This window comes from Microcella sp., assembly GCF_019739195.1.
Lineage (GTDB): Bacteria > Actinomycetota > Actinomycetes > Actinomycetales > Microbacteriaceae > Microcella.
Genome location: NZ_JAHHDS010000003.1, coordinates 1,814,247 through 2,275,619, shown reverse-complemented (window position 1 = coordinate 2,275,619; position 461,373 = coordinate 1,814,247). Strand labels below are relative to the sequence as shown.

Sequence of the window (461,373 nt, the reverse complement as noted above, 5' to 3'; positions counted from 1 at the left end):
AAAGCGACCATGTGTGAATACTGATTGGGATCACTCTGCAAATAGATGTACGCCGCGTCCGCTACAGGATCGTAAATAATCTTCATGGTTGCACCGCCCTCAAATTGTCAATGTAGCCCTGACTCACACGGTCAATAACTGTCGTAACCCTCCCATCTACCGAGCCTAGGAATATCCCTGAAGCAGGGTTGTAGAACCCCAACTTCCATTCGTCAGCATGGAAGTAAGGGAAAGGCTGTCTGGAAAGCACCGACTCCGCGGTTTCTATGGATATGGAGCGAGATGTCAACCGTCTCGCAGCGTGTTCGGTCACTTCAAGGGAGGTTGACCCAGCAGAGAGCCTCAGAGTGGTAGATCCTGCTGCGTCCACGGCAAACCGTGCCCCGCCTCCGGTCGCGCTCTCAACCTTATTTGCGGCTCTGGCCGCGCTGCCCACCTTGATCAGCGCGCCGCCAGGCACCGCCACAGTACCGACAGTGAACACCGTCCCGCCGAGCGCGTGACCTGGATTGTTGGTCCAGTCCTCCACGAACGGACGCCAGAAGTTCCCCCACGGATCGGACCAGAACTGGTCAAGCGATTCAGCGGTTCGGGCCATGTGTCCAGCAGGATCTTTCAAGACCTCGATCCCCTGGCTTGCACCCTGATAGGCATTGCAAAGGGAGCAGGTGAGGAGCAGCAGCCCACCGAGCCCTTCCAGGATGCCTCCGTAGAAGTGACCCGTGAACTGAATATTCCACCCGGCCGTGCACCACACGTCCTTGCAAGCGTTCAACGCCTCCCACGACGTCGACGGAGTGGCCGGTTTGCTGAGATACGGGTTGCCGTCGAAGTTGCCGTTCTTGTCCCGAGGCTCCAAACCCGACGGATCCGACTGCGACACCGGATTGTTGAACGCATACGCGTAGGCGTGGAAATGCGCGGGAACCCCCGGCCTCAACAACGGATCCACGCTGATGAACGAACCCACATCAGAGTCGTAGTAGCGCGCCGACAGCAAGGTCAGCCCAGTGCTGTCTTCCACCGCGCCCAGGAAGCCACGATCGCCCGGCAAATCCTCGGAGGCGCCGCGGGTGCCACCGTACGGGTCGGTATAGACGCGCTGGACCGCGTTCGCCGCCCAGTTCGTGTTCGGCACCGCCGCCACCAAGGTGCCCTGATGATCCGCCACGAAGGAGGTCACCGCACCCAACCCACCCGCGGTGCGCATAGCGACCATTGCCCCAGCGAAGGAGTAGTAGCGAGTGGCGGAGAGCTCCGGCTCTTCCCCGGTGCCGGCGATGAGCAACTCTTGACCGCCCGGCAGATACACCGTCACACCAGCAGCACTCGAGCGCAGCATCCGCGTGCCGGACGCGTCGTAGGCGTACTCCTCGCCGCCTGTCGCGATCAGCTCACCCTCAACATCCCAGACATAGTCCTGGGTCACACCGCCCGAGACCTCCGCGACCCGGTTACCAGCATCGTCGTACGAAAAGTCGGTCGTCGTCGACGTGCCCGCGATCGTTTCGACCACGCTCGTCAGCTGATGCGGGCCCGCCGCCCCAACACCGTGCGAGTAGGACGTGCTGACAGTGACGTCAGCGCCCACACCGTGCTGCACCATACTCGTACGGTTGCCCAGCGGGTCGTAGGAGTACTCCGTCCAATACGGCGAGACCCCCCCAACATCCCCGACCGTGATCGCATCTTGCTCTACCGAGCAGTCACCATCACCTGCGGTCCACGCGACCGCGAGTCTTTCCAAGCCGTCGTAGCCGAAGCACTGGTTGTCATGCACGGTATTGCTTGACCCTGCCTGGTCCTTGATGCTGATGACGTTTCCCACATCGTCGTAGGCATATTGCAGGTCGAAGTCGACATCATGCTGTTGCCTGTTCAGGGAGATTCCGGACAGTCGCTTCGTTTCTGCATCGTAGTTGTAACCGATGCGGGCCGCGTACGTGTTGCCCAGATCCAACGCCTGCAGGCGTCCCTCGGCGTCGAAACCGCTGTCGGCCACATACACGCCCCACCCGAAACCGCCGCCCATCCAGGACGGGATGGACGCGGTGTCGAACTCGGTCGTGACTATCTCAGCGCCCAGAGCCGTCACACCCGTGCTGTCGACGATGCCGGGGTGTTTGACCGTCTCCACCTGACCATCGGCAGTGTAGGTGTAGCCGGTCGTGAAACTCAGCGACTCCAGCGCGTCAGCGTACGGTGCGATGTCAGGCAGCGTCATCGTGGCCGAAAGAGGACGATACGCGTCGTCGTAGAGGTCGACCGAGCTTGTGTAGGCGTTGCCGTCGATGAACCGGGTGGAGGACGCTTGAGCTCCGCGCACAGGGTTGCCTGTTTCATCGAGTGCGGTGTCGTACTGCCATTGAGAACGAACTGGCCCGGTCTGCGATCCATCTCGCAATGTCAAAGTGCGTCCGAGCGCGTCGTACGTGTACGCAACGGTCTGGCCGTTGCCGTTGGTGCGAGTTGCGGTCCGGTTCAGCGAATCGTACGTCGTGGTGGTGGTGCCGCCGTCGGGGTCGGTGGCGCTGGTCTGGCGACCGGCGAAGTCAAACTCGTAACTCCACAGGTTGTTCTCCGCGTCACGCATCTCGACCAACTGCCCGGCGCTGTCGAACTCGTACGTCGTGCTCTGGAAGGGCAGGGCAAGCACTTCAGTTGCCGAAGTCGCTGCGGCGTTGTCGTCTGGGTCGCGCAGGAACTGACGCAGCTCGACTGTGCGGCCGCGAGCATCCATGATTGCCATCTGCGGGGTTCCCCCCATCGGCGGAATCTGTAGGGTTTGCGCGCCGTCGTAGTGCGTCACCGAACGCCACTGTTCGTTTTCCGGAACGGACGAGTTGCCCACCCAGAACACTTGAGCGATTTGACGGCCGGCCGCGTCGTAATCGTAGGTGGTTTGCGAACGCGGGGCAGCGACTGGGGTGATCGGAGTGATCGACGGCGCGCCGACCGCGAGCCAAGGGCTGGTTTGACGCAGGATGCGCCCGGCAGAGTCGTAGAAGACGTGCGCGACGAGCATGCCCCGTTCGGACGCGTCATCGTTCCGATTCGGGCCAGCATTGACCGACTCGGACTGGTATTGGAACGGTCGCAGTAGTCCGTCATAGTGCGTGACGCTGGTGTGCTGAGTCTGACCGTCGGCACCGAGTTTGCGCGTGAGAACAGAGTTCAGACCGGTCTTGTGCACGGCATACTCGTACTCCAGCGAAGGCACCTGGAGCCCAACGTGCTGCGGGAGAACCACCGCCACCATTCTCCCCAAAGCGTCGTATGTGCCGGAGGTGGTGCGCCCGTTCGCATCGGTCGTGGAGGTTACAGTGCCGGTCAACGGGTTGAACGTCGTGATGGAGGTCATCGGTACGCCTGGGCCCGCGCCGTCTGGATCCGGCGTGGTCGAGGCGATCGACTGCACTAGCCCGCCAGCGGAGTAGGTGTAAGCCTTTGTGGAGACGTTGCCCTCTGCATCCGCGACCTCTAGGGGGCGGCCGAGAAGGTCGTAGGCGAGAACCTCGTTCACGAGCACGTGACCCTCACCGTCTAGGGGGTCGAGCTTGAACGATTGAAGCATCTGGCCTTGCGCGTTGTAGTCGGCGGTGTCCCACGAGATCACCTCCGCTGAGGATGCTCCTGCGGCGTCGCAGTCGGTCGCGGTGACCTTTGTGGACTCCGCAAGCGACATCTGGAAAGCGGAGGCGAGTTGTGCAGCCACACCTGATGTGCCGTTGTGTGCGTAGCTGATCGCCTGGCACATATCGTCATCTGTGGTCAAGACATCGCCCAGGTCATTGACTGCCACCACCTGGCTGTATTGATTCGTCGTCGACACGGACTTCGTTCGGAAGTCCACTGCGCCCGCAGCATCAAAGGTGAACCCATGTGTGGTCGTCGAAGGAATCCGGGTGGAGTCGACGTCGTCACTGTTCGTCGCCATCACGATCGGATCCCCGGGCACGGTGATGACCTGGGTGACCGGGGTCGTGCCGTTGTATCCCGTTGTGGAGAACACTTGACCCCGGAACCGCAGCAGGTCATCGGCTGTCACTTCATGCCCGGCCGGCCCGGCCGTCAGAGTGACGTCCTCTCCCATGCCTCGGAAATAGTGGGTTCGACTTGAATGGCTCTCCCCTTCGACACCCACTGTCGTGACGACATGAGAGAACCCTCGGAAGTCTGAGTAGGTCATCTCTTTGGGCTTTACCAGCGCGCCGGTGGGTTTGGCCCATGCAGCACCTCCTTCGTAGTCGAAGCTGGTGACAACGTTTAGCGAGCCGGTGACAAGTTGCACGTCTGACCCATCGATGCGGGACGCACCTGTTTCGGCGATCGTGTCAACGACGTACTTGTGGAAATAGTCAACTAGCTCGACGCCGTCGCTGTTTGGGAACCACTTCACCGGGTAGCACAGGCGGGTGTTGTCGCGCTGCGCAGCGTCGCTTGTGCCGGGCACGCCGCCATCGTTCACGCCGCACTCGGTGCGGTAGGCGACAGAAACCGTTGCGCCCGACTCGGTGTTGATGCTTGAGATGCGCGGCCGGACCAAGGGCAGATGGTTGTCCTCTACCGCTTCTACCCGGTTGCGCAAAAACGCATAGTTGAAATCGATGCTCGGCCGGGTGATGTCGTCGGTCTCAGCTTCGGTACCGCCGTGGCCGGTCTCGGTGATGCTGTCGAGAACCAGCATTGGGTCGACAAAGTCCTCGATGCTGGAGCCATCGCCCTGCGGTCGAAAGGTTTGCCCAAGCGTCCACGAGGTGATCGGCTGATAGTCAGTGCCATCGAAGGCGCCGGTGGTGATCTTCGCGAGCCGGTAGCGGCTGAAGAACACAGGCACGTAGTTGCAGTCTTCCGGAGTGGAAGCCGTGCACACCATGTCGACGGGTGTGTCGGGCCAGCTGTTGCTTGTCACCGCGCTTTGGCCGGAGTTGCAAAACGAGGTCAGAACGTTCTCGTCGGTGATGCACCGTGGCCCGTAGCTGAAGGTCACTTCTGCTGGCGCAGATGCGGTTGAGTTTGCGGGCACTCCATACGCGATGCGCACGAGACGTCCGCCAGCGGTGTAGGCAACGGTCCGAGCGCTCTCGGCCCGCTCCAAACTGCCGACGGCGTCGTACATGTAGCGGTTCGGCTCTTCTTCGTAGTAGTAAGTCATCGTGTTGCCCAGCGGGTCGACGACTTGCTCAAGATTCCAGCGATACACCTGCGTGCACATCGACTCAGCGAAGCCGCCGTTGGCCGTGGATTCAAAGCAGGGCTCACCCGCGTGGTTGCCAAAAACCGGCACCGTCCAGGCAGAGTTCGTGCCGTCCGCGTCGCGGCCAAAAAAATACTGGGTGCCGTCAGTGGTGGTCACTTTCCAGTACTCGTCCTGCTCGCCGCCGTTGTCGACACCCGTGAGGTGTTCAACCTTCGTGCCATCCGCAGTCTTCGAATGCCAAATGTTGGTCGACCCGTCGCGGATCAGTTCTGATGCACCCCCATTGAGGGACATGGTCGCGTTCTCCACACCCCAACACAGATCCAAACTCTCGCGATCGGCATTGTTGGCGGACCCGCTGTCGTCGTCCGAACACGGCGTATACGTGCGCTCGATGAAGCCGGATGTGAGGTCAAAGCCCTCCCCGATCAATCCCGATTGATTGTTCGTGGTCGGCAGACGCCCGTCAGATGCAGCTGACGAGTAGGACAAAGCCAGCTGTGGTGACGGCCCGGCCGCGGGGGATGGCACGCCGAGCCCCATCGACCATGTGAAAGAGCCGGTGTTGCCGGAATTGCCCCAGGTCGACGCCGGTGACAAACTCGTTGCCCCCCAGTTGCCCTGCGATCCCGAAGCACCCGCGGTTACGGCAAGCGAGCCGCCGCCGGTACCTGATGCCATGGTCATCGTTGAGGAGGAGGAGGATGTTGACGCCAAACTCGCGCCGACAGCACTGTCACCCTCGTTCACCGGCACCGTCGCCGTAACGGTCTGCGACACGGTGTCATTGACCGTCGGCAGCACCTGGGGAACACAGTTGGTGCTCCCCGAGTCGCATTCCGGCATCCACACGAACCGAAGTCGAGACGCCCAGTCCGCGCCACCGATACCGGCGAAGGTCTCATACGAGACTGACAGCTGGATCTCCGCATTGGCCGGCGCGGTCGCCGTCGCGTCAGAAACCTCCAGCAGGATGCCGTGGACACCGGCGGCGGCCGTCTCTGTTTCGCCGGCGACCGACAACAGCACCGCATCCGGAGCCGTGAGGTCGTCGACGGCCTCCACGATCACGGCCAGTCCGCCCACCTCAGCCTCCACCGGTCCGCCCGAAGCCGGTGTTGTTGTTTGTCCGTATGTTGCCGGAGTGAGCGAGGCGAGAGCTTGAGGCTCTTCCGGCTCGGTCAAGACGATCACTTCTTCGTCTTCGGTCGGCAGGTCGGCGGGCAACGACTCGAGCGGAGGTGTCGAGCCTGCAGCCGGCTCTGAGCCGACGAGGGGCTCGCCCGGTAGGGGTTCGTCTTGCCCCAATTGCGCGAGGAAGTCGTCGAACTCATCTTCTCGAGCTTGCAAGGTGAACGGCGAAGGCTCACTCGCCAGCGACGGTGCGATCGCCCCCAGCGCGAATGGATCTACCGTCAGGGTGATTGTCAGCACTCCGGCGATGGCGGCGCCTACCGTGCGGCGCCGCGTACGTGAAGCCCTGCGGGAGCGGCTTAACTTATTGAGTCGGACCATGATCAGCTCACTCCCCCTCGATCGTCGGATCAAGGGCTATTTCGCCCACTGTGAAGTCGGTCGCCTCAGCGCCCTGACACAAACGTCGAATTTTGGCCTCGTCGACCACTTCGCCGGTGAAGACCCGGATATTGTCGATCTGGCCGTGCCACCAATTCGTGGGCGCGCCGCTGGCGAGCCCACGACCTACCGCTAGCGCGCCACCGGCGTTCCACGGCGTCGCGGTTCGGAGCACGCTCGACTTGTCAGGTGTAGCAGGGAGCGGCTGTTCGGGCGTGCCGATATCGCACGTCCACAGCGACATTGCCGCCGGACTTTCCGCGTTGCCTTCGAAGTACTCGGCGACCAGGTGGGTCCACTCTCCGGCTCGGATGGGCTTGTTTGACGTCACCATCGTTTGCGGAGCGCCAGTGGGGGCGTCTGCCATGACAAATGCCCAGCATCCGTCAGGCATGCCCGCACAAGTCTCCAGGTACTCCAGCTCGAAACCGGATCTGTTGACGCCGTCTTGACTCAGAATCGTCGCCGGGCCTTCGCCGACTTGTGCCGAATCGAGCAACACGTGAGCGGACACCACGAACGATTCAGTCGTGTCTACGACCGGAGATTCTGAGGTGGCGGAGTCGTTGACTCCGTCGAACACGAGCGAGAAGTCACCGTCGCGGGATTGGAACAGGCTGTGCGGGCCTTCACCCCAGGTCGCACCATCAATCGTGAGCGGATGACCTGGGTCGCCAAAGCTGTCTGCCGCAGTGACACCGTCGCCCTCATCAAGAGTCCAGACGACGTCTTCAAGTGGTGTGGCAACTCGAATCAAGTAGTCAGTCGGCAGCGAGTCGTTGCCCGCAGCATCTCTAGATCGAACGGTGAGCGTTACGTCTCCGGATTCGGTGGGAGTGAAGGCAATCGCGGTTGTTCCGCCCTGCCCCACGGGCACCGGTGGTATGGACACGCCCGCGATGCTGTAGATGAACTCGACCGCGTCAGAATTGGCGCCCCGGTCGAGCAGGAAGGCTCCTGCCAAGCCGATGCCTCCCCGCTCCAATCCTTCTTCATAGATCGCATCAACGCCCTCGGTAACCGGTGTGACCAACGGCGGCGGCGGCGCCTCGGTGTCAACTCGAAACAGACACCAGCTAGACCACGAGCTATAACGTTTTCCATCAAAAGCTTGAACAGTCCAGGCGTAGAGTTCGTCTTCGTTAAGTGCAACCGGCACTTGCGCTTGAACACGCTGCCCTGAGGCAACGGCAGCGAGTTGCCCACTCGACCAAACGTCTACCTGAGAGTCGATGGAACGGACTACGACATGTGAATGCACGTTCCCACCATCAGGGTCAAGCAGAGCCGCTGAAACAGTAGGAGTCGCAGACGCAATCGTGAGCGCCGGTTCCGTAGTGGCACAGCCAGCAATTGCCGGAGAGTCGAAAGCATGGTCAAAAGGCGTCAACGGAGCTCGGTTGTACTCGATCGTGAGGGTGGCGTCGTGGCGGAAACGCTTCCAATAAGTGACCGAAGCCTCGTTGACCCGCAAACCCATACGCAAGGCAGTTTGATCGTTCGTGACACCCCATTGCACCAAGGCCTTCGCGTCGAAGTTGCGCCAGCCCATGTTGGTCGGCGAACAGGTCGAACGGTGATACTCCGTTCGGGACCCGGCTGACTCGTGCCATGTCAGGCCGCTGAAGGTGTTTCCCGATGAAACATCCGAGGATCGTCGCAGTGTGGTCGTTTGCGCGGTGCAGTACGCCGAGTGCACTCCATTGACCCGCATGTAAGCACTGACGATGTCTGATGTCGCCAGGCTCGGCAGAATTGAAAGACCCGTGAACTCCCACGACAGGCGCTGATAGAACTGCACATTGCACGAGCCCACCGTGGAGCAGTACCCGGTTCCCTGCCCTGGCCCAGACGTCATGTCGCCCCACTTGTACAGCGTGTTGTTGTATCCGCCGCTCCGCACGGCAACCCATTCGGCTGCGCTCTTGCCTGAAATCCACGGGTCGACGTAGACAGGCCACACCGTCTCGACGCTCGACATCATCGCGGCGTCCGGAGTGAGCACAAACGAGGTGCCCGACAAGTTCAGATCAATCGGGGCAACTTTGTCGCCGTCAGCTGCCGAGCTCGAGCGATCGATTGCGACGATATCGCCGTTCTCTCCCTCAACAGTGGAGCCGGCCGAGGAGTCCCACATCGATGGTGCCGAAGCGACGAATTGCACTTCTTCGCTGTCATCAAGGAGCTCGATCGAGTTCGCTTCTTCTCGATAGGTCAACCCTTCTGATGCCTCTGTCGGAAACTCGAGCAGCAAACCTTCCGCCGCAGGTGAGTCGCCCGGCGCGTTTGCCACTAGGTCAGCAAGGTGCTCCGCCGATTCAGGGCTGGCAAGTTCGATCACGGGGATAAATCCCGTCGCATCAATGTTGATGGTCACGAACAGACGAACACCTTCGCCCAGGTCATAAACGACCTGCGAACCGTCGATCGTGGGCTCTGGAAGCGCGACGGGGAACCAGAGCGAGAACTCGTGCCCGCCCTTAAAGATGGTACCCAGCGGCTCGCCGCGTCCCATCAGTCCGCCAGGGTTCAACTCGATCGGAAACACCGGTGCCGCGACTTCCAGCATCGTGTCTGGCTCAGGCAATGACGATGTCGACATCGAAGCTAGAGACATCAAGGATCCCGCACCTGAAGCACTCGGCTGGGACGCAGCGCTAGAGGGAGGCAGGATTGTGGGGTCAAGATCGACCCAGTCGCCGTCGACCTGCACTTGGCTCGGCATTGCCGACATGTCCAGCCGCGAAAGTCCCTCGCTCGTGGCCCACGACGAATGCCACGGGGTGCGCTCGCTGACGACTTCGACATCGACATCGCAGTGCGAAGCGATCGGCGACGCCTCTTCGAACGTTGCCACTTCGCGGACACTGCAGTCGATCGCGGCCTCAATGGACGGGAGCATCCAACCGACGACGGCCCACACGCCGATGCCGACCACCAGTGCGATCACCAGTACCGACGCCACCACCGCACGCCACCGAGTAGCCAGCCACGACCTCATCGCGGTCTCCCGTCTCACGCAATCCGCCATTACGCGACTCGACGTCAGGCATCCCACGCATGACCCGAGATGCCCGAGGGAGCCCGTACCGGCTGGCGCTGAGTTACGACCGCAGCGTCAGCATAGGGTTCTCCCAGGTTGAGCGGAAGACAACTTTGGGCAAACTGTCTACCCCCTTTCGGGGGGTAACATAAACCATCGGCTTCTCGTCGCGGTTTCTGACCACCCTGGCGACCCGGCGGCTACGCCCGCGCAGCCGGCACCCCGCTCGTCGCCGCGATGATGCGCTCGAGCGCCTCCGGTGTCGTCGTGTTCTCGGCCAGGCGGTTGGGCTTGCCCTCGCCGTGGTAGTCGCTCGAGCCGGTGGTCACGAGGTCGAACTGCTCGGCGAGCTCGAGCAACCGCTCACGCCCCTCAGGTGTGTTCTCGCGGTGGCCGACCTCGAGGCCGACGAGTCCGGCCTCGACCAAGCGGGCGAGCGACCTCTCGTCGACGACGGCCTCGCGGCCGCGGGTGGCGGGATGAGCAAGCACGGGCGCTCCGCCGGCTGCTGCGATCATCCGCACGCCATCAAGAACGGTCGGTGCCTCATGAGGCAGGTAGTAGCCGCCCGTGAAGTGAAGGATCGACTCGAACGCGGCGCTGCGGTTCGGCACGATGCCGCGCGCGACGAGGGCGTCGGCGATGTGGGGGCGGCCGATCGTGACTCCTCCGCTCTGGGCGAGCACGTCGGCCCACGTGATGTCGAAGTCTTCAGAGAGGCGCGTGACCATGCGCTCGGCCCGACCGAGCCGGTCATCGCGAGTGCGACCGGTCTCGGCGACGAGCTCGGCGTCGTTCGGGTCGAAGAGATAGCCCAGCAGGTGCACGCTGCGCCACTCGTGGCGGGTGCTCAGCTCGATGCCGCGGATCACCTGCAGGCCCGTTCCCTCGGCAGCGGTCAGCGCTTCATCCCACCCCGCGGTCGAGTCGTGGTCGGTGATCGCGATCGTGTCGAGGCCGGCGGCGAGCGCCGCCCTGATGAGCTGCGTCGGGGTCTCGGTGCCGTCACTGACACTGCTGTGGGTGTGCAGGTCGATGGGGCCGCGGGGCATGACCCCATGCTAAGCGGGGCAGGCTGACACAGCCGCGCCCGGTAGGCTCGCGGCACCATGATCCGCCGCTTCCTCGCCGCCGTGCTCATCGTCGGCATCGCTGCGGCGCTGCTCGTGATCGCGTGGCCCAACCTGTTCGGCCTCGCCGGAGCGCCCGTCGTCGCGCAGCTCGTCTCGGTGCGTGCGCTCAGCGCGGCGCTCGCCCTCATCGGCGCCTTCACGCTCGCCCTCATCGCCATGCTGTGGCCGGCGGCGCGCCGTTTTCTCGCCGCGCTCGCGCTCATCGCCGTGGTCTTCGCGGGCATCAACGTCGCCGTGCTGTCGACGCGCGGGTTCGGCAACGAGGCGTTTCCGACGCGCGCGCCCGCCGAGATCGCGGTGCTCTCGTGGAACACCCTCGGCGACGCGCCCGGTGTCGAACGCATCGCCGAGCTCGTCGTCGCCGAAGAGGCCGACGTCGTCGTGCTGCCCGAGACGAGTCAAGACACCGCTGTCGCGGTCGCCGAACTCACGCGCGCGCAGGGTCGGCCGATGTGGGTCTACTCGATTGCATTCGACTACGTTTCGAAGGCGAGGTCGACAAGCGTTCTCATCTCGGTCGAGCTCGGCGAGCATGAGGTCGACGACTCAGTCGGCAACACGCAAGTGCTGCCGAGCATCGTGCTGCGGCCGATCGACGGAACCGGCCCGACAATCATCGGCGTGCATCCGGTCGCTCCGCTGCCCAACCAGCTCGAGAACTGGCGCGCCGATCTCGCCTGGGCCGACGAGGTGTGCCGAGGCTCGAACATCATCATGGCGGGCGACTTCAACGCGACCCCCGACCACTTCCGCGTCGTCGACGCCTCAGCCGGGGTCGCCGGACTCGGTCTCGGCGACTGCCTCACCGCGGGCCTCGTGACGGGCAACGGCGCCGTGGGCACCTGGCCGACGCGCCTGCCGCCCCTGCTCGGCGCTCCCATCGACCACGTCATGACGACGCCCGACATCACAGTCACGGGCTACCGCGTCATCACGACGCACGACGGTGACGGCAGCGACCACCGGCCCGTCGTGGCGCGGCTGATCCTGCCGTAGGAGCCCGGCATCGGCATCCGGTGCCCTCATCGGCGGTCGGTGCGAGAATAGGGGCATGGCTGATCAGACAGCGTCTCCTGCAACCGAAGCGACGGATGCTCCGCGCGCGACCGAGAACCGCTCGACCACCCCGGCCAGCGAGACGTTCCGCACGTACATCTCGAGCGGGTGGGCCGACCGCCCCGCGTCGGGCACCTCAGAGCGACCTCAGGCCCGCCGCGCCGCCGCCCGCCGAGCCGCCATCTCGCGGCTGTACCCGGGGGTGCGCCTGGTGATTCCGGCCGGGCCGGCGAAGCAGCGCTCGAACGACACCGACTACCCCTACCGCGCACACTCGGCGTTCGCGCACCTCACCGGCTGGGGTAGCGACACGGTCGCCGGCAGCGTGCTCGTGCTCGAGCCCTCGGGTTCGGGCCACGAGGCGACTCTGTACTTTCGCGAGGCCGCCGGCCGCGACTCAGACGAGTTCTACGCCAACCCCGAGATCGGCGAGTTCTGGACCGGGCGCCGGCCGTCGCTCGACGAGGTTGCCGTCGATCTCGCGCTACCGACTGCCGGGCTCGACGCGCTCGAGGCTGTGCTGGCCGGGCTCGATGCCGGCTCGCCGGTCGAGACGCCCGTCGAGACGCTCGTCGAGACGCTCGTCGAGACGCTCGTCGTGCGCGAGGCCGATCGAGCTCTGACCGACCGGCTCGACGGGGTTCGGCTGCTCGCGAGCTCGCTCGATGACGCGACTGCGCCCGACGTCGACACCACTCGCGACGCCGAGCTCGCCCGCGACCTGAGCGAGCTGCGGCTCGTGAAAGACGACTTCGAGATCGCCGAGCTGCGCCGCGCCGTCGAGGCCACCCACCGCGGGTTCGACGACATCATCGCCGACCTGCCCGCCATCACGGCGCACCCTCGCGGCGAGCGCCTCGTCGAGGGCACGTTCAACCGGCGAGCGCGGGCCGAGGGCAACACAGTCGGCTACGACACGATCGCGGCGAGCGGCCCGCACGCGTGCATCCTGCACTGGACCCGCAACGACGGCCCCGTCGTGCCCGGCGACCTCGTGCTCATCGACGCCGGAGTCGAGCTCGACAGTTACTACACCGCCGACATCACGCGCACGCTGCCCGTGTCCGGGGTCTTCACCGACGTGCAGCGTCGGGTGTACGAAGCCGTTCGCGAGGCGGCTGACGCGGCGTTCGCGGTGGTTCGGCCGGGCATCCGTTTCAAGGAGGTTCACGCGGCCGCGATGCAGGTGATCGCGACGAAGACGGCCGAATGGGGCTTGCTGCCGGTCAGCGCTGACGAGAGTCTCGCGCCCGACGCCGGATACCACCGCCGCTACATGGTGCACGGAACCTCGCACCACCTCGGACTCGACGTGCACGACTGCGGGCAGGCGCGGCGCGAGTTCTACGCCGACGGACTCGTCGAAGCCGGCATGGTCTTCACGATCGAGCCGGGGCTGTATTTTCAGCCGGACGACCTGACCGTTCCGGCGGAGTACCGCGGCATCGGCGTGCGCATCGAAGACAACATTCTCGTGACCGCTGAGGGTGCGGAGAACCTGTCGGCGGGCATTCCGCGCACGGCTGATGAGGTCGAAGGGTGGATGCGGTCGAGCTAGCGCCCGCCCGAGGGCGCCCGGGGTTGCCGGGGTTGCCGCGGGCCTGATTCACCCGACGTGGGCCGTTTCGCCGCCTCCACGCTGCCCATCCTGCTCCACCCCGTCACCCGCCCACCTCCGCAGCGTGACCCGTCACCTGGCCACCCCGCAGCGCCGCCCGTCACCCGGCCAGGCCCTCAGCGCCGCCCCACCACCTCCCCGCCCCTCCTCCACAACCTCGGCTTCTCAGCACTTATCCCAAGATTTCCTCAGCCTCTTGATCGAACATACGTTCGATGGAATCATCGAGGTATGTCATCATCCAGCCCGCTTGAGCACCTCGCCAGTGTCGTGGCCGAGCTCGAGCGCGCGCCGATCGTCGCGAGCGATCTTCGAGTGCTCGATGACGACGACCTGCTGTCGTTGACCGACCTGGGGGCGCTCGCGCGCCGCCTTGTCGATGCCCGCACGGCCCTCATCGCCGGCGAGCTCGCCCGCCGCTCGCACCCCGAGCTCGCCCACGACGGACTCGCGCAGCGCCTCGGGCACCGCACGGTCGAAGAGCTCGTGCGCGTGACGACCGGTGAATCCCGTCGCGACGCTGTGACCGCGGTGAACGCCGGCCGACTGCTCGTCGCCTTCGAGAACGCGACCGATTCCTCTGACGAGTCGGGCGAAGCCTCGGCCGACGGCGTGGGCGTGGGCGTGGGCGTGGGCGGCACGGTGCCGCCAGCGCCCACCTACCTCGAGCCGGCGATCACGGCGGTGCGCGCGGGGGCCATGAGTGCGGCCGCTCTCGACGCCGTTCGCTCGGCGCTCGGCGAGCCGACCGATCGCATCTCGGCCGACGACCTGCTCGTCGTGTGCACGCAGCTCGTCGAGTCGTCAGCGCTGCTCGATGTCGACCGCCTGCACCGACTCGCGCGCTCCCTGCGCGAGAACCTCGACGTCGAGGTCATCGCCGACCGCGAGCGCGAGCAGCGCGAGGCGCGCTCGTTCCGCCTGTTCATGCAGCCCGACGGCATGACCCGGGCAACCTGGGTGCTCGACCCCGAGTCAGCCGCCCAGGTGCGCGAACTCGTCGACCGGGCGATCTCGCCGAATCGTCGCACCGTGCAGTTCACCGACCCCGCAGAGATCGAGAAGGCTGCACGCATCGCCAACGATGACCGCACCCCTGAGCAATACGCCTCAGATGCGCTCCTGCACCTCCTCATCGCAGGGGCCGATATCGACTCGAGCATGATGATCGGCACCGGTGGCCCGAGCGTGCGGGTGCTCGTCACCGCTCGCGACCTGACCCAAGGCCACGGTTCGGGGTCTCTCGAGCCCGCAGTCGGGCAGCCCCACGGCACAGTAGTTGCGCTTCCGACCGTGCAGCGCCTGCTTTGCGGCGGCACCCAGACGCCGATTCTCATCAGCTCGACCGGGCAGCCGCTCGATGTGGGCAGATCGCAGAGGCTCTTCACCACCCGACAGCGCATGGCACTCGCAGCGCGCGACGGCGGGTGCCGCTGGCCCGGTTGCGAGCGCCCGCCGAGCTGGTGCGAAGTGGGCTTGCCCGGGTTTGACGGACGGTTGCCGTTTGCAGCTTCAGTTGTAGTGGATCGGCGACTTGTAACCAAGGCTGGAATGCAACCTGTGGTTGTTGTAGGACCAGATATAGCCGAATAGCCTCGCCCTCGCATTGGCCCGCGTAGCGGGCTGCCCGACGGGATAGAGCTCTTCGTTCTTCATTGAAGCGAACCAGGATTCCATCACGGCGTTGTCGCGTGGATCCTTTCGCTCCCCGATCGAGACTGTCATCGAGTGTTCAGCAGCGAGGTTGATCCAGTCGTGGGATGTGAACTGGTATCCGCGGTCCGAGTGGATGACGCATCCCGGCGATGGTTGGCGGATCTTGATTGCCTCTCGCAAGGCGGTCATGACCGTCCCGGGAGCCTCCTTCGAATCCGTGGCCCAAGAGATCACTTCCCGATTGAACGCATCGAGCACGACGGCGGCGTGCAGCCACCCTTCCCCGGTGCGAATCATCGTGAGGTCGGTGAACCACAACCGGTTCGCTGCTGCGGCAACGAAGTGGCGTTGCACGACGTCGATGATCTCGACCCGTCTCACCGTTGGAACAGAGCGTTTGCGGGTTCCGATGCGCCCGCGACGCGCGTGCAGGCCGTTCTCACGGAGCAATCTCGCCACCCGATGCCGGCCGATCCGCATCCCCTGCAACAGCAAAGCTTGATGCATGCGCGGAGCTCCGTAATAGGGAAAGTCGGCGTGAATCGCCTCGATCTTCTCCAGCGCGGCGGCATCCTCGAGATCATGCCGACTCGGGCCGCGAGAGATCCAGTCGTAGTAGCCCGAACGGGAGACCCCGAGCACGCGACACAGCATCGTGACGCGTCGAGAAGGAGCTCTTGCCTTCTCCGCCGCGATCCACCGATAGATCTCTATCGGTGTCGCCTGGCGAAGAAGGCCAATGCTTTTCCCAGAACCTCTAACTCCTCATTGCGTTCTGCGAGCTCCCGCTCGAGCCGGGCAACTTTGGCCTTATCCGATTCCGGCGGCTCCCCGGGTGGCGGCTGCGCAGATTTCTTGTCGGCCACTCTCACCCAGTTCGAGATGGTCGTGGCCGACAGGTCGAACTCCCTCGCGAGGTCCTTGAACGTTCGACCGCGCCGATAGAGCTCGACGACTTGATCCTTGAACTCCTGCGAAAACTCCCGAGCCATGAGAACACCTTCCCGCGACCAATAGGTCGCTGTCACGATGTCCGTCAAACCCGGGCAAGCCCAAAGCGCACCACATCGACGAATGGCAGCGAGATCGCGGCCGAACTGATGTCGACGCCGGAATCCTGCTCTGCCGCCATCACCACATGCTGCTGCACGAACAAGACTGGCGCATCGTCCGCACGGGCGAACCGCCGGGGTTCGAGCTCGTGCCACCCGAGTCGATCGATGCCGCGCGGCGACCCCAATCCATGCCCAGTCGCAGTCGCGAGTGGCAACGCGCCCTCGCGAGTTGACAGAGTTGCGACAGTGAGTGCTGCCTATGGCTGAGGCGAGCTCTCGGGCTTCTCGGCCACGGGCTCGTTGGGCTTCTCGGCCACGGGCTCGTTGGGCTTCTCGGCCACGGGCTCGTTGGGCTTCTCCGCGGCGGGTTCGGCGTCCACCGGCGGCCACGTCGACCCTGTCAGCACCTGACGTGCCCGCGCGGTCTGGTTCGGGTCGATGATGATGCGATAGCTGCCCGCGAGCACTTGGTGCGTCGACGAAAAATCACGACGACGACGGTTGATCGCATACGACGCAATGCCGAAGGTCATGCCGAAACCTGCTCCGATGAGGGCAGGAGCCAGAATGAACGAGAACTCAGGCGCGGGCGAGAACAAGAACAGCACCAGCCCGACGAACAGCCCCAGCCACGCACCACTGCCCGCACCAGCGAGCGCCGCACGACCATAGCTGAGCCGCCCCGTGATGCGCTCAACCGTGGTCAGATCACTGCCTACGATCGCGAGTCCCTTCACCGCAAAATCGGCCTTCGCGAGCTTGTCGACGACCTTCTGCGCCTCCGCGTAAGTGTCGTACTCTCCGAGCACATCGCCTCGTGGCACGGTCAACTGTGCGCTACCGCGTCGACCGAAGGGGCTCTGATTGCTCACCAGCCCATTCTGACAGCCCGGCGATAAGGTTTAGCCGTGAGCACCTCCCGAGTCTTCGTCGCGCGCCTGGCCGGCTGCGCCGTCTTCGACCCCGCGGGCGACCGCGTGGGTCGAGTGCGCGACGTTCTCGTGGTCTACCGCCGCACCGAGTCGCCCCGAGTCGTCGGCCTCATCGTGGAGGTTCCCGGTCGCCGACGCGTCTTTCTCTCGATCGGCCGCGTCACGAGCATGGCGAGCGGCCAAGTCATCACCACTGGCCTCATCAACCTGCGCCGCTTCGAGCAGCGCGGCGGCGAAGTGCGCGTGCTCGCCGAACTCGTCGGACGCAAAGTCACGCTGAGCGGAGCCAACGGCGGCCCTGCGATCATCGAAGACGTCGCCATCACCGAGTCGGGGCCCGGTGAGTGGGCCGTCGATCAGCTCTTCGTGCGCAAGCCTCGCACCGTGCCCACACCGTTCACCAAGGGCCAGACCGTATTCGTGCGCTGGATCGATGTCGTCGAAGACGTCAGCAACGCACCGCAGAGCGCCGAGCAGCTCGTCGCCGCCTACAACGACCTCCTGCCCGCCGACCTGGCCACCTCGCTGCTCGAACTGCCCGAGTCGCGCCGTCTCGAAGTCGCTGAAGAACTCTCTGACGACCGCCTCGCCGACGCCCTCGAAGAGATGCCCGAGAGCGACCAGGTGCTGCTGCTCTCCCGCCTCGACGACGAGCGTGCCGCCGACGTGCTCGACCAGATGGAGCCCGACGACGCCGCCGACCTCATCGCCCAGCTGCCGACCAAGCGCGGCGAGGCCCTGCTCGACCTCATGGAGCCCGAAGAAGCCAGCGACGTGCGCTTCTTGCTCTCGTACGACGCCGACACCGCGGGCGGCCTCATGACGACCGAGCCCATCATCGTCTCGGCCGACTCGACCGTCGCCGAGGGCCTCGCCCTCATCCGACGTCATGAACTCGCCCCCGCCATCGGTGCGGCGATCTGCGTCACACTGCCGCCCTACGAGCCACCGACCGGTCGCTTTCTCGGTATGGTGCATTTTCAACGGATGCTCCGCTACCCGCCGCACGAACGCCTCGGCACGATTCTCGACCAGAGTGTCGAGCCCGTCACTCCCGAAACCTCGGCCGCCGAAGTCTCGCGCCGCCTCGCGAGCTACGACCTCGTCTCATTGCCCGTTGTCGACGAGACGCACCGCCTGGTCGGCGTCGTGACGATCGACGACGTGCTCGACTACCTGCTGCCCGACGACTGGCGCAGCGCTGACACCGATGCTCCTGCCCCTATGGCGATCCGTCGCCGCGGGGCCGTTGCCGCCCGAAAGGCCGCACATGGCTCGGCGTGACGCTCGGCCCGGTCAGCGTCGCGGTGAGACGAGGCTCGATGCACCCAAGGGCATGCGCACGGGGCTCCTTCCGCGACGGGTGGGCAGCCGCGACCGCATGGGTCGGTTCTCCGAGGCCTTCGCGCGCGGAATGGGCACCCCGTGGTTCCTCGTCGGCATGTCGGTGTTCGTCATCGTCTGGCTGACGTACAACTCGCTAGCCCCCGTCGAAGCTCAGTGGGACCCACGGGCGCTCAACTTCACCCTGCTCACCCTGATCTTGTCGCTGCAGGCCTCGTACGCTGCGCCCATGATCCTGCTGGCGCAGAATCGCCAAGACGACCGCGACCGCGTGCAGATCGAGCAAGACCGCCAGCGAGCTGAGCGCAACCTCGCCGACACCGAGTACCTCGCCCGCGAGGTCGTCGCCCTGCGCCTCGCCATGAAAGACGTGGCGACGAAAGAGTTCTTGCGCACTGAGCTGCGCGCCCTGCTCGACGAGCTCGACCGTCGCGACGACGCGAGCGACGCCGAAGTCGAAGCCGTCGCGCGCGACGACCACGACCGCAACGCGCGCGACTGATGGCGGCCGAGAATTCGCGCGTCGATGAGGGCGGAGCGCTCGCGGTCGAGGTGCGCCGCGCGCTCGCCCGCGTGATCGACCCTGAGATCCGGCGCCCGATCACCGAGCTCGACATGGTGCCGCGCGTCAGCGCGCAGGGAGACCGCATCACCGTCGACCTGCGGCTGACGATTGTGGGCTGCCCCGCCGCGACCGCGATCGAGCGCGACGTGCGAGCCGCAGCATCCGGTGTCGAGGGGGTTTCCGAGGTCACGGTCGACGTTGGCGTGATGGATGCCGCCACTCGCGACGCCCTCATCGCGCGCCTGCGGGGCGACCGGCCCACGGGCCACCCGTTCACGGCTGAGTCGCTCACGCGCGTGATCGCCGTGACCAGCGGAAAGGGCGGCGTCGGCAAGTCGACCGTCACCGCCAACCTCGCCGTCGCCCTCGCTGCGAGAGGGCTGCGGGTCGGGCTCATCGATGCCGATGTGTTCGGTTTCTCGATTCCGGGGCTGCTCGGCATCGCCGACGCGAAACCCACGCGCGTCGGCGAGATGATGATGCCGCCGCGCGCTCACGGCGTGGCCGTGATCTCGATCGGCATGTTCGTGGATGCTCACACGGCGGTCTCGTGGCGCGGACCCATGCTGCACCGCACCGTGCAGCAGTTTCTCACCGACGTGTACTTCGGCGACCTCGACGTGCTGCTGCTCGACCTGCCGCCCGGCACGGGGGATGTCGCGATCTCACTCGGGCAGCTGCTGCCGCACGCCGACGTGCTCGTCGTCACGACGCCGCAGAACGCCGCAGCCGATGTCGCCGAGCGTTCAGCGCTCGTGGCGCGCCAGACCGGTCAGTCGGTCATCGGTGTCGTCGAGAACATGGCGGGGCTGGTGCAGCCAGACGGCAGCGTGGTGGAACTCTTCGGCTCCGGGGGTGGGGCCGCGACGGCTGAGCGGCTCGATGTGCCGCTGCTCGCGCAGATTCCGCTGAGTGTGGCGCTGCGCGAGGGCGGTGACGCGGGCGAGCCGATCGTGCTGCAATCGCTGGCTGCATCACGCGACACTGCTGGCGACCCCGCGGGCGACCCGGCCGGCGACGCGATCGTCGCCCTGGCAGAGCACCTGGCGCAGCGCGGCCGAGGGCTCGCGGGCCGCAAGCTGGGGCTCAGCCCGCGCTGAGCGCGATCATTCGAGACGCGGGGGTATGCAGCGGGATGCCCAACCGGCCGCTCACTCGTCGATCGAGTGGTCAAGACCGAGCAGCCACGGCTGCACTCGATGGCGCAGGCGGGGCACCATTGTGCGGATGATCCCGGGAAACGTGCGCGCGAGTCGGCCGGGAATGGTCGTCGACCGCGGCACCATCATCATGTGCGTGATCTGAGCCACGACTTTCTTCACAACAGCACTGCGGGTCGCGTCGTACTCGTGAAGTCGACCCTCGTCCAGCATGCGCGCGAAAACGAAGGCGTCTTCGATGCCGAGGTTCATACCGCGAGCGCCGATGCCCGCATGCACGTGGGCCGCGTCTCCACCGAGGTAGATCTCGCCGTCGCTGAACCGGGTCGCTACACGATTCGCGATCTCGAACTCAGATTCCCAGTGGATGCTCCCGACCGTCGTTCCCGCCGGCAGCGATCCCAGCAAATCACGTCCGCTACCGAGCACTCGCCACATGGTGTCCTCGTGACGCACGACGAACATGCCCCCGTCGTCGAGCAGCATGATGTGCGCGTCATCGGCATCGAGCGGGCCCGCGAGCTCGACGTCGTAGAGCCGCCACTTCTCGGGATAGCTGATTCCTGTGAAGTCGATGCCCAACAGGTCGCGCGCGGTGCTCGACGCTCCATCAGCAGCGAACACAGTGCGAGCGCGAATGGTCGTGTCGACTGCCCCGGTCGACACCGTCGCCGTCACGCCCTCTGACTCGTTCACGAGCGAGGTCAACTCGAGGCCGCGCTCGATGGCGATCGACCGCGCCCTCAATGCGTCAGTCAGCAACCGCTCAGAGTGCGCCTGACCCTGCACGCACAGGAATGGAAAAGCGTGTTCGACTTCTGACAGGTTCAGAGTGGCGAGAATCTCGTCGTGTCGATGCAACGAGATGCGTTCGAGTCGCCGACCGTTCTGCAGGAAGGCGTCGGTGACTCCCGAGGCGGCGAGCAGCTCGAGCGTGCGCGCGTTGACGCCGAACGCCTTCGAGTGCGGGGACGGTTCGAGCCGTTTGTCGATGATGCGCACTGTACGGCCTCGGTCGGCGAGGAAGAGTGCCGCCGCGAGGCCGACGGGCCCGGCGCCGATGACCAAGGTGTCGAGCGTGATGCCGTCGGAGTTGTCGACCGAGGTGACCATGATGCGTCCTGACTCTCCTGTCGGAGTCACTATTGATAGTGACTACTATCAATAGTGGAAGTCGGTGCGATCGTCAAGCGCTGGTAGCGTCATTCGACTCGAGAGGAGACGCGATGCCCGCCCCGGTGCCTGCTGATCGCATACTCGACGCCGTGCTCGACGTCTGGCGCGAACGAGGCTACGAGGCGTCCACGACCGCCGAGATCGCCCGTCGGGCCGGCATCGGAGAGGTGACGCTCTTCCGTCGATTCGGCGACAAAGCAGGCATGTTCGCGGCGGCGATGGTTCGGGAAGCCTCCAGCCTCCGCGATAGCGCCCCGACTCTCTCGGGCGATGTTGAGGCCGATCTCCTCGCCGTAGCTACTGCCTACGACGGCATGATCGCTCGCAACGCCGCGATCATCATCGACTTCTTGAGGTTCGCACCGGGCGTCGAAGGTCTCGCAGCGCTCGCGCCGTCACCGCTCATCGCGATCAACCAGCTCGCGCGCGTGATCGAGCACCACCAGCGGGCGGGAGCCCTCGGCGGTGACGAACCTCACACTGAGCTCGCAGAACTGCTCGGCCCGATCTTCCTGAAGCGACTGCTGGCCGAAGCGCAGCCGGGCGTGATGCTGACGAATGATCTCGAGTCACTGGTCGCGAAATTCTTGGAGGGTCGTCGCGCTTAGTGCAGAGCGGCTAGGTCGCGTCGGCGCGGCGCGAAGCACCACACCGATCAAGCCGGAGCCGAGATCAGAGCTGGAAACGAGCTCAGCGCTGGATGGCAGGAACGCGACGGTAGCCGTCACGCACCGTGGCGGCCACGGTCGAGACGACAGCAGCAACAGCAAGCAGGGCGAGAGTGACGAGCAGGGCGATCATGACGGGCTTCTCCTTGGCGAGCGACGCGCGGATGCGCGTGACGACTAGAGCCATTCCATCGCGTGTAACGCTCAAGCACAATCGAGTCTTACTGCACTGACTGTTTAGTTCTCCTTTAGTATTGCGACGTGGATGTGCGCCGACTCGAACTGCTACGTGAACTAGCCGACAGGGGCAGCATCACGGCGGTCGCACGGGCGACCCACCGCACCGCATCCGCCGTATCGCAGCAGTTGAAGGTGCTCGAAGCCGAAGCCGGCGTACCGCTCACCGAGCGCCACGGGCGCGGTCTCGTGCTCACGGGCGCAGGCCTCGCCCTCGCCGAGACCGCACGCGAGATCGCTGTCGCGATCGAGTCGGCCGAAGCGCTCTGGCACGAGTTCAAGCAGAGCCCGCGCGGGTCGGTATCCGTGAGCGTGTTCCCGACCGCGGGGCAGATGCTGCTGCCCGGAGCCCTGCGCGCCCTCGCCGATGAGCCCGGCCTTGAGATCGTGCTCACCGACCACGATCTGCCCCTGCCCGACTTCGCCCAGCTGACCGCCGACTACGACATCGTCGTCGCCGACTCGCAAGGTATTCCGGCGCACTGGAACGAGCGAGGCCTGCGCTGCGTGCCGCTCATGATCGAGCCCTTCGACGTCGCGCTGCCGGTGGGTCACCCGCTCGTCGAGAAGACCGTCGTGCGCGGCGCCGACCTCGTCGACGAGAACTGGATCGGTGCCCCCGTCGGCTACCCCTACGACCGCGTGCTCGAACGCCTCGGGGCCACGGTCGGCCGCGAGCCGCGCATCGTGCAGCGCATCATGGACAACATCATCGTCGAGCGACTCGTCGCCGCCGGAGTCGGCATCGCGATTCTGCCGCGCTTCACGACGCGCAGCCACGGCAATGGCATCGTCACGCGTCCGATCAGCGGACTGCCCGCCGAGCGGCAGGTCTCGGCGCTCATGCGGGCCGACCGGGCCGAGCGCCCCAGCGTGCGGCGCGTCGTCGAACTGCTGCAGCACGAGGCCGAGCGCGTCGTGCAGGGCTACCGCACGGTCGGCGAGCGCTGAGCGAGCATCCGTCGCCGCAGGGTGCCTAGGTCGCCTCGGAGTCGAACGGCGCCGGGCGACCCTCGCGGATCAACCTCTGCCGCTGCGCATACGCAGACTCGCGCGGAGCGGCCGCGACCGCCGTCGCCGCAGCCGTCGTGGCCGGGTCGTCGACGAGGGCTTCGCGAATGATGCGCCGCGGGTCGTACTGGCGGGGGTCGAGCTTCTTCCAGTCGACGTCGTCGTAGTCAGGGCCCATCTCTTCGCGCATGCGCGTCTTGGCCCCATTCGCCATGTCGCGCAACGACCGGATGAGGCGCCCGAACTGCGCCGCATAGCCCGGCAGACGATCGGGGCCGATGAGAATGACCGCGATCAGCCCGATGAGCAGCAGCTTCTCGAACGTCAGGCCCCAGGACACCCCTTGAGAATAGCCCGGTCTGCTGAGGTCTTCGCCCTAGGCTGGGCACGCAGTGAGGAGCACCGTGGCCAGCAAAGACCTGTCGTGGAAGTACGTCGAGCAGTCGACCCTCGAATCCGAGGCGATCGCTGCCGCACGCGCGCAGTCGCTCGAGCTCGGCATCGACCCGATCAGCCCCGCGACGGGTGCCCAGGTGGCTGTCATCGCCGCCGCCACGAACGCCGCCTCGATCATCGAGGTGGGCACCGGCATCGGCGTCTCCGGCCTCTGGTTGCTGACCGGGGCTCCGGATGCTCAGCTCACGTCGATTGACGTCGAAGCCGATCACCACGAGGTCGCGCGCCGCCACTTCACCGAGGCCGGGCACCCCGCGTCGCGTGTGCGCCTCATCACAGGTCGCGCCATCGACGTACTGCCGCGCATGAACGAGGGCAGCTACGACGTCGTGCTCATCGACGCCGACGCGAGCTCTCTGCACGAGTATGCCGAGCACGCCCTGCGCCTCGTGCGTCCGGGTGGCGCGGTGCTCATCGCTCACGCACTCTGGCGCGACACGGTCTCTGACCCCGCGCGCCGCGAGTCGACAACCACGCAACTGCGCGAGCTCATCGCCGAACTCGAAGCCTCACCGGCCGTGCATGTGGCGCTGTCGCCGGTCGGCGACGGCCTGCTGCAGCTCGTCACGCGCCGCAGCTGAGCCGCACCGGCGTCGAACCGGGGCAGAGAGAACGCGACCGTCGAGGTCGCGTGGTGAGAAGAGTCGCGCTACGCGATCGCCGCAGCGAGGGCGTCGTGCAGCTCTTTGGCCTCGTCGTCGTTGACCGACACCACGAGGCGTCCGCCGCCTTCGAGAGGCACACGCACGATGATCAGGCGACCCTCCTTGACGGCCTCCATCGGTCCGTCGCCGGTCCTGGGCTTCATGGCCGCCATGTGATCTCCCCTTTCGATGAAAGCTCTCCTCCATTATCCCGTATGGAAGCGCTCCCGCTAAATCGAGGGGCTGCTGGTCACCCGCCGATCACGGTGGAGTCCAGTCGTAGCCGTCGACCCACCAGGTGATGTGCACCCATCCGACCTGGCCGGCGATGCCGAGCGCGATGACAAGGGCGGCGAGCAGACCGCGCCCGAGGGGCGTGCGCCCGACCGCGACGATTCCCGAGGCGACCGCCCCGAGCACGGGCACGATCGGCAACAGCAGCCGGAACGTGCTCGACTGCGGAAAGAACACCGCGAGCAGGTAGAGCGAGTACGCGACGATCCACAACCGCAGTTCGACGGGCATGCGCCGCATCGAGGGCAGGGCGAACGCGCACGCCGCCAGCAACAGGACGATGACGAGGATGATCACCCCGAGCACGTCGCCCATCCACCACTGCGCTCCCTGCACCCACGGGGTGAACGGCACGAGCTCGACCTCGCCGATGTACGGGCGGCGCCACGCCAGCTCGGTGTCGGTGTAGCCGAGCAGGTCGCCCGTGCTGAGCGCGACGATGCCCGGCCAGGCAAGCCCGGCGAAGCCGGCGATGACGGCCGTCAGCCCGAGGTGCACCCGCTCTCGCAGGGCGAAGGGTTCGCGGTCTCGGCGCATCCACCGCCAGACCCACACCATCGCGAGCAGAAACGCGAAGGCCAGACCGCTCGGGCGCGTGAGGGCCATGACCGTGACCACCATGGCGAGCAGGCGCCAGTGCCGGTCGAGCACGAGAATGAGCGCGCCGAGCAGCAGCACGAGGTGCAGCGCCTCGGCGTAGGCGACCTGCAGCACGGGCGAGAGCGGCATGGTGCAGAACAGCGTTGTCGCCAGCAGTACCGTGCCGCGCGTGAGCCAGCGGCGCATGAGCACGAAGAAGAGCAGCGCAGCGGCAGCGCTCGACAGCACCGAGATGGTCACGGCGACGAGGGCGAAGCCCTGCGCCGAAAAGTCGCCGATCAGGGTCATGCCGATGCGCACGAGCCCCGGGTAGACGGGCATGAAGGCCCAGGCGCTCTCGCCAGCGCGGCCCTGCTCGTCTCGGGGTATCTCGTCGGGGTATCCGACCGCGGCGATGATGTAGTACCAGTGGCCGTCCCACAGGCGGGCGAAGTCGAGGTAGCCGGGGCTCGCGTCGGTCCAGGAGTTGGCCTGCTGCCGACTCGCGAACGAGAGCATGATCGCCGTCGTGACCGCGCGCGACGCGGCCCAGATGGCGAGCACAGTGAGCCACCAGGGCGTGCGGCGCAGCAGGTCGGCGACCTCGGCCCGCAGGCCGACCGGTGGGGCAAAGGAGGTCGCGGCGGCCGCATCAGTCGCAGATGGCGCTGCGCCGCGGGTGTTCGCCGCGGAGGTGCTCACGGCGCGATCATGCGCTCACCGCGCACCCTCAAGCCCCGCTGAGCCAGGCGCGCAAGCCGCGCTCGCAGGCGAGAATCTGCTCGACCGGCACGCGCTCGTCGTCGGTGTGGGCGAGCGAGGGGTCTCCGGGGCCGTAGTTGACGGCCGGAATGCCGAGTTCGGCGAAGCGGGCGACGTCGGTCCAGCCGTACTTCGGGGCAGGCGCCGAGCCGACGGCCGCGACGAAGTGCTGCGCGAGCGCAGCATCCAGTCCCGGGCGAGCCCCGCCGCTCGCATCGGTGACCGTGAGCGTGAGCTCGGGCGCGACGGTGCCGAACAGCTCGCGCAGCCGCTGCTCGGCCTCGGCGACGCTCTTGTCGGGGGCGAAGCGATAGTTGACCGTCAGCACTGCCTCGTCGGGAATCACGTTGCCCGCGACTCCCCCGCGCACGCCGACGGCGTTGAGACCCTCGCGGTAGGCAAGGCCGTCGACCTCGATCGTCTCGGGCTCGAAGCGTGCCAGCAGCTCGAGCGCCGGGGCGAGGGCGTGGATCGCGTTGACGCCCATCCAGGCGCGAGCAGAGTGCGCGCGACGACCCGCGGCGCGCAGCTCGACGCGCAGCGTGCCGTTGCAGCCGCCCTCGATGCCCGCGTTGCTCGGCTCGCCCAGAATCGCGAAGTCTGCCTCGAGCAGCTCGGGGCGCGTGCGGGCGAGACGGCCGAGGCCGTTGAGACTCGCCTCGACCTCTTCGTGGTCGTACCAGATGTAGGTCACGTCGTAGACGGGTGCCTCGAGCGAGACGGCGAGCGCGAGCATGACCGCGCACCCGCCCTTCATGTCGACCGTGCCGCGGCCCCAGAGGGTGCCGGTGGTGGCATCACCCTCCAGGCGACTCGGCAGGTTGTTGTTGGTAGGCACCGTGTCGATATGTCCCGCGACGATCACCCGCTGCGCGCGGCCGAGGTGAGTGCGAGCCACGATCGCGTCGCCGTCGCGCAGCACCTCGAGGTGCGGGGCGCGCAGCCGGAGTGTGTGCTCGATCGCGTCGGCGAGCATCCGCTCATCGCCACTGACGCTCGCGATATCGACGATCGCCGCGGTGAGCGCTACGACGCCGTCGTCGAGGGGCAGCTCGGCGGGCATCTCGCGCGCAGTCGCAGCGTCGGGGGCAGTCACGCTTCCAGGGTAATGCGGCGCCGGTAGCCTGGAGGCATGTCGAGCCCCACCGCCCCGTCCGCCCGCGACACCCCCACCGCCACCGACTCTGAGCGCGCCACGCGCCACGCCTGGGGCTACGGACTCGTGACCCTGCGCATCGCCGACAGCGAAGAGCTCGACACCTGGTTTCCACACCCCGAGCTCGGCACACTGCCGCACGGGCGCGACCCCTACATCGTTCCCGCTGAGATCGAGCACCTGCAGGGCGAGGATGCCCGACGCGGGGTGCGTCGCGAGGCGCGCACCATCTCGATCGACCTGGATGCTGCGCCGCAGTCGACCCCCGACGCCTACCTGCGCCTGCACCTGTTGAGCCACCGGCTCGTGCACCCCAACACTCTCTCGTTGGAGGGCATCTTCGGCCACCTGCCCATCGTCATGTGGACGACGGCGGGCCCGATGCACCCCGACGACTTCGACGCGCGCCGACCCGTGCTGCAGCAGGCGGGCATCTCGGCGCTCGGCATCGACAAGTTTCCGCGCCTGCTCGACTACGTGACCCCGCCGCGCGTGCGCATCGCCGACGCCTCGCGCGTGCGCCTGGGCGCCTACGTCTCGCCCGGCACGACCGTCATGCACGAGGGCTTCATCAACTTCAACGCCGGCACCCTGGGTGCCTCGATGGTCGAAGGCCGCATCAGCCAGGGCGTCGTCGTCGGCGACGGCAGCGACATCGGCGGCGGAGCCTCGATCATGGGCACCCTCTCGGGCGGCGGCACGCACCGCATCGCGATCGGCGAGCGTGCGCTGCTCGGCGCCAACAGCGGCATCGGCATCTCGATCGGCGACGACTCGGTCGTCGAGGCGGGCCTCTACGTGACCGCCGGCCAGAAGGTCGTCGTGCTCGACGGCACGGTCGGCGCCGACGGGCAGCCGCGCGTCGTCAAGGCTGCTGAGCTGTCAGGGGTACCGGGGCTGCTGTTCCGCCGCAGCTCGGTGACCGGAGCCGTCGAGGTGCTGCCCCGCACGGGCGCGGGCGTGCAACTCAACCAGGCGCTGCACGCGTAGCGATGCCGGGTCGGGATGCTCGGCGCGAGCATCCCGTATCGAATGTCGCAACGCCCCGGTGAATGAGGCGACACGCCGCACAGCTGCCCGCTACTGCGGCGTGTCGAGCACCTCACCGGGCTGAAGCGACACGGCAGGCCCGAAGTGCGGCACCGGGTTGCGCCAGGGAGGCGCTAGCGCTGAGGCCAGTCGCGCGCGGCCGAGCCCATGTAGAGCTGCTGAGGGCGCCCAATCTTCGTGTGGGGGTCGTTGTTCATCTCGCGCCAGTGGGCGATCCAGCCCGGCAGGCGCCCGATCGCGAACAGCACCGTGAACATGCGCGTCGGAAAGCCCATGGCCTTGTAGATGACACCCGTGTAGAAGTCGACGTTCGGGTAGAGCTTGCGCTCGACGAAGTAGTCATCGGCGAGAGCGATGGCCTCGAGCTCGCGGGCGATGTTGAGCAGCGGGTCGCTGACACCGAGGTCGGCGAGCACGGCATCCACGCTCTCTTTCACGAGCTTGGCGCGCGGGTCGTAGCTCTTGTAGACCCGGTGCCCGAAGCCCATGAGCTTGATGCCGTCTTCTTTGTTCTTGACGCGGTCGACGTAGCGCTCGACGCTCTCACCCGAATCGCGGATGCGGGCCAGCATGTCGAGCACGGCCTCGTTGGCACCGCCGTGCAGCGGCCCCGAGAGGGCGTTGATGCCCGCAGAGATCGAGGCGAAGAGGTTGGCTCCGGTCGAGCCGACGAGACGCACGGTCGAGGTCGACGCGTTCTGCTCGTGGTCTTCGTGCAGAATCAGCAGGCGATCGAGCGCCTTCACGAGAACCGGGTTGACCTCGTAAGGCTCGGCCATGATGCCGAAGTTGAGGCGCAGGAAGTTCTCGACGAAGCCGAGCGAGTTGTCGGGGTAGAGGAAAGCCTGACCGATCGCCTTCTTGTGCGCGTACGCCGCGATGACGGGCAGCTTCGCCAGCAGGCGGATGGTCGAGATCTCGACTTGCTCGGGGTCGTGCGGGTCGAGCGAGTCGCCGTAGTAGGTCGACAGCGCACTCACCGCACTGGAGAGCACCGACATGGGGTGCGCCTGGTGCGGCAGCGAGTCGAAGAAGCGCTTGAGGTCTTCGTGCAGGAGCGTGTGGCGGCCGACGCGGTGCGCGAACTCGTCGAGCTCGGAAGCGGTCGGCAGTTCGCCGTAGATGAGCAGCCAGGCGACCTCGAGAAAACTCGAGTTCGCGGCGATGTCTTCGATCGCGTAGCCGCGGTAGCGCAGCTGCCCGTTGTCGCCGTCGACATAGGTGATGGCGCTCTGCGTCGAGGCCGTGTTGACGAAGCCGTAGTCGAGCGCGGTCAGGCCGGTCTGCTTGGTGAGGGTCGAGACATCGATGCTCGACGCGCCGTCGACACTGCTCAAGATGGGGAATTCGGCGGTGCCGCCGGGGTAGTGCAGAGTGGCCTTCTGATCGCCGTCGCTCACTGCGCCTCCTCGCGTGGATGGTCGTTCTGGGGGCGGGGTCCCGTAGCGGGCCTAAGGTGGTGGCGGCTCGGGAGTGACCCGAGTACAGCCTATGGGGAAAGCCGCACCAGTGCCGACCCCGCCAAGAGCGGGGCTCACGACTTAGAGAGGTTCTCCAAGCGTCGCGCAGCCGCCGCGATGCGCTCGTCGGTCGCCGTGAGCGCCAGTCGCACGTGTTGCGAGCCGTCGCCCTCGTAGAACGTGCCGGGCGCAGCGAGAACGCCGACGTCGGCGAGGGCCGCGATCGTAGCCAGTGCGGGCTCGTGGCGCGTCGCCCACAGGTACAGCCCGGCCTCGGAGTGGTCGATGCGGAAGCCCGCGCTCGTCAGTGCCGCGGCCAGCACCTCGCGTCGCGCACGGTAGCGCTCGCGCTGCTCGGCGACGTGCTGCTCGTCACCGAGGGCCGCGATCATGGCGGCCTGCACGGGCGCCGGCGGAATCAGCCCCGCGTGCTTGCGCACCTCGAGCACGCGCCGCACGAGAGCCTCGTCGCCCGCGACGAACGCGGCGCGATAGCCGGCGAGGTTCGATTGCTTGCTGAGCGAGTAGACGCTGAGCACGCCGGTCGCGTCGCCGCCGATGACACGGGGGTCGAGGATGCTCGGGACGCGCTCGGCGTCACCGAAGTCGGCGCCGCTCTCGGTCGCGTCGCCCGCCCACCGCTCGGGCTGCCAGCCCAGTTCGGCGTAACACTCGTCGTTGACGATCACGGCTCTGAGCTCGCGGGCCCGGGCGACCGCGGCGCGCAACGCGTCGACGCCGAGCACAGCCCCCGTCGGGTTGCCCGGGCTGTTGAGCCACACGAGTCGAGTGGATGCGGGCCAGGCCTGGGGGTCATCCGCCGCGACGCCGGTCGTGCGAGCGATCGCGGCACCTACGGCGTAGGTCGGGTAGGCCGTGCGCGGGTAGACCACCGTGTCGCCAGGGCCGAGGCCGAGCAGCAGGGGCAGGAGGGCGACGAGCTCTTTGCTGCCGATAGTCGGGAGCACAGCATCCGTCGACAACGCCGTCACGCCTCGCCGGCGGGCGTACCAGTCGACGATCGCCTCGCGGAGGGCGAGAGTGCCTGACGTGGTCGGGTAGGCGTGCGCGTCGGTCGCGGCCACGAGTGCGTCGCGCACGAGCGCCGGGGTCGGGTCGACGGGCGAGCCCACCGAGAGGTCGACGATGCCGTCGGCGTGCTCGCGGGCTGTCGCCGCGAAGGGTGCGAGCGAATCCCAGGGAAAGTCTGGGAGCGCGAGACTCATGCCTGCGGCGGCACCGCGGCGACGACGGGGTGGTCTCCGGGGATCACGCCGATCTTGGCCGCCCCACCGGGCGACCCGATCTCGCTGAAGAACTCGACGTTGGCGGTGTAGTAGTCAGACCACTTGTCGGGCAGATCGTCTTCGTAGAAGATCGCCTCGACGGGGCACACCGGCTCGCAGGCACCGCAGTCGACGCACTCGTCGGGGTGGATGTAGAGCATGCGGTCGCCCTCGTAGATGCAGTCGACGGGGCATTCGTCGATGCAGGCGCGGTCTTTGAGGTCAACGCACGGAAGGGCGATCACGTAGGTCACGGCGGCGGTTCTACCTCACTGCTCAGCGAGACGTCGAGTCGGCGGGCGAGTCGACGTCGGGGTACTGCTCCATCGTATCCGTCTGGCGCCGGGGAGCCTGCTGGATGTGCGGCCAGGCGAGCGCGAAGAAGACGATGGCCGTCACCCCGGCGAGCCACACGTAGCCCGCCGTATTGGCGGGGACGAGTACGGTGCTGCCGCCCGCGGAGGCGAGCGGCCCGACAATGGCGGCGACCCCGATCGAACCCGCGGCGGCCGGCGTGCGCACACCGCCCCATGCCCGCAGCCCGACGATGTAGAGGCCAACGGTCACGAGGGCGATGCCGACGCCCACCGGCGGCAGCGACTGGTGGGCGAAGGTGCCCACGAGACCGAGCACGGCCCCTCCGCCGACGCACAGCGCAACCACGCCCGCCCGCCAGGGCAACGGCATGCGGGCGAAATCGGGCTCAGGCATCCAGCCGCAGCATCCAGCCGTGCGGGTCGGCGCGACGCCCGTACTGAATGTCGGTGAGCTCGGCACGCAACGACATCGTCAACTCGCCCGCGGGGGCGTCGGCGCTGCCGATCTCGAAATCTTTGGCCTTGAGCATCGCGATCGGGGTCACGACAGCAGCGGTGCCGCAGGCAAAGGCCTCGACGATCTCACCCGACTCGACGCCCTCGCGCCACTCGTCGATGCTCACGCGGCGACGCTCGACCGTGTGACCGCGGTCTTCGGCGAGCTGCAGAATCGAGTCGCGCGTGATGCCCTCGAGAATCGAGTCGCTGAGCGGCGTGACGAGCGTGCCGTCTTTGTAGACCAGCACGACGTTCATGCCGCCGAGCTCTTCGAGGTAGCGACCTTCGACGGCGTCGAGGAAGAGCACCTGGGCGCACCCGTGCTCGGCCGCCTCGGCCTGCGCGATAAGCGACGAGGCGTAGTTTCCTCCGGTCTTCGCGGCGCCCGTTCCACCCTTGCCCGCGCGGGCGTAGTCGGTCGAGAGCCAGATCGACACGGGCGTGACTCCGCCGTGGAAGTAGGCGCCCGCGGGCGAGGCGATGACGTAGTAGGCCACCTTGTGCGCGGGGCGCACACCGAGAAACGCCTCTTTCGCGAACATGAACGGCCGCAGGTACAGGCTCGTCTCGGGAGCGCTCGGCACCCAGTCTCCGTCGACGGCGATGAGCTGCTTCAACGACTCGATGAAGTACTGTTCGGGCAGTTCGGGCAGCGCGAGCCGCCGGGCCGAGCGCTGCAGGCGGCGAGCATTAGCGTCGGGGCGGAACGACCAGATCGAACCATCAGCGTGACGGTAAGCCTTGAGCCCCTCGAAGATCTCTTGCCCGTAGTGCAGCACGGCAGCGGCAGGGTCGAGGGCGATCGGACCGTAAGGCTGCACGCGCGGGCGGTGCCAGCCCCCCTTCTCGCTCCAGCAGATGTCGACCATGTGGTCGGTGAAGTGCTTGCCGAAGCCCGGGTCGGCGAGAACGGCCTCGCGCTCGTCCGCTGACCGCGCAGCGTCGTTCATCGTCACGGACCAGGTCAGGTCGCGCGTGGCCATCGGAAGCAGGTTCGTCATCGTGGATCCTCGCAGGGTCGTCGGCAGCACGCTGGCGCCGGGAGAACGTGGGTTCAGCGTACTCTGCGCGCTGGTGAGGGCGCTCAGGCCAATCGTGGTTGCTTGGCGCACTGGGTCTGCACGGTCGGCCGATCGCCCCCTGCGATCTAGCGCAAGCGAGCGACGATGGCGTCTCCGACCTCAGAGGTCGAGCGCGCCGAGCTCGGGCGGTCAGCGAGGTCGGCGAGCACCGCGGCGCGCACGCGCGCTGCGGCATCCGTCAGCGCCTGCTGCTCGAGCAGAATGGCGATCGACAAGATCGCTGCCGTCGGGTCAGCCTTCTGCTGCCCCGCGATGTCGGGGGCAGAGCCGTGCACGGGCTCGACCATGCTCGGGAAGGCTCCGTCGGGGTTCAGGTTGCCCGACGCCGCAAGGCCGATGCCGCCGCCGATCGCCGCGGCGAGGTCGGTGAGAATGTCGCCGAACAGGTTGTCGGTGACGATGACGTCGAAGCGGGCAGGGTCTGTGACCAGGAAGATCGTGGCGGCATCGACGTGCAGGTAATCGACGGTGACGGATGCGAACTCGGGCGCGATGCGGTCGACGGTGCTCTGCCACAACGATCCTGCGTGCACGAGCACGTTGGTCTTGTGCACGAGCGTGAGTTTCTGACGGCGCACGGCGGCTTGCGCGAACGCGAACCGCACCACCCGCTCGACGCCGAAGGCCGTGTTGAGCGAGACCTCGGTGGCGACCTCGTGCGGGGTGCCCTGCCGGAATCGACCGCCGTTGCCGACGTAGGGCCCCTCGGTGCCCTCGCGCACGACCACGAAGTCGACCGCGCCCGGATGGGCGAGCGGCGACGCGATGCCCGGCGCGAGCAAGGTCGGGCGCAGATTGACGTAGTGGTCGAAGGCGAAGCGCAGCTTGAGCAGCAGCCCGCGCTCGATGATGCCTCCGGCAAGGCGCGGGTCGCGCGGGTCTCCGCCGACGGCACCGAAAACGATCGCGTCGTGCTGCGACAGGGCCTCGAGGGTCTCGTCAGAGAGAATCTCGCCGGTCTTCAGGTAGTGCTCGGCACCGAGGTCATAGGCGGTCTCGCGCACGACCGCGTCGTCGCCGAGGGCTGCGTGCAGCACCTTGAGGGCTTCTGCTGTGACCTCCGGGCCGATGCCATCGCCGCCGATGACGGCCAGATCGAGCGTGCGGCTCACAGCAACCTCCCAGATAGACGACGTCAGGCCCGAGAACTCGCGGATGCCCGACCGTTCCAGCGTAGCCGGGTGCACGAGGGGCGTTTGTCAAGGGGGTGCGGCTCACTGCTCGCAGACCATAGAGTCACCTCCCGGATCGAAAGGAGCTCTCACAATGAGCATTGGATTCGGAATATTCCTCGTCGCGGTCGGGGCCATCCTCGCCTTCGCCGTGCAGGTCAGCGTCGAATGGATCGCCCTGACGACCGTGGGATACATCCTCATGGTTGCCGGAGTCGTCATGGTCGTCATCGGCGGAGTGCTCATGGCACGCAAGCGCTCGTCGGTCACGACGCAGCGCACGCAGGTCGACCCGAACAACGGCGAGCAAGTCACGCGCCGCGAGTCGATCGCGAGCGACCCGGTCGAGTAGACAAGGTCACCCAGCTTCGGGAAGAGCCCCGTCTTCGGACGGGGCTCTTCCGCGTGCGATGGCCTGTCGACGCGCTGCCGAACGCTGGCTCACGGGTGCGCGAAGTGCGGGGCTGTCTACTGCTCGACGATGGTGATCTCGCGCATGACGCTCGCATCGATCGCTGTGCGCAGCCGCTCAAGCAGTTCTTCGGGCACGCGCGAGTCGACCGTCAGCACGCTCAGCGCCTGGCCGCCGGCCGTGTGCCGCGCGATCTGCATGCCCGCGATGTTGATGCTCGCCTCACCGAACTCTTTGCCGTAGATCGCCACGATGCCGGGCCGGTCGGTGTAGAGCATGACGATGAAGTGCTCGGCCATCGGCACCTCGACGTCGTACCCGTTGATCTCGACGATCTTCTGCACCTGCTTGGCGCCGACCAGGGTGCCGCTGACCGACAGCTGCGTTCCGTCGCTCAACGCGCCCCGAATCGTCAGCAGATTGCGGTACTCGGGGCTGTCGGCCTCGGTCAGCAGCCGAACGGCGACTCCGCGCTGCTCGGCCAGCAGAGGCGCGTTGACGTAGCTGACCTGCTCGCTTGAGATCGCGCTAAAGATGCCCTTGAGCGCCGCGAGCTTGAGCACGTTGACGTCGTGCTCGACGATTTCGCCGCGCACCTCGACATCGATGCTCGCGAACGAGGCATCGGCGAGCGCCGCGAAGACCTGGCCGAGCTTCTCCATGAGCGGAATGCCGGGGCGCACGGTCGGGTCGATCACACCGCCCGCCACGTTCACGGCGTCGGGCACGAGCTCGCCATCGAGCGCGAGGCGCACCGACTTCGCCACCGACACACCCGCCTTCTCTTGAGCCTCATCGGTCGAGGCGCCGAGGTGCGGCGTGAGCTGGATGGTGGGCAGGTCGAGCAGCGGCGAGCCGACGGGCGGCTCGTTGACGAAGACGTCGAGACCGGCGCCGGCGATGCGGCCAGTGGCGAGTGCCTCGCGGAGGGCATCCTCGTCGATGATGCCGCCTCGGCTGGCGTTGACGATGCGCAGGGTCGGCTTCGCGAGTGCGAACTGGGCCGTGCTGATGAGGTTCGTCGTCTCGGGCGTCTTCGGAATGTGGATGGTGATGAAGTCGCTGCGCTGCATGAGCTCGTCGAGCGTCACGAGCGTCACACCGAGCTGCTGCGCACGCGCCGGCGGCACGTAGGGGTCGTAGGCGATGAGCTCGACGCCGAAGGCCGCGAGCCGCTGAGCGACGAGCACTCCGATGCGACCCAGGCCGACCACGCCCACGGTCTTCTCGTAGAGCTCGACGCCCGTGTACTTCGAGCGCTTCCACTCCCCCGCCTTCATCGAGGCGTTGGCGTCGGGCACGTAGCGGGCCAGCGAAAGCAGGTGCGCAATGGCGAGCTCGGCGGCACTGATCACGTTGCTCGTCGGCGCGTTGACGACCATCACACCAGCACTCGTGGCGGCCGGCACGTCGACGTTGTCGAGGCCCACGCCGGCGCGCGCGATGACCTTGAGGGTCTTTCCGGCGGCGATGGCCTCAGCATCCATCTGCGTCGCCGACCTGATGAGCACCGCGTGGGCGTCGGCCAGCGCGGCGAGCAGAGTCGGCCGGTCGGTGCCGTCGACCTGCCTGATGTCGAAGTCGGGCCCGAGGGCGTCGACGGTGGCGGGAGACAGTTCTTCGGCAATGAGCACAACCGGCTTGGGCACGGTGAGGAGTCCTAACGCAGAGAGGTACCAGCAGGAGACGCGGTGGTAGACGGTGGCCTGCGGCGGTGGGGGCGACCGTGCACACAGGGTATCGCAGGCCGCACGGGCAGAATGGCGGGCATGCCCCTGGATGCTCTGCTCGTGCCCTTCGCAGGGTCACCTGTCGACCTGGCGCGCGTCATCACCGCCGTCGTCTTTGTCGCTATCGGCATCACCCACTTCGTGCCGACCGTCGTACGCACCATGGCGGCGATGGTGCCTCGCGCCTTTCACGGCCGGCCGTTCTCGCCCGTGGGCTGGGTCTGGGTGACGGGCGTTGCCGAGATCGCCGGCGGGCTCGGCCTCGTGCTCGAGCCGACCCGCGCCGCGGCGGGCATCGCGCTCGCCGTGTTCTTGGTGTGCGTTTTTCCGGCCAACGCCTATGCCGCGCAGCACCGCGACCGGTTCGGCCCTGTCGCCGTGCCGTTCTGGCCGAGGCTCGCGATGCAGGTCGCCCTCATCGTCCTCGTGCTCTGGGTGGGGCTCGCCTAGCGCCCCCTCAGTTCACGAAGATGATCGACCCTGTCGCCGCTGCGATGAGCGAGAGCCGCACCGCGGCGGTCGCGGCGAGGGCCACGATGAGGACGAGCGTGAATCGAGTGATCGACTCACGGCGCGCGATGACGACGGCCGCCACGAAGAGCACCACGGGAAGCACGACCCCTGCCCACAGGGCAATCCAGGGTACAGGCGCCGCCTCGAGGCCGAGCTGGCTCGACAGCTGCTCGTAGAGCGCGGGCAGACCGACGAGCGAGCTCACGCCGTCGAAGACGAACCAGCCGACGATCGCCGAGAGCAGCGCCGTGACACCCCAGTGCGCGCGCGACATGCGAGCAGGGGCGTCTATTGCCTGCCGCGTCATCGCAGCAGTCCGAGCACGAAGGGCCACGGCACCAGCACGAGCGCGCCGAGCGCGAGCCAGCCGAACCGATGCGCGGCACGACCCTCTCGCGTGAGCGACACGACGGCGGCGAACCACAGCGGAGCAGCGATGATCGCGAGAAACTCGCTGAACTGGTACATGATCTCGATCACGAGGGTCGGGCCGCTGAGGGGCACGAGGCCGATCCCGATGATCCAGCCCACGGTGTAAGCCAGGTAGACGACGGCGGCGAGAGCCGTGAGCAGCGTCGCTAGCGGAGAGCGGGCGTCGGATGCTCGCTCGAGGCCGGGCGCGGCACCCACCCCCGCGGCGGCGCCGTCGGCTGTGGCGCTGCCCGCGCCTGCCGCGTCGTCGTCTGCCGGCTCGGGCGCGAGGGCCGCGAGCGACGGATCAGAGTAGCTCGGGTCGTCGAGGTCATCCCACCGCAGTGCGGCGTCGTCGTCAGACGCAGAGGGGCGGGCCATGCTCAGAGCCTACCCAGCGCGACTCACCCTGCGGTGAGAAGGATCGCCATGAACAGAGCGAACGACACGATCGGTGTGACCACGGCGATAATGAGTGCCGCGATGCCGGCGGCCCTCCCCCAGTCAGCGGCGATCGCCACGATCGACTGCACGATGATCCAGATGCCGACGAGGCCGCCGACGACGACGTGCAGGGGGCTCGCGATTCCGAGGAACGAGACCGCGGGTCGGGGGTCGCCGAACTGGAAGTTGAACTGAAAACCTCCACCGCTGCGATCGACATAGGGTGCGCCCAGAAGGCCGAACACGACCGACATCGTCAGAGAGACGACGGCGAGCACGACTCCCGCGACGAGCACGATCGCTCCTGCGCGATGCGGTCGAGCGGCAGGCGCCGGCTCCGTGGCGGTGGTGCCACTCGGTGGCGTCACCGGCATCGCGGATGACGGTGACGACGAAGGGGACTCTGACATGCGCTCACTCTACAAGCGCCGTCGTACGATCGCTGAGGGGTGATCACGTGCCATTTCTCACGACCGCGGGCGATCCGTTGAGCGCTCTGCCGCTCGTCTACCGTCGAGGGCGAGACTTTCAGGTCGCCGCCGACTTCGTCTACCTCAACCCGCGCGACGGCACCACTACGCGTGTGCCCGCGCACCAGCTCGACCTGCCGCCGCACAGCGGCAACAGCACCGACTTCGCCTCGGTGCCGCCGTTCTTGTGGGGGCTCATCGCCAATTACGGCACCCAGACGCTGCCCGCGATCATGCACGACTCGCTCGTGGGGCAGCTGCTGCGTGAGCCTGAAGAGCAGCGGCTCGCTCTGCGGCGCGACGCCGATGAACTCTTCCGCGTCGCGCTCATCGACAACGGGGTGCACCGGCTGCGCGCTCGCGTCATGTGGGCCGCCGTCGGGCTCGAGAGCTGGTGGCGGCACGGCCGCGGCTTGGGGCGGGTATTGATCGCCCAGGTCGCGGGCGGCACCCTCGCCGTGGTCGCCTCCGTGGCGCTCGGTGTCGCCCTCTCGCCCTGGTGGTTCGCTCTCGCGCTCGCCCCGGTGGCTCTCGCGGTGCTCTGGGGCCGCACCGCAGGGCTGGTCAGTGCTGCCACGTACCTGGCAGCGCTCTACGCACCGCTCATTCTCGGAGCGTTTCTGGCCTCGCACGTCGAGAACGCCATCGCGATGGTCGTCTGGCTCGCCACCGGGTGCAAGGGCCCCCGGCCGCGCGCTGAACCGACGGTCGCGTGGAAAGAGGAGTACGCCCCGGAGCGTGCTGCTCCGGGGCCCCGCTGAACCTCAGCGCCCAGCGCTGCCGACGTGCTGATGCGCTCGCGCATCAGCACCAGCAAGCACGGCGTTCGCGTGGATGTCAGCGCGCAGCGCTGCCATCCACGTAGTCGGTGTCGGTCTGCTTCCAGGCGAAGAGCGCCCGCAGCTTGCGACCGGTCTCTTCGATGGGGTGCTGCTCGCCCTTGCGACGCAGCTCCATGAACTCGACGGCCCCAGCATCCTGGTCGTCGATGAAGCGCTTTGCGAAGGCACCCGACTGAATGTCGGCGAGCACGCCCTTCATGTTCTCTTTCACGCTCGCGTCGAGCACGCGCGGGCCCGAGACGTAGTCGCCGTACTCGGCCGTGTCGCTGACGCTCCAGCGCTGTTTCGCGATGCCGCCCTCCCACATGAGGTCGACGATGAGCTTGAGCTCGTGCAGCACCTCGAAGTAGGCGATCTCGGGCTGGTAGCCGGCTTCGGTCAGCACCTCGAAGCCGTACTGCACGAGCTGCGAGGTACCGCCGCAGAGCACGGCCTGCTCGCCGAACAGGTCGGTCTCGGTCTCTTCGGTGAACGTGGTCTTGATGACGCCCGCCCGCGTGCCGCCGATGGCCTTGGCGTACGACAGCGCGAGATCCCAGGCGTGGCCGGTCGCGTCGCGCTCGACGGCGATGATGTCGGGAATACCGCGACCCGCGACGAACTCGCGCCGCACGGTGTGGCCAGGCGCCTTCGGGGCGACAAGGATCACGTCGACGCCCTCGGGTGCGTCGATGTAGCCGAAGCGGATGTTGAAGCCGTGCGCGAAGGCGAGGGTCTTGCCGGCCACGAGCTTGTCTTTGATGCTCTCGCTGTAGATCGAGCGCTGGTGCTGATCGGGCGCGAGGATCATGATGACGTCGGCCCACTCGGCCGCGTCGGCGACCGTCATGACGCTGAAGCCGTCATCGGTGGCCTTCTGAATCGACTTCGAGCCCGCCTTGAGGGCGATCGACACCGAGACGCCGCTGTCGCGCAGGTTCTGGGCGTGGGCGTGGCCCTGCGAGCCGTAGCCGACGATCGCGACCTTCTTGCCCTGGATGAGCGCGAGGTCGGCGTCGTTGTCGTAGTAGATCTCGGTCACGAGGTGTTCTCCTTGATGGTGGGGTGGGTGGCTGATGCCAGGTCTGGGGTGCGCGTTCAGCTCTTGAGCACGCGCTCGCTGATGCTCTTCGACCCGCGGCCGATGGCCACGAGGCCCGACTGCGCGATCTCTTTGACACCGTAGGGCTCGAGCACCCTGAGCAGGGCCTCGACCTTAGCGGTGTCGCCCGTCACCTCGATGACGAGCGAGTCGGTGGCGACGTCGACGACGCGGGCCCGGAACAGGTTCGCGGCCTCGAGAATCTGCGACCGCGTCGTGTTGTCGACGCGCACCTTGACAAGCAGGTGCTCACGCTGCACCGAACTCGCCGAGTCAAGCTCGACGATCTTGAGCACGTTGATGAGCTTGTTGAGCTGCTTGGTGATCTGCTCGAGGGGCAGACCTTCGACCTCGACGACGACCGTGATGCGCGAGAGACCTTCGATCTCGGTCGTGCCGACGGCGAGCGAACGGATGTTGAAGCCGCGCCGCGCGAAGAGGCCGGCGACGCGCGTGAGCAGGCCGGGCTTGTCTTCGACGAGCAGAGAGAGCACGTGATACGTCATGGCGGTTACTCCTCGTCCCACTCGGGCGCGTGGTCGCGCGCGTACTGCACCGACGAGTTGCCGACGCCCTGGGGCACCATGGGCCACACCATCGCGTCACGGCTGACGATGAAGTCGATGACGACCGGGCGGTCGTTCGTCTCCATCGCGAGCCTGATCGCGGGCTCCACCTCGTCGGGCTGCGTCACGCGGATTCCGAGAGCGCCGTAGGCCTCGGCGAGCTTGACGAAGTCGGGCACCATGCGGGTCTCTTCACCCGCGCGGGTCGACCCCGTCTCGAGGTCGGTGAACGAGTGGCGGCCGTCGTAGAACAGCGTCTGCCACTGCCGCACCATGCCGAGCGACGAGTTGTTGATGATCGCCACCTTGATCGGAATGCTGTTGATCGTGCAGGTCGCGAGCTCTTGGTTCGTCATCTGGAAGCAGCCGTCGCCGTCGATCGCCCACACCAGCCGGTCGGGCTGGGCGACCTTGGCACCCATTGCCGCCGGAACGGCGTAGCCCATCGTGCCGGCGCCGCCCGAGTTGAGCCACGCACCGGGGCGCTCGTACTCGATGAACTGCGCCGCCCACATCTGGTGCTGACCCACGCCGGCGGCGTAGACCGCCTCGGGGCCAGAGAGCTTACCGATCGCCTCGATGACCGCCTGCGGCGCGAGCAGACCGTCGTCGGGGTCATCGACATAACCGAGCGGGTACTGCGCGCGCAGCGTCTCGAGGCGCTTCCACCAGTCGGTCGTGTCGGGCTTCTGCTGCGCTGCCGCCGCCTCGAAGGCGGGCAGCAGATCGAGCAGCACCTCGCGGGCATCCCCCACGATCGGCACGTCGGCGTGCCGGATCTTGCCGATCTCGGCGGGGTCGATGTCGATGTGGATGACCTTCGCACCGGGAGCGAACTCGCTCACCTTGCCCGTCACGCGGTCATCGAAGCGCGAGCCGAGCGCGATGAGCAGGTCGCTCTCTTGCAGGGCGAGAACAGCCGGAACCGTGCCGTGCATGCCCGGCATGCCCAGGTTCTGGCGGTGCGAGTCGGGGAAGGCCCCGCGGGCCATGAGCGTCGTCACAACGGGCGCGCCGGTCTTTTCGGCGAAAGCCAGCAGCTCTCGGCTCGCACCCGAACGCACGACGCCGCCTCCGACGTACAGCACGGGCTTGCGCGCCTCGACGATCATCTGGGCCGCGGCCTGAATCTGCTTGCCGTGCGCCTTGGTCACGGGGCGGTACCCGGGCAGGTCGACCTTCGGCGGCCAGATGAATGGCGCCGACTTCTGCTGCGCGTCTTTCGTGACGTCGACGAGCACCGGGCCAGGGCGGCCGGTCGTGGCGATGTGCACAGCGGCAGCGATGACTCCCGGCACGTCGGCCGGGTCGGTCACGAGGAACGAGTGCTTCGTGATGGGCATCGTGATGCCGGTGATGTCGACCTCTTGGAAGGCGTCGGTGCCCATCGAGCTCGAGAACACCTGGCCGGTGATCGCGAGCAGGGGCACGGAGTCCATGTGAGCATCCGCGATCGCCGTGACGAGGTTCGTCGCGCCGGGGCCCGACGTCGCAATGCACACGCCAAGGCGGCCGCTCGCGGCAGCGTAGCCCTCAGCCGCGTGGCCCGCACCCTGCTCGTGGCGCACGAGGATGTGGCGGATCGCCGTCGAGGCCATGAGCTCGTCGTAAAAAGGCATGATCGCGCCGCCGGGCAGGCCGAAGACGTCGGTGACGCCGAGCTTCTCGAGCGAGGCCAGAATGGCGCCCGAGCCCGTCAGCATCGGCGGCTCGGCGGCGCTCTTCGCCGCGCGAGCGGAGGCCTTCGGCGCAGGGGCCGACGGTGTGGTCACGGGGGTCGATTCCGTGGTCATGAGATGAGTGTCCTAGCGAGAGGTCGGTGATCGAAAGCGGAAAGCCCGCAGCTGTCTACCCGGTGACGGCTCCTTGCGCGGCAGAGCGCACGAGCTTCGAGTACTTGGCGAGAACGCCACGGGTATAGCGCGGGGGCAGGGGCGCCCAGTCGGTGCGGCGCGCCTCAAGCTCGTCTGCGTCGACCAGTAGGTCGAGGGAGCGAGCAGCGATATCAACCCGGATCAGATCACCATCGCGCACGAAGGCGATAGGACCAGCGTCTACCGCTTCGGGAGCTATATGGCCGATGCACAGTCCGGTTGTGCCGCCTGAGAATCGACCGTCGGTCAAGAGTAATACATCTTTGCCGAGCCCAGCGCCCTTGATGGCGGCCGTGATCGCGAGCATCTCGCGCATGCCGGGGCCGCCCTTGGGCCCCTCGTAACGGATGACGACGACATCGCCCGCCGAGATCTCACCGTTGGTCAGGGCATCCATCGCCGCGCGCTCGCGCTCGAAGACGCGGGCCGGGCCCTCAAAGACGGCCGCATCGAAGCCGGCCGTCTTGACGACCGCACCCTCGGGGGCGAACGAGCCGTGCAAGATGGTGATGCCGCCCGTGGCATGAATCGGGTTGTCGAGCGAGCGCAGCACGTCGCCGTCGAGCGGGTCGGGGTTCAGCTCGGCCAGGTTCTCGGCCATCGTCTTGCCCGTGACGGTCATGACATCGCCGTGCAGCAGCCCGGCATCGAGAAGCGCCTTGAGCAGCACGGGCAGGCCGCCCTGCCGGTCGACGTCGTTCATGACGTACCGACCGAACGGCTTGAGGTCGCCGATGTGCGGAACCTTGCTGCCGATGCGGTTGAAGTCATCGAGCGTGAACGGCACCTCGGCCTCGTTCGCGATCGCCAGCAGGTGCAGCACGACGTTGGTCGAGCCGCCGAGCGCCATCGCGACCGTGACGGCGTTCTCGAGCGCCTCGCGCGTGACGATCTGGCGCGCCGTGATGCCCTTATTCAGCAGGTTGACGACGGCCTCGCCACTGCGGTGAGCGTACATGTCGCGGCGGCGATCGTACGACGCGGGGCTCGCCGAACCCGGAAGGCTCAACCCGAGCGCCTCGGCCACGCTCGCCATCGTGTTCGCGGTGTACATGCCGCCGCAGGCACCTTCGCCCGGAGCGAAGGCGCACTCGATGCGGTGGGCGTCTTCGGCCGACATCTTGCCCGCTTTGACGGCGCCGACAGCCTCGAAGCTGTCGATGATCGTGATCTCTTTCTCGGTGCCGTCGCTGAGCTTGACCCAGCCCGGAGCGATGGAGCCCGCATAGAGGAAGACGCTCGCGAGGTCGAGGCGCACGGCGGCCATGAGCATGCCGGGAATCGACTTGTCGCAACCGGCGAGCAGCACCGAGCCGTCGAGCCGTTCGGCCTGCATGACGGTCTCGACCGAGTCGGCGATGACTTCGCGGCTCACGAGCGAGAAGTGCATGCCCTCGTGACCCATCGAGATGCCGTCGCTCACGCTCACGGTGCCGAACTGCAGCGGGTAGCCGCCGCCGGCGTGCACGCCCTCTTTCGCGGCCTGCGCGAGGCGGCCGAGCGAGAGGTTGCAGGGGGTGATCTCGTTCCACGAACTCGCGATGCCGATCTGGGCCTTGCCCCAGTCGTCATCGCCCATGCCCACAGCGCGCAGCATGCCGCGCGAGGTGGTGGCTTCGATTCCGTCAGTGACGACGCGGGAACGGGGCTTGTGGTCGGCCTTCGACATGGCTCGAGTCTACGGCCCGCCCTGCTGACGCTGCGCCGTGCCCGACTCGTCGTCGAAGCCTCCGCCCGGCAGGTCTGACTTGCCTGCGGCCGCGACATCCGGGGCGAGCTCGTCGACCGCGAGGGTGTCGGGGTCGTAGTCGCCCGCTCGGTACCCCGCGCGACCCACCATGTGGGCCGAGATCGGCGCCGTGAGCAGCTGGAACACGATGACGGGAATCAGCAGCAGCAGAACAACCCAACTTCGCACGCTGAGCGCGATCGCCACGACGACGAGAATGACGCCGAGAATCTGCGGCTTGGTGGCCGCGTGCAGGCGCGCGAGAGCATCCGGAAACCTGATGAGCCCAATGGCCGCGGCGAGAGTCAGGAACGCGGCGAGAAGAATGAAGACGGCAGCGACGGCATCGAGAATCGTCGCGACGGGCTCGCTGTCGACGAAGGTCGTGGATGTTCGCATCAGGTCGGCGATCACAGCTCTCCCTCTCCGCCCGAGGCTGAGGTCGACGGCGCGCGCTGCACGAACCGGGCGACCGAGACGCTGCCGAGAATGCCGATCACGGCGAGCACGACCATGAGCGGAATCGTGCGCGTGTGGCCATTGATGGCCATCTCGGCGCCCACGACGATGATGAGCGTCGTCAGCAGCACGTCAGAGGCGATGACGCGGTCGACGAGCGACGGCCCGACGACGACGCGATAGAGCAGCAGCAGCCCGGCGATGGCGAGCATGCCGCCGGCGACGTAGAGCACGATGTCGATCATGAGCGCGCCGCCTGCCACTCGTCGCGCGAGCCCCACGCCCGCAGCAGGTCGTGCTCGAGGCTCAGCACGTGCGCGCGCGCCTTCTCGAGCTCGTCGGGAGTGCGCGCGTTGAGCTGGTGCACATAGAGCCGCGCATTTGTGCGGTCGACCTCGATGACGAGCGAACCCGGAACGAGCGAGACGGCGAGCGAGACCCCGGTCATGATGAAGTCGGATCGGGTGCGCAGATCGATGCGCAGAATCGCGCTGCGCGGCACCGGAGTAGCGGCGAAGGCCTGCAGGGCCACCTGAAACGAGGCGATCGCGAGTTCGCCCAAGAACCGGCCCAGGAAGACGGCGAACCAGAACGGGTTGAACCGTCCGGAGAGTTCGACCGGCGGCAGGTAGAACGCGCGGGTGACGGCGATCGCGACCATGATGCCCGTCACGATCGTGAGGGGGGTCAGCGAGCCCCACAGCAGCATCCACAGCAGTACGAGCGCGACGAGCAGAGGCAGCTGCTCGACGAACGACGCGCGACGCGAGGGCTCGCTGACGACGGCGACAGAGTTGTCGGTCATTCGGCGACCCCCTCTTCGAATTCGGGGAACAGCAGCTGAATGTAGGGCTCGGGGCCATCGAGGTTCTGCGCGGCACGGTCGGAGATCGCGTAGAGCGGCCCCGCGAAGATCGTGAGGGCGACGCCCACCGCGACCATGGCGCCCGTGCTGAGAGTCATGAGTCGGGGCGTCGCCCTGGTGACCGCGATCGAGCCGGTCGTCAGGGGCGCCTCTTCGACGGTGCGCAGCAGTCGCGTCTCGTCGCCTTCCACATCGCCCGCGGGCCGCCAGAAGGCGAGGTTCCAGACGCGCACGAGCGCGTAGAGGGTGAGCAGCGAGACGAGTGCTCCCGCGCCGATGAGGATGTAAGCGAGCGCATCGCCCTGCTCGGCCGCGGCCTGGAAGAGGCCGAGCTTGCCGATGAAGCCTGAGAACGGCGGAATGCCACCGAGGTTGAGGGCAGGGATGAAGAACAGCACGGCGACGATCGGAGCACTCGCCAAGAGCCCGCCGATCTTCGTGATGGAGGTGCTGCCGGCCTCGCGCTCGACGAGCCCCGCTGCGAGGAAGAGCGTGGTCTGCACGACGATGTGATGCACGATGTAGAAGATCGCCGCCGCGGTGCCCGCGACCGTGCCGAGCGCGACGCCGAGAATCATGTAGCCGATGTGGCTCACGAGCGTAAACGACAGGATGCGCTTGATATCGGCCTGGGCGACGGCGCCGAGTGCGCCCACCACCAGGGTCAGCAGGGCGAGCACCATGAGAGCCGGGTTGAGCTCGGGGCTCGGGAAGATGACCGTCTCGACCCGGATGATCGCGTAGACGCCGATCTTGGTGAGCAGGCCCGCGAAGGCCGCCGTGACGGGTGCGGGCGCGCTCGGATAGCTGTCGGGCAGCCAGAACGAGAGCGGGAACACGGCGGCCTTGATGCCGAAGGCGACGAGCAGCATGACGTGCAGCAAGATCTGCACGTCGATCGGCAGCTCTTGCACGCGCTGCGCGACCTGAGCCAGGTTGACGGTGCCGAGCGCTCCGTAGACCATGCCGATCGCAGCGAGGAACAAGATGGACGACAGCAGGCTGACGATGACATAGGTGACACCGGCGCGAATGCGCGACTCGGTGCCCCCGAGCGTGATGAGCACGTAGCTCGCCACGAGCAAGATCTCGAAGCCCACGTAGAGGTTGAAGAGGTCGCCGGCGATGAACGCCACCATGACGCCCGTGGTGAGAATCAGGTAGGTCGGGTAGTAGATCGACACGGGCGTCTCGTCGTCACCGTCGGCGAGACCCTGCCCGATCGAGAAGATCAGCACGGCGAGCAGCACGACGGCCGAGACCACGATCATGAGCGCCGAGAGCCGGTCGACGATGAGCACGATGCCGAACGGCGCCTGCCAGTTGCCGGCCTCGACCACGATCGGCGAACCGGTGTCGACGGCGATCAGCAGAGCGATACCGATTGCGAGCACGGCGACGAGCGAGAGTGCGGCGACGATGCGCTGCGGCCGGGCTCGACGCCCGAGCACGAGGGTCAGCGCCGCGCCGAGCAGCGGCACGAGCACGACGAGGGGCACGAGGGCGGTCATCGCTGCTCCTCCCCCGCGGTCGAGGTCGGGATGACGGTGTCGTCGGGCTCGACGGGGAAGTCGGTGCCGCCGTCGTCGGGCGCGGGCTCTTCGACCGGCATCGAGAAGGCGCCCTCGCGCAGGGCGACGTCGTCGGCGTCGTCCGAGACGTCGTCGGCGTTCGCGAGCCGCCATGACCGGTAGATGAGGGCGAGCAAGAAGGCCGAGACGGCGAACGTGATGACGATCGCGGTGAGGATGAGGGCCTGCGGCAGCGGGTCGGTGTACTCGTCGGGCGCCACGCCGTCGGCGACGATCGGGGCGATGCCCGGTCGGCCCGCCATGATGAGAATCAGCAGGTTGACTCCGTTGCCGATGAGCAAGAAGCCGAGCACGACGCGCGTGAGGCTGCGTTCGAGCAGCAGGTACACGCCACTGGCGATGAGCGCCGCCATGACGACGACGAGCACGAGTGAGACGGTCATCGCGTGGCCTCCCTCTGAGCGCGGGCGCGCGCGGCGAGCGCGGGCGGCGCCTGCTCATCGCCGCCCTGCCGATCGACCTCGGCGCCGAGACTGCGCAGCACGTCGAGCACGAGCCCGATCACGATGAGGTAGACGCCGATGTCGAAGATGGTCGAGGTGACGAACTCGATCTCGCCCAGCAGCCAGACGTCGGCCTCCCAGTAGGTAGAGGTGAGCGGCGGCGCCCCGAAGAACACGGGCACGAGCGCGGCGCCCGCGGCGATGATGAGTCCCGTGCCGAGCACGGCACCCGCGCCGACCGGCAAGGCGACCCCGAGCTCGTAGCGTCCACCAGCGAGATAGCGCCCGACGAGGGCCAGGCCCGCGACGAGGCCGCCCACGAACCCGCCGCCCGGCAGGTTGTGGCCGGCGAACAGCAGGTAGAGCGACAAGACGACGATGGCGTGGAAGGTGAGGCGCACGACCACTTCGAGCAAGATGGATCGGTGGCGCGGGTCGAGCGTGGGCCCGGCGAGAATCCAGGCATTGCGGCGCTCGCCCTCGGCGCCCAGCTCGCGCACCCGCTCGAGCTTCGAGGCGATGCGGTTCTTGATGACTGAGCGGCCGATGCGGGTCGGGGTGTCGCCGCGGTCGCGCAAGAAGAGCAGGCTCGCGACTCCCGTCGCAGCAGCGATGACGACGGCGAGCTCACCGAGGGTGTCCCACCCGCGCAGGTCGACGAGCGCGACGTTGACGATGTTGCGGCCGTGCCCTTGCACGAAGGCCAACTCGGGCCACGCCAGCGAGATGGGCTCGGCGATGCGCGAGCCGGCCGCGATGAGGGCGACGAGCGCCATGACGACGCCGACGCTGATGGCGATCACGGCACGCAGCGCTTTGTGCGTGCTGCCGTGCCGGTCGCCGAGTTTGGCCGGAAGGCGCCGCAGCACGAGCACGAACGCGATGAGGGTCACGATCTCGACGAGAATCTGCGTGATGGCGAGATCGGGCGCGCCCTGCAGGGCGAAGAGCGCCGACATGCCGAAGCCCGTGACACCGACGATCACGAGCGCCGCGAACCGCTTTTGCGCCTGGGTGGCGGCGATGGCCGCACCAATCATGACGGCCCCGATGGCGAGCTGTGCGGGCTGATCCCAGGCGCGCAGCTCGGTCGGCCAGCTGTCGCCGGTCACGAGACCCGCCGTGATGACTCCGACGAAGACCACGAGAATGACGCCGAGGTAGAACGACAGCGACCCGCGCTGCGTGAGGCTCGTCACCTTGGCGGCGAAGCGGTCGACGGCACTCATGGTGTCCCAATAGGCGTCCGAGGCGTTCAGGCCCGTCGACAGTCGAGCCTGCACGCGCGCAACACGAGTGCGCAGCACGAACAGCACGGCTCCCCCGACGATCGTGATCGCCGAGAGCCCGAGCGCCGGAGCGAAGCCGTGCCAGAGCGCGAGCGCGTACGGCTCTTCGCCGACGAAGGGGAACAGAGCCGGGTACCCCGCCAGGCCAGTGTTGACGAAGCCTGCGAGCGGGCCCAGCGCGAGGCTCGTCACCGCGAGCACGGCAGGTGCGAAGAGGAACAGTCGGCTGACGGTCGCGAGCGCTGTGACGTCGTCCACGTCGGGTTTGCGCGCGAATGCGCCCCAGAAGAACCTCAGGCTGTATGCCACGGTGAGCACGGAGCCGACCAGCACACCGACAACGGCGATGGTCCCCCACAGCTGGCCGTTCGCGCCGAGCTGCTCACCGCCGCGGCCGGCAGCGGCCTCGAGCAGGGCGTGCAGCACCGTTTCTTTGGCGACGAACCCGAAGAGCGGAGGCACGCCCGCCATCGAGGCGAGAGCGAGCCCCGCGATAACGGCGAGAACGGGCGACCGCCTCCCTAATCCCGATAGCTTGCGCAGGTCGCGGGTTCCTGCTTCGTGGTCGATGATGCCGACGACGAGAAACAGGGCGGCCTTGAAGAGTGCGTGACCGAGTAGCAGCGCGATCGCCGCGAGAGCGCTGTCACGGGTTCCGAAGCTGGCGACGACCGTGAGAAAGCCCAACTGACTGACCGTGCCGTACGCGAGCAGCAGCTTGAGGTCGGTCTGCTTGAGCGCGACCCACCCACCGAGCAGCATCGTGGCGAGCCCGAGCACGACGAGCACTTCGCGCCATCCCGGCACCTCGACGAAGGCGGGCGCGAGCCGTGCGAGCAGGTAGATGCCCGCTTTGACCATCGCCGCGGCATGCAGGTAAGCGCTGACCGGAGTCGGTGCGGCCATGGCGCCCGGCAACCAGAAGTGCAGCGGCACGATCGCCGACTTCGAGAGCGCGCCGACGAGCACGAGATATACGGCCACCGTCGTGAGGGTGGTCGCCGGGGTCGTCGCCAGAATCACCGAGAGACTCGACGAGTCGGCTTGCACGGCCAGCAGCACGAGGCCGACGAGCATGACGAGGCCGCCGAGGGTCGTGGTGATGAGAGCCTGCAGGGCCGCGCCACGACTCGCCTTGCGGTGGGTGTAGTGCCCGATGAGCAGGTACGAGAAGACGCTCGTGGCCTCCCAGAAGACGAAGAGCAGGTAGACGTCGTCGGCGACCACGAGCCCGTACATCGCCCCAGCGAACGCGAGCAGCACGGCGGCGAACCGCCCTAAGCCCTTCTCGTCGTCTCGAAAGTACGACCCGCAGTAGAACAGCACGAGACTGCCGATGCCCGTGATGATGAGAGCGAGCACCCACGACAGGGTGTCCATGCGAACGTCAAGGGTGAACTGCAGCTGAGCGATGTAGGTGACCTGCTCAAACGGCAGCTGCTTCGCGTCGCCGCTCAGCACCGCGGGTGCCTGCAGCAGGGTGTGCACGAAGGCACCCAGCGAGACGAGCGCGGCGACCCAGAAGACCCGAGTGCCCATGACGCGCGCCAAGAACGGCAGAGCCATGGCGGCCAGCCCGAACACCGTCAGGACGGCGAGCATGCGTCCTCCCTCGGTGTCGGTGTGTCGGCAAGGGGGTAGGGCGTCACGGCGTGGTCGCCGGATGTGTTCATCTTACTGAGCGAGACCCGTGACGTTTCCGAGTGCGGGTGGCCGCCATCGAGGAATCACTCACACTCCAGGAGCGGCGACCCCAACTCAGGCGCTCTGCCGCGCATCGGCGAGCGCCGCGAGCACGAGCACAAGCTGCTGCGGGCTTCTCACCCGCCACGGCGCGACGGTCGAAGCATCACCGACCTTGATGCCGACATCGCCGGGCTCGAGCGCTGCGAGCGCGTCTTCGTCGGTCACGTCGTCTCCCGCGAAGAGCACGGCGTCGGGCCGCAGCCTCGATCGCAGCGCGCGCAGGCCATCGCCCTTCGTGGCATCGCGCACGGCGAACTCGACGACGTTCTTGCCATCGCGCACCGTGAGCCCGGCATCGAGTGCGGCAGCCGCCTCGCGCACGGCGGCCTGCAGGGCGGCCGCAGCATCCGTCTCGACCACGCGAGTGTGCACGGCGAAACCCGCGGGCTTATGCTCGATCCAGGCACCCTCGACCGCGTCGACCAGGGGCGAGAGCACGTCGAGCAGCGCCTCGACCCGCGCACGATCGGCAGCGTCAACAGCGGGAACCTCGTCGCCCGGCGCGAGGCGCAACTCGAGACCGTGCGAGCCGATCATCGCGGCTGTCACGCTCGGCGGCACCACGACGTCGAGGCTCGCGAGCGACCGGCCAGAGACGAAGGCGATCGTGACGCCCGGTGCCCGCTGCAGGGCCTCGAGCTGCTCCACCGCAGCGGGCAGCGCCCGTGCCTCGTCGGGCACGTCGACCTCGGGCGCGAGCGTGCCGTCGAAGTCGAGCGCAATGAGCACAGTCTCACGAGCGGCGAACCGTCGCAGCTCAGCGACGAGACCGGCGTCGAGCGGGCGTACGGGTGCGCTGCCGTCGCGGGGCTCGTTCATCGGGCGCTCGCTCATCGGGCGCTCGCTCATCGGGCATCAGAGTGGTGGTTCGCGTGCCGCAGCGTGTCGAGAAAACTCTGCGACCAGCGCGCCACATCGTTGTCGACCAGCCGGCGACGCAGAGCGCGCATCCGTGTCGTGCGTTCCCGCTGCGGCATGCGCATCGCCTGCAGCATCGATTCTTTGAGCCCGTCGATGTCGTGCGGATTGACGAGCAGGGCGTTCTTGAGCTCGTCGGCCGCCCCCGCGAACTCGCTCAGCAGCAACACGCCGTCTTCGTCGTGTCGGCACGCGACGTACTCTTTCGCGACGAGGTTCATGCCGTCGCGCAGAGCCGTGACGAGCATGACGTCGGCGGCGAGGTAGAGCGCGACCATCTCTTCGCGCGGGTAGCCGTGGTGCAGGTACGACACAACCGGATGGCTGATGGTCGCGTAAGTGCCGTTGAGTCGACCGACCGTGAGCTCGATCTCGTCGCGCAGCTGCATGTAGGCGGCGACCCGCTCGCGGCTCGGGCTCGCCACCTGCACGAGCACGGTCTCTCCGGGCTTCGTCGCGCCGTCACGCAGCAGCTCGCCGAACGCCTTCAGACGATGACGGATGCCCTTCGTGTAGTCGAGGCGGTCGACGCCGAGCATGATCGTGCTCGGGTTGCCGAGATCGTCGCGGATCTGTTGCGCGCGCGCCTGCACATCGGGGCGTCGCGCGAGCTCTTCGAAGCTCGCCACGTCGATCGAGATCGGAAATGCCTTGGCGATGACGCTGCGGTGGCCGCTCGGACCGTCGGGCACGTGGATCTCGGGAGTGCGCGTGGCGTAGCCGAACAGTCGGCGCACGGCTCGAGAGAAGTTGCCGGCGTCGGCGACGCGCTGGAAGCCGATGACATCGGCGCCCAAAAGCCCCTCGATGACCTGCTTGCGCCACGGCAGCTGCGCGTAGATGCCGTAGGGCGGAAACGGGATGTGGTTGAAGAACCCGATCGTCAGGTCGGGCCGCTGCTCGCGCAGCATCTTCGGCACGAGCTGCAGCTGATAGTCCTGCACCCAGACGGTCGCGCCGGGTGCGGCAATGCGCGCGCTCGCATCGGCGAACCTCTGGTTCACCGACACATAGGCATCCCACCACTCGCGATGGAAGCTCGGGGGCGCAATGACGTCGTGGTAGAGCGGCCACAGCGTGTCGTTGCTGAATCCCTCGTAATACTGTTCGATCTCGCCGGGGCTCAGCGGCACGGGCACAAGGTAGGTGCCGTTGTCGGTGAACGGCGCCAGCTGAAGGTCGGGCTTGCCAGCCCAGCCGACCCACGCGCCCTCTGACGCTTTCATGACGGGTTCGAGCGCCGTGACGAGACCGCCGGGCGACCGCTGCCAGGTCTCGACGCCCTCGGCGTCGATGACGCGATCGACGGGCAGCCGGTTCGAGACGACGATGAAGTCGTACTGCGCGTGCTCGTCGCTACGTGAGTCAGAGGTCATGTCGCTCGTGCGTCTCCTGGTGGGAAATCGTCGGGGCGGGGCCGCCGCGAGCCACCGTATCAGCCGAATCTCAGAGGCTTTTCAGGAAAGAGCCGGTCGACGCGGGTTCGAAAGCACGTCACGCAGCGTTCACTCCGGCCTCTCGGGAGTGCGCACAGCGGCGACGTACAGTGTCCTCGTGATCAGCATCGGAATGGGAACCACGAGCGTCTTGCCTCGTCGCCTGCACGACGCCTTCCGCCTCGCCGCCGACGCCGGCTTCGATGGCGTCGAGATCATGGTGACGAGCGACCCCGATACGCGTGACCCTCGCGTCATCGGCGCACTCAGTGAGCGATACGGGATGCCCGTGCTGAGCATCCACGCCCCCGTTCTGGTCTTGACCGCCTTCGTCTACGGCCTCGACCCGCACGTGAAGCTCGACCGCAGCATCGCGCTCGCGCAGCGGGTCGGAGCATCGACCGTGGTGGTGCACCCGCCGTTTCGGTGGCAAATGCTTGCCGCCCGCCGCTTCGAGGCCTCGGTACGTGAGCTCGAAGCGCGGCACGGGGTGACCGTCGCCGTCGAGAACATGTTTCCTGTCACGGTGCGCGGCCGAGACCGCGAGGCCTACGCCCCGAGTTGGAACCCCGGCGACCTTGCCATCGATGCGCTGACGCTCGACTTCTCGCACGCCGCACTCGCCGGCGTGAGCGCGCTCGACCTGGCGCGGCAGTGGGGCGACCGACTGCGGCACGTGCACTTGTGCGACGGCTCGTCGACCGAGCCCAACGACCGAGTCTTCGACGAGCACCTGCTGCCCGGGCACGGCGCTCAGCCCGTCGCCGAGGTGCTGCGATCGTTGGCCGACCGCGACTTCGACGGCGCGATCGTCGCCGAGATCAACACCCGCTCGTGCGCCAACGACGACGACGCGCGCGTCGAGCTGCTGCGTGAGACCGTGCGGTTCGCGCGCGAGCACACGGCCCCGTTGTCGGTCGACGCGCCGCGCGAGCGCTAGGCGGTCACGACCGCGGGCGCGAACGCGTCGAGCGCATCGCGGCGACGCGATCGGCCCGCCGCGAGGCGCGCGACCGCGAGCGAGACGAGACCGAGCAGCACCATCACCCCGAACGCGGCGACGATGCGCGACGGCTCGCCGCCCGCGAAGAGCGCCTGCAGGCCGTCGACCGCGTAGGTCAGCGGCAGCACCGCGCTCAGCGCCGGAAAGGGATCGGCGAGAGCCGCGATCGGCACGATGCCGCCGGTCGCGACGAGCTGCACGGCGAGCAGCAGCAGCGACACCACGAGGCCCGCGCGCCCGAGCGCCAAGGTGAGCGCCGCGTGCAGCGCCGTGAACGCGAGCGCGATGGCGCTCGTCAGGGCGAGGGTCGCCGGCATCAGCATCCAGTCGACGCCGCTCACCAAGTGCACCAGCAGGGTGACGAGCGCCGCTTGGGCGAGCGCGATGAGCGAGGCTCGGCCGAGCGAACGGCGCACGATCGTGCCGCCCGCCGCCGACGTGCCGATGACGCCGCGCGCAGCGGGGCGCAGGGCGAGGAAGGTCGCGAGCGCGCCGATCCACAGACCGACCGGCACGAGGGTCTCGGCGATCACCGATCCCACGCCGTCGACCTCGTTACTGCGGCTCGCGTCGACGATGACCGGCTCGGTCGCGATCGCGCTGTCTCCCGCTTCAGGAATCTCAGCGGCACCCGTTGCGAGTCCGGTCGCAAGCTCGTCGGCACCGTCGGCGAGCGACACGGCGCCCGCGGTGACCTGGTCGGTGCCCGAGGCGAGGCTGCCGAGGCCCGAGGCAAGTGACGAGGCTCCCCCACGCAGTTCGGCTCCCCCGGCCGCGAGCGCCGCGGCCCCGCTCGCGCTCTGCGCGATGCCCGACTGGAGGCCGTCGAGCGCACCGTTCAGCTGCGGCACCACGGCGCCCGCGGTGCCCGCGAGCACCTGCGCGTCACCGAGCGCGGCCTGGAACGCCGCCTTGTCGGCATCGCTGAGGTCGGAGGCGGCGATGGCCGGCGCGAGCGCGGCCAGGCTGCCGGCGACCGCGCCCGACTGCGGCACGAGACCGCCCGCCGCCTGCTGCAGCGGGTCGAGCTGGTTCGCGCCCGCCTTCAGCTCGGCGAGCCCCGATGAGAGGGCGCTGACACCGTTGGTGTAGTCGCGCACGCCGTTCGAGAGCGAACGGGCGCCGCTCGCCGAGGCCGAGGCGCCGTCGCTCAGGTCGCTCAAGCCAACGCTGAGATCGGTCGCGCCGTCGCCCAGCTGGGTCGCGCCGTCGGCGGCCTGCTCGAGCGCGGTGCCGAGCTCGCCGAGGCCCGTCGTGAGCCCGTCGAGGTACTGCGCCGTGATCGCGGCGCCGAACTGCTGCGCGAGGCCGCTGCCGACGGACTGCACGACAGCGCCGGCGAGATAGCTGTGCGCGTCGTCGGTCTCGATCGCCAATCGCGCCTGCACGGGGTCGGGTGTGCCGATCGTCAGCAGCGACTCTGAGAACGTCGGCGGAATGGTCAGCACGGCGTAGACGTCGCCGCGGGCCAGAGCGGCCTCGGCCTCGTCGGCGTTCGTGACCGTCCAGTCGAAACCGTCGGCATCGGGGGCCGTGAGCTCGGTGACCAGCTGCCGGCCCGCGAAGACCAGTTGCTCGTCGCCGTTCGCGTCGGTGGTCGTGATGAGCGTGTCGTCATTGACGACGGCAGCGGGGATGCGCTCAAGCGCGTCGGAATCGCTGCCGACGGCGGCGAGCGCGAGGCCGACAAGGGCGAGCGGCACGACGACCGCCGCGGCGAGCGTGAGCCAGCGGCGGAGGCCGCGCCGTGAGCTGCGGGAGGTGCCGGGGGTCGAGGTCATGAGACGTCGCTCCTGTCTGCGAGGGCGGGTCGAAGGTCGCTGTCGGTCGAGGTGCCGATCGAGCCCGGCACTGCGTCGAGCACGATCGTGGTCGCGGCAGTCGAGGCGACAGAGCCGGGCTCGCGCCCCCAGACACGCACGACCGAGGGCGGTGCGAGTCGCTGCACGAGCGCGTCGGCGAGGTCGATGTCGGCGGCACTGAGCGCGTCGTCACGGTGGTCGAGCACGATCACGGCGGTGGCGTCGAGTGTGGCGACGGCCGCGAGCACGAGCGCCCGTCGGCGCGCGTCGAGCGCGACGACGCCGCTCTCGGGGTCGCGGATCGCCTGGGCGTCGACGCCGAGCGCGTCGACCGTCGCCGCGAGTCTGCCGAGCCAGCGGCGCACGCGACGGGGGGCGCGAGGGTATCCGGCAGCCAGAGCCATGCGCTCGCTCACGAGCGCGCCGATCGTCACCGAGGGCGCGAGCCGGTCGCCGCTCACATCGACGAGGGTGACCCGACGCGAGGCACGACCCGCCTCGGAGGGCAGCACAGCGTCGGAGATGACCGCGCGCCCACCGGCGATCGGCAGGTAGCCCGCGAGGGTCGCGCCGACGAGTCGCCGCGTGGCGGCATCGCCGACGAGGTCGATGCGCGAGCCGGGCCCCGCGACGACGTCGAGGCGGGCATCCGACCCCGACAGTCGCAGCCCCTCGGCGACGATGATGGAGTCGCCCTGCAGTGCCGCCCATTCGCGGTGATCGCGGTGGTGCCGCAGCTTCTCGCCCTCGACGTCGAGGTCGGGCAGCAGCCGGTCGAGCACGCGCGGAAACCACCAGCCGGCGCGACCGAACAGCGTCATGAGGGCAGGGCCGAGCGTCATGCGCACGATGAAGGCATCGATCGCGATGCCCACGGCGAGGCTCAGGGCGATGGGCTTGATGAGCCCCGCGCCTTCGGGCACGAACGAGGCGAAGACGAAGAACATGATGAGCGCTGCCGCTGTGACGACGCGCGCGCCGTTCGCGAAGCCGTCTTCGATCGACGTGCGCGGGTCGCCCGTGCGCACGAACTCTTCGCGCATGCCCGAGACGAGAAACACCTCGTAGTCCATCGCGAGGCCGAAGAGCACTGCCATGAGGATGATCGGCATGAAGCTCAAGATCGGGCCGGGCTCGGCGTGCAGCAGCTCTGCGCCCCAGCCCCACTGGAAGACGGCGACCGTAATGCCCATCGCACTGCCGACCGAGAGCAGAAAGCCCAGCGCGGCCTTGACGGGAACGAGCACCGATCGGAACACCGCCATGAGCAGAATCACCGAGAGCCCGACGACGACGAGACCGAACGGCACGAGCGCGTTCGTGAGCCGTGTCGAGATGTCGATGCCGATCGCTGTGACGCCCGTGACGGCCAGCGGCGTGCCGAACTCGGCTTCGATCGACGGCGCGAGCTCGCGCAGGTCGGCAACGACGAGCTTGGTGGCGGGGTCGTCGGGTGCGGTCTCGGGAGCAACCTGGAAGATCGCCGTCTCGAGGCCCGGTGACGGGATGCCCGGGCTCACGCTCGCGACCCCGTCGACCCCCTCGAGCTCAGCACGGATGTCGGCGAGGTCGTCGAGAATATCGGTCGTCTGCGTGATGTCGAGGGTCACGAGCAGCGGACCCGCAGTGCCGGGGCCGAAGCCCTCGGCGATGAGGTCGTAGGCCTCGCGCTGCGTCGAGCCAGCAGGCTCGCTGCCGCCGTCGGGCAGATTGAGGTCGAGCGAGAACGCCGGAATCGAGAGCACGCCGAGCACAGCGACGACCGAGATCGTGGTGAGCACGGGGCGCTTCATGACGCCGCGCACCCAGCGTCGACCCATCGTCGGGCTGGTCGACGCCGTCGGGTGCGCACGCTTCCAGGCGCGCGAGCCCTCTTTCGGGGCGAGCTTCGCACCCGCGAGACCGAGCAGCGCGGGCAGCAGCGTGACCGCGCCCGCGATGGCGACGAGCACGGCGAGAGCCGCGCCGATGCCCATGACCGACAGGAAAGGCACGCCGACGACGAGCAGGCCGAGCAGCGCGATGATGACGGTCACCCCGGCGAACACGACGGCGCTGCCCGCTGTGCCGACGGCCACCGCGGCAGACTCGGGCGCATCCATGCCCCTCGCCAGTTGCCCTCGATGGCGCGACAAGATGAACAGGGCATAGTCGATGCCGACCGCGAGGCCGATCATGACCGCGAGCAGCGGCGCCGAGCTCGAGACCGGCAGCACGGCCGCGAGTGCCAGAATGCCGCCGATGACGATGCCGACGCCGATAAGTGCGGTGGCGAGAGGCATCCAGGCGGGCCGCAGCGAACCGAAGGTGATGATGAGCACCGCGCCCGCGAAGAGCACGCCGAGCACCTCGGTGATGGTCAGACCCACCGTCGTGTCTTGAAAGACCTGGCCGGCGAACTCGACGCGCGCGTCGATCGCATCAGCGGTTGCGATGAGTTCGTCGAGCGTGGATTCGCTGACGTCGCTCGACGCGCCCACCAGCTGCACGCGCACGAGAGCGATCGTCTCGTCGTCGCTGATCTGGTTGCTGGCGAACTCGTCGAACGGGCCGAGCACCGAGTCGACACCATCGACGGCCTCCAGCTCGCCGACGAGCACCGCGATCTCGTCGCGCAGGGCCTCATCTGTGACGCTCGCACCCTCGGGCGCGACGACGACGGCCTGCGCACTCGCCCCGGCAACGGCCGGAAACAGGGCGTTGAGCTGGTCGAGCGCCACTTGCGATTCGGTGCCCGGGATGCTGAAGGTCTCGTCGGTCTGCCCGCCGAGCCCGATTCCCGCACCGACGGCAGCCGCGAGCGCGAGCACCCAGACGATGATGACGAGTCGCGCGCGTCGGTATGAGAACCGGCCGAGCCGGTAGAGAAGCGTGGCCATGCGAGTAGGGCTCCTTAGCGGGCGGTGGATTCAGCGGGCACGAGCAGGTCGTGCAGAATCGTCAGGAGCGCGCCGCGCACCTCGTCGATCGGGATCTCGCCGCTGAGTCCCAGTCGCTCGGCGGCCGCCAGAGTGTAGGCGACGCCGCCGAAGGCCACGCCGAAGCGCAGCTTCTCCATCGTTGAACCGCTCGCGAGCCTGAATAGCTCGGCGACGCGGCGCATGCTCTCGGTGGCCCGATGCATGACGGGCACGTCATCGAGCGTGGCGCCCTGGTTGATCACCAGCGGCACGACCTCGCGATGCAGCAGCAGCAGGTCGACGAACTGCTCGACGAACTCCGCCCGGCGCAGTCCGCCGCCGTGCTCGATCGTCTCGATGAGGCGCTCCATGTCGTCGAGGGCCGGGCTGACGATGTCGGCCAGCAGCAGCTCTTTCGAGGCGAAGTGGTAGAGCACGCTCGCCTTTGACGTGCCCGCGAGATCGGCGATGCGCTGCAGCGAGGTCGCCGCGTAGCCGGAGGCGGCGAACTCGGCGAGCGCGATCGCGCGCAGGTCATCGTGAAGAGGCATGACTCGACGGTAGTTGACCAGGCGGTCAGACTCTGGCCGATCGGTCAGTTTCGTGGCTGGCTCTGGGGCACCGTTCAGACTTCGCCGCCCGCCGTGCCCAGCCGATAGCGTGGAGTCATCGACTCGGGAGGTCTCATGCGCAAGTTTCTGTTCAACGGCGCCGTCATCGGCGCGGCGTTCTCGGCGATCGGCGTCATCAACCAGACCCGCACCGGCCCGCGCGACTGGCGCCTTGCCCTCATGTGGGTGAGCTGGGGCATCAGTGTCGCCGTGGCCGTCGGCTCGGTCATCGAAGAGAGCCGCGAACGAGAGTTGCTCGAGCTCGAGGACTGAGCCCCTGCGACACCGCGCAGGACCAAAGGCCCCTGCGCTCGCGCACGTGGGCCCTCTAGCCTGAGAAGGCACCGGCGTCGACGCCGGATTCGCGTGGGGAGGGCCGCATGGGCAGCGCATCCATCCCTGCCCCGCGCGCCGTCTTCTTCGTCTCCGACGGCACCGCCATCACGGCCGAGACCCTCGGCAGCGCTCTGCTCGTGAGTTTTCCTGGCGTGCCCCTCGACCGACACACGATCCCCTTCGTCGACAGCGCCGATGCGGCTACTGAGGCGGTGGCCACGATCGCCGCGAAAGCCGGTGCTGCGCCGACGGATGCTCCGCCACTCGTCTTCACGACCATCCGAGATCTGGCCGTGCGCCAGCGCGTCGCTGCAGCGCCCGCGATCGTCATCGACCTGCTCGGCGGGCATCTGCGCGAGGTCGAGGCCGCGCTCGGTGTGAGTGCGCAGCCCGGCCGCGGCACCGTGCACAGCCTCGGCGATCTCGATCGCTACCACGACCGCATGTGGGCGATCGAGTACGCGATCGAGCACGACGACGGTCAGAGTCTGCGCGCCCTCGATCGGGCGCAGGTGATCCTCATCGCCCCGTCGCGCTGCGGCAAGACTCCGACCTCGATGTACCTCGCCCTGCAGCACGGTGTCGTCGTCGCCAACTATCCGCTCACCGACGACGACCTGCCATCAGGGGGCGGGCCGAGCGACGACCTGCCCCGGCCTTTGCGGCCCCACGCCGACCGGCTCTTCGGCCTCACTGCCAACCCGCAGCGACTCAGCGAGGTGCGCGCCGCCCGGCGTCCCGGGTCGGTCTATTCCTCGCTCCCCCAGTGCAGCCGAGAGGTGCGCTGGGCCGAAGACCTCTACCGGCGCCACGGCGTGCCGTACCTCGACTCGACCGACCGCTCGGTCGAAGAGATGGCCGCCGTGATTCTCGCCACACTGCGCCGCCGCGAGGCGGCCACCGACGACAGGAGCACCTCATGACCACGAACATCCTTTGGTTCGACGAACTCGGTATGGGCGACGTCGCCCAAGTGGGCGGCAAGAACGCGTCGCTCGGCGAGATGGTCAGCAAGCTCGAACCGCTCGGTGTGCGGGTACCGGGCGGCTTCGCGACGACGGCGGATGCTTATCACGACTTCCTCGCCGCTGGCGGGCTCTACGACCGCATCCTCGAGCTCGTGATGCCGCTCGACGTCACCGACGTCACCGCGCTGGCCCGAGTGGGCTCGACCATTCGGGGGTGGATCGAGCAGCAGGCGTTTCCGGCCGAGCTCGAGGCGAGCATCCGCGAGGCCTATCAGCGACTCATCTCTGACGACCCCGCGCCCGAGTCGGTGTCGTGGGCGGTGCGGTCGAGCGCGACCGCCGAAGACCTGCCCGATGCCTCGTTCGCCGGGCAGCAGGAGACGTACCTGAACATCAGCGGCATCGACAACCTGCTGCAGGCGATTCGTAGCGTCTTCGCCTCGCTCTTCAACGACCGCGCCATCGCCTATCGCGTGCACCACGGCTTCGCCCACGACGAGGTCGCGCTGTCGGCCGGCGTGCAGCGCATGATCCGCAGTGATGTGGGCGCCTCGGGGGTGATGTTCACGATTGATACCGAGTCGGGCTTCACCGACGCCGTCTTCATCACCTCGTCGTACGGCCTCGGCGAGGCGGTCGTGCAAGGGGCCGTGAACCCCGACGAGTTCTACGTCTACAAGCCGAGCACGCGCGCCGGCCGTGCGGCGATCTTGTCTCGAGCTCTCGGAGAGAAGGCAGTGAAGATGGTCTACGCGGGCGGCAGCAGCACCTCGACGAGCACCGTCTTCACCGACACCGAGCCCGCCGAGCGCACGCGCTTCAGCATCACCGATGCCGAGGTCGAAGAGCTCGCGCGCCACGCGCTGACGATCGAAGACCACTACGGCCGGGCGATGGACATCGAGTGGGCGCGCGACGGCATCGACGGAAAGCTCTACATCTTGCAGGCCCGGCCCGAGACGGTGGTGTCGCGGCGCAAAGGCCAGGTGCTGCAGCGATACGCACTGGGCGGGTCGGGCCCGTTGGTCATCGCCGGGCGTGCCATCGGCCAGAAGATCGGCGCCGGACCGGTGCGGGTGCTCACCTCGATCGACCGCATGAATGAGTTTCGGCAGGGCGACGTGCTCGTCGCCGACATGACCGACCCCGACTGGGAGCCGATCATGAAACTGGCCTCGGCCATCGTCACGAACCGCGGCGGCCGAACGTGTCACGCAGCGATCATCGCCCGCGAGCTCGGTATTCCCGCCGTCGTCGGCACCGGCACCGCGACGAGCGTCATGATCGACGAGCAGGAGGTCACCGTCTCGTGCGCCGAAGGCGATGAAGGGCGCGTCTACGAAGGGCTGCTGCCGTTCGAGATCATCGAGACCTCGCTCGAGGCCATGCCGCCGGTACCGACGAAGATCATGATGAACGTCGGCACCCCCGACCAGGCTTTCGCGTTCTCGCACCTGCCGAACCGCGGGGTGGGGCTCGCGCGGCTCGAGTTCATCATCAACCGTCAGGTGGGCATCCACCCCCGTGCCCTTCTCGAGCGCGACGCCTTGCCGGCCGACCTGCAGAAGGTGGTCGACGAGCACTGCGCCGCCTACCCGTCTCCGCGCGACTTCTTCGTGAGCCGGGTCGCCGAAGGTGTGTCGACGATCGCGGCGGCCTTCGCCCCTGAGCCCGTCATCGTGCGCCTCAGCGACTTCAAGTCGAACGAGTACGCGGGGCTCATCGGCGGCGATCGCTATGAGCCGCGCGAAGAGAACCCGATGCTCGGCTACCGAGGCGCTTCGCGCTACGTCTCTGACAACTTCGCCGAAGCGTTCGCCATGGAGTGCGAGGCCATGCGCCACGTGCGCGACGACATGGGGCTCACGAACGTCGAGCTCATGGTGCCGTTCGTGCGCACCGTCGCTGAGCTCGAGGCGGTGATCGAGGTGCTGGCGGCGAACGGACTGCGGCGCGGCGAAAACGGGCTGCGCATCATCATGATGTGCGAGATTCCGTCGAACGCGATCACCGCGGCGGCCTTTCTCGAGCACGTCGACGGCTTCTCGATCGGCTCGAACGACCTCACGCAGCTCACGCTCGGAGTCGACCGCGACTCGGCCCTCGTCGCCGGCTCGTTCGACGAGCGCGACCCGGCCGTGCTCGCCCTGCTCGAGCTCGCGATCGAGGGCTGCCGCGCAGCGGGCAAGTACGTCGGTATCTGCGGTCAAGGGCCGAGCGACCACCCCGATCTCGCCGACTGGCTCGTCGACCACGGCATCGAATCGATGTCGCTCAACCCCGACACCGTCGTCGAGACCTGGTTGCGGCTCGCGAAGCGCTAGGAGCGCGCCGACTGCGCTGTACCGTGCACGGCGCGCTACGAGCGCGCCGACTGCGCTCTCCCGTGCACGGCGCGCTAGGAGCGCGCCGTGACGGCCATGGCGCCGCCGAGGCCGATGAGCGCCGCGCCGCCCGTTGCGCGCATCCCGCTCATGCGGCGAGGGTTCGTCGCGAACCAGTCGCGCGCGGCGCCCGCGGCGAGCGCATAGACGCTGTCGCCCGCGACACCGAGCACGAGAAAGATCGCGCCGAGTTCGAGCATCTGCAGCACCGGGCTTCCCGCGCCCGGCACGACGAACTGCGGCAGGGCGGCCACGAAGAAGACGATTGTCTTGGGGTTGCTGATGCCCACCAGAAAGCTCTCGCGCAGCAGGCGAGCGGGCCGCGCCGACACGGCGGGCAGGTCTGCCCCCGACACGGCGTGGCGGTGGCGGATCGCCTGGATGCCCAGCCAGACGAGCACGAGCGCCCCCACGATCTTCAGCACCGTGAGCAGCATGACCGACTGTGCGACGAGCACGCCGAGCCCCGCGGCGACAGCGATGATCTGGATGGCGACTCCCGCCGCATTGCCGAGCACGCTCAGCAGCGCACCGCGCTTGCCGAGCACGAGCGCCCGACCCACGACGAACAGCACGCTCGGGCCGGGGATGGCGATGATGACGATTGCTGCGACGACGAAGGCAAGCAGCTCGGGGAGAGGAACCACGAGGGTGATCTTAGGCGAACTCAGTTCACCTCTAGCGCTAGAGCTGCCAGGGCAGCAGCACGCCGATCGCGATGAAGAACCCGCCCGTCACCCGGTTGAACCAGCGCCCGGCGCGCGCGAGCAGGGGCTGCAGCGACTGCGAGAGCGCCGCCACGACCAGCTCGAACACGATCTCGATGACGATGAACGTCGCGGCCATGATCGCGAACTGCACCCCGAGATCGCGCTGCGGGTCGATGAACTGGGGCAGGAACGCGACGAAGAAGAGGATGCCCTTCGGATTCGTCACCGCGGCGAGAAAGCCCTGCTGCGCGAGTGACCACCACGCGGTGCTCGGCCGCTCGACATCGTGCCCCACGGTGATGGCCGGAGACCGCCACACCATGATGCCGAGAAAGACCAGATAGGCACCGCCTACCCACTTGAGCACCGTGAGCACTTCGGGCACCACCGTGAGCAGCGCCCCGATGCCGAACATCGAGATCGCGATGACGACGAGAAACCCGAGAGCGCCGCCGAGCACCGTGGCCACGGTGCGACGCAGACCGTAGATCGCACCGTGGGTCAAGGCCAGAAGTCCGTTCGGCCCCGGGGTGAACGACAGGCCGAGTGCAGCGAGGGCGAAGATGAGCCAGGTGTCGATGGTCACGGCATCATCCTGCCGTGTCGTGGCTCCCTCGCGACACCACGACGCGACGACCAGGTCGCGCCAGGCTCAGGGGCGTGATCAGGGCACCATCCAGCCGAGCACCGGAGTCGACTGCAGCACGATCAGCAGCGTGATGAGGGCGAGCAGGCCGAGGCTCCAGGGCAGCAGCTTGCGCAGCAGCGTGCCCTCGCTGCCGACCATGCCGACGGCGGCAGCGGCGACCGCGAGGTTCTGCACCGAGAGCATCTTGCCGAGCACACCCGCCGACGAGTTCGCCGCAGCCATGAGCACGGGTTCCAGACCTACCTGCTCGGCCGCGGCGACCTGCACGGGGCCGAAGAGCACGTTCGACGAGGTGTCAGACCCCGTGAGGGCCACGCCGATCCAGCCGATGATCGGCGAGAGCACGACGAAGAACCCGCCCGCCGAAGCGAGCGCGACACCGAGCGAGGTGGCCTGGCCCGAGAGGTTCATGACGAACGAGAGCCCGAGCACGGCGGTGACGGTCACGATCGTCCAGCGCAGCTGGTGTAGCGTCGCGCCGTAGGCAGCGAACCCGGCGCGCGGCACGATGCGGTAGACCGCGGCCGTGATGAGCCCCGAGATCAAGAGCAGGGTGCCCGTCGCCCCGAGGGTGTCGAGGTGGAGCATCTGCGCCCCCGCGGGCTCGCCCGCAGCGGTGACGACATCGAGCCCCGGCCACGCGAAGGTGACACTGAGCGAGACGAACCACGCCTTGACGGCGGCGATCTGCGCGATCGAGAACACGGCCATGATGATGAGGTACGGCGCGACCGACATGAGCACCTCGCGCACGGGCGGCCGCTCGACGGCGGGCTGCCCCACCTCGACGGCGCCGCTCATGCTCACGAGCTCGGCCGGCTGCCACACGCGCAGCATGAGCAGCACCGCTGCGATGGTGGCCACGGCCGCGACCACATCGGTCAGTTCGACCGCGAAGTAGTTTGACGTCACGAACTGGGCGAGGCCGAACACGAAGCCTGCGACCAGAGCGACGGGCCAGGTCTGCTTCAGGCCGCGGCGGCCATCCACCAAGAAGACGAGAATCATCGGAACCAGCAGTGCCATGAACGGCGTCTGTCGACCCGCCATCGAGGCGAGGTCGTCGAGCGGCAGGCCCGTGACGCCCGCGAGCGCGATGACGGGAGCAGCGAGAGCGCCAAAGGCGACGGGCGCCGTGTTGGCGAGCAGCGACACGAGCGCGGCCTTGAGCGGTGCCATGCCCGCCGCGAGCAGCATGGCCGCCGAGATCGCGACGGGTGCTCCGAAGCCCGCGAGCGACTCGAGCAGCGCGCCGAAGCAGAACGCGATGAGAATCGAGAGGATGCGCAGATCATCGCTCACCGAGCGGATCGTGCGGCCGAACACCTCGAACCACCGCGTCACCGTGGTGAGGCGGTAGACCCACAGGGCGTTGACGAGAATCCACAGAATCGGGAAGAGCCCGTAGAAGACGCCAGCGCCCGCGGCGCTAAGAGCCTGCACGGGCGGCATGTTCCAGCCGATGATCGCGAGCACGATCGAGAGCCCCAGGGCCGCGATCGCCGCGAAGGGCGCCCGAACCTTGAACACCCCCAGCAGCACGAACAGCAACAGCAGGGGCAGCGCAGCGGCGAGAGCCGACAGCGCCAGAGACCCGAAGACCGGGTCGACGTCTTGCTCGAACACGGGTGGTGGCTCCGCTCAGAATGGTGGTCGCGCGAGTCGCGCGAGCCCAGTCTGGGCGTGAGAGCGTTCTCTCGCGACGGGTTGAGCGATATTCGTGACCAAAGTCCCCTGTGCCGACACCGGGCATGCAAAAACCCCGGCTGCTGGCGAGAGCGAACCGGGGCTTTCGTACACCCCCCGGGACTTGAACCCGGAACCCACTGATTAAGAGTCAGTTGCTCTGCCAATTGAGCTAGAGGTGCGTGAGCCCGCGAGCGGGCCGAGAAAGAACACTACCACTGAGCGAGAGGGGGCCACTACTCGGCAGGCATTCAGCCGACGTGCGCCGCGCATCCATACACTGTGCAGAGTCGCTGGCCGGTGCGGCGCCGTGCGTCGAGCATCCGCTCGCATCACGCCGCTACGCCAGCCCAACATTGCCGCCTCGCCCACGAAGGAGCACCCCATGGCCCAGCCCCGCCTCGACGCCGGCACCCCGGCCCCCGCCTTCACGCTGCCCGACAAAGACGGCGCGCACGTCTCGCTCGCCAACTACGCCGGCAAGAAGGTCGTGCTCTACTTCTACCCCGCGGCCAGCACGCCCGGCTGCACGACGCAGGCCTGCGACTTCCGCGACAACCTGGCCTCGCTGCAGGCGGCCGGCTACGTCGTGCTCGGCGTCTCGAAAGACGGGCCGGATGCTCTCCAGAAGTTCGCCGCCGAAGAACACCTGCCCTTCCCGCTGTTGAGCGACCCCGACCTCGCGGTGCACAACGCCTACGGCACCTACGGCGAGAAGTCGATGTACGGCAAGACCGTCATGGGCGTTATCCGCTCGACGTTCGTCATCGACGAGCAGGGTGTCATCGAGCACGCCCTCTACAACGTCAAGGCCACGGGCCACGTCGCGAGCCTGCGCAAGAAGCTCGGTCTCGACGCCTAATCGCGGGCGTCGAGGTAGCTCGACACAGGCGTACTGAGCACCAGCACGAGTCCGAGCACAGCCGTCGCGATCACCCACCAGCCGATGTCGGGGCGCGGCACGAAGCCTTGGATGCTGCCGACGCCGATCGCGAGCTGCAGAAACTGGTAGACGAGCACGCTGCCGCGCGTCCAGGCGCGGCCGCGCCAGACTCCGCGCGTCATCGCGACGAGCCAGATCGCGACGAGCACGACGAGCACGGTCAGCGCGATCGCGGTGGGCGGAAAGTCTGCCTCGGCAAGAAGTAGTTCGACCACGAGATAGATCGTCACCCCGACGATGAAGACCGTCTGAGCCCCCAGAAGAATGACCAGCACGGTGACGAGAGGCGAACGTCGGGTGTCTTCCATGCAAACCATCCCATGCGTACCTATTGATTTGACAACCAGCCTATGGGAACCTATACGAGGTTGATGTGACGCCTACAGAGCAGTGGGCGACGTTCCCAAGAACTTTCTCTCTCACCGAATCGCTGGTGCGAGTACCGACGATGTAGCGCGTCTGTCAACCTTCGGCGCCTGCTACCTGACCCACATTAAAGGAGCACTTCCCCATGGATTGGCGCGACAAAGCAGCTTGCCTCACGGCCGACCCCGAACTGTTCTTCCCGGTCGGCAACACCGGCCCGGCGGTCGACCAGATCGAGAAGGCCAAGACGGTCTGCGGCCGTTGCACGGTCACCGAGACCTGCCTGCAGTACGCCCTCGAGACGAATCAAGACTCGGGCGTCTGGGGCGGCCTCAGCGAAGACGAGCGCCGCGCCCTCAAGCGCCGCGCTGCGCGCGCTCGCCGCGCCTCTTAGGCACCCGACGCATCGCCTGACATCGACCGCGCCCCGGTGCGCATCTCTCGCAGATGCCCCGGGGCGTTGTCATGCCCGCTTCTTGCGCAGGTAGAGCAGCGGCACCTCGATGGTGACCTCTGTGCCTTCGCCCTCGAGCGTGTGCCAGTCGATGGTGCCGCCGAGCTCGCCCTGAATAAGGGTGCGCACGATCTGCGTGCCGAGGCCTGAACCGACGACGCCCTCGGGCATGCCGGCACCGTTGTCGCGCACCTTCACCGACAGGGTGTCGTGGGTGCGGGTCGCGACGATCTCGACCTCGCCGTCGGGGCGGCCTTCGAGTCCGTGCTCGACCGCGTTGGTGACGAGCTCGGTGAGCGCGAGCGCGAGAGGCGTGGCGTACTCGCTCGGCAGGGTGCCGAAGCTGCCGGTAGAGCGAGGCCGCACGACCGTGTTGTGACTCGATGCCACTTCGGCGATGAGCATGAGCACGCGCGCGAAGACGTCGTCGAAGTCGACATTCTGGTTCAGCCCCTCGCTGAGGGTGTCGTGCACGACGGCGATCGCGGCCACGCGGCGCATGGCTTGCGTCAGAGCATCCTTCGTCGAATCGCTGTGGGCTCTGCGGGCCTGGATGCGTAGCAGCGAGGCGACCGTCTGCAGGTTGTTCTTCACGCGGTGGTGAATCTCGCGAATGGTCGCGTCTTTCGTGATGAGCTCACGCTCTTGGTGCCGCACCTCGGTGACATCGCGCACGAGAATCATCGCGCCGATGCGTCGGCCGTCGCGCACGAGCGGAACGGTGCGCAGCGTCACAGTGACCCCGCCCGACTCGATGTCGGTGCGCCACGGCGCACGGCCGGTGACGACGAGCGGCAGCGACTCGTCGACCTGCAGCGTGCGCCCGGCGAGCAGGGTCGTGGTGACACTCGCGAGCGACTCGCCTTCGAGCTCGCCGACGAAGCCCATGCGGTTGAAGGCGCTGAGTCCGTTGGGGCTCGCGAAGGTGACGACGCCGTCGAGGTCGAGGCGCAGCAGGCCGTCTGAGGCGCGCGGGGCTCCGCGGCGGGGGCCGCTGGGGGCGCCCAGGTCAGGAAAGTCGCCGGCGGCGATCATGTGGAACAGGTCGTTGGCGCACTCGTTGAACGTCAGCTCTTGCCGACTCGGCATGCGCGCTTCGCTGAGGTTGGTGTGTCGCGTGATGATGGCGATCGGATGCTCGCTCACGCGCGCCCCGTCGCGACCCGGGCGGCGCAGCACCGGCACCGCCCGCACTCTGGTCGGCGTCTCTTCGTACCAGTCGGGTGCCGAGGTGTCGACGATTTGGGCCGTCTCGTAGGCCTGCGTAACCTGCCGCTGCCACTCGGGCTTGACCTCGTGGCCGACGAAGTCGCGGTAGAACAGGGTGGCCGAGCTGCTGGGGCGCGCGTGACCGACGGCGATGAAGCCGCCCGCGGTGGTCGGCACCCACAGCACGATGTCGGCGAAGGCCAGGTCGGCGATCAGCTGCCCGTCGGCGAGCAGCAGGTGCAGCCACTCGATGTCGGTCTCGTCGGCGGCACCGTGCTCATGCACCAGATCTGAGAGCGTCGACACGCCCCCAGGCTAGTCCGTGAGGCGTGGCAGTTGCGCCGCGGCCGCGTCAGCCCGTGCGCCGCGGCCGCGTCAGCCCGTGCGCCGCCACCAGGTCGGCGTTCGTGCGGGTCGTGCCGTCGCGGCGGGCGCGACCAGCCTGTCTGCGAGCTCGGCGATGCCCCGGCTCAGGGCACTGCGTGGCGCGGCATGCGTCACGGCACGGGCGGTGAGCAGAGCAGCGTCGGCCGCATCCACATCGTCGTCGATGAGCACGGCGTCGCGCACGCCGACGAAGCGGTCGAGCGTCTGGCGCACCTGGCCGTGCGGGTCGATGCCGAGAACGGATGCCCGTACCCGGTTGATCGCCACCTGCACCCGCGCCGACTCGATCGTCTCGAGCAGGTCGGCGTGCGTGCGCAGGAAGCGCGCGAGACCCAGGGGGTCGCCCGCGCCCACGGCCACGACGTGATCGGCGGCCCGCAACGAGGCGATGGTCGCAGCGTTGCGACGGGGTGCAGCGAGGTCGCTACTTACCTCTTCATCGCTCTCGAGGCTGAACCCTGCGTCGATCACGATGATCGAGCGCCAGGTGCGGCACTGCTCGATCACGGCTGTGACCCGGCCCGCCGAGAGCTCGGGCCACCGATGCGGGCGGCCGATGCCGGTCAATACGTCGAAGGTGCCGTGCCCGCCTCGACCCACCGCCTGCCCGACGCGGTCGAGCTCGGCGTGGTTGAGCGACTCGGCACCGGCCAGTCGGCACGCCGCGGCGAAGCCGGGTGCTTCATCGAGCAGACCGAGCGCGGGTGCCACGGTACCCCCGTAGGTGTCGGCATCGAGCAGGCAGACCGCATGACCGCGTGCGGCGAGTTCGGCTGCTAGCCCGATCGCGATCGTCGTGCGCCCGGGGGCGCCCGTCGGTCCCCAGACGGTGACCACAAGCGGATTCGCGAGCCCGGCAGCCGGCGCGGCGCCAGCGGCCACGATCGGCTCGCCGGGCTCGGGTGCCGCGAGCAGAGCGCCGGTATGCGTCGACGTCGCTGCGGCGATCGTGACGGGCAGCGTCGGGCCTGCCGACGTCGGTGCGGTTCTTGCTGACCCCGGCATCGGGGGCACCGGCGGCAGGTGTGTCGTCGCGGGCGATGGTGGTGGGGGCGCCGATGTCGTCGACGCGGGAGGCGCGGCCGGCATAGGAGGCGCTGCCGGCATCGGGGGCGCGGCGACTGGCACTACGCCCCCAGCGTCGAGCGGCGCCAGGTCGAGCTGGCCGTCTGACCCCACTCGCAGAACGTCGGCGAGCTCGAGCCGCGCGGCGCCGACCGAGATGGGCCTATCGTCGACGACAAGGCAGCTACGCACCCCGAGCAAGTCGCACGAGCCGACGATCGTCGCGGTGGCGACGGCGGGGTGATCGGCGATCAGCACGGCGTCGGGGGCGAGCCTGGCCAACTGGGTCAGCACTTCGTCGCTGTCGGCGGCGCGCCAGGCCACGCGGTGCCCGGCCCGCAACACTGCCCACTCGATCGCCTCGGCGTCGAGGCCCGGCACGGCGAGAGCGATGAGCATCTCAGCCCCCGACCGAGAGCGATGCCGGAATCGCCGAGAGCGCGTCTCCATTCGCGAGCGCGAACAGGATGCGCGCGACATCGCGCCGCGGAACCAGCAGCTCGATGCGGCCCGCTTCGCTGCTCGACACGATTCCTTCGGCGGTGATCGTGCGCACGAGTTGCGTGCCCGAGGCGATGACAGCTGGGGCGCCAAACCGGCCCGCTTCCTCGGCCGGTGCCGCCCAGAGGTCGAGTCGGTCGCCCGGGCGAACCGTCGCGCCGAGCGCGGTCGAGAGGGTCACGACGACCGTCGTCGAGCGAGGCCCGCGTTCGTCGCCGACAGCCGAAAGCGGCACGAGCTCGCCGGCGCCGATCGTGCGCGTGACGACGACGCCCGCCTCAGGAATGTCGGCGGCCGTCACGTACCCGTGCGCCTCGAGCCCGAGTACGACCCGACGGGGTTCGAGGTCGTCGCGTTCGATGCGCTCGCCCTCGACGAGCAGTCGAGGCGCAGCAAGCACCTCTTCGCCCTCATCGGCAAGCGCGACGATGCCGATGACGGCCCCGATCGACACGGTGACCAGCATGAGGCCGATAAGCAGGCGCGGGTCTCGGTAGCGCCGAGCACGTCGCTCGGTCGACGGTGAAGCCGTGGTCATGAGTGCTCCTCGTGTCGGTGACGCGATCGATACTGACGAAGCCCGGCGAGCGCGATGCCAGTTATCCACACGACTGTGGCGTTACGAAGATCAGCGGGATAATCGATGAATGAGCGACGACAGCGACGACACCTTCGGGCGCTTTCTCGCGCTCACCGACGTCGCCGAGGTGCTGAGCCTGACGGCAGGCGAAGTGCTTGCCCTGGTTCGGTCGGGCGAGTTGCCGGCGATTCGCCTCGGCTCGATCGGGCAGTGGCGCGTCGAGCAGCGGGTGCTCGAGTCGTTCATCGCCGACAAGTACGACGAGACCCGCCGCATCGCTCTCTGGAACGAGGCGCAGTACGCCGACGTCGCCGAGCTCTTCGGCGACCGTCGAGGTCAGAGACGCACGAGCAACAGCTGATCGAAGGCCACAACCCGCACATGCTCGACTGCTGACGTTCGCCGTGGCGCATCGAGATCGTGTACGGCGAGGTCGAGATGGTCGCGGCCCACGCGGTCGATCGTGCCCGTCGCCGACCCGGCCGCCGTGACGACGATGACCGCAGCACGACGTCGGCAGAGGTCGCGCAGCAGGAATGCGACCCCGAGCCGCGCCGCGAGCTCAGACGTCGCCACGAGGGGGTCGAGCGAGACGTCGGCCTGCTGCTGCGTCAGCACGAGCGAGTCGACAGCGGCGAGCGGAAAGATGGCTTGCGACGCGCCCGCCCCACCGTCGATATCACCCGCGAGCCAGTCACGCCCGACCGTGACGAGCCGCACGTCGTGCGTCTCGCCCGAGCGCACGCGCAGTCGCACGCGCGACAGTGCCGGATCTGCTGAGGCCTTGAGAACGGCGAGCCGCTCGCGCAACGGCAGCCGACCGAGGCGCAGGCGTTCTTCTTCGAGCCGCAGGTCAGATTCTTCTGACTGCAGTTCGTGCTCGAGTTGACCGGCGAGGTCGTCGAAGAGATGGTCCCAGCGCATGCGGACGACCGTAGCGACGGCCACCGACGGCACCGACCGAGTTCTCCACAGTTCGAGGAATGCTCTTTACGACTGAGGAAACTTTTGGTTGAGTAGGTCTGCCCGCAAGGGTGAACAGCTCGGTCTACTGTCGGGGGGCGACGAGGCCGCACGACCGACCGCGCACAATCGTGGGGAACAGAGGAGCCGACCGTGCCCAGTGCCGCAGTACGCCTAGACGCCCGAGACATCGCCCCCGCAGACCGCGCCGTCGCAGACCATGCCGTCGCAGACCGCGCCGTCGCAGACCATGCCGTCGCAGACCGCTCCGAGTCGGGCGGCTCATCCCTGCCAGCAGCCGTCGCTGTTCCTCCTCGCGGCCGCACCACGCTCGCGCGCATCGCGCATGAAGAGTTCTTCGACTATCAGCCCACCTCGACCGCCGACCTGCCCGACCCCCGCCCCCTCGTCGAGAACCTGACGCGGTGCGTCATCGAGATTCTGGCCGGCGCCCGCGAGCTCGAGCAGGTCGCCCGCTGGGTGACCGACGACGTCTACCGCACCTTGCTGACGCGCGCGAGCATCAGCGCCCGTGCGCGTGCCGCCCGCGGCGCGCCCGTCGTGCGCCCGACCTTCAGCGTGGGCGAGCCGCGCATCAGCGAGCCCCGCGACGGCGTGATCGAGGCGGTCACGGTCGTCACGAGCCGGGCGCGCGCTCGCGCCGTCGCCATCCGGCTCGAGGGTCTCGACCGCCGCTGGCGCGCGAGCGCCATCAGCGTGCTGTAGCCGCCACCCCTGCTTGACGGCGCATGCGCGCGCTGGTTGACTCCAATGTAAGACAGTGTCTCAGATGCGTGGCGGTGGGCCACGCGGTGAGGCATCGAGAGGATGCTCGTGGTGGAGCGCGCGGTGGCTCGCAACCCTGCGCGTGCCACCCTCGCGCTCGCGCTCGCCGTCACGATGCTCGTGCAGTTCGCGCAGCACGCCACCCGGCCGATGGCCTCGTACCGAGCCCTCGGCCTCGACGCCTCGGTCGAGCAGCTGGGGCTGCTCGCGCTCTCGTTCGGCATCCTCTCGATCGCCGTCGCCATTCCGATCGGACGCCTCGTCGACCGGCGCGGGGCGCGTGCCACGACCGTCGGCGGCATCGCGCTCATGGGCGGGGCGGCAGCCGCGCACGGCATCGTGAGCGACCTCCTGGGGCTCATCGCGGCCCACACCGTGCTCGGCCTCGGCCTCATCTTCGCGGTCGTGGGCCTGCAGGCGATCGTCGCGCACGCGGGTCCGCCCGACGGCGCGGATGCCCGCTTCGGCCTCTTCGGAGCCACCGTCTCGCTCGGCCAAGTGCTCGGCCCGATCGTCGCGGGCGGCATGGCCGAAGTGCTCATCGCCGCCGAGTTCGCCACGCCCGACGACCCCTACGGCACGACGCCGACCTTCGTGCTCGCCGGCGTGCTGTGCGCGGCGGCCGCGATTGCGTCGCTGCGGCTGCCGCGGTTTCCGGGCGGCACGCGCGAGGCGCGAGTCGTCGACTCCGCCGCGGAACTCAAGCCAGGCGGTCTCGGCACTGTGCTGCGCGCGCCGCATATGGGTAAGGCGCTGTGGGCGAGCATGGTCGTGCTCACGGCGACTGACGTGCTCACGGTCTACCTGCCGGCGATCGGAGCCGAGCGAGGGTGGTCAGTGGCTTTTGTGAGCATCCTGCTGGCGGTGCGCGCAGCGCTCTCGTTCGCGGTGCGAGTCGGCACCGCTCCCCTGGTGCGGATGCTCGGCCGCAAACCGCTGCTCGTCGGGGCGTGCGGCATCGGTGCGTCGGCGCTGTTGCTCATGGCGCCCGAGCTGCCCGCCTGGGTCGCCGTCGTGCTCATGGCCGTCACGGGGCTCGTGCTCGGCATCGGGCAGCCGCTCACCATGGCCTGGGTCTCGCGGTCGGCGCCCGACGAGCTGCGCGCGACCGCGCTGGCCGTGCGGCTCACGGCCAACCGCGTGGGTCAGTCGATGATTCCGGTCGCTGTCGGCGCCGTCGCGGCCTTCGCGGGCTCGGGCGCGATCTTCATCGTGCTCTCGGCGCTACTCGTGAGCACCTCGGCCGCCGTAGCGCGCTCGAACCTGCGCTGACGGCGACCGCCCGAACGATGACTAGCGGCCCTTGTTGCGCTTCTCTTGTGCGCGACGCTGGGCGCGGTTGACGGGCGCGGGGCCAGCAGGCTTGGGCGCCTGCTTCTGCCCGAAAGCACCCGTCGCCTGCGCACCGCCCTGACCCTGGCCGTTCTGCGGCTGGCCCTGCGGGGCACGACGCGTCGGCGCGGCTGCCGGAGCAGCGGCCGGGCCACCGAATGCGGCGGAGACCTGGGGCGCGGCCTGGCGGGCCGCATCCGTCGGCGCCTGCAGCACCTGACCGCGCTGGTTGCGCACCTCGACGTCGCCATCTGCCGACGGGGCCGTGTAGCTGAGGTTCTGCGGGGTCTGCGGGGCGTTAAGGCCCTTGGCCGTGACCTGCGCGGTGCCCTTGCTGCCCGTCACCTCGACCTCGAGGTTGAACAGGAAGCCGACGGCGTCTTCGCGGATGGCGCTCATCATCGACTGGAAGAGCGCGAAGCCCTCGCGCTGGTACTCGACGAGCGGGTCGCGCTGCGCCATGGCGCGCAGGCCGATGCCGTCTTTCAGGTAGTCCATCTCGTAGAGGTGGTCGCGCCAGCGGCGGTCGACGACACTCAACACGACGCGGCGCTCGAGCTCGCGGGTGGCCGTGTGGCCGAGGCTCTCTTCACGGCGCTCGTAGGCGAGCTTGGCGTCGCTGAGCACCTCGCGAATGACGAACGCGGGCGTGAGCTTGGTGCCGCCCTCGCTGATGACCTCGTCGATCGTGAGGCTGATCGGGTAGAGCGTCTTGAGCTCGGTCCACATCTGCTCGAAATCCCAGTCGTCGCTGTGACCCGTGGCCGTGTGGCTCTCGACGATCTCGGTGATGACCTTTTCGAGAAAGACCTGCACGCGGTCTTTCAGGTCGTCGCCCTCGAGAATGTGGCGGCGGTCGGTGTAGATCGCCTCGCGCTGGCGGTTGAGCACGTCGTCGTACTTGAGCACGTTCTTGCGAATCTCGGCGTTGCGCGCTTCGACCTGCGACTGCGCCGAACGAATGGCCCGGCTGACGACCTTCGACTCGATGGCGAGGTCGTCGGGAACATTCGAGCGGCCCATGAGCGCCTCGGCCGCGCCCGCGTTGAACAGGCGCATGAGGTCGTCTTGCAGCGACAGGTAGAAGCGGCTCTCGCCGGGGTCGCCCTGACGGCCCGAGCGACCGCGCAGCTGGTTGTCGATGCGGCGCGACTCGTGGCGCTCGGTGCCGAGCACGTAGAGCCCGCCGACCTCGATGACCTTCGCGGCCTCTTCGGCCACCTGAGCCTTGACACGGTCGAACACGTCATCCCATGCCGCCTCGTAGTCGTCGGGGGTGTCGACGGGCGAGAGACCCTTGGCGTTCATCTCTGACACCGCGAGGAACTCGGCGTTGCCGCCGAGCATGATGTCGGTGCCGCGGCCGGCCATGTTCGTCGCGACCGTGACCGAGCCGAGACGGCCGGCTTGCGCGATGATCGAGGCCTCGCGCGCGTGGTTCTTGGCGTTGAGCACCTCGTGCTTGACGCCGCGCTTGGCGAGCAGACGAGACAGCAGCTCGCTCTTCTCGACGCTCGTGGTGCCGACCAGCACGGGCTGACCCGCGGCGTGACGCTGCACGATGTCTTCGGCGACCTGCTCGAACTTCGACGCCTCGTTCTTGTAGACGAGGTCGGGCTGGTCTTTGCGCTGCATCGGCAGGTTCGTCGGAATCGGCACGACGCCGAGCTTGTAGGTGCTCATGAACTCGGCCGCCTCGGTCTCGGCGGTACCGGTCATGCCTGACAGCTTCGAGTAGAGCCTGAAGTAGTTCTGCAGCGTGACGGTCGCGAGGGTCTGGTTCTCGGCTTTGACCGTGACGCCCTCTTTGGCCTCGATGGCCTGGTGAATGCCCTCGTTGTAGCGGCGGCCGGCGAGGATACGGCCGGTGTGCTCGTCGACGATGAGCACTTCGCCGTTCATGACGACGTAATCTTTGTCGCGCTTGAAGAGGGCGGATGCCTTGATCGCGTTGTTGAGGAACGAGATGAGGGGCGTGTTGGCCGATTCGTAGAGGTTGTCGATGCCGAGGTGGTCTTCGACCTTCTCGATGCCCGGCTCGAGCACGCCGACGGTGCGCTTTTTCTCGTCGACCTCGTAGTCGACGCCGGCCTGCAGGCGGTTGGCGATGCGCGCAAACTCGGTGAACCAGCGGTTCGCCTCGCCCGACGAGGGGCCCGAGATGATGAGCGGGGTGCGAGCCTCGTCGATGAGGATCGAGTCGACCTCGTCGACGATCGCGAAGAAGTGGCCGCGCTGCACCATGTCGGCGGTCTGCCAGGCCATGTTGTCGCGCAGGTAGTCGAAGCCGAACTCGTTGTTCGTGCCGTAGGTGATGTCGGCCGCGTACTGCTGGCGACGCACTTCGGGCGTCTGGCCCGAGAGGATGCAGCCCGTCGTCATGCCGAGGGCACGGAAGATGCGGCCCATGAGCTCGCTCTGGTAGCTCGCGAGGTAGTCGTTGACGGTCACGATGTGCACGCCGCGCGAAGGGATCGCGTTGAGGTAGGCGGCAAGCGTGGCAACGAGGGTCTTGCCCTCACCGGTCTTCATCTCGGCGATGTTGCCGAGGTGCAGAGCCGCACCGCCCATGAGCTGCACGTCGAAGTGTCGCATGCCGAGGGTGCGCTTCGAGGCCTCGCGCACGGCCGCGAAGGCCTCGGGTAGCAGGTCGTCGAGCGATTCGCCGTTGCCGTAGCGCTCGCGCAACTCGGCGGTCTCGTTCTTGAGCTCGTCGTCGCTGAGGTCGCTGAAGTCGTCTTCGAGCTGGTTGATCGCCTCTGAGTAGGCCTTCAGTCGCCGCAGCAGTCGACCTTCGCCGACCCGCAGTACACGCTCGAGAACATTCGCCACTTCGGTTACTCCACTCGTCAGGCAGCCACCAGATGCGGGGCAGCCGGGTCACGGCACGCCGCAGACCGCCGCAGAACACGGCGCGCCCATGCTAGCAACTGCTGCATGGACGCGACCGTGGGTTGCGGTGCAGGGCGCTAGCCGCGCCGCCGTGACTTCGCTGGCGCAGCCTCGTCAACCTCGGTCTCGAGACTGATCACCCCGTAGTTCCATCCGGTGCGCCGGTAGACGACGCTCGGCCGATCGGTCTCGGCATCGATGAACAAGAAGAAGTCATGCCCGACGAGCTCCATGTGGTCGAGCGCTTCATCGACCGTCATCGACGTCGACGGAAACACCTTCTGCCGAATGACGACGGGCGAGTACTGCTCGTCGTCATCGGTGCCGGTCTCGGTCGTCGGCAGGTCGATCGCGCCCGTCGAAACCTTCTCGATGACCTCGGGCGTCGCCGGCGTGATGTCGACGACCCTGAACCCGTCGGCCGAGGCCTCGTGCAGCGACACGGGCCGATGCTTGCCGCGGTGCACCTTCTTGCGATCTTTCGCGCGGCGCAATCGTTCCATGAGCTTGTCGATGGCGAGGTCGAACGCGACGTACTTGTCACTGCCCGACGATTCGGCTCGAATCACAGGGCCCGGCCCGACGAGGGTCATCTCGACGCGATCATCACCGGGGCGGCCGTTCTTCTCGTGGTGTCTCGAGACTTTGATCTCAAGCACGAGGGCACGGTCGGCGAGGTGCTCGACCTTCTCTGCCTTTTCGGTGGCGTAGTCGCGAAACCGGTCGGTGATTCCTATGTTGCGACCGGTGAGAGTGATGTCCACGTCGACCTCCTGAGCCGTCAGCGTGTCGCCCGTCGGTTCAGGCGAATGGTCACGCCTCCTTTCCCTCACGGTAGTCCTCACGAGCGTCGTTGTCATCGGGACCTTCGTCATCGTTCGATAAGAATCTCCAGGGGATGCTCGACGTGCCCACCCGACGCGGCGTTGCGGCGATCGCGGCGCACCCTGCAACCTCGGCTCCGGCCTCGCGCAGTGCGAGCACCGCGGCTCGCAGGGTCGCCCCGCTCGTGACAACGTCGTCGACGAGCACGACGCGACACCCGCGCATGCGCGGGCTCACCCGCCAGCGCGGGGCGGCGCTGCTGGCGGCGGCGAGCCGATCGGCGAGCCCACGAGACTTCTGCGGCTCAGCACCGCCGCGCACGGCGCGCAGGGCGGGGGTGACGACCAGCCCGGCTCGACGCGCGATGAGCGCGACGGGGTCGAACCCACGCCGGCCCGCCGCTGCCCACGAACCGGGAACAGGAACGAGCAGGTCGGCCAGCGACGCGCGGCAGGCGAGCTCGACGGCCGTGCTCAGCAGCCCGGCGAGAGGGCGGGCCAGCTCGGTGCGCCCCTCTTCTTTGAACGCCAGCAGAACCCGGCGCGCGACGCCGTCGTAGGGCAGGGCTGCGGTGACGGGCAGAGTGCTCGTGTGCAGCTCGAGCTCGCCGAGCAGTGGCCGCGATCGCAGCCCGAGTGCGCACGTCGGGCAGATCGCGCGGTCGGTGGCACCGCATCCGGCGCAGTCGACCGGGGCGACGAGCGCCCACGCATCGGCGAAGGCCTGCAACAGGGTCACCGCGGCAGTGTGGTGCACCGTGGGCCACTGACCGCCGGCAGACGGCGACCTGTGCAGAAAGCGCTACTGCTGCGTGCCGAGGAACAGTGCGCGCAAGCCGGTGTTCTGCCAGCCCGAGCCGCGCGGCTCGAACACCACTCCCAGCTCGCCCAGCACACGGATGCCGTCGACTCCTCCGTTGCCGCCGACGATCTGCGTCGCCCCCGGCGGCAGGCCGAGCGGCCTGCTGCGGCCGCCGAGCTCGTGCAACTCGACGAGGCGCTGCTCGTCGTCGGCCACGTCGGTGGCGGTGACCGACGCGACGCGCACCTCGTCGACCCAGGTGGCGTCGATCGCCCGATCGCCCGCGAGCGGCAGGTCGCGCAACTCGCCGAGGCGAATCGGCACGCCCGAGCCCTCATCGCGGATGACGGCGGCGTAGACCAGGCGCGGCCCGCCGGCTCCGTCGAGCAGAATCAGCACGCGAGCGCTGTCACGCGAGAGGTTGAGCGACACGACGCGCGCATCGCTGGGCAGGGCGGCCTCGACATCGTGCACGGTGCCGTCGAGCTCGGTCGCGTGAATCTCGCCGCCCTGGCCGGGAACACTCCAGACGAACGTGTAGCCGTCGATGCTCGGGGCGATGAGACCCGGGCGGGCGTCGAGCAGCACCGAAGGAGCATCCCCGGTGCGCACCGCCCACACGCCCTCGTCGTTCAGCAGCGTCGCGAGGGTGCGGGTCGGGGCGAGCGCGACGGCCCGTGCCCCGAGGTCAATGACTTCGGCGCTGAGCGTGCCGAGCGGTTCGATGCCGTCGCGCGCGGCGTAGCCGAACTCGGCCTCGTCGGTGGCGAGCAGCACGCGCGGGTCGACCTGCGGCACGATATCGGGCGAGCCCGACGTCCAGTCAGGAATCGCGACGGCGTTCTGGTCGACCGTGAGCTGTACACCGACGACGCCGCTGACCCCGCGCAAACTCGCGGCGAGCTGCAGGCGCAGTCGTTGCCGCTCGCGGTCGTTGAGCCCGAGCACCTCGTTGGTGAGATCAACCTGGGCGACACCCGCCGACACGGTCACGGGTGCGAGGGCGAGCTGCGTGCCTTCCGGAATCGCCGACACCGTCGCTCCTGAGTCGAGCCAGCTACTCGGCGGTTCGAGCACGGCGCGCACGATGCGGGTGGCGACCTCTGACCGCACAGGGAACCAGCGCAGGTCGGGCACGAGGTTTCTGAACGCCGCGTCGTAGTAGTAGATGGTGTGCTGCCCGAAAGCGCTCGCGAAGGCCTGCTGCGAGATGAGAATGCCGTCGCCGAGCTCGGCGATGCGCCACTCGCCGTCTTGCAGTGCGAAGCGGAACGGCGGCAGGGCCTGCGTGGCTCCGGCGTCGGCGGTCGTGTAGCGGCCCACGGCGTCGACCGAGGCGACGATGGGCACCGTGTAGGTGAGCACGTCGTCGCTCGTGCGCGAGGTCGCGCCGTCGCGGCTGCGCACGAGGGTGCTCGCATAGGGGTTCCAGACGTCGGCGATGTCATCGACGAGGTACGACCGGGCGATGCGGTAGTTGTTCTGGGCCGCGGCACCCGCGGCGAAGAACCCCGCGAGAATCTCTTCTTGCGTCGCACCGTCTGACGGGCCGGCGACGAGAAAGTCGACGCCTGAGTCGTCGCCTGTGCTTGCGCCCGTCGTGAGGTCACCGGCTGCCTCGACCCCGCCCGAGAAGGGCACCGAGACGCACGCGCTCAGCAGCAGCGCCGGCAGCACCGCGAGGGCGATGAGGGCTCGGCGCGCACGCGACATCGGCTCAGCCACTGTTCTCGCCATCCCGCTCGATCGGTTCGTCGAGCACGGCCTCGAGGGCCTCGACGGGCGGCAGCTCGAGCGGCGAGTGCTCGACCGACTGCCCATGCTCACGCGGCAGCGTGAGTCTGAAGCACGTGCCTTCGCCGGGCACCGACCACACGTCGAGGTGACCGCCGTGCAGTTGCGCGTCTTCGGTGGCGATCGCGAGCCCGAGCCCGGTGCCGCCCGTGCTGCGCTGGCGGCTCGGGTCGGCCCGCCAGAAGCGGTCGAAGACGCGCTCGAGCTGCGCGGAATCCATGCCGACACCGTAGTCGCGCACCGCGATCGCGACGGCGGTCATGTCGCTGTCGACATAGACGACGATGGGTCGGCCTTCGCCGTGGTCGAGTGCGTTGCCGAGCAGGTTCTGCAGAATGCGACGGATGCGGCGAGCCTCGACGTCGGCCTCGAAGTAACCCCCGGGAGCGACCAGGCGCAGCTCGCTGCCTTTCTCATCGGCGAGCGGGCGAATGGCCTCGAGTGACTCTTCGACGAGACGCACGAGGTTGGTCGGCTCGGTGTCGAGCTCGACGGCGCCGGCGTCGTAGCGGCTCATCTCGAGCAGGTCGCCGAGCATCGACTCGAAGCGCCCGACCTGCGCGTGCAGCAGCTCGGCTGTGCGCGCCGTCGTGGGGCTGAACTGGTCGCGCTGCTCGTAGAGCACGTCGCCCGCGAGACGGATGGTCGTGAGCGGCGTGCGCAGCTCGTGGCTGACATCGCTCACGAAGCGCTGCTGCACGCGCGAGAGCGCCGCGAGCTGGGTGATCTGCCGCTGCAGACTGTCGGCCATGCGGTTGAACGAGCGGGCGAGAGTGGCGATGACGTCTTCGCCTTTCTCGGGAATGCGCCGGTCGAGCTCGCCGTCGGCGAGCTTCTCGGCCGTGTCGGCCGCGAGCCGCACGGGCTCGATCGCGAGCCGGGTCACCAGGAACGTGACGAGTCCGATCGTCGCCACCAGCAGCAGCGAGCCGATCAGCAGGGTCTGCTGCACGAAGTCGAGGGTCTGCTGCACATCGCGAACGTTGTAGACCAGGTAGAGCTCGTACTGGCCCGCAGTCGGCACCTCGAACACGCTGCCAACGACGAGACCGGGGTCGGCTGCCGCCTCGCCCTCGAGCGTGACGGCCTGCGTGTAGAGCTGCCCGTCGTCGAGCGACACCTGGTCGCGCAGCTCGTCGGTGATGACATCGATATCGAGCCCGCGCGTGCTCGTCGACGTCATCGTGACCGCGGTGCTCTGCCCGGGGGTGCGCAGAATCGCGAACTGCGTGCCGCCCGGGCTCGAGGCCACGCTGCGAATGGTCGTGCCGGCCGTGACGTTCACCGCCTCGACGTCGATCGTGCCGTTCGACGACACCGAGCTGTCGAAGAGTGCTTGGGTGCTCACCGTCGCCTGCCGCGCTTCGGCGATTGCCTGCGTCTTGCGCGCCTCATAGAGGTTGGTGGCGATGCTGATCGACATGTAGCCGCTGATGATCGTGACGGCGATGGTCGAGAAGAAGACCGTGATGGCGACCGTGCGCACCTGCAGTGACCGGCGCCACACCTGCTGCGCGCGGCTCACGAGGCTTCGCCAGGTCAGCGGAAGCATGCCGGCCGGCCCCCGCTCAGTGCGCCGCGCCGGCCCGGTAGCCCACGCCGCGCACGGTCATCACGATGCGCGGGTTGTCCGGGTCGAGCTCGACCTTGGCGCGCAGGCGCTGCACGTGCACGTTGACCAGGCGCGTGTCGGCCTTGTAGTGGTAGCCCCACACCTCTTCGAGCAGCATCTCGCGGGTGAACACCTGGTTGGGTTTCATGGCCAGCGCAAGCAGCAGGTCGAACTCGAGCGGCGTCAGCAGAATGGGGGTGTCGCCGCGCTTCACCTCGTGACCGGTGACGTCGATGACGAGGTCGCCGATGGGCAGGGTTTCGATCGTCGACTGCGGGGTCGGGCGAAGTCGGGTGCGGATGCGCGCCACGAGCTCTTTCGGATTGAACGGCTTCACGACGTAGTCGTCGGCGCCGCTCTCGAGCCCGCGCACGACATCGGTCGCGTCGCTCTTGGCGGTGAGCATGATGATGGGCGTGCCGCTGGTCTCGCGAATGCGCGTGCAGACCTCGATGCCGTCGATGCCGGGCAGCATGACGTCGAGCAACACGAGATCGGGCTTGACGGTCTGGAACGATTCGATCGCTGCGGCACCGTCATACGAGAAGTGCGGCTCGAAGCCTTCGCCCCGCAAGACGATGCCGATCATCTCGGCGATGGCCGAATCGTCATCGACGACGAGGATGCGCGACGTCATGACCCGCCTCCTCTTCCTTGGGGCTTCAGTCGAGAATCCGACCTTTGTTCGCCCCAGCCTAGACGAGTGTGACACCATACGTTTCGAGCAGACCGAGTACGAGGCGAGGGGTACGACCGTGAGCGATTCCACTTCTTGGGCGTCGCCCGGCTGGCAGCCCGAGAAGCCCGACGACGGGCGTGCCGCCGGCGACCAGGCCGCGGGCGAGACGGCGGGCGCATCCGGTGCCGCTGACGGCGCTATGGCATCTCCCGGCGGCTACGCGCCCGGCGCTTCTCAGAGCGCCAGCGGCCCGGCGGTTCCGCCACCGGCGGCCGGTTGGGCTCCGCCGCCGAAGCCCGGGCTCATTCCCCTGCGTCCGCTCGACTTCGGCACGCTGCTCGGCGCGACGTTCCAGGTACTGCGTCGCAACCCGCGGCCGACCTTCGGCGCCGCGCTGCTGCTCAACGCTCTTGTCGTCATCGTGGCCTTCGGCCTGACCTTCGGCGTGAGCTTCTGGGCCCTCGACCGCTCGATTCGCGCCTCGGCCGACGATGCCGCGGCTATCGAAGCAGGCGCGGTCGGCCTCATCATCGTCACCGCGCTCATCGCGGTCGCGCTCTCACTCGTGGCTCAAGCCGTGCTGCTCGGGGTGATCGTGCTCGAGGTCTCGCGCGCGACCCTCGGCGAGAAGCTCACGTTGCGCCAGCTGCTCGCGCTCGGCAAGGGGCGCTGGTGGGCGCTCATCGGCTGGACCGCTCTGCTCTCGGTCGCCCTCATCATCGGGCTGACGCTCTTCGTGCTGGTGATCGCCCTGCTCATCGCGGCGGGCGGCCCCGCGGGCGTCGCGATCGGTGTTCTGCTCGGCGTCTTCGGCGGTCTCGCCTTCACGGCGCTCAGCATGTGGCTGTGGATCAAGCTCGCCCTCGTGCCCACCGCGATCATGCTCGAGCGCCTGCCGTTGCGCGACGCGATCCGCCGCGGCTGGACCCTCGTGCGCGGCCACTTCTGGCGCACCTTCGGCACCCTGCTGCTCATCACCGTCATGGTGCAAGTGGCTTCGAGCGTCGTCTCGGCGCCATTCAGCTTCGCGGCGAGCTTCGGCACTGTGCTCGTGAACCCCGCGGGCGACGACCTGACGAGCATCTGGCTGCTGCTCGGCGCCAACGTGCTGACGATCGCGGTGACCGTCGTCGTCGGCGCGATCGGCTCGGTGCTGCTCTCGGCTGCCACGGCGCTCATCTACATCGATCTGCGCATGCGTAAAGAGGGCCTCGACCTCGAGCTTCAGCGCGTCGTCGAGCTGCGGGCGAGCGGCGCGAGCGCGCCCGACCCGTACCAGCCCGCGGCGCGCTGATCGTGTCGGTTCCGGTCGAGCCCGATGCTCCGGATGCTCGCGAGTTGCTGCTCGACGAGCTCAGCGACCCGGCCTACGCCGAAAGCCAGCCCACGTGGTTCGACCTGCTCTCGCAGGCCGTGCTCGACTGGCTCGGCAGCCTGAGGTTCGGCGAGGGGGGCGCGTTCTCGCCGCTCGTGCTCGTGATTCTGCTCGTGCTCGGCGTCATCGCGATACTCACCGCGATTCTCATCTACGGCCTGCCGCGCTGGCGGCAGCGCAGCCGCCTCGACGACGAGCTGTTCGGCGAGCGCGACCGCCGCACCGCGCGGCAGCTGCGGCGCGACGCCGAGAAGGCGGCGAGCGCGGGCGACTGGGCCACGGCCATCGCCGAGCGCTACCGGGCCATCGCGCGCGCGCTCGACGAGCGCACGATCGTCACGACCCTGCCCGGCACGACGGCTCACGGTTTCGCGAGCGCCGCGGGCCGTCAGTTCGGCGAGCACTCCACGGCGCTGCAGCGCGCGGCCGACCGCTTCGACGAGGTGCGCTACCTGGGCCAGCCGGGCGACACCGTTGGCTACGCCTTCGTGCGCGAGCTCGATGACGCGATCGACCGTGCACCGTCGCCGCTGCCGAGCGTGGGCGAACTGACCGGTGCGAGCACGGTGCCGCGATGACCACCACCTCAGCGACTGACTACGACACGAGCGTGTTCGCGGGTTCGAGCACCGAGATCATCACCCCGACGGTGCGTCGCTCGTTGCGCCGCGGCCTCTACTGGGCTGTCGCGATCGGTGCCCTGCTGGCCTTCGGCCTCGTCATGGTCGCGCTCAACGGCGCCGGCCGGGTCGCCGAGCGCTGGGGTGCGGGCGAGACGGCGCCGTCGGGCTCGCGCGCACTCGTGGAGGTGCTGCGCGATCAGGGCATCGACGTCGTCGTCACGAGCACGCTCGACGAGTCGCGCTCAGAGCTCGAAGACCTCTCGCAGGTCGACGGCGGGCCCGGGGTGACGCTGTTCGTGGGCGACGCCCGCGGCATCCTCGGTCAAGAACAGTGGGGCGAGGTGCTGGGGCTCGCCGACCACACCGTCATCGCCGAGCCGACGGCACTCGCGCTCGACGGACTGGGCATCGACGCACTCGTCGCCGACTCGCTCGACAGCGGCGACCCCGACGCAGGCAGCCCGGTCGGCGATGCCGGCGGCCGCGTGACCCTCGACGCCGGGTGCCGGGTGCCCGCGGCGCAGCGGGCCGAGAGCATCAGCGCCGCCGGGCTCGGCTACAGCACCCTCGAGGGAACGATCTGCTTCGACGCCGGGCAGGCGGGCGCCGCGCTCGTGAGCCTCGAGGTCGACGGCCGGAAGGTGACGGTGCTCGGCGCCGGCACTGCGCTGCAGAACGACGACATCACACGGGCGGGCAACGCGGCCCTCGTGCTGGGGCTGCTCGGCGAGCACGAGACCCTCGTCTGGTACCAGCCCTCGCCCGCCGACCTCAGCACGCCGACGTTCTCTGAGCTCACCCCCGGCTGGGTCAACCCGGTGGCCTGGCTCGCCCTGCTCGTCGGCCTCGCCGCCGCCGTCTGGCGCGGACGCCGGCTCGGCCCCGTGGTCATCGAGAACCTGCCAGTCGTCGTGAAGACCACCGAGACGATGGAGGGGCGTGCGCGCCTTTACGCGCGCGAGGGCTCGCGCCTGCGGGCGCTCGACGCCTTGCGGGTCGGCACGCTGCGACGCCTCGCCGAAGGGCTCGCGCTCGGCCGCGCTGCCGGCGTCGACGACATCATCAACGCCGTGGCGGGCATCACCGGGCGCGACCCTCAGTCGCTACGCGCACTGCTCGTCGGCACCGAGCCCGGCTCTGACCGCGACCTCGTGCACCTGAGCGACCGGCTGCTCGAGCTCGAGCGTCAGGTGGCGAAGCGCGTGGCACTCGACGACGACTCCACGACCCCACCAGAGAGAATGGACTCATGACTGACACAGACCTCCGCGACGCCTTCGGGCGCGTTCGCACCGAAGTCGGCAAGGCCGTCGTCGGCCAAGACGGCGCCGTGAGCGGCCTCATCGTCGCCCTGCTGACGGGCGGGCACGTGCTGCTCGAGGGCGTGCCGGGCGTGGCCAAGACCCTGCTCGTGCGTTCGCTCAGCGCGGCGCTCGACCTGCAGACCACGCGCGTGCAGTTCACCCCCGACCTCATGCCGGGCGACGTCACGGGCTCGGTGGTCTACGACGCGAAGGCGGGCGACTTCGAGTTTCGTACGGGGCCGGTGTTCACGAACATCTTGCTCGCCGACGAGATCAACCGCACTCCCCCGAAGACGCAGTCAGCCCTGCTCGAGGCGATGGAAGAGCGGCAGGTCACCGTCGACGGCGAGACCCACGCTCTGCCGCACCCGTTCTTGGTCGCGGCGACCCAGAACCCCGTCGAGTACGAGGGCACCTACACGCTGCCCGAGGCGCAGCTCGACCGCTTCTTGCTCAAGCTCGTGCTCGACCTGCCCCCGCGCGGGGCCGAGCTGCAGATCATGCAGCGGCACGCCGAGGGCTTCAACCCGCGCGATCTCGCCGCGGCTGGCGTGAGCCCCGTCGTGAGCGGCGACGACATCACGACTGCGCGCGCCCTCGTGGGCGAGGTGCGGTCGTCGGCCGAGCTGCTCGGCTACCTCGTCGACCTCGCGCGCGCGACCCGCCAGAGCCCCTCGGTCAAGCTCGGCGTGAGCCCCCGCGGCACGACGGCGCTGCTCGCCGCGGCGAAGGCCTGGGCCTGGCTGCAGGGTGCCGAGGCCATCACGCCCGACCACGTGCAAGCCATGCTGCTGCCGGTCTGGCGCCACCGCATCGGCCTGCGCCCCGAGGCCGAGCTCGAAGGCGTCTCGGCCGACACGATTCTGCGCTCGATCGTGCAGCAGGTGCAGGTGCCCCTGTGATCGTGGCCAACGCCTAGCCCATGGCCATCACCGGCTGGTTCGTGCTGCTCGTCGCCCTCGGCGTCGTGCCCGTCGTCGCGCTCGTCGACGTCGCGCCCGCGGGCCTCGTGCTGCTCGCCTGGCTCGGGCTCTGCCTGCTGCTCATGGTCGTCGACCTGATGCTGGCCGCGTCACCCCGCGCCCTGCGCCTGCAGCGGCAGACGGATGCCCGCGTGCGCCTCACCGAGACCGCGAGCGCGACGCTCTACGTCACGAACCCCTCGCGGCGCACGCTGCGCGGCATCATCCGCGATGCGTGGGAACCGTCGGCCGGTGCCCGGCCGACGCGGCAGCGCGTGCTCGTGCCCGCCGGGGAGCGCCGCGCACTCGTGACCGCGCTCACGCCCTGGCGTCGCGGTGAACGCCGAGCCGTGCTGGTCACCGTGCGGGCGATCGGGCCGCTGCGGCTGGCCGGGCGTCAGGCGAGCATCCGCGTGCCCGGAGAAATCACGGTGCTGCCCGAGTTCGCGTCGCGCAAGCATCTGCCCTCACGACTGGCGCGGCTGCGCGAGCTCGACGGACGCACGAGTGTCATGGTGCGCGGCCAGGGCACCGAGTTCGACAGCCTGCGCGAGTATGTGCGCGGCGACGACGTGCGCTCGATCGATTGGCGTGCGACGGCGCGGCGCTCGGGCGGTCCGGGGCCGGGCGGCGCCCCTGCGCAGACCCTCATGGTGCGCACCTGGCGACCCGAGCGCGACCGGCACGTCGTCGTGATCGTCGACTCGGGTCGCACGGCCGCCGCGCGCATCGCCGACGAGACCCGACTCGACACCGCCTTCGAGTCGACGCTGCTGCTGAGCGCCCTCGCCGATCGCGCAGGCGACCGCATCGACGTCGCCGTGTTCGACCGGCGCGTGCGTGGCAGGGTGCAGGGTGCGCGTGGCGCTGCCCTCTTGACGAAGCTCGTCGAGATGATGGCACCGGTCGACCCCGAGCTGCTCGAGACCGACTGGACTGCCGTGCCCGCCCTCGTGCGCTCGATGACGTCGCAGCGCTCGCTCGTCGTGCTCGCGACACCGCTCGAGTCGCCCGGAGCCACGCGCGGGCTGCTCGCCGTGCTGCCGCAACTCACCACGAAGCACCTCGTGCTCGTCGCGGCCGTCACCGACCCCGCGCTCATCGACGCGGCGGGCCAGCGCGCCGACCGCGCATCGGTCTACCGCGCCGCGGCGGCCGAGCGCGCCCTGCTCGACGCCGAGCGCGTCGCTGCGGCCGTGCGGCGTCTCGGCGGCGACGTCGTGAGCGGCGCCCCGCTCGACCTGCCGCCCGCCGTCGCCGACCGATACCTCGCCTACAAGGCGGCCGGGCGGCTGTAGCGCGTCGGGCTTGCTCGCGCGCTTCCTACCCTTCGAGAGTATCGGCGGGTGAAGTGAATGATGGTCCCCGCGACCAGTACGCTCTGCCCACTCGTGAAGTCAAGGAAGTCGGCACGAGATTGCGAACCTGCTTCCTTGAGTTCACGAGTCTCCCGGGCACCACTGTGGTGTCGACGGACGCGCGAGGCGACATTCGGTTCGACTTCTCACCGCGAGCGCCGCACCAGGTGCAGGGACTAGTGGCCGACGACGACTCGCGCGCCGCGGCTGATCGGGTCGAGGTCGCCCGTCTCGCCGTCGCGGTAGGCGCGCCCGCCGAGCATCCACTGGTAGAGCAGAAACGCGACCAAGGCGACCGTTCCGATGCCGATGCGAATGACATCTGGCCAGTCTTGCCGCGTGACGTAGCCCTCGATGATGCCGCTCACGAGCAGAGCGGCGACGAGCCCGCCGATGACGGCGAACAGCGCCCGGCCGTCTTCGGCGAGCGCCTGCAGCCGCGTGCGGGGGCCGGGCGACACCCAGGCCCAGAAGATCATGAGGCCGCCTGCGCCCGCCACGAAGATCGCGTAGATCTCGAGCTGGCCGTGGGGAAGGATGTTGAGAAAGAACACGTCGAGCCGGTCGAACTCGGTCATGATGCCCGCGCTGATGCCGAGCCCCTGCGCATTCTGGAAGAGCACGAACGGCACGAACACCCCGGTGATGCCGAAGGCGACGGCCTGCGTGGCGATCCACGCGTTGTTGCTGAACACCTGCAGGCCGAACACAGCCTCGCCCGACTCGCTGTAGTAGCCGACGAAGTCTTCTTCGGCGTAGCGGCGAAGGTCGTCATAGGGCCCGATCGCGGCGAGCACGTCGGGGTTCGTCGCGACCCAGACGGCATAGAGCGTCGCGACGGCCACGAAGGCCACGGCGATCGCAATCGTCAGATGGCGGATGCGGTACAGCGCCGCCGGCACCTCTCGCGTCGCGTAGCGGGCCAGCTGGGCGAGCGGCTCGGCGGTCGCGCCCGTGAAGCGCAGCCGGGCGCGCGACAGCAGCACGCTGAGGGTCGCCGCCTGCGAGACCTGCCCGGCGCTCGTCGTGATGGCCGAGAGCTGCGTGGCCCCCGCCTGGTAGTGCTCAATGAGCTCATCGGCGTCACGGCCCGCGAAACGGCGCTGGCGCGCCAGCGTGCGCAGCCGATCCCATTCGGCGGCGTGGGCTGAGGAGTAAGCGTCGAGATCCATCTGTTTAGATGATGTCATGTCTGGCACTGCGGCGAACCTGAGCCAGCACGACAGCGAGCGCGAGCTGCTTACGGGCGAAGCCGTGGCCCTCGAGCTGCGCGCCACGAGCGTCATTCTGCGCATGGCTGGCGGCATCATCGACTACCTGGTCTACCTCGTGGCGACCGGGCTCTTCGCCTGGGGTGTGTTCTCGCTCGCGATCGATCTCGGCCTCGACGAGGCGCTCTACGCCGCCGTCGGCATTCTCGTGGTCGTGATCGGCCTCGTGCTGCTGCCCGCCGTGGTCGAGACCGCGAGCCAGGGCAAGTCGCTCGGTCGCCTCGCCCTCGGCGACCGCATCGTGCGCGACGACGGCGGCGCCATCTCGTTTCGCCACGCGTTCATCCGCTCGCTCGTCGGCGTGTTCGAGATCGTCTTCACGGGCGGCGGTCTCGCCGTGGTCGTCGCGATGCTCAACTCGCGCGCCAAGCGGCTGGGCGACCTGCTCGCCGGCACCTACAGCCAGTACGAGCGGGTCTCGAGTGTGGTGGCGCCCGTCTACGGGGTTCCCGTCGAGCTCGTGGAATGGGCATCCACCGCTGACGTCGCCCGCATGCCCGACGCGCTGTCTCGCCGCATCGCCCAGTTCTTGCGGCAGGCGGGCGGCCACACGGCATCGACGCGCGAACGTCTCGCGCGCGACCTCGCGACCGAAGCCGCCCTCTACGTGTCGCCCGTGCCCGGTGGCGACCCCGAGCTCTTCCTCGCCGGCGTCGCCGCACTGCGCCGCGAGCGCGAGGCCACGGCGCTCAGGCTCGAGCGAGCGCGCCTCGACGAGCTGCAGCCGACGCTGGCCGCGCTGCCGCACGGGTTCCCTGATCGGGGCTGATCAGTAGCGGTAGTGATCGACCTTGAACGGACCAGCAGGGTCCACGCCGATGTACGCAGCCTGCCGCGGCGTGAGGTCGGTGAGCTTCACGCCCAGCGCCGCGAGGTGCAGGCGCGCGACCTTCTCGTCAAGCAGCTTCGGCAGCACGTAAACGCCGATGGGGTACTCGTCGCGCTTCGTGGCGAGCTCGAGTTGCGCGAGCACCTGGTTCGTGAACGAGGCGCTCATCACGAACGAGGGGTGCCCGGTCGCATTGCCGAGGTTCATGAGACGACCTTCGCTGAGCACGAGAATCGACCGCCCGGTCGGCAGCCTCCACTCGTGCACCTGCGGCTTGATCTCGACCTTCTCGACGCCGGGCAGGGTCTCGAGCCCGGCCATGTCGATCTCGTTGTCGAAGTGGCCCACGTTGGCGACGATCGCGAGGTGCTTGAGCGCCTGCAGCTGCTCGACGGTCACGACGTTCTCGTTGCCCGTCGCGGTGACGAGAATGTCGATGTCGCCGATAACGTCGTCGAGGCGGGCCACTTGGTAGCCGTCCATCGCCGCCTGCAGGGCGTTGATCGGGTCGATCTCGCTCACGATGACGCGGGCGCCCTGCCCGCGCAGAGCATCCGCTGATCCTTTTCCGACGTCGCCATAGCCGCACACGAAGACGGTCTTGCCGCCCATGAGAACGTCGGTGGCGCGGTTGAGCCCGTCGGGCAGCGAGTGCCGAATGCCGTACTTGTTGTCGAACTTGCTCTTGGTGACCGAGTCGTTGACGTTGATGGCCGGAAAGAGCAGCTTGCCGTCGCGGTGCAGCTCATAGAGGCGGTGAACGCCCGTCGTGGTCTCTTCGGTGACGCCCTGGATGCCCTGACTCACGCGCGTCCAGCGCTGCGGGTCGCTCTGCAGCGACTCGCGCAGCACGCTCAGCACGACGCGCCACTCGTGGCTGTCGCCCTCAGTCGCCTCGGGCACGGCACCGGCAGCCTCGAACTCGACGCCGTTGTGCACGAGCATCGTGGCGTCTCCGCCGTCGTCGAGAATCATCGTCGGGCCGAGGCCGTCGCCGAAGTCGAAGATCTGCTGCGTGGCCCACCAGTACTCGTCGAGCGTCTCGCCCTTCCAGGCGAAGACCGGAGTACCTTCGGGCTTCTCGACGGTGCCGGCCGTGCCGACCACGACGGCCGCGGCGGCCTCGTCTTGCGTCGAGAAGATGTTGCAGCTGGCCCAGCGCACCTCGGCGCCGAGGGCGCGCAGCGTCTCGATGAGCACCGCCGTCTGCACGGTCATGTGCAGCGAGCCGGCGATGCGGTGGCCGGCGAGCGGCTGGTGCGGCCCGAACTCGTCGCGCAGGCTCATGAGGCCCGGCATCTCGTGCTCGGCAAGACGGATCTGGTGGCGGCCGGCTTCGGCCAGCGCGAGGTCGCGCACCTTGTGGGCGACTCCGTTGACGACGTCGACGGCGAGGGCCGGCGGCGCCGGGGTCTGGATGCTCATACCTGCCATTCTCGCAGGCGAAACCCGCGCATCCGCCCCCTTGGCTAGACGATCGTTCGCAGGGGCTCGAGGGCGGCCAGCACGAGGTCGAGGCCGAAGTCGAACTCACCTGCCGCGTCATAGCCGGCGGCGAAGAGCGCCTCGGCAGACTCGCGGAGGTACGGGAACTGATCAGCCGGAAGCTGGGGCATGAAAACGTCGTCGGCCATCGCCGCGAGGTCTTCGGCGGTGTCGAACGGCAGGCTGGCTTCTTGCAGGGCGAAGCCGTAGACATAGCTGTCGAGCAACCAGTTGGCGTGCGCGGTCATGACGACCGAGAACCCGGCCCGCCGCAGACACGCGGTGACCGCTTCGCGGTGACGAAGGTTGGCGGGCCCCGGCGTGGTGCGCGACTCCATGAGGGTGATCGCCCACGGGTGGCGGGCAAGAGCCTGTCGGGCCGAGGTCGCGCGCCGTCGCAGTGCCGACTGCCAGTCGGCGTCGTCGGGCGGCAGCTCGATCTCGCCGAACACCACGTCGATCATGGCGTCGAGCAGCTCTTCTTTGCTCGCCACGTAGTGGTAGAGCGACATCGCTCCCGCGCCGAGCTCGGCCGCCAGTCGGCGCATGCTCAGCCCGTCGACACCGTCGCGGTCGGCGAGCCGCATCGCCTCGGCCACCACGCGCTGCACGCTCAGGCCCGCGTCTGCCGTGGTGGGGCGCTCGTGATTCGTCGACACGGGGCTCCTCGCTTTCGACCGACTTGACAATCGTACAGCGTACGATCCATAGTACAGCGTACGACGTACGGTGTACGACTCTCCGTGCGACTCGACCCGCCGCCGCCCTGGCGACCGGAACCCTCCCCACGAAAGAAGAACCGATGTCCACCAGAACGACCACCGCGGCGCTGCTCGAGAACGCGCCGATCACCGTGCAGGCGAAGCTCGCCGCCGCCTGGACGAGCTTCATGTTTCTCTACGTCTACGTCGACGTGATCGGCTTCTACAAGCCGGGCGTTCTCGACGGCATTCAGAACGGCCTGGTCTGGGAGTTCGAGGTCAGTGCGGCATTGCTGACGACGTTCCTCGTCTCCGTGTCGATTCCGGCCGTCATGGTCGTGCTGTCGACGGCACTGCCCGCGCGCGCGAACCGCGTCTCCAACCTCGTCGTCGCGACTCTCTACATTCCCTTCACGCTCTTCAACGCCGTCGGCGAGACCGGCGAATGGCTGGTCTACTACGGCTTCGCCATCGTGGTCGAGGTGCTGCTGCTCGCCGCTATCCTGCGCTGGGCCTGGGCGTGGCCCCGAACCCGTGCCGTTGCCTAGGAAGTCGTACCGCGCGAGGGGCGGGTGGCTGGCGATCACCGGCCTCCTGCTCCTCGGGCTGCTGCCGGTGGTCGGCGGCGTGCTGCGCCTCGGTGACCTCAGCACTGACCCCGCCAGCGCGACGTCACCGGCCCTCGCGGTCGCGATCGTGGCGCACATCGTGGCGATGAGTGTGTTCTGCCTTGTCGGCGCCTTCCAGTTCTCACCGCTTCTCCGACAGCGGAGCGGGTGGCACCGTGCCTCCGGCGAGTGGCTCATCCCCATCGGGTTCATCGCGGCGCTCTCGAGCGTTCCGATCGGGGTCTTCTTCGGTGGCCCCGATGATGAACTGGCGCTGGCGCTGATCCGTGTTGTCTTCGCCGCCGCCATGACCGTCTTCCTGGTGCGGGCAGTCATCGCCATCAGCAGTCGAGACTTCACCGCGCACGGTGCAGAGATGACGCGCGCCTACGCGATCGCGGTCTCGGGCGGAACCCAGGCCCTCGTCGTCGCGCTGTGGACGATCCCCGTCGGCGACGTCGACGTCGCCGTCGAGACGTGGCTGGTCGCCGCGGGCTTCATGATCAACAGCGCTGTGGCAGAGCTGCTCATCAGACGACGCGTCAGGCGCGGATCAGGGCGAGCACCTCGTCGCGGATCGCGGCCATCGTTGCAGCAGTCTCGGCCTCCGCGTTGAGGCGCAGCAGCGGCTCGGTGTTCGACGGGCGCACCGAGAACCACCACCACGAGTCGTCGGTCGCGCCCGAGAAGGTCAGGCCGTCGAGCTCGTCGATCGACGCGCGGCCGTGGAAGGCCTCGAGAATGCGCGCGTAGGCGGCGGGCACGTCGGCCACGGTCGAGTTGATCTCGCCGCTCGCCGTGTAGGGCGTGAACTCGGCGGCGAGGGCCGACAGCGGCCCGTCGTATTCGCCGAACTGCGCGATGAGGTGCATGGCGGCGAGCATGCCGTTGTCGGCACCCCAGAAGTCACGGAAGTAGTAGTGCGCCGAGTGCTCGCCGCCGAAGACGGCGCCGGTCTCATGCATGACGTCTTTGATGAGCGAGTGCCCCACTTTGGTGCGCACCGGAATAGCACCAGCGGCCGAGATCGTCTCGGGCACGATGCGCGAGGTGATGAGGTTGTGCACGACGCGAATCTCGCCGGTCTCGCCCTGCGCCCGCACGCGCGTGATCTCGCGCAGCGCGACGATGGCCGCGACGGCGCTCGGCGTCACCGGCTGGCCGAGCTCATCGATGACGAAGCAGCGGTCGGCATCGCCGTCGAACGCGAGCCCGAGGTCGGCGCCGTGTTCGACGACGGCCTTCTGCAGGTCGACGAGGTTGGCGGGCTCGAGCGGGTTGGCCTCGTGGTTCGGAAAGGTGCCGTCGAGCTCGAAGTAGAGCGGGATGATCTCGAGCGGCAGCGCCGTCAGCCCCGCGGCGGTGCCGAGCACGGCAGGCACCGTGAGCCCGCCCATACCATTGCCGGCATCCACCACCACACGCAGGGGGCGCACAGCGCTGAGGTCGACGAGCTCGCGCAGGTAGGCGGCGTAGGGGGCGAGCACGTCGCGGTGCGAGATGGTGCCGACAGCATCCACGGCCTCAATCGCGCCAGCATCGAGGTAGGCCTGTGCGCGGTTGCGAATGCCGCCGAGTCCGGTGTCGAGGCTGATGCCCTGGGCACCCGCGCGGCAGAACTTGATGCCGTTGTAGGTGGCCGGGTTGTGGCTGGCGGTGAACATGGCGGCGGGCACGTTCAGGTGACCGCTGGCGAAGTAGGTCTGGTCGGTCGAGCACAGCCCGAGCATGATGACGGATGCGCCCCGCGCCTGGGCTCCGCGCGCGAATGCGGCGGCGAACCCCGGCGAGCTGTCGCGCATGTCGTGGCCGACCGCGAGCTCGGCACCCGCGGCCCCGAGTTCGTCGGCGAAGCCCGCGCCGAGCGCTTCGACGACCTCGTCGGTGAGCTGGGTGCCGACGAGTCCGCGAACGTCGTAGGCCTTGATGAACGAGGCGAGATCAGGGGTCGAGGTCACGACTCCAGGCTACTGGTCGAGGGGCGAGCGGGGCCGCTCAGCCGACTTCGCCGAGCGCGCTGTAGCGCACGATCTGCCAGCCGTTGGGGGCCGAGAGCCGCTCGCTGTGGCGATCGCACAAGTCGTAGCTGTGGGGCTCGGGCCGAGCGCTCAAGGGGCCCAGCACGGCCATCGAGTCGGCGTACACGTAGGTGAGGGTGCGCACAGCTGCTTCGCTGCACGCCACCTTGCTGCACGGTCGACCGATCATCGTGGGTTCAGCATACGGCGGGCGGCCGACGCGGCGGCGTTAGGCTGACAGCGTGGCACGAGCGAGCAGGCAGCACCCGAGCGCACGGGCACGCGCGCGGCACGGGCGCCACGGGCGCTCGCCCGTCACGGGGCCCCACCTGCCGCTCGCGCACACGCGCCGCGACCTCTTTGAGACCACGGTTCAGTCGACGGCCGAGTACCTCGTCGACCTGTGGCCCGACGAGCTCGCGAACCTGCGCATCGAGGTTATGCCGATGCCCGATCAGCCGAACCAGGTGCAGGGCGTCGCGCGCTGGAGAGTTAACGCGGATGAGCACCTCGTGGTGCTGTACCGCATCCCCATCGAGCGCATGAGCCGACTGCACCGCGACGATGATTGGCATCGACGCCTCATGGTCGAGAGCTGCGTCTTTCGGGCCGTGGGCGAGCTGATCGGCAAAGACCCGTGGGATCTCGCGCCGGAGCGCTTCCGGCACTGGTGAGCAGACTGACCTAGTAGGGCAGCACCGTCACCGGGCGTGCGGCCTGCGGCGGGGGCAGGATGCGCGTGCCCGCGAGCACCGCATCACCGCGGTAGCTCACGCTCGCGTGTAGAGGTGCGGTCGAGGTCAGCTGCACGGCCGCGTTCGTCGCGGTCTCGAGCACGAGGCCGCCGTCGGCGGGAACCACCACGGTGCGGCCGTCGACGGTGACGGTGGCCTCGCCCTCGGGGGCGAACAGGTGCAGGCGCGCCGTGACTGCGGTGCCGACGGGGGCCACGGCGGCGAGCACGTCAACGCCCGCCTCCATCGCCGGAGCGGGGCTAAACCACTCGAGGTCGAGGCCGGTCGTGCCCGCCGAACTGGTGCGCGCTGCCACGATGATCGGTTCACTCGCCTCGACGACAACGGCGTAGTCGCCGTCGAGCAGGTCGGTGAAGGGTAGGTCGACCACGGTCTGCGGCTCGAGCGTCGTGGTCAGCGCGATACCGGTGCCGTCGCCCTCAGGAATCAGGCGCACGGTGACCTGGGCGGGCGTGTCGCCCGGGGCGAGCATCCGCAAAGCCGTCAACGCATCGGCGCCGCCGTCTGCGGTGCTGCGCTCGAGCACGGCCTGGCCGTTGATGACCGGCAGCGCCGGAATCACGTGCCGCGTGGCCGGCGCGTCGATCGGCGTCACGATGCTGATGCCGCTCGGGTCGAGCCCGCGCACGACCGAGTGCTGCAGCGTCGCGGCGATTGACCCACCCGAGCTCGTCACCTCGATGACCGGCGACTCGACGTTGACCGCGATGCCGCTGAGCGGCAGCACACGCTGCTCGCCGGCCGCCACGATGATGCCGGTCGTGCCCGGGGCCTCGATGGGGCCGTTCTCGGCGATGATGCGCAGGCTCACTGTGGCGTCGACAGCGCCCGCGTTGCTGAGCACGATCCACGTGCTGCGGCCCACCGTGGTCGAACCACCCACGAGCCAGGCAGAGCGAGCAGGGGTGAGGCACTCGGCGGCGGCCAGCCCCGCGACGTCGGCCGTGGTCGGGCGCACCGACTCGCTCGCGGCGACCGCTTCTGCCGGAGCATCGCGCGGCAGAGTCACGACTGTGGCCGTGCCGTCGAGCGCATCGCTCTCGGCGATCGTCGACTCGACGAGCCCCGCACCCGCGCTGCGGCGCAGCGGCAGAGCGACGCCGGCCACCTGGGGGTCGTCGCCGCGCGTGACGCCCAGGGCGGCTCCGGCGCAGACGAGCGACTGGTCGCTGCGGTCGGGCGTCACGGTGATCGCGAGCGGCTCGGGGGCGAGCGCGGGGCTCGGCACGAACAGCACGCCGAGCGCGAGTGCAGCGGCGGCCCCCGTCGCGATGAGGGCGAGGGATGCGCGGCCGCTCGCGGCGAGCAGGGCCCGCGTGCGGCGCGGCTCGGGCTCGGGCTCGGGCGGCGCGTCAGCAGCGCCGCCAAAGTCGCCGTTCGTGGCACGTGTGCCCGAACTTTCGGCGACTCTCGCCACATTCGGCAACTCTGGGGTGGCGGCGGGCGGCGCCGGCGGCACGGCAGGCGTGGCGGCGGGCGGCTCGGCGGGGCTGGGCGTGCCGGGTGTGCTCGGCGTCTGCGGGTCAGTCATCGTCGTCACCTGCCTCGAAGGTCGCGGCGGGGCCCTCGTCAACCCCGGAGTCGACACGCGGGCGACGGGCACGCAGACTCGTCGGCGCGGCGAGCAGCAGCGTGAGGGCCAGGATGCTCAGCTGCACCCCGAGAATCACCGGCGTCGTGGCGGGCCGCACTGTCGAGGCCGCGCGGCTCTCGTCGTCGGCGACCACGCGGTACAGGCGTCCGGCGTCGGTGTCGCCGACGGGGGCCAGCTGCGCGTTGCCGTCGAGCGCGGCAACCGCGCTGTTGGCCTCGCCCGCAGGGCTATCGAGCAGCACGAACCGCACGTCGAGGGCGTCGAGCTCGGGGGTGAGGTCGCGGCCGCTCGGCGCGACGAGGTTGGCGACGATGGTGGCGAGCGACTGCGCGTCGGCGGCGACGACGCCGTCGCCCTCGGCGAAGGTCGCCTCGCCGCGCGGCACCTCGTCGACCAGAGCGGTGTCGAGCAGCGAGATGCCGAACGGCTGCGCACTCGTGCCGGGCAGACCGCTGCCGGAGAGCACCGCCGTCGAGAGCATCGTGCGCTGCTCAGCAAGGGTGACCCCCGTGCCGCGGTCGAGGCGCGCTGCGACGCCTGTCTCGAGCGGTGTGATGACGAGCGTGCCGAGCCCCGGGTCGGTCGCCGCCTCGGCGGCGACGAGAGCGGGCAGCGTGCGCGGCTCCCCCGCCCGCACGGCGGCCGTGCCCGTGAGCACCGTCGTCGCTGCCGGAGCCGCGACGACCGCGGCCGCCAACACGGCGAGCGTGGCGAGAACGGCGGCGAGCATCCGTCGACCGCGCACTGCAGCGCCGCGTCCCGCGACGAACGCATACGACGACCCCGGCACGGTGCCCGGCCGGGCTCCGAGCCCGTCGAGACCGATCGCGGCCGCGAGCACGAGGCCGAGCGCGGTGAGGCTCAGCGCGGGGCCGACATCGATCGGCACGAGCTGCCCGCCCGCCACCGAGACGGCGACGCCCGAGAGCGCCCACGCCGAGAGCAGGCCCAGCGCGGCGAGCACGAGGGGCACGAGGCCGCGGCGACCGTCGGGCAGGGCCAGGCCGAGCAGAGCGAGCGCCACGACGGGCAGCATCAGCAGAGCGAGCACGACGCCGACGAGCGGCAGCCCCAGCAACGTCGCCTCGCCGAAGCCCGGCAGCAGCGCCTCGAGCGGGGCCAATAGCAGAGCCAGGTCGGGCCAGCCGAGCAGCAGCCCCGTCGGCGAGCTCGCGCCCGTGACGGCCGGCAGACCGGGGTCGGCTAGCAACCCAAGAGGCGTGCCGCGCACAAGCTGGTCGATGACGAGCGGGGCGAAGAGCGCGAGGGCGGGCACCGGCAGCGTCAGCAGGCGGCCGAACTGGCGGGGGTTCACGAGAATCCAGGCGAGCCACGCGAAGAGCAGCGCCGGCACGAGCGAGGGCGCCGACGCCGCCACGATCGCGCCGAGCAGGCCTGCGGCGCCCGCTGCGCTCCAGGAGCGCCCCGCGCGGGCGGCCGCGACAACGAGCCACGGCAGAGCGAGGTGCGCCACGATCGCCGCCGGGCGGCCCTCGGTGACGGCCACGATGAGCGCGGGCGACAAGGCCCACAGCACCGCGCCGACCGCGGCCGGGCCGGGCCGCCGCACGAGCTCGGCCGTCGCCCACCAGCCGCCGAGCGCCGCGAGCGGCAACGCGACAAGAACGAGCACGACGAGCGAGAGCGAAGGCTGCCAGAACGTCGTGAGCCCCAGCAGGGCGAGCACGAAGGCGAAGGGGTCGGCCGCGCCCTCGACCGTGCGCTCGAGCGCGCCGAGCAGGGCGGGCAGGTCGGCGGCGATCGGCGCGAAGGCTCCGCCGAGCAGAGCGGGGGCTCCGATGAGGGGCGAGAGCAGCGCGGCACCCAGCAGCGCGGCCAGCACGACCACGAGGGCTCCGCCGGGAGCGAAGGCGGGGCGCGGCGGGCGCGAGTCTTCTTGGGCGCTCAGACGGGCATCCCGTGCGATCGCCCGGCGCTGGCGCACCTCGTCGGGCGGCAAGCGCAGCGGGTCAATCGCCGCCCAGCCCATGGTGCGGCCGCGCGCGAGACGGCGTCGGGCGTTCGGCACGGCCGAGCCCGAGAACGCGACCGAGAGCGCAGCGGCGAACTCGGCTCCGACGAGCGTCGGGCGCTTGCGCAGCAGATGCCCGAGTGCCCGCACGATGGCGAGCGGCAGCAGGCTGAGCCAGTGCAACGGCACGGCGAGCGCGGGCGCATAGGTGAGGCGCCGGTGCAGCTGCGCGCGGCGGCGCAATCGGGCGAGGCCGCGCTGTGAGACCTTGGGGTGCGACCCCGGCCGCCCGGCGAGCACCGTGCCCTCGTGCACGAAGACGCGTGCCTGCGGCACCCCCACGACGCGGTGCCCCGCCAGACGGATGCGCACGCACAGATCGAGCGCCGCATCGACGGTCGTCAGCGCCGGGTCGAAGCCCTCGACCTGGTGGTAGGCGGCGCGGCGCACGAGCAGCCCGGCCTCGCCCATCGCGAGCACGTCGCTGGTGCGGTCGTGCTGCGCTTGGTCGAGTTCGCGCTCGGCGAGGGCGATCGAGGCGCCGTAGCGCGTCATCGTCTCGCCGAAGCCGGCGATGACGGTCGGATGCTCGGCCTCGAGCTGCTTGGGCCCCGCCACCGCGACGGAGGGCGCGATCTCGACAGCGCCGAGCAGACGCTCGAGCGCGCGCGGGTCGGGCGTGGTGTCGTGGCGCAGCAGCCACAGCCACTCATCGACGCCGCCGTAGGGCGAGCTCGCAGGCTCGACTGGCGGCACCGCCATGAGCGCACGGTGCACGAGCTCGCCGAGCGCGACCGACGTGCCCGCGCTGACGAACTGGGTGGGCCCGGCAGCGCTCAGCTGGGCCGTGGTCTCGTCGTCGCCCGCGGCGTCGACGACCACGAGCAGGTCGGGGCGGCGCGATTGTGCCGCGAGAGCATCCAGAGTCTGCTGCAGCACCTCGCCGCCGCGGCGGGCGAGAAGAATGGCGATGACGCGAGGCTGCACGTCTACGACCCTACGGTCATGGGCTGGTGACCGGGGTCACGAGCGGGGGTGTCGGCGAGACCGCGCACGCTGGCGCGGCGACGTTCACGCGCGGCGACGAAGCTTGCGGCGCTCGCGCTCGCTCAGGCCGCCCCAGATGCCGAAGCGCTCGTCGTTCTGCAGGGCGTACTCGAGGCACTCTGCCTTGACCTCGCACGTCGTGCAGATCTTCTTGGCGTCGCGGGTCGAGCCGCCCTTTTCAGGAAAGAAGGCTTCGGGGTCGGTCTGCGCGCACAGCGCGTCGGCCTGCCAGGCGAGCGCGTTGTCGTCGTCATCGACGGCCGAACGGCGGCGCACGCCCGGAACCCCGAGCCGAACAGGGTCGACGAACCAATCTCCGGGAACGGTGTTCCGGTACTCGCTCATCGTTTCTCCCCTTCCCCCACACGACCCCCGTTGCATGGGATGCCCTAATTACACTCGTGTCATTCGCTCGCGTCAAGTCGCGGATAGTAAAAGGTTCGACCCGCTATTCACAGTTGCGACGCGCCGCGAAAAGCGCTACGGCGGCGAGGGATGCTCAGCAGACGGTGCCAGCACGCACGTCATCGCTCAGCACACCGGTACCCCCTACAAGCGCAATCACATTGGTGCCGCTACGGAGCATCCTGGTGAAAGTGTCGAAAGGGATGCAATGTGGTTGCGACAGCAATAGCGGTGCGCCGTACGCTGCGGCGAACGGGCCCCCAGCTAGCGCGTCAGCGAAACCTGTACCCGTAGCGAGCACTGTCCACGCGTGGTCGTCGCCAAAGACCTTTGAGATTTCCCTCGCCGTAGCGTATCGATCTGTCCCGCCAAGACGGGTTACCTGTGGCCGCCCAGGCAGGGCTCGAAGCCCACTTTCGATAGCACCACTGATCGACCCGGTCATGCCCGCCAGGTAAATGTGATCGGGATCAAGGCTTGCCAGAACACTGCGCGTCTCCGTGTCAATAGTCGCAAGGCTTCCATCGAGCATCAATACTGCTCCGCCGAGGTGGGAAGCTGCGGGGCCAGCAGCTAGAGCGTCGGGGAAGTTCCGACCCGTGGCTAGGAAGAGCGCTGGCAGTGGAGATTGAGACGCAAAGGTGTCCAGCACGAGCATCCTTGATGTGGCGTAGCGATCTTCTCCCTCAATGCGGTCTACGTCCTCGGGCTCGTCGACGTACTGCTGCAACGCCCGTTCCGTACTCGCCGCGATAACCCCCGTGCCACCGACGACGACAATACGTTCCGGCTGAAGCTCCCGAAGCTCTTGAGCCACAGCGGGCGGAATCGAATCTCGTTGCACAAGCAACATGACTCCTCCGGCGGCGGCAGCAGCCGGGCCCGCGGAGAGAGCGTCCGCATAGCCGCTCCCATTCACGATGTAGACCGCTGGGGTTCGCTCGACCCTTTCGGAACGAAGCCACTCTGAAATCTTTACCGCGGTGGAATAGCGGTCCTCTCCGGCCACCCGATACGTGTCGATCCTGCCCGACTCCAACTGGGCGGGTTCGAGTACGACAGGTTCACCCTCGGCCACGTGAACTGATACTGCGTCCTCGAAAAGGTGCTCTTCGGGCCAATACCCGCGGGATACCACGATGAGCCCGTCGATGTTGCCGGACGGTCGAAACTCAACCCGGTATTCACCCGGTTGAAGCACTGGAGACGTGAACCGCCCGCCTGTGGTGAATGGGGCAACGGCGACGGCGTTCCACTCGCCGTCTTCAGGCTCGAGCTTCCAGAATACGACGCTGCCTCCCGACGCGTCGAAGTACCCGGAGAGGACGAGATGCGACACCGACAGCTGCCCATAGATTCGAGCAGTTGCCGCAGGCTTCACCTCTAGATCGGTGACGTGCTCGCCCCAAGCCACGTCGAACGGCACTCCCAAGGGCGCGTCATCGCTGCTGCCGACACAGGCATAGGCGAATGGTTGCGGCAATACCTGCGTGTGCGGTACGCACAGCGTGTAGGTTCCAGGCTCAATGTCGGTCAAGACAAATTGGCCGTTGCCGTCTGCTGTTGTTGACCGAGCCGTAATCCCGTCGGCATTGACGAGACGAACGCTCACCCCGGCACCCGGAATGTGGCCGGTCGGCTTCTGAATGACAACGGTGCCGGAGACCTTGGGGGTGTAGGGCACGACCATGTGGAGATCGGAGATCGCCTGCCCTGAACCCACAACGATGGAACTGGATTCGGCGAGGGTAGCGACCGACGGCCAGTACACAGTGTGGAACCCTGACGACGGTATGCCAGCAAAACGATACTCACCAGGTCTGAGGCGACTGTAGGTCAGAACCCCGGTCGTCCCGTTGTAGCGAATAGTGGGGAGAGCGGCAGCTCCCGCGCCTTCCCCAGCCGGAGGTTGATAGACATAGTCGTAGTAGTCAAACCGCTGCAGAATCTCGCCCGCCGGCCCACGAATCGTCACGCTGAAAGAGCCTTCCTTCAGCAATTCTTGCTCGATGACGGTGGTTTCGCCGACACTGACCGCCACGATTTCGGCTGCCTCTGCCGTCATCGCTCCACCGACGTATGTACTTACCCATGGACCTTGCGAGCCGTACTCGAAAAGCAGTCGGTAGTCCCCGACCGGCAGGTCCTCGAACAAGAAACTGCCGTCGCCTCGAACACTCGTCGAGACGGTGGGCGCCCCGGAAACGGGCAAAGCTCTCAGGGCGAGATACCTTCCATCGAGGAAGAGAGAGTTAGTCGGCGAACCGGTGAATGGGGTCCCTGCAAGCCCGACGAGCCGACCACTGACGCTACCCGTTTCGATGCCAGTCGCATGGGCGACAGTTGTGCCTGCCGTAGTAGCGGAACCGAGTACGAGCGCCACTGCGGTGAGTAGAGCGACGGAGGCGTGGCGCGCTGTGTGCATTCCGGTTCCTAGAGCGTGGAGGAAGAAGAATTCACAGGTCGTGAGCGCCTCACGGTGACAATACCTCGCGCACCATCTCAGATCAAACGAATGCTCAGCAGACGTCGGCGGCGAGTACGCGATCGCTGAGCACGCCGGTTCCGCCCACCAGGAACGCCTGGCTCACCAGCAGGTCGGCGATGCCCGAGGCCGTGCGCGCGTCGAGGCATTGCTGGGCGGAAAGGTAGAGCGGAGCCTGGAACGCCGCGGCCACCGGCCCGGCAGACAGAGCGTCGGGAAAGTCGTAAGCGTTGGCGATGAAGGCGAAGTCGGAGTACGCCGCAGAGTTGCGGAAGACGTACTCGTTGATCACCCTCGACGTCTCGAAGCGGTCTGCCCCCGCCAACCGTTGCGTGAACCCGGGGCCGCCCACCTCGGCAGCGATCGCCGCCGCGACCGCCGAAGAGATGACGCCCGTGCCGCCCGCCAGAAAGGCGTACGGGTCGTCGAAGCCTTCGATCAGTGCGCGCGTCGCGGGGGGCAGGCTGCTCGCTGAGCCGTCGACGAGCAGCACGGCGGTGTCGAAGAACGCGGCGGCGGGGCCTGCCGCGAGTGCGTCGGGAAAATCGCGACCCGTGGCGAAGAACAGGGTGATCAACTCGGTGTCTCCGAACGCATCGAGCACGATCGCTCTCGACGTCGCATAGCGATCAGGCCCGGCGACGCGGTCGACATCGGCGGGCGAATCGACGAACGCCTGCAACTCGGTCTCGACGCCGGCCGAGACCACCCCGGTGCCGCCCGCGATCACGATGCGTTCGGGGTTCAGTCGCGTCAGCTCGTCTCGGATGACGTCGGGAATGCTCGTGTCGTACACGGGCAAGAGCACTCCGCCCTGCGCGGCTGCTGCGGGCCCCGCCGACAGAGCGTCGGCGAAGCCGAAGGCGTTGACGATGTAGACGACCGGAGCGGGGCTGGTGCCGTCGAGCACCCCCGCCGACAGCGCGGCGGCGGTCTCGAAGCGGTCGAGGCCCGCGACGCGGTCGAAGCTGACGCTGAGCGGCTCGATGACCACGGTGCCCAGGTTCTGATTGAAGTCTTCGTTGAGCACAATCTTGTCGGCACCGAAGAACACCGGCTCGTTGTTCCAATAGGTGCGCGCCCCGGCCCCGACATCAAACGTGATGAACTCGATGCGGTAGGTGCCCGCCGTGAGGCTCGTCGAGAATTCGCCGTTCGGACCGAACGACCCGACCGAGGCGAGGTTCGCATACACGTCAGTGCTGACCTCGCGCCAGAAGCGGATGACCCCGTCGACTACCGGCGCAGTCGAATTGTTGGGCAGGCGATACTCGAGAACTCCCGAGACGGTCGGCGCCGCCGCGGGGCTCAGCTGCGGCTCGTCACGCTCGAGGTCGGCGGTGTCGGCCGGAAACTCGGTCAACCGCATCGCTGTCGGCGTCGACGAGCCCCACGTGCCGTCACTGACCTCGCGCTCGGGCGCGTCCGTCGGCTCGGCTGAGGCAGGCGCGAGCGCGAAGCTCGAGAGCGCGAGGGTGAGCGCGGCGATCGCAGCGAACGGGCGAACGGCATATCGGGTCGAACGAGGCATCGTGCTCCTAGTGGTGGGGTGGTTCGTGAGCACTCCCCGTGCGCACCGCTCTCGACGCTAGACGCGAGCATCTCTCGACTGCAACCGCCCTGTTCGGGGGTCACGTATCGACCCGCCGGCGCATGCGACTGCTCGACTACGGGCAGACCTCGCCGCTTTGCACGTTGGCGCTCAAGACGCCCGTGCCGCCGACCACGCGCACCTCGTTCGCGAGCACATCGAAAATGTCTTCGACCACCGCCTCGGGCACGCAGTCGAACTGCGAGAGGTAAATCGGCGAATCGAACTGGCCTGCGATGGGCCCTGCCGCCAGAGCGTCGGGGAACGAGAAGGCGTTCGCGAGGTAGGCGTAGTCCGCCGCCGGGAAGAACTGCAGGGCGACCTCGACAGAGGTCAAGAATCGATCGGCTCCGGCGACGCGCGTGACCTCGGGCGCGATCGTGACGAGTTGAGAACCGATGGCCGCCGACACCGACCCCGTGCCCCCGATGATGTAGACGGGCACATTGAGCGCATCGATGAGGTCGCGAGTCGCCGGGTCGAGCGACCCCACCGAACCATCGACGAGCAGCAGGGCCCCATCGGCCATCGCCGTCGCGGGCACGGCGCTCAACGCGTCGGGAAAACCACGGCCGGTGGCGATGAAGAGTGCATCGACGCTGGACGCGAAGCCGTCGTCTGACGTGAGCACCTGACGAGACGTGTCATAGCGATCGGCACCCGCGATGCGGTCGACGCGCGACGCATCGTCGTCGACGAAGGCGACCAATGCCGCCTGCACGGCGTTCGAGACCACTCCCGTGCCCCCGATGATGACGATGCGCGAAGGATCGAGACGCGTGAGCTCGGCCTGTGTGGCGGAAGGGATGGCATTCTGCTCGACCATCAGCAGCACGCCGCTCGAGGCCGCAAGGGCTCCCCCTGAGAGGGCGTCAGGAAAGGTGAAGCCGTTGACGATGATCACGGTGGGTCCGGAGCTGTTGGTGAAGCGCGACTCTGACAGCGAGACTGCCGTCGCGAACCGATCGGGGCCCGAGAATCGGTCGTCGTTGATGGTGCGCGATCCCAGAACAGTCGTCTCGAAGTCGGTCGTGACGTTGGCGTCGAGCGCCAGCGTCTGTGCATTGATGCGCAGCGGCTGGTTGTCTGACCCGTTGTTGTTGAACCACTCACGTACCGGCAGGGCGACATCAGTTCGCGAGAAGAAGGCAATGTTGTAGTCGCCCGGCGGCAGGTCGCTGATAGAGAAGTCGCCGTTCGGGTCGGTAAATGCCGTGCTGACCAGCTCGTAGGGCGGGTCTGCCGAGTAGAACTGAGCGCCGCCGTCCGTCACCGGCACGGGCGATCCGCCGGGCTGCGTGATGAGCAGGGTGCCCTGAGCTGAGGCATCGCCGTCTGCCACAGGGGCGAGCTCACCCGGGGTCGACTCGAGGTTGTCGGCACGATCGCTCGTGCCGCTGCGGTAATCGACGTCGAACGTGCTGTCAGGCTCCGTGGTCGCCGCAGCAGGCGCCGCCGCGAGGCCTCCGCCGAGGGCGAGAGCGGCCAGCAGTGCCAGCGGGCGAAGAGTCATCGAGAGTCGGGTCATGAGCACGCTTTCGTCGAGCAGAACGGGGGCGAACGACTGCGATGTGCACAGCGCGGTCCACGATCGGGCGATATCGAGTCGCCCTCACGACGAGACTATGGTCGTGCCCAGCGCTTGGCAAGGGTGCGACGATCGCCGTATTTCAGCACCGAACACCGTGGCGACCTAGACGGATGCGCTCCGGGCCTGCCACGCCGACTCGACCATCTCGGCGAGCGTGTGGCGCATGGCCCAGCCGAGGTCGCGGGCGGCGAGCTCGCCGCTCGCCACGATGCGCGGCGGATCGCCGGGCCGCCGCTCGGCGAGCTCGGGCTCGACCTGCAGGCCGGTGACCTCGGCGACAGCATCCATGATCTGACGCACCGAGACGCCGTCGCCCGAACCCAGGTTGTAGGCGGGCTCCAGACGGTCGACCGCCTCAAGACGGCGCGCCGCCTCAACGTGCGCGAGCGCCAGGTCGGCCACGTGAATGTAGTCACGCACGCACGTGCCGTCGGGCGTCGGGTAGTCGGTGCCGTTGATGCGCGGCTGCCGCCCCTCGACGAGGGCGTCGAACACGAGCGGAAAGAGGTTGTGCGGGCTCGTGTCGCGCACGGCGGGGTCACCCGAGCCGACCACGTTGAAGTAGCGCAGACTCGTGTGCCGCAGGCCTGCGGCCACCTGCTGATCGCGCAGCAGCCACTCGCCGATGAGCTTCGACTCGCCGTAGGGCGACGTCGGGTTCTTGGGGGTGTCTTCGATCACGAGGTCGACGTCGACGGCCCCGTAGACCGCTGCCGACGACGAGAACACGCACTGGTCGACGCCGTGCTGCTGCATCGACTCGAGCAGGGTGATCATGGCCGTCACATTCTGCTCATAGGTGTGCAGGGGGCGCTGCACGCTCACCCCGGCGTACTTGAAACCTGCGACGTGAATGACCCCGGTGACGGCGTGGTCGGTGAGCGCAGCATCCACCGCGGCTCGATCGAGAAGCGATGCGCGCACGAAGGGCACGGTCTCAGGAACGAAGTCGGCGTGCCCGCTCGAGAGGTCATCGAGAACGACGGGGCTGAGCCCGGCCTCGGTGAGGGCACGCACGACGTGGGCTCCGATGTAGCCGGCGCCGCCGGTGACAAGCCAAGACATGCTCTTAGGCTAGGCCCACCGTGTATCTGCCCGACCACCACCCCCACACCGCGAGCGCTCGCGTGACGCTCGTCGTCGTCGCGCTCGGGCGCACGCAGCGGCTCATCGACTGCCTGACCTCGCTCGTCGAGCACGAGGCGAGCACGCCCTTCTCGATCGTGTGCGTGATCAACCCGCTCGGCGTGCCGGTCGATGCGTCGATCGCCGCTCAGGTCGACGCGTTCGAGGTGCGCACGGTCGAGCCCGAGCTGAACCTGGGCTGGGCGGGCGGCCTGCACGTCGGGCGTCAGCACGTGAGCACCGAACTCTTCGTGTGGGTGCAAGACGACATGGTGGTGTTGCCCGGTTGGCTCGACGCGCTCGTCGACGCGGCCGACGAGCACCCCGAGGTGGGCGCATTCGGCTCGGTGCGCGTTGACGAGGTCGGCGCCGTGCAGCGCTTCAACGGTGGCTGGTGCGTGCCTGATGATCTGCTCACCTGGAGCAGTACCGACAGCTCGCACGTCGACCGCCCCGAGGGTGTCGCGCGCCGTGACTGGGTGACGAGCAAAGGCCTGCTCGTGCGCACGCGCGCTTGGGATCACGTCGGCGGCGCCGACCCCTCGCTTTACCCGCTCACCTACGTCGACCTCGACACGTGCTCGCACCTGCGCGCACACGGCTGGGGGGTCGCGCTCGTGGGTGCGGCGACCACCCTGCATGGCGGTGATCAATCGGCCCCGGGGATGCTGCGCCTCTACCTCAACGACCGCCTCACCCCGCGCGTTCACGAGCGGTGGAGCACGGTCGTGGCCCAGCTGCCCGAGGGTGCCGCGCGCGCCGTGCCGCACGACTGCACCCGCGAGCGCGCGGCCGAGGTCGAGCAGTGGTGCGCGCGCGAGGCCGCCGACATCGTCGTGCAGTTCGGGCGCTGGGCTGAACGTCGACGACGCGAGCAGGCCGCCGAGCTCGATGCCGCCCGCGATGAGCTCGCTGCGACCCGCAGCACCGTCTCGTGGCGCCTCACGGCGCCCTTGCGAAGCGTGCGGGCGCTGGCCCGACGAACTCGTCGCTGACCACGCTCGACGCCCAGGGCATACTGAGGGCATGTCGACCGAACGCCCCTTGCCGGGCACCCCCGATGTGCAGACCGTGACCCCCGATGGGCAGTCGACCGCGACGGTGATCGACGGCGTCATCACGCGTCGACCGGCGGTGCACGTCGACCATCGAGGCTCGCTGCACGAGTTGTGGAACGGGCAGCCCGATCTCGGCCCTGAACCGATCGTGCACGTGTATCAGACCTCGCTGCGCCGGGGCCAGATCAAGGGGTGGGCGCGCCACGAGCACAAGGTCGACCGCTACACCATCGCGGTCGGCGAGATGCTCGCGCTGCTCTTCGACGGCCGCCCCGGGTCTTCGACCGAGGGGGTTCTGCAGCGCGTGCACCTGACGGCGCGGGGCACGATGCAGATGCGTATTCCGGTCGGGGTCTGGCACCTGCTCATCAATCTCAGCGAAGCCGAGACCCACTTCATCAATATGCCGACGCAGCCCTATGTGTACGGCCAGCCCGACCGCATTCTTCTGCCGTGGGATTCTGACGAGATTCCTGTCGACGTGCGGTCGTACCTGCCCAAGTTCTAGGAACAGAGGCGTGGGCAGTCGACGTCAATCGAGATACTGATCGACGACGCGTTGCACCGCGGTGATCTGGCCGCGCGTGGCACTCACGCCGCATGTTCGCCCGTTTTTCGCGGCTTCTGACACAGAACCGATGCCACCCAGCACGACGATCTCACGGGCACCCAGGTCTTCCACCGCGTCGACAACGGCCGGCAGCAAGCAATTCTGAGGAGTCAGGTAGAGCGGAGCGCCATTACGCGCCGCGAGGGGCCCACCGGCGAGCGCGTCGGCGAATCCGGTGCCGGTGGCGACGTACAGCATGTCGACGCCGCCCGGGGTATCCCAGACGAACGGCTCTCCGTCAGGCAAGAAGATGCTGTTGAGAATCTCAGCTGTCTGGTAGCGATCGTTGCCGCCGGCCCGCGCCAGATCCGCTCCCCGCTGAAACAACTCATTCTCGATGCCGACGCTGACGCTGCCCGGCCCACCGGCAATGATGAACAGAGGCGGATCCAGCTGGTTCACGAGAGAGCGGGTTGCCGCATCGAGAGATGAGCGGGTGCCGTCGACGAGCAACACCACGCCGCCGAGAGCCGCGGCGATCGGCCCTGCAGCCAAGGCGTCGGGGTAGTTGGCTCCCGTGGCGATCACCACCGGTACAGCGGTAGCGCCCTCGAGGCCCGAACTGATGACGGCTCGCGAAGTCGCATACCGGTCGGGCCCGGCGTGGCGCTCGACCCGATGTGGCGCGTCAACAAAGGTCGCCAATTGCGTCTGAACAGCGCTGCTCACGCTGCCGGTGCCTCCTACGATCACAATGCGGTCGGGGCGCAGCCGCTCGAGCTCGGCGACGACGCTCGGCGGAATACGGTTCTGCTCCACCAGCAAGAGCGCTCCGCCCGATGCCGCCACAACGGGGCCGGCGGCCAAGGCGTCGGGGTACACGAGCCCGTTGGCGATGTAGACCACGGGTGAAAAGTCGGCGAGAAACTCTGAGCTGAACATCTCTGTCGAGATCGCCACTCCGGTCGCGAACCGATCGGCGCCGGAGACGCGATCTGTCGTCGGTGGAACCGGATTGACGACGGCGCCATTCAGCGGGAGTGCCTCACCCTCTCGCACCGGGACGATCGGCGCGTCGGCAAAGCGGGTGATGCCGCCTGGCCAGTACTCGCGGTAGTTCTTGTCGTCGACCGCATACTGCAGCTGCACCCGGTAGTCGCCGGCTGGCAACGGTCCACTCATGAAGCTGATGCCACCGCCGATCGACATGTCTTGGCCTTCATTCACCCAGTAACCCAGGTCTTCGTCGAAGCGCCAGAAGACGGCGATGCCGAAACCGGGCGTGAAAAAAGGGTCAGAAGCGGGCGGGTTGAGCAGCTCAATCGAGGGCACCGCGAGCCGTGATGCGCCCTGCACCGCCAAGTCGATATCAGGGGTGGTGCCGTCGCCGACGACCACCGGAATGCCCTGAGGGTTCAGTTCATCTTCGCCGTAGCAATAGTCGAAGATGCCCTGCTGACCCGTACCCGCTTGATCAGAAATGCAGACTTGATACGAGCCCGGTGCGAGACCAGGGAGTCGATACTCTCCGAGCGCGTACACGTACACATCGCGCATCGTTCCCGCGGTCGTACCCGGAAAAGGTCGAGCCCGAATGAGCGAGAAGATGGGAAGGGTGACCGAGGGGTCTCTCTGCACTGACAGCTCGCCGACGATGCGGGGCGTGGGTGGCAACGCAACGTCGAACGACACCTGCTCGCTGAGGCCGACAGAGATCGGGACCGCGTCTTCGAGCGTTAGCGATCCGTCGTTGTAGACCGTCTTCCACGACACGCCAGAATTGACCTCACGGAAGCGCACCACGTAATCGCCCGGGGGCAACCCGCCGATACCGTAGCTCTGAGTCGCGATGTTGAACAGCGACGAGGCCCCCACGCCCGATGGGCGGGCCTCGGTGTATCCGACAGGGCCGCTCATGATCGTCACCTCACCGCTCAGGATGGGTCCGTCGCTGCCCGACATAGCCCCCGTGATCGAACCGGGACGATAAAGCTGAATCTCACCGAGCGATCGCGTCTCACCGGGGTCGAGAACGATCGGAACGGTCGTGTCATACGTGAAGGCGCCGTCATAGTACGTACGCAGGAGCGACCCGTAATTCGACCCGGCCGAAAAGAGAATGCGGTGCTCGACTCCTGCCTCAAGACCCGTGAGCGTGAAGGACCCATCGGCCGCGACGGCCGCGCTCGTGATGGTTGTAATGCTCAAGTTCGGACGCTCGACCGTCAAAGCCCGCAACTGCGGATTGCCGACGGGCACGGAGAGGCCGAAGGGCATCACGACCGTGCCGGTAACGGTCGCCGTCTGGGCGTCTGCACGGGCAGCAGGCGCGGGCGTCATGAGCGTTGCCGCGATGAGTGCGCCGGCGATGGTGAGAGCCGTCAGAGATCGCGCGGGGTGCGAAGAGATGAGCACGTGAATCCTTCGGGACGATGAGGCGGCATCGGCCACTGCCGTGCATCGGCACGATTCTACGATGGAAACTCAGCGCTGCGGGTAGTCGAAGTAGTTGCGTAGCGAAGAGGAGTGAATGTAGACGTATCGGCCGCCATAGCCGACCTGATACCAGTCGCGGGCGCTCGCGTAGGCCTCGACGCGGGTGCCTGCAGGAATCACGCCGAGCTGCGTGTTGCCGGCGTACTGGTAGTACGCGACCGAGCGCGTCGTGACCAGGTTGAGCGAGCTGTATGCGGCCGTCGAGGTTACGGGCCCGGCGAAGTGCTCGTAGACCACCGTGCCGATGGCCCGCACGCCCGCAGCCGTCGCGTTGCGGCTGCCGATCACCGAGACGACGAAGGGGCCGGTCGGAGCCGACACGATCGCCACGTCGGCGTGAATGTAGCCACTGCCGACCCACAAGTAGCCGGTCTTGTTGGCGATCGGAATACCGGGCGGCATACCCGCGGGCAGCCGGTGCCGCCAGACCTGCGTCTCGAGCAGCTCGATGAAGTAGTCGGTGAGCTCGGGGCTCAGCAGCTCGCCCCGATGCAGCCGCGTGAGCAGCAGCGTCACATCGTTCGTGCTGGTGTGCTTCGACGAGTAGTAGGCGCCGTTGCCGCTCGTGCCCTGATAGACCGTGCGCGTGTAGCCCTCGGCCCAGAACTGGTCGTTGAGGGCTTGATTGCCGATGAGAGCGACCAGATCCCAATGGCAGTAATTGTCAGAGACGTGCAGGATGACCCGCAGGCACTCTTGCACGCTCACGCCCGATCGGGTCGGGGTCGTCAGTGACAGCAGCCCGCGGTCGACGCGGTCGAGAATCGCATAGGCCACGAAGAGCTTCATGACGCTCGCGGGCTCTTGCATGACGGCGCCGTTGATGCTCACCACGGTCTCGAGGTTGCCGAGCTCTCGCACGCTCACCGAGTAGCTGCCCGCGAGAGAGCGCAGGCGCAGATTCAGTGCGGCCACGAGTTCGGCGATGCTCGTCGCGCGGTCATCGGCGATCGTGCTGCACTCGTCGAGCGCCGCGACACGGGCGCTGAGAACCCCTTCGCCGCCCAGCAGTGTGACGCGATCAACCTGCAGTGTGTCGATCATGGCCTCGCGCGCTGTGCGAGGCAGGCACGTCGGGCTCGACAGGTAAAGCGGGGCGCCCTCGACGGCCGCGAGCACGGCGCCTGACAGGGCATCGGCGTACCCCGCGCCGGTGGCGACGAAGGCGCGCTCAGCCGTCTCGAAGGCATAGGCGTTGATCGCCACGGCGGTGCTGTAGCGGTCGAGCCCCGCGAGCCGCTGCACCTGATCGACCTGGGCGTCGAGCGCCATCGCGAGTTCGCTCGAGATGACGCCGGTGCCGCCCGCGACCAGCACGGTCTGCACCGAGCGCGCCGCGATGAGTGCCAGAGTCTGCGACGTCGGAGTCGAGGTGAGCCCGTCGACGAGCAGCACGGGCGCACCCTGCGAACCGGCAGCGGCGGCCGCCGCGAGCGCGTCGGGATAGTTGCGGCCGGTCGCCAGATAGAGAGTGTCGCTGGGGGGTGCGAATTCGGTGATGAGCGCTCGCGAGGTCTCGTAACGGTCGGCGCCGAACACGCGGCGCACCTCGGGCGCGAACGCGCGGGCGGCCTGTTCGACGGCGGAGCCGACGACGCCCGTGCCGCCGACGATGATGATCTGGGCGGGGTTGAGCCGATCGAGCTCCGCTGCCACGACCGCGGGCAGCGTGTTGGTGCTCGTGAGCAGCAGGGGCCCGTTGAGCGCTGCAGCAACAGGAGCAGAAGACAGGGCGTCGGGGTAGTCGGTGCCGCTGGCCAGAAACACGATGTCGGCACCGCTCGAGAATGCCTGGGTCGAGACGGCCACGGCCGTCGCATAGCGATCGCCGCCGCTGATGCGGTCGGCAGCGGTCGCGGCGCTCGCAGCCAGGGGGTCGTTCTCGACGGTGCGCGCATTCTCGTCGGGGGTCTCCGCGACAGGTTCGTCGACCGCGGGCACCTCGACCGCAGGCACCTCGACCTCAGGCGCCTCCACCGCGGGCACCTCGCCGTCGGGCGCCGGGTCGACGAGGGCTCCGCCCGAGAGCAGCGCTGCGAGCACGACGACAACTGCTGACCGCAGAACCCCCATGAACGCTCACCCCCCGGTGCGTAGCCTTCAGGCTACCCGACCGGTCTGTGCGTGGCGCGGTCGGCGCGCTAGGCCGCGGGATGCTCGCCCGTCGCCACCACCACCCGACCTTCTCCGCGGATGCTGAGCTCAGCATCGTCGCAGAACGCAGCCTGCCCGCGCTCGAGCGCGAGCGAGCCCTGCAGCCTGACGCGCCCCTCGAGGCACAGCGCGATGGCGTGCCCGCGAGAGTCCACCGTCACACCGCGATGAGCGGCATCGGTATCGATGACGGTCAGGGCGAAGTCGACGACGTCGGGCTCGAAGCGCTGCACGCCGGCCGAGATCGTTCTGGGCGCGATGCGCGGCTCAGGCACGGGTCGGGTGTCGAGCACGGTCATGAGCTCGGGCACGTCGACGTGCTTGGGGCTGAGCCCGCCCCGCAGCACGTTGTCGCTCGCGGCCATCACCTCGATCGCGAGACCCTGCTGGTACGAGTGGATGTTGCCGGTCGGCAGGTAGAGCGCCTCGCCCGGACGCAGCACGACCGTGTGCATGAGCATCGAGAGCACGATGCCCGGGTCGCCCGGGTAGTGGTGGGCCAGGCGGCGCACGGTCGCCCAACTCTCTGTGTCGAGCGGGCGATGCTCGAGGCGGCGGGCATGGTCGGTGACAGCATCCACCAGTTCGGCGACGCCCTCGCCCCGCCCGATGAGCCAGCGCACGACCTCGGGCAGCGCGTCGTCACCCGTGAGGCGGTCGAGCAGAGGTGCCAGCCGCGCTCCGGCCCCAGGGTGCTCGGCCTCAACCGGGTTTGCAGCCTGCTGCAGTTCGGCTCGCGCTTCGTCGATGGGCCGGAAGCCGGCCAGCGCGATGAACGGGTCGCTCAGCGCGTAGATGAGCTCGGGCTTATGCAGCTCGTCTTTGTAGTTGCGCGTCGGGTCGTCGAGCGCGATGCCGGCCGCGTTCTCGCGCGCAAAGCCCTCGCGCGCCTGCGCGATCGTCGGGTGCGCCTGCAGCGAGAGCGGCTCGGCGGCGGCGAGCACCTTGAGCAAGAACGGCAGCTTCTCGCCCCGAGCCGAGAGGTAGGCGGCGAGGTCGGGTTCGTCAGACCCGCCCACGATGCGCGCGGGCGAGCCGGGGTGGTCGCCGAGCCACAGCTCGGCCTCGGGGCGGCCTGACGGTGCCGTGCCGAGTAGTTCGGCGATCGCCGTGGTCGAGCCCCAGTCGTAGGGGCGCGGGATGTTTTCGATGCGCAGCAGCACGGGTCCTCCTCAGCGCGAAGCTCTCACGCTAGCCGAGATCGACTCGGTGACGGCCGTTGCTGCGGCTGGCACGCGCCTAGGGGGTGCCGAATTCGGCGACGACCGCATCGACCACTCTGGTCGATGCTTCGATCGCTGCCTGCCGATCGAAACTCACACCGCCCGTGCTCACTTCCACGACGACGATGCTGCCGTCGATCGCGACCCACAGCCAGGCCTGAGTGGGCTCGGCCTCACTCGGCCAGTCCACCACCGAAGCCGCGAGCGCACCGGGGTAGTCGATCGCGGTGCCCGGCAAGGGCGTTCCTTGCTCAACGATCCACGCTGCCCCGGGCGCGATCTCGACAGAGACACTCCCATATTGCTCGCCGCTGCCGTACCACGAGCAACTCGTTGCCTGCTGGCGGCGTTCGGCCTCGTAGAACATCGAGAATCCGTCGCCGCTGCCGATGATCGTGGGCGGCATGACCTCGAACGGCATGGCTGCGCGAATCGCGGCATCTGACGCAGCCACCTCCGTTTCGCAGGTGTGCGCCCAGGTCAGGGCTCCCTCTGGAGCCGCCCAGGCCGGAGCAGGGGCCGGCCAGGCGAGTGCACGGTCACCCAGGTCGGCCGCGAACGACCGAAACGACTGCTCGAAGTCGGCCGCAACGGGACCGTCGGGGCTCGTCGAGAACTGCAGCACGTAGCCGCCCGCGAAGATCTCAGTCACGCAATACGAATAGGTATCGACGGGGATGCACTCGCTGTACGACAGCTCGCCTCCGACATTCGTCCCCAGGCCGTACTCCTCGGCGAACTCGATAGATCTCTGAATCACGGCCTCATCGATCTCGACCCCCACCACCGTCCTGATCTCTACCGGTGTCGCCCCTATCGCGCCAGAGATGGTGCAGTACTCAAACCCGGCCTGGTCCACGGTCGCCTTGAGCAGCAGTGAATCGAGGGCGACGTCGACCGCCGGGCCCCCGGTGAAGCCGTCAACACCCGCGAAGAGTTGCTCGCACGTCATCGGCACGCGTGAGCCTGGTGCGGAGGGTGCCGCGATGGTCTCGGTCGGCGTCGGGGCGATCGTCTGCGTCGGTTGAGCCTCGGGTTCGGGTTCGGGGGCGCACGCCGCAAGAGCCAGCACGACCAGTGCCACCGTGGGTAGAGCAGTGACAACGCGCTGCAATGAGCTCATGCCGCCAGCATACGAAGCCGAGAAGACCTCGGGCGCATCCGCCGGTCACGATTCGACTACGGCCGAAAGTGACTCACCTAGGCTGTGGCCATGGCTCACCCGACTCTGCTCGAGAGTGTGGTCGGCGTGCGCGAGCCGCTCGGGCGCGGCCTAATCGTCGTGATCGTCGCCCTCGGTGCTCTGCACGTGGTTGCGGTCGTCACGGCATCGTTCTGGCGCACCGCGACGCCGACCCTGCGCTCCACTGTCGGCGCGTGGTTCCACCTCGACAGCGAAGCGGGGCTCGGCACGTGGTTCGCCGTGCTGCAGCTGGCCTTGGCCGCCACGATCGCCGCACTCATCGCCGCGCGCGAGCGGTCAGAGGGCCGCACGTGGCGCGGCTGGGCGTTCGTCGCGGCAGTTCTCGCCGCGATGTCTCTCGATGAGCAGATTCTCGCCCACGAGCAGCTCGGGCGAGTCGCCGCCAGCATGGGGCTCGCGGTCGGCGGGGTGAGCCCATGGTTTCTGGTGGCGCCCGTGGTGCTCGTCATCGTGGGCTGTGTCGTAATGCCTTTCGCCGCGCGGCTTCTGCGTCGCACTCGCCGCGGTCTCATCGTCGCGGGCGCCGTCTTCGTGCTCGGCGCCCTGGGCTTCGAGCTGCTGTCATGGGCCTACGTGCTGCTCATCGCGCACGACCCCGCTGCCGCGCTGTCGCCCGTGGTGGGAGTGCTGCAGCTGTGTGAAGAGAGCCTCGAACTTCTAGGGGTCACCCTCGCCATCTCGGCACTGCTCGACCACGCCTGGTCGACGGCTCGGTCACCCCTTGGTGCGCACTCCACAACGCCGTAGGCCTCGCCTGGCGCACGCATCACCGGGCACGACAAACCCCTGGCCCCCGTGCTGTCGGCGGGCGTAGCCTCGCGCCATGACCTTCCCCACGCTCGCCAGCGATTTTTACGGCTTCGAAGCACTTCTGCGCGACCACGAGAAAGAGCAGCTCGTTCGGCTGCGCACTTTTCTCGAGAGCGAGGTGAAGCCGGTCGTCAACGACTACTGGGATCGCGCCGAGTTCCCCCGCCAGATCTTGCCCGGGCTGCACGACCAGCAGGTCTTCGGCAACTTGTGGGCTGAAACCAAGGCGGGCGACTACAGCGCCGTCTACGGAGGCTGGACCGCTCTGGAAATGGCGCGCGTCGACGCGAGCATCGCCACCTATGTCGGGGTGCAGAACGGCCTGGCCATGGGCTCGATCGGTGTCGCCGGCTCGCCCGAGCAGCGCGCCGAATGGCTGCCGAAGCTCAAGACCGGCGAGATCATCGGCGCCTTCGGGTTGACCGAGCCGCTCTCGGGCAGCGACTCAGCCCAGGGCCTGCGCACGACCGCGACCCGTGAGGGCGACGAGTGGGTTCTCAATGGCAGCAAGCGCTGGATCGGCAATGCGACCTTCAGCGACATCACCATCATCTGGGCCAAGAGCACCGAAGACGGCCAGGTCAAGGGATTCATCGTGCCGACGAGCACGCCCGGGTACACCGCGACCAAGATCGAGCGCAAGCAGGCGCTGCGTATTGTGCAGAACGCCGACATCACGCTCGAGAACGTACGCGTGCCCGAGTCGCTTCGACTGCAGAACGCCCACTCGTTCCGCGACACCGCCGCTGTGTTGCGCCTCACGCGCGCCGAAGTGGCCTGGGCCGCGGTCGGCACCTCGATCGGCGCCTACGAGGCCGCCGTCGAGTACGCGAAGAGCCGCGAGCAGTTCGGCAAGCCCATCGCGAGCCACCAGCTCGTGCAAGACCTACTCAGCCGCAGCCTCGGCAACATCACGGCGAGCATCGCGTTGTGCACGCGTGTCTCGCAGATGCTCGACGACGGAGTGCAGCGCGACGAGCACGCCTCGCTCGCCAAAGCTTTCGCGACCACGTCGATGCGCGAGACCGTGGGCCTCTGCCGCGAACTGCTCGGCGGCAACGGCATCGTGCTCGACTACGACGTCGCTCGGTTCCACGCCGACGCCGAAGCGCTCTACAGCTATGAGGGCACGCGCGAGATGAACAGCCTCATCGTGGGCCGCGCCATCACGGGGGTCGGCGCCTTCGTCTGATCGGCAACCGCGGTCGGGCGACCCAGAACGTCGGGTCGGGATGCTCGAGTGCGGCTCAGCTGCGTGCGCGCATCCACACCGGGCGGTCGCCCAGGTCGATCGTCGAGGCCGGTCCGCGTCGATGCGGGTGCAGTCGGTCGTGGGCCTGGGCGGCGAGCGGTGGCAGCAGACGGCGGCGCATCCGCGTCGGCAGCGCGCCGGCGAGCCGCATGCCGAGCCGCATGAGCCCCGGGCGCCGCATGATGCGCAGCCCCAGCTGGTGGTACGACGAGACGCCGTGCGCGAGCGGGATGATGCGCTCGGTTGCCCATGAGATGGTGCGCGCGAGCGCATCGTCGTGCGCGACGAGAGCCGTGAAGTACTCCGAAGTGGTCGAGCGCAGCAGGCGCTCGGCGGCGACCTCAGCAGCACCGGCGCGCCCCGACGCGGCCGGGTACTGCTCTGTGAGCACCTGCAGGTAGACCAGTCGGCTGCGCAGAAAGGCGACCGACGATGACGCGTTCGCGGAGTGCGTGCGGTAGCGGATGCGGGTGCGCGGCTGCGCGGCCACCGTGAAGCCGCGGCGGTAGAGCCGCAGGTACAACTCGTCGTCTTCGTAGCCAGACAGCCGACGGTCGAAGCCGCGCACCTGCTCGAGCGCGCTGCGGCGCATGAGGCTCGCCGAGGGCAGAGCCATGATGTCGGTGCGCACGATGTCGGCCACCGTGCGGCGGTCGAGCACGACGGCGGTCTCGGTGAGGTACGAGCTGACGATCGTGTGACCCTGATCGTCAATGAGGTCGAAATCGCCGAAGACCCACGCGAGAGAGGGGTCGGTCTCGATCGTCTGGGCGAGCACTTCAAGATGGTTCGCGCGCCAAACGTCGTCTTGATCGAGGAAGGCGATGAACTCGCCACGGGCGGCACGGATACCCGTGTTGCGCGCTGCGCTCTGCCCCGCGTTGCCCTGCCGAACGATGCGCAGCGCGAAGGGCAGCGTGAGCTTCTCGATGAGCGCCACCGAGTTGTCGGGTGATCCGTCGTCGACGACGACGACCTCGAGGGGCTGGTGGGTCTGGGCGGCGATGGATTCGAGTGCTTCGCGCACGTACCGCTCGCCACGATAGAGGGCCATGATGACCGAGATGGCGCCCGGCACCGTCTCGACCGGGCTGCTCGCCCACAGCATGGCCTCGTGCGCGGGCCCGGGCATCGGAACGACGGAGGGGATCGCTTCGGCCTGCAGCGCACCGATCTCGCCGCGCAGACCGAGCAGACGATCGTCGGCGGCAGTGGTCCAGGCGCCCGGCAGGCCCTCGCGACGCGCCTCGAGCACCTGTTCGGCGACGGAGGCCCACTGGGTGGCGCACCAGCGGTCGCCGTGGGACACCGCCGCGCGGCTGAGAAGGTATGAGCCGTCGATGGCGGCGATCGTGCTCGACTCGTCGCCGCCTTCGCCGAGTTCAACGATCGCGGTCGCGACGGGCGCGAGGGCGTCGTCGAAGAGAGTGCGATGCCCGAGCGCTGAGGCTTCGACGTAGAGCCGAACCGTCCACCGGGCGGCATCGATGAGCTCGCCGGCGTCGGTCAGGCGCGACCAGAGGGCACGGGCGGCGGTCGGGTCGGTGTGCAGCAGGGCGAGGGTGCGATGAGCGCGCGATTCGGCTTCGATGATGCGCGAGTCGCCGTCGAAGACGTGGAATCGGTGGCGCTTATCGGCGACCGCGGCCTCGGCGAGCGCGAAGTACTCAACGGCCTCGGGCCACTCGATGCGGTGCACGACGCGACGCATGCCGCACGCGAACGCCGCGGGCGAGATCACGATGGGCAGGGGCTCCCCCGCCGCGATGCGCTGCGCGACAGCGCGCGGGTCGGCGAGGTCGACGCCGTGCACCTCCGCGACGATCGCCACCATGTCGCGCTCGGCCTCGACCGCATCGATACCGGAGTTGACGAGCGTGCGATAGCGGCGCACGGCCATCGCGGCGCGCAGCAACCCAGGGCTCGCGGGGTCGCCGGCGAGCGCGCCGAGAAACTCGGCGACGTGCGCGTGGCTCGGCCCGGTCGACGTCACGCTGAGCTCGAGACCCGGCTCGACGGCGGCAGCGGCGTAGAGCGTCGGCCCGTCTCGCTCGACCGTTGCGCTGCCGAAGCCGCTGTCGACGAGCATCGTGCGGAGGGCATCCTGCGATGCCAGAAAGAGGTGGCCGCCCGGGCCGACCGCCTGAATGGCCGCCTGCTCGGTCGCGGGCCGCACGATCTCGGCCGCAGGCGTCGTCAGCAGCAGCACGCCGCCCGGCGCGAGGTGCACGCGCATGGCGTGCAAGAACTCGCGCGGGTCGGGCACGTGCTCGACGACTTCAGAGGCGAGGATGACGTCGAAGGTTCGCCCGAGCGTGGTCTCTGCCGTCACATACTGCTCGAGAATGTCGACGCCGAGCTCGCGCGCACCCCGGCGGCCCGAGTACGAGGGTTCGACCCCGAGAGCATTCCAGCCGAGCACGTCGCGCGCGTACCGGGTGGCGAAGCCGTAGTTGGCGCCGACGTCGAGAAAGCTCGTGCCGGGCCCGCGGTCGACCCGGTAGAGGTTCTGCAGAATCGTGTCGATGCCCGCTTCTGACTGCAAGTAGTGGTCGACGAATCGGTCGTTCGGCTCGCTCTGCAATTCGCCGCCGTGCACAGTGATCGACGCGCACGAGTCGCACAGCGTGCCGAGCATGGGCGTCTTCACCGAGGTCTCGGCGGTGAACAGCGTCTCGACGTTGCGCTCGGCATCGCAAGGGATGCACCGGGCGCGGCGTCGGCCGCTTATCCAGGTCAGACTCATCGGCCGTCTCTCGTCTCAGTGCGGGGCGTGCGGGGCGTGCGAGGGGTGAAGCGTGCAGGTGTCGAGCGGCCAGGCCCCGGCCGGTCGGCGCGGGGATCGCGCCGGTAGGCTCATCGCATGACGTGGCTTCGCGAACGACGCGTGGCCCTGGCCGCATTCACGTTCTTCACCCTGCTCGCCGGAGACGCGTGGCGCAACACGATCAGTTGGTACGGCTGGGGCCTGATCGCTCTCGTCATCATCGTACTGTGGGGGATCGTCGCTTTTCGGCTCGGCGTCGATCTGCGGCGCATCCCGATCGCGCTGGGCGCCCTGCTGGGCCTGATGGCGGCTTCCATCGTCTGGTCGTACTACCCGGGTGCGACGGCGGTCGGCCTGCTCACCACCGGCGCGACCGCCTACATCGCCATCGTCATGGCTCACACGGTCTCGCTCGCGCAGCTGCTGCGCAGTCTTGGCGTGGCGCTGCGGTTCATCATCGGGCTCTCACTCGCCTTCGAACTCTTCGTTGCGGCCGTGCTGCAGCGGCCCGTGCTGCCCTTCTGGGTGTCGTGGGAAGAACCTTTTCCGAAGGCCTTCTACTGGTCGCGCGCACTGTTGTTCGAGGGCGGACGCATCCAGGGAATCCCCGGCAATGCCAACCTGCTGGCGTTTGCCGCCTTGCTCGGGGTCATCGTGTTCAGCATCCAGCTGGCTGAGCGCCGGGTCGGGGCCGCAGCGGGGTGGGGCTGGCTTGCCGCCTCGCTCGCGACGCTCGCCCTCACGCGGTCGTCGACCGTGCTCGTCGCGGGCGCGGCCGCGCTCGTCGCCTTCGGGGTGATCGTGCTGGCGCGGCGACTCAGCGCCCGGGGCAAGCTCGTGCTCTCGGGCGTCACAGCAGTGGCCGCGGCCGGCGTCGTCGCCCTCGCTCTGACCTTCCGTGAACCGCTGCTCGCGCTCGTGGGGCGCAGCGACGACCTCACCGGTCGCCTCGACATCTGGGCGGCGGTCATCGGCCTCGCCGAGCAGCGCCCCGTGCTGGGCTGGGGCTGGGTCAGCTACTGGGCACCCTGGGTCGAACCATTCGACGACCTCGTCGTCATCAATGGCGTCACCTATCTGCAGGCCCACAACGCGTGGCTCGACGTGCTGATGCAGCTCGGCTGGGTCGGGCTCATCGTGTTCACGATTCTCATCGTCACGACGGGCGCGCGCGTGCTCTCGTGGTCGGTGGATGCCCCCCTCGGCGACGCCGCCCCCACCGCCGCCCTGCGCCTGCTGCCCGCCCTGCTGCTCACCGTGCTGCTCGTGCACAGCCTCGCCGAGTCGCGTCTGCTGATCGAGGCCGGGCTCGCGCTGCTCGTCTACCTCGCGGTCGCGAGCCGCGTGCGCGGACTCACCATCGCGGCCTCTCGCGTACTGCCGACCTCCGCGCCGGTGACCCCATGATGCAGAGCATTCGGGCCTTTCTCGCCTCGCCGCGCTTCACCCAGGCACTCACCGAGGCGATCGTGGGTGTTGCCCTCGCGACCTTCGCCGTGCGAGCACTGCTCGGCTGGCCGGGCAGCATCGCCGTGCTGTCGAGCCTTGTGCTTCTCGCGGCACTGAGCCTGGCTGGCCAGCCCGAGCGCATCGAGTGGCGCGGTGTGCTGCCGCTCTCGCTCATCGCCCTGTTCTCTCTCATCACGGTGAGCATCATCTGGAGCCAGTACACCTGGGCGACGGTGGGCGGCATCGCCTACGCTGCCGCCTTCGCCTTCCTCGGCGTCTACATCGCGCTCGTGCGCGACCTCATTCAGCTCGTGCGGGCGGTCGGCAACGCGTTGCGCGTCATTCTGACGGCGTCGTTCGCCCTCGAGGTTCTCAGCGGAGTGCTGCTCGACGCGCCCTTCACCTGGATCGGCATCACCGGCGACCTCGCCGCGGGTGGCCCCGTGCAGGGTCTCGCGGGCACGCGCAACGCCTTCGCCTTCCTCGGCGCCCTCGCCGTGCTGAGCTTCTGGATCGAATACCGCACGCGCTCGGTCTCGCGCGGCCTCACCGCCTACTCGCTTGCCCTCGCGGGGGCGACGATCGTCTTCGCGCGCTCCCCCGTCGCCTACCTCGTTCTCGCGGCAGTACTCGTGGTCGGGCTCGCGCTCGTCATCATTCGCCGGCAGGAGGCCGTCGCCCGGCGGGCGACGCAGTCAGTGCTGCTCATCTCAGCGACCGTCTTCGGCGTGCTCGCCTGGGTCTTTCGCGGCCCGCTCGTCGGGTTCGTGGATGCCGCTGCCGATGTCGAAGAACGCACGAGCGTCTGGTCGGCCGTCGGTGACCTCGTGGCGCAGCAGCCTGTGCTCGGCTGGGGCTGGGTCGGAGTCTGGCCCGTCGACGTCTACCCGTTTTCGAGCGTGCGCTCGAGCAGCGGAGTACAGCCCGAATCGGCGCTCAACGCCTACGCCGACATCTGGCTGCAACTGGGTCTCGCGGGCATCATCGTGCTGCTCATCGCGCTCGGCCTCGCGTTCGTGCGCGCCTGGCTCGTCGCGGCCGACCGCCGCAGCACGGTCTATGTCTGGCCGGCGCTCACCCTGGTGCTGCTCGCGACCGTGAGCATGACCGAGAGCTACCTGCTCTACGAGGGCGGCCTGCTGCTCTTCGTCACCTCGGCGTTCGCCGCGGCGCGCAACCGCTCGTGGCGCGGGCGGTTCGACTAGATAAAGAATTCTTTGCCTTAAGGCTCTTACTCGCAGTATTCTTTCTGTGGAGGCCCCCATGGCAGAGCGAACGATCTCCGAGGCGACGGCCGAGACGCTGCGCGTGCTCGGGCAGAACATCGCTGCCGAACGGCGCGCCCGGCGCTGGAAGGCTGCCGATCTGGCTGAGCGTGCGGGCATCTCGGCACCCACTCTCTCGAAGATCGAGCGCGGCGAGCCGGGCGTCGCGATCGGGTCGGTCTTCGAAGCCGCCTACCTCGTCGGCATTCCTCTCTTGAGCGCCGATCGTTCACTCGACGAGGTGCGTGCAAGCACCACCGCTCGACTCGCGCTCGTGCCGCAACGGTCGCGCGACACGGCGAGGTCGGTCGATGACGACTTCTAGTACCCCTTCGACCGCGTACGTGTGGGTCTGGCTGCCTGGCGCACTCGACCCCGTCGTGGCCGGGCGCGTCGATCGCGTCGGCGAGCGCTACGACTTCACCTATGGTCGCTCGTACCTCGATCGCCCCGACGCGATCGCTCTCTACGAACCCGAGCTGCCGTTGCGGCGCGGCCCGCAAGCCCCCACGCCCCCGCTCGACATCGCCGGGTGCCTCGCCGATGCGGCCCCCGACTCGTGGGGCCAGCGCGTCATTCTCGCCCGTCGGCTCCGCCGCCTCGACCGTTCGAGCGACACGGGCGATCTCGACCGCATCACCTACCTGCTCGAGTCGGGGTCAAACCGCATCGGCGCCCTGGACTTTCAGCTCTCCCCCGCTGAGTACGTGGCGCGCACGGGCGCGATCGACACCACGATCGACGAACTGCTGCTGGCCGCCGATCGACTGCAAGAAGGAGCTGCGCTGTCGGATGCCCTGGCTGCGGCCCTGCTGCGCGGCACGAGCATCGGCGGCGCGCGCCCGAAAGCCCTGCTCGATGACGGCGCGACCGGCCGCATCGCGAAGTTCTCGTCGACGACCGACCCGTACCCGGTCGTGAAGGCCGAGGGCGTGGCCATGGAACTCGCCCGACGCGCGGGCGTCACCACCCCGGCGACCGACGTCGTCGAGGTCGCCGGACGCGACGTGCTGCTCGTCGATCGCTTCGACCGCACGCCGGCAGGGGCGCGGCGCATCGTGGTGTCAGCTCTGACGATGCTTGGGCTCACCGAGATGACCGCGCGATACGCCACGTATCCCGACCTCGCCGACATCGTGCGGCGGCGCTTCGACAACCCGACCCAGACCTTGCATGAACTGTTCCGGCGCATCGTGGTCAACGTGGCGATCGGCAACATCGACGACCACGCCCGCAACCACGCGGCGTTCTGGAATGGCTCGACGCTGTCGCTGACACCCGCCTACGACCTGTGCCCGCAGTTGCGCTCGGGCACCGAGGTCACGCAGGCCATGGCCATCACACGCGACGGCGACCGGCGGTCACGGTTCTCAGTATGCCGCGCGGGTGCCGTCGAGTACCTGCTGACCCCGCGCGAGGCCGACGCGATCATCGAGGAGGTGCGGGCGGTCATCCACGACGAATGGGCCGACGCCGCCGACCACAGTCGCCTCTCGGCTGCTGACCGTGCCCTGCTCTGGGGTCGTCAGATTCTCAACCCCTCGGTCGAGTACGACGACTGACCGGCCTAGGCGCGAGCGGCGATCACCGAGTCGATGATGTCGTCGAGGTCGTGCTGCGCCCGCCACCCGAGCTCGTCGGCGATGCGACTGACGTCGGCCACGACGGCGGCAGGGTCGCCGGGCCTGCGGGGGCGGGGCACGGCGGCGGGAGCATCCGTCAACCGAGAACGGATGCCCTCGACGACCTCACGAACGCTCGACCCGACTCCCGTGCCGACGTTGTAGACCCGGTGCGGCTCGAGCTGGCGCGGCAGCGCGTCGAGCACGGCCAGGTGCGCCTCGGCGAGGTCGCGCACGTGCACGAAGTCGCGCACGCCCGTGCCATCGGGGGTCGCGTAGTCGTCGCCGAAGATCTGCGGCCCGCGCCCGGCGTCGAGCTGCGCGAGGGCCATGGGCACGAGGTTGAGCACGGCCGTGTCGGCCAGGTCGGGCCAGCCGGCACCGGCCACGTTGAAGTAGCGCAGGCTCGTGACGCGCAGGCCCTCGGCACGAGCGACGTCGGCGGCGAGCCACTCGCCCGCGAGCTTGGTCTCGCCGTAAGGGTTCACGGGCACGGTCGGCGAGTCTTCGGTCACCACCCCGTCGGCGTCGCCGTAAACCGCCGCCGAGCTCGAGAACACGAGGTCGCGCACGCCCGTGGCGAGCATGGCTTCGAGCACCGCGGTCAGCGAGCCGCCGTTCTGCTGGTGGTACCAGAGGGGGCGGGCGACCGATTCGCCGACCTGCTTGCGCGCCGCCAGATGGATGACCGCGTCGACCCCTTCGTCACGCATGACCCGCGCGAGCGCAAGTGTCGCGCCGTGCTCGGCGAGGTCGAGCTCGTGCGCGGGCATGCCGGCAACCCGAGCCCTCACGCCGTTGACGAAGTCGTCGACGATGACGGCCATGTCACCGCGCTCGACGAGCAGTCGGCAGATGTGCGAGCCGATGTAGCCGGAGCCTCCGGTGACGAGTACGCGCACCCCGCCAGTCTAGGCGGGCACCGCGAACGCGTACGCGATGTCGAGTTTCGTCTGGGCGCCGTTTGGCAGATCGAGCACCAACGCGATCACCTCACGAACGGCACGATCGAGACCAGGGAAATCATCAGCGAATGTGTGAGCGCCCGGCAGGTCGCGCACAGTCGCCAGCAAGTGATCGCCTTCGCGCTCCACATCGACGATGTAGGTCGTCACCGCAACCACCCCTTTCCGAGTACCGGTTCGAGATCTCGCTCGATGGCACGCACGGTACCTTTCGGTACATCGCCGCCATGGTACGGCAGCGTCGTGCGAGCCGTTTTGCCGTCGGCGTGCACGACAAAGAGTCGATGCGAACCGCGCTGGCGGACGAGAACGCCACCAGCGGCACGTATTTTCTTCTCAATCACGCGCGCCTTCACGGGCGCAAGGGTCGTGTGCGCGCGGTGTAGGTGGGCGCGACAGGCCGTTCCCGGTCACTGACGCCAGCGCGCGAGCTGCTGGGGAGGACCGGCGCTCGGAGCAGCTAGCAGCGCTTGAGGTCGCGCGCGTTGTTGCTGAGCAGCGCCGTGCCGCCGAGAACGGTGACCTTGGCGGGGCCGAGGTCGAGAATGTCGTCGACGATCGCCGACTGCACACAGGGGGTGTCGGTGATGTAGAGCGGGCCGCCCACGAGGCCAGAGAGCACACCGCCCGCGAGCGCGTCAGGAAAGTTGAAGCCGTAGGTCAAGAACACCTCGGGAGCACTGGTCGGGTGCGCGAACTCGTTGATGAGCCGCGAGGTGTCGAACCGCCCCGCACCGCCGAAGCGTTGCACGGTGACACCCGGAATGGCGTCGATCGCTGACGCGATGCCCGCCGAGACGACTCCCGTGCCGCCGGCGATGTAGACCTCTGAAGACTGCAGCGTGTCGTCGATGAAGGTGCGCGTCGACGTCGGAATGCTCGAGAGCCCACCATCGACGAGCAAGATCGGCACACCAGCGACAGCCGCCGCCGCACCTGCCGAGAGCGCGTCGGCGTATCCCGTTCCGGTGGCGACCCAAAGCGGCTGCCCCGTCGTGAAGCCTCCCTGGGTCAGCACGCGCTGCGCGATTGCCTGCGATGTTTGATAGCGGGATGCTCCGCTCACGCGCGTCACCTCGGGGGCATATGCGCCGAGTGCCGAGAACACGCCCGCTGACACGACACCTGTGCCGCCGACCACGACGATCTCGTCGGGATTGAGTCGCGTGAGCTCATTGCGCACGGCCAGAGGCAAGGTCGTCGCCTCGGTGAGCAGGAGTGGTCCGCCTTCGGCGCGCGCTGCAGGCCCGGCGCTGAGAGCGTCGGGGAACCCGGCCCCGCCGGCAATGTAGACGACGGGCACGTTCGGTGTGCCGGGGAAGGCGTACTGGGAGATCGCGATCGCCGTCTCGTAGCGACTCGGGCCCGAGAGTCGGGTATCGGTGGCGCGCAAGAACCGACCTGAACTGGGCGCCTGCTGCATTTGAGAACCCCACGAAGCCGCGGCCTGCCAGGTGTGCGTACCGAACAGTGAGCCGATCGGCACGCCCCACGCGCCGTTGGCCGCGACGGTCGCTGCTTGCGGCGCTCCACCGTCGATCGAAGCCGAGACCGAGTGCCGCGTGCTGCCGCCGATGACCTGCGCGGGCAACGAGGTCACCGACTCGTCGATGCGCGGAAAGACGTTGGTCAGCTGCGAATCGAAGCCGATGAGTGGCTCCCAGTCGGGGAAGATCTTGGTGACCTGCTCGTAGGCGGGGTTGATCGAGTAGAGCGTTGAGAAGACCCCGAGGTTGCCGCTCACCGAGCACGAGGTGACCGTCGAGTTCGTGGCGGCCGAGGTGATGCCCACCGCGCGCGAGCCGACCACGGCGGCGCCTCCGCTGTCGCCTCCGCGCACGCACACGGTCGAAACGATGCTGCCGACGCAGTAGTCGTCGCCCGGCGAGGGGCACGACGCCGGGCCGTTTCCGACGTACAGAATCTCATCCACGTCGATGATCGCGCCGCAGGTCCAGCCCGTCGTCGAACCCGACTTGCAGAGCGTGCTGCCGGTGATCGCGGGCCCAGCGTCGCGGATGATGAGGGGGGCCGAGGCGAGCGGCGCGCCGCTGGTGGAGTTGCCCCAGGTGACGACCTCGGGCTTGCCGACCCAGCTGCCGTTTGTCACCGGGGTCATGCCGAGGTCGTAGAACGTCTCGACTGGATTCTCTTCTTCGTCGAGGAATCCGGGATTGACGTAGTCGTCAGTGACGTGGAGGCCCGCGGCCCCGATCAGCGTGTCCGTGCTACCGAGGGTGCCGCCCGAGAGTGTTGGCCGAGTAATCGTGCGGGAGTTGCGGTTCGAGCCAGTATTCCCCTCGCAGTGCCCCGCCGACATGATCTGCAGCTCATCGGTGACGGTGTCGGTGCCGACGAAGCCGACGCTGCACCGGAAAGTACCTGAGCCTTTGGGAAACAGGTAAGGCATGCCTCCCCGCAGGTCGGCGGCGGCCTCGAGGCCCTCGATGGGCTCGGAGACGCGCGAGGCGAGGGCCGAGCCGAACTCGACGCGGGCTCCGACCGATTCGGCGATGCGAGCATCCGTCGCCGTCTCCACCGTGACGACGAGGTCGTAGCCCTCGAGACGTGCGTCGACGACCTCGATCACCTCGGTCAGGTCGGCGACCACGTCGGCGGCGGCGTTGCCGGCTTCGCTCTGTGCCAGCCATTCCGCACCGCTCAGCCCCACATCGCGGGCGAGGGCCTGCTGCAGGCCCGCGGGCAGCTCGGCCCCGGCCTCGACGAAGTCGCCCGGGTCGACGTCGATCATGCGCGTCGGCTCGTCAGTGATCGGCACGACGGGGCGCGCGGTCGCCCGCACGATCGACTGCGGCACGGTCGATGCGTCAGCGGCCGAGGCCGCCGTGATCGGTGCAGTCAGCAGAGAGCCCAAAACCATGAACGACGCCACTGCGCCGAGTCGTGCGAACCGCCTCATGGCGCACTCTCCCCCGTCGAATTGCTGATGGCCGTCGCCGCGTCAGCCGCAGGCTTCGTAGCGGGCGACGCTGCTACCGAGTACTCCGGTGCCGCCCATGAGAGTCACCTGTGAAACGCCCGCGTCGGCGAACTGGTTGAGCGAGTCGACCCAGGTGCAGATGCCGTTCGAGAGTGCCAGCGGCGCCCCTTGCGCGCCCGCCACGGCAGCGGCGCTCAGCGCGTCAGGAAAACCGAAGCCGTAGGCGATGAAGCCCGCGGTCGGCGAGTCGAAGGCATAGTCGTTGAGCAGGGCGGCGGTCTCGAAGCGCGAGGCACCGCCCTTGCGCACGACCTCGGTGACGCCCGGCACGGTCGCGGCGTCGACCGCGATACCGGCCGTCACGACGCCCGTGCCGCCGGCGATGACGATGCGGGATGCCCCCAGCTCGGTAATGAGCGCGCGAGTCTCTGCATCAAGAGTCGTCGCGCCGCCTGGCACGAGCAGCACGGGCCCGCCGAGGTGGCCCGCGGCCGCGCTCGCTGCGAGTGCGTCAGGAAAGTCGTCGCCGTTCGCGAGAAACACCACGGGCGCGCCACCGGGAGTGCCGTCACCAAGGAAGGCCGCCCGAGCGATCGCCCGAGCCGTGGCATAGCGGTCGATGCCAGAGTCGCGACGCAGCTCGGCACCGGGCACCGCGGCCTGCAGTGCGGCGTAGGCGGTCGCGCTCACGACGCCCTCGCCGCCGACCACGATGATGCGTGCGGGGTTGAGCCTCTGCAACTCGGTGCGCACCACGGCCGGAACCCTGTCGGTCTCGACCAGCAGCAGCGGAGCATCCACCTGGGCCGCTGCAGGAGCCGCGGCGAGACCGTCAGCAAACTGCGTGCCCACCGAGACATAGACGGTGCCGCCCGTCGCCGACGGGTAGGTAGCCTGCGACAGCAGGGTCGCGGTGGTGAAGCGGTCAGCGCCAGCGAGACGCGCGGGGGTTGCCGCCGTCGGGATGCTCACCACGGTCGGGCTGCCGAACCAGTCGGTGAACAGACGCCAGAAGTTGCGGTTGCCGTACGACGAGCAGCTGTCGCCCGTGCCGTAGAGGTTCGCGAGGGCAGCGTTGTTGGGCGTGTAGGGCGTGTAGTTGTACAGGCCCGCAGTGGCCTGGTTAGCGATCGTCACGCGCTTCGTGCCGCACGCGGTGCTGGGGTGGTACTGGATGTTTTCGACGCCGACCTGAAAGTTGTAATTGTTCGGGTAGAGCCGGTACCACTGGAATTGCGCCGCAGCGTTGTAGAGCTGGTTCTGCAGCCCCGCATAGCGCGGGTCGCACCAGCCGGGTCGGGCCGGGTCATCGGGGCAGAAGAAGCCCATCGCCCGCTCAAGGGTGCGCTCGGTGGGCCCCGTGCGGGTGACCAGGCTCTGCTCTTTCTGCAGAGTGACGAGAATGACTTTCGCGCTGATGCCGCACGACTGCTGCACCTTGAAGATGATGCGCGCCGCCGACTCGTTCGCGGCGCCGGTGTAGCCGTCTTCGCAGCGCGGGCTCGGCGTCTTGTCGATCGTGTTCATTCGATAGTTGGCGAGGCAGTACGCCGTCGTGCACGGGCCCGACAGCATCGAGTCGAGGAAGGCCTGAATCTGGGCCTCGCTCATCGCCGAGCGGTTGAAAAAGATGTGATCGTTGATGAGGTAGCCCGCGCTGAACAAGGCTGCGTCGGCAACCGGCTCGACACCGAGCCCGGTATCGACGCGGGCCGGATCGAGGGTGACGTCGCCTGCCTGGCGCTGGTCGATCGGGGCCGGGGTGGGCTCAGCAACGGGCATGGCCGACGCCGGCGCGACGACGAGGCCCGCGACGAGCGTGGCCGCCGCGGCGAGCGTCGCGAGCAGCGCACGGCGACTACGGCGAGTCGTGGCGAAAAGCATGATGGAACCCCCGTTACCTGTGCGCAGGCGCGCACCCCCCACTCTCTATGGTAACCCTCGACCCGTAGTTGAGGCTGGTGGGGAGTGTCGCGGCGTTCGCTGCGCGAGCATCGAGCGCCGGGCGCTCACTTGTAGGGTTGCCCCAGTGAACAAGCGCATTCTCATCATCGGCCACGGCAACGCGGGTCAAACCCTCGCTCGCGACATTCGTGCGCGCGCCAGCGGCGACGTCGTCGTCGGGTTTCTCGACGACGCCGTCACGGGCCCCGACGTGCTCGGCACGCTCGCCGACGTCAATGCGGTCATCGCCGGCCACGGCGTCACCCTGGTCTCGATCGCCATGCCGTCGGCCGAGGCGCGCACCGTGCGCGAGTTCATCGCCTCGATCGAGTCGCCCGACGTCGAGCTCGCGATCGTGCCGCGCACCTACGACATCATTCGACGCGACACCGTGCACATCGATGACGTCACCGATGTCGACGTGCTCGACCTCGTCGGCCGCAAGCCCGTGAAGCACGAACTGGATGCTGCGCGCGAGTTCGTGCGCGGCAAGACCGTGCTGGTCACGGGTGCCGCCGGGTCGATCGGCTCGAGGTTGGTCGCCCAGCTCACTCTTCTCGAGCCCGCCGCCGTCGTGTGCCTCGACCGCTGGGAGAACGGCGTCTTCGCACTGCAGCTGCAGCTCGCCGGCCGCGAGAACGTGCAGTACCGCATTGCCGACATCACGAACGAGCCGCTGCTCGACCGCATCATGGCTGAGACCCAGCCCGACATCGTCTACCACGCGGCCGCCTACAAGCATGTTCCGCTCATGCAGGGCAACCCGCACGAGGCGATTCGCAACAACCTCGGCGGCACCCTCGCCGTGCTCGACGCTGCCGTCGCCCACGGCGTGCAGCACGTCGTGTATGTCTCGACCGACAAGGCCGTCAACCCCGTCAACGTCATGGGTGCCACGAAGCGCCTGGGTGAGCTCGCGCTCGAGGCCCTGACGCGCCGTGGCACCTCGACACACTTCAACGCCGTGCGGTTCGGCAACGTCATCGAGTCGAACGGCTCGGTCATGCAGATCTTCAGACGCCAGATCGCTCAAGGCGTGCCCCTCACGGTGACGCACCCCGACGTGACGCGGTTCTTCATGACGATCGATGAGGCCTCGCAGCTCATCATTCAAACGACGCTGCTCGGTCAAGACGGCGAGCTCTTCGTGCTCGACATGGGCGAGCCCGTGCGCATTCTCGAACTCGCCACGAGCCTCGTGCGGGCCACCAAGCCCGACCTCGGCATCGAGATCATCGGCTTGCGGCCTGGCGAGAAGATGTTCGAAGAGCTCAGCTACGACGCCGACAGTGTGGCGAGCACCGCGCACGACTCGATCTTTGTCACCCGCGACACTCCGCTCGCCGACCCGGAGGCGACCCTGGCCGACCTGCGGGCGCTCGTCGAGCAGTCGCGCGATTACACGCTCGCGCCCGACGCCCTCGTCGAGCGACTGAGGGGCTTCGGCCTGCCGGTGCAGTGACTCTCACCGACCCCAGCACTGAGGCGTCACGGGCGCTCGGCACCGTGCTGCTCACGGGCGCGTCGGGGCGACTCGGTCGTGCCGTGCATGCCGCGCTCGAGCAGCGCGACGACGCCCAGATCGTGGCCGTGGTCAGCGAGCGGGCTGCGGCGCAGCATCCGTCGGCGATCGCGCTCGACCTCGCCGACCACGACGCCCTCGCCGCCCTCGTGGCCGACCACAGACCCGACACCGTGCTGCACCTGGGCGCGATGGTCGGCGCTGCGTGCCAGGCCGACCCGCTCACCGCGATCGCCGTCAACGTGGGGTCAACGCGCGCGATCGCGGATGCTCTCGCCGAGCACTCCGCGGCCCGCATCGTGCTCGCCTCGACCGTGGCGGTCTATGGCGACGCGGGCGACGCGCCCTTTGCCGAAGCGGCTCCGCTCGTGGGGCAGAGCGCCTACGCCCGCACGAAGCGCGGGGCAGAAGAGGTGCTCGAGGCAGGCGCGGTCGAGAGCGTCGCCCTGCGCATCGCCAACCTGTGGGGCCCCGGCTTCGACGACTCGCTCGTCGCGCGCCTGCAGTCGGCGACCGCGGGCGAACCAGCCACCGTGCGCGGCCCCGCCGTGTTCGTGCGCGACTACGTGCACGTTGACGACGTCGTCGCCGCCGTGCTCGCGGCTGCGACGGCGAGGCTGCCGCAACCGCATCTCGTGGTCAACGTCGGCACGGGCGTCGCGACCACCACCGAACATCTCATCGCGCTGCTCGAGCGGCACGGGCCCGTGCACGTCGAGGTCGGAGAGGGTGCGCCCACCTGGTCGGTCGTCGACCCGACCCTGCTGCACGCCGTGCTCGGCGTGCGCGCGCGCTCAGTCGACGAGCTTCTGCGCTGAGCCGGTCAACCAGGCGCTGAGCACCTCTGCGGCCCGGCGGCCGTCGTGGTGGCGGCGGGCGAAACCCGGCCCGCGATCGACCTCGGCCCGGAAGACCTCGGGGTCGGCCACGACAGCGCGCAGCACCTGCTCGAACGTCGACGCCGTCGCCTCGATGATCGGCACGGTCTCACCGAGCTGCCGCTCGACCTCACCCCGCACCTGCTCGCCGACATTCGAGATCACGAAACGGCCCGCCGCCATCGCCTCGACGGCCGCGACGCCGTAGGTGCCGATGCGAAACTGGTCGAGCACGATGTCGGCACCCGTGTAGGCGGCCGGCATGTCGCTGGCCTTGAGGCCCCGAATCGGTGAATAGCGGATGAGCCCCTCGTCGTGCAGGCGCGTCAGCACAGGCTCGATGAGGTCGGTGCCCTTCACGACGGCGCTGCTCGGCACGTGACTCACGATCGGCGGACCATCGAGGTGCGTGAACGCAGCGCGCGCAGACTCCCACTGCGTCGGGTCGATCGTGATCGGCAGCCAGGTGGCCTCGGGCACATCGAGCAGCAGGTCAGGGGTTGCGACGAACACGGGGCCGTCGAACGCCGCGGCGAGCGCCGCCGTGCGCAACGCTTGCGCCTCGAGCGCGGGCGTCGCCGACCAGAGGCCGGGTGCGAACGGCGAATCGGGCATGCGGGCGAGGTGGCGCGACGGCAAGCGCACCTCGCTGCCGTAGAGCATGAGCGCCAGCGAGACGCCCGCTCGCCGCAGGGCGGCGATGTCGGCCTCGACCGGGCGGGCGAACGCGTCGCCGAAGAGCGGGCGACCCGACTCGAGCAGCACGTGCGTGAACCCGCCGAGCACGGCGCGACGCTGCGCGCGCTGCCACCGCGACGACCAGCGGTACTCGGCCGGCGGCACCTCCTGATCGCTCAAGAAGCCGAACCCGCCGCCCGCGGGCACGATGCCGCTCGTGCGCGCGCCGACACCCTCGAGGTGCTCGGCCGCGCGCGCCGCGGCCCACCCCTGCCAAGCCGTGTTCGTGGGGGCGACGAGCACGCGGATGTCAGCATCCGGCGGGCTGATCGCGGGGGTCGGATGCGCCCAATCGAAACGCTGCCCCGGCGGCAGCACGCGGTTCACGAGAGCGGCGGGGGCGAGGCCTGCGGCCGCACGTGCGACCGAGCGCACAGAGTCGGTGACGAAGCCCACGTCGGCGAACCCCCACCCTTTCAGATACGTCTCGGCCGGCATCCGGCGCCTGCGGGCGACACTAGCATCGCACCACGCGAGAGAATCGACCCATGACCTCGCCCCGCCGTGCCCTGATCGTCGTCTACTCGCGCATCGTCAGCGACCCGCGCGTGCGACGTCAGATTGACTGGCTCACCGCCGAAGGCTGGCAGGTCGACACCGTCGGCCTCGGCGAGCACCCCACCCCCGCCGTCGATGAGCACTGGCCGATCGCCGACCTTGATGCCCGCACGGCCAGCCGGTGGGGCTCGATCAGCGCCTACCTGCTGACCCCGCGACGCGCCGCCTACCGGCGCCTCATGGCCGACCGCATTCCGGCCGCGGCGAGCGCGGCCCTGCGCGACGGCGCATACGACCTGATCATCGCCAACGACCTCGAATTCGTGCCCTGGCTCACCGAGCGCGCGACCTTCGGCGCGGCGGGCGCTCCGCGCATCCACCTCGACCTGCACGAAGTCTTCACCGAGTACCACAAGCCGGGCCTGCTGTGGCGGGTGCTCACCGCGGGATACCGGCACTGGGTGCGCCGGCAGCTCGCCGACCCCGTCTTCACGACCCGCTCGACCGTGGCGGGCGGCATCGCCGAGCTCTACCGCGACAAGCTCGGGCTCGAGGGCATGGCCGTGATTCGCAATAGCCCCGAGCTCGTCGATCAGTCGCCGCGCCCTGTCGACCCCCACAACATTCGCCTGCTGTACCACGGCCTCGCCGACTACAGCAGGGGCATCGGCGACATTCTCGCCGCCGTGCCCCTGCTCGATGAGCGCTACACGATGACCTTCATGCTCACCGGGTTCGACGCGAACATCGCGGCGATTCGTGCCGACGCGCAATCGCTCGGTGACCGCGTGCGCTTCGTGCCTCCTGTCGCGATGACCGACATCGCCACGGCGATCAACGGCTTCGATCTCGAAGTCATGGTCTACCGGCCCGCCTCGGCCAACCTCGTCTACGCTCTGCCGAACAAACTCTTCGAAGCCACGCAGGGTCGGCTCGGGCTCGTCATCGGCCGCAGCCCCATGATGGTCGAGATCGTCGAGCGCTACGGCAACGGCATCGTCGTGCCCGAGTGGGGGCCTCAGGCTCTCGCCACAGCGCTCAATGCGCTGAGCGCCGACGACGTGAGCGCGCTCAAAGCGGCGTCGCACGCCGCCGCCGCCGAGCTGAACGCCGACACTGAGCGAGCCGTCTTTCTCGCCACCACCGGGGCAGCGGCCGAGGGCAGCACCTCATGACGGCCCGCCCTAGACTGGGCGCTCGTGGCAGAGAACCCCGGGAGTTGACCGCGTGAAGACCATTCGCACCGCCCTCGGCGAGGTCATCGCGATTCTTCCGGCCGGCGCGCGCCGCTTCATGGTGCTCTACTCGATCGCGCTCGGCATCTTGGCCCTGCTCGACGCCCTCGCCCTCGCGCTGCTCGCCGTCATCATCTCGCCCATCGTCACGGGTGCCGAGCTCGTGCTGCCGATCATCGGCGAAGTCGACCAAGTGGGCGTTATCGGCCTGCTCGGGGTGGTGTGCGCCCTCATCGTGGGCAAGTCGATCGCGGCCGCCGTGCTGCTCTGGTTCGCCACGCGCCGTTTCGCCAGGTATGAGCTTGAGCTCGGCTCGCGCCTGTTCGACAGCTTCATCGCCTCGTCGTGGACCGAGCGCCTCAAGCGCAACTCGGCCGACCTCGTGCGCATGACCGACGGCAGCGTCGCCGTCACCATCTCGAGCTTCTTGCTGCCGATCGCCGGGCTGCTGGGCGAGCTGCTGACCTTCATCGCCGTGATCGCGGTGCTCACCATCACGCAGCCCGCCGTCGCCGCCGTCTCACTCGTCTACCTGGGCGTGCTCGCGGTCATCATGTACGTCTGGGTCACGCGGCGCGCGCGCGAAGCCGGGCGGGTCAACGTGCGGCACTCGATTCTGACCTCGCGCCTCATCACCGAGATGGTTGGTGCCCTCAAAGAGATCACGCTGCGCAATAAAGCGCCAGAGATCGCCGCCGTCGTGCGGGCCAACCGCGTGCGCACCACGCGGGCGCGGGCAAACGCGCTGTTTCTCGGCCAGATGCCGCGCTACGTGCTCGAAGCGGGGCTCATCGGCGGCTTCGTCGTCGTCGGCATCACCGGCTGGTTCACGGGGGGCACGACCGGCGCGGTCTCGGCCGTCGCGCTCTTCGGCCTGGCTGGTTTTCGCCTGGCCCCCTCGATCGTGCGCTTTCAGTCGATGAGCTCGCAACTCAACGTGGCCCTGCCGCACGTGCAGGCGGTGCTCGGCGAGATTCGCCGATCAGACGAGACCCGCGGCATCGCCGACGACGCGCCCACCGAAGAGCTGCCCGACAACCCGCAGCGCATCACCTTCGAAGCCGTGACCTTTCGCTACGGCCCCGACTCTGAGCCCGCCGTGCGCGAGGTCGACCTCGAGATTCCGTTCGGCACGACGGCCGCCTTCGTCGGCTCCTCCGGCGCCGGCAAGTCGACCATGATCGACCTGCTGCTCGGGCTCATCAACCCGACCGAGGGCACGATCGCCATCGACGGAACCGCTGTCAGCGCGCTGACCCGCTCGTGGCGCTCGCGCGTCGGGTACGTGCCGCAAGAGGTCTCGCTGTTCGACGCCTCCGTCGCGCAGAACGTCGCGCTCACCTGGAGCGCCGACGTTGATCGCGAGCGCGTGCGCTCTGCTCTCGAGCGCGCGCAACTGCTCGAGACCATCGAATCGCGACCGGGGGGCATCGACGCCCCCATCGGCGAGCGCGGCCTCGCACTCTCGGGCGGGCAGCGGCAGCGGCTCGGCATCGCCCGCGCGCTCTACGCCGACCCGCTCGTGCTCGTCATGGACGAAGCGACGAGCTCGCTCGACACCGCGACCGAAGCCGCCGTCGCCGATGCCATTCGCGACCTGAGCGGCTCGATGACGATCGTGTCGGTCGCGCACCGGCTGTCGACCATCATGCATGCCGACCGCATCTTCTTCATGAGCGGCGGGCGCGTCGTCGCGAGCGGCGACTTCGAGAGCCTGCAGGCCGAGGTGCCCGAATTCGCGCACCAGGTGAAGCTCGCGGGCCTCGGCGACGGCACGCTGCCCGCCTAGCGCTCGCGCGGCGGACGCTCAGCCGCGCAGTGCGCGCACGACCGCGGCAGCGGCTTGGCCGGTGCCGTAGGGGGTCGCATCGGTGGGTGCGGGCGCCGGGCGCTCGACCGCGGCCCGCAGCGCCCCGAGCTCGTCGCTCACGAGCACGTTCCAGCCCAGCTCGACCGTTTCGACCCACTCGGTCTCGGGGCGCACGGTCGTGCACGGCACGCGCAGCAGAAAAGCCTCTTTCTGCAGGCCCCCCGAGTCGGTGATGACGCCGGCGCTGCGGCTCACCGCGGCGACGAGTTCGGGGTAGGGCAAGGGCTCGATCGCACGAATCGCGCCCTGATCGAGCGTGATGCCGTGCTGGGCAGCGAGGGCGCGCAGGCGCGGGTGCACGAGCAGCAGCACAGGATGCGCCAACGCGGCGAGCTGGTCGAGAATCGCGGCGAGGCGCTCGGGGTCGTCGGTGTTGTCGGGTCGGTGCAGCGTGGCGACGTGGTATTTCCCCGCCTCGACGCCCTCGGGCAGCGGCAGACCCTCGGCGAGCACGCGATCGCGCGTGGCGTAGAGCACGTCGGTCATGACATCGCCGACCAGAACGCTGCGCTCTGCCAACCCCTCATGCGCGAGGTGCTGCATGGCCACCTCGGTCGGCGCGAGCAGCAGGTCAGAGGCATGGTCGGTGAGCACGCGATTGTGCTCTTCGGGCATGCGACGGTTGAACGAGCGCAGCCCCGCTTCGAGATGCGCGACCGGCACATGCAGCTTGACCGCAGCCACGGCGGCCGCGAGGGTCGAGTTGGTGTCGCCGTAGACGAGCACCCAGTCGGGGGCGTGCTGCTGAATCAGCGGCTCGAGACCGGCGAGCATCGCGCCCGTCTGCGCGCCGTGCGCCCCCGATCCCACCCCGAGGTTCTCGTCGGGCGGGCGAATCGACAGGTCGCGAAAGAACACGTCGCTCATGAGCGGGTCGTAATGCTGGCCGGTGTGCACGACGATGTGCTCGATGCCGCCCGCCGCATCCATCGCGTGAGAGATCGGCGCCAGCTTGACGAACTGCGGGCGCGCGCCCACGACACTCAGAACCCGCATGCGGTCGAGTCTATCGAGGCGTCGGCGCACGCCCCGGGCGGGGCCCGAAGCCTAGGATGGGGGGCGATGTCTGCCCCCCGCACCGACCCCGCCGCCGCACCGCACGTGCTCTACGTCGCGTGGGGCTATCCGCCCTCGCGCAGCGCCGGCATGTACCGCGCTCTCGCTACCGCCAATGCCTTCGCGCGCGACGGTTGGCGCGTCACCGTGCTCACGACTACGCGCGAAACCTTCGAGCGGCTCACCGGCAGCGACCCGCAGTCAGAGGCGTCGATCGACCCGCGCGTGAGCGTCGTGCGCATACCGTTCGACGCCGAACGCAGCGACGACAACCTGGCGAACTGGTCGCGCTTGAGGGTCTACTCGGCTCTGCTGTGGACGGCCCTGCGCTGGATTCCGGCCTGGTTCTCGTTTCCGGAGCGCAGCTACGGCGGCTGGAAGAAGCCGCTCATCACCGCCGCCGACGCCATTCACCGCGAGCACCCCGTCGACCTCGTCGTCGGGTCGGCCAACCCCAACGTCGACTTCGCCGTCGGGTGGCACCTGCACCGGCGCCACGGAGTGCCCTACGTCATGGACCACCGCGACGCCTGGCACCTCGACGTCTACACGGGCGCCCGCACCGCCCCGCGCCTCAGCCGATCGAGCCGGCTCGAGAGCCGCATGTTTGCGCGCAGCGCCGAAGCCTGGTTCGTCAATGCACCGATTCGCGACTGGCATGCTGGCGAGCATCCGTCGAAGGCCGACGACTTCCACGTCGTCGCCAACGGCTTCGACCCCGAGTTCTTGCAGACCGACCGCGACCGCGCACCCGACGCCGAGGCGGGCCTCGTGTTCGGCTACCTCGGCACGATCTACGGGCCCATTCCGCTGCGCGAGACCCTCGATGCGTGGCGGCTCGCGCGCACCCGCTCGCCCTTGCTCGCGCGGTCGCGCCTCGTCGTGCGCGGCAGGCTCGGGCACTTCTCCGAACCCGACCCGGCCGTGGCCGAACTGCTCGACGCCTACCGTGCCGACGGGGTCAGCTACGAGGGGCCCGTGAGCAAGACGGCGGTGTCAGAGGTCTACCGCTCGTTCGATGCCCTGCTGCTCATCATCAGCCGCAGCCCCTTCGTCACGAGCGGCAAGGTCTTCGAATACGCGGCCAGCGGCCTGCCGATCGCCGCCCTGCACGACCCCGTCACCGCGGCGACGAGCGTGCTCGCCGACCACCCCGCCCGCTTCGGCGTCGAGGCAGTCGGAGTCGAGCAGTTCGCGCACGCGCTCATCGCCACCGGCGAGAGTGCCGCCGCCCAAACACCCGAGAGCATCGCGGCCACACAGCAGTGGGCGCGGCAGTTCGCCCGCGACGAGCAGCTGCGGCCGCGCATCCAGGCCCTGCGGGCCGTCACCGAGTCGGAGGCCGCACGATGACCGGGCTGCGCGTCGTCGTGCTCTACGGCAGCGGGCACGAGTCGGGCCACGGCTCATCGCTCGCCACCGAGAGCTCGCGGCTCGGCGAGGTTCTCGCCCGCCCCGAGGGCGCAGAGGCAGTCGACATCATTTCGGTCGGGATGCCCGCTCGCCCGCTGCGCCGCGGCGAGCACCTCGACCTCAGCGCCGTCGACCCCGGTCGCGCCGACGCGCTGCTGCGGCGCTTCGGCGGCGAGCGCCTGCGCCGACGGCTCTCGGGCAGCCCACTCGGTCGCCTGCTCAACTCGATGGGTCCCCTCGACGCCGGCCGGGTCTTCGCCCGCCGGGTGCGCCGGTCGACCGAGGCACGGGCAGCGTTGCGCCGCGCCGACATCGCCATCGCCGTCGACAGCGCCGGAGTGATTGTCGCTGCGACTGCTCTGCGCCGACGGCACGTGCGCGAGGCCTACTACGACACCCGGTCGGCGGTCGTCGGCCTGCGTGAGTCGCTCGAGGCCTAAGGCACTGCGAGCAAGCTAAGACGCGCCGAGCAAGAACGGCCGCAGCACGTCGGCCGAGCGGCGACCATCGTGCAGTACGCGCACGAACTCGGCACCCGTCGCCGCCACAGCGGCCGCGCGGTCTCGGTCGGCGACGATGCCGCGCAGCACCGCCTCGAGAGTCGCGCCCGTCGCGTCGACGATCGGCAGCTCGATGCCCGACGCCTCGAGCGCAGCGCGGCGCACACCCGGGTTGACGTGCCCGACGACGAGCCGCCCCGCGGCCATGCCTTCGCACGCCGCAACGCCGTAGTCGCCGATGCGAAACTGATCGAGCACGATGTCGGCCCCGCGATACACCTCGCGCATCTGCGCGTGCGGCACGCCCTCGATGCGGCGGTACTCGATGAGGCCTTCGTCGTGCAATCGCTGCGCGACCGGGTCGACGAGGTCGCTGCCCTTGATGGCGCCCTTGCTGGGCGCGTGCACGACGACGGGCCGTTCTGCCTGCATCACCCGAGCCTCGACCCGCCATGCCTCGACGTCGATCACGACCGGCAGCCAGGTGGCCTCGGGTGCGTCGATGAGCAGGTCGGCGGTCGAGACGAAGACCGGCAGGCCGAGGCGGTCGAGCAGGCGCCGTGACTCGCGTGCCGTGCGCTCGAGGTCGGGGGTCGTCGCGAGCGCCCCCGCGAACGGCGAGTCGGGGTTCAGCGCGGCGTGACGGCTGGGCAGCCTGATGTCGCTGCCGTGGCAGAGCATCGCCACCCTCAGGCCGGCGCGCAGCATCGACTGCACCTGGCCGTGCACCGACTCATCGAGCGGCGCGCCGAACGGCCAGCGCTGAGCCTCGACGATCGCGTGCGTGAAGCCCCCCAGCACCGTGCGACGCAACTCTCGTTGCCAGCGGCTCGACGCCGCCCAGACCCCCACCGGCACCACAGCATCGCTCGCGTGCGTGAAGTCGTCGGGCGTGCGGAACGCCAGGTTGACGGCGCCCACCCCCGGCAGGTTCTGCGCGGCGGCACGACCCCACTCGTGCGCTTGGCCCGCGTAGTTGACCGGGGCGATGAACAGCCGCACGGGGGTCGACGGCGGCTCGATCGGCGGCGGAATGTCGGCGACTCGATAGTCGTACCGGCCCGGCAGCACCCGGCCGCGCAGCGCCTCGGGAAGCAGCCGCAACAGGCGGCCCGCCATCCACTTCAGCGCCGCCGTCATGACCTCGAGTCTAGGAGTGCGGTCACGAGGCGAGGAACGACTCGAGAGCGTCAGCACTCGCCCGGCCGTCATGCCACCGCCGCACGAAAGCGGGGCCGCGCGCCGCGAAGTCGCGAGCCGCATCGCGGTCGTCGAGCACGGCGCGCACGGCGCTCTCGAGGCTCGCCGCATCGGCCGGCCAGATCGGCGGCTGCTCGCCCGCCGAAGCCGCGACCACTTCACGCGACCTCTCATTGACATACGACAGCACCAGCCGGCCTGCCGCCATCGCCTCGCAGGCGGCGACACCGTAGCCGCCCATGCGCAAAGAGTCGATCACGATGTCGGCCGACTCGTAGACGGCGGCCATGTCGCCGTGGGTGACGCCGTCGACACGCCGGTAATCGATCACTCCCTCGCGATGCAGTCGACCGAGCACCTCGTCGGCCACCTCAGAACCCTTGAACCCCGCCCGGCTCGGAGCATGCACCACCACGGGCACGGCCGCACCCATCGGCTCGCGCTCGGTCGCCCAGGCATCGGGGTCGATCGCCACGGGCAGCCAGGTCGCCTGCGGCAGATCGAGCTGAACGCCCGGAGTCGACCCGAACACCGGCACCTGAAGCACCTCGATGGCCCGTCGTGCCCGCGCCGCCGCGCGGTCGAGCTCGCGCGCGTTCGGCACCAGCGCCGCACTGCCAAAGGGCGAGTGCGGTTCGCGCGCGAGGTGCGCGCGCACGTCACGCACATCAGAACCGTGGGCGACGATCGCCACTCTGATGCCGTGGCGCCGCAGCGCCCGAACCTCGCGCACGATGTCACGACGGAACAGCGGACCGAACAGCGGATGCGCCGACTCGATGATCACGTGGGTCGCCTGATCGACGATGGCCGCGAACTCGGCGCGCCGCCAGTCGCTCGACCCGAAGGCACGCAACCGCGGCACCGACCGATGCGCGGCGAAGCGAAAACCATCAGGACTGTCGACGACGAGGCTCAGCGCAGAGCGGTCGGGGCGAGATTCCACCGCACGGGCCCAGTGGTAGGCCTGACCGGCCACGTTGAGCACCCCGATGACGAGGCGGGCGTCGCCCTCGCCGAGCACGAGCGGCTGGGCGGGGCCCTCTGGCATGGCCGCGTACTTCGCGGGGTTGAGTCGAGCGCCGATGCGATCGGGCAGAGCGCTCAATCGCGGCTCGACGACGCTCAGCACCGAGGCCGGCAGCACACGTTGTGCGGCCGCGCTCAGCCCCTCGCGCACACCCATGCCTCGAGGGTATCGGGCCGCTGAGACGCCGCACTGCTGGTGGCATGCCCGCCAGCAACGCACCGCCATTACGGTCTCGGCTGGCTGAGGCCCTCGACTGCGTCGGCCGCACGTTGGGCAACCACCGAGAGCGAAACGGTCTCGACCGCCCAGCGGGCCTGCTCGCGCCTCGCGGCTGACCCGGCCGGCGAGCGCACCGCCGCGTCGAGCGCTCGAGCGACAGCACCCGCCTCGTGGGGCACCGCGGTGCCGAGCGGGGCGTGCTCGGCGAACGTCGCACCCGGCCCCTCCCCCGCGAACAGCAGGGGTGCGCCGCTCGCCGCCGCCGCGTACATCTTGGTCGGAAAGGCGAACTGGTAGCCACCGACGGGCTTGACGCTCGCGAGGGCGAGTGTCGAGCCGCGCAGCAGCTGCGCGACCTCGTCGGGGGCGACCGTCGCGTGAAACTCGACGCGCCCTGGGGCGATCTCGTCGGCGCGACGACGTAACTGCGCAACCTCTGATCCTGCGCCCACGAACATGAGCCGCAGCCCCTCGACCTGAGCGATCGCCTCGACGAACACGCCCGCACCGTGCACCTCAGACGCCGTGCCCGCATAGAGCGCGTAGGGCGGCGTCGAGGGGCGGGCCGGGCCATCGGGAGTGAACACCGCCGTGTCGATGCCATTGCCGATCTCGTCGATACGCGCCGCTGGCACGCCGAGCTCGACGAGCCGCGTCGTCACCGTGGCCGAGACCGAGAGCACCCGAGCGGCGCGGCGCCAGACGGTGCGCTCCATCCACCTGACGACGCGCACGACGACGGCCGGGCTGCCCGCGCTCGCGGCCGCGTCGGCGAGAATGTCGGCCGCGTAGTAAGCGAAGGGGCGCCTCAGCAGCGCCGTCGCCACGAGTACCGCCAGGCCCGTCGTCGGCGGCGGCTCGACCACATAGGCGTCGGCTCGGCGCACCGCGAGCAGGCGGAAGAACAGCGGAATATCGAAGCTCAGGTAGGGCACATAACCACGCACCGCTCCCGTGCGGTCACGCAGCACGCGCGCACGGCGCACGCGCACGCCCGCGGGCGTCTCGCCCGACACACCGGCGGGCAGCCGACTCGTGAGCACCTCGACCTCGTGCCCGCGAGCCGCGAGCTCGTGCGCGAGTGCGGCGAGCCGGAACGAGGCTGCCGCCGGCTCGGGCGCGAAGATGCGGCTCGCGAGAATGACCCGCATGGTCAGAAGGTGACCGACTGGCCCGTTCGCGCCGACTGCAGAACGCCCTCGACAACCGCGAGCGTGCGCAGCCCCTGGCGCATGGTCACAAGGTCGGTCTCGTGGCCCAACACCGCGTCGCGGAACGCCTCGTGCTCGACACGCAGCGGCTCGCGCTTGGGGAACGCGTACCTGATCATGTCGCCTTCGCTGACCCCGCGGAAAGCCGTGACCGACTCCCACTCGAGCGGAAACGTGCCATTGGCGTAGAAGGTGAGGTCGCCCGTCGCGGTGTCGGCGACGAGCGCGCCCGCCTCGCCCGTGGCGATCGTGACGCGCTCTTTCATCGGGCTCAACCAGTTGACGAGGTGGTTGACGACAACCCCATTCGCCAGTCGACCCGAGGCGATGATCATGTCTTCATATTCGCGGCCCGACTTGTGGGCGGTCTGGCCGTAGACGCTCGCGTAGTCGCTCTGCGCGACCCACGCGGTGAGGTCGACGTCGTGGCTCGCCAGGTCTTTGCCGACCCCGACGTCGGCGATGCGCGACGGAAACGGGCCCTGGCGGCGCGTAACGACCTGGTAGACCTCGCCGAGCTCGCCCGCAGCAATACGGCGGCGCATCTCTTGCAGGGCGGGGTTGAAGCGCTCGATGTGCCCGACCGCGCCGACGAGGCCCGCGTTCTCGAAGGCGTCGACCATGCGCTGCCCCGCCTCGACGGTGTCGGCGATGGGCTTCTCGACGAGCGTGTGCACGCCGGCGGCGGCGAGCGCGAGCGCAGCATCCTCATGAAAGCGCGTGGGCACGGCGACCACCGCGATGTCGACGCCTTCAGCGATGACCGCGTCGATGTCGGGCAGAATCGGCAGCGAACCGGCAACACCGTGCGGGTCGCCCCCCGGGTCAGCGATCGCGACGAGGTCGACACCGTCAAGCTCGCGCAGCACGCGCGCGTGGTGCCGGCCCATCATGCCGACGCCGACGAGACCGGCGCGCAAGGTCATCAGGCGCCCGCCTTCGCGAGCGACTGCACGGCGGCGATGATGCGGTCGAGGTCGCGCTTCGTCAGCGACGGATGCACGGGCAGAGACACGACTTCGCGCGCAGCCCGCTCAGTCTCGGGCAGGTCGAGCCCGGGCGCGTAGGGCGCGAGCGACGGCAGACGGTGGTTCGGCACCGGGTAATAGACGCCCGAGCCCACGCCGTGCTCGTCGCGCAACGCTTTCGCGAAGCCATCGCGGTCGTCGGCGACGCGGATCGTGTACTGGTGGAAGACGTGCACGGCACCCGGCGCGGTCACCGGCGGGGTGATGCCCGCCAAGCCGCTCAGCCCGGCGCTGAGGGTGGCGGCGTTCTGCTGGCGCGTCGCCGTCCAGCGGTCGATCTTGGTCAGCTGCACGCGCCCGATCGCGGCGTGAATGTCGGTCATGCGCGCATTGAAGCCGATGACCTCATTGTGGTACTGAATCTCTTGGCCCTGGTTGCGCAGCAGCTTCACGGCGCGCACCAGCTCAGGGCTGTCGCACGCAACCATGCCACCCTCGCCCGAGGTCATGTTCTTGGTCGGGTAGAGGCTGAACATCGCGAAGCGGCCCCAGGTGCCGACGGGGCGACCGTCGAGAGAAGCACCGTGCGCTTGCGCCGCGTCTTCGAAGATCTCGAGGTCGTGCTTCTTTGCGAGGGCCTCGAGCTCGACCATGCGGGCCGGGTGGCCGTAGAGGTGCACGGGCATGATGCCCTTGGTCTGCGGAGTGATGGCCTTCTCGACCGCGGCCGGGTCGAGGCCGAACGTCTCGGGCTCGATGTCGACGAAGACGGGGGTGGCACCCGTGAGCGCGACCGAGTTGCCCGTCGCGGCAAACGTGAACGACGGCACGATGACTTCGTCGCCCGGGCCGACACCCGCGGCGAGCTGGCCCAGGTGCTGGCCGGCGGTGCCACTGTTGACGGCGACGCACTCGCGGCCCTGCACGAAGTGGGCGCCGAACTCTTTCTCGAACGCGGCCACCTCGGGGCCCTGCGCGATCATGCCCGAGCGCAGCACGCGGTCGACGGCACGGCGCTCGGCGCGGCCGATCAACGGCTTGGCTGCGGGAATCAAGGGTGCGGTCACTGAGTGCTCTCCTCGGTCAGAACGCCATCGCGCTCGATGTAGATCTCGTTCGTCTGCGGGCACACCCAGCGGGCATCCTGCTCGATCAGGCGCACGCCCGCCTTGCCGACCCAGCCGAGACGCCGTGCGGGCACCCCCGCCATGAGGGCGAAGGCCGGCACGTCTTTCGTCACGACGCTGCCCGCGGCGATCGTGGCCCACCGGCCGATCTCGACGGGGGCGACGCACACCGCGCGCGCGCCGATCGCGGCGCCCTCACGAATCGTCACGCCGACCGGCTGCCAGTCGTGGGCCGACTTGGCGCTGCCGTCGGGGTTGACGGCACGGGGGTAGGTGTCGTTCGTCAGCACCACGGCGGGGCCGATGAAAACCCCCGCCTCGAGGTGCGCGGGCTCGTAGACGAGCGCGTAGTTCTGCACCTTGCAGTTGTCGCCGAGATGCACGCCCGTGCCGATGTAGGCACCGCGGCCGACCACGCAGTTCTCGCCCAGCTCGGCCTCTTCGCGCACCTGCGCCAGGTGCCAGATCGAGCTGCCGGCGCCGATGCGCGCGCTCTCGGCGACGTCGGCCGAATCGACGATGCGAACGCCGTGCCGGGAGTCGGCTGATGGGGTCACGAGGGCAATCTCTCTTGAGGGGTCATGCGCGGGCACGCGCCGACCCAGGGTATCGCGTTCTGACACAATGGCCCCTATGGCCGACGCCACCCCTGCCGCGCCCGCGGCCCGCTCTGACCGGCGCCCCGAGGCTGCCATCGTCATCCCCCTCTACAACGAGGCGACCGTCATCGGCGGCGTCATCAGCGAGCTGCTGCAGCAGTTCGAGCGGGTCATCTGCGTCGACGACGGCTCGACCGACGACTCGGCCGCGGTCGCCGGGTCGGCAGGCGCGCGCGTGATCCGCCACCCGCACAACCTCGGCCAGGGTGCCGCGCTGCAGACCGGCATCGCCTACGCGCGGTCACTGCCCGGCGTGCGCTATCTGGTCACGTTCGACGCCGACGGGCAGCACCGCGTGGTCGACGCGCTCGCCATGCTCGACCTCGCCGAGCGCGAGCAGGCGGCCATCGTCTTCGGCTCGCGCTTTCTCGACGACCGCACGAAACCCGGTCTCGCCAAGAAGATCGTGCTCAAGACGGCCGTCGCGGTCACGAACCTCACGACCGGTCTCACCCTGACGGATGCCCACAACGGGCTGCGCGTGCTGCGCATCGACGCGGCGCACGCCGTGAACCTCAAGCAAGACCGCATGGCTCACGCGAGCGAGATCGTGGTGCAGCTCGGCAAATCGGGCCTTCCGTGGCGCGAGTTTCCGGTCGAGGTGCTCTACACCGACTACTCGAAGGCCAAGGGGCAGTCGCTGCTCAACTCGATCAACATTCTCGTCGACCTCGTCATCAACTAGTCACAAGAAAGGGGGCACCCGCTATGTGGTTTCAGATCATTCTCATCATCGCCTTGGCCGGCATCGCGGTCTACCTGGTGCGCTCGACGCCGAGCCCCCGCCACCTCGCCATTCGCCGACTGCTCGTGCTGCTTGCTCTCGCCTCGGGAGTCGTCGTCGTGCTGTGGCCCGGCCTGCTCAGCTGGCTCGCCTCGCTCGTCGGCATCGGGCGCGGCGCCGACCTGCTGTTCTACCTGGCCATCGTCGCCGGGCTCATCTACGTGGTCAATGAGTACAAGCGCTCGGTGCAGCTGACTCGCGCCAACACGCAGCTCGCGCGCGAGATCGCTCTGACCGAAGCACGCCTTGTCGATCGCATCGCCGAGCTCGAGGCGCGGCTGGCCGAGAAGCCCAGCACCTAGAATCGAGTGCTCGCGGGCATCCGTCGCCCCCTGCCACCCCTGAACCGTGAGGACCACCCGCTTGTGAAGATCGCCGTCATCGCCCTGGGAAAGATCGGCCTGCCTCTCGCCGTGCAGTTCGCCTCGAAGGGCCACGAGGTCGTCGGCGTCGACGTGAACCAGGCCACGGTCGACCTCATCAACTCGGGGGTCGAGCCGTTTCCGGGCGAGGCGCACCTGGCCGAGATGCTCGCCGAACTCGTACCGGCCGGCAAACTGCGGGCGACGACGAACTATGCGGATGCTGTACCGGAGGCCGACGCGGTCGTTCTGGTCGTGCCGCTCTTCGTCGACGACGAGGCGCGACCCGACTTCGGCTGGATGGATGACGCCACGAGCACCCTCGCAGCGCATCTGACTGCCGACACCCTGGTCGCCTATGAGACGACCCTGCCGGTGGGCACGACGCGCACGCGCTGGAAGCCCATGCTCGAAGAGGGCTCAGGGCTCGTCGAAGGCACCGATTTTCACCTCGTGTTCTCGCCCGAGCGCGTGCTCACGGGGCGTGTCTTCGCCGACCTGCGCAAGTACCCGAAGCTCGTCGGGGGTCTCTCAGAGGCCGGGGCCGCGCGCGCCGTCGCCTTCTACGAAGAGGTGCTCGACTTCGACGACCGCCCCGACCTGCCGCGCGGCAACGGCGTGTGGAATCTCGGCAGTGCCGAGGCCGCCGAAATGGCCAAGCTCGCCGAGACCACCTACCGCGACGTCAACATCGGCCTCGCCAACCAGTTCGCGCAGTACGCCGCGACGGCCGGCATCGACATCTACCAGGTGATCGAGGCCTCGAACTCGCAGCCCTACAGCCACATCCACCAGCCGGGCATCGCGGTCGGCGGCCACTGCATCCCCGTCTACCCGCGGCTCTACCTCTGGAACGACCCGGCCGCCACGGTCGTGCGCGCGGCCCGCGAGGCGAATGCGGGCATGCCCGACTACACGATCGGCCTGCTCGAAGGCGTGCACGGCTCGCTGCAGGGGCAGCGTGTCGTCGTGCTCGGGGCTGCCTACCGCGGCGGAGTCAAAGAAACGGCGTTCAGCGGCGTCTTCGGCGCGGTCGCGGCCCTGCGGGAGCGCGGCGCCGAAGTGTTCGTGCACGACCCGCTCTACACCGACGACGAGCTGGCCCGCTACGGCTGGCAGCCCTACCACCTCGGCGAGCCGGTCGACGCGGCCGTCGTGCAAGCCGACCACGCCGAGTACCGCGACCTGACGCCGGCATCGCTGCCGGGCATCCGCACCTTCGTCGACGGCCGACGCGTCTCGACGGCAGAGGCATGGCCGGGCGTCACCTACCGCGTGATCGGTATTCCCGGCACCTAGCCTGCGACCAGAGCGGCGGCGAGCTGTGGGGCGACTGCCGCGCTGCCCGACGTCGAGAGGTGCAGGGCATCTTCGAACGTGTACGGCGTGAGCGCGGTGGTCGTGCACAGTCCGTCGGGGCACAGGGCCGGCCAGAGATCGAGCACCGACGTCGCCGAGCCCTCGCGAGCGATCGACTCGAACACGCGCAGCATTCCGGCCTGACGATCAGCGGCCACCGACTCGGGGATGCTCTGGCCGCAGTCGCCCGCGACGACCGCGGGCAGCGAGCACCGCGCTGGCTCGAACGGGTAGGGCCCGCTCTCGGCGTCGAGATCGAAGTTGGGCGTGGGCCGCACGAGCACGACCGCGTGCCCGGCAGCCTCGAGGTCGAACACCGCGCCGCGCAACCACTGGGCGTGGGCCGCGAGCCGAGCATCCGACTCGGTCGTGAACCCGCCTGACCCGTCGGCCGTCGCGAAGTCGTCACCCGTGAAGTAATGGTCTGAGAACGCGAGCAGCACAACACCCGCCGGCTGATCGGCGACCGCAGCGAGCGCCGCCTCGATGACCTCGCGGCATCTGGCGCCCTGCTCCCACGTGCCGAGCGACTCGAAGGTGGCGTCGACACCCGTCCACGGGCATCCGCGCTGCGTCGTCATGGTGATCGCCGCATTCGCCTCGGCGGCGGCGATCGCAAGACCCTCGCTCAGGTGGTCGGCGAACGAATCGCCGAGCAGGTAGGCGGGCGGCCCCGATGCGTCGGCGTTCCACGTGCACTGCTCGGTGCCCGGCTGACCCGGCACGGCGAACGCGCTGCAGCCGGCCACCTGGGTCAGGTGTCCGGGGCGGTCGATGATCTGCGCGCGGTACTGCTGCACGCTCGGCAGCCAGAAGCCCTGCCCGACAGCGACGAGCACGAGCACGACGACGAGCAGGGGTGCCACGAGAACCCCGCCGACCGTCGCCGCCCAGCGACGCGCAGTGCCCGGCCGCAAACCGCGCAACGGCTGCTCGACCCAGCGGTACGACGCGAGGGCGGGCAGCAGCGAGAGCACTGCGGCGACCAGGATGACGAGTGGCGAGTTCGGCACGAGCAGACCCGCGAACACGATCACCGGCCAGTGCCAGAGGTACCACGAGTACGAGAGGTCGCCGATGGCCACCATCGGGCGGGTGCCGAGCAGCCTCGAGACGGGGTTGTCTGCTGCTGAGCCCGCGATGATGAGAAGCGCCGTGCCCAGCACCGGTAGCAGTGTCGTCGGGCCAGGCGTCGGCGTCGCCGCCGACAGCACCACGGCCGAGACGCCGACGAGCGCGAGTCCGAGCACGCCCGCCGCGGTGGCGAGGGATGCGCTCAGGCGGGTGAACACCGGCAGCACGAGGGCGATGACCGCGCCGACGGCGAACTCCCAGGCTCGGCCCGCCGGCCCGTAGAAGCCGAAGGCGAGGTCGAGCCAGGGGTGCACGATGATGCGCAGGGTCACGAGCATCGCCACGCCGAACGAGACGGCGAGCACCGTGCTCGTGATGATGAGGGGAGCACGGCGCGCTGCCGGGCCACCGCGACGCGCGAGCACCCAGCCGAGCACGAGCAGCAGCGGGAAGAGCAGGTAGAACTGCTCTTCGACCGAGAGCGACCACATGTTGAGCAGAGGATTCGACTCGGCGGGCGCATCGAAGTAACCGCCCGTCGTTCGCGCGATCACGAGGTTGGCCGAGAGCAGCAGGGCGCCGAGCCCGGTCTGCGCGGCCGTGGTCGCCATGCCGACCGACAGCAGCGCCGCGGCGAGCACCGTCGCAACCACGACGACGGCGAGCGCGGGCGTCAGCCGCAGAAAGCGCCGGGCATAGAACCGCCGCAGGCTGATGCGACCGTTAGCGAACCACTCGCGCTGCAACATGAGGGTGATGACGAAGCCCGAGATGACGAAGAAGACATCGACGCCCGCGAAGCCTCCGCTGAGCGGAATGCCCGCATGGTAGACCACGACGAGCACGACCGCTATCGCCCGCAGGCCCTGCACGTCGAGGCGCTTTGCCGCGCCCGAGGGCCGGTTGGGCGCCGGCACCTCGGGGATGCCCGGCAGAGCGCTCACGATGCCGCGAGCACCGCGGGCCGGGCGAGCGTGCGCACGAGAATCCAGACGAGCAAGGCGTAGGCGAGCGAACCGAGCAGCCACACAGCGTTCGGGCCGACCGGGCCAGCCCACCACCACTCGGCGCCCGCGTCGAGGTTCACGCCCGAGCCGTCGATGCCGGTGATGTAGCGACGCATGTTGAGGTGCAGTGCCACGAAGTGCGCGCCCGCGAGCGCAGCCACGATCGTGAACCGCTGCGGGGTCGAGAAGGTGATCTCCCCAGCGGTGCGGGTCAACACGAGCATGCCGCCCAGCATCACGATGAGGGGCAGCAAATAGCGGGGCTGCACCTGCTCGCCGATGAGGTCGCCGCCCGCCTGCAGCACATAGACCGGCAGAGCCACGAGCACGAGCACGAGCGCCGCGAGGGCGAGAGCCTTGCGGCCCCACATGCGCCCGATGCCCGCGAACCCGACCGCGACGAAGGCCGCGACCGCCGCGGCCGAGACGATCGCGGGCATCGAGGTGTCGAGCCAGCCGAGCGCCCAGTCGCCGAGGGCGCCCGTCCACAAGAACGGCACGTTGAGCAGGTTGTAGGCGAGCAGGCCGAAGCCCGTGAGCGCCGCCTCGGGCGCGCCCGAGCCTGCCACCGCCTCGCCGCCCGAGATGTTCGAGCCGCCGCCGAAGCCGCCGAGACCGCTCTGCGACTGGCGAGCCGAGAGAAAGAACGCGAGCGCCACGAGGCCCATGACGATTGCCAGCACGGAGTCGACCATGAAGGCGCGTCGCCGCACCGCGACGAGCACGAGCACGAGGGCGATGCCGAAGCCCGCGTAGAGCGCCGAATCGCCGCGAGCACCCGCCGCCATCAGCACGCTCAGCACGAAGAGCCCCCCGAGCGCGAGCTTGCGGCCGCGTTCGGTCGACCAGGGGGTCTCGAACCACCCCAGCAGCGCGAGCCAGCTCGAGCCGACACCGATCATCGCCCAGGCGCTGGGGTTGTTGGTGCCGAGCAAGAAGATGCCGAGTGGCACCGTCGTGATGAGCCAGCCCCACACGAGCGGGGCGCGCAGACGCAGCGGCAGCAGCATCCACAGGGCCACCGTGATCGCGACGAAGAGCAGCACGGTCAGCAGCCGCATGGCGAGAGCCGAGAGTTGAATGTCGTCGCTCGTCAGCACCCCGGTCACCGCGTAGTACACGGGCGGGTAAGCCCCCACGAAGTTGCCGCGATCAGACTCGATCGATTCGGTGACCGACCACGACCAGTCAGAGCCCTGACACGCCGCACTGCGGGTCGGGTCGTAGGCGAAGCACTCGATGTCGTCGAGAGCCACGGGCACGATGCGAGTCTGCGGCTCGCTGCCCGGCGCGCAGGTCTCGGCGGCCGTCGGCCCCGCGCACCACGAGCTCACGAGGTGGAAGTCGTCGTCGGGGCCGGCTCCGATCGGCGAGGCGAACACCCACGCGGTGAGCGTCAAGAGAGCGAGCACCGGCGCGAGCGCGAGCAGCGGGATGCGGCGCAGTCGGGCGATCACAGCGCGGCCTCGCCGGCAGGCGTCTCAGGGTCGGCCGGTTCGTCGTCGAACGACATGAGCTTCACGTACTCGGCGACCATCGGCACCGTGCGACGCACCGTCGCGAAGTCGCCTTCGGCCACGACCCGGCCGCCCTCGATCACCACGACCGTGTCGGCTCGCTGCACCGTGCTGAGCCGGTGGGCGATCACGATGATCGTGAGTTCGCCGCTCAGTGCACGCAGGGCCTGGCTGACGACGGCTTCCGTGGCAGCATCGAGACCGCTCGTGGCCTCGTCGAGCACGAGCAGCCGTGGGGCGACGTAGAGGGCGCGCGCGAGACCGATGCGCTGCACCTGCCCTCCGCTGAAGGCATCAGACTGCTTGCCCACCGGGGTGTCGATGCCCTCGGGCAGCGAGTCGACGAAGTCGAGCAGCTGCGCCTGCTCGAGCACGACGCGCACCCGGTCGCGATCGATGGCAGCGCGGTCGATGCCGAGCGCGACGTTGTCGGCGATGGTGCCGCTGACGAGGCCCGGCTTCTGCGGCACGTACGACACGAGGCCGGGGGCGGCGAGCCGCAGCGCGCGCGGGTCGAAACCGTCGATGGCGATGCTGCCCGAATCGGCAGAGCCGAGGCCGATGAGCAGTTCGACGAGCGTAGTCTTGCCTGCCCCCGAAGGGCCGATGATGGCGGCGAAGCTTCCGGCCGGAATCTGCAGGCTCACGTCGTCGAGGGCCGTGACCTCGGCGCCCGGGTAGCGATAGCTGACGCCCTGCACGTCGACGGCGAGCGGAGTCGAACCATCGGGCACCGCGAGGTCGGCGGGAGCCGCGGGTGCTGCCGGCAGAGGCGCGCCTCGCAGCTCGGCGAGTAGGGCTCGGGCCGAGGCCGACTGCTCGGTGTTGACCTTGAGGGCCGCGACGGCCGTCTGCAGCGGCAGGATGGCGCCCATGATGCGCACGGCACCAGCGAGAAACACACCGAGGGTGGCGAGGCCGCTCGCCAGCTGCCCGGTCAGCAGCTGCTGGCCGACAAAGACGACCACACCGAGAATGAGGGCCGTCTCGACGACATAGCGGGGCATGCCGCCGAGGAAGGCGAGCGTGGCCCCCGAGCGTGCGGCGCGGGTGCGCGACGCGCGGATGCGTTCGAGGTAGAGCTCGCTGCGACCGAGCACGGTGAGCTCGCTGTAGGTATCGAGAGTGTCGCCGAGCGCCCCGAGGGTGAGCTTCGTGCCCTCAGCAGCGTCTTCGCCCGCGCGCTTGAGCACGCGCGCGATGCCGGCCTGCATGCCCACGACGATGAGCGCGAAATACCCGAGAGCGAACACGGCGACGAGCGGATCGACGACGAAGAACGCCACCGCGACGATGACGAGCAGAAAGCCTTCGACGACGATGCCGGCGACGTTGTTGAGCAGACCCGTGAAGGTCCACTTGATCGACTCGGTCAGGCTGAACTGCAGCTCGTTGCGCGAGAAGCGGCGCACGTGCGTGAGCGACCCGGTCAGCAGGTGCGTGGCGAGCTCGGCCGCGTTGCGCGCTTCGATGCGCGCGATGAACGCGGTCAGGGCCCGCGAGAGCCCGATCGCGATGCCGGCCTTGACAACGAAGACGCCGAGCACGAAGAGCACGAGCAGCAGCAGCCCCTGGCCGTCGAGCTGCGGAAGCTCGACGCCGAACACGACGGTCGCGGCGCCGTCGTCGGCGAACTGCGTCGCGCCGAGGGCTGCGACGACGCCCACGAGCAGAATGCCAAAGACGTCGAGAAAGCCAACGATCGCCCGGGCGACGACGAGCCCCCAGTAGCTGAGGCGCTCGCTCGGCGTGAGCAGGGCGAGGGCAGAGCGGGCGGCAGACAGCACCGGTTCAGCGTACCGGTGCAGACGCGCGCGTCAGGCGTCTGCAGCGCAGCGCTTCCAGCGCGACGCGGCTCTCGTCGCCGGGGACCGCGAGGGGCGTTCCTCTTCACAGGGACTCGTGAATTCTAGGAACATCAGTCGACTGTGCTCGAGAGCTTCCTTGCATTCACGAGTCTGGGTGAACCGAGGCCGTTACCGCGCGACGCTCAAGGGCGCGCGCGGTAGCGAGCGCGGGCGGCTCGGCGGGCGGGGGCCGGCGGCTCGGCGGGCGAGGGCCGGCGGCTCGGCGGGCGAGGGGCGGCGGCTCGGCGGGCGAGGGGCGGGCGGTTCGGCTCAGCAGGCGGGCCGGGGCGGCTCTGCTTAGCGACCGAGGCGCTTGCGCACGCGCGACGTCACACCCGAGATGCCCTCAGCCCGCAGGTGGTGCAGGGTCATGCGCACCGTGTGGCCGAGCCCGGCGGTGCGAGCGGTGCGCGCGCCCACTCCCATGGCGTCGCGGCCCGGCGTCGCGTCGGCGGCGCGGCGCGGGTGGGCGACCGCCTCGAGCAGGGGCTGCAGCACGACCGACCACACGAAGCTCTCGCGCACGCGGGCGACGTTCGCGCTCCACTGCCGCACCTCGGCCGAGTCGGCGAGTACGCGGGTCAGGGCGTCGGCGAGAGCATCCACGTCGTTCGCCGGCACCACGAGACCGAGGCCCTCTGACTCGACGAGTTCAGCGAAGCCGTCGCCCTCGGTGACCACCATCGGCAACCCCGCCCACAGGTAGTCGAGAATGCGCGTGCGGAACGAGAACGTCGTCTCGACGTGCACGTGGTGGGTGCTGACACCCGCGTTGGCTTCAACGAGATACGCGCCGCGGCGGTCATAGGGCACCCAGGTGTCGTTGAAGACGACCTCGCGCCCCTCGAGCCCCAGCGACGTCGCCAGGTCGAAGGCCTCGCGCACGATGCCCATCTCATCGACGCCCGGGTGGCGAGTGCCAAGAAAGAAGAGACGGATGCCCGCCACGCGCTCGCGCGCGACCCCCACCGCGCGAATCAGGGTCAGCGGGTCGAACCAGCTGTAGACCCCGCCGCCCCAGATCAGCACCCGCGAGTCGGCGTCGATGCCGGGAACGACGCCGCGCATCCCGCTGCCCGCATCTGCGATGGGAGGGCTCGGCTCGAGCCCGAAGGGCACCACGGCGAGCAGCCCACGCAAGTCGGGGTCGTCGGCGTAGGTCGTGGGGCTCAAACGCCCGAGGCCCGCCAGCTGGCCGAGGTAGAACAGCCGCTGCCGCTCGCTCGCGCACAGCACCAGGTCGGCGCGCCGCAGCTGGTCGTTGAGGGCGTCGCGCGCCGTCGAGACACGCAGGGCCCAGGTGGCCGGCGGCAGCTCGCGCCCCTGCTCGAGCATCTCGAGGTGCATGGGGTCGTAGGCGTCGGCGATGAGCATGCGGTCGGTGCGTGCGATCGTGCGGAACTGAGTGTTCGCGTAGCCCTGGAACACCACGACCTCGGCCCAGCGTTCGTGCGCCGCGATGCCGCGCTCATCGCCGGGCGCCACGAAGAACATCTCGACCGGCGGCGACGGATGCTCGGCCCTCGTCGTCGACACCAACCTCACCTCGTGCCCCGCGCTCTGCAGCGTGAGCGCCATGTTGAGGGCACGAATGGCCGGGCCCGCCATGGCCGCAGCCAGCGGGTCGCCCGTGATGATCAGCACGCGCGTCATGCTGTGCCCTCGCGCGGCGGGTCGGCGAGCGTCATGACCGGCAGCTCGCCGGCGGGGGTCACGAGATCGCGCAGAACATCCATGGCGCCCCGACTGTAGCGCCCGTAGCGGCCCGCGACCGCACCGGCGAGCACGGCGGGCACGCGCGCGACACGCACTCGGGGCAGGCGGGCCCGGCGCGCCTCGTGCGCGGCCTTCGCATCGAGCTGCGCCTGCACGGCCGCAGGCAGGCCGAGGGCGCGGCCGCGCTCGGCCAGCAGAGCCGTGCGGTGCGCCAGTCGCGCGGCACGCTCAGCACGCGGCTCGCGCAGGCGGGCGAGCTTGTCGGCGAGGCCGGGTCGCCGTGCCCCGATCTCGTTGGCGCCGTGCTGGCGATAGTCGATGAGCGGCTCGGGCAGCAGTCGCACGCGACCGACCGCGGCGGCGACCGTCGCGAGCCACTCGTCGTGCACCCACTCGGCAGGCACCGGTGCCGCGCTCTCGAGCAGTGAGCGCCGCAGCATGACCGTGGCGCCCGTGACGAGATTGCGGCGCAGCAGCACGGGCAGCGCCTCACCCGCGGCAAGGCCCTCGCGCTCGGCTCGCGTCGCCTCGAGAGCGTCGAGCAGCGTGTTGCCGAGCGGCACGCCGTCGCCGTCGACGAGGCGCGCGTCCGTGTGGGCGAGCAGCAGCTCGGGGTCGGCCGTGAACGCTGCGGCGAGGGCGGCGAGCTTGCCGGGCATCCACTCGTCGTCCTGATCACTGAGCGCAATCAGGCCGCCGCTGCACGCAGCGATCGTCGCGGCAAAGTTGGCCGTCACCCCGAGCGCAGGGTCTCGGCGAATGATCGTGAGGCTCGACGGCAGACTCGAGTCTGCGGCGAGAGCGGCGGCATGCTCGCGCTCGATGACGGCGACCGTGCCGTCGGTCGAGGCGTCGTCGCCCACCACGAGCTCGAGCGGGGCGGGGCGCTGGTTCAGGATGCTCTGCACCTGCCGCGCGACGAAACGCTCGCCGTTGCGCGTGCACATCGCCACCGAGATGCTCGCGTCTGCCACTCGGCCAGCCTACGGGTGCCCCGACGCGCGCTACTAGGATTCGAAGCATCATGACCGGGGGTGACGTGCAGTCGAACGCGCAGGCCGGCGAACCCGGCACCGCCCGCGTCGCCGTCGTCACGGTCGCCTACCGCTCGAATGAGGTGCTGCCGGGCTTTCTCGCCTCGATCGCGGGGGCGAGCAGCGAGCTCGTGCACACGGTCGTCGTCGACAACCGGCCCGACGCCGACTCTCGGGCGGAAGAACTCGCCGCCGAGATCGGTGCCGCCTACGTAGCTCAGCCGAACAACCCCGGCTACGGGGGCGCGATCAATGCGGGCGTCGCGACCCTGCCCGACGAGGTGCACTGGGTGCTTGTCAGCAACCCCGACGTCGTGCTGCACCCGGGCGTCATCGACGCGCTCGTCGCCGTCGGAGAGAGCGATGACCGCATCGGCGCGATCGGCCCCGCGGTGCTCAACCCCGACGGCACCGTCTACCCCTCTGCCCGCCGCGTGCCGTCGCTGCGCACGGGCGTGGGCCACGCGCTGTTCGTGAATCTCTGGCACGACAACCCGTGGACTCGGCGCTATCGGGCCGACGACGAGGCCGTCGCCGCTCGCGATGCCGGCTGGCTCTCGGGCGCCTGCCTGCTCGTGCGCCGTACGGCGTTCGACGAGCTCGGCGGCTTCGACGAGCACTACTTCATGTACTTCGAAGACGTCGACCTCGGCTACCGCCTGGGCAAGGCCGGGTACCGCAATCGCTTCGAACCCGGCGCAGCCGTGACGCACGTCGGCGCGCACACGACAGCGAGCGACTCGAGCGTCATGATTCGGGCCCACCACGATTCGGCTCGGCGATTCATCAGCCGCAAGTACGCCGGGTGGCACCTGTGGCCCGTGCGCGCGGCGCTCGGCGTCGGGCTCAGCGTGCGATCAGCCGTGCTCGCGCGCGGCTCGCGGTGACGCGACCCGGCGCGCTCGTCACACTCGGGCCGCTAGCTCGCCTCTGACTCGATCGAGTCTTCATAGGCCTCGACGACCTCGTCGGCCGCCCCGAGCGCCCGCAGCCGGCCGCCGTGCAACCAGGCGACGTGCTGGCACATCTCGCGAATCTGGGAGAGCGAGTGCGAGACCAGAATCACGGTGCGACCCTGGCCCGTGAACTCGAGAAACTTCTTGCGCGACTTCTCGCGAAAAGCCCCGTCACCGACGGAGAGAATCTCGTCGACGATGAGAATGTCGGGCTCGGTGTGCACGGCAACAGCGAAACCGAGCCGCACATACATGCCCGACGAGTAGTTCTTCACCGGCTGGTCGATGAAGGTCTCGACGCCCGAGAAGTCGACGATCTCGTCGAATCGCGCCGCCACCTGTTTGCGCGTGAGACCCAAGATCGAACCGTTGAGAAAGATGTTTTCGCGCCCGCTGAGTTCGGGGTGAAAGCCAGAACCGACTTCGAGCATCGACGAGACCCGGCCGTTGAGCACGACGCGCCCCTCGTCGGGCTGGTAGATGCGCGCGAGCATCTTGAGCAGCGTCGACTTGCCCGAGCCGTTGCGGCCGACAAGGCCGAAGGTCTCGCCGTGCGGCACCGTGAACGACACGTCGCGCACGGCCCAGAAGTCGTCGGCGACGATGCGCCGACCACGCATGACGGCCGACTTCAACGTCTGGTTGCGCTCGTGAAACAACCGGAACTTCTTCGACACCCCGTCGACGACGACCGCGGCCTCGTCGGCGCGCGCGGATTCCCCGCTCACAGCAGCTCTGCCAATCGCCGCTCGTGCCGCGAGAACACCAGGTAGCCGAGCGCGAAGACGACCGAGGCCGCCACGATCGCTGCGAGCCAGTCGAGCGGGCCGGGCAGGGTGTTGTCATAGAGAAGGGCGCGGAACAGCTCCACGATGTGCAGCATCGGGTTGAGCTGAAACACCGTGACGACCCAGGCCCCCGACTCTTCTGCGGCCGACTCGACGAGCGAGAACGGGTAGATGATCGGCGTCAAGAACATCCACATCGGCAGCAGAACGTTCACGAAGTGCTGGGTGTCGCGAAAGTGCACGTTGACGATCGCCAGCATCATGGCGAGGCCTGTGCCGAACATCGCGAGAATCACGACGGCGACCACCACGAGAGGCAACCACGGCAACGGGAAGCCGCCGAAGATCCAGAGCGCGATCGTGAGCACGCCGAGCTCAACGCCGAAGGTGATGCCCGTCGAGAGCGTGACCGACAACGGCAGGTGCATGCGCGGAAAGTAGACCTTCGTGATGAGCCCGGCATTGTTCGTGATCGAGGCGACACCGCCGTTCACGATGCGCGTGAAGTAGGTCCAGGGCAGCAGGCCGCACATGAGCCACAGAGCATAGATGTCGAGCCCGCTGGGCTCGCCCGGCGGCGGCGGCACGCGCAGCAGGAACGAGAAGACGAGCGTGTAGACGAGCATCGTGGCGAGCGGGTTGATGATCGACCAGAGCTGGCCGAGCGCGGTTCGGCGGTACTGGCCCTTGACCTCGCGAATAGTCAGGTTGAGCAGCAGCTCACGAGTGGCGATGAGCTCGCGACCATAGGTCATGGCCACGCGCTACCGCCTGAGCAGTCGCTGCAGGTAGGTGCCGTACCCGCTCTTCGCGAGCGGAGCGGCGAGAGCCGCCAACTGGTCGTCGTCGATCCAGCCCGCGCGCCAGGCGATCTCTTCGATGCAGCCGATCTTGTAGCCCTGCCGGTCTTCGATGACCCGCACATACTCTGAGGCCTGCATCATCGATTCAAACGTGCCCGTGTCGAGCCACGCGGTGCCGCGATCGAGGGCGTGCACCTGCAAACGACCCGCGCGCAGATAGTGCTCGTTGACGCTCGAGATCTCGAGCTCGCCTCGTTCGCTCGGGCGAATCGACTTCGCGATCTCGATGACGCTGTTGTCATAGAAGTAGAGCCCCGGCACGGCGTAGTCGCTCTTCGGGTGCGCGGGCTTCTCGTCGATCGACACAGCGCGACCCTCTGCGTCGAACTCGACCACGCCGTACGCCGAAGGGTTGGCCACCTGGTACGCGAAGATGAGGCCGCCGTCGATCTCGCGGTACTGCCGCAGCGCCGAGCCGAGACCCGCGCCGTGAAAGATATTGTCGCCGAGCACGAGGGCGACGCTGTCGTCGCCGATGAACTGCTCGCCGATGAGAAACGCCTGCGCGAGCCCGTCGGGCGAGGGCTGCGAAGCGTAGCTGAGGCTGATGCCGAGGTCGCCGCCGTCGCCGAGCAGAGCCTCGAACTGGGCGCGATATTCGGGCGTCGTGATGACGAGAATCTCGCGGATGCCCGCCATCATGAGTGTCGACAGCGGGTAGTAGACCATCGGCTTGTCGAAGATCGGCATGAGCTGCTTCGAGATGCCCTTGGTGATCGGCCACAGTCGTGTGCCCGAGCCGCCCGCGAGAATGATGCCCTTCATCGGCCGGCCCAGCTCTCGTCGAGCGAACGCGTGAACGTGGTCGTGGCCTGCCAGGTCGGCAGCAGCCCGTCGCGCTCGGCCTCGAGCAACGTCGGCGCCGCGAGGTCTTTCTCTGACAACAGCAGCTCGTCGCGTGCGAACGGCAGGTCGAGACCGACGGTCTCGTCGAGCGGCGTGATGCCGTGCTCGCGCTGCGGCGCGAACACCTCGCTCACCAGATAGCTCACGGCGGCGTCGTCAGTCAGGGCGACGAAGCAGTGACCGAGACCCTCGGCCACATAGAGCGCACGCCGGTCGACCGTGTCGAGCACGACCGAATCCCACTGGCCGAAGGTCGGCGAGCCGACGCGGATGTCGACCACGAAGTCGAGAACCGCACCGTGCGCGACCGTGACGTACTTGGCCTGGCTGGGCGGAACATCCGCGAAATGGATGCCCCGCACGACGCCCTTGCGCGACACCGAGCCGTTGCCCTGCCGCAGATCGAGAGGGTGGCCGACCGCCTCGGCCAGTGCATCGAAGCGGTACCACTCGTAGAAGGTGCCGCGGTCGTCATCGAACTGCCGGGGTGTGACCTCGAAGGCTCCCGGCACCGTCAGCTCACGGATCAGCACGGTCGACAGCCTAGCAACGGGGTACTGGTGCCCCAGCGGCTCGGCGTGCGACAGTGAGGGCATGCCCAGGGCGACCGACGGCCCCCGCCGTGCACGTGTGCTCGTGCTGCTCGATGCGACCGCGGCGCGCCTGAACGACGACGCTGCAGCCGACTACGTCGACGCCCTCGCGACCGGCCTCGACGGCGACCTCGTGATCACCTGCCGGCGGAGCGACGCCGAGCACTATCGCCGCCTCGCCCCCGCCGCGATCGTCGAGAGCGGCCCCCGGGGCTTGCGCTTCAGGGCGGTGCGGATGCTGTGGCGCCAGTTCGCGCTGCCGCGCATCGCCCGCCGCCACGACGTCGACGCCGTGCACTCCCCCTGGCCGCCCGTGCCGCTGCTGCTCACGCGGCCGCGCGTCGTCACGGTGCACGACCTCAGCTTCTACGACGCGGGCCAGCCGGTGCGCCGCCGCGCACCGCTACGCCGGCTCGCCCTGCGCGCGGCCGTGCGCATCAGCGACGAGATCATCGTGCCCGGCCGCGAGACCGCCGTCGCTCTCGAGCGGGCCACGGCGTTTCCGGCCGGCGAAGCGCTCGTGCTGCCCGCAACCGACCGCCACGACGCCTTCGTGGCCGCCCACCGCGTCGCTTACCGCTCAGCGGCCGCCCTCGTACCCGCCGAGACGGGGCCGATCACGTTGCCGCTGGTCGATGAGACTCCGCTGCTCGACGGCAGCGGGCCGGAGGCCGCTCACTAGAATCGGCGGGTGAACCTTCTCGTCACCGGCGGCGCCGGCTTCATCGGCTCGAACTTCGTGCACCACGTGATCGAGCACACCGACCACCACGTCACGGTGCTCGACAAGCTCACTTACGCCGGCAACCGCGAGTCGCTGGCCGGCCTTTCGGATGCCCGCCTGACGTTCGTGCAGGGCGACATCTGCGACGCGGCGCTCGTCGACCAGCTCGTCGAGGCCGCCGACGCCGTCGTGCACTACGCCGCTGAGAGCCACAACGACAACTCGCTCGACGACCCCCGCCCCTTCGTCGACACCAACATCATCGGCACGTACACGCTGCTCGAAGCGGCGCGCCGCCACGGCACCCGCTTCCACCACATCTCGACCGACGAGGTCTACGGCGACCTCGAGCTCGACGACCCGGCGCGCTTCACCGAATCCACCGCCTACAACCCCTCGAGCCCCTACTCGTCGACCAAGGCGGGCAGCGACCTGCTCGTGCGAGCATGGGTGCGGTCATTCGACCTGCAGGCCACGATCTCGAACTGCTCGAACAACTACGGCCCCTATCAGCACGTCGAAAAGTTCATTCCCCGGCAGATCACCAACGTGCTGCGCGGCGAGCGCCCCAAGCTGTACGGGGCCGGCCTCAACGTGCGCGACTGGATTCACGCCGACGACCACTCCGCCGCCGTTCTGACGATTCTCGAGCGGGGCCGCATCGGCGAGACCTACCTCATCGGCGCCGACGGCGAGCAGAGCAACAAAGACGTCGTCGAACTGATTCTCACCACGCTCGGCCAACCTGCCGACGCCTACGACCACGTCGTCGACCGCCCCGGCCACGACCTGCGCTATGCCATCGACTCAAGCAAACTGCGCGCCGAGCTCGGCTGGCAGCCCCAGTACGCCGACTTCGCCGCGGGTCTCGCGGCGACGATCGAGTGGTACCGCGAGAACGAAGCCTGGTGGGCTCCGCAGAAAGACGCCACCGAGGCGCGCTACCGGGCGCAAGGGCAGTGACCCCAGCGAGCGGTTCGCCGATACGCATCGCGATCACCGGTGCGAGCGGCATGCTCGGCACCGACCTGCGACAGTCCGCCGAGCGCGCGGGTCACGAGGTCACGGCGCTCGACCGCGGGGCGCTCGACATCACCGACCCCGCCGCGTGCCTCGACGCAGTGGCGGGCCACCATGCGGTGCTCAACGCGGCCGCGTATACCCGAGTCGACGACGCCGAGACCCACGAAGCCGAGGCGATGGCCGTCAATGCTGCCGGGGCCGAGAATCTCGCGCGAGCATCCGCCGCCGCCGGTGCCGTTCTCGTGCAGTACTCGACCGACTACGTGTTCGCCGGCGACGCGACCGTGCCCTACCCCGAAGACGCCCCCCTCGCACCGGCGAGCGCCTACGGCCGCAGCAAAGCCGAGGGCGAGCGGCGGGCTCGACTCGCGCATCCCGACGGCACCATCGTGCTGCGCACCGCCTGGCTCTACGGCGAGCACGGGGGCAACTTCGTGCGCACGATGGTGCAGCTCTACCGCGAGCACGGCCACCTCACGGTGGTCGACGACCAGCACGGTCAGCCCACCTTCACGCGCGACCTCGCCGAGCAGACAATGCGGATGCTTGCGACCGGCCTGCGCTCGGGCACCCTGCACGGCACCGCCTCTGGGGCCACCACGTGGTACGGATTCGCTCGAGCTATCGTCGAGAACCTGGGCGGCGACACTGCTACAGTCGAGCCGACCGACAGCGCCCGCTTCGCGCGGCCGGCACGGCGGCCCGCCCACTCGGTGCTCGGCCATGACGGCTGGGCACGCATCGGCCTCGACCCGATGCGGCCGTGGCGCGTCGCGCTCGACGAGGCCATGGCGGAGGGGATGTTCGAGTGAGTGCCACCACGTTGCGCGTCGTGCTCGACGGTGCCGGGGCCGAGATTCCGCACGGCGTCGGCCGCTACACGATCGAGCTCACGCGCGAGCTCATCGCCACCGCTCCCCGCGACTGCCGTGTCACCGGCTTCGTGCCCTCGTCGCCCGAAGCCGACTACGACCGCATCGAAGCGGCCCTGCCGGGGCTCGACGGCCTCGCGAAAAGCGCCCTCGACCGCCGCCAGCTCGCGGCGGCCTGGCAGCACGGCTTCTCGCGGCTGCCCGGCAGCGGCATGGTGCACGCGCCGAGCCTGCTCGCCCCGCTCTACCGTCACGACCCCGTCAACAATCCGGGCGAGCAGTTCGTCGTGACCGTGCACGACGCCGTCGCCTGGACCCATCCCGAGACCCTTCCCGGCCGACGCGTCAGCTGGGTCAAGGCCATGGCCCGCCGGGCCGAGCGGTACGCAGACGCCGTCGTCGTGCCCACCCACGCGGTCGCTGACGAGCTGGCGAGCGTGCTCGACCTCGGCGAGCGCGTGCGCGTCATCGGTGGAGCACCGAGCGCCACGCTGAACCCGGGCCCGAGTAGCGACTCGCGTTCTGCGGCCATGGGCCTGCCTGAACGCTTCATCATCGCCGTCGGGCCGCTCGACCGGCGCAGCGGCATCGTCGATCTCGTCTGGGCCATGGCCGAGACGCACGCGCCCGACGTGCCGCTCGTACTCGTGGGCGTCACGCCCGACGAGCTCGCCGAGCTCGCCCACACCGCGCATCTCGACGAGGGCCGCATCATCGCCCTCGGCGACCTCGACGACACCGACCTCGCCGTCGCCTACTCGCGCGCGAGCGTCGCCGTCGTGCCGAGCATTGCGACCGGGTTCGGGCTCACCGCGATCGAGGCCATGAGCCTCGGCACCCCCGTCGTGCACTCCGATGCGCCTGCGCTGCTCGAGGTGTGCGCCGATGCCGGGCTCGTCGTCGAGCGTGAGTCGCCCGCCACCTACCCCGAGCGCCTCGCCGCCGCCGTGCAACGCGTGCTCGACGACAGCGCCCTTGCCGACGAGCTCAGCGTGCGCGGGCGCGATCGCGCCGGCGTCTACAGCTGGCGCGACTCGGCCGAGAAGGTCTGGCAGCTGCACGCCGACCTGTAGCGGACTAGGGCTCGGGCGTCGGGGTCGGCCTCGGAGCGACCGCCTCGAGCACCAGCTCGTGAATGCTCGCGAACTCAGGAAACTGGTTGTCGACGAGCGGCGGTGCGAGCTCGAGCCGGACGATCTCGTGTTCGCGCGACTGCACCGCGAGGTCGCCGAGCACCCCGAGCATCGCCTGCGGAATGTCGGTGCGCGCCACCTCGCTCGATGCGTCGGCGATCGCCTCGAATCGCGTGACGACCGTCGCCGGGTCAAGCTGCCGCAGCATCGCCTCCTGAATGTCGCGCTGGTGCTGCATGCGGTCGAAATCGGTGAGGTCGTAGCGGCTGCGTGCGTACCAGAGCGCGGTGTACCCGCTCATGCGCTGCTCGCCCGCGGCGATCTCGCCCACGACCGGTCCGCCGTTGATGCCGAGCTTCACTGGCTCATCGACCGTGACGACGACGCCGCCGAGCGCATCGATCAGGTCTTCGAAACCCGCCATGTCGATGAGAACCGCGTACTGCACAGTGAGCCCGGTCACCCCGCCGACCGCGTCTTTCATCGCCTCGATCGCGGGCGTGCTGCCCTCGCGCTCGGCATCGGGGTAGAGCTCAGGGTGCTCTTCGACCCACGGGTAGAGGTAGGCGAGCAGGCAGTCGTCGCCGCAGTCGAAGCCGTTCGGCCAGGCCTGCCAGAGAGGCGAGTCGTCGACGAACGGCGCGTCGTAGAGATTGCGCGGAATCCCGACCATCGACACCGCGCCCGACGACGCATCGATGCTCAGCAGCGTCATGCTGTCGGGCCGCAGACCGATGCGGTCCTCGCCCGCATCGCCTCCCAGCAGCAAGATCGTGTAGCGCCCGTCGATCGGCTGCTCGATGCCGCCGCCCGCGAAGACGCCGCCGAGAGCATCCCGCCCCACCCCCGTCAGGTAGGCGGCGTAGCCCGCGGTTCCGGTCGCGAGCACGATGCTGAGCGCCACGAAGACGGCGAGAGGCGCTCGTGACGAGGGGCGGGCCTTCACCAGCCGGGCCAAGGCGAACGCATTGACCGTCGTCAGCAGCCACAGCACGGCGTAGAAGAGCAGGGCGAACTGCGCGATCCAGAGCACGATCGGATTCGTCGCCAGCGTCAGCGCGGCGGGGCGCCAGAGCTGAAACAGCGCGACCGCGGCGAGCGCGACGAGCCACAGCACGAACGTCGCCCCGACCGCGAACCGGCCCCAGCGACGGCTGCCCGCGAGCAATTGGGCACTGCCCGGCACCAGAAGGTTGAGCCCCAGCAGCCACCACGCCCGTCGAGCCATGAGGTCGGGGTCGCGCTGATCGGGAAACCGCAGCGGAGACGTGTGCTGCGCCGCCCGCTGGTGCGCGGCGGGGTTCGACGTGCGGGTACTCACTGCGCGGGTGCGGCGCCGGGATCCGGCGACGCGGCGCCCTGGCCGATCGACGCCTTCAGCGCGGCGTTCTTGCCGGCCACCGTCTGCTCGAGCTCTGCGGCGAAGGCGGCGAGTCGGGCGGCGACGGCCGCATCCGTCGACCCGATGATGCGCGCCGCCAGAATGCCCGCATTGCGCGCCCCGCCGATCGACACTGTGGCGACCGGAATGCCCGCGGGCATCTGCACGATGCTCAGCAGACTGTCGAGGCCGTCGAGGGTCTTCAGTGGCACGGGCACACCGACTACCGGCAGCGTCGTCACGCTCGCGATCATGCCCGGCAAGTGGGCGGCGCCACCTGCGCCGGCGATGATGACGCGGATGCCCCTGCCCGCAGCCGCGCGCCCGTACGCGATCATCGCGTCAGGAGTGCGGTGGGCGCTCAGCACCTCGACCTCGTGGCTGATGCCGAGCTCGGTCAACGCGGTCGCGGCGTCGTGCATCACCGACCAGTCGGAGTCGGAGCCCATCACGACGGCGACGAGGGGAGCATTCATGCCTTCAGGGTAGGCGCGGGTCGCGTGCGGGGGGTGGCGGCGCGCCCTGGCGGCCCGCGTCGGCCGGGTGCTCGCCTCGTGGCGCCGGGTGGTGCAGCCCGGCCCCAACCACTCCTCCACCTCTCCCGCCCCGCCCCACCCACTCCTCCACCTCTCCCGCCCCGCCCCGCCCCAACCACTCCTCCACAGCCGGCGACGGCAAGCCGCTATCCCAAGATTGCCCGACGGCCTAGAACACATGTTCGAATCTTGAGACACTCGATGCATGACCTCCTCACTCCTCGGTTCACTCGACGCGGCGCTGCACGCGCTGCTCGAGAGTGCTGACGAGGCCGCACATTCTCTCGACGACAGTGCACTTCTCGAAGCGCTCGATCGCGCGGCGACGGTGCGCCGGCTAGTGGATGCGCGCTCGGCCGTGCTCGCCGGCGAGGTCGCTTGGCGCTCGACTCCGCAGCTCGCCCACTCGGGCCTCGCTCAGCGGCGCGGGCACCGCACACCCGAAGAACTGGTGCGTGTGACCACCGGGGCGTCGCGACACGATGCCCGCATCGCGGTGCGTGCGGGGTCGATGCTCGCCACCACCACGGCCGACGACGCGAGCTCGTCGGGCGAACCGGCGCTTCCGGTGTGGGCCCGCGCCTTGATCGATCCTGTCAAGCAGGGTCGGCTGTCAACTGCCGCACTCGAATCCGTTCGCAGTGGCCTCGGTGACGTGAGCGAGACCGTGAGTGCCGCGGCTTTGCACGACGCCGTGATGCAACTGCTCGCCGAAATCGACACGCTCGATGTCGACCGGCTGCACCGCCGAGCTCGCCAGTTGCGCGACGAGCTCGACACCGCCGGAATCGCCGAGCGCGAAGCCGCTCGACGCCACGCGCGCTCGTTGCGCGTCCATCGTGGCGCTGACGGCATGACGCGGGCGACCTGGTTGCTCGACCCCGAGTCGGCGGCCATCGTGACCGAGCTCTACGACCGCGCGACGTCTCCCCGAAGGGGCGGGCCGACCTTCCTGGCCCCCGACGACGTAGCGCTCATCGACCGCATGCGAGCTGATGACCGCAGCCCCGACCAGTACGCCTCTGATGTGTTCCTCGATCTGTTGAGGGTCGGCGCAGCAGCCGACTCGTCGCAACTGCTGTCGACCGGCGCTCCGTCGGTGAGAGTGGTCGTCACGGCTCGAGACGTGCGCGAGGGCTCCGGGGCTGGCGAGATCGAGGGGCAGACCGAGGTCGTCTCCCTTCCGACCGTGCTGCGCCTGCTGTGCGGGGGTTCGCAGACTCCGATACTTATCTCGTCGACAGGGCAGCCCCTCGACGTAGGTCGCGCGCAGCGGCTGTTCACGGTACGCCAGCGCATTGCGCTCGCGGTCCGCGACGGAGGGTGCCGCTGGGCGGGGTGCGAACGGCCACCCTCGTGGTGCGAAGTGGGCTTGCCCGGGTTTGACGGACATCGTGACAGCGACCTATTGGTCGCGGGAAGGTGTTCTCATGGCTCGGGAGTTTTCGCAGGAGTTCAAGGATCAAGTCGTCGAGCTCTACCGGCGCGGTCGAACGTTCAAGGACCTCGCGAGGGAGTTCGACCTGTCGGCCACGACCATCTCGAACTGGGTGAGAGTGGCCGACAAGAAATCTGCGCAGCCGCCACCCGGGGAGCCGCCGGAATCGGATAAGGCCAAAGTTGCCCGGCTCGAGCGGGAGCTCGCAGAACGCAATGAGGAGTTAGAGGTTCTGGGAAAAGCATTGGCCTTCTTCGCCAGGCGACACCGATAGAGATCTATCGGTGGATCGCGGCGGAGAAGGCAAGAGCTCCTTCTCGACGCGTCACGATGCTGTGTCGCGTGCTCGGGGTCTCCCGTTCGGGCTACTACGACTGGATCTCTCGCGGCCCGAGTCGGCATGATCTCGAGGATGCCGCCGCGCTGGAGAAGATCGAGGCGATTCACGCCGACTTTCCCTATTACGGAGCTCCGCGCATGCATCAAGCTTTGCTGTTGCAGGGGATGCGGATCGGCCGGCATCGGGTGGCGAGATTGCTCCGTGAGAACGGCCTGCACGCGCGTCGCGGGCGCATCGGAACCCGCAAACGCTCTGTTCCAACGGTGAGACGGGTCGAGATCATCGACGTCGTGCAACGCCACTTCGTTGCCGCAGCAGCGAACCGGTTGTGGTTCACCGACCTCACGATGATTCGCACCGGGGAAGGGTGGCTGCACGCCGCCGTCGTGCTCGATGCGTTCAATCGGGAAGTGATCTCTTGGGCCACGGATTCGAAGGAGGCTCCCGGGACGGTCATGACCGCCTTGCGAGAGGCAATCAAGATCCGCCAACCATCGCCGGGATGCGTCATCCACTCGGACCGCGGATACCAGTTCACATCCCACGACTGGATCAACCTCGCTGCTGAACACTCGATGACAGTCTCGATCGGGGAGCGAAAGGATCCACGCGACAACGCCGTGATGGAATCCTGGTTCGCTTCAATGAAGAACGAAGAGCTCTATCCCGTCGGGCAGCCCGCTACGCGGGCCAATGCGAGGGCGAGGCTATTCGGCTATATCTGGTCCTACAACAACCACAGGTTGCATTCCAGCCTTGGTTACAAGTCGCCGATTCACTACAACTGAAGCTGCAAACGGCAACCGTCCGTCAAACCCGGGCAAGCCCAAAGCGCACCACATTGAACCGTGGTTGACCGAGGGCGGTCGAACAGATGTCGCTGACGGAATACTGCTCTGCCGACACCATCACCTGCTCGTGCACAACAACGGCTGGCGCATCGAAAGACGCCAGGGGCCCGACGGCCTCGACGGGTATCGAGCGGTGCCCCCTGACAGCGGTAGCGACCCGCGGGAGCCGATCGAGCTACCGACTCGCTCGCTCGTATCGCGGCGGGCGCTCGAGCCGTGCCGCGTCGCCTAACGCGGTAGTCTCCCGCGGGGCTGGGCGAGGCTTGTCTGGGCTGCGAAGAGGCTCTGGGACGGGCCGGGTTGCGTCGGGTTGCGTCGGGTTGCCGCGGGTTGCGCCGGATTGAGCTGCTAGTCGAAGTGGGCGGCCGCCGCGCGCGCACGGTAAACGGTCTCGTCAAGGTCGTCGCCGATCGCCGTCACGTGGCCAGCCTTGCGGCCCTCGCGCGGCCCTTTGCCGTACGCGTGCACCTTGACTGTCGGCTGATGGCCCAGTGCCGCCGCGATCGCGGGCGGGGGCAGCTCGCCAAAGACGTTGATCATGACCCCCCACGGGGCGAGCGGCTCGGTGTCGCCCAGCGGCCAGTCGAGCACGGCCCGCAGATGCTGCTCGAACTGGCTCGTGATCGAGCCATCGATCGTGACGTGTCCGCTGTTGTGCGGGCGCATCGCGAGCTCGTTCACGAGCACACGGCCGTCGGTCGACTCGAACAGCTCGACCGCGAGCACGCCCGTCACCCCGACGCCGTTCGCCACCGTCGTCGCGATCTCAGCCGCAGCGCGCTCGACCGCATCGCTCGCATGCGGCGCCGGAGCGATGACCTCGGCGCACACCCCGCCCCGCTGCACCGTCTCGACGAGCGGCCACAACTGGGTCGGTCCGCTCGGCCGGCGCGCGATCAACTGCGCGAGCTCGCGCTGGAACGACACCCGCTCTTCCGCCAGCACCGGCCCGTCGGCGAGCCAGTCGTCGGCCTCGTTCGCCTGAGAAACCATGCGCACACCCTTGCCGTCGTAGCCCCCGCGCGGCGTCTTCACGACGGCTCGGCCGCCGTGGTCGGCGAGGAATGCGGCGAGCTCGTCAGCGGTCGAGACCCGCGCCCAGTCGGGCTGCGGCACGCCGAGCCGCGACAAGCGCTCGCGCATCATGAGCTTGTCCTGCGCGTAGAGAAGAGCATCCGGCCCCGGATGCACGGCCGAGCCGGCAGCGACGAGCGCCTGCAACACCGCCTGGGGTACGTGCTCGTGATCGAACGTGATGACGTCGCACTCGCGCGCGAACGCGAGCACCGTGGCCTCGTCGCGATAGTCGCCGACAGCCGTGGCAGCGAGACGAGCCGAGGCATCGGGCGCCTCGGCGAGCACCCGCAGCTCGATGCCGAGCGCGACCGCCGGAGGGATCATCATTCGCGCGAGCTGGCCACCACCGATGACGCCGACGACGGGCATGCGACTCCTTATAGACTTCGAACTCTTGAGCCCATTCTGGCCGAGACGGGCGGCACCAGTGACACGCATAGGGGTGACCGACCTCGCAGCCCGCACGCCGATCGACCGATTGCCCAGGTGAGATGCCCGTACTCGTCACCCAGCTCGCGCGCTTCGGAGCCGTCGGACTGGTCGGGCTCATCGTCGACATCGCCCTGTTCAACGTGCTGCGGCTCACCGTGCTCGACCCGGCGGTCATCGCCGAGGGCCCGATCATCGCCAAGACGATCTCGACCTCGGTCGCGATCATCGTCAACTGGGTGGGCAGCCGCTACTGGACCTTTCGACTCGAGCACCGACGCCCTGCCGGACGCGAAGTAGTCGAGTTCGCGCTCGTCAGCATCGGCGGACTGCTCATCGCCGTCGCGTGCCTGGCGATCTCGCGCTACGTGTTCGGCTTCACGAGCCTGCTCGCCGACAACATCGCGTCAAACGTGATCGGGCTGGCGCTCGGTAGCGTGTTCCGGTTCGCGCTGTACCGCTCGTGGGTCTTCGACGCGCGACGCATGCGCCCGACCGAGGCCGCGCACGACCCAGCCGGCATCACGCCAGCGGTCGACGTCGAGGGCGTTGCGGGCATCGACGACGAGCCGATTCGCCACGCCTGAACCGGCGACGACCGGGTCGAGACCTCGGTACTCGGCCCACTCGGTCGCGAGCACGACAGCCTCGGCGCCCTCGAGCACTTGCTCGACGGTCGCGGCGTAGATCGGCAGCGGGTCGCGCAGTCGTGCCGTCTCGATCGCGACCGGGTCGGTGGCCACGACGACCGCGCCGCGCTCGCGCAGCAGTTGCACGACGGCGAGCGCCGGCGAGTCGCGCACATCGTCAGAGTCGGGCTTGAAAGCGAGGCCGAGCACGGCGATGCGGCGCCCGATGAGCGGCCCCAGCTCGTGCTCGAGCACGTCGACCACGCGCGTGCGACGACGAAGGTTGATGCTGTCGACCTCGCCGAGAAAGGCGAGCGCCTCACCGACGCCGAGCTCATCACCGCGGGCCCGGAAAGCGCGGATGTCTTTCGGCAGGCATCCGCCGCCGAACCCGAGCCCGGCGTTGAGGAAGGCGCGACCGATGCGGGCATCGAGGCCGATCGCGTCGGCGAGCAGCGTGACGTCAGCGCCCGAGGCCTCGGCGACCTCGGCCATCGCGTTGATGAACGAGATCTTGGTCGCGAGAAAGGCGTTGGCCGCCGTCTTCACGAGCTGAGCGGTCGCAAGGTCGGTCGCCATGCGCGGAGTGCCCGCAGCAAGCGGCGCGGCGTAGACGGCATCGAGCACAGCGACACTCGTGTCGTCGTCGGGCTCGACACCGTAGACCAGTCGGTCGGGGTGGAGCGTGTCGTCGACGGCGCGGCCCTCTCGCAAGAACTCGGGGTTCCAGGCCAGGCGGGCGCCCGTGGTGCGCACGCGGGCGGCGAGACGCTCCGCCGTGCCCACCGGCACCGTCGACTTGCCGACGACGAGGTGCCCGGGTGCGAGGTGCGGCAGCAGAGCGTCGACGGCCGCGTCGACGAACCTCGTGTCGGCAGCCGGCGAGTCAGGGCGTTGCGGGGTTCCGACAGCGATGAAGTGCACGCGAGCATCCCGCGCCGCGGCGACGTCGGTCGTGAACAGCAGTCGCGACCGGTGCGCGCGCAGCAGTTCGGGCAGGCCCGGCTCGTAGAACGGAGCCTCAGCGCGAGCGAGCGCCGCGATCTTCTGCGCGTCGACATCGATGCCGATGACGTTGTGGCCGAGCTCGGCCATTCCCGCGGCGTGCACCGCGCCCAAGTAGCCGCACCCGATCACCGAGATTCGCATGGCCTCACGGTACGAGCGGCGCTCGCGGGGGCAGTGAGCGACGTGCGAGCAGAAGACGACGATCAAGTGAACGTGCGGTGCCGGGTGCCAGTGCGGGTGGATGCGCGCGGCCTGGGCGTGCGGTGCGAATGCGGGCGAGCGAGCGGTGCGCGAGCCGTGCGCGAGCGGGTGACCTAGCGCGCGGAACGCGACCGACGCGCGGCCGCGGGCTCGTCGTCGAGCGGACGCCGCACCGTGGCGATCGACGTCGTGCTGGCCTCGAGCAGATCGGTGAGCGCTTCGGCTACGAGGTCGGCGCGCGGCACATCACGCAGCACGACCGGGCGGTCGAGCCCCGTGTTGATCAGCACATCACCCGACCGGAACGCCGACTGCAGACCTGCTCGGCGCACCGTGACGTCGTGCCCGCGACTCAGCAACACTTCTTGCCGGGTGCGCACGAAGAGCCCGCGCCGCAGCACGATGCGACGCGTCGTAATCAAGTACTGCGTGCTGAGCCAGCTCAGCAACGGCAGCAGCCAGAGCAGCCCGATGACGACGAGCCCGACGAATAGCGCGGCCAGTTGCAGCCACAGCTCATCGAGCGCGAACGCGCCGTACGACGCCGCACCGGCGACCGCAACCAGCACGATCGAGGGCAGCACGAGGGCTCGCGCGTGCGGGCGCAACCGCGACACGGCCCGCTCGGGCTGGCGGCTCTCCCCCGTCATGCCCTATTCATACCGCAGATGCGTCACGTCTCCGGCCGCCACGGCGATGAGCGCCGAACCCTGGGCCGACGGTTGCACGATGAGGCGTCCGTCGTCATCGAGCCGCATCGCGGTGCCGAGCGTCACCGGCAGACCGGGGCGCTCGACCCGTACAGCGCGACCGAGAGTCTGCAGGTGCGGCACGACGATCGACGGCAGCAGCTCGAGGTCGGCCGCTCGCCACTGAGCGACGAGCGGCAGCAGCTCGCCGAGGTATGCGGCAAGAGCACGGTCGGTCAGCGCGTCGTCTGCCTCCACCCCTTCGATGACGAGGGATGTCGCGGTCGGCACGGGCAGGTCAGGCTGGGTCATCGAGAGATTGAGCCCCGCGCCGATCACGACGCCGATGCTCGTGAGCTCGGTGAGGATGCCGCTGAGCTTGCGGTCGTGGACGAGCACGTCGTTCGGCCACTTCAGCCCGGCGCGGCCGACCCCCAGCGTCTGCACGGCGCGGGTCATGGCGACGCCCGCGATGAGCGGCAACCAGCCAAGCCGTCGCGGGTCGGGGGCGGTGCGCTCGCCCATTGCGTCAGAGTGGTGGGTCGCGAAAACACCGTCGCCAGCGGATGCGAGGCCGGCGTCGTGCCGCACGAGCACCGACACGGCGAGCGCGGTGCCACTCGGCGCCGACCACACCCTGTCGAGCCGCCCGCGGCCAGCGGTCTGAGTGTCGGTCGCGATGACGGCGAGGTCACGGCTCGAGCCCGCGCGCGCGACGAGCTCGGTGTTGGTCGACGCGCAGCGCTCGCGCCAGTCGAGGTCGGGCGCGATCGCGCGGCTCAACGGCAGCAGCATCCCCTCAGCCTAGAAGCGAGCGGCACGCGACTCGCTCACCGAGCGAGATCGACCACCTCGAATGTAAACCGGCGCGCCCGCTGCCAGACACGCGCGCCCGGCTCTTTACACGCGTGCCAGCGCGGCGCTATGGTTGCCCGCACCGGGCTCAGCCCGACTCTCTGATCTGATGAAACGGAGCACGTGTCTTGACTGGATAGGTCGGCCCCCGCCCTGCGACACGGTCGACCCCGCCCTCCTGACCACCCGGTCCCTGCTCCTTCGCCTTGACGCGGCGGAGCACTGTGAGAGAAGGCTCCATGTCAGACGACACACGCACCATTCCCCTCATCCTTGATGTCGATACCGGCATCGACGATTCCCTGGCGCTGCTCTACCTGCTCGCGTCGCCCGAGGCGAAGATTCTCGGCATCACGTGCACGGCCGGCAACGTTCCGGCCCGCCAGGTGGCGATCAACAACCTCGCATGGCTCGAACTGTGCGGGGTCGAGGGCATCGAGGTGGCCCTCGGCAGCGAGGTTCCGGTGCTCGCCCCCCTCATGACGACCGAAGAGACCCACGGCCTCCAGGGAATCGGCTACGCCGAACTGCCCGCGCCCCGCACCGCCATCAGCGACCGTCACGCCACTCAGGTGTGGATCGACGCGGTGCGCAGCGCGCCCGGCGAGGTCATCGGACTCGTCACGGGCCCCCTGACGAACCTCGCGCTCGCCCTGCGCATCGACCCCGAGTTGCCGCGGCTGCTCAAGCGCCTCGTCATCATGGGCGGCAGCTTCCACCACTCGGGCAACACGACACCCGTCAGTGAGTGGAACATTGCCGTCGACCCCGAGAGCGCCAAGATCGTTTTCGATGCGTTCAGCGGCCTGCCGCCCGAGCGCGCTCCGATCGTCTGCGCGCTTGACGTGACCGAGCGCATCGAGATGAAGCCCGAGCATCTGCAGCGCATCGCCGCCGCGATCGGCGACGAGGATGCCGCGCTGACGCCCGACAGCCCCTTCGGTTCGCGATCGCAGGCACAGAACCCCGTGCTGCGGCACCTCACCGACGCCGTGCGCTTCTACTTCGAGTTTCATGTCACGCATGATCAGGGGTGGCTCGCGCACATGCACGACCCGTTCGCCGCCGCCGTGGCACTGCACCCCGAGATCGTCACGCTTCGGCCGGCGACCGTCGATGTCGAGCTCGGCGGCACGCTCAGCCGCGGCCAGACGATCGCCGACTACGCAGGTCTCTGGGGCCGCGAGCCCAACGCCGCGATCGTCGTCGACACCGATCCCGCAGCGTTCTTCGACCACCTCATCGACCGCGTCGCCGCGCTGGCGTCGCGCGTCGGAGAGGCCCCGGGAGGTGCAGCGCGCTGACCCGCGCGACCTGTCGGTCACCCCAGCGGCACCTGCCGCACACACAAACGAGTGCAAGGAGGCATTCATGAGTGGATCCACCCCGTCGGGCGAGACGAATCGAACCCGAAATCGCATCTTCGTCGCCCTCGGCGCCGCCGTCATTGTGGCGACGTACCTGTATCTGATCCTCGCCCAGCCCGAAGAGCTCGCCGAAGGCGGGCTCGGCACCTCGGCGCTCATCGCCCTCGCCGGCTACCTCATCGGTGCGGCGCTCATCTCGGCCGGCGCGATCCATCGCTTGCCGACGGCCACGCTCAGCCTGATCCCGATCGCGATCGTGCTCAACATCGCGGTCGGTCAGCTGACCGCGGTGCTCGGCCTGCCGCTCTACCTCGACTCGATCGGCACCGTGCTGGTCGGTGTTCTGGCGGGTCCGGCAGCAGGTGCCGTAACGGGCGCACTGACGAACGTGATCTGGGGCCTCACGATCGGCCCGATCGCCCTGCCGTTCGCCGTGACCGCGGTGGTCATCGGTGTGCTGGCGGGCTACGCCGCACGGTGGGGCATGTTCCGGCGCTTCTACCTGGCGCCCGTGGCCGGCTTCGTCACCGGTATCGTCGCCGCCCTCGTCTCGGCCCCGATCGCCGCCTTCATCTTCGGCGGCGCCACGGGAGCGGGCACCGGTGCGATCGTCGCGGCGTTCCAGGCCTGGGGCAACTCGCTGCTCGCCTCGACGACGCTGCAGGGTTTGCTGAGCGATCCGCTCGACAAGACAATCACCTTCACGATCGTGGTGATCATCTTGTTCGCCCTACCGAGTCGATTGCGCGGCCGGTTCCCGTTCGTGCGCCAGTACAACGTGTTCGGCAAAGTGGCACCGGTGGCTCCGGCCGAGCCGGCCGCTCCGGCCGGGCCCGAGGCGCCGAAGGCCTAGGCGCGAAGGAATCGAACCATGACGACCCTCTATCTCGAGCGCGCCTCCGCGGTGCACCGACTGAATCCGGTGACGAAGCTGGTGGCGCTGCTCGCCATCATCGCCATCGTGTTCGCGGTGCCTCAGTGGTGGATTCCGCTCGGCATCGTGGTGCTCGTCGTGGTGCCTGCCGCCGTGCTCGCTCGAGTCGGCGGCAGGCTCCTTCGGCTCTTCCTGATCTTGCTGCTGCCCCTGCTCGTGGTGCTGTTCATCGTGCAGGGCTTCTTCTTCCCCGACGGCACGACCGTGCTCTGGCAGTGGGGCCCGGCGCGCCTCACGGTCGAAGGCATCGTGTTCTCGCTCACCATCGGCTCGCGCTTGAGCGCGCTCGTGCTCGGCTCGCTCGTCTTCGTGCTGACGACGCACCCGGCTCGGCTCATGACCGCTCTCACGCAGGCGGGCATGAGCTCGAAAATCGCGTACGTCATCAGCGCGAGCCTGCAGATCATTCCGGCCTTCCAAGAACGCGCGCGCAGCATCCTTCTCGCGCAGCAGGCCAGGGGCCTCGAGATCGCGGGCGGTCCGCTGCGCAGGGCACGAGCGCTGCTGCCGCTCATCGCGCCGCTCGTGCTCGGCATGATCACCGATGTCGACGAACGGTCGACGGCGATGGAGGCGCGGGCCTTCGGCGCCACACCGCGCCCGACGAGCCTCACCGTGGTCGCCGACCCGCTGAGCGAGCGCATCGGGCGCTGGCTGCTGGCCGCCGCGGCCGCCGCCATCATCGTGCTGGTGGTCGTGGGGGTGATCGCGTGATCGAGCTGCGCAACGTCGCCTTCGCCTATGAAGATGCTCCGGCCTTCACTCTTGCGCACCTCGATCTCGAGGTGGCCGCCGGCACGATCATGGGAATCGTCGGAGCCTCGGGCAGCGGCAAGACGACGCTCGCCAAGATCATCGCCGGCTTCATCCCTTCGACCGAGGGCGGCACGTACCGCGGCACCGCGAGTGTCGCCGGCTCCGTGCTGAGCGAGGGCACTCTCACAGAGGCGGTCGACGTCGTCGGCCTCGTGACGCAGAACCCGTTCAACCAGATCTCAGGCGCACGGTTCACGGTGCGCGAAGAACTCGCGTTCGGTCTCGAGAACCGCTCGGTCGAACGCTCGCAGATGATCGAGCGAGTGGATGCTGTGGCCGCGACCCTCGGACTCACCGCCCTGCTCGACCGCTCGCCCTACGCACTCTCGGGCGGCCAGATGCAGCTCGTCGCCATCGCGTCGATGGTGGTCATGGCCCCTCCGGTGCTCGTGCTCGACGAACCGACCTCTCAGCTCGACCCTGCCGGAACCCGGCTGGTGTACGACGTGCTCGGGCGCTTGAGCGAGGGCGGCACGACCATCGTGATCATCGAGCACAAGACCGAGCTGCTGCACGAGCACTGCGACGCGATCGCCGTGCTCGCCGGCGGGCGCATCGTGTCAACCGGCACACCCGGGACGGTCTTCGCCGACGACCGGTTGAGCACCTGGGGGGTCGGCCAGACGCGCATCACACAGGCCGCGCGCGAGGCGCGCACGCGCGGACTGCTGCCGGTGACCGAGCCGCTGCCCGTGGGCGTGAACGACGGCGCGGCGTACTTCGCCGGGAAGGGGTGACTCGATGAACGATCTGACCATTCGCGTTGACGCACTGCGCCACACCTATGAGAGTGGCGTCGAAGCCGTGGCTGGCGTCGACCTGACGATCGCACCGGGTGAGCGCGTGGCGATCGTCGGCCAGAACGGCGCAGGCAAGACCACTCTCGTGCGACACCTCAACGGCATGGTGCGCCCGACCGAGGGCTCGGTGCACATCGGCGACTGGATCACGAGCGACAAGTCGATCGCCGAGCTCTCGCATCGCGTGGGCTACGTCTTTCAGAACCCCGATGAGCAGATCTTTGCGCGCACCGTCGAGGGCGACGTGTCATTCGGGCCGAAGAACCTCGGCTTCGAACCCGAAGAGGTCACTCAGAGCGTGATGTCGGCTCTCGAGGCGGTCGGTCTCGCGCACGAGGCCCACGTGCACCCGCACCACCTCTCGCTGAGCGAGCGCAAGCGCGTGGCGATCGCCGCCGTGCTCGCGATGCGCACGCCCATCGTCGTGCTCGACGAGCCGACGACCGGGCAAGACGAAGGCGGAGTTCGGCTCATCGCGGGCATCATCGACGACCTGACGGCTCGCGGAACCACGGTCGTCGCGATCACCCATGACATGGATTTCTGCGTCGAGAACTTCGAGCGCGTCGTCGTCATGGCCCGCGGAACCGTGCGGGCCGACGGCCCCGCAGCGCAGGTCTTCGCCGACCAGCCCGCGCTCGAGGCTGCGGCAGTCGAGCCTCCGCAGCTCGCCAGACTCGCCCGGACATTGGGCTGGAGCGAGACGACCGTCGACCCGAGCAGCTTCGTTGACGCCTACGAACGTCGGCGGCGCGGCTGATGCCCGGGCTCACCTGGCTCGCGCTCGTCGCGAGCGGCCTTCTCGGCATCACCGACTTTCTGGGCGGAGTACTGTCGCGACGGCTTCCGCTCATCATCGTGTTGCTCGGCTCGCAGCTGGTCGCCGCTCTCGCCGTGACCACGAGGTTGCTCGTCGAACCGCTGGCGCTCGACGACGCCAACGCCGTGCAGTGGGGAGTCATCGGTGGGCTCGGAACGGCCGTGGGGGTCTCGGCTCTCTTCCGCGCTCTAGCGATCGGCACGATGGGCGTTGTCGCTCCCATCACCTCGCTCGCCGTCATCGTGCCGGTCATGGTGGGGGTCGCGTCGGGTGACCCGGTCACGGGCATCCTGGCCCTCGGGCTCGGCGTCGCCATCATCGGCACCGTGCTCGCGAGCGGGCCGGAAGTGCGCTCGCGGGTCGGAGGCGAGCAGGTGCACCGCCATCGCGTGCAGTCGATCGTGCTGGCCTTTGTTGCCGCCGCGGGCTTCGGCCTCGCGAACGTCTCAGTCGCACTCGGCAGCGCGACGAGCATCACGACGACCCTCATCGTCAACACCGCGGTCGTGCTCGCGCTCTACATCGTGGCGTTGTCGATCTGGGTGCACGTGCGCCTGCGATCGGCGGCGGCGCGACTTCACACCGGCCAGGTGGCGAGCCCCGCGCTGCTGCCCCACCCCGTTCGCGGCCGAGACCTCGTGGGCATCGCCGCGATCGGGCTGCTCGGCTACCTCGCCAACGTCTGCTTCGCCCTCGCGAGCCAGGCTGGCGCCCTCAGCGTTGTCGGGGTGCTCGCCTCGCTGTATCCGGTCGTGACCGCGTTGCTCGGCTGGCGCGTGCTCGGTGAGCGGCTGCTGCGCGTGCAGGTGGTCGGCGTCATCGCGGTCTTCATCGGCGTCGCGACCATCGCAGCCTCGGCCTAATCGTGCGGTGAGCCGCGAGGTGCACACAGCCTCGTGGCCAGTTTTGTGGATGATCGCCAACGGTGCCGGGTCGTGACCGGTGGATAGGCTGACACTGTGACCGACGACGCCAACGCGCCCGCCCCCGCCGCCCCCGACCTTTCGACGACCGCCGGCAAGATCGCCGACCTCAAAGTGCGGTACCACGAGGCCGTCACCGCGAGCGGCGAGGCCGCGATCGAGAAGCAGCACGCCAAGGGCAAGATGACCGCCCGGGAGCGCATCGACACGTTGCTCGACCACGGCAGCTTCGTCGAGCTCGACGAGTTCGTGCGCCACCGCACCCACGCCTTCGGCATGGACGCCAAGCGCCCCTACGGCGACGCCGTCGTCACCGGCACGGGCACCGTGCACGGCCGGCAGGTCGCCGTCTACAGCCAAGACTTCACGATCTTCGGCGGCTCGCTCGGCGAGGTCGCCGGCGAGAAGATCATCAAGGTCATGGAGCTCGCGCTCAAGACGGGCGTGCCCATCATCGGCATTCTCGACTCGGGCGGGGCGCGCATTCAAGAAGGCGTCGTGGCCCTCGGCAAGTACGGCGAGATCTTTCGGCGCAACACGGCCGCGAGCGGCGTCATACCCCAGATCTCGATCATCTGCGGCCCGGCGGCCGGCGGCGCGGTCTACTCGCCTGCCCTCACCGACTTCGTCATCATGGTCGACAAGACGAGCCAGATGTTCGTGACCGGCCCCGACGTCATCAAGACCGTCACGGGCGAAGACGTTGGCATGGAAGAACTGGGCGGCGCCCTCACGCACAACCGCACCTCGGGCGTCTCGCACTACCTGGCGAGCGACGAGAACGACGCTTTCGACTACGCCCGCTCGCTGTTGAGCTACCTGCCCGACAACAATCTCGCCGAGCTGCCTCAGTACGCGGCAGAGGTCGAACTCGAGATCACCGACAGCGACCGCAAGCTCAACGCGATGATCCCCGACAGCCCTAACCAGCCGTACGACGTCATCGACATCATCGATCATGTCGTCGACGAGGGCTCGTTCCTCGAGGTGCAGCCGCTGTTCGCGCCCAACATCGTCATCGGCTTCGCGCGGGTCGAGGGCCGCAGCGTGGGCGTCATCGCGAACCAGCCGAACGCCATGGCTGGCACGCTCAACATCGACGCGGGCGAGAAGGCGAGCCGTTTCGTGCGATTCTGCGATGCGTTCTCGATTCCGATTCTGACCCTGGTGGATGTTCCCGGCTACCTGCCCGGAACCGACCAGGAGTGGACGGGCGTGATCCGCCGCGGCGCCAAGCTGCTCTACGCCTATGCCGAGGCCACCGTGCCACTCGTGACCGTCATCACGCGCAAGGCCTACGGCGGTGCCTACATCGTCATGGGCTCGAAGCAGCTCGGCGCCGACATGAACCTCGCGTGGCCCACGGCCGAGATCGCCGTCATGGGCGGGCAGGGTGCGGTGAACATCCTGTACCGCGACCAGATCAGAGCGGCTGAGGCGGCCGGCGAAGACGTCGCGGCCGTGCGCACGCGACTCGCGAACGAGTACACCTACAACGTGGCCAGCCCTTTCCTGGCGGCCGAGCGCGGCGAGCTCGACGGCATCATCGAGCCGGCGGCCACGCGCGTCGCCGTCATCAAGGCTCTGCGCGCTCTCAAGGGCAAGCGGGCGAGCCTGCCGCCGAAGAAGCACGGGAACATCCCCCTGTGAGTGCGCACGCGTCGAGCGCCCTGCCGGGCGGCGCCGAGGCACCCGTGGTGCGTATCGTCAACGGGAATCCCACCGATGCCGAGCTCGCAGCCGTGCACGCGGTCATCGCCGCCGCGCTCGCCGAACAGGCTGCGGCCGGGGTTCCGTTGCTCGAGCCGCGCATCGACGGGTGGAGCCAGAGCGGGCGCCACATGCGCGGGCCTCTCTCACCCGGTCCCGGCGCCTGGAGTGCGTCCCGGGGCCTGCGCACCGGCTGAGCGTCGCTCAGATACTGCGCAATACGCAGAATTTCGCGGCCTGGAGCGACGAGATCAGTGGCAAATTCACTGCTACTGCACGGAGACGGCCGCACAAGTGAGGAACTGACCCCAGTTCGGGGGATATGTACCCCACGACGCGCCACAGAACGGTCTCACAACCCCGGAATTCCGCGGTTTTCTGACGATTTCGCCGCACATTGGTCCCCCACGTGTCCCCCAAAATGACGACTGTGCTCGCGCGGCCTGTTCGACACCATAGAACGTGTCAGGTGACGCTCTTAGAGCTCACCACCGATCACCACAGCCGCACGGGTAGCGGTTCGTGATTGGGGGGCGAGGTAGGGCCGCATTCGGGTTGCTGCTCTACCTCGATACGTTGAGAAGGGCCGGAGCTGGGTACTCCGGCCCTTCCAGCATTTAAGGCCTTGCTCGGCGCCCAGATGGGCACGTGACGAGTTGGTGTCACGCGACATGCGCGCCGGCGAATCGCTCAGCGATTCGCTCTCAGGCGCTGGTCCGGGGAATCTCGAGCCAGAGGTCGACCGCGTCGTCATCGTCGTCGTGGCTCTGGCCGAGATCGCGCGCGTGCCCGTCGCTCGCCGGGGTCAGCCCCACGACGGTGACCGCGACATCCGAGTCGATCGGAGCGGTGCGGGCGATGACGCGCATCGCGCCGGTCGTGCGAATCGCCTCGGCGAGTGCGTCGAGCACCCGCTCGCGGTTGACGTCGTCGAGATCGTCGAGCCCGCCCTCGTCGAGCAGGCTCACCGAGGCTCCGCGGCGCCGCGCCGACATCACCTCGCGGCGCACGGCGTCGTTGAGCAGTCGACGACCGCGGATCTCGTCGCGGATCGCGCCCTCAAGGTGCAGGCACTCCGCCCGCTGGTCAAGCGTCAGCTCGCCACCCGTGGCTTCGATGATCTGCAGCATGGGCACTGCCGTCGTGCCTGTCTGCCCCAGACGGAACTGCCGCTCGTAGAGGTGCGCCTCTTGTGCGGCCTGCCAGTCGGTCGCCTCGCGCTCGGCCTGAGCGAACCGGGCAGCGTCGGCCGAGGCCTTCAAGAGCGCCCGCGACAGGATGTGCGACACGGCGACCCAGGCCGCGCTGCCGATGACGCCGATGCCGAGCAGCAGCAGCGGGCCTCCCCAGGCGATGGTCTGCACGACGAGTGCCGCGATGCCGATCCACGCGAAGAGGTGCCGGCGTCGCGTCGAGGTGATCGTCATGAGTGTGCCGACCGCGGCCACGTACCACGTGGCGTAGCCGAGCCCGCCCTCGCGCAGCGGGTCGAGCTCTGGAGTGATGAGCAACGTCATGACGACGCAGACCACGACGTTGAGACCCGCGAGCCAGGTGGGCATACGCTCCGGCTGGCCCGGCATGAGGCTGAGGGCCGTCGCCGAGGCGTAGAGCGCCATAGCTGCGAGGATCGGCAGGGGGTTGCTGGGTACATCGATCGTGTAGAGCCCGAGCACGATGTGGTACGCCGAGAAGATCGCGGCCATCGACACGATGAGCGAGCGGGGAACTCCGATTCTCACGAGCGCGCCTCCTCGTCGAGAGCCGCGTCGTCATCGTCGAGCGCGTCGAGCGTGAAGACCGGCCAGGCGAGCGTCACGACCGTTCCCTTGCCCGGGGCAGAGACCACGGTGGCCTGGCCGCCGGCGCTCGCGGTGCGCTCGATGATCGAGCGCCGCACGCCGAGACGGGCCTCGGGCACCAACGCCAGGTCGAAGCCCGGCCCCGCGTCGCCTACCTCGATCTCGACGGCGCCGCCGTGCACGCCCGACACCCGCAGTCAGCGGCGAACGTCGGGGCCGCCCGCGTGCTGCACGCTGTTGATCATGGCCTGCACCGCGGCCGAGTAGAGCGCCTCAGCCTGGCCCGAGGGGATGACCCGGGTGTCGAGAGACCGCACGCGCACCGCGAACGGGGCCTGCATCTCGCGCGCTGCCGACACGATGCGGTCGGCTAGCTGCCTCAGGCGCACGGTCGAGCCGTCGTCTGGCGAGACAAGTGCTGCCTCGCGCAAATGCTGCATGGCATTCGACGCCATCTGCGCGGCGAGCACCCGCTGCTCTGACGACTCGGCGCGCGCCGCCGTCAGGAGCGTCGTCAGCACGCTGTCGTGCACGATCGAATCGACGTGCACGCGCTCGACCTCGGTCGCATGCTGGCGCACGGCGCGCGCGTAGCGGTCTAGCGCTGCGCCCTGCGCCTCGTCGACCGAGGTGGCCGCGACGCGCGTCATGGTCACGATCACGAGCACCGCACCGCCGAGAATGATCGCGTAGACGGCGTCGAAGACCCCGAGTTCCCACGGCGCACCGCCGCCCGCCGGGGTAACCCTAATGACGCCGTAGATGATCGGCACGACGATGAGATACGCGAGCGCCCGCCGCACCGGGAATCCGATGGCCGCCGTGGCCGTCGCTACCGTGGTCAGCTGATAGAGCCAGTGGTTGCCAACCTGCGTCACGGCCGGATCAGCCAAGAAGAACGGCCAACTCAGCAGCGCGGCCACATAGACGAACGAGACGAGCAGGTGCGAGCCGATCACCCATCGCTTGATCGTCGAGCAGAGCAGCGCCACGACGAGCGAGCCGAACATCGCGCCGACCGTGATCGCCGACCACACCGGTTGGCCGAGGTGGTACTGCGTGAGCAGTAGCGGAACGGCCTGCAGGCCGAAGACGATGCCGAACCAGGCGACCGAGCGCGAGATGACGGTGTCGACGCGCTTGCGGCTCAGTGGGCTGCGGGCCGGCTTGCTTGTGCTCGCCGCGGCCGCGACCGCCTCAGGCGGAGTCATCACCGTCGGGTTCGAGACCAGGAAGGATTCCGTCTTCGACGGCCCGACGCAGCAGATCGACCTTCGTCGGCGCGGGGCGCCCAACCTCGACGTACTTCGCCCGAATGCGATCAAGGTACTCGCGCGCCGTCGAGTAGCCGATGCCGAGCTGCTGCGCGGCCAGCTTCAGCGGAAGACCGCTGGCGTACAAGTGCAAGATCTCGCGCTCGCGCCGGCCCAGCTGGGCCTTCGCGAAGTCGCGGTCGGCGTCGATCGCGCTCGCCCACTCGAGGTTGTTGAGAACTTCGCCCCTGGCCACCGTCTCGGCGGCGGCGATGACGGTGCTGGTGGCCGACGACTTCGGAATCACGCCGGCGGCGCCGGCGGCGAGCGCCTCACGGACACTCGCGACCCGGTCGGCGATCGAGTGCACGAGCACCGCGCTGCCGGTGGCCTGCACGGCCTTGACGTTCTCGGTCACGCTCGAGCCGTCACCGAGCGAGAGGTCGAGCACCACGACATCAATCTCGCGACCGTCGAGGCCTTCGACGAGCTCAGGCACGCTCGCCGCGGTGTCGATCACCTCGAAACCGGCATTGGTGAAGGCAGCCTGCAGACCGAGGCGCACCGACTCGTGATCGTCGACGATCGCGACGCGCACATGCTTGCTGGTCGAAGCCACCACGATCAGGATTCCTGCCCTTTGCCGATGAGGGTGCCGTGGCCGAGTGATTCGGGTGCACCGGGGCTTCCATGCTATCCGTGGCATCCACGGCACAGGGTCATTCGAGCAGCGGCGAGTCCCCCTTCCGGCGAGCGCGGTCAGTCGCGCACGAGCGTGGCGACCGCCTCAACGTGGTGGGTGTGCGGGAAGAGATCGAAGGCGCGGATGCGCGCCAGCCGGTATCCCGACTGCGCCGCGAGAGCGACATCGCGGGCCAGCGCGACCGGGTCGCAGGCGACGTAGACTAGTTGAGCCGGAGCCAGCGCGCCGAGCAGCGCCATGACCTCGGCACCGGCACCCGACCGCGGCGGGTCGAGCACGATCGTCGCCGCGCGCAACCGCTCGCGATCGCCCGCGGAGGCACTGGACTCGAGCGCTCGTAGCCAGCGGTCGACGCGGCCGCTCTCAGCCGAGGCGCCGAGCCACTCGGCGAGATTCTCTGAGGCGTGGTCGGTCGCGCGCTCGTCGGACTCAACGCTCGTGATGCGCGTGTCAGCGCCGAAGCGATCGGCGACCGCGGCAGCGAGCAGCCCGACGCCGCCGTAGAGGTCGAGATTCTCGGCGCGCGGGTCGAACAGCGACTCGTCGATCGCCTGCTGCACCGCGCCGGTCAGCGCGACCGCCGCCGACCGGTGCACCTGCCAGAAGCCCGTGTCGTCGAGCTGAAACTTGCGGTCGCCCACGACCTCGGTGATGACGGTCGGCTTCTGCTCGCCGATCACGAGCCGCGGCTCTCCTCCGCTCGGCGCGAGCACATCGACGGTGCCGAGGCCGACGAACCGCTCGGCGAAAGGAATGATGGCCTGCACCTCGGTCGTCGCGAGGGGAGCATCCGTCACCGGAATCACCGTGTGCGAGCGCGATGCCATGGGCCCCAGTCGGCCCTGATCGTCGACGTGCAGCCGGATGCGGGTGCGCCAACCGAGCCCGTTCGCGGTGTCATCGCCCGGCAGCGCTTCCACCTGCACGTCGCTTTCGAGCCCTGCCATGCGCTGCAGCGACTCGGCGAGTACCTGCCGCTTGAGCTCGCGCTGGTGAGCGAGTTCGATGTGGCCGAACTCGGCGCCGCCGGCACGCCCCCGGGGGTCGCGTTCGAGGCTCGCGGCGCCCCAGATGTGCGGGCGACGGTGCTCGCTCGCCTCGAGCACCTCGACCGTGTCGGCCCGCCAGAAGCTCTTCTTGCGGTCGTCGCTCACCCGCGCGCGCACCGTCTCGCCCGGAATCGCGTCGCTCACGAACACCACTCGACCGTCGAGTCGCCCGACCGTGATGCCGCCGTGCGCGATCTTGTCGACCGTGAGTTCGATCTGCGTTCCGATGTTCTCGCCCATGCGCCCAGCCTAGGTGCGCGCCCCTGTTCGCAACTCAGGCTGTACGACCTCCTGTGCGCGAACAGCCCGGCACATCGGCGCTCTCAGCCTGAGTTACGAACACGACCGCCGTAGCATCGAGCCGTGCGCCTGTATCTCGCCTCGACCTCGCCCGCCCGCCTGGCCACCCTGCGAGCGGTCGGCATCGAACCGGTCGCCTTCGCGCCGGGAGTCGACGAAGATCGGGCGGTGGATGCGGCCGCTGCCGCGCATCCCGACGGTCGGCTGCCGGCCGACGAGATGGTGCAGCTTCTCGCCCGGCTCAAGGCCGAGGCGGGCCTCGACCCCGCGGTGCTCGCCGGCGCTGGGCTCGTCGCGAGCGACATCGACGGCTTCATCCTCGGCGGCGACTCGGCCTTCGAGCTCGACGGCACCGTCTTCGGTAAGCCGCACGAGCCCGAGGTGGCCCGCGAGCGCTGGCTCGCTCAGCGCGGACGCAGCGGGGTGCTGCACTCGGGCCACTGGCTCATCGATCACCGGGGAGGATCGCTGCACGGCGCCGTAGGGCGAGCATCCCGCGCCACCGTGCACTTCGCCGACGACATCGAGACGGCAGAGATCGACGCGTATATCGCCACGGGCGAGCCGCTGAAGGTCGCGGGCGCCTTCACGATCGACTCGAAGGGCGCCGGCTTCATCGATCGCATCGAGGGCGACCCGCACACCGTCGTCGGGCTCTCAGTGCCGCTGCTGCGCAAACTCGTGCACGAGCTCGGCGGCCGCTGGACCGATCTCTGGAACCGCTAAGCGATTCGCCTGCCTTTTGTGGGGCACCGCCAAACCGCGCGGTCGATCACCCCCCTAGGCTGGGGAACCATGGCCCGCATCAGCAAGGTACTCATCGCCAATCGGGGCGAGATCGCCGTCCGCGTCATCCGCGCCGCTCGTGACGCCCGTCTCGGCACCGTTGCCGTCTACGCCGATCAAGATCGGGATGCCCGCCACGTGCGCCTCGCCGACGAGGCCTATGCCCTGCACGGCACGACGAGCGCCGAGACGTACCTCGTCATCGACAAGCTGCTCAGCATCGCCCGCCGGTCTGGAGCGGACGCGGTGCACCCGGGCTACGGGTTCCTCGCCGAGAACGCCGACTTCGCCCGCGCCGTCATCGATGCCGGGCTCATCTGGATCGGGCCCTCGCCTGAGGCCATCGAGAAGCTCGGCGACAAGGTCAGCGCCCGGCACATCGCCGAGAAAGTCGGCGCCCCCCTGGCGCCCGGCACGTTGAACCCCGTGAGCGGAGCCGACGAGGTGCTCGCGTTCGTCGACGAGCACGGGCTGCCGGTCGCCATCAAGGCGGCCTTCGGCGGCGGCGGCCGCGGCCTCAAGGTGGCGCGCACTCGCGAAGAGATTCCCGAACTGTTCGACTCGGCGACCCGCGAGGCGATCGCGGCCTTCGGCCGCGGCGAGTGCTTCGTCGAGAAGTACCTCGACAAGCCGCGCCACGTCGAGACCCAGTGCCTCGCCGACGCGCACGGCAACGTCGTCGTCATCTCGACGCGCGACTGCTCGTTGCAGCGCCGGCACCAGAAGCTCGTCGAGGAGGCACCCGCGCCGTTCCTCACCCCCGAGCAGACCGAACTGCTGTACTCGTCGTCGAAGGCCATCTTGAAAGAGGTCGGCTACCTCGGCGCCGGCACCTGCGAGTTCCTCATCGGCGCCGACGGCACCGTGTCGTTCCTCGAGGTCAACACGCGCCTGCAGGTCGAGCACCCCGTCTCTGAAGAGGTCACGGGCATCGATCTCGTGCGCGAGCAGTTCCGCCTCGCCGAGGGCGAAGAGATTGGCTACGACGACCCGGTGGCGCATGGTCACTCGTTCGAGTTCCGCATCAACGGTGAAGACCCGGGGCTCAACTTCATGCCCATGCCCGGCCCCGTGCACGCGCTGCGATTTCCGGGCGGGCCCGGCGTGCGGGTCGACTCGGGTGTCACGACGGGTGACGTCATCTCGGGCGCCTTCGACTCGCTGCTCGCCAAGCTCATCGTGACGGGCTCGAGCCGCGATGACGCCCTCGAGCGCTCGCGCCGCGCCCTCGCCGAGTTCGAGGTCGCGGGCCTGCCGACCGTGCTGCCGTTCCACCGCGCGATCGTCGACGACCCGGCGTTCGCCCCCGCGAACGGCGAGCCGTTCACCGTGTTCACGCGGTGGATCGAGACTGAGTTCGACAACCAGCTCGAGCCGTGGAGCGGCTCGCTCGCCGAGCCGCACGCCGAGCCGGGCCCGCGCCACACCGTGGTCGTCGAAGTCGCCGGCAAGCGGCTCGAGGTGTCTCTGCCCGAGACGCTCATGCCGACCGGAGCGTCCCGCACCGCGACGACACTCGCCGCACCGCCCAAGCGGCGCACCGGCTCAGCCGTGTCGTCCGCCGCCTCCGGCGACGCCGTCAAGAGCCCCATGCAGGCCACAGTCGTGAAGCTCGCTGTCGCTGACGGCGACTCGGTGGTCGCGGGCGACCTCGTCGTCGTGCTCGAGGCCATGAAGATGGAGCAGCCCCTCACGGCGCACAAAGACGGCACCGTGACCGGCATCGGCGCGGCCGTGGGCGAAACCGTGGCCTCGGGTCACGTGCTGCTCAGCATCACGAGCTGAGCCGCGCAACGCAGAACTAGTCGCGGGGTGCGTGCATCGCCCGCGCGGCATCGGTGATGCCGCCCGACAGCGAGGGGTACACCGAGTAGGCGCGGGCGAGCTGGTCGACCGTGAGCCGGTGCTCGATCGCGAGAGCGATCGGCAGAATCAATTCGGATGCCCGGGGTGCCACGACGACGCCCCCGATGACCGTGCCCGAGGTCTTGGCCGCGAACAGCTTGATGAAGCCGTCGGTGACGTTCTGCATCTTGGCCCGCGCGTTCGTCTCGAGCATGAGCTTGTGCACGATGCCGCGGGTCTCGCCGTCTTCGATCTGCTTCTGCGAGAAGCCGACCGTGGCGATCTCGGGCGCCGTGAAGATGTTCGAGGTCACGTTGCGCAGCTTGATGGGTGTCACGGCGTCGCCCATGGCGTGATAGACCGCCGTGCGGCCCTGCATCGAAGCGACCGAGGCGAGAGGCAGCGAGTCGCTGCAGTCACCCACGGCGTAGACGCTCGGCATCGAGGTGCGCGCCACCTTGTTGACGGCGATGTGGCCCGACTCGGTGAGTTGCACGCCCGCCTCTTCGAGGCCGATGCCCGCCGTGTTGGGAATCGAGCCGACGGCCATGAGGCAGTGCGAGCCGTCGATCACCGTGCCGTCGCTCAGGGTCACCTGCACGCCGTCGCCCGTGTTGACGACCGAGTCGGCGCGGCTCTTCGCGAGCAGCGTCATGCCGTTGCGCCGGAAGACCTGTTCGATGAGGTGCGCAGCATCAGCATCCTCGCCCGGCAGCACCTGATCGCGGCTCGAAATGAGGGTCACCTGCGCGCCGAGCGCGCGATAGGCGCTCGCGAACTCGGCGCCCGTGACGCCCGAGCCGACGACGATGAGGTGCTCGGGCACGTCAGGTAGGCGGTAGAGCTGGGTCCAGGTGAGAATGCGCTCGCCGTCGGGCTGCGCGCTCGGCAGCTCGCGCGGCGAGGCGCCGACCGCGACGATGACCGTGTCGGCGTCGCACTGATCGAAGTCGACCCGCTTCTTGCCCTGACTCGTCGCCACGACAATGCGATTCGGCCCCTCGAGCCGCCCGTCGCCGACGATGATGCGCACGCCAGCGTCGATGAGCTGGTCGCGCATGTCGTCAGACTGATCTTGCGCGAGCTTCAGCAGTCGCTTGTTCACCTGCGTGAGGTTGACGGCGACCTCGGGCTTCGTGGCCCGTCCCGATTCGCCGCGCGCGAAGAACTGCACGCCGAGATCGGCCGCATCGCGAATGGCCCCCGCGGCCTCGGCCGTCGCGATGAGGGTCTTCGACGGCACGACATCGGTGAGCACCGCCGACCCGCCGACTCCGACGCGCTCGATGAGCGTGACGTCGGCCCCCAGCTGGGCTCCGGCGAGCGCCGCCTCGTAGCCACCGGGGCCTCCTCCGAGAACGGCGATGCGGTGCGTCCGGTCGAACGTGGAGGTATCCATGTCTCCATTGTGTCAGCGCCCGCACGATGCGCTCATGCGCGGATGCTCGCAGCGGGCCCGCTCAGTAGGCTGGCAGTCATGTCGCACACCGCCGTGAACCCGCTCGACGACGAGCACGCCGACCCTTTCGCCATCGCCGCTCAGGCCGCCGAGCAGCTGCGAGACGCCACAGGCGTCGAGCACCACGACATCGCCCTCACGCTCGGCTCGGGCTGGGCGAAGGCCGCCGACCTCATCGGCGAGACCACGCACACCATCGCCGCCACCGACATCGCTGGGTTCAGCAAGCCTGCGCTCGAGGGGCATGTCGGCACGCTGCGCTCGATCCTGCTGCCGAGCGGCAAGCGCGCGCTCGTCATCGGCGCCCGCACCCACTACTACGAGAATCACGGCGTGCGGCGGGTGGTGCACTCGGTGCGCACGGCGGCTGCGGCGGGGGCATCCGTCATGATCCTCACCAACGGCGCGGGCGGCATCAAAGACCACTGGGTTCCCGGCACGCCCGTGCTCATCAGCGACCACCTCAACCTGACCGCGAACTCGCCGCTCGAGGGCGCGACGTTCATCGACCTCACCGACCTCTATGCGCAGCGCCTGCGCGATCTCGCGCACACCGTAGCCCCCGAACTCGACGAGGGCGTGTACGTACAGTTTCGCGGGCCCCACTACGAGACACCCGCCGAAGTGCAGATGGCGAAGGCCATGGGCGGGCACATCGTCGGCATGTCGACGGCGCTGGAAGCCATCGCGGCCCGCCAGGCCGGCATGGAGGTTCTCGGCCTCTCGCTCATTACCAATCTCGCGGCCGGCATCTCGCCCGAACCGCTGAGCCACGCCGAGGTGATCGACGCCGGCAAGGCCGCCGAGCCCGTCATCAGCGCGCTGCTCGCCCGCATCGTTGCCCAGCTGTAGGAGGCCCTCATGACGACTCTCGACTCTGCGAAGGCCTGGCTCGAGCAAGACCCCGACCCCGAGACGCGCGCCGAGCTCGAGGCGCTCATCCCGGCCGCCGAGGCGGGCGATGCGACGGCGATGGATGCTCTCCGCGACCGCTTCGACACCCGCCTCACGTTCGGCACCGCTGGTCTGCGGGGTGAGCTCGGCGCGGGCTCGAACCGCATGAACCGCGTGCTCGTCTCGCAGGCCGCGACCGGATTCGCCCGCTGGCTGCTCGACCGCGACGAGAACGCCAGCGTCGTCATCGGTTACGACGGCCGTGTCAACAGCAACGTGTTCGCGCGCGACTCGGCCGAGCTCATGGCCGGGGCCGGCGTGCGCGTCGTGCTGCTGCCGCGCATGCTGCCGACCCCGCTCGTCGCCTTTGCCGTGCGCCACCTCGGGCTGAGCGCCGGCATCATGGTGACCGCGAGCCACAACCCGCCCCGCGACAACGGCTACAAGGTCTACCTGGGCGGCCGCCATGGCGGCTCGCAGATCGTCGCCCCGAGCGATGAGCAGATCCATGCGGCGATCGTCGCCGTCGCCGAGACCGAGGTCATCGGAGAGCTGCCGCGCTCGACCGACTACGAGGTCGCCGACGAGAGCGTCATCGACGCCTACATCGAGCGCACGGCGGCCGTGGCACTCGACGAGACGGCTGAACGCACGACCGTGCCGTTCGTCTACACCGCGATGCACGGCGTCGGGTGGGAGGTCTCGCAACGCGTCTTCGCCGCCGCCGGCCTCGGCGAGCCGACCGTCGTCGCCGAGCAGATCGAGCCCGACGGCGCGTTTCCGACCGTGGCCTTTCCGAACCCCGAAGAGCCGGGCGCGATGGATCTCTCGTTCGAGACCGCGAGTCGCGCCGGTGCCGCGCTCATCATCGCGAACGACCCCGATGCCGACCGCCTCGCGGTGGCCGTGCCCGACAGCTCCGAGGCCGCCGGGTGGCGCCGCCTGAGTGGCAACGCGGTCGGGGCCCTGCTCGGCTGGCGGGTCGCGGAACGCCTACAGCGCTCGGGCACGCAGGCCAAGCTCGCGGCATCCCTCGTCTCGTCCCCCGCCCTCGCGGCCGTCGCCAGCGCCTACGGGCTCAGCTACAGCGACACGCTCACGGGCTTCAAGTGGATCTCGCGGGTCGGCGGCCTCGGCTATGGCTTCGAAGAGGCGCTCGGCTATCTCGTGAACCCCGGCACGATCCGCGACAAAGACGGCATCTCGGCCGCCGTCGACTTCGTGGCGCTCGTCGGCGAGCTCGCCGCCCAAGGCAAAACGCTCGACGACCACCAGCGCGAATTCGACGAGCGCTTCGGCGCCTTCTCGAGCGCGCAAGTGTCGCTGCGGGTGACCGACCTGAGCCGCATCGGCGCCATCATGGCCGCGCTGCGCGACAACCCGCCGAACGAGATCGGCGGCGTGCGCGTGAGCCAAGTCGACGACTTCATCACCGGTTTCGGCGTGTTCCCTCCGGGAGACATTCTGCGGTTCTGGATGCTCGACGGCAGCCGCGTCATCGTGCGGCCGAGCGGCACCGAGCCCAAGGTCAAGGTGTACATCGACGCGTCGTGCGACGAAGGCTCGGTCGACGAGCGGCGCGCGAGTGCCACGGCGCGCGTCGCCGCGCTCGAGGCAGGCATGCGCGAACTGATCGCGTAGACCAAAGCTGCCCGCCAGCTGCACTGATGTGCGTGTTCGCAACTCAGGCTGAGAAGCCCTATGTGACGGTTTACGGGCTCACATGAGTCGTCTCAGCCTGAGTTGCGAACACCCGCGCGGCCGTAGGGTGGGAGGGTGACTGACCCGAGCACAGCCGCCCCGCGGCGCCCGCTGCTGCCGACCCCGGTCGCGCTGCTGTGGTTCGCCTCCGCGGTCAGCTGGGCCACGGGCCGACTTCTCCCCCAGTTCGGAGCCTTCTCGCTCCCCGACCCTCCCGCTGACCTCGGCGGCAGCGTCGTCTTCGACGCGCAGTGGCTCGCCGAGGCGCAACGCCTCAGTGCGCTGCAGTCGCTGCCGACGACACTCGCCGTCGTGCTCGCCGCCATCGGCCTCGCCGTGCTCTGGATGCGCCGCGAGCCCGACCCGCTCGACCGGGTCGCCGCGCTCTCGGCGAGCGTCATGGCCGTAGCCGGGGCGCTCTCGGCCGTCGCGGTGCTCGCCCTCGTCGCCGCCGGACCCGACCGGCCGATCGGGCTCGTCGACATTCCCGTGGGCACAGGTGCGGCGCTCGCGACGGCCGCGGCAGCAGCATCCACGGCCGTTCTCATCCGTCCGTATGTCGACGTCATGGCGGCGCACGTCTGGGCCGGTATCGGCGGCGCCGGCATTGCGCTGCCCTTCATGGTCGCCGGCGTCTCGCCGATGTTCATCATGGCTGGCGCCATGCTTCTCGCCACGCTCGATCGCGTGCACGGTCTGCGGGTCGAAACCGACCTTGCCTTCCGGCACGCACTGGAGGCCGAACGCATTGCGCAGGAGGGTGACGCCGGTCGCGGCATCGGCGTCTCGGGGCTGCCCGGCCGTCCGCCCACTCCGCGTGCCCCGCGCCCGACGCTGCCCTGGTCGGCGCGCGAGCGCAGTCTGACGATCTGGCTCGGCGTCGCGGCCATTGTCATCGTCGCCCTCGTCTGGGCCGTCGGTGCGACCCTCGGTGAGCTCGGCTTCCTGCCGGTGCTCGGCCTCATCGGCCCCGGGTACGCCGCGGTCGCGTTCGGCGTCGTGCCCCTGCTCTGGCAGGTGTCGCTGCTGCTGCGGGTCGTGTCGACCGCACGGTACCCGCTGACCGTCGCGAGCGGGATGCTCATCGCAGCATCGCTCGCCGTGATCACGGCGCCCGTGCCGCAGGTCTATCTCGGTGCCGTGATCGTGCAGTCGCTCGCGATCGGGTACGCAGCCGCGCTGCTCGTGCCACGCGCCACGGCCCTCGGTCGCGTCATGCTCGGCACGACGGCCGCACTGGCCTGGCTGCTCGTGCTGGTGCCGACGGGTGCACTGCCGCTCGCCTTCATCGGTGTCATCACGACACTCATTGCCCTCCGTCGAAAGGTTCGCGCATGACCGACTCTTCTTCCGGCAGCAGTGTGCTCGACCGGCTCGCGGCCGCCCCGTCGCGCACGGCGGGAGTCGTGGCGGCAGCCCTCGCCCTCGCGATGATGCTCATCGGGGCCGTGGTGTTGCCCTCGACCTTCGTCGCGGTGCCCGACGGCGATCAGGTCGACGGGCTCGAGCAGCTCGCCAGCAACACTGTGCCGCTACTGCTGGGCAACGTGCTGGCCTTCCTCGGCTTTCTGCCCCTGCTGACCGCGGTGCACGCGCTCATGGGTACTCGAGCCACGCCCGCGTCGCTGATGCTCGCCGCCTACCTCGTGCTACTGGCCCGGCCGCTCGCCCTCGGCGTCGAGGCGGCGGCATTCCCCGACTCGGTGCTCATTCCTCTCGGGCCTCTCGTGCCGTACCTGCTGCTCGCGACCACCGGTCTCGCCGCCGCGCTTGCGTCGGCCGCGATTGTTCCGCTCGCTCAGGCGGCGGCGTCGCCCGTGCGGCGCGCCGTGCTCGCCGCCGGCATCGGTGTGCTCGTCGCGCTCGCACTCTTCTCGTTCGCGCCGTTCATCGCGCCGCTCGCCACTCTCGGCATCGGCGTGGCCCTGCTCATGCGCAAGCGCGGGGGCAGCGGCTACGACCCGGCGAACGGGCCGGCCGGGCAGCACTGACGCCAGAGCCGCCGAGACCCACGGCGAGCGCGGCCGGCAGCGAGCATCCGGCAACCGGCACTCAGCCGATCGCGGCCTCGAGCTTCGTCGAGAGCTCGTCAGTGTCGAAGTAGTTCTCAATCACGACCACGTCGGCGCGCGTCGGGCCGATGGCCTCGACGAACTCAGCGCTCGTGAGAATGACTTGCGCGTCGGCGGCGACCCGACCGACCGAGGCGATGTCGGCGGCGACCACGGTGGCCGTGAGCCCGAGCCGCTGCAGCACGCGCTCGGCGTTCACCTTGAGAATGCCGCTCGAGCCGATGCCGGCGCCGCAGATCGTGACGATCTTCACGCCGGAGCGCCCGCCGTCAGAATCGCGCGCACCTCGTCACGCGTCGTCGCGTCGGCGAGCGCAGGAATCGCGTCGGCGTTGTTGAACGCGTTGGCGAGTTGCGCGACGGCCTCGAGGTGCGCATCCGGAGCCACACCGGCGAGGCCGATGACGACGCGTACGGGGTCGTTGTGGGCGTGACCGAACTCGACCGGCTCGGCGAGGGTGACGACCGAGAGCCCGTCGCACCGCACGTCAGAGCCGGGGCGGGCATGCGCGAGAGCGAGGCCGGGCGCGATGACGATGTAGGGCCCGTGGTCGTCGACCATGCGGATCATCGCCTCGGTGTATTCCGCGGTCGTGCAGCCGCTCTCGACGAGCGCATCACCCGCGAGCCGCACGGCGGCGCGCCAATCGTGCGCACGGGCGTGCAGCACGATCGCGCGGTCGGCGAGGGCAGGCAGGCTCATGCCGCGGCCTCGAACCCGGCGATGATCGTCTCCATGAGCGCTTCGCGGTCGTCGACGGGCAAGAAGGCGGCCTGGGCAGCATTGAGCTGCAGGGCGAGCAGGTCGTCGAGGTCGTAGGCGAATGCCTCGCTCACGAGCTGCAGCTCGCGGCTCAGAGTCGTGGCGCTCATGAGGCGGTTGTCGGTGTTGACGGTGACCCGAAACCCCAGCTGGTAGAGCAGATCGAGCGGGTGGTCGACGAGCTCGGTGCCCCAGGCCGCGATCGCCCCGGTCTGCAGGTTCGAGCTCGGGCTCGTCTCGAGCGCGATCTGGCGGTCTTTGACCCACTCGGCCATGCGCCCGAGCGTTGCGAACGTGGTGTCGCCCTCGGTGCGCAGCTCGATGTCTTCAGCAAGGCGCACACCGTGCCCGAGTCGCAGGGCGCGGCCGTCGAGCAGGGCGCTGCGAATCGACTCGAGCCCGTCGGCCTCGCCGGCGTGCACGGTCACGGGCATCCACTCTGCGGCAAGCAGGTCGAAGGCGTCGCGCATGCGGCTCGGCAAGAAGCCCGCCTCGGCGCCCGCGATGTCGAAACCGACGACCCCTGCGTCGCGATGGCGCAGAGCCAGCTCGGCGATCTCGCGCCCCCGGTCGGCGTGGCGCATGGCCGTCACCAATTGACCGACCTGGATGCTGTGACCGGCGCCGCGCGCCTGCTCGACCCCGGCATCCAGACCCGCCTGCACGGCTTCGACCGTCTCGTCGAGGCTGAGCCCTGCGGTGAGGTGCTGCTCGGGCGCCCAGCGGATCTCGCCCCACACGACACCGTCGGCCGCGAGGTCGAGCACGCACTCGCGCGCGACCCGCTCGAGGCCCTCGCGGGTCTGCATGACGGCGGTCGTCATGTCGAAGGTCTTCAGGTACTCGACGAGCGAGCCCGCGGTGCACTGCGCCAGAAACCAGTCGGCGAGCTCGGTCGCATCGGTCGACGGCAGCGCGAGCCCGATCTCGTCAGCGAGCTCGATGATCGTCTGCGGGCGCAGGCCGCCGTCGAGGTGATCGTGCAACGACACCTTGGGCAGCTGCGCGAGGTCGAGGTCGGTGCCCGCAAGCAGGGTCGGAGTCGCCGTTGTCATACCCCAAACCTACCGGTTCGTTACCGTGCTGTGACCCGAGAAGACGGGCGATGGTGCGCGAGTGCGCGGCCTGCGCGGGCGGGTGACCGGGCGCAAGCATCCTAGGCTCGAAGCATGCCCGAGAAGATCATCCTCGACTGCGACCCCGGCCACGACGATGCGGTCGCGATGCTGCTCGCGCACGGCAGCCCCGAGATCGAACTGCTGGCCGTGACCACCGTCATGGGCAACCAGACGATCGAGAAGGTGACGCGCAACGCGCTGGCCGTCGCGCGCGTCATCGGCATGGATGCTGTTCCCATCGCCCGCGGAGCCCACCGCCCGCTCGTCCGCACTGTCGAGACCGCGCCCGATATTCATGGCGAGTCGGGGCTCGACGGTCCGGTGCTGCCCGAGCCGAGCGTCGAGCTCGACCCGCGCCACGCGGTCGACGTGATCATCGACACCGTCATGGCGCACGAGCCCGGCACCGTGACACTCGTGCCGACCGGAGCCCTCACGAACATCGCCCTCGCAGCGCGCAAGGAGCCCCGCATCGTCGAGCGCGTCAAGCAGGTCGTGCTCATGGGCGGCGGTGTGCACGTCGGCAACTGGAGCGCCGTCGCCGAGTTCAACATCATCATCGACCCCGAGGCCGCGCACATCGTGTTCAACGAGTCGTGGCCGCTCACGATGATCGGGCTCGACGCGACGCACCAGGCGCTCGCGACCGACGAGGTGGCCGCGCGCATCGCCGCAGTCGGCACGGCCCCTGCGCGCTTCGTCGGCGAGCTGCTCGAGTTCTTCGCGCACAGCTACAAAGATGCGCAGGGCTTCGACCACCCGCCCGTGCACGACCCCTGCGCCGTCGCTTTCGTCATCGACCCCACGCTGCTGCGGGTTGTGAAGGCTCCGCTCGACGTCGAACTGACCGGCGGACTCACGCTCGGCATGACCGTCGCCGATCTGCGCGGGCCCGCCCCCGACGGATGCACGACGCAGGTCGCCCTCGACATCGACAACGACCGCTTCTGGGGTCTGGTGGTCGATGCGCTCGAGCGCATCGCTGAGCCCGCGCTCTAGTCGACGACTCCCGCGATGAGCGGTCCGCCCGTGTGCACTTGGTCGCCCGGGTCGCCGATGCGGTAACCGCCCTCGAGCGCTTCGAGCGCGCGGGCGAATCTCGCTTCGTCGTTCGTGAGCATTGTGAAGAGCGGCTGCCCTTTCGTGACCGTGTCGCCGGGCTTGGCGTGCAAGTCGATGCCCGCGCCGTGATCCACCGGGTCTTCTTTGCGGGCCCTGCCCGCTCCGAGGCGCCAGGCTGCAATACCGAAGGGCAGAGCATGCTGCTCGACGAGCACGCCGTCACGGTCGGCCGTCACGACGTGAGTCTCACGGGCGACCGGCATGGCAGCATCCGGGTCTCCGCCCTGGGCGCTGATCATGGCGCGCCAGGCGTCCATCGCCTGCCCGTTCTGCAGCGCGCCTTCGACGTCGACATCGGTGACTCCGGCGAGCTCGAGCATGTGCCGCGCGAGCACGACCGTGAGCTCGACTACGTCGGCGGGGCCGCCGCCGGAGAGCACCTCGACCGATTCGCGCACCTCGTTAGCGTTGCCGATCGCGAGGCCGAGCGGCACGTTCATGTTCGTGAGCACCGCGCGCGTGGCGACCCCGGCGTCTTCACCGAGGCGCACCATGACCTTCGCGAGCTCACGCGACTGTGAGATGTCTTTCAAGAACGCGCCCGAGCCGAACTTCACGTCGAGCACGAGCGCGGCGGTGCCCTCCGCGATCTTCTTCGACATGATCGACGACGCGATGAGCGGAATGCACTCGACCGTGCCCGTGATGTCGCGCAGCGAGTAGAGCTTGCCGTCGGCGGGGGCGAGGCCCGAGCCGGCCGCGCACACGACAGCGCCGACCGCGTCGAGCTGCTGCATCATCTCGTCGACCGTGATCGAGGCGCGCCATCCCGGGATGCTCTCGAGCTTGTCGAGCGTGCCCCCCGTGTGACCCAGCCCGCGGCCGCTGAGCTGCGGCACCGCAACGCCGAACGAGGCGACGAGCGGGGCGAGCGGCAGCGTGATCTTGTCGCCGACACCGCCGGTCGAGTGCTTGTCGGTGGTGCGCTTTGAGAGCGCAGAGAAGTCGAGGCGCGTGCCCGAGGCCACCATCGCAAGGGTCAGATCGCGAATCTCGTCGCGCTCCATGCCGTTCAAGAAGATCGCCATCGTCATGGCCGACATCTGCTCGTCGGCGATGTAGCCGCGCGTGTAGGCGTCGACCATCCAGTCGATCTGCGCGGTGGTCAGCACCCCCTTGTCGCGCTTGATGCGGATGAGGTCGACGACGTCGAACGGCTCAATGGCCATCATGGTACTCCTTCAGCGTGCGGGGGCCGAACGCGTCGGGCAGCACCTCATCGATTGTCTTGATGCCCGAGACCGTCTCGAGCAGCATGCCCTCGGCCGAGTGCTCGAACAGCAGCTGCCGGCAGCGACCGCAGGGCATGAGCGCACCGCCGTCGCCGTCGACGCAGGTGAAGGCCACGAGCTTGCCGCCGCCCGTCATGTGCAGGCTCGATACGAGCGCGCACTCCGCGCACAGAGTCAGGCCGTACGACGCGTTCTCGACGTTGCAGCCCGAGATCACCCGACCGTCATCGACGATCGCCGCGACCCCGACCGGAAACTTCGAGTACGGCACATAGGCGTGCGACATCGCTTCGAGGGCGACGGCGCGCAGGGCATCCCAATCGATGTCGGTCATGGGCGTGCCACTCACGACTTGATGTAGGGCTTGCCCGAAGCCGCTGGCGGCCGGGAGATGCCCACCAGGCCGGCCACCGCGAAGATTGTCACGAGGTACGGCAGCATGAGCATGAACTCGCTCGGCACGGGCGACCCGACGATCGACAGTGTCGACTGCAGGTTCGTCGCGAAGCCGAACAGCAGCGCGGCGAGCGTCGCCTTGATCGGGTTCCACTGACCGAAGATCACGGCGGCGAGGGCGATGAAGCCCGCGCCGTTCGTCATTTCTTTCGTGAACGACCCGATCGCGGCCAGGGTGAAGAACGCCCCACCGCCGCCGACGATCGCACCCGCGAGCAGCACGTTCCAGAAGCGCGTGGCCCGCACGTTGATTCCGACGGTGTCGGCGGCCTTGGGGTGCTCGCCGACCGAGCGCAGGCGAAGGCCCCAGCGCGTCTTGAAGAGCGCGAACCATACCGTCGGCACGAGCGCGAACATGATGTACACGATGATCGTCTGGTTGAACAGGATCGGCCCGAGCACGGGGATGTCGCTGAGCAGCGGGATGGTTAGGCGCTCGAACCGGGCCGGCTTGTTGAACAGGTCTGGATCAGCGACCATCACGGTCGAGTAGAAGAAGCTCGTGAGACCGATGACCAGCACGTTGAGCACGACGCCGACGATGACCTGGTCGACCAGGTACTTGATGGCGAACGAGGCGAGAATCACCGACACCAGGGCCCCGGCGACCATCGCGGCGAGGAGGCCAACGACGGCAGAGCCTGTCAGCGTCGCGACCATCGCAGCGACGAAGGCTCCGGCGAGAAGCTGACCCTCGATCGCGATGTTGACAACGCCGACGCGCTCAGAGATGACACCGCCGAGCGAGCCGAAGATGAGCGGTGTGCTCACGGTGAGCGCGCCGGCCAGCAGGCCGACGAGCGGAACGGTCGAGCCCGCCGCCGCCCAGGTCAAGAACCCGAGCAGGAAGAGGATCGCGAAGATCGTCGTCAGCCAGAGCGGAACCTTGCGCACCGAGCGCACGAGCAGGAAGGCGTAGACGGCGATCGCCGCCATGAGAACGACGGTCGCGATACCGGTGGCATCGGCCGGCAGCACGATCGAGGGCAGCACGATGGCGTCGCCGTCGTTGCTGAGCCGGTAGGTCGTGTCGCCGCCGCGCGCGAGGGCGATGAACAGCACGGCACCGAGCACCGTGAAGATCGCGAAGGCGATCGGGGCCTTCCAACTGCGCACAGCAATGGTCGACGGGGCGAGGCCCGAACCGGCATCGCGGGTCGTGGTCACGACGCTCACTTGGACACCTCCGTAGCCTTGTCGAGCTTGGGCGTTCGCCACCGGAACAGTGGGTCGGGCGTCGGCAATCGGAAGATCGCCCGCACGAGCGGCGGTGCCGCGATGAAGAGCACGATGAACGACTGCACGACGAGCACGATGTCGACAGGAATGCCCTCGGCGGCCTGCATCGTGTAACTGCCGGCCTTCAGGGCGCCGAACAGGATTCCGGCGAAGAAGACGCCCCATGGCTTCGACCGGCCCAGCAGCGCCACGGTGATGGCGTCGAAGCCGATGCCGGCGTCGAGACCGGCCGCGAAGCCGCCCGTGAAGTTGCCGAGCACTTGGTAGACGCCCGCCAGGCCCACGAGCGCCCCGGCGATGAGCATGACCTGCACGTAGACGCTCTTGACGTTGATGCCCGCAACCTGGGCCGCGTGCGGGTTCTCGCCGACGGCGCGGAACCGGAACCCGAGGGCAGAGCGGTTGAGCAGGTACCACGTGTAGATCGTCGCGAGGATCACGAGGATGAAGCCGAGGTTCAGATTGAACTGCTCACCGAGCAGGGGCGGGAACTGCGCCGTCTCGAGAATCGGCCCGCTCTTCGGATTGTTCTGACCAGGCGCCTGCAGGGCGCCAGGGGTACGCAACAGGAACGACACGAGGTAGAAGGCGATGTAGTTGAGCATGATCGTCACGATCACCTCGTGCGCACCGGTGCGCGCCTTGAGCAGACCGACGAGACCACCCCAGAGGGCGCCGCCGATGATACCGATGACGAGCGCCACGATGAGGTGGATCACGGGCGGCATCGGGATGTAGGCGCCGACGTAGCCCGCTGCAGCCGCCGCAATGAGCATCTGACCGCGACCACCGATGTTGAAGAGCCCGACGCGGAACGCGAGCGCGACACCGAGACCGGCCGCGATGAGCGGCGTCGCGTTGGCGAGCGTCTCGGTGATCGGCCGGAACGCGGCGACGAGATCGTCGGCCCGAAGATAGTTGAACACCGACCCGCGGAACAGCGCGCTGTACGCACCGGCCACCGCGTCCCACATCGCCGTGAGGGTGTCGAGCGGGCGCGAGAAGAAGTACCCGCTCGCCTCGGCGACCGCTTCGTCGGTCATGACGATGAGAATGCCGCCCACGATGAGGGCGAGCACTACCGCGAGCACCGAGATCGCGGCGCTGCCGCCGAAGATCTCCTTCAGAATCTGATTGCCCCTGGGCACCTCGGGGGTCGTCTTCGTGTCGTCGCTCATGCGGCCACCTCCGCCGGAGCTTCTCCGGCCATCATCAATCCGAGAACATCACGAGGGGTGTCGCCCGGCACGATGCCGATGATGCGACCCCGGTACATGACCGCGATGCGGTCGGCGAGCGCGGCGACCTCGTCAAGTTCGGTCGAGACGACGATGACGGGAATGCCCGCGTCGCGCGTCGCGACAATGCGCTTGTGCACGAACTCGATCGAGCCGACATCGAGGCCGCGCGTGGGCTGAGCCGCCACGAGCAGGCTGAGGTCGCGGCTCAGCTCGCGCGCGAGCACGACCTTCTGTTGGTTGCCGCCCGAGAGGCTGCTAGCCGTCGAGGTGATGCCCTGGGTGCGCACGTCGAACTCGACGATGCGGTCGGCTGCGAATTGGGCGAGCTCGGCGAGTTGTAGTGTGCCGCGCTTGACGAACGGCTCGCCCGTCGAACGGTCGAGCATGAGGTTCTCGGCGATCGTGAACGTGCCGACTAGGCCGTCTTCGGTGCGGTCTTCGGGCACGAAGCCGACTCCCGCGTCGAGCACCTGCCGGGTGCTGCGCCCGACGAGTTCGTTGTTGCCCAGTGTGATCGAGCCGAGCACTCGGGTCTGCAGCCCCATGATCGCCTCGGTGAGCTCGGTCTGGCCGTTGCCCTGCACTCCCGCGATGGCGAGGATCTCGCCGCGGTGCAGGGTGAGGCTGACCGAGTCGACGAGCACGTGCCCGACATGGTCGGTGACGGTGAGGTCGGTGATGACGAGTGCAGGGTCACCGGGCGCGGCCGGAGTCTTCTCGACCGTGAGCTCGACCGCACGGCCGACCATGAGCGAGGCCATCTCGACGTTTGTCGCCGTGGGCGAGGCCTCGCCGACGACTTTGCCGAGCCGGATGACGGTGATGCGGTCGGCGACCTCGCGCACCTCGCGCAGCTTGTGGGTGATGAAGACGATCGACGTGCCCTCATCGCGCAGCTGGCGCATGATGCCCATGAGCTCGTCGGTCTCTTGCGGCGTGAGCACGGCGGTCGGCTCGTCGAAGACGAGCACATTGGCGTTGCGCGAGAGAGCTTTGATGATCTCGACCCGCTGCTGCACGCCGACCGGCAGATCTTCGATCTTGGCGTCGGGGTCGATGTTGAAGCCGAAACGGCTGGAGATCTCGCGTACGACGGCGCGCGCTGCGTCGAGGTCGAGCAGCCCGCCAGCCTTGGTCTGCTCGTGCCCGAGCATGACGTTCTCGGCGACCGTGAACACGGGGATGAGCATGAAGTGCTGGTGCACCATGCCGATGCCGGCGTTCATCGCGTCGCCCGGGCCGGCGAACTTCTGCACGACATCGTCGAGCAGAATCTCGCCCTCGTCGGCCTGATACAGGCCGTAGAGCACGTTCATGAGCGTCGACTTGCCTGCGCCGTTCTCGCCGAGCAAGCAGTGGATCTCACCGGGTTCGACTACGAGGTCGATATGGTCGTTGGCCACGAGAGCGCCGAAGCGCTTCGTGATGCCGCGAAGCTCGAGTTTCATGCCTGCGGGCCTTCCTGCGCCGACCGGGTGAGTCGGAGCTCAGTCGCAACTGGGGGGTGCTCACGCGACCGAAAACAGCGACCGCGGTGTGCTCGTGACACCACTGTAGGCCAGAGGCGCTACCGGAATCTGAGCAGAATCGTGCGCATCTGAGCATCGATGACGGATGCCCGATAAAGGCCGAGGGAGGCCAGCAGCGCTGGCCTCCCTCGGGTCGTACGGGTACTGCCTACTGGCCGGGTGAGGCCGGCGAGGTGACCGTGATCGAGCCGTCGATGATGCCGGCGATCAGAGCCTCGATCTCGCCCGCGAGCTCGGCGTCGACTGCGCTCTCGAAGTCGTGGAACTCGGCAACGCCGACGCCCTCGTTCTCGAGCGTGCCCACGTACGGCGACGCGTCGAAACCGCCGGTGGCGGAACCGGTCACGACGTCGAAGACGGCGTTCGAGATGTTCTTCAGCACCGAGGTGAGAACCAGGTCGGCGATGTCGGGGTCAGACACGAAGATGTCCTTGTCGACGCCCATCAGCGCGATCGAGCGGCCGGAGTCGCGGATCGCCTCAGCAGCGCTGAAGTAGATGGGGCCACCGACGGGCAGCAGCACGTCAGCGTTCTGGTCGATGAGACCCTGGGCCGTGGTCAGCGCCTCGGTGCCGGGGGCGAAGCCACCGGTGAACGCGCCGGTCTGGCCCTCGAGGTCCCAGCCGAGCGCCTGCACGTCAGTGCCCTTCTCGGCGTTGTAGTAGTCGACGCCCTGCACGAAGCCGTCCATGAAGATGGTGACGGGCGGGATCGGGATGCCGCCGAAGGTGCCGACGACGCCGGTCTCCGAGTAGCTGGCAGCGACGTAGCCCGCGAGGAACGCGGCCTCGACGGTGTTGAACTGAATCGGCTTGACGTTCGGTGCGTCGATGAACTCATCGATGATCGCGAAGTTGATGTCGGGGTTGGCCGCCGCGGCATTCGTGGTGGCCTCGGCGAGGAGGAAGCCCACGGTCACGATCAGGTCGCAGCCCTGGTCGACGAGGTTCTGCACGTTGGGCTCGTAGGCGTTCTCGTCGGCCGACTCGACCGCGATGAACTCGACACCGAGCTCGGCGGCGGCGGTCTCGATGCCGTCGAACGCTGCCTCATTGAACGAGCGGTCATCCCAACCACCAGCATCGGAGACGATGCAGGGAAGGAAGTCGAGCGCTTCGGTCTCTTCGGGCGCCTCGGCCTCGGGGGCTGCGGCGCAGCCGGCGAGCACGAGGGCGCTCGCGCCGAGCAGGGCGAATGCGCCCAGGCCGCGCTTGCGGGTGGTGTTGATCACTGTGTCCTCCAAAAATGCTGCCCAGCGGGAACGCTGGAGCGAATTGGCTCCACGTTAGCGAACGGATAGCCCCCTCAGCAGTGCCGAAGGGCCTGGAAGACACAAGCGTTACGAAAGCGGGACTCTGGCGACATCCCGCGGAAATACTGGTCATGACGCATCACTCGCGCGCGATCGTGCGCGAATGAGCAGATCGGATGCGCGGCGCAGGTCATTCCGAACGGCCGCCGCGCGGCTAGAGCAGGTCGTCGCGCCCCGCGAGCTTGATGGCGTCGACCACGCTCTTCACGCGCTGCGCGTGCTCTCGCGTGGTCACGAGCAGAGCATCGGGAGTGTCGACGACGACGATGTCGTGCACCCCGATGAGCGAGATCACCCGGCTCGACTGGCTGACGACCACGCCGCTCGACGAGTCGGCCAGTACGCGGGCACCCTCACCGAGGATGGCCAGCTCGCCGGGGCGGTTGCCCGAGAGCAGCTTCGCGAGCGACGAGAAGTCGCCGACGTCGTCCCACGCGAAGTCGCCCCTCACGACGGCGAGGCGGCCGGCGGCCGCCGCGGGTTCGGCCACCGAGTAGTCGATCGCGATCTTGGGCAGCAGCGGCCAGACGGCATCGGTCACGTGAGTGCGCGACGAGGTATCCCACGCCGCGGCGATCTCGAGCAGGCCCTCGTGCAGAAGCGGCTCGGTCACAGCGAGCTGCTCGAGCAGCCGGTCGGCGCGCGCGATAAACATGCCGGCGTTCCACAGGTACTCGCCCGACTCGAGGTAGGCAGTCGCGGTGGCGAGGTCGGGCTTCTCGACGAACCGCTCGACGAGGTGCGCATGAGGCGCGCCCTCGATCGCCAGAGGTTCACCTTTCGCGATGTAGCCGAAACCGACCGACGGCTCGGTCGGTGCGATGCCGATCGTCGTGATGTATCCCTCGCGTGCCACTGCTACCGCTTCGGCGACGGTGTGCCGAAAACGCTCCGCGTCCGTGATGACGTGGTCGGCGGCAAACGAGCCGACGATGACGTCGGGGTATCGGCGGTGCAGAATCGCCGCCGCGAGGCCGATCGCCGCCGACGAGTCTTTCGGCTCACTCTCGAGCACGATGTTGCTCTCGAGCAGATCCGGCAGCTGGGCCTCGACGGCGGCGCGGTGCGCACGGCCAGTGACGACAACGATGCCGGCGCTGCCGGCCAGCGGCAGAACACGGTTCCACGTGTCGCGCAGCAGGGTGTGGCCGCTGCCGGTCAGGTCGTGCAAGAACTTGGGCGCCTCAGCCCGCGAGAGCGGCCACAGGCGCGAGCCGACCCCGCCCGCGGGAATGATCGCGTGAAAGTCCTTGAGGGTTCCCTCGAGCGCCTGCATGCGGGTCACCCTATCGGTCGACCTGCGTTCACGTGCGGGCAACCGGCATCGCCTACCGTGACCCTTAGCCGACTCGAGAAGGGCGAATCTCATGCGCGTGGCCGTTGTCAGTGAGAGTTTCTTGCCCACCGTGAACGGCGTCACGACGAGCGTGCTGCGCGTGCTCGAGCACCTGCGGGCACGGGGCCACGAGACCGTCGTCATCGCCCCCGCCGGCGCGCCGGCGCGCTATGCCGGGGCGCGTGTCGTGCCGGTGCCGACCCTGTCGTACCGCGAGTTTCCCGTCGGGCTCCCGACGCCCATCGTCTCGCGCACCCTCGCCGACTTCGCGCCTGACGTCGTGCACGCCGCTTCGCCGTTCCTGCTCGGGGCGCACGCCATCGGCGCCTCCTGGCGACTCGGCATTCCCTCGGTCGCGATCTTCCAGACCGACGTAGCCGGCTACGCCCAGCGCAACCGACTCGCGGCTGCCACGTCGTTCGCCTGGCGCGTCGTGAACCTCGTGCATGACAAGGCCGACCTGACGCTCGCGCCCTCGAGCTCGGCCCTGTACGACCTCGCCGCGGCGGGCGTGCAGCGCCTCGACCGCTGGGGCCGCGGCGTCGACCTCGACGGGTATCACCCCCGGCTCCGCCACGATCCTGACGCGCTCGCGCTGCGGGCACGGCTCGCACCGGACGGCGAGTTGCTCGTCGGCTATGTCGGCAGGCTCGCTCCCGAGAAGCAGGTCGAACGGTTCGCCACGCTGCGCGGCGTGCCGGGCATCCGCATCGTGATCGTCGGCGACGGGCCCTCCGCACCCAGCGTGCGCAGTGCACTGGCGGGGATGCCGGTCGAGTACCTCGGCGCCCTGCACGGCCGGCAGCTCGCGCTCGCCTACGCCTCGTTCGACGTGTTCGCCCACACCGGGTGCGAAGAGACTTTCGGCCAGACCATCCAAGAGGCGCAGGCCTCGGGCCTGCCGGTGATTGCCCCGCGGTCGGGCGGGCCTATCGACCTGATCGACCACGGGCGCAGCGGGCTACTCACCGACCCCGACAACCCGCGCTCGCTACGCACCGCAGTTCGTGAGCTCGCGGCCGACGCCGCCGTGCGCGCGAGGCTCGGCGAATCCGCCCGCCGGTCGGTTCTCGGTCGCACCTGGCAGGCCGTGGGTGACGAGCTCATCGGGCACTACGAGCGCGTCATCGACGAGGTGCGCGCGCGGCGCTCGGCCGATGCCGAGACGATGTTTCGCCTACTGGGCTCGTCTGGTGCTCGGCTGTTCTGAGCACTCAGACAAGTCGACGTAGACTGCTGGTATCGGCGACCACCAAGTCGAGAATCGGAATCCAGCCGGAGTCCACGGGCGCGAGAGATCGCGTGCGTCGTCACTGCCCTGAGGAGGGTTTCTCGTGCCAGCGAAGGCAACGGGAGCCGGAGCGATGAGCTCGTCGGCAACCATCGAAGTACCTGCACCGCGGCGTTCTGTCATTCCAGGCGGCACGCTCTACCGCGGCAATGAGGGAATGTGGTCGTGGGTGCTGCACCGCATCACGGGTGTCGCCATCTACTTCTTCTTGCTCGTGCACATTCTCGACACCGCCCTTGTGCGCGTCAGCCCGGAGGCGTACAACGCCGTCATCGGTGCGTACAAGACGCCGATCATGGGCCTCGGCGAGGTCGCCCTCGTCGGCGCGATCGGGTTCCACGCGCTCAACGGCTTGCGCATCATCCTCATCGACTTCTGGGGGGTCGGCACCCGCCACCAGAAGGCGATGTTCTACATCGTGCTCGTCGTGTGGCTCGTGCTCATGATCGGGTTCACCCCCCGCCACCTGATGAACGTGTTCGGAGGCTGATCATGACGACCGACGTCTCCCTCGACGCCCCCCGATCCCCTTATGCCCGCTCGAAGCGCGGCATCAACTGGGAGAAATGGGGCTGGATCTACATGCGCGTCTCGGGCGTCGCCCTCGTGGCGCTCATTTTCGGGCACCTGTTCGTCAACCTCTTCTTGGGCGACGGCGTGAGCCAAATCGACTTCGCGTTCGTGGCGGGCAAGCTCAGTGACCCGTTCTGGCAGTGGTACGACTTCTTCTTGCTGTGGCTCGCGCTTATTCACGGCACGAACGGCATGCGCACGATCATCAACGACTACGTCGCCACGGCGAGCGTGCGGCGCATTCTGCAGGGCGCCCTGCTGTCATCGACCGTCGTGCTGCTCGTGCTCGGCACGCTCGTCATCTTTACCTTCGACCCGTGCCCCGCTGGGGCCGACCCCGAGCTCGTCGCCTCGTTCTGCGCCGAGATCCTCTAGACGAAAGCCCGCTGTGACTACTGAGACCATGACCACGCCCGCGACTCCGGTCGTGCACGAGCACCAGTTCGACGTCGTCATCGTCGGCGCCGGTGGCGCCGGCATGCGCGCGGCCATCGAGGCCGGGCCCAACGCCAAGACCGCCGTCATCTCGAAGCTCTACCCCACGCGCTCTCACACGGGCGCTGCGCAGGGCGGCATGGCCGCCGCGCTCGCGAACGTCGAGGAAGACAGTTGGGAGTGGCACACCTTCGACACCGTCAAGGGCGGCGACTACCTCGTCGACCAAGACGCGGCCGAGATTCTGGCCAAAGAGGCGATCGACGCGATCATTGACCTCGAGAATATGGGTCTGCCGTTCAACCGCACGCCCGACGGCAAGATCGACCAGCGGCGATTCGGCGGCCACACCCGCGACCACGGAAAGGCTCCGGTGCGTCGCGCCTGCTACGCCGCCGACCGCACGGGCCACATGATTCTGCAGACGCTGTTCCAGAACTGCGTCAAGCTCGGCATCGAGTTCTACAACGAGTTCTACGTGCTTGATCTCGTCATGAACGAAGGCAAGGCCGCGGGCGTCGTCGCCTATGAGCTCGCCACGGGCGACCTGCACGTGTTCCACGCCAAGAGCATCGTCTTCGCGACGGGCGGCTTCGGCAAGATCTACAAGACGACCTCGAACGCCCACACCCTCACGGGTGACGGCGTCGGCATCATCTGGCGCAAGGGCATCCCGCTCGAAGACATGGAATTCTTCCAGTTCCACCCGACCGGGCTGGCCGGCCTGGGCATCCTTCTCACCGAGGGCGCCCGAGGCGAGGGAGCGATCCTGCGCAATGCGAGCGGCGAGCGCTTCATGGAGCGCTACGCCCCGACCATCAAAGACCTCGCGCCGCGCGACATCATCTCGCGCTGCATGGTGCAAGAGGTCGCCGAAGGCCGTGGCGCGGGCCCGAACAAAGACTACGTGCTTCTCGACTGCACCCACCTCGGTGCCGAAGTGCTCGAGACCAAGTTGCCCGACATCACCGAGTTCGCGCGCACCTACCTCGGCGTCGACCCTGTCGTCGAGCCCGTGCCCGTCATGCCGACGGCGCACTACGCCATGGGCGGTATTCCGACCAACATCAAGGCCGAAGTGCTGAGTGACAACGACACCGTGATCCCCGGCCTCTACGCCGCGGGCGAGTGCGCGTGCGTCTCGGTGCACGGATCGAACCGCCTCGGCACCAACTCGCTGCTCGACATCAACGTGTTCGGCAAGCGCGCGGGCAAGTACTCGGTCGAGTACGCGAACAGCGCCGAGTTCGTGCCGATGCCGGCCGACCCGGCCAAAGAGGTGCGCGAGCTCGTCGAGCGCCTGCGCACGTCGAACGGCACCGAGCGCGTCGCGGTGTTGCGCAAAGAGCTGCAGGAAGAGATGGACAAGAACGCCCAGGTCTTTCGCACCGAGGAGAGCCTCGAGAGCGTCACGAAGACCATCCAGTCGCTGCGCGAGCGCTACCAGAACATCGGCATTCACGACCGCGGCAAGCGATTCAACACCGACCTGCTCGAGGCGATCGAGCTCGGCTTTTTGCTCGACATCGCCGAGGTGGTCGTCTACTCGGCCCGCAACCGCAAAGAGAGCCGCGGTGGCCACATGCGTGACGACTATCCCGACCGCAACGACGCCGAATACATGCAGCACACGATGGCCTACCTCACGGGCGACGCGCACAGCGCCGACGCCAGCGACCACATCCGCATGGATTGGAAGCCCGTCGTGATCACGCACTACCAGCCGATGGAGAGGAAGTACTGATGGCGACCGCCACCGAGACGCCCGCCGAGGTCGGCGCCATTCAAGAGTTCACCGTGACGGTCATCATCCGTCGGTTCGACCCCGAGCAAGACACCGAGCCCTACTGGCAAGACTTCGACGTGCAGATGTACTCGACCGACCGCGTGTTGGATGCCCTGCACAAGGTGAAGTGGGACCAAGACGGCACGCTCTCGTTCCGCCGCTCGTGCGCCCACGGCATCTGCGGTTCTGACGCCATGCGCATCAACGGCCGCAACCGCCTCGCCTGCAAGACCCTCATCAAAGATCTCGACATCACGAAGCCGATCTACATCGAGGCGATCAAGGGTCTGCCGCTCGAGAAAGACCTCATCGTCGACATGGAGCCCTTCTTCGAGTCGTACCGCCAGGTGCAGCCCTTCCTGCAGTCGAGCTCGAAGCCCGAGAAAGAGCGCATCCAGTCGATCGAGGAGCGCGCCCGCTTCGACGACACGACCAAGTGCATCCTCTGCGCCGCCTGCACCTCGTCGTGCCCGGTGTTCTGGACAGACGGGCAGTACTTCGGCCCCGCGGCGATCGTCAACGCGCACCGCTTCATCTTCGACAGCCGCGACGACCAGGCTCAGGTGCGCCTCGACATCCTCAACGACAAAGAGGGCGTCTGGCGCTGCCGCACGACCTTCAACTGCTCGGAGGCCTGCCCCCGCGGCATCGAAGTCACCAAGGCCATCGCCGAGGTGAAGCAGGCGATCCTGCGAGGCAAGCCGTAACACGTCTTGACATCTCGCGACAGGCCCCGGAGATCTTTCCGGGGCCTTCGCTAGTGTGGCGGGGTGACTGAGCCCGACGACGCCGAACATCAGGGCGCCTGGGCCCGTCTGATGGCGCGGATCGGACGCATCGTCGAGTGGGTCACCGCTCTCAAGCCCGTGCGCGTGTTCACGCACTACGCCGAGTCACGCGGGCCGATCCTCGCGTCGGGGCTCGCGTTCCAGGCCATCTTTGCCGTCTTCGGCGGGCTCTGGGTGGGTTTCTCGATCGCCGGCATCGTGATTCAGAACAACATCGGCCTGCGCACCTCGCTCATCGAGGTGCTCGCTCAGACGGTGCCGGGGCTCATCAACACCGACGGCGCCGATGGCATCGTCGACCCCGAGACCCTGCTGGCCGCCGGCAACTTCGGCTGGCAGGGTGCCGTCGCGCTCGTCGTGCTGCTCTTCGCGGCGCTCAACTGGCTCGCCGCCGCGCGCGACGCGGCGCGCGTCATCTTCACGCTGCCGCCCGACCGCACCAACTTCTTGCTGCTCAAGGCCAAAGACTTAGGGCTCGCGCTCGGGTTCGGTGCACTGCTGCTGCTCTCGGCCGGACTCTCGGTCGTCGGAACGCTCGCGCTCGAATCGGTGCTGCAGTGGGCGGGCATCCGCGATTCGACCCTCAGCACTGTGCTGGGCCGCACGATCACGCTCAGTGTCATGTTCGTACTCGATGCGTTCGTGCTCGGGATGCTCTACCGAGTGCTCGCGGGCGTCAAGATTCCGCTGCGGCATCTCTGGCGCGGCGCGCTTCTCGGCGCCCTGGCGCTCGGCGGCCTCAAGGTGCTCGGTAGTGCCCTGCTCGGCGGCGCCAGCAACAACCCGCTGCTCGCCTCGTTCGCCGTGCTGCTCGGTCTTCTCATCTGGTTCAACTTCGCCTGCCAAGTGATTCTGCTCGGTGCGTCATGGATCGCGGTCGGAGTCGACGACGACCAGGTCGTGCTCGATGAGAAGGTGGCGGCGCTGAGGCTCGAGCGTGCTCGCGCGCTCGTCAAGGCGCACGAGCCCGAACCGGAGCCCGACACACGGTCGTGGTTCGCGCGACTGCTGCGGCGCGACGGGCCCTGATCCTCGACCGTGCACGGCGAGCTGTCGGTTGCCGCTCATAGAATCGAGGCATGCCGAATACCGTGCGCATCGCCTCTGTCAACGTCAACGGCATTCGAGCCTCGTACCGCAAGGGCATGGGCGAGTGGCTCGCCGCGCGCGACGTCGACGTGCTGGCGATGCAGGAAGTGCGGGCATCGACCGACGATGTGACCGGTCTGCTCGGCCCCGACTGGACTGTCGTGCACGACGCCGCGACCGCGAAAGGTCGCGCGGGTGTCGCGATCGCCGCGCGCCGCGAGTTCGCCGCGCACCGCGTCGAGCTCGGGCCCGACGACTTCGACTCGGCCGGCCGCTGGCTCGAAGCCGACCTCGACATCGACGGCACGACCCTCACGGTCGTGAGCTGCTACGTGCACTCTGGCGAAGTCGACACCCCGAAGCAGGTCGAGAAGTACAAGTTTCTCGACGCGATGACCGAGCGCTTGCCATTGCTCGCCGCGCACACGCCCTACGCGCTCGTGGTCGGCGACCTCAACGTCGGTCACCGCGAGCTCGACATCAAGAACTGGAAGGGCAACCGTAAGAACGCGGGCTTCCTGCTCGACGAGCGCGCCTACTTCGACCGCTTCTTCGGGGCACTGGATGCTCCCATCGAGTGCGTCGACGGCATCACGCGCCCCGGCCTCGGGTGGGTCGACGTCGGCCGCGTGCACGCCGGAGAGGTGCCCGGCCCCTACACCTGGTGGTCGCAGCGAGGCCAGGCCTTCGACACCGACACCGGCTGGCGCATCGACTACCACGTGGCCACGCCTGCCCTCGCCGCGACCGTGCAGTCGTACGCCGTCGACCGCGCGCCCTCGTGGGACACGCGGTGGAGCGACCACGCGCCCGTGGTGGTCGACTACGAGTTGCCCTGAACTCAGTTCGAGCATCCCAATGAAAGACTGAACCTATGAGTCTTCCGCGCCTGTTCTCGGGCATGCAGCCCTCCGCCGCCAGCCTGCACCTCGGCAACTATGCCGGAGCCCTGCTGCAGTGGCGCGACATGCAAGCGACTCACGACGCCGTCTTCTGCGTCGTCGACCTGCACGCCATCACGGTGCCGCAAGACCCCGCCGCGCTGCGCGAGCAGACGCGTCGCACGGCCGCGCAGTACATCGCCGCCGGCATCGACCCCGAGCACTCGACGCTCTTCGTGCAGTCGCACGTGAGCGCGCATGCGCAACTCGCGTGGGTGCTCAACACCATCACGGGCTTCGGCGAGGCTTCGCGCATGACGCAGTTCAAAGACAAGTCGGCGAAAGGCGGCGCCGACCTTGCGTCGGTGGGGCTGTTCACCTACCCGATCTTGCAGGCCGCCGACATCCTGCTCTACGACGCCGTCGTCGTGCCGGTCGGCGAAGACCAGCGGCAGCACATCGAGCTCACGCGCGACCTCGCCGCCCGCTTCAACGCGCGCTTCGGCGACACCCTCGTCGTGCCCGAGGTGCGCATTCTGAAGGAGACCGCCAAGGTCTACGACCTGCAGAACCCGGGGTCGAAGATGTCGAAATCGGGCGAGAGCCCTGCGGGCATCCTGTGGCTCATGGACGAGCCGTCTGTCTTGACGAAGAAGGTCAAGTCGGCCGTGACCGACTCGTCGGGCGTCGTCGCCTACGACCCCGTCGAGAAGCCGGGGGTCTCGAACCTTCTGTCGATTCTCGCGCTGCTGACCGGCCAGACGACGGATGCCCTCGTCGCCTCGTTCGACGGTCTCCAGTACGGCGCGCTCAAGGGCGCGGTTGCCGAGGCCGTCGTTTCAGCGTTCTCGCCGATTCGCGAGCGCACGTTGGAGTTGCTCGACGACCCGGCCGAGCTCGACCGGTTGCTCGCGATCAACGCCGAGCGGGCATCCGTCATCGCCGATGCCACGCTCGCGCGGGTCTACGACGCCCTCGGGTTCTTGCCCCGCGCCTGATGGAGCCCGTCACCCTGCGCACGGCGCGGTTCGTGCTGAGCGCGCCCCGGGCATCCGACGTCGATGCGGTCTTCGCCGCGTGCCAGGATGCAGAGCTGCAGCGGTTCGTGCCGGTGCCTGTGCCGTACGAGCGCTCGCACGGCGAAGGCTTCGTGCTCGACCTCGTGCCGCAATGGTGGCGCGACGACGTCGAGTACGTCTTCGGCATCCGCGAGCACGACGATGCACCGCTCATGGGAGTGGTCTCGTGGCAACGCGAGGTTGGCGCTGTCGGCTACTGGCTCGCGGGCGAGCACCGGGGTCGCGGGGTCATGACCGAAGCGCTCGGCGCGCTCGTCGCGTGGGTGTTCGCGCACAACCCCGTCGATCTGGTGCAGTGGGAGGCTGTCGAGGGCAACACAGGCTCGGCGGTCGTCGCGCAGCGGTGCGGGTTCCGCTGGCAGGGGCTTGGCCGCATCGAGAACGCGAGTCCGGGCCAGGAGAGCCGCGGATGGAAGGCGGCGCTGACCCGCGAAGACCACGAGTCGGGCACGCTCGACGCCGCGTGGCCGGTGCTCGCGTGAGAGGGGGCAAAGCCCGATCACAGGCGCCGGCGATCGAGGTGCTGCTGTTCGACCTCGACGACACGCTCATGGCGCACACCGCCGCTGTCGAGGCGGCGATCGACCGCGCTCGTTCCCGCGCGGGCGACGCCGGGCCATGGCATGCCGCTGCCTTCGCCGCCGCCGACCCCGAGGCCGTGCGTGTGCGCTGGCACGAACTCGAAGACCTGCACTACCACCGCTACCTCGCCGGCGAGCTCGACTACCTGGGCCAGCGGGTCGCCCGCGCGCACGACCTCTATGCCGAGCACGGCGTGACGCTCGACGAGGGGGCTGCCCTCGCCTGGTTCGACGAGTACCTGCTCGGATACCGCGACACCTGGGCACTCTTCGACGACGTGCTGCCCGCACTCGACGCGATCGAGCGGGCGCTGCCGGGCATCCGCTACGGAATCATCACGAACGGTGACCTCGGCTTCCAGACCGACAAGCTGCACCGCATCGGGTTGTGGGATCGCCTCGACCTCACGCCGGTTCGTAGCGACGGCACGATTGACGACCACACTCGGCAGGGCCGCGTCATCGCCTCTGGCGAGCTCGGCTTCACGAAGCCCGACCCGCGCATCTTCCACGCTGCAGCCGCGGCGTTCGATGTCGCGCCCGCACGATGCGCGTACGTGGGCGACCGGGTGCGCACCGACGCGGTCGGCGCCCGCGACGCGGGGATGCTCGGCCTCTGGCTCGACCGCGGCTCGGCCCGCAACAGCATTACCGATGCGGCCGAGGGTGATGCGCCAGCTGACGTGCCGAGAATCCCGAGCCTGCTCGCGCTGCCCGGTCTGCTCGCCCGATAGTCGCGCCTCCGTTCGCAATTCAGGTTGTGCGAGGCAATGTGCGCGAGTACTCCCGCACAACTGAGCACTCAGCCTGAGTTATGAACGCCGATGGCGCAGAGCCGCTGTAACCGAGCGGCTCGTTCGCACCGCACGCAGGACGGCGGTGACCACCTCATCTGGCCGGAAGGCCTGGCCATAACGCACTCGCACCACCACATACCCGAGCCGAATCAACTCCAGGTCACGGCGGGAGTCTTCGGCTCGTTGCTCGGGAGTCGAGTGCCACTTCTCGCTGTCGACCTCCACGACGACACGTGTACCGACCAGCAAGTCCACTCTTCCCACACCAGCAATCCACACCTGCGGCGTGACCCGTAGTCCAGCGTGTTGTAGAGCGAGTCGAACGAGCGACTCGGTGCCGGAACCCGCCCGCCCGTCGGCCAAGTTCACCCATCCCCGCCGGCGTGCGGGCACCACCACTTCGAGGGCGGTGAGCTCGTGTGCTCCGATCGCTCCCGTTCGCAGGGCGCTGTCGAGCACGGCGATGGCGACATCGCGCGGTAGGCAACCCACGCACTGCGCGACCGCGTCGAACGCCCCCACCCGCCACGAATCGGCTGCGCCAGGGTCGTTCAGCGGATGCCAGTGCGTGCGGAGCCGAGAGCGATCGGCGTGAGCGAGAGGAACACGACGGTTATCGGGTGCCCGCAGCCGAGACGCTTGGCGCGGTAGCCAGACCTCGGTGATCCGCTGCTCGGGCACCCACAGCCCATAACTCTCCGCGGCCGTGGTGCAGGCGGCGAGACCGCCCACGCGAAGGGCACGGACAACGTGTCGCGGCGCGCTCGCCGGGCAGTACACACCACGGCGGGCGCGGATGATGACTCTGGCGTGTACCGCCGCCGCAATGGATCGGGGCGAGACCCCAGCGAGGAGCAACTCACGTCGTCTCAGGCACAGTGTCGAGTGGCGTGCAAACACGGTGAGGGCATCCATCGCCGCACTGTGCCCGCTGTGACCGAGACCACCTCGCGCTCGCGAAGAACTGCCGAAAACTGGCGCTGCCCAGCGACTTGTGGCGGAGAGGCCGTTCGCAACTCAGGCTGAACGGGCCCATGTGCTGGGTCACTGGGTCACATCGTGCCGCTGAGCATGAGTTGCGAACACACCCGCCCGAGAGTTGAGCTGGCAACCGAGGGCTGCTGCAACGGCGCGAAGACGCTAGGCCGACGTGTCGTCGTCGACCCAGTCGAACGTGCGGGTCACCGCCTTGTGCCAGACCCGCATGCGGCGTGCCCGCTCGTCGTCGGCCATGTCGCGCAGCCACCGGCGGTCTTCGGCCCACAGCTCGCGCAGCTCGTCGCGCGACGACCAGAATCCGACGGCAAGCCCGGCCGCGTAGGCCGCGCCGAGCGCGGTGGTCTCGATGATGCGCGGCCGCACGACCGGAATACCCAAAATGTCGGCCTGAAACTGCATGAGCAAATCGTTGGCCGTCATGCCGCCGTCGACGCGCAGTTCGCTGATCGGCACGGGGATCGCGGCCTGCGCCACGTCAAACACCTCGCGCGATTGGAAGGCCGTCGACTCGAGGGCCGCGCGGGCTAGGTGCGCGCGCGTGATGAACCGGGTGAGTCCGACGATGGCGCCGCGAGCATCCGGTCGCCAGTAGGGGGCGAAGAGACCACTGAAGGCCGGCACGATGACGGCCCCGCCCGAATCTTCGACCGAGGCGGCGAGTGTCTCGACCTCGGCCGACGACGAGAGCATCTGCAGGTTGTCGCGCAGCCACTGCACGAGCGATCCGGTGACGGCGACCGAGCCTTCAAGGGCGTAGCGCGCAGGCTCGTCACCGAGCCGGTAGGCCACGGTCGTGAGCAGCCCAGCGTCGGAGGCCACGCGCTCCTCGCCCGTGTTCACGATCAGAAAGTTGCCGGTGCCGTAGGTGTTCTTCGACTCGCCGGCGTCGAAGGCCGTCTGCCCGAACGTGGCCGCCTGCTGATCGCCCAGGATGCCCGCGATGGGTACCTCACGCAGCAGCGAGCTCGACCGCGCTACCCCATAGGTCTCAGACGACGAGCGCACCTCGGGCAGCATCGATCGCGGCACACCGAACGCCGCGAGCAGCGAGTCGTCCCAGTCGAGCGTCTCGAGGTTCATGAGCAGCGTGCGCGAGGCGTTGGTGACGTCAGTAGCGTGCACTCCGCCGTCGACGCCGCCCGTGAGGTTCCACAGCAGCCAGGTGTCGATCGTGCCGAAGGCGAGCTCGCCCGCCTCAGCGCGGGCACGAGCGCCGTCGACGTTGTCGAGAATCCACGCGATCTTGGTGGCACTGAAGTAGGTGGCGAGCGGCAGACCGGTTATCGAGGCGAACCGGCGCACTCCCCCGTCGGCGGCGAGCTCGTCGACGAGCGGCTGCGTGCGCGTGTCTTGCCAGACGATGGCGTTGTAGACCGGGTCGCCCGTCGCGCGATCCCAGACGACGGCCGTTTCGCGCTGGTTGGTGATGCCGATGGCCGCGATGTCGTGACGCGTCAGACCGGCCTTGCCGAGCGCCATGCCGATGACCTCTTGCGTGTTGATCCAGATCTCGTGCGCATCGTGCTCGACCCAGCCCGCCTGGGGAAAGATCTGCTCGTGCGGGTGCTGACCGACCGAGACGATCGCGCCGGCATGATCGACGACCACGGCGCGCGTGCTCGTGGTGCCCTGGTCGATGGCGATGATGTGCGTGGTCACGAGTGGCTCCTCTTCGAGTGGCGGACGCGCTGTCGACGCTACGCAGTCTGGGCGCGTCGCGCATCCCGAACCATTCCCAGCAAACGTTCGGGAATACTGCAGAGACGGCCCTGTTGACTACTCTGACAGCAGTACGTGCTCCGGGGTCGGTGAAAGTCCGAGCCGGCGGTGAGAGTCCGCGACCCGAGGTCGACGCAAGTCGGCAGCGGTGGAACCGGTGGAATTCCGGTACCGACGGTGAGAGTCCGGATGGGAGGAGCACGCTGGCGGCAGCCTGCCGCCAGCGCAGCGACCCCGGAAACGTCCCGACATCGAACGAGGACCCGGATGACCAGCGACAGCGCCCCGCACGGCACCAGCCGTGCCGACGCGCGCCCGGGCAATGACCGCATCGGAGTCGCCGAGCGCTTCGAGTCAGCGATGCGCCGCGCCCTCAGTCTGGCGACGCACGGCCCCGCGGTCGGCGCCAACCCCCAGGTCGGCTGCGTGCTGCTTGACGCGGCGGGCACCATGGTCGCGCAGGGCTGGCATCGCGGGGCGGGCACCGCGCACGCCGAGGTGGATGCTCTCTCGCACATTCCCGACGCCCGAGGCCTCACGGCCGTCGTGACCCTCGAGCCCTGCAATCACACCGGTCGCACGGGCCCCTGCGCGCAGGCGCTCATCGATGCGGGCGTCGCCCGCGTGGTCTATGCGCTTGACGACCCCAACCCCGTGGCCGGCGGCGGCGCCGACCGTCTGCGCGCCGCGGGCGTCGAGGTCATCGGGGGCCTCCTCGCCGATGAGGCGACCGAACTGCTGCTGCCCTGGCTGACGAGCGTGCGCACCGGGCGCCCGTGGGTGACCGTCAAGTGGGCGACGAGCCTCGACGGCCGCGCGGCCGCGGCCGACGGCACGAGCCAGTGGATCACCGGCACGGCCTCGCGCCAGCGCGTGCACGAGCAGCGCGCCGCCCACGACGCCATCGCGGTGGGCACGGGCACCGTGATCGCCGACGACCCGAGCCTCACCGCGCGCGGCGATGGCGGCGAGCTGCTCGCGCACCAGCCGGTGCCGGTCGTGTTCGGCACGACGCCCGTGCCCACCGACGCTCGACTGCGCCATCACCCCGCCGGGCTCATCGAGCTCGGGCACCGCGACCTCGAGGCCGGGATGCGCGACCTCGACGCACGGGGAATCCGCCGCTTGTTCGTCGAGGGCGGCCCGACGCTCGCCTCAGCCTTCGTGCGCGCGGGCCTCGTCGACGAAGTGCTGATCTACCTCGCACCGATGCTCATCGGCGGGCCGCGCGTCGCCCTCGATGAGCTCGGCGTCACCACGATCGGCGAGGCGCATCGTTTGCGCATCCACCGCATCGAGACGCTCGGCGACGACCTGCTCGTCGTCGCCCGCCCGCACCAGCCGGCAGAAGGAGCCTGATCATGTTCACCGGACTCATCGAAGAACAGGGCCGCATCGTGCGGTGGGAGCTGAACGGCGATGCCGGGCGGCTGACCGTGCACGGGCCGCTCGCGGTCAGCGACGCCGCGCACGGCGACTCGATCAGCGTCAACGGCGTGTGCCTCACGGTCGCCGATCAGGGCGACGACTGGTTCACCGCCGACGTCATGGGCCAGACCCTCGCGATGTCGACGATCTCGCAGTGGGCTATCGGCGACGCCGTCAACCTCGAGCGCGCCGCCGCGGTGGGCGACCGGCTCGGCGGGCACATCGTGCAAGGCCACATTGACGGCACGACGACCGTGCTCGACCGCCGCGAGCACGGCGACTGGCGCGTGCTGCGGTTCTCGCTCGATGCAGCGCACGCACCCCTCGTCGTCGACAAGGGGTCGATCGCGGTCGACGGGGTGAGCCTCACCGTCAGCGCCGCGGGCGACGACTGGTTCGAGGTCTCACTGATTCCTGAGACGCTCGCCGCGACGACGCTCGGCGACAAGGTCGTCGGCAGCACGGCGAACATCGAGACCGACATTCTGGCCCGCCACGTGGCGCGGCTGGTGCGATTCGGCGCAAGCGCTGATCAGCACGATGGTGAAAGGACGCTCTCATGAGCATCGGAACGATTCCTGAGGCCCTCGAGGCCCTGAGGGCAGGCAGGCCGGTGCTCGTCGCCGACGACGAGAGCCGCGAGAACGAGGGCGACGTCATCATCTCGGCGCAGCTCGCGAGCCCTGAGTGGGTGGCGTGGTCGATCCGCCACACGAGCGGCTTCCTCTGCGCGCCGATGACCGACGAGATCGCCGACGGACTCGAGCTGCCGCTCATGGTCATGCACAACGAAGACCCGCGCGGCACCGCGTACACCGTGACGGTCGACGCGGCCGAAGGCCTCACCACTGGCATTAGTGCCGGAGACCGCGCGCGCACCCTGCGCGTGCTCGGCGATGCCGCCTCGACGCCCGCGAGCCTGCGCCGGCCCGGCCACGTCGTGCCGTTGCGCGCCAAGCCGGGGGGCGTTCGCGAGCGTGCAGGTCACACCGAGGCCGCCGTCGAGCTCATGCGGCTCGCCGGGCTGCGCCCCGTCGCCGCGATCGGCGAGGTGATCGACGAGACCGGCGACATGATGCGCTTGCCCGAACTGATTCGCTTCGGTCAGAGCGAGGGCCTCGTCGTCATCACCATCGTCGACCTCATTGCCTACCTCGAGGCGGGGTCGCCCGGCTCGTTCGAGAACAGCCCGACGACCGAGGCCGTCGCCCCGCCCTCGAGGCCGAGCAGCGTGAGCTTCGAGGTCGAGACCACGGTGCCGACCTCGCACGGGCCGTTCTCGATGCGCGCCTACCGCGACCGCAAGACGGGCGCCGATCACGTGGCGATCGTCAGCGGCATGCCGCACGACGACATGATCGTGCGCGTGCACTCCGAGTGCCTGACGGGCGAAGCTTTCGGCTCGCTCAAGTGCGAGTGCGGGCCGCAGCTCGACGCGGCGCTCGATGTCATCCAGCGCCAGGGTGGTGCCGTGCTCTACATGCGCGGCCACGAGGGCCGCGGCATCGGCCTCATCAACAAGCTCAAGGCCTACCGCCTGCAAGAAGACGGGTACGACACGCTTGACGCTAACCTCGCGCTGGGCTTGCCCGCCGACGCGCGAGACTACGAGGCCGCCGTCGACATGTTGCGCGACCTCGGCGTCAGCAGCGTGCGCTTGCTCACCAACAACCCCGAGAAGCAGCGCCAGCTCGTCGAGTACGGAATGACGGTCACGTCGCTCGTGCCGCTCGTCGTCGGCGTCGGCAGCGACAACGAGGGCTACCTCAACGCCAAGCGCGACCGCATGGGCCACCGCCTGCCCGATAGCATCACGAGCGCACCCGTGTTCACCACGCTGGAAGGAAAGTCTGCATGAGCGGCGCCGGATCCCCCACTCTCGACATCGACGGCACGGGCCTCACGGTGGCCCTCGTCGCCGGCCAGTGGCACACCGAGATCAGCGAGGGCCTCAAGGCGGGCGCCCGGCGCGTGCTCGAGGCGGCCGGAGCAACCATCGTCGAGTACGCCGTGCCGGGCTCGTTCGAACTGCCCGTGGTGAGCAAGGCCGCACTCGAGCAGGGGGCGGATGCCGTGGTCGCGCTCGGCGTGATCATCCGGGGCGGCACACCTCACTTCGAGTACGTGAGCGCCGCCGCGACCGACGGCCTCACGCGGGTCGCGCTCGACACCGGCAAGCCCGTCGGATTCGGCGTGCTCACGCTCGACGACGAGGCCCAGGGCCTCGACCGTGCCGGGCTGCCCGGGTCGCACGAAGACAAGGGCGCCGAGGCCGCCGAGGCCGCGCTCGCGACCGCCCGCGTGCTGCAGGCCATTCGCGCCTAGCTACTTCAAGAACAGCGCGCGCAACCGGCTCGTCGTGAAGACGATGCCGATCGCGATCATGACGAGGTAGTAGCCGATGTGCACGAACATCATCGCGCTCAGCGCCCCCGTCGTGAGCCCGCGCACGAGCTCGACGGCGTGCCACAGCGGCAGCGCCTGAATGACCCACTGAATCGCTTCGGGGTAGACCGTGATGGGGTAGAACGTCGCCGAGAACAAGAACATCGGCAGCATGATGAACGTGACCCACTCGATCTGCTGGAAGGTCTTCATGTAGCTCGTGATCGCCATGCCGAGGCTCGCGAATCCGAACGCGATGAGCAGCACGGCCGGCAGGGCCAGCAGCGCCGTCCAGGCCAGGTTGAGCCCGAAGGCCTGCATGATGACCATGAAGCCGACGGCATACATCGCGCCGCGCAGCAGGGCCAAGAAGATCTCGCCGAGGGCCACGTCGAGCGGGCCGAGCGAGGTCGTGAGCATCCCCTGATAGAGCTTCGAGTAGTTGAGCTTGAAGAAGACGTTCCAGGTCGAGTCGTAGACGGCGCCGTTCATGGCCGAGACGGCGAGCAGCGCCGGGGCGATGAACGCCGCGTACGACACCTCCTGGCCGGTCGAGGTCTGCACCGAGCCGACGAGGGCGCCGAAGCCGATGCCGAGCGAGAGCAGGTAGAACACCGGCTCGAAGAACCCGCTGAGCACGACGAGGTAGTTGGTGCTGCGGGTCGCGAGCAGGCCACGATGGATGACCGCCCCGGTATTGCCGGCGTACAAAGCACTGCGGCGCGGCTGCAGGGCGCCCTGCTCTGAGGCCGTCGCCGTGCTCACTTGTTCAACCTCGTCGTGAAGTGCTTGCGGGTCGCCCAGAGCCCGACGATGAACAGGGTCGCGAGGTAGCCCACGTGGGTGACGGTGAGCCAGATCGGCTCATCGAGGCCATAGGTCGCGACACGGCCGAGCTCGGTGCCGTGCCAGAGCGGTGAGATCCAGCCGATGGGCTGCAGGTAGATCGGCAGCTGCTCGAGCGGGAAGAAGGTGCCCGAGAAGAGGAACAGCGGGGTGATGCCGAAGCGCTGCAGCATCGCCATCTGGCCGCGGTCTTCGGTGATCGTCGAGGTGTAGCTCGAGATGACGACGCCGATGGCCATGCCGGTCAGCGTGGCCGCACCAATCGCGAGCCAGCCGGTCGCCGCGGGCACTCCGCCGAACAGCACGATGACGCCGAAGTAGATCGCCACGGTGACGACGGCGCGCAGCGCGATCTGAATCATCATGCCGTTGACGATCTGCGCCCCCGTGATGGGCGAGGCGTTCATGCCGAAGAAGATGGGGTTCCACTTGAAGCCCATGAGCACGGGGTAGCTCGTCTCGTTGGCGGCGACCGTCATGGCCGCAGTCGCCATGAGGGCGGGCGCGACGAACTGCAGGTAGGTGACCCCGCCGACACCCTGCGGCACGAGGCTCGCGAGCCCCACCCCGAGAGCGAAGAGGTAGATGAGCGGGTTGCCGAAGCTCTGGAAGATCGCGTCGCCCGCATAGCCCTTCATGGCGCGGATGCGGTGCTCGGCGATGTACCACGAGCCCCAGCGTCGCGGGGCGACGCCGCCGGCGATGGCCCGCGCCGTATCTTCTCGAGTTGTCTGAACCGTCATTCGATGAGGCTCCGGCCGGTGAGGCGAAGGAAGACGTCTTCGAGGCTCGATCGGCGCACGAGCGAGGTGATCGGTTGCAGGCCGCGCTGCGTGATCTGCTCGAGCTCGGCCTCGCCGTTGCCCGTGTAGATGAGAATGCGGTCGGGCAGCACTTCGTGCCGCTCGCCGATGTCGCGGATGCTCTCCGCGATCTCGGCGTTCTTGTCGCTGCCGAAGCGCACTTCGAGCACCTCTTTGCTCGAGTGCTCGCGAATCAGCGCGGCCGGCGAGCCCTCGGCCATGATGCGGCCTTTGTCGATGACCACGAGGCGGTCGCACAGCTGCTCGGCCTCGTCCATGTAGTGGGTGGTGAGCACGAGCGTCGTGCCCTGCTCCTTGAGGCGGAAAAGGCGGTCCCAGAGAATGTGCCGCGCTTGCGGGTCGAGCCCGGTGGTCGGCTCGTCGAGCAGCAGGATGCGTGGCTCGTTGATGAGCGCGCGCGCGATCGTCAGGCGGCGCTTCATACCGCCCGAGAGGTCGTCAACCTTCGACTTGCGGCGGTCTGAGAGCTGCGCGAACTCGAGAAGAGCATCCGCCCGTTCGGCGACAACCGCGCGCGGTAGGCCGAAGTAGCGGCCGTAGACGAGAAGGTTGTCGCGCACGCGCAGCTCTTGATCGAGGTTGTCTTGCTGCGGCACGACTCCCAGCTGCGAGCGGATGTCGGGGCCATGCTGGTTCGGATCGAGGCCCAGGATGCTCAAGTCACCACTCGTCCGCGTTGACACCGCCCCGACCATGCGCATGGTCGTCGACTTGCCCGCGCCGTTGGGGCCGAGCAGGCCGAACGACTCGCCAGGAGCGACTTCGAAATCGATGGCGTCGACGGCCGTGAAGTCGCCATAAGTCTTGGTCAGCTGGCTCGCGGTGATGACGGGCTGGGGCACGAGAGAAAAGCCTAGACCCGATGTTCGGTCACGAACGATCACCCCTCAGCGAACACGCGGATGCGCAGGGATGTGCTCAGGCAGACTGGTCGAGCGCCGACGCGCGCACGACGGGAGCTGACGACGCATGAGCACTACGACCGACGCACCCCGCCGCCGCTTCGGCCGCCCTGTCGACGACGGTCCACGCGCCACTTTCGGCCAGCTGCTGCCCTACCTGCTCGAGCACCGCGTGGTGCTCGGCTGGGTCATCGTGATCAGCGTGCTGGGGGCCGCCGCGTCTCTCGCGCAGCCCTTGCTGGTCAGCCAGGTCATCACAGTCGTCGAGAACGACGGCGACCTCGGGCCCCTCGTCGCTGTGCTCGTGGCGCTCGTCGTCGTCGGGGCGCTGCTGAGCGGCTTCGGCCACTACCTGCTGCAGCGCACGGGCGAGGGCGTCGTGCTCTCAAGCCGCCGCGCGCTCGTGCGCCGCATGCTGCACCTGCCGATCAGCGAGTTCGACCAGCGCCGCACGGGCGACCTCGTCAGCCGCGTCGGCAGCGACACCACACTGCTGCGGGCCGTGCTCACGCAGGGGCTCGTCGAGGCGATCGGCGGCAGCCTCACGTTCATCGGCGCGCTCATCGCCATGATCATCATCGACCCGACCTTGCTCGGCTTGACCGTGCTCGTCATCGCCGTGTCGGTGGTCACGGTCGTGGTGCTGTCGCAGCGCATCCGCATCGCCAGTCGCAAGGCGCAGGAGAAGGTCGGCGACCTCGCCGCGGCCGTCGAGCGATCGATCTCGTCGGTGCGCACCGTGCGCGCGGCCACGGCGACCGAGCGCGAGATCGCCATCGTCGAGCAGAACGCCGTCGGCGCGTGGGAGCAGGGCATCAAGGTCGCGAAGATCTCAGCCCTCGTCGTGCCGATCTCATCGATCGCCCTGCAGGTGTCGTTCTTGGTCGTGCTCGGGGTCGGCGGCTTCCGAGTCGCTTCCGGGGCCATCGGGGTCGCCGATCTCGTGGCGTTCATCCTGTTTCTGTTCCTGCTCATCGGCCCGCTCGGGCAGGCGTTCGGCGCCATCACGAGCGTCAATGCGGCTCTCGGCGCGCTCGGTCGCATTCAAGAGATCATCGCGCTGCCGAGCGAGACCGAGGGCGATGCCACCGTCGTGCCCGCGGCCGCGACCGTCGACGCGGCGGCGATCACCTTCGAGAACGTGCACTTCAGCTACCCCGAGTCGGCGCACCGCACCGAGGCCGAGAAGCTCGTGGCCGAGGTCGTGGGCGACGAGGTGCGCGACAAGACTGTGCTTCGCGGCGTGACGTTCAGCGTGCCGGTGGGCTCGCGCACCGCGCTCGTCGGGCCGAGCGGCGCCGGCAAGAGCACGGTGCTCTCGCTCATCGAGCGGTTCTACGACCCGACCGAGGGCGTGATCCGCATGGGCGGCACCGACATCAGAGCGCTCGAGCGCGACGCGCTGCGCGGCCAGATCGGCTACGTCGAGCAAGATGCTCCCGTGCTCGCCGGCACGCTGCGCGACAACCTGCTGCTCGGCACGCCCGGCGCGACCGACGAGCAGTGCGCGGCCGTGCTGCGCAGCGTCAACCTCGGCGAGGTGCTCGACCGCGACGAGCGCGGGCTCGACGCCCAGGTCGGCGAAGACGGCGTGATGCTCTCGGGCGGCGAGCGCCAGCGCCTCGCGATCGCCCGAGCGCTGCTCGCCGCACCGCCCATTCTGCTGCTCGACGAGTCGACGTCATCGCTCGACGGCGTCAACGAGCAGCGCATGCGTGAGGCGATCGACGCCGTCGCCGAAGACCGAACCCTCATCGTCATCGCTCACCGGCTCTCGACCGTCGTCGACAGCGATCAGATCGTCGTGCTCGACCACGGGCAGGTCGTCGGCGTCGGCACGCACAGTGAGCTCGTGCGCGACGTGCCGCTCTATCGCGACCTCGCGAAGCACCAGCTGCTCGTCTGAGACGGGCAGCTCAGGCGGTGGCAGGCTCGACCGTCGCACCGGCGGCGGCGAGTTCGCGCAGCGCCGCCTCGCTCGACTCGGGGGCGACCCCCGCGACAAGGTCGCTGAGCACGCGCACCCGCCGACCCGCAGCGAGAGCATCGAGAGCCGAGGCGCGCACGCAGTAGTCGGTCGCGATGCCGACGACGTCAACTTCGGTCACGCCGAGCTCGTCGAGTGCCGTCACGATGCCGCGCCCGTCGTCGGTGGTGCCCTCGAAGATCGAGTACGCCGGAACACCTTGACCCTTGCGCACGTGGATATCGATGAGTCCGGTATCGATCGACGGGTGATACTCGGCCCCGTCGGTGCCCGCCATGCAGTGCTGCGGCCACGTCGCCACGAAGTCGGGGTCGCCTTCGAGGGCGAAGTGACCGCCGTTGTCGTTGTCGGGGTCGTGCCAGTCGCGTGACGCGATCACGACGTCGTAGTCTTCGGGATGCTCGCGCACGTGCTCTGTGATCGCCGAGGCCACGGCGGCGCCCCCCTCCACGCCGAGTGCACCACCCTCCGTGAAGTCGTTTTGCACGTCGATGATGAAGAGCGCGCGAGCCATGTCGCCTCCGTTGCCGAGCGGGGTCAGTTGTTCGAGAGGTTGTCGCCGCAGGTGAAGATTGCCGCGGCGAGCGTGTCTTGTGCGGCTTTCGCCGACTCGGGAATACCGTCGCGCACCGAGTAGAACGCAAAGGTGAGCGCCGTGCCGTCAGCGGCCCTGATCACTCCCGAGAGCGAGTAGGCCGACCGCAGCCAGCCGGTCTTCGCGGTCACGTTGCCGCGGGCGACCGCATTCGAGCCGGTGAAGCGGCTGGCGAGCGTGCCGCTCTGCCCGGCGACCGGAAGAGCATCCATGATGATGCCGAGATTGTTGCCGCGCGCGTTGATGACGGCGAACAGCTGAGCCATGTAGCGCGCGGGCACCGCGTTGTCGGTCGCGAGCCCTGAGCCGTCTTTGATGATGAGGCCATCGGTCGGAACACCGTAGGTGTTTAGTGCGCCCGTGATGGCCTGCGTGAGCGACGCAGTCGAGCCGTCAAGGCCGATCTCTTTCGAGACGGCGCGCGCGAGCATCTCACCCAGTGTGTTGTCGCTGTTGGGCAGCATCTGCCCGATGAGCGTGCTCACGGGCTGCGACTGCACTTGACCGAGCAGGGTGCCGCCGACGGCCGCCCCCGTGCTGATCGACGGGGTGCCGCCGGGGTTACCGGCGTCGGCGAGCGCCGCGGCGAACCACTGGCCCGCTCGCGCGATGGGATCAGACGATCGAGCACTGGTCTGCGCTCGCGGATCGTTGCGGTCGCCATCGACCATGAGCGCCGTGGCAGGAGCCTGGTACCCCGCGGAGATGCGATCGCGGTTCCACGTCGAGTGCCAATTGTCAGCCGGGTTCCAGAACGTCGAATCGAGCACGAGATTCGTGATCTCTGGGGCTTCCGGGTTCGCCGCGGCGTACGCGGCCACGGTCTGCGCCGCCAGGTCGGCGAGCTTTGGGGCACCTCGGTAGATGCTCTCCTGCCCCGCGGGCACACGGCTCAGTGTGGCGTCGCCGCCCCCCACGAGCACGACGGTGCCCGGAGTTGAGCCCGAGACGACGCGCGTCGTCATGCGGTGATCAGGGCCCAGTGCGGCGAGCGCCGCCGCCGCCGTGATCACCTTGAGCACGCTGCCGGTGCGCTGCGGACTGTCTGCCCTGCGATCCCACAGCACTTCACCGGTCGTCGCGTTGACGACCGAGCCGAAGAACTCGACGAGTCGCGCGTCGGCCGCGATCGACTGCACTGAGCACGTGCGCAGACGGCTCGGGTCAGCGATCGTGCCCGGCAGTGGGCGCGGGTCGGGTTCGGGCGTTTCGGTCACGGTCGGCACCGGCACGGGAGCGGCCTGCGCAGAGCCCACAGCGATACCCGCGAACACCGCACCAGAACCGAGCAGCAGGAAGGCGACAGAGAGAGCGGTCGTCAGAACGGCACGGGGGTGCTTGCGCACAAACGCTCCGATGCCCGTGGCAGGTTTCGCATCATCGGTGTGCTCGCCGGCGGTGTCCGACGCACTCAGAACCTCGGTGGGCGCAGCGGGCGCGTTGAGCGCCACCGTCGGCGCGGCGGCACCCAGCGCCGTAGTGGGCGCATCGGCAGAACTGAGCAACTCGGTCGGCGGCTCGGTCGGCGGCTCGGCCGGCGAAGCCGCCGATCGCTCGCTCTTGCCGCCTCGCCGTCGCGACGCCGCTTCGGCCTCGCGCGCCGCGCGTCGGCTGAGGGGCTGCTCGGGCTCAGTCATTCGCACATGATACCGAGCCAAGACCGAGACGCACCCGGGCGCTACTGCTGCGGATACTCCAGACCGATGAGCCGTCGCACCTCGTCGAGCACGCCCATGATCGCAACCGTCTCGTCGATCGGCAGACTCGAGGGCTCGCCGCCGCGCACGCGCCGCTCGAGCTCGAGTGCCTGAAAGTGCATGCCGCGTGTCGCGACAGGCTGGTCGAACCGCTCGACCGGGTTCCAGTCACGGTCGTAGAGCGTGAAGGAGGTGGGCGTGTACCAGACCCGGTCGATCTCGATCGCCCCGGTCGTGCCGAGCACCACGGCCCGGTTCGACCCCGCGGTGTCGAGTGCGCAGTGCAGCACCGACTGCCGACCGCCCTCGTGCACGAACACCATGGCCGTCTGCCGATCGACGCCGGTCGGCGTCATGGTCGCGTGCGCCTGAACCTCCGTCGGCAGGCCGAGCACGTCGACCGCGAACGAAACCGGGTAGATGCCGAGGTCGAGCAGCGCGCCCCCGCCGAGCGCAGGGTTCTGCAGCCGATGGGTGGGGTCGGTGGGCAGAGACTGGGTGTGGTCCGCGATCACCGTGCGAACATCCCCGATCGCGCCGTCGGCGATCAGTTCTCGCAGGCGCACCATGTGCGGCAGGTAGCGAGTCCACATCGCCTCCATCGCCACGACGCCGTGTGCGGCGGCCCGGTCGGCGATGGTGCGCGCCTGAGGCTGCGAGATCGTGAAGGGCTTCTCGACGAGCACGTGTTTGCCCGCCTCGATCGCGAGTAGCGCGCTCGACAGGTGCATCGGGTGCGGGGTGGCGACGTAAATGACATCGACGTTGGGGTCGGCGACGAGCTGCTCATAGCTGCCATGCGCGGTCGGGATGCCGAACTCGGCCGCGAACGCCTCGGCCGCTCCGGGCGCACGCGACCCGACCGCGGCCATGGTGATGCCCGCATCGCGCAGGTCGCCGGCGAAGGTGCGTGCGATGTGCCCGGTCGCCAGGATTCCCCAGCGCAGTGTCGACTCCACGGTCGGCCTCTCTGCGGCCGCCGACCTGGCGCCCGCGCGAGCCAGCCTAGCCAGCGCGGGTCAGCAGTCGACCCAGCGTGCGGCGCTGCGTGTGAACGAGTACGGCTCGTCGGGCACGCCGCCGTGCGTCATTGCGAACATGATGCAGACGCGGGCGGTGCTGCCGGCGAAGGTCGGCTTGTAGAGCGACGTGCGGTGGCCCGTCGAGTCCCACCACTTCTGCGCCACGATCGCGCCGTCGTTGCTGAGGCCGCCGGCGAGGTTGCCGTCGCACCCGACACTCGGCAGCCCGTCAGAACGCTGCGAACCGATGTGGCCCCACGCGCTCATCGGGTCAGGGCTCGGGTCTTCGGCCATCCAGAACAGGCGGTCTTCCATGCAGCTGTCGTAACGGATGTTCGCGAAGGGCACGGGCGCCAGGCAGTTCGCGACGCGAATCGCGTTGTAGGTGACGGCGAAGAGCTGCAGGTCTGCACTGGTCGTACCCGCCACCCCCAACGGCGACGTGCGGCTCGGCGCACCCGGCGTCGTGCCCGTGATCGCGGTCGCGCAGGCGGGAGTGCTCGGCGCCGGGCTCGCCGAGCCGAACGGTGCCGGCTGCGCTGCCAGCGGCGCCGTGGGGGTCGTCGGCTGCGGCCGCGCGGCCGTGGTGGTCGTCGTGGACTCGGTCACCGCCGTCGACACGGCCGATCGCTCGGTTTCTGAGGCTGGGGTCGCCTCCGCCGTCGGCACGAGGTGCGTGGCTTGCGGAGTCGGTCCGTCGATCGATTCGGTCGTCTGCTGCGGCTCCAGCGGGGCCGGTGCCGACGGGGCTTCGTGCGCAAGCGCGCTCGTCGACCCCGCCGGGTCGACTCCGCCGCCGGCCGCGAGCGCACCGGTCGACACGGTCGCGGCGACGAGCAGCGCGGCGGCAAGCGTCGTCAGAGTAGTGGTCGTGCGCAGCATCGTGAGGCCCCCCGGTCTCATAGCTCCCCCCGGAGCGCCGTACTAGTTGTTCAACAGGTCGTCCAGCGAGCGGCCGCTCGCATGAAGGCATACGGTTCATTCGGAACACCACCGTGAGTGGTGGCAAAAAGAATGCAGACGTTGGCGGTGCTGCCCGTGTAGGTCGGCTTGTACAGCGACGTGCGGTGCCCCGTCGAGTCCCACCACTTCTGCGCCACACTCGCCCCGGTGTTGTTGCTGCCTCCGGCCAGGTTGCCGTCGCACCCGACGCTCGGCAGCCCGTCAGAGCGCTGTGAGCCGATGTGGCCCCACGCGCTCATCGGGTCAGTGCTCGGGTCTTCCGCCATCCAGAACAGACGCTGCTCCATGCAGCTGTCGTAGCGGATGTTCGCGAACGGCACGGGCGCCAGGCAGTTCGCCACCCGAATCGCGTTGTAGCCCTCGGCGAACGACTGCAGATCTTCGCTCGTGGTGCCGCCGACGCCGAGAGGCGAGAGCACGCCGGGCGCTCCGGCGGTCTGGCCGGTGATCGCGGCGGGGCACGACGGGCTTGTCGGGCTCGGAGTCGCGCTCGGCGTGCCGAAAGGTGCGGGCTGCGCGGCGAACGGCGCTACCGGAGTGCTGGGCTGAGGACGCTGGATCGAGGAAACGCCAGCGGCTCCAGGCGAGACGGGTGCGGGGGCGCCGTCAGCGCGGCCCGTCGCCGAGGGCTCTGGACTGGCCTGGCCGTCGACCGGCTCAGTGCTGGATGCTGGTTGCTCTGAGAGCACCGTCGGTGCGGGCTCGCTCGTGGCGCTCGGCGCGACAGCCTGGTTGGCCCCCGCCGATTGCGCGCCGGCCGGCGCGACCGTCACGGCCCCGAGGGCGACGATCACGGCGAGCAGGATCGCCGACGCGAGGGTCATCACAGTGACCGCGCTGCCGAGGTCGATGACCTCGCTCTCGCGCTCTCGATGCGTCGAGTGCATCACGTTTGCCCTCCCCCCATGGTCGGCGAGCTTGCGGCCCCCCAGCCGCTGGTTTCACGCTATGCCCGGGGGGTCGAGTCCACCAACAGAGGGTGCTCGAAAAGCGAACGAATGTGACGCGAATGGGGGGTGCGACCAGGCATTTCTCCCCCCCGAAGGGGGGTCACGACGCAGTGCGTCGTGACCCTGGGAGCAGCTCGGGCCTACGCAGAAGCTGAAGGGTAGAGATAAGCGGAGTGCGGAGTGCCGACTGGGAGACTCGAACTCCGCGACGCATCGCGTCGCGAACAGTGCCGACTGGGAGACTCGAACTCCCAACCGCCCGATTACAAGTCGGGTGCGCTACCAGTTGCGCCAAGCCGGCCGAGCCCGAAGGGGCTCCGGGGCTGCATGCCCCGTGTCAGAGTACCGCCGCTACGGGCTCGGGGTCGGAGTCGGCGAAGGGGTCGGGTTGGTCGAGAACTCGTCGCCGGCTGCTTGCAGCACGAACTGCGAGAACTCGCTCTGCTCGAAGGGGAACCGGTATTCGAAGACCTTGCCGTTGACGAGCACAGTCGGCGTGCCGGGAATCGCCTCGACCTCAGCATCACGAATCGCCAGCGGCCCGGTCACGGCGCGATCGGTCGCGGCCTGCACCCACGACCGGAAGGTGCGATCGGCGATGCACTGCTCGAGCTGCGAAGAGGTCGCCCCGGCCGACTGGATGACTTCGAGCAATTCGGCGTCATCGAGACCGGGCGAGCCCTCTTCGGGCTGCGCGACGAAGAGCGCTTCGTTGACGTCGAAGAACGAATCGGGGTCGTAGTTGGCGACGCACGCTGCCGCGTTCGCGGCGCGCAGCGAGTACTGCGTGCCGGCCGACATGTTGGTGAGAATCGCGATGGGCCGGTACTCGACGGTCGCCGCCCCCGACTCGACGAGCGTGCGGATGAGCTCGCCGTTCTCGGCCTCGAACTCTCCGCAGATCGGGCAGAGGTAGTCGACGAAGATCTGAATGTCGACGACGCCGGGAGGGTTGGCCTCGGAGGTGACCGGTCGATCTCCGGGGGCCAGCGCTGGAGTCGGCACGGCGACGAGGCCCTCGCCAATGCGGATGCCGTCGCTCGCCATGTTGCGCGGGCCCGGACCCTCGGGGCGCACCGAGTTGACGAGCACGAGAGCGATCACGGCGATGATGGCAACCGCGGCGAGGGCGACACCGCCCTGCAGCAGCAGTCTCGTGCGCCGCTCTTTCTTCTGCTGCTCCTGGCGCAGTTGACGCGCCTTCTCGCGAGCTTCAGCGCGCCGTTCGTTCTTCGACGGGCGCGCGCTCGCCGACCAGTTGTCGCTCATGGAACCCCATTCAGACGGGTGCAGTTTCGGCCCGACACGATTATGGGCGCCCGCAGCGCCCCGCAGAATCTTACCCGGCGCCGCTTTGAGCGGCCTCCACGGTGCTTGCTCAACGGCCGTCGATTGATGGCCGGTTCGGCGTGCGGCGGCGCAGGGTGGCATACTGACAGCGGATGCTCGACGACGCGCATTCTGCCTTTCGGCATATCCATTCACTACGGATCGTCCGGCACGTACCTGCCGGTGAAGGAGAAGATCACTATGGCCACTGTCACGTTCGACAAAGCCACCCGCCTCTACCCGGGTTCCACTGTTCCCGCGGTCGACGCTCTCGACCTGCACGTGGGCGACGGAGAGTTCCTCGTTCTCGTCGGCCCCTCGGGCTGCGGAAAGTCGACGTCGCTGCGCATGCTCGCAGGCCTCGAAGAGGTGAACTCCGGCGACATCTTCATCGGCGAGCGCAACGTCACCGACGTGCCGCCGAAAGACCGCGACATTGCCATGGTCTTTCAGAACTACGCGCTCTACCCGCACATGACCGTTGCCGAGAACATGGGCTTCGCGCTCAAGATCGCCGGCATCAACAAAGACGAGCGCGCCACCCGCGTGCTCGAGGCTGCCAAGCTGCTCGACCTCGAGCCCTACCTCGACCGCAAGCCGAAGGCGCTCTCGGGCGGCCAGCGTCAGCGCGTCGCCATGGGCCGCGCCATCGTGCGTCAGCCCCAGGTGTTCCTCATGGACGAGCCGCTGTCGAACCTCGACGCCAAGCTACGCGTGCAGACGCGCACCCAGATCGCCTCGCTGCAGCGCCGCCTCGGCGTCACGACGGTCTACGTCACCCACGACCAGACCGAGGCCCTCACGATGGGCGACCGCATCTGCGTGCTGAAAGACGGAATCCTGCAGCAGGTCGGCACCCCGCGCGACCTGTACGAGACCCCGAACAACGTCTTCGTGGCAGGCTTCATCGGCTCACCCGCGATGAACCTGTTCCCGGCCGAGGTCGGCGACGGCGGCGTGAAGTTCGGCACCGCAATCGCTCCGGTCGCGCGCGACGTGCTCTCGTCGACGAGCGAGAAGATCGTCACGGTCGGCGTGCGCCCTGAAGACATGATCGTCAAGACGAGCGGTGAGGGCCTGCCGGTCACGGTCGACATCGTCGAAGAGCTCGGCGCCGACGGCTACCTCTACGGCAACACCGAGGTCGCCGGCCAGCGCGTCGACATCGTCGCCCGCGTCGACGGCCGCGTGCACCCGCACAGCGGCGACACCGTCTACATCACGCCTGAGCCGAAGCACGTGCACGTGTTCGACACGGCGTCGGGCCTGCGCCTCAACAAGGAGCCCGTCAAGAGCTGAGGCTCTTCGGCCGTTCTGCGTCAGAGGGCGGGTGTGCTGATCCAGCGCACCCGCCCTCTGCGCATCCCGTTCCACTGTCGTCGAGAGGAGCACGCCCCATGAGCGCCTCGCTGAACATCACCTCGGCCGTGACCGATACGGCCCTGCTCGACCTGCCCTGGCACCTGCCGCTCGAGCTCTGGCCCGACGACTCGATCGCATCGTTGCCCAAGGGCATCTCGCGTCACCTCGTGCGCTTCGTGCACATGAGCGACTTCGTCGTCGCGGTGAAGGAGACCACCGAAGAGATGGCGCGCCGCGAGTACGACATGCTGCGCACGCTGCAGCGGCTCGATATTCCGTGCGTCGAGCCGGTGGCGGTGATCACCGGGCGCGTGAGTGCCGAAGGCGAAGACCTTCTGCCCGTGCTCGTCACGCGGCACCTGCGTTTCTCGCTGCCCTACCGCGCGCTCTATTCGCAGACCCTGCGACCCGACACGGCGACGCGGCTGGTGGATGCTCTCGCTCTGCTGCTCGTGCGCCTACACATCATCGGCTTCTTCTGGGGCGACGTGTCGCTCTCGAACACGCTCTTCCGCCGCGACGCGGGAGCGTTCGCCGCCTACCTCGTCGACGCCGAGACCGGCCAGCTCTATGAGGGCGGGCTCTCGAACGGGCAGCGCGAGAACGACCTCGAGATCGCGCGGGTCAACATCGCCGGCGAGCTGCTCGACCTGGAGGCCGGCGGGCGCCTCGACGAGAGCGTCGACGCGATCGAGACGAGCAACGGCATCATCGAGTCGTACCGCTCGCTGTGGAAGGAGCTCACCGGCTGGGAGTCGTTCGACCGGTCGGAGCGCTGGCGCATCAACCAGCGCGTCGAGCGGCTCAACGCTCTCGGCTTCGACATCGAAGAGCTCGCGATCACCACCGACGGCGCGAGTACCGAGGTGCGCATCCGCCCGAAGGTCGTCGACGCCGGGCACCACACCCGCCGACTCATCCGCCTGACCGGCATCGATGCGGGCGAGAATCAGGCCCGCCGCCTGCTCAACGACCTCGACGCCTATGCGGCATCCACCTACCCCGGCAGGGAGATGGACGAAGAAGAGGTGGCCCACGAGTGGCTCGCGCGCGTGTTCGAACCCGTGGTGCGCGCGATTCCGAAAGACTTGCGCGGCAAGCTCGAGACGCCGGAGATGTTCCACCAGCTGCTCGAGCACCGCTGGTACCTGTCGCAGAACGAGGCGCGGTCGATCCCGCTCGCCGAAGCGCTGAGCTCGTACATCGACACGGTGCTGCGGCACCGTCGCGACGAGGCGACAGTCATCGCTCCGCCGACCGAGACCATCTCGCTGCCCGCCCTCGAGACCAGCGAGATCGACATCGTCGAGGGCGACGACGAGCCGGCCGGCAGCTGGCGCGACAAAGTCTGATCGCGCCGACCACCACCGTCACTACAGGTTCTTGACGGCCGTCAGCACCTTCGTGAGCGAGTCTTTCGCGTCGCCGAACAGCAGCGTTGTCTGAGGTTCGTAGAGCAGGTCGTTCTCGATGCCTGCGAAGCCGGGCCGCATCGAGCGCTTGAGAAAGACCACTTGCCGGGCCGCAGCAACATCGAGAATCGGCATGCCGAAGATCGGTGAGCCGGGGCTCGTCTTGGCTGCGGGGTTGACGACGTCGTTGGCGCCCACGACGAGCGCGACGTCGGCATTCTTGAACTGCGGGTTCACCTCGTCCATCTCGGCAAGCACCTCGTAGGGCACGTTCGCTTCGGCGAGCAGCACGTTCATGTGGCCGGGCATGCGGCCCGCGACGGGGTGGATGCCGAACACGACCTCGATGCCCTTCGCCTCAAGCGTGGTGGCGAGCTCGGCCATCGTGTGCTGCGCCTGCGCGACCGCGAGGCCGTAGCCCGGCACGACGATGACGCGTTGGGCGTAGCCGAGCAGGATGGCCACGTCTTCTGCACTCGACGACCGCACGGGTCGATCGCTCACGGCGGTAGAGCCGGCCGTCGACCCGCCGCGGAACGCCCCGAAGAGCGTGCCCGTGACGCTGCGCCCCATGGCCTTCGCCATCTCGCGCGTGAGGATCGAGCCGGATGCTCCCACGAGGGTGCCCGCGACGAGCAGCAGCGTGTTGCTGAGCACGAGACCCGAGGCGGCCACGGCAAGGCCCGTGCCCGCATTGAGCAGCGAGATGACGATGGGCACATCGGCACCGCCGACCGGCAGCACGAGCAGCACGCCGAGCACGAGGCCGACGAGCAAAGCCACGATGGCCGCGATCGTCTTGACCCCCGCGAGGCCGAGGCCGGCGAGCACGGCGTCGTCGAGCACGATGATGACCGCGCTCGCGAGGCCGACGACGAGCAGCAGCACGATGACAAGCGCCTGGCCGGCAAACACGATCGGTCGCGTCGGCATGAGCTCTTGCAGCTTGAGGAAGGTGATGACCGAGCCCGAGAACGAGATCGAGCCCACGAGCAGCGTGAACGCCACAGCGATGAACGCCCCGATGGTCGTGCTCACCTCGAGTTCGAGAAGGGCGACGAGTGCCGCCGCACCGCCGCCGACGCCGTTGAACAGGGCGACGAGCTGCGGCATCTGCGTCATCTTGACCATGCGAGACGCGGGCACGGCGATGACCGTGCCGACGGCGATCACGCCGAGGATCAGGGCGAGGTTGTCGAGCTCGGTCGAGAGGAACACCACGACCATGGCGAGCACGGCGCCGAACGCGCCGATGAGGTTGCCACGACGGGCGGTCTTCGGCGAGCCGAGGCCCTTGAGGGCGAGGATGAAGCAGACGGCCGCGACGAGGTAGAGCAGAGCCGTGAGCTCGGGGCTGAGTAGCATCACTTCGCCGCCTCCTCACGCGCGGGCGCCTTGGCCCGGCCGCCGAACATCGTCAGCATGCGGTCGGTGACGACGAAGCCGCCGACCAGGTTGATGGTCGCCATGAGCACGGCGACGAGGGCCACCACGAGCACGACCGTGCTCTCGGCCTGCCCGGCGACGATGACCGCACCGACCAGGATGATGCCGTGGATCGCGTTGGCCCCCGACATGAGCGGGGTGTGCAGCGTGCTCGACACCTTCGAGACGACCTCGAAGCCGACGAACACCGACAGCACGAAGAAGGTCAGCAGCGTGATGGCATCCATCAGTTCGCACCCTTTCGGTCGGCGAGGGCTGAGGCGGTGGGCTCGTGCCGCACCGCTCCCTCGTGCGTGAGACATGACGACGCGACGACCTCGTCGTCGAAGTCGGGGGTCAGGGCGCCGTCGACCGTCATGAGCGCAATGAAGTTCGCGATGTTCTGGGCGAGCAGGCGGGAGGCGTCAGCGGGCATCGTCGAGGGAGCATCCTTCATGCCGACGATCGTGACCGTGCCGCCTGCGACGGCGACGGCGGTGTCGACGCCCGCGACGGCGCCTTCGACGTTGCCGCCCGTCTCGGCGGCGAGGTCGACGATGACCGAGCCCGGGCGCATGGCCGTGACCATGGCAGCCGTGACAAGCCGGGGGGCGGGGCGACCGGGAATCGCCGCCGTTGTGATGATGAGGTCGGCGTCGGCGATGTACGGCGCGAGCAGCTCGCGCTGTCGATCGGCGCGATCGGCCGCGAGTTCTTTCGCATAGCCGCCGGCAGCATCAGCCGAGGCATCGAGCTCGAGGTGGATGAAGGTGCCGCCCATCGACTGCACCTCATCGGCCGAGGCCGAGCGCACGTCATACGCCGAGACCTTGGCACCGAGCCGCTTCGCCGTCGCGATCGCCTGCAGGCCCGCGACGCCCGCGCCGAGCACGAGCGCCTTCGCCGGCGGAATCGTGCCGGCCGCCGTCATGTAGAGAGGAAGAAAGCGGTCAAACCGCATCGCGGCCTCGAGCACGCAGCGGTAGCCGGCGACGAGTGACTGCGAGGTCAGGGCATCCATCGACTGGGCGCGCGAGATGCGGGGAATGAGCTCGAGCGAGAAGGCCGTGACCCCTCGAGCGGCGAGCGCCGCGACCGCGTCAAGCTCGCTCGCAGGCGAGGCGAAGCCCACCGTGATGGCTCCCTTGCGCAGCTTCGCGATCGTCGCCGCATCGAGCGGGCGCACGTGGGCGAGCACGTCGACCTTCGAGAGCGGGATGCTCGCCACGAGCGTCGCGCCCGCGTCGGCATAGGCAGCATCGGCGTGGCCGGCCGCGACACCCGCACCCTTCTCGACCGTGACCGCGTAGCCCGCGGCGACGTACTGGCTCACCGTGGCCGGCGTCGCGGCGACGCGCAGCTCTCCGTCGATCGGTTCGCGCCGGATGGCGATCTGCATAGTGGACTCCCTCAGGTCAACGGCGACCAGGGGAACACTATCCCGCGCGCGCCGAGCGGCCGGCGCGAAGGCGCCCGTGATTCGTGAAAGTTCTGCGGTTCTTCAGCGTGCGGAAACGCGCAGTCAGGCGAGGATCGACACGGGGTTCTCAATGCGAGAGACGAAGGCGGCGAGCCAGCGCGCGGCGAGCGCGCCATCCATCACGCGGTGGTCGGCCGAGAGCGTCACGGTCATGACCGTGCCGACCTCGAGCGCGCCGTCGACGACGACGGGGGCCTGACGCGCTGCGCCGACCGCAAGGATTCCCGCCTGGGGCGGATTGATGATCGCGCTGAAGGCCTGCGTGCCGAACATGCCGAGGTTCGAGACGGCGAAGCTGCCGCCCTCGATCTCGTGCTGCTTGAGCTTTCCCTCGCGAGCCCGGGTCGCCAGGTCGATGACCGCGGCCGAGAGTGCCGTGACGGTGAGCGACTCGACGCCGCGCACGACCGGAGTCACGAGGCCGTCGTCGAGAGACACGGCGATCGCGATGTCGGCGGTGCGGTGGCGCAGCCGGCCCTCATCGCTCCACGTCGTGTTGGCCTCGGGCACGTCGGCGAAGGCGGCCGCCACGGCTTTCACCACGAGGTCGTTGACCGAGATCTTGACGCCGTCGATGGCGTTGATCTCGCGTCGCAGCTCGAGCAGCCGGTCGACCCGGCAGTCGGCCGTCAGGTAGAAGTGCGGCACCGTCGACTTGCTCTCGGTGAGCCGGCGCGCGATCGTCGTGCGCATGCGGCTGTGCGGAATCAGCTCCGGTTCGGCCGACGCCGCGGCGGGAGCTGGCGTGGCTGCCGGTGCGGGTGCAGCGGCTGCCGAGGCGGAAGCGCCGGCGGCGAGCGCCTCGATATCGCGCCGCACAATGCGGCCGTCGGGGCCGCTACCGGTGACCGACGACAGATCGAGGCCGCGCTCGCGAGCGAGCCGCCGCACGAGCGGGCTGATGAATCGGCGCGCTCCGGGGTGCGCCTCGCCCCCCGGAGCGGCCGTGGTCTGCTGAGGTGCTGCGGGTGCAGGCGCAGCGGGTGTTGCTGCGGCAGGTGCCGACTCGGCAGCGGGCGCTGCCGGCTCGGCCGGTGCGGCGGTGGCCGCGGCTCCAGCGGCAGACGAGTCTGCCGCGGGAGAGGCGGGGGCCACCTCCCCCGCCTCCCCCACGATCGCGATGGGGGCGCCGACGTCGACGTTGTCGCCCTCCTTGATGAGCAGCTCGAGCACGGTTCCGGCCGTCTCGGCGGTGTACTCGACGACAGCCTTCTCGGTCTCGATCTCGGCGAAGGGCTGCCCCACGGCGATGGCGTCGCCCGGGGCGACGAGCCACTTCTGCACGGCCGCCTCGGTGACGTTCGCGAGCACCTCCGGCATGCGGATGGTCGTCGCCATCAGGCACCCCCCGCATTCCGGCGCACGGTTTCGAGGCCGGCGACGACCTCTTCGGTGCGGGCGATTGCGGCCCGTTCGAGCACGCGTGAGATCGAGGGCGACGACTCGGTGCCCGTGACCCGCTGCACCGGCTGGTCGAGCCAGTCGAAGAACCGGCGCTGAATCTCGTCGGCCAGCCAGCCGCCGTACGACGTGCCGATGGCGCCCTGCTCGACGATGAGCACCGCGTTCGTCTTCTTGACGCTGGCTTCGATGGTCGCCCAATCGATCGACGCCCGGTCGAGCCAGCGCAGGTCGATGAGCTCAGCATCCACGCCCGTCTGCTCGATAGCCTCGGCGCAGTGCCGCACCATCGACAGGTAGCTGATGACCGTCATCTCGGCGCCCTCACGGCGCACCGCGGCAGTGCCTGGCGGAATGATGTAGTCGAGGTCGCCGGCGATGACTTCGTCTTTCTCGCCGTAGAGGTCGACGTGCTCGATCACCAGCACGGGGTCTTGCAGGGCGAGGGCGGCGTTCATGAGGCCCACGTAGTCGGCGGCCGACGACGGGGCGACGATGCGCCAGCCCGGGCTCGTGGCGAAGATGCCCGCCGGGTCCATGAGGTGCTGCGAGCCGTAGCCCGAGCCCATGGCGACCTTCGTGCGCAGCACGAGCGGCACGGGGTTGTCGCCGCCGAACATGTGGCGTGCCTTGCCCACCTGGTTGAACACCTGGTCTGCCGCGACCCACATGAAGTCGGGGTACATGAACTCGATGACGGGGCGGTAGCGGCCGTCGAGGGCGAGCCCGCCGCCGAGGCCCATGAACGCGTTCTCGCTGATCGGCGTGCCGAGAATGCGGTCGGGGAAGGCATCGGCGAGGCCCTTGGTCGCGCCGTTGGTGCCGCCCTTGAGCCGGTGGATGTCCTCACCGAGCACCACGATGCGATCGTCTTGCGACATCCGGCGCTCCATGACGCCCGCGACGGCATCGACGAACTTGGTCTCTTCGCGCGCGGCCTGCGACGTGCTCGGGTCGAGCACGGTGAGCGACTCGAGCTCGCTCGCGTCGCCGCGCACACCGACGTCGACGAAGTTCGGGTCGGGCCAGAGCTCGGGGCGGATGCGGCGGCGACCCTGCTTCTCGGGATCGGCCTCGAGCAGCGGCTCGGTGGCCGCATCCATCGCCGCGACGGCCTGGGCGCGCACGCTCTCGACGCCCGCCTCATCGATGAGACCGAGCTTGATCATCTCGCGGGCGACGCGCTCGAGCGGGTCGCGCTTCTTCCACTCCGCCTCTTCTTCTTTCGTGCGGTAGCCGAAGGCGCTGCCCGGGTACGGGCCGTTCTGGTGGAAGAAGCGGTACACCTCGGCCTCGGCGACCGCGGGGCCACCGCCCGACCGCATGACCTCGGCGGCCTGTTCCATGGCGAGGTGCACGGCGAGCGGGTCCATGCCGTCGACCCGCCACGACGGAATGCCGAAGCCCATGCCGCGCACCGAGAGCCGGGTGTCGGCCACGCTCTCCTCGATGCGGGTCGCGACGGCGTAAAAGTTGTTCTCGACGAAGAAGCAGACCGGCAGCTTCCACGCGGCGGCGAGGTTCATCGACTCGAGCACCGAGCCGATCTGCGCGGCGCCATCGCCGAAGTAGTTGATGGTGAGGTCGGTGGTGCCCGAGCGCTTCTGGGCCCAGGCGTTGCCCGTGGCCATCGGGGCGCCGCCGCCCACGATGGCGTTGGTACCGAGCGCGCCAGCCTCGAACCACTGCAGGTGCATCGAGCCACCGCGACCGCGGCAGTAGCCCTGGGCGAGGCCGAGAATCTCGGCGAGCGTCTTCTGCAGCACCGTCTGAATGTCTGCGGTGACGAGAGCGTCGAGGTCGAGGCCGCCCTGGGCGACGTGCGTCAGCGCCTTGGCGAGAAACTGGTGGTGGCCGCGGTGCGAGCCGTTGACGGCATCGCTCGAGCGCAGACCCACGATCGAGCCGACGGCACCGCCCTCTTGACCGATCGACGAGTGCGCCGGGCCGTGCACGAGGCCTTCACCGGCCAGGTCGAGCACGCGCTCTTCGAAGGCGCGGATGAGGTGCAACTGGCCGAGCATCGTGGCGAGCAGCGCAGGGTCGGCGGCCTTCCAATCGGCGGCCGTCGTGCTGAGCTCGACCCACGGAGCGGTGGATTCCAAACGTCGTTGTTTCGGCATGGCCGTGACGATACCCGCAATTGCATCCAATCTCAACACGTTTCTGTGCTTTCCTGGCCGATAGTCGACTCGTGTGGCTAAGATTGCATCCAGTCGCCGCAAAGGAGGGATGTCGACATGGGTCTTCCCGGGTTGAGAGGCACCGAGCACATCGGCTTCACCGTGCCCGACCTTGACGAGGCTCAACGCTTCTTCGTCGACGTCATCGGCTGCGAGTACGTCTACACGCTCGGTCCGTTCGAGCGCGATGACGACTGGATGCTCGAGCACTTGAACGTGCACCCCCGCTCGGTGATGCGCGAGCTGAGGTTCTTCCGCTGCGGCTTCGGCCCGAACTTCGAGATCTTCCAGTGGGAGCCTGCCGATGGGCAGGCGCCCCAGCCGCGCAACAGCGACATCGGCGGCCACCACCTGGCGTTCTACGTCGACGACCTCGATGCCGGCATCGCGCACTTGCGCGAGCACGGCGTGCGACTGCTGGGCGAACCGACGAGCAGCCGCAACGCGAGCGAGGGTCAGCGCTGGCAGTACTTTCTCTCGCCCTGGGGCATGCAGCTTGAGCTCGTCAGCTACCCCGACGGCAAGGCCTACGAGCGCGACGCGACCGTGCGCCTGTGGGACCCGAGGAGGCCGGCCGAATGACTGCCGCCTTCGTGCCGACGCCGGCCACCCGCGACGGCAATGCGAGCTCGCGCGTCGCCGAGGGCATCCGCGACGGCATCGTGCGCGGCACCTACCCTCCTGGTGCTCGCCTGCGGCAGGAGGAGATCGCCGAGCGCTTCGGCGCGAGCCGTGTGCCGGTGCGCGAGGCGCTCAAGCTGCTCGAGGCCGAGGGTCTCGTCACCCTCGTGCCCAACGCCGGGGCGTGGGTCTCGCGCCTCACCCTCGCCGAGTGCGAAGAGGTCTACCAAGCCCGCGAGAGGCTCGAACCGCTGCTGATGCGCTACTCGATGCCCTCCTTGACGGCACGCGACATCATCGAGCTCGCCGAGCTCGCACAGCAGATGACCGAGACCGACGACGTTGCCGAGTTCTTGGCGCTCGACCGCGCCTTCCACATGCTCAGCTATTCGGGGGCCGAGACGCTCGTGCTCAACGACCTCGTCACGCGATTGTGGAACACCACGCAGCCGTACCGTCGCGCCTACACGCTCATGATCGACGACCACAGCCAGCGCATCGTGCACGACGAGCACCACTTGCTCGTGACCGCCGTGCGCGAAGGCGATGTCGAGAGTGCCGAGCGCACGGTAGAGAACCACATCAGGCGCACGCGACGACTGCTCGCCGCGCATCCCGACATCTTCACCGACGCCTCGGCGTCGACCCGATAAGCCGACACACAGGAGAGAGGCACTCATGGCCATCGCCGTCATCAACCCGACCACCGGAGCGACCGAGCGCACGTTCGACGCGCACGACGCCGCCGAGATCGAGCGGCGCATCGCCCTCGCCGAGAACGCCGTGCACGCCATGCGCAGCACTGATTTCGCCCAGCGTGCAGAGTGGATGCGCGCAGCCGCCGACCTGCTCGAGGCCGAGGCCGACGACGTCGCGGTCATGATGGTGCGCGAGATGGGCAAGCCCATCGCCCAGGCACGCGCTGAGGCGCTCAAGTGCGTCAAGAATATGCGCTTCTACGCCGAGAACGCCGAGCGCTTTCTCGCCGATGAGCCGCTCGAGAACCCCGCGGCCGTCAACGCGTCGGCAGCCGGTGCGCGCTACGAGCCGCTCGGCGTCGTGCTCGCCGTCATGCCCTGGAACTACCCGCTCTGGCAGGTCATCCGATTCGCGGCACCCGCACTCATGGCCGGCAACGCTGGCGTGCTCAAGCATGCGTCGAACGTGCCCGAGTCGGCCCTGTACCTCGACACGCTCTTCACCCGGGCAGGGTTTCCCGAGGGCGCCTTCACGACACTGCTCATCGGCTCAGGCCCGGTCGAGGCGATCATCGCCGACTCGCGCATCAAGGCCGTGACTCTCACCGGCTCTGAGCCCGCAGGCCGCGCCGTCGGGTCGCAGGCCGGTGCCGCGGTCAAGAAAGCCGTGCTCGAGCTCGGCGGCTCTGACCCCTTCATCGTGCTGCCGAGTGCCGACCTCGAAGCGGCGGCATCGATGGCCGTCACGGCCCGCACCATCAACAACGGGCAGTCGTGCGTGGCCGGCAAGCGCTTCATCGTGCACGCCGACGTCTACGACCGCTTCACCGAACTCTTCGTCGAGAAGATGGCCGCGCTTGTCGTCGGCGACCCGCTCGACGAGTCAGTGCAGGTCGGGCCGTTGGCGACCCTCAGCGGGCGCGACGAGCTCGCCGAGCTCGTCGACGACGCCGTCGCCCACGGCGCCACGCTGCTGACCGGTGGCACCGTGCCCGAGGGTGACGGCTTCTTCTACCCGCCGACCGTCATCGCCGATCTGCCGGCCGACGCGCGACTGGTGATGGAGGAGGCGTTCGGGCCGGTCGCGACCGTCTACCGCGCCGCCGACGTCGATGAGGCGCTCGCGATCGCCAACCAGACCCCGTTCGGCCTGAGTTCCGCGGTGTGGACGACTGACCCCGACGAGCAGGAGCGCGTCGCGCGCGATCTGGATGCTGGCGCGGTCTTCATCAACGGCATGACCGTCTCGTACCCCGAGCTGCCGTTCGGCGGCATCAAGAACTCGGGCATCGGCCGCGAGCTCGCCGCCGCGGGAATCCGCGAATTCTGCAACCTCAAGACGGTCTGGCGCGCCTAGGAGTAGAGGTGCGCGGCAAGCGTGCCCTGACGGGTCGTCAGTGCGCGCTCGCCGGTCGGCGCTCGCTCGAACCGTGCAGGTGGTTCGTCGCGCCCACGCTCGAGAACTGCTGACGCATCTCATCGAGGTGGTTGTCGAGCACGAACCAGATGGCGTGCACCTCGTCGTCTGAGCTGTTCCAGAACCGGTGCGGAATCGACGAGTCGAACGAGATCGAATCGCCGACGGCGAGAACAGCCGTGCCGAAGCCGACCTGCACGTTGAGCTCGCCACGGATGATCACGCCGTACTCGCGACCGTCGTGCCGCACGAAGTCGGCCGGCGGTTCTGCGCCGGGCGCTGGGGCGTAGATGACGTCGATGAACTCGGCGTTCGACTCGGGCTTGGCCGTCAGGCGCTCCCAGCGCGGGCCAGAGCTCAGGCTGATCGTCGGTCGATCGGCGTGCCGCAGCACGATTCCCGCCTCTTCGAGCGAGGTGTCTTTCGAACGGGCCACTACGGCATCGTCATCCGGAAACGGAGAATCGTCGGTGTCGACGGGAGAGTCCTCGAAGAGGCTGTCCATCGAGATGCCGAGCTCGCTGACGACCGTGTAGAGCGCGCGAACGCTGAAGGAGGCAAGGCCGCGCTCGACCTGCGACACGTGACTGGCCGACACGTCGACCCGTCGCGAGAGCTCTCGCACGCTCATACCGAGCGATTCACGAGCGAGCCGGATGCGCTCTCCCACGATCGACCATTCGTCGTCGGCGTTGCTCATGGTGACAATCCATTCCTCGGGTGTTCGTCAACAGTGTACGGCGGTGCGCAACACAGCACCGTGCGCTGTCACCCCGTGAGTGGTCAGTGTTCTCCCAGGAGCCACGATAACGCGTTCCAGTGGTGCATTCACGACCTTCGTGTATTGTGTGGCATAACACCGACAGGGTCGCCGGTGGTGCGAGACCACACGCTGTTCTCTCCTCCGGGCCCGTCCCTCCTCAGACACAGCGAAACGGAGCAGCATCGCATGGACACCACGCGACTCGCAGGAAAGAACGTCTTGATCACCGGCGCAGCCCAGGGAATGGGTGCGGCGGTCGGCCGCTACTACGCGGCGCAAGGCGCCAAGGTCTGCCTCGGCGACGTCAACCTCGAGGGCGCCCAGGCCGTGGCCGACGAGATCAACGCCGCCGGCGGCGTCGCGACCGCGGTGTCGCTCGACGTCACGAAGCGCGAGTCGGCTGCCGCCGCCGTGGCCCACACGGTCGCCGAGTTCGGCTCGATCAACGTGCTGCTCAACAACGCCGGCATCAACAAGCCGCTGTTCTTTCTCGACATCACCGAAGAGAACTGGCAGCGAATCATGGACGTCAACGCCTGGGGCACTCTCGTGTGCATGCAAGAGGCGGCCAAGCAGATGCGCGATCAGGGCAAGCAAGAGCAGCCGTACAAGATCATCAATGTCGGCTCGATTCTGTCGCGAGAAGCCTTCATCGACGTGACCGTGTACACGGCGAGCAAGCACGCCGTTCTGGGAATCATCAAGGCCGGCGCCAAGTCGCTCATCGAGCACAACATCACGGTCAACGGCTACGCGCCTGGGGTGGTGCGCACCGAGCTGTGGGAGCAGCTCGACAAAGACCTTGTGGCGATGGGGATGTTCGACAAGCCCGGCCAGTCGATGGACTCGATCGCCGAGAACATGATTCTCATGAAGCGCTACTCCTACCCCGAAGACATCGTCGGCACGGCCGCGTTCCTCGCGAGCCCCGACAGCGACTACATGACGGGGCAGCTGCTGATGATCGACGGCGGAATGGTGATCCAGTAGCGCGAGAACGCACAATCCCGGGCTTTCCCTCGGGAATCGTTCTCTCTTAGATAACAAATACGCCACAGGTCTGGCTTAAGTGTTCTTCGTGTGTTTACACTCAGAACGACGCCGACGTCAGCGATCAGCACCCAATGGAGAGTGATGACGAACTCAGAGCAGCACGAGAACCCCGCGCCGATCGTGCAGGCGCGCGGCATCTCGAAGCGATTCGGCGGCGCTCTCGCCCTCGCCGATGTCGACCTCGAGGTGCGCCCCGGCGAGATCCACGCAGTGGTCGGAGAGAACGGGGCGGGCAAGTCGACGCTCATGCGCATTCTCGCCGGCATCATCTCGCCCGACTCCGGCAGCATCCGTGTCGGCGGCGATGAGCTCGAGGGCGGCCCTCGGGCCGCGATCGACGCCGGTATCGCGCTCGTGCACCAAGAGCTCAGCCTTGTTCCCGAGATGACGGTCGCCGAGAACATCCTGCTCGGTACCCCGCCGACGACGGCCGGTTTCATTCGCTCCCGTCGACTCAAGGCCATCGCCCGCGAAGCCCTCGATGAGATTGGCGTCACCGTCGACCTCGACGAGCCGATCGCGCGCCTCTCCGTCTCACTGCGGCAGTTCGTCGAGATCGCCCGAGCGGTCGCTCGTAAGCCGCGCGTGCTCATCCTCGACGAGCCGACCGCCACACTGACCCCGGCCGAGACCGACTACCTGCTGGCGATGCTGCAGAGGCTCGCGAGCAAAGGCATGGCAGTCATCTACATCTCGCACCGCATCCCCGAGGTCTTCGCGATCTGCGACGCCGTCACGATTCTGCGCGACGGCCACCTCGTCGAGCGCACCGAGATCGCCGACACCACCCCGAGTGCCGTGATCGACGCCATGGTCGGTCGCGAGCTGCAGCTCGACCTGCAGGTGCGCCGCACGGCCACCCCTGGCGATGTCGTGATCTCCGCGCGCGGCATCAAGGCTCCGAACGTCAACGACGTCGACCTCGACGTGCGCGCAGGCGAGATCGTGGGCCTCGGCGGCCTCGTCGGCGCCGGTCGCACCGAGCTCGTGCGCGCGATCGTCGGCGCCGACCCGCGCACGGCGGGCACAGTGACGATGACGGTGGATGGCCGCCGCACCGTCATCGGCAGCTTCCAGTCGGCCGTGCGCGCCGGCATCGGCTATGTGCCTGAAGAACGTCGCGTCGACGGCCTCGCCCTTACGATGACCGTCTCCGACAATGTGGCCTTGCCGAACCGGGCCGAGCTCTCGACCGCTTCGGTGCTGAAACCCAAGTCGATCAGTAGCTTCGTGCGGCGGCTGGCAGACGAGGTCGGGCTGCGACCGCCCGCAATCTCGCGCGAGGTCGGCGAGTACTCGGGCGGCAACCAGCAGAAAGTCGTCATCGCCAAGTGGCTCGGCCGCAAGCCCGACTTCATCGTGCTCGACGAGCCCACGCGCGGTGTCGATGTCGGCGCGAAGGCCGAGATTCACCGCCTCGTGCGCGAGCTCGCCGACAACGGCGCCGCGGTGCTGGTCGTGAGTTCTGATCTTCCCGAGCTGCTCGAGCTCTCTGATGTGATCCACGTCGTCCGCGACGGCCGCATCATGGGCACGCTCCAGCAGTCGGAAGCCGATGAGAAGACCGTGATGTCGCTGGCATCCGGCGAGACCCTGGTGGGTGCCTAATGAGCCGTGAGACCGAGACCCTGACCGAGACGATCGCCGTCGCCAACTCCACCGAGGCCGGCATCGAGAAGAAGCGGTTCAGCCTGCTGCTCTGGATGGCCGATCGCGGCGTCATCGTCTTCACCGTGCTGCTGATTCTCGCCGCCGTGATCTTCATCGACGGGTTCGCGACCCTGCCGAACCTGACCGACGTCTTCTACCGGGCGGCGCCGATCGGCATCGTCGCGGTCGGCATGACCTTCGTCGTCATCAGCGCCAACTACCTCGACCTCTCGGTCGTCGCCCAAGTGGCCACGTCGGCGGTGATCTTCATCGGCATCAGCAACGAGTTCGGTGTCTTCGCCGCTGTCGCCGTCGCCTCGCTCGTCGCCATGATGTACGGAGTCGTCAATGGCCTCGCGGTGGGCTTCTTCAAGGCCAACGCGGTCATCGTCACCCTCTCGACCACGTTCATCGGCCTCGGAATCCTGCGCTGGCTCTCCGGCGGCAGCATCTTCTTCGGCCCCGAAGACGGACCGATCCGTGCGTTCGGTCAAGCGAGGCTCGGCCCGATCCCGCTCTCGGCCCTGGTGCTCTTGCTCGTAACCATCGTGCTCTGGTTCGTCTTGACGCGTACGACCTTCGGCTTCGCGGTGCGCGCCTACGGCTCCAACAAGAACGCCACACGCCTCGCCGGCGTCAACACGACTGCCGTCGTCGTCGGGGCCTTCGTCATCACCGCTCTCTCGGCCATGGTCGCCGGATTCGTGCTCGCCGCCTTCTCGAACACGGCGGTGTCGTCGATGTCTGACGGCTACGAGTTCCGCGCGCTCGCCGCGATCATCATCGGCGGCACGAGCGTGTTCGGCGGCAAGGGCAGCGTGCTGCGCACCCTGCTCGGCGTGATCTTCGTGAGCGTGCTCACCAACATTCTCGTGCTCTCGGGTATCGGGTTCGGATTCCAGCAGATGGCGATCGGAGCGCTGATCGTGCTCGCGGTCTCTGTCGATGCTCTCGCGAGAAGGGCGGCCAAGAAATGAGCACTACAGAGAAGCAGCCTCACACCACCATGCACCTCGGCGCGGCGCGCGGCGGCTGGTTCGACCAGCTCAAGGTGACCCTCGCGCGCCGCACCGAGGGCCGAGGGCTGGCCCTGCTGTCGGTCGTGATCGTGGCGGCCGCCATTCTCGAGCCCGTCGTGTTCACCTCATACCAGGTGACCCTGGGCCGCGTCGCGCTCATCGGCCTCGTCGCACTCGGCCTCACCGCCGTCATTCTCATGGGCGAGCTCGACCTCAGTGTCGCCAGCACGCTCGCGGTGTCGGGCGTCGTGATGGCGAGTATTCCCGACCTCTGGCTCGGCATTCTCGCCGCCCTCGCGACCGGCCTCATCATCGGCGCGATCAACGCGTTCTTCGTGGTCGTGGTCGGCATCAACTCGTTCATCGCGACACTGGGCATGCTCTTCGCCCTGCGAGGTCTCGCGTTCGTGCTCTCGGACGAAGAGCCCGTGCGCTTGACCAACATCGATGCCGGCATCGCCTTCGGCGCTCCCCTGCTGGGGCCGCTCACCCCTCGCGTGCTGCTCTTCATCCTCGCCTTCGTCGCTCTGCAGATCTTCTTGAGCCGCGTCAGAGCGGGCCGCGAGTTCTATGCGGTCGGCGGCAACCGGCAGGCTGCGGTGGATGCGGGCATTCCCGTGCGTCGCCGCATTCTCACCGGCTTCCTGATCTCGGGCTTCGTCGCCTCTCTCGCCGGCATCATCAACACGCTCGAGCGCACCGCCGCCGACCCGACGGCAGGGTCGACGGTGCTGCTCGCGAGCTTCGCCGCAGCCATCATCGGCGGCGTCGTGCTCAACGGCGGGCGCGGTTCGGTGCTCGGCACCCTCATCGGCGCCTTCTCGCTCGGCATCCTGCAGATAGCACTCACGCTCTCGGGCGTGCAGGTCGACATTCAAGACATCTTCATCGGCGTCATTCTGCTGCTCGCCGTGATCACCGATCCCACCAATCTTCGCGCGGCTCTCGCAGGCGTTCGTTCGTCTCTGCGCAGTCGCGAGAAGGCTCAGACCCCCGTCTGAGCTGCTCGTCGTCAACCCTGACGGCGTCAACCCCACCAAGAACGGAAAGAGGAAGACCATGCGAAACACTCGCATCACGTTCTCCGCGATCGGCCTTGTGGCCGCCGCTGGACTCGTGCTTTCGGGCTGCGCAGCTGCAGACTCGTCCGACGGCGGCACCGACGGCGCTGGCGCTGGCGACGAGACCTTCGAGGTCTACGCGCTGCTGCCCCAGGGCACAGACCAGCCCTACGGCACCACCTACCTGCCGCCGATGCAGGCGGCCGCCGACGAACTCGGCATCAACCTGACGATCACGAACTCGCAGTACGACGCTGACCAGCAGGCCAGCGAGTGCGAGGTCGCGGTCGCGGCTCAGCCCGACCTGATCATCCTGTGGCCCGCCGTGGGCGACACCGTGCGTCCGTGCCTGGCTGCCGCCAACGCCGCCGGAATCCCGGTCACCGTCACGAACTCTGACGTGAACCCTGAAGACCAGGATCTCACCGAGGCCTACTCGGGCCCCGACACCTACGGTCAGGGCGTCTCATCGGCCGAGATCATGTGCGAGCTCGTCGACGGCGAAGAGGTCGGCATTCTCGTGGTCAACGGTCTCACCGGAAACTCGACGGCCATCAACCGCAACGCTGGCTTCGTCGACACGATCGAGGCGAACTGCCCGAACGTGACGATCCTCGCCGAGCAGCCGGGCAACTGGAACAAAGATGACTCGCAGATCGCTGTGTCGGAAATGCTGACCGCTGTGGGCCCCGAGAACGTTCAGGGCATCTACGCGGCTGACGACACGATGGTCGCTGGCGCGATCGACGCCCTCAAGGCTCGAGGCATCGACCCCGCGTCGCTCTACATCACGTCGATCGGCAACACGTTCCTCGGCAACCCGCTCGTGGTCTCGGGCGAGCTGGACGGCACCGTCTTCCAGTCGTCGTCATGGGATGGCGAGAACGCCGTGCGCGTCGCGTACGACGTGCTCACGGGCAACACCCCGTCGCCCCGCGAGCTGTTCATGCCCTCGGTCAAGGTGACCGCTGACAACGCGGACGACCCGTCGGTCGCTCCCGAGTGGTGATCAGCAGAGTCTGACTCGTCACGCACGTGACCGGGGTGGGCGCGGTGAAGGCGCCCACCCCGGTCTCATGACCAGCATATTCACCCAACGTCAGGAGCACTTCCTCATGTCCTCGAGCAGCGAAGCAGCGCGACCCCTCGTCGGGGCGCTCGACTTCGACAACCGCATGATTCCCGCGCACGGCCACATGGGGGTCGATTACGAGCAGCGGGTCGACTTCGACCGTCTGCGCGATTATCGGCTCGGCCGCGCGATGCAGGCGCTCGAAGCGACGGAGTGCGGAGCGTTTCTGCTCTTCGACTTCTACAACATCCGCTACACGACCCAGACCTGGATCGGCGGAGCCCTCGGCGACAAGATGTCGCGCTACGCCCTGCTGCCCCGCGACGGAAAGCCGCACCTCTGGGATTTCGGTTCGGCCGCCAAGCACCACCGACTCTTCTCGCCCTGGTTGCACGAGGGCCACAGCCACAGCGGCATGCTCGGCCTGCGCGGGGCGATTCACCCCGAGGTCGGACTCATGAAAGAGGCCGTGACCACCATCAAGGGTCTGCTGCACGACGCTGGGCTCGCTGGAATGCCCATCGGCGTCGATATCGTCGAGCCCGCTTTCCTGTTCGAGATGCAGGCGCAGGGCATCCAGGTCATCGACATCCAGCAAGACATGCTCGGGGCACGATCCATCAAGAACGTCGACGAGATCATGCTGCTGAGCCAGGCCGCCGCGATGGTCGACGGTGTCTATCAAGACATCACGGATGCCCTCAAGCCCGGCATTCGCGAGAACGAGATCGTCGCGCTCGCCGCCAAGAAGCTCTACGAGCTCGGCAGTGATCAGGTCGAGGCCATCAATGCGGTCTCGGGCGAGCGCTGCAACCCGCACCCCCACAACTTCACCGACCGGCTCATCCGGCCAGGCGACCAAGCGTTTTTCGACATCATTCACTCGTACAACGGGTACCGAACCTGCTATTACCGCACCTTCTCGGTCGGCAGCTCGACCCCTGCCCAGCACGACGCATACCGACGGGCGCGCGAATGGATGGATGCCGCGATCGACACCGTTGCTGATGGTGTCGGCACCGACGAAGTGGCGAAACTGTGGCCGACGGCGCAAGACATCGGCATCGAGAGCGAGATGGATGCTTTCGGGTTGCAGTTCGGGCATGGGCTCGGGCTCGGCCTGCACGAGAGGCCGATCATCTCGCGTCTCAACTCGCTGAGCCACCCGGTCGAGATCAAGGCTGGCATGGTCTTCGCGCTTGAAACCTACTGCCCAGCCTCCGACGGAGTGTCGGCCGCGCGCATCGAGGAAGAGGTCGTCATCACGGCCAACGGCGCACAGGTGCTCACGAAGTTCCCGGCGCAAGACCTCTTTGTCGCGAACCCGTACTGAACAAGCGCCACGAGGTCAGTCGCGAGGTTCGACCTTGAGCGACTTCATGGCCTGCAGCACGTCGACGGCCGAGGCGATCGGGCGAACCTCGCCGGTGTCGTCGTGGCCGAGATCAGAAAGAGTCTGGTAGGCCATCTCACGACGGCCGATCACGAACCAGATGCCGCGCGCGGGCACATCACCCTCGTTGATGTAGAGGTGCGGGCGCTGCGCATCGAAGCAGAACGAGTCACCCGGCGTGAGCTCGTAGGTCTCAAAGTCGATGCGCAGCGTGAGCCTGCCTTCGAGCAGCACGCCGTACTCGAGCGCGGCGTGGCGCATCATCTTTCCCTCGACCGACGATGAGCCGGCGGGGGCGTAGGTGACGATGAGCGGGTCAGCCACAGCCGAATCGCCGACGGCGAGGCGCTCCCACGTGACGCCGTTCTCCATCTCGATGATCGGGTTGTCTTCTCGGCGCTGCACGACCGAGTCGCTCTGACGCCCGTCGCTCGACGTCGGCGCACTGGAGGTCGAGAGCCCGAGAGGCGATGTGTTGACGCCGTTGTGGCCCATGAGGGCGTCGAGCGAGATGCCGAGATAGTTGACAAGCGCGTACAACGTGCTCACCGAGGGCTGCGTCTTGCCGGTCTCGACCTGCGAGAGCAGGCTTGCCGAGACGCCCACTGCCGTGGCCACCGCACGCAGACTGAGCTTGCGCGACTCGCGCACGCGGCGCAGTTCTGCTCCGACGTCGAACTGCATCGCTGCCCCTCTCGCGCCGCACGATGTCGGCCTGAGTGTTCATCAGATCGTTAGTGCTGGTGAACGTTCACCCTCCGTTCAGCATAGTCCAGTGGCGGCCATTTCGGACCTGGTTGGCGACTCGTCGGCTGCTCGCCGAGGAGCGCTCTGAGATGCGTGTGAAGCAGAGCTGTACACTGGTGTTCCGCCCTGTCACCGGCCGAACTGGAGGATCATCGTGGATCACGCACCGCACAGCGACCCCGACGAGTTCGGCTCGCCGAGATGACCGCCCAGGGCCCTTCTGTCGGATTCCTCGGCCTCGGCGCGATGGGCACGGGAATGGTCTCGCGACTGCTCGACGAAGGCTTCTCGGTCACGATCTGGAATCGAAGCGCTCCCGCTGTCGACGCGCTGCGTGTGCGCGACGGCGTCGTGGTCGCCGACTCCCCCGCCGCGGCTTTCGCGACGTGCGCCATCGTGCACTCGATGCTCGCCGACGACTCCGCACTGCTCGCAGTCTTCGACGATGAGCTACTCGCGGCCGTGCCGAGCGGGCGCGTGCACGTCAACCACGCCACGATCAGCCCTGCCGCCGCTGGCGAACTCGCCGAGCGGCACGCCCGCCACGGCGTGGGCTACGTGCAAGCGCCCGTACTGGGCCGATCGACGATCGCCGCGACCGGTGGTCTTCTCGTCGTCGCCTCCGGTGACCCCCGCGCGATCGATGCGTCTGCAGCATCGCTGGAGGCGCTAGGTCAGAAGACGTGGAACCTCGGTGCCGACGTCGCCATGGCGAGCGTCGTCAAGATTGCCGTCAACTACAGCCTCATCAGCGCCCTGCAATCGATCGCCGAGTCGGTGGCGCTCGTCGAGGCGACGGGTATCGACTCGAGCGAGTTCGTCGAGATTCTTACGCACACGGCGTTCAGCGGTGCTGCTCACAAGGGCTACGCCCCGCTGATCGCACAGAAGCGCTACGAACCTGTCGGCTTCGCGATGTCGCTGGGGCTGAAAGATCTCGGTCTCGCCGAAACCGCCGCGGCCGAGCGAGGCGTCTCACTGCCGCTCGCCCCCGTGTTGCACGAACTCTTCGAGGTGGCGCTCGGCGATGCCGAGTTGAGCGCCCTCGACTGGTCGGCCGTGGCCGAGGTCACCCGGCGGCGCAGCGGGCTCTAGGTGTACCCGGTCAGCAGGTTGGTGACACGGAGTTGAGGAGAAGGCCTTCATTCTGAGTGGTGTCTAACGCCATCGAAGAGGAAGGCCTTCTCTTGGTCCACCGTAATGCGAGGCTGGCGCCAGCCGGCCGAATGATCCTGGTTCAACGGGTGCTGCAGGGCCGCCCGATCTCGCACGTCGCGAAAGAACTCGGTGTTTCGCGCCAGTGCGCGCACCGATGGGTGGGACGCTTCCGCAGCCACGGCCCTGCTGGTTTAATCGATCGCTCATCGAGGCCACGGCGATCACCGACGGCGACGCCGTCCACGGTCGTCAGGGAGCTGATTGCGGTCCGTCAGGCCGAACGCATCGGCCGTGACGAGTTGGCGTTGCGCTTCACGGTCAGCGCCTCGACGGCGTCTCGGATCATCGCTCGAGCAGGGCTGCCGCGCCTGCATGAGCTGGACCCGGTCACCGGGATTCGTATTCGCGCCTCCCGGACCACGCAGCTGCGTTACGAGCACGAGATGCCCGGCGATCTGATCCACGTCGACGTGAAGAAGCTCGGTCGCATTCCTGACGGCGGCGGGTGGAGAATCGACGGCCCTGCCGTCATCGATCACAATCGCGGCCGCGTGAAGTCAGCCAAGCTCGGGTTTGACTACGTTCACGTCGCCGTCGATGACCACTCCCGGCTCGCGTTTGCGCAGATTCTGCCGGATGAGAAAGGCGCCACGTGCGCGGCGTTCCTCACCGCCGCGGCAGCGTTCTTCGCCCAGCACGGCGTGGCGATTCGAGCGGTGATGACGGACAACGCCAAGAACTACGTCATCTCCCACGCGTTCCAAGACACGTTGAGACTGCTGGGCGCACGGCACGTGACGACGCGGCCGCACTGCCCGTGGCAGAACGGCAAGGCTGAACGGTTCAACCGAACCCTGCAGGAGAACTGGGCTTATCGGCATCCGTTCTTGACCAACCAAGCTCGTCACGATGCTCTCTCGCCGTGGCTTGAGCATTACAACTACGCTCGAGGCCACACCGCTTGCGGAGGCCTGCCGCCGATCAGCCGCGTGTCACCAACGTCATGACCGGGTACATCTAGGCCAGCAACAGCGCGATGTTGTCCGGGCTCGCCGTGAGCTCTCCGGCCTCGATGCGCGTCGCCACCTCGACGACCCGCTCATTGAACGGCGCACGCCCGCCCAGCTGAGCCTGGGTGCGCACGACCAGGCCGTTGATCTCGTGCACTTCGCTACGACGGCCCTTCATCCAGTCTTGCAGCACGGTCGTGCGCGTAGAGGGAAGCGTGTATTCGGTCAGCACGCGATCAAGCAGCATCACGGCATAGTCGTCAGGTTTGGCAATGTCGTCGTCGGTCATCCCGAAGATCGGCATCAGGCGACGACCCGACGCAAGAGCCGTGCGTACGGCCTCGTGACCGGTCTCGATCATGAACTCGCGCATTCCTGGCATGCGAACCGCGTCGCCCAGGGGCAGATCGAGAATCGCTGACGGCACGAGCTCGGCTGCATTGGCCACGAGCTTCATCCACTTCGACGATCGAATGTCATCAGACACCTCGACGGTGCCCGATGCCCGCAGAATCTGCGCGACCGGCTCTACCCGGGCCAGCGTGTCATCGCTCAGGCTGCCCACGGCGAACCACGACTTGCCTGGGGGGCTCTGTCGTTCGACCACGCCCGGCTCAAACATGTTCGACGAGACTTCGATGACCGCGCCGAGCGTTCGGTGTGAGCCGAGAATCTCGACCATGTCGTCACTCTGCATGCCGTTCTGCAGGCCGACGGCCAACCCGTCAGCGGCAAGAACTGGCTTGATGAGCTCGCACGCCCAACGGGTGTCGTAGGCCTTGACGAGCACAAACACGAGGTCGAACGGCTGGCGCATCTCGGCCACCTCACACAAGTGGTGCACACGAACCGGCGTGGTCTGCGTCTCTTCGGGCATCTCGACGCGCACTCCGTTCGCGCGCATCGCCTCGACGTGTGCGGGCCATTGCTCGATGAACGTGACGTCATGGCCAGCTCGGGTCAGATCTGCGCCGATGCCCGCGCCGTTCGCTCCGGTGCCGAGGACAGCGATGCGCGCACTGCCCGCCTCGAGGCTCACGAGCGACGGCTGCGACGACGGCGACGAGAGCGCGCGAGCGAGTAGAGAATCGCGGCCGCGAGAATCAAAACGCCCTGCAAGATGTATTGCCACATCTGATCGAGTCGCAAGAACACCGTGGCGTTGAGCACCTGAATCAGCAGCATCGAACCGAGAAGCGTGCCGACGAATGTTCCCCGGCCACCCAGCAGGCTCGTGCCGCCGAGTACGACGGCGGTGATGCTCGACAGGGTGTACGCGACACCCTGAGCAGGGTCTCCGACACCGATCTGGGTCATGAGCATGATGGCGCCCAAGAAGGTCAGTGCCGACGTCGCGACATACCCGAGAACTACGGTGCGGTTGATCTCGACGCCGACTCGACGCGCCGACTCTTCGTCAGAGCCCGCGGCCCGCAACTGCCAGCCCCAGGGAGTCTTGCGCAGGGCGTACTCGAGGCCAACGACGACCAGGACGAGCACGATGAAGGCAACCGGCACCGGACCGAGCTTGGTCGTGATGAAGCTCGAAACGTCACGATTGATGAAGCCCTCGGCCGTCGGCCGAAGAATGAAGCTCATGCCCTGGAGAGCGATGTAGACCGTCAGAGTCGCCGCGATCGCCGTGAATTTGGCGTACCGAATCAGCGAGCCGTTCAGCAGGCCCACGATGATCGACGCCCCGAGCATCGCTGCGAATCCCAGGATGATCGACGTCACGGGCGCCTCGTCAAGGATGAAGAACGAACCTATGACGACAAGAAAACCGACGAGTGGGCCGACGGAGAGGTCGATTCCCCCTGTCAGCAGCGCGATGGTCTGCCCCATGGCGATGAATCCCAGCGCCGTGACCAAGAGCAGCATCGACGAGATGTTGAAGTCTCCGAGGTACCGATCGTTCTGAGCGAAAATGTAGGCACCGAGGCCGATCATGACGGCGATAAGCAGCACCGTCGGTGCGTAGTCGCCCTGCAAGAATCGGCGCACCTTCGCGGCCCGCACGGCGGTGCGCTCGTCGCTCTCCGCCTCGGCAATGTCGTCGACGCTCACCGTCTGCGTCGTCGAGCTCACTGCCGCGTGAATCATGCGCTCTTCTGTGAGGTCATCGCCGCGCAGGGTGTCTACGACGTGGCCGCGCGACATCACGATGACCGTGTCGCACAGACCCTCGAGTTCTTTTGCGTCGGAGGAGGCGATCACCACGGGAATGCCCGATGCCGACACGTCACGAAGAATTTGGTAGATCTCAGCTCGGGCACCGACGTCGACACCTTGCGTCGGCTCATCGGCGAGCACGAGCACGGGCTCAGAAAGAAGCGCTCGAGCGACCATAACCTTCTGCTGATTGCCGCCCGAGAGCGAGGAGACGGTCGAGTCGAGCGATGCGGCCTTGACCGAGAGCGAGCCGAGAGTCTCTCCGACCATGCCGGCCTCGCGCTTGCGATTCATGAGCAGGCGCCCGCGGAATCGCCGCAGTGCCGACACAGCAGCGTTCTCGCGAACCGAGAGACGCATCATGAGGCCTTCAGTGATGCGATCGGCTGGAAGGTAGGCCGCCTTGCTCAGCAGCTCGCGGGCCGACATGGTGGTGTCGTTGATGCTGACCGTGCCTTCGAGCGGCAAAAGGCCCGCGAGGGCACGCAGAAGCTCGCTCTGGCCGTTGCCGACGACGCCGGCGACGCCGACGATCTCTCCGCGACGAGCGGAGACCGAGATGTCGTTGAATCCCGCACCCGTGATGGCGTCGATGACGAAGTTGGGCTGTTCGTCGTCGCCAGTGTGCTTCGGGGGGAAGGTCGAGTCGAGCTGGCGTCCGACGATCAGCGAGAGCAACTCGTGGTCGGTGACATCGTCAACCACGGCAGTCGCGCGCAGCTTGCCGTCGCGGAGTACGGTCACCCGGTCTGCGAGCTCGCGCACCTCGGCGAGGCGGTGGGTGATGTAGACCACCGATGTGCCCTGAGCGACGAAGTCGCGCACCAAGGCGAAAAGCAGGTCGACCGACTCTTGCCCGAGCGGCGCGGTGGGCTCATCGAGCACGAGCAGCGCGGGCTTGACGGCAAGTGCCTTGGCGATCTCGAGCAGATGCTTCTGAGCGACAGAGAGGTTCTCAACGCGTTCGCTCAAGTGCACCCGCAGGCCGGCCGTAGAGAGCAGCTCGCGTGCGATGTCGTCGACGCGGCCTCCCGTGAACACCGTTTTCGGAAGAGCGACGAGCAGGTTCTCGAGCACGGTCATGTCGGGCATGACGGCCGGGTGCTGGTGCACGAAGGCGATTCCGCGTCGCGCGGCCTCTCGCGGGTCGAGGTCGTCGAGCGATTCGCCCCGGAAGACCATGGTGCCGGAATCGGGCTTGATCGTGCCGGTCGCGACGTTCATGAGTGTCGACTTGCCGGCGCCGTTCTCGCCGAGCAGTGCGTGCACTTCGCCCGGAAGCACCTCCAACGAGACGTCGGTGAGCGCTGCGACACCGCCGAAGTGCTTGGAGATGCCGGTCATGGTGAGCGTGGCGACGGTCGTCGGCGCTTCGGTGGCCTGGTTGTTCACAGCTGGACCCTCAATCGGTGCGTGCGAGCGGGTGTGGAGCGGCCCGATCCCCCGGCCCACAGAATCGAGTTCTGCAAGCCGGGGGTCGGAATCGCTGATGATGCGTAGTTACTGCAGGAGTGCTGCCTGGTCATCTGCCGGCATCTGCGCCGACAGGTAGATGTCACCGGGCAGGTCGTCGCGGCACGTCACCGGGTTGGGCGATCCACTGACGGAGTCTTCGAACACCGGAGCGGCGAACGAGGTCTCGCTGGGGATGACGCCGCCCGTGGCGCGAGCCACGGCGTGCTGCACGGCGAGTCGAACGTTGTCGTTGCCGGTCGCGACCGTGAAGAGATCGAAGTCGGGGTTCGACGCGTTCTTCTCCTCCCAGAAGCAGCTCAGCACGTTGCCGTCAGAGGTGACGAGGGCGGGAATCGAGCGGCCGCTGTTCTCGAACTCGGGCAGTGCGCCCACAAGCGACGGCCCGAAGTCCGACACGATGACGTCGATCTGGTCGAAGCGCGCGATTGCCGCGGTCAGAACCTGCTGCGTGAGTGCCGGGTCCCAGTTGGTGACCTCGTAGGGCTGCTCCCCGATGAACACGTACTTCGGGTCAGTGAGCACCGACTCGAAGCCCGTGCGCTCGTCGATGCCCTGGCTGTTGCCGGCCGGGCCCGAGAGGAACAGGATGTTGGCACCATCCGGGAAGTTCTCCTGGATCCAGTTGCCCCACGCGACGCCATCGGCGACGAAGTCGGCGCCGACCCAGATGTCGTAGTCTTCGCCGTCAACGCCGTTCGGGTTGACGCGATACGGAACCGTGACAACGCCCGCTTCGTACGCGCTGCGCAGTGCGGGGAGCATCGCCTCGCCAGCGTCGGGGAACACAACAATGGCGTCGGCACCCGAGGCGACCATGCCCTGGATGTCGGAGATCGACTTCTGCGTGTCGCCCTGACCGTCGGCGTACAGGTACTCGACAACGCTCGGGCACTTGGCGACCTCGTCGGCACCGGCAGCCGTCGTCACGAGACGCCAGCTGTTGCCACCGAAACCGTCGAGCAGACCGACGACGGCCTCCTCAGGTCCGCACCAGTCGGGTGCGCCGGCGACGGGCTCGCCGGGGGTGGTGGGCTCTTCGCCCGCATCGGTGGCGCAGCCCGTCAGGACAAGCGCCGTCAGTCCTGCAGCAGCGATTGCCGCGGAGATTTTGCGGTGAATCATTCTTTCCTCCATTGTTCGGCGCGACGGCCTTGTCGCACGTCTCTTGGTGCGCTCCGTTCCGGTGGAACGGGGCTTCAGGGTGTTGCAGGAGCAGCAGCGACCGATGGTGGGGCGAATCGTTGCCGTAGTGCCGTCCAGTTGACCGTGTAGATCGCGACGCCGATCGCGAGAGCGGCGGCCTGGACGAGTGTGCGCACCGCGAACGGCACGCCCAGAGCCAGCACGAACTGGTCGAGCTGACTGAGGAATAGGGCGGCCACCACCGTGGCCGCCGGAAAGCCCCGACCGCCGAGCAGCGAGGTTCCCCCGAGCACGACGACCGCGACCGAGGTCAACAGATAGCTGTTGCCTTGGAAGGCGGTGGGTTGGTTGGTGATGCCCGCGAGCAGGATTCCTGCGCTCGCGAAGAGCAGCTGCGCCCACACGTACGCAGCGCCCTGGTGGGTGCGATAACGCAGGCCCGTCGCCCGCGCCGCAGCTGGGCTGGCGCCGACTGCTTTGAATCGTCGGCCGACGACCGTCTTCTTCACCATGATCGTCACGAGTGCGAGAAAGGCGAGGGCGAAAAGCACCGCGTGCGGAATGCCGAGAGTACGACCGCCCGCGATCTCGCTGAGCAGATTGGTCGTCGTGCGCGGAATGCCACCCGAAATGCCAAGCACTGCTCCGAAAAGCAGAGCATTGGTTCCGAGAGTGGCGATGATGGGGTTCAGGCCGAGGCGGCCGACCATGAAGCCGTTGAGAAGCCCCGCTCCGATCGCCCAGGCGAAGGCGACGAGTACCGCTGGCAGCAGCATGGCGTCGTTCTCGTTCGGCATGTGCGTGACGATCACGACGGCGAGAGACACCGAACCGGGAACCGACAGATCGATGCCGCCCTGCTGCACCACGAGCATCTGGCCGAGACCGACGATCGCCAAGACCGCGGCGAAGGGGAGCATGCCAAGAACCGCGCCTTGCGAGACAGAACTCGGAGCAAGCACCGCGCTGAGCACGATAAGGGCGATCGTCGAGATGAGCACCGTGAGGAGGCCCTTGGAGATTCCGAACCGTGAGCCGGTGAGCAGTCTCGGCGTTGCGGTGGCCTCGGCCATGCTTTCCCCTTTGAAAGAGTTCGATGCTCCCGACCGTTCACACTGGACGGGATGTTGAGTGACACTTTATGGAAAAGTACTGGTGTTCACAAGCGGCGTTCATAACGATTCGTGGAACTCGCTCCGAAAACGCTCGTGAACGGGTGCCTCCGGCTCGACCACGCACGCCTTGCCGACGCTGCCGCGCGCCCCTGAACTGCGCTCTATTGCGACCCGCGGGCGACGCCCGCGCAGCGACCCGTCAATCACGCCCTCGGCGCCTTGTCGTCCCATTTCGTATGGCATCCGGCGCGGTGTGGGCTCGCTGCAGGGCGAATTCGATCGAGCCTGCCGAGCCGCACAGCGAACGATCCCGGCCTGCGCAGGCGCACTCCCGCTGATCATCGTGCGGGCTATCGACGGCGCCCGCTCCGGGTCGACCTCGACTGCGCATCGACGCGACGACTCCCGTGCGCTAGCGTTTATCTAAACTGAACATCGTCGTTCGAAAGGCGGCTCTTTGATGAACACTGCACACACCCGGCGCGCGCTTGTCGTCGGTGCCACCGGCATCGCTGGCCAGACGGTCAGCCGTCAACTCGTCGAGGCGGGGTGGGAGGTTCACGGCCTCGCGCGGCGCGGCAACTCGATGGTGGAGGGCGTCACCCCGATTCAGGCAGACCTTCTCGATGCTGACGCCACCGCGGTGGCACTCGCCGGTCTCGCGCCCGAGATCGTGATCGTCACCGCCTGGATACGCAAAGACACCGAGGCCGAGAACATCGCGGTCAACAGTGCGACACTGCGCAATCTCTTCGCCGCGCTCGAGCCCGACGGCGGTGTGCGGCACGTGGCGTTGCTCACCGGTCTCAAGCACTACCTCGGCCCCTTCGAGGACTACGCGACCGGCGTCAAGGCCGAGACCCCGTTCCACGAATCAGAGCCGCGACTGCCCAGCCCCAACTTCTATTACGCGCAAGAAGACGAACTGTTCGCGGCCGCCGAGCGCATGGGCTTCACCTGGAGCGTGCACCGTTCGCACACCGTCTTCGGCTTCGCTGTCGACAACGCCATGAATATGGTGCTGACCCTCTCTGTCTACGCGACCATCTGCAAAGAGCTCGGCCAGACATTCGTCTACCCCGGCTCGGTCGAGCAGTGGAACTTCGTGACTGACGTGACCGACGCAGAACTGCTCGGCGAGCAGCTCGTGTGGGCATCCACTCACGAAGCGGGCGAGAACGAGGCGTTCAATATCGCCAACGGCGACGTCTTCCGTTGGCGCTGGCTGTGGCCTCAGATCGCTGCGCACTTCGGTGTCGAGTGGGAAGGTCCGACAGACACACCGCGCACCCTCGTCGACTCGATGAGCGAGGTGGCTCCGGAGATCTGGAAGCGCATCGCCGAGAGAGAGGGTCTCGTCGAGAGCGACGTCACCAAGCTCGCGTCGTGGTGGCACAGTGACAGCGACCTCGGCCGCGAGGTCGAGTGCATCACCGACATGACGAAGAGTCGCGAGGCCGGGTTCTTGAACTTCCGGTCGACCGTGACGAGCTTCGTCGACACGGTGGCCCGGTATCGCGAGGCGAAGCTGCTGCCCTGACGCGGCCGACCCGACACGGGTCAGAACGACGAAGGGGGCGGATGCGCACAGCATCCGCCCCCTTCGTCGTGTAGTGCGTGGCCGGTCAGGACGACCGAGACACCGCACCTACAGCGACGCGTCGAACTCGATGTGGGCCTTGATCGTCTCGGCAGGGTTGCGGGCAGCCGCCACCGCATCGGTCGCGGTGTCGACATCGAAACGCTGGGTGACGAGCGAGGTGAGGTCGATGCCAGCCTGGGCCATGAACCGCAGCGTGTCGGGCCAAACACCCGGTGAACCGATCGAGCCCGTGATCGTGAGTTCTTTCGACTGAATCAGCCCGAGCTTCGCAGGCGCTTCGCGACCCACATCGATGCCGATGTAGCCGACGCGTCCTTTGAACGCCGCGATCTCGAGTGCCTGCGCCATGACGTCGGGGCGACCCGTCGCCTCGATCACGACACTCGCCCCGCGCCCGCCGCTCTCGCGAGCGAGCACAGCCGCGAGGTCGTCGGGCGAGACCGCGAAGTCTGCCCCCAGTGACAGCGCCTTCTCTCGTCGGTGCTCGCTCGGCTCGACGACGATCGTCTTGGCGCCGAGCTTGGCCGACGCGGCCGTGACGCAGAGGCCGATCGGGCCGGCACCGAGCACGACCAGCGTGTCGCTCGCGTTCACGTTTCCGACCCGCATGAGCGCGTAGTACGCCACGCTGAAGGGTTCGACGAGCGCGGCGTTCGTCCACGAGACGCCTTCGGGCAGCTTGTGCAGCCACGACTCTTTCGCGACGAAAAACTCAGCGGCCGCGCCGCTGATCGAGAAGCCGAAGTGATCATCGCCGATCACGCACTCGCCCACCACGCCGTCGCCCTTGGCAAGGCCGGTCACCTTCGATCCGACAGCCATGACCTCGCCCGACCACTCGTGACCCGGAATGATGGGGTACTGGAACGGGATGATGTAGCGGCCCTCGAGCAACTCAATGTCGCTGTGGCACACGCCGACCGAGCGTGCTGCCACGAGCACCTCATCGTCGCCGATCTCGGGAATGGGCAGCTCGTCGACCTGAGGGGTGTCGACCGAGACGTATTGCAGTGCCTTCATGACTGTCGTGCTCCTTGCTTGGGTAGAGGGATCAGTAGGCGCGAACGAGAACCTTGACCTGGTCGCCGGTCGGCGACAGCAGGGTCTCGAAGCCCTTCTCGACGATGTCGGCCATGTCGATCGTCGCGCTGACGACCTTCTCGACGTCCATGCGACCGCGACCGATGAGGTCGATGATGCGCGGCCAGTCGGTCACGGGGTAGCACCACGTGCCACGCAGGGTGATGTCGCGCTCTGACAGAACCATGGGGTCGATCGCGGCGGGCTTCGTGTGCAGGCCCGTCTGTGAGATGTTGCCCGATGCCCGCACCGCGGCGAGCGCGGTCTGCAGCGCGATCTCGTTGCCCGAGCACTCGATCACCGCGTCGACGCCAATGCCGCCCGTGTGGTCACGCAGTTCGGCCGCCACATCGGTCGAGCGCGGGTCGAGCAGTACTCCGACATCGAGCGACCGCGCGAGCTCTTGCCGCTTCGGGTTGACCTCAGACATGTAGACCGTCGCCCCGAGCGCCGCGGCGTACATCGACGCGAGAGCGCCGATCGGCCCGAGACCGGTGACGAGCACGGTGTCGCCCGGGCGCACCTGCGCCTTGTCGACGCCGTAGGCGGCGACCGCGGTGGGCTCGACGAGCGCTCCCTGCATGTCTGACATCGAGTCAGGAAGCTTGGCGACCTTCGACTCGTGCACGATCGCCTGCTCGGCGATGCCTCCCCACTGGTCGCTGAGTCCGACGCAGGCCATCGACGTACACAGGTGGTTGAGTCCGCGCTGGCAGAAGTAGCAGGCTCCGCAGAACAGCAGCGGCATGACCGACACCCGATCACCGGCACGCACGCTGCGCACCTCGCCGCCCACCTCGAGCACCTCAGCAGAGAACTCGTGCCCGAGAATCTGCGGCGCGGTCGATCCGTTGAGCGTGTGGGGCTGGGTCGGAATCACGATGGGGCCGACTGCATACTCGTGCAGGTCGGTGCCGCAGATGCCGCACCAAAACGGCTTGAGCCGCACGTCGCGGGGCCCGAGGGCTCCTGGCTCGGCGACCTCTTCGACCCGGATGTCTTTGGCGTCGTGGAAGACAGCTGCTCTCATGGCTCGTGGCCACCTCTCTGATTGATCGGGATGCGGATGCTGGTGTCAGGCGGTGCGGGTCGGGTCGAACAGCACCTTGCCGCGAATCTCACCGGCGGCGAGCCGAGCGAGCTGGGCAGGAACATCGTCGAGACCGAAGACTGCTTCGACGAGCTCATCGCCGAGGTCGGTGCCCGCGAGAATGTCGAGCGACGGAGCCAGATCGTCTCCGCAGACGTGCGCGACGGTCGTGGCAATCGTCACCTCGCTCAGCACGAGCTTGTGCACGTCGAGCTCTTGCGGCTTCGACGGCAAGCCCACTTCGAGAATGGTGCCGCCCTGCCGCACGAGTCGCAGACACAGGTCGAGCTGCCCGGGTGCTCCCGTGGCCTCGATGACGACGTCGGCGCCGTTCGGCCCGACGACGGTGCGCAGCGCATGGTGCAGGTTCTCATCGACCGGAACGACCCGAGTCGCTCCGAGTCGCAGCGCCCGGTCAAGGCGCTCTCCGGCGAAGTCCACCACGGTGATGTCGGCGTCGGCGAGCGAGATGAGGCCAGCGAGAATGAACGTGCCGATCGCCCCGGCTCCGAACAGCACGACCCGGTCGCCATCAGCGACGTGCGACCGCCGAGCGGCATGCAGGCCGACCGCGAGCGGCTGGGCGACGCCCGCGGCGTCGAGCGAGCATCCGTCGGGAATGCGCACGAGGGTCGACGTCGCGACCGCAACGTACTCGGCCAGGCCTCCATCGATGTTGAGCCCGTGGGTCACGTAGCGCTCGCACAGGTTCGTGCGACCCTGCTGGCATCGCTGGCACGCACCGCACGCGACACCGGCGCCCGAGGCGACATGGTCGCCCACCGATAGCCCGTCAATAGGGCCGCCCGGAAGCTCGACAATCTCACCCACGAACTCGTGGCCGATGATGAGCGGGCCCTGATGGCCGCTCTTGGGGTGCGGCGCGTCGATCGGAAACATGATCGGGCCCGACTTGAACTCGGTCGCGTCGGTGCCGCAGATGCCGCTTCGCAGCACCTTGACGAGCGCTTGCCCCGACGCCGCAACGGGGGTCGGCACGGTGTCGATGCGCACGTCGCCACGACCGTGGAAGACAGCGGCGCGCATGGTGGTCGATGGAGCAGTCATGTTTGGTACCTAGAGCCCGCCACGACCGTCGGTCGTGTTGAGGTGCGACTGCGAGTCGCGCAGCGTACTGAGCTCGCCGCCGACCGCGTAGTAGCGCTTGCCCGCGACGAGCAGCTCTTCGGCCGGAAACTTCGTGATGACCTCGCACCCGGTGGCCGTGACGACGACCTCTTCTTCGATTCGTGCAGCACCCCAGCCGTCAGCTGCGGGCCAATAGGTCTCGAGGGCGAACACCATGCCCTCTTCGATGAGCTCGGGGTGGTCGAACGAGGTGAGGCGCGAGAAGATCGGCTTCTCCCAGATGGACAGGCCGACGCCGTGGCCGTACTGCAACGCGAACGCGGCCTCTTCGTCGGCGAATCCGAATTCTTGGGCTTTCGGCCACACCGCGACGATGTCTGCCGTGGTGGCGCCCGGCCTAACCAGTGCGATCGCGCGATCCATGTACTCGCGTGCTCGGGTGTAAGCATCCTTCTGCGCGCGGCTCGCCGACCCCACCGCGAAGGTGCGGTAGTAGCAGGTGCGGTAGCCGTTGTAGCTGTGCAGAATGTCGAAGAACGCCGGGTCGCCGGGGCGAATCAGACGGTCGCTGAACACGTGCGGGTGCGGCGAGCAGCGCTCACCTGAGATCGCGTTGACACCTTCGACGTACTCTGAACCGAGGTCATAGAGCGTCTTGGCGACGAGGCCCACCGCCTCGTTCTCGCGCACGCCGGGGCGCAAGAATTCGTAGAGGTTCTCGTAGGCCGCGTCGACCATCGAGGCGGCCTGCGTGAGCAGCCGAATCTCGTCGTGGGTTTTGATGCGGCGCGCCTCGAGGAAGATCTGCTGGCCGTCGACGACCTGAATGCCTTCTTTTTGCAGCGCGAACAGAATAGGTAGCTCGATCACGTCGACGCCGAGCGGCTGGTCGGCGACGCCGAACTTCTCGAGTTCGCGCTTGACCTTGCGGGCCACCTCTTCAGCGATGCCGGCATCGGGCGGAAACGCGCCGCGCAGCGTCGAGATGCCGGCACGCGCGCCGCTCTCGAGACGCGGTCGCTTCGCACCTTCGTGGGGCGAGTGCGGGTCGGCGTCCATCTCTGAGGTGGTGACGTCGAGCCACGGGTTGTAGAGCTTGTGGTGCTTCGCTGCCGAGCCGAAGTCCCACGAGATGGGGTCGGTGTTGCGGGTCAGCAAGCTGAACCGGATGAGCTTGTCCATCGCCCACGTGCCGATGTGGGTAGCGGTCATGTAACGGATGTTCGAAAAGTCGAAGGCGAGCAGCGCACCGACGTCAGAACGGTCGAGTTCAGCCTTGAGCTTCGCGAGGCGGTCATCCCGCAACCGATCGAAATCGACGCGTGCCTCCCAGTCGACGCCGTTCATGCCGGTGGTTCCGGTGCTCTTCATGATGGATGCTCTCTCTGTGGTTTCTCGGATGACCGCGTCGCTCAGACGAGGATCATGCCGCCCTCGATGGGAATGATCTGGCCGGTGATGTAGTCGCTGTCGGGCCCCGCCAAGAAGATGCCGGTGGGAACGATGTCGCTCGGGTCGGCCGGGCGGCCGAGCAGAATCGAGCTCGACATCGAGTCGAAGCCGTTCTGGCCCTCGCCGATCTCGTCGAGCTCTTTGTCGAGCTTTGTCCAAAGCGGGGTCGCGACGACGCCCGGGGCGAATCCGTTGACCGTGATGCCGTTCTCGGCGAGCGCCCGCGCCCCCGATTGCGTCAACGAGATGACGGCCGCCTTCGCAGCGCTATAGGGCGCGAAACTCGAGAAGCCCGTTCGACCGGCGATGGACGCGGTGTTCACAACCTTGCCCGGCGTGCCCTGGGCGATGAACTGCTTCGCCGCCTCTTGCGTGCCGACGAGAACGCCCAGCACATTGACTTTCATGATCAGGTCAAAGTTCGACTCGGTGACGTCGAGATACTTCATGGGTGAATTCATGCCCGCGTTGTTGAAGTAGGCGTCGAGGCGACCATAGCGGTCGACAGCTGCGGCGATCCCGGCCTGAACCGAGTCGCGATCGGTGACGTCGACGCGCACTGCCATCGCGCTTCCGCCCGCGTCGGTGATGCGCTGCGCGTGGGCCTGCGCCGCCTCGACATTCAGGTCGGCAATGACGGAGTGGGCTCCTTCTGAGGCGAAGCCTTCGCAGAGTGCGGCACCTATACCCGATGCGCCGCCGGTCACGACGATCGTGCGACCGTGCAATCGTCCTGCCATGAGGAAGCTCCTTTGCGTCCATGCGAATCGTCGCCGCGCCGTTCGCTGTCAGAGGCGCGGTGCGTAGTGCTGTTCACTATAGGTGAACTTACTGCCCCTCGTGTCGCAAATCAAGTGAACGAGGTCAGCCTGAAGTCGGGCGGTCTGTGGCCATGCTTGTTCGCCTGCCAGAGGCCCGGATTCCCCGAATTGCTTGACATAAGCGCTCGCAGACCGGCGCTCGGGCCTTGCGATGACGGCTCCTCGTGGTGTTGAGTCTGGGTACAAAACGTTCAGCCTGATCGTGGCGAGTCGTCCACCAGGCCTGTACGTCTCTCGTACACGAAGGAGTGGACAGATGGCATTCACCGTCAACGGCGTGCACCACGTCGGCATTACTGTTCGAGACATTCAACGGTCGTTTGAGTGGTACACCCGCATGTTCGGCGTCGAGCCGGGGCCCCTCAATCACGGCTCGGGTCCCGATCTCGAACGAGGCGTGCAGGTGCCAGGCGCCGAACTATCGTTCTCGATGATTCGCATCGGAAACGTCAACGTCGAGTTTCTGCAGTACCACCAGCCCGAAGGCAAGGATTGGGATCGCACCAACGGAGACGTCGGTTCAGCACACATTTGCCTCGAGGTCGACGATATGCATACCGCGTTCGCCGACCTGACCGAGCGCGGGGCGGTCTTCAACGGTCCGCCCGTCACGCTGACCGATGGCGATCTCGCCGGATCACAGTGGGCCTACTTGCGCGACCCCGACGGCATCCAGCTCGAGATCTGGCAGCACCCGAAGAAATAGTGCAGCGACGTGCGGCGGCGCACCGCGATGGTCCACGTCGCCGCACTCCGGCCTCTAGATCTCCTTCTCGTCTGCCTCATCGAGGTAGGTGTACGGGTTTGCGATGGGCTCATCCTCCGGAAGGGCCGGGTTCATCCACTCGGCCCAGGCCTCTTCGCCGAGTTCGCTGCGCACGTGCTCGACCGACGCGGCCACGCGGTCAGCGACCGGCTTGAGCGGCAGCCCGATGCGCTCGCCGTTGTACTTGACGATCTTGCCGTCGACGACGACGGTGTGCACGTCGGCCGTACCTGCCTGGTACACCACGTGAGCGTAGGGGTTGAGGATCGGTGTCATCGCGGGCGACTCGTCGTTCTTGAGCAGCACGAGGTCGGCCTTCTTGCCCACCGTGATAGAACCCAACTTGTCGGCCATGCCGAGTGTGTGAGCACCGCCCATGGTCGCCTGCCACACAGCGTCTTCGGCCTTCATGCGGTTGACGTTGACCGTCTCGCCTTTGCTCTGCGCCTCGAGGTGGTCTCGCGAGCGGAACGAGCTGAGCGTCGCGCGCATGGCTGAGAAGAAGTCGGCGCTCCACCACACGCTTGTGTCCATCGACAGCGACGCGGTGATGCCGTACTTCTTGGCGACCCAGGCCGAGGGGTAGCCCTGGCCGGCGCTCTGCTCGCTCTCGGTCGAGATCGAGATGGTTCCGCCGGTCGCCGCGATCTTGTGGTAGCTGTCGGGGCCGAGCGAGCTCGCGTGCACGTAGGTGACCGTGTTGTCCATGAAGCCGTGGTCATACATGTACTCGATGTTCGGGTCGCCGTTGACACCCCAGACGCCCGCGTGAGTGGTGACGCGCAGACCGAGGTCGCGAGCCGCCTCGAAGGCGCCCTTCTCGTGGAAGTCGGGGCCCGAGTTGACGTCGAAGGCCACTTGCAGGCCCATCATGTCGTCGGTCTTGAAGTTCTTGACCCACGACTGGAAGCCGGGCTCCTTCATCCACTCCCACGGAGCACCGAGGTAGTTGCCGTAGGCGAGCACGAATCGACCGGGGATGCTGCGCAGAGCCTCGACGGCGGCGTCGGCGTACTCGGGCGTGCGCAGGGCGTGCGACCAGTCGACGGTCGTCGTGACGCCCTCGTCGATCGACTCGAGCGCGCTGAGCTGGTTGCCGGCCGCGATGTCCTCCGCGCGGAAGACGTGGCCCCACGTGAGGTAGTAGAAGACGAAGTACTGGCTGAGCGCCCAGTCTCCGCCGTAGCCGCGCAGTGCGGTCTGCCACATGTGCCGGTGCGTGTCGATCATGCCCGGCATGAGAATGCCGCCCTTCGCATCGATCTCGAGCGTGCCTGCGGGCACCTCAAGCGAATGACCGACGGCGGCGATGGTGTCATCCGTGATCAAGACGTCGGCGTTCTCGAGAACGCCCGCTGCATCGACGGTGATCACCGTCGCGTTGCGGAAGACGACGGGCCGTCCGGGTGTGAAGTCCGCGGCGCGGGGAGCGGCGTCGGTCATGAGTTCCTCCTCGTTGAGCAATTCAGTAAAGGTGCACGCATCTGTACAGCCCTGGTGAAATAATAAGTCGATGCGCGTGGATATATCTAGTGGAGACAGACGAATCTAGGTGAGCCGCCAGCCGCGGTCGACGTACAGGCTCGTGCCCGAAACTCCGCGGTTGTCGAGCAGGAACATCGTGGCGCCCACGATGTCGGCCATGGTCGCGAGCTTGCCGCCCGGCGTGCGCGACTCGTAGCCCTGCAGCACCGCCGCCGGCTTGTCGGCCCAGAACGGGCTGTCGCCGATGATGCCGGGGTGCAGGCCGTTGACGCGCATGGGGGCGAGCTCGAGCGCCATCGAGTGCACGAGGCCTTCGACGCCGCCGTTGATGGTCGCCACGGTCGTCGAGCCGGGGTACGGAGCGTCTTTCGCGCGACCGCCGAACAGCACGATGCCCGTGTCGACTGTCGGATCGAGCCGGTCGAGCAGCGCGTGCACCGTCTCGGTGTAGCCGACGAGCTTGAGGGTCACGAGACGCCGGGCACGGGCGATGTCGTACTCGCGCACGGTGTTCGCGTCCCGTTCGATTGCCGCGAGCACCAGGCCGTGAACGTGCTCGACGCTCGCGAGGCTCTCGGCGATCGACTCGGGCTCGGAGATATCGAGCGCGAGGCCCGTGGCGTTCTCGCCGATCGAGCGCGCGATGGCATCGGCGCGCGCCTGATCACGCCCGGTCAGTACGACGCGGTCGCCGCGGGCGACAACCTCCTTCGCGATCTCGAGGCCGATGCCGGATGTTCCGCCGATGACGACGATGGTGCGCTGAGTCACTGCTCCTCCTTGAGCGTTCTGGCCGGGTGCCAGGTGAGTCGGTTATGCAGAGCCGAGCTTGTCGGCGAGATAGGTCCAGTCGCGCGCAAATCGGTAGGCGTGGCGGGCGGGCATCTGGGGCGACTGCGTCTCGAGCCAGCGCACGGGCTCGCCGACTGCGCGAAACGAGTGCACGCAGCCGACGCCAGCCCAGGCGATGTCGCCCGGCTTCATGCGCACCTCGTAGCCGTCGAAGGTCGCGTCGACCTCGCCATCCATGATCAAGTAGGCCTCTTCGAGCGGGTGGTCGTGCGGGCCTGCGACGCCGGTGGGCTCGTACTGCACCATGAACATCGTGTGCAGCACCGAGCCGAGGTCGCTGTCGACCATCATCTTGAGCGAGATGCCGCTGTAGACGAGCAGGGCCGTGCGCATGCTGGCCGACTGCGCGAGCAATTCTTGCGACTGCTTGCCGGGGTTCATCTGCTCGGTCGTGATGGCCCCGAACGAACGGGTGCGCGGGTCGCGCGGGTCGACCCTCACGGGCTCGCCCGGCGCGAGGTCGGCGACCCGGTAGGTGTCGCTGCCGTGCTCGACGCGCGGCGGAGGCGAGTAGATGTCGCTCCACACTGCGGGTGCGTCGCCGATCGAGTGCCACGAGTGCGGAACCCCGAGCGGGATCACGCCGTAGTCGCCCGCGACGAGGTGCACGGTCGCCTCGGGCGTCACGAGCAGCACCTCGCCCTCAACGAGGTGGAACGACTCTTCGAACGAGTGCACGTGCGTCGGCACGGCGCCGCCGGGCTCGAGACGCGACATGCCGAAGTCGGTGTGCACGGCGCCGTCGGCATAGCCGACCGCGCACCAGCGCGAGTAGCCGTGCGAGTCGGGGGCGAGCGCCCCGGGGTCGCGGTAGTCGGCCTCACCGGCCGTGCGGACGACATAGCGGGTCATCGTCGACTCCTTCTTGGTACTGCGCACTCCGTGGTGACTATGTGGGTATCCCACGGCGCTGCCGCGCGTTCAGCCTTAGTGAACACAGTCAATGCGATCGCATGGTCTCCTGTCAAGCGGAGCCGAGTGCGGCCATAAGCAGCGGTGCGTTTTCGGGCGCCGGCGTGAGTTCGCCGCGCTCGACCTTCTCTGACAGCCGCAGGATCCGCTCGTTGACCGGCGCACTGCCTCCGAGCTCCGCACGCTGCGCGACGATGTACCCGCTGAAGGCGTCGAGTTCGGCCCGGCGGCCCTTCTCCCAGTCCTGCAGCACGGCAACCCGCGTATCGGGCTGCGAGAAGTGCGAGAGCACGCGGTCGAGCAGGTCGAGCGCGTACTGGTCGGAATTGGGCATAGCCTCGGCAGTGATGCCGAGCGAGGGCATCATGGTGATGCCGAGATCGATCGCGAGCGCGTACGCCTCGCGCGACATCGCATCCATGACGGGTCGAATGCCCGGCGTGTGCGCGGCCTCCAGCAGCGGCATACCGAGAAGGCCTGACGGCAGCATCTCGGGAATGTTGGCGATGAGCTTCATCCACTTCGCCGAGCGGATGTCGTCGGTCACGACGATCTCGGCGGCGTGCGCGAGCACCGCAGCCACCTGGTCGAGCCTCTCGGTGCGCTCGCCGCTCAGCGTGCCGACTGAAAACCAGGTCTCGGCGGGCGTCACCTGTCGCACGATCACGCCGGGCGTGCGCAGATTCGCGGCGATGCCGAGCACGCAGCCGATCGTGCGATCAGCGCCGACGATCGCAGCCACGTCGTCGATCGTCATGCCGTTCTGCAGGCCCACGAACACCGAGTCCGGTCGCATCAGGGGCTTCATGAGCTCAGCGGTCCAGCGCGTGTCGTAGGTCTTGACGCCCGTGAGAACGATGTCGAAGGGCTCGCGCAACTCGGCCACCTGGCACAGGTGCAGCGCGGGCACCGGTGTGACCTGCGTCTCTGCCGCGAGGTGCACGGTCAGGCCGTTCGCCCGCATCGTCTCGACGTGGGCGGGCCACTGGTCGATCACCGTGACATCGAGACCAGCTCGAATCAGGTCAGCTGCTACCGATCCGCCGACAGCGCCCGCGCCGACGATCGCGATCTTCAGGTGGTCGAGCGCCATCGCTCTCTCCTCACATGTTCAGTAAAGATGAACACTTCGAGGATACACACGCCGATACGGCGACGAGCGAGCAGTCCTAGAGCGCTGCCCGTCGTCGCGAGACCTCGTAGAGCGCCACGCTCGCCGCGATGCCCGCGTTGAGCGACTCGGTCGCTGCCGAGATCGGGATCGAAACGATCGCGTCGCAGGTCTCGGTGACGAGGCGCGACAGGCCCTTGCCCTCACTTCCCACGACGATGACGAGTGGGCGATCGGCAAGCTCGAGGTTCGGCAGCATCATGTCGCCGCCCCCGTCGAGACCGAGCACGAAGACGCCTTCTGACTTCATGGCCTTGAGGGTCTGCGTCAGGTTGGCCGCCATCGCCACGGGTGTGCGCGCGGCAGCACCCGCCGAGGTCTTCCATGCCGCTGCCGTGACGCCGACTGAGCGACGCTGCGGCACGATGACGCCGTGACCGCCGAACGCCGCCGTCGAGCGGATGATCGCTCCGAGATTGCGCGGGTCGGTCACGCCGTCGAGCGCGACAAGCAGAGGGGTCTGCCCCCGACTGATGGCCTTCGTGACGAGATCCATCGGGTGCGCGTACTCGTATGCGGGCACCGTGATCGCGATGCCCTGGTTGACCGAGTTCTCGCCCGTCATGCGGTCGAGCTCGGGGCGCATGATTTCGAGCACCGGAATGCCGCGCTTGGTCGCCAGCGTGAGAGCCTCTTTCACCCGATCGTCCATCTCGACGCGCGCCGCGATGTAGAACGCGCTCGCCGGAATCTTCGCGCGCAAAGCCTCCAGCACCGAGTTGCGACCACTGACGATCTCGGCGTCGACATTCTTCTTGGGTGCGCGCGAGCGGTTCGACTGCTGCCCGCCCCCGGCATTGCCCCCCGCGCGAGACCGCGCGGCGGCGAGCCGATCGTTCGCGGCCTTGCGCTTGCCGGCCGGGTGCCACGTGCGGTCCTCCGCCTTCGGAGTCGGGCCACGGCCCTCGAGCGCCTGGCGACCTTGACCCCCTGAACCGACCGTCGGGCCCTTCTTCTTCTTGCTGGCGCCGGGGCGCCCTTGCTTAGCCATCGATACTCCAGTCGGTTGCTGTCGGTGAGTCTTCGAGCACGATGCCGGCCGCGGCCAGGTCATCGCGAATGCGGTCGGCCGTCGCGAAGTCGCGCGACTCTCGGGCGTCGCGGCGTTCGCCGATGAGCCGGTCGACGAGCGTCGAGAGGGCTCGTCGGGCGGGGTCGTCGTCGCGAGCATCCGCTTCGGAGGCATCGAAGCCAAGCACCGCGACCATGCCAGCCACCTCGGCGCGGGCCCGCGCGACGGCGGCCACATCGTCGTCGTCGAGTGCGGCGTTGCCAGCCCTGACGCGATCGTGCAGCACGGCGAGCGCTTGCGGCACCGCGAGGTCGTCATCCATCGCAGTCACGAACTCGGCCGGCAACTCGGCGTCGACCTCGGCGAAGCGTGTTGAGGCGACGCGGCGGGATGCGCGCGCGATAAAGCCCTCGATGCGCTCGAGAGCGGCCTGCGCCTCGTCGAGCGAGCTCGGGGTGTAGTCGATCGTCGAGCGGTAGTGCGCCGAGCCGAGCCAGTAGCGCACCACGGCCGGGCGATGGCTCGCGAGCAGCTCGAGCGCGAACACCGAATTGCCGAGCGACTTCGACATCTTCTGGCCGCCCACGTTGACCAGGCCGTTGTGCACCCAGTGGCGAGCGAACTCATGCCCCGCCGCGCTCGACTGGGCCAGCTCGTTCTCGTGATGCGGAAAACGCAGGTCGAGACCGCCACCGTGGATGTCGAACGACTCGCCCAGATATCGGGCCGCCATCGCCGAGCACTCGATGTGCCAGCCGGGTCGGCCAGGGCCCCACGGCGAGGCCCAGTGGGCGCTCGAGGGCTCGTCGGTCTTGGCGCCCTTCCAGAGCGCGAAGTCGCGCGGGTCGCGCTTGGCTCGAGGGGGCGCATCGCCCGCCGCTTCCATGTCGTCGGGGCTCTGCCGGGTGAGCTCGCCGTAGCGGCTCCAGCTGCGCACATCGAAGTAGACGTCGCCGCTACCGTCATCGGCCGCGTAGGCGTGATCGCGCTCGATGAGCGTCGCGATGAGCTCGTGCATCTGCGCGATGCTCGCCGTCGCGCGCGGCTCGTACGTCGGCGGCAGAATGCCGAGTGCCCGGTACGCCGCCGTGAACTCGAGCTCGACGCGGTAGGCCACGGCGTACCACGGCTCGTGCTCGCTCTGCTGTGCGAGCACCTTGTCGTCGATGTCGGTGACGTTGCGAATGAAGGTGACGGCGTACCCGCGCTGGGTCAGCCAGCGCCGCCAGAGGTCATAGACGAGCGCGCTGCGCACGTGCCCGATGTGCGGCGACGACTGCACCGTCGGCCCGCAAACGTACATGCCCACGTGGCCCTCGACCCGTGGCGCGAGGTCGACGACGGCCTGCTGCAGGCTGTCATAAAGGCGCACGGTCACCGGGCAAGCCTACCGGCGGGGCGCTATGGCCGAGCGAGCGGAGCCCGGCGACCGTGCTCGGCGGGCGGAGCTCATCGCGCCGCAGGAGCGGCGGCGCGATCAGGAACGCAGGAGTGCTGTCGCAATCGCGGCGACGCCCTCGGCACGGCCGGTGAACCCGAGGCCGTCGCTCGTCGTCGCGGCCACGCTCACCGGGGCGCCGAGCACCCGGCTGAGCAGCGCTTCGACCTCGTGGCGGCGGGCGGCGAATCGGGGACGCTGAGCGACCACCTGCACCGCGACGTTGAGCACGTCGAAGCCTGCATCGCGCAGCAGCTCGAGGGTAGCGGTGAGAAAGACCTCGCCTCGAGCATCCGCGAATCGCGGATCATCGACGCCGAATCGCGACCCGATGTCGCCGAGCCCCGCCGCCGACAGCAGCGCGTCGCAGATGGCGTGGCTGATCGCGTCGCCGTCGCTGTGGCCGGCGAGCCCGGGCTCATCGGGCCAGTAGAGGCCGCCGAGCCAGAGCGGTTGCGCGTCGTCGTAGGCGTGCACATCGATGCCGATCCCGGTGCGCAGCGAGGGCCGGTCATCGGCGACGAGCTGCTGAGCCCGCCGCAGATCCCACGGCGTCGTCACCTTGAACGCGCGGTCGTCGCCGAGCACCGTGACGACGGGATGCCCTGCCGCCGCGTGCACGCTGGCATCGTCGGTGTGCTCGGCATCGGGCGCCACCGCCGCGAGTGCTGCGCGGTACTGCTCGAGCGGAAAACCCTGGGGGGTCTGGATCGACGCGAGCTGCGCGCGATCGACCTGCTCGATGACCGCGCCGTCGGACGTGCGCCGCGCGATCGTGTCGACCACCGGCAACGCGGGAATTACTCCGACCTCGTCGGCCCGCACGCGGGCGATGACGCGGTCGAACACCTCGACGGGGGTGAAGGCGCGCGCGGCGTCGTGCACGAGAACGGTCTCGACGCCCGAGCCGATCGCGACGACTCCGGCGCGCACCGAGGCGAGCCTGCTGTCACCGCCCGCGACGACTATCACCGAGTCGCGAGCCGCACCCGCCGACCGAAGCGCGATGGTGCGCGCCTCGTCGCGATGGGAGGCAGGCGCGACCACGACGACCTGAGCGGGCTCGGCGAGCGAGAAGACCGCATCGAGGGCGTGCTCGAGCAGCGTGCGACCGCCGACTGTGACGAAGGCCTTGGGCTCTGATCGCCCGAGCCTCGTACCGCTGCCCGCGGCAACGATGACGACGGCGAGCCGCGGCGAGAGAGCCGACGACGCAGCGGCCGAGTCGGTCACTGCGGGGTCGATGCTACTCAGCTGGCTATGAGGCGAGAACCTCGTCGAGAACCGTCGAGGCTTTCTCCTCGTCGGTCTTCTCGGCGAGAGCGAGCTCACTGATGAGAATCTGGCGGGCCTTGGCGAGCATCCGCTTCTCGCCCGCACTCAGACCGCGGTCTTGATCGCGGCGCCACAGGTCACGAACGACCTCGGAGACCTTGATGACGTCGCCCGAGGCGAGCTTCTCGAGGTTGGCCTTGTAGCGGCGAGACCAGTTGGTCGGCTCTTCGGTGAACGGCGCGCGCAGCACCTCAAACACCTTGTCGAGACCTTCTTGCCCGATCACGTCGCGAACGCCGACGAGGTCGACGTTCTCAGCAGGAACCTCGATCGTCAGATCGCCCTGGGTGACGTTGAGCTTCAGATAAAGCTTCTCTTCACCCCGAATGGTTCGGTTCTTGACTTCGATGATCGTGGCAGCCCCGTGATGGGGGTAGACGACAGTCTCGCCGACCTGGAAAAGCATGGATGGTGGTCCTTCCGCAGAACCTCCAGTCTACCACAGCAGTTTCTCAGCCTCAGCGGTCGGGCAGGCGCTCATCGAGCCTGCGCGCGGCCCTCGCTCGCTGGATAGACTGGAGAGGAACAGGCCATCGAGAGTCGTGCACTGCTCATCGATCGCTACCCCCCGTGCTCTGGAGGCAACTCGTGAAATCTCGTCTGGCCGCGTCGATCGCCCTCGCGGCGGCGCTTCTGCTGGCAACGACCGGCTGCACGTTCGGTGCCGAGATCGCGACCGAGAAAGAGTATGACCCGAGCGACGGAGTGGGCACCGAGGTCGGCGAGCTGGCCGTGCGCAACGCGCTGCTCATCGGCGACGACCCCGAGAATTTGAACCTGGTCATGACCGTCGTCAACTCGAGTGACGTCGGCAAGCGTCTGTCGGTGCAGTGGAGCGACGGCAGTGAGCGCGTGACCGAAGTCGTCTTGATCTCGGCCAACAGTCGCACGGCATTCGGCGGGCCCGACCAGCCTCAGGTGCTCGTCACCGGCAGCACCGATGTCATCGGCGGGCTCGTGCCGCTCTTCTTGAGCTACGGCACCGTGCCGGGCGTCGAGCTTCTCGTGCCCGTACTCGACGGCTCGCTGCCCGAGTACGAGCTGCTTGTTCCCTAGCTCCAATAGCGCCGCGGTCGACGCGCGAGTCGCTAGGGCGATGCCGTGGTCGCCGGCCATCGCGGGCGCGCACTAGGCAATTTTTACTCTGGAATTGGCCGAATGTTCGGGCTATCGTGCGAGAGAGTCGAGGTGACCTCGACGGTCTCGACCCGAGAGGATGCCCGCATGACCTCGCACGCCCGTACTCGCGCATCGTCAGCCGTGGTGCTGCTCGCCACGTTCGCGATTGTCGCCCCGGTGTCGACCAGCCCTGCGACAGCCATCTCGCAGCTTGATTCGATTCCCGTCGGAGACCAGCCGGCCTCGATCGTCATCAACGCTGCGGGCACGCGAGCATATGTTGCCGACGGCGCCGACGGCACGGTCGACGTCATCGACCTCGCATCACAGACTGTCGTCACGACCATCGATGTCGGCTTCGGCGACACAGACTTGGCGTTCCGGCCCGGCACGACCGAACTGTGGGTGACCCACCGCAGCTCAAACTCTGTCAGCATCATCAGCACCGCAACCAACGCGGTCACATCGTCTCCGAGCTTTCCGGGCGGGCCGGTCGGTGTCGCCTTCTCGGCGAATGGCGCGACGGCGTTTATCACCGGTTCGACCTCAGACGAACTGATGGAAGTGAACGCGACGACACGCACCGTCATCGACACGTATCCGGTGGGCGAAGGGCCGGTAGGGGTGGCTGTGGATCACGAGCGCGGACAGGTCATCGTGCCGGGCAGCGACACGAACACCGTGACGATCATCAACCCGGCGCTCGACACCACGTCGACCGTCACCGTCGGCAACGGAGCGACAGACATCATCGTCGATGCCAGCCGTGACCGCGCGATCGTGAGTGATCGGCTGGACAACACCCTGACCATCGTCGACCTCACCACGAACACGGTCGTCGATTCGATTCTCATCGACTCGCAACCGAATGGTCTCGCCCCGCTCTTCGACCAGCGCCTGTTGTTCGTCGCAACCTTCGACAACGTGCATGTTGTCGACCTCGACCAAGATCGTCGACTCGGAAACTGGGGCACCCTCTCCGCGACGACCGATGTCGCGGTCACGCCGAACGGTCGGGCCGTCTACTCGACCTCGTGGGGTTCCGACGCTATTCAAGTCGCGAAGTTCGAGGTCGACCGGTTCGGTGGGGCGACGCGGTACGAGACCGCGATTCAGATGTCGCAAGAGGCGTACCCCGACCCGCACCCGATCGTCTTCATCGCCAGCGGCACCTCCTTCCCTGACGCGCTCTCGCTCGCTCCCGCTGTGTCGTTGCAGAACGGCCCGCTTCTGCTCAACCCGCAGAACTCCCTGCGCGCCGATGTTCTCGCCGAGGTAAACCGGCTAGACCCGACGACCATCTACCTCGCCGGCGGCGAAGGCGTGCTCTCGAACACCGTGCGCACGCAGCTCGAAGCCACTGGTGCCACAGTCGTGCGGCTCTCCGGGCTCGACCGCTATGCGACGTCGAGAGCGGTCGTCACGGAGTTCTTCGACAATGCGGGCGGATACAGCGACCTCTATCTGGTCACCGGGCGCAACTTTCCCGATGCTCTGAGCGCCGGGGCGGCTGCCGGCTCGGGCGGTATGCCCATGCTGCTCGTCGACGGTGATGCGGCGACCTTGCCGACCGCGACCCTCAGCCTGATGAACACCCTGCAGCCCGATCGGGTGATTCTCGTCGGCGGCACGGGCGTGATGAGCACGAGCATCCAGAACCAGCTCACCGGCCTCGGTGGCATCGAGGTCGTGCGGGCCGCGGGGGTCGACCGCTACGCGACGTCGGTGGCCGTGACCGAGCTCGGTTTCGACCTCCTACTGCCGTCGGCCGCATACTGGGCAACGGGCATGGACTACCCCGACGCGCTCGCCGGCATCACTCTCGCGGCGAAGGACAGCGCCCCGATCTATCTCGTCAGACCGACCTGCGCGACCGACGGCGCGATTCACGGCGCGTGGCGCCACAACGCCGACCGCATTGGCATTCTCGGCGGAACGGGGGTCGTCTCGGCCGCGGTCGAGAACTTCACCCGCTGCTGAGCTCGGGAAGCGCGGGGGTGCGCCCGTGCAAGAACCTCTTCCGAATGCGATTCGGCTTCGCTATGGTGCGGGTGAGGCGCGAACCTCCGCGCTGAACGAACGGCGTGCAGCTGAATCGCACTCAGAGCACGCCCGGCAGGAAGGACCTCGATCGTGACGTTCGTCCCGCGCCGCTCGCGGCTTCACGGCACCGCGGCCACCGTCACTGCCGCGGCACTCGTCGTGTCGGCATCCGTCGCTTTCTCTGCTGGAACGGCGACGGCCATCTCTGTGGAAGACAGCATTCCGGTCGGCGACAGCCCGTCGTACATGGATATCCTTCCCGACGGCTCGCGTGCGTACGTCTCGAGTGAAGCGGACGACTCGGTCGAAGTGTTCACGTTGGCAACCCAGGTCACGAGCACGATCGCGGTCGGCGACCAGCCCTATGGAGTGACCGTGCGACCGGGCGGAGGTCAAGTGTGGGTCGCCAACTTCAACGGCGACTCTGTCTCGGTGATCAGCACCGCGACAGACACGGTCATCGCGACGATCCCCGTCGACAATGGCCCCTGGGCGATCGACTTCTCGCCCAACGGGCAGACGGCCTACGTCAGTCACTATCTTGATGACTCGATCGTGCCCATCTCAGCGACCACTCTCACGCGCTCGACGAGCCTGACGAATGGGGAGTTCGCGCAGGGCATCGCTGTCGAGCCGTCGACGGGCGATGTATGGACGACCCTCACCAACGCTGACCAGGTGTCGATCGTGGATCCCGCGAATCCGGGAGCACCGATCCTCATACCGGTCGATCGGTTTCCGAGACAGGTCATCTTCAGCGTCGACGGATCACTCGCGTTCGTCTCCAACAACGATGTCTCCGCATCGAGTGTCTCGGTCATCAGCACAGCAACGCGCACCGTGATTGACGAAATTGTCGTCGGCGGCGGCTACCTCGACGCGCTGTCGGTCTCCCCCGACGGCGTGCACCTCTTCACCGCGGTCACAGCCACCGACACAACGTCGACGCTCCACGTCATCGACATCGCCACGCGCACGCCGCTCTACTCGATGCCGGCAGGTCATGACGTGTTCAGTACCGCGATGACCCCCGACGGCAACCGCCTCTACGTCGTGAGCTCGCGCGACGACGAAGTTCTGCGCGTAGGCCTCGAGGTTGGCAGGCTCGCGGGGGCGACGCGCTACGAGACGGCCGTGGCGGTGTCGACAGAGGCGTTCCCCGGCGGCTCAGCCGCGGTCTATGTCGCCAACGGAGCGGACTTCCCCGACGCTCTCGCCGCCGGGCCGGCGGCCGCAACGCGCAACGCGCCGCTGCTGCTGGTGACGCGCGACTCCGTTCCGGCGGTGGTCTCCGCCGAGATCACGCGACTCTTCCCCGGCACGATCTACATCGTCGGCGGCACAGGGGTCATCTCGTCCGCCGTCGAGGCGCAGCTCGCCCTGACAGGCGCGGATATCGTGCGCCTCGCCGGGCCTGACCGCTACGAGACCGGTCGACGCGTTGTTGCGAATGCCTACGGACTCGAGACCCCGTCTGACAGCACAGCCGTCGACGTGGTCTACATCGCGACAGGCCGCCAGTTCCCCGACGCCCTGAGCGCTGGTCCCGCGGCGGCGCGAGCCGGCGGGCCCGTTGTGCTCGTAGATGGCGCAGCAAGCAGCGTGCCCGCATCCACCCTGGCACTGCTCGACCAGCTCAACCCCGATGTCATCAAGATCGCTGGTGGCACCGGTGTCGTCTCACCCGCGATCGAGGCCCAGCTGAGCGGTCTGTACAGCGTCACACGGGTCGCGGGCGCCGATCGGTACACGACGTCGGCGGCGATCAACGACGACGCGTTCGATGACGCTGCCACGGTGCTGTGGGCGACGGGAACCGGATTCCCGGATGCTCTCGCCGGGGTAGCCCTCGCGGCACAGGTCGGCGGACCGATCACGCTCGTTCGGCCGACCTGCGCACCCGTTGCCGCCAAGAGCGACCTGTGGCGGCTCGACACCGATCAGCTCTTCTTGCTCGGCGGCACGGGCTCGCTCAGCACGGCGGTGCAAAACCGGGTCGGCTGCTGACCCTGGTTCGCGATCGCGGCGGTCAGTCTTCGAAGCGGTAGCCGAGGCCGCGAACGGTCACGAGCATCCGCGGGTTCGAGGGGTCGGGTTCGATCTTCGAGCGAATGCGCTTGACGTGCACGTCGAGCGTCTTGGTGTCGCCGAAGTAGTCGGCACCCCAGACGCGGTCGATGAGCTGTCCGCGAGTAAGCACGCGGCCGGCATTGCGCAGTAGCAGTTCGAGCAGCTCGAACTCTTTCAGGGGCATGGCGATCTCACGACCGTCGACGGTGACCTGGTGCTTGTCGACATCCATGCGCACCGGCCCGGCCGTCAGCACGCCGTCGTCGAGATCACCCTCGTCTGACTGGCGTCGCATGACGGCACGGATGCGCGCGAGCAGTTCGCGGGTCGAATATGGCTTGGTGACGTAGTCGTCTGCCCCCAGCTCAAGCCCTACGACGATGTCGACCTCGCTGTCTTTTGCGGTCAGCATGATGATCGGCACACTCGAGCGCTGTCGCAGCTCGCGGCAGACCTCGGTGCCGGGCAGGCCCGGCAGCATGAGGTCGAGCAGCACGAGATCAGCCCCGGCCTGATCGAACGTGGTCAGCGCGGCGGCCCCGTCGGCGACCACCGTGGTCTCATAGCCCTCGCGGGTGAGCAGGTAGGCGAGGGGCTCAGAGAGCGCCGGCTCGTCTTCGACGATAAGGATGCGGGTCATGCGCGAGCCTTTCCGGTGGCGGTCGCCGCGGGCTGGTCGACCCGGGGCAGTCGAATGGTGAACGTCGAACCTCGACCGTGCTGCGACCAGACCCGCACATCGCCGCCGTGATTCTGCACGACGTGCTTGACGATGCTGAGGCCGAGTCCTGTGCCGCCCGTGGCGCGCGAGCGGGCCTGGTCGACACGGAAGAAGCGCTCGAAGACGCGATCGAGTTCATCGGCGGGAATGCCGATGCCCTGATCGGTCACTGCGATCTCAATGACGTCATCGGTCGCGTTGATGCCGATGCCGACGCGCGACGGCGACGGCGAGTACTGCACGGCGTTGGCAATGAGATTGTGCACCGCCGTGATGAGCATGACCTCGTCGCCCCACACGCGCAGGCCCTTCTCGCCGCCACTGGCGAGCGAAATGCGGTGGGCGTCAGCAAGCACGCGGTTCTGGTCGATCGCGGCGGCCACGACGGCATCGATCTCGACCATCTCGGGGTGGCTGAGTGCATCTTTGGCCTGCAGTCGTGAGAGCTCGATGATCTCTTGCGTCATGCTCGCGAGTCGCTCTGACTCACGGTGCAGTTGGTCGGCGAATCGGCGCACTTGAACGGGGTCATCGGCTGCGTGCCCGAGCGCCTCGCTCAGCAGACCGATAGCGCCGATCGGAGTCTTGAGCTCGTGGCTGATGTTCGCGACGAAGTCACGTCGCACCGCGTCGAGGCGATACGACTCGGTTCGGTCTTCGGCGAGCAGCAGCACGAAGCGGCTGCCCAATCGGGCAACCCGCACCGAGAGGTGCAGGGCAGCGTCGCCCAGCGGGCCTCGGCTCAGTTCGAGATCTTCGGTGATCGGCTCACCACCGCGGCGCACACGCTCGACGAGCTCGACCATGCGAGCGTGCACGAGCGTGCGATGCCACACGAGCCCCAGCGCGAACGCGGCCGGCGAGGCCTTGACCACCGTATTGCTGGGGTCGAGCACGACCCCAGCCGACTCCAGCGCTTCGACCACCTGATCGACGCCGTCGGGCACCGTCGTCGAGGCCACCTCGGCGGCCATGCGGCCTCGTCGTGCAGCGGCTACCACCGTGACGACGGCTCCGCCCCCGATCAGCGCGCCGAGCACGAGAGCGAGGGGCACGAGCAGTGCCGAGTCCATGAGCACTAGATTAGTGACCGGCAGGTACCGTCTCGTGCGCTTCGAGCGCCTTGACGGGGCCAGAACCGCAGAGTTCACCTGCGAGCCACGTGCCGTTCACATGAGAACGGGACGGTGAGGGGGACTGTGCCAGAGCCCCACGAAATGAGGATTGAGTTCAATGCGCGAAGTGTTCCAGCAAGAGCTGCGCGAGGTTCGCGAGCGCCTGGTTGAGATCGCGGGTCTCGTTGCAGACTCGATCGACAACGCCACGCGAGCGTTCAACGAGTCGAACGTCTCGCTCGCCGAGACCGTCATCGCCGATGACGCCAAGATCGACGCGGCCGCCGCAGAGCTCGACGAGCTCGCCATCAACATTCTCGCCCGGCAGCAGCCAGTCGCTCGTGACCTGCGGGTCGTCGTGAGCGCCCTGCGCATCAGTGCCTCGCTCGAGCGCATGGGCGACATGTCTGAGCACATCGCGCAGCTCGCCCGCTACCGATTCCCCGACAAGGTCGTGCCGAAGAGCCTGCGCGGCACCTTCAAAGAGATGGGCGCGCTCGACGTCGAGATCGCCCGCAAGCTCGTCGAGCTGCTCGAGACCGAAGACGTCGCGATCGCCGAGCACATTCGCAACGAAGACGACAAGATCGATGCCCTGCATCTCAGCGTCTTCGACAAGGTGCTCGGTGAGACGTGGAAGGGCGAGGCCATCGACACCGTCGACGCCACGCTAGCCTCGCGCTACCACGAGCGCTTCGCCGACCACGCCGTCTCGATCTCGAAGAAGGTGCAGTACCTCGCCACGGGCGACTGGGTGCAGGCCGACGACTGATACTCGCCGCTGAGTCTCCGGGGCCGGGCCCGAGGCGCCGTCGAGCTATGCTCACAACATGCAGCCCCCTCGAGTGGACGATCGTCGCCGCCTCGCCGTAGGCGCGGTCGCGCTCACTGCAGTACTCGTGATCAGCGCGTGTTCGTCACCCCAGAGCGATGGTGAGCGTCGAGCACTCGACTACACCGAGCGCATCGCGATCGGTATAGCCGACGACGCGACTGGAGGTCGCACCATCGTCGGGCTACCGCCCGAAGCTCTCGCCGCTGAGATGATCGATGGGTATCGCACGCCGACGGGTGCCGGAGTGCGCGATGACTCCTTCAGCGTCGAGACGCTCGACTGGGGCGGCGAGACATCCTGGGCTGTCCCTGCGTTCGTCGTGCTGCGCATCAGCGCAGACGTCGACGAGGCCGTCCAGGAAACGGGCGGCGGGTGGTTCTCAACCGGCCGCGAACTCCTCCCGGCCGGGCGGGCGACAGCCTGCTACTGGATCACGCTGCCGGTGTCCGAAGCGGAGATCGGCGCCAAGGTTGACCGCGGCGAGTGCCCGGACGACGCCGAGGCTCAGATGCCGCGTCCCGTCGGCTCGTATCGCTTGCCCGGCGACGCGCTCAACCGCATCGAGCAGCTGCTCGCGAGCGACGCGTCACTCGCCGAGGCCACAACTCTGTTCAGCCCGGCCATCACGGTCGATGCCCGCACGATCGATGGCATGAGGGTGATCGCCGCGCGCGGCATAGAACCGGAAGACTGTGTCATTGTCGCCCAACGGCCGTCGGGCGAGATTGAGCGCGTCATCCTCACGCGCGAGCAGGTGCAACCCGGGGAGATCGGATGCTCAGCCGATGCCGCACGCCTGCTCGGTCCGCCCGAGGGCGAGTGATCGGTAGTTCGCGCGACTCAGCAGTACGCACCTACTTTTTGCCCTGCGCGGCGACCGCAGCGGCTCCGGCAGCGGCGGCCTCGGGGTCGAGGTACTCAGCAGGCTTCACGGGCATGAAGTCGTCACCGAGCTCGTAGACGAGCGGAATGCCGGTCGGAATGTTGAGCTCGGCGATCGCGTCGTCGGCGATGCCGTCGAGGTGCTTCACGAGCGCCCGCAACGAGTTGCCGTGCGCGACGACGAGCACCGTCTCTCCCGTCGCGAGGTCGCGAGTGATGTCGCTCTGCCAGTAGGGCAGCATGCGGTCGATGACCAGCTTGAGGCTCTCGGTGCGCGGCACCTCGCCGTCGATGCCGACGTAGCGCGGGTCGTGCACCTGGCTGTACTCGGCATCGTCGTCGAGCACCGGGGGCGGGGTGTCGAAGCTGCGGCGCCACGTCATGAAGAGGTCGTTGCCGTGCTGCTCGAGCGTCTCGGCCTTGTTGAGGCCCTGCAGAGCGCCGTAGTGGCGCTCGTTGAGCCGCCAGCTGCGCTTCACCGGCAGCCAGTCGAGATCGGCGACCTCGAGGGCGATGTTGGCGGTGTGGATCGCGCGCTTGAGCAGGCTCGTGTAGAGCATCCGCGGGTTCAATCCCGACTCCGCGATGAGCTCTCCAGCGCGACGCGCCTCGTCACGCCCCTGCTCGGTGAGGCCGACATCCACCCACCCGGTGAAGATGTTCTTCTCGTTCCAGACAGAGTGGCCGTGGCGCAGCAGGATCAGCGTGTGGGTCATGTAGCCAGCCTACCGAGCGGCGCCGCGGCAGAATAAGCCCATGGCAGAAGGGCGGGTGACCCGCGGCACGACGGGCGTCAACCGCTTGCGGCGCATGGACCGCTGGCTCGCCGCGCACCCGGTGTTGCGCAGAGCGGCCGACCCCCTCATTGTCGATCTGGGATACGGCGCCGCGCACTGGACCTCGCTCGAACTGCTCGAACGGCTGCGTCGCGTGCGGCCCGAGGCACGCGTCGTCGGCATCGAGATCGACCCCGAGCGGGTGCGGGCGGCCGCGCCGTTCGCCCGCGAAGGCCTGACTTTTCGGCAGGGCGGCTTCGAGATACCGCTCGAGGGGGATGGTCGCCCAGCGATCATCCGCGCCGCTAACGTGCTGCGGCAGTACGACGAGGGCGAAGTGCCCGAGGCCTGGGCGCTGCTGCGGTCTCGACTGCAGCCAGCAGGCGTGCTGCTCGAAGGCACCTGCAGCGAGCTCGGACGCGTGGCGAGCTGGGTGGCGCTCGACCCCGACGGCCCGCGCACGCTGACTCTGGCGCTGCATCTGGGCTCGGTCGAGCATCCGTCGGTCGTGGCCGAGAGGCTGCCCAAAGTGCTCATTCACCGCAACGTGCCCGGCGAGGGAGTGCACGACCTGCTGCGCGAGCTCGACGCCCAGTGGGCCCGGCACGCTCCGCTCGCCACCTTCTCGCCGCGCCAGCGCTTCATCGCCGCGGTGCGCGGGCTGCGCGACGCCGGCTGGCCCGTGCACGATGGCGTCGCCCGCTGGCGGCTCGGCGAGCTCACCGTCGACTGGTCTGCGGTCGCGCCTCGCCCCTAGGCCCGACCCTCCCGTCACAAATCACGGAAGTGCGGGCATTGATGTGTTTACACCGGGCCGACCATGGTCAGCGACCTGCTGAATCTCCGTGATGTGTGACGCATGGGCAGGGCACGGCCCAGCTCGGGGTCATCGCACGGCTTACGAGCGCAGATGATCTCCGCGCGTGACTGCCGCAATCACAGCCGCCTCAACCAACGGCCACTCGTTCATCACCAGGTGGTAGCTGAAGCGCAGAACACGGTATCCGAGGGTCGACAACTGCGCGTCACGGTGCCGGTCACTCTCGAAGGTCGACTCGGTGTCGTGAAACTCTTCCCCGTCGACTTCGATGATGAGTCGCTCGCCGATCCGAAAGTCGACTCGACCGAGTCCAGAGAAGCGCACCTGTCTTGAGATCGGCAGTCGATGACGGCGCATCCGAAGCCAAAAGAGTGTCTCGATTCCGGATTCGCAGACTCCGATGACCCCGTCGCCGGCGAACTCCCGGGCAAGACGATGGCCAGGGCTCATCATCCCCAGATGAAGTGCACTGTCGACCGCTGCCGCAACGTGCTCGCGCGGCGCGCAGCGCGTGTAGTCATCAAGGGCCTCTTCGAGAGGAGAGACGATCGCGGTGGTGGCAGTGGATGCTCGGCGCCAGTGCACCCGAACCTGAGTATCCGCGCTGTCACGCCGACGCGTCGGGTCTTGCGCTGTGCGTAGCTGAGTGGCATCGCGGTCGACCGCGACGTGCAGTCGCGCATCGCGCACGACCCAGACCCCGTGCGCCTCGAGTGCGTGGTGGCACGTGAGCTGGCCGCCAACCCTGACGGCTTCAAGCGCCGATCGTGGCAATCCCGGCAGTACGTACCAGCCCTGTCGCACGCGGAAGAGGCGGCCTGCGTGGCAGAGGGCCGCAATTCGGCGCGGACTCACGCCGCGTTGCCGTAGCCGATAGGTCGGGATGAGTCCGCCGCGCTCGGCGGCCAGCTCGGTGAGGAGTCGCATGTGCGCAGGGTGCCCGTTAGCTGTGCCACGGGTTGCACCGAGTGATCGCTTTGTGGATGCCTCAGCGAACCCCCTCGCGCGGGAGGGGTGGTTTCACAAATCACGGAGATCTGACGCCCTGTGGGCTGTAGTACATCGAAGTGGTGGGCGGTCGGTGCCTGTGTTCCGTGATTTGTTACTGGCGGGGGTGCGCATGCGCCGGCGCGGCTCAGAGGGCGGGCAGCTGCGCTCGGGCCTCGTCGGGGGTCATGCCGAGGTGCACGAGCACGTCGAAGACGAGGGGGCGCAGCAGCACGACGACGACCTGGTCAGAGACTCCATCAACGGCGCTGGGCGAGCACTGCGCGGCGAGCGTCGCGGCCAGGGCGCGCGTGGCGTAGCGGGCCGCCTCGTCGTCGTGGCTGCGGCCGAGCAGCCGCACCACCTCGCCCGTGGTCTCGACGAGCGCGGCGAGAATGGGGCGACCCTCGCCTTCCCGCACGACGACCTCGACTCGACGCGCGATCGCCCGCACGTGGCGCGTGATCAGGTCGGTGACCGCGAGCAGCTGCGCCTCGTTCGCGAGTCGGGCACGCCGCGACCGCAGCCAGGGAGAGAACGAGGCGACGCCGCGCGCGCTCTCGAGCGAGGTTGTCCACTCGTCGATGAGGCGCTGGGTGCGACGGCTGCGCGCGAGCGCGAGCTCGGCGGCCGCCGAGTCGCCGGCGCGCAGCGCCTCGTGCAGGCTCGTGAGCGCCTGGTCGAGGAGCGAGTAGAGCGCCGTCGCCTCGCCGCGCCGGCGCACGAGGTCGAAACGCGGTATCAGCGCCGTGATGAGCAGCGCCATCACCCCGCCCACCAGACCGTCGAGGCTGCGGGCGAAGACTCCCCCGTCGGGCGCCGGCAGCACGGCGACGAGCATCGACTGCACCGCTGCCGCGATCGCGAAGGCCGCCGAGGGCGACACGGCACGCGCGACCACGAGCGTGAGCCCGAGAATGACGGCGGTCTGCCAGGCGCCCTGGCTGATGACCTGCACCAGCAGCGCGGCCACCGCGATGCCGATGTTGATGCCGATGACTGTCTCGACCACTCTGCGAGGTGTCGCGTCACGCGCGAGCCCGAGCGAGATGATCGTCACTGTCACGGCGACAAGGGGCAGATCGTGCCCGAGCAGCTCGCGCGCGATGAGGTACGAGGCCGTCGCCGCGACGACGATCTGCACGATGGCGGGCAGGGAGCGCACGACCCGGTCGAGCGCGGCGCGGGCATCCAATCGCCGACGGATGCTGCGCTCGAGCCGCCGCATCGATTCAGCACTGCCGCTCACGCCGGCGCCCCCGACCTCAGACGGGACGCTGCACAGCGCCGAGACGCGGCAGCCGCGGCACCCCGGCCGTGGCTCCGGCGTCGGTCGGCACGATCGTCTGCTGCGCGGCGGCGATGGCCACGCCCTCGGTCTCGACGACAAGCGCGGCCGCGGGGTCGAGCGAGCGCTTGACGACGGCGAGCGCGATCGGCCCGAGTTCGTGGTGCCGCGCGCTCGACGTCACGGTGCCGACGCTCGCGCCCTCGAGCAGCACGGGCGTGCCGGGGCCGGGCAGAAGCGCGTCAGAGCCGTCGAGGTGCAGCATCACGAGCCGGCGCGGGGGGTGCCCGAGGTTGTGCACCTTGGCGACCGTCTCTTGCCCGCGATAGCAGCCCTTGGTGAGGTGCACGGCCGAACGCAGCCAGTCGAGCTCGTGCGGAATCGTGCGCTCGTCGACCTCGGCACCGAATCGCGGGCGCCAGGCGGCGATACGCAGGGCCTCGAGTGCGAGCGTGCCGGCGACCCCGATCGATCCGGCGCGCACGGCATCGGCGACTTCGGCGAGGCGGGCGCGCTCGACGAGCACCTCGGCGACAGCGTACGAGGCCGACGGATGCTCGCTCTCGGCCGCGTACTGCCAACCGCCGCTCTGCACCTCGACCCAGGGGTCACGCCAGAGCAAGGGCTGCCCGTTCGGCGCGGCCGGCTCGACGAGGAGCTCAGAGCCCAGCTGGGCGAGAGTCGCCCACTGCTCCGACACGTCGGCGACCTCGACGCGCATCATGAACCGCATGCGGTCGAGCCACGCGGTGAGCGCCTCGACGGCCGGGGCCTCGACGAGCAGCCAGGTCGTGACCCCGTCGTCGACGACGTGCATCGCGTGTTCGAGGCGTCCGTTGGGGTCGAGCAGAAGAGTCTCGGCCGAGGCGCCCGGCTCGAGCGCCGTCAGCGACTGCGAGGTGAGCGAGTCGAGCCAGGTCAGGCGGTCGGGGCCGGTGGCCGTGATCACTCCGCGGTCGCTGAGGTCGACGAGGGCGCGGCCTGCGGCGAGCATCCGCTGCTCGGCAACCGGGTCGCCGTAGTGGTCGGCCACGCCGTCGGCTCCGGGCACGGAGCCCGGCAGACTCAGCATCGGGTTACTCGCCACGATGCAGGGTTCCTGAGGCGTGCGTGCGCAGGTCGTTGCCGAGCGCGGCGATATCCCATGCCCAGAGCAACTTGCCCTCGACGAGGCCGTAGAGCCGGGTGGCAGCCGTGTACTCCTTCGCGCTCGCCGAGCGCATGACCGCGTCGGTCTGCAGGTCGATGCGGGCATCGGCAACGCGGCCGAGGTAGAGCTCGCTCACGCCACCCGGGTGGATCAGTGCCACCTCGACTTCGAACCCACCTTGCGGCGAGCGCAGCGTCTCGACCTCATCGGCTGTCGCGAACGGTCGGGCCCCTTCACCCGGCAGCATGCCCGGTCCGGGGTCACCGGCGTGCGCGGGCCGGTGCAGCCGCCAGTAGCCGGCCTCAGCGTTGAGCGGCGTGTTCGCATCGTCGAGCAGCCACGTGGTCGACGAGTAGTTGAGGTAGTTCAGGCCGTCATGGCTGAAGCTCACGCGCTGCCCGAACTCGTGCTCGCGAATGCGGTCGCCGTCGGCGTAGTGCACCACTCCGGTGCCGTCCCAGACTCCGATGAGCCACGAGAGCGGAGCGAGCTCTGCGGGCAGGCTCGAGTCGAGCGAGAACATCGCGCGCGACGCGCTCAGCGCTGGCCGCGATACAGGTTGACGAGCACGACGACCGAGACGAAGCCGATCGAGAGCGTCGCCAGCCCGAGCAGGCCGAGGAAGAAGATCTCAAGGGCGAGAAGCATGAGACCAGTCTACGATGCCGAACCGAGCGCTGCCTGCACGATGGCCGTGCCCGCCGAGGCGATGAGCAGCAGCACGACGACGCCCGAGACGGTCACGAGCATGCGAGAGACAAGCCCGTCTTTCGACTGCAGGCTGACCTGAATGACGAAGGTCAGCAGCACGGCCCCCGCGGCGATCGCGGGCAGCAGCGACCACCAGCCCGCCACGGGCACGAGCACGGCTACGACCGCGAGCGCGCCGACGACCGCAAGCCAGACCGGCAACGCGGTCGCCACGGTGCGAGACATGCCTCCATGCTAGGGCGCTTGTACACTGAGCGAGACACCGTGTGGAGGACTCATGGCGCAGCTGTTGATCCTGACCTCGCAGGTGAACACCGACGTTCTTCCCGCGCTGGGCCTGCTCAGTCACCGGGTTCGCCGCATTCCGGCGGAACCGGCGGCTCTCGTCGGCGCGCCTCCCGCCGACGTGATCATTGTGGATGCCCGTGCCGACCTGCAGAGCGCCAAGTCGCTCTGCAAGATCTTGACCACGACGGGCGCCGGCTCACCGATCATCGTCGTGCTGACCGAGGGCGGCCTCACGGCCGTCAATGCCGAGTGGGGCATCGACGACGTGCTGCTCGAGACGGCGGGGCCCGCCGAGGTGGATGCTCGCGTGCGGCTCGCCATCGGGCGCCAGTCGCGCGACGAGGGGTCGAGCATGATTCGCGCCTCGGGCGTCACGATCGACGAGGCGAGCTACTCGGCGAAGGTGCACGGCCGCACGCTCGATCTCACGTTCAAAGAGTTCGAGCTGCTGCGCTTCTTCGCCACGCACCCCAGCCGCGTCTTCACGCGCGAGCAACTGCTCAGCGAGGTGTGGGGCTACGACTACTTCGGCGGCACGCGCACGGTCGACGTGCACGTGCGGCGTCTGCGCGCGAAGCTCGGCGACATGGAGTCGCTCATCGGCACAGTGCGCAACGTGGGCTATCGCTTCACGGTGCACGAAGACGATCCCGAGCAGGCCCCGAGCCGCGTCGGGGCCTGACGGGGCGGGCTCAGCAGCAGCCGGTCGAGCCGCAACACCCGTCGGTGCAGCAGGCCTCGGCGCAGCAGGGGCCGAACGCGATCATCGAACGCAGTGCGGTCATGGTGACTCCCATCTTTCTTTCGGTGGGCCGGCGGCTCAGCAGCAGCCGGCGTTGAGGGCGCGCGCGATGGCGTGGATCGCCTCGGATTCGGCGCGGTAGTGCACGTTGAGCCCCCGGCGCTCCTTGCTCACGAGGCCAGCGCTCTCCAGGCGCTTCAAGTGGTGGCTCACGGTGCCTTCGGTCAGATCGACGGCAGGGGCGAGATCGCACGTGCAGGCAGTGCCGTCAGGGGCCGTGAGCAGCGCAGTGAGCAGTTGCAGTCGCGTCGGGTCGGCGAGCGCCTTCAGCCGCAGAGCGAGCTGCTCGGCTTCGTCGCGACTCAGCGCAGCGGCTGAGCCGATGGGCTCGCAGCAGATCGGTGCGGTATCGGTGAGCACGGGAAGCATCGTCGGCATGGCCCCAGTGTGCCAGAGATTAGATATATGTCAAATAACTCGAGGTCGGTGCGCTGCTACAGTGGTCGCACCTCGATGCCGAACTCTCGAGCGAGTTCGCGCACGTGAGCGGCGATGAGGTCGCGCGTGTGCCTGATGCCTGCCTTGCCGCTCGTGCTGTCGAGCGCGATGCTCCAGGTGCGAAACGCATGCCCCTCGAGCTCGTCGAGCGAGTCGTTGCAGTTGAGCACGATGATGTGGTCGGCCGCGGCGATGAACTCGGGCGTCGCCGGCTTGGGGTACTCGCCGAAGAGGGGCACGCCCACTTCGTCGAGCGTCTCGATCACGGCGGGCAGGATGCGCGCTGCCGGCCGATCTCCTGCGCTCACGATGCGGGTGCCGGCGGGCGTGATCGCGCGCAGCACCGCGGCCGCGAGCTGCGACCGGCCAGCGTTGCCCGAGCAGAGGAAGAGCACCGAGGGCGGCCGCGGCAGCTCGCGCGTGCGCTCGATCCACAGCAGGGCGTCGAGCCTGTCGTCGGCGAGCTGCGCCGTGAGAGCGCGGGCGTGCTGCGAGGGGTGATCGAGGTGCCGATAGCGGCGCAGGCTGTCGATCACGATGTCTCGCACCTGCGCGAGCTCGAACTGACCCACGTACTTGCCCACGAGCCTGTCGGCGACGCGCTCGACGATGGCGAGAGCATCCGGCGTCTGCACCGTCATCGCACCGCCCCCCGCCGCTCAGATGCGCCGCCGAATCGACGGTCACGTGACCAGTGAAGGCGCTGTGCGTGAACGAGCGGTGAACGTGCGTCGACCACCGTGAAGCCGTTGGGCGATTGCTGACACAATGGCGCCATGCACGACGACTCAGTCACCGACACGGGGTACCAAGTCGACGGCGGCGTGGGCGGCGACTTTGTCGACGACTATGACGAGTCGACGAGCGACGACGACGGCACTCTGCCCGTCGAGCGCTACCTCGACCGTGAGTTGAGTTGGTTGCGGTTCAATCAGCGCGTGCTCGAACTCGCCGAAGACGAGGCGGTGCCGCTGCTCGAGCGCGTCAACTTCTTGGCGATCTTCGCGAGCAACCTCGACGAGTTCTTCATGGTGCGCGTTGCGGGCCTCAAGCGCCGCATCGTCACGGGTCTGGCGGTGCCGACCAACACGGGCCGTGCACCGGGAGACGTGCTCGCCGATATCAACGCGCTCGCGCTCGAGCTGCAGCTGCGGCACATCGCGGTGTTCCACGAGCTCGTCAAGCCGCAGCTCGACGACGCCGGCATCCACATCGAGGCGTGGAGCGACCTCAGCGAAGCCGACCGAACGCGCGTCGACGAGATCTTCACCGACCAGATCTTCCCGGTGCTCATGCCGCTGGCAGTCGACCCCGCGCACCCGTTTCCCTACATCTCGGGGCTCTCACTCAACCTCTCGGTGCGCGTGCGCAACCCGAAGACCGAGAAGGTCGAGTTCGCGCGCCTGAAGGTGCCGCAAGTGCTACCGCGCTTCGTGCAGCTGCCCGACGACGGCACCGGCCGCGTGCGGTTCTTGACACTCGAAGACCTCATCAGCAACCACCTCGTGCAACTTTTTCCCGGCATGGAAATTCTCGAGCACCACGAGTTCCGCGTCACCCGCAACGAAGACGTCGAGATCGAAGAAGACGAGACCGAGAACCTCATCCAGGCCCTCGAGCGCGAACTGCTGCGGCGTCGCTTCGGCCCGCCCATCCGTCTCGAGATCACCGACGACATGGATGACCTCACGCTCGGTCTGCTGGTGCGCGAGCTCGGCATCACCGAGCAAGAGGTCTATCGGCTGCCGGCGCCGCTCGACCTCGGGGGCCTCTTCGAGATCGGCAAGATCGACCGGCCGAACCTCAAGTACCCCAAGCACGTGCCGGTGACCCCCGTGCAGTTCCAGCCTGCCGAGCCCGGCGCCCAGTCCGACATCTTCGCGGCGATCGCGCGTGACGACGTGCTCGTGCATCACCCCTACGAGTCGTTCGCGACGAGCGTGCAGGCCTTTCTCGAGCAGGCCGCCCGCGACCCCAACGTGCTCGCCATCAAGCAGACTCTCTACCGCACGAGCGGCGACAGCCCGATCATCCAGGCGCTGATCCACGCGGCCGAGTCGGGCAAGGCCGTGCTCGCCCTCGTCGAGATCAAGGCCCGCTTCGACGAGCAGAACAACATCGAGTGGGCGCGCAAGCTCGAAAAGGCGGGCGTGCACGTCGTCTACGGCCTCGTCGGGCTCAAGACGCACTGCAAGCTCGCGCTCGTCGTGCGGCAAGAAATGGGAGGGGCGCTCAAGCACTACGCCCACATCGGCACCGGCAACTACAACCCCAAGACCAGTCGCATCTATGAAGACCTCGGTCTCTTCACGACCGACGACCAGGTCGGCAAAGATCTCACACGGCTCTTCAACGAGCTCTCGGGCTATGCCATCGAGAAGAAGTTCAAGCGCATGCTCGTCGCGCCGCGTTACCTGCGCCGCGGTTTGCTCAAGCTCATCCGCACCGAGACCGAAAACGCCCGCGCCGGCCGCCCGTCGGGAATCCGCATCAAGGTCAACTCGCTCGTCGACGAAGCGATCATCGACGCTCTGTACCGCGCCAGCCAGGCGGGCGTGCCGGTCGACGTCGTCGTGCGTGGAGTGTGCGCGCTGGTTCCGGGCGTGGATGATCTCAGCTCGACCATCCGCGTGCGCAGTGTGCTCGGCCGCTACCTCGAGCACTCGCGCATCTTCGCCTTCCACAACAGTGGCGACCCGCAGATCTACATCGGCAGCGCCGACATGATGCACCGCAATCTCGACCGCCGCATCGAGGCGCTCATCCGCATCACCGACCCTGCCCACGTGGCCCAGATCGATGACCTGTTCACGACCACGATGAGCGACACGACGGCGTCGTGGCACCTGCAGCCGACGGGCGACTGGAAGCGGGTGCATCGCGATAAGCGCGGTGAACCCCTTGATGACCTGCAGAATGTCGTCATGACTGCGATCGCGAGTCGGCGCCGATCGGGAGGCGCCCGCGCATGACGCCCGCATCCACCGCGACCCGTTCCTCGACCGTGTACGCGGCGGGTGCTGTCGTGTGGAAGCTCGTCGACGGCAAGGTGCGCATTCTGCTCGTGCATCGCACGCAGCACAAAGACGTCTCGCTGCCCAAGGGCAAAGTCGACCCGGGCGAGACCCTGCCGCACACCGCGGTGCGTGAGATCGCCGAAGAGACAGGCTTCGACGTGGTGCTCGGCGCTCCGCTCGGCACCGTCGAGTACCTGCTGCCCAACGGTCGCGACAAGGTCGTGCACTACTGGTCAGCCGAAGTCGACCCCGGTGCGGCCGAGCGCCACAGCTACGAGGCCAACGGCGAGATTCTGGCGCTCGAGTGGGTGGCCCTCAGCAAAGCGGCCAAGCGCCTGACCTACGAGCACGACGCCGACGTCGTCGAGCGCTTCGCCGCCCAGGTCGAGGCAGGTCATGCCCGCACCTTCGCGCTCGTCGTGCTGCGGCACGGCAAAGCCATGCCGCACGAGCAGTGGGACGGCCCCGATCACACCCGACCGCTGCTGCACCTCGGGCTCGAGCAGTCGGCGTCGGTCGCGGGCGGCATCGCCGCCTTCGGGCCGGAGGTGCTCGTGACGAGCCCGGCCGCCCGCTGCGTCGCCACGATCGCCCCCACAGCAGAAGCGACCGGCGTGCCGGTTGTCGAGGCTCGCAGCATCAGCCAAGATGCCTACTCGGGCGACAGCGAGCGCGTGCGCCGTCAGGTGGCGAAGCGCGTCGGTCGTGGCAAGACGACGGTGATGTGCAGCCACGGCCCGGTGATTCCGCAGATCATCGCCGCCGCGGCCGACCTTGCCGGCTCGGCGATATCGTCGGAGTTGCGCCGCAGCGCGGCGCTGTCGACCGGTGAGTACACCATCATGCACTTCGCCCGGGAGACCGAGCCGCCCCGCCTCGTCGCCGTCGAGACGCACTCCCCCGCGATCGACTGAACGAGCCGCCGTCGCATTTACCGGCTGTTAACCTTTGGGCCGCGAATGTGCTTGACTTCGTGGCGACGCCGATGCGTCACGCCGTCGTGCTGATCGACCTCCATCGAAAGGACCCGGGTGCTCGCTCCGCGACTCGCTTTCGGCGCTCTCGCCGCCCTGGTCGCGCTCGTCGCCTCCGGGTGCGCCGCCAATGAGATCGGCCGTGAAGTGCTGCCGGGCAGCCTGATCGGCACGATCGACGGCGCTGGATCGTCGGCGCAGAGCGCCGCACAAGAGGCCTGGATCGCTACCATTCAGAACGCCAATGGCGGCCTCACGATCAACTACGAGCCCTCCGGCTCAGGTGCCGGCCGCGAGGCCTTCCTCGCCGGCGGCGTCGACTTCGCCGGCTCTGATTCGGCGCTCTCGGCCGACGAACTGGCCGGCGACTTCGGATCGTGCGTCGAAGGCACTACGGGCATCGATCTGCCGCTCTATATCTCGCCACTCGCGATCATCTTCAACGTCGACGGCGTCGACCGGCTGCAGCTCGACGCCGAGACGACGGCGCTCATCTTCCGAGGTGACATCACGCGCTGGAACGACCCGGCGATCGAGGCTCTGAACCCGGATGCTCGCCTGCCTGCCGCGACCATCACCGCAGTGCATCGCTCTGATGCCTCGGGCACGACGAAGAACTTCACCGACTACCTGGCGCAAGCCGCTCCCGATGCCTGGGGTGCCGAGGCGGCCGACTCGTGGCCCTTCGGCGGCGAGTCGGCGCAGGGCAACTCGGGCGTCGTCAATGCCGTGACGAATGGGCTCAACACCATCGGGTATGCCGATGCCAGCCGTGCTGGCGACCTCGGTATCGCTGCGCTCAAGGTCGGCGATGAGTTCGTCGACTTCACGCCCGAGGCCGCCGCCGCGGTCGTCGCCGTCTCGCCGCTCGAAGAGGGCCGCGCCGACGGCGACCTGGCGCTCGACATCGACCGCACGACGACCGAGCCTGGCACGTACCCCCTCGTGCTGGTCAGCTATGTCATCGCGTGCCAGCAGTATCGCGACCCCGAGATCGCGGCCCTCGTGCGGGGGTATCTCGAGTTCGTGGCGAGCGACGAAGGGCAGGCCGTGTCAGCTGAGTTCGCCGGCTCCGCGCCGATCAGCGACGACCTCGCGGTGCGCGTGCTCGCGGCGATTGCGAGCATCCGGTGACCGGGGCGACGACGCCGACCGTGAGTGATGCGGCGAGCGGGCGCTCAGGCATCCAGGCCCGTTTGGGCGACGTCATCTTCCGCCGCCTCGCCCTCGGCGCAGGGGTCACGATTCTCGTCGCGCTCGCCGCCGTCGCCATCTTCCTCGTCGCGCAGTCGCTGCCCGCGCTGCTCGCCGACCCCGCCGACCTGCGCGGCGAGCCCGAGAGCTTCTGGCACTACGTAGCCCCGCTCGCCTTCGGCACGGTGTGGGCTGCCGCGATCGCCCTCGTCATCGCGATCCCGATCGCCATCGGCATCGCGCTGTTCATCTCCCACTACGCCCCGCGGCGACTGGCCCAACCGCTCGGCTACATCATCGACCTGCTCGCTGCGGTGCCGAGCGTCGTCTACGGGCTCTGGGGTATCACCGTGCTCGCCCCTGCCGCGGTGCCGTTCTACCAGTGGCTGACCGAGAACGTGGGTTGGTTCCCCCTCTTCGCTCCGCCGGCCTCGGGCACCGGGCGCACGGTGCTGACGGTGGCCATCGTGCTCGCCGTGATGGTGCTGCCGATCATCACTGCGCTGTGCCGCGAGGTTTTCGTGCAGACTCCGGTGCTGCATGAAGAAGCGGCCTATGCGCTCGGCGCGACCCGCTGGGAGATGATCCGCATGACGGTCTTCCCCTACGCTCGTTCGGGCATCGTGTCGGCCTCGATGCTCGGTCTCGGCCGTGCGCTCGGTGAGACCATGGCGGTCGCCATGGTGCTCTCGCCCTCCGCAATCATCAGCCTCGCCATTCTGACTCCCGAGAACCCGTCGACGATCGCCGCCAACATCGCCCTGAACTTTCCCGAATCGGCCGGCCTTCAGGTCAATGCCCTCATCGCCACCGGCCTCATCCTCTTCGTCATCACCCTGGTGGTGAACTCGATCGCCCGCGCGGTCGTCAACCGCCATGAGCGATCGCTGGAGTCACGATGACCTCCACGACGACGAACACACGCATGCAGGCCAACAGTTACACGTCAGGGCGTCTGCCTCGGTGGTTCGCGCCGACCCTGTTCGGGGCCTCGCTCGCGGCCGGGATCAGCATCATCGCACTGCTCGCAGCGGCCGGGGTGCTTCCCGAGTTTCCGATCGTGCTGGCCGTGCTCGTCGGCGTCGTGCTCTACGACGTGCTCATCACGGTCATCTCGAGCGCCGCGGAGGGCCGTCGTGCCGCCACCGACCGGCTCGTCACCTCGCTCGTCATCACGGCCTTCGTCATCGCTCTGCTGCCTCTGATCTCGCTGCTCTACACGGTGGTCGTCAACGGCGCGGCACGCTTCGACCTCACCTTCTTCACGCATTCGATGCGCAGCGTCATCGGCGAGGGCGGCGGTGCACTGCATGCGATCGTCGGCACGCTGCAGATCACGGCCCTCGCGACGATCATCTCGGTGCCGGTCGGTCTGTTCGCCGCGATCTACCTCGTCGAGTACGGGCGAGGCCCGCTTAAGCGGGCCATCACCTTCTTCGTCGACGTCATGACCGGGATTCCCTCCATTGTGGCGGGGCTCTTCGCCTATGCGCTCTTCGCCCTCATCTTCGGCGAGGGCGTGCGCATGGGCTTCGCGGGCTCGGTCGCGCTCGCGGTGCTCATGATTCCCGTGGTCGTGCGATCGAGCGAAGAGATGCTCAAGCTGGTGCCCGACGAGCTGCGCGAGGCCTCGTATGCGCTCGGCGTGCCGAAGTGGCGCACCGTCGCGAAGGTCGTGCTGCCCACCGCCGGTGCGGGCATCGTCACCGGCATCACGCTCGCGATCGCCCGTGTCATCGGCGAGACGGCACCGCTGCTCATCGTGGCCGGGTTCACCTCGAGCATGAACTACAACCCGTTCAGTGAGCGCATGCAGAGTCTGCCGGTCTTCGTGTACACCCAGTACGCGAACCCCGGCTCGCAAGTCGAGTTCTATCTCGAACGCGCCTGGACCGGCGCCCTGACTCTCATTCTCATCGTCATGGCACTCAACCTCATCGCCCGCCTCATCACCCGCTACTTCACGCCGCGCACGCGCCGATAGTCCGACGCCTCGAGCCAGGAGCCCTCTGCTTTGTCGAAACGCATCGAAGTCACCGATCTCAACGTCTACTACGGCAGCTTCCTCGCCGTGGAAGGCGTCAGCCTCACGATCGAGCCGCGCAGCGTCACGGCCTTCATCGGCCCCTCGGGCTGCGGCAAGTCGACGTTCTTGCGCACCCTCAACCGCATGCACGAAGTGATTCCGGGCGCCCGCGTCGAAGGCGAGGTGCTCATCGACGGCGACAACCTCTACGCACCGGGCGTCGACCCCGTGCTTGTGCGTCGGCAGGTGGGCATGGTGTTCCAGCGCCCGAACCCCTTCCCGACCATGTCGATTCGCGACAACGTCATCGCCGGGGTGAAGCTCAACAACCGGCGCATCTCGAAGCACGACGCCGACGACCTTGTCGAGCAGTCGCTGAAGGGTGCGAACCTCTGGAACGAGGTGAAAGACCGCCTCGACCGACCGGGCGCGAGCCTCTCGGGCGGTCAGCAGCAGCGGCTCTGCATCGCCCGTGCCATCGCAGTGTCGCCCGATGTACTGCTCATGGACGAACCGTGCTCGGCCCTCGACCCCATCTCGACGCTCGCCATCGAAGACCTCATCGAAGAGCTCAAAGACGAGTACACGATCGTCATCGTCACGCACAACATGCAGCAGGCGAGTCGGGTATCTGACAAGACCGCCTTCTTCACGATCGCGGGCACCGGGCTCCCCGGCAAGCTCATCGAGTACGACGAAACGGCGACGATCTTCTCGAACCCGAGCGTTCAGGCGACCGAAGACTACGTCTCCGGCAAGTTCGGCTAGGTCGACCGAGCCCTACCCGAAGCGGCCGGAGATATAGCCCTCGGTGCGCTCGTCTTTCGGCTGCTCGAAGATCTGAGTCGTCTCACCGAACTCGACGAGCACACCCGTGCGGTCGCTGTTGTCGTCTTTCTGCTGCACGCTGAAGAAAGCCGTGCGGTCGGAGACGCGCGCGGCCTGCTGCATGTTGTGCGTCACGATGACGATCGAGTAGGTGTCGCGCAGCTCATGCATGAGGTCTTCGATGCGCCCCGTGGCGATCGGGTCGAGGGCAGAGCACGGCTCGTCCATCAAGATCACATCGGGGTCGGTCGCAATCGCCCGGGCGATGCAGAGCCGCTGCTGCTGACCGCCCGAGAGCCCGTAGGCGTTCTGCTTGAGCTTGTCTTTCACTTCGTCCCAGAGCGCCGCACGGCGCAGTGTGCTCTCGACGAGCTCGTCCATGTCGTCGACCGCCATGCCTGTCACGCGAGGACCGTAGGCGATGTTGTCGTAGATCGACTTCGGAAACGGGTTGGGCTTTTGAAACACCATGCCAATGCGGCGGCGCACCTCGATCGGGTCGATCTTCGGGCCGTAGATGTCGATGCCGTGGTACTCGACGCGTCCCTCGACGCGAGCGGTCGGAATCAGATCGTTCATGCGGTTGAGCGACCGCAGCACGGTTGACTTGCCGCAGCCCGAGGGGCCGATCAGAGCGGTGATCTCGTTCATGCCGAACGCGAGGTCGACCCCGGTCACGGCGTGGAACCCGCCGTAGTACACGTTCAGATCATTGATCGTGAACACCGTACGGTGCGGCCACGACTCGGGGCGGGTCTGGGGGGCGACGTCGGTCATCAGCTTCAGCTCTCTCAGGATGGAGGTCGGAATCGGGTCTAGAACTCTTTGCGCGAGCGCGCACGCAGCCAGATGGCGAACGAGTTCATGACGAGCAGCAGGGCAACGAGCACGAGTGCGCCGGCAGCGGCGAGAACCCGGAACTCGTCTTGGGGCCGCACGGCCCACTGGTAGATCTGCACAGGGATCGCACTGTAGGCGCCCTCGAAGGCGCTCTCGGGCAGGAATCGCACGAAGGTGGTCGCGCCAACGAGCAGCAGCGGAGCGGTCTCGCCGATGGCGCGCGACATGGCCAGGATCGTGCCCGTAACGATGCCGGGAATCGAGAGCGGCAGCACTTGGCGCCACGTCGTCTGCCACTTGGTCGCGCCGAGGCCCATCGAGGCGTCGCGCAGCGTCGGGGGCACTCCGCGAATGGCCTCGCGCGAGGCGATGATCACGGTCGGCAGCACCATCATGGCGAGGGTGAGCGAGCCCGCGAAGGCGACGAAGCCGAGGTTGAGCGGGCCGCGCACGATGAAGGCGAGGCCGAGAATGCCGAACACGATCGACGGTACGGCGGCCAGGTTCTGGATGTTGACCTCGATGATGCGGTTGTACCAGCGGTCGCGGTTCGCGTACTCCTCGAGGTAGATCGCCGCACTGACGCCGAGCGGAACGATCGTCACGAGCGTGCCGAGCATGACGTAGGTCGTGCCCACGATGGCCGGCAGGAAGCCCGATGTACCCACGTCGATCGACGACGGGAGCTGCGTGAAGAGATTGAGGTCGAGTCGGTCGGAACCGCGGATAGCGACGAAGATGAGCAGCGTCGCGAGCATGACGACACCCAGCAAGATCGAGAAGAGCAGAACTGCCCTGAAGAGCTCGCCCTTGATGTCGACACCGACGCGATCGAGTCGAATCGTCGAACTCGATGCCGCCTTGACGGCCACTCGGGTGCGACCGGAAGACTTGCTCATTCGTAGACCTCTCGGAACCGGCGCACGAGCGCGATCGCGATCATGTTGACCGTCAGGGTGGTGAGGAAGAGCAGGGTGCCGACCGCGAAGACCGTGTAGTACGCCGTCGTACCGGTCGAGATGTCGCCGGTCGCCGTGCGGCCGATGAACGCAGTCATGGTGAGGATGGGGTCATTGGGCCACAGGGTGATGTTGGCGATGGCACCCGCCGCCATGAGCACGACGATGGTCTCGCCAACGGCTCGAGAGAGGCCGAGCACGAACGAGGCGATGATGCCCGAGAGCGCGCTCGGCACGATCACCCGGGTGGCGACCTGCATGCGGGTGCTGCCGAGACCATAGGCCGCTTCGCGCAGGGCGCGGGGCACCGCGTTCATCGAATCGTAGGCGACCGACGCGACCGTGGGAATGATCATGACACCCAGAACGAGGCCAGCGGCAAGCACGAATTGGAAGCCGGGTTCTTCACCGAGCTTGCCGGGCAGCCAGGTGGGCCAATTGTCTTTCAGCAGGGGGCCCACGAAGAAGAGGGCGAAGATGCCGTAGACGACCGTGGGAATACCCTCAAGAATCTCGAGGAGCGGCTGCAGGATCTTGCGCATGCGGGGGCCCGCGTATTCGCTCATGTAGATGGCGGAACCGAGCCCGGCCGGCAGCGAGACGATCGAGGAGTAGAGCACGATCGCTGCGGTGCCCGCAACGATGTGCACGACGCCGTAGGTCGGGTCGGCGAAGAGTGGCGCCCACGGCTCCATCGAGAAGAACTGGAAGATCGAGACTTCACGGAAGAACTCGATCGTCGGCAGGATGAGCGAGAAGACGATGCCGATCGTGATCAGCACCGCCAGAGCGGCAGCCAGGAACAGCCACGCCACGATCACCTTCTCGCCGATGCGGTTCCGCTTCAGTTCGAGCGAGAACGGTGCATCAGTCGGGCTGATGATCGTGGACGTGGCCATTCCTGGACTGCCTTATCTCGAGGTGGTGGTTAGTGGGCTTGCCCGGGTTTGACGGACGGTTGCCGTTTGCAGCTTCAGTTGTAGTGAATCGGCGACTTGTAACCAAGGCTGGAATGCAACCTGTGGTTGTTGTAGGACCAGATATAGCCGAATAGCCTCGCCCTCGCATTGGCCCGCGTAGCGGGCTGCCCGACGGGATAGAGCTCTTCGTTCTTCATTGAAGCGAACCAGGATTCCATCACGGCGTTGTCGCGTGGATCCTTTCGCTCCCCGATCGAGACTGTCATCGAGTGTTCAGCAGCGAGGTTGATCCAGTCGTGGGATGTGAACTGGTATCCGCGGTCCGAGTGGATGACGCATCCCGGCGATGGTTGGCGGATCTTGATTGCCTCTCGCAAGGCGGTCATGACCGTCCCGGGAGCCTCCTTCGAATCCGTGGCCCAAGAGATCACTTCCCGATTGAACGCATCGAGCACGACGGCGGCGTGCAGCCACCCTTCCCCGGTGCGAATCATCGTGAGGTCGGTGAACCACAACCGGTTCGCTGCTGCGGCAACGAAGTGGCGTTGCACGACGTCGATGATCTCGACCCGTCTCACCGTTGGAACAGAGCGTTTGCGGGTTCCGATGCGCCCGCGACGCGCGTGCAGGCCGTTCTCACGGAGCAATCTCGCCACCCGATGCCGGCCGATCCGCATCCCCTGCAACAGCAAAGCTTGATGCATGCGCGGAGCTCCGTAATAGGGAAAGTCGGCGTGAATCGCCTCGATCTTCTCCAGCGCGGCGGCATCCTCGAGATCATGCCGACTCGGGCCGCGAGAGATCCAGTCGTAGTAGCCCGAACGGGAGACCCCGAGCACGCGACACAGCATCGTGACGCGTCGAGAAGGAGCTCTTGCCTTCTCCGCCGCGATCCACCGATAGATCTCTATCGGTGTCGCCTGGCGAAGAAGGCCAATGCTTTTCCCAGAACCTCTAACTCCTCATTGCGTTCTGCGAGCTCCCGCTCGAGCCGGGCAACTTTGGCCTTATCCGATTCCGGCGGCTCCCCGGGTGGCGGCTGCGCAGATTTCTTGTCGGCCACTCTCACCCAGTTCGAGATGGTCGTGGCCGACAGGTCGAACTCCCTCGCGAGGTCCTTGAACGTTCGACCGCGCCGGTAGAGCTCGACGACTTGATCCTTGAACTCCTGCGAAAACTCCCGAGCCATGAGAACACCTTCCCGCGACCAATAGGTCGCTGTCACGATGTCCGTCAAACCCGGGCAAGCCCATAGCCGACCAGCGACTGCAGAGCCGCGAGGGCCTCTGCTTCCTGGTCGTCGTTCAGCGGAATGAAACCCGCGGTCTCGGCGATGGTCGCCTGGTTGGTGATGTAGAACTCGAGGAACGCGAGCACCTGCGGCTTCGTCAGCGCCTCGGCCGAGGGGTACACGAACAGCTGGCGTCCGAGCGGGTTGTACTCGCCCGTCAGCACGGTGTCGAGCGAGGGCTCGACGCACTCGCCGGCCTCGTTCTCGATCGCGATGGCACGAACCTGGTCGCCCGCGGCCTCGACGAACGAGAGCGGAATGAAGGCCGAGTTGCCCGGGGCGCCGGCAACACCGAGCACTGCAGCGTTGTCGTCTTCTCCGATGTCGTTGTAGGCCGGGTTGATGGCGCCGCTGTCACCGTTGATCTCGTCGGTGAAGAAGTCGAACGTGCCCGAGTCGGTGCCGGGGCCATAGAGCGTGATCTCGAGGTCGGGGAAGCCCGCGCGCACGTCGGCCCAGTTGGTCACCGGAGCCTCGGGACGCCACATCGACGAGATCTCGTCAACGGTGAGGCAGTCGACGAAGTCGTTCTCAGGGTTGACGACGACCGCGAGGCCGTCGTTCGCAACGCCGAGCTCGACGAACTCGATGCCGTTCGCCTCACAGGCTGCGATCTCGTCGTCGGCGATGCGGCGCGAGGCCTCGGAGATGTCGGTCTCGCCGTTGCAGAACTTCTCGAAACCACCGCCGGTGCCGGAGACACCCACGGAGACCTGCACGTCGGGCTGGACCTCTTGGAACAGCTCGGCGGCAACCTCGGTGTTCGGAGCAACCGTCGACGAGCCGTCGATGACGACGGCGCCGCTCAGCGCCTCGCCACCCTCAGCGGGCTCGTCGGTCTCGGTCGTGCCCGCGCAGGCGCTGAGGAACAGCGCGGCTGCAGCGAGCGTGGCGGCGAACGCCGCCGACTTGCTGTACTTGGTGGACATTGCGATCCCTTCGTTGGCGGCGTGGGGGCCGCCTACCAGAATGTGACGTGCCAACCGGTGGCTGACGTCTTCATGGAAGTCAGTGCGTATGGACAGCAAGTAAACGGAGAGAATCCAACAGGGCAATACGGTGTGCATGGCTCATCGCGCTGAGAACCCCGCGCACTGGTGGTTCCTCCGCGAACCTGACGTCAGCATCGACGGTTTCGGTTAACGGCCGGTGAACGGCGGGCGACACCGAAGCGCTGAATGACTACCGTCGCGCGCGAGGCTCCATGACGAGCCGTACGAGCAGCAGGCCGATCGCGGCACCGATCAACTGCGCGGCGACGAAAAGGGGTGCGCTCTCCGGGGCGATACCCGCGAAGCTCTCGCTCAGCATCCGGCCGATCGTGATGCCGGGGTTGGCGAAGCTCGTAGAGCTCGTCGCGAAGTAAGCGCTCGTGATGTAGAGCCCGACCGCGGCGGGAATCCAACCCCGCTGGTCGCGGGCCACGAGGGTCAGGATGACCGCCACGAGCCCCGCCGTGGCGACCACCTCGCCCAGCAGCAGCCCGGGCTCGCCGCGCACCGTCGTGCTGAATGACACGGCGGCCCCGCTGAACATGAGGTTCGCAACGATCGCGCCGAGCACGAAACCGACGAGCTGTGCAGCGATGGTGGGCAGGATCTCGCGCAGAGGAACTCGACCATCGGCGGCGAGTGCCGCGGTGACGGCGGGGTTGAGTTGGGCCCCGCTGACAGGCCCCAGCACGAGAATGAGCACGGTGAGCGCGGCGCCGGTCGACACGGCGTTGATGAGCAGCTGCACCCCGACGTCGCTCGAGATGAGCGTCGCCATGATGCCCGATGCGATCACGGTGCCGCCGAGCACGCCGCTGCCGAGGGTCTCGGCAGCGAGGCGAGTCACCAACGGCGGGGCCGCTGCGATCGCAGACGGATCAGTAGGCTCGGCGGTCACGCTGGATACTGTATGGCCTCCGTGCCCGCCTATACTCCTCGGGTGACCTCAACCCACGCCCCCCATCGACCGACTGTTCTCTTCGTGTGTGTGCACAACGCCGGCCGATCGCAGATGGCTGCCGGGTATCTGCAGCACCTGGCGGGCGACCGTGTGACTGTGCTGTCGGCGGGGTCGGAACCGAAAGACCAGATCAACCCGATCGCGGTCGAGGCCATGGCCGAAGAGGGCATCGACATCGCTCACAACGTGCCGAGAGTACTGACGACCGAATCGGTCAAAGAGTCAGACGTGGTCATCACCATGGGGTGCGGAGACGCGTGTCCGATCTTCCCGGGCAAGCGCTACGAAGACTGGGAGCTCGACGACCCTGCCGGGCAGGGCATCGAGTCGGTGCGCGTGATCCGCGACGACATCAAGGGCCGCGTCCAGGCGCTCGTCGCCGAACTCCTGCCCGCTCCCTGAATCTCTGTTCTCTAGGCCGTGGCGATCGCCACGATCGGGTCGGAGGTCGGTGCCGGGCTGCCCGACGCGGGCTCGACGGTCACCCCGACGATCGTGCCCGCCTCGAAGGTGCCCTCGAGCACCTGCACGACCGCGCCGTCTCCGGTCACAGCGAACAGGCCCGCGGGCGTCGGCACGCCGTCGGTGATGTACCAGAGCGCGTAGCGCTCATCGTCGCTGAGCGGCTGCAGACCTTCGAAGACCATGGCCGAGAGGCCCGCCGTCTCGCTCGCGACGAGAGTCGAGGTGCCACCGCCGGCAACGGGCGACACGACCGTCGACACGTCGGGTGCCGCGACGATCGCGGCGAGCTGGTCGGCCGCGCTCGGGGCGCTCGGGCTGACCAGATCGGCGGCGAGCACGCCCCCAAAGAACAGCGCAACGGCCGCGGCAGCCGCCATCACGAGCGTTGCCGGCCGTGAAAACCAGCGGGCCTGCGCCCGAGTCTCGGCCGAGGTCGTCGGCGAGGCAGACACGGCAGCTGCCGGACTCTCATCAAGCGGAGTCACGGCAGCGAGCGGTGCGACCTGCGGCGTCGTGGCGATCGCCGCCATGAGCGCACTCTTCATTCCGGGCGACGGCGCGACGGGCGGCACCGCGAGCCCCAGGGCGGTGCGCACATCGGCGAACTCGTCGTCGTTCATCACGTCGTCGTGCACGGCGCCGGTGCCTTCGTCTTCGTCGCGTCGACTCATGACGCCACCCCCAATTCTGTGCGCAACCGCATCATGCCGTCGCGCAGTCGAGTCTTGACCGTGCCCATCGGTACTCCGAGCATCTCGGAGACCTCGCTGTGGCTGTAGCCGCCGTAGTAGGCAAGCTCCACAGCCTGCCTCTGCAACTCGCTCAACCGGCTCAAGGCCTTCTCCACTCGATCGTGTTCGATGCGGATCTCGACGCTCTCTGCGACCGAATCGAACTCTCGATCGAGATCACGGATGCCGATCCTGGTGTCCCGGTCGCGCGACGACTGCGCACTGCGTACGCGATCGATCGCTCTCCGGTGGGCCATAGTGAGCATCCACGTCACCGCTTTTCCCTTATTCGGATCGAAGCGGGGAGCGGTTTGCCACACCTCGAGCAGCACCTCCTGCACCACCTCTTCTGACTGCGCGTGGTCTTTCAGCACGTGGCGCACGAGGCCCAGCATGCGCGGCGCGATGACGTCGTAAAGCTCGCTGAACGCTCGCTGGTCGCCCTGCGCGACCCGCAGCAGCAGGGCGTTCGTGGTCTCGACCGTTGCATCAGCGGCCGGAGCTGTCTCATCGACGTCGATTTCGGGGGGCACGAGTACCAGCATCGCAGTAGTGCACCTGATCTAGGGCTGTACGGTGCCTGCGCGGCGAAAACTGAGGGCGGCCGACAGAGCCGCTGCAATGAGCGCGATGCCCTGCACGAGGGCTGAGACGACCTTGTCGGCGAACCAAATCGGCTCGAACAGGTAGGGCAGGCCGAGAGCGCTGAGATTGAGCGGCACGACCGCGGTGATGACCACGAGTGCCAGCCCGCCCGCGGCGACGGCGACGGCAGCGAACGAGACGACGCCGGCCCACCGCCGATAGCGAAGACTGACGAGCAGCAGCGCCGCGACAGCGATGTTGACGACCGCCTGGATGCGGAACAGGTCGCCCTGCCCGATGAGCGTGCCCGTGATCGCGTCGTACGAGCCCGCGAGGGTGAGGTGGATGACCGCGTTGACGATGAGGCTGGCGGCCGCGATGGTCACGATGATGATGCGCAGAGCGTGCATGGGAACGGCCTTTCGAGACGGTCGGACGGTGCGGAAACGGTGATGGCCGGCGGGGCGGGACTCGGGTCCCCTCCCCACCGGCCAGTGGTCAGTGCTCAGTTCTGCGAAGGACTGGCCACTGCGTCACGTGGTGCGACCTACTGGATACCCAGGTTGGCCGCGATGCCACCGGCGAGCGCCGTCGCGGTCATCGGCATGTGGCCGGCGGCTTCCTTCAGAAGGCTGAAGTACGCCGGGTCACCGGCGAGGTTGGCGTCGATCGCCGCGAGCAGCGAGACGGCGTGCATCTCGAGCTCGCCCTGCACGGCCTCGGCCGGCAGCTCGGGAACGACCGAGTTGATCAGCTGACCGAACGACACGGCGTAACCGTTGAGGTCGGCGACAGCCTGCTCGGCCGCAGCCTCGTCACCGGTCGCCTTGCCGAGCGTGTAGTTGACGAAGAACGGGATGTGCGAGCGCCATGAGTCGAGGAACGGCTGCTCGGCGTCGGGGTAGGCCGAGCCCACGAGGGCGGCAACCTCGACCGAGTTCTCGTCGAGCACGGCGACAGCGGCCTGCACGTCGGCGGTGGTGAGGTCTCCGCCGTCGGCGATGGCCTGGTCGATCGCCGCGGCCGCGAGGTACACGTGGTCGGCGAGAAGTGCGGTGAGCTGGGCGCGCAGCGCCGAGCCGTCGCTGTTGACGGTGTCGATCATGACCGTCTCGTCAGTCTCGTCCATGGGCGCTTCGGCCTCGGTGGCCGTGGCGCATCCGGAGAGAACGAGAGCGGCAGCCAGGCCGAGGCCGGCGAATGCAGTGGTCTTGCGCATGATGTGATTCCCCTTAGTTGGTTGTGGTGCTGATTGGTGTCACAGGTGGTGCGGTGATGCTGAGCCTGAACTCAGCCTTCGACGATCACGCGAGCGTTCATCGTCAAGTGCGGCTGGCAGAAGTACAGGTACTCCCCCGGCTCGTCGAAGGTGAACGAGAACGTGTCACCCTCCTGCCCCATCGGCGCGAGTGCGTGATCGAACAGTCCGTCAGCCGTCTGCGACCCGCGCAGGCCCGTGCTCTCGTTGACGTCGCCCCAGGCACCCGAGGTGATCGTGTGCCCGATGGTCTCGCCGTTGCGCCAGGTGACGGTGGTGCCCACGGGCACGGTGATGTCTTCTGGCATGAAGCGCAGCGAGAGAGTGACGACCTCGTTCGGGCCGGCTTCAACCGCGGCCTCCGACGCGCTCATCGGCTCATCGGGCGCGCCCGGAGTGACCCCGGTGCATCCGACGAGAACGGCGAGCAGTGCCGGCAGCGCGACGAGCGCGAGCCCTGAGCGAGTGATACGTGCAGTCGGTGACATGCATCGTGTTCGGCACCCCCGCAGCGGGGGTTTGCCACGATGGATGTTGCTCAGCGCACTCTCAGGTTTCGACCCTGTAGCTACCGTCAGCGGGCATGCGAAAGCCGGACCGCAGAACGCCTCTCGGCGAGTGGCCGCTCGTAGCGGCGAAAAATGGAGCCCGGGGTTACTGCGGCCCGGCTAGAGCAGTGTAACCGCGCAGGCTGGTCGCCTATTCCGAGCATCCGCGAGCAGGGGCCCGGCGGGCGACGGATGCTCGGGCTCAGTCGAGCGTGCCCGCCCGCTCGAGGCGCGCGCAGGCCGTGAAGTCGCGCGCGGTCGCGGCCAATCGGGCGGCGCGGGTTGTGAAGTCGCTGGCGCGGGCGTCGTCGAGCGCAGCATCCGCGTCGTCGGCGAGATCGGCCGCACCGGCCGCAGAGGTGCGGCAGAAGGCGGCGGCTCGATCGAGCGCGACCGCGAAGTCGCCGTCGTAGGCGCCGCGCAGCACCTGGTCGGCAAGCCGCAGAATTTCGTCGGGCCCCGTCGGGCTCTCGGCGCCGGCGATGACCACGTCGGCCGTCGAGAGCACTTCGCTGCCGCGCTGGAACACGAGCGCAGCCCCCGCCGCATCGCCCCGCACGAGCGCGCGCAGCAGCGACAGGCGCCAGAGTGCCCCCGGCAGGGTGCGCGGGCCCGACTGCGACCACAGCTCGGCGAGCACATCGAGGCCGTGCTCGTCGGTGTAGGCGACCATGCGCTCGATGAGGTCGGGGTCGTCGCTCGCCCGCACTCGGTGCACGAGCGCGCGCGCCGAGTCGTGCGCGATGCGCATGGTGACTGCGGGATCGAGCCCGCCCGGCTGCACGTCGAAGGCCTCGCTGGGCAGGCGCACGGGGCGGCGCGGCTGATCGACCATGCGCTCCACGCTAGCCCGACGCGCTGAACCCGGCGACGCGATAGATTAGAGAGGCAAGGGCCTCTAGCTCAGTTGGTAGAGCAACGGACTTTTAATCCGTGGGTCGTCGGTTCGAGCCCGACGGGGCCTACTACCTTAAGGCGAGACCGTGCACTGCACGCTCTCGCGTGCCCGACGGGGCCTACTTAATTGTTGAAACCGTCGCGCGGTCCCGGGGTGTCGTCGAGCACGCGGAAGATGCCGATGGTCGTCTCTCCGTCAGACTCGTAGACGTCGATATCGAAGACGGCATTCGGGTCGGCGGTCGAGCTTCTGACGTTGCGGGCGTGCTCGAGCTCGCTCACGCGCACGTAGCCGATCTTTCCCCCCTCAGCGCGCGTAAGAATCAGGTCGGGCACCCGGTCGTTGATCGGGCTGCCGTACGTCTCGCCGTTGGCGTTGACCGCGAACTCGACGTCATCGCCCAGAATGTCGGCGGGCGGGGCCACCGACTGGGTGAAGGCATCGCCGAGCGCGGGCGCCGCGACGAAACCGCCGCCCACGACCACGAGTCCTACGACGACCAGCACAATGGTCTTCGGCGATACAGCCATCTGCGACTCCCCCTCGAGCAGCGTGCGTCACGCACGCGAGGGCGGTTCCCCCCAACCCCTGTGCCCATACAACCAGGCCACGCGGCCGCCGGTCACCCCCCGTTCGCGGGCGACGGATGCTCGCTCAGGCCGGGCGGCAGATGCCCCAGCTGCCCGACCACGAGGCGCCGGGCTCGATCCACCGAAGGCCTACACCCGAGTTGAGGGCGTCGGCCGGTGCGGTCATGGGCTCGACGGCGATGGCCGTGACGGGGCCGTCGGCGGTCGGGAACGATCGCGTGATGAACAGCTGCAGCCACGGCCAGTCGCCGTTCTGCCACACCTCGGTCTCGGTGCCGTCGGGAGCCGAGAGCACGGTGCGCACGACTCCGTCGGGGTCGGGCTCGACGCGGAACGCGTCGTCGAGGGCGAGCTCGCCCACGACCCGGCCCTCGGTGAGATCCCATTCGCCGATCGCCGGCTCGAGCCCGACCGGGTTGAGCCGATCGTCGACCATGACGTGCTCGACCGTGCGCGCGGTGATCGTGAGCTCGTCGACGGGGTGCGAGCCGACGCGGATGAACGGGTGCGTGCCCACTGCGTAGGGCGCCGCACGCTCGCCGAGGTTCGTCACGGCGTGCGTCACCGTGACGCCGTTGCCCGTCAGGCGGTACTCGACGGTCGTCCAGAGGTGGAACGGCCAGCCGTGCTGCGGCACGACCGCGGCCCCCAGGGTCACAGCGTCGTCGCGACGCTCGACCAGTTGGTACGAGGTGTTGCGCAGCAGGCCGTGAATCGCGTTGCTCTTGTCGACCTCGGTGAGGTCGAGCTGCCTGACCTCGTCGTCGAGCATCCACCGCCCATCTCGCACGCGATTCGGCCACGGAACCAGCACGATGCCGCAGCCGTAGGGCGGCGTGGAGGTCTCGGGGAAACCCTGCACGAGGTCGTGCCCGTCGACGGTGAGGTGACGCAGCGCGGTGGCGACGGTCGTGATGACGGCCTCGACCGGACCGTGGGCTCCGTCGTGGTGCAGGGCATACTGCTCGCCCGTGGGAGGAGTGCTCATGCGGTCACTGTACGCGCGAGAGCGCGACGGTGGTGACCCGCAGTCCGGCACGGCGCAGCGGGTCGAGTTGGGCAGCGCTCGCGCGATCGTCGGTGATGAGCTCGTCGAGTTCGTCGAGAGCCGCCACACGGCCGAGGTGCACCTGGCCGAGCTTTGACGAGTCGGCCGCGAGCACCCGGCGGGCGGCGCTCGCCACCATGCGCCGCTTGACCTCAGCCTCGGGCAGATTCACGTTGGTCGCGCCCGCCTCAGCCTCGATGCCGGTCGCGCCGAGAATGGCCAGGTCGACCCGCACATCGTCGAGCAGAGTGGTGGCGAGCGGGTTCACGAGAGAGTGCTGCAGCGACCGCACGGTGCCGCCCGTGACGACGACCGTGAACCGCGGAATCGCCGGCTCGAGCGCGAGGGCGATGGCGAGACCGTTCGTCACGATGACGAGCTCGCTGAGGTCGCGTCGCGCGACGAGGGCGTGCGCGACAGCGAGCGTCGTCGATCCGACATCGAGCAGGATGCTCTCACCCGATCGCACGCGGGCAGCCGTCTCGGCGGCGATCGCCTGCTTGGCTCGAGTGAGGCGAGTGCGCGACTGCTCGAGGCTGCTCTCACGCTCGGCAACGAGCCCGCGCGGCATCGCGCCGCCGTGCACGCGTGTGAGCCGGCCCTCGGCCTCGAGGGCGGCGAGGTCGGTGCGCACGGTCACCTCGCTCACGTCGAGGGTGCGGGCGAGGTCGACCACGCGGGCGAATCCGCGGTCGGCCACGAGACCCGCGAGCCGTTCGCGGCGCTGCGGCGCAGCATCCATCGTTCCTCGCCCCTTTCGAAACCCGTCGATATCGAAAGCTTACTGTTTGCGAGAACGCAAGCTTCGGCCCGTACGATTCTGAGGTGACGATCCGCTTCCACTCCACGACGCTCGCCGACGGCCGCGAGCTCATCTACGTCGACGACGCCGACACCACGCTCGGCGCCGAACGCTCGATCGACCGGCGCGTGCTCGACCCGCGGCCCGAGACGGCGAGCATGCGGCAAGACGTGCTCACCGGCGAGTGGGTGTCAATCGCGAGCAATCGGCAGAACCGCGTGTTCATGCCGCCGCCCGACCAAGACCCGCTCGCGCCGGCAAGCGAGGCCAACCCCAGCGAGATTCCGAGCAACTACGACGTCGCCGTCTTCGAGAACCGCTCCCCCAGCTTCGGCCCGGCCCTCACGCATGAGAACGCTCCGCAGGGGCTGGATGATCTCGCCGAGATCGGCATCGGCCGCAGCCGCACGAGCGTCGGGCGCTGCGAGGTCGTCTGCTTCTCGCCCGAGCACGAAGGCTCGTTCGGCTCGCAGTCGGTGAGTCGAGCCCGCACCGTCATCGAGGCCTGGGCGCACCGCACGGCCGCGCTCAGCGCGCTGCCCGGCATTCAGCAGGTGTTCCCCTTCGAGAACCGCGGCGCCGAGATCGGCGTCACGCTGCCGCACCCGCACGGGCAGATCTACGCCTACCCCTTCGTCACCCCGCGCACGAGCACGCTGCTGCGGTCGATCGACGCGGTCGGGCCCGACCTCTTCGCGCGCGTGCTCGAGAGCGAGCAGGCCGGCGATCGCGTCGTACTGCACGGTGACCACTTCACCGCCTTTGTGCCGTTCGCCGCGCGCTGGCCGATCGAGGTGCACGTGCTGCCGCATCGCCACGTGCCCGACTTCGCCGCCCTCACCGAAGCCGAGAAAGACGAACTGGCACCGTTCTATCGTCGCCTCTTACGCGGCATCGACGCGCTCTACCCGACGCCGACGCCCTACATCGCCGCGTGGCACCAAGCGCCCGTGCACGTCGGGCGCGACACCGTGCGGCTCATGCTGCAGGTGACGAGCCCGCGTCGCGGCGCTGACAGACTGAAGTATCTGGCCGGCTCGGAGGCCGCGATGGGCGCCTTCATCGGCGACGTCGCCCCCGAAGCGCAGGCCACGTTCATCCGTGAGGGAATCGAGAGCACCGGCAATGACTGACATTCGCGACGACGCGCGCGACGGCTTCGAGGCCGTCTTCGGGCACGCGCCCGATGGTCTTTGGTCGGCCCCCGGCCGCGTCAACCTCATCGGCGAGCACACGGACTACAACGAAGGCTTCGTGCTGCCCTTCGCGATCGACCGCCGCACAGTCATTGCGCTCGGCGCGCGCGACGACCGTCGAGTGCGCGTCGCGAGCACCTTCGCCGACGAGCTGGCCGAGATCGATCTGGATGCTCTCGCGCCGCAGGCGCTCGACGGATGGTCGGCGTACCCCTTGGGAGTGGCCTGGGCGTTCAGCGAGTTCGGTGCCGACCTCGGCGCCGTGCCCGGAGTCGACCTGTTCATCGATTCCGACGTGCCCGTCGGCGCTGGCCTCTCGAGCTCAGCGGCCATCGAGAGCGCCGTCGCGCTCGCTCTCAATGACGTGTGGCAGCTCGGGCTCGACCGTCGCACGCTCGCGCGCGTCGGGCAGCGTGCCGAGAACGTCGCCGTCGGCGCACCGACCGGCATCATGGACCAGTCGGCGTCGCTGCTCGGCCAGGTCGACCATGCGGTGTTTCTCGACTGCCGCTCGCTCGAGAGCGAGCTCGTGCCGCTCGGGCTCGCCGAGGCGGGCCTCGCCATTCTCGTCATCGACACCGGGGTCAAGCACAGTCACGCCACGGGCGGGTACGGCGAGCGCCGCGCCGCGTGTGAGCGCGGGGCTGCCGCGATGGGCGCATCCTCTCTGCGCGATCTGACGGTTGACGACCTGCCGCGCGCGCAGCAGCTGCTCGACGACGTGACCTTCCGGCGCATCCGTCACGTCATCACCGAGAATCAGCGGGTGCTCGACACTGTCGCCGTACTGCGGGCCGAGGGTGCGTCGGCGATCGGCGAGCTGCTCGATGCCTCGCACCGCAGCATGCGCGACGACTTCGAGATCTCGGTGCCCGAGCTCGACCTCGCCGTCGAGACCGCTGTCGGTGCCGGCGCGATTGGCGCGCGCATGACGGGTGGAGGCTTCGGCGGTGCGGCGATTGCGCTCGTCAAGGTCGACGACCTCTCGCGCGTGCAGGTCGCGATCGACAACGCGTTCGGCGAGCACGCCTTCGGCCAGCCCGACACCTTTGTCGTCACGGCCTCAGACGGAGCCGCCCGCAACTGAGGGCGCGTGGCCGCCGTCAGGCGTCTGCGGGAGGCTGATAACGCTTGCCGACCATCATCTGCACAAGCAACACGCCGACGCACCAAAGGTAGGCGGCAAGCATCAGCAGAAAGATCCAACCGGGCAGGTCGACATCGATCCCGCCCAGAGCACTGAGCACGAGGGCCGACGTCAAGAGCAAAACCGTCGCCACGCCGATGAGGTTTAGGTCGGCGGCGAGTCGGCGTGCGAGCACACGGCGCCGCGCGGGGGTGTTCCACCGTTCTCTGTTTGGCACATTCACGAACTCAATCGGAATGCGTCGTATGAGTGTCGGCATCGACACGAAGAGCGCAAGAAGCCCGAGGAGGACGAGCGAAAGGGAGAGCACGAACGGGCCGGTGGCATCACGGCGAGTGGGCTGCCCGCTCGCGCCGAAGTGGCCGACGACGACGTCGGGCCCGGCGAACACGACCGTCATCGCGACGGCGGCGTAGACAAGAGTGGCCGAGATGAGGGCGAGGCGAGTGGCGGCGAGACGCCGGGCATCTTTCTCGTCGTCATGCACGCCATTGAGCCTATCGAGCGCGCGCAGAGCCGAGCGGGTCAGGTCAGCGCCGCGCCTACCACCGGTTCTGCGCCTGCTCGGCCCAGCCGGTGAGGCCGTCGACGCTGACGCGAGTGCAGCTTGAGTCGAGCATCCACCCGCTCCAGGTGCCCAGCGCCTGGTGGATCGTGCTCGCCACGACGAGCGCGTTCGTGCGCTCAACCCGGCGGTGCCACGGCGTGAGCGTCACGTCGGCATGCTCGCCGACGATGCGCCACGGCGAGAGCTCATCGTCGAGGTCGTAGTGCCAGGCCAGCTCTTCGTTGATGTAGTGCTGCACGCCGTCGACGAACAGCGCGTTCTCGGTCGAGCCGGTGCCGTCGGTCCACTCTCCGCCCAGCTGCAGGCCGATGCGGCGGCCGTCGACGAGCCCCGAGCCCGCGGCCCAGTTCCACGTCATGCGGTACGGCCACCGGCCGCGACCCCGGTCGAGAACAGCCCAGCTACCCTCCCCCACTGGGTAGTCGCGGCCATCGACGGTCAGTGTGCCCGACACCGGCCGGGCCACGTCTTTCAGCGTGTACTGGAAGAGCCGGTCGCTCCACGGCACGACCACGCCGAGCGCGTCGCCGGCGTCGGGGCTCGTCACGTCGATCGCGAACCCCGGTGCGGTGCCGCGGATGCTCGTGGTCGAGCTCGCGGAGGTCATCCGCAGCTCGTTGCCACGGCCCCACCGCGTGCTCGCCTCGAAGGGCGGCAGGATGTCGGGGATGCTCGTGCCGCGCGCGAGCGGAACGAGCGCGCCGATCGTGCGGTGCTCACCCGTCGCACGGTTCACGAGGTAGATCGAGGGCACGGCCGCGTAGTCGAGGCTCGAGATCGTGAGACCCACGAACCAGTCGGGGGTCATGACGCCCCAGTACTCCCAGCGCTTGGTGCGGCCCCAGCCGCGCAGGGGCGAGCGGTGCAGGGCCGTGCGAGTGCGCCCGACCGCTGCCGGGTTCAGCCGGCCGTTCGGCAGGCACAGGTCGACAGGTTCGGTGATCTCGCGCAGCGGCATCGGTGCGGTGCTCCTGGTCGTCAGGTGAGGTCAGCGCGCCCAGGTGGCGCCGCTGCGCAGGCCCCGCAGGGTCAGCACGATGAGCGTAGCGATCACGGCGAGCACGGCGACCCACAGCACGGGGTCGAGTGCGACCAGCCACTCGAGCTCCCATCGGCGAGCGACGACCGCCGTGAGGTTCACGAAGGCGGCGGTCGGAAACCCGAAGCCCCACCAGCCGAGGTGAAAGTGCATCGAGCGCCGCTCTTTCACGATGATGCGCACCGCCAGCAGCAGCCACCAGGCCGAGAAGCCCCACATGACCGTCACCAGCAGCAGGGCGATGCCCTCAGCGCCCTCGACGACCCCGGCTGCGCTCGCGAGCTCGACGCTCGCCAGCAGCCCGACACCGCCAGCGCCGAGAGGAGCGAGCCAGCCCCACCAGCTCGGAGCCTGATGCGGCGAGGGCGGCGCAGCCACCAGCAAGCGGCTGCCGATGATCGAGGCGAGCATGAGAAACAGGGTGAAACCAATGCCCCACGCGATGAGCGAAACAAACGCCCAGACGGTCGCGTCACCGGGCAGGCCCAGTTCGAGGGCGCGCGACAGGATGCTCGGCGTGAGCACGAGCGGCACCACTGGCACGAACCAGCTGCCCGAGACCGCCGCGTGGGGCACCTCTGCGACGCCGATGATGCGCGTGTAGAAGGCATAGCCCGAGACGAGGGTGCCAATGACGCCGGGCACGAACGCCACCATGCCGACGATGAGCGCCGGCTCGGCAGGCATCGCCCCTGCGACCCCCGCCTGCAGCACGGCGAGCGCGAAGACCTGCAGGCCTGCAGGCCACGAGGCGATCATGGCGCCGATGCCCGGGTTGGCGAGGTCTGCCAGAAAGGCAGCGTTGTGCCGCACGACACGCACGATCATGACCCCCGAGAGGGCCAGCGCGGCGAGCGCAGAGAGAACCAGCAGCGCCAGACCGATGACCGCGTCGAGTTCGAGACCGGGCAGGGGGTCGCGCAACGAGACGAGCGCGGCACCGCTGAGGCTCATGAGGGCCGCGCCCCAGGCAGGGTGCAGCGTGGCGATCCGATCAGTGGTGGCAGCAGCATCCATGACGCCCATAATACCCCCGGGGGTATGTGAACGCTAGGGGATGTGAGCTCCGGTCAGCGCGTGATGGCGAGCGACGTCGCGGTGCTCGCGAGCACCTCGGTCGCGAGCCCAGGGTCATCGGCGATGCTGCGCCCGTAGCTCGGCACCATGCGCTGCAACGCCGGCTTCCACGCCTCGAGCCGGTCGGGGAAGCACCGTTCGATCAGATCGAGCATGATCGGCGCCGCGGTCGAGGCGCCCGGAGATGCCCCGAGCAGACCTGCGATCGAGCCATCGGCCGAGGCGACAACCTCGGTGCCGAACTGCAGCACGCCGCCCTTGCCGGGCTCGTTCTTGATGATCTGCACGCGCTGGCCTGCAGTGAGCTCGTACCAGTCGTCGCCGTCGGCCTTCGGGTAGAAGTCGCGCAGAGCGTCGAGCTTCTTCGACCGCGAGGCCAGCAGCTCGCCCACCAGATAGGTGACGAGATCGAGATTGCGCACGGCGACCTGCAGCATGGGCACGATGTTGTGCCATCGGATCGACCCGAACAGGTCGAACCACGACCCGGTCTTCAAGAACTTGGGCGTGAAGCCCGCGTACGGCCCGAACAGCAGGCTGGCCGTGCCGTCGACGACGCGCGTGTCGAGGTGCGGCACCGACATCGGCGGCGCACCGACCGAGGCCTTGCCGTAGACCTTCGCGTGGTGCTGCGCGACGATCGCGGGGTCATCGCAACGCATCCAGCCGCCGCTGACCGGAAAGCCGCCGAAGCCGCGAATCTCGGGGATGCCGCTCTTTTGCAGCAGCGGCAGGGCGTGCCCGCCCGCGCCGACAAAGACAAACCGCGACGTGATCTCGAGCGGCGTGCCGCCGACCTCGTGGCGCATCGTCAGCTTCCAGAGGCCCTCTTTCGTGCGACGGATGCCCGTCACGCGATGCTCGAGACGCACCGGCATGCCGCTCGACTCCAAGCCCTCGATGAGCAGCCGGGTGAGGGCGCCGAAGTCGACGTCGGTACCGGCCGTCGTACGCGTAGCTGCGACCGGCTCGTGCTTCGAGCGGCCCGGCATGAGCAGCGGAGCCCACTGGTGAATCTGAACAGGGTCTTCTGAGTACTCCAGGCCTGCGAAAAGCGGGTGGTCTTTCAGTGCCTCATGGCGCTTGCGCAGGTACTCGACGTTCTTCTCGCCCCAGACGAGGCTCATGTGGGGTGTGGCACTGAGGAACGCACCGGGGTCGGGCAGCCGCCCCTCGTCGACCAGGTGCGACCAGAACTGGCGCGAGACCTGGAACTGCTCGTTGATCGCCACGGCCTTCGAGATCTCGATCGAGCCGTCGGGCCGCTCGGGCGTGTAGTTGAGCTCGCAGAGGGCCGCGTGGCCCGTGCCGGCGTTGTTCCAGGGGTTCGAGCTCTCGAGCGCGACCTCGCCGAGGCGCTCATAGATGCGGATATCCCACGTCGGTTCGAGCTGCTGCAGCATCGTGGCGAGCGTCGCACTCATGATGCCGGCGCCGATGAGCACTGCGTCGACGGTATGGGGTCCGCGGGGGCCCGCGTCGATGGCTTCAGTCACCGTCTCAGTTTAGTCCGGCTCAACAGGGGCGCTGCCGTGCACGGCTAGGCTGGCCCGGTGATTCTGCCCCTTCTTGCCATCGGAGCAATCGGGGGCCTCTTCGCCGGGCTCTTCGGCGTGGGCGGCGGGTTCATCATGGTGCCGCTCATGATGTCGTGGTTGCGGTTCGACCAGCGGCGAGCATCCGCCACATCGCTTCTCGCGATCATCCCGCCCGCCGCGCTGAGCGCCTCGCTCTACGGGGCGCGCGGCGAGATCGAGCTCGTCGCGGCGGCGATCATCGCTGTCGGGGCGGTCGCCGGCACCCCTCTCGGCGCGCTGCTGCTGCGGCGACTGTCACTCACCTGGCTCAAGTGGCTGTTCATCGCAGGGCTGCTCGTCAGCGCGCTGCGGCTCATCATCGTGGCGCCTGTGCGCGACGGGGCGTTCGACTACAGCGTCGTCTCGGTGCTCGGTCTCATCGCGCTCGGCCTGCTCATGGGCATTGTCGCCGGCCTGCTCGGGGTGGGCGGCGGCATCATCGCCGTGCCGGTGCTCATCGCCGTGTTCGGCATCGGCGACTTGCTCGCGAAAGGCACGTCGCTGCTCGCCCTCATTCCCGGTGCGATTGCCGGATCGATTCCGAATCTGCGCGGCGGCCTGGTGCGCTGGCGCGATGCCGTGCTGATGGGTCTTGCTGCCGCTGCGATGTCGCTCGTCGGCGTCTGGCTGGCATTTCTCGTTCCTGCCCAGGTGTCGGGCTGGCTCTTCGCCGCACTGCTGCTCGTCGTTATCGTGCAGATGGCGTTACGGCCGGTGAAGCCGCGCGACTGAGCCGCACGCGCGGCGTCAGCCCAGCAGCCCTGCGGCGCCGTCGATGATGGCAAGTACTCCGCCGAGGTACGAGATGACAATCACCGTCACCCGTGCCGCGCGCACGCTCACCCAGCGCGAGACGAACTCGCCGAGCGCGAGGCCGACGACGGTGCACGCGATGATGAGCACCCAGAGCCACCAGTCGTAGTCGGGCAGGCCCGTGTCGTTGAGCAGCACCTTCATGACGAACGATGTCACGCCGATGAGCACGAAGATGGGCTGGATCGTCGCGGCGAACGACTTCTGCTCCCAGCGCGTCAAGATCGCGTAGACGCTCATTCCGGGCCCGCCGACGCCGGCGGTGGCGCTCATGAAGCCGGATGCTGTGCCCGCGATGAGCGCAGCAGGAGCCTGCGCGACCCGCCGGTCGAAGTAGTTCATGAGCAGCGAGCTCGTGAGCGCCACGACGAGGATGCCGCCGACGACGATCTGCAGCACGGGCCCGCCGATGAGCACCGACAGAAAGGCACCCGGCACGATCGCGCTGATCGCGGGCACCGCCAGCATCGAGAACTGACGCCAGTCGATGAAGCGCCAGACCCTGCTGATGACGATCGACGCCGACACCGCCCCGCAGAGATTGACCAGCAACACGCCCTCGAAGGGGCCGATGAGCAGCACGAGCACGGGCGCGACGACGAGTGCAAAGCCCATGCCCGAGACTCGCTGGGCCATGGCACCGAACATGACCGCGAGAGCGATGAAGACGAACACCACGGCGATGCGCCTTTCTGCTCGAGACGGTGTGGGGTGCAGGGCATGGTGCTCGGCGGGGTCGGGCACCACCCGCTCGACCCCGCCGATTCCCGACCGCTGAGCGGCCGAGCCTGATTAGGCGCCGGGGCGCCGAGTCAAGAGTTCTCGCGGGTTGTCATCGAGCGCCTTGCGCACAGCGTCGGGCCGATCGGCGAGAGCGCGCTTCAGCGAGCCCACCGGGTCGCTGTCGGCCATGTCGAACGGGTAGTCGCTACCGAGAACGAGACGGTCGTCGCCGACGCGGTCGTGCAAGAACCTCAGCGAGAGGTCGTCGTGCGTGAGCGAGTCGAACCAGAAGCGGTGCAGCAGGCTCGACGGCGCCACGTCGAGGTGCTCGCGCGCCTCGGGCCGCACCGACCAGGCGTGGTCGAACCGGCCGATCTGGTACGGCACGAAGCCGCCGCCGTGCAGCAGCGCCACCCGCAGGGCCGTGTTGCGCGAGAGCACGCCCTGAAAGAGCAGCGACGCCGCGGCGATCGTCGAGTCGGTGGGGTTGCCCACGTAGTTGTGCATGAAGTAGTCGTGCATGCGATCCATGCCGGCGACGTCAGCACCGGGGTGCAGCACCACGGCGAGGCCGCTCGCGTCGATCGCCTGCCAGACCGAGGCGTACTGCCCGTCGCCCAGGTTCGCGCCCGCCACGTTGGTGCCGAGCTCGAGACCGACGACCTCGTCGATCGCGATGAGGCGCTGCAGCTCGTCGTGCGCGGCCTGCTCGCTCTGCATCGGCAGGTGCCCGAGCACGACGAAGCGCTCGGGGTGCTGCCGAGCCATGGCGATCATCGCGTCGTTGTGCAGTCGCGCGGCCACCGCCGCTGCCTGGTCGTCGAGACGGTAGTTGAAGTGCGGCGGCGGCACGCTCAGAGCCTGCAGCTGCACACCGGCAGCATCCATGTCGGCAAGGCGCGCTTCGGTGTCGACCATGCCCAGCGGAATCGGGCCGCTCATGCGCCCGCTCGGGTACTGAAACCACCACTCGTCGCCGCGCTGCACGAGCGCAGGAGCCGCCTCCGGCACCTCGTGCGCCAGTTCGGCGATGAAGCCGCGCGGCACGGTGTGCGCGTGAATGTCGATGCTCACTGCTTCTCCAGATCGGGCCGCGTGACCTCGATGCGTCGCCAGAACACGAAGCGCTTCTCGATGTACCAGATGGTCAGGTAGACCACCAGGCCGATCACGAGGAAGAGGAAGATGATGACCCAGTAAGCGGCGGTGTCGAAGCTCGAGCGGTACCGCAGCATGAGATAGCCAAGGCCACCCGTCGCACCGATGAACTCCGACACGATGGCGCCGATGATGGCGGTCGTCGCACCGAGCTGCAGGCCACCGAAGATGACGGGCAGCGCGGTCGGAATACGCAGCTTGACCATGGTCTGCCACTTCGACGCCCGAAGCGACTTCATAAGCGCGACAGCGTTGGGCTCGGCGAGGCCGAGACCCGACAGCGTCGTGATGAAGACGGCGTAGAAGCACGCGATCGCAGCCTGCAGAATCTTGCCCTCGATGCCGAATCCGATCCAGGCGATGATGATCGGCGCGAGGATCACCGTCGGAATCGCCTCGAGTGCCGAGAGGAACGGCAGGTACGCTGCGCGCAGCCGGCTCGATGAGCTGAGAAGCACGCCGAGGAAGAATCCGACCGATGCTCCGAGCGCGAAACCACCCGCGATCTCGGTGAGGGTTCGGATCACCTGGTCGCCGAACCCATCGGCGCCGAGCACCCGCGGAAAAGCTGCCCAGACAGACTCAGGCGTCGGCAGCAGAATCGCCGGAACCGACTTGGTGACGGTGGTGGCGAGCCACCACACCGCAAGGATGATCGGCAGCAGCGCGAGCGTCAGCAGGTAGGGCGAGCGCAGGAAGTTCTTTTTCTTCGGTGAGCTGTCGACGGCGATCTGCGCCATCACTTCGGTTCTCGTCATTTTCTTCTCGCCCTCGACTCTTCAGACCAGAACACGACACGGCGCTCGACGACATCGGCGATGGAGACGAGCGTGATCGAGAGAATGACCACGATCGTGACGACCGAGTACACCAGGCCCATGTTCAGCTGGGATGCGAATTCTTTCGTGAGCTTGCCGAGCCCGCCGTCTGACGCCGACAAGATCTCGGCGACGATCACGCCAGTGAAGGCCAGCAGCAGTGCGTGCTTCACGCCCACCATGATCATCGGCAGAGCAGAAGGCAGCTGCAGCTTCGTGAAGACCTGCCAGCGGCTGGCCTTGAGCGACTTCATGAGCTTGAACTCATTGGCCGATGGCAGAGCAAGGCCGACCATCGTGTCGATCCAGACCGGGAAGAAGCAGATGATGACCGCGAGGGCGATCTTGCTCTCCGGGCCGAACCCGAGCCACCCGATGAGCAGGGGGGCGAGCACGACCTTGGGCAGTGCCTGAACGGCGATGGCGTAGGGGGTGATGGCCTGGCGCATGAAGGGTGACGTGCCGAGCACGACGCCCATCGTGAAGCCGAAGGCGACGCCGATGACCCAGGCGATCGCAACCGCCGACATCGTCTTGGCGAGGTCGTCCCACCAATAGCCGCCACCTACGAGCTGGACGAAAGCGACGACCGTCTCGCTGAATGTCGGGAACAGCACCCGGTTGACGAACCCTAGCTGCGGGAAGAATTCCCATACCGCGATGATGATGGCGACCGTCGTGATGACGATCCAAGCCGAACCGCCTCGGAAACGCTCCCACCAGGTCGGCCCGGGCGCTGGTGCGCTTCGGGCCGGAGCCGGCGGGGGCGCGGTGGTGGTCACTGCAGCTCCAGCATCTGGCGGGCCTTCGCGACGAGCTTGATGAACTCCGTGGTCGTCTGAAGGTCGGGGCGGCGGGGCCGATCGAACGGCACCTCGATGATGTCGACGAGTCGTCCGGGGCGAGCGCTCATGACGGCGACGCGGTCGCTCATGAACACCGCCTCGGTGATGTTGTGCGTCACGAGCACCGCAGTCGACTTCGAGTAGTCCTGCAGGCGCAGAAGCTCTTGGTTCATCGCCTCGCGGGTGAACTCGTCGAGCGCACCGAACGGCTCGTCGAGCAGCAGCAGCTTGGGGTCGTGCAAGAGCACGCGGCACAGAGCGGCGCGCTGCTGCATACCTCCCGACAGTTGCCAGGGGTAAGAGTCGCGGAAATCTTTGATGCCGACCATCTCGAGCAGCTCTTCGGCTTTCGGGATGAAGTCTTTCTTCTTCTCGCCGAAGATCTCGACGGGCAGCAGCACGTTCTCGAGGGTCGTGCGCCAGGGGAACATCACCGCTTGTTGGAACATCATTCCGATGTGCCGGTTGGGCTCGGTGAGCGGCTCGCCGCTGAATGTGACAGTGCCCTCGGTCGCGTCGAGAAGGCCGCCCATGATGTTGAGGGCGGTCGACTTCCCGCAGCCACTCGGGCCCAGGAGGGAGAGGAACTCTCCCTCCCGGACCTCGAGGTTCAGCCCACTCAGGGCGACCATTTCCTTGTCACCGGAGCCGAAGCGCTTCGTCACGCCGTCGACTCTCACGAGGGGTGCGGTCTGGGTCATGGTCGTCATGGTGTTCTTTCTCAGTTCTCGATAGTGAAAATCAGCTGAACCGGTGCGGCTGGTCTACTGGTTCTGGAACTCGTAGGCAGCAGCATCCGCGGCGACGCGAGCGCGATCGAATTCGTTCGCCGAGGCGATGAAGCCGTCGAACAGGATGTCGTTCGCGTCCACAGCGATGTAGTCAGGCGACGTCGACTGGATCAGGTCGACGAAGGCCTGGGTGCCGTCCACATCGTGCTGGCCGATGTTGTCGAAGTCGACAGGGCGCACCTGGGTCGTGGCCAGCTCGAATCGCAGGTCGCCCTGCGAGACGCCATCAGCGTTCTGCTCGAAGGCCTGCGGGATCGCACCCTTCATGAGGTCGCGGCACGCCTCGAGGTTCTCGTAGCAGAAGTAGATTCCCATCGCGGTTCCGCGAGCGAAGCGCTCGAGCGCCTCACCCTTGCTCGACAGAGTGTCCTGCGTCGTGATGATGCCACGGGCCGGGAACGTGTTGTAGATGGCGGGAGTCAGGTCGACGAGGTTCACGCCGGCCGTCTGAATCGCAAAGATGTCGTTGTAGGCCGTGGAGTACACGTCGACCGAGCCGTTGTCGAGCGCGGCCAGGGTCTCCGGTCCGCCGTCGCCGATCGGAATCAGCTGCACGTCGGTGATGGGGTCGATTCCTTCGGCACGCAGTGCGGCCTCGAGGAACGCGACCTCGCCGCCGCCGGCCTCGGAGATGCCGATGTTGGCGCCCCGCATCTCGGCGATCGACTGGAACGGGCCGTCTTCGGGCACGAAGATGCCGAAGATCGCTCCATTCGAATACGTGAAGATGTTCACGACGGGAAGGCCGACGAGAGCCGCCTCACCGAAGGCCGGTGCCGAGGGGTTGCCCGCGTCGGCGTTGCCCGCGATGACCTGCTCCATCGCCGAGCCTGAGCCGCCTGCGGCGACGAACTCGACGTCGAGACCCAGCTCGTCGTAGTAGCCCAGCTCTTGAGCAGCGAGCCAGCCCCACCATTCGGCGGTGTAGGTGTCACCCGAGGCCATGGCCATCGTGATCTCGTAGCGCTCTTCGCCGGGCTCGGCACCGGGGTCGGTGGCGGGCGCGGTGCAGGCGCTCAGAGCGAGGGCGCCGACTGCGGCGATGGCCGCGAACTGCAGATGCTTCTTCATGCTCGAATCTCCTTTGGTCCGGTGCATTGGGGTAGTGCGGTGTGTGTCGGTGGTGCCGCTCGCCTGGCTCTCGAGCCGGGTACGCGCGTCGTACTGGTAAATCTGACAGCCCGGTGGGCCAATGTCAAGACAGTGTCTTATTTTTTGGGCTACTGGTTTCAAATCGTGATTTTTGCGGGATGCTCAGGCCGCGCTCGACGCCTCGATGACGAGCTCGGCACCCGCCGTCATGAGCGCGAACGACTCCGGAAGCGCCTCAGCGACTGCGCGCTGGGCGCGGAATCCGCTGCAGTGCATCGGCGCGATGAGCTTGAGGCCTCGCTCGCCGAGGCCGGCCACGGTCTGATCGATCTTCTGCTGGGTGATTCCCGCGTGGCCGAGGTGGAAGCCTCCGAGCACGCCGTGCAGGGCATCCACGCCCGTGAGCTTCTGCGCGTGGTCGAGAGAGCTCAGCACGCCCGAATGCCCGCACGGGTCGAGCACCACGAGCCCGACGCCGGTCACGTTGATGATGAGCGTCAGGTAGTCGTCGATGGGGTCGGGGTGCACGTGACCGTCGCGGATGCTCATGCGGCCCGCCGGCACCTCGTGCTCGAAATCGACCGAGATCGGAATCTCACCGCTCGTCATGATGCCCGGGGCGATGTCGAGGGGCTCGCGCACCGCCACGACGGCAGCGCCAGCCTCGACGAGCTCGTGCTCAGTGAGCCCGCGGTTGAAGTACTGGATCATCATGTCGGGCCGCTTGATCGACCGGGGATGGAACGCCGAGGGGTGCACGATGAGCGGCACGCGCCTGCCCATCGCCTCGAGCGCCGCATAGATGCCGCCGAAGTGGTCGGGGTGCCCGTGGCTCAGCACCACTTGGTCGATCTCGTCCCAGTCGACCCCCAGCACCTTCGCGTTGTGGATGATCGGGATTCCGCTCATGCCCGCATCGAACAGGATCGTCGTCGTGCGCCCGGCCGTCGTGGCCTTCAGCAGGAAGGAGATACCGTTCTCGGCCAGCGGCGTGCCGCGGCGCGGCAGGAAGTGCTCGGGCATGCCCTGACGGCGGATCGTCGCCGTGTTGGGCATGAGCATGTCGATGTAGTTGTCGACGAGCACGGTGATCGAGAGGCGATCGCACGACTGCATGGGAGGCACTGCTTTCTATCGGTGGTGGGTCAGGGTTCGGGCTGCGTCGACAGCACGGCGGTGGCGTGGGCTGCGAGGGTGAGCCCCATGCCGTGCACGAGCGACAGCCGCGCATCGGGCACCTGGCGTCGGCCCGCGTCACCGCGCAACTGCTGCACGGCCTCGATGATCAAGAACATGCCGAGCATGCCCGGATGCACCTGGGCAAGCCCCGCGCCGTTCGTGTTCAGCGCGAGCGAGCCGCCGGGGGCGAGGTTGCCGTTCTCCACGAAAGCGCCCCCCTCGCCCTTGGCGCAGAAACCGAGATCTTCGAGCAGCACGAGCAAGCTGATCGTGAAGGCGTCGTAGACGTGCGCGGTGTCAATCTGATCGAGCGTGACGCCCGCCATCTGCAGCGCTCGCTGCGAGCTGCGAGCGGCCTCGGTGGCGGTGAGGTCGGGCATCTGACTCACGTTGCGGTGATTGACTGCTTCGCCTGAGCCCAGCAGGTACACGGGGTTGTCGCGCAGATCACGTGCGCGCTCGGCCGAGACCAGTACGACCGCCGCGCCGCCGTCGGTGACGAGGCAGCAATCGAGCTTGTGCAGCGGGCTCGTGATGACTCCCGAGTTCAACACCTCGTCGACGGTGAGCGGGGTGGGGTACGGCGCGGTGTCGGTCAGCAGGGCCCACTCGCGCGCCGAGACCGCGTACTGCGCGAGCTGCTCGCTCGTCGTGCCGTACTGCGCCATGTGCCGCTGCGCGACCATGCCAAACGCGCCAATCGGGTGGATGAGACCGTAGGGCTGCTCGTAGGGCGAGCTCTCGGCCATGCTCACGAGCTTGCCCGCGTCAGTGCGCTGGGTGCTGCCGTAGGCGACCACAGCCACGTCGCACAGCCCTGCCTGAATCGCCGCGGCCGCGTGTCCGAGCTGCGCGATGAACGAGCAGCCCCCGAGCGCGGTCGAATCCATGTGCCGCGGATGGATGCCGAGGTATTCGGCGAGCGTCAGGGTCGGGAAGGCGTAGTACGACGAGGCTGTGAAGAGCCCGTCGACGTCGGCGAGCGTCAAGCCCGCATCGGCCAGCGCCCGGTTCACGGCAACAGCCATGAGGCCCACGGGCGACTTGCCGTCGGTCTTGAAGGTGTCGAGCTGGGCGGCGCCCACGATGGCGCTCGTGCCGCGGATACTCATGACTGCTCCTCGATCGAGACGGGCCGGAACCTCAGCAGGGTCAGCTCGGGCTCGACGTCGTCGAAGACGGCCTCGACGGGCATGCCGACGCTGACGTCATCAGGCGGGCAGTCCACGAGGTTCGCGAAGACGCGCACGCCTTCATCGAGGTCGACGAGCACGAGCGTGTACGGCACGTCGGCGGCGAAGAATGGGTGGGATGCGCGGGCCTGCGCCGTGAACGAGTACACGGTGCCCGTTCCGGCGGCGCGCTCGAGGTCGAGCGACTCGCCGAAGCAGTGCGGGCACACGGTGCGCAGCGGGAAGACCGCGTGCGAGCATCCCGCGCAGCGTTGAAAGACCAGCTTATGCTCGCGCAGGCGGTCGAAGAAGACCTTCTCCTCACCTCGCGGCGTGATCGGCGGTCGTGTCGGAGCGCTCATGCTGCCTCCACCGTCAGGGCGTGACGCACAGCGGTGCGCACGGCGTCGGCAACCTCGGTCGTCGTCGCGGTGCCGCCCAGATCGGGAGTGCGCATGTCGGTCTCGCCGAGTACGTGGTGGATGGCGGTCATGATCACATCATGCGCCTCGGGGCGACCGAGGTGCTCGAGCATCATCGCGGCCGACCAGATCTGGCCGATCGGGTTCGCGATGCCCTGCCCGGCGATGTCGGGAGCCGAGCCGTGCACGGGCTCGAACATCGACGGAAACTCGCCCGTCGGGTTGAGGTTCGCCGAGGGCGCCATGCCCATGCTGCCCACGATGACCGCACCGATGTCGGTCAGGATGTCGCCGAAGAGGTTGGAGCCGACCACGACGTCGAGGTCATGCGGGTGGCTCACGAAGCGCGCCGCAAGGGCGTCGACGTGCATAAGCCGACCCTCGATCTCGGGGTGGCGGGCCATGACATCGTGAAACACCTCGTCCCAGAACGTCATCGAGTGAATGATGCCGTTCGACTTCGTCGCCGAGACCACTCTCTTCTGCCGCTTCTGCGCGAGCGAGACCGCGTACTCGATCGCGCGCTCAGTGCCCCGCCGCGAGAAGATCGCCTCTTGCACGGCGAACTCGTCGGGCGTGCCGGGAAAGACGCGGCCGCCCACCTCGCTGTACTCGCCCTCGCTGTTCTCACGCACGACGAGAATGTCGATGCCGCGCGAGGTGTCGCGCAACGGGCTCACAACGCCGGGCAGCAGCAGCGCGGGCCGCAGGTTGATGTACTGCTGAAAGGCGCGCCTGATCGGAATCAGCAGCCCCCACAGCGAGAGGTGGTCGGGCAGCGAGGGGTCACCGACCGCGCCCAAGAAGATGGCGTCGTGATCGGCCAACTGATCGATACCGTCGTCGGGCATCATCACGCCGTGCTCGTGGTAGAACCCGCAGCTCCACGGGTAGGTCGTCCAGTCGACCGAGAAGCCCTGGTGCTCGGCGACCAGGTCGACGACCTCGATCGCCGGCCCCATGACCTCATGGCCGATGCCGTCGCCCGGCAGTACGGCGATCGAATAGGAGTCGGCCCGTGGACGCGTCACTTGATCGCCATGGGGTTCACGGGCGACCCGACGGCGCGCGTGAACGTCATCGGCGGGGCGCAGAAGAAGAAGTCGTACTGGCCGTCGTCGGCGCAGTCGTCGGCGAGCGCCTCGAAGTCGAAGATCTCGCCCACCCAGAGGCCCATGCCGACGATGAAGACGCAGTGCAGGGGCTGGAAGACGTCGGGCGTCTGGTTCGGCAGCACCTCCATGCCCCAGGTGTCGACGGCGAGGCCCGCGATGTCGCGGCCGTGAATGAACGGGATCGACTCGAGCCCGAGCCCCGGGGCGGGGCCGCCAGCGTAGTCGCCCCACTTGCCCTTGCGCTCGCCGGTCATGCCGGTGCGCACCATGAGGAAGTCGCCGGCGCCGACGGTGACGCCGTGCATCTTCTCGGCGGCCTCGAGATCGTCAGCGGTGATGGCGTAACCAGGGTCGAGCGCGTCGACGCCCTTGAGGCGCGCGATGTCGAGTAGCACGCCGCGACCCGCCATCTGATCGGCCGCGACGCCGACGGCACCGACCTTGGCGCCCTTGCTCGTGACCTGGTCGGGGGTAAAGCCGTTGTACATGTGGCCGTCGAAGAAGATGTGCGCGAGCGCATCCCACTGGGTCGACGACTGCAGCGCCATGATGATGAGGTCGTCGGTGCCGCGCAGGTGGCGGTCGTTGCCCTGGTAGAACTCGTCGACGACCGTGCCCATGGCGATGTCGCCGCCGTCGCGGAACATGAGGTGAATGGGGTTGAAGCGCCCACCGAAGCCGCCACTCACCTGCGGACCCGTGGCATCCATCGGCAGCGCCATCGAGATGCGCTTGCCCGAGCGGATGCACGCGGCCGCGGCCGCGACACGCTCCGGCGTCAGGTGGTTCAAGGTGCCGCGATCATCGTCGGCACCCCAGCGACCCCAGTTGGAGTACTGCTTCACGAGCGCGCGCACGGTCTCGACATTCGGCGTCTCTGCCATCGTGTTCTTCTTTCTCTTGCTGGTGATCGATCGGTCTGAGGTACGGGTGGAGCGAGAACGGATGCTCGGCGCTAGCCGCGCGATGCTGCTTTGGTCGAGCGAACTCCCCCGTCGAAGCGCTCGCCCACGCCGTAGTCGCCCGAGCGCAGTCGGTGCTTCTCGATCTTGGCTGTGGGGGTTTTCGGCAGGGCGTCGACGGTCTCGACGAAGCGCGGCACCTTGAAGGCGGCGAGGTTCTCGTCGCACCACGCGATGATCGCGGCCGGGTCGATGGTCTGCCCGTCTCGCGGCACGACGAAGACGCACAGCTCTTCGTCGGTGAGGTCAGAGGGCACCCCGATGACGGCCGACTCTTGCACCGCGGGGTGCGTGTTGACGACCATCTCGACCTCGAGCGACGAGACATTCTCGCCGCGACGCCGCACGATATCTTTCTTGCGGTCAACGAAGTAGAAGTAGCCGTCGTCGGCCTGCCACGCGCTGTCACCCGTGTAGAGCCAGCCCTCGCGCAGTGCCTCGGCGGTCTTCTCGGGGTCTTTGAAGTAGCCGAGCATCATGGCCGCGTTGCGCAGCACGAGCTCGCCGATCTCACCGCGCGGCACCTCGACGCCATTGGCGTCGACGATCCTCGCCTCGGTAGCGGGGTAGGCAGGGTCGGGGTGCGACCGTGGCACGCCCATCGAGTCGGGGTGCCGCGGCTCGTCGATCGGCTCGAGCAGACCGTAGGTCGTCTCACTCATGCCGAAACCCGAGACGCACGCGATGCCGAAACGCTCCTCGATCGAGGTGCGCACGGCATGCGGCAGCGCGGGCACGCCGTAGGCGACGCGCACCTTGTGGTCGCGGTCGTCGGGGCTCGGCTCTTTCTTCGACAGGATGACCGTCATCGCGCCGATCATGTTGAACATCGTCACGCCGTGCTCGCGCACGTCGGGCCAGAAGCGAGTGGCGCTGAAGCGCGGTGCGAGCACCATCGCACCCTCGGTGCCGATGGCGCCCATCGTCGAGTAGGCCTGCGAGTTGATGTGGAAGAGCGGGAGGCACGCGTAGATGCGATCGCCGCGCTGCATCTTCATCCAGTGCGGAAACGCCTGGCCCGTCATGACGTAGTTGCGGTGCGACTGCATGACGCCCTTGGGTCGGCCGGTCGTGCCCGAGGTGTAGATGAGCGAGATGAGGTCGTCGGGGTCGAGGTCGACGCTCGGCGCCCGGCCGTCGAGCTGCGTGGCGCCCGCGATGAAGTCGTCGTAGCCCTCGGCCTCGCCGAGCACGAGGGTCGAGTGCAGACCCGGTGCGTTCTCGCCGATGCGGTGGAAGAGCTCGGCGTGGGCCGGATCGATGAGGGCGAACCGCGCTTCGGAGTGCTCGATGAGATACTGCGCCTCGGCGAGCTTGAACCCGGTGTTGACCGCGACGAGCACGGCGCCGATCTTCGCGAGTCCGAGCCAGGCGTGCAAGAAGCCGGGGCTGTTATCAGCCATGAACGCCACACGATCGCCCTTGCGCACGCCCATGTGGTGCCAGTACGCCGCGGCGGCGTCGACGTGAGCATTGAACTGCTCGTACGACTGCTGTTCGCTCGCCGTGTCGGAACCGGTCCAGATGAGGTATGGCTCGGCGGTGTTGCGCTCGACGGCGTTCTCGAGGAACGCGCGCACCGTGAGGTCGTGGGGGGTCATGGATGTCCTTCTCAGAGCCGGGGCCATCGGTCAGTTCTGCGCGCGCGCGGCTGAGCCCTTGGGCGCGACCGCATCGATGTCGGAGACCACGTCGATCAGCACGGGGCCGTTGATCTCGGCGGCGCGGGCCATGGCGGGGGCGAGTTCGCTCGACTTGGTGACGCGGATTCCGGTGACCCCGAGGCTCTCGGCCACGGTCGCCAGGTTGACGTCGTCGAAGTGCCACAGCTCGTGGTGACGCCCGGTGAGCTCACCGCCGTAGGCGACCGTGTACGGGTTGATCTCTTGATTGAGCGAGCGGTTGTCGTTCACGACGATCGTCAGCGGCACGTTCCAGCGGGCGGCGGTCTCGAGTTCGCTCAAGTGGTAGAAGAGTCCGCCGTCGCCCGTGAAGACGACGACCTGGGCGTCGGGGCGCGCGATCTGCGCACCGATGCCGGCCGGCAGACCCCAGCCCAGCGACCCCGCAGCGCGCAAGAAACCCTGGTCGGGCTGCGTCAAGTCGAGGTAGCCCGCCGTCCACATGCCCGCGTGCCCGGTGTCGCTCACGACGATGGCATTGTCGGGCAGAAGCCCGTTCAGCTGCGTGACCAGTCGCTCGGGCCGCATCGGCTCAACGTCGTCAGAGGTCAACGACGAGACGCTCTCACGCCACCGAGCGGTCAGCTCGGCGGCGCGGTCGCGCCACTGCTGAGTTGGCCCAGTGTCGACCGAGCCGAGCGCCTCAAGCAGGGCGGTGAGGCCCAGGCGAGCATCCGCGACGACGGCCACGGTGTCGGGGTAGTGGCGGCCCAGCTCGGTCGGCTCGATGTCGAGGTGCACGACGCGCGTGCTCGTCGGAGGAACCTGCCAGGTGAGCGTCACCTGGCTGCCGGTCTGACTGCCGACGTACATCACGAGGTCGGCTTCGAGAATGATCTGGTTGGCACTCGCGCGGGCGTACAGCCCCGGGATTCCGATCGACAGCGGGTGGTCGCCCGGCACGGTCTCTTTGCCGTTGAGCGAGGTCGCGATGGGCGCACCGAGCCGCTCGGCGAGCGCGACGACTTCGGCTGCCGCACCCGACGTGCGCACGCCGCCGCCCGAGACAATCACGGGTCGCTCTGCCGAGCGCAGAGCCGCCACCGCCGCCGCGATGGCCTCGGGGTCAGGCGCCACGCGCAGGGCGGGGCTTCGGCGATCGCCGGGCGTCGGCACCGTGGCCTCGAACGACTGGTTCTCAATGATGTCGCCCGTGTGGCCGGCGAGCTCGAGGTGCGTCGGGCCGGGCTTGCCCGTCGTGGCATCGCGGAAGGCCTGGTCGAGCTGGTCGGGAAGGCGCGCCACGTCGAAGACCTGACGGCTCGACTTCGTCACGGGCTTGAAGAGCGGAAAGTCTTCGATCTCTTGGTAGTAATTGCGGCCACGGCTCCACTCGTAGGGGCCGCCGGTGAGAGCGATGACGGGCGAGCAGCCGAGGTAGGCGTCGCGCAGGCCGGCTGCGAGATTGGCGGCGCCGATGTTCTGGGCCATGCAGATGCCGGGCTTGCCGGTGGCGCGCGCGTAGCCGTCGGCCATGTAGGCGGCGGCCTTCTCGCCGTGGGTCACGATGCGCTTGATCGACGTCTCGTTCTCCATCGCCACCAAAGTCGCGCTCAGCGCAGTGGGTACGAGGAATACGGCGTCGACGCCGTATGCGTCGAGTGCGCGCGACAGATACTGCGCGCCCGTCATGTTCGTCATGATGACTCCTTCGTCGTCACGACCTCGGAACCCTGCAGTCGCAATGACCGTGAGACCCAGCTGGCCTGTTGTGCTCGTGTCTTGTTTATCAAGACGTTGTCTTGTTATCTTCCCTTTCCTCTGCGATGGTGTCAAGCCGGGACTGGAGCGAGTTTCAGTAGCATGGCCGCTATGGAGAGTTCGTCGACCGCCGCGTCACAGAAGTCGGGCATGCTCGTGCGCGCCATCACGCTGCTCGAACTCGTGGCGACCCACGTCGACGGCATCGGCGTGCGCGAGGCGGCTCGCCGCACCGGCATCGACCGCAGCGCCGTCAGCCGTATCCTCACCCACTTCGAAGAGCTCGGCTACGTCGAGCAAGAGCGCGAGCGTGGGGTGTACGCGGCTGGTCCGCGACTGTTCTCGATCGTTGCAGCGCTGTCAGAGCGCGACTCGCTCGCCAAAGCGGCCGAGCCTCTGCTGAAAGAACTCGTCGGCCGGTTCAACGAGACCTGCTACGCCGTCGCCCGCGTCGACGACACGCTCGTGTACCGGTCAAAGGTCGATTGCGACAACACCATTCGCTACGTCATCGAGATGGGCAAGCCGTTCCCGCTCGTGAGCGGTGCCTCAGGTATGGCCATTCTCAGCGGACTGACTCGCGACGAGCGCGACCGCATTCTCGAGCAGCCGATCGTCGCCCACACCGACGTGAGCCTCACCGACCCCGAAGCCGTGCGCGCTCAGCTCGCTGAAGACGTGCGCCTCGGGTACTCGTACAGCCCCGGGCGCTGGGTGCCCAATGGCGGGGGTGTCGCGGCCCCGTTCTTCGATGCCACGGGGCGATGCGCCGGGGCGCTCACCCTCAGTAGCCCGATGGACCGGCTGCAGAAGCTGTCGATCGACGAAGTCGGCGCCGCCGTCAACGACGCTGCTCGGCGTATGAGCGAGCGCCTCGGCCACGTGGCCGAGCCGCCCGCGCGCTAGCTCGACCAGCGCGCCGTCTACTCATCCACGAAGTGGTCGACGAGATCGCCCCGCGTGGCGATCCAGAAATCGAGCCGTCGTGCTTCGGCGATGATCTGCGTCAGCGCGAGCAGACCGGCGGGGCGGCAGCCGACGTGCGCGTGCAGCGTCACGTCGACGTGGCCGGGCCGCGGGCCGCGAGCGATCGCGGCGGCCTCGAAAGCAAAACTCGAGACGAGCTCGCGCGTCGGCTGGCCGTAGCGCACGGTCATCGGCAGATCGTTGATCTCCATACCAAAGGGCAGGGCAACGATGCGGCCCTCGGGCGTCTCGCGCCAATAGGGCTGGTCGGCGTCGAACACGTCGCCGTGCCACTCGTAGCCCTGCCCTGCCAGCAGCTCGCTCGTGCTGGCGCTCGGCGTGCAGCGCGGGCTGATCCAGCCCCGCGGGCGCTGCCCACTCACCGCCGCGAGCGCCTCGGTGCAACGCGCGATCTCGGCGCTCTCCTCCTCCCGGCCGATGAGTGCCGGAATGCGATTCTGCGCCCACGAGTGCCCCGCGATCTCGTGACCGGCCTCTGCGATCGCGCGCACAGCATCCGGAGCCGTCTCGGTCAGCATGCCGCTGACGTAGAAGGTGGCCGCGATCTGCTCTTTCTCGAGCAGCTCAAGAGCCGCCCAGACACCCGTGCGCCAGCCGTAGTCGGCCCACGAGACAGCCTGGTGGTCGAGGGCCCCGGCCGGCAGCGGGTTGCCCATGGGGCCGAGGCCCGGGGCGACCCCGGCATCCCACTGCTCGAACATGATCGAGATGGCGACCGCGCCGGTGCGGTCTCCGGGCCAGCGCTGCGGGGTCGTGGTCATGAAGCGTCCATCCGGGTCGGGGTGAGCAGGGGGGCGATGCGGCCGGAAAGAATGGCTTCGGCCTCGGTCTCGTCGAGCGCGTCGCGCACGAGCTGCACGGGTCGCACGAGGTCGGCCGGGTCGACGAAGGGGTAGTCGGTGCCGAAGACAATGCGGCCGGCAGGCAGCACCTCGAGCGCCAAGCGCAGTGTGTGCGGCGAGCAGTTCGCGGTCTCGAACAGCAGCCGCTCGAGCGAGGTCGCGGCGTGGTCATCGGTGCCGAGCATCTCGGTCTCGAGCTTCCAGCGCCACAGCAGCCGGTGCAGTAAGAACGGCAGCGTTCCGCCGAGGTGCGGAATCACCCAGGTCAGCGCGGGGTGCTCATCGAGCAGACCCGAGGCGAGCAGGCGCACGGCCGCGATGGTGTCTTCGAAGGGTGCGCCGATGGCCCACTCCATGCCGTGGTCAGCGAGGGCGCCCGGAGCGCAGAAGCCGTCGGGGTGCGTGATGACGAGGGCACTCTCCTCGGCCATCGCCGCGTAGACCGGCTGCCACTGCTCGGCATCGATAGGCACCGTGTCGATGTGGGTCGGGATGCTGTAGCCGGCGAATCCCGGAAGGGTGCGGGCCCGATGGGCCTCTGCCACCGCCTCGTCGACGTGCGGCAGAGGAAGCGAGGCGAGCAGTCGAAAGCGGTCGGGGTGCCGGGCGACCACGGCCGAGCACCCGTCGTTGAAGGCCTGTACGAGACGCGACCGCGTTGCGGCGTCGCGGTGCCAGATGTTCAGCGAGGCGAAGCTCAGGGCCTGAAGCTCGATGCCCGCGGCGTCCATGAGACGCAGCCGGTCGTCGAGGTCGCCGAGAAAAGTGGGCACCTTCGTGATGATGCGGTGCTGCAGGAAAGCCCGGGCGACCTCGCCCGCGCGGCCCTCTTCTGCCGCGACCTCGCGCACGACGGCGACGTACTCGGGTGGGTAGTAGTGGGCGTGCACGTCATGAGCGGGCATGGTCGACCTCCTCGTCGATGCGGAACGGCTGGGCATGGCGTGCGCGGCGGGTCGCGCGACCGGCGATGTCGGCGTTGCGGGCGTGCGTGATCTGCGCGCGAATCTGCTCGCCGAGCCGTCGACAGAACTGCTCGGGCTCGAGCTCGGCACTGGGCCGCTCGTCGACCACGGCGTCGACGAGACCCTGGCGGTGCAGCTGGTGAGCGGTGATGCCCTGCGCCCGGGCCATCGCTGCGGCGTGCTCGATGTCGCCGTGACGGATGACGCTCGCTCCCTCGGGCGGCAGAGGCGCGAGCCAGCCGTGACGGGCGGCGATCACCCGGTCTGCTGGAAGTAGTGCGAGCGCGGCTCCGCCGGTGCCCTGGCCCATGATGACCGACACCGTCGGCACGGGCAGCATAATGAGGGCCGCGAGACACCGAGCGATCTCGCCGCCGAGGCCGCCCTCTTCGGCCTCGCGCGACAGGGCGGCACCGGGAGTGTCGATGATCGTGACGAGCGGCAGGCCGAGCTCAGCGGCGAGCGCCATGCCGCGTCGCGCCTGACGCAGGGCGCCGGGGCCGAGCGGCCCGTCGAACGACTGCGCATGCCGGTCGAGCCCCACCACGACGACACCGTGATCGCCGATGCGCGCGAGCGAGACCGTCGATGCCTTCTCGGTCTCACCTTCTGACGTGCCCGAGAGGGGTACCACGTCGGTCGCCGCGAGGCGCAGCAGCGTGCGCACGCCGGGCCTGCCAGGGCGGCGCGAGATGAGCACGGCATCCCACGCATCGGGTTCGTCGCCTGCAGGCGACGGTGCATCGACCGGCGTCGGCGTTTCCGGCGCCGCGACGATCGACAGCACGCGCGCGATCATCGGCCGCAGGTGACGCGGCTCGAGCACGGCGTCGACAAGACCGTGCGCGAGCAGGTTCTCGGCCGACTGCACGCCGGGCGGAAACTCGCGGCCGTGCAGCGCCGCGTACACCTTCGGGCCGAGAAAGCCGATGAGCGCCCCCGGCTGCGCGACCGTGATGTGGCCGAGCGATCCCCACGAGGCGAAGACCCCGCCCGTCGTCGGGTGGCGCTGATACACCAGGTAGAGCAGACCAGCCGCTTTGTGGTCGACGACCGCGGCCGTGATGTCGACCATGCGAGTAAAGGCGGCCGTGCCCTCCTGCATGCGCGTGCCGCCCGAGACGGGGGCGGCCAGCACCGGCAGCCGCTCAGCGGTGGCGCGCCGCAGTGCCGCGGTGATGCGATCCGCGGCGACCGTGCCGATCGAGCCGGCGAGAAAGCCGAACTCTCCGACGATGACGGCGACCGGATGCCCGTTCAAGGTTCCGGCGCCGGTCACGACCGCCTCGGTCACGCCCGTGCGCTCGCGCGCCTCGACGAGCTGACGCGCGTACTCTTCGCCGACGTCGGGCTGCCGCGCGTCGGTATCCCACGAGTCGAAGCTGCCCGGGTCGAGAGTGAGGTCGATGAGCGTGCGCGCATCGGGCCGGTCGATGCTCATGCGTCGCCGCTCACCACTCGGCACTCGCCTCGTCGGGCAACTCGCCGAGCCACGCCCGCACGGCATCGCCGTGCTGACCGAGTGTGGGCGGGGCGACGTGTTCGCGGCGGGTCTGCTCGATGCCGTCGGCGTCGAAGAAGCGCAGAGGCGGGCCGGGCAGTTCGATGGTGCCGAGCGTCGCATGGTCAACCTCGACGACAAGACCTTGCGACCGCGTCTGCGGCCAGGTGTAGACCTCGTCGATCGAGCGCACGACGCCGGCGGGAATGCCCGCCGCCTCGAGTCGCTCGAGCAGGTCGGCGCTTGAGTGCTCGGCGAAAGCGTGCTCAATCGCCGCAATGAGCGCCTCGCGATTCGCCACGCGCGCAGCGTTCGTGGCGAAGTCGGGGCTCGACGGGTCGAGGTCGATGACCTCGCACAGCGCGCGCCACAGCGACTCGCTGCCGACGGCGAGCTGAATGCGGCCGTCACCGGTCGCAAACAATCCGTAGGGCGCGACGCTCGGGTGGTGATTGCCCTGCGCGCGACCGACTTCGCCTGCGACGGTAAATCGTGTGCCCTGAAAGGCATGAACGCCGACGATGGCTGCGAGCAGGCTCGTGCGCACGACCTGACCGCGGCCCGTCGACTCGCGTTCGTGCAGAGCAGCGAGCACGCCGTAGGCACCGTACATGCCGGCGAGCAGATCACCGATGGGCACGCCCACGCGCTGCACGTCGTCGGGGCTCGAGCCCGTGAGTGACATGAGCCCGGCCTCGCCCTGGGCGATCTGGTCGTAGCCCGCGCGACCGCCTTCGGGGCCGTCATGCCCGAAGCCCGAGATGGCGAGCACGACGAGCCGGGGGTTCAGTTCATGCAGCGTCGCAGCGTCTAGTCCGAGCCGGTCGAGCACGCCGGGCCTGAAGTTCTCGATGAGCACATCGGCCCGGCGCACCATCGCCCGCAGGGTCGCGAGGTCGTCGGGGCTCTTGAGGTCGAGCTCGATCGACTGCTTGTTGCGATTCGCCGAGAGAAAGTAGGTGCTCTCGCGCGCCTCGGGCGGCCCGACGAACGGCGGGCCCCAGCCGCGGGTGTCGTCTCCGATGCCGGGCGACTCCACCTTGATGACGTGCGCGCCGAGGTCGCCGAGCATCATCGCCGCGTGCGGACCGGCGAGTGCTCGGCTCAGGTCGACGACGACCACACCGGCGAGCGGCCCGGTCACGCGCCGGCCTCGTCGGAGTGCGCCGCCACAGCACGGGATGCCCGCTCGAGGTCGCCCGCCTCGATCGCGTCGACCAGCTCGCGGTGCACCGCGAGTCGATGCTGACGGTAGTCCTCGGCCAGGTGGGTGTCGTTCGCATCGCTCACGGCGACCTCCGCTCGATCACTGATGATGTGCATCATGGTGAGGTAGATCGCCCGCAGCATCTCGTTGGGCGTGATGGCGGCGATCTGCTCGTGCAACACCCAGACGGCGCGGATGAAGGCATCGTGATCGTCGAGCGCCGACTCGAGCTTCGCCAGCTTGCTGCGCAGAGCCCGCGTATGCGCAGCGGTGCGCGACCGAGCGGCATCGAGCACGAGCAGAGGCTCAAGCGACTCACGAATCGCGATGGCGTCGGCGAGCGTCGTGGCCTCGCCGTGCACGCTGATGAGCGTGTGGCGCAGTCGCACAACCGGACCTGTGCGGGCAACGAAGACACCCCCACCGCGGCCGGGTCTGATCTCGACCAGCCCGCGATCGACCAGCAGCCGAAGGGCCTCGCTGACCGAGGCCCGGGCGAACCCCGAAGTCTCGCGCCAGCTCTCGATCGTGCCGAGGGCGTCGCCGGGCTGCAGGCCCTGCTCGGTGATCGTGCGCTCGATCGTCGCGGCGAGCGCCTGCGCGCGCGTGGCAGGAGCCTCGGTGACCATGCCCGCACGCTAACAGTCCTCGCGAGGGATTTCTAGACAAACCTACGAAACGTTGTAATGTTTAGGCGAGCGCCGCCTGTGCGCTCCGATCAGGAGGTCTCTCTCGTGCGCATCGTCGGCATGGTCACCCCCGAGGGCGAGCGGCTTGTCGCGGCCCGCGACGGCGACCACCTCATTCCTCTCGGTACGGTCGCGTCCTTCTGGGCTGACCCCGCAGCCGGCCTCGAGCGCGCCGCTCAAGTGACCGAGCGCATCCCTGTCGACGGCGCTACCCTCGCGCATCCCGTACCCGACGGCGCCCGCATTCTCTGCCTCGGTCTCAACTATCGAGCCCACGCAGCCGAAGGCAAGTTCGAACCTCCCGCCCACCCGATGATCTTCGGTCGCTGGACCGCGTCGCTCGTCACCGACGGTGCCCCCGTGGCGGTGCCGGTCGATGAGGCCGGTCTCGACTGGGAGGCCGAGATCGCCGCCGTCGTCGGGGCGCCCATCGCGGTCGCCGACGCCGACACGGCCCGTGCTGCGGTCTTCGGTTATGCCGCCTTCAACGATCTCTCCGCCCGTCGCGCGCAGAAGCTCACTGCCCAGTGGACCCTGGGCAAGAACGCCGACGACTCGGGCCCGATGGGCGACCTCGTGACCGCTGACGAGGTCGGCGACCTGCGTGAGGGCCTGCGCGTGCGGGCGATCGTCAACGGCGAGACCATGCAAGACGGCAACACTCGCGACATGATCTTCGAGCTCGGCGAGGTGCTCGCCCTCGTGAGCCGCACGCTGACCCTGAACCCCGGTGACATCATCGTGACCGGCACGCCTGAAGGCGTGGGTTACGTGCGCACGCCCCCGGTGCTGCTCAACGACGGCGACGTAGTGACGGTCGATATCGAGCGCATCGGCAGTGTCACCTCGCCGATCGTCGGCCGACCGACCGCCGCCGCGCGGTCATGACCATGCGCCGGTCGTGACAGGCTGATGCCGTGATCGGCGTCATCACCGGGTTCGCAGTCATCGCCGCGATCATTCTCGTGGGCTGGGTGATCGCGCGCATCGGGCTGCTCGGCGAGCGCGCCGACCAGGTGCTCTCGCGACTCTCGTTCTTCGTGCTGACGCCAGCGCTCTTGCTCACCGTGCTCTCGCAGTCTGAGCCGAAAGTGCTCTTCTCGACCCTGGTGCCCGTCTCGATGATCGCGGCGGTGAGCTGCTTCGTGATCGCCTCGCTCGTCGCGCGACTGATCTGGCGCCGCGGCGTGCCCGAGACCACGATCGTTGCCCTCGCCTCGGGCTACGTGAACGCCAACAACATCGGTCTGCCGATCGCGCTCTACGTGCTCGGCGACGCCGCGCTCGCGGCTCCGGTCATCCTCGTGAATCTCACAATCTTCGCGCCCATCGCGCTCGCCATTCTCGACGCCAGCACGAGCGGAAAGACCTCGTGGGCGCGCATCGCCCTGCAGCCGGTGCGCAACCCGATTCTGATCGCTTCCGCTCTCGGGCTGCTCATCGCTGCTCTGCAGGTTCCCGTGCCCGAGCAGGTTCTTGAACCGTTTCGTCTGGTCGGAGGGGCGGCGGTGCCGGTGGTGTTGTTGCTCTTCGGCATGTCGCTGCACGGCGCTCGTGTGCTCGCCCCCGGCAGCGGACGCCGCGACGTGCTGCTCGCGACGCTGCTGAAGTCGGTGCTCATGCCGGTGATCGCGTGGGCGGTCGGCAGCTTCGTGTTCGCACTCGGCCCCGAGGCGCTCTTCGCGGTCGTCGTGCTGGCCGCCCTACCCGCCGCGCAACATGTTTTCGCCTGGGCGCATCGGTTCGATCGGCACGTCGCCATGGCCCGAGACGCCGTGCTGCTGTCGACGCTCTTCGCGCTGCCCGCGCTCATCATCATCGCCGCGGCACTGTCACCCGATCGCTGACGCGCGGCGTCAGAGCCCGAGCTCGAGCAGTGCCGCGTCCATGCGGCGGGTCATGAGCGTATAGCCCTCGTCGTTCGGGTGCAGGCCGTCGTCAGCCATCTCGCCGTCTCGCCCCGCGATCCAGGTCGACGCGCCCTCGATGTAGTCGGCACCGATGGCGGCAGCGCCCGCGCGCACCCAGTCGATGATGATGCCGACCGACTCCGGTTGCTGAGCGGTGTACCAGAAGGGTTCGACGACGATGATGCGGGCATCCGGCACCCCGTCGCGCAGCCGCCGCAGATCGGTCGTGATCTGCGCCTCAATCGCGTCGGCGGCGAAGGGGAAAGAGAAGTTGTCGTTGAGCCCCATCGTCACCATGATGAGGTCGGGTTGCTGCTCGATGATCATCGATGGCACGTCGCCGTCGCCGAACAGCGTGCGGTTGTTGATGAATCCGAGCCCGTTGACGCTCGGATTGAACTCGCGCCAGCCCCGACTCTCGGCGATGCGGGTCGACCAGCGCACGCTCGGGCTCGTCGCCCCCGTGCCGAGCGTGTACGAATCGCCGTAGAACGCGATGAGCGGAGCGTCAGCGGGCAGGGTCGATGACGGATCGTCGACGGATGCGCAGCCGACGAGCGCGGCGCCGAGTGCGAAAACGGCGGCAGCGAGCGCTGAACGACGAGAGATCATGGTGACCATTCGATGCGGAGGGGCTGAGGGTTCGCCCACAACGGTCACGAGAGTGCTGCGACGTCGACCGGTTCGAGGCTCGGACGCTTCGGGTCGCGGTCATCGCCCGACGATCGACCGGTGAGCCGGCGACCGATCCAGGGCAGCACATAGCGGCGCCAGTACTCGGCCGTGCGCGGTCGCTCGAGCTCGTCGCCCGCATCGGGAGCCATGACCGCCCCGGCAATCGGCACCTCGAGGGCCGCGAGCACGTTGCTCGCGACGACCGTGTGACCGTGCGTGTTCAAGTGCAGGCGGTCGATCGACCAGTACTGCAGTGCCGGCAAGCGCTCGTCGAACCAGTTGTCGACGAACAGCACGCCGCTGCCCTCGAGGCGGGTGCGCACGGCGTCGGCCAACGCATCGCCGCGACGTTCGAAACGCGCACCGAGAGGAATGTGCCGCGTCGGGTTGCCACCGCTCACGACGAGAGTGCGAATTTCCGCGTCGCTCGCCCGCATCGCCGCCGCCACGAGCCGATCGGCCACAGCAGAAATCGAGACGCGTGGTCGCAGAATGTCGTTGCCGCCGCCGTTGATGCTCAGTAGCTGCGGCCGCAGGGCTATTGCCGCGGGCACTTGCGCGTCGACGATGGGCGCGAGCAGTCGACCGCGGATGGCGAGGTTCGCGTAGCCGATGGTTCCTCCGTGCGCGTGGGCCAGCGCCGCGGCGACGAGGTCGGCCCAGCCGCGCGGCGTGCCGTCGGGGCGTTCGTCGCCCATGCCCTCGGTGAAGCTGTCGCCGACCGCGGCGTAGCTCTCGACGGGGGCCGGCACCGTGGTCAGCGAGTCGTGACGAGCTGAGCGGCGACGAGTTCGGCGAGCTGCACCGCGTTGAGCGCCGCACCCTTGCGCAGGTTGTCGTTGCTGATGAAGAACGCGAGTCCGCGACCATCGGGCACGCCCTCATCGGCGCGAATGCGTCCGACCAGCGACGGGTCAGCTCCAGCGGCGTCGAGCGGAGTGGGAACATCCATCAGTTGCACGCCGGGCGCGGTCGCAAGCAGTTCGCGTGCGCGATCAGGACTGATCGGCCGCTCAAACTCGGCGTTGATCGCGAGCGAGTGGCCCGTGAACACCGGCACGCGCACGCAGATGCCGCTCACGAGAAGGTCGGGCAGCTCGAGAATCTTGCGGCTCTCGTTGCGCAGCTTCTTCTCTTCGTCGGTCTCGCCGAGCCCGTCATCGACGAAACTGCCGGCCTGCGGAATGACGTTGAAGGCGATGGTCTTCGGAAACTTCGACGCCGGCGGAAACTCGACCGCACCGCCGTCGTGCACGAGCCCGATCGCATCTTGCACGATCACGGCGTTCGCCTGCTCGAGCAGCTCTTCGCCGCCGGCGAGGCCCGCGCCTGAGACGGCCTGGTAGGTGCTGACGATGAGTCGGCGCAGCCCTGCCTCGGCATCGAGAACCTTCAGCACGGGCATCGCGGCCATGGTCGTGCAGTTGGGGTTCGCGATGATGCCCTTGGGTGGGTTGGCGAGCGCGTGCGGGTTAACCTCAGAGACCACGAGGGGCACCTCTGGGTCCATGCGCCAGCCGCTCGAGTTGTCGATCACGGTGACGCCCGCCGCAGCGAAGCGTGGTGCCTGCGCCTTGCTCGTCGTGGCTCCGGCGCTGAAGATCGCGATGTCGAGGCCGCTCGGGTCTGCGGTGCTCGCGTCTTCGACCGTGATGGGGGTGCCGTCGAAGTCGATGGTCGTCCCAGCGCTGCGAGCACTCGCGAAGAAGCGGATGCTCGCGAGCGCGAAGCCGCGCTCGACCAGCAGCTGCCGAACGACGGCGCCGACCTGGCCGGTGGCGCCGACGACGCCGAGATGCACAGCGTTGGCCATGGTCATCGCCCCGTTCCTGCGTAGACGACGGCTTCGGCTTCGCCGTCGAGACCGAACGCCGTGTGCACGATCTGCAGGGCGTGATTGAGCACGTCGGCGCGCATGACGACCGAGATACGGATCTCGGAGGTGCTGATCATCTCCATGTTGATCGCCGCGTCTTTCAGTGCCGTGAAGAGTTGCGCCGAGACGCCCGCGCTCGTGCGCATGCCGCCGCCGATGACCGAGAGCTTGCCGATCTGGTCGTCGTAGGCGAGCGACTCAAAGCCGAGTGTCGGCTGCGCGGCCCGCAGTGCGGTGAGCACCTTCTCGCCGTCGCTCTTCGGCAGGGTGAAGCTGATGTCGGTGCGCCCGGTCGTCGCGGCCGAGACGTTCTGCACGATCATGTCGATGTTGGCACCGGTCTCGGCGACGACGGTGAAGATGTCGGCCGCCATGCCTGGGGTGTCGGGCACGCCGACGACCGTGATCTTGGCTTCGCCGAGGTCGCCCGCGACTCCGGTGATGATCGGCTCTTCCATGACTTCTCCCTCTTTCGGGGTGACGACCCAGGTGCCCTCCGAGGGCGAGAACGACGAGCGCACGTGCAGGGTGACGCCGTGGCGGCGCGCAAACTCGACGGCGCGAATGTGCAGCACCTTCGCGCCGGCCGCGGCGAGCTCGAGCATCTCTTCGGTCGTGACCTGATTGATCTTGCGGGCCTTCTTGACGACGCGCGGGTCGGCCGTGAAGACCCCGTCGACGTCGGTGTAGATCTCGCACACGTCGGCCTTGAGCGCCGCGGCGAGCGCGACGGCGGTCGTGTCGCTGCCGCCTCGGCCGAGCGTCGTGATGTCGCGGCTGTCGCGGTTGAAGCCCTGAAAGCCCGCGACGATCGCGATGGCCCCGTCGTCGAGCGCCTCGCGCACGCGCACCGGGGTTACATCGACGATGCGGGCGGCGCCGTGGCGAGCATCCGTGATCATGCCGGCCTGGCTGCCCGTGAACGAGCGCGCGTCGTGACCCATGCTCTTGATGGCCATGGCGAGCAGCGCCATCGAGATGCGCTCGCCCGTCGTGAGCAGCATGTCGAGCTCGCGCGGGTCGGGCAGCGGCGCCACCTGGTGGGCGAGGTCGATGAGGTCGTCGGTGGTGTCGCCCATCGCGCTCACCGCGACGACGACTTCGTTGCCCGCCTTGCGCGTCTCGACGATGCGCTTCGCCACCCGCTTGATGCTCTCGGCGTCGGCGACCGACGAGCCACCGAACTTCTGCACGATGAGGCTCACGGTAGAACTCCTGGCGGGGTGGGGACGAATGTCGGTGGCGGCGCGGCAGGCGCTGGATCACGCCTCTGCGGCAACGGCACGACCGCGATGGCGAGCCTGAGCGACGATTCTACCGCTGGGGGATGCCCGCCGCGGCATGGGCGGCACGGAACGCGGGTCTGCTGTGCCGTGGAGGGTCAACACGGCGTCCGAGCATCGCACGTCTCAGGCCCGCGCGCCGCGCAGCGCCAGCTCGACGAGTTGGCGCGCTTCTGCATCGGTCGTCGCTCGCCCGCACAGTGCGCGCACGTGCATCGGGTTGACGATCTGCTCCCAGACGACGACCACATCGAGGTCGTGGCGCAGAGCGCCCGACTCGACAAGTCGCCGCAAGGGCACGAGGGCGAGCCCGTACCGATGTCGGAAGAACTCGTCGGCGAGCGCGACGAGGTCGGGGGCGGTCGCCGAGGCGGCGATCGCGCCGCGCAAGATGTTGGCGCCCTGTGGTGTGCGCAGCGCGGCGGCCACCGACACGGCCAGCGCCTCGATCGCGGCGCGCGGGTCTGCGCCGTCCACCGGGGGGACGACGGCTTCGCCGACGCGGCGGATCGCGGCGGCGATGAGCAGCTCGCGCGTCTCGAAGCGCCGATAGATCGTGGTCTTGTGCACTCCGCTCACCGCGGCGACGTCGTCGACGGTAAGGCCCGCGCCGCGTTCGGCCAGTAGCGCGATCGTGGTGTCGAGCACGGTCGCCTCAACGACGGCGCCACGACGACGCGGTTCGGTCGCGGAGGTCACGCCGCCACCGTTCGAGCTGCGAGGTCGGCGTTCATGCGGCTGAAGGCCGCGGGGGTGTCGACCGTCAGCATGCGGCGGAACACAGGCACGAGCATCCCCGTCAGGACCTCGCTGTGCACGAGCCGGCTGTGATGTGCATCGATCGGTTCGATCTCGAAGCGGTGTCGACCGTCGAGCACGCCGGGCAGTCCAACCCGCCCGAGCCAGACCAGAAGTCGACCGGGTTCAAGGTCGGTGATGCGCGGGCGGAAGGTCTGACCGCTCGTCTTGGTCGGCTCGATGCGCACGAGCTGGCGAGCACCGACGGCGAGGTCGCCGCTCCAGGTGCGGATGAAGGTGTTCCACTGCGGATAGCGATCGCGATCGACAAGCGCCGACCAGACGGCGGCTGCGGGTCGATCGATCTCGATGCTCGTCACGATCTCGACCCGGAAGGCCGAGGCGGTGACGGATTCGGTGGAGGTGGCAGTCATACGGAGCATCCTTTCTTACGCAACTTCTGTTGCGATAGAGACGCTACGCGATCACCACGCTTAATGCAACTTCAGTTGCAATGGCCCCTAGCGCTCGACGGTGCGCCGACCTTCGAACGCTCGACCGAGCGTCACTTCGTCGGCATACTCGAGGTCGCCGCCGACCGGCAGGCCGCTGGCCAGTCGCGAGACGCGCAGGCCCGGCTGCACCAGCAGGCGGGTGAGGTAGGTGGCCGTCGCCTCCCCCTCGAGGTTCGGGTCGGTCGCGATGATGACCTCGGTGACCGTGCCGTCGTTGAGCCGGGTAAGCAGCTGCGCGATGCGCAGATCGTCGGGGCCGATGCCGTCGATCGGACTGATCGCGCCGCCGAGCACGTGGTACAGCCCGCGGAACTCGCGCGTACGCTCGATCGCGACGACGTCTTTCGCCTCTTCGACGACGCAGATGGTGGTCGGGCTGCGACGCACGTCGCGGCAGATCGAGCACTGCGCCTCTTCTGCGACGTTGCCGCAGATCTCACAGAAGCGCACCTTCTCGCGCACGTCGACGAGCAGTTGCGCGAGGCGGCCGACATCGAACGACTCTGTCTGCAGGATGTGGAAGGCGATGCGCTGCGCCGATTTGGGCCCGATGCCGGGCAGTCGGCCGAATTCGTCGATGAGGTCTTGAATGATGCCGTCGTACACGTCAGAACTCGTCTCGGAAGGGGTCGGGGGCGTCGGCGCTCGACGGTCGGTTGGGGTCGGCTTGCGCGGCGGGTGCCGCGATCGCCGAGGCGGGCTGGGGCGACACGGCGGGTTCGAGAGACTCTTCGAGCAGGAAGGTCGCACCGAGCATCTCGCGCACGACGGCCTCGCCGTACCTCTGGCGGCCCGTGCCGTCGGAGGCGTGCGGGGCGGGCGCCTTCACCGCAGGCTCAGGAGCCGCCTCGACCTCGGCTGCGGCGGGCGCGGCCTCCGCCGTCGGTGCGCTGGCAGGAGCAGCGGGAGCAACTGTCTGCTCGTCGGCGCCGGGAATAGCCGCGACGGCCCACTCGGTCGTCGCGGCACTGGGGGCTAATGGTGCCGTCTTGCTGGGCTTCGTAGCGCGGGCGGGTGGCGCGGCCGCAGGCTCGTCGGGCTCCGCGGCCCTCAGCGCCTGCGCCGGGTCAGGGTCGGCGGGAGCATCCGCCGCTGCAGCAGTCTCGGTCGGCGACCGCTCGGCAGTGCCCGACCCTGCGTCGCCCTTGCCCGGCTCGACGCGGATCATGAACTTCACCCGCGCGCCGGTGACCTGCTGAATCGCGGCGCGAACGTGTTCGCTGACGCTCTCGGTGGGCGCTGCCCGAACCCTGAAGGCGGCGGCGTCGGACTCGTTCGTGAAACTGATCGTCAGCACGTCGCCGTCGAGTGCCGCCGGAGTCGACGCGAACATGACCGTCCACGAGCTGCGCTTGGCCTGCTGCACGGCGTCGAGCACGGCGGGCCACGCCGCCTGCATGCGCTCCAGAGTGAGCGGCTCGGCCGCCGCCGCAGGTTGCTCAACGGGGGGCGGCTCGACAGCGGCAGGGGTGGTGGTAGGTGCCGTCGGCTGTGACGCAGGTGCCGCGGCGGCAGGCGTGGCATCAGACGCGGTCGGCGCGGGTGCCGTCGTCGCGGGAGCGGGAGCCGTCGTCGCGGGAGCGGGCCCCGCAGTCGCCGGGGCAGACACCGCTGGCGTGGGCCTCCGAGTGCTCGCCGCAGGCTCACCGCCCAGTGCGACCAGCACGCGCGCGGTCATGAGCTCGAGGTGCAGCCGGGGCGATGTGGCCCCGGTCATCTCGGTGAGCGCGCGGTTGACGACGTCGGCTGCCCGTGACAGCTCGGCGGGCGTGAAGCCCGTCGCCTGCTCACGCATGCTCTGCAGATCGGCGTCGGGAATACCGTGCAGCACCGAGGCCGCGTCATCGGCCGTCGCCTGCACGACGATGAGGTCGCGCAGACGCTCGAGCAGGTCGTCGACGAACCGGCGCGGGTCTTGCCCGGTCTGAATGACGCGGTCGACGGCCGAGAAGGCCGCCCCGGCGTCGTGCGCGCCGATCGCGGCGACCACCTCGTCGAGCAGGGCGCCGTGCGTGTAGCCGAGCAGTGCGACTGCCCGCTCATAGGTGACCGTCGAGTCGTCGCTGCCCGCGATGAGCTGGTCGAGCAGTGAGAGGGTGTCGCGCACCGACCCACCGCCCGCGCGCACGACGAGCGGCAGCACGCCGGGCTCGATCGTGACCTTCTCGCTGTCGCTGAGCTGCTGCACGTAGTCGAGCAGCTGCGCCGGGGGCACGAGCCGAAAGGGGTAGTGGTGCGTGCGCGAGCGAATGGTGCCGATGACCTTCTCGGGCTCGGTCGTCGCGAAGATGAACTTGATGTGCTCGGGCGGCTCTTCGACGATCTTGAGCAGAGCGTTGAAGCCCTGCGGCGTCACCATGTGCGCCTCGTCGAGGATGAAGATCCTGTAGCGGTCGCGGGCCGGAGCGAACACCGCGCGCTCACGCAGATCGCGCGCATCGTCGACGCCGTTGTGGCTCGCCGCGTCGATCTCGACGACGTCCAGCGAGCCGCCACCGTCACGCCCGAGTTCGACGCAACTCGGGCAGACACCGCACGGGGTGTCGGTCGGGCCCTCGGCGCAGTTGAGGCAGCGCGCCAGAATGCGGGCCGAGGTCGTCTTGCCGCACCCACGCGGGCCGCTGAAGAGATAGGCGTGATTGACCCGGTCGCCGCGCAAGGCCGCGCGCAAGGGATCAGTCACGTGACTCTGCCCGATGAGCTCGGCGAACGTCTCGGGGCGATAGCGACGGTAGAGGGCGGTGACCACGCCCCCAGCGTAGTCGCGACCTCTGTCGCGAATGCCCGCCGTCACCAGCCCGCACCCTCCGCACTCTGGCCCCGCGCACAGGCGGCACGGAGGCGCACCTGATCGGGTAGACCCATGCGCATTGCCATTGCCGGAGGACACGGCCAGATCGCCCGACTGCTCGCACGACGACTTGTTGAGATGGGCCACGAGCCCGTCGCACTCATCAGGAAGGCCGACCAGAGCGCCGACATCGAGTCAGATGGCGCCAGGCCCGTCGTCATCGACCTCGAGCACACCGACGACGCGCTCCTCGCCGAAGCGCTCACCGGGTGCGATGCCGCCGTCTTCGCAGCGGGTGCCGGACCCGGTAGCGGCCCCGCGCGCAAGCTGACGCTCGACCGCGACGGCGCCATCCTGCTCGCCGATGCGTGCGTGCAGGCTGGCGTGACGCGCCTCGTCGTGATCTCCTCGCGACGAGCCGACAGCTTCGATCCCGATTCCGACGACGGTTTTCAGATCTACCTGCGAGCGAAGTCGGAGGCCGATGCCGCCGTGCGCGCCCACGACGCCCTCGACTGGACGATCGTGCGGCCGGGCGGCCTCACCGACGAGCCGGCGACGGGGATGCTCGAGATCGGTGAGAACGTCGAGGGCAGCATCCCCCGCTCAGATGTGGCGCATCTCGTCGCCGAACTCGTCACGAGCGGGCGCGGCGTGCACCGCCAGTTCGAAGTCGTCGCGGGGTCGACGCCGATCGCCGAGCTGTCGCTGTAGCGCCCGCTCAGCCGACGAGGGAGGCGGCGGCCTGCGCGATCGCGAGCTCTTCGTTCGTCGGCACGACGAGCACTGACACGGGCGCACCCTCGCTCGAGATGACGCGGGCATCGCGCGAGCGCACGGCGTTGCGGTCGGCGTCGACGCCGAGCCCGAGGTGCGCCAGGCCGTCGAGGGCACGGGCGCGCAGCTCGGGGCTGTTCTCGCCGATGCCGGCCGTGAAGACGAGCGCGTCGAGCCCACCGAGTTGGGCGAGGTACGCCCCGACATAGTGACGAATGCGGTGAGCCCAGACCTCGAGCGCGAGAGCAGCATCCGCATCGCCGGCCTCGACGGCCGCCTCGACGTCGCGCATGTCGCCCGAGCCGGTGAGCCCGAGCAGGCCGCTGCGACTGTTGAGCAGCGCGTCGACCTCGGCGGTCGAGAGTCCGGCGCGCAGCAGATGCAGAAGTGCCCCGGGGTCGATGTCGCCCGAACGAGTGCCCATGACGAGACCCTGCAGCGGCGTGAGCCCCATCGAGGTGTCGATCGAGCGGCCACCGTCGATCGCCGCCGCCGACGAGCCGTTGCCGAGGTGTAGCACGATGAGCTTGAGCGAGTCGAGAGGCCGGTCAAGCAGGCGAGCCGCGCGCCCCGCAACGAACTCGTGGCTCGTGCCGTGAAAGCCGTAGCGGCGGATGCCGTGGTCGAGGGCGACGGCGCGGTCGATCGCATAGGTCGAGGCCGCGGCCGGCATCGACTGGTGAAAGGCGGTGTCGAAGACGGCGACGTGCGGCAGGGCGGGCATGGCGAGACGGGCGGCGCGGATGCCCGCGAGGTTCGCCGGGTTGTGCAGCGGCGCGAGGGTGCTGATCTGCTCGATCGCGGCCTCGACCTCGTCAGTGATCACGGTCGGCGCGGTGAAGGCGCTGCCGCCGTGCACGACGCGATGGCCGACGGCGACGATCGACGCCGCGTCGTCGCCGAGGCGTTCGAGAACGACGCGCATCCCGGCCACATGGTCAGCGGCATCGCCGCCCGCCTGCCCGATGCGCTCGAGAAGACCCGAGAGCACGACGTGCTCGCTCGCAGCGTCGACGAGCTGGTACTTGATCGAGCTCGAGCCCGAGTTGACGACGAAGACGCGCACTAGGCGACCCCTCCGATCGTCGAAATCGGGGTCGTCGGCGGCGGCGCGGTGCGTTGCGCTTGAATCGCCGTGATGGCCACGGTGTTGACGATGTCGCTCACGAGCGCACCGCGGCTGAGGTCGTTGACGGGCTTGCGCAGCCCCTGCAGCACTGGCCCGATCGCGACGGCTCCGGCCGAGCGCTGCACTGCCTTATAGGTGTTGTTGCCCGTGTTGAGGTCGGGAAAGACGAAGACCGTCGCGCGGCCTGCCACGGGCGACCCGGGCATCTTCGACGCCGCGACGCTCGGCTCGGCAGCCGCGTCGTACTGCATGGGCCCGTCGACGAGCAGTTCAGGCGCCCGCTCGCGCACAAGCCGCGTCGCCTCGCGCACCTTCTCGACGTCGTCGCCCGCGCCCGAGTCGCCGGTCGAGTACGACAGCATCGCGACGCGCGGCTCGATCGCGAACTGCGCCGCTGTGGCCGCCGAACTGATCGCGATGTCGGCAAGCTGCGGCGCTGTGGGGTCAGGCACGACCGCGCAGTCGCCGTAGACGAGCACGCGGTCGGCGAGCGCCATGAGAAAGACGCTCGAGACGATGCTCACGCCGGGGTCGGTCTTGATGATCTCGAAGCTCGGGCGGATGGTGTGGGCGGTGGTGTGCGCCGCGCCGGAGACCATGCCGTCGGCGAGCCCGGTGTGCACCATCATCGTGCCGAAGTAGCTGACGTCGGTGACAACGTCGCGCGCGGTCTCATAGGTGACGCCCTTGTGCGCCCGCAGCCGCGCATATTCCGTGGCGAATCGATCGCGCAGCGTCTCATCAAACGGGCTGAGGATGCTCGCCGCACCCAGCTCGAGCCCGAGCTCGGCGGCCCGAGCGCGCACGGCCTGCTCATCGCCGAGAATCGTGAGGTCGCAGACGTTGCGCTGCAGCAACGTGCTGGCCGCGCGCAGCACCCGGTCGTCGTCGCCCTCGGGCAGCACGATGTGCTTGCGATCGCCGCGAGCACGCTCGAGCAGATCGTGCTCGAACATGAGGGGCGTCACGACGTCGGGCCGCGTGACCTCGAGGCGATCGAGCAGCGCCGCAGCGTCGATGTGCTGCTCCCAGAGACTCAGCGCCGTGTCGTACTTGCGCTGGCTGTCGGCGGCCAGGCGGCCTCGCGCGCCCATGATCGCCAGCACCGTGTCATACGTGCCCGTGTCGACGGTGATGATCGGCAGCCGGCCGTCGAGGCCCTCGATGAGGCTCTGCACCGAGGGTGGCGTCTCGAACCCTCCGTAGAGCAGGATCGCTGCGAGGCTCGGAAAGGTCTCGCTGGTGTGCGCCATGAGCACCGCGAGCAGCACGTCGGAGCGATCGGCGGGAATCAATACGATGGCGCCATCGATGAGCCGGGGCAGCACGTTCTCCATGCTCATGGCCGCGACGACCGCACCGAGCACCTCGCGCTGCAGCAACTCGTCATCTCCGCGCACGAGCGTGCCGCCGCACGCCTCGAGCACCGCCTTGACGGTCGGGGCGATGAGGAACCGGTCTTCGGGGATCGCGCCGACGATCGCCGCAGGGGCAAGAGCGGCGAGTGTCTGCACGATGTGGTCGAGCTTCTCGGGGTCGGCGCGATTGGCGATGATGCCCAGCAGTTGCGCGTGCTCGTGCTCGAGCTCAGCGAGTGCGACCTCTGCCGCTCGGCGCAGGTCGTCTGGTGTGCGGGCGCCGGGGTCGGCGAGACCTCGGCCGCTCGTCTCGGACGAGTCGCGGCCCCCGAGCACGAGCAGAACGGGTGCGCCGAGGTTGGCGGCCACCCTCGCGTTGATGTTCAGCTCGGTAGGGCTCGAGACGTCGGTGTAGTCGCTTCCCACGATGACGACCGCGTCGCACTGCTGCTCGACGTCGTGAAAACGCTCGACAATCATGGCGAGCGCTGCCTCAGGGTCGGCGTGCACGGCGTCGTAGCCCACACCGATGCTGTCGTCGTAGCTGATGGAGACGCCGTCGTGTTCGAGCAGAACCTCCAGCACGTAGTCACGCTCGTCGCGCGACCGCGCAATCGGACGGAAGACGCCGACCCGTTGTCCCCTCCGCGAGAGCGCATCGATGACACCGAGCGCCACGGTCGACTTGCCCGAGTTGCCTTCGGCGGAGGTGATGTAGATGCTTCGCGACATTGCGCCCAGCCTAGGGCGGGGCTCTGTGCGGGCACAGTGACGATGGTCCCGTCTCTGCTCTCTTGCCTATCGGAGCCGCCACCGCAAGCCCTTTTGCGCTCGGTCACGCGACTCGTACGGTCGCAGCACGACTCGAAAGGACCCCCAGTGACATCGCTTTGGCTCGACCGCTCGCCCGGCATCGCCACCGACTCGTTCGAGTCTGGCTCGCACTATGACGTGATCGTGGTCGGCGCCGGGCTCACCGGTCTCACGAGCGCCCTGCTGCTCGCGCGGGCCGGCCGTCGGGTCGCCGTTCTCGAAGCGCGCTCGGTGGGCGCCGTCACCACGGGCAACACCACCGCAAAGCTGTCTCTGCTGCAGGGCTCGCACCTGCAGAGCGTGCGCCGCTTCAGCGGACGAGCGGTGGCCGAGGCGTATGTGCAGGCGAACCAGGCCGCCTTCGAGTGGATGCTGCACTTCGCCGACGATGCGGGTGTCGACGTGCAGCGCCGATCGGCCATCAGCATGGCCCTCTCGGCATCGGGAGCCGAGACGGTCGACCGTGAGTACGCCGTGGCTCGCGATCTCGGGCTCGCGGTCACGCGCGAGACTCCTGAGTCGCTGCCCTTTCGCACCTTCGGCGCGATCACCCTGCGCGACCAGGCGCAGTTCGACCCGCTCGACGTGCTCGCCGCCATGACTAAAGAGGTGCGCGCCCTCGGGGGCGTGGTGGTCGAGGACACCCGGGTTATCAGTGTCGTCTCGCGCAACGACCCGGCACGGGTCGACACTGCTCGCGGTTCGGTCACCGCCGCCGCCGTGGTCATCTGCACGGGCTCGCCCGTTCTCGACCGCGGCCTCTACTGGGCCAAGTTGACACCCCACCGCTCGTACGCGGCGGCGTACCGCATCGCGTCTGAACTGCCTCAGGGCATGTATCTCAGCGTCGACTCGCCGACGAGATCTCTGCGCACGACGCCCGACGGAGACGGGCGCGAGCTGCTGCTGATCGGAGGCAACGGCCACGGTGTCGGCAGAGATGACTCACCCGCCGCGCTCGTGCATGACCTCGACACCTGGACGCGTGCCTATTGGCCGAACGCCGAGCGTACCCACGCCTGGAGCGCTCAGGACTACTCGACTCCCCACCGGGTGCCCTTCTCGGGGTGGATGCCCCGCGGGTCAGGACGGGTCTATCTCGCGACCGGGTACGACAAGTGGGGCATGACCAACGCGGTGCAGGGCGCGCTGCGACTCACCGCCGAGCTGACCGGCGCCGATGCCCCCGACTGGGGTCGCACCCTGAGCCGGCGCATCACGACTCCTCTGGCGCTCGCCTCGGGCATCGGAGCGAACGCCGCGGTCGGCTGGTGGTACGCGAAAGGCTGGGCGCGGATGCTCGCCACACGTCTGCCCGCCGAACCACCGTCAGAGGGCACGGGTGTCATCGGCCTCGCGCAGTCGCGCCCCACGGCGGCAGCGACGGTCGACGGGGTCACCTGCCGAGTGTCGGCGCTCTGCTCGCACCTCGGCGCCGCGCTGCAATGGAACGACTTCGAGCGCTCGTGGGACTGCCCGGCACACGGCTCGCGCTTCGCCGCCGACGGCACGCGGCTCGAAGGGCCGGCGACGCGCGACCTGCCGCGGCGCTGAGCGGGCATCCGCGCCTCTGATTGCACACTGCACACGAAAAGGACCCCTCGCGCACCCGCCAGAGCCCGGTTACCCTTGCTGCATTTCTGCCCTGGGGGAGTTGGCCTGGATGGCGCCACGCGAGGAGCCGCCTCCAGTTTACGGCTACGATTGCCCGAGTCGAACCGTCATGCGGGTCGACCGCCAGGAGGATTCGCCTAGTGGCCTATGGCGCACGCTTGGAAAGCGTGTTGGGTGCAAGCCCTCGGGGGTTCGAATCCCCCATCCTCCGCCAGATTGCTGCTCTGCCCACCGCGCGGGCGTCGTTTCGGCGTGCCCGGTGAGCGGGATGCCCGCATGAGCCTGCGCGTCATGTATCGTTTGTCGATAGATACCACTCGACAATCGATAGGAACGCGATGCACCGGATCACCATCGTCTCGCTCAGGTCGCTCATCGCGGTGCTTTTCGCACTGCTGCTGCTCTGTCAGACCATCGTCGTGCCTCTCATCGCGGCGCAGATGGCAGTGGCCCTTCCGCCCCTGGCGTTCTTGCAGTGGCCCGGCGTCATCGCCGCCGCCATCTTCGTACTGTGCCTGCAGGTCGCGCTCGCGTGCGTGTGGCGCCTGCTGACGCTCGCGCGTGAGGGCATCATCTTCAACGTCAAGGCTTTCGCCTACGTCGACGTCATTCTCGCGGCGATCGTCGTCGCCACCGTCATCGTGCTCGGCTCGATCATCCTGCTCACGGTCGTCGGCGCCGCCTCGCCGTCGATCACCCTTCTGGCGGCGCTCGGCATCGTCATCGGCGCCATTCTCGCGTTGCTGGTCGTTGTGCTGCGCGGGCTGTTGCGGCAGGCCTCGCAGCTCGAGAGCGACCTCGCCGAGGTGGTCTGATGCCCATCATGATCAACATCGACGTGCAGCTCGCACAGAAGAAGATGTCGGTCGGCGACTTCGCGGCGGCGATTGACATCACGCCCGCGAACGTCGCCGTGCTCAAGAACGGGCGCGCGAAGGCCGTGCGTTTCTCCACGCTCGACGCCATCTGCCGGGTGCTCGAGTGCCAACCCGGCGACATCCTCGTCTGGGTGCCCGATGGCGACGAGGCACAGCCGTGAGCGCCACGACAGACCGCGCCCCGCACTGGAGCACGCTCACGGTCAACCGGCTGCGTGACACCACGAAGTGCCCGGTCTGCTCGCGTCGCCTGGTCGCCGGAGTCTGCTCTCAGTGCGGCGCCGACCTGCGCGGCGACGCCGGCATTGAGGTTTGGAGATCGGCCACCGCCGCCGCGGATGCCCTGACGGCTCTGCAGGCCACCGTCGCACGGGTGCCTCGCCGCGCCCTGCAGCGCGCCACTCCTGTCGCAACCAGTGACCCGGCACCCGCGCGACCCACGCCACCAGTCGCTGCACCGCCCGCCGCCCCGCGAGCGAGCACCACCCTGCAGTCGGTGCTCGCCGTCGCTGGCGCCGGCCTCATCGGTCTCGCGGCAATCGTGTTTACCCTGCTCAACCCCGACCTGACTGACCCCGCGGCGCGCGGCGCGATTCTCGTCGTCGCCCTGGCACTCTTCTCCCTTGCTGCTCCCGCGCTGATGCGCCGAGGGCTGCGGGTCTCGGCCGAGTGCATTGGTGCTCTCGCGCTCGTGTTCGCCGCTCTCGCCGGCTCGACGCTCGCCCCCGTACTCGCTCCCGGCGTCGAGGCGTGGCCGGTCACAACGGCGCTCGCCCTGCTCGGAGGTGCGGTCGCGCTCTCGTTCGGCCTGCGCTCGCACCTTCGGGTATGGATGCTCACCGGCAGCCTCGCTCTCACCGTCGTTCCGCTGCTCGCGAGCGTGTCGCTCGGCGGGCTGCTGCCGTCGCTGTGGGGTCCGCTCGGCACCGCGTTCGTGGCACTCGCCCTGCTCGAAGGCGCTACCGCATTCGAGTCGCGGCGCTCGCTCGCGCTGCGGATTGAGCGGCTCGCCCTCGTCGGCGCGCAGGTCGTCGGGTTCATCGCCCTCGCCGCGGCCGCCTTCGCCATTCTGGTCGAGGGCGACGAGCAGTGGCTCGCCCTCTCCGCCGCCCTTCTCGGCGCGGGCGCGGTCGCCGCCCGCTCTGCCGGACATGCGCCTCGACGGCTCTGGAGTTTCGCGGCGGGCGCGAGCGCTCCCGCCGCACTCGTGCTCGCTTCGTTCGCGATCGACACCTCGACGTTCGGCGCCGAGTCGGCCCGCATCGTGCTCATTCCGACCGCGGCAATCGTCGGCCTCCTGCTGGTTGCGGCGTTCTCCTCCGCTCGCAGTGCGGCGCACCGCGGCTCGGTGCTGGCCGGAACCATGAGCGTCGCCGCGCTCTCGATCACGCCGCACGCAGCACTCGCCGGGCTCGGCGCGCTCGGCGCCCTGCTCGGTGCGGAGTGGCTGAGCGAGGCGACCCTCGACGCCGACTCGGGTGTCGCCGTCGTGCTGTCACTCGTGATCGCGAGCGTCGGTCTCGCCGCGCAAGCGCGACTGCTGATGGCGCGCGCGGGTCGCGCCACGCGCAGCACAGCAGTGCGACGCGCGACAGCGTTCTGGCTGCTCGGCCTCGCCGGCCTCGGCGCGCTGGGCCTGACGGTCGTCGACGCGAGCACGCGCGCCATCGCCGCGATCGTCGTCGTGGCGGCGATCGCTGCGGTGCTCAGCGGTGTCGATCGTGCTCGGCGGTCTCCCCTCGCCGATCGCGCGCCGATCGTGCTGGCCGCGCACCTCGCACTCATCATCGCCGTGTCGCTCTCGTGGCAGTCGGTGCCGCTCGCTGTTTCGCTCGGCTCAGCTGCGCTCGTTGCCCTCGCGGCGCTCGCGCGCACCGTGCCGCGAGTGCTACGACCAGCCCACCTCGCCGTGGGCTACGCCTACGCGCTCGTGCTCATCGCGTCGGCGCTGTCGCTCGCCTCTATCGAGGGGCCAGCGCAGCTCAGCCTCACCGCCACGGCAGGACTGCTGGTCGCGATCGCCGCGACGTTTGCGCGCCGCCTCGACGCCGTGCGCTGGATCACGATTCTCGTGGTCTCGATCGTGCCCTCCGCGATGGCGGTCGCGCTCGTCGTCGTCGAGCGCAGCGGCTGGGTCGCGCTGTCGACGTCGACCATGATCGTTCTCGCGTTGAGTCTGCTGCTGACCCGTCGGCCGGGTCTCGGCATCGTGATCAGAGCACTCGCTGGCGCCCTCATCGTTCCCGCGATCGCGGTGGTGCTGGTGAACCTCGGAGCGCAACTGCTCGTCACGAGCGGCTCGCCCGTCGTACTGCCAGCCATAGCGGCGGTCGTGGCGCTGACTCTGCCCGTCATTCCGCATGCCGTCGCGCTGCTGAGGGCCCGCGGCATGAGCGCCGAGCACGCCACCGCGGTCGGCGACGGCATCGAGTTCTCGACCCTGCTCACGGCATCGATCGCCGTGCTGCTGAGCTTTGCCCGCGAGGCGGCCGGCGCCCCGACGGCCCTTTCCGTCTTCGCCCTGCTCGCCGTGGGCGCGGCGGTCGCGGCGGCGGTGCGACGTCGACCTCTCTATTGGTGGATGTCCGGCGCGACGACGACGGCGGCCCTCTGGTGCCTCTTGCAGGTGCTCGACGTGACCTCGCTCGAAGCCCACCTGCTGCCGCCGACTCTCGGCGCGGCCGCGGTGGCCGCCGTGCTTACCGCGCGCGGCACCCCTCGGTCCCGGCTCTACGGCGGAGCGCTGCTCGCGGCCATCGTGCCGCTGCTCGCGGTGCTCGCGCTCGCCGTCGAGGCCGCGCCCGTGCGGGCCATCGGCCTCGTGGCCGCTTCGGTCGCACTCACCGGGCTCGGGGCGGGCATCCGCGCCCTCGACGGCCGGCTGGCAGCCCTCGCGACGCCGACGCTGCTGGCCGCGATCGTTGCAGGCCTCGCGGGTGCCGCGCAGGCCGCCCGCATCGGGCTGGGTATCGACGCGGTCGCGACCACGGCACCGACCGTCATCATTGTCATCGCGATCGCTGCCGCGGGAGCGCTACCCGCGGGCATCGCCGGGCTGCTACTCGCACGCGGGGCCGACGCCGCGCAACGACGGTGGTCGCTCGTGCCGGCGATCTCGGCCGTCACGGTTGCCAGCTGGACTGCGGTCGCCGTCGACGAGTTCACCGTCGCTGTTCTCTGGTCGCTCATGCTGGCGCTGCTCATCACGATGGTCGCTGCCGTCGCGCGAGAGCGGCTGACGGCGACGAACCTGCCGCGTTCGTGGGTGCTGTTCGCGCTCGCCCTGGCGACCGCGATCGCCGCATGGAGCACGCGAGAGTACCTGCGGGTCGAAGCCTTCTCGCTGCCGCTCGGCGCGATGCTGCTGATCGCGGGCGCTCTCGCGATGCGTCACGTCACGACGCCATCGGTGCCGCTTCACCACTGGCCGGCCGGCCGCACGGGGTCGTGGCAGCTGCTCGCCCCAGGCCTCGTTGTGCTGGTCTTCGCCTCGATGCTTGCGACCGCGACCGACCCGCAGACCTGGCGCGCCGTGCTCGTGATGGCCATCGCCCTCGTCGCCATCATCGTCGGCGTGCGCTGGCGGCTGGCAGCACCGTTCGTGCTCGGCATCGTCGTGCTGCCCATCGAGAACGTACTCGCGTTCTCGGTGCAGATCGGCCGCGGCATCGAAGCCATGCCGTGGTGGATCACGCTCGCCGTGGTGGGGCTGGTGCTGCTCGTTATTGCGGTCGGCTCTGAGCGGCGAGGCGGCGATGATCGCGCCTCGAGCGCCCGGTTGCGCGACCTGCGCTGAGCACTGGCAAACCGACTCGAAAGTCTCTCGCCAAAGGGCGTCGACGTGGTGCATGATGTGCCCAGGAGTACGCACATTCGTGCGCACCGAGAGCGGGAGGACCACCCGAATGTCCGCAGGTTCCGTCACCGACACCAGGTCGTCCTGGCTTCCGCTGATCGTCGTCATGCTCGCGCAGGTGCAGCTGGCGTTCAACGCGTGGAACGTCTCGATCACCGGCATCACCGAAGACCTCGGCATCTCGCCGACCACGGTCGGTCTGGCCAACACGGCGAGCACGTTCGCCGTCTCGGCCTTCCTGTTGCTCGGCGCAAAGATCACGTCGAAGATCGGCCCCGTGCTGGCCTTCCGTATCGGCGTCATCATTCCGGCGCTCGCCGCGATACTCATCGCGACGGCGCAAGACGGCTCGGTGCTGTTCATCGCCCAGTCGATCACGGGCGCCTCGAACGCCATCACGCTGCCGGCCCTGACGATCATCATCGCGGCGAGCTTCCAGGGCAAGCAGCAGGCTTCGGCCATCGGTTACTTCGCCGCGAGCATCCCGCTCGCCCAGGTCGTCTCGCTGCTCATCGCCGGTCAGTTCGCCTCGACGATCGGCTGGCGCTGGTCGTTTGTGCTCGTCGCCTCGATCGGCCTCATCAACTTCGCCGCGAGCTTCTTGCTGAAACCAGTGCCGCCGCAGAAGAATCTCTTCGTCGACTGGACGGGCGGCATGCTCGCCGCCATCTCGATCATCCTCATCAGCTTCGGCATGAGCGTCATGAACGACTGGGGCCTGGTGACGGCGACCGGCAACGCACCCATCTCGATCGGTGAATTCTCAGTGGTGCCGCTCTTCTTCGTCGCTGCCGTGATCTTCGCGCAGCTGTTCCTCAGCCGCACGCGTAAGCGCATGGCCGAGCAGAAGGTGCCCCTGGTCAACCTCGACATCGTGCGCGAGCCGGGCGAGCGCGCCACCGTCTGGGTCATGGGCCTCATGCTCTTCGTTGGTACGGCAGTGAGCTTCTTGATGCCGCTCTACATGCAGGTCGTTCAGGGCTTCGTCGGCATCCAGGTGTCACTCGCGGTCATTCCCTACACGATCTCGATCTTCATCGCCAACACGCTCGTCTCGCGGCTCTACAGCCGATTCGCGCCGCGCACGATCGCGAGCGTCAGCATGACGGTCGTGACTCTGGCGCTCGTGTGGCTCTCGTTCACGATCGCGAACGACTGGGGCCAGGCCTCAGTCGTGATCGGGCTTGTGGTGCTGGGCCTCGCGCAGGGCTGCGTCGTCGCGCTCGTGTTCAACTCCCTGCTCACCTCGGCGCCTGCTGAGAACGCGGGCGACGTCGGCGCCATCCGCGGTGTGACGCACAACCTCTCCGGCAGCGCGGGCATCGCCGTCGCGTCGGCCTTTGCGGTCGGCCTGCTCACCTCGAGCGCCTACTCGGCCGCGAACGACTCCGAGATCTTCACACCCGAGATCGTCGAGCAAATCAACTTCGACAACGTGAACTTCTTCACCAATGCTCAGCTCGAACAGGTGCTCACCGAGCGCACCGATGCGACCGAGGAGCAAGTGGCGTACGCGGTCGAGCAGTTCACCGAGTCACGGCTCACCGCACTGCGCACCACCATGCTCGTGCTCGGCGGCCTCGCCGCGCTGGCGATCGTGCCTGCGCGCCGCATGCCGGGCTTCCAGAAGGAAGACCTCTACGTCGGCTACCCGGAGTCAGACGAGAAGAAGGACTAGCGCACGACACGAACGGGCCCCGGCGGATGCTCTCCGCCGGGCCCCGTCTTTCGTGTCTGCGCGCTACGCCGTGAAGCGCTGCTCGATCGCGGTGAGCAGCGTGCGCACCGAGACGCCCGTCGCACCGGCGTCGAGGTACCCGTACGCGGGGCCCTCGTTGACCGCGGCGCCCGCGATGTCGAGGTGCGCCCACGGAATCGGGTTGCCGTCTGCGCCGTTGCCGACGAACTCTTTCAAGAAGATGCCCGCGACGAGCATGCCGCCATCGCGGTTGCCGACCTTGAGGTTCGCCATGTCGGCGAAGCGCGAGTCGAGCTGCGAGCGCAGCTCTTCGGGCAGCGGCATGTGCCAGTGCGGCTCGCCGGTCTGCTCTCCCGCCGCAACGATCGCGCCGACGAGGTCGCTGTCGCCCATGACGCCGACGGTGCGGCGGCCGAGCGACACGATGGCCGCGCCCGTGAGCGTGGCCACGTCGATGATGGCGTCGGGGTTCTCTTCGCTCGCGAGCACGAGACCGTCGGCCATCACAAGGCGACCCTCGGCGTCGGTGTTCATGACCTCGACGGTCGTGCCGCCGCGGATGGTGAGAATGTCGTTGACACGAATCGCGGTCGACGAGACGAGGTTCTCTGACATACACAGCCAGGCCGTCAAGCGAACCGGCAGGCCCAGTCGCGCCGCGGTGAGCACGAGACCGAGCGAGACGGCGGCGCCGCCCATGTCGTTCTGCATGCCGTTCATCGCCTCGGCCGGCTTGAGCGAATAGCCGCCGGTGTCGTAGGTGATGCCTTTGCCGACGAGCGCGACGTGCTTCTCGGCACCGGCGGGCGAGTACGACACCTTGACGAGGCGCGGCTGCCGCGACGACCCCTGGCCGATGCCGATGATGCCGCCGCAGCCCTCGGCCGCGAGCCTCTTCTCATCCCACACCTCGACCGTCACGGGCGCGCCCTTGGCCGCCTCGGTTGCCGCGTCGGCGAACGACTGCGGGTAGAGGTCGCCGCCCGAGCGGTTGGTGAGGTCGCGCACGAGTGCGATGTGGTCGCTCACGATGCGCACGCGCTCGATGGCCTCGGCCGACACCGTCGCGGTCGTACACACGGTGACCGACTGCACGGGCGCCTTGACCTTCGACGCGGTCTTTTGGCGGTAGTCGGTGAAGGCGTAGGCCGCGATGCTCGCGCCCTCGATCATCGCGTGAACCTGGGCCTCGTCCTCGAGGCCGAAGGCGAGCGCGACTGAGCCGGTGCCGGCCAACTGTCGAACGGCCGAACCCGCGGCCTGCCGCGCCGTCACGGCAGAGAGCTGCTTGCCGAGCCCCACGAAGGCGACCGAGGCGCGCGATCCGTCGAGCGACGGAAAACGTACGAACTCGTCGGCCTTGCCGGTCGCACCGACCGTTGTGAGGTGCGGCTGCAGGTGCGCCAGGTCGGGGTGCGCGACGAGCTCAGGGCCGTCGGCGCCGGCTCGCACGGCGACGACGACGACGTCGACATCGAGCGAAGCGGGTGCATCGGGTGAAGTGGTCACCGAGAGGCTGGTCATGGTGGTTCCGTTTCTCGTGCGGGTGCTGACAAAGTGTCGCGCTCAGGCTATTCGCTTTGCCCTCCGGGCGATATGGTGACGAGGATTCTGTCAGCCACCAGGCGGCAGTCGAAAGGCCACGACCATGAGCCCTGACACCCCGTCTGCCGACTCTCCCCCGCCAGGCGCCCCTCGCCGAGGCCTTCTGCGCTCGGGGCCGTTCGTCATCGGCTTCGTCGGCACCCTCGGCGTACTGTTCGCCCTGCTGCTCGGCGCCGCCGTCTCTCAGCTCGCGTACACGATCACGCTCATCTTCTTGGCGACCTTCATCAGCCTCGGGCTGTACCCGGTCGTCACCCGCCTCGAGCGGCGAGGGCTGCCCAAGGCGGGGGCGATCGGATTGGTGCTCGCGGCCTTCCTCGCCGTCGTCGCGGTGCTGCTCGTGCTCATCGTTCCCACCGTCATCGAGCAGGCGACCGAGCTCGCACGCACCCTGCCCGAGAATCTCAGCGACCTCGAGAACCAGGGCTGGTTTCTCGACCTCGACGACCAGTTCAACGGGTATCCGTTCATCGTGCTCGAGTGGGTGCGCCTGACCTCGGCAGACCCGAACCTGTGGATCACGCTGGGTGGCGGCGCCCTGCGTATCGGGGCCGACATCATCAACGGCAGTTTCGGCTTTCTGCTCGTCGTCGTCATCACGCTCTACTTCGTCGCCTCGCTCGACTCGATGAAGCAGGCGCTGTACGACCTCGTTCCCGGCTCGAAGCGCGAGAGTTTCGCCGAGATCGCCGAAGAGATCTTTGACTCGATCGGCAAGTACCTGAGCGGGCAGGTCGTCATCGCGGCGATGAACGCCCTCTTCTCGTTCATTCTGTTGAGCGTTCTCGGGGTGCGCTACGCGGGCATCCTCGCCTTCATCGCGCTCTTCATCACGCTGATTCCCGTGATCGGCCCCCTCATCAGCGCCACGCTCATGGTGCTCGTCTCGCTCTTCACCTCGCCCGCGACGGCGCTCATCGTGGCCATCGTCATGATCGTCTATATGCAGGTCGAGGCCTACTTCATCTCGCCCCGCATCATCGGCAAGGCCATCAAGATTCCCGCCTCGCTCGTGCTCATCGGCGCCGTGATCGGCGGCACCTTGCTCGGCCTGCTCGGTGCGCTCGTGGCGTCGCCCGTCGTCGCGAGCATCCTGCTCATTCTCAAAAAGGTCGTCGTGCCGAGGCAGCGCGCGCGGTGAGCGCTGACCCGCTCGACCTCATCGCGATCATCGCGGTCGCCCTGCACGTCGTGCTGGGATCAATCGCCGTCATTCTCATCTCAGCGCGACGCCGCCCATCAACGGCCATCGCGTGGATGCTCACGATCATCTTCATCCCCTACGTGGGCGCTATCGCGTTCTTCCTCGTCGGGCTCAGCCGGCTGCCGAAGCGTCGGCGCGAAAAGCAACGCGAAGTGAGCGAGCTCATTCTCGCCCGCACCGAGGGTCTCGATCGCGTGAGTCATCGTGACGAGTGGCCCGAGTGGCTCGGCTCGTCGGTGCGCCTCAACGAGAACCTCGGCGCTCTGCCGATGGTGGGCGGCACCCGCGCCGAGCTCACCGACGACTACGAGGGTTCGATCGCCTCGATGGTCGCCGACATCGACACGGCCGAACAGTACGTGCATGTCGAGTTCTTCATCCTCGCCCTCGACGACACGACCGAGCCGTTCTTCGCGGCGCTCGAGCGGGCGAGCGCGCGCGGGGTCACGGTGCGAGTTCTGAGCGACCACCTCATGAGCATCCTGTCTCCCGCTCGAAAAGCCACGCTCGCTCGCTTGGCCGCGATGGGCGCCGAATGGCACGGAATGCTCCCCCTGCGCCCGCTGCGTGGCCAGTGGCAGCGCCCCGACCTGCGCAACCACCGCAAGCTCGTGGTCGTCGACGGGCGCGTGGGCCACACGGGCTCGCAAAACATGGTGGCGTCGAACTACGGCAAGAAGAAGGCCATCAAGAGGGGCCTGCACTGGCACGAGGTCATGGTGCGGCTCGAAGGCCCGGTCGTGCGCGAGCTCGACGCCGTCTTCGTGACCGACTGGTACAGCGAGACCGACGAGCTGTTGCCGCTCGACACGACTCCGGTCGTGCTGGGCGATGACCCCGCACTGCTCGACGCGCAAGTGCTGCCGAGCGGGCCGAGCTTCGAGAACGACAACAACCTGAAGCTTTACACGACGCTCATCCACAAGGCCGAGAAGCAGGTGAGCATCACGAGCCCCTACTTCGTTCCCGACGAGGCGATTCAGCTCGCCATCATCACCGCGGCATCGCGCGGGCTGCTCGTCGAGCTCTATGTCAGCGAGGTCGGCGACCAGTTCTTCGTGTACCACGCGCAGCGCTCGTACTACGAAGACCTCTTGCGAGCCGGCGTGCGCATTTACCTGTACCGCGCCCCGACCGTGCTGCACTCGAAGCACTTCACGATCGACGACGACGTGGCGATCGTGGGCTCGAGCAACATGGATATCCGCTCGTTCAGCCTCAACATGGAGGTCTCGGTCATGGTGCACGGCGCCGATTTCGTGCAGCGCATGCGCGCCATCGAGGCCTCGTATCGCGCGCAGAGCCGCGAGCTCGTGCTCGACGAGTGGGTGCGACGACCGCGAGGCGAGAAAGTGCGTGACAGCCTTGCTCGCCTCACGTCGTCGCTGCAGTAGCTCTGATTGCTACGCGAGCGCCTTCGCCTTCATGGCATCGAACTCGGCCTGCGAGATCGTGCCGTCGGCGAGCAACGCCTTCGCCTTGGCGATCTCGTCGGCCGGGCTGGTGCCCGCCACGCCGCGAATGTATTCGGCGGCGGCCTCTTGCGACTTTTGCGCCTGCGACTGACTGCGCTTCGCCATGCCGCCGCCGCGCGCGATGAGGTAGACGAACAGCGTCACGAACGGCACGAACCAGATGAAGAGCAGCCAAACGGCCTTCCAGCCTCCGCTGAGCGACTCGTCGCGGAACAGGTCGACGACCACGCTGAAGAGCGTGATGAAGTAGGCGATGAACGCGAACGAGATGAAGAAGAGCAAAACGAAGTCCCAGACATTGCCGAGAAATCCGTCCATGGTGGTGGTCCTTTCGATGACGCGATGCGCGGCCATGCGTGCTCCGCGAGGCTCACTCTACGAAACAAAGCGCGGTTCAGTTAGTGTCAACGCGTGAGCGATATCGCGGTGACGATGCTGATTCTCGCGATCGTGGTGCTCGCGTTCGTGACCAACCGCATTCCGGTCGGTCTCATCGCTCTCGGCGCCTCGCTCGCCCTCTATGCGACGGGCATTCTCGACCTCGGTCAGACCTTCGCGGGCTTTGGTGATCCGGCCGTCATTCTTATCGCGAGTTTGTTCGTCGTCGCCGAAGGGCTCGACTCGTCGGGCCTGACAGCGTGGACCGGACAGCGCCTCATCGCGAGCGGCGGCGGTAGCTCGCGCACCCTGACGATCATCATCATGCTGGTCGTCGCGGTGCTCGCCGCCCTCATCAGTGTCAACGGCGCGGTCGCCGCTCTGCTGCCCGTCGTGGTCGTCATCGCGACGAAGATGTCGATCGCCTCGGCACGGCTGCTGCTGCCGCTCGCCTTCGGCGCGCACGCGGGCTCGCTGCTCACCCTGACCGGCTCGCCCGTCAACGTCATCATGTCTGAGCTCGCCGAAGAAGAGACCGGGCGTGCGTTCGGGTTCTTCGAGTTTGGCCTCGTCGGGGTTCCCATCGTCGCCGGCACCATTCTCATCACGGTGCTCTTCGGCAACCGCCTGATTCCGGCCCGCATCCCGACCACGCTCTCGAGCGATTTGGGCGACCACGCACGCACACTCCTCACCCAGTTCGGCGACGCCCAGCCGTTCGGCCGCGTGCGGGTGCTTTCGGGCTCGCCGCTCATCGGCAAGACCGAGGCCGAGATCGTGTTCGAAGCACCGTCTGCGGTCTCACTCATCGCTATCCAGTCACCCTCGCAACGAGGCCCGCGCGACCCGGCGGCGCCGATCCGCGTCGGCGACGTGCTCATTCTGCAGGGCACCCCCACGGCCATCCGCTCGGTGAGCGACGACTCGAAGCTCGAGGGGGTCGGCACGAGCACCGTAGCGACGAACTGGGCGACGCTCGATGCCGAGTATGGCGTGGCCGAGATCGTCATACCCCCGCGGTCGCGCGCCATCGGTGACCCGGTGTGGCCCGGCATGGTCACCGAGAGCGGCGACCTCATCGTGGTCGCCATCCAGCGCGGCGGCGAGAACGTCGGCGACCAGACCGAGCTGCGCCTCGAGGCGGGCGACATCCTGCTCGTACAGGGCCGCTGGGACGACCTCGATCAGAATCTGCGCGACCCTTCGGTCATGGTCGTGGATGCTCCCGACCAGATCCGCCGCCAGGCAGCCCCGATCGGCCGCCGTGCCTACACCGCGCTCATCGTGCTCGTGCTCATGGTCATCGCTCTCGCGACCGGCATCATGCCGCCCGCTGTAGCCGGTCTGCTTGCCGCCGGGGCGATGGTGCTCACGCGCGTTGTGTCGATCGAGAAGGCGCACCGCTCGATTCAGTGGACGACCGTGCTGCTCGTCGGCGGCATGATTCCCGTCTCAACGGCGATCACCCAGACGGGCGCGGCCGACCTGATCGCCACGGGCATCGTCGATATCGTCGGCTCGTTCGGGCCGCACATCGTCATGACTGCCCTGCTCGTCGTCACGCTCATCTTCGGCCAGCTCATTAGCAACACGGCCACTGCCCTCATCGTCGCGCCGATCGCGATCTCGGTCGCCTACGAGCTCGGGGTCTCTCCCCTGCCGTTCCTGCTGGGCGTGGCGGTCGTCTCGGCCGCCGCCGTCCTGACCCCGGTCGCGACGCCGGCGAACCTCATGATCATGGCGCCAGCCGGTCTGCAGTTCGGCGACTACTGGAAGTTCGGGCTGCCGATCATGCTGCTGTTCTTGGCGGTGGCGGCGCTGCTCGTGCCCGTGCTGTTCCCCTTCTAGCCCGAAGGAGACTCCTCGCGCAAGGCATCGCGGATCGTGCGCAGCAGCGTCTCGGCAGTGAAGGGTTTCGAGATGAAGTGGCGCACACCGGCCTCTCGTGCTCGGTCGACCGCAGCGGAGGCCGAGAGCCCGCTCGAGGCAACGATCGCGACGCCCGGGTGATTCGCCAGAACGTACGACGCCGTCGCTGCTCCGTCCATGACCGGCATCATCATGTCGGTGAAGACGAGTCGCACGCTCTCGGCGTGCTCCTGAAGCAGTGCCATGGCGTCCCGACCGTTCTTCGCCTCCACCGTGCGGTACCCGTTGCGGGCGAGGGCCTGCGACACGATTGTGCGGATGCTCGACTCGTCGTCGATCACGAGGACCAGTTCACCGTGCCCCCGCATCACCTCGCCGTTATTGCTCGAGGAAGCCGCATCCACCGCCTGAGCTTCGTCGGCGGCAGGAAGGGAGAGCGTGAAACGCGACCCCACCCCCAGCTCACTGAGCACCTGCAGGTAGCCGCCGTGACTGTGAGCGATCGCGAGACTGCTCGCCAGACCCAGACCTGTTCCGTCACCCGGGTTCTTTGTCGTGTAGAACGGTTCGAAGATGCGGCTCTGCACCTCGGGGGTCATGCCAAGCCCGGAATCTTCGATCGTCACCGTGACGTAGCGTCCGGGCTCGAGAACTGACGGCACCTCGGGGCTCGATTTCACCTGCTGTTGCCGCACCGAGATGCGCAGCGTGCCGCCGTCAGGCATAGCATCGCGAGCGTTCGTGACGAGATTGACGAGCACCTGCAGGATCTGAGTCGCATCCCCCCAGAGAGGCGGCACCGCAGCGAGGTCGATCTCGACATCGATCGACTTCGGCAGCACGGCGAGAGTGAGCGTGCCGAGCTCGTCAATCAGGCGGGAAATGTGTACGGCATCTCGAGCGCCCTCGACGCCTCGCGCGAACGAGAGCACCTGATTGATCATGTTCGCACCCCGGGTGATGGCTGATTGCATGCCGTTGAGCAGTTCCTCCTGCTCGCGCGCAGACTGCATGGTGCGCAAGAGTTGCACCGACATGAGCACCGGCGTCAGCACGTTGTTGAGGTCGTGGGCGATGCCGCCAGCGAGGGTGCCGAGGCTCTCCAGTCGTCGCGCTCGACTCTGCTGCTCTTGTTGCTCACGCAGCGCCGTGACGTCGGAGTTGACGGCGAAGTAGCTCGTCGGTCGCCCCTCGTCATCGACGATGGCCTGCCAGCGGCACGCGACGATGATGCTCCTCCCGTCTTTCGAGCGTTGCCGCATCTCTCCCGACCATCGTCCTGCGGCCGCCAGTGTCGCGGCGGGCTCCTCGAATCGCGTTGCGTCGTCGTAGATGAGCTCGCGAATGTCGCGACCGACGGCTTCGTCTCGGGTCCACCCGTAGATCTGCTCGGCACCGCTGTTCCAGTAGGTGACCCGATACTCGAGGTCTTCGGTGATGAAGGCCTCGTTCGAGATGTCGAGAAGTGAACTCATGCGCATCGCACGCTGGCTTGCCTCGTCGAGTTCGCGCCGTTGACGCTCGAGGTCAGAGACGTCTCGCAGGTGCACGGCGATTCCGTCGACCGTAGGGTAACTGCGGGTCTCGAGCCAGAGATCGAGTGTCGCGTGGTACGCGCGAGCGTTGGTGACCTCGCGGTTCTCCATCGCTCGACGTAGCGGTTGGCCAAAGTCGCTCTCGGCGGGGTCTCCCGGAAAGAGTTCACCGAGCTTCTTGCCCACGACCTCGTCGGCAGGCAACCCGAGGTACCGCTCGGCAGACCGATTGAGGTAGGTGTACCGCCACTGTCGATCGAAGAAGATCAACCCATCGGCGATTTGATCGAGCGCCTCGTCGATCCGCGGGTCGACACCGCCACCGTCGCCAGCGGCGTCACTCTGCGGGGGTCGGGGCACGGTGGGCACCCTTCTCGCTGTCATTAACGGCGTCGGCAAACGGGGTTCGCTCATGGTGGCATATCCACGCGAACCCCGCACGAAGCACGAGGCGCTTCAGGTGCCCTGGGCGAGCACCGCGGCAGCGGCCGCACGCCCCGTGCGCACTGCGCCTTCCATATAGCCGCATACCCACTGGTCACTGCCTGCGACGTAGAACGGCGGCTCGTGCGTGCCGTGCAACGAGCCGACCCCCGTGACGTCACCGGGTCGCCAGCTCGTGATGTATCCGAGCGTGAACGGGTCGATCGCCCACCGGCGCACGGCGAGCTGCTCCACCTCGCGCGCTCGCGGCCCGAAGGCAGCGACGAGTTCATCAATCAGCTCATCGTGCAGGCGCTCAGGCGAGGTGGCGAGAAACGCGCTCTGCCGCTCTGGCGGCACGAGCGCTGAGAGAATGCCGTCGCGCTGCACCCAGGTGCCGCCGAGCATGCCCACTTCGGCATACGCGGTGCCGTTGAGTCCGTCGGCGGCCCAGAAGGATTCGCTGTAGGCCGCGGTGACCTTCGACGTGAGGGCATGGCGCTGGCGATCGAGCGACGCGCGGCGAGCATCCGACAGCCCGTCGATGCGGATGCTGCGCAACGGTCCGGCAGGAATCGTCGAGATGACCACCCCCGCCGTGTAGCGCTCGCCGCTCGCGAGCGTCACGGTGCAGCCCCGCGTCGAGAGGCTCACGCGGTCGACGACGGCACCGAGGGTGATGCGGTGCCCGAGCTCGGCGGCCATGCGCAGTGCGACTGTTGCCGAGCCCTCGTCGACGCGCGAGACCTCCCACACGTCGTAGTCGTAGAAGGTCGTCGAGCCGACCGCGGCCTCTTTGCGCAGGTCGCTGAGCAGCGAGGTGCGCTCGACCGACTCGGCGGCGAGGGCGAGCATGGCCACGTCGCGCGCCCGTACGACGTTCGGGGTCGCGCCGACCTCGCGCAGCCACTGTGCGACACTCAGGCGGTCGAGCCGCTCGGCCTCGGGGTGCGACCAGGGGTCGTCGGGGTCGACCGAGCGCACGAGGTCGCCGAACGCGCGCTCGGCAATCTCGTAGCTGCGGCGGTCGTCATCGCTGAACCACGGAATGCCCTCACCGCTGACGCGGCCGTCGGCGAGCACCCACACGTCGTCGCCAGGCAGCCCGGCGAAGGCGGGCACGAGGGTCAGGCCGAGTTCGTCGACGAGCTTCGCGTAGGCCGTGTGCGAAGGCCCGACCACCTCACCGCCGAGCTGCACGAGGCGGCCGTCGGCGAGCTCGGTCTGCTCGACCCGCCCGCCCACGCGACCCCGCGCCTCGAGCACGCGCACGTCGACACCGGCCGCAGCCAGATCGCGTGCGGCCGACAGCCCGGCGAGACCGGCACCGAGCACGATGACATCGCTGGCGTTCATGCGTCGTTCTCCTTCTAGCGGCGCCCGAGGGTGCCGAAGATACCGCGCACCACCTCGCGGATCACGGTCTGGCCCGAGCGCGACCCGAGCAGGTCGCCGATCGTGTCGCCCATGGTCGGTGCAGCCTTGGTCGAGCGGCGGGTCGTCGTGCGCGTCGTCGTGCGGTCACCCTTCTGCAGGTCGCGCAACGCTTTCTCATACTCCTCTTGCGCCTTGTCTTTCTGCGTCGCCGCCTCGCGCGCGGCCTCAGCCTCGGCGGCGGCGTTCATGCGGCTGGCGAGCATCTCGTGCGCCGACTGCGGGTCGATCGCCTGGCCGTAGCGTGCCATGAGCGGCGAGGCCGCGACGGTGGCCGACACGAGGTCGGCCGGGGCGGGATCCATCGAGCCCTGCGGGGCGCGCAGTCGGGTCCACGCGACGGGCGAGGGAGCACCCTCCTCGTTCATGACCGTGACGATCGCTTCGCCGATGCCGAGCCCCATGAGCACCTCTTCGAGGTCGTAGCCCGAGTTGGGGTACGTGCGCACGGTCGCGCGCAGCGCCTTCTGATCGTCGGGCGTGTGCGCCCGAAGCTGGTGCTGCACGCGTGATCCGAGCTGGGCCAGCACGTCGGCTGGCACGTCTTTCGGCGTCTGGGTGACGAAGAAGATGCCGACGCCCTTCGAGCGGATCAGTCGCACGGTCTGGGTGATCGCGGCGAGAAAGTCTTTGCTCGCGTCCTTGAATAGAAGGTGCGCCTCGTCGAAGAAGAACACGAGCTTGGGTTTGTCGATGTCGCCGACTTCGGGCAGGTCGTTGAACAAGTCGGCGAGCAGCCACATGAGGAAGGTCGAGAACAGCGCGGGCTTGTCAGCGACACCCGGCACTTCGAGCAAGCTCACGATGCCTCGGCCGTCGGGCATCGTGCGCAAGAACTCGGCAGTGTCGAACTCGGGCTGCCCGAAGAAGACGTCGGCACCCTCGGCGGCGAAGGTGATGAGCTCGCGCAGGATGACGCCCGCGGTCGCTTTGCTCAGCCCGCCGAGCTCGGCGAGGTCGGCCTTGCCCTCGGGGCTCGTCAAAAACTGGATGACCGTGCGCAAGTCGGTGAGGTCGACGAGCGGCAGACCGTTGATGTCGGCGTAATGGAAGACGAGCCCGAGACTCGACTCTTGCGTTTGGTTGAGGCCGAGCACTTTGGCGAGCATGAGCGCCCCGAAGCTCGAGACCGTAGCGCGCACAGGCACGCCGTGACCGATGCCGCCGAGGCAGTAGAACTCGGTCGGGTGCGCCGTGGGCTGCCAGTTCTGACCGATGCCCTCGGTGCGGGCGAGCAACTTCTCGCTGCTGCTGCCAGCCACGGCGATGCCGCTCAAGTCGCCCTTGATGTCGGCCGCGAAGACGGGAACCCCGGCCGCGCTGAGCTGCTCGGCGAGCACCTGCAGCGTCTTGGTCTTGCCCGTGCCGGTCGCGCCAGCGACGAGGCCGTGCCGGTTGGTCATGGCGATCGGAATGCGCACCGGCACGTCGGGCAACGCGTCGCCGTTGACGAGCGCGCCCATCTCGAGCACCGCACCCTCCATGGCGTATCCAGAACGGATGCTCGCCACGCGCTCGGCATCGAGCGGAGCATCCGCTACCACGGCGACGACAGGTTTCGCAGGCTGCGACTTCTGCGCCTCGGCAGCCTCAGCCTGGGCGGTCTCCGCTTTCGCGGCCTCGGTCGCGGCGGCGAGCGCCGCCTCGGCATCGGCGAGAGCCTTCTTCGCGGCCTCGACGGCCTGCTGCGGATCAGTCATGGCCTCAGCCTACGGATCACGGCGCGCGGCGGCCACGCCGTCAGCGACCGTGCGCGGCCGCGAGCCGCTCCCCCGCCGCTCGCAGCCAGGTGAGCGGGTCGGCCATGGCCACGGCGGTCGAACCGGCGAGCTCGTCAAGCGCGATCGCGACGTCGAATCTCGACGCCGACACCTCGACCGGGCTGGCGTCAATCGTGCCCGCGACGAGCGCGCACGGCACTCCGGCCTTGCGAGCCTGCCGTGCGACCTCCACGGGAGCCTTGCCGCCTGCCGACTGCCCGTCGAACCGCCCCTCGCCCGTGACGACGAGCTGCGCCCCGGCGATCGACTCCGGCAGCCCGATGGCCTCGGCGATGGCGCGAGACCCCGAGGTGACCGCGGCACCCCAGGCGAGCATCCCGAAGCCGGTGCCCCCTGCCGCGCCCGCTCCGGGAGTGGCGGCCAGAGTACCGGCCGGGTCGATCGCGGTCGCGAAGCGGTCGAGCGCGCGCTCGGCGTCGGGCGCGAGCGAAACGTCGAGACCCTTCTGCGAACCGAAGACCGCGACCGCGCCGCGCGAGCCCAGCAGCGGGTTGTCGACATCGCTGAGCACGAGCGCTCCGGCCACGGGCGGTGCGACCGCGGTACCGAGGTCGACGCGCGCAAGGCTGTGCAGCCCCGCATTGCCGAGCGGCACCGGGGCATTGGCGTCATCGAGCAGCTCGACGCCGAGCGCACGCAATGCGCCGGCTCCACCGTCGGTCGAGCAGCTGCCGCCGAGCGCGAGCAGCACGCGATCGGCACCGGCGGCGAGCGCCACGGCAATGACCTGCCCGAACCCGAGCGTGTGCGCCGTCAACGGAGCGAGATCGTCGAGCAGCAACAGCCCCGAGGCTTCGGCAAGTTCGACGAGCGCCGTGCGCGAGCCGTCGGGCTCGGGCGGCAGCAGCAGCCAGCGCGCCTCGACATCGCGCTCGTCAGCAGCGGTCGCGGGGCCCGTGACGCGCGTGCGTCGCAGCTCGGCCGCTGGCAGGGCCGCCGCCACCGCGTCAACCGTACCTTCGCCGCCGTCGGCCATCGGGGCGAGCACGATCTCGTCATGCGGGCGGATGCTACGCCACCCCTCAGCGAGCGCTCGAGCTGCCTCGGCCGCCGTCGCCGTGCCCTTGAGCGAATCAGGTGCGAAGACGACGCGCATCAGGGCTCGGGCCGGGCCGGGCGCTCGAGCAGGGTCATGACCGCATCGTACGGGGCGAGTAGCTGCACGCCCAGTGAGTGCTCGGTCACTGAAGCGCGGTCGTCGGGCAGCGCTCCCGTTTCGAGTAGCACCTGCCCAGGCACCCGCAACGCCACCGGCGCCGTGCCGTGATTGATGACGGTGAGCAGCGGCCCGCGCCGGGCGACTTCGACGGTACCCGGCAGCGGGCTGCCGTCAGCCAAGGTCGCGCGACCGTCGGGCAACCGATCGGGCAGCGCGTCGGTCGCGCGCAGGCCGGTACCGTCGAGCGCCGGCTCGGCGAGCAGGTGATCGACGAGCGCGAGAGCGGCTGCCCGGTCGGGCACCGTGGCGAGGTAGCGCGCCGCACCGGCGCCGTGGGCGTGGTGCGTGAGCGCGGGGTCGCCCGTGCGGCGACCGGCGGTGAAGACGGCCTCGGCGGTGGCCTCGACCAGGTGCAGGTGCTCGGCGAGCAGTGTGCCGGTTCCGTGAAGCTCGCTGCGAGCATCCGTCGACGCGGCGAACGGCGCCCACCGCTCTCCCGGCTCCTCAGCGGGCGCACCGGGGGCGACAAGAGCGCCGAAATCTTCGAGCCGCACGCCGAGCATCGCCCCCCACCGCGGCAGGAAGCCGCCGCGGTCGCCGCCGGGCGGGGCGAACCGGTCGTGCTCGTCGACGACATCGGTGAACGGCCCGGCGAGCAGCTGCCCGCCCGCCGCGACCCAGTCGGCCACGTGCGCGGCATCGCCGTCGGTCATGAGGTACAGCGCGGGCGCGATCGCGAGCCGGTGATGAGCGGCGATACGGCCGGGCGGCACGATGTCGACCATGACGTGCCGCTCGTGCAGCGCGTCGTACCAGCGGCGCAGAATTGCGAGCTGATCGAGTGCGACCGGGTGGTCGGGGGCTTCGAGCGCCCACCAGCTCTGCCAGTCGAGCACGAGGGCGACGCGCGCGTCGTCGACGGCCGGCGGCGGCAGCTCGGGCAGCGCGGCGAGGCGTGCCCCGAGGTCGACGACTTCGCGCCAGGTGCGGGTCTGGGTGCCCGCCTGCGGCAGCATCGCCGAGTGGAACTTCTCGGCGCCCGCCCGCGACTGCCGCCACTGGAAGAACAGCACGGAATCGGCACCTCGTCCGATTGCTTGCGCGCTGAGGGCCGCCATCTGGCCGGGCGCTTTGGGTGCGTTTGACGGGCGCCAGTTGAGCGCGTTCGTCGCCTGCTCGAGCAGCAGCCACGGGGTGCCGGGCTTGAGCGAGCGCATGAGGTCGCGCTGCAGCGCCGCGGCGCGGAAGCTCTCGGGGTCATTTGGGTCGGGGTAGGCGTCGTCGCTGATGACATCGACGTGCTCGGCCCACGCCGCGTAATCGCCGGGCTTGAAGGCACCCATCATGTTGGTCGTGATGGGCTGCTGGGCGCCGGCCGCGCGCAGCACGGCCTTCTGCTCGAGATACCAGCCGAGCAGCGTGTCGCTCGTGAAACGCCGGAAGTCGAGCAGCTGCCCCGGGTTGTGCGAGTAGGGCGCAAGGCGCGGCGGTGTGATCTCGTCGAACGCGCGATAGCGCTGCGACCAGAAACTCGTGCCCCAAGCATCGTTGAGCGCGTCGATGGTGCCGTAGCGCTCGGCGAGCCAGATGCGGAAGGCATCGCGCGCGGCATCGGAGTAGTCGAGCGGCAGGTGACAGCCGAGCTCGTTGTCCACGTGCCACAGCACGACGGCAGGATGCTGCGTATAGCGCTCGGCGAGTCGCCGCACGAGAGCGAGCCCGTGCTCGCGGTAGACGCGGCTCGACACGGCGTGATGCTGCCGGCTGCCCGGCCAGTAGCTCGCGCCGCGCTCATCGGCGGCGAGCGTTTCGGGGTGCAGCGCGGCGAGCCACGGCGGCGGGCTCGCCGTCGCCGTAGCGAGGTCGACCGCGATGCCTCCTTCGTGCAGCAGGTCGATGACGCGGTCGAGCCAGTCGAAGCTCCACTCGTCAGGGCCCGGCTGCAACCGCGACCACGAGAAGATGCCGAGGCTCACCATCGTCACGCCCGCTTCGCGCATGCGCGCGATGTCGTCGGGCCAGACGCTCTCGGGCCACTGCTCGGGGTTGTAGTCGGCTCCGTAATGCACGGCCGGCTCCTTCGGTTGCGGGGTGGTCGGGGGCGTGAAGCGGTGCGGCTACCGCGGGTTGTCAGCGAGGGGATGCTCGCGAGCGTGCCTGCGCTCGACGACGACCGCTGCGGCGAAGGCCAGGCAGCCGAGCGCGGGCACGATGAGCGGGGGCAGCTGCCACGCAGCGACGCCCGTGAGTCCAACGGCGACCACCAACAGCACAGCCCCGCTCGCATCGCCCGCGACCGAAGACCGCAGCGTGCTGGCCGCCCCGCGCCAGCCGAGGGCGGGCCGCCACTGCGCGGCGAGGGCGACAAGGGATGTGACGACGGCCACGGCCGCGAGCGCGCACACCACCAGCACGAGCTCGCGGCCGGGAATCGGAGAAGTGGCGGCGACGAAGGCCGACGCGCTGAGCAGCCCGAGTGCACCGAGCACGGCGAGCGCGACCACCAGCCCGCCCAGTGCCGCGGCGCGCACATCGCCCCAGAACTCGGCGAGTCCGCTGCGCTCGGCACGCAGATAGCGCCGCAGCGAGCGCACGCCAGCCGCGAGCGCGGCGGGCAGCGTGAGCAGCGGCAGCCCGACGACGGTCACGAGCACCCCTACCCACAGCGCTTCGCCGAAGAGCGCGAAGCCGCCGGCGGCACCCGGCCACCGCAACCGGCTGCCGTCGGCGACCGGGCGTGCGGGGGCGCGCGACGCGCGGCGCGGTGAGCCCTCAGCGCGAGGCGTCACGACGCAGGCTGGTGCGGGCGGCGGAGTGCGGGCATCCTGCGATTCTCAGCCCTTGAGGCCCTGCGTCGCCACACCTTCGACGAGGAAGCGCTGGAAGATGATGAAGAACAGCAGCACCGGCAGCAGGGCGAGCACCGAGACGGCGATTGTCGCTCCGTAGTCGCTCGCGAAGGTCTGGTCGTTGAAGATACGCAGGGCGAGCGGCAACGGGTAGTTGCGCGGGCTCGTCAGATAGAGCAGTGGGCCGAGAAAGTCGTTCCAGCTCCAGATGAAGGCGAAGATCGACGACGTGATGAGCGCGGGCTTGATGAGCGGCAGCGTGATCGAGAAGTAGATGCGGGCGTGACCACACCCGTCGATGCGCGCGGCTTCATCGAGCTCTCGCGGCAGCGTGCGGATGAACTGCACCATGAGGAAGACGAAGAAGGCCTCGGTGGCGAGGAACTTGCCGATGAGCAGCGGCCAGAACGTGTCGATCATGTCGAGGTTTCTGAAGATGATGTACTGCGGAATGATCAGCACGTGGAACGGCAGCAGCAGCGTGCCGATCATGATGGCGAAGAACGTGCCGCGGCCCTTGAACGGCACCCGCGCGAAGGCGTACGCGGCCATCGAAGACGAGATGACCGTGCCGATGACGGCACCGATGCCCAGCAGGAACGAGTTGAGGAAGAAGATGGCGAGCGGCACCCCGCCCACGCCTTCGAAGACCTTGAGGTAGTTGTCGATCGTGGGAGCGATCGGAAAGAATGCCTGGTTGCTGCCGAACTCGCTGTTGGGCTTGAACGAGGCCGAGACCATCCACGCGAGCGGGTAGAGCACGACCGCGGTGAGAGCGAGGATCGCGATCGTCCAGACGACACCGGTGAGGCGGCGGTGAAGCTTCATGCCGGGGCGAACGGGCGTAACGCTCGTGATCACCATCGTGCTGGTGTCACCGCGCCAGTCGTCGCGGTCGAGGCTGCTGGCGGGGGTCATCGGTCGTCTCCGGCGTAGTGCACCCACGAGCGCGAGGTGCGGAAGAGGATGAAGGCGATGATGCCGACGGCGATGAGCAGCACCCACGCCATCGCGGACGCATAGCCCATCTGGCTGTTCGTGAACGCGCGCGTGTAGAGGTACACGGTGTAGTAGTTCGTGGCGCCGGCGGGGCCGCCTGAGCCCGAGCCAATGATGTAGGCCGAGGCGAAGACCTGGAAGGCGTTGATCATCTCGAGCAGCAGGTTAAAGAAGATGACGGGCGACAGCATGGGCAGCGTGACGCTGAAGAACTTGCGCATCGGACCTGCGCCGTCGACGCTCGCGGCTTCGTAGAGCTCGAGCGGCACCTGCTTGAGACCGGCGAGGAAGATGACCATGGGGGCACCGAACTGCCAGATAGCGAGCAGGATCATCATGGGAAGGATGAGGGCGGGGATTCCGACCCAGCCTCCGAGCTCGATGCCGAAGAGGCTCAGCCCCGAGTCGACCGGCCCATCGGTCGAGAACATCGCGCGCCAGACGATGGCAATGCTGACGCTCGCGCCGATGAGCGAGGGGGCGTAGAAGGCGCTGCGGTAGAAGCCCGTGCCGCGGCGCGGCATGTTGAGCAGGATCGCGACGCCGAGCGCGGCGGCGAGCTTGATGGGCGTGCCGACGAGCACGTACAGCAGGGTGATCTCGACCGACTGCCAGTAGCGCTGGTCGTTCATCATGCGCTCGAAGTTGCCGAGACCGATCCACTCGGGGGCCGTGAAGATGCCGTAGTCGGTGAAGGCCAGGTAGAGCGAGGCGATCATGGGCCCGGCGGTGAGGGCGAAGAAGCCCAGCAGCCAGGGCGAGAGAAAGGCGTAGCCGGCGATCGTGTCGCGGCGGCGGGCGCTGCTCTTGCGAGCGGGAGCCGGCGAGGCCCCCTGAGGGGCTCCCGCCCGGCGCTGCTGCGCCGAGCGGGAGCCGGAGACGGACTCTCCCGGTGTCGTCGACCCGGAGGTCGTGTCGATCGTGGTCATGAGTCCGTACTCCTTCGTGCGGTGGAACGCGTGGTGCTACTGGCCGAGGATGACGGCGGCTTCGTCGAAGAACTGCTGCACAGCATCCTCGACGGAGACGGCACCGAGGCCGATCGACTTTCCGAGATCCCAGAACGTCTGCTCGAGCGAACCGTAGCCGATGACCGGCACGGGCGGGGCGGCACCGATGCGGTCGGCGACCGAGTCGAGGTAGTCGGCTACCTGCGCGTCGGCACCTTCGAGAGTCGCGCCCGCGAGCTTGGTGCTCGAGGCCGGGAAGCCCAGGGTCGTGCCGAAGATCTCGCCGGCCTCGGGGCTGTTCACCACGAAGTCGAGGAAGAGCGCGGCGGCTTCAGGGTGCTCGGTGTCGGCCGAGATGGCCATCTGCAGACCGGCCTGACGGTAGAGATCTTGACCGCCGTCGACGTCGAGCGGAGGAGCGACCATCGTGAGCGATGCCGCGCCCGACTCGGCGAGGTAGCCGCCGAGGAAGTTGCTCCAGCTCATCTCGCTCGCCGTGAGCTTCGCACCGAAGCCCGAGACCGGGGCGATCTCTTCGAGACGCGACTGCGGCACCGTCACCGACTCGCGGTCAGCAGCGCCCATCTCCCAGTAGGCAGCCAGCTCGTCCTCGGTGAAGCCGAGGCCGCCGTCGGCCGTGTAGAGGTTCTTGCCCTGAGCGCGCAGCACGTTCTCGAAGTTCTGAATGCGCTGGGTGTAGTCGGTGCCGCCGTAGACGCCCGCAGCGGCGCCGGCCGCCGTGACCTCGGCCATCCACTCCGAGTACTCCTCGTAGGTGGTGCCGCCCGGGTAGGGCTCGACGCCGAGCTCGGCGAGCAGATCGTCGTTCTGGAAGACTGCCCAGGCGCTGTAGCCGGTGGGCAGCGAGTACTGCGCGCCCTCGAGCTGGCCGGTGCCGAGAAGAGCGTCGTCGAAGGCCTCGAAGTCGACGTACTCAGATACGGTGCCGAGGTCGAGCAGCAGGCCAGGCTCGCCGTACTGGCGCAGGTACGAGTCGCTGAACTGCCAGACGTCGGGCAGACCGCCACCGGCGGCCTCGGTCTGACGAACCTCCCAGTAGCTGGGGAAGTCGGTGAAGTTGCCGTTGATGGTGATGTTCGGGTACTGCTCGTTGAACGCGTCGATGAGCGTCTGGTAGCGAGCGGCACGGTCATCGTTGCCCCACCACGTGAAGGTGAGCTCGACCTCTGCCTCGGGGTCGAAGTCGCCGCCGGTCTCGGCGGGTGAGCAGCCCGAGAGGGCGAGCGCCGCGGCTGCGGCGGTGGCGGTGGCCGCGAGGGCCAAGCGCCGGGTGCGAGTGCTGAACATCATTGTCCTCCTGGAAGACGTCGCTGTAGACCACGGATAGTCGCGCTTTGGGAAAGCGTTATCCCACACCGTAGGCGACGGTCGCGCATGCGTCAAGCCCGAATGGGAATTCGCTTTCCCGCCCGCCGGCGCGACCGCCCGAGGTCGGTTCGCAGGGCGCCTGATCACACACGAAAGCCTAGGGTTCAGGCGAGCGGCAGCCTTGCGGGCACATTCCGCTCGACCAACAGGTCGTCGTCGACGACCACTGCCCGTGCCACGTGGATCGCGCTGCGCTGCAGCTCGACATCGCCCGCATCGACCTCGGCGATCTCACTGCCATCCCACGCCGGGTGGGTGAAGTAGACGACGAACGCCGCGTCGCCGCGCACTACGACGTCGGCGTGACGGGCAACCTGGCGGTCATCCGCATGCTCACCCGCAGCGGCGAGCACGAGGCCCCTCGGCGACCACGAGCGGGCGTCGCTCGAGCGGTGCACCCGCAGGCCGCGCCATTCGTCGGTGAGCATCCACCACCAGCCCCCGAGGGCGAACGCGACCGGGCCCTCGTGCGGTTGGCCGTCGATGGCGACGCCTTCGGGGCTCCAGTCGACGAGGTCGTCGCTCACGGCGACCGCCGTCGTCGACCCGGCCGCCTCGTCTTTGCACCACAGTCGCCAGCGCCCGTCGGGGCAGCGGGCGACCGCTGCGTCGATGACGAGGTCGCTCGGCAGCGGCACGCGCCCCTCGTGGTGCCACGTGTTCAGGTCGGTCGAGGTGAAGCGCTCGATCGTGCGCGCATGACCGTGCCAGCTCGTCGGAACGCCCGCGATGGCGGTGACGAAGAGGTGGTACGTGCCGGCATCGCGCACGATCGCGGGGGCCCACAGGGTGTGGATGCCCGCACCGAGCCCGGCCGCTCCGAGCTGCTCGCTCAGGCCGTCGAGCACTCCCGCGTACTGCCAGCTCGCACCGCCGTCGCGCGAGACCGCCGTGCCGATGGCGCTGCCGTGCACCCAGCCGACACCGGGCTCGGGCGCGCCCGGGCGGCGTTGCGTGTAGAGCATGCGCCACTCTCCTGCGGGGCCCTCGATGATCACCGGATCCGTCGCTCCGTCGGTGACCGGATCGCGGTAGATCGGCGCGCTCACGCGAGCAGGTCGCCTAGCTGCGACGCCGACGGCGCGCCGTCGACGACGAGCACGGTCCAGCGCCAGGTGACGGTCTCGCCGGGCTCGAGTCGCCATTCGGCGTGAAAGAACGGGGCAGCGCAGAGCATGACCACGGGGTCGACCCGCACGAACCACGGGGCCGGGCTCACGGGGTTTGCGGGGTCGGAGGCGAGTGCGATGGTGAGGCCGGGCGAGCGCAGGGCGGCCCAGTCCGCTCGCGCGCCCATCGCCGCACTGGGGTCGACCGGCGCCCCGTCGAGCAGCACCTCGGCGCCGAGAAGCGCGCGTGCGCCGCGCACGAAGAGCCCGCCGTAGCCTGCCTGCGGCCGGCCCGCGGTCGTCGGGCTGCCGAAGCGCACCGCCGCCGAAGTCGTTCCCGTCAACGAGCTCTGCCACTGCAGTCGCGTGGCCGTGGGGCTCACGACCGCCGCAGTGATGCGCCGCGACTCGTGCACGATAGTCCGGCCCTCGACCGTGCGCCAGGCGAGGGTCTCGCGCGCCGAGCCGTGGTCGAGACGCCGCTCGATGAGCTTCTGACTGCCGTTGTTGGCAAGCTGCACGTAGTCACCCTCGACAAACGTCGGGCCGCCCCAGAAGTTGTGCGGCGGTGCAGCGAGCCCCGAACCGTCATCGAGCGCGACATTCGCGACCGCGAGCGAGAGGCCGCGATGCCACGGATGGTCGTCGGGCTGATCGTCGGTGGCGACGACGCCCGCGGGAGAAGTGATCGGATGTAGCCACGGGCGCGGCGAGCCCTGCTGCTCGCGTGCGTCGGGCGCGTGCAGCGTGATGCCCGGCAGCAGGTCGCGCGCCGGGGCGACGGTCACGACGACTGCGGTGCGCGTCGACGGTCGCGCACCATGGTTTCGAGCGGCCCGCGCAGAGCCACATCGCTCAGTGCCGACTTCGCTATCGGTGCTCCGCGACCCGCCGAGGCGTAGAGCGCCGTCACGATCTCGAGCGCACGAGCGGGCTCGGCCGCGACGTCGGGCATCGGCAGCCCCGCGGCACGGGCCCCGTAGACCGCCTCGAGCAGCACGCCGTGACCGCTCGCGACCTCGTCGTCGGGCAGCGCCCATGACGCGGCGACGGCCTCATCGACCCCGGCGGCGGGCGTGATGCGCCAGTGATCGTGGCCGTGGCCGTAGAGGTGCACGAGCTCGATCGTGGCCAGATCGCAGTCGAGCCGGATGATCGACTGCTCGCGTGGGGAGAGCACGGTCGAGACCACGCTCGCGACGACTGCGCCCAGCGGATGCTCGAAGAGCACCGTGCCGGTCGCGAGGTCTTCGGTCTCGAGGTTGCGGTCGAGTCGCCACAGGGCGCCCGAGGCCTCGCTCCAGTCGCCGAGCAGATGCGCGAGCAGATCGATCTGGTGGATGCCGTGGCTCAGCAGCGTGCCGCCGCCTTCGCCCGCCCACGTGCCCCGCCAGGGCACGGCGTAGTACTCGTCGCCGCGATGCCAGAGCGTGTGGCACAGAGCGACGCGCGGCGCCCCGAAGGCTCCCTCATCGAGCAGCGCCTTGACGTGCGCGACCGCGCTGCCGGTGCGCTGCTGGAAGACGACCGCGAGCCGGCGACCCGCGGCACCGGCGGCGACGGTCATGCGATCGAGCTCGGCGAGCGAGAACGCCGGAGGCTTCTCGGCGATGACGTCGCACCCGGCCTCGACGGCCGCGATCGTCTGGTCGGCGTGACCCGAGGGCGGAGTGCAGAGGTGCACGACATCGAGCGCAGCCTCGGCGAGCATCCCCTCGAGGGTCGCGTGCACGCTCGCGAGGCGACCGTCTTCGCCATGCTGCTCGGCGAAGGCCGCTGCCCGCTCGAGACTCGAGTCGCTCACGGCGACGAGCTCGACGCCGGGCAGTGCCGCGAGCGCCTCGGCGTGCAGGCGGGCGACTCCGCCGGTGCCGAGAATGCCGGCGCGCACGACTGTCAGGGGGGCCACGGTCTCGGGCACGGAATCCTCCTCGATCGAGTCGAGCGTAACAGGGAAAGCGCTTGCCCGTACGTGGGGAGCGCCGCAGCACGACGCGTGCATGGCAGGATGTCCCTCGATGAGCGCCCCCGAGAACTCCACCCCGGCACCGGCGCCGGCAGAGAGCCGCGCGGCGGTGACCCTGCACGACGTCGCGCGCGAAGCCGGCGTCTCGCTCGCCACGGCCTCCCGCTCGCTCAACGGCAGCACGCGCAAGGTCGCGGACGAGTACCGGCAGCGGGTGATCGCCGCCGCCGAGCGCCTCAACTACACGCCCAACCTCTCGGCGCAGGCCGTCGCGCGCGGCACGTCGCGCACGGTGGCTCTGCTCGTCGCCGACATTGCAGACCCCTACTTCTCGACGATCGCCTCCGGAGTGGCCGAAGCCGCCGAAACGGCCGAACTGCTCGTCACGATGGCCGCGACCGAGCGCGACCCCGCGCGCGAACTCGAGCTCGTGCGCACGATGCGGGGCCAGCGGCCGCGGGTCATGATTCTTGCCGGCTCCCGCCGCGCCGACGACCCCCTGGGCCCCGCCTTGCGGGCCGAACTCGATGCCTTCGAGCAGACCGGCGGGCGCGTCGTGATCATCAGCACCAACGATCTCGATTTCCGCACCGTTCTGCTCGACAACGCCGCCGGAGCGCACGACCTCGCCGTCGCCCTCGCCGAGCGCGGCTATCGCGACGTCGCCGTGCTCGCCGCCCCTGAAGGCCTGCTGACCTCAGAAGACCGCTTGCGCGGGTTCAGCGAAGGCCTCGCGAGCCGAGGGGTCGCACTCGACCCTCTGGCCGTCGAACGCACGGCCTTCACGCGTGACGGCGGCTACGAGGGCATGCAACGTCTGCTCGCGTCGGGTCGCACGATCGACCTCGTCTTCGCGGTCAACGACGTCATGGCGGTCGGCGCGCTCGCGGCCGTTCGCGATGCCGGCCTCACCCCCGGCATCGACGTCGCGCTCGCGGGCTTCGACGACATCCCCACCGTGCGCGACGTCACGCCGCCGCTCACGACCGTCGCAATCGACCTCGTCGAGGTCGGCCGGCGCGCACTCGCCATGGCGCTCGACGAGCCGGCTCCCGGCAGCGATGCGCCTGTCGCCACGCGCGTCGTGCTGCGCGCATCCACGCCCGGTCGCTGAGTTTTCGCCCGCCCTCTTGCTTCGACGCGATGATGGCTCTACAGTTTGGTAAACGCTTTCCCGTGTAGAGGAGCGCTGGCGCGCCCGCCGTGCGGAACCCGCCAGACCGACCCCAGAGCAGAGAGAACCACCGTGTCAGAGTCGACCATCGGCATCATCATGAACGGCGCCTCCGGGCGCATGGGCTACCGGCAGCACCTCGTGCGGTCGATCCTCGCGATTCGCGACCAGGGCGGCGTCGAGCTCGCCGACGGTCGCCGCGTGCAGGTGCGCCCCCTTCTCGTCGGGCGCAACGAAGAGAAGCTCGCCGAGCTCGCCCGCCGTCACGAGATCGCCGACTACACGACCGACCTCGACGCGGCGCTCGCCGACGACCAGTGGCAGATCTACGCCGACTTCCTCGTCACGAAGGCGCGTTTCGGCGCCATTCAGAAGGCGATCGCGGCCGGCAAGGCGATCTACACCGAGAAGCCGACCGCCGAATCGTACGATGACGCGCTGACCCTCGCGCGCCTCGCCGCCGAGGCAGGTGTCAAGAACGGTGTCGTGCACGACAAGCTCTACCTGCCCGGTCTGCAGAAGCTCAAGCGCCTCGTCGACTCGGGCTTCTTCGGCCGCATCCTCAGCGTGCGTGGCGAGTTCGGGTACTGGGTCTTCGAGGGCGACTGGCACCCCTCGCAGCGCCCGAGCTGGAACTACCGCAGCGAAGACGGCGGCGGCATCACAGTCGACATGTTCCCGCACTGGAGCTACGTGCTCGAGAACCTCTTCGGCCGCGTCGAGTCGGTGTACTCGCGCGCCGTCACCCACATTCCCGCCCGCGTCGACGAGGCGGGCCAGCCCTACGCCGCCACCGCCGACGACGCCGCCTATGCGGTCTTCGAGCTCGAGGGCGGCATCATCGCCCAGCTCAACTCGAGCTGGACGGTGCGAGTCGACCGCGACGAGCTCGTGCAGTTCCAGGTCGACGGCACGCACGGCTCAGCCGTCGTGGGGCTGTTCGGGTGCAAGATCCAGCCGCGCAACGCGACCCCCAAGCCGGTGTGGAACCCCGACCTCGTCGACGAGATCGACTACGACTCGACGTGGGTCGATGTGCCCACCAACGAGATCTTCGAGAACGGCTTCAAGACGCAGTGGGAGGACTTCATCCGCCACGTCGTCGACGACGCCCCGAACCACTATGACTTCCTCGCCGGCGCCCGCGGCATGCTGCTCGCCGAGAAGGGTCTCGAGTCGTCGCGCGACGGTCGCCGCGTCGACGTGCCGGTCGTGACGATCGACGCCCCGGTGGGCGCGGCGACGGCGTAGTCGACGATGGATGCCCTGACTCTGGTCTCGGCCGAGGGCGTCGTCTCGAGCATCCCGCTCGCCGACGCCCCCGCGCTGACACGGCCCACCGCGCCGCTGCGCAGCCGCGTCGCCTACGCCGCAGCGCATGTCGTGCCCGCGACGCACGCTGAGAATGTGCCGGGGCACCCGGCCGAGATCGACTGGGAGTCGACGCTGGCGTTTCGCCATCACCTGTGGTCATGGGGCCTCGGCGTCGCAGACGCGATGGATACCGCGCAGCGCAACATGGGCCTCGACGCCGCTGCGACGCGCGAGCTCGTTCGCCGCAGCGCCGCCGAAGCACGCAGCGTGGGCGGCGCTGTCGTCGTCGGGGTCAACACCGATCACGTCGACGAGACCACGATCTCGCTGCCCGCGGTCATCGACGCCTACCGGCAGCAGCTGCACGAGACTGAAGAGGCGGGCGCGGGCGTCGTGCTCATGGCAAGCCGTCACCTCGCGCGTGTGGCCGAGAGCGCCGATGACTACGTGCGCGTGTACGACGCCGTGCTGCAGCAGGCCACGACCCCGGTCGTGCTGCACTGGCTCGGCACCGCCTTCGACCCGCAGCTCGCCGGGTACTTCGGCAGCGACGACACCGAGGTTGCGACCCGCACGCTGCTGCGCATCATCGAGGGCAACCCCGACACCGTGCGCGGTGTGAAGATGAGCCTGCTGGATGCTGATGCCGAGATCGCCGTGCGCGCAGCCCTGCCCGCGCACGCGCGCATGCTCACGGGCGACGACTTCCACTACGTGAGCCTCATCGAGGGCGACGGCCGCCACCACTCCGACGCGCTGCTCGGGGCGTTTGCCGCGCTCGGCCCGCTCGCCTCGGCGGCGATCCAGCGGCTCGACGCCGACGACGTCGACGGGTACCGCGCGCTGCTCGGCCCGACCGAAGAGCTCTCGCGGCAGATCTTCGCCGCGCCCACCTGGTTCTACAAGACGGGCGTCGCCTTCCTGTCGTGGCTCAACGGCCACCAGCCCGGCTTCTCGATGGTCGGCGGGTTGCACGCCGGACGCAGTATTCCGCACCTGTCGCGCATCGTCGAACTCTCCAACGCTTGCGGGGCGCTCGAGCGCCCCGAGCTCGCCCTCGAGCGGTGGCACGCGCTGCTCGCCGTGCACGGAGTGGCCGCGCCGGCTGCGACGACCCGCGGCGGTGCGCTCGCGGGGGCGGGGCTCGCGCGATGAGCATCCACCGTCTGTCGCTCAATCAAGCGACGATCAAGCATGCGAGCCTCTCCCAGGCTCTCGAGGTCACCGCAGCCGCGGGCATCGAGGCGATCGGACTGTGGCGCGAGCCCGTGGCCGAGGTCGGTCTTGCGCGGGCTGCGACGATGCTGGCCGCGAGCGGACTGCGCTTCTCAAGCCTGTGCCGCACGGGCTTCGCGACCGACCCCGAAGGGCCGACCCGGCGCGCGGCGATCGACGAGAACCTGCGCGGCATCGACGAGACCGCGACGCTCGCCGGCGCGGGCGCGCCCGGCTCGGCCGCCGTGCTCGTCCTCGTGGCGGGCGGGTTGCCCGAGGGCTCGCGCGATCTCGTCGGCGCTCGCTCGCGCTTCGCCGAGGCGCTCGATGAACTCGCCCCGCACGCCGCTGCAGCCGGAGTCACCCTCGCCATCGAGGCCCTGCACCCCATGTACGCGAGCGACCGCGCTGTCGTCTCGACGCTCGCTCAGGCCCTCGACCTCGCAGCGCCCTATGCGCCCGAGACGGTCGGCGTCGTGATCGACAGCTTTCACGTCTGGTGGGACCCAGCGCTGCTGCCGAGCATCGAGCGCGCCGGAGCCGAAGGGCGCATCGCGAGTTATCAGGCCTGCGACTGGCGCACACCGCTGCCCGCCGACGTGCTGCTCTCGCGCGTCTACCCGGGCGAGGGCATGATCGATTTCGCGACCATGACGCGTGCGGTCGAACAGGCCGGATACGCCGGCGATATCGAGGTCGAGCTGTTTCACGCCGACATCTGGGCCGACGACTTCGCCGCCGTCGCACAGCGCACCGCCGACGGATACGCTGGCGCTGTGGCCCCGTATCTGTCAGCAGCACGCGCGTGAGCAGCGCCCGCCTCAGCATCCACCCGGCCTTCGCGATCGGCGAGGTCGACCGACGAGTGTTCGGCTCGTTCGTCGAGCACCTCGGGCGCGCCGTCTACTCGGGCATCTACGAGCCCGGTCACCCCACGGCCGATGCCGAGGGGTGGCGCGGTGACGTGGCCGAGCTGACCCGCGAGCTGGGCACGACCGTGGTGCGCTACCCCGGCGGCAACTTCGTGTCGAACTATCGGTGGGAAGACGGAGTCGGCCCGCGCGATCAGCGCCCCACGCGCATCGACCTCGCGTGGCGCACGATCGAGCCAAACGCTGTCGGCACCGACGACTTCATGCGGTGGTGCCGTCTCACCGGCACCGAGCCGATGATGGCCGTGAACCTCGGCACGCGCGGCGCAGCCGAAGCTGCCGATCTCGTCGAATACTGCAACATCGACGGCGGCACGACCTTGAGCGAGCTACGTCGGGCGAATGGCGCTGACGAGCCGCACGGCATTCGGCTGTGGTGCCTCGGCAACGAGATGGACGGCCCCTGGCAGATCGGCCACAAGTCGGCCGACGACTACGGTCGGCTCGCGAGCCAAGCAGCGCAGGCGATGCGGCGCGTCGACCCGAGCATCGAGCTCGTCGCGTGCGGCAGCAGCGCCCGCGACATGGCGACCTTCGGCGAGTGGGAGCGGGTGGTGCTCGAGCACACCTTCGACGACGTCGAGTACATCTCGGTGCACGCCTACTATCAGGAGCGCGACGGCGATCGCGCGAGCTTTCTTGCGTCGGGTGCCTCGTTCGAAGCATTTCTGCACGAGGTCATCGCCACAGCAGACGCCGTCGCAGCGAAGCGCCACTCGACCAAACGGATCAAGCTCTCGGTCGACGAGTGGAACGTCTGGTACATCGACGACTTCGCCGGCGAGACCAACCTCGAGCTGCTCGAACGGCCGCGCCTCATCGAAGACGTCTACTCGGCCCTCGACGCCGTCGTGGTCGCCGACCTGCTCACCACCCTCGTGCGCAATGCCGACCGGGTGGGCGTCGCCTGCCTCGCTCAGCTCGTCAACGTCATCGCTCCGATCATGACCGAGCCTGGCGGCGACGCGTGGCGGCAGACGACGTTCGCCCCGATCGCGCTGCTGGCGCGGCATGCGCGGGGCACCGCCCTGGATGCTCGGCTCGACTCGCCCCGCCTGGCCACCGCGAAGCACGGCGAGGTCGAGGCGCTCTCGGCTGCGGTCGTCTGGAACTCCGACGAGAGCGAGCTCGTGCTTTCGGTGACGAACCGCTCGACCGAGCCCGTCGCCACGACACTCGACCACCTCGGCTTCGCGGATGTGGCGCTGGTCGACGCGCTCACCCTGCTCGCCGATGACCACGGCCCGCGGCGCACAGCCGCGGAGGTCGCCGAGGCGGCGCCGCGCGTGCTCGACGACGTGCATGTCGGCGACGGCTCGACGCAGGTGACCCTGCCGCCCGAGAGCTGGAGTCTCGTGAGGCTGCGCGCCCGCACCTAGCGACGGGCTCAGCCCGCCTGCACCCTGTGCAGCTCGGCATAGCGACCGCCAGCGGCGAGCAGTTGCTCGTGGTCGCCGACTTCGATGATGCGCCCGCGCTCGAGCACGACGATACGGTCGGCCGAGCGGATCGTGGAGAGCCGGTGAGCGACGACGAGGGTCGTGCGACCGGCCATGAGCCGCGCGAGGGCCTCGGCGATGGCCGCCTCTGACTGGCTGTCGAGCGCGCTCGTCGCCTCATCGAGCAGCAGGATGCTCGGGTCGCGCACCAGCGCCCGCGCGATCGAGAGGCGCTGCCGCTGGCCGCCCGACAGCCGCGCACCGCGCTCACCCACGATTGTGTGCCAGCCCTGCGGCAGAGCGCGAACGAGCTCGAGCGCGTTGGCATCGCGCAGCGCCCTCTCGATGCGGTCGTCTTCGACCTCGCCGAGCCCGTAGGCGATGTTGTCGCGCACGGTGCCCTCGAAGAGCACCGACTCTTGCGGCACGACCGAGACGTGCCGGCGCACACTGCGCAGGTCGAGCTCGGCCATGTCGGCGCCGTCGAGCTGTACGCGGCCGCTCGACGGCCGCACGAAGCCGAGCACCAGGTTCAGCAGTGTCGACTTGCCCGAGCCCGACGACCCGACGAAGGCGACAGTCTCTCCGGGGGCAATGTGCAGGTCGATGGCCACGAGCGCGTCGTCGGGAGCATCCGGATACCGGAAGGCAACTCCCTCAAGAGCGAGCTCGCCGCGCACCGTGTCGACCGCGCGGCGGCCCTCGTTGCGCTCGAGATCGGGCTCTTGCAGCACCTCGGCGATCGAGCGCACCGACTCGGTACCGCGCGCGATGATCGGCAGCAGCATGAGCAGACCCGTCGCGCTCGTGGTGAGCAGCGCGAAGTACGAACTCAGCAGCACGACCTCGCCCGCCGAGATCGGCAGTAGCCCGGTGAGCGAGAACCAGGCGGCGAGCACGAGGCAGCCGACGCCGAGCAACTGCAGGCTCACCCACGAGAGCGAGGCGAAGCGGCCGTTGAGAAGGTCGAGGGCGAAACCCGCGCTGCGCACGCCTTCCGCACCCGCGGCGACCCGCTCGCGCGCGACCGACTCGAGGCCGTGCGCGCGCGTGATCGGCATGAGCGTCGCCATCTCGCCGACGCGCGCCGAGAAGTGCTCGACCTCGCGGCGAAAGGTCTCGTTGCGCGCATCGCTACGACGCTGCAGTAGCGACTTCAGGGCCACGGCAAGCGGAATCGCGAGCGCGTAGACCGGCAAGAATTGCGGCACGGTGATCGCCGTCATCGTCACGGCACCGATGAGCACCATGACCGCCGAGAGCAGTGGGTGTGCCGTCTGCTGCAGCATCACCTCGACGTTCTCGACATCGCGCACGACCTTCGTCTGCACGATCGCCGAGTTGGCCCGCGCGTGAAAGCCGATGGAGAGCTCTTGCAGTCGAGCAGCCAAGGCGTTGCGCAGATCGGCACCAATCGACCGCACGGCCCCCATGAAGAAGTGCGTGTAGGCAACGTGGCCGGGGTAGTTCTGCAGCAGTGCGACCACCGCGATCGCCGCCCACAGCGCAAGCGCCTCGGGCGGGCCGCCGTCGACCACGATGTCGATGATGGCAGCCGTGATGACGGGCATGAGCCAGAGGGGCGTGTCTTTCAGGCCGAAAAATACGAGCGCGGCGAGCACGCGTCGACGGTGGATGCCGAGAAGTCGCAACACGCTGCGACCTGCCCGGCGACCGTCGACTGCGCTCTGCACGGCAGCAAGATCGCGGGAAAGCGGTTGCCGAGCCATGCCTTGACTCTACGACCTCGGCGCCCGCGATCGTGCGTCAGGCGAGCCGCGCTAGGCCGGCGTGCGCTCCTGCAGACCCCAAGCCTGACCGTAGCCGCCCTCGCTCTCGGGCAGCGCCATGAGGTCGAGGAAGAGTTTGGCGTCGAAGGCCTCCGGGCCGAGCACTCCGGCGCCGCTCCAGGCGCCGGTCGCGAGCAGTTCGAGCGCAATGACGGGGTTGAGCGCGGTCTGCCACACGACGCACTGCGCCTCGTACTCGGCCATCGTGCACTCGTTGTCGCTCACGTGGTACAGGTAGACGTCGCGAGGCGAGCCGTCGACCCCGGTGCCGGTGACCCAGAGGCCCGCGCAGGTCTTGCCGGTCATCCGCGGGCCCAGCGTGGCCGGGTCGGGCAGTCCCGCGGCGACGACGTCGCGCGGTGCCACCTCGACGGGCCCGTTCTTCGACCGCACGCGGATCGGCTCGGTCTTGTCGAGGCCCAGTTGGTTGAGGGTCTTGAGAATGCCGATGAACTCGTCGCCGAGCCCGTACTTGAAGGTCACGCGCTTCGCGTCGAGCCAGCGCGGCATGAGCAGCACTTCTTCATGCTCGACGTTGACGCACTCGACGGGGCCGATACCCTCCGGAAAATCGAAGACTTCCGGCTCGCTGAACGGCGGCGTCGTGAACCAGCCCGTGCCCTTCTCCCAAATGACGGGCGGGTTGAGGCATTCTTCGATCGTCGTCCAGATGCTGAACGAGGGGGCAAAAATCTCGTTGCCCTCGTCATCGCGCACGACCAGATTGGCACCATCGCGCGTTCCCAACTCATCGACCTCGCTGAACAGGTGGTCGACGGCATAGCGCGCAAAGACGTCGCTGAGACCGGGCTCGACGCCCATGCCAACGAGCGCGAGACGGCCCGCCGACTCCCACTCATCAGCCACCGCGAACTGCTCGTCGCCGAGCTTCACACCCGTCTCGCTGTAGGGGTTCTCGGGATGCGGCTTCGACAGGCTCATCGCCATGTCCATGTAGTCGGCACCAGCGGCCTTCGCGCCCTCGAAGATGGGCATCACGAACTTGGGCTCGACCGCGTTCATGACGTGGGTCGCACCGTGCTCGCGGGCGACCTTCTCGACGACCGCGGCGTCAGAGGCGTCAATCTGTGCCGCGACGAAGCGATCGCCCTGCGGCCCGTGCTTCTGCTCGATCCAGGCGATCGTGCGCTCGGCGCGCGCCGGGTCGTAATCGCTCACGATGATCTGCTCGAAGAACGAGCGGCGGGCGGCGATCTTGGCGATGGCATCTCCGACGCCACCGGCGCCGACAAGCAGGATTCTCATGCGGTCATGTTATCCAACTGGACAACAGAGCGCTAGAGGGGATGCCTGCTCTGCGCCGACCGGGGCGATCGTGGCTCGGCGCTCAACCGGTCAGCGATCGGCGCCCAGAGGGCCACGGCGATGCCCGCGCCGATGAGTGCGCCGCCGATCGTGTCGGTGAGCCAGTGCACACCGAGGTAGGTGCGGCTGAGCGCCATCGCGACCACGTACCCCAACGCGACGAGCCAGATCCACCAGCGACGGTCGGAACCGAGGCCGAAGACGAGCGCGACCACGACGGCGATGGTCGCCGCGTTCGCGACATGGCCCGAGGGAAAGGAGCCCTCGTCACTCGCGACGAGCATGAGCTCTGGCCGCGCGCGGTCGAACAGTGTCTTGAGCAGCTGCACGACAGCCGCACTCACGATCGCCGCCACGAGCGAGAAGCCCGCCGCCCACGGTCGACGCAGGGCGAGCAGCCAGATCACCATCGCGACCGGCACGATCACGATGCCGACGACATGCCCGCCGATCCAGTCGAGCAGCAGCGCAGGCACGTCCCACCACGGACCGCGTTCCTCGAGCAGGTCGTCCATCCATTCCTGATCGAGGCTGCCAGGCGCCTCACGCACCACCAGCAACAGCCCGAGCAGCATGGCTATGCCCACTGCCACCGACCCCGTGATGATCGGCCAGCGACGTCGAACTCGACGGCTCGACGCGCTCGACCCCGCAACGGAGGTCTCTGGGGTCATCGGCGAACTCATCCGCCAGACCTTACCGAAGGGGCCTGAGCACCGACGGCGCCTGGGGGCGCACTCCGTTTCGCGATCCGCTCATGCGACGAGGGGGCGGCATGCCGGCCACCCCCTCGTCACGAGTCCTCGATCAGCGAGCGACGCTCGTGCCCGACCGACGCTTGTTGTAGACATCGAAGGCGACGGCGAGCAAGAGCACGAGGCCCTTGACGGCCTGCTGCCACTCGATGCCGATGCCCATGATCGACATGCCGTTGTTGAGCACGCCGATGATGAGGCCACCGATGATGGCGCCACCGATGGTGCCGATGCCGCCCTGCACCGCAGCGCCGCCGATGAACGCGGCCGAAATGGCCTCGAGCTCGAAGCCGTCACCGGCCTTCGGCCCTGCCAGGTTCAGACGGGCCGTGAAGATCAGACCGGCCATGGCGGCGAGCAGACCCATGTTGACGAACAGCCAGAAGTCGACTGAGCGCGTCTTGACGCCCGACAGTTCGGCGGCACGTCGGTTGCCACCCACAGCGTAGATGTGGCGGCCGAAGACCGTGCGGTTGGCGACGATGCCGTAGACCATCACGAGCACCGCGAGAATCACCAGCGTCACCGGAACACCCTTGAAGCTCGCAAGTGCGAAGAAGAACGCTCCGATACCGGCCGCGACGAGGGCCATCTTCGCGATGAACCAGACCGTCGGGTCGACCTCTTGGCCGTACTTCTTGCGGCCGGCACGCGTGCGCATCTGCTGCACGACGAGGCCCACGATAGCGATCAAGCCGATCAGCAGAGTGATGACGTCAATTTGGTCGGGCCCAATATCGAACGGCAAGTCGATGAATCCGTTGCCGAGAGCCCGGTACTCCTCGGGGAACGAGCCGATGTTCGAGTTGCCGAGCGTGATGAGCGCGAGACCTCTGAAGATGAGCATGCCCGCGAGCGTCACGATGAACGCGGGTATGCCGACGTAGGCGATCCAGAACCCCTGCCAGGCTCCCACGATGAGGCCGACGACGAGGGCGCCGATGATGGCGAGCCACCACGGAAAACCGAGGTCTCTGATGAAGACGCCCGAGATGGCACCGATGAAGGCGGCGATCGAGCCGACCGACAGGTCGATGTGCCCTGCCACGATGACGAGAACCATGCCGATGGCGAGCACCAGAATGTAGCCGTTCTGCACGACGAGGTTCGAGATGTTCTGCGGCCTCAGCAGAATGCCGTTCGTCGTGATCGAGAACAGCACGACCACGGCGATGAGCGCGAGGAAGATGCCGTTCTTACCGAGATCGGTGACGATCAGCTGCAGAGTGGTGGGCAGTTTGATGCCGCCGGACGATTTCGGCGGGGTCGTGGTTGCGGTGTCAGACATTAGCGCTGCTTCTCCAGGGTCATGAGCTTGAGGAGGGCTTCGGGGGTGGCGTCGGCCACCGGCATCTCACCGGTGATCCGGCCCTCGGAGAGGGCGTAGATGCGATCGCAGATGCCCAGCAGTTCGGGCAGCTCAGAGGAAATGACGATGATCGCCTTTCCCTCGCTCGCGAGGCGGTTGATGATCGTGTAGATCTCGTACTTCGCACCGACGTCGATGCCGCGCGTCGGTTCGTCGAGAATCAGCACGTCGGGGTTCGAGTAGATCCACTTCGAGAGCACGACCTTCTGCTGGTTGCCGCCCGACAACTGACCGGCCTTCGTGAGCACCGTCGGAGCCTTGATGTTCATGCTCTGTCGGTATTCGTTGGCGACTTTGTATTCTTCGTTGTCGTCGACAAGGCCCATGCGCACGAGCTTGCGCAGCGACGCCATCGAGATGTTGCGCTTGATGTCTTCGATGAGGTTGAGCCCGAACATCTTGCGGTCTTCGGTGGCGTAGGCGATGCCATTGCGAATCGCTTCGTCGACCGACCGGGTCTTGATCTCGACCCCGCCCTTGAAGACCTTGCCGCTGATGCGGCTGCCGTAGGTCTGCCCGAACAGGCTCATGGCGAACTCGGTGCGCCCGGCGCCCATGAGGCCCGCAATGCCGACAATCTCGCCAGCACGCACATTCAGGTCGACGCTGTCGACGATCACCCGGCTGGGGTCTTGCGGGTGGTGAGCGGTCCAGTTCTCGACGCGCAACACCTCCTCGCCGATGTGCGGCGTGTGGTCGGGGTACCGGTGCTCGAGATCGCGGCCGACCATGCCCTTGATGATGCGGTCTTCCGAGACATCGGCGTGCTGAATGGTCTCGATGGTCTTGCCGTCGCGGATCACGGTGACCGAGTCTGCGACCTTCTTGATCTCGTTGAGCTTGTGGCTGATGATGATCGACGTGATGCCCTGCCCCTTGAGGTGCTGCATCAGGTCGAGCAGGTGGTCGGAGTCGCTGTCGTTGAGCGCGGCAGTCGGCTCGTCGAGAATAAGCAACTTGACTTCTTTCGACAGTGCCTTGGCGATCTCGACAAGCTGCTGCTTGCCGACGCCGATGTCGATGATGCGGCGCGTGGGGTCTTCGTCGAGTCCGACGCGCGCCAGAAGCTTCTTCGCCTCCAGGTTCGTGCGGTCCCAGTCGATGAGTCCGAGCGGACCCTTGACTTCGTTGTTCAAGAAGATGTTCTCGGCGATCGAGAGGTAGCGGCTCAAGGCCAGCTCCTGGTGAATGATGACGATGCCCTTGGCCTCGCTCGCACGAATGTCGCGGAACTCGACGACCTCGTTGTCGAAGACGATGTCGCCGTCGTAGGTGCCGTGCGGGTAGACCCCGGAGAGCACCTTCATGAGCGTCGACTTTCCGGCGCCGTTCTCACCGCAGATGGCATGGATCTCTCCGCGCGCCACCTCGAGGGTGACGTCAGAGAGCGCCTTGACACCCGGGAAGGTCTTCGTGATCGACCGCATCTCGAGGATGTTCTGGGTCACGGTTGAGCCCACTTCCTTACGTCGTTGTGGGGAGGAGCCGGTGGTGGGGAGCCTAGTCGCTCTCCCCACCACCGGCAGTCACTACATGGTGCTGGTCACGCGGTCTCGTTAGAGGCCGAGCTCCTCAGCGGTCCAGTAGCCGGTGTCGACGAGCGCCGACTCCACGTTGTCCGCAATGACCGGCACGGGGCCGAGCAGGAACGACGGCACGACGAGCACGCCGTTGTCGTACGTGGTGGTGTCGTTGATCTCCGGCTCTCCGCCTTCGAGCAGCGCGACAGCCATGCCGGCCGCGACCTTCGCGAGTTCGCGAGTGTCCTTGAAGATGGTCGCGAACTGCTCACCCGAGAGGATCGCCTTGACCGAGTCGATCTCAGCGTCCTGACCCGAGATGATCGGGAAGTCGACACCCACGGCGTAGCCAGCGTCGGTCAGGGCCGAGATGATGCCACGGCTCAGGCCGTCGTACGGCGACAGAACGGCGTTGACCTTGGTGCCGTCCGAGTAGTTCGCCGTCAGCAGGTCCTCCATGCGGCTCTGAGCAACCTCACCGTCCCAGCGGAGGGTGGCGGCCTGCTCGATGTCGGTCTGACCCGACTTGACGACGAGCGTTCCGTCATCGATCAGCGGCTGGAGAACATCCATGGCGCCGTTGAAGAAGAAGAACGCGTTGTTGTCGTCGAGCGAACCAGCGAACAGCTCGATGTTGAACGGACCCTCGGGCGCGCCGTCGACGGGGTTGCCCTCGAGGTCGGTGAGGCCGAGACCAGTCAGAACCGTCCACGCCTGCTGCTGGCCGACGAGGAAGTTGTCGAAGGTCGCATAGTAGTTGACGTTGCCCGAGTCGCGGATGAGGCGGTCGTAGGCGATGACCGGGATGTCGCTGTCAGCGGCGGTCTGCAGCACCGAGGTGAGCGTCGTGCCGTCGATCGCCGCGATGATGAGCGCCTCGGCACCCCGCGTGATCATGTTCTCGACCTGCGAGACCTGGGTGGGGATGTCGTCCTCTGCGAACTGCAGGTCGACTTCGTAGCCGGCGGCCTCGAGCTCGGCCACGAGGGCGTCGCCGTCAGCGATCCAGCGCTCCGACGAGCGGGTCGGCATGGCGACGCCGATGAGGCCTCCGCCTTCGCCGTCTCCGCCATCTGCAACCGGGGCCGAGCAGGCCGCGAGACCGAAGGTCATCGCGCCAATGGCCACGGCCGAAAGAAGAAGGTTCTTCTTCACTGTGTGTCCTTTCATAGGGGATGTGGTGGTGCTTCGGCTCTCGCCTCGACTGCGAGTCGAGAACCGTTCCCGGGGCGAACCCCGAGACGTCTAGGTGGGCGATCAGCTGGGGGTCACAGCCCCTGTGCCAATCGGTAGTAGGCGGCGTTCTGGCGCACATCGCGCTGGAACCCCTCGAGCGTGGTGCTCTCGTCGATGACGAGCAGCTCGACGCCGGCCATCGTGGCGAAGTCTCGAAAGACGTCGACACCCACTTGCGTGGTCATGACCGTGTGATGGGCGGCTCCTGCCGTCAGCCAGGCTGCGGCAGAAGTGGTGAAGTCGGGAGCGGGCTTCCACACCGCGTGTCCGACAGGTAGGTGGGGCATCGGCGCCGGGAGGGCGACGTTCTCGACGACGTTCGCCACGAGACGGAACCGATCGCGCATGTCGCTGAGAGCTGCGACGACGGCCGGGCCGGCGTCGGCTGTGAAGACCAGGCGCACGGGGTCGTCTTTGCCACCGATGCCGAGCGGGTGCACTTCGAGACGCGCCCGCTGCGTCGTCAGCGACGGGCTCACCTCGAGCATGTGGGCACCGAGAATGAGTTCGTTGCCGGGGTCGAGATGGTAGGTGTAGTCCTCCATGAGGGATGCGCCACCGGGCAGCCCGGCTCCCATCACGGCGGCCGCGCGTACGAGCACCGCGGTCTTCCAGTCGCCCTCGGCGCCGAAGCCGTAACCGTCGGCCATGAGGCGCTGCACGGCCAGACCGGGCAGCTGCTTCAGGTCGGCGAGATCCTCGAAAGAGGTGGTGAAGGCAGCGAAGCTGCCCCCTTCGAGAAACCCGCGCAACCCGAGCTCGATGGCCGCGCCGTAGCGTAGCGAGTCGTGCCTCTCGGCACCGGGGTGCAGTTCGGCGGCCACGTCGTAAAGGTCGAGGTACTCGGCCACGAGCGCTTCGATTTCGGCGTCGCCGACCGCGTGCACGGCATCGGCGAGCTCGGTGACGCCCCAGGTGTTGACCTGCACGCCGAACCGCAGCTCGGCCTCGGTCTTGTCGCCTTCGGTCACCGCGACGTAGCGCATATTGTCGCCGAAGCGGGCGAGCTTGAGCTCGTGTGTGGCGTGCCAGCCTGCTGCTGCGCGCGCCCAGACACCGACGCGCTGGGTGACGGCCGGGTTCGAGACATGCCCGACGACTGTCGTGCGCGGCACACTCAGTCGTGCGGCGATGTACCCGAACTCGCGGTCGCCGTGCGCGGCCTGGTTGAGGTTCATGAAGTCGAAGTCGATCTCGCCCCATGGCAGTTCTGCGTTGGCCTGCGTGTGCAAGTGCAGCAGCGGCTTCTGCAGCGCATCCAGACCGGCGATCCACATCTTGGCCGGGCTGAAGGTGTGCATCCACGTGATGACGCCGATGACGTTCTCCGCAGCGTTGGCTTCGCGCATGACCCGCAGAATGCTCGCCGAGTCGACGAGGGTCGGCTTCCAGACGATCGTGACCGGGATGCTCGCCGCGGCCTGGAGCCCCGCGACGACCTGCTGCGACTGCTCGGCGACCTGGCGCAGAGTCTCGTCGCCGTAGAGGTTCTGGCTGCCGGTGAGGAACCAGACCTCGTAAGTCGTCAAGTCGGGAACGATGCTGCGGGTCACGAAGAGGCTCCTTGGGGTTCAGCTGAGCGTGATGCGGGCAGGGCGTCGATCGCCCGCCGCTGAATCTCGAGGCCGGCCTCGTACTGCGCGAGGTAGGCGGTGAAGCCGGCGACGTCTGCCGGGTCGGGGGCGACGACGGTCGAGCCGCCGTGGGAGAACACGCGGCTCTCGAGGTAGTCCGCGAGGTCTGCACCGTCTTCGGTGTCGCGGGCGGCCGTGAACGAGGCGAGCAGGGCGATGCCCCACGCTCCCCCTTCGGAGGCGCTCTCGGCGACGCCGACGGGCGCATCGAGCGCGGCGGCGAGCAGTCGTTGAGCGACACCCGCGGTGCGGAAGAGACCGCCGTGGGCCTGCATGAGGTCGATCGTGACGCCCTCATCGTGCAGGGTGCGCATGCCGAGGCTCAGCGTGGCGAAAACCCCGTAGACGAGTGCGCGCATGGTGTTGGCCAGCGACAGCTCGCTCTCGGGGGTGCGCACGATGAGCGGGCGCCCCTCGCTCAGGTCGGCGATCGGCTCGCCGGCGACCTGGTTGTAGGCGAACACGCCGCCAGCGTCGGCAGCACCGTCGAGTGCCTCGAGCAGCAGCAGGCGGTAGGCCTCGTCCGCGTCGATCGGCGACCCCGTGAGCTCGGCGAACCGGCGGAAGACACCGACCCAGGCGGCGAGCTCGCTCGTGCCGTTGTTGCAGTGCACCATCGCGACCGGGTGACCGGCGGGCGTCGCGACGACATCGAGCTCGGGGTGCACGCGCTGCAGCGGCTTCGCCAGCACGACCATCGCGAAGATGCTGGTTCCGGCGCTCACGTTACCCGTGCCCGGTGCCACCGCGTTCGTCGCGACCATACCGGTTCCGGCGTCGCCCTCGGGCGGGCAGAAGACAGCGCCCGGCTGCAGTGCGCCGGTCGGGTCGAGCAGCGCTGCACCCTCGGCGGTGAGCGCGCCCGCGGTGGCACCGGCGGGGAGGATCGAGGGCAGCATCCGTCGCAACGGCGTCGCCAATGCCGACCCTGCGACGGTCGCGTCGTACTGCGCCAGCATGCCGGGGTCGTAGTCGGCCCCCTCCGCATCGATCGGGAACATTCCCGAGGCGTCGCCGACGCCGAGCGCGCGCTCGCCGGTCAGTCGCCAGTGCACGTAGCCCGCCAGCGTGGTCACGAATCGCACGTCGGCCACGTGGCTCTCGCCGTTGAGCACCGCTTGGTGCAGGTGGGCGATCGACCAGCGCAGCGGAATGTTCACGCCGAACAGGCCGGTGAGCTCGGCCGCAGCCGCAGCGGTGCTCGTGTTGCGCCAGGTGCGAAAGGGCACGAGCAACTCGTCGCGCTCGTCGAAGGCGAGGTAGCCGTGCATCATCGCAGAGACGCCGATCGCCGCGAATTGCGTCGGCGCTTCGCCATGCCGGGCGCGCGCGTCGTCGACGAGGGCCGCGAAGGCGCTCTGCAGGCCCGCCCACACGTCGTCAAGGCCGTAGGTCCAGACGCCGTCGACGAGCTCGTTCTGCCACTCGTGCGATCCAACCGCGAGCACGTTGGTCGGGTTCTCGCCGACCAGGCAGGCCTTGATGCGCGTCGAACCGAGCTCGATGCCGAGCACGGCGCGGCCCTCGGCGATGAGCGTCGCAGCGGTCATCGCGCTACACCGCCCTGCTGGTCCGCGGCGGCCTTCTGGCCGTAGACGTTCTGGTAGCGGTCGAAGAGGGCGTCGATCGCGTCGGGCGCGATGGTCACGAGCTCACCGCCCTGGCGAGCGATGTGCACCGTGCGGGCCACGTCTTCGACCATGACCGCGGCCTTGACGGCATCGCGGGCATCAGAGCCGATCGTGAACGGCCCGTGGTTGCGCATGAGCACGGCACGCGAGCGGTGACCCGTGAGGGTCTCGACGATGCCGCGGCCGATCGAGTCGTCGCCGATGATGGCGAACGGCCCCACCGGAATTTCGCCGCCGAACTCGTCGGCCATCGCGGTGATGACGCAGGGAATCGCCTCGGCGCGAGCGGCCCACGCGGTGGCGTAGGTCGAGTGCGTGTGCACTACTCCGCCGACGTGCGGCATGTGGCGGTAGACGTAGGCCTGCGCGGCAGTGTCACTCGAGGGGCTGCGGTCGCTGCCGGGGGTGTCGGGCACGACGTCGCCATCGAACGTGCACAAGATCATGTTCGAGGGGTCGAGGTCGTCGTAGTCGACGCCGCTCGGCTTGATGACAAAGAGGTCGGCACCGGGCACCCGCCCCGAGACATTGCCACCCGTCCACACCACGAGCCCGTAGCGCACGAGCTCGGCGTGCAGCGCGGCGACCTCGTCGCGAACGCGCGCAACGGCGACCTGCACTTCGGGGCTCAGCGCGTTCACGGGACTCCATCGTCACTGTGGCGACGGATGCCCGGCGCCGGGGGTGGATCAGGGATCACGGCCGGCAGACCGCCGACCGCACCGGATGCTCGCGTCGTGTGACCGTTCACATCGGGTGTTGGCCATTCAACGGCGAAACGGTCACATCTGTCAACCGCAGGACGCGGCGAAACGGTCACAAGTCGATAACGACGGTGCTCAGCGACGGCGAGCGGTCGACTCGCGCACGACCAGCTCGGGCTGCACAGGGTCGTGACTGAGCCCATCCTCGCCGCGCAGCTCACCGAGCAGCAGGGCGATGGCGCGTCGACCGATCTCAGCAAAGTTCTGCCGCACGGTCGTCAAGGGCGGTGCGAAGTGCGCCGCCTCGGGAATGTCGTCAAAGCCGACGATCGAGATGTCGCCCGGCACATCGAGACCGAACTCGCGGCACGCGTGCATGAAGCCCAGGGCCATCTGGTCGTTGCCGACGAAGACCGCCGAGAAGTCGCGGTAGCGCAGCAGCTCAATGCCGGCGTAGTAGCCGAACGAGGCCGTCCAGTCGCCGAGAATCGGAGCACGAGTGCGCAGGTCGGCGTCAGAGAGCTCGCGCAAGAAGCCCTGCATGCGCGCTTCAGCCTCGATCCAGTCTTGCGGGCCCGAGATGTGCATGATCTCGGTGTGACCGAGCTCGATGAGGTGGCGCGTGGCCATGCGCGCGCCCTGCACCTGGTCGACCCACAGCGAGTGCGAGGTATTGAGACCCGTGGCCTCGAGAGTCACGTAAGGCACGGCGACCTGCAGGTCGTTGAGCGCCTCGAAGACGCGCACCTGCGGCGCGATGACGATGAGCGCCTCGACCGACTGGCTCATGAGGTAGTCAACGGCCGACTTGATCGAGGCGTACTCGGTCGAGCTAATGTTCGTGATCGAAAGCCGGTAGCCGGCCTCGCGCGCGGCGGTCTCGATCGCGTTCGTCGCGGTGGCCGGCCCGTAGTGCACGGTCTGCGCCGAGAGCACTCCGATCGTGCGCGACCGACTCGTGACGAGTGCGCGGGCCGCCTGGTTCGGCCGATAGCCGAGCTCGCTGATCGCGTCGCGCACGCGCTGCAGAGTCTCGGGCCTGATGCTCGGGCTGTCGTTGAGAACCCGCGAGACCGTCTGATACGACACACCGGCGACACGAGCGACATCCCGGATGTTGGGCGCGCGCAGACGCTCCGGCTCAACCGGACGCTCGTCGTGGGTCGCCATCGAAATCCATTCAGGTTGCGATGTGTACGGTCACATCCGCACCTTCATTATGCACGCGGCCTCCTCCCTAGAGCGACCAGGCTCCGACTCGTAGACTGAGCCAGCCACCGGGTGCCGACCGGGCTCCCCCACGAAAGAGGGCGACGATGCTGCACACCGACATTCCCACCGAAGCCGAGCTGCGTGCGATTGCCTCGACCCGCTCGCTGTACTGCGTCTCGATCTATCTGCCGACGAGCACGCTCGCCGCCGAGGCCGAGAAGTCGCGCACCGAGCTCGGCAACCACCTGGCTGCCGCGCTCGAGCAGCTCGAGGCGGTCGGAGCCGACAAGGCCGACGTCGCGGGCGTGCGTGACGGCATCACTCGGCTGATCGACGACCCCTTCCTTTGGACCTACCAGTCGAACAGCCTCGTGATCTTCGCGACCCCCGAGCGCGTGCTGACCTACCGCATCCCCAATCGCGTCGCAGCGACAATGCAGGTCTCCGACCGCTTCCACCTCAAGCCGCTGCTGCGCGCTGTTGCGTTTCCGCAAGCCGCCTTCGTGCTGGCGCTCTCGCAGAACGCCGTACGGCTCATCGAGGTGACGATCGAAGGCTCGGCCGACGAGGTTGCCGTCGCCGACCTTCCCGCCGACGCCTCGCGCATCTTCGCCACGCGCGGCAACAGCGGCTCGGCTCGACTCATCGGCGACGAGGGCGACAAGACGTTACTCGGCCACTACTCGCGTCAGATCGACGATGCGATCCGTCCCCTGCTCCTCAGCGCGCACGTGCCCCTCATCATTGCCGGGGCCGAGCCGCTCGCGAGCATCTTCCGCGGCGTCAGCCGCTACGACGAGCTCACCGCCGAGACGATTCGCGGCAACGCCGAGACGATGAGCGCCGATGAGCTCGCCGCCGAGGCCCGCCCGATTCTCGACCGGCTCTACGCCGCCGAGATCGCCGCCCTCGGCGAGCGCGTGAGCGAGGCGATCGGCACCGGGTCGGGGTCCTCCGACCTCAGCGACCTCGCGCGAGCCGCCACCTACGGCGCGCTCAGCACGCTGCTCGTCGACATCGACCGCACGATCTCCGGCTTCGTCGACGAGCAGTCAGGCGCCCTCACCCTGTCAGAGTCAGACGACGCCGTCGACTACGGAGTGGTCGACGAGATCGCACGACGTGCGCTCCTGACCGGCGCCCGCGTGGTCGCGGTGCGCTCTGACGAGATTCCCGGTGGCGCGGCCGCGGCCGGCATCATGCGCTTCCCGGTCTGACGAGACGGCGAGCTCGCCGACCTACGCCAGCGCCGTGAGCGCCTGGCGCACGTCGGCGAGCAGGTCATCGACCTCTTCGATGCCCACCGAGAGCCGCACGATCGCGTCGCTCACCTCGAGCTCGGTGCCCCGCACTGACGCGTGCGTCATCTCGCTCGGGTAGTTGACGAGCGACTCGACTCCACCGAGCGACTCAGCGAGGCTGAAGACGCGCAGGCTCTCGGCGAAGCGGCGCGCGGCGGCGGAACCTCCGGCGAGCTCGAGCGAGAGCATCCCGCCGAAACCGCGCATCTGCCGCATGGCGAGATCGTGACCGGGGTGATCGACGAGACCCGGGTAGTAGACGCGGGCGACCGCTGCGTGGCCCACGAGCGACTCGGCGATCGCCTGCGCGTTGGCCGAATGCTGACGCATGCGCACCGCGAGAGTCTTGATGCCGCGCGTGGTGAGCCAGGCATCCATCGGCCCTGACACGGCGCCCGCCGCGAACTGGTGAAAGCGCACGTTCTCGGCCAGCTTCTCATCGTTCGTGACGATCGCGCCGCCGAGCACATCGGAGTGACCGCCGAGGTACTTCGTCGTCGAGTGCACGACGACATCGGCGCCGAGCACGAGTGGCTGCTGCAGGTACGGCGTCGCGAAGGTGTTGTCGACCACGACGATGGCGCCGGCCGCGTGCGCGAGCTCGGCGAGAGCCGTGATGTCGGTGATCTTCATGAGCGGGTTGCTCGGCGACTCGAGCCAGAGCACGCGCGGCTGCAGGGTCTCGAGGGCCTCGCGCGTCGACTCGAGGTCGCCGAGCTCGAGCGTCGTGAGCTCGATGCCCCACGGGCCGAAGATGCGCCGCACGAGCCGGTGGGTTCCGCCGTAGACGTCGTTGCCCATGAGCACGCGATCGCCCGGCCGCAGCACCGCGCGCAGAAGCGCGTCTTCAGCGGCGAGGCCCGAGGCGAACGAGAGCGCGAACCGGCCGCCCTCGAGCGAGGCGAGCTGGGTCTGCAGAGCGTCGCGCGTCGGGTTGCCGCCGCGGGCGTACTCGTAGCCGCCGCGCAGGTCGCCGATCGAGCGCTGCACGAAGGTCGAGGTGAAGTAGACCGGCGGCGTCACGGCGCCCGTCGTCGGGTCGAACTCCTGCCCGGCGTGGATGGCGCGCGTGGCGAAACCATGCAGGTTCTGGTCGTCGGTCACGAGGTGCCCTCCGGTGCGGCGGCGAGCGCCGCGATCAGATCAGTGCGGGTCAGCATGCCGATCGGGTTGCCGCCGTCGAGTACGAGCAGTGCTTCGGGATGCCGTCCGCCCGCTCCCCGTTCGCCGAAGCGGTCGCGCGCAGCCTCGAGGCTCTCGTGGGCGCCGACGACGGGCAGGCTCGGCCCCATCGCCGCGGTGATCGGATCTGCCGCGGTCACCTCGCCCGTGGCGAGAGCACGCAGCAGCGTCGGGGCGTCGACGGCGCCGAGCACTTCACCGAGCACGACGGGCGGCTCGGCGGCGAGCACCGGCAGAGCGGCGTGCCCGGCCTCGAGGGCCGCGACGGCATCCGCCACCGAACTTTCGCGGCGCAGGTGCGGCAGGGCGCGCGGCGGAGTGCCGAGCAGATGGGCCACGGTCGGCGAGCCCGAGGCGGGCGTGAAGCCGTGGCGCAGCATCCACTTCTCGTTGAAGATCTTGCCGAGGTAGCCGCGACCACCATCAGGAAGCAGCACCACGACGACGTCGTCGGGGCCCAGCTCGCGGGCGACCTCGAGCGCACCCACGGCCGCCATTCCGCACGAGCCGCCGACGAGCAGACCCTCTTCGCGGGCCAGGCGCAGGGTCATGTCGAACGACTGCTGGTCGCTCACCGCGACGATGCGGTCGACGACGCTCGGATCGTAGGCCTCGGGCCAGAAGTCTTCGCCGACCCCCTCGACGAGATAGGGCTGGCCGGTGCCGCCCGAGTAGACGCTGCCGACCGGGTCGACGCCGACGATCTGCACACGGCCGCTCGCACGGTCGGCGCTGATCTCGCGCAGGTAGCGCCCCGTGCCGGTGATGGTGCCGCCCGTGCCGACGCCCGTGACGAAGTGAGTGACCTGCGCCTCAGTATCACGCCAGATCTCGGGGCCGGTGGTCTCGTAGTGGCTCAGCGGGCCGTTCGGGTTGGCGTACTGGTTCGGCTTGAAGGCGCCGTCGATCTCGCGCGCGAGGCGGTCGGAAACGCTGTAGTACGACTCGGGGTCGTCAGGCGCGACCGCCGTCGGGGTCACGACGATCTCGGCGCCGTAGGCAGTCAGCACGTTGCGCTTGTCTTCGCCCACCTTGTCGGGCAGCACGAAGACGCAGCGGTAGCCGCGCTGCTGCGCGACGAGTGCGAGGCCGACGCCCGTGTTGCCGCTCGTCGGCTCGACGATCGTGCCGCCCGGCTTGAGCAGACCTTCGCGCTCGGCGGCGTCGATGATGCGCGTGGCGATGCGATCTTTCGCCGAGCCGCCCGGGTTGAGGTACTCGACCTTGGCGAGCACGGTCGCCGAGATTCCCTCCGTCACCCGGTTGAGGCGTACGAGCGGGGTGTTGCCGATGAGATCGACGATCGAGGCGGCGTACTTCACCCCGCGAATCTATCAGCGGGCCGAGCCGAGCCGGGGTTCGTGACGATCGACCTCAGTAGGCGATCGTGCGCGTGCCCGCGGGCACGTCGACGCCCGCAAGCGCGAAAGCATCGAGCACGAGTCGGCGTCGGTTGTCGATCTCTCGGCCGAAGTCGCGGGCCAGCTCAGGTCGGCGGGCAACGAGGTCGTCGACGACGGCCACCGGCACGAAGAGCGCGGTCACCGGCGTCATCGCGTACACGGCGGCGTTGATGCCCTGACGGGTGAGCGAGGTGAGCCCCACGATGTCGTCACGGGTGAGGTCGGTGACCGGCACGCGCACGCCGCCCGCGGCCTCGACGATCATGCGCGCGACGCCCGATTCGATGAGTCGGATGCCCGCAGGCACTTCTCCGATGTGCTGCAGCTTCTCGCCCTCGACGAAGCGCTCGATCCGCACGCGCGGCGCGAGCCCCCGCACCTCGTCGGGGGCGCAGTAGAGGGCGGAGGCGAACCGTTCGAGCAGCTCGCCTCGGCGCTCGGCGGTGTCGTAATCGACGAAGTAGTCGCCGTCGAGGTGCAGGCCGGCGCGGCGCGCGGCGTACCAGAGCCGCCGGCGAAACTCAGTGAGAACGTCGTACTCGTCGCCCGGCGTCGCCACGGGAATATTGATCTCGTACTCCCCCGCTGCGAAGGTGCCCACACTGGGCTCTCGCCCGGCGACGATCTGCGGCAGGTCGGCCGCCACCTGGTTCATGACGGCGATGACGGTCTCGGGCTCATCCTCGGTGGCGAACTGCACCATTTGGAAGGCCGTGAACGGCGCGTTCTTGGCGGTGAAGTTCTTGAACGAGGCGCCTGCCAGCTCGCTGTTGGGCACGATGACGACGCCCGAGACGGTGCGGATGTGTACCGAGCGCCAGTTCACCTCGGTGACGTAGCCGGTCACGTCGCCGACCTTCAACCAGTCGCCGATCTGGAAGGGCTGCTCGAACAGCAGCAGCAACCCCGAGAGCACAGAGCCGACCGCATTCTGCAGCGCGAGACCAATGACGATCGACCCGATGCCGAGAGCCGTGAAGAGCCCGCCCACATCGGCGCCCCACACCCACGAGAACAGCACCGCGAGCGAGATAGTGATGATGAGAAACCGCGTGACGTCGACGAAGATCGTCGGTAGCCGATCACGCCAGGTGCCTTTGCGAGCGGTCGCGAAGAGCGCCACGTTGAGCCCGTTGATGAAGACGAGAATGACGAGAAACCCCAGCACCGTGGCCGTGATGCGGCTCCACGAAGCATCGACCTCGGCCTGCTCGACCTGGCTCAGCAGCACGAGCAGTGCCGCAACGGGCGCGATGTAGTTGCGCACGAGCCGCACGATGCGTGCGGCCGGGTTGCCCTGCCGCTTAAGCGACTCGTACAGCTCGCTGAGCACGAGCAGCACGAGTGGCAGACCGACGATCACCGCGACCGACGGCCAGAACCAGGGCTCGAGCCAGACCTCAGTCATGGCCGTGCGCGAGGTCGATGCGCAGAATGCGTTGCGGGCCCGACGGGGTGTCGACGACGCCCACGTCGACCAGCGGCACGGTCGAGGGCACCCCGCTCGCCACGCGCTCGGTCAGGTAGATGCCCGACTCCCCCCGCTCGGCCTGCACCCGGAAAGCGAGGTTGACCGCCTCGCCCCAGAGGTCATAGACCATGTGCGCGCGACCGACGAGACCGCTGCTCGCGCTGCCGAGGTCGAGGCCCGCGCGCAGGTGAAGCGCAACTCCCCACTGGGCGCTGAACCGGTCGAGAATGCGCTGCAGCTCGAGCGCGAAGTCGACGATGCGGCGCGCGTTGTCGATGCGCGGCACCGTGAGGCCGCAGCTCGCGAGATAGCCCTTCGTCGCCGTGCGCACATGCTCGACGCCGATCGCGGTCGCGGCCTCGTCGAACTGCCGCACGAGCTCGTTGAGTGCTTCGAGAGTCGCTTCTGAGTCGAGCGTGCTGCTGTAGGCATCGAATCCGACGATGTCGGCGTACATGACCGAGACATCGCGGTGATCCTCCGCGATCGTCTGCACCCCTTCGCGATAGCGACGGATGACCGGCTCGGGCATGAGCGCGCGCAGCAGCCGCTCGCTCTCTGCCTGCTGCTGGTCGAGCAGCTCAGCTTTGACCTGCAGGCTGCGGCTCATGTCGTTGAACGCCGCCGAGACGCTCGACATTTCGTCGCTCGACCCCGCGTCGACGGTCACGCCGGTCTCTCCGGCCGCGATGCGCTGCGCGGCGGCCGAGAGACGCCGCAGGGGCTGCACGAAAACGCGCGCGAGCAGCAACGAGAGCACCGACACGACCAGCGCGAGCACGGCCGACGAGATGATGAGGTTGCGCGTGAACTCGGTGACGGGCGCAAAGGCCTCGCTCGTGTCGAGCTCGGCGATGACGACCCAGTCGAGATCGTCGACCTCGACCCGCCCGAACGCGGCGAGCGTGTCGCGACCGAGGTAGTTCGCCGAGATCGTGGTTCCCTCACCGCCGGCCAGAGCCGACTCGACGGCGGCCGACCGCACGGGCAGCACACCCAGCGTGGTCTCTCGCGCGAGCACGAGATCGATGGTGTCGTCGGCGATGCCGGCGGCGCGGGCGACCTCGGCAAACTGTTCCGGGTTCTCTTGTAGCAAGCGCGACGGCGAGCGCATCAGGGTGTCCGTGCCCACCAGGTAGGCCTCGCCGGTCTCGCCGAGACCGCCCTGGCTCCAGTCGCCGTCGGCCGTCATCACGCTGCTGAGCCGCTCGATCGGCAGCTCGATCGCCATGGCGCCGATGAGCTCGCCGCCCGAGCCGATGGGCGTCACCGCCCACCCGGCAGGAAGGTTGAGTGACGGGGGGTAGGCCTCGAAGTCGGTGAAGCTCACCTCGCCGAGCAGATTGCTGCCCATGGCCGAGCCGTAGGCGGCCGACAGGTTCGAGAACCGGTAGGGGCCGCTCAGCACGTTGGTGCCGAGGTCGACGCCCTTGAACGCGCTGTAGACCACCCGGCCCTCTGCGTCGAGCAGCAGCACGTCTTCATAGTCGAGTAACTCTGTCATCGACCGAAAGTAGTCGTGATACTCCGCGTGCGCAGCCGACCACGTGCTGCCATCGCCCGCGTCGTCGACGGCGATCGCCGCGTCGAACGAGTCGTGCGGCGCGGTGTACAGCACTTGCAGATAGCGGGCCGCCGCGGTGTTCGGCACGAAGCTCTCGACGCTCGCCACCGAGCCGGTCGCCTCACTCAGCCGTGGGCCGAACACGTCAGAGTAGTAGCTGTCGAGCAGCGCGGTCTGCTCGTCGGTGAGCTCGATGTCGCCGAGCTCGTCGAAGCCTTGCGTGAAGGCGAGGGTGGCGTCGACGACGCTCTGCCCGCGCGAGTGAACGACGACGCTGTTCTCGATCGTTGAGAAAAGCCGGCTGATCTCTCGGGCACGCGAGTCGCGCACTTCGACCAGGCGCTCGAAGGCCGCGTCGCGCAGAGAATCGGTCGCGTTGACGTAGCCGATGACGCCGACGAGCACGTTCGAGGCCAGGCTGACTCCCAGCAGCATGAGCAGCACGCTCGACTGGATGCTCAGCCCCGTGCGCCTCCGCCGCGCATGCCGGCCCGCCGCGGGGTCGTTCCCCGGTTCTTCCGCAGCGAGCGTCATGCAGTTCCTCTACTCGGGGCGCTGGCGCGCGCGAGGGACACAGGTGGCATCACAGTACCCCCGCACCGGGCCCCAGGGCGAGAGAGATCGAGAAGTCTTCACAGCATCCCCTGTGTGTCTTCTGGCAGTCTTAGACCGATTTCTGTACTGCACCGACCCCTGCCCGAACCCCCCGACAGGAGCCCGCCCCGTGGCCGAGACCGACAAGACCGCCGACGAGAGCCTCACGATCAAGCAGCAGCGCGAGAAGCGCCGTGCCGAAAAGGTCGCCGCCCTCAAGGCGAAGCAGGCGAAAGAGAAGCGCAACCGCCTCATCGGCATCGTCGCGGGCGCCACCGCCGGTGTGCTCATTGTCGGCACCCTGGTCACCGTGGTCGTCACGTCGGCGACCCCGCCGGTCGACCCCGACACGATCGAGATCGCTGGGCTCGAGACCTTCGACGACATCGAGGCCCTGCACGTGCAGAGCGCCGTCGAGTACACCATGACTCCCCCGGCCGGCGGCCCGCACAACCCGAGCTGGCTCAACTGCGGCATCTACGAGCAGCCTGTGCCGGCGGAGTACGCCGTGCACTCGCTCGAGCACGGTGCCGTCTGGGTCACCTACGACCCCGAGCAGGTGACGGGCGGCGATCTCGACGCGCTGCGCGACGCGATGCCGAGCACCTACATGATCCTCTCGCCGTTCGAGGGGCTCGATGCCCCGGTCGTGGCGAGCGCCTGGGGCGTGCAGGTTGCGCTCGACGGCGTCGACGACCCGCGCCTGCGCGAGTTCATCATCAAGTACCGCGAGTCGCCCAATGCTCCTGAGCCCGGCGCGCTCTGCAGCCAGGCTCTCGACGGCGAAGGCAAGATCTCCTGACCATGACGGCTGTCGAGTCGACCGACCCCACCGCGCCGGCGCCCGTCGGCCGCGCACGACTGCTCGTCGTGGTCAGTCTGCTGGTGCTCGTGACCCTCGTCATCGGCGTGCTGGTCGGCCGCGTCACCGCCTCGGGCACGCCGACGCCGGGCGAGTCGAGCGCTGAAGCCGGGTTCGCCCGCGACATGAAGGTGCACCACGGCCAGGCGGTCGAGATGTCGCTGCTCGTGCGCGACCGCACCGACGACCCCGAGATTCGCCTGCTCGCGCTCGACATCGCGACTGCGCAGACCCAGCAGCAGGGTCAGATGTTCGCGTGGCTCGCGATGTGGGGCCTGCCCCAGACCTCGTCGACCGACGAGATGGAGTGGCTGGCGCGGCCCGTCATCGACGGCTCGGCGGGTCACGACGGCCACGGCGACCACGTGCCCGGTGAGCCCATGCCCGGCGTCGCCTCGTTCGAACAGATGCAAGCCCTGCAGAACGCGACGGGCGTCGAGGCCGAGCGGCTTTATCTCGAGCTGATGATCGAGCACCATATCGGCGGCGTCGAGATGGCCGAGGCCGTGATCGCTCGCAGCAGCAACCCGCTCGTTACCCAGCTCGCGCAGGGCATGGTGCAGCTGCAGCAGAAAGAGCTCGACTACATGGCCGAGCTGCTCGCCGACCGGTCGTAGTCTGCTGACTGCTGGGCGACCAGCCGGGCGTAGACGCCCCCGAGCTCGATGAGCTCGCCATGGGTGCCGCTCTCGACGATGCGGCCATGATCGACGACGTGAATGACGTCGGCCGCGCTGACGGTCGACAAACGGTGCGCGATCGCGATTGTCGTGCGGCCCCGGCTCGCGGTGTCGAGAGCGGCCTGAACGACACGCTCTGACACCGAGTCGAGCGCGCTCGTGGCCTCGTCGAGAATGAGTACGGGTGGGTCTTTCAGCAGCACCCGCGCGATCGCGACACGCTGCTTCTCGCCGCCCGACAGGCGATATCCGCGCTCGCCGACAATCGTCTCGTAGCGATCGGGAAAGCTGTCGATGGTGTCGTGGATGCTCGCCGCACGGCACGCGGCCTCGAGCTCGGCATCCGTCGCATCGGGTTTCGCGTACCGCAGGTTGTCGGCGATCGACGCGTGAAACAGATAGGTCTCTTGACTGACGATGCCCACGTGGTCGATGAGGCTCTGCTGGCGCAGAGCCTTCACGTCGACGCCCGCGACCTCGACGGCGCCGCTCGTCGCATCGTGCAGCCGCGGCACGAGGTACGAGATCGTCGTCTTGCCCGCACCCGAGGGGCCGACGAAGGCAACGAATTGACCGGGCTCGACCGAGAACGAGACGCCGTCGAGCGTCGGCGTGCTGTCGTCTGCCGCGTCGGGGTACCGGAAGACGACGTCATCGAACCGCACGCGCCCGCGCTGCGCCTCATCGATCTGTCGGGCATCGGGCGCTTCGACGATGCGGGGTTGCAGGTCGAGGTACTCGAAGATGCGGGCGAAGAGAGCCCCGCTCGTCTGCAGGTCGAGCGCCACGCGCATGAGGCCCATGAGCGGAAAGGTGAGGCGGGCTTGCACGGTCGTGAAGGCGACGATCGTGCCCGCGGTGACCGCGACATCCATCTGCAGCAGCCACGCCGCCACGAGGTACACGACGGCGGGGATCACCGAGAGGAACACGTTGACCAGGGCGAAGAACCACTGCCCGCTCATGGCGAGTTGCACCTGCAGGCCGCGCTGAGTGTCGTTCTCGCGCCGGTAGCGCTCGACCTCGCTCTCTTGACGGTAAAAACTCTTGGCCAGCAGAATGCCCGAGACGCTCAAGGCCTCTTGCGTGATCGCGGTCATGTCGCTCAGCGACTCTTGCGTCTTGGTCGCGATGCGCGCGCGCACCTGACCGACCCGCCGCTGCGCCACGACGAGAACGGGCAGCAGCACGACCGCGACGATCGTGAGTTGCCAGCTCAGCAGCAGCATCGCGATGAACGCGGCGATGACCGTCACCGTGTTGCCGATGACGCTCGAGACGGTATTGCTGAGCACCCCGGCGACCCCGCCGACATCGTTCTGCAAGCGCGATTGGATCACGCCCGTCTTGGTGCGGGTGAAGAACCCGAGCTCCATCGACTGCAGATGGGCGAAGAGCCGCACGCGCAGCTGCGCCATCACACTGTTGCCGATCGTGGCCGTCAGGTGCGTCTGAGCGATGCCGAGACCGGCCGAGACCACCCAGAGCGCGAGCATGAGGCCAACGATCTGCAGCAGCACCGGCACGTTCGGCCCGCCTTCCGGCGGGAAGAGGCCCACGTCGAAAGCCTGTTGGGTGAGAAGCGGGGGTGCGACACTGAGCGCGGCCGACACGAGCACGAGAGAGATCGTGAGGATGAGCGCTGCCCGGTGCGGCTGGAACAGTTGCGCGATGCGCGGCAGCAGATGGGGGATGCGCGGAGCCTCGGCGTTCGCCGCTCGCTGTGCCTCGACATCGCCGCTCGACACCCGTGAACCCCGGCGGCCACCACCCATGCTCATGCGCTGAGCCTAGGCGGCACCGCCGGGGTTCTCGATGTGAAGCGGATCAGCCCTTCGTCGACCCCGCCAGAAGGCCGCGCACGAAGTAGCGCTGCAGGCTGAAGAAGACGACGAGCGGAATGATGAGCGAGATGAAGGCCGCGGCGGGCAGTCGCTCGGTGTTGCGCCCGAAGTTGCCGACCAGTTCGGCCAGTCGTTGTGTGAGAGGAGCGACGTCAGCCGTGCCACCCGAGAACACGAGGGCGACGAGCAGGTCGTTCCAGACCCACAAGAACTGGAAGATACCGATCGAGGCGAGCGCCGGCAGCGACAGCGGAATGATGATGCGGAAGAAGATCTGGGTGTGGTTCGCACCATCGACCCGTGCCGCTTCGATCACTTCGCCGGGAATCTCACTGATGAAGTTGTGCAGCAGGAAGATGCACAGCGGCAGGCCGAAGATCGTGTGCGCGATCCAGACAGCCGGGAAGGTGCCGCTGATGCCGAGCACCTGCGAGAAGATCTGCAGCAGCGGCACGAGGGCCATCTGCAGCGGCACGATCTGCAGGGCGAACACGAGCACGAACAGCGCCCCAGAACCCTTGAACTTGATCCACGCAAAGGCGTAGGCAGCCATCGTCGCGATCGCGATCGGGAAGAGCGCCGCCGGAATCGCGATGACGAGCGAGTTCACGAAGTACTGGCCGAGGTTGGCCGACGAGGCGCCCGACACGGTGAGCACCTCGAAGTAGTTCTCGAGCGTGAAGCTCGGGCTGACGAAGATGTTCCACCAGCCGTTCGAGCGAATCTCTTCGGGCGTGCGGAACGACGAGACGAGCAGACCGAAGGTCGGAATGGTCCACAGCGTCGCGATGAGGATCGCCGCGGCGGTCGCCCACGGTGACGTCAGTCGCTCTTTGACGCGTCGGGTCTTGCTGGGCTCGCGCTCCGCCTGCGCCTTTTCAGCCGCAGTCGTCGGGGTCTTCTGGCCGAGGGGTCGATCGAGCTTGTCGTCGGCCCGCGTGGTCGCGTCGCTCATCGGATCTCCTTCTGCTTGCGCATGACGCGCACGTTGTAGACGACGATCGGCAGCACCATGACGAAGAGCACGAGCGCGAGGGCTGAGCCCTGCCCGAACTCGCCGCGGTTGAACGCCTGCGTGTACATCTCGTTCGCGACGACCGAGGTGTCGAAGTTTCCGCCGGTCATGGCGCGCACGATGTCGAAGACCTTCAGTGTCGCGATGGAGATCGTCGTGACGACGACCACGAGCGTGCTGCGGATTCCCGGGACGGTCACGTTCCAGAACTGCTGCCAGGCGTTAGCGCCATCGAGACGGGCGGCCTCGATGATCTCAACGGGCACGCCCTTGATGGCGGCCGACAGCAGCACCATCGCGAAACCGGTCTGGATCCAGACCATCACGACGATGAGGAAGAACGTGTTCCAGGGCGAGTTCTGCAAGAACTGCTGCGGCTCTTGACCCAGCCAGACAAGAATCTGGTTCAAGATGCCGATCTGCTCGCTGAACCCCACGGCGCGGTACTCGTAGACGAAGCGCCAGATGATGCCGGCCCCGACGAACGAGATGGCCATCGGCATGAACACGAGCGACTTGAGAACCTTCTCGCCCTTGCTCTTGTCGATGAAGACCGCGTAGGCGAGACCGAAAACGGTCGAGAGGGTGGGCACGAGCGCCACCCAGATGAGGGTGTTGCCGAGAGTGGTGAGAATGGTCGGCTCTGTGAACATCCACACGTAGTTGTCGAAGCCGACGAATTCAGAGCTGTTGCGGTTGAAGAACGAGAGCACCGCGGTGTTGATCGCCGGGTAGACGAGGCCGACGCCCAGCAGGATCATCGCGGGAGCGAGGAACGCGAGCAATTGCCAGACGTCACGGCCCCGTTTCGGGGCCCGATCGGCGAGGAAGAGAATGACACCGACCGCGGCGGCGAAGACGGCGAGCCCCAAGAACATGAGCCCGAACTTCGCAGCGAGATCGGAGAAGAATTCCGACGTCATGCGTTAAACCTCCATTGGTTTTGAGCAACACGTGGTTCGAGACACACGCTACCTGACGACCTGGCCCACCGAGCAAGAGAACTCGATGGGCCAGGTTTGTGTCAGTCACCACGGCGGCACGAGGCCGCCAGGCTTGTTACGGGAAGGTGCTGTCGATGAACGTCAGCAGCTCATCCGTGCTGCGGTTTCCGCTGACCCAGTCGACCATGCCGGTCCAGAACGAGCTGGTACCGACCTCGGCAGGCATGAGGTCAGAGGCGTCGAAACGGAAGATCGTGTCTTCGCCCTGGAGGATCTCAACCGACTGGCGGGCGAGGTCAGAACCGGCGAGCGACGGGTCGAGACCCTTGTTCGCCGAGATGACGCCACCGAGCGCGATGCGGTTGTTCGCCCACGTGTCGCTCGACATGTAGGCCTGCAGCGCGGCAGTCGCCTCGCGGTCGTTGAAGGCCGCGACGAACTCGCCACCGCCGGTGACGGCCGAGGGGTCGCCCTCAGCGATCGGCGGGGTCAGGAAGGCCCAGATGTCTCCATCCGGAGCAACCGTCACGCCGTCGCCCCACTGTGCCTCGTAGAACGAAGCCTGGTGGTGCATCGAGCAGTTGCCGTCGAGAATCGCGAGGCCGCCATCCTGGAAGCTGGTCGAGACGATCGAGTCGACTCCACCGAAGCCGCCGTTGACGTACTCGGGGTTGAGCAGGATGTCGCCGACGAGGTCGAAGGCTTCCGTGATCTCGGGGCTGCTGAAGGCGAGGTCGCCCGTCACCCACTGGTCGTAGGCCTCGGGGCCCGCCGTGCGCAGCACAGCGTCTTCGACCCAGTCAGTGCCGACCCAGCCGGTGGCGTCACCCGAGCCGAAGCCGACGCACCAGGGGCGGTAGGGGCCCTCGTTGCGCTCGGTCATCTGATCGGTCAGCGCGACCATCTCGTCCCACGTGGTGGGAATCTCGTAGCCGTTCTCCTCGAAGTCCGAGGGCGAGTACCAGATGTAGCCCTTGACGCTCGCCATGAGAGGCGCGGCGTAGAAGGTGCCGTCGATGGTGCCGTAGCCCTTCCAGCTCTCGCTCCAGAACTCGTCGACGTTGTCTTCGACAGCCGACGGGGCGGCAACGACGTAGCCGTCGGCCACGAGGCGCTGCAGCAGACCCGGCTGCGGAATGATCATCAGGTCGGGGGCGTCACCGGCAGCGGCACGCACGTTGATCTGCGTCTCCGCCTCCTGCGTGCCGACGTACTCGACCTCGATGCCCGTGCAGGCCTCGAAGTCGGCGATCGACTCGACCATGGCGTCTGCCTCGACGTCGATGATCGTCGCGTAGAGCTCAACGCTCTCGCCCTCGAAGGTTCCGTACTGCTCGTAGGCCGCGCAGTCGGCGTCGCCGCCGGCTCCCGGCTCTTCGGTCGCGGCCGCACAGCCGGCAAGTACCAGGCTGAGGGCACCAAGTGCCGCTGCAGGCGCAATGAGCCTGCGTCGGAGGGTGGAACTCATGTGTTTCCTCCTCATTGAGGTCGGTCAGCACGTCAGGCGACGCGCGTGGTGGTGTTGGTGCGGGTGGTGGAGGTCGGCTGCGACGCCCCGCCATGGCGCGACATCGGCAACCGGTTCCAGGGTCACGGTACGTCACGCCCGACCAGCGCGCAACCCGTTCGGCCAGGCCCGTTATCGATCCGTTGCGGAACTCTCCGCGAGCACCCAGGGTCGCCGACCGTGCGCTGGGGCCGTGAGACCGTTCTCACGTGGCACCGGTTCCACAGACCGTCGAAACGGGCTACACTGACGCGACAGCGCGACCGTGATGAGTCTGCGCCGCCGCAGTTCGCAGTCCACCCACTCGCCGACGTCCAATGGAGGGCCCGAGGCCATGAGCATCCTCGCTGACGTGGCGCGCATCGCCGGGGTGTCGAAGTCGACGGCCTCGCGCGCTCTCAGTGGCCGTGGCTACGTCTCAGAAGACACGCGGCGACGCGTCGAATCGGCGGCGGCTGAACTCGGCTACGTCGTGTCGAGCACGGCGGCGAGCCTCGTCACCGGCCGCACGCGCAATGTCGCCGTCGTCATCCCCTACATCAACCGCTGGTACTTCGCCGAAGTGCTCGAGGGCATCGAGGCCGCGCTGATCCGCGCCGGCTACGACCTCACGCTGTACCGGCTGAGTACCGACCGTGACCTTCGTCGCAGGGTGTTCGACTACTTCCTCGTGCGCAAGCGCGTCGACGCGGTCATCTCGGTGACCATCGACCTGAGCCCGCACGAGGTGCAGATGCTGCAGTCGCTCGGCAAGCCGCTCGTCGGCATCGGCGGGCGCATCGACGGCATTCCCTCTCTGTCGATCGATGACGTCGAGACGGCACGGCTCGCCACCGAGCACCTCATCAGCCTCGGTCACAAGCGCATTCTGCACATCGGCGGCGACCAGAACGAGCAGATGGACTTCCGTGTGCACTCGCAGCGCTACACGGGCTTCTGCCGCGCGCTCGCCGACGCCGGCATCTCGATTGACGATGACTTCCGCGAGGCCGACTTCTCGATCGAGGGCGGCTTCACGGTCGGGCTCGCCGTTCTTGGCGATCCGCGCACGCGACCGACTGCGATCTTCGCCGGCTGCGACGAGATCGCCATTGGCGTCATGGTGGCGGCACGCCAGCTGGGCATCTCCGTTCCTGGCGAGTTGTCGGTGATCGGAGTCGACGGTCATCCGCTCTCCGGCATGTTCGGCCTCACCACGCTCGTGCAAGAGCCCGGTGGCCAAGGAGCGCGCGCCGTCGAACTGCTGCTCAGTCAGCTCGAGCACGCAGACGCTCCGCCGCCCGATGAGCACGTGCTGCTGCCGACCGCCCTCACCGTGCGCACCAGTACCGCCGCGCAGCGCCCCGCCCAGCGCTGAATCCCAACGTATGGCACCACGAGCCAGCACGCACGAAAGCCCCGCGCCGTCTGACGACGGGCGGGGCTTTCGGTGAGCAGTCGGTGACTACTTGAGGGTGACGGTGGCGCCAGCCTCTTCGAGCTGAGCCTTGGCCTTCTCGGCGGCCTCCTTGTTCGCGCCCTCGAGCACGACACCGGGGGCGCCGTCAACGAGAGCCTTCGCCTCACCGAGGCCGAGGCTGGTGAGGGCGCGCACCTCCTTGATGACCTGGATCTTCTTGTCGCCAGCGGCCTCGAGAACGACGTCGAACGAGTCCTTCTCCTCGACCTCTTCGGCGGCGGCGCCGCCACCGGCGGGGCCGGCCGCGGCCACGGCGACGGGCGCCGCTGCGGTGACCTCGAAGACCTCTTCGAACTTCTTGACGAACTCGCTGAGCTCGATGAGCGAGAGCTCCTTGAACGCCTCGATGAGGTCGTCAGTGCTGAGCTTGGCCATGATTTCTCCTTCTTGCAGGGTTGGTGTGGTTGGTCGTCGACCGGACAGCTGGAACTAGTTGCCCGACTCTTGCTTCTGCCGCAGTGCGTCCACCGCGCGCGCGGCCTGAGCCAGCGGTGCGTTGAACATGTAGGCGGCGCCGAACAGCGAGGCCTTGACGGCGCCGGCAAGCTTCGCCAGCACCACCTCTCGGCTCTCGAGGTCGGCGAGCTTGGTGACCTCGGCGGCGTCGAGAGGCTTACCGTCGAGGTAGCCGCCCTTCACCACGAGGTTGGGGTTCGCCTTGGCGAAGTCACGCAGGGCCTTGGCGACGGTCACGGGGTCTCCGTGCACGAACGCCAGCGCGGAGGGACCAGCCAGCATGTCATCGAGCGAATCGATGCCTGCCTGGTTCGCCGCGATCTTGGTCAGCGTGTTCTTCACCACGGCGTACGACGCGTCTGCACGGAGAGTGCTGCGCAGCGTCTTCAGCTGCGCGACCGTGAGACCGCGGTACTCGGTGAGCAGAACGGCAGTCGAGCTGGAGAACAGTTCCTTCAGCTCGGCGACCGATGCTTCCTTGTTCGCCATGGTGCTCCTCAATGTTTGTCGTGGGTCTCACCACGACCGCGCGGAGCGCTGCTCGAGGAGCGGCGCGAACCCGGCACACATGACGAAAGGCCCCTGCGCATGCGCACGAGCCTCTTCGATCACCCCGTCAGAGAGCGGGATGCTCGGTATCAGTTCTGTACACCTGCGCGGGCCGTCGTCCGCTTCGAGAGAAGCGTGCGAACCTTCGGTCATCATGTTCTGCGAGCAAACAGTGTCTGCGAGCAGGCATGACGACAACCGGCGGTCTATGGCAAGAGGCCAGCATACGTCACGCGAGCCTGCAGTCCAAAACCAGGGGTCGAGTGTCAGGCGTGGTCGAGCCACGAGTGGCTCGGCGCGTAGCCGAGGTCGCGCCGCGCGGCGTCGATCGAGAGCAGGGTCTCGCGGCCGACCAGCGGGCGCGTGAGCGGAGCATCCGCGAATTCTGCCGCCATGAGCTCGGCCGAATCGCGACGCATGACGGTATCGGCGGCCGCGATGATGTAGGTCTCGTAGCCGGGGCCGCGCACGGCCAGCGCTCGCTCGACCGCGTGCGCGCCGTCGCGACGGTCGATGTAGCCCCAGAGGTTCCAGCGGCGCACCGCCGGGTCGTCTTGCCACGACGCGAACTCGGCATAGTCGTCGGGCGCCATCACATTGCTGAACCGCAGCCCCGTGATCGAGAGGGCAGGGTCGATGCGGCAGAGCTTGCGGCCGAGCTCTTCTTCGAGGTGCTTGCCGACCGCGTACATGAAGTTCGGGCGAGTCGGCTGGCCCTCATCAATCGGCACCGCGGGGGGCGGCTCGGTGAGCGGCAGCCCGAGCAGGGTCTCGCTCGAGGCGTGCACGATGCGGGCGATGCCGGCTCGGCGAGCAGCCTGAAAGACGGCGATCGTCATCGCCAGGTTGTCCTGCAGCAGCACCGTATCGGGGCGGATGCCCGGCGCAGGGCTCGCTGCCAGGTGAACGACTGCGTCGAGCCCGTCATAGCGCTCTTCGACCCCGGCCAGCGCATCGAGCACCTGCCCGGTGTCGGTGAGGTCGACGCGCACGAACCCCTCACCCGGTGCGCCGACGGCGTCGAGCCCGGTCACGGAGTGCCCGGTCTCGACCAGGTGGGCGACGACGGCCTGCCCGAGCTTGCCGGCTGACCCGGTGACGGCGATGCGCATGCGTCGAGACTACGTGCTCGACGCAGCAGAACCGGCGCTGGCGGCGGCAGGGTGAGCGCCCTGCGGCCGGCCGAGCGGCAGGCTCACGCGGAAGACGGTCTCCCCCGGTCGTGACGAGAAGGTGACTTCGCCGTCGTGCGCCTGCACCACCGCCGAGACGATCGCGAGGCCGAGCCCGGTCGAGCCCGTCGCGCGCGAGCGCGAGGTGTCGGCGCGCGCGAAGCGCTCGAAGAGCACGGGCTGCACGTCAGGCGGAATGCCCGGGCCGGTGTCGGTGATGGTGATGATCGCGCGTCGCTCGAGCACGCCGAGTGCGGCCGTCACGCGCGTGCCCTCAGGGGTATGAATGCGCGCGTTGGCGAGCAGGTTGGCGACCACCTGGTGCAACCGGTGCTGGTCGCCGGCGACGATGACGGGCGTGCTCGGCAGGCGCTCGACCCAGTCGTGGGCGGGCGAGGTCGCGCGAGCATCCGCCAGCGCATCAGCGACGACCGAGGCGAGGTCGACCGGGTCACGGCGCAGCTCTCGGCCCTCATCGAGCCGGGCGAGCAGCAGTAGGTCGTCGACGAGCTCTGACATGCGCACCGACTCCGACTCGATGCGCGACAGGGCGTGGCGAATATCGTCGGGAAGCTCGTGCCCCGTGCGGCGGGTCAGCTCGCTGTAGCCGCGGATGGCCGCGAGCGGGGTGCGCAGTTCGTGGCTTGCGTCGGCGACGAACTGCCGCACCTTCTGCTCGCTCGCCTGTCGGGCGTCGAACGCGCTCTGCACGTGCTCGAGCATGCGGGTGAAGGCCGCGCCGAGCTGGCCGACTTCGGTGCTCGGGTCGGTGTCGAGCGTCGGCAGTCGTTCGGCGAGCGCGACCGTGCCGCGATCGAGCGGCAAGGCCGTCACGGCAGTCGCGGCCTCGCGCACGCGCGTGAGCGGGCGCAGACCGAGCCGCACGACCTCGCGGCCGAGGATGGCGGCGACGATGAGGATTCCGCCGAGGATGGCGGCTATGACGGCCCCGAGTCGCGCGACCGTCGTCGTGACCTCGCGCATCGAGATGCCCACGATCAGCAGCGTCTCGCTGTCGGTCGCCGTCGTGAGTACGCGGAACTCGCCGAGACCATTCGGCAGCCGCACGGTGTCGGGCTCGCCAGAGGTACGGGCGGCGAGCACTCGAACCTGCAGGGGCGAGAGCTCGCGCACCACGGCGTTGTCGTCGAGGTACGCCGCGACGGCCGAGCCATCGCTCTGCACGACACCGATGAGCGAGCCGAGGGGCAGTCCAGGCCCCTCGAAGCTCGAGGCGGGGCCGCGCCCGGGTGCGGCGATGCGCTCGAGGCGGCTCGTCGTGATGCGCAGCTCTTCGTCGAGCTGGGCCACCAGATTCGCGCGCACGAAGAAGACGCTGAGCACGCCGATCGCGAGGGTCGCCATCATGAGCAGCACCAGGATGCCTGCGACCAGTCGCTGGCGCAGCGACCAGCCGCTCGCCATCAGCTGACCGGCTTGATGAGATAGCCGACGCCGCGCACCGTGTGGATCATCGCGGGGCCGAGGCTGTCAATCTTCTTGCGCAGGTACGAGATGTAGATCTCGACGATGCTCGACCGGCCGCCGAAGTCGTAGCTCCAGACGCGATCGAGAATCTGCGCCTTGCTGAGAACGCGACGCGGATTGCGCATGAGGTAGCGCAGCAGCTCGAACTCGGTCGCGGTGAGCTCGACCTCAGTGTCTCCTCGCCGCACCTCGTAGCTCTCCTCGTTGAGCACCAGGTCACCGACGCGAATCTCGGGGTCGGCCCGCTCGCTCACGACGAGCGCGCTGCGGCGGATCAGGCCGCGCAGTCGGGCAACGAGCTCTTCGAGACTGAAGGGCTTGGTGACGTAGTCGTCGCCGCCCGCCGTGAGCCCGACGACGCGGTCATCGACCGAGTCTTTCGCGGTGAGGAAGAGCACCGGTACGTCGGTGCCGTCAGCGCGCAGTCTCCGTAGCACCTCGAGGCCATCGAGGTCGGGCAGCATGATGTCGAGCACGACGACGTCGGGCGCGAACTCGCGGCCGTGTTGCAGCGCTTGTTGTCCGGTGAGCGCGGTGCGAACATCCCACCCCTCGTACCGCAGCGCCATCGAGACCAGGTCGGCGAGCGAGGGCTCGTCATCGACGACGAGAGCACGCACGGGCGAACCGTCGGGGCGTGTGAGCCGGGGTACCTCGGGGAGCGTGTCGTCAGCCATGATCACAGTCAGCCCGAAGAACCTATGAGCCTGCTTGGAGGCGGCCATGCGAGGTCGCTCGCGGGCGGAGACAAGTCGAGCCCCGGCCGCGAGGGGAAGCGGGCCGGGGCTCGGGGAGCCGGTTCGGGCGGCTCAGGCGCGGTGCGCACCGCGCGACTTACGCCCGCCGGCGCCGGCGATAGCGGCCATGAGGCCGAAGAAGCCGGTCACCGACGCGATCATCACCAGGGGAATGGAGATCATGGCTATCACCTCGGGTCGGAGTTCGGGTTCAGTGCGGGCAGGCCCTGTTCGGGTCAGGGTGTCCGCACTGTGGGGGACCGGTTGTGTCCCCCATGCATCCAGTGTGCGTTAAGCGAACACCCTTCGCAGTCCCCCCTCTGGGGGTGAACCGGTCCCCAGAAAGGGGGACCAGTCGATTCACTTTCTTCGCACCGTGACACGGCGTTAACACGCCCGACCCCCGCATCGTGTTCACTGGACGCCAAGCAAGGGGAGGAAACCCGCGATGACGACGATGCGCGCGATGGTGGCGACAGGGGCCGGGGGGCCCGACGTGATCGAGCAGGCCGAGTGGCCGATTCCGGTACGGGCGGGGGCGGAGGTGCTCGTGCGCGTTCTCGCGTCGAGCATCAACCCGATCGATGCGAAGACGCGGGCCGGACGGGGGGCCGCGAGGGCCATCCGCTCGTATCCGGTGATCCTCGGCCACGATCTTGCGGGTATCGTCGAGCAGCCCGCTTACGAGGCCCACGCCCTGCAGCCGGGTCGCGCGGTCTACGGCATGACGCTCGTGCCGCGATTCGATGGCACGCACGCCGAGTACGCCTCGGTGCCCGAGATGTTCCTCGCGCCCAAGCCGACGAGCCTGAGCTTCGCCGAGGCGGCCGCCGTGCCACTCGCCGCCCTCACCGCGTGGGGCATGGTGGTCGACGTCGCTCGGGCCCACCATGGCCAGAAGATGCTGATCCATGCCGGAGCGGGCGGTGTCGGCCACTTCGCCGTGCAGCTCGCTGCCTACTTCGGCGCGACCGTCACAGCCACCTGCTCGACACGCAATGTGTCGTTCGTGCGCGAGCTCGGGGCGAGCCGCGTCATCGACTACTCGACGTCACGCTTCGACGACGAGGTCTCGCAGCACGATGTCGTCATCGACCTCATCGGCAATGTTCGTGATGACACGGGCTCGCGCTCGCTGAAGACCCTGCGGCCCGGCGGCCTCATCGTGAATGCGCCGACGGGCAGCTGGCCGTCGATGCTCGACGAGGCTGCGGCTGCCGGCGTGCGCGCAACGACCTACAAGCTGTCGCCGAGCGCCGCGACCCTCGCGGTGCTGACCCGCATGTTCGACGCGGGCGACCTGCGCGTGCACCTCGACCGCATCGTGCCACTCGAACAGCTCGCCGAAGCCCACCGACTGATCGACGAGGGTCACACGCGTGGAAAGATCGCTATCGAGGTCGCCCGCGAGTGACGCCCGTGAACACCAGCTGGCGCTCACGCACGAAGTCGTCTTCGATCGTCTCGCCGACCCTGAACCCCTTGGTGCCGACGATCGCGAAGCCCGCCTTCTCGTAGAACCGGTTCGCGCGGGCGTTGTGGATGTTCACGCCGAGCCACACGCTCACAGCACCCTCATCGACCGCGGCCTGCAGCGCGTGCTCGACGAGCGCCGAGGCGACTCCGCCGCCGTGCAGCTCGGGATGCACGTAGAGCTTGCTCAGCTCGGCGGTGGGGCGATGCTGCACCGCGCCCGCGACGTCAGGGTCGGCCGGCTCACCGTGCACGAGCATCGCGTAGCCCACGAGCTCGTCGCCCTTGTCGGCGACGAGCACGAGCCGGTGCGGGTCAGCGAGGTACTGCTCGAAGGCCGCCCGACTCAAATGCTGCTCGATGAACTCAGCCTTCGCCGCCTCGGTCGTCGACGGCGGGCACGCGAGCGGAAAGGTCAGCGCCGCGAGGTCGTGTAGCGCCCCGGACTCCGCCGCCCGGGCTCGTCGGATCGACGCAGTGGTCTCGAGCATCCCCCCATTCTGCCCGGCGCTGTTCGCAACTCAGGCTGAGACGACAGATGTGCAGTGGTGATACCGCACCGATGAACCGTCAGCCTGAGTTGCGAACACGAGTCGCGAGTGTCGTTGGGCACACGCAGAAGGCCCCGCCGAAGCGGGGCCTTCACGGGTAGGGCTGTCGAACTAGACAGCGTTGACGTCGAGCGGAATGCCCGGGCCGAACGTGGTCGAGACCGAGCCCTTCTGCAGGTAGCGGCCCTTCGAGCTCGACGGCTTGAGCCGCATGACCTCGTCGAGCGCAGCCTTGAGGTTCTCGCTCAGCTGCTCGTGCGTGAACGCCGTCTTGCCGACGATGAAGTGCACGTTGGCGTGCTTGTCGACGCGGAACTCGATCTTGCCGCCCTTGATGTCGGTGACAGCCTTGGCCACATCCGGGGTCACGGTGCCGGTCTTCGGGTTGGGCATGAGGCCGCGGGGGCCGAGCACCTTTCCGAGACGGCCGACCTGGCCCATGAGCTCGGGCGTCGAGACGGCCGAGTCGAAGGCGGTGTAGCCTCCGGCAACCTTCTCGATGAGCTCGGCGCCGCCGACCTCGTCAGCGCCCGCCGCGATCGCGGCCTCGGCCGCAGGGCCGGTCGCGAAGACTATGACGCGAGCGGTCTTGCCCGTGCCGTGCGGCAGGTTGACGGTGCCGCGCACCATCTGGTCGGCCTTGCGCGGGTCGACCCCGAGCTTGAGGGCGACCTCGACGGTCGAGTTGGTGTTCTTCGAACCGGTCTCTTTCGCGACGGCCACTGCCTCGTCGAGGGAGTAGAACTTGCCCTCTTCGATCTTGTCGGCCGCGGCCCGGTATGCCTTTGACTTGAATGCCATGATTACGCCTCCACCGTGATCCCCATCGAACGGGCAGTGCCCGCGATGATCTTTTCCGCTGCCTCGATGTCGTTGGCGTTGAGGTCGACCTGCTTCTGCTCGGCGATCGAGCGCACCTGCTCTTTGGTGAGCTTGGCGACCTTGACCGTGTGAGGAGTCGACGACCCCTTCTGCACGCCCGCAGCCTTCTTGATGAGCTCGGCGGCCGGCGGCGTCTTCAAGATGAACGTGAACGAACGGTCTTCGTAGACGGTGATCTCGACGGGGATGACGTTGCCGCGCTGCGACTCGGTCGCCGCGTTGTAGGCCTTGCAGAACTCCATGATGTTGACGCCGTGCTGACCCAGCGCCGGCCCGATGGGCGGGGCGGGGTTGGCGGCGCCGGCCTGGATCTGCAGCTTGATCAGACCCGTGACCTTCTTCTTCGGTGCCATTTTTCTTCTTCTTTCGTGTCGAGCAGCATCCAGGTGGATGCTGCGCTCCCGCCTGCACGCCCGTTGCGTGCCGCGGTCATCTATCGGTATTAGAGCTTGGTGACCTGGTCGAACGACAGCTCGACCGGGGTCTCGCGCTCGAAGAGCGAGACGAGCACGGTGAGCTTGCCGCTCTCGGGCTTGATCTCGCTGATCGTGCCGGGGAGCCCGGCGAACGAGCCCTCCTTGATGGTGATGGTCTCGCCGACCTCGAAGTCGATCTCGGCAGGAATGACGCGAGCCGCGAGGCCGCCGCCCTTCGAGCCGCCCGCCTTGGCCGGAGCCTCCGCGATCTGCACGGTCGACTTGAGCATCTGGAAGGCCTCGTCGAAGCGCAACGGGGTCGGGTTGTGGGCGTTGCCCACGAAGCCCGTGACGCCCGGCGTGTGCCGCACGACCGACCAGCTGTCTTCGTTCAGCTCCATGCGCACGAGCACGTAGCTGGGAATCCGCACGCGCGTGACGAGCTTGCGCTGACCGTTCTTGATCTCGACGACGTCTTCCATCGGAACCTGAACCTCGAAGATGCTCTCTTCCATGTTCATCGAGATGGTGCGGTTGTCGATGTTCTGCTTGACGCGCTTCTCGAAGCCCGCGTACGAGTGCACGACGTACCACTTGCCCGGCTTCATGCGCAGTTCGAGCTTGAAGTCTTCATAGGGGTCGACCTCGGCCTCGTCGGCCTCGGCGTCACGGCTCTCGTCATCGGCCTCGTCGTGCGTTGCCTCGGCAGCAGCCTCGGCCTCATCGGCCGAGTCGATGTCGAGCGCGTCGTCGACGATCGAGTCTGCTTCGGGGTCGACAGCGGCCTCAAGGGCGTCGAGCAGGCCTTCAAAGTCGGGCTCGCTGCTCTCCTCCTCGATGTGCATCGCGTTGTGCTCGGCCGGGTCGGCGGAGTGCAGCTGGGCGTCGATCGTGTTGCCCTCTTGAGCCTCGTCCTCTTCAGACGACTGCTCGGCGGCAGTCGAGAGGTCGAGCTCGCTGGGCAGCTTCTCAGTCACGGTTTCTCTTTCCTTGCAGTGCGGGTGAGCGGTCGGGGTGCTGGCCTACTGGCCGAGCACAGCCGATCCGTCTCCGAAGACGAACGACACGAGCCAGCCGAACACGATGTCGAGGCCCGACACGATCGCCATCATGATGATCACGAACACCAGCACGACGAGCGTGTAGGTGATGAGTTCGCGGCGGGTGGGGGTGACCACCTTGCTGAGCTCATTGAGCACCTGGCGGATGAAGAGCGCGAAACGACCGAAGGGTCCGCGCTTCTCAGCACGGTCACGCTTCGCCTTGGCGACGACATCTTCGCCGCCCTGGTCGTCGATCACACTGCTCACGTGATGCTCTACCTTCGTCGCTCGCACGGATTTCTCGGTCTGGTGGTGCACACCGCCTCACCCGGCGCACGCTCTCGACACGTCGAGAGGTGCGCCGAGCCGGCGACTGTGCAGGGCGGACAGGACTCGAACCTGCAACCTGCGGTTTTGGAGACCGCTGCTCTACCAATTGAGCCACCGCCCTCTGCGGTGAGCGGCTGATCCCGGGCATGCCGAAGCATGGCAGGAATCAACTACCGTCTCCCAGTGTAAGCGACACCGGATGCTCTGCAAATCGGCGGGCGAGCATCCACTCGCCCCGGCGCTCGCCCACCCGCCGCGCGGCCGCCGTAGAATCGTGGCCGTGACCGCCGACTCTGCACGCATCGCCCGCCGCATCGCCGCCATCAGCGAATCTGCGACCCTCAAGGTCGACGCCAAGGCCAAGTCTCTGAAGGCCGCTGGCCGGCCCGTCATCAGCTACGCCGCGGGCGAGCCCGACTTCGCGACCCCCGACCACGTGGTCGAGGCCGCCGTCGCCGCCGCGCGCGACCCGAAGAACCACCGGTACACGCCCGCCGCCGGGCTTCCCGAGCTGCGCGAGGCTGTCGCCGAGAAGACGGCGCGCGACTCGGGGCTCGAGACGAGCGCCGGCCGCGTCATCATTACCAACGGCGGCAAGCAGGCCGTCTTTCAGGCTTTCGCGACGATCGTCGACGAGGGCGACGAGGTGCTGCTGCCCGCGCCGTACTGGACCACCTACCCCGAGGTCGTGCGTCTCGCCGGCGGTGTTCCGGTCGAGGTCTTCGCCGGCGCCGACCAGAACTACCTCGTCACGGTCGAGCAGCTCGAGGCCGCTCGCACCCCGCGCACCAAGGTGCTGCTCTTCGTGAGCCCCTCGAACCCGACCGGCTCGGTCTACAGCCCTGAGCAGACGAAGGCCATCGGCGAGTGGGCGCTGCAGCACGGCATCTGGGTCATCAGCGATGAGATCTACCAGGCGCTCACCTACGACGGCGTGCGCGCCGTCTCGATCGTCGAGGCCGTGCCCGAGCTCGCCGAGCAGTGCATTCTTGTCAACGGCGTCGCCAAGACCTACGCCATGACCGGCTGGCGCGTGGGGTGGATGGTCGGCCCTGCCGACGTCATCGCCGGGGCGTCGAACCTGCAGTCGCACCTGTCGAGCAACGTCGCCAACATCTCGCAGCGCGCCGCGATCGCCGCCCTCACAGGGCCTCAAGATGCGGTCTCGACGATGCGCGAGGCCTTCGACCGGCGGCGCCGCGTGGCCGTCGCCGAGCTCAACCGCATTCCGGGCATGGTCACTCCGACGCCGACGGGGGCGTTCTACGTCTATCCCGACGTGACGGGCCTGCTGAACCGCGAGTGGAAAGGCTCGACTCCCGCGACCTCGCTCGAGCTCGCCGACCTGACTCTCGAGCACGCAGAAGTCGCGGCCGTGCCCGGTGAGGCCTTCGGGCCCAGCGGCTACCTGCGCTTCAGCTACGCACTCGGCGACGCCGACCTGCTGGAGGGCATCCAGCGCCTGCAGGCGCTCTTCGGCACCGACTAGCGTCACAACGGCGGGCGCAGCGAGCGTGTTGCGGCTCCAACAACGGCATCGGCGATGGCCGTCATGACGGGCGATCCGAGATTCCACTGCTGCCAGTAGAGCGGCACATCGATCGGGTCGCCGTGGAGCCTGACGAGGGCTCCCCGCGTCACCTCGGTTGCCGATTGGGCCTCGGGCAGCATGCCCCAGCCCAGGCCGAGCACGACCGCCTGGGCGAACTCATGTGTGGCAGGAATGACGTGCCGGGGAGGGTCGCCCGGGTCGATCCCCTTGGATACCAGGAACGTGTGCTGCAACTGGTCGTTGCGGTCGAATTGCACCAGGGGGGCATCGCGCAGCCATCCGCTGCCCGTCGAATCTGATCTGTACCGCTCGAGGTAGGCGGGCGCGGCAAAGGGCTCGTAGCGCATCGACCCGAGCGGTCGACTGCTGCAGCCGGCGACCGGTTCGGCTTGCGACGTCACCGCCGCCATGACCGTGCCCGACTGCAGCAGTTCAGTGGTGCGGTCCTGGTCGTCGCGGTGAAGATCTACGACGACCGCGTGCGAGTGGGTGACCGCGGTCAACGAGGGGAGAAACCATGTGGCGAGCGAATCGGCATTGACGGCGATGGCGAGCGAACTGGTGCCGCCGTCGTCGAGACCGAGCTCAGCCATCGCGTCGTGCTCGAGCAGGGCGAGCTGACGGGCGAGACGCACAATCGCTGTCCCCGCCTCCGTCGCCCGTACCGGTTTCGACCGCACCAGCACCACGCGACCGAGCTGCTGCTCGAGCGCCCGAACACGCTGGCTGATCGCGGACGGGGTCACGCGCAAACGACGCGCTGCACTCTCGAAGGTGCCCTCGTCAATAATCGCGGCGATCGTGTGTGCCAGTTCGAGCGAGATCGTCATGAACAGCAATGCTAATGACTCTGAAGAATCATGAACTGGAATTCATCAGAGAACTCGCCGTACCGTGGCATTCATGTCAGTACTACTCGCCGGCTTCGGGCTCGGCCTCTCGCTCATCATCGCCATCGGCGCGCAGAACGTCTTCGTGCTGCGGCAGGGAATCCGGCGTGAGCACGTGCTCGCCGTCGTCATCGTGTGCGCGGTGTCAGACGCCGTGCTCATCGCCGCGGGCATCGCGGGCATCGGCGCGGTACTCTCGGTGATTCCCTGGCTCGTCGAGGTCGTGCGCTGGGTGGGTGCGGCCTTTCTCATCGGGTACGGGATGCTCGCCGCGCGCCGCGCCTGGCGCCCTCGTGCCGCGCTCGTGGTGGAGGAGCCGGGCGCCCCCGAGCCGGGCCCTGCCGAACCTGGCGCGACGACGGTTGCCGCGACCGCCGTCGCTCCCCCTCAGGCACGGCTACGAACCGTCGTGCTCACCGCGCTCGCGCTGACCTGGCTCAACCCGCACGTCTACCTCGACACCGTGTTTCTGCTCGGGTCGATTGCCGGCACGCACGGCGATGCGCGCTGGGTGTTCGGCGCCGGAGCGATGGCCGCGAGCGTCGCCTGGTTCACCGCGCTCGGCTTCGGCGCCCGCTACCTCTCACGCTGGCTGTCGACCCCTCGCGCGTGGCGGTGGCTCGACGCCGGCATCGCCGTCGTCATGGTCGCGATCGGGCTCTCGCTCGTGCTCGTGCGCTAGGTCGCCGTCGCGCGTCGCACTGTTTCAGACACCTCGTACTGACGAAAGCGTGCGACGTGTCGCAAACGGTGAGAGGTGAGCCGTCAGCGCTGGGCGGCAGCGTAGGCCTCGCGAATCTCGGCCGGAATACGGCCGCGATCGCCGACCGTGTAGCCGTTGCGCTGCGCCCACTCGCGCACCGCGGCGGTGTCACCGTTGGCGGCCGACCGCTTGCGGGGCGCCGCGCTCGCACGACGGCCCGTCGAGCGCGCTTTCGCGATGAACGGCGCGAGAGCATCCCGCAGCGCCTGCTGGTTGGCGCGGCCGAGATCGATCTCGTAGCTCGCGCCGTCGAGGGCGAAGGTGACGGTGCCGCCGTCGGCAGGCCCGATGACGGTGCCGTCGAGGTCGTCGACCAGTTCAGTCGTAATGCGCTTCATGGAATTTCTCCCCCTCACATTGCGCGACTTTATGCGCGACGTCACTTTATCGAATTCCGGCGGCAATTCATGAATATCGGTGGATGCTCCGTCCACCGATCGGTGGACCCAGAGTCGGGCCGACCGGCCGTTGTCGCATTCAGGTCTGGCGAGCAGAGTGGGGGCATGACAACACCCAAGAACGTCGTCGAAGTGCGAGACCTGCGCAAGACGTACGGCGACTTCACCGCCGTCGACGGCATCACCTTCGATATTCACCGCGGCGAGACCTTCGCGCTGCTCGGCCCGAACGGGGCCGGCAAATCGACCACCATCGAAATTCTCGAGGGCTACCGCGACCGCACGAGCGGCGACGCCCGCGTGCTGGGCACCGACCCCGGCCGAGGCGGTCTCGACTGGAAGGCCCGCATCGGCATCGTGCTGCAGTCGAGCGGCGAGAGCGGCAACGTCACTGTCGCCGAGCAGTTGCGGCACTTCGCGGCCCTCTACCCGAACCCTCGCGACGTCGACGAGGTCATCGCCGCGGTCGGGCTCGAAGAGAAGGCTGGGTCACTCATCCGCAAGCTCTCGGGCGGCCAGCGCCGCCGCGTCGATGTGGCCGTCGGCATCGTCGGCGCGCCCGAGCTGCTCTTTCTCGACGAGCCGACGACGGGCTTCGACCCTGAGGCCCGCCGCAGCTTCTGGAAGCTGATCCGCACGCTGCAGAGCGAGGGCACGAGCATTCTGCTCACCACCCACTACCTCGACGAGGCCGCGCAGCTGGGTGACCGGGCCGGCATCATCGCGGGCGGTCGCATGGTCGACCTCGCGCCGATCGACGAGATCGGCGGGCGCGAGTCGCGCGTGCCGCTCGTGCGCTGGCTCGAGAACGGCGAGCGCCGCGAGCAGCGCACCACGACCCCGGCAACCCTCGTCACCGAGCTCGTGAACCGTTTGGGCGCCGAGCCCGGCTCGCTCGAGGTCATCAGGCCGAGTCTGGAAGACGTCTACCTCGACCTGGTCGGGCACGAGCACGCGAGCGACCTGAGCGCTGACGAACTGAACGAGACGGAGGCAGCACGATGAGCACGACAGAGTCGAGCTCGACGATGAGCCCGGCCCGGGCATCCCGCACCGAATCCTCCATCGGCCGTGCCATTCGCTTGGGGCTGCTGCGCATCGGCTACGAAGTGCGCGCCTACTTCAGGCAGGGCGACACGGTGTTCTTCACCTTCCTCTTCCCGGTCGTGATGCTCACGATCTTCTCCGTCTCGTTCAGCGAGGCGAGCTTCGGGCAAACCGCCGACGGCGACGAGATCACCGCCGCGTGGTTCTTCCTACCCGCCATGCTCGCAGCGGGTGTGCTGCTGAGCGGCCTGCAGAACCTCGCGATCGACATCGCGATGGAGAAGAGCGACGGCACGCTCAAGCGTCTCGCCGGATCACCCCTGCCGGTCGTGAGCTACTTCATCGGCAAGCTCGGCCAGTCGTTCACGACGGGTCTGCTGCAGGCCGGCGTGCTGCTGCTGCTGGGCTTCACGGTGTTCCAGGTGCCACTGCCCGAGAACGCCGAGAACTGGGTGACGTTCGCGTGGGTCTTCACGCTGGGCGTGTTCTGCTCGGCCATTCTGGGCATCGCACTGAGTGCTGTGCCGCGCAGCGGCAAGAGCGCCACGGCCGTCGTGATTCCGATCACGCTCGTGCTGCAGTTCATCTCGGGCGTCTATCTGCGCTTCAGCGACCTGCCCGAGTGGCTGCAGAATGTGGCCTCGGTGTTCCCGCTCAAGTGGATGGCGCAGGGCATGCGCAGCGTGTTCCTGCCCGACGAGCTCGTCGTGCTCGAGCAGAACGAGTCGTGGGATCTGCCGGGCATCGCCCTCGTGCTCGCGATCTGGCTGGTCGTCGGCCTCGTCATCACGAGCCTCACCTTCCGCTGGATCCGCAAAGATTCGTGAGGGTCAGGATGCTGCGCCCGAGTCTGGCCCTGACCGAGTCGGTCACCCGTGGCTAGGCTCGGGCGCATGACCGCCCGTCGAGTGTGGAGCGCCGCCGTGCTGGGCATGGCGGTGCTGCTCGGCGTCATGCTCGTCATCACAGCGAATGATGCCGTCGATGCCGTGCTCGGTGGGGCGGGCATCGCGCTGCTCGTTGCAGGGTGGTTCAGCCTCGGCCTGCCGCGCGTCGACGACCCGCGCGGGGCTCCGGTCTTCGTAGCGGCCGTCGCCGTCGCCGTGACGCTCATGGTCGCCGCCTCACCCACGCTCGCCATCTCGCAGGGCATCGCCTACCCGATCGCCTGGGTGTTCTGCTCGTCGATCCGCCGGGCGGTGGTGCAGAACATCGTCATCTCGGCAGGCGTCACGTTGGGGTTCTTGGTGAGCCTGGGTACGACACCCGACGCCCTGCTGCAGACCGCCTTCACGATGGTCATCTCGCTCGGCTTCAGCCTCGCCATGGGCTTCTGGATCGCCCACATGACCGAGCTGGGCGACCGCAACGGTCGCCTGCTGGCCGAGCTGCAGGGTGCGCAATCGCAGATCGAGGCGTTGCACCGCGAGGCGGGAGCGACCGCTGAGCGCGAGCACTTCGCCCGCGAGCTGCACGACACGATCGCGCAAGACCTCACGGGGCTCGTCATGCTCGCTCAGCGCGCCCGGCGCGAGCTCGGCGACAGCGAGACGCTACGCATCATCGAAGAGAACGCGCGGGCGACGCTCGCCGAGACGCGCGCGCTCGTCGCCTCGAGCGCGGCCCTCGGCGATGACACCACCGACCTGGCATCGGCCCTGCACCGGCTGGCCGAGCGATTCTCGCGCGAGACCGGCGTCGAGGTGACGTGCACCGTGGCCGCCGAGCTCGCGCTCGACCGCGAGACCGAAGTCGTGGTGCTGCGCTGCGTGCAAGAGGCGCTCGGCAATGCGCGCAAGCATGCGCGAGCATCCCGCATCGCCATCACGGTGACCGCGCCCGAGGGCGACACGCATCGGGTGCGCGTCGAGATCACGGATGACGGCATCGGGTTCGACCCCACGACCGCGCGCGACGGCTTCGGGCTCTCCGGAATGACCGATCGCCTCGCGCTCGTGCACGGAACGATGTCGGTGCAGAGCTCACCCGGCGCAGGCACGACCCTCGTCGCCGAGTTGCCCGCTGCGGGGGTGACGGCGTGAGCGAAGTGATCCGCGTGCTCGTCGCCGACGACCACGCTGTCGTGCGCGCCGGCATCGTGGCGCTGCTCGCGGCCGAGCCGGGCATCGAAGTCGTCGGCGAAGCGGTCGACGGCGAAGACGCGGTCGAGCAGGCGCTCGCGCTGCGGCCCGACCTCGTGGTCATGGACGTGCGGATGCCCCGCCTCACGGGCGACGCCGCGACCGCCGCGATTCGCGCGCAAGCCGACGAGGTGCGCGTGCTCGTGCTCACGACCTACGAGTCTGACGCGAGCATCCTCTCGGCGATCGAAGCGGGGGCGAGTGGCTACCTGCTGAAAGCGGCACCCGCCGATGAGCTCATCGCGGGCGTGCGGTCGGTGGCCGCGGGTGAAGTGGCGCTGTCACCTGCGATCGCGGCGCAGCTCGTCGCCCGCATGCGCGAGCCCTCGCCCGCCGCGCTGACCCCGCGCGAGACCGAGGTGCTGCGCCTCGTGGCCGAAGGTCTCTCGAACCGCGAGATCGGCGAACGCCTGTTTCTCGGCGAGTCGACCGTGAAGACGCACCTGCTGCGCACCTTCGAGAAACTCGGCGTCAACGACCGCACGCGCGCCGTGACGCTCGCGATGCAGCGCGGGCTGCTCTAAAGAGTCTGGTTGATGAAGACCGGCTCGGGGTGCAGCACGACCCCGAACTCGCTCATGACGCGCGTCTGGATATAGCTCGCGAGCTGCGCGATCTCGGCAGCGGTCGCGCGACCGCTCGCGTTCGTCAAGGCCAGGGTGTGCTTCTTCGAGACGGATGCTGCAGAGCCAGGTAGTGCGAACCCTCGAGTGATGCCCGAGTGCTCGATGAGCCAGGCGGCGCTGAGCTTCACCGTCGACTCGACGGGCGGCGGCGGGCTCGCGGGCTCAGCACCCAGTGGCACGGCGAGCGAGGGCGGCTCGGGCTGTTGCGGCCACCTCGGTGCGTCTGCCGGCAGCGTGCGGGCGAAGCTCTCACTGACGATCGGGTTGGTGAAGAACGAGCCGGCGCTCACCGAGTCGGGGTCGTTCTCGTCGAGCACCATGCCCTTGCTCGCCCGCAGCGCGAGCGTCGCGGCTCGCACTCCGACGAGCGGTGCGCGGTCGCCGATCTCGACGCCGAGCGCATCGGCCAGCTGCGCGTACGCGACCGGCCGGCTGCGTGCGCCCTCAACGCGCTCGAGCGCGAGGTCGACGCTGAGCACGATCGCGGCCCACCCCTGCTTGATCGCACTCGTGCGGTAGCCAAGCTGCAGCTCGGGTGCCGGCACGCGGCGGCGCTCGCCCGATGCGATGTCGAGCACCTCGACCGCCACGAGGCTCTCGGCGAGCTCTTGCCCGTAAGCGCCGATGTTCTGAATCGGTGCGGCGCCCGTCGACCCGGGCACCCCGCTGAGCGCTTCGATTCCGGCGAAGCCCTGATCGACGGTGAACGCCACGAGCTCATCCCACGGCTCGCCCGCCTGCACGCGCAGCCGCACCGGTCGACGCGAGCCCTCCACGTCGGGCAGTCGTTCGATGCCGCGCGAACGCACGAGCACGACCGTGCCGGGCACGCCCTCGTCGCCGACGAGCACGTTCGAGCCGCCGCCGAGCACGATCCACTCACGGCCGGCGGCATCGGCTTCGAGCACGGCCTCGACCAACTCGTCGTCGGTCGTCGCCTCGACGAGCCGATCGGCGGGGCCGCCGACGCGCAAGGTGGTGAGCTCGGCGAGCTGCATGTCGGTCACGCCAGAGTCGTGACGCGCACCTGCGCCTTGCCCAACACGGTCTGGCCGCCGAACGTCACGGTGAGGTCGATGCGCGCTGCATCGTCTTCCACTGCCGCAACCTTCGCCGTGATCGTCAGGTCGGCGCCGAGCGCCGGGTCGACCACGACCGGACGAGTGAAGCGCACCTGGTAGTCGCTGACCCAGCCGCGAGCATCCGCCCAGTCGATGACGGGCTGCACGGCCACGCCCATCGTCAGCATGCCGTGAGCGAGAACGCCCGGCAGCCCGACCTGCGCCGCGACATCGTCGCGATAGTGGATGGGGTTGAAGTCGCCGCTGGCCCCGGCGTACCGCACCAGGCTGTCGCGCGTCAGGTGCACGGTGCGCTCGGCCACGACCTGGCCGACCTCGAGGCCGTCGAGAAGGCTCATGACTCGTCTCCTCTGATGACGAGCGTCGAGATGCTCGTGACGACGTGCGCGCCCGCAGCGTCGGTCATGGCCGACTCGCTCGTGACCATGCTGTTGCCGCCGAGCGTCTTGATGCTCGTGACCCGCAACGTCGCGGTGAGCTCATCGCCCGCCACGATCGGGCGCGAGTAGCTGAAGCGCTGGTCGCCGTGCACCACTCGACTGAAGTCGATGCCCGCATCGGGCTCGGCCAGCAGCTGCTGCAGCGTCGCCTCGGAGATGACGATCGGAAACGTGGGTGGCGCGACGACGTCGGCGAAGCCGGCGGCACGAGCCGCCTCGGGGTCGTGATGCAGGGGCGCGGTGGCGAGCACGGCGCGCGCGAACTCCCGCACCTTCTCGCGGCCCACCAGGTAGGGCGCGGTCGGAGCGAACGCGCGCTCGGTCAGTTCAGGATTCACGGGCACCCGACCAGTCTAGGCGCGCCCCCTTGCCGCCGAGAGTGCCCGTTGCGCGCGAGTGTGCCTGTCGCGAACGGGCTCACTCGCGCGCAAGAGGCACAGTGGCGGGCGGATGCTGCGGTGCGGTCTAGAAGAGCGTCGCGCCGAGCAGGCGGTCGAGCATGCCGCGGCCCAGGGTGCGCTCGGCGGCGTGACCGCGCGCCTCGCCGCGCACGAGCAGCTCGAGACCCCGCGTCGCCGCGATGGCACGCAGCGCGAGCTCGTCGCGCTCGGTCGGAATGCGGCCGTAGCCGTGCAGGAAGGCGGCCCGCAGCCACGGCTCGTCGCGCCACGGCCCGTACTCGAGCCACACCAGGTCGGTGATGCGCGGCTCGAACCGCAGCTGGCTGAAGTCGATGAGGCGCACCCGCCCGCCGGGGTCGATGATCCAGTGCCGGGGCTCGAAGCGCCCGTGCACGGGAACGTGGTCGAACTCGCCGAGGTCCATGGCCGCGACGATGCACTCGCGAGCCCGAGCGCGTTCGTCGGCGAGCCGCTGGCCGCGCGCGTCGGCCGGATCGCTGCCATCGCCCCAGAGCTTTTCGGCTGCGACGCTCCAGCGCTCGAACTCGGCGGCGATCGACGGGCCGAAGAGCGCGTGCCGTCGTGGGGGCTCGGCATCGTGCAGCCGGCGCAGCAGGTCGCCAGCACGCTGGTGGATGTCGGCGTCGCGCTCGTGCGGCGTGCCGGCAGCGGCCTCGCCGAGCAGGCGCGAAAGAGCGAGCAGGCGCAGGGCCGGGTCACTGAGGGCGACGCGCGGGGCATCGCCGCCGAGCGCCACGGCGTACTGCTGCAGAGCTGTCGATTCGCGGTGGTGGGGCGCAGCATCCCGATGCCATTTGACGACCGCCTGCTCACCGCCCCGTGTCATGACGTGCAGCACGCGCGATGCGCGATCGGTGCCCCAATGCTCGTCGACCACCTCGACGGGGCCGAGGGTGCGGTGCACGCGGTCGAGCACTTCGGCATCACTCGCCAGGCGCGCACGGGCGTCGACGGTCACGGCATCAGCGGCGATGCTCATGAACCCTCCTTCGAGCCGGTGGCCCGGTCATGCGAAACCCCGGCCCGCCATCATCGGCGGTCCGGGGTTTCGACTGAAGCTGGGTGACCGCGGGTGCAGTCAGCGGGCTGCTACTGGCAGCTCTCGCACTGCAGCATGTCCATCGGGTCGACGGGCACGGCGTAGCCACCGATGGTCTCGTTGTCGTTGTCCATGTCGGACCTCCTCGTGATTGCAATTCTCCGCCCCCGGCGGCTAGGGGTCTCACTATATACATGGAATGACACCGATGTCATTCCCCTAGATGTTGTGGTTTCGGCGTGTCGCGAACAATTCTGCGCGGAGCTGATCGCGGCCTGCTCGCAGCAGCGGCGCTCTAGGCTGAGCACGCGCCTCGTGACGCAGAGAGACCCCATGCGATTCCTGCCCCCTTCCCCGGCCGCCGACGCCGCCGATGCTCAGTTCTCGCGCGAGATTCTCGAGCAGCACGTGAGCGAGGGCGTGCTCGTCGCGCGATCAGCGCTGCGTCTCGCGGTCAAGAACGGCGTCATCATGTCGACGCTGCGGGATGCTCGCCCCTGGAGCACCGACGAGGTCACGACGCTCGCCCGCGAGGCTGTCGACTCGCTCATTGCCGAGCTCAGCGCGACGGCCGAGCGCCTCGACGCCGAGGCCGCCGCCCACCCCGTGCGCGGCCGCGGCAGGAGGCGACACGATGCCGAGCGCGAGCTCTCTCGACTCGAGCTGCGCGCACGTACCGCGCGCGGCGTGGTGCAGCGCCTGCGCCGAATGCGCACCGACGACAGCGCGATCGCCCGACTGGTCGAGACGGCGCGAGACGACACGCTCACCGAGCTCACGAAGGCGCGTCTGTTCGCCGAGCACGAGTTCGCGAACCAGTCGGCCGATGAGCGACGCATCGCGATGGAGGGCGTCGCGGCCGACCTGCTCGACCTGCGCGAGCGTCTCGACGCGATGCGCGAGCTCGGCGACAGCGGCTGGTAGAGATGGGAGAAACGGTAGCGAGGGCGGGACTCGAACCCGCGACACCACGATTATGAGCCGTGTGCTCTAACCACCTGAGCTACCCCGCCGGGCAAGACACCCCCGCGAAGGAGTGTCCAGAGCCCCGAGTCAGGATTGAACTGACGACCCCTTCCTTACCATGGAAGTGCTCTACCACTGAGCTATCGGGGCGTTGCCGGGCGCGCGAACGCGATCGGCACCAGAGAAGATTAGCACCTAGTCGAAGGGCCTCACTCCCGGCAGTCGCCACGCGGTGAAGGCCATTCCGGTCGAGCGCACGCGCGTGCCGTCGAGGGTGCCGGTGCCGATCAGCCGCTCGCCCCTACCCGCGATCGCGCCCGTCGGCAGGGTCACGTCGACGTCGTCGCGGGCCGCGAGCACGAGCACGCTCTCGTCGGCGCTCTCGCGCACGAAGAGCAGGCTGTCGTCGTCGACGTTCAGCCAGCGCATGCCACCGTGGCTGAGCGACGGATGCTCGCGCCGGAGCCGCACGAGCGAGGCGTAGAGCTCGATCTGCTCGTCGTAGTCGCCGAGTCGATCCCACGGCATGGTGGTGCGCGAGTGCTCGCCGTTCTCGCCCGTCGTGCCGAGCTCGTCGCCCGCGAAGACGACGGGAATTCCTGGCAGTGTCATCGACAGGCCTGCGGCGACCGGAACCGCCCCGGGAAGCGCGCGATTGGCGAAGCGCGCCGTGTCGTGAGTGTCGAGAGCGTTCATGCCGTGGATGCGCGTGCGCCACGGCATGGCGGCCGTGAACCGGCGGTGAGCGTGATGAACCTGCCGCGCCGTGTACTGCGGCATGACGGGGTACGGCAGGCCGAAGAACCACTCGATCGGTCCGGCGCTGCTGAGCCACGCCCACACGGGCCGCGTGAAGTTGGCGTAGGTCATCGCCCCGTGCCAGCCGTCACCCTGCAGGTCTTTCGCCGCGTCGTTCGTGTATTCGGCGAGCAGCAGGGTGTCGGCGTCGACCTCGATCATGGTCTGGCGAATCGTGCGGCGCACCGCCTCGTTGAGGTCATCGTCGCCGAAGCGCCCCGTCATGTTGGCGACGTCGATGCGCCAGCCGTCGAGGTCAAACGGCGGCTTCATCCAGCGCGCCACCACCGAGTCGGGGCCCTCGATGAAGCGCCGACGCAGCTCGAGCGAGTTCCAGTTGAGCTTGGGCAGGCTCGGCACGCCGAGCCACGACTCGTAGGTCTGCTGCTCGTCGTCGAGCCAGTAGTAGAACTCGCTCTCGGCGGTGCCGGGCTGGCCGTGCGCGGCACGGAACCACTCGTGGGCATCCCCCGAATGGTTGCTCGTGAGGTCGCCCATGACGCGGATTCCGCGCTCGTGTGCTGCCGCCGTCAATCGCGCAAGCGCCTCGTCGCCGCCGAGCAGCTCGTCGACCTGGTCGAACCGGTGAGCGTCATAGCGATGGTTGGAGCGAGCAGGAAAGAACGGGGTGAGGTAGAGCAGGTTCACCCCGAGCCGCTCGAGGTGGTCGAGGTGCTCAGTCACACCGTCGAGGTCGCCGCCGTAGAACTGCAGCGGCGTCGAGGGGCCCTGGTAGATCGGCTCGTCCTGCCAGTCGGCGGGCTCGGCCCACTCCGGTAGCGCTCGGGTATCGGCGGCGGCCGAGCGGGCGAAGCGGTCGGGGAACACCTGGTACATGACGGTCTCGGCTCCCCAGGCCGGCGCGGGCGGATGCGTGACGAGCTTGAAGTCGTCGTCGTCGCGCGTCTCGATGTCGCTGAGCCCCGCGTTGCACAACCAGGCGACGCTCCCGTCGGCGCGCTCGATCGCGAAGCGGTAGCCGTGCACCGGGTTGCCCACCTCGACCTCGGCCTGCCACCACTGGGCGCCGTCGCGCTCGCCGAGCAGGGTCGCCGTTGACCACCGCGGCTCGTGATCGGGGTTCGACCGCGTGCGTACGGCCGCGACCGGCCCGTAGCCGAGCGGGATGCGCACCCGCACTTGCACCGCGTCGCCGAGAGCGGGTGTCTGCGTCGAGACGTAGAGCGGCGAGCCGTCGTGGTGCGGTTCGAGGGCGAGAGCTGGCGTGCTCACTTGACCGACCCGGCGGTGAGGCCGCCGATGATGTACTTCTGCAGATAGAGGAAGAGCGCCATGACGGGAATCGCCGCGAGCACGGCTCCGGCCGAGAACAGCGTCCAGTTCGACGAGGTCTCTTGCGAGACGAACTGGTAGAGGCCCACCGCCAGAGTCTGGGTCTGCGGGTCGGTCAGCACGATCGAGGCGATGACGAACTCGCTCGTCGTGCCGATGAACGAGAGCAGCCCGACGACCGCGAGAATCGGCGCGACCAGTCGCAGGATGATCGTGAAGAAGATGCGGGCATGGCTCGCGCCATCGATCTTCGCCGCCTCGTCGATCGACACCGGCACCGTGTTGAAGAAGCCGTACATGAGGTAGGTGTTGACGCCGAGCGCGCCGCCCAGGTAGACGAGGATCAGGCCGGCCTGCGTGCCGATGCCGATCTGCGGGAAGACCTCGCCGATGCCGCTCAGCAACAGGAAGATGGCGACGACGCCGAGAATCTGCGGAAACATCTGCACGAGCAGCAGCGTCAGCAGCCCGACGCGACGCCCACGAAACCGCATGCGCGAGAAGGCGTAGGCGGCGAGCGCGCCGAGGAAGACGGTGCCCGCGGCCGCGACGAGGCCGATGACCATGGTGTTGATGAACCACGCGGCGTAGGGCTGCTGTGGCAGCTGGAACAGCTCGATGTAGTTGCCGAAGTCGATCGTGCGGAAGAGCGTGTTCGACCCGACGAGTGTTCCTGTCGGGTTGAGCGAGGCCGACAGCACGTAGAGCAGCGGGAAGGCTGCGAAGACGAGCATGACGAGACCGATGAGGTGACGCCACCCCGTGTCGCGGAACCAGAACCAGGGGCCGCGACGGCGGCGTTTGGGAATCACGCGCGCCGGTCGCTCGCCCGGGGTCGTGGTCGCCCCCGCGACCATCGGGTTCAGCCGACTGCTGACCTCAGCACCGTCGGCGGGGTTGAAGGGGTTCGTCATGTCAGTTCAGCTCCTCGAGGGCTTTGGTCTGCCGGAAGCTGATGATCGACACCGTCGCGACGATGAAGAAGATCAGAATGGCGAAGGCGCTGGCGAGGCCGTAGTCGCGCCCCGTGCCCTCGCCGAAGGCGACCTTGTAGACGAGCGTGATGAGAATGTCGGTCGCGCCGGCATCGACCCCGGCGCTGACGTCGCGCGGGCCGCCGCCCGTGAGCATGTAGATGATGTTGAAGTTGTTGAAGTTGAAGGCGAACGACGAGATGAGCAGCGGCGCGACCGACACCAGCAGCAACGGGAACTTGATCAGCCGGAAGACCGCCCATGGCTGAGCACCATCGACCGTGGCGGCTTCGGTGAGCTCTTCGGGAATCGACTGCAGTGCCCCCGTGCAGATGAGGAACATGTAGGGAAAACCGAGCCACAGATTCACCAGCAGCACGCTGAACTTCGCCAGCCAGGGGTCGTTGAGCCACGGAATCGCCGCCCCGCCGAACAGCACCTGGTTGATATAGCCGAAGTCTTCGTTGAAAAGACCGAGCCAGACGAGCCCCGACAGGAAGCCCGGAAAGGCGTAGGGCAAGATCATGATGAGCCGGTAGGCCTTCTTGCCCCGCATGTTCGGCTTGTTGAAGACGATGGCGAGGAAAAGCCCGAGGGCGAAGGTCGTGGCCACCGAGAGAATCGCGAAGGCGAAGGTCCAGATCGTGACGCTGATGAGCGGGCCGCGGATGTTCTCAGTCGTGAAGGCCTTGATGAAGTTGTCGAAGCCGACGGTGATCGTCCACCCCGGAATCAGCTCGCGACCGCTGTCGTTGACGAAGGCGCCGTCTCCGCCGTCGCGGTAGACCGCGCCCTGCCGATCGACGAACGTGTCGGTCGCGGCGTCGTAGCTGAGCGACGAGAGATAGAGGTAGGCGTTCGATCCATCCGGCGTGCGCAGGGCACCGTCGTTCGGGTCATCGCTGACTTGCACGGCGAGATCGGTGATCGCGCGCTGGTTGCCGAGCAGATCGGCGAAGCCGAGAGTTGTGAAGCCCGGCACCGAGTCGGCACGGCCCGTCGAGTCGGTGCCGAAGTCGGTGATGCGCTCGAGCGGGCTGTCGGCGCTGCCGAGAGAGACCTCGCCCTCGGGGTCGGTGACGAGGAAGAAGTACTCGCCGAACTGCTCGAGAACGGTCACGCGGTAGGTGGGCGAGTCGGGCACGCGCTCCTGCGCCGTCAGCAGGATGGTGCTGATCGCGTCGTCTTTCGTGCCGTTGCGGCCGTCACCGTAGTTGGTGAACGCGATGTACCCGCTGTAGACCACGACGAAGATCTGGAAGACCGCGAGAAAGAGGAGGCCCGGGGTCAGGTACTTGGCCGGCAGCCAGCCGGGCGTGAGATAGATCCAGTTGACGAGCACCGTGACGGCGAGCACGATCGCGAACGGAATCCACGACTCCTGCAGGAAGAGCATGAAGAGGCCGAAGACCGCGATGGCATCGATGATGCTGAGAAGCGCGATCTTGATCAAGATGCCCCGCGTGCTGCTGCTCGACCGCGGCGGCTTCAGACTGCCAGCGGGAGCGGGGGGCGTGGGGGCGGCGAGCGGACTCGCCGGGCTGGGGTGGCTCATGGTTCTCCGAACATCGTCGTCGCGGCACCGTGGCGGTGCCGGGAGCCTACCGGGGCGCTGAGCGCTCCGGCAGGTCCCGGCACCAACTGTTGCGAGAGGCTGCTAGCCGTCGATCTTCGACTGGATGCTCTCGACCATCGCGCGCCACAGCTCGACCGGGTCGCCCTGGCCGTTGATGATCGCGACCTCGGTCGAACCCCAGTCAGACCACACGACGTCCATCGCGGGCACGTTCGGCATCGGGTTGCCGTTGGCACCAACCTCGCCGAAGGCAGCGACGTCGGCGTTCGACTTCGCTGCTTCGAAGGCGGTCAGCAGTGCGGGCGCACGGCCGCCGACCTCGTAGAGCGCGGTCTGCACGGCCTCAGTGCCGATGTAGTTCACGAGGAATTCGTTGGCCGCGAGGGTGTTCTCGCTGCGCGAGCTGATGAAGAAGCCCTGCACGCCGACGAACGGCGACGCGGTCTCGCCACCGGCCGAGGGGATCGGGTCGATCGAGTAGTTGATGCCGGCCTCTTGGATGGCCGGTAGGTTCCACGGTCCGGTCAGGAAGAACGGCGACTTTCCGGCGACGAACTCTTCGCGAGCGATGTCGCCCGAAATGTTCGTGTTCAGAATGCCGGCAGCGCCCCACTCGGCGAGCTGGATGGCGAAGGCCTCACCGCCCTCGTTGCCGAGCGCGAGAGCGGTCGGGTCGTAGGTGCCGTCAGCCGTGATCTCGAAGACAGGAGCACCGAACGACGCCTGCAGCGGGTACAGGTGGTAGGGGTCGGCAGCTGCCGGGTCGAGGCCGACCAGGAAGGGGTACTCGGCGCCCGAGGCCTCGCCAGCGGCGATGAGGTCGTCGAACGTGGCGGGCACGTCGGCCGCGAGGTCGACGTTGCGCAGCATGGCGATGTTCTCGACCGAGTAGGGCAGACCGTAGTTCTGGCCCTCGTAGCTCATGGCCGTGATCGCGACCTCTTGGAACTCGCTGGCCTTGTCGCCGAGCTCGAGCGGCGCGACGACGCCGTTCTGCACGAGCTTGCCGAGCCAGTCGTGAGCGCCGACGATGATGTCGGGGCCGTTGCCGGTCGGGGCCTGGGTGATGAAGTCGTCGCGGATCGCGCCGAAGTCTTTCGTGACGAGCTCGACGGTGACGCCGCGCTCCTCTTCGAACTGCGCGGCGATGTCTTCGAGAACGCCGGCGCGGTCGGCGTCGACCCAGACCGTGAGCGAGCCTTCGAACATCGGAGCCTCGGGCTCAGCGGCCGCGCATCCGGAGAGAACGATCGCCGTTGCTGCGGCCATCGCTCCCGTCATCATCAAGCTGCGTGATGTCACCTTCATCGGTGGTCACCCTTTCGTGTGCGGACGGCCCCGACGGCGGCACTCGAGTGCGACCCTGCACCGTCGGTGCGTCGTCGCCCGAGAGACGTGGAGCCGATCTCTTGGTGTGCTCGCGGAGTGCAAGCGCTTCCATTAGGCCACAGGGCGGGCTATTCTGCAAGCGCTTCCAGAGCCCTTGTCACGAATTCGTTATGCAGAGAGTGAGATCGCCCATGAGCAGGCCCAGAACGGCAGAAAAGTGCGCTCCGTGCATGGAACCGGTCCCACGCGACGGCTGGGTGTCATAAAGTGGCGCACATGCCTCACCACACGACGATCCCTTCGGCGCGCGCCGTCGAGCACGACGAGACCTCGACCCCCGGAGCCGAATGGTGGCGCTCAGCGGTCATCTACCAGATCTACCCGCGATCTTTCGCCGACGCGAGCGGCGACGGCATCGGCGACCTCGCCGGCATCACCGAGCGGCTGCCGGCGCTCGCCGACCTCGGTGTCGACGCCGTCTGGCTGTCGCCGTTCTTCCGCTCGCCGCAGCGCGACGCTGGCTATGACGTGAGCGACTACTGCGACGTCGACCCCATCTTCGGCACCCTCGACGACTTCGACGTGATGCGCGACCGCGCGCACGAGCTGGGCTTGCGCGTGATCGTCGACCTCGTGCCCAACCACTGCTCGAGCGAGCATCCCTGGTTTCAGCAGGCGCTCGCAGCCGGGCCGGGCTCGGTCGAGCGCGACCGCTTCATGTTCCGCGAGGGCAAGGGCGAGCACGGCGAGCTGCCGCCGAACAACTGGCAGTCGGTCTTCGGCGGCAACGCGTGGACCCGCATCACCGAGGCCGACGGCACGCCGGGCCCCTGGTACCTGCACATCTTCGACAGCTCGCAGCCCGACTTCAACTGGAAGAACCCCTGGGTCTGGGAGCAGTTCCGGCAGATTCTGCGGTTCTGGCTCGACCGAGGGGTCGACGGGTTCCGAGTCGATGTCGCGCACGGCCTCATGAAGAAAGAGGGCCTACCTGACATCGTCGAGAAGGCCGAGGCCAGTGGGCTCGCCGACGCCATCTCGTCGCCCGACGACGTGCCCTACTGGGCGCAGCCCGAGGTGCACGAGGTCTATCGCGACTGGCACCGGGTGCTCGCCGAGTACAGCGGCGACCGCGTGCTGTGCGCCGAGGCGTGGGTCGAACCGCTCGAAAAGGCCGCCCTCTGGGTGCGCCCCGACGAGATGCACCAGGCCTTCAACTTCAGCTACCTCGGCACTCCGTGGGAAGCTGCGCGGCTGCGCTCGGTGATCGATGAGTCGATCGCCGCCTTCACGGGCGTCGGTGCCCCGAGCACGTGGGTGCTCTCGAACCACGACGTCGTGCGCCACCCGAGCCGCTACGGCCTGTCGACCTACGGCGCGGCGCCCGCGAGCGGCATCGGCCCCAAGACCGAAGACAAGCCCGACGACGAGCTGGGCCTGCGCCGCGGCCGCGCCGCGACTGCGCTCATGCTCAGCCTGCCGGGCAGCGCCTATCTCTACCAGGGCGAAGAGCTCGGCCTGCCCGAGGTCATCGAGCTCGATGACCACGTGCGCGAAGACCCGACCTTCCACCGCACCAACGGCGAGGTCTACGGCCGTGACGGATGCCGAGTGCCGATTCCGTGGGAGTCGGCCGCGCCGGCGTTCGGGTTCAACAGCTCGGGCGACAGCTGGCTGCCGCAGCCCGCCCTGTTCGCGCACTACGCGCGCGACGTGCAGCACGGTGTGCCCGGGTCAACGCTCGAGCTCTACCGCGACGCACTGCGGCTGCGTGCCGAGCACGACCTCGGAATGGGCTCGGTGCAGTGGCTCGAGCGCTTCGACGCCGACGTCGTCGCTCTGCGCAATGGCTCGATCACCGTCATCGCCAACGTGGGCGCTGCCGCGATCGAGCTGCCGGCGGGCGAGGTGGTACTCGCGAGTGGTCCCCTAGACGGTCGCACCCTTCCGGTCGACACGACGGTGTGGATGCTCGGCTAGAGCCCCGCCGTCTGGAGCGGCCCGCTCAGCGCGCGAGCGCCGGGCGGGTCTAGCTCGCGTTAGCCTGCAACCAGGCGAACGGGTCGATCGCGATGTCGTCGATGCGAATCTCGAAGTGAAGGTGGGCGCCGGTCGACGTGCCGGTGCTGCCGACCGTGCCGACGAAGTCGCCGACGAGAATCTGCTGCCCGACGACCAGAGGCGAGCTGGCCGTCGTCATGTGCGCATAGGTGCTCGTGACGCGCTGGCCGTTGATGGTGTGCTCGATGATGGCGTGGTTGCCGAAGCCGCCGCTGTGCTCGGCCTTGATGACGACGCCGTCAGCGATCGCGAAGATCGGCGTGCCAGCGCCGGGGTTGAAGTCGAGGCCCTGGTGGTAGCTCGAGCAGTAGCGGCACGGCGCGACGCGCTCGCCGAAGCCCGAGCTGATCGGCACGGCGGCGGGGAACGGCCAGCGCACGGCGCCCGAGCCGCTCGTGGAGTAGGAGAAGTCACGGCTGCCGTACTTGAGGCGCAGCATCTCGGCGTACGAGGTCACGCTCCACTCGTCGCGCGACGCGACGACCGCGGTGAGGTCTGCGCCCGCCTCGACCTCGACAACCTGCTCTTCGGTGAGTTCAGGATCGATGGCGGCCTCGTCTGACATCGCGATCGATGCCATGACCGTGGATGCCGGAGGCGCGTCGGGGTCGAACAGCGCCGTCGCGGGCACTGACGTGCCGACGAGCAGGGCGGCCGCGGCGAGCATGACGACGGGCGGGAAGGTCTTCTGGGCAATACGCCGGCGCAGCGAGGGGCGCGAGGAGGCGGGCCGCGTGGCAGCTGCCGCCACGGGCGGCGCGGCGGGCGCACGCCGCACGGGGGTCGGCGTCACCGTCTCGGTCGCACTCACGCTCGGTGACGTCGCGGCGACGGGCTCGCTCGCGGCCGGGCCACGGCCTCGTCGCGAGCTCGGCTTCGACCGCTCGGCTTCGCGCAAGGCGCGACGGCTCAGTGGCACGAGGTCGGTCGAGTGGCCAGAGGGCAGCTGCTCAAGTGCGGCGGTCGGCACGTCGGCTGAGCTCGTCTCGACGGGAGTCTGAGCAGAGGATTCCTCGGTGAAGGAGAAGCCGAGCGACTCGAGAGCGTCGTTCGCGGTCGCAGGGGAATTCTGGTCAGAACCCTCTGCGGCCCACGGGAACTCGTTCGTCACGGTCGTCGTCAGCCTCAGATGTCAGTTGCTCGGATCAGTGGTCGCCTCGCAGAGCGCGATTATCACGGATTGGTAAAGACTAACGGCTGCGCGTCGACAGCGAAAGTCGGTGAGCACAATTCGCAGTTCGTACCGAGGTGCGGTCACGACGAGTCACTGGCCGCCTCACTCGGCACGGCCTCCACCTCGCCGAGCACCCGCTCGAGCGCGACCGCGAGTTCCGGGTGCGCCGCGAGCAAGAACCGGTGGTCGGCGCGCATGCCCGGCAGGCCCGTGACACGGGCGCCGGCCTCGGCGGCGACAATGGCACCCGCGGCGTGATCCCAGGGGCTCAGCGTGCGCTCGAAATAGGCGTCGACACGACCGCTCGCCACCGCGCAGAGGTCGAGCGATGCGGTGCCCATGCGCCGAACATCCCGTACCTGAGGCAGCAGGCGCGCAACGGCCGCGCCCTGCTCGGCACGCGTCTGCGCCGCGTAGGCGAAGCCTGTCGCAACGAGCGCCTGCGAGAGATCGACCGGAGGGTTGACCTGCAGCGGACGATCGCCGAGAAAGGCGCCGTCTCCCGCAGCGGCCGAGAAGAGCTCACCTGTCGCCGGGTTGACGACGACCCCGGCGAGCGCCTGCCAGCGCTGCGGGTCGGCCTCGCCTTCGACGACGGCGATGCTCACGGCATAGTGCGGAATGCCGTAGAGAAAGTTGACGGTGCCATCGATGGGGTCGACGACCCAGGTGAGTCCGCTCGAGCCCGACGCTCCGCCGCTCTCTTCACCGAAGAAGCCGTCGTGGGGCCGCGCTTCGGCGAGGCGGCCGCGAATGAGTGCTTCGGCGTCGCGGTCGACCTGCGTGACGACGTCGACCGACGACGACTTGCGGTCGGCGACCTCGACGACCCCGCGCCGCGCCTCGAGCACGAGGGTGCCTGCCTCGAGAGCGACGGCGCGCGCCAGCGAGAGCAACTCGGCGGTCGCGTTCGGTGGAGGAGTCATGGTGGCGAGTGAGGGATTCGAACCCCCGAATGCTGAGCAGTCTGATTTACAGTCAGATCCCTTTGGCCGCTTGGGTAACTCGCCAGGTGCGCGCCCGACCCGTGTGGTCACCGACCGGAGGCGCCTCACAAGAATACAAGAGCGGCGGGGTCGGCGATACCACGCTCGCCGCCCCGCATCCGTCGTCGGGTCCGCGTGCGGTTATTCTGGCCAGAGGGGAGAGAGCGAGGCGACGACACATGGTCGGCATCGACGACGTCGCCCGTCGTGCGGGAGTCTCGACGGCGACCGTGTCGCGCGCTCTCAGCGGTCGCGGGCACGTCGCGGCCACGACCCGTGAGCGCGTCGAAGCCGCCGCCGCCGAGCTCGGCTACGTCGTCTCGGCCAGCGCCTCGAGCCTCGCGACGGGGCGCACGCGCAACATCGGCGTCGTCGTTCCCTTCTTGAACCGCTGGTTCTACACCTCGGTTATCGAGGGTGCGCAGCGCCGCCTCATGCAGTACGGCTACGACCTGACCCTCTACAACCTCTCGGGCGACGATCGCGAGCGCGAGAAGGTCTTCACCGATCACCTGCTGCGGCAACGGGTGGATGCTGTGATCGCCGTGAGCCTGGAACTCACGGTCGCCGAGATCACCTCGCTGCATGCGCTGAGCAAGCCGCTCGTCGGCGTGGGCGGACCCTTGCGGGGCGTGCGCACGCTCAGCATCGACGACGTCGCGGTCACGAAGCTCGCGACCGAGCATCTGCTCTCGCTCGGGCACACGCGCATCGGTCATATTGGAGGCGACGTCGATCGCGAGCTCGCGTTCCACCTGCCGACCAATCGGCGCCTCGGCTACGAGGCCGCACTGCGCGGTGCCGGGCTGATTCCTGAGCGCGACCTCTACTTTCCTGCCGTCTTCACGATGGAGAGCGGCTACACCGCAGCCAAGCAGATGCTCGGCAACCCTCGCCTGCGCCCGACGGCCATCGTCGCGGCGAGCGACGAGATGGCCATCGGCGCGATTCTCGCGGCGCGCGACATGGGCCTCGACGTGCCGGGTGAGCTCTCGATCATCGGCATCGACGACCACGAGCTCGCCGACTTCTTCGGGCTCTCGACCGTGGCGCAATTCCCGGGCCTGCAGGGCGAGCGCGCCGTCGAGCTGCTCATGGAAGAGCTGCAGCCGAGCGGCAGCGACGATCTCGATGACGAGAACACGCCCCTGCCGTTCGAGCTCATTGTGAGGTCGACGACCGCTCGGCCGCAGCGGCGTAGCCCTGCGAGGCGGTAGCCACGGCGTCGAGGTAGCTGCTCGCGTCGTTGTAGGCGGCGATGCACCCACGCCAGGAGGCCTCGTCGCCGAGGGTCGGCACCGCCCGGCACAGATAGTTGGCCGCGGCGAGCGCCGCGTCGTCGATGTTGTGCGGGTCGGCGATGCCGTCACCGCTCGCGTCGACGTACCAGTTGGCCCAGCTGCCCGGAATGAACTGCATCGGACCCAAAGCCCGGTCGAACTCGGCGTCGCCGTCGAACTCTCCCCCGTCGGTGTCGGTGATGATGTTGGTCGTCGAACCGTCGAGTGCAATGCCGATGATGGGCGGGCTGACGGTGCCGTCATCGGCGACGGATGCTCCGCCGTAGGTGCCGTGGCGCGACTCGACCCAGCCGATGCCCGCGAGTGTGTTCCAGCCGAGGTCGCAGTCGGGGCGCTCGGCGTTCTTCGAGATCGCGGCGCCCGCGTAGGCGGCGAGCACCCGCTCGGGAATGCCCGAATCCGCGGCGACGGCGGTGACCCAGGCCGGGTCGACCAGGCCCGAGACTCCGGGCCGGGTCGGTGCCGCCGACGTGGGAGGGAGGGGCGCCGGCTCTGCCCAGCGCGGCGCGGGGGTCGCGGTGGGCTCGAGCGCAGCATCCGTCGGTGTCGGCGCCGAGGGGCGCAGCAGCAAGAGCACCAGGGCAGCGACCACGAGAGCTCCGAGCGCAAGCCCGATGCTCATTCGGGCGATCGCGGCGGGGGTCATGGTTACGATGGTCGCATGGCTGATTCATCATTCGACATCGTGAGCAAGGTCGACAAGATGGAGGCGGACAACGCCGTCAACCAGGCTCAGAAGGAGATCGCCCAGCGCTACGACTTCAAGGGAGTCGGCGCGTCGATCGAATGGAGCGGCGAGAAGCTGCTGCTCAAGGCGAGCGCCGAAGAGCGCGTCAAGGCCGTGCTCGAGGTGCTCGAGTCGAAGATGATCAAGCGCGGCATCGGCATCCGCAGCCTCGACACGGGTGAGCCCTACGCGAGCGGCAAAGAGTTCCGCATCGAGGTCGGGCTCAAGAACGGCATCTCGAGCGACGACGCGAAGAAGATCTCGAAGATCATCCGCGACGAGGGGCCGAAGAGCGTCAAGAGTCAGATTCAGGGCGACGAGCTGCGGGTGCAGTCGAAGAGCCGTGACGACCTGCAGGCGACCATGGCGCTGCTCAAGGGCAAAGACCTCGACGTCGCGCTGCAGTTCGTCAATTTTCGCTGACGCTTCGAGCCGCGGCGGATGAACCTGCGTCACTAGACTGCGGCCATGACTGACGACGTCGCCCTCAGCGGCACTGAGGCGTGGATTGTCCTCATCGTGACAGGCCTCGTGCTCCTGGCCGCGCTGGGCATTGCCATCACTGCTCTGGTGGTTGTGCCGCGCAACCGTCGACCCCCGAGCGCCCTCGCCTGGCTACTGCTCATCTACATCCTGCCGCTCATCGGCTTCCTACTCTTCCTGCTGCTGGGTTCCCGTCGGCTGCCGAAGAGACGTCGGGAGCAGCAAGACGAGATCAACACCTACATCCTCGAGACCACTGACGGCATGGATCGCGTCAGCAAGGATTCCCCCTGGCCGCCCTGGCTCGAGCCGATCGTCGAACTGAACCGCAACCTGGGCGCGATGCCTCTCGTGGGCGGCAACACGGCCAGGTTGTACACCGACTACTCTTCGTCGATCTCTGCCATGACGGAGGCGGTCGACGCGGCGACCCGTTTGGTCAACGTCGAGTTCTACATCATGTCTGTCGACGATGAGACCGAGCGGTTCTTCGCCGCCCTGGGTGCCGCCGTCGCGCGCGGCGTTAAGGTGCGTGTGCTGTACGACCACATCGCCTCGGTGCGGGTTCCCGGCTACCGAAGACTTCGCCGTCGGCTCGACGCGATCGGCGCCGAACACTTCGCGATGCTGCCGGTCAGGCCGTGGCGCGGCCAGTGGCAGCGTCCTGATCTGCGCAATCACCGCAAGTTCTTGATCGTCGACGGTTCGATAGCCTTCACCGGGTCGCAGAACCTCGTCGAGCGCGGCTACCATCGGCGCTCCCGCCGCGACGGCTCGCGGCTCGAGTGGCGAGAACTCATGGTGCGCTTCGACGGCCCGATCGCGGCCGGCATCGAGGCCCTGTTCGCGACCGACTGGTACGCCGAAACCGACGAGCTGCTGCTGCGCGAAGCTGTCATCTCGCCCGATGTCGATCCTGGTCAAGGGCTCGACGCTCAGGTAGTGCCGAGCGGCCCCGCGTTCGAGGGTGAGAACAACCTGCGCCTCTTCAACTCACTCGTCTATGCAGCGCAAGAGCAGGTGCAGATCTGCTCCCCGTACTTCGTGCCCGACGAGTCGATGCTCTACGCGATCACAACCGCGGCGCAGAGCGGGCTCGACGTGCAGCTTTTCGTGTCAGAGGTCGGCGACCAGACGCTCGTCTTCCACGCACAGCGCTCGTACTACGAAGAGCTGCTGCGGGCCGGGGTACGCATCTGGCTCTACCGCTCGCCGACCGTGCTGCACGCCAAGCACTTCACGATCGACGACCAGGTGGCCATCATCGGGTCGAGCAACATGGACATGCGCTCGTTCAGCCTCAACCTCGAGGTATCGGTCATGGTGCGCGGCGAGTCGATCATTCGAGAGCTCCGAGCGATCGAGCAGACCTATCGTGAGAACTCGCGCGAGTTGACGCTCGATGAGTGGCTGCGCCGCCCCGCCCACATGCGCGCCTTCGACGACCTGGCTCGCGTCACAGCGGCTCTGCAGTAGCGGCCGCCCGCCCAGCGCGCGTACGGTTCTCGCATGACGCAGAAGACGCTGCCGACCGAGGTTCCTGTCGACGAGTTCTTGTCGACGCTCGACCCGCGCCGTGCGGCTGAAGGTGCCGAGCTCGTCGAAATCTATCGCCGGGCGACCGGGGCCGAGCCGGTCATGTGGGGTCCGTCGATTGTCGGCTTCGGTACCTACCGCTACCAGTACGCGAGCGGCACCGAGGGAATCTGGCCGCGCACGGGCTTCTCGCCGCGCAAGGCCAAGCTCACGCTCTACGGCCTGACCGAGCATCCAGACGCTCCCGCTTTGCTCGCTCGACTCGGCCCGCACAGCGCGTCGGTCGCCTGCGTCTATGTCAACCGGCTCGAGCAGCTCGATCTCGAGGTGCTCGACGAACTCATCGCCCTCGGCTGGACGGTAACGGCCGACTCCGCCGTCTGAGCCAGGTCCACCGCCCCACCCTGGATGCCTTCCACAACTTCGGAAGGGGGAAAAGTCTCGATACCTCGCGACTCCCACTCCGAAGTTGTGGAAGGCGGGCGGGGGCGGGTCCCGCAACCCCCGTCCTCCACAGAGCACAGAGAACAAGCGATGATCGACCGACGCCGAGCGCGGGGCACGCGAGATCGTCGAGCACCCGCACACTCCTCTGTATGCCGCGGTTTCGAACGTTCGACGAGTACATCTCGGCCAACGGCGGCATTGCCTCTCGAGCTGAATTGCTTGCAGAGGGGTGGAGCGCCGACGACATTCGCTTCGGAGTCCAATTCGGCTGGCTCAAACGACTCTGCCGCGGTTGGTACGGGTCGAGCGACCTGCCGGCATCAGTGCGGTCAGCGTGGAGTCACGGTGGCCCGCTCGCTTGCGTGAGCGCCCTGGAATTCTACGAAGTCATCGATCGTCTCGACTCCCCTGAACCTCCGCATGTCAGTCGGCCATCACGTGCGCATCGACTCCGATACGCCGGTGCAGCGACGATTCATTGGTCTGACGATGCCTACGATTCAGGCACACGGTGGTGCGTGTCGATCGACATTGCCCTGACTCAGGCCGTGCGATGCGCACCCCATCGACTGCCCGACATGGAGCTCACGCAGAGGGCTCGCCCGCGGTGGCCGGGCTAGTCTCGCGAGATGCGGATCATCTCGTCGCGCGGCACGACCTTGATGCGCTCGCGGCCCTGAGGCTTGCCCAGCGCGACCTCGTGGGCGTCGAGTCGGTGCCAACCGTCGAGGTTTGTGTAGAGCACTCCGCGGCTGTCGAGCAGGTCGACGACCGACTGCTCGTCGGGGTCGCTCGGGCTCCACCATGAGCCCTGGTCAACCACGAGGTGCTGAATCGTCTCCATGGCGTCGCTCTTCGTGTGGCCGATGAGGCCGACCGGGCCGCGCTTGATCCAGCCCGTGGCGTATACACCCGGCAACTGGCGGTTGTCGTCGCCGAGCACCTGGCCCTCGTGGTTCGGAATGACGCCGTGGCGCTCGTCGAAGGGGATGCCGTCGAGGGGCGAGCCGAAGTAGCCCACCGCCCGGTAGACCGACTGCACCGCAACCTCTCGAATCTCACCCGTTCCGCGCACCCCGCCGGCGCCGTCGGGCTCGGTGCGCTCGTAGCGGAAGCCCGCCACGCGGCCCTCGTCGTCGGCGAGCACCTCGAGAGGCTTGGCGTAGAAGTGCAGGTGCAGACGACGGGACGCGCTACCGGTCTCGCGCGAGCGCCACTGCGTGAAGATGCGGTCGATGACCGTGATCTGCTTGTTCGAGGTGATCGCATCGCGCGAAGCCTGGTCGTAATCAAAGTCCTCCTCGTGCACGACGATGTCGACATCGCGCAGCTCGCCGAGTTCGCGCAGCTCGAGCGGGGTGAACTTCACCTGCATCGGGCCCCGGCGGCCGAACACGTGCACGTCGGTGACCGGCGAGGCGACGAGGCCGGCGTAGACGTTGTCGGGCACCTCGGTCGGCAGCAGGTCTTCGGGGTGCTTGGCGAGCATGCGGGCCACGTCGAGCGCGACGTTGCCGTTGCCGATGACCGCGACCGACTCGGCCTCGAGCGGCCATTCGCGCGGCACGTCGGGGTGGCCGTCGTACCAGCTGACGAAGTCAGCGGCGCCGTAGCTGCCGAGCGCGTCGATGCCGGGAATCTCGAGCGCAGCATCCCGAATCGCCCCCGTCGAGAAGATGACCGCGTGATAGTGGCGCTTGAGGTCGTCGAGCGTGATGTCGGCGCCGTAGCGCACGTTGCCGAAGATGCGAATGTCACCCGAGTCGAGCACCTCGCGCAGAGCGTTGATGATGCCCTTGATGCGCGGGTGATCGGGGGCGACGCCGTAGCGCACGAGGCCGTAGGGGGCGGGCAGCTGCTCGAAGAGGTCGATCGAGACGTCGAACGAGCGCTCGTGCTTGAGCAGGATGTCGGCGGCGTAGATGCCGGCTGGTCCGGCACCGACGATGGCGAGCCTGAGCTTGGTCATGCGGGGTGGGGTGCTTTCTGTGCGAGGAGGCGGGCGCGGTCAGCGACGCTCACGTGCTGCGGTCGACCACGGCCTCGGCGAACTTGGTCAGGGCGAGCTTGACGGGCCCGTCGGGCAGCGGCTCGAGGGCGGCGACGGCCTCGTCGGCCCAGCGGCGCGCCTCGTCGAGGGTCTCGGTCGTCACATCGTGCGCGCGCAGCTCGGCGATCGCCGCGGCGAGCTCGGTCTCGTCTCCGTCGATCTCGACGTGCAGCTCGATGCGGGCGAGCAGCGCGGCGGCATCGACATCCGTGCGCGCTGCTCTTCGCAAGAACAGCAGGGGCAGTGTCGCCACCCCACT

General features: G+C 68.3%; 414 protein-coding genes, 8 tRNA genes, 1 other RNA gene, 2 pseudogenes and 1 riboswitch (2 of these 426 running past the window's edge). Of the genes and pseudogenes, 155 read left to right on the top strand and 270 right to left on the bottom strand.

The window, feature by feature from the left end:
• From KL788_RS12720 to KL788_RS12705, 4 genes are all read right to left on the bottom strand, one after another.
• A protein-coding gene (locus KL788_RS12720; protein ID WP_293172349.1) for a DUF2283 domain-containing protein crosses the window boundary here: on the bottom strand, positions 1-86 show its 5' end (the start). 148 nt of this gene lie to the left of the window's left edge; 86 of the gene's 234 nt are visible here — the first part of the coding sequence; its start codon is at positions 84-86; its stop codon lies off the left edge, out of view.
• On the bottom strand, positions 83-6,634 hold the full coding sequence (locus KL788_RS12715; RefSeq protein ID WP_293172346.1) for an RHS repeat-associated core domain-containing protein: 6,552 nt from the start codon (positions 6,632-6,634) through the stop codon (positions 83-85). Before KL788_RS12715 ends, KL788_RS12720 begins: the two co-directional genes overlap by 4 nt.
• 88 nt (positions 6,635-6,722) lie before the next feature.
• Positions 6,723-9,725, bottom strand: coding sequence for a hypothetical protein (locus KL788_RS12710; protein WP_293172343.1), 3,003 nt, complete (start codon positions 9,723-9,725; stop codon positions 6,723-6,725).
• 293 nt (positions 9,726-10,018) lie between these two features.
• Complete coding sequence (locus KL788_RS12705; RefSeq protein ID WP_293172340.1) at positions 10,019-10,870, bottom strand: PHP domain-containing protein; 852 nt, start codon at positions 10,868-10,870, stop codon at positions 10,019-10,021.
• A 57-nt stretch (positions 10,871-10,927) separates the two neighbouring features.
• Here KL788_RS12705 and KL788_RS12700 point away from each other — a divergent pair, with 57 nt between their 5' ends.
• The 3 genes from KL788_RS12700 to KL788_RS12690 all read left to right on the top strand — a co-directional run bounded on the left by KL788_RS12700 (position 10,928) and on the right by KL788_RS12690 (position 15,218).
• Positions 10,928-11,947: an endonuclease/exonuclease/phosphatase family protein gene (locus KL788_RS12700; RefSeq protein ID WP_293172337.1), complete on the top strand. Its 1,020-nt coding sequence runs from the start codon at positions 10,928-10,930 to the stop codon at positions 11,945-11,947.
• Between the two features lie 55 nt (positions 11,948-12,002).
• Positions 12,003-13,565 (top strand): aminopeptidase P family protein, encoded by a 1,563-nt coding sequence (locus KL788_RS12695; protein WP_293172334.1) that lies wholly within the window; start codon positions 12,003-12,005, stop codon positions 13,563-13,565.
• A 291-nt stretch (positions 13,566-13,856) separates the two neighbouring features.
• A complete protein-coding gene (locus tag KL788_RS12690) occupies positions 13,857-15,218 on the top strand; it encodes a DUF222 domain-containing protein (protein WP_293172331.1) in 1,362 nt (453 codons plus the stop codon).
• Here the strand turns inward: KL788_RS12690 and KL788_RS12685 are convergent.
• The 3 genes from KL788_RS12685 to KL788_RS12675 form a co-directional block, all read right to left on the bottom strand.
• Positions 15,138-15,935 carry an IS3 family transposase gene (locus tag KL788_RS12685; RefSeq protein WP_293172328.1) on the bottom strand — a complete coding sequence of 266 codons (798 nt, stop codon included), beginning with the start codon at positions 15,933-15,935 and terminating at the stop codon, positions 15,138-15,140. The two genes, KL788_RS12690 and KL788_RS12685, sit on opposite strands and share 81 nt — an antisense overlap.
• Positions 15,936-15,991: 56 nt before the next feature.
• Complete coding sequence (locus tag KL788_RS12680) at positions 15,992-16,273, bottom strand: transposase (protein WP_293171584.1); 282 nt, start codon at positions 16,271-16,273, stop codon at positions 15,992-15,994.
• A 320-nt stretch (positions 16,274-16,593) separates the two neighbouring features.
• Positions 16,594-17,208, bottom strand: coding sequence for a general stress protein (locus KL788_RS12675; RefSeq protein ID WP_293172325.1), 615 nt, complete (start codon positions 17,206-17,208; stop codon positions 16,594-16,596).
• A 36-nt stretch (positions 17,209-17,244) separates the two neighbouring features.
• Between KL788_RS12675 and KL788_RS12670 the strand changes: the two genes are divergently transcribed.
• The 3 genes from KL788_RS12670 to KL788_RS12660 are packed head-to-tail and all read left to right on the top strand — an operon-like array spanning position 17,245 to position 20,277.
• Positions 17,245-18,552, top strand: a complete 1,308-nt coding sequence (locus KL788_RS12670) for a magnesium transporter MgtE N-terminal domain-containing protein (RefSeq protein WP_293172322.1) — start codon at positions 17,245-17,247, stop codon at positions 18,550-18,552.
• Positions 18,539-19,114 carry a DUF1003 domain-containing protein gene (locus KL788_RS12665; protein ID WP_293172319.1) on the top strand — a complete coding sequence of 192 codons (576 nt, stop codon included), beginning with the start codon at positions 18,539-18,541 and terminating at the stop codon, positions 19,112-19,114. Before KL788_RS12670 ends, KL788_RS12665 begins: the two co-directional genes overlap by 14 nt.
• Entirely contained in the window at positions 19,114-20,277 is a 1,164-nt protein-coding gene (locus tag KL788_RS12660) for an Mrp/NBP35 family ATP-binding protein (protein ID WP_293172315.1), read from the top strand. Before KL788_RS12665 ends, KL788_RS12660 begins: the two co-directional genes overlap by 1 nt.
• Before the next feature lie 51 nt (positions 20,278-20,328).
• Here the strand turns inward: KL788_RS12660 and KL788_RS12655 are convergent, their stop codons facing one another.
• Positions 20,329-21,450, bottom strand: coding sequence for an FAD-dependent oxidoreductase (locus tag KL788_RS12655; RefSeq protein WP_293172312.1), 1,122 nt, complete (start codon positions 21,448-21,450; stop codon positions 20,329-20,331).
• 113 nt (positions 21,451-21,563) lie between these two features.
• Between KL788_RS12655 and KL788_RS12650 the strand changes: the two genes are divergently transcribed.
• Entirely contained in the window at positions 21,564-22,121 is a 558-nt protein-coding gene (locus tag KL788_RS12650; RefSeq protein WP_293172310.1) for a TetR/AcrR family transcriptional regulator, read from the top strand.
• An 82-nt stretch (positions 22,122-22,203) separates the two neighbouring features.
• On the opposite strand, the gene KL788_RS12645 is transcribed toward KL788_RS12650, so the two are convergent.
• Complete coding sequence (locus KL788_RS12645; RefSeq protein ID WP_293172307.1) at positions 22,204-22,368, bottom strand: hypothetical protein; 165 nt, start codon at positions 22,366-22,368, stop codon at positions 22,204-22,206.
• 74 nt (positions 22,369-22,442) lie between these two features.
• Between KL788_RS12645 and KL788_RS12640 the strand changes: the two genes are divergently transcribed.
• Positions 22,443-23,369 carry a LysR family transcriptional regulator gene (locus KL788_RS12640; protein ID WP_293172304.1) on the top strand — a complete coding sequence of 309 codons (927 nt, stop codon included), beginning with the start codon at positions 22,443-22,445 and terminating at the stop codon, positions 23,367-23,369.
• A gap of 25 nt (positions 23,370-23,394) precedes the next feature.
• Here the strand turns inward: KL788_RS12640 and KL788_RS12635 are convergent, their stop codons facing one another.
• Positions 23,395-23,769: a sec-independent translocase gene (locus KL788_RS12635; protein ID WP_293172301.1), complete on the bottom strand. Its 375-nt coding sequence runs from the start codon at positions 23,767-23,769 to the stop codon at positions 23,395-23,397.
• A 64-nt stretch (positions 23,770-23,833) separates the two neighbouring features.
• On the opposite strand from KL788_RS12635, the gene KL788_RS12630 reads away from it, so the two are divergent.
• The gene (locus tag KL788_RS12630; RefSeq protein WP_293172298.1) at positions 23,834-24,466 is read left to right on the top strand and encodes an O-methyltransferase; all 633 of its coding nucleotides are present in this window, start codon (positions 23,834-23,836) and stop codon (positions 24,464-24,466) included.
• Between the two features lie 68 nt (positions 24,467-24,534).
• On the opposite strand, the gene KL788_RS12625 is transcribed toward KL788_RS12630, so the two are convergent.
• The 3 genes from KL788_RS12625 to dapE all read right to left on the bottom strand — a co-directional run bounded on the left by KL788_RS12625 (position 24,535) and on the right by dapE (position 27,227).
• A complete protein-coding gene (locus KL788_RS12625) occupies positions 24,535-24,702 on the bottom strand; it encodes a DUF3117 domain-containing protein (RefSeq protein WP_293172295.1) in 168 nt (55 codons plus the stop codon).
• An 88-nt stretch (positions 24,703-24,790) separates the two neighbouring features.
• Entirely contained in the window at positions 24,791-26,104 is a 1,314-nt protein-coding gene (locus KL788_RS12620; protein WP_293172292.1) for a hypothetical protein, read from the bottom strand.
• A gap of 28 nt (positions 26,105-26,132) precedes the next feature.
• Positions 26,133-27,227: a succinyl-diaminopimelate desuccinylase gene (dapE, locus tag KL788_RS12615; protein WP_293173349.1), complete on the bottom strand. Its 1,095-nt coding sequence runs from the start codon at positions 27,225-27,227 to the stop codon at positions 26,133-26,135.
• Between the two features lie 69 nt (positions 27,228-27,296).
• Here dapE and dapD point away from each other — a divergent pair, with 69 nt between their 5' ends.
• Positions 27,297-28,310: a 2,3,4,5-tetrahydropyridine-2,6-dicarboxylate N-succinyltransferase gene (gene dapD / locus KL788_RS12610; protein WP_293172289.1), complete on the top strand. Its 1,014-nt coding sequence runs from the start codon at positions 27,297-27,299 to the stop codon at positions 28,308-28,310.
• A 173-nt stretch (positions 28,311-28,483) separates the two neighbouring features.
• Here dapD and KL788_RS12605 read toward each other — a convergent pair whose 3' ends face one another.
• The 6 genes from KL788_RS12605 to KL788_RS12580 form a co-directional block, all read right to left on the bottom strand.
• Entirely contained in the window at positions 28,484-29,770 is a 1,287-nt protein-coding gene (locus KL788_RS12605; RefSeq protein WP_293172286.1) for a citrate synthase, read from the bottom strand.
• 134 nt (positions 29,771-29,904) lie between these two features.
• Positions 29,905-31,056 carry a succinyldiaminopimelate transaminase gene (gene dapC, locus KL788_RS12600; RefSeq protein WP_293172283.1) on the bottom strand — a complete coding sequence of 384 codons (1,152 nt, stop codon included), beginning with the start codon at positions 31,054-31,056 and terminating at the stop codon, positions 29,905-29,907.
• Positions 31,053-31,370 (bottom strand): ferredoxin, encoded by a 318-nt coding sequence (fdxA, locus tag KL788_RS12595; RefSeq protein WP_293172280.1) that lies wholly within the window; start codon positions 31,368-31,370, stop codon positions 31,053-31,055. The genes dapC and fdxA overlap by 4 nt, the downstream gene beginning before the upstream one ends.
• A 22-nt stretch (positions 31,371-31,392) precedes the next feature.
• On the bottom strand, positions 31,393-31,827 hold the full coding sequence (locus KL788_RS12590; RefSeq protein ID WP_293172277.1) for a hypothetical protein: 435 nt from the start codon (positions 31,825-31,827) through the stop codon (positions 31,393-31,395).
• Positions 31,820-32,932: a branched-chain amino acid aminotransferase gene (locus KL788_RS12585; protein WP_293172274.1), complete on the bottom strand. Its 1,113-nt coding sequence runs from the start codon at positions 32,930-32,932 to the stop codon at positions 31,820-31,822. Before KL788_RS12585 ends, KL788_RS12590 begins: the two co-directional genes overlap by 8 nt.
• A 146-nt stretch (positions 32,933-33,078) precedes the next feature.
• On the bottom strand, positions 33,079-34,125 hold the full coding sequence (locus KL788_RS12580) for a 3-isopropylmalate dehydrogenase (RefSeq protein ID WP_293172271.1): 1,047 nt from the start codon (positions 34,123-34,125) through the stop codon (positions 33,079-33,081).
• A 154-nt stretch (positions 34,126-34,279) separates the two neighbouring features.
• On the opposite strand from KL788_RS12580, the gene KL788_RS12575 reads away from it, so the two are divergent.
• Positions 34,280-34,537 carry a DUF6458 family protein gene (locus KL788_RS12575; protein WP_293172268.1) on the top strand — a complete coding sequence of 86 codons (258 nt, stop codon included), beginning with the start codon at positions 34,280-34,282 and terminating at the stop codon, positions 34,535-34,537.
• Between the two features lie 116 nt (positions 34,538-34,653).
• On the opposite strand, the gene serA is transcribed toward KL788_RS12575, so the two are convergent.
• Positions 34,654-36,246 carry a phosphoglycerate dehydrogenase gene (serA, locus tag KL788_RS12570; protein WP_293172265.1) on the bottom strand — a complete coding sequence of 531 codons (1,593 nt, stop codon included), beginning with the start codon at positions 36,244-36,246 and terminating at the stop codon, positions 34,654-34,656.
• 120 nt (positions 36,247-36,366) lie between these two features.
• Here serA and KL788_RS12565 point away from each other — a divergent pair, with 120 nt between their 5' ends.
• The gene (locus tag KL788_RS12565) at positions 36,367-36,777 is read left to right on the top strand and encodes a DoxX family protein (protein WP_293172262.1); all 411 of its coding nucleotides are present in this window, start codon (positions 36,367-36,369) and stop codon (positions 36,775-36,777) included.
• A 7-nt stretch (positions 36,778-36,784) separates the two neighbouring features.
• Here KL788_RS12565 and KL788_RS12560 read toward each other — a convergent pair whose 3' ends face one another.
• Genes KL788_RS12560 through KL788_RS12550 form a run of 3 tightly spaced genes read right to left on the bottom strand, consistent with a single transcriptional unit; the run spans position 36,785 to position 38,105 of the window.
• The gene (locus tag KL788_RS12560; protein ID WP_293172259.1) at positions 36,785-37,114 is read right to left on the bottom strand and encodes a hypothetical protein; all 330 of its coding nucleotides are present in this window, start codon (positions 37,112-37,114) and stop codon (positions 36,785-36,787) included.
• Positions 37,115-37,143: 29 nt separating this feature from the next.
• Entirely contained in the window at positions 37,144-37,632 is a 489-nt protein-coding gene (locus KL788_RS12555) for a hypothetical protein (protein ID WP_293172256.1), read from the bottom strand.
• A 23-nt stretch (positions 37,633-37,655) separates the two neighbouring features.
• Positions 37,656-38,105 carry a hypothetical protein gene (locus tag KL788_RS12550; protein WP_293172253.1) on the bottom strand — a complete coding sequence of 150 codons (450 nt, stop codon included), beginning with the start codon at positions 38,103-38,105 and terminating at the stop codon, positions 37,656-37,658.
• Between the two features lie 47 nt (positions 38,106-38,152).
• Between KL788_RS12550 and KL788_RS12545 the strand changes: the two genes are divergently transcribed.
• A complete protein-coding gene (locus KL788_RS12545) occupies positions 38,153-38,926 on the top strand; it encodes a DUF1353 domain-containing protein (protein ID WP_293172249.1) in 774 nt (257 codons plus the stop codon).
• Positions 38,927-39,002: 76 nt separating this feature from the next.
• Here KL788_RS12545 and ilvC read toward each other — a convergent pair whose 3' ends face one another.
• The 12 genes from ilvC to KL788_RS12485 all read right to left on the bottom strand — a co-directional run bounded on the left by ilvC (position 39,003) and on the right by KL788_RS12485 (position 52,945).
• Positions 39,003-40,028 carry a ketol-acid reductoisomerase gene (gene ilvC / locus KL788_RS12540; protein WP_293172246.1) on the bottom strand — a complete coding sequence of 342 codons (1,026 nt, stop codon included), beginning with the start codon at positions 40,026-40,028 and terminating at the stop codon, positions 39,003-39,005.
• A gap of 56 nt (positions 40,029-40,084) precedes the next feature.
• Positions 40,085-40,594, bottom strand: coding sequence for an acetolactate synthase small subunit (ilvN, locus tag KL788_RS12535; RefSeq protein ID WP_293172243.1), 510 nt, complete (start codon positions 40,592-40,594; stop codon positions 40,085-40,087).
• A 5-nt stretch (positions 40,595-40,599) separates the two neighbouring features.
• The gene (locus KL788_RS12530; RefSeq protein WP_293172240.1) at positions 40,600-42,447 is read right to left on the bottom strand and encodes an acetolactate synthase large subunit; all 1,848 of its coding nucleotides are present in this window, start codon (positions 42,445-42,447) and stop codon (positions 40,600-40,602) included.
• A gap of 55 nt (positions 42,448-42,502) precedes the next feature.
• A complete protein-coding gene (gene ilvD, locus KL788_RS12525; RefSeq protein ID WP_293172237.1) occupies positions 42,503-44,197 on the bottom strand; it encodes a dihydroxy-acid dehydratase in 1,695 nt (564 codons plus the stop codon).
• A 9-nt stretch (positions 44,198-44,206) separates the two neighbouring features.
• A complete protein-coding gene (mnhG, locus tag KL788_RS12520; RefSeq protein WP_293172234.1) occupies positions 44,207-44,671 on the bottom strand; it encodes a monovalent cation/H(+) antiporter subunit G in 465 nt (154 codons plus the stop codon).
• On the bottom strand, positions 44,668-44,961 hold the full coding sequence (locus tag KL788_RS12515) for a monovalent cation/H+ antiporter complex subunit F (protein WP_293172231.1): 294 nt from the start codon (positions 44,959-44,961) through the stop codon (positions 44,668-44,670). The genes mnhG and KL788_RS12515 overlap by 4 nt, the downstream gene beginning before the upstream one ends.
• The gene (locus tag KL788_RS12510) at positions 44,958-45,521 is read right to left on the bottom strand and encodes a Na+/H+ antiporter subunit E (RefSeq protein WP_293172228.1); all 564 of its coding nucleotides are present in this window, start codon (positions 45,519-45,521) and stop codon (positions 44,958-44,960) included. The genes KL788_RS12515 and KL788_RS12510 overlap by 4 nt, the downstream gene beginning before the upstream one ends.
• Complete coding sequence (locus KL788_RS12505; protein ID WP_293172225.1) at positions 45,518-47,092, bottom strand: Na+/H+ antiporter subunit D; 1,575 nt, start codon at positions 47,090-47,092, stop codon at positions 45,518-45,520. Before KL788_RS12505 ends, KL788_RS12510 begins: the two co-directional genes overlap by 4 nt.
• Positions 47,089-47,556, bottom strand: a complete 468-nt coding sequence (locus KL788_RS12500; RefSeq protein WP_293172222.1) for a Na(+)/H(+) antiporter subunit C — start codon at positions 47,554-47,556, stop codon at positions 47,089-47,091. Before KL788_RS12500 ends, KL788_RS12505 begins: the two co-directional genes overlap by 4 nt.
• Positions 47,553-50,507, bottom strand: coding sequence for a Na+/H+ antiporter subunit A (locus KL788_RS12495; protein ID WP_293172219.1), 2,955 nt, complete (start codon positions 50,505-50,507; stop codon positions 47,553-47,555). Before KL788_RS12495 ends, KL788_RS12500 begins: the two co-directional genes overlap by 4 nt.
• A gap of 156 nt (positions 50,508-50,663) precedes the next feature.
• Positions 50,664-51,500, bottom strand: coding sequence for a trehalose-phosphatase (gene otsB / locus KL788_RS12490; protein ID WP_293172216.1), 837 nt, complete (start codon positions 51,498-51,500; stop codon positions 50,664-50,666).
• Positions 51,497-52,945 carry an alpha,alpha-trehalose-phosphate synthase (UDP-forming) gene (locus KL788_RS12485; protein WP_293172213.1) on the bottom strand — a complete coding sequence of 483 codons (1,449 nt, stop codon included), beginning with the start codon at positions 52,943-52,945 and terminating at the stop codon, positions 51,497-51,499. The genes otsB and KL788_RS12485 overlap by 4 nt, the downstream gene beginning before the upstream one ends.
• Before the next feature lie 178 nt (positions 52,946-53,123).
• Between KL788_RS12485 and KL788_RS12480 the strand changes: the two genes are divergently transcribed.
• Entirely contained in the window at positions 53,124-53,945 is an 822-nt protein-coding gene (locus KL788_RS12480; RefSeq protein ID WP_293172210.1) for a sugar phosphate isomerase/epimerase family protein, read from the top strand.
• Here KL788_RS12480 and KL788_RS12475 read toward each other — a convergent pair.
• The 3 genes from KL788_RS12475 to KL788_RS12465 are packed head-to-tail and all read right to left on the bottom strand — an operon-like array spanning position 53,942 to position 59,261.
• Positions 53,942-55,789 carry a YhgE/Pip family protein gene (locus KL788_RS12475; protein WP_293172207.1) on the bottom strand — a complete coding sequence of 616 codons (1,848 nt, stop codon included), beginning with the start codon at positions 55,787-55,789 and terminating at the stop codon, positions 53,942-53,944. The two genes, KL788_RS12480 and KL788_RS12475, sit on opposite strands and share 4 nt — an antisense overlap.
• Positions 55,786-58,689 carry an MMPL family transporter gene (locus tag KL788_RS12470; protein WP_293172204.1) on the bottom strand — a complete coding sequence of 968 codons (2,904 nt, stop codon included), beginning with the start codon at positions 58,687-58,689 and terminating at the stop codon, positions 55,786-55,788. The genes KL788_RS12475 and KL788_RS12470 overlap by 4 nt, the downstream gene beginning before the upstream one ends.
• Positions 58,690-58,703: 14 nt before the next feature.
• The gene (locus KL788_RS12465) at positions 58,704-59,261 is read right to left on the bottom strand and encodes a TetR/AcrR family transcriptional regulator (RefSeq protein ID WP_293172201.1); all 558 of its coding nucleotides are present in this window, start codon (positions 59,259-59,261) and stop codon (positions 58,704-58,706) included.
• Positions 59,262-59,396: 135 nt separating this feature from the next.
• On the opposite strand from KL788_RS12465, the gene KL788_RS12460 reads away from it, so the two are divergent.
• The 3 genes from KL788_RS12460 (at position 59,397) to ppsA (ending at position 62,949) form a co-directional block, all read left to right on the top strand.
• Complete coding sequence (locus KL788_RS12460) at positions 59,397-59,594, top strand: hypothetical protein (protein WP_293172198.1); 198 nt, start codon at positions 59,397-59,399, stop codon at positions 59,592-59,594.
• Positions 59,595-59,701: 107 nt separating this feature from the next.
• Positions 59,702-60,580 (top strand): pyruvate, water dikinase regulatory protein, encoded by an 879-nt coding sequence (locus KL788_RS12455; protein ID WP_293172195.1) that lies wholly within the window; start codon positions 59,702-59,704, stop codon positions 60,578-60,580.
• On the top strand, positions 60,577-62,949 hold the full coding sequence (gene ppsA, locus KL788_RS12450; RefSeq protein WP_293172192.1) for a phosphoenolpyruvate synthase: 2,373 nt from the start codon (positions 60,577-60,579) through the stop codon (positions 62,947-62,949). The genes KL788_RS12455 and ppsA overlap by 4 nt, the downstream gene beginning before the upstream one ends.
• Positions 62,950-63,023: 74 nt before the next feature.
• Here the strand turns inward: ppsA and KL788_RS12445 are convergent, their stop codons facing one another.
• From KL788_RS12445 to KL788_RS12430, 4 genes are all read right to left on the bottom strand, one after another.
• Positions 63,024-63,656, bottom strand: coding sequence for a LysE family translocator (locus tag KL788_RS12445; RefSeq protein ID WP_293172189.1), 633 nt, complete (start codon positions 63,654-63,656; stop codon positions 63,024-63,026).
• 37 nt (positions 63,657-63,693) lie between these two features.
• Positions 63,694-64,305, bottom strand: a complete 612-nt coding sequence (locus tag KL788_RS12440) for a LysE family translocator (RefSeq protein ID WP_293172186.1) — start codon at positions 64,303-64,305, stop codon at positions 63,694-63,696.
• A 78-nt stretch (positions 64,306-64,383) separates the two neighbouring features.
• A complete protein-coding gene (locus tag KL788_RS12435; RefSeq protein WP_293172183.1) occupies positions 64,384-65,994 on the bottom strand; it encodes an L-lactate permease in 1,611 nt (536 codons plus the stop codon).
• Between the two features lie 169 nt (positions 65,995-66,163).
• Positions 66,164-66,236: transfer RNA gene (locus KL788_RS12430), tRNA-Lys, on the bottom strand.
• Between the two features lie 203 nt (positions 66,237-66,439).
• On the opposite strand from KL788_RS12430, the gene bcp reads away from it, so the two are divergent.
• Entirely contained in the window at positions 66,440-66,916 is a 477-nt protein-coding gene (bcp, locus tag KL788_RS12425; RefSeq protein WP_293172180.1) for a thioredoxin-dependent thiol peroxidase, read from the top strand.
• Here bcp and KL788_RS12420 read toward each other — a convergent pair.
• Positions 66,913-67,305 (bottom strand): hypothetical protein, encoded by a 393-nt coding sequence (locus tag KL788_RS12420; protein WP_293172177.1) that lies wholly within the window; start codon positions 67,303-67,305, stop codon positions 66,913-66,915. The genes bcp and KL788_RS12420 overlap by 4 nt on opposite strands.
• A 203-nt stretch (positions 67,306-67,508) precedes the next feature.
• Between KL788_RS12420 and KL788_RS12415 the strand changes: the two genes are divergently transcribed.
• Positions 67,509-67,757, top strand: coding sequence for a WhiB family transcriptional regulator (locus tag KL788_RS12415; RefSeq protein ID WP_293172174.1), 249 nt, complete (start codon positions 67,509-67,511; stop codon positions 67,755-67,757).
• Positions 67,758-67,826: 69 nt separating this feature from the next.
• On the opposite strand, the gene KL788_RS12410 is transcribed toward KL788_RS12415, so the two are convergent.
• From KL788_RS12410 to KL788_RS12400, 3 genes are all read right to left on the bottom strand, one after another.
• On the bottom strand, positions 67,827-69,332 hold the full coding sequence (locus KL788_RS12410) for a sensor histidine kinase (RefSeq protein WP_293172171.1): 1,506 nt from the start codon (positions 69,330-69,332) through the stop codon (positions 67,827-67,829).
• Positions 69,333-69,401: 69 nt separating this feature from the next.
• Positions 69,402-70,877 (bottom strand): AAA family ATPase, encoded by a 1,476-nt coding sequence (locus KL788_RS12405; RefSeq protein WP_293172168.1) that lies wholly within the window; start codon positions 70,875-70,877, stop codon positions 69,402-69,404.
• 1 nt (position 70,878) lies between these two features.
• A complete protein-coding gene (locus tag KL788_RS12400; RefSeq protein ID WP_293172165.1) occupies positions 70,879-71,517 on the bottom strand; it encodes a hypothetical protein in 639 nt (212 codons plus the stop codon).
• 109 nt (positions 71,518-71,626) lie between these two features.
• Here KL788_RS12400 and KL788_RS12395 point away from each other — a divergent pair, with 109 nt between their 5' ends.
• Positions 71,627-71,920: a helix-turn-helix domain-containing protein gene (locus KL788_RS12395; protein WP_293172162.1), complete on the top strand. Its 294-nt coding sequence runs from the start codon at positions 71,627-71,629 to the stop codon at positions 71,918-71,920.
• Here the strand turns inward: KL788_RS12395 and KL788_RS12390 are convergent.
• Positions 71,896-72,483, bottom strand: coding sequence for a hypothetical protein (locus tag KL788_RS12390; RefSeq protein ID WP_293172159.1), 588 nt, complete (start codon positions 72,481-72,483; stop codon positions 71,896-71,898). The genes KL788_RS12395 and KL788_RS12390 overlap by 25 nt on opposite strands.
• A gap of 192 nt (positions 72,484-72,675) precedes the next feature.
• Between KL788_RS12390 and KL788_RS12385 the strand changes: the two genes are divergently transcribed.
• Both KL788_RS12385 and KL788_RS12380 read left to right on the top strand, forming a co-directional pair.
• Positions 72,676-73,248, top strand: coding sequence for an Rv3235 family protein (locus KL788_RS12385; RefSeq protein ID WP_293172156.1), 573 nt, complete (start codon positions 72,676-72,678; stop codon positions 73,246-73,248).
• Positions 73,249-73,371: 123 nt separating this feature from the next.
• Complete coding sequence (locus KL788_RS12380) at positions 73,372-74,580, top strand: MFS transporter (protein ID WP_293172153.1); 1,209 nt, start codon at positions 73,372-73,374, stop codon at positions 74,578-74,580.
• A gap of 21 nt (positions 74,581-74,601) precedes the next feature.
• On the opposite strand, the gene secA is transcribed toward KL788_RS12380, so the two are convergent.
• From secA to mtrA, 6 genes are all read right to left on the bottom strand, one after another.
• Positions 74,602-77,472 carry a preprotein translocase subunit SecA gene (gene secA / locus KL788_RS12375; protein ID WP_293172150.1) on the bottom strand — a complete coding sequence of 957 codons (2,871 nt, stop codon included), beginning with the start codon at positions 77,470-77,472 and terminating at the stop codon, positions 74,602-74,604.
• 137 nt (positions 77,473-77,609) lie between these two features.
• Positions 77,610-78,296 (bottom strand): ribosome hibernation-promoting factor, HPF/YfiA family, encoded by a 687-nt coding sequence (gene hpf / locus KL788_RS12370; RefSeq protein ID WP_293172147.1) that lies wholly within the window; start codon positions 78,294-78,296, stop codon positions 77,610-77,612.
• Between the two features lie 49 nt (positions 78,297-78,345).
• Positions 78,346-79,095, bottom strand: a complete 750-nt coding sequence (locus KL788_RS12365; protein WP_293172144.1) for a ComF family protein — start codon at positions 79,093-79,095, stop codon at positions 78,346-78,348.
• A 63-nt stretch (positions 79,096-79,158) separates the two neighbouring features.
• Positions 79,159-80,871, bottom strand: coding sequence for a GerMN domain-containing protein (locus KL788_RS12360; RefSeq protein ID WP_293172141.1), 1,713 nt, complete (start codon positions 80,869-80,871; stop codon positions 79,159-79,161).
• Between the two features lie 4 nt (positions 80,872-80,875).
• Positions 80,876-82,504 carry an MtrAB system histidine kinase MtrB gene (mtrB, locus tag KL788_RS12355; protein ID WP_293172138.1) on the bottom strand — a complete coding sequence of 543 codons (1,629 nt, stop codon included), beginning with the start codon at positions 82,502-82,504 and terminating at the stop codon, positions 80,876-80,878.
• Positions 82,505-82,520: 16 nt separating this feature from the next.
• Positions 82,521-83,201, bottom strand: coding sequence for an MtrAB system response regulator MtrA (gene mtrA, locus KL788_RS12350; protein WP_293172135.1), 681 nt, complete (start codon positions 83,199-83,201; stop codon positions 82,521-82,523).
• Positions 83,202-83,319: 118 nt separating this feature from the next.
• Here mtrA and KL788_RS12345 point away from each other — a divergent pair, with 118 nt between their 5' ends.
• Genes KL788_RS12345 through KL788_RS12325 form a run of 5 tightly spaced genes read left to right on the top strand, consistent with a single transcriptional unit; the run spans position 83,320 to position 88,805 of the window.
• Positions 83,320-84,537 (top strand): glycerophosphoryl diester phosphodiesterase membrane domain-containing protein, encoded by a 1,218-nt coding sequence (locus KL788_RS12345; RefSeq protein ID WP_293172132.1) that lies wholly within the window; start codon positions 83,320-83,322, stop codon positions 84,535-84,537.
• 2 nt (positions 84,538-84,539) lie between these two features.
• Positions 84,540-85,196 carry a DUF4129 domain-containing protein gene (locus tag KL788_RS12340; RefSeq protein ID WP_293172129.1) on the top strand — a complete coding sequence of 219 codons (657 nt, stop codon included), beginning with the start codon at positions 84,540-84,542 and terminating at the stop codon, positions 85,194-85,196.
• Positions 85,193-86,494, top strand: a complete 1,302-nt coding sequence (locus tag KL788_RS12335) for a DUF4350 domain-containing protein (RefSeq protein WP_293172126.1) — start codon at positions 85,193-85,195, stop codon at positions 86,492-86,494. Before KL788_RS12340 ends, KL788_RS12335 begins: the two co-directional genes overlap by 4 nt.
• The gene (locus KL788_RS12330) at positions 86,491-87,447 is read left to right on the top strand and encodes an AAA family ATPase (protein WP_293172123.1); all 957 of its coding nucleotides are present in this window, start codon (positions 86,491-86,493) and stop codon (positions 87,445-87,447) included. Before KL788_RS12335 ends, KL788_RS12330 begins: the two co-directional genes overlap by 4 nt.
• A gap of 20 nt (positions 87,448-87,467) precedes the next feature.
• Positions 87,468-88,805, top strand: coding sequence for a DUF58 domain-containing protein (locus tag KL788_RS12325; protein WP_293172120.1), 1,338 nt, complete (start codon positions 87,468-87,470; stop codon positions 88,803-88,805).
• A 236-nt stretch (positions 88,806-89,041) separates the two neighbouring features.
• On the opposite strand, the gene KL788_RS12320 is transcribed toward KL788_RS12325, so the two are convergent.
• A complete protein-coding gene (locus KL788_RS12320) occupies positions 89,042-90,037 on the bottom strand; it encodes a stage II sporulation protein M (protein ID WP_293172117.1) in 996 nt (331 codons plus the stop codon).
• 16 nt (positions 90,038-90,053) lie between these two features.
• Between KL788_RS12320 and KL788_RS12315 the strand changes: the two genes are divergently transcribed.
• Positions 90,054-90,905: an RDD family protein gene (locus tag KL788_RS12315; RefSeq protein WP_293172114.1), complete on the top strand. Its 852-nt coding sequence runs from the start codon at positions 90,054-90,056 to the stop codon at positions 90,903-90,905.
• On the opposite strand, the gene ahcY is transcribed toward KL788_RS12315, so the two are convergent.
• Positions 90,906-92,390, bottom strand: coding sequence for an adenosylhomocysteinase (gene ahcY, locus KL788_RS12310; RefSeq protein ID WP_293172111.1), 1,485 nt, complete (start codon positions 92,388-92,390; stop codon positions 90,906-90,908). It lies immediately after the preceding gene.
• Positions 92,391-92,434: 44 nt separating this feature from the next.
• Positions 92,435-93,037: a TetR/AcrR family transcriptional regulator gene (locus KL788_RS12305; RefSeq protein WP_293173346.1), complete on the bottom strand. Its 603-nt coding sequence runs from the start codon at positions 93,035-93,037 to the stop codon at positions 92,435-92,437.
• A 215-nt stretch (positions 93,038-93,252) separates the two neighbouring features.
• On the opposite strand from KL788_RS12305, the gene KL788_RS12300 reads away from it, so the two are divergent.
• Together KL788_RS12300 and KL788_RS12295 are read left to right on the top strand one after the other, a co-directional pair.
• A complete protein-coding gene (locus KL788_RS12300; protein WP_293172108.1) occupies positions 93,253-93,699 on the top strand; it encodes a DUF6326 family protein in 447 nt (148 codons plus the stop codon).
• Positions 93,686-94,375 carry a DUF2306 domain-containing protein gene (locus tag KL788_RS12295; protein ID WP_293172105.1) on the top strand — a complete coding sequence of 230 codons (690 nt, stop codon included), beginning with the start codon at positions 93,686-93,688 and terminating at the stop codon, positions 94,373-94,375. The genes KL788_RS12300 and KL788_RS12295 overlap by 14 nt, the downstream gene beginning before the upstream one ends.
• Here the strand turns inward: KL788_RS12295 and KL788_RS12290 are convergent.
• On the bottom strand, positions 94,302-95,717 hold the full coding sequence (locus tag KL788_RS12290; RefSeq protein WP_293172102.1) for a phosphomannomutase/phosphoglucomutase: 1,416 nt from the start codon (positions 95,715-95,717) through the stop codon (positions 94,302-94,304). The genes KL788_RS12295 and KL788_RS12290 overlap by 74 nt on opposite strands.
• Positions 95,718-95,754: 37 nt before the next feature.
• Complete coding sequence (locus KL788_RS12285; protein ID WP_293172099.1) at positions 95,755-95,967, bottom strand: DUF3499 family protein; 213 nt, start codon at positions 95,965-95,967, stop codon at positions 95,755-95,757.
• A 52-nt stretch (positions 95,968-96,019) separates the two neighbouring features.
• Here KL788_RS12285 and KL788_RS12280 point away from each other — a divergent pair, with 52 nt between their 5' ends.
• Positions 96,020-96,451, top strand: coding sequence for a metallopeptidase family protein (locus tag KL788_RS12280; RefSeq protein WP_293172096.1), 432 nt, complete (start codon positions 96,020-96,022; stop codon positions 96,449-96,451).
• 10 nt (positions 96,452-96,461) lie between these two features.
• Here KL788_RS12280 and KL788_RS12275 read toward each other — a convergent pair whose 3' ends face one another.
• The 7 genes from KL788_RS12275 to galE (KL788_RS12245) form a co-directional block, all read right to left on the bottom strand.
• On the bottom strand, positions 96,462-98,063 hold the full coding sequence (locus KL788_RS12275) for a DUF5719 family protein (protein ID WP_293172093.1): 1,602 nt from the start codon (positions 98,061-98,063) through the stop codon (positions 96,462-96,464).
• Positions 98,056-101,085 (bottom strand): glycosyltransferase, encoded by a 3,030-nt coding sequence (locus KL788_RS12270; protein WP_293172090.1) that lies wholly within the window; start codon positions 101,083-101,085, stop codon positions 98,056-98,058. Before KL788_RS12270 ends, KL788_RS12275 begins: the two co-directional genes overlap by 8 nt.
• Positions 101,086-101,169: 84 nt before the next feature.
• Positions 101,170-101,490 carry a WhiB family transcriptional regulator gene (locus tag KL788_RS12265; RefSeq protein ID WP_293172087.1) on the bottom strand — a complete coding sequence of 107 codons (321 nt, stop codon included), beginning with the start codon at positions 101,488-101,490 and terminating at the stop codon, positions 101,170-101,172.
• Between the two features lie 154 nt (positions 101,491-101,644).
• A complete protein-coding gene (locus KL788_RS12260; RefSeq protein ID WP_293172084.1) occupies positions 101,645-103,975 on the bottom strand; it encodes a cell wall-binding repeat-containing protein in 2,331 nt (776 codons plus the stop codon).
• A gap of 94 nt (positions 103,976-104,069) precedes the next feature.
• Positions 104,070-105,566 (bottom strand): cell wall-binding repeat-containing protein, encoded by a 1,497-nt coding sequence (locus KL788_RS12255; protein ID WP_293172081.1) that lies wholly within the window; start codon positions 105,564-105,566, stop codon positions 104,070-104,072.
• 136 nt (positions 105,567-105,702) lie between these two features.
• Positions 105,703-107,154 (bottom strand): cell wall-binding repeat-containing protein, encoded by a 1,452-nt coding sequence (locus tag KL788_RS12250; protein WP_293172078.1) that lies wholly within the window; start codon positions 107,152-107,154, stop codon positions 105,703-105,705.
• 165 nt (positions 107,155-107,319) lie between these two features.
• A complete protein-coding gene (galE, locus tag KL788_RS12245) occupies positions 107,320-108,282 on the bottom strand; it encodes a UDP-glucose 4-epimerase GalE (protein ID WP_293172075.1) in 963 nt (320 codons plus the stop codon).
• 20 nt (positions 108,283-108,302) lie between these two features.
• Here galE (KL788_RS12245) and KL788_RS12240 point away from each other — a divergent pair, with 20 nt between their 5' ends.
• Both KL788_RS12240 and KL788_RS12235 read left to right on the top strand, forming a co-directional pair.
• A complete protein-coding gene (locus KL788_RS12240) occupies positions 108,303-109,337 on the top strand; it encodes a glycosyltransferase family 2 protein (RefSeq protein WP_293172072.1) in 1,035 nt (344 codons plus the stop codon).
• Positions 109,338-109,368: 31 nt separating this feature from the next.
• The gene (locus KL788_RS12235) at positions 109,369-109,908 is read left to right on the top strand and encodes a dTDP-4-dehydrorhamnose 3,5-epimerase family protein (RefSeq protein WP_293172069.1); all 540 of its coding nucleotides are present in this window, start codon (positions 109,369-109,371) and stop codon (positions 109,906-109,908) included.
• Between the two features lie 24 nt (positions 109,909-109,932).
• On the opposite strand, the gene KL788_RS12230 is transcribed toward KL788_RS12235, so the two are convergent.
• The 4 genes from KL788_RS12230 to KL788_RS12215 form a co-directional block, all read right to left on the bottom strand.
• Positions 109,933-112,365: a cell wall-binding repeat-containing protein gene (locus tag KL788_RS12230; RefSeq protein ID WP_293172066.1), complete on the bottom strand. Its 2,433-nt coding sequence runs from the start codon at positions 112,363-112,365 to the stop codon at positions 109,933-109,935.
• A 69-nt stretch (positions 112,366-112,434) separates the two neighbouring features.
• On the bottom strand, positions 112,435-114,519 hold the full coding sequence (locus KL788_RS12225; RefSeq protein WP_293172063.1) for a cell wall-binding repeat-containing protein: 2,085 nt from the start codon (positions 114,517-114,519) through the stop codon (positions 112,435-112,437).
• Between the two features lie 68 nt (positions 114,520-114,587).
• Complete coding sequence (manA, locus tag KL788_RS12220) at positions 114,588-115,763, bottom strand: mannose-6-phosphate isomerase, class I (protein ID WP_293172060.1); 1,176 nt, start codon at positions 115,761-115,763, stop codon at positions 114,588-114,590.
• A 76-nt stretch (positions 115,764-115,839) separates the two neighbouring features.
• The gene (locus KL788_RS12215) at positions 115,840-116,946 is read right to left on the bottom strand and encodes a hypothetical protein (protein ID WP_293172057.1); all 1,107 of its coding nucleotides are present in this window, start codon (positions 116,944-116,946) and stop codon (positions 115,840-115,842) included.
• 90 nt (positions 116,947-117,036) lie between these two features.
• Between KL788_RS12215 and KL788_RS12210 the strand changes: the two genes are divergently transcribed.
• Entirely contained in the window at positions 117,037-117,774 is a 738-nt protein-coding gene (locus KL788_RS12210; RefSeq protein WP_293172054.1) for a hypothetical protein, read from the top strand.
• A gap of 76 nt (positions 117,775-117,850) precedes the next feature.
• Complete coding sequence (locus KL788_RS12205) at positions 117,851-119,029, top strand: acyl-CoA dehydrogenase family protein (protein ID WP_293172051.1); 1,179 nt, start codon at positions 117,851-117,853, stop codon at positions 119,027-119,029.
• Between the two features lie 55 nt (positions 119,030-119,084).
• Here KL788_RS12205 and KL788_RS12200 read toward each other — a convergent pair whose 3' ends face one another.
• Positions 119,085-121,835: a glycosyltransferase gene (locus KL788_RS12200; protein WP_293172048.1), complete on the bottom strand. Its 2,751-nt coding sequence runs from the start codon at positions 121,833-121,835 to the stop codon at positions 119,085-119,087.
• Between the two features lie 117 nt (positions 121,836-121,952).
• On the opposite strand from KL788_RS12200, the gene KL788_RS12195 reads away from it, so the two are divergent.
• From KL788_RS12195 to KL788_RS12180, 4 genes are read left to right on the top strand one after another with little or no spacing between them, the layout of a single operon-like run.
• Entirely contained in the window at positions 121,953-123,263 is a 1,311-nt protein-coding gene (locus KL788_RS12195) for an O-antigen ligase family protein (RefSeq protein ID WP_293172045.1), read from the top strand.
• The gene (locus KL788_RS12190) at positions 123,260-124,510 is read left to right on the top strand and encodes an O-antigen ligase family protein (RefSeq protein WP_293172042.1); all 1,251 of its coding nucleotides are present in this window, start codon (positions 123,260-123,262) and stop codon (positions 124,508-124,510) included. The genes KL788_RS12195 and KL788_RS12190 overlap by 4 nt, the downstream gene beginning before the upstream one ends.
• 58 nt (positions 124,511-124,568) lie before the next feature.
• A complete protein-coding gene (locus KL788_RS12185) occupies positions 124,569-124,895 on the top strand; it encodes a helix-turn-helix domain-containing protein (protein ID WP_293172039.1) in 327 nt (108 codons plus the stop codon).
• Positions 124,882-126,132, top strand: a complete 1,251-nt coding sequence (locus KL788_RS12180) for a type II toxin-antitoxin system HipA family toxin (RefSeq protein ID WP_293172036.1) — start codon at positions 124,882-124,884, stop codon at positions 126,130-126,132. Before KL788_RS12185 ends, KL788_RS12180 begins: the two co-directional genes overlap by 14 nt.
• A 5-nt stretch (positions 126,133-126,137) precedes the next feature.
• On the opposite strand, the gene galE (KL788_RS12175) is transcribed toward KL788_RS12180, so the two are convergent.
• From galE (KL788_RS12175) to KL788_RS12155, 5 genes are all read right to left on the bottom strand, one after another.
• Entirely contained in the window at positions 126,138-127,094 is a 957-nt protein-coding gene (gene galE / locus KL788_RS12175; RefSeq protein ID WP_293172033.1) for a UDP-glucose 4-epimerase GalE, read from the bottom strand.
• 9 nt (positions 127,095-127,103) lie between these two features.
• Positions 127,104-127,307 (bottom strand): hypothetical protein, encoded by a 204-nt coding sequence (locus KL788_RS12170; protein WP_293172030.1) that lies wholly within the window; start codon positions 127,305-127,307, stop codon positions 127,104-127,106.
• Positions 127,304-127,513: a type II toxin-antitoxin system HicA family toxin gene (locus KL788_RS12165; RefSeq protein ID WP_293172027.1), complete on the bottom strand. Its 210-nt coding sequence runs from the start codon at positions 127,511-127,513 to the stop codon at positions 127,304-127,306. The genes KL788_RS12170 and KL788_RS12165 overlap by 4 nt, the downstream gene beginning before the upstream one ends.
• Positions 127,514-127,617: 104 nt before the next feature.
• A complete protein-coding gene (locus KL788_RS12160; protein WP_293172024.1) occupies positions 127,618-130,077 on the bottom strand; it encodes a cell wall-binding repeat-containing protein in 2,460 nt (819 codons plus the stop codon).
• Between the two features lie 42 nt (positions 130,078-130,119).
• Positions 130,120-131,982: a cell wall-binding repeat-containing protein gene (locus KL788_RS12155; protein ID WP_293172021.1), complete on the bottom strand. Its 1,863-nt coding sequence runs from the start codon at positions 131,980-131,982 to the stop codon at positions 130,120-130,122.
• 145 nt (positions 131,983-132,127) lie between these two features.
• Here KL788_RS12155 and KL788_RS12150 point away from each other — a divergent pair, with 145 nt between their 5' ends.
• Both KL788_RS12150 and KL788_RS12145 read left to right on the top strand, forming a co-directional pair.
• On the top strand, positions 132,128-133,504 hold the full coding sequence (locus tag KL788_RS12150) for a polysaccharide biosynthesis protein (protein ID WP_293172018.1): 1,377 nt from the start codon (positions 132,128-132,130) through the stop codon (positions 133,502-133,504).
• A complete protein-coding gene (locus KL788_RS12145) occupies positions 133,501-134,382 on the top strand; it encodes an NAD-dependent epimerase/dehydratase family protein (protein WP_293172015.1) in 882 nt (293 codons plus the stop codon). Before KL788_RS12150 ends, KL788_RS12145 begins: the two co-directional genes overlap by 4 nt.
• Here the strand turns inward: KL788_RS12145 and KL788_RS12140 are convergent.
• A complete protein-coding gene (locus KL788_RS12140) occupies positions 134,359-135,618 on the bottom strand; it encodes a glycosyltransferase (protein WP_293172012.1) in 1,260 nt (419 codons plus the stop codon). The genes KL788_RS12145 and KL788_RS12140 overlap by 24 nt on opposite strands.
• Positions 135,619-135,668: 50 nt before the next feature.
• Here KL788_RS12140 and KL788_RS12135 point away from each other — a divergent pair, with 50 nt between their 5' ends.
• Both KL788_RS12135 and KL788_RS12130 read left to right on the top strand, forming a co-directional pair.
• Positions 135,669-136,853 (top strand): glycosyltransferase, encoded by a 1,185-nt coding sequence (locus KL788_RS12135; RefSeq protein ID WP_293172010.1) that lies wholly within the window; start codon positions 135,669-135,671, stop codon positions 136,851-136,853.
• Between the two features lie 52 nt (positions 136,854-136,905).
• Positions 136,906-138,702: an ABC transporter ATP-binding protein gene (locus tag KL788_RS12130; RefSeq protein WP_293172008.1), complete on the top strand. Its 1,797-nt coding sequence runs from the start codon at positions 136,906-136,908 to the stop codon at positions 138,700-138,702.
• Positions 138,703-138,720: 18 nt separating this feature from the next.
• Here KL788_RS12130 and wecB read toward each other — a convergent pair whose 3' ends face one another.
• Positions 138,721-139,779: a non-hydrolyzing UDP-N-acetylglucosamine 2-epimerase gene (gene wecB, locus KL788_RS12125; protein ID WP_293172005.1), complete on the bottom strand. Its 1,059-nt coding sequence runs from the start codon at positions 139,777-139,779 to the stop codon at positions 138,721-138,723.
• A gap of 66 nt (positions 139,780-139,845) precedes the next feature.
• Here wecB and KL788_RS12120 point away from each other — a divergent pair, with 66 nt between their 5' ends.
• Together KL788_RS12120 and KL788_RS12115 are read left to right on the top strand one after the other, a co-directional pair.
• Complete coding sequence (locus tag KL788_RS12120; protein ID WP_293172002.1) at positions 139,846-141,192, top strand: glycosyl transferase; 1,347 nt, start codon at positions 139,846-139,848, stop codon at positions 141,190-141,192.
• Positions 141,189-141,692 (top strand): hypothetical protein, encoded by a 504-nt coding sequence (locus KL788_RS12115; RefSeq protein ID WP_293171999.1) that lies wholly within the window; start codon positions 141,189-141,191, stop codon positions 141,690-141,692. Before KL788_RS12120 ends, KL788_RS12115 begins: the two co-directional genes overlap by 4 nt.
• A 15-nt stretch (positions 141,693-141,707) precedes the next feature.
• On the opposite strand, the gene KL788_RS12110 is transcribed toward KL788_RS12115, so the two are convergent.
• From KL788_RS12110 to KL788_RS12085, 6 genes are all read right to left on the bottom strand, one after another.
• The gene (locus KL788_RS12110; protein ID WP_293171996.1) at positions 141,708-142,892 is read right to left on the bottom strand and encodes a hypothetical protein; all 1,185 of its coding nucleotides are present in this window, start codon (positions 142,890-142,892) and stop codon (positions 141,708-141,710) included.
• Between the two features lie 22 nt (positions 142,893-142,914).
• Positions 142,915-144,138, bottom strand: a complete 1,224-nt coding sequence (locus KL788_RS12105; protein WP_293171993.1) for a glycosyltransferase — start codon at positions 144,136-144,138, stop codon at positions 142,915-142,917.
• Between the two features lie 68 nt (positions 144,139-144,206).
• Complete coding sequence (locus tag KL788_RS12100; protein ID WP_293171990.1) at positions 144,207-145,352, bottom strand: glycosyltransferase; 1,146 nt, start codon at positions 145,350-145,352, stop codon at positions 144,207-144,209.
• Between the two features lie 2 nt (positions 145,353-145,354).
• Entirely contained in the window at positions 145,355-146,341 is a 987-nt protein-coding gene (locus KL788_RS12095; protein WP_428846139.1) for a Gfo/Idh/MocA family oxidoreductase, read from the bottom strand.
• Positions 146,338-147,447: a DegT/DnrJ/EryC1/StrS family aminotransferase gene (locus KL788_RS12090; protein ID WP_293171984.1), complete on the bottom strand. Its 1,110-nt coding sequence runs from the start codon at positions 147,445-147,447 to the stop codon at positions 146,338-146,340. Before KL788_RS12090 ends, KL788_RS12095 begins: the two co-directional genes overlap by 4 nt.
• Complete coding sequence (locus KL788_RS12085; protein WP_293171981.1) at positions 147,444-148,064, bottom strand: acyltransferase; 621 nt, start codon at positions 148,062-148,064, stop codon at positions 147,444-147,446. Before KL788_RS12085 ends, KL788_RS12090 begins: the two co-directional genes overlap by 4 nt.
• Before the next feature lie 67 nt (positions 148,065-148,131).
• Between KL788_RS12085 and KL788_RS12080 the strand changes: the two genes are divergently transcribed.
• The 3 genes from KL788_RS12080 to KL788_RS12070 all read left to right on the top strand — a co-directional run bounded on the left by KL788_RS12080 (position 148,132) and on the right by KL788_RS12070 (position 150,611).
• Complete coding sequence (locus tag KL788_RS12080; protein WP_428846123.1) at positions 148,132-148,851, top strand: glycosyltransferase family 2 protein; 720 nt, start codon at positions 148,132-148,134, stop codon at positions 148,849-148,851.
• A gap of 23 nt (positions 148,852-148,874) precedes the next feature.
• Entirely contained in the window at positions 148,875-149,252 is a 378-nt protein-coding gene (locus KL788_RS12075; RefSeq protein WP_293171975.1) for a DUF2304 domain-containing protein, read from the top strand.
• Positions 149,253-149,315: 63 nt separating this feature from the next.
• Positions 149,316-150,611 carry a nucleotide sugar dehydrogenase gene (locus tag KL788_RS12070; RefSeq protein ID WP_293171972.1) on the top strand — a complete coding sequence of 432 codons (1,296 nt, stop codon included), beginning with the start codon at positions 149,316-149,318 and terminating at the stop codon, positions 150,609-150,611.
• Here KL788_RS12070 and KL788_RS12065 read toward each other — a convergent pair.
• From KL788_RS12065 to KL788_RS12045, 5 genes are all read right to left on the bottom strand, one after another.
• The gene (locus tag KL788_RS12065) at positions 150,608-152,689 is read right to left on the bottom strand and encodes an acyltransferase family protein (RefSeq protein ID WP_293171970.1); all 2,082 of its coding nucleotides are present in this window, start codon (positions 152,687-152,689) and stop codon (positions 150,608-150,610) included. The genes KL788_RS12070 and KL788_RS12065 overlap by 4 nt on opposite strands.
• A complete protein-coding gene (locus KL788_RS12060; protein ID WP_293171967.1) occupies positions 152,686-154,209 on the bottom strand; it encodes a DUF2142 domain-containing protein in 1,524 nt (507 codons plus the stop codon). Before KL788_RS12060 ends, KL788_RS12065 begins: the two co-directional genes overlap by 4 nt.
• Positions 154,206-156,056 carry an ABC transporter ATP-binding protein gene (locus tag KL788_RS12055; protein ID WP_293171964.1) on the bottom strand — a complete coding sequence of 617 codons (1,851 nt, stop codon included), beginning with the start codon at positions 156,054-156,056 and terminating at the stop codon, positions 154,206-154,208. The genes KL788_RS12060 and KL788_RS12055 overlap by 4 nt, the downstream gene beginning before the upstream one ends.
• A gap of 357 nt (positions 156,057-156,413) precedes the next feature.
• Positions 156,414-157,769, bottom strand: a complete 1,356-nt coding sequence (locus KL788_RS12050; protein ID WP_293171961.1) for a glycosyltransferase family 4 protein — start codon at positions 157,767-157,769, stop codon at positions 156,414-156,416.
• Positions 157,766-158,806 (bottom strand): glycosyltransferase family 2 protein, encoded by a 1,041-nt coding sequence (locus KL788_RS12045; protein ID WP_293171958.1) that lies wholly within the window; start codon positions 158,804-158,806, stop codon positions 157,766-157,768. Before KL788_RS12045 ends, KL788_RS12050 begins: the two co-directional genes overlap by 4 nt.
• A 50-nt stretch (positions 158,807-158,856) precedes the next feature.
• Here KL788_RS12045 and KL788_RS12040 point away from each other — a divergent pair, with 50 nt between their 5' ends.
• Entirely contained in the window at positions 158,857-159,753 is an 897-nt protein-coding gene (locus KL788_RS12040) for a glycosyltransferase family 2 protein (RefSeq protein WP_293171955.1), read from the top strand.
• A 32-nt stretch (positions 159,754-159,785) separates the two neighbouring features.
• Here KL788_RS12040 and KL788_RS12035 read toward each other — a convergent pair whose 3' ends face one another.
• Genes KL788_RS12035 through KL788_RS12020 form a run of 4 tightly spaced genes read right to left on the bottom strand, consistent with a single transcriptional unit; the run spans position 159,786 to position 162,852 of the window.
• Positions 159,786-160,550 carry an ABC transporter ATP-binding protein gene (locus tag KL788_RS12035; RefSeq protein WP_293171952.1) on the bottom strand — a complete coding sequence of 255 codons (765 nt, stop codon included), beginning with the start codon at positions 160,548-160,550 and terminating at the stop codon, positions 159,786-159,788.
• A complete protein-coding gene (locus KL788_RS12030) occupies positions 160,547-161,365 on the bottom strand; it encodes an ABC transporter permease (protein ID WP_293173343.1) in 819 nt (272 codons plus the stop codon). Before KL788_RS12030 ends, KL788_RS12035 begins: the two co-directional genes overlap by 4 nt.
• Before the next feature lie 9 nt (positions 161,366-161,374).
• Entirely contained in the window at positions 161,375-162,238 is an 864-nt protein-coding gene (gene rfbA, locus KL788_RS12025) for a glucose-1-phosphate thymidylyltransferase RfbA (protein ID WP_293171949.1), read from the bottom strand.
• A complete protein-coding gene (locus KL788_RS12020) occupies positions 162,235-162,852 on the bottom strand; it encodes a dTDP-4-dehydrorhamnose 3,5-epimerase family protein (protein ID WP_293171946.1) in 618 nt (205 codons plus the stop codon). The genes rfbA and KL788_RS12020 overlap by 4 nt, the downstream gene beginning before the upstream one ends.
• 61 nt (positions 162,853-162,913) lie before the next feature.
• Between KL788_RS12020 and KL788_RS12015 the strand changes: the two genes are divergently transcribed.
• The 4 genes from KL788_RS12015 to KL788_RS12000 are packed head-to-tail and all read left to right on the top strand — an operon-like array spanning position 162,914 to position 166,604.
• Positions 162,914-163,594 carry a glycosyltransferase gene (locus KL788_RS12015; protein ID WP_293171943.1) on the top strand — a complete coding sequence of 227 codons (681 nt, stop codon included), beginning with the start codon at positions 162,914-162,916 and terminating at the stop codon, positions 163,592-163,594.
• A gap of 9 nt (positions 163,595-163,603) precedes the next feature.
• Positions 163,604-164,599: a dTDP-glucose 4,6-dehydratase gene (rfbB, locus tag KL788_RS12010; RefSeq protein ID WP_293171940.1), complete on the top strand. Its 996-nt coding sequence runs from the start codon at positions 163,604-163,606 to the stop codon at positions 164,597-164,599.
• Positions 164,596-165,471, top strand: coding sequence for a dTDP-4-dehydrorhamnose reductase (rfbD, locus tag KL788_RS12005; protein WP_293171937.1), 876 nt, complete (start codon positions 164,596-164,598; stop codon positions 165,469-165,471). The genes rfbB and rfbD overlap by 4 nt, the downstream gene beginning before the upstream one ends.
• Positions 165,468-166,604 carry a glycosyltransferase family 4 protein gene (locus tag KL788_RS12000; RefSeq protein WP_293171934.1) on the top strand — a complete coding sequence of 379 codons (1,137 nt, stop codon included), beginning with the start codon at positions 165,468-165,470 and terminating at the stop codon, positions 166,602-166,604. Before rfbD ends, KL788_RS12000 begins: the two co-directional genes overlap by 4 nt.
• A gap of 4 nt (positions 166,605-166,608) precedes the next feature.
• Here KL788_RS12000 and KL788_RS11995 read toward each other — a convergent pair whose 3' ends face one another.
• A complete protein-coding gene (locus KL788_RS11995) occupies positions 166,609-167,985 on the bottom strand; it encodes an LCP family protein (RefSeq protein ID WP_293171931.1) in 1,377 nt (458 codons plus the stop codon).
• Positions 167,982-168,521: a 5-(carboxyamino)imidazole ribonucleotide mutase gene (gene purE / locus KL788_RS11990; RefSeq protein WP_293171928.1), complete on the bottom strand. Its 540-nt coding sequence runs from the start codon at positions 168,519-168,521 to the stop codon at positions 167,982-167,984. Before purE ends, KL788_RS11995 begins: the two co-directional genes overlap by 4 nt.
• A 265-nt stretch (positions 168,522-168,786) precedes the next feature.
• On the opposite strand from purE, the pseudogene KL788_RS11985 reads away from it, so the two are divergent.
• The 3 genes and pseudogenes from KL788_RS11985 to KL788_RS11980 form a co-directional block, all read left to right on the top strand.
• Positions 168,787-169,887, top strand: a pseudogene (locus KL788_RS11985) (DUF222 domain-containing protein); the annotation flags it as partial.
• A gap of 124 nt (positions 169,888-170,011) precedes the next feature.
• A complete protein-coding gene (locus tag KL788_RS14125) occupies positions 170,012-170,293 on the top strand; it encodes a transposase (RefSeq protein ID WP_293171584.1) in 282 nt (93 codons plus the stop codon).
• Positions 170,263-171,147 (top strand): IS3 family transposase, encoded by an 885-nt coding sequence (locus KL788_RS11980; protein ID WP_367120447.1) that lies wholly within the window; start codon positions 170,263-170,265, stop codon positions 171,145-171,147. Before KL788_RS14125 ends, KL788_RS11980 begins: the two co-directional genes overlap by 31 nt.
• 411 nt (positions 171,148-171,558) lie before the next feature.
• On the opposite strand, the gene KL788_RS11975 is transcribed toward KL788_RS11980, so the two are convergent.
• Positions 171,559-172,725, bottom strand: a complete 1,167-nt coding sequence (locus KL788_RS11975) for a 5-(carboxyamino)imidazole ribonucleotide synthase (protein WP_428846122.1) — start codon at positions 172,723-172,725, stop codon at positions 171,559-171,561.
• A 53-nt stretch (positions 172,726-172,778) separates the two neighbouring features.
• Here KL788_RS11975 and KL788_RS11970 point away from each other — a divergent pair.
• A pseudogene (locus tag KL788_RS11970) lies at positions 172,779-173,129 on the top strand (GtrA family protein); the annotation flags it as partial.
• On the opposite strand, the gene KL788_RS11965 reads toward KL788_RS11970, so the two are convergent.
• The 3 genes from KL788_RS11965 to KL788_RS11955 all read right to left on the bottom strand — a co-directional run bounded on the left by KL788_RS11965 (position 173,124) and on the right by KL788_RS11955 (position 176,038).
• A complete protein-coding gene (locus tag KL788_RS11965; RefSeq protein ID WP_293171922.1) occupies positions 173,124-174,494 on the bottom strand; it encodes a UDP-glucose dehydrogenase family protein in 1,371 nt (456 codons plus the stop codon). The pseudogene KL788_RS11970 and the gene KL788_RS11965 sit on opposite strands and share 6 nt — an antisense overlap.
• Before the next feature lie 173 nt (positions 174,495-174,667).
• Entirely contained in the window at positions 174,668-175,204 is a 537-nt protein-coding gene (locus KL788_RS11960) for a PH domain-containing protein (protein ID WP_293171919.1), read from the bottom strand.
• A 3-nt stretch (positions 175,205-175,207) separates the two neighbouring features.
• A complete protein-coding gene (locus tag KL788_RS11955) occupies positions 175,208-176,038 on the bottom strand; it encodes a biotin--[acetyl-CoA-carboxylase] ligase (protein ID WP_293171916.1) in 831 nt (276 codons plus the stop codon).
• Between the two features lie 299 nt (positions 176,039-176,337).
• Between KL788_RS11955 and KL788_RS11950 the strand changes: the two genes are divergently transcribed.
• The 8 genes from KL788_RS11950 (at position 176,338) to KL788_RS11915 (ending at position 183,665) form a co-directional block, all read left to right on the top strand.
• Positions 176,338-177,402 (top strand): nucleoside hydrolase, encoded by a 1,065-nt coding sequence (locus tag KL788_RS11950; protein ID WP_293171914.1) that lies wholly within the window; start codon positions 176,338-176,340, stop codon positions 177,400-177,402.
• A 67-nt stretch (positions 177,403-177,469) separates the two neighbouring features.
• Positions 177,470-178,318, top strand: a complete 849-nt coding sequence (locus KL788_RS11945; protein ID WP_293171912.1) for an ECF transporter S component — start codon at positions 177,470-177,472, stop codon at positions 178,316-178,318.
• An 18-nt stretch (positions 178,319-178,336) separates the two neighbouring features.
• Positions 178,337-179,113, top strand: coding sequence for an energy-coupling factor transporter transmembrane component T family protein (locus KL788_RS11940; protein ID WP_293171909.1), 777 nt, complete (start codon positions 178,337-178,339; stop codon positions 179,111-179,113).
• Positions 179,110-179,952, top strand: coding sequence for an energy-coupling factor ABC transporter ATP-binding protein (locus KL788_RS11935; RefSeq protein ID WP_293171906.1), 843 nt, complete (start codon positions 179,110-179,112; stop codon positions 179,950-179,952). Before KL788_RS11940 ends, KL788_RS11935 begins: the two co-directional genes overlap by 4 nt.
• Before the next feature lie 4 nt (positions 179,953-179,956).
• Entirely contained in the window at positions 179,957-180,775 is an 819-nt protein-coding gene (locus KL788_RS11930; protein ID WP_293171903.1) for an energy-coupling factor ABC transporter ATP-binding protein, read from the top strand.
• Positions 180,775-181,698, top strand: coding sequence for a hypothetical protein (locus KL788_RS11925; RefSeq protein WP_293171900.1), 924 nt, complete (start codon positions 180,775-180,777; stop codon positions 181,696-181,698). Before KL788_RS11930 ends, KL788_RS11925 begins: the two co-directional genes overlap by 1 nt.
• A gap of 96 nt (positions 181,699-181,794) precedes the next feature.
• A complete protein-coding gene (locus KL788_RS11920) occupies positions 181,795-183,408 on the top strand; it encodes an acyl-CoA carboxylase subunit beta (protein ID WP_293171897.1) in 1,614 nt (537 codons plus the stop codon).
• Positions 183,405-183,665, top strand: coding sequence for an acyl-CoA carboxylase epsilon subunit (locus KL788_RS11915; RefSeq protein WP_293171894.1), 261 nt, complete (start codon positions 183,405-183,407; stop codon positions 183,663-183,665). The genes KL788_RS11920 and KL788_RS11915 overlap by 4 nt, the downstream gene beginning before the upstream one ends.
• Before the next feature lie 507 nt (positions 183,666-184,172).
• Here the strand turns inward: KL788_RS11915 and KL788_RS11910 are convergent.
• The 5 genes from KL788_RS11910 to KL788_RS11890 all read right to left on the bottom strand — a co-directional run bounded on the left by KL788_RS11910 (position 184,173) and on the right by KL788_RS11890 (position 188,515).
• Positions 184,173-185,210 carry a hypothetical protein gene (locus tag KL788_RS11910; RefSeq protein WP_293171891.1) on the bottom strand — a complete coding sequence of 346 codons (1,038 nt, stop codon included), beginning with the start codon at positions 185,208-185,210 and terminating at the stop codon, positions 184,173-184,175.
• Positions 185,207-185,461 carry a hypothetical protein gene (locus KL788_RS11905; protein WP_293171888.1) on the bottom strand — a complete coding sequence of 85 codons (255 nt, stop codon included), beginning with the start codon at positions 185,459-185,461 and terminating at the stop codon, positions 185,207-185,209. The genes KL788_RS11910 and KL788_RS11905 overlap by 4 nt, the downstream gene beginning before the upstream one ends.
• A 6-nt stretch (positions 185,462-185,467) precedes the next feature.
• A complete protein-coding gene (locus tag KL788_RS11900; RefSeq protein WP_293171885.1) occupies positions 185,468-186,481 on the bottom strand; it encodes a histidine kinase in 1,014 nt (337 codons plus the stop codon).
• Positions 186,468-187,142 carry a response regulator transcription factor gene (locus KL788_RS11895; protein WP_293171882.1) on the bottom strand — a complete coding sequence of 225 codons (675 nt, stop codon included), beginning with the start codon at positions 187,140-187,142 and terminating at the stop codon, positions 186,468-186,470. The genes KL788_RS11900 and KL788_RS11895 overlap by 14 nt, the downstream gene beginning before the upstream one ends.
• Before the next feature lie 140 nt (positions 187,143-187,282).
• Complete coding sequence (locus tag KL788_RS11890; protein ID WP_293171879.1) at positions 187,283-188,515, bottom strand: class I SAM-dependent RNA methyltransferase; 1,233 nt, start codon at positions 188,513-188,515, stop codon at positions 187,283-187,285.
• A gap of 123 nt (positions 188,516-188,638) precedes the next feature.
• Between KL788_RS11890 and KL788_RS11885 the strand changes: the two genes are divergently transcribed.
• Together KL788_RS11885 and KL788_RS11880 are read left to right on the top strand one after the other, a co-directional pair.
• Positions 188,639-189,301 (top strand): Maf family protein, encoded by a 663-nt coding sequence (locus KL788_RS11885; RefSeq protein ID WP_293171876.1) that lies wholly within the window; start codon positions 188,639-188,641, stop codon positions 189,299-189,301.
• A 69-nt stretch (positions 189,302-189,370) separates the two neighbouring features.
• Positions 189,371-191,146 carry an acetyl/propionyl/methylcrotonyl-CoA carboxylase subunit alpha gene (locus tag KL788_RS11880; protein ID WP_293171873.1) on the top strand — a complete coding sequence of 592 codons (1,776 nt, stop codon included), beginning with the start codon at positions 189,371-189,373 and terminating at the stop codon, positions 191,144-191,146.
• A 16-nt stretch (positions 191,147-191,162) separates the two neighbouring features.
• On the opposite strand, the gene KL788_RS11875 is transcribed toward KL788_RS11880, so the two are convergent.
• Entirely contained in the window at positions 191,163-192,605 is a 1,443-nt protein-coding gene (locus KL788_RS11875; RefSeq protein ID WP_293171870.1) for an NAD(P)H-quinone dehydrogenase, read from the bottom strand.
• A gap of 78 nt (positions 192,606-192,683) precedes the next feature.
• Between KL788_RS11875 and KL788_RS11870 the strand changes: the two genes are divergently transcribed.
• The 4 genes from KL788_RS11870 (at position 192,684) to KL788_RS11855 (ending at position 197,251) form a co-directional block, all read left to right on the top strand.
• Positions 192,684-193,517 (top strand): purine-nucleoside phosphorylase, encoded by an 834-nt coding sequence (locus KL788_RS11870; RefSeq protein WP_293171867.1) that lies wholly within the window; start codon positions 192,684-192,686, stop codon positions 193,515-193,517.
• A 9-nt stretch (positions 193,518-193,526) separates the two neighbouring features.
• Positions 193,527-195,200 (top strand): phospho-sugar mutase, encoded by a 1,674-nt coding sequence (locus KL788_RS11865; protein WP_293171864.1) that lies wholly within the window; start codon positions 193,527-193,529, stop codon positions 195,198-195,200.
• 135 nt (positions 195,201-195,335) lie between these two features.
• Positions 195,336-196,598, top strand: a complete 1,263-nt coding sequence (locus KL788_RS11860; RefSeq protein ID WP_293171861.1) for a hypothetical protein — start codon at positions 195,336-195,338, stop codon at positions 196,596-196,598.
• The gene (locus KL788_RS11855) at positions 196,595-197,251 is read left to right on the top strand and encodes a hypothetical protein (protein WP_293171858.1); all 657 of its coding nucleotides are present in this window, start codon (positions 196,595-196,597) and stop codon (positions 197,249-197,251) included. Before KL788_RS11860 ends, KL788_RS11855 begins: the two co-directional genes overlap by 4 nt.
• 61 nt (positions 197,252-197,312) lie before the next feature.
• Here KL788_RS11855 and KL788_RS11850 read toward each other — a convergent pair whose 3' ends face one another.
• From KL788_RS11850 to KL788_RS11840, 3 genes are read right to left on the bottom strand one after another with little or no spacing between them, the layout of a single operon-like run.
• On the bottom strand, positions 197,313-197,585 hold the full coding sequence (locus KL788_RS11850; protein WP_293171855.1) for a PTS sugar transporter subunit IIB: 273 nt from the start codon (positions 197,583-197,585) through the stop codon (positions 197,313-197,315).
• Positions 197,582-198,034 (bottom strand): PTS sugar transporter subunit IIA, encoded by a 453-nt coding sequence (locus tag KL788_RS11845; protein WP_293171852.1) that lies wholly within the window; start codon positions 198,032-198,034, stop codon positions 197,582-197,584. Before KL788_RS11845 ends, KL788_RS11850 begins: the two co-directional genes overlap by 4 nt.
• Positions 198,031-199,149 carry an adenosine deaminase gene (locus tag KL788_RS11840; RefSeq protein WP_293171849.1) on the bottom strand — a complete coding sequence of 373 codons (1,119 nt, stop codon included), beginning with the start codon at positions 199,147-199,149 and terminating at the stop codon, positions 198,031-198,033. The genes KL788_RS11845 and KL788_RS11840 overlap by 4 nt, the downstream gene beginning before the upstream one ends.
• Before the next feature lie 114 nt (positions 199,150-199,263).
• Here KL788_RS11840 and KL788_RS11835 point away from each other — a divergent pair, with 114 nt between their 5' ends.
• Positions 199,264-200,211, top strand: a complete 948-nt coding sequence (locus KL788_RS11835) for a nucleoside hydrolase (RefSeq protein WP_293171846.1) — start codon at positions 199,264-199,266, stop codon at positions 200,209-200,211.
• Here the strand turns inward: KL788_RS11835 and KL788_RS11830 are convergent.
• The 7 genes from KL788_RS11830 to KL788_RS11800 all read right to left on the bottom strand — a co-directional run bounded on the left by KL788_RS11830 (position 200,208) and on the right by KL788_RS11800 (position 208,619).
• Positions 200,208-201,506, bottom strand: coding sequence for a thymidine phosphorylase (locus KL788_RS11830; protein WP_293171843.1), 1,299 nt, complete (start codon positions 201,504-201,506; stop codon positions 200,208-200,210). The genes KL788_RS11835 and KL788_RS11830 overlap by 4 nt on opposite strands.
• Positions 201,493-201,900 (bottom strand): cytidine deaminase, encoded by a 408-nt coding sequence (locus KL788_RS11825; RefSeq protein WP_293171840.1) that lies wholly within the window; start codon positions 201,898-201,900, stop codon positions 201,493-201,495. Before KL788_RS11825 ends, KL788_RS11830 begins: the two co-directional genes overlap by 14 nt.
• 11 nt (positions 201,901-201,911) lie before the next feature.
• Positions 201,912-203,198 (bottom strand): ABC transporter permease, encoded by a 1,287-nt coding sequence (locus KL788_RS11820; protein WP_428846121.1) that lies wholly within the window; start codon positions 203,196-203,198, stop codon positions 201,912-201,914.
• Positions 203,195-204,439 (bottom strand): ABC transporter permease, encoded by a 1,245-nt coding sequence (locus tag KL788_RS11815; protein WP_293171837.1) that lies wholly within the window; start codon positions 204,437-204,439, stop codon positions 203,195-203,197. Before KL788_RS11815 ends, KL788_RS11820 begins: the two co-directional genes overlap by 4 nt.
• Complete coding sequence (locus KL788_RS11810) at positions 204,436-205,950, bottom strand: ABC transporter ATP-binding protein (protein ID WP_293171834.1); 1,515 nt, start codon at positions 205,948-205,950, stop codon at positions 204,436-204,438. The genes KL788_RS11815 and KL788_RS11810 overlap by 4 nt, the downstream gene beginning before the upstream one ends.
• 229 nt (positions 205,951-206,179) lie before the next feature.
• Positions 206,180-207,262, bottom strand: coding sequence for a BMP family lipoprotein (locus tag KL788_RS11805; RefSeq protein WP_293171831.1), 1,083 nt, complete (start codon positions 207,260-207,262; stop codon positions 206,180-206,182).
• Between the two features lie 235 nt (positions 207,263-207,497).
• Positions 207,498-208,619 carry a mannose-1-phosphate guanylyltransferase gene (locus KL788_RS11800; RefSeq protein ID WP_293171828.1) on the bottom strand — a complete coding sequence of 374 codons (1,122 nt, stop codon included), beginning with the start codon at positions 208,617-208,619 and terminating at the stop codon, positions 207,498-207,500.
• Positions 208,620-208,710: 91 nt separating this feature from the next.
• Between KL788_RS11800 and KL788_RS11795 the strand changes: the two genes are divergently transcribed.
• From KL788_RS11795 to KL788_RS11750, 10 genes are all read left to right on the top strand, one after another.
• Positions 208,711-209,889 carry a glycosyltransferase family 4 protein gene (locus tag KL788_RS11795; RefSeq protein WP_293171825.1) on the top strand — a complete coding sequence of 393 codons (1,179 nt, stop codon included), beginning with the start codon at positions 208,711-208,713 and terminating at the stop codon, positions 209,887-209,889.
• A gap of 154 nt (positions 209,890-210,043) precedes the next feature.
• A complete protein-coding gene (sdhC, locus tag KL788_RS11790) occupies positions 210,044-210,460 on the top strand; it encodes a succinate dehydrogenase, cytochrome b556 subunit (RefSeq protein ID WP_293173336.1) in 417 nt (138 codons plus the stop codon).
• Between the two features lie 2 nt (positions 210,461-210,462).
• Positions 210,463-210,918, top strand: a complete 456-nt coding sequence (sdhD, locus tag KL788_RS11785; protein WP_293171822.1) for a succinate dehydrogenase, hydrophobic membrane anchor protein — start codon at positions 210,463-210,465, stop codon at positions 210,916-210,918.
• 28 nt (positions 210,919-210,946) lie between these two features.
• A complete protein-coding gene (sdhA, locus tag KL788_RS11780; RefSeq protein ID WP_293171819.1) occupies positions 210,947-212,722 on the top strand; it encodes a succinate dehydrogenase flavoprotein subunit in 1,776 nt (591 codons plus the stop codon).
• Positions 212,722-213,471 (top strand): succinate dehydrogenase iron-sulfur subunit, encoded by a 750-nt coding sequence (locus tag KL788_RS11775; protein ID WP_293171816.1) that lies wholly within the window; start codon positions 212,722-212,724, stop codon positions 213,469-213,471. Before sdhA ends, KL788_RS11775 begins: the two co-directional genes overlap by 1 nt.
• A gap of 63 nt (positions 213,472-213,534) precedes the next feature.
• Entirely contained in the window at positions 213,535-214,581 is a 1,047-nt protein-coding gene (locus tag KL788_RS11770) for a YihY/virulence factor BrkB family protein (RefSeq protein ID WP_293171813.1), read from the top strand.
• A gap of 50 nt (positions 214,582-214,631) precedes the next feature.
• Entirely contained in the window at positions 214,632-215,480 is an 849-nt protein-coding gene (locus KL788_RS11765) for an exodeoxyribonuclease III (RefSeq protein ID WP_293171810.1), read from the top strand.
• A gap of 35 nt (positions 215,481-215,515) precedes the next feature.
• Positions 215,516-216,520, top strand: a complete 1,005-nt coding sequence (gene trpS, locus KL788_RS11760; RefSeq protein WP_293171807.1) for a tryptophan--tRNA ligase — start codon at positions 215,516-215,518, stop codon at positions 216,518-216,520.
• Positions 216,520-217,083 (top strand): GNAT family N-acetyltransferase, encoded by a 564-nt coding sequence (locus KL788_RS11755; protein WP_293171804.1) that lies wholly within the window; start codon positions 216,520-216,522, stop codon positions 217,081-217,083. The genes trpS and KL788_RS11755 overlap by 1 nt, the downstream gene beginning before the upstream one ends.
• Positions 217,065-217,916, top strand: coding sequence for an HAD family hydrolase (locus tag KL788_RS11750; protein ID WP_293171801.1), 852 nt, complete (start codon positions 217,065-217,067; stop codon positions 217,914-217,916). The genes KL788_RS11755 and KL788_RS11750 overlap by 19 nt, the downstream gene beginning before the upstream one ends.
• Before the next feature lie 78 nt (positions 217,917-217,994).
• Here KL788_RS11750 and KL788_RS14120 read toward each other — a convergent pair whose 3' ends face one another.
• Complete coding sequence (locus KL788_RS14120; protein WP_367120434.1) at positions 217,995-218,894, bottom strand: endonuclease domain-containing protein; 900 nt, start codon at positions 218,892-218,894, stop codon at positions 217,995-217,997.
• A 225-nt stretch (positions 218,895-219,119) separates the two neighbouring features.
• Positions 219,120-220,637 (bottom strand): glycerol kinase GlpK, encoded by a 1,518-nt coding sequence (gene glpK / locus KL788_RS11745; RefSeq protein WP_293171798.1) that lies wholly within the window; start codon positions 220,635-220,637, stop codon positions 219,120-219,122.
• 132 nt (positions 220,638-220,769) lie between these two features.
• A riboswitch (FMN riboswitch) is annotated at positions 220,770-220,902 on the top strand.
• Between the two features lie 155 nt (positions 220,903-221,057).
• Between glpK and ribD the strand changes: the two genes are divergently transcribed.
• The 4 genes from ribD to ribH are packed head-to-tail and all read left to right on the top strand — an operon-like array spanning position 221,058 to position 224,450.
• Positions 221,058-222,056, top strand: a complete 999-nt coding sequence (ribD, locus tag KL788_RS11740; protein ID WP_293173333.1) for a bifunctional diaminohydroxyphosphoribosylaminopyrimidine deaminase/5-amino-6-(5-phosphoribosylamino)uracil reductase RibD — start codon at positions 221,058-221,060, stop codon at positions 222,054-222,056.
• Between the two features lie 2 nt (positions 222,057-222,058).
• The gene (locus tag KL788_RS11735; RefSeq protein ID WP_293171795.1) at positions 222,059-222,688 is read left to right on the top strand and encodes a riboflavin synthase; all 630 of its coding nucleotides are present in this window, start codon (positions 222,059-222,061) and stop codon (positions 222,686-222,688) included.
• A complete protein-coding gene (ribA, locus tag KL788_RS11730; protein WP_293171793.1) occupies positions 222,685-223,983 on the top strand; it encodes a GTP cyclohydrolase II in 1,299 nt (432 codons plus the stop codon). Before KL788_RS11735 ends, ribA begins: the two co-directional genes overlap by 4 nt.
• Positions 223,980-224,450, top strand: a complete 471-nt coding sequence (gene ribH / locus KL788_RS11725) for a 6,7-dimethyl-8-ribityllumazine synthase (protein ID WP_293171790.1) — start codon at positions 223,980-223,982, stop codon at positions 224,448-224,450. The genes ribA and ribH overlap by 4 nt, the downstream gene beginning before the upstream one ends.
• Here ribH and KL788_RS11720 read toward each other — a convergent pair whose 3' ends face one another.
• Genes KL788_RS11720 through KL788_RS11710 form a run of 3 tightly spaced genes read right to left on the bottom strand, consistent with a single transcriptional unit; the run spans position 224,451 to position 227,022 of the window.
• On the bottom strand, positions 224,451-225,275 hold the full coding sequence (locus tag KL788_RS11720) for an ABC transporter permease (RefSeq protein ID WP_293171787.1): 825 nt from the start codon (positions 225,273-225,275) through the stop codon (positions 224,451-224,453).
• A complete protein-coding gene (locus tag KL788_RS11715) occupies positions 225,272-226,099 on the bottom strand; it encodes an ABC transporter permease (protein ID WP_293171784.1) in 828 nt (275 codons plus the stop codon). The genes KL788_RS11720 and KL788_RS11715 overlap by 4 nt, the downstream gene beginning before the upstream one ends.
• The gene (locus KL788_RS11710; protein ID WP_293171781.1) at positions 226,096-227,022 is read right to left on the bottom strand and encodes an ABC transporter ATP-binding protein; all 927 of its coding nucleotides are present in this window, start codon (positions 227,020-227,022) and stop codon (positions 226,096-226,098) included. The genes KL788_RS11715 and KL788_RS11710 overlap by 4 nt, the downstream gene beginning before the upstream one ends.
• A gap of 127 nt (positions 227,023-227,149) precedes the next feature.
• Between KL788_RS11710 and KL788_RS11705 the strand changes: the two genes are divergently transcribed.
• Complete coding sequence (locus KL788_RS11705) at positions 227,150-228,988, top strand: ABC transporter ATP-binding protein (protein WP_293171778.1); 1,839 nt, start codon at positions 227,150-227,152, stop codon at positions 228,986-228,988.
• Between the two features lie 10 nt (positions 228,989-228,998).
• On the opposite strand, the gene KL788_RS11700 is transcribed toward KL788_RS11705, so the two are convergent.
• From KL788_RS11700 to KL788_RS11670, 7 genes are all read right to left on the bottom strand, one after another.
• The gene (locus KL788_RS11700) at positions 228,999-229,583 is read right to left on the bottom strand and encodes an isochorismatase family protein (protein WP_293171775.1); all 585 of its coding nucleotides are present in this window, start codon (positions 229,581-229,583) and stop codon (positions 228,999-229,001) included.
• Positions 229,584-229,606: 23 nt separating this feature from the next.
• Positions 229,607-231,301: a D-alanyl-D-alanine carboxypeptidase/D-alanyl-D-alanine endopeptidase gene (gene dacB, locus KL788_RS11695; protein ID WP_293171772.1), complete on the bottom strand. Its 1,695-nt coding sequence runs from the start codon at positions 231,299-231,301 to the stop codon at positions 229,607-229,609.
• 41 nt (positions 231,302-231,342) lie between these two features.
• Positions 231,343-232,320 carry a Gfo/Idh/MocA family protein gene (locus KL788_RS11690; protein WP_293171769.1) on the bottom strand — a complete coding sequence of 326 codons (978 nt, stop codon included), beginning with the start codon at positions 232,318-232,320 and terminating at the stop codon, positions 231,343-231,345.
• 60 nt (positions 232,321-232,380) lie between these two features.
• The gene (locus KL788_RS11685; protein WP_293171766.1) at positions 232,381-233,265 is read right to left on the bottom strand and encodes a hypothetical protein; all 885 of its coding nucleotides are present in this window, start codon (positions 233,263-233,265) and stop codon (positions 232,381-232,383) included.
• A gap of 50 nt (positions 233,266-233,315) precedes the next feature.
• Positions 233,316-234,233: a hypothetical protein gene (locus tag KL788_RS11680; RefSeq protein WP_293173330.1), complete on the bottom strand. Its 918-nt coding sequence runs from the start codon at positions 234,231-234,233 to the stop codon at positions 233,316-233,318.
• Positions 234,234-234,524: 291 nt separating this feature from the next.
• Positions 234,525-234,597, bottom strand: a tRNA-Thr gene (locus KL788_RS11675).
• Between the two features lie 50 nt (positions 234,598-234,647).
• Positions 234,648-235,565: a DsbA family protein gene (locus KL788_RS11670; RefSeq protein WP_293171763.1), complete on the bottom strand. Its 918-nt coding sequence runs from the start codon at positions 235,563-235,565 to the stop codon at positions 234,648-234,650.
• 261 nt (positions 235,566-235,826) lie between these two features.
• Here KL788_RS11670 and KL788_RS11665 point away from each other — a divergent pair, with 261 nt between their 5' ends.
• Positions 235,827-236,924 carry an ABC transporter ATP-binding protein gene (locus KL788_RS11665; protein ID WP_293171760.1) on the top strand — a complete coding sequence of 366 codons (1,098 nt, stop codon included), beginning with the start codon at positions 235,827-235,829 and terminating at the stop codon, positions 236,922-236,924.
• Positions 236,925-237,022: 98 nt separating this feature from the next.
• Positions 237,023-238,339, top strand: a complete 1,317-nt coding sequence (locus tag KL788_RS11660; RefSeq protein WP_293171758.1) for a DUF4032 domain-containing protein — start codon at positions 237,023-237,025, stop codon at positions 238,337-238,339.
• Positions 238,340-238,360: 21 nt separating this feature from the next.
• On the opposite strand, the gene KL788_RS11655 is transcribed toward KL788_RS11660, so the two are convergent.
• From KL788_RS11655 to KL788_RS11635, 5 genes are all read right to left on the bottom strand, one after another.
• Entirely contained in the window at positions 238,361-239,767 is a 1,407-nt protein-coding gene (locus tag KL788_RS11655; protein ID WP_293171755.1) for an NAD(P)(+) transhydrogenase (Re/Si-specific) subunit beta, read from the bottom strand.
• Positions 239,764-240,072 (bottom strand): NAD(P) transhydrogenase subunit alpha, encoded by a 309-nt coding sequence (locus tag KL788_RS11650; RefSeq protein ID WP_293171752.1) that lies wholly within the window; start codon positions 240,070-240,072, stop codon positions 239,764-239,766. The genes KL788_RS11655 and KL788_RS11650 overlap by 4 nt, the downstream gene beginning before the upstream one ends.
• On the bottom strand, positions 240,072-241,223 hold the full coding sequence (locus KL788_RS11645) for a Re/Si-specific NAD(P)(+) transhydrogenase subunit alpha (RefSeq protein WP_293171749.1): 1,152 nt from the start codon (positions 241,221-241,223) through the stop codon (positions 240,072-240,074). The genes KL788_RS11650 and KL788_RS11645 overlap by 1 nt, the downstream gene beginning before the upstream one ends.
• A gap of 123 nt (positions 241,224-241,346) precedes the next feature.
• Positions 241,347-242,642 carry a dihydrolipoamide acetyltransferase family protein gene (locus tag KL788_RS11640; RefSeq protein ID WP_293171746.1) on the bottom strand — a complete coding sequence of 432 codons (1,296 nt, stop codon included), beginning with the start codon at positions 242,640-242,642 and terminating at the stop codon, positions 241,347-241,349.
• On the bottom strand, positions 242,642-244,828 hold the full coding sequence (locus KL788_RS11635; protein WP_293171743.1) for an alpha-ketoacid dehydrogenase subunit alpha/beta: 2,187 nt from the start codon (positions 244,826-244,828) through the stop codon (positions 242,642-242,644). Before KL788_RS11635 ends, KL788_RS11640 begins: the two co-directional genes overlap by 1 nt.
• Before the next feature lie 117 nt (positions 244,829-244,945).
• Between KL788_RS11635 and KL788_RS11630 the strand changes: the two genes are divergently transcribed.
• From KL788_RS11630 to KL788_RS11620, 3 genes are read left to right on the top strand one after another with little or no spacing between them, the layout of a single operon-like run.
• Positions 244,946-245,470, top strand: coding sequence for a VOC family protein (locus KL788_RS11630; protein ID WP_293171740.1), 525 nt, complete (start codon positions 244,946-244,948; stop codon positions 245,468-245,470).
• Complete coding sequence (locus KL788_RS11625) at positions 245,467-246,162, top strand: GntR family transcriptional regulator (protein ID WP_293171737.1); 696 nt, start codon at positions 245,467-245,469, stop codon at positions 246,160-246,162. Before KL788_RS11630 ends, KL788_RS11625 begins: the two co-directional genes overlap by 4 nt.
• A gap of 25 nt (positions 246,163-246,187) precedes the next feature.
• Positions 246,188-247,564, top strand: coding sequence for an NADP-dependent succinic semialdehyde dehydrogenase (locus KL788_RS11620; RefSeq protein ID WP_293171734.1), 1,377 nt, complete (start codon positions 246,188-246,190; stop codon positions 247,562-247,564).
• A 37-nt stretch (positions 247,565-247,601) separates the two neighbouring features.
• Here the strand turns inward: KL788_RS11620 and KL788_RS11615 are convergent, their stop codons facing one another.
• A complete protein-coding gene (locus KL788_RS11615; protein WP_293171731.1) occupies positions 247,602-248,324 on the bottom strand; it encodes a helix-turn-helix domain-containing protein in 723 nt (240 codons plus the stop codon).
• 249 nt (positions 248,325-248,573) lie between these two features.
• Here KL788_RS11615 and KL788_RS11610 point away from each other — a divergent pair, with 249 nt between their 5' ends.
• The 6 genes from KL788_RS11610 (at position 248,574) to KL788_RS11585 (ending at position 255,575) form a co-directional block, all read left to right on the top strand.
• Positions 248,574-249,377: an SDR family NAD(P)-dependent oxidoreductase gene (locus tag KL788_RS11610; protein ID WP_293171728.1), complete on the top strand. Its 804-nt coding sequence runs from the start codon at positions 248,574-248,576 to the stop codon at positions 249,375-249,377.
• 144 nt (positions 249,378-249,521) lie between these two features.
• A complete protein-coding gene (locus KL788_RS11605; protein WP_293173327.1) occupies positions 249,522-251,048 on the top strand; it encodes a sugar ABC transporter ATP-binding protein in 1,527 nt (508 codons plus the stop codon).
• A complete protein-coding gene (locus KL788_RS11600; RefSeq protein WP_293171725.1) occupies positions 251,048-252,067 on the top strand; it encodes an ABC transporter permease in 1,020 nt (339 codons plus the stop codon). The genes KL788_RS11605 and KL788_RS11600 overlap by 1 nt, the downstream gene beginning before the upstream one ends.
• Entirely contained in the window at positions 252,064-253,110 is a 1,047-nt protein-coding gene (locus KL788_RS11595) for an ABC transporter permease (RefSeq protein ID WP_293171722.1), read from the top strand. Before KL788_RS11600 ends, KL788_RS11595 begins: the two co-directional genes overlap by 4 nt.
• Before the next feature lie 58 nt (positions 253,111-253,168).
• Positions 253,169-254,179, top strand: coding sequence for a sugar ABC transporter substrate-binding protein (locus tag KL788_RS11590; RefSeq protein WP_293171719.1), 1,011 nt, complete (start codon positions 253,169-253,171; stop codon positions 254,177-254,179).
• A 106-nt stretch (positions 254,180-254,285) separates the two neighbouring features.
• The gene (locus KL788_RS11585; protein WP_293171716.1) at positions 254,286-255,575 is read left to right on the top strand and encodes a M24 family metallopeptidase; all 1,290 of its coding nucleotides are present in this window, start codon (positions 254,286-254,288) and stop codon (positions 255,573-255,575) included.
• A 15-nt stretch (positions 255,576-255,590) separates the two neighbouring features.
• Here the strand turns inward: KL788_RS11585 and KL788_RS11580 are convergent, their stop codons facing one another.
• Positions 255,591-256,319 carry a cupin domain-containing protein gene (locus KL788_RS11580; RefSeq protein WP_293171713.1) on the bottom strand — a complete coding sequence of 243 codons (729 nt, stop codon included), beginning with the start codon at positions 256,317-256,319 and terminating at the stop codon, positions 255,591-255,593.
• A gap of 264 nt (positions 256,320-256,583) precedes the next feature.
• On the opposite strand from KL788_RS11580, the gene KL788_RS11575 reads away from it, so the two are divergent.
• Together KL788_RS11575 and KL788_RS11570 are read left to right on the top strand one after the other, a co-directional pair.
• Positions 256,584-257,477 carry an NAD(P)-dependent oxidoreductase gene (locus KL788_RS11575; protein ID WP_293171710.1) on the top strand — a complete coding sequence of 298 codons (894 nt, stop codon included), beginning with the start codon at positions 256,584-256,586 and terminating at the stop codon, positions 257,475-257,477.
• Between the two features lie 92 nt (positions 257,478-257,569).
• Positions 257,570-258,547, top strand: a complete 978-nt coding sequence (locus KL788_RS11570) for an IS481 family transposase (RefSeq protein ID WP_293173324.1) — start codon at positions 257,570-257,572, stop codon at positions 258,545-258,547.
• 10 nt (positions 258,548-258,557) lie between these two features.
• Here the strand turns inward: KL788_RS11570 and KL788_RS11565 are convergent, their stop codons facing one another.
• The 4 genes from KL788_RS11565 to KL788_RS11550 all read right to left on the bottom strand — a co-directional run bounded on the left by KL788_RS11565 (position 258,558) and on the right by KL788_RS11550 (position 264,414).
• Positions 258,558-259,589, bottom strand: coding sequence for a ketopantoate reductase family protein (locus tag KL788_RS11565; protein ID WP_293171707.1), 1,032 nt, complete (start codon positions 259,587-259,589; stop codon positions 258,558-258,560).
• On the bottom strand, positions 259,586-262,114 hold the full coding sequence (locus KL788_RS11560) for an ATP-binding cassette domain-containing protein (RefSeq protein WP_293171704.1): 2,529 nt from the start codon (positions 262,112-262,114) through the stop codon (positions 259,586-259,588). Before KL788_RS11560 ends, KL788_RS11565 begins: the two co-directional genes overlap by 4 nt.
• Before the next feature lie 108 nt (positions 262,115-262,222).
• Positions 262,223-263,320 (bottom strand): substrate-binding domain-containing protein, encoded by a 1,098-nt coding sequence (locus KL788_RS11555; protein WP_293171701.1) that lies wholly within the window; start codon positions 263,318-263,320, stop codon positions 262,223-262,225.
• Between the two features lie 74 nt (positions 263,321-263,394).
• Positions 263,395-264,414, bottom strand: coding sequence for an ABC transporter permease (locus KL788_RS11550; RefSeq protein WP_293171698.1), 1,020 nt, complete (start codon positions 264,412-264,414; stop codon positions 263,395-263,397).
• A gap of 502 nt (positions 264,415-264,916) precedes the next feature.
• Between KL788_RS11550 and KL788_RS11545 the strand changes: the two genes are divergently transcribed.
• Positions 264,917-265,996, top strand: a complete 1,080-nt coding sequence (locus KL788_RS11545) for an SDR family oxidoreductase (RefSeq protein ID WP_293171696.1) — start codon at positions 264,917-264,919, stop codon at positions 265,994-265,996.
• Positions 265,997-266,104: 108 nt separating this feature from the next.
• On the opposite strand, the gene KL788_RS11540 is transcribed toward KL788_RS11545, so the two are convergent.
• The 5 genes from KL788_RS11540 to KL788_RS11520 are packed head-to-tail and all read right to left on the bottom strand — an operon-like array spanning position 266,105 to position 271,510.
• A complete protein-coding gene (locus tag KL788_RS11540; protein WP_293171693.1) occupies positions 266,105-267,079 on the bottom strand; it encodes a zinc-dependent alcohol dehydrogenase in 975 nt (324 codons plus the stop codon).
• 31 nt (positions 267,080-267,110) lie between these two features.
• The gene (locus KL788_RS11535; RefSeq protein ID WP_293171690.1) at positions 267,111-268,169 is read right to left on the bottom strand and encodes a 2,3-butanediol dehydrogenase; all 1,059 of its coding nucleotides are present in this window, start codon (positions 268,167-268,169) and stop codon (positions 267,111-267,113) included.
• A 45-nt stretch (positions 268,170-268,214) separates the two neighbouring features.
• A complete protein-coding gene (locus KL788_RS11530) occupies positions 268,215-269,297 on the bottom strand; it encodes a zinc-dependent alcohol dehydrogenase (protein WP_293171687.1) in 1,083 nt (360 codons plus the stop codon).
• 9 nt (positions 269,298-269,306) lie between these two features.
• Positions 269,307-270,689: a M24 family metallopeptidase gene (locus KL788_RS11525; protein ID WP_293171684.1), complete on the bottom strand. Its 1,383-nt coding sequence runs from the start codon at positions 270,687-270,689 to the stop codon at positions 269,307-269,309.
• A gap of 41 nt (positions 270,690-270,730) precedes the next feature.
• Positions 270,731-271,510 carry an SDR family NAD(P)-dependent oxidoreductase gene (locus KL788_RS11520; protein ID WP_293171681.1) on the bottom strand — a complete coding sequence of 260 codons (780 nt, stop codon included), beginning with the start codon at positions 271,508-271,510 and terminating at the stop codon, positions 270,731-270,733.
• A gap of 337 nt (positions 271,511-271,847) precedes the next feature.
• Between KL788_RS11520 and KL788_RS11515 the strand changes: the two genes are divergently transcribed.
• Complete coding sequence (locus KL788_RS11515; protein ID WP_293171678.1) at positions 271,848-272,297, top strand: VOC family protein; 450 nt, start codon at positions 271,848-271,850, stop codon at positions 272,295-272,297.
• 54 nt (positions 272,298-272,351) lie between these two features.
• On the opposite strand, the gene KL788_RS11510 is transcribed toward KL788_RS11515, so the two are convergent.
• The 8 genes from KL788_RS11510 to KL788_RS11475 all read right to left on the bottom strand — a co-directional run bounded on the left by KL788_RS11510 (position 272,352) and on the right by KL788_RS11475 (position 280,968).
• Positions 272,352-273,800 carry an amidohydrolase family protein gene (locus tag KL788_RS11510; RefSeq protein WP_293171675.1) on the bottom strand — a complete coding sequence of 483 codons (1,449 nt, stop codon included), beginning with the start codon at positions 273,798-273,800 and terminating at the stop codon, positions 272,352-272,354.
• A 105-nt stretch (positions 273,801-273,905) separates the two neighbouring features.
• Positions 273,906-274,613, bottom strand: coding sequence for an SDR family NAD(P)-dependent oxidoreductase (locus tag KL788_RS11505; protein ID WP_293171672.1), 708 nt, complete (start codon positions 274,611-274,613; stop codon positions 273,906-273,908).
• 42 nt (positions 274,614-274,655) lie between these two features.
• The gene (locus KL788_RS11500) at positions 274,656-275,546 is read right to left on the bottom strand and encodes a cupin domain-containing protein (RefSeq protein ID WP_293171669.1); all 891 of its coding nucleotides are present in this window, start codon (positions 275,544-275,546) and stop codon (positions 274,656-274,658) included.
• A gap of 112 nt (positions 275,547-275,658) precedes the next feature.
• A complete protein-coding gene (locus KL788_RS11495) occupies positions 275,659-276,699 on the bottom strand; it encodes a ketopantoate reductase family protein (RefSeq protein ID WP_293171666.1) in 1,041 nt (346 codons plus the stop codon).
• A gap of 76 nt (positions 276,700-276,775) precedes the next feature.
• The gene (rlmB, locus tag KL788_RS11490) at positions 276,776-277,768 is read right to left on the bottom strand and encodes a 23S rRNA (guanosine(2251)-2'-O)-methyltransferase RlmB (protein WP_293171663.1); all 993 of its coding nucleotides are present in this window, start codon (positions 277,766-277,768) and stop codon (positions 276,776-276,778) included.
• Entirely contained in the window at positions 277,761-279,167 is a 1,407-nt protein-coding gene (gene cysS / locus KL788_RS11485; RefSeq protein ID WP_293171660.1) for a cysteine--tRNA ligase, read from the bottom strand. The genes rlmB and cysS overlap by 8 nt, the downstream gene beginning before the upstream one ends.
• Before the next feature lie 99 nt (positions 279,168-279,266).
• Positions 279,267-280,481 carry a 2-C-methyl-D-erythritol 4-phosphate cytidylyltransferase gene (gene ispD / locus KL788_RS11480; RefSeq protein WP_428846138.1) on the bottom strand — a complete coding sequence of 405 codons (1,215 nt, stop codon included), beginning with the start codon at positions 280,479-280,481 and terminating at the stop codon, positions 279,267-279,269.
• Between the two features lie 4 nt (positions 280,482-280,485).
• Complete coding sequence (locus tag KL788_RS11475; protein ID WP_293171654.1) at positions 280,486-280,968, bottom strand: CarD family transcriptional regulator; 483 nt, start codon at positions 280,966-280,968, stop codon at positions 280,486-280,488.
• A gap of 182 nt (positions 280,969-281,150) precedes the next feature.
• On the opposite strand from KL788_RS11475, the gene KL788_RS11470 reads away from it, so the two are divergent.
• The 3 genes from KL788_RS11470 (at position 281,151) to KL788_RS11460 (ending at position 285,731) form a co-directional block, all read left to right on the top strand.
• Positions 281,151-281,618, top strand: coding sequence for a hypothetical protein (locus KL788_RS11470; protein WP_293171650.1), 468 nt, complete (start codon positions 281,151-281,153; stop codon positions 281,616-281,618).
• A 168-nt stretch (positions 281,619-281,786) separates the two neighbouring features.
• On the top strand, positions 281,787-283,661 hold the full coding sequence (locus tag KL788_RS11465; protein WP_293171647.1) for a cell wall-binding repeat-containing protein: 1,875 nt from the start codon (positions 281,787-281,789) through the stop codon (positions 283,659-283,661).
• Positions 283,662-283,814: 153 nt separating this feature from the next.
• A complete protein-coding gene (locus KL788_RS11460; RefSeq protein WP_293171645.1) occupies positions 283,815-285,731 on the top strand; it encodes a cell wall-binding repeat-containing protein in 1,917 nt (638 codons plus the stop codon).
• Between the two features lie 22 nt (positions 285,732-285,753).
• Here the strand turns inward: KL788_RS11460 and KL788_RS11455 are convergent, their stop codons facing one another.
• Both KL788_RS11455 and KL788_RS11450 read right to left on the bottom strand, forming a co-directional pair.
• The gene (locus KL788_RS11455; protein WP_293171643.1) at positions 285,754-286,434 is read right to left on the bottom strand and encodes a response regulator transcription factor; all 681 of its coding nucleotides are present in this window, start codon (positions 286,432-286,434) and stop codon (positions 285,754-285,756) included.
• On the bottom strand, positions 286,431-287,588 hold the full coding sequence (locus KL788_RS11450) for a sensor histidine kinase (RefSeq protein ID WP_293171641.1): 1,158 nt from the start codon (positions 287,586-287,588) through the stop codon (positions 286,431-286,433). Before KL788_RS11450 ends, KL788_RS11455 begins: the two co-directional genes overlap by 4 nt.
• Positions 287,589-287,748: 160 nt before the next feature.
• Here KL788_RS11450 and phoU point away from each other — a divergent pair, with 160 nt between their 5' ends.
• Together phoU and KL788_RS11440 are read left to right on the top strand one after the other, a co-directional pair.
• A complete protein-coding gene (gene phoU, locus KL788_RS11445; RefSeq protein WP_293171639.1) occupies positions 287,749-288,402 on the top strand; it encodes a phosphate signaling complex protein PhoU in 654 nt (217 codons plus the stop codon).
• Between the two features lie 58 nt (positions 288,403-288,460).
• Entirely contained in the window at positions 288,461-289,288 is an 828-nt protein-coding gene (locus KL788_RS11440) for a hypothetical protein (protein ID WP_293171636.1), read from the top strand.
• Positions 289,289-289,319: 31 nt separating this feature from the next.
• On the opposite strand, the gene KL788_RS11435 is transcribed toward KL788_RS11440, so the two are convergent.
• Positions 289,320-290,063: a phosphoglyceromutase gene (locus tag KL788_RS11435; RefSeq protein WP_293171633.1), complete on the bottom strand. Its 744-nt coding sequence runs from the start codon at positions 290,061-290,063 to the stop codon at positions 289,320-289,322.
• 40 nt (positions 290,064-290,103) lie between these two features.
• Between KL788_RS11435 and KL788_RS11430 the strand changes: the two genes are divergently transcribed.
• Positions 290,104-290,880 carry a class I SAM-dependent methyltransferase gene (locus KL788_RS11430; RefSeq protein WP_293171630.1) on the top strand — a complete coding sequence of 259 codons (777 nt, stop codon included), beginning with the start codon at positions 290,104-290,106 and terminating at the stop codon, positions 290,878-290,880.
• A 141-nt stretch (positions 290,881-291,021) separates the two neighbouring features.
• On the opposite strand, the gene KL788_RS11425 is transcribed toward KL788_RS11430, so the two are convergent.
• From KL788_RS11425 to KL788_RS11405, 5 genes are all read right to left on the bottom strand, one after another.
• Positions 291,022-291,870 (bottom strand): type IV toxin-antitoxin system AbiEi family antitoxin domain-containing protein, encoded by an 849-nt coding sequence (locus KL788_RS11425; RefSeq protein WP_293171627.1) that lies wholly within the window; start codon positions 291,868-291,870, stop codon positions 291,022-291,024.
• Positions 291,871-292,078: 208 nt separating this feature from the next.
• Positions 292,079-293,179 carry an FUSC family protein gene (locus KL788_RS11420; protein WP_293171624.1) on the bottom strand — a complete coding sequence of 367 codons (1,101 nt, stop codon included), beginning with the start codon at positions 293,177-293,179 and terminating at the stop codon, positions 292,079-292,081.
• Between the two features lie 16 nt (positions 293,180-293,195).
• On the bottom strand, positions 293,196-294,290 hold the full coding sequence (locus KL788_RS11415) for a YgfZ/GcvT domain-containing protein (RefSeq protein ID WP_293173321.1): 1,095 nt from the start codon (positions 294,288-294,290) through the stop codon (positions 293,196-293,198).
• 4 nt (positions 294,291-294,294) lie between these two features.
• On the bottom strand, positions 294,295-294,891 hold the full coding sequence (locus KL788_RS11410) for an FABP family protein (protein ID WP_293171621.1): 597 nt from the start codon (positions 294,889-294,891) through the stop codon (positions 294,295-294,297).
• A gap of 134 nt (positions 294,892-295,025) precedes the next feature.
• Positions 295,026-295,304: a hypothetical protein gene (locus KL788_RS11405; RefSeq protein ID WP_293171618.1), complete on the bottom strand. Its 279-nt coding sequence runs from the start codon at positions 295,302-295,304 to the stop codon at positions 295,026-295,028.
• A 52-nt stretch (positions 295,305-295,356) separates the two neighbouring features.
• On the opposite strand from KL788_RS11405, the gene KL788_RS11400 reads away from it, so the two are divergent.
• Positions 295,357-296,049, top strand: a complete 693-nt coding sequence (locus KL788_RS11400) for a winged helix-turn-helix transcriptional regulator (RefSeq protein WP_293171615.1) — start codon at positions 295,357-295,359, stop codon at positions 296,047-296,049.
• 138 nt (positions 296,050-296,187) lie between these two features.
• Here KL788_RS11400 and KL788_RS11395 read toward each other — a convergent pair whose 3' ends face one another.
• Positions 296,188-296,547 (bottom strand): ArsR/SmtB family transcription factor, encoded by a 360-nt coding sequence (locus KL788_RS11395; RefSeq protein ID WP_293171612.1) that lies wholly within the window; start codon positions 296,545-296,547, stop codon positions 296,188-296,190.
• A gap of 56 nt (positions 296,548-296,603) precedes the next feature.
• Entirely contained in the window at positions 296,604-297,248 is a 645-nt protein-coding gene (locus KL788_RS11390; protein ID WP_293171609.1) for a low molecular weight phosphatase family protein, read from the bottom strand.
• A gap of 135 nt (positions 297,249-297,383) precedes the next feature.
• Here KL788_RS11390 and KL788_RS11385 point away from each other — a divergent pair, with 135 nt between their 5' ends.
• From KL788_RS11385 to pstB (KL788_RS11360), 6 genes are all read left to right on the top strand, one after another.
• Positions 297,384-299,579, top strand: coding sequence for an RNA degradosome polyphosphate kinase (locus KL788_RS11385; protein ID WP_293171607.1), 2,196 nt, complete (start codon positions 297,384-297,386; stop codon positions 299,577-299,579).
• Complete coding sequence (locus KL788_RS11380) at positions 299,576-300,538, top strand: NUDIX hydrolase (RefSeq protein WP_293171604.1); 963 nt, start codon at positions 299,576-299,578, stop codon at positions 300,536-300,538. The genes KL788_RS11385 and KL788_RS11380 overlap by 4 nt, the downstream gene beginning before the upstream one ends.
• Positions 300,539-300,655: 117 nt before the next feature.
• Positions 300,656-301,732: a phosphate ABC transporter substrate-binding protein PstS gene (pstS, locus tag KL788_RS11375; RefSeq protein WP_293171601.1), complete on the top strand. Its 1,077-nt coding sequence runs from the start codon at positions 300,656-300,658 to the stop codon at positions 301,730-301,732.
• A complete protein-coding gene (gene pstC, locus KL788_RS11370) occupies positions 301,729-302,694 on the top strand; it encodes a phosphate ABC transporter permease subunit PstC (protein WP_428846120.1) in 966 nt (321 codons plus the stop codon). The genes pstS and pstC (KL788_RS11370) overlap by 4 nt, the downstream gene beginning before the upstream one ends.
• Positions 302,691-303,776 (top strand): phosphate ABC transporter permease PstA, encoded by a 1,086-nt coding sequence (gene pstA / locus KL788_RS11365; protein WP_293171598.1) that lies wholly within the window; start codon positions 302,691-302,693, stop codon positions 303,774-303,776. The genes pstC (KL788_RS11370) and pstA (KL788_RS11365) overlap by 4 nt, the downstream gene beginning before the upstream one ends.
• Before the next feature lie 30 nt (positions 303,777-303,806).
• On the top strand, positions 303,807-304,586 hold the full coding sequence (gene pstB / locus KL788_RS11360) for a phosphate ABC transporter ATP-binding protein PstB (protein ID WP_293171595.1): 780 nt from the start codon (positions 303,807-303,809) through the stop codon (positions 304,584-304,586).
• 12 nt (positions 304,587-304,598) lie between these two features.
• On the opposite strand, the gene pstB (KL788_RS11355) is transcribed toward pstB (KL788_RS11360), so the two are convergent.
• From pstB (KL788_RS11355) to KL788_RS11325, 7 genes are all read right to left on the bottom strand, one after another.
• The gene (gene pstB / locus KL788_RS11355) at positions 304,599-305,423 is read right to left on the bottom strand and encodes a phosphate ABC transporter ATP-binding protein PstB (protein ID WP_293171592.1); all 825 of its coding nucleotides are present in this window, start codon (positions 305,421-305,423) and stop codon (positions 304,599-304,601) included.
• A gap of 38 nt (positions 305,424-305,461) precedes the next feature.
• Positions 305,462-306,385: a phosphate ABC transporter permease PstA gene (gene pstA, locus KL788_RS11350; protein WP_293171589.1), complete on the bottom strand. Its 924-nt coding sequence runs from the start codon at positions 306,383-306,385 to the stop codon at positions 305,462-305,464.
• Positions 306,382-307,344, bottom strand: coding sequence for a phosphate ABC transporter permease subunit PstC (pstC, locus tag KL788_RS11345; protein ID WP_293171586.1), 963 nt, complete (start codon positions 307,342-307,344; stop codon positions 306,382-306,384). Before pstC (KL788_RS11345) ends, pstA (KL788_RS11350) begins: the two co-directional genes overlap by 4 nt.
• 74 nt (positions 307,345-307,418) lie before the next feature.
• Positions 307,419-308,270, bottom strand: coding sequence for an IS3 family transposase (locus KL788_RS11340; protein WP_293167911.1), 852 nt, complete (start codon positions 308,268-308,270; stop codon positions 307,419-307,421).
• A 2-nt stretch (positions 308,271-308,272) separates the two neighbouring features.
• Entirely contained in the window at positions 308,273-308,554 is a 282-nt protein-coding gene (locus tag KL788_RS11335; protein ID WP_293171584.1) for a transposase, read from the bottom strand.
• Positions 308,555-308,598: 44 nt separating this feature from the next.
• Positions 308,599-309,585, bottom strand: coding sequence for a phosphate ABC transporter substrate-binding protein PstS family protein (locus KL788_RS11330; RefSeq protein ID WP_293171581.1), 987 nt, complete (start codon positions 309,583-309,585; stop codon positions 308,599-308,601).
• A gap of 253 nt (positions 309,586-309,838) precedes the next feature.
• Positions 309,839-310,546, bottom strand: a complete 708-nt coding sequence (locus KL788_RS11325) for an aquaporin (protein WP_293171578.1) — start codon at positions 310,544-310,546, stop codon at positions 309,839-309,841.
• A gap of 12 nt (positions 310,547-310,558) precedes the next feature.
• On the opposite strand from KL788_RS11325, the gene KL788_RS11320 reads away from it, so the two are divergent.
• Entirely contained in the window at positions 310,559-311,011 is a 453-nt protein-coding gene (locus KL788_RS11320; RefSeq protein ID WP_293171575.1) for an arsenate reductase ArsC, read from the top strand.
• Positions 311,012-311,022: 11 nt separating this feature from the next.
• Here the strand turns inward: KL788_RS11320 and KL788_RS11315 are convergent, their stop codons facing one another.
• The 6 genes from KL788_RS11315 to KL788_RS11290 form a co-directional block, all read right to left on the bottom strand.
• The gene (locus tag KL788_RS11315; protein ID WP_293171572.1) at positions 311,023-311,745 is read right to left on the bottom strand and encodes an anti-sigma factor; all 723 of its coding nucleotides are present in this window, start codon (positions 311,743-311,745) and stop codon (positions 311,023-311,025) included.
• Positions 311,742-312,350 (bottom strand): ECF RNA polymerase sigma factor SigK, encoded by a 609-nt coding sequence (gene sigK, locus KL788_RS11310; protein WP_293171569.1) that lies wholly within the window; start codon positions 312,348-312,350, stop codon positions 311,742-311,744. The genes KL788_RS11315 and sigK overlap by 4 nt, the downstream gene beginning before the upstream one ends.
• Before the next feature lie 18 nt (positions 312,351-312,368).
• Positions 312,369-312,800, bottom strand: a complete 432-nt coding sequence (locus KL788_RS11305) for a hypothetical protein (protein ID WP_293171567.1) — start codon at positions 312,798-312,800, stop codon at positions 312,369-312,371.
• Positions 312,801-312,937: 137 nt separating this feature from the next.
• Positions 312,938-313,609: a hypothetical protein gene (locus KL788_RS11300; RefSeq protein WP_293171564.1), complete on the bottom strand. Its 672-nt coding sequence runs from the start codon at positions 313,607-313,609 to the stop codon at positions 312,938-312,940.
• A 71-nt stretch (positions 313,610-313,680) separates the two neighbouring features.
• On the bottom strand, positions 313,681-314,136 hold the full coding sequence (locus tag KL788_RS11295; protein WP_293171561.1) for a cupredoxin domain-containing protein: 456 nt from the start codon (positions 314,134-314,136) through the stop codon (positions 313,681-313,683).
• A 262-nt stretch (positions 314,137-314,398) separates the two neighbouring features.
• Positions 314,399-315,031: a DNA-directed RNA polymerase subunit beta gene (locus KL788_RS11290; protein ID WP_293171558.1), complete on the bottom strand. Its 633-nt coding sequence runs from the start codon at positions 315,029-315,031 to the stop codon at positions 314,399-314,401.
• A gap of 57 nt (positions 315,032-315,088) precedes the next feature.
• On the opposite strand from KL788_RS11290, the gene KL788_RS11285 reads away from it, so the two are divergent.
• Positions 315,089-315,161: transfer RNA gene (locus KL788_RS11285), tRNA-Lys, on the top strand.
• Positions 315,162-315,216: 55 nt separating this feature from the next.
• On the opposite strand, the gene KL788_RS11280 is transcribed toward KL788_RS11285, so the two are convergent.
• The 3 genes from KL788_RS11280 to KL788_RS11270 all read right to left on the bottom strand — a co-directional run bounded on the left by KL788_RS11280 (position 315,217) and on the right by KL788_RS11270 (position 317,474).
• Complete coding sequence (locus KL788_RS11280; protein WP_293171555.1) at positions 315,217-315,624, bottom strand: hypothetical protein; 408 nt, start codon at positions 315,622-315,624, stop codon at positions 315,217-315,219.
• Positions 315,625-315,748: 124 nt separating this feature from the next.
• Positions 315,749-316,672 carry an aldose 1-epimerase family protein gene (locus KL788_RS11275; protein WP_293171552.1) on the bottom strand — a complete coding sequence of 308 codons (924 nt, stop codon included), beginning with the start codon at positions 316,670-316,672 and terminating at the stop codon, positions 315,749-315,751.
• A gap of 4 nt (positions 316,673-316,676) precedes the next feature.
• Entirely contained in the window at positions 316,677-317,474 is a 798-nt protein-coding gene (locus tag KL788_RS11270) for a DeoR/GlpR family DNA-binding transcription regulator (protein ID WP_293171549.1), read from the bottom strand.
• A gap of 83 nt (positions 317,475-317,557) precedes the next feature.
• On the opposite strand from KL788_RS11270, the gene galT reads away from it, so the two are divergent.
• Together galT and galK are read left to right on the top strand one after the other, a co-directional pair.
• A complete protein-coding gene (gene galT, locus KL788_RS11265) occupies positions 317,558-318,667 on the top strand; it encodes a galactose-1-phosphate uridylyltransferase (protein ID WP_293171546.1) in 1,110 nt (369 codons plus the stop codon).
• Positions 318,660-319,817 (top strand): galactokinase, encoded by a 1,158-nt coding sequence (galK, locus tag KL788_RS11260; RefSeq protein WP_293171543.1) that lies wholly within the window; start codon positions 318,660-318,662, stop codon positions 319,815-319,817. The genes galT and galK overlap by 8 nt, the downstream gene beginning before the upstream one ends.
• 16 nt (positions 319,818-319,833) lie before the next feature.
• Here the strand turns inward: galK and KL788_RS11255 are convergent, their stop codons facing one another.
• Genes KL788_RS11255 through KL788_RS11240 form a run of 4 tightly spaced genes read right to left on the bottom strand, consistent with a single transcriptional unit; the run spans position 319,834 to position 324,057 of the window.
• On the bottom strand, positions 319,834-320,364 hold the full coding sequence (locus KL788_RS11255) for a hypothetical protein (protein WP_293171540.1): 531 nt from the start codon (positions 320,362-320,364) through the stop codon (positions 319,834-319,836).
• 55 nt (positions 320,365-320,419) lie between these two features.
• Positions 320,420-321,403, bottom strand: a complete 984-nt coding sequence (locus KL788_RS11250; RefSeq protein WP_293171537.1) for a DUF2804 domain-containing protein — start codon at positions 321,401-321,403, stop codon at positions 320,420-320,422.
• 30 nt (positions 321,404-321,433) lie between these two features.
• Positions 321,434-322,501 (bottom strand): hypothetical protein, encoded by a 1,068-nt coding sequence (locus KL788_RS11245; protein WP_293171534.1) that lies wholly within the window; start codon positions 322,499-322,501, stop codon positions 321,434-321,436.
• A gap of 53 nt (positions 322,502-322,554) precedes the next feature.
• Complete coding sequence (locus KL788_RS11240) at positions 322,555-324,057, bottom strand: malate:quinone oxidoreductase (RefSeq protein ID WP_293171531.1); 1,503 nt, start codon at positions 324,055-324,057, stop codon at positions 322,555-322,557.
• 57 nt (positions 324,058-324,114) lie between these two features.
• On the opposite strand from KL788_RS11240, the gene KL788_RS11235 reads away from it, so the two are divergent.
• The gene (locus KL788_RS11235) at positions 324,115-324,870 is read left to right on the top strand and encodes a sulfite exporter TauE/SafE family protein (protein ID WP_293171528.1); all 756 of its coding nucleotides are present in this window, start codon (positions 324,115-324,117) and stop codon (positions 324,868-324,870) included.
• A gap of 15 nt (positions 324,871-324,885) precedes the next feature.
• Here KL788_RS11235 and KL788_RS11230 read toward each other — a convergent pair whose 3' ends face one another.
• The 13 genes from KL788_RS11230 to KL788_RS11170 all read right to left on the bottom strand — a co-directional run bounded on the left by KL788_RS11230 (position 324,886) and on the right by KL788_RS11170 (position 338,551).
• Positions 324,886-325,695: a sulfite exporter TauE/SafE family protein gene (locus KL788_RS11230; protein ID WP_293171525.1), complete on the bottom strand. Its 810-nt coding sequence runs from the start codon at positions 325,693-325,695 to the stop codon at positions 324,886-324,888.
• A 48-nt stretch (positions 325,696-325,743) separates the two neighbouring features.
• The gene (locus tag KL788_RS11225; RefSeq protein ID WP_293171522.1) at positions 325,744-326,748 is read right to left on the bottom strand and encodes an amidohydrolase family protein; all 1,005 of its coding nucleotides are present in this window, start codon (positions 326,746-326,748) and stop codon (positions 325,744-325,746) included.
• Complete coding sequence (locus KL788_RS11220) at positions 326,745-327,590, bottom strand: ABC transporter permease (protein ID WP_293171519.1); 846 nt, start codon at positions 327,588-327,590, stop codon at positions 326,745-326,747. Before KL788_RS11220 ends, KL788_RS11225 begins: the two co-directional genes overlap by 4 nt.
• Positions 327,587-328,432 carry an ABC transporter permease gene (locus KL788_RS11215; protein WP_293171516.1) on the bottom strand — a complete coding sequence of 282 codons (846 nt, stop codon included), beginning with the start codon at positions 328,430-328,432 and terminating at the stop codon, positions 327,587-327,589. The genes KL788_RS11220 and KL788_RS11215 overlap by 4 nt, the downstream gene beginning before the upstream one ends.
• The gene (locus KL788_RS11210; RefSeq protein WP_293171513.1) at positions 328,429-329,205 is read right to left on the bottom strand and encodes an ABC transporter ATP-binding protein; all 777 of its coding nucleotides are present in this window, start codon (positions 329,203-329,205) and stop codon (positions 328,429-328,431) included. Before KL788_RS11210 ends, KL788_RS11215 begins: the two co-directional genes overlap by 4 nt.
• A 54-nt stretch (positions 329,206-329,259) precedes the next feature.
• Complete coding sequence (locus KL788_RS11205; protein WP_293171510.1) at positions 329,260-330,357, bottom strand: ABC transporter substrate-binding protein; 1,098 nt, start codon at positions 330,355-330,357, stop codon at positions 329,260-329,262.
• Between the two features lie 183 nt (positions 330,358-330,540).
• The gene (locus KL788_RS11200) at positions 330,541-331,494 is read right to left on the bottom strand and encodes an MBL fold metallo-hydrolase (protein WP_293171507.1); all 954 of its coding nucleotides are present in this window, start codon (positions 331,492-331,494) and stop codon (positions 330,541-330,543) included.
• 29 nt (positions 331,495-331,523) lie between these two features.
• The gene (locus KL788_RS11195; protein WP_293171504.1) at positions 331,524-332,669 is read right to left on the bottom strand and encodes an acetyl-CoA acetyltransferase; all 1,146 of its coding nucleotides are present in this window, start codon (positions 332,667-332,669) and stop codon (positions 331,524-331,526) included.
• Positions 332,666-333,091 carry a Zn-ribbon domain-containing OB-fold protein gene (locus KL788_RS11190; protein ID WP_293171501.1) on the bottom strand — a complete coding sequence of 142 codons (426 nt, stop codon included), beginning with the start codon at positions 333,089-333,091 and terminating at the stop codon, positions 332,666-332,668. Before KL788_RS11190 ends, KL788_RS11195 begins: the two co-directional genes overlap by 4 nt.
• A complete protein-coding gene (locus KL788_RS11185; RefSeq protein ID WP_293171498.1) occupies positions 333,088-334,182 on the bottom strand; it encodes a tartrate dehydrogenase in 1,095 nt (364 codons plus the stop codon). The genes KL788_RS11190 and KL788_RS11185 overlap by 4 nt, the downstream gene beginning before the upstream one ends.
• Positions 334,179-335,150 (bottom strand): cyclase family protein, encoded by a 972-nt coding sequence (locus tag KL788_RS11180; protein ID WP_293171495.1) that lies wholly within the window; start codon positions 335,148-335,150, stop codon positions 334,179-334,181. Before KL788_RS11180 ends, KL788_RS11185 begins: the two co-directional genes overlap by 4 nt.
• Before the next feature lie 71 nt (positions 335,151-335,221).
• Positions 335,222-336,829 carry an ATP-dependent acyl-CoA ligase gene (locus tag KL788_RS11175; RefSeq protein WP_293171492.1) on the bottom strand — a complete coding sequence of 536 codons (1,608 nt, stop codon included), beginning with the start codon at positions 336,827-336,829 and terminating at the stop codon, positions 335,222-335,224.
• A gap of 30 nt (positions 336,830-336,859) precedes the next feature.
• Positions 336,860-338,551: a thiamine pyrophosphate-binding protein gene (locus KL788_RS11170; RefSeq protein WP_293171489.1), complete on the bottom strand. Its 1,692-nt coding sequence runs from the start codon at positions 338,549-338,551 to the stop codon at positions 336,860-336,862.
• 171 nt (positions 338,552-338,722) lie between these two features.
• On the opposite strand from KL788_RS11170, the gene KL788_RS11165 reads away from it, so the two are divergent.
• Positions 338,723-339,517: an IclR family transcriptional regulator gene (locus KL788_RS11165; protein WP_293171487.1), complete on the top strand. Its 795-nt coding sequence runs from the start codon at positions 338,723-338,725 to the stop codon at positions 339,515-339,517.
• A gap of 17 nt (positions 339,518-339,534) precedes the next feature.
• On the opposite strand, the gene KL788_RS11160 is transcribed toward KL788_RS11165, so the two are convergent.
• Genes KL788_RS11160 through KL788_RS11140 form a run of 5 tightly spaced genes read right to left on the bottom strand, consistent with a single transcriptional unit; the run spans position 339,535 to position 344,742 of the window.
• Entirely contained in the window at positions 339,535-340,359 is an 825-nt protein-coding gene (locus KL788_RS11160) for a polysaccharide deacetylase family protein (RefSeq protein ID WP_293171484.1), read from the bottom strand.
• The gene (locus KL788_RS11155; RefSeq protein WP_293171481.1) at positions 340,356-341,345 is read right to left on the bottom strand and encodes an amidohydrolase family protein; all 990 of its coding nucleotides are present in this window, start codon (positions 341,343-341,345) and stop codon (positions 340,356-340,358) included. Before KL788_RS11155 ends, KL788_RS11160 begins: the two co-directional genes overlap by 4 nt.
• Complete coding sequence (locus KL788_RS11150) at positions 341,332-342,846, bottom strand: carboxyl transferase domain-containing protein (protein WP_293171478.1); 1,515 nt, start codon at positions 342,844-342,846, stop codon at positions 341,332-341,334. Before KL788_RS11150 ends, KL788_RS11155 begins: the two co-directional genes overlap by 14 nt.
• A 10-nt stretch (positions 342,847-342,856) precedes the next feature.
• The gene (locus KL788_RS11145; RefSeq protein ID WP_293171474.1) at positions 342,857-344,050 is read right to left on the bottom strand and encodes a CaiB/BaiF CoA transferase family protein; all 1,194 of its coding nucleotides are present in this window, start codon (positions 344,048-344,050) and stop codon (positions 342,857-342,859) included.
• Entirely contained in the window at positions 344,047-344,742 is a 696-nt protein-coding gene (locus tag KL788_RS11140; protein ID WP_293171471.1) for a FadR/GntR family transcriptional regulator, read from the bottom strand. Before KL788_RS11140 ends, KL788_RS11145 begins: the two co-directional genes overlap by 4 nt.
• Positions 344,743-344,820: 78 nt before the next feature.
• On the opposite strand from KL788_RS11140, the gene KL788_RS11135 reads away from it, so the two are divergent.
• Both KL788_RS11135 and KL788_RS11130 read left to right on the top strand, forming a co-directional pair.
• A complete protein-coding gene (locus KL788_RS11135; RefSeq protein WP_293171468.1) occupies positions 344,821-345,690 on the top strand; it encodes a fumarylacetoacetate hydrolase family protein in 870 nt (289 codons plus the stop codon).
• A gap of 29 nt (positions 345,691-345,719) precedes the next feature.
• Positions 345,720-346,649 carry an AEC family transporter gene (locus KL788_RS11130; RefSeq protein ID WP_293171465.1) on the top strand — a complete coding sequence of 310 codons (930 nt, stop codon included), beginning with the start codon at positions 345,720-345,722 and terminating at the stop codon, positions 346,647-346,649.
• Between the two features lie 9 nt (positions 346,650-346,658).
• Here KL788_RS11130 and KL788_RS11125 read toward each other — a convergent pair whose 3' ends face one another.
• The 8 genes from KL788_RS11125 to KL788_RS11090 form a co-directional block, all read right to left on the bottom strand.
• Positions 346,659-347,324, bottom strand: coding sequence for an SGNH/GDSL hydrolase family protein (locus KL788_RS11125; RefSeq protein WP_293171463.1), 666 nt, complete (start codon positions 347,322-347,324; stop codon positions 346,659-346,661).
• 44 nt (positions 347,325-347,368) lie between these two features.
• Positions 347,369-348,139 (bottom strand): SGNH/GDSL hydrolase family protein, encoded by a 771-nt coding sequence (locus KL788_RS11120; RefSeq protein WP_293171460.1) that lies wholly within the window; start codon positions 348,137-348,139, stop codon positions 347,369-347,371.
• 5 nt (positions 348,140-348,144) lie between these two features.
• Positions 348,145-349,200, bottom strand: coding sequence for an aspartate-semialdehyde dehydrogenase (locus KL788_RS11115; RefSeq protein ID WP_293173315.1), 1,056 nt, complete (start codon positions 349,198-349,200; stop codon positions 348,145-348,147).
• A gap of 2 nt (positions 349,201-349,202) precedes the next feature.
• Positions 349,203-350,468 (bottom strand): aspartate kinase, encoded by a 1,266-nt coding sequence (locus KL788_RS11110; protein ID WP_293171457.1) that lies wholly within the window; start codon positions 350,466-350,468, stop codon positions 349,203-349,205.
• 204 nt (positions 350,469-350,672) lie between these two features.
• A complete protein-coding gene (locus KL788_RS11105; protein ID WP_293171454.1) occupies positions 350,673-351,245 on the bottom strand; it encodes a TetR/AcrR family transcriptional regulator in 573 nt (190 codons plus the stop codon).
• Positions 351,242-351,718 (bottom strand): SRPBCC domain-containing protein, encoded by a 477-nt coding sequence (locus KL788_RS11100; protein ID WP_293171451.1) that lies wholly within the window; start codon positions 351,716-351,718, stop codon positions 351,242-351,244. Before KL788_RS11100 ends, KL788_RS11105 begins: the two co-directional genes overlap by 4 nt.
• Before the next feature lie 87 nt (positions 351,719-351,805).
• The gene (recR, locus tag KL788_RS11095) at positions 351,806-352,405 is read right to left on the bottom strand and encodes a recombination mediator RecR (protein WP_293171448.1); all 600 of its coding nucleotides are present in this window, start codon (positions 352,403-352,405) and stop codon (positions 351,806-351,808) included.
• A 1-nt stretch (position 352,406) separates the two neighbouring features.
• Positions 352,407-354,548, bottom strand: coding sequence for a DNA polymerase III subunit gamma and tau (locus KL788_RS11090; RefSeq protein WP_293171445.1), 2,142 nt, complete (start codon positions 354,546-354,548; stop codon positions 352,407-352,409).
• Positions 354,549-354,662: 114 nt separating this feature from the next.
• Here KL788_RS11090 and KL788_RS11085 point away from each other — a divergent pair, with 114 nt between their 5' ends.
• Positions 354,663-355,304 carry an SDR family oxidoreductase gene (locus KL788_RS11085; RefSeq protein WP_293171442.1) on the top strand — a complete coding sequence of 214 codons (642 nt, stop codon included), beginning with the start codon at positions 354,663-354,665 and terminating at the stop codon, positions 355,302-355,304.
• A 7-nt stretch (positions 355,305-355,311) separates the two neighbouring features.
• On the opposite strand, the gene KL788_RS11080 is transcribed toward KL788_RS11085, so the two are convergent.
• Both KL788_RS11080 and pta read right to left on the bottom strand, forming a co-directional pair.
• The gene (locus KL788_RS11080; protein WP_293171439.1) at positions 355,312-356,433 is read right to left on the bottom strand and encodes an acetate/propionate family kinase; all 1,122 of its coding nucleotides are present in this window, start codon (positions 356,431-356,433) and stop codon (positions 355,312-355,314) included.
• Complete coding sequence (gene pta / locus KL788_RS11075) at positions 356,433-358,586, bottom strand: phosphate acetyltransferase (RefSeq protein ID WP_293171437.1); 2,154 nt, start codon at positions 358,584-358,586, stop codon at positions 356,433-356,435. The genes KL788_RS11080 and pta overlap by 1 nt, the downstream gene beginning before the upstream one ends.
• A gap of 147 nt (positions 358,587-358,733) precedes the next feature.
• On the opposite strand from pta, the gene KL788_RS11070 reads away from it, so the two are divergent.
• Complete coding sequence (locus KL788_RS11070) at positions 358,734-360,221, top strand: FAD-dependent oxidoreductase (protein WP_293171434.1); 1,488 nt, start codon at positions 358,734-358,736, stop codon at positions 360,219-360,221.
• Positions 360,222-360,256: 35 nt separating this feature from the next.
• On the opposite strand, the gene ffs is transcribed toward KL788_RS11070, so the two are convergent.
• An RNA gene (gene ffs, locus KL788_RS11065) (signal recognition particle sRNA small type) lies at positions 360,257-360,353 on the bottom strand.
• A 54-nt stretch (positions 360,354-360,407) separates the two neighbouring features.
• Between ffs and KL788_RS11060 the strand changes: the two genes are divergently transcribed.
• The 5 genes from KL788_RS11060 to KL788_RS11040 all read left to right on the top strand — a co-directional run bounded on the left by KL788_RS11060 (position 360,408) and on the right by KL788_RS11040 (position 366,693).
• Positions 360,408-360,495: transfer RNA gene (locus KL788_RS11060), tRNA-Ser, on the top strand.
• Between the two features lie 124 nt (positions 360,496-360,619).
• Positions 360,620-361,096 (top strand): DUF2975 domain-containing protein, encoded by a 477-nt coding sequence (locus tag KL788_RS11055; RefSeq protein ID WP_293171431.1) that lies wholly within the window; start codon positions 360,620-360,622, stop codon positions 361,094-361,096.
• Positions 361,096-361,320: a helix-turn-helix domain-containing protein gene (locus tag KL788_RS11050; RefSeq protein ID WP_293171428.1), complete on the top strand. Its 225-nt coding sequence runs from the start codon at positions 361,096-361,098 to the stop codon at positions 361,318-361,320. Before KL788_RS11055 ends, KL788_RS11050 begins: the two co-directional genes overlap by 1 nt.
• Positions 361,317-364,955 (top strand): SCO7613 C-terminal domain-containing membrane protein, encoded by a 3,639-nt coding sequence (locus tag KL788_RS11045; protein WP_293171425.1) that lies wholly within the window; start codon positions 361,317-361,319, stop codon positions 364,953-364,955. Before KL788_RS11050 ends, KL788_RS11045 begins: the two co-directional genes overlap by 4 nt.
• Positions 364,956-365,064: 109 nt before the next feature.
• Entirely contained in the window at positions 365,065-366,693 is a 1,629-nt protein-coding gene (locus KL788_RS11040; protein ID WP_293171422.1) for an MFS transporter, read from the top strand.
• A 63-nt stretch (positions 366,694-366,756) separates the two neighbouring features.
• Here the strand turns inward: KL788_RS11040 and KL788_RS11035 are convergent, their stop codons facing one another.
• Positions 366,757-368,238, bottom strand: coding sequence for a leucyl aminopeptidase (locus KL788_RS11035; RefSeq protein WP_293171419.1), 1,482 nt, complete (start codon positions 368,236-368,238; stop codon positions 366,757-366,759).
• Between the two features lie 124 nt (positions 368,239-368,362).
• Here KL788_RS11035 and KL788_RS11030 point away from each other — a divergent pair, with 124 nt between their 5' ends.
• Entirely contained in the window at positions 368,363-369,460 is a 1,098-nt protein-coding gene (locus KL788_RS11030) for an AI-2E family transporter (RefSeq protein WP_293171416.1), read from the top strand.
• Positions 369,457-370,917, top strand: coding sequence for a cardiolipin synthase (gene cls, locus KL788_RS11025; RefSeq protein WP_293171413.1), 1,461 nt, complete (start codon positions 369,457-369,459; stop codon positions 370,915-370,917). The genes KL788_RS11030 and cls (KL788_RS11025) overlap by 4 nt, the downstream gene beginning before the upstream one ends.
• A 9-nt stretch (positions 370,918-370,926) precedes the next feature.
• Here cls (KL788_RS11025) and KL788_RS11020 read toward each other — a convergent pair whose 3' ends face one another.
• Complete coding sequence (locus tag KL788_RS11020; RefSeq protein WP_293171410.1) at positions 370,927-371,352, bottom strand: SHOCT domain-containing protein; 426 nt, start codon at positions 371,350-371,352, stop codon at positions 370,927-370,929.
• A gap of 57 nt (positions 371,353-371,409) precedes the next feature.
• Between KL788_RS11020 and KL788_RS11015 the strand changes: the two genes are divergently transcribed.
• The gene (locus KL788_RS11015) at positions 371,410-373,224 is read left to right on the top strand and encodes an SLC13 family permease (protein ID WP_293171407.1); all 1,815 of its coding nucleotides are present in this window, start codon (positions 371,410-371,412) and stop codon (positions 373,222-373,224) included.
• Here KL788_RS11015 and KL788_RS11010 read toward each other — a convergent pair.
• The 12 genes from KL788_RS11010 to KL788_RS10955 all read right to left on the bottom strand — a co-directional run bounded on the left by KL788_RS11010 (position 373,221) and on the right by KL788_RS10955 (position 388,794).
• Entirely contained in the window at positions 373,221-375,140 is a 1,920-nt protein-coding gene (locus tag KL788_RS11010) for a PAS domain-containing hybrid sensor histidine kinase/response regulator (RefSeq protein ID WP_293171404.1), read from the bottom strand. The two genes, KL788_RS11015 and KL788_RS11010, sit on opposite strands and share 4 nt — an antisense overlap.
• Before the next feature lie 96 nt (positions 375,141-375,236).
• Positions 375,237-376,559 carry a flavin monoamine oxidase family protein gene (locus KL788_RS11005; RefSeq protein ID WP_293171401.1) on the bottom strand — a complete coding sequence of 441 codons (1,323 nt, stop codon included), beginning with the start codon at positions 376,557-376,559 and terminating at the stop codon, positions 375,237-375,239.
• Between the two features lie 14 nt (positions 376,560-376,573).
• The gene (locus tag KL788_RS11000) at positions 376,574-378,337 is read right to left on the bottom strand and encodes a helicase HerA-like domain-containing protein (protein ID WP_293171398.1); all 1,764 of its coding nucleotides are present in this window, start codon (positions 378,335-378,337) and stop codon (positions 376,574-376,576) included.
• 40 nt (positions 378,338-378,377) lie between these two features.
• The gene (locus tag KL788_RS10995) at positions 378,378-379,514 is read right to left on the bottom strand and encodes a glycerate kinase (RefSeq protein ID WP_293171395.1); all 1,137 of its coding nucleotides are present in this window, start codon (positions 379,512-379,514) and stop codon (positions 378,378-378,380) included.
• On the bottom strand, positions 379,514-381,646 hold the full coding sequence (locus KL788_RS10990; RefSeq protein WP_293171392.1) for a beta-galactosidase: 2,133 nt from the start codon (positions 381,644-381,646) through the stop codon (positions 379,514-379,516). The genes KL788_RS10995 and KL788_RS10990 overlap by 1 nt, the downstream gene beginning before the upstream one ends.
• Before the next feature lie 48 nt (positions 381,647-381,694).
• The gene (locus KL788_RS10985) at positions 381,695-382,366 is read right to left on the bottom strand and encodes a hypothetical protein (protein ID WP_293171389.1); all 672 of its coding nucleotides are present in this window, start codon (positions 382,364-382,366) and stop codon (positions 381,695-381,697) included.
• 45 nt (positions 382,367-382,411) lie between these two features.
• Positions 382,412-383,290, bottom strand: coding sequence for a carbohydrate ABC transporter permease (locus KL788_RS10980; RefSeq protein WP_428846137.1), 879 nt, complete (start codon positions 383,288-383,290; stop codon positions 382,412-382,414).
• 50 nt (positions 383,291-383,340) lie between these two features.
• The gene (locus tag KL788_RS10975; RefSeq protein WP_293171386.1) at positions 383,341-384,354 is read right to left on the bottom strand and encodes a carbohydrate ABC transporter permease; all 1,014 of its coding nucleotides are present in this window, start codon (positions 384,352-384,354) and stop codon (positions 383,341-383,343) included.
• Positions 384,355-384,390: 36 nt separating this feature from the next.
• On the bottom strand, positions 384,391-385,686 hold the full coding sequence (locus KL788_RS10970) for an ABC transporter substrate-binding protein (protein WP_293171383.1): 1,296 nt from the start codon (positions 385,684-385,686) through the stop codon (positions 384,391-384,393).
• Between the two features lie 182 nt (positions 385,687-385,868).
• On the bottom strand, positions 385,869-386,813 hold the full coding sequence (locus KL788_RS10965) for a hypothetical protein (RefSeq protein WP_293171380.1): 945 nt from the start codon (positions 386,811-386,813) through the stop codon (positions 385,869-385,871).
• Entirely contained in the window at positions 386,810-387,661 is an 852-nt protein-coding gene (locus tag KL788_RS10960) for a DUF6807 family protein (protein ID WP_293171377.1), read from the bottom strand. The genes KL788_RS10965 and KL788_RS10960 overlap by 4 nt, the downstream gene beginning before the upstream one ends.
• Positions 387,658-388,794 carry a Gfo/Idh/MocA family oxidoreductase gene (locus KL788_RS10955; protein WP_293171375.1) on the bottom strand — a complete coding sequence of 379 codons (1,137 nt, stop codon included), beginning with the start codon at positions 388,792-388,794 and terminating at the stop codon, positions 387,658-387,660. Before KL788_RS10955 ends, KL788_RS10960 begins: the two co-directional genes overlap by 4 nt.
• 97 nt (positions 388,795-388,891) lie before the next feature.
• Here KL788_RS10955 and KL788_RS10950 point away from each other — a divergent pair, with 97 nt between their 5' ends.
• From KL788_RS10950 to KL788_RS10930, 5 genes are all read left to right on the top strand, one after another.
• Complete coding sequence (locus KL788_RS10950; protein ID WP_293171372.1) at positions 388,892-389,953, top strand: LacI family DNA-binding transcriptional regulator; 1,062 nt, start codon at positions 388,892-388,894, stop codon at positions 389,951-389,953.
• Positions 389,954-390,112: 159 nt separating this feature from the next.
• Positions 390,113-391,264, top strand: a complete 1,152-nt coding sequence (locus KL788_RS10945; RefSeq protein ID WP_293173309.1) for a Gfo/Idh/MocA family protein — start codon at positions 390,113-390,115, stop codon at positions 391,262-391,264.
• A gap of 6 nt (positions 391,265-391,270) precedes the next feature.
• Positions 391,271-392,482 carry a dihydrodipicolinate synthase family protein gene (locus KL788_RS10940; protein ID WP_293171369.1) on the top strand — a complete coding sequence of 404 codons (1,212 nt, stop codon included), beginning with the start codon at positions 391,271-391,273 and terminating at the stop codon, positions 392,480-392,482.
• Positions 392,479-393,351: a sugar phosphate isomerase/epimerase family protein gene (locus tag KL788_RS10935; protein ID WP_293171366.1), complete on the top strand. Its 873-nt coding sequence runs from the start codon at positions 392,479-392,481 to the stop codon at positions 393,349-393,351. The genes KL788_RS10940 and KL788_RS10935 overlap by 4 nt, the downstream gene beginning before the upstream one ends.
• Positions 393,348-394,853 carry an alpha-N-arabinofuranosidase gene (locus KL788_RS10930; protein ID WP_293171363.1) on the top strand — a complete coding sequence of 502 codons (1,506 nt, stop codon included), beginning with the start codon at positions 393,348-393,350 and terminating at the stop codon, positions 394,851-394,853. Before KL788_RS10935 ends, KL788_RS10930 begins: the two co-directional genes overlap by 4 nt.
• An 8-nt stretch (positions 394,854-394,861) precedes the next feature.
• Here the strand turns inward: KL788_RS10930 and KL788_RS10925 are convergent, their stop codons facing one another.
• From KL788_RS10925 to KL788_RS10880, 10 genes are all read right to left on the bottom strand, one after another.
• A complete protein-coding gene (locus KL788_RS10925; RefSeq protein WP_293171360.1) occupies positions 394,862-396,643 on the bottom strand; it encodes an ABC transporter ATP-binding protein in 1,782 nt (593 codons plus the stop codon).
• A gap of 51 nt (positions 396,644-396,694) precedes the next feature.
• Positions 396,695-397,969 carry a saccharopine dehydrogenase family protein gene (locus tag KL788_RS10920; RefSeq protein WP_293171357.1) on the bottom strand — a complete coding sequence of 425 codons (1,275 nt, stop codon included), beginning with the start codon at positions 397,967-397,969 and terminating at the stop codon, positions 396,695-396,697.
• 32 nt (positions 397,970-398,001) lie between these two features.
• The gene (locus KL788_RS10915) at positions 398,002-398,703 is read right to left on the bottom strand and encodes a phosphatase PAP2 family protein (protein ID WP_293171354.1); all 702 of its coding nucleotides are present in this window, start codon (positions 398,701-398,703) and stop codon (positions 398,002-398,004) included.
• A gap of 133 nt (positions 398,704-398,836) precedes the next feature.
• Complete coding sequence (gene mmsB / locus KL788_RS10910) at positions 398,837-400,072, bottom strand: multiple monosaccharide ABC transporter permease (RefSeq protein ID WP_293171351.1); 1,236 nt, start codon at positions 400,070-400,072, stop codon at positions 398,837-398,839.
• Positions 400,072-401,601, bottom strand: coding sequence for a multiple monosaccharide ABC transporter ATP-binding protein (gene mmsA, locus KL788_RS10905; protein WP_293171348.1), 1,530 nt, complete (start codon positions 401,599-401,601; stop codon positions 400,072-400,074). The genes mmsB and mmsA overlap by 1 nt, the downstream gene beginning before the upstream one ends.
• A gap of 108 nt (positions 401,602-401,709) precedes the next feature.
• Positions 401,710-402,828, bottom strand: a complete 1,119-nt coding sequence (gene chvE, locus KL788_RS10900) for a multiple monosaccharide ABC transporter substrate-binding protein (protein WP_293171345.1) — start codon at positions 402,826-402,828, stop codon at positions 401,710-401,712.
• A gap of 113 nt (positions 402,829-402,941) precedes the next feature.
• Entirely contained in the window at positions 402,942-404,462 is a 1,521-nt protein-coding gene (gene araA / locus KL788_RS10895) for an L-arabinose isomerase (protein ID WP_293171342.1), read from the bottom strand.
• The gene (locus KL788_RS10890) at positions 404,459-406,093 is read right to left on the bottom strand and encodes a xylulokinase (RefSeq protein ID WP_293171339.1); all 1,635 of its coding nucleotides are present in this window, start codon (positions 406,091-406,093) and stop codon (positions 404,459-404,461) included. Before KL788_RS10890 ends, araA begins: the two co-directional genes overlap by 4 nt.
• Complete coding sequence (locus KL788_RS10885) at positions 406,090-406,815, bottom strand: L-ribulose-5-phosphate 4-epimerase (protein ID WP_293171336.1); 726 nt, start codon at positions 406,813-406,815, stop codon at positions 406,090-406,092. Before KL788_RS10885 ends, KL788_RS10890 begins: the two co-directional genes overlap by 4 nt.
• A gap of 198 nt (positions 406,816-407,013) precedes the next feature.
• Positions 407,014-408,048, bottom strand: a complete 1,035-nt coding sequence (locus KL788_RS10880; protein WP_293171333.1) for a LacI family DNA-binding transcriptional regulator — start codon at positions 408,046-408,048, stop codon at positions 407,014-407,016.
• Between the two features lie 146 nt (positions 408,049-408,194).
• On the opposite strand from KL788_RS10880, the gene KL788_RS10875 reads away from it, so the two are divergent.
• Complete coding sequence (locus tag KL788_RS10875; RefSeq protein ID WP_293171330.1) at positions 408,195-409,307, top strand: hypothetical protein; 1,113 nt, start codon at positions 408,195-408,197, stop codon at positions 409,305-409,307.
• A 21-nt stretch (positions 409,308-409,328) separates the two neighbouring features.
• Here KL788_RS10875 and KL788_RS10870 read toward each other — a convergent pair whose 3' ends face one another.
• From KL788_RS10870 to KL788_RS10855, 4 genes are read right to left on the bottom strand one after another with little or no spacing between them, the layout of a single operon-like run.
• Positions 409,329-410,495: a cystathionine gamma-synthase gene (locus tag KL788_RS10870; RefSeq protein ID WP_293171327.1), complete on the bottom strand. Its 1,167-nt coding sequence runs from the start codon at positions 410,493-410,495 to the stop codon at positions 409,329-409,331.
• Positions 410,492-411,895 carry a cystathionine beta-synthase gene (locus KL788_RS10865; RefSeq protein WP_293171324.1) on the bottom strand — a complete coding sequence of 468 codons (1,404 nt, stop codon included), beginning with the start codon at positions 411,893-411,895 and terminating at the stop codon, positions 410,492-410,494. The genes KL788_RS10870 and KL788_RS10865 overlap by 4 nt, the downstream gene beginning before the upstream one ends.
• 52 nt (positions 411,896-411,947) lie before the next feature.
• Positions 411,948-413,384, bottom strand: coding sequence for a mechanosensitive ion channel family protein (locus KL788_RS10860; RefSeq protein WP_293171321.1), 1,437 nt, complete (start codon positions 413,382-413,384; stop codon positions 411,948-411,950).
• On the bottom strand, positions 413,377-415,545 hold the full coding sequence (locus KL788_RS10855) for an adenylate/guanylate cyclase domain-containing protein (RefSeq protein ID WP_293171318.1): 2,169 nt from the start codon (positions 415,543-415,545) through the stop codon (positions 413,377-413,379). Before KL788_RS10855 ends, KL788_RS10860 begins: the two co-directional genes overlap by 8 nt.
• A 190-nt stretch (positions 415,546-415,735) precedes the next feature.
• Here KL788_RS10855 and KL788_RS10850 point away from each other — a divergent pair, with 190 nt between their 5' ends.
• Both KL788_RS10850 and KL788_RS10845 read left to right on the top strand, forming a co-directional pair.
• Positions 415,736-416,407: a DUF3105 domain-containing protein gene (locus tag KL788_RS10850; protein ID WP_293171315.1), complete on the top strand. Its 672-nt coding sequence runs from the start codon at positions 415,736-415,738 to the stop codon at positions 416,405-416,407.
• A 2-nt stretch (positions 416,408-416,409) separates the two neighbouring features.
• Positions 416,410-417,084 carry a DUF305 domain-containing protein gene (locus KL788_RS10845; RefSeq protein WP_293171312.1) on the top strand — a complete coding sequence of 225 codons (675 nt, stop codon included), beginning with the start codon at positions 416,410-416,412 and terminating at the stop codon, positions 417,082-417,084.
• Here the strand turns inward: KL788_RS10845 and KL788_RS10840 are convergent.
• The 4 genes from KL788_RS10840 to KL788_RS10825 form a co-directional block, all read right to left on the bottom strand.
• Complete coding sequence (locus KL788_RS10840; protein ID WP_293173306.1) at positions 417,051-418,922, bottom strand: ABC transporter ATP-binding protein; 1,872 nt, start codon at positions 418,920-418,922, stop codon at positions 417,051-417,053. The two genes, KL788_RS10845 and KL788_RS10840, sit on opposite strands and share 34 nt — an antisense overlap.
• 52 nt (positions 418,923-418,974) lie before the next feature.
• Complete coding sequence (locus tag KL788_RS10835) at positions 418,975-419,946, bottom strand: carbohydrate ABC transporter permease (protein ID WP_293171309.1); 972 nt, start codon at positions 419,944-419,946, stop codon at positions 418,975-418,977.
• Complete coding sequence (locus KL788_RS10830; RefSeq protein ID WP_293171306.1) at positions 419,943-420,929, bottom strand: carbohydrate ABC transporter permease; 987 nt, start codon at positions 420,927-420,929, stop codon at positions 419,943-419,945. Before KL788_RS10830 ends, KL788_RS10835 begins: the two co-directional genes overlap by 4 nt.
• A gap of 136 nt (positions 420,930-421,065) precedes the next feature.
• Positions 421,066-422,418, bottom strand: a complete 1,353-nt coding sequence (locus KL788_RS10825; protein WP_293171303.1) for an ABC transporter substrate-binding protein — start codon at positions 422,416-422,418, stop codon at positions 421,066-421,068.
• Positions 422,419-422,791: 373 nt separating this feature from the next.
• Here KL788_RS10825 and KL788_RS10820 point away from each other — a divergent pair, with 373 nt between their 5' ends.
• Entirely contained in the window at positions 422,792-423,814 is a 1,023-nt protein-coding gene (locus KL788_RS10820) for a LacI family DNA-binding transcriptional regulator (protein WP_293171300.1), read from the top strand.
• Positions 423,815-423,901: 87 nt separating this feature from the next.
• Here KL788_RS10820 and rplL read toward each other — a convergent pair whose 3' ends face one another.
• The 5 genes from rplL to KL788_RS10795 form a co-directional block, all read right to left on the bottom strand.
• Positions 423,902-424,291, bottom strand: coding sequence for a 50S ribosomal protein L7/L12 (gene rplL, locus KL788_RS10815; RefSeq protein ID WP_293171297.1), 390 nt, complete (start codon positions 424,289-424,291; stop codon positions 423,902-423,904).
• 54 nt (positions 424,292-424,345) lie between these two features.
• On the bottom strand, positions 424,346-424,861 hold the full coding sequence (rplJ, locus tag KL788_RS10810) for a 50S ribosomal protein L10 (RefSeq protein ID WP_293171293.1): 516 nt from the start codon (positions 424,859-424,861) through the stop codon (positions 424,346-424,348).
• Positions 424,862-425,187: 326 nt separating this feature from the next.
• Positions 425,188-426,033, bottom strand: coding sequence for an NAD-dependent epimerase/dehydratase family protein (locus KL788_RS10805; protein WP_293171290.1), 846 nt, complete (start codon positions 426,031-426,033; stop codon positions 425,188-425,190).
• Between the two features lie 9 nt (positions 426,034-426,042).
• Positions 426,043-427,518 carry a sensor histidine kinase gene (locus KL788_RS10800; protein WP_293171287.1) on the bottom strand — a complete coding sequence of 492 codons (1,476 nt, stop codon included), beginning with the start codon at positions 427,516-427,518 and terminating at the stop codon, positions 426,043-426,045.
• The gene (locus KL788_RS10795) at positions 427,518-428,258 is read right to left on the bottom strand and encodes a response regulator transcription factor (protein ID WP_293171284.1); all 741 of its coding nucleotides are present in this window, start codon (positions 428,256-428,258) and stop codon (positions 427,518-427,520) included. Before KL788_RS10795 ends, KL788_RS10800 begins: the two co-directional genes overlap by 1 nt.
• A 508-nt stretch (positions 428,259-428,766) precedes the next feature.
• Between KL788_RS10795 and KL788_RS10790 the strand changes: the two genes are divergently transcribed.
• Complete coding sequence (locus KL788_RS10790) at positions 428,767-429,732, top strand: NADP-dependent oxidoreductase (protein WP_293171281.1); 966 nt, start codon at positions 428,767-428,769, stop codon at positions 429,730-429,732.
• Here KL788_RS10790 and KL788_RS10785 read toward each other — a convergent pair.
• The 6 genes from KL788_RS10785 to KL788_RS10760 form a co-directional block, all read right to left on the bottom strand.
• Complete coding sequence (locus KL788_RS10785; RefSeq protein ID WP_293171278.1) at positions 429,710-430,282, bottom strand: GNAT family N-acetyltransferase; 573 nt, start codon at positions 430,280-430,282, stop codon at positions 429,710-429,712. The genes KL788_RS10790 and KL788_RS10785 overlap by 23 nt on opposite strands.
• A gap of 171 nt (positions 430,283-430,453) precedes the next feature.
• Positions 430,454-431,143 (bottom strand): 50S ribosomal protein L1, encoded by a 690-nt coding sequence (gene rplA / locus KL788_RS10780; RefSeq protein WP_293171275.1) that lies wholly within the window; start codon positions 431,141-431,143, stop codon positions 430,454-430,456.
• A 2-nt stretch (positions 431,144-431,145) separates the two neighbouring features.
• The gene (gene rplK, locus KL788_RS10775) at positions 431,146-431,577 is read right to left on the bottom strand and encodes a 50S ribosomal protein L11 (RefSeq protein WP_293171272.1); all 432 of its coding nucleotides are present in this window, start codon (positions 431,575-431,577) and stop codon (positions 431,146-431,148) included.
• Positions 431,578-431,666: 89 nt separating this feature from the next.
• Positions 431,667-432,617 carry a transcription termination/antitermination protein NusG gene (gene nusG, locus KL788_RS10770; protein WP_293171269.1) on the bottom strand — a complete coding sequence of 317 codons (951 nt, stop codon included), beginning with the start codon at positions 432,615-432,617 and terminating at the stop codon, positions 431,667-431,669.
• 45 nt (positions 432,618-432,662) lie between these two features.
• Positions 432,663-432,950: a preprotein translocase subunit SecE gene (gene secE / locus KL788_RS10765; protein WP_293171266.1), complete on the bottom strand. Its 288-nt coding sequence runs from the start codon at positions 432,948-432,950 to the stop codon at positions 432,663-432,665.
• A gap of 111 nt (positions 432,951-433,061) precedes the next feature.
• Positions 433,062-433,134, bottom strand: a tRNA-Trp gene (locus tag KL788_RS10760).
• Positions 433,135-433,293: 159 nt separating this feature from the next.
• Between KL788_RS10760 and KL788_RS10755 the strand changes: the two genes are divergently transcribed.
• Positions 433,294-434,502, top strand: coding sequence for a pyridoxal phosphate-dependent aminotransferase (locus KL788_RS10755; RefSeq protein WP_293171263.1), 1,209 nt, complete (start codon positions 433,294-433,296; stop codon positions 434,500-434,502).
• 2 nt (positions 434,503-434,504) lie between these two features.
• On the opposite strand, the gene KL788_RS10750 is transcribed toward KL788_RS10755, so the two are convergent.
• Positions 434,505-435,395, bottom strand: coding sequence for a LysR family transcriptional regulator ArgP (locus KL788_RS10750; protein ID WP_293171260.1), 891 nt, complete (start codon positions 435,393-435,395; stop codon positions 434,505-434,507).
• Positions 435,396-435,468: 73 nt separating this feature from the next.
• Here KL788_RS10750 and lysE point away from each other — a divergent pair, with 73 nt between their 5' ends.
• The gene (gene lysE, locus KL788_RS10745; RefSeq protein WP_293171257.1) at positions 435,469-436,137 is read left to right on the top strand and encodes an L-lysine exporter; all 669 of its coding nucleotides are present in this window, start codon (positions 435,469-435,471) and stop codon (positions 436,135-436,137) included.
• 83 nt (positions 436,138-436,220) lie between these two features.
• On the opposite strand, the gene KL788_RS10740 is transcribed toward lysE, so the two are convergent.
• A complete protein-coding gene (locus KL788_RS10740) occupies positions 436,221-436,556 on the bottom strand; it encodes a histone-like nucleoid-structuring protein Lsr2 (RefSeq protein WP_293171253.1) in 336 nt (111 codons plus the stop codon).
• A 165-nt stretch (positions 436,557-436,721) separates the two neighbouring features.
• Here KL788_RS10740 and KL788_RS10735 point away from each other — a divergent pair, with 165 nt between their 5' ends.
• The 4 genes from KL788_RS10735 to KL788_RS10720 all read left to right on the top strand — a co-directional run bounded on the left by KL788_RS10735 (position 436,722) and on the right by KL788_RS10720 (position 440,328).
• Positions 436,722-437,621 (top strand): ABC transporter ATP-binding protein, encoded by a 900-nt coding sequence (locus KL788_RS10735; protein ID WP_293171250.1) that lies wholly within the window; start codon positions 436,722-436,724, stop codon positions 437,619-437,621.
• Positions 437,618-438,490 carry an ABC transporter permease gene (locus KL788_RS10730; protein ID WP_293171247.1) on the top strand — a complete coding sequence of 291 codons (873 nt, stop codon included), beginning with the start codon at positions 437,618-437,620 and terminating at the stop codon, positions 438,488-438,490. The genes KL788_RS10735 and KL788_RS10730 overlap by 4 nt, the downstream gene beginning before the upstream one ends.
• 66 nt (positions 438,491-438,556) lie before the next feature.
• Complete coding sequence (locus KL788_RS10725; protein ID WP_293171244.1) at positions 438,557-439,705, top strand: sensor histidine kinase; 1,149 nt, start codon at positions 438,557-438,559, stop codon at positions 439,703-439,705.
• Positions 439,706-439,710: 5 nt separating this feature from the next.
• Positions 439,711-440,328, top strand: coding sequence for a response regulator (locus KL788_RS10720; protein WP_293173303.1), 618 nt, complete (start codon positions 439,711-439,713; stop codon positions 440,326-440,328).
• Here KL788_RS10720 and KL788_RS10715 read toward each other — a convergent pair.
• The 4 genes from KL788_RS10715 to KL788_RS10700 all read right to left on the bottom strand — a co-directional run bounded on the left by KL788_RS10715 (position 440,325) and on the right by KL788_RS10700 (position 443,353).
• Complete coding sequence (locus tag KL788_RS10715; protein WP_428846119.1) at positions 440,325-441,437, bottom strand: UDP-N-acetylmuramate dehydrogenase; 1,113 nt, start codon at positions 441,435-441,437, stop codon at positions 440,325-440,327. The genes KL788_RS10720 and KL788_RS10715 overlap by 4 nt on opposite strands.
• Positions 441,434-441,850, bottom strand: coding sequence for a MaoC/PaaZ C-terminal domain-containing protein (locus KL788_RS10710; RefSeq protein ID WP_293171241.1), 417 nt, complete (start codon positions 441,848-441,850; stop codon positions 441,434-441,436). The genes KL788_RS10715 and KL788_RS10710 overlap by 4 nt, the downstream gene beginning before the upstream one ends.
• Positions 441,847-442,296, bottom strand: a complete 450-nt coding sequence (locus KL788_RS10705) for a MaoC family dehydratase N-terminal domain-containing protein (protein ID WP_293171238.1) — start codon at positions 442,294-442,296, stop codon at positions 441,847-441,849. Before KL788_RS10705 ends, KL788_RS10710 begins: the two co-directional genes overlap by 4 nt.
• 121 nt (positions 442,297-442,417) lie before the next feature.
• Positions 442,418-443,353, bottom strand: a complete 936-nt coding sequence (locus KL788_RS10700; RefSeq protein ID WP_293171235.1) for a hypothetical protein — start codon at positions 443,351-443,353, stop codon at positions 442,418-442,420.
• Between the two features lie 393 nt (positions 443,354-443,746).
• Here KL788_RS10700 and KL788_RS10695 point away from each other — a divergent pair, with 393 nt between their 5' ends.
• Positions 443,747-444,337: a hypothetical protein gene (locus tag KL788_RS10695; protein WP_293171233.1), complete on the top strand. Its 591-nt coding sequence runs from the start codon at positions 443,747-443,749 to the stop codon at positions 444,335-444,337.
• A gap of 15 nt (positions 444,338-444,352) precedes the next feature.
• Here KL788_RS10695 and KL788_RS10690 read toward each other — a convergent pair.
• From KL788_RS10690 to KL788_RS10665, 6 genes are all read right to left on the bottom strand, one after another.
• A tRNA-Met gene (locus tag KL788_RS10690) sits at positions 444,353-444,426 on the bottom strand.
• A 31-nt stretch (positions 444,427-444,457) separates the two neighbouring features.
• Positions 444,458-444,529: transfer RNA gene (locus KL788_RS10685), tRNA-Thr, on the bottom strand.
• A 45-nt stretch (positions 444,530-444,574) separates the two neighbouring features.
• Positions 444,575-446,410, bottom strand: coding sequence for a glycoside hydrolase family 13 protein (locus KL788_RS10680; RefSeq protein ID WP_293171230.1), 1,836 nt, complete (start codon positions 446,408-446,410; stop codon positions 444,575-444,577).
• Complete coding sequence (locus KL788_RS10675; protein ID WP_428846136.1) at positions 446,407-447,327, bottom strand: sugar ABC transporter permease; 921 nt, start codon at positions 447,325-447,327, stop codon at positions 446,407-446,409. Before KL788_RS10675 ends, KL788_RS10680 begins: the two co-directional genes overlap by 4 nt.
• Before the next feature lie 58 nt (positions 447,328-447,385).
• Positions 447,386-448,999, bottom strand: coding sequence for an ABC transporter permease subunit (locus tag KL788_RS10670; protein WP_293171224.1), 1,614 nt, complete (start codon positions 448,997-448,999; stop codon positions 447,386-447,388).
• Positions 449,000-449,101: 102 nt separating this feature from the next.
• Positions 449,102-450,328, bottom strand: a complete 1,227-nt coding sequence (locus tag KL788_RS10665; RefSeq protein ID WP_293171222.1) for a sugar ABC transporter substrate-binding protein — start codon at positions 450,326-450,328, stop codon at positions 449,102-449,104.
• Positions 450,329-450,625: 297 nt separating this feature from the next.
• Here KL788_RS10665 and KL788_RS10660 point away from each other — a divergent pair, with 297 nt between their 5' ends.
• Complete coding sequence (locus tag KL788_RS10660) at positions 450,626-452,329, top strand: glycoside hydrolase family 13 protein (protein ID WP_293171220.1); 1,704 nt, start codon at positions 450,626-450,628, stop codon at positions 452,327-452,329.
• Positions 452,330-452,378: 49 nt separating this feature from the next.
• On the opposite strand, the gene KL788_RS10655 is transcribed toward KL788_RS10660, so the two are convergent.
• The 3 genes from KL788_RS10655 to KL788_RS10645 form a co-directional block, all read right to left on the bottom strand.
• On the bottom strand, positions 452,379-453,521 hold the full coding sequence (locus tag KL788_RS10655) for a peptidoglycan DD-metalloendopeptidase family protein (protein WP_293171218.1): 1,143 nt from the start codon (positions 453,519-453,521) through the stop codon (positions 452,379-452,381).
• Positions 453,522-453,664: 143 nt separating this feature from the next.
• A complete protein-coding gene (locus KL788_RS10650) occupies positions 453,665-454,510 on the bottom strand; it encodes an inositol monophosphatase family protein (RefSeq protein ID WP_293171216.1) in 846 nt (281 codons plus the stop codon).
• Positions 454,510-454,594, bottom strand: a tRNA-Tyr gene (locus KL788_RS10645). The genes KL788_RS10650 and KL788_RS10645 overlap by 1 nt, the downstream gene beginning before the upstream one ends.
• Positions 454,595-454,749: 155 nt before the next feature.
• On the opposite strand from KL788_RS10645, the gene KL788_RS10640 reads away from it, so the two are divergent.
• Positions 454,750-455,787, top strand: coding sequence for a LacI family DNA-binding transcriptional regulator (locus KL788_RS10640; protein WP_293171214.1), 1,038 nt, complete (start codon positions 454,750-454,752; stop codon positions 455,785-455,787).
• Here the strand turns inward: KL788_RS10640 and KL788_RS10635 are convergent.
• Positions 455,732-456,517 carry a lytic transglycosylase domain-containing protein gene (locus tag KL788_RS10635; RefSeq protein ID WP_293171212.1) on the bottom strand — a complete coding sequence of 262 codons (786 nt, stop codon included), beginning with the start codon at positions 456,515-456,517 and terminating at the stop codon, positions 455,732-455,734. The genes KL788_RS10640 and KL788_RS10635 overlap by 56 nt on opposite strands.
• Before the next feature lie 15 nt (positions 456,518-456,532).
• Here KL788_RS10635 and KL788_RS10630 point away from each other — a divergent pair, with 15 nt between their 5' ends.
• The 3 genes from KL788_RS10630 to KL788_RS10620 are packed head-to-tail and all read left to right on the top strand — an operon-like array spanning position 456,533 to position 459,001.
• Positions 456,533-457,021: a YajQ family cyclic di-GMP-binding protein gene (locus KL788_RS10630; RefSeq protein WP_293171210.1), complete on the top strand. Its 489-nt coding sequence runs from the start codon at positions 456,533-456,535 to the stop codon at positions 457,019-457,021.
• 45 nt (positions 457,022-457,066) lie between these two features.
• Entirely contained in the window at positions 457,067-458,557 is a 1,491-nt protein-coding gene (gene cls, locus KL788_RS10625) for a cardiolipin synthase (protein WP_293171208.1), read from the top strand.
• 33 nt (positions 458,558-458,590) lie between these two features.
• Positions 458,591-459,001, top strand: a complete 411-nt coding sequence (locus tag KL788_RS10620; protein WP_293171206.1) for a DUF1801 domain-containing protein — start codon at positions 458,591-458,593, stop codon at positions 458,999-459,001.
• Positions 459,002-459,680: 679 nt separating this feature from the next.
• On the opposite strand, the gene KL788_RS10615 is transcribed toward KL788_RS10620, so the two are convergent.
• Both KL788_RS10615 and KL788_RS10610 read right to left on the bottom strand, forming a co-directional pair.
• Positions 459,681-461,033 carry an FAD-dependent oxidoreductase gene (locus tag KL788_RS10615; protein WP_293171204.1) on the bottom strand — a complete coding sequence of 451 codons (1,353 nt, stop codon included), beginning with the start codon at positions 461,031-461,033 and terminating at the stop codon, positions 459,681-459,683.
• A 49-nt stretch (positions 461,034-461,082) separates the two neighbouring features.
• Positions 461,083-461,373 carry the final stretch of a polyprenyl synthetase family protein gene (locus KL788_RS10610; RefSeq protein WP_293171202.1) on the bottom strand. 774 nt of this gene lie beyond the right edge of the window, so the window shows 291 of its 1,065 coding nt (coding positions 775-1,065); its start codon lies beyond the right edge, outside the window; the stop codon is at positions 461,083-461,085.

Coding starts and splice junctions, on each gene's coding strand:
- KL788_RS11115 (WP_293173315.1), bottom strand. CDS start 349,200: ATGGCCAACGCTGTGCATCTCGGCGTCGTCGGCGCCACCGGCCAGGTC.
- KL788_RS12655 (WP_293172312.1), bottom strand. CDS start 21,450: ATGGTCACCTCGGTCGACAACTCCGACGGCATCACGCTCGACACCTTG.
- KL788_RS11950 (WP_293171914.1), top strand. CDS start 176,338: ATGTCAGACGACACACGCACCATTCCCCTCATCCTTGATGTCGATACC.
- rplJ (WP_293171293.1), bottom strand. CDS start 424,861: ATGGCGAACAAGGAAGCATCGGTCGCCGAGCTGAAGGAACTGTTCTCC.
- KL788_RS10940 (WP_293171369.1), top strand. CDS start 391,271: ATGGATGCCCTGACTCTGGTCTCGGCCGAGGGCGTCGTCTCGAGCATC.
- KL788_RS11020 (WP_293171410.1), bottom strand. CDS start 371,352: ATGGCCGCGCATCGCGTCATCGAAAGGACCACCACCATGGACGGATTT.
- KL788_RS10890 (WP_293171339.1), bottom strand. CDS start 406,093: ATGACCGCTGCGACGCTCATCGCCGAGGGCCGCGCCGTGCTCGGCATC.
- KL788_RS12335 (WP_293172126.1), top strand. CDS start 85,193: ATGACCACCACCTCAGCGACTGACTACGACACGAGCGTGTTCGCGGGT.
- KL788_RS10820 (WP_293171300.1), top strand. CDS start 422,792: ATGAGCATCCTCGCTGACGTGGCGCGCATCGCCGGGGTGTCGAAGTCG.
- pstB (WP_293171592.1), bottom strand. CDS start 305,423: ATGACCGACGTCGCCCCCCAGACCCGCCCCGAGTCGTGGCCGCACCGT.
- KL788_RS11580 (WP_293171713.1), bottom strand. CDS start 256,319: ATGCAGTTCGACGTCGGAGCAGAACTGCGCCGCGTGCGCGAGTCGCGC.
- KL788_RS11280 (WP_293171555.1), bottom strand. CDS start 315,624: ATGGCTGTATCGCCGAAGACCATTGTGCTGGTCGTCGTAGGACTCGTG.
- cls (WP_293171208.1), top strand. CDS start 457,067: ATGACTGACGACGTCGCCCTCAGCGGCACTGAGGCGTGGATTGTCCTC.
- KL788_RS11825 (WP_293171840.1), bottom strand. CDS start 201,900: ATGACCGACATCGATTGGGATGCCCTGCGCGCCGTCGCCCTCGAAGCG.
- KL788_RS12400 (WP_293172165.1), bottom strand. CDS start 71,517: ATGACCACGGCTTCACCGTCGACCGAGCGACGTGCTCGGCGCTACCGA.
- KL788_RS11495 (WP_293171666.1), bottom strand. CDS start 276,699: ATGGCGCTCGACCACCTGAAGATCGCGATCGTCGGCGCGGGCGCTGTC.
- KL788_RS10880 (WP_293171333.1), bottom strand. CDS start 408,048: ATGGCGACCCACGACGAGCGTCCGGTTGAGCCGGAGCGTCTGCGCGCG.
- KL788_RS11165 (WP_293171487.1), top strand. CDS start 338,723: ATGGAGAGTTCGTCGACCGCCGCGTCACAGAAGTCGGGCATGCTCGTG.
- KL788_RS11610 (WP_293171728.1), top strand. CDS start 248,574: ATGGACACCACGCGACTCGCAGGAAAGAACGTCTTGATCACCGGCGCA.
- phoU (WP_293171639.1), top strand. CDS start 287,749: ATGCGCGAAGTGTTCCAGCAAGAGCTGCGCGAGGTTCGCGAGCGCCTG.
- KL788_RS12110 (WP_293171996.1), bottom strand. CDS start 142,892: ATGACGGCGGCGCTGAAGTGGATGGCGGGCCGCCTGTTGCGGCTGCTT.
- dacB (WP_293171772.1), bottom strand. CDS start 231,301: ATGACTGAGCCCGAGCAGCCCCTCAGCCGACGCGCGGCGCGCGAGGCC.
- KL788_RS11415 (WP_293173321.1), bottom strand. CDS start 294,290: ATGCTGAGTCTGCCGGGCTCCGTGCCCGGAGCCGACGGCGTGGCCGAC.
- KL788_RS12325 (WP_293172120.1), top strand. CDS start 87,468: ATGGCCATCACCGGCTGGTTCGTGCTGCTCGTCGCCCTCGGCGTCGTG.
- pstC (WP_293171586.1), bottom strand. CDS start 307,344: ATGGCCACGTCCACGATCATCAGCCCGACTGATGCACCGTTCTCGCTC.
- KL788_RS12225 (WP_293172063.1), bottom strand. CDS start 114,519: ATGGGGGTTCTGCGGTCAGCAGTTGTCGTCGTGCTCGCAGCGCTGCTC.
- KL788_RS12100 (WP_293171990.1), bottom strand. CDS start 145,352: ATGCGGGTCATTCTCGCGAGCCGCATCTTCGCGCCCGAGCCGGCGGCA.
- KL788_RS11320 (WP_293171575.1), top strand. CDS start 310,559: ATGGCCTCCGTGCCCGCCTATACTCCTCGGGTGACCTCAACCCACGCC.
- KL788_RS11475 (WP_293171654.1), bottom strand. CDS start 280,968: ATGCTTTTCCAGGTCGGCGAGACTGTCGTCTACCCCCATCACGGGGCT.
- KL788_RS11050 (WP_293171428.1), top strand. CDS start 361,096: ATGCCCATCATGATCAACATCGACGTGCAGCTCGCACAGAAGAAGATG.
- KL788_RS11545 (WP_293171696.1), top strand. CDS start 264,917: ATGAACACTGCACACACCCGGCGCGCGCTTGTCGTCGGTGCCACCGGC.
- KL788_RS12585 (WP_293172274.1), bottom strand. CDS start 32,932: ATGACGAACCTGCTTCCGATGGCCACGCGCGACCTGACCTGGTCCGTG.
- KL788_RS10840 (WP_293173306.1), bottom strand. CDS start 418,922: ATGGGTGGTGGCCGCCGGGGTTCACGGGTGTCGAGCGGCGATGTCGAG.
- KL788_RS11210 (WP_293171513.1), bottom strand. CDS start 329,205: ATGACGACCATGACCCAGACCGCACCCCTCGTGAGAGTCGACGGCGTG.
- bcp (WP_293172180.1), top strand. CDS start 66,440: ATGGCCCAGCCCCGCCTCGACGCCGGCACCCCGGCCCCCGCCTTCACG.
- sigK (WP_293171569.1), bottom strand. CDS start 312,350: ATGCTGGTACTCGTGCCCCCCGAAATCGACGTCGATGAGACAGCTCCG.
- KL788_RS11100 (WP_293171451.1), bottom strand. CDS start 351,718: ATGACTGCCACCTCCACCGAATCCGTCACCGCCTCGGCCTTCCGGGTC.
- KL788_RS11450 (WP_293171641.1), bottom strand. CDS start 287,588: ATGGACTCGGCACTGCTCGTGCCCCTCGCTCTCGTGCTCGGCGCGCTG.
- KL788_RS11665 (WP_293171760.1), top strand. CDS start 235,827: ATGGCCACTGTCACGTTCGACAAAGCCACCCGCCTCTACCCGGGTTCC.
- KL788_RS11775 (WP_293171816.1), top strand. CDS start 212,722: ATGGCGACCGCCACCGAGACGCCCGCCGAGGTCGGCGCCATTCAAGAG.
- KL788_RS12565 (WP_293172262.1), top strand. CDS start 36,367: ATGCCCCTGGATGCTCTGCTCGTGCCCTTCGCAGGGTCACCTGTCGAC.
- KL788_RS12455 (WP_293172195.1), top strand. CDS start 59,702: ATGGGCAGCGCATCCATCCCTGCCCCGCGCGCCGTCTTCTTCGTCTCC.
- mtrB (WP_293172138.1), bottom strand. CDS start 82,504: ATGCTTCCGCTGACCTGGCGAAGCCTCGTGAGCCGCGCGCAGCAGGTG.
- rfbA (WP_293171949.1), bottom strand. CDS start 162,238: ATGAAGGGCATCATTCTCGCGGGCGGCTCGGGCACACGACTGTGGCCG.
- KL788_RS12465 (WP_293172201.1), bottom strand. CDS start 59,261: ATGCCTCTTCACGATGACCTGCGCGCGATCGCGCTCGCCGAGTTCGCC.
- KL788_RS10665 (WP_293171222.1), bottom strand. CDS start 450,328: ATGAAGGTGACATCACGCAGCTTGATGATGACGGGAGCGATGGCCGCA.
- KL788_RS11150 (WP_293171478.1), bottom strand. CDS start 342,846: ATGAGCATCGACCGGCCCGATGCGCGCACGCTCATCGACCTCACTCTC.
- KL788_RS12685 (WP_293172328.1), bottom strand. CDS start 15,935: ATGCTGTGTCGCGTGCTCGGGGTCTCCCGTTCGGGCTACTACGACTGG.
- sdhC (WP_293173336.1), top strand. CDS start 210,044: ATGAGCTCGTCGGCAACCATCGAAGTACCTGCACCGCGGCGTTCTGTC.
- ilvD (WP_293172237.1), bottom strand. CDS start 44,197: ATGTCGAAGGCCGACCACAAGCCCCGTTCCCGCGTCGTCACTGACGGA.
- KL788_RS12200 (WP_293172048.1), bottom strand. CDS start 121,835: ATGAGTCTGACCTGGATAAGCGGCCGACGCCGCGCCCGGTGCATCCCT.
- KL788_RS12550 (WP_293172253.1), bottom strand. CDS start 38,105: ATGTCAGAGTCCCCTTCGTCGTCACCGTCATCCGCGATGCCGGTGACG.
- KL788_RS12475 (WP_293172207.1), bottom strand. CDS start 55,789: ATGACCTCGACCCCCGGCACCTCCCGCAGCTCACGGCGCGGCCTCCGC.
- ribD (WP_293173333.1), top strand. CDS start 221,058: ATGCGCCGCGCCCTCAGTCTGGCGACGCACGGCCCCGCGGTCGGCGCC.
- KL788_RS12235 (WP_293172069.1), top strand. CDS start 109,369: ATGTCGACCGAACGCCCCTTGCCGGGCACCCCCGATGTGCAGACCGTG.
- KL788_RS11875 (WP_293171870.1), bottom strand. CDS start 192,605: ATGGATACCTCCACGTTCGACCGGACGCACCGCATCGCCGTTCTCGGA.
- KL788_RS12500 (WP_293172222.1), bottom strand. CDS start 47,556: ATGACCGTCTCACTCGTGCTCGTCGTCGTCATGGCGGCGCTCATCGCC.
- KL788_RS12255 (WP_293172081.1), bottom strand. CDS start 105,566: ATGCCTCGTTCGACCCGATATGCCGTTCGCCCGTTCGCTGCGATCGCC.
- KL788_RS10950 (WP_293171372.1), top strand. CDS start 388,892: ATGAGCGCCCCCGAGAACTCCACCCCGGCACCGGCGCCGGCAGAGAGC.
- KL788_RS11890 (WP_293171879.1), bottom strand. CDS start 188,515: ATGGGCGAGAACATCGGAACGCAGATCGAACTCACGGTCGACAAGATC.
- KL788_RS12050 (WP_293171961.1), bottom strand. CDS start 157,769: ATGACGCGCGTGCTGATCATCACGGGCGACCCGCTGGCTGCGGCCATG.
- KL788_RS11180 (WP_293171495.1), bottom strand. CDS start 335,150: ATGGCAGAGACGCCGAATGTCGAGACCGTGCGCGCGCTCGTGAAGCAG.
- dapE (WP_293173349.1), bottom strand. CDS start 27,227: ATGCCCGCCGAGCTGCCCCTCGACGACGGCGTCGTAGCGCTCACCGCG.
- KL788_RS10700 (WP_293171235.1), bottom strand. CDS start 443,353: ATGAGCATCGCCGCTGATGCCGTGACCGTCGACGCCCGTGCGCGCCTG.
- KL788_RS12660 (WP_293172315.1), top strand. CDS start 19,114: ATGGCGGCCGAGAATTCGCGCGTCGATGAGGGCGGAGCGCTCGCGGTC.
- KL788_RS11125 (WP_293171463.1), bottom strand. CDS start 347,324: ATGATCTCTCGTCGTTCAGCGCTCGCTGCCGCCGTTTTCGCACTCGGC.
- KL788_RS11575 (WP_293171710.1), top strand. CDS start 256,584: ATGACCGCCCAGGGCCCTTCTGTCGGATTCCTCGGCCTCGGCGCGATG.
- KL788_RS11220 (WP_293171519.1), bottom strand. CDS start 327,590: ATGACGAGAACCGAAGTGATGGCGCAGATCGCCGTCGACAGCTCACCG.
- KL788_RS12215 (WP_293172057.1), bottom strand. CDS start 116,946: ATGAGCTCATTGCAGCGCGTTGTCACTGCTCTACCCACGGTGGCACTG.
- KL788_RS12115 (WP_293171999.1), top strand. CDS start 141,189: ATGACCGGGCTGCGCGTCGTCGTGCTCTACGGCAGCGGGCACGAGTCG.
- KL788_RS12415 (WP_293172174.1), top strand. CDS start 67,509: ATGGATTGGCGCGACAAAGCAGCTTGCCTCACGGCCGACCCCGAACTG.
- KL788_RS11660 (WP_293171758.1), top strand. CDS start 237,023: ATGAGCGCCTCGCTGAACATCACCTCGGCCGTGACCGATACGGCCCTG.
- KL788_RS12680 (WP_293171584.1), bottom strand. CDS start 16,273: ATGGCTCGGGAGTTTTCGCAGGAGTTCAAGGATCAAGTCGTCGAGCTC.
- KL788_RS12030 (WP_293173343.1), bottom strand. CDS start 161,365: ATGACCTATGGTCGCGAGCTCATCGCCACTCGTGAGCTGCTGCTCAAC.
- KL788_RS11900 (WP_293171885.1), bottom strand. CDS start 186,481: ATGACTCCGCCTGAGGCGGTCGCGGCCGCGGCGAGCACAAGCAAGCCG.
- KL788_RS12180 (WP_293172036.1), top strand. CDS start 124,882: ATGACGACTTCTAGTACCCCTTCGACCGCGTACGTGTGGGTCTGGCTG.
- KL788_RS11085 (WP_293171442.1), top strand. CDS start 354,663: ATGCGCATTGCCATTGCCGGAGGACACGGCCAGATCGCCCGACTGCTC.
- KL788_RS10800 (WP_293171287.1), bottom strand. CDS start 427,518: ATGGCGAGCGGCTGGTCGCTGCGCCAGCGACTGGTCGCAGGCATCCTG.
- KL788_RS11765 (WP_293171810.1), top strand. CDS start 214,632: ATGCCGAATACCGTGCGCATCGCCTCTGTCAACGTCAACGGCATTCGA.
- KL788_RS11630 (WP_293171740.1), top strand. CDS start 244,946: ATGGGTCTTCCCGGGTTGAGAGGCACCGAGCACATCGGCTTCACCGTG.
- KL788_RS10750 (WP_293171260.1), bottom strand. CDS start 435,395: ATGACGATCTCGCTCGAACTGGCACACACGATCGCCGCGATTATTGAC.
- KL788_RS11250 (WP_293171537.1), bottom strand. CDS start 321,403: ATGCCGCTGCGCGAGATCACCGAACCTGTCGACCTGTGCCTGCCGAAC.
- KL788_RS10735 (WP_293171250.1), top strand. CDS start 436,722: ATGACAACACCCAAGAACGTCGTCGAAGTGCGAGACCTGCGCAAGACG.
- KL788_RS11055 (WP_293171431.1), top strand. CDS start 360,620: ATGCACCGGATCACCATCGTCTCGCTCAGGTCGCTCATCGCGGTGCTT.
- KL788_RS10670 (WP_293171224.1), bottom strand. CDS start 448,999: ATGAGCCACCCCAGCCCGGCGAGTCCGCTCGCCGCCCCCACGCCCCCC.
- KL788_RS10790 (WP_293171281.1), top strand. CDS start 428,767: ATGACGACGATGCGCGCGATGGTGGCGACAGGGGCCGGGGGGCCCGAC.
- KL788_RS12160 (WP_293172024.1), bottom strand. CDS start 130,077: ATGAGGCGGTTCGCACGACTCGGCGCAGTGGCGTCGTTCATGGTTTTG.
- KL788_RS11510 (WP_293171675.1), bottom strand. CDS start 273,800: ATGACCGACGCCGCTCCCCGCGCCGCGGACTTCACACCCGGACGGCCC.
- KL788_RS11465 (WP_293171647.1), top strand. CDS start 281,787: ATGACCTCGCACGCCCGTACTCGCGCATCGTCAGCCGTGGTGCTGCTC.
- KL788_RS11385 (WP_293171607.1), top strand. CDS start 297,384: ATGCACGACGACTCAGTCACCGACACGGGGTACCAAGTCGACGGCGGC.
- KL788_RS11685 (WP_293171766.1), bottom strand. CDS start 233,265: ATGCTGCGCACGACCACTACTCTGACGACGCTTGCCGCCGCGCTGCTC.
- KL788_RS10915 (WP_293171354.1), bottom strand. CDS start 398,703: ATGACCCCAGAGACCTCCGTTGCGGGGTCGAGCGCGTCGAGCCGTCGA.
- KL788_RS11270 (WP_293171549.1), bottom strand. CDS start 317,474: ATGGATGCTGCGCCGCAGCGCCGCGAACGGCTCGCGGGTCTCGTGGCC.
- KL788_RS12405 (WP_293172168.1), bottom strand. CDS start 70,877: ATGCTCATCGCTCTCGCCGTGCCGGGCCTCGACGCCGAGGCGATCGAG.
- KL788_RS10845 (WP_293171312.1), top strand. CDS start 416,410: ATGACGGCTGTCGAGTCGACCGACCCCACCGCGCCGGCGCCCGTCGGC.
- KL788_RS11815 (WP_293171837.1), bottom strand. CDS start 204,439: ATGAGCGACGACACGAAGACGACCCCCGAGGTGCCCAGGGGCAATCAG.
- KL788_RS11540 (WP_293171693.1), bottom strand. CDS start 267,079: ATGAAGGCACTGCAATACGTCTCGGTCGACACCCCTCAGGTCGACGAG.
- KL788_RS10860 (WP_293171321.1), bottom strand. CDS start 413,384: ATGACTGAGGTCTGGCTCGAGCCCTGGTTCTGGCCGTCGGTCGCGGTG.
- KL788_RS11160 (WP_293171484.1), bottom strand. CDS start 340,359: ATGACCACGACCCCGCAGCGCTGGCCCGGAGACCGCACCGGCGCGGTC.
- KL788_RS11035 (WP_293171419.1), bottom strand. CDS start 368,238: ATGACCAGCCTCTCGGTGACCACTTCACCCGATGCACCCGCTTCGCTC.
- KL788_RS12275 (WP_293172093.1), bottom strand. CDS start 98,063: ATGACTGACCCGCAGACGCCGAGCACACCCGGCACGCCCAGCCCCGCC.
- KL788_RS11835 (WP_293171846.1), top strand. CDS start 199,264: ATGCCCGAGAAGATCATCCTCGACTGCGACCCCGGCCACGACGATGCG.
- KL788_RS11040 (WP_293171422.1), top strand. CDS start 365,065: ATGTCCGCAGGTTCCGTCACCGACACCAGGTCGTCCTGGCTTCCGCTG.
- KL788_RS11845 (WP_293171852.1), bottom strand. CDS start 198,034: ATGAGCCTGCCTGCCCTCGCCGACCGCGCGATCGTGCTGCACGCCCGT.
- KL788_RS12590 (WP_293172277.1), bottom strand. CDS start 31,827: ATGCCTGAGCCCGATTTCGCCCGCATGCCGTTGCCCTGGCGGGCGGGC.
- KL788_RS10935 (WP_293171366.1), top strand. CDS start 392,479: ATGAGCATCCACCGTCTGTCGCTCAATCAAGCGACGATCAAGCATGCG.
- KL788_RS10785 (WP_293171278.1), bottom strand. CDS start 430,282: ATGCTCGAGACCACTGCGTCGATCCGACGAGCCCGGGCGGCGGAGTCC.
- KL788_RS11930 (WP_293171903.1), top strand. CDS start 179,957: ATGAACGATCTGACCATTCGCGTTGACGCACTGCGCCACACCTATGAG.
- galK (WP_293171543.1), top strand. CDS start 318,660: ATGACTGACATTCGCGACGACGCGCGCGACGGCTTCGAGGCCGTCTTC.
- rlmB (WP_293171663.1), bottom strand. CDS start 277,768: ATGGCTAAGCAAGGGCGCCCCGGCGCCAGCAAGAAGAAGAAGGGCCCG.
- KL788_RS14125 (WP_293171584.1), top strand. CDS start 170,012: ATGGCTCGGGAGTTTTCGCAGGAGTTCAAGGATCAAGTCGTCGAGCTC.
- KL788_RS12515 (WP_293172231.1), bottom strand. CDS start 44,961: ATGATCGACATCGTGCTCTACGTCGCCGGCGGCATGCTCGCCATCGCC.
- KL788_RS10740 (WP_293171253.1), bottom strand. CDS start 436,556: ATGAAGCGCATTACGACTGAACTGGTCGACGACCTCGACGGCACCGTC.
- KL788_RS12210 (WP_293172054.1), top strand. CDS start 117,037: ATGGCTCACCCGACTCTGCTCGAGAGTGTGGTCGGCGTGCGCGAGCCG.
- KL788_RS12185 (WP_293172039.1), top strand. CDS start 124,569: ATGGCAGAGCGAACGATCTCCGAGGCGACGGCCGAGACGCTGCGCGTG.
- KL788_RS10730 (WP_293171247.1), top strand. CDS start 437,618: ATGAGCACGACAGAGTCGAGCTCGACGATGAGCCCGGCCCGGGCATCC.
- purE (WP_293171928.1), bottom strand. CDS start 168,521: ATGAATGCTCCCCTCGTCGCCGTCGTGATGGGCTCCGACTCCGACTGG.
- KL788_RS11645 (WP_293171749.1), bottom strand. CDS start 241,223: ATGCAGATCGCCATCCGGCGCGAACCGATCGACGGAGAGCTGCGCGTC.
- KL788_RS12080 (WP_428846123.1), top strand. CDS start 148,132: ATGGCCCCTATGGCCGACGCCACCCCTGCCGCGCCCGCGGCCCGCTCT.
- ribH (WP_293171790.1), top strand. CDS start 223,980: ATGAGCGGCGCCGGATCCCCCACTCTCGACATCGACGGCACGGGCCTC.
- sdhD (WP_293171822.1), top strand. CDS start 210,463: ATGACGACCGACGTCTCCCTCGACGCCCCCCGATCCCCTTATGCCCGC.
- mtrA (WP_293172135.1), bottom strand. CDS start 83,201: ATGACGTCGCGCATCCTCGTCGTCGATGACGATTCGGCCATCGCCGAG.
- KL788_RS11625 (WP_293171737.1), top strand. CDS start 245,467: ATGACTGCCGCCTTCGTGCCGACGCCGGCCACCCGCGACGGCAATGCG.
- KL788_RS11590 (WP_293171719.1), top strand. CDS start 253,169: ATGCGAAACACTCGCATCACGTTCTCCGCGATCGGCCTTGTGGCCGCC.
- trpS (WP_293171807.1), top strand. CDS start 215,516: ATGAGTCTTCCGCGCCTGTTCTCGGGCATGCAGCCCTCCGCCGCCAGC.
- KL788_RS12285 (WP_293172099.1), bottom strand. CDS start 95,967: ATGATCGGTCGACCGTGCAGCAAGGTGGCGTGCAGCGAAGCAGCTGTG.
- KL788_RS11140 (WP_293171471.1), bottom strand. CDS start 344,742: ATGGTCACCGAGGCTCCTGCCACGCGCGCGCAGGCGCTCGCCGCGACG.
- KL788_RS11455 (WP_293171643.1), bottom strand. CDS start 286,434: ATGACCCGCATCCTTATCGTCGAAGACGAGCCGGCGCTCTCTGAGCCC.
- pta (WP_293171437.1), bottom strand. CDS start 358,586: ATGTCGCGAAGCATCTACATCACCTCCGCCGAAGGCAACTCGGGCAAG.
- KL788_RS12250 (WP_293172078.1), bottom strand. CDS start 107,154: ATGACCCGACTCTCGATGACTCTTCGCCCGCTGGCACTGCTGGCCGCT.
- ppsA (WP_293172192.1), top strand. CDS start 60,577: ATGACCACGAACATCCTTTGGTTCGACGAACTCGGTATGGGCGACGTC.
- KL788_RS11830 (WP_293171843.1), bottom strand. CDS start 201,506: ATGATGGCCATTGAGCCGTTCGACGTCGTCGACCTCATCCGCATCAAG.
- KL788_RS11030 (WP_293171416.1), top strand. CDS start 368,363: ATGAGCCCTGACACCCCGTCTGCCGACTCTCCCCCGCCAGGCGCCCCT.
- KL788_RS10825 (WP_293171303.1), bottom strand. CDS start 422,418: ATGAGTTCCACCCTCCGACGCAGGCTCATTGCGCCTGCAGCGGCACTT.
- KL788_RS12330 (WP_293172123.1), top strand. CDS start 86,491: ATGACTGACACAGACCTCCGCGACGCCTTCGGGCGCGTTCGCACCGAA.
- KL788_RS12690 (WP_293172331.1), top strand. CDS start 13,857: ATGTCATCATCCAGCCCGCTTGAGCACCTCGCCAGTGTCGTGGCCGAG.
- KL788_RS11800 (WP_293171828.1), bottom strand. CDS start 208,619: ATGCAGGCGCTCGAGGGAACCCTCAAGGACTTTCACGCGATCATTCCC.
- KL788_RS10650 (WP_293171216.1), bottom strand. CDS start 454,510: ATGACTCCTCCACCGAACGCGACCGCCGAGTTGCTCTCGCTGGCGCGC.
- KL788_RS12315 (WP_293172114.1), top strand. CDS start 90,054: ATGTCTGGCACTGCGGCGAACCTGAGCCAGCACGACAGCGAGCGCGAG.
- KL788_RS12305 (WP_293173346.1), bottom strand. CDS start 93,037: ATGCGGCTCGCCGACCGCGACGGTGTCGACGGGCTGAGCATGCGCCGA.
- galE (WP_293172075.1), bottom strand. CDS start 108,282: ATGTCTTGGCTTGTCACCGGCGGCGCCGGCTACATCGGAGCCCACGTC.
- KL788_RS12120 (WP_293172002.1), top strand. CDS start 139,846: ATGTCTGCCCCCCGCACCGACCCCGCCGCCGCACCGCACGTGCTCTAC.
- KL788_RS12260 (WP_293172084.1), bottom strand. CDS start 103,975: ATGCACACAGCGCGCCACGCCTCCGTCGCTCTACTCACCGCAGTGGCG.
- KL788_RS10945 (WP_293173309.1), top strand. CDS start 390,113: ATGAACGGCGCCTCCGGGCGCATGGGCTACCGGCAGCACCTCGTGCGG.
- KL788_RS12135 (WP_293172010.1), top strand. CDS start 135,669: ATGACCTCGCCCCGCCGTGCCCTGATCGTCGTCTACTCGCGCATCGTC.
- KL788_RS11635 (WP_293171743.1), bottom strand. CDS start 244,828: ATGCCGAAACAACGACGTTTGGAATCCACCGCTCCGTGGGTCGAGCTC.
- KL788_RS11735 (WP_293171795.1), top strand. CDS start 222,059: ATGTTCACCGGACTCATCGAAGAACAGGGCCGCATCGTGCGGTGGGAG.
- KL788_RS12075 (WP_293171975.1), top strand. CDS start 148,875: ATGTGGTTTCAGATCATTCTCATCATCGCCTTGGCCGGCATCGCGGTC.
- KL788_RS11175 (WP_293171492.1), bottom strand. CDS start 336,829: ATGACCCCCCACGACCTCACGGTGCGCGCGTTCCTCGAGAACGCCGTC.
- KL788_RS11205 (WP_293171510.1), bottom strand. CDS start 330,357: ATGAAGAAGCATCTGCAGTTCGCGGCCATCGCCGCAGTCGGCGCCCTC.
- mmsB (WP_293171351.1), bottom strand. CDS start 400,072: ATGTCTGACACCGCAACCACGACCCCGCCGAAATCGTCCGGCGGCATC.
- KL788_RS11975 (WP_428846122.1), bottom strand. CDS start 172,725: ATGCGTGTCACTGGTGCCGCCCGTCTCGGCCAGAATGGGCTCAAGAGT.
- KL788_RS11810 (WP_293171834.1), bottom strand. CDS start 205,950: ATGAAACTCGAGCTTCGCGGCATCACGAAGCGCTTCGGCGCTCTCGTG.
- KL788_RS11515 (WP_293171678.1), top strand. CDS start 271,848: ATGGCATTCACCGTCAACGGCGTGCACCACGTCGGCATTACTGTTCGA.
- KL788_RS11335 (WP_293171584.1), bottom strand. CDS start 308,554: ATGGCTCGGGAGTTTTCGCAGGAGTTCAAGGATCAAGTCGTCGAGCTC.
- KL788_RS10695 (WP_293171233.1), top strand. CDS start 443,747: ATGCGATTCCTGCCCCCTTCCCCGGCCGCCGACGCCGCCGATGCTCAG.
- KL788_RS12625 (WP_293172295.1), bottom strand. CDS start 24,702: ATGGCGGCCATGAAGCCCAGGACCGGCGACGGACCGATGGAGGCCGTC.
- KL788_RS11620 (WP_293171734.1), top strand. CDS start 246,188: ATGGCCATCGCCGTCATCAACCCGACCACCGGAGCGACCGAGCGCACG.
- KL788_RS11200 (WP_293171507.1), bottom strand. CDS start 331,494: ATGCAGTCGTGCGATCGCCTCTCGATCACCGTGCTCGTCGACAACTAC.
- KL788_RS12155 (WP_293172021.1), bottom strand. CDS start 131,982: ATGCTTTTCGCCACGACTCGCCGTAGTCGCCGTGCGCTGCTCGCGACG.
- KL788_RS11555 (WP_293171701.1), bottom strand. CDS start 263,320: ATGATTCACCGCAAAATCTCCGCGGCAATCGCTGCTGCAGGACTGACG.
- ahcY (WP_293172111.1), bottom strand. CDS start 92,390: ATGAGCATCCAGACCCCGGCGCCGCCGGCCCTCGCCGTCGACGTCGTC.
- KL788_RS12205 (WP_293172051.1), top strand. CDS start 117,851: ATGACCTTCCCCACGCTCGCCAGCGATTTTTACGGCTTCGAAGCACTT.
- KL788_RS11305 (WP_293171567.1), bottom strand. CDS start 312,800: ATGCACGCTCTGCGCATCATCATCGTGACCATCGCGGCCGCCAGCCTC.
- KL788_RS12190 (WP_293172042.1), top strand. CDS start 123,260: ATGATGCAGAGCATTCGGGCCTTTCTCGCCTCGCCGCGCTTCACCCAG.
- KL788_RS11705 (WP_293171778.1), top strand. CDS start 227,150: ATGAGCACTACGACCGACGCACCCCGCCGCCGCTTCGGCCGCCCTGTC.
- rplK (WP_293171272.1), bottom strand. CDS start 431,577: ATGGCACCGAAGAAGAAGGTCACGGGTCTGATCAAGCTGCAGATCCAG.
- KL788_RS10640 (WP_293171214.1), top strand. CDS start 454,750: ATGGTCGGCATCGACGACGTCGCCCGTCGTGCGGGAGTCTCGACGGCG.
- KL788_RS11955 (WP_293171916.1), bottom strand. CDS start 176,038: ATGCTGCTGCCGTTGAGCCGCGCGATCGCGCCCGACCTCGACTGGCGC.
- KL788_RS12420 (WP_293172177.1), bottom strand. CDS start 67,305: ATGGAAGACACCCGACGTTCGCCTCTCGTCACCGTGCTGGTCATTCTT.
- KL788_RS10970 (WP_293171383.1), bottom strand. CDS start 385,686: ATGATGTTCAGCACTCGCACCCGGCGCTTGGCCCTCGCGGCCACCGCC.
- KL788_RS11615 (WP_293171731.1), bottom strand. CDS start 248,324: ATGAGCAACGCCGACGACGAATGGTCGATCGTGGGAGAGCGCATCCGG.
- KL788_RS10795 (WP_293171284.1), bottom strand. CDS start 428,258: ATGGCTGACGACACGCTCCCCGAGGTACCCCGGCTCACACGCCCCGAC.
- KL788_RS11650 (WP_293171752.1), bottom strand. CDS start 240,072: ATGGATGCCATCACGCTGCTGACCTTCTTCGTGCTGTCGGTGTTCGTC.
- KL788_RS12015 (WP_293171943.1), top strand. CDS start 162,914: ATGCCCAGGGCGACCGACGGCCCCCGCCGTGCACGTGTGCTCGTGCTG.
- KL788_RS11330 (WP_293171581.1), bottom strand. CDS start 309,585: ATGTCCACCAAGTACAGCAAGTCGGCGGCGTTCGCCGCCACGCTCGCT.
- pstA (WP_293171598.1), top strand. CDS start 302,691: ATGACCTCCACGACGACGAACACACGCATGCAGGCCAACAGTTACACG.
- KL788_RS10805 (WP_293171290.1), bottom strand. CDS start 426,033: ATGCGCATCGCCGTCACCGGGTCAGCCGGCAAGCTCGGGCAGGCCGTC.
- KL788_RS10920 (WP_293171357.1), bottom strand. CDS start 397,969: ATGAGAATCCTGCTTGTCGGCGCCGGTGGCGTCGGAGATGCCATCGCC.
- KL788_RS11600 (WP_293171725.1), top strand. CDS start 251,048: ATGAGCCGTGAGACCGAGACCCTGACCGAGACGATCGCCGTCGCCAAC.
- KL788_RS12485 (WP_293172213.1), bottom strand. CDS start 52,945: ATGACCTCTGACTCACGTAGCGACGAGCACGCGCAGTACGACTTCATC.
- KL788_RS11245 (WP_293171534.1), bottom strand. CDS start 322,501: ATGGATGCTGCTGCCACCACTGATCGGATCGCCACGCTGCACCCTGCC.
- KL788_RS10630 (WP_293171210.1), top strand. CDS start 456,533: ATGGCTGATTCATCATTCGACATCGTGAGCAAGGTCGACAAGATGGAG.
- KL788_RS11435 (WP_293171633.1), bottom strand. CDS start 290,063: ATGACCCACACGCTGATCCTGCTGCGCCACGGCCACTCTGTCTGGAAC.
- KL788_RS11390 (WP_293171609.1), bottom strand. CDS start 297,248: ATGACGGTGCAGACGCCGGATGCTCTCGCCATCGTCGAGCGCGTCGCC.
- wecB (WP_293172005.1), bottom strand. CDS start 139,779: ATGCGGGTTCTGAGTGTCGTGGGCGCGCGCCCGCAGTTCGTCAAGCTG.
- KL788_RS12470 (WP_293172204.1), bottom strand. CDS start 58,689: ATGGCCACGCTTCTCTACCGGCTCGGCCGGTTCTCATACCGACGCGCG.
- KL788_RS11155 (WP_293171481.1), bottom strand. CDS start 341,345: ATGCCCGCTCATGACGTGCACGCCCACTACTACCCACCCGAGTACGTC.
- KL788_RS12560 (WP_293172259.1), bottom strand. CDS start 37,114: ATGTCGCGCGCGCACTGGGGTGTCACGGCGCTGCTCTCGGCGATCGTC.
- KL788_RS10635 (WP_293171212.1), bottom strand. CDS start 456,517: ATGACCCCCGCCGCGATCGCCCGAATGAGCATCGGGCTTGCGCTCGGA.
- KL788_RS10675 (WP_428846136.1), bottom strand. CDS start 447,327: ATGGTCGCGGGGGCGACCACGACCCCGGGCGAGCGACCGGCGCGCGTG.
- KL788_RS12395 (WP_293172162.1), top strand. CDS start 71,627: ATGAGCGACGACAGCGACGACACCTTCGGGCGCTTTCTCGCGCTCACC.
- KL788_RS10620 (WP_293171206.1), top strand. CDS start 458,591: ATGACGCAGAAGACGCTGCCGACCGAGGTTCCTGTCGACGAGTTCTTG.
- KL788_RS10830 (WP_293171306.1), bottom strand. CDS start 420,929: ATGACGTCGGAATTCTTCTCCGATCTCGCTGCGAAGTTCGGGCTCATG.
- KL788_RS11840 (WP_293171849.1), bottom strand. CDS start 199,149: ATGACAACGGCGACTCCGACCCTGCTTGCGGGCACCGACCTCGACCTC.
- KL788_RS10925 (WP_293171360.1), bottom strand. CDS start 396,643: ATGGCTCGGCAACCGCTTTCCCGCGATCTTGCTGCCGTGCAGAGCGCA.
- KL788_RS11380 (WP_293171604.1), top strand. CDS start 299,576: ATGACGCCCGCATCCACCGCGACCCGTTCCTCGACCGTGTACGCGGCG.
- KL788_RS12645 (WP_293172307.1), bottom strand. CDS start 22,368: ATGGCTCTAGTCGTCACGCGCATCCGCGCGTCGCTCGCCAAGGAGAAG.
- KL788_RS12040 (WP_293171955.1), top strand. CDS start 158,857: ATGACCGGGGGTGACGTGCAGTCGAACGCGCAGGCCGGCGAACCCGGC.
- KL788_RS11940 (WP_293171909.1), top strand. CDS start 178,337: ATGACGACCCTCTATCTCGAGCGCGCCTCCGCGGTGCACCGACTGAAT.
- KL788_RS11715 (WP_293171784.1), bottom strand. CDS start 226,099: ATGACGGTTCAGACAACTCGAGAAGATACGGCGCGGGCCATCGCCGGC.
- KL788_RS11440 (WP_293171636.1), top strand. CDS start 288,461: ATGCAGCCCCCTCGAGTGGACGATCGTCGCCGCCTCGCCGTAGGCGCG.
- KL788_RS11405 (WP_293171618.1), bottom strand. CDS start 295,304: ATGTCTCGCACCGTGGCGACCGCGTTGCCGGTCTGGCTTGCGGTCGTC.
- KL788_RS11290 (WP_293171558.1), bottom strand. CDS start 315,031: ATGGTCGATCAGCCGCGCCGCCCCGTGCGCCTGCCCAGCGAGGCCTTC.
- KL788_RS11400 (WP_293171615.1), top strand. CDS start 295,357: ATGGCGCAGCTGTTGATCCTGACCTCGCAGGTGAACACCGACGTTCTT.
- KL788_RS12320 (WP_293172117.1), bottom strand. CDS start 90,037: ATGGATCTCGACGCTTACTCCTCAGCCCACGCCGCCGAATGGGATCGG.
- KL788_RS11585 (WP_293171716.1), top strand. CDS start 254,286: ATGTCCTCGAGCAGCGAAGCAGCGCGACCCCTCGTCGGGGCGCTCGAC.
- KL788_RS10855 (WP_293171318.1), bottom strand. CDS start 415,545: ATGACGCTCGCTGCGGAAGAACCGGGGAACGACCCCGCGGCGGGCCGG.
- KL788_RS12460 (WP_293172198.1), top strand. CDS start 59,397: ATGCGCAAGTTTCTGTTCAACGGCGCCGTCATCGGCGCGGCGTTCTCG.
- KL788_RS11925 (WP_293171900.1), top strand. CDS start 180,775: ATGCCCGGGCTCACCTGGCTCGCGCTCGTCGCGAGCGGCCTTCTCGGC.
- KL788_RS10725 (WP_293171244.1), top strand. CDS start 438,557: ATGACCGCCCGTCGAGTGTGGAGCGCCGCCGTGCTGGGCATGGCGGTG.
- KL788_RS11870 (WP_293171867.1), top strand. CDS start 192,684: ATGTCGCACACCGCCGTGAACCCGCTCGACGACGAGCACGCCGACCCT.
- KL788_RS11550 (WP_293171698.1), bottom strand. CDS start 264,414: ATGGCCGAGGCCACCGCAACGCCGAGACTGCTCACCGGCTCACGGTTC.
- KL788_RS12105 (WP_293171993.1), bottom strand. CDS start 144,138: ATGGGTGTGCGCGAGGGGCTGAGCGCGGCCGCACAACGTGTGCTGCCG.
- KL788_RS11005 (WP_293171401.1), bottom strand. CDS start 376,559: ATGAACGCCAGCGATGTCATCGTGCTCGGTGCCGGTCTCGCCGGGCTG.
- dapD (WP_293172289.1), top strand. CDS start 27,297: ATGTCGAGCCCCACCGCCCCGTCCGCCCGCGACACCCCCACCGCCACC.
- KL788_RS11865 (WP_293171864.1), top strand. CDS start 193,527: ATGACGACTCTCGACTCTGCGAAGGCCTGGCTCGAGCAAGACCCCGAC.
- KL788_RS11275 (WP_293171552.1), bottom strand. CDS start 316,672: ATGAGCACTCCTCCCACGGGCGAGCAGTATGCCCTGCACCACGACGGA.
- KL788_RS11960 (WP_293171919.1), bottom strand. CDS start 175,204: ATGACGGGGGAGAGCCGCCAGCCCGAGCGGGCCGTGTCGCGGTTGCGC.
- KL788_RS12495 (WP_293172219.1), bottom strand. CDS start 50,507: ATGCTCGCCGTCCTGACGGTGTTCGGGCTGGCCGCCATGGCTCTGCCG.
- KL788_RS12510 (WP_293172228.1), bottom strand. CDS start 45,521: ATGACCGACAACTCTGTCGCCGTCGTCAGCGAGCCCTCGCGTCGCGCG.
- KL788_RS11680 (WP_293173330.1), bottom strand. CDS start 234,233: ATGCACTCGACGCATCGAGAGCGCGAGAGCGAGGTCATCGACCTCGGC.
- ribA (WP_293171793.1), top strand. CDS start 222,685: ATGAGCATCGGAACGATTCCTGAGGCCCTCGAGGCCCTGAGGGCAGGC.
- rplL (WP_293171297.1), bottom strand. CDS start 424,291: ATGGCCAAGCTCAGCACTGACGACCTCATCGAGGCGTTCAAGGAGCTC.
- sdhA (WP_293171819.1), top strand. CDS start 210,947: ATGACCACGCCCGCGACTCCGGTCGTGCACGAGCACCAGTTCGACGTC.
- KL788_RS11755 (WP_293171804.1), top strand. CDS start 216,520: ATGGAGCCCGTCACCCTGCGCACGGCGCGGTTCGTGCTGAGCGCGCCC.
- pstA (WP_293171589.1), bottom strand. CDS start 306,385: ATGAGCAAGTCTTCCGGTCGCACCCGAGTGGCCGTCAAGGCGGCATCG.
- KL788_RS11670 (WP_293171763.1), bottom strand. CDS start 235,565: ATGAGCGACAACTGGTCGGCGAGCGCGCGCCCGTCGAAGAACGAACGG.
- KL788_RS11000 (WP_293171398.1), bottom strand. CDS start 378,337: ATGACTGATCCGCAGCAGGCCGTCGAGGCCGCGAAGAAGGCTCTCGCC.
- KL788_RS11595 (WP_293171722.1), top strand. CDS start 252,064: ATGAGCACTACAGAGAAGCAGCCTCACACCACCATGCACCTCGGCGCG.
- KL788_RS11945 (WP_293171912.1), top strand. CDS start 177,470: ATGAGTGGATCCACCCCGTCGGGCGAGACGAATCGAACCCGAAATCGC.
- KL788_RS11605 (WP_293173327.1), top strand. CDS start 249,522: ATGACGAACTCAGAGCAGCACGAGAACCCCGCGCCGATCGTGCAGGCG.
- KL788_RS12390 (WP_293172159.1), bottom strand. CDS start 72,483: ATGCGCTGGGACCATCTCTTCGACGACCTCGCCGGTCAACTCGAGCAC.
- KL788_RS11395 (WP_293171612.1), bottom strand. CDS start 296,547: ATGCCGACGATGCTTCCCGTGCTCACCGATACCGCACCGATCTGCTGC.
- otsB (WP_293172216.1), bottom strand. CDS start 51,500: ATGAGCGAGCGCCCGATGAGCGAGCGCCCGATGAACGAGCCCCGCGAC.
- KL788_RS11315 (WP_293171572.1), bottom strand. CDS start 311,745: ATGAGTCGACGCGACGAAGACGAAGGCACCGGCGCCGTGCACGACGAC.
- KL788_RS12555 (WP_293172256.1), bottom strand. CDS start 37,632: ATGGCCCGCCCCTCTGCGTCTGACGACGACGCCGCACTGCGGTGGGAT.
- KL788_RS14120 (WP_367120434.1), bottom strand. CDS start 218,894: ATGGATGCCCTCACCGTGTTTGCACGCCACTCGACACTGTGCCTGAGA.
- dapC (WP_293172283.1), bottom strand. CDS start 31,056: ATGAGTCTCGCGCTCCCAGACTTTCCCTGGGATTCGCTCGCACCCTTC.
- rplA (WP_293171275.1), bottom strand. CDS start 431,143: ATGGCATTCAAGTCAAAGGCATACCGGGCCGCGGCCGACAAGATCGAA.
- KL788_RS11640 (WP_293171746.1), bottom strand. CDS start 242,642: ATGGCGACGACCATCCGCATGCCGGAGGTGCTCGCGAACGTCACCGAG.
- KL788_RS10615 (WP_293171204.1), bottom strand. CDS start 461,033: ATGACCAAGCTCAGGCTCGCCATCGTCGGTGCCGGACCAGCCGGCATC.
- KL788_RS11880 (WP_293171873.1), top strand. CDS start 189,371: ATGGCCCGCATCAGCAAGGTACTCATCGCCAATCGGGGCGAGATCGCC.
- KL788_RS10660 (WP_293171220.1), top strand. CDS start 450,626: ATGCCTCACCACACGACGATCCCTTCGGCGCGCGCCGTCGAGCACGAC.
- KL788_RS11700 (WP_293171775.1), bottom strand. CDS start 229,583: ATGGCTCGCGCGCTCTTCATCATCGACGTGCAAAACGACTTCACGGAG.
- KL788_RS11410 (WP_293171621.1), bottom strand. CDS start 294,891: ATGTTCTCGCTCGACTCGAGCCTGCCCGCAGAGCTCGCTCCGCTCTCG.
- KL788_RS12530 (WP_293172240.1), bottom strand. CDS start 42,447: ATGACCACGGAATCGACCCCCGTGACCACACCGTCGGCCCCTGCGCCG.
- KL788_RS12700 (WP_293172337.1), top strand. CDS start 10,928: ATGATCCGCCGCTTCCTCGCCGCCGTGCTCATCGTCGGCATCGCTGCG.
- KL788_RS11195 (WP_293171504.1), bottom strand. CDS start 332,669: ATGAGTATCCGCGGCACGAGCGCCATCGTGGGCGCCGCCCAGCTCGAC.
- KL788_RS12665 (WP_293172319.1), top strand. CDS start 18,539: ATGGCTCGGCGTGACGCTCGGCCCGGTCAGCGTCGCGGTGAGACGAGG.
- lysE (WP_293171257.1), top strand. CDS start 435,469: ATGTCAGTACTACTCGCCGGCTTCGGGCTCGGCCTCTCGCTCATCATC.
- KL788_RS12575 (WP_293172268.1), top strand. CDS start 34,280: ATGAGCATTGGATTCGGAATATTCCTCGTCGCGGTCGGGGCCATCCTC.
- KL788_RS11855 (WP_293171858.1), top strand. CDS start 196,595: ATGACCGACTCTTCTTCCGGCAGCAGTGTGCTCGACCGGCTCGCGGCC.
- KL788_RS11965 (WP_293171922.1), bottom strand. CDS start 174,494: ATGCGAATCTCGGTGATCGGGTGCGGCTACTTGGGCGCGGTGCACGCC.
- KL788_RS11525 (WP_293171684.1), bottom strand. CDS start 270,689: ATGAAGAGCACCGGAACCACCGGCATGAACGGCGTCGACTGGGAGGCA.
- KL788_RS10995 (WP_293171395.1), bottom strand. CDS start 379,514: ATGCGCGTCGTCTTCGCACCTGATTCGCTCAAGGGCACGGCGACGGCG.
- KL788_RS11520 (WP_293171681.1), bottom strand. CDS start 271,510: ATGGCAGGACGATTGCACGGTCGCACGATCGTCGTGACCGGCGGCGCA.
- KL788_RS11300 (WP_293171564.1), bottom strand. CDS start 313,609: ATGCGCAAGACCACTGCATTCGCCGGCCTCGGCCTGGCTGCCGCTCTC.
- KL788_RS12140 (WP_293172012.1), bottom strand. CDS start 135,618: ATGCCGGCCGAGACGTATCTGAAAGGGTGGGGGTTCGCCGACGTGGGC.
- KL788_RS11430 (WP_293171630.1), top strand. CDS start 290,104: ATGGCAGAAGGGCGGGTGACCCGCGGCACGACGGGCGTCAACCGCTTG.
- KL788_RS11795 (WP_293171825.1), top strand. CDS start 208,711: ATGCGCGTGGCCGTTGTCAGTGAGAGTTTCTTGCCCACCGTGAACGGC.
- KL788_RS12505 (WP_293172225.1), bottom strand. CDS start 47,092: ATGACCGCCCTCGTGCCCCTCGTCGTGCTCGTGCCGCTGCTCGGCGCG.
- KL788_RS11295 (WP_293171561.1), bottom strand. CDS start 314,136: ATGTCACCGACTGCACGTATCACTCGCTCAGGGCTCGCGCTCGTCGCG.
- KL788_RS10710 (WP_293171241.1), bottom strand. CDS start 441,850: ATGAGCCTTCTCGACGGCCTCGAGGTCGGCCAGGTCGTGGCCGAGCGC.
- KL788_RS10835 (WP_293171309.1), bottom strand. CDS start 419,946: ATGAGCGACGCGACCACGCGGGCCGACGACAAGCTCGATCGACCCCTC.
- KL788_RS12300 (WP_293172108.1), top strand. CDS start 93,253: ATGTCCACCAGAACGACCACCGCGGCGCTGCTCGAGAACGCGCCGATC.
- KL788_RS12705 (WP_293172340.1), bottom strand. CDS start 10,870: ATGCCCCGCGGCCCCATCGACCTGCACACCCACAGCAGTGTCAGTGAC.
- KL788_RS11190 (WP_293171501.1), bottom strand. CDS start 333,091: ATGAGCGCTCCGACACGACCGCCGATCACGCCGCGAGGTGAGGAGAAG.
- KL788_RS12695 (WP_293172334.1), top strand. CDS start 12,003: ATGGCTGATCAGACAGCGTCTCCTGCAACCGAAGCGACGGATGCTCCG.
- ilvN (WP_293172243.1), bottom strand. CDS start 40,594: ATGACGTATCACGTGCTCTCTCTGCTCGTCGAAGACAAGCCCGGCCTG.
- KL788_RS12195 (WP_293172045.1), top strand. CDS start 121,953: ATGACGTGGCTTCGCGAACGACGCGTGGCCCTGGCCGCATTCACGTTC.
- KL788_RS11530 (WP_293171687.1), bottom strand. CDS start 269,297: ATGACTGCTCCATCGACCACCATGCGCGCCGCTGTCTTCCACGGTCGT.
- KL788_RS11170 (WP_293171489.1), bottom strand. CDS start 338,551: ATGACGAACATGACGGGCGCGCAGTATCTGTCGCGCGCACTCGACGCA.
- KL788_RS10875 (WP_293171330.1), top strand. CDS start 408,195: ATGCTGCACACCGACATTCCCACCGAAGCCGAGCTGCGTGCGATTGCC.
- KL788_RS10975 (WP_293171386.1), bottom strand. CDS start 384,354: ATGACCACGATCGACACGACCTCCGGGTCGACGACACCGGGAGAGTCC.
- KL788_RS11535 (WP_293171690.1), bottom strand. CDS start 268,169: ATGAGAGCAGCTGTCTTCCACGACGCCAAAGACATCCGGGTCGAAGAG.
- KL788_RS10980 (WP_428846137.1), bottom strand. CDS start 383,290: ATGGTGATCACGAGCGTTACGCCCGTTCGCCCCGGCATGAAGCTTCAC.
- KL788_RS12265 (WP_293172087.1), bottom strand. CDS start 101,490: ATGAGCGAGTACCGGAACACCGTTCCCGGAGATTGGTTCGTCGACCCT.
- KL788_RS11500 (WP_293171669.1), bottom strand. CDS start 275,546: ATGACCCGCTATGTCGTCCGCACGGCCGGTGAGGCCGACTACCGCGAC.
- KL788_RS11425 (WP_293171627.1), bottom strand. CDS start 291,870: ATGCGACTCCTCACCGAGCTGGCCGCCGAGCGCGGCGGACTCATCCCG.
- KL788_RS12360 (WP_293172141.1), bottom strand. CDS start 80,871: ATGTCGCGTGCGCGCCGAGCCCTCATCGCCCTCGCGGTGCTGCCGGCG.
- KL788_RS12650 (WP_293172310.1), top strand. CDS start 21,564: ATGCCCGCCCCGGTGCCTGCTGATCGCATACTCGACGCCGTGCTCGAC.